Origin of the sequence: Enterobacter chengduensis, assembly GCF_001984825.2 — a bacterium.
Classification (GTDB): domain Bacteria; phylum Pseudomonadota; class Gammaproteobacteria; order Enterobacterales; family Enterobacteriaceae; genus Enterobacter; species Enterobacter chengduensis.
Map to the genome: position 1 here is coordinate 2,218,024 of NZ_CP043318.1, position 461,373 is coordinate 2,679,396.

The window sequence follows — 461,373 nt, forward strand, 5'->3', positions numbered from 1 at the left end:
CCAGCAAACCAATGGACTTGGTGTGATTAACCTTGAGGCTGCGCGCAACCGCACTTGGCGAATAGTGCAGCTCTTTGATCGCTGCCCAGACGGCGTTGCGCGTCTCTTCCGCCACAAAGCGGGTTTTGTTAATTACATGTGATACGGTTGTAGTGGAAACGTTTGCGCGTTTTGCTACGTCTTTAATTGTTGCCATTAAATGTCACTCCAGACCATATCCTAAACTCCTGAAAAACTTGAAGGTAAACGTTTGCCTTCTCTCACCCTTATCTCGCAATGTTGAATTGCGGCACGCCGGGAAAACGACACGGGACGTCAGGAGGGGGTCAATGGCCGGTACGCTAATAAATTTAGCGTGGAATTTTGTCCTATCTTGATGAAAAGGGGAAGAGGTAAAGTGGTTATCAGTATAAATCCAGGAAGATTTTTGACGTAATCTGTGCAAAAATGAGCAAGCTCACTTTTCGTGGGGGGATTAAAAGGAGAAAAATTGATGAGTTCCGATCTGAAGTTTTCGCTGTTCACCACCGTTGTTGTGCTGGCTCTGATTGTCGCGGCGGGTCTGACGGCTGCGCTGCACTGATTTACGCGGGGGGAGAGCCTTCTCCTCCCAGTTTCCCGGATTGTTACTTCTCAGGCAAAAATTTTTTGCCATTTTGTTAACTTCTCATTTTTTGTGATTGATGTCATGCTTTCTGCTTCTTTGTTCTGTGTTACCACATGACACGGCATCCGGAGTTGACGCATGAAAATCAATTTTCCCCTGCTGGCCCTGGCGATTGGCGCTTTTGGGATTGGCACCACTGAATTCTCCCCGATGGGGCTACTGCCCGTTATCGCCCGGGGCGTAGACGTTTCGATCCCTGCTGCCGGGATGTTGATCAGCGCCTACGCTATCGGCGTGATGGTAGGAGCGCCGCTGATGACGCTTCTCCTTTCGCACCGCGCGCGCCGCAATGCGCTGATATTCCTGATGGCCATCTTCACCCTGGGTAACGTGCTTTCGGCCATTTCGCCGGACTACACCACGCTGATGCTGTCACGCATTCTGACCAGCCTTAACCACGGCGCGTTCTTTGGGCTGGGGTCGGTCGTTGCTGCCAGCGTGGTGCCTAAACATAAGCAGGCGAGTGCCGTAGCAACCATGTTTATGGGCTTGACCATCGCGAACATCGGCGGGGTGCCTGCGGCAACCTGGCTGGGCGAGGTCATTGGCTGGCGGATGTCCTTCCTGGCGACGGCCGGACTGGGCGTGGTCGCGATGGTGGCGCTGTTCTTCTCCCTGCCGAAAGGCAGCGCGGGAGAACGTCCTGACGTGCGCAGAGAGCTGTCGGTGCTGATGCGCCCGCAGGTGCTCTCCGCGCTGCTCACCACCGTGCTGGGAGCAGGGGCGATGTTTACCCTCTACACCTATATTTCACCGGTATTGCATGACATCACCCGCGCAACGCCTCTTTTTGTTACCGCGATGCTCGTGCTGATTGGCGTGGGCTTCTCGATCGGCAACTACCTCGGTGGGAAATTTGCCGACCGTTCCGTGAGCGGGACGCTGAAGGGTTTCTTAACCCTGCTGATTGTCATCATGATCGCAATTCCCTGGCTGGCGCGGAATGAAGTCGGCGCCGCGATCGCGATGGTTGTCTGGGGCGCAGCCACCTTTGCCGTGGTGCCGCCGCTGCAGATGCGCGTAATGCGCGTTGCGCATGAAGCGCCGGGGCTCTCGTCGTCGGTCAACATCGGTGCCTTTAACCTGGGCAATGCGCTCGGGGCGGCGGCCGGTGGGGCCGTGATTTCAGGAGGGCTGGGATACAGCTTTGTGCCGGTGATGGGGGCGATCGTTGCCGCGCTCGGCCTGCTGCTGGTGATGACGTCGGGTCGTAAACAGCCCGAAGCAGCCTGCGCTGCGGATTAAGCCAAAAACGCAGAAGGGCGAACCCTTCTGCGTGTCTCTTACGCGGCGAAGTTCTTCGCCACAAACTCCCAGTTAACCAGTGCCCAGAAGTGCTCCAGGTAGTTAGGGCGCGCGTTGCGGTAATCAATGTAGTAAGCGTGTTCCCATACGTCCACGGTCATCAGCGGCTTCGCGCTGGTGGTCAGCGGGGTGCCCGCGTTTGAGGTGGACACGATAGCCAGTTTGCCATCCGCCTCTTTAACCAGCCACGTCCAGCCAGAGCCGAAGTTCTTGATGGCGGCATCGGTGAACTTCGCTTTGAAGTCCGCGAAGCTGCCAAAGGCGGCGTTGATGGCGGTAGAAAGCTCACCGGCAGGTTCGCCGCCGGCATTTGGCGCCAGGCAGTGCCAGTAGAAGGTGTGGTTCCACACCTGAGCCGCGTTGTTAAATACGCCACCCTCTGAGCTGCGGACGATCTCTTCCAGCGTTTTGCCTTCAAAATCGGTGCCCTTGATCAGGTTGTTCAGGTTGGTGACGTACGTCTGGTGATGCTTGCCGTAGTGATATTCCAGGGTTTCCGCAGAAATGTGCGGGGCCAGGGCGTCTTTTGCATACGGTAGTGCAGGTAATTCGAACGACATTGCTTCTCTCCTTATTGTATTTTGCGTTGCCAATAACCACACAGACAACGTGGACAGGATAGCAAATTGAAAGGGTATGCAAAAGAGGAACTTACCCTGCCACGGATGTGGCAGGGCAGGGGTTAGCGAATGGTTTTCGGCGTCATCACGCGGCGCGCGCCGACGTAGTGGCGTACCCAGTAGTCTTCGCTGAGAGAGGTGATCTGAATATCCTGGCCGCTACGTGGAGACTGGATGAATTTCCCGTTGCCGACGTAGACGCCGACGTGGTCAGCCGTGCCGCGGCCCTGGGTGCGGAAGAAGACCAGGTCGCCGTTTTCCAGCTCGCCGCGGTCAACCGGTGAGGCATCGCGCAGGTGGTACATTTCGTTGGCGGTACGCGGAATGCGGAACTTAACCAGATCCTTATAGGCGTAATAGACGAGGCCGCTGCAGTCAAAGCCGGTACGCGGCGAGCTGCCACCCCAGTGATAAGGTTTGCCAATCTGCCCCATCAGCTTGTTCATTGCTGTTTTTTGCGCTTTCTGCACGCGCACCTTATGCACTTCCGCTATTTTGGTGACCTTCGTACATTTCGCCTTGTGGCCCTTACGCGCGGTGCATTTTTCAGTCACGAGGTTAGCGGCGGTTTGCGAAGCTTTACTTTTGGCGGAGTGGGCAGTGCGGGAAGGCTTGGTTTTCGTCTTGCTGGAAGCGGTCTGTTTGGTTTGAGCCGGTGTTTTTTTCTTGTCGTTCTTAGCGGTGGTTTTTTTCTTACGTTCTGTAGCTTTCGCCAGATGGTTTTTTTGTACGGCAGAATGCCGCGCCTGCTGAGAGGCGTTTGCCACTGGCGTGAAGGTGAGTGAAGTAAACAGTAAAGCACAGAGCGTGATCGAGATTTTATTTATCCGCGCCACTGGGCAGTCCCCTGATAAATGCAGGTCATCAATAACACCCGCGTATGATTTACAAAGCCCGTCGATTCTAATCTATAAAAAGCCAGAAAGTTAATAGCATTTTTCAAACTACAATCGTGTTTCGTTAGCAAGTGCAAAAAAAATCATCATTCTGTCGCACATTTGCCCACTCCCTAAGCAAAACCCGCACTGCGGCCGGAGTAAACACCATTTGCAATGCAACTTTGCGTGACTCAGGGTAAAATATATAAACGTGACAAAAATGTTATTTTCCGATGCCAGTCTGAACCGCTACAATGTCAGACGAATGCCGTTACAGAAGTTAAAGGAAGCAAGACATGAGCACCACTATTGAAAAAATCCAGCGCCAGATCGCTGAAAACCCGATTCTGCTGTATATGAAAGGTTCTCCGAAGCTGCCAAGCTGCGGCTTCTCCGCGCAAGCGGTTCAGGCGCTGTCAGCCTGTGGTGAGCGTTTTGCTTACGTTGATATCCTGCAGAACCCGGACATCCGCGCTGAGCTGCCTAAGTACGCTAACTGGCCGACGTTCCCACAGCTGTGGGTTGACGGTGAACTGGTTGGCGGCTGCGATATCCTGATTGAAATGTATCAGCGCGGCGAACTGCAGCAGCTGATCAAAGAGACGGCGGCGAAGTACAAAACCGAAGAGCCGGACGCAGAGTAATTTTCTGCGCAAATAAAAAAGCGACCCGCTATGTGGTCGCTTTTTTTTTGTCGGGTGGCGCTGCGCTTACCCGACCTACACGTCATCGGTAGCGTCAGCACCCGTTGCCAGCGGCCAGCCGCCCAGACGCTTCCAGCGGTTGACGATCTCACAGAACAGCTCTGCGGTACGCTCCGTGTCATACAGCGCGGAGTGCGCCTGCGTACCGTCAAATTCAATGCCTGCCGTAATACAGGCCTTTGACAACACCGTTTGTCCCAGCGCCAGACCGCTCAGCGCCGCGGTGTCGAAGGTCACAAAAGGGTGGAAGGGGTTGCGTTTGAGCGAGGCGCGCTCGGCTGCGGCCATGGTAAAGGTGTGATCGAAGGTGGCGTTATGGGCCACCATGATGGCGCGGCTGCAGTTCGTCTCTTTCATACCTTTACGCACCATTTTAAAAATGGCGTGCAGCGCATCATATTCACTGACCGCACCGCGCAGCGGGTTATGCGGATCGATACCGTTAAACGCCAGCGCTTCCGGCTGCAGGTTTGCCCCTTCGAAGGGTTCAACGTGGAAATGCAGCGTGGTGTCCGGGATAAGCCAGCCCTGTTCATCCATCTTCAGCGTGATGGCGGCAATTTCGAGCAGCGCATCGGTTTTAGCGTTAAATCCAGCTGTTTCTACATCAATGACAACGGGATAAAAACCACGAAAACGGTCGCACAGACCGCTAAATTGAGCGTTATCGGACATCAGGGTCTCTTACATGGGGAAAAAAGCAGAGCGCATTATGGCAAATTTTGGCGGGCGATGCAGTAAAACTACGGGCGCAGGCTGCGCCCTGAGGGATCAGTTGCCCAGACCGCGACCGGCGTCTTTGGCTTCAATCAGCTCGATTTTGTAACCGTCCGGATCTTCCACGAACGCAATCACGGTGGTGCCGCCTTTAACCGGACCCGCTTCACGAGTGACGTTACCGCCGTTGCTGCGGATGCGTTCGCACGCGTCGGCCGCGTTGTCCACTTCCAGCGCGATATGGCCGTAGGCGGTGCCCAGCTCATAGCTGTCTACGCCCCAGTTGTAGGTCAGCTCGATCACCGCTTCATCCGTTTCCGGGCCGTAACCCACGAACGCCAGCGAGTATTTGTATTCCGGGTTTTCGCTGGTGCGCAGCAGCTTCATGCCCAGGACGTTAGTGTAGAAATCAATAGAACGTTGCAGGTCGCCAACGCGCAGCATGGTGTGAAGTAGGCGCATAATTTCCTCATTAACCAATGAAATAGACTGTCATTTTGAACAGAAACGATGTTTGAGTATAGCGGCGAAGTATCGCCGCTATCAATGAACAACGGAGAGATTAGAGAGAAGGGTAGTCGGTGTAACCTTCCGCGCCGCCGCCGTAGAAGCTTTCCGGACGCTGCGGGTTCAGCGCCGCTTTTTTCTGCAGACGGGCAACGAGATCCGGGTTGGCAATGTAGTCGCGGCCAAACGCGACGGCATCGATCAGCCCTTTATTAATCAGGTCTTCGGCTTTCTCTGGCGTATAGGCACCCGCACCGATGATCACCCCGTGGAAGCGCTCGCGCACTTTCTGGCGGAAGGCTTCAGTGTAAGGCTTGCCGCCGGCCCAGTCCGGCTCGGACATGTGCAGGTAAGCAATGCCGCGTTTCGCCAGCTCTTCGATCAGGTACAGCGCATCGGCCTCTTCGTTCGGACCGTTGTCGACGTTCTGGAAAGAGCCGATAGGCGAGACGCGGATACCGATACGGTCCGGGCTCCACTCCTGGCATACGGCATCAACCACTTCCAGCACCAGGCGGGCGCGGTTTTCGACGCTGCCGCCGTACCGATCGGTGCGGTGGTTAGACGAAGGTGACAGGAACTGATGCAGCAGGTAGCCGTGCGCGGAGTGCAGCTCAATCAGGTCAAAACCGGCTTCGCGGGCGTTGGCTACGGCCTGGCGGAAGTCGTTCACGATCCCCGGGATTTCATCCAGCTCAAGCGCGCGCGGCATAGAGGTATCTACGCGGATCGCATTGCCGTTTTCATCGCGCAGGGAGGTGCGGGTATTGGCGCTCAGGGCCGAAGCGGAAACCGGCGCCTGACCGCCAGGCTGAATGCTGCTGTGAGAGATACGACCTGTGTGCCACAGCTGGACGGCAATGCGCCCCTCTTCAGCATGGACGCCCGCGGTGATTTTCTGCCATGCGGCGATCTGTTCCGGGCTGTGAAGTCCCGGTGCGCCCGCATAACCCTTAGCCTGAGCGGAAATCTGCGTGGCTTCGGTGATAATCAGGCCAGAGCTTGCGCGCTGACGATAGTATTCACCCATCAGTGGGGTTGGGATGTCGCCCGGCTCAATGCTGCGCAGGCGGGTAAGCGGTGCCATGAACACGCGGTTTGGCGCCGTGACGGCACCCACTTTCAATGGGGTAAATAATTTTTCAGCTGACATAAAGACTCCTGAGTAGACCAGTCGACTAGTAATGAGATAAATAAAAACGCCTGCTATACGCCAGGCGCAGTAATCGTACTTTTCACATGCGCCAGCGCGCTTTCCAGCGGAACGGCACTGCGAGAAATTTTTGCCTGCAGGTTAGCGCCGAGCCAGAGCGCATATAACACCTGCGCCTGGGTTAACGGCTCGCCGGAAAAGGCCAGCGTTTTTTCATCGCGGCCTTTCTCCAGCGCCTGGGCCAGCAGGGCGATAACGCCGCTGGCACCTTTATCCATCGCCGTGCGCATATCTTCAGAAAGATCGCACACTTCTGCAGAGAGTTTAACGGTCAGGCAACCGCTGATAATGCCCTGCTGACAGAACTGGTTCAGCGTTTCCTGATAGTAGTTCAGAACGCGATCCCGGTAGTTCCCTTCACCCGACGCAAAGTGGGTCGCCAGCCGCTGGTGATAGCCAGCATAATGACGCTCCAGCATCGCCACGCCGAAGGCCTCTTTGGACCGAAAGTAGTGATAAAACGACCCCTTCGGTACCTCAGCGGTTTTTAATAACTCGCTCAACCCCATACCGGTAAATCCGCGATGCATGCAAAGCTGCTCGCCGGTTGCCAGGAGATGTTCGCGGGTATCGTGTTCAATGTTTCTGCTCATGGCCGCACTCTAATAGACCGTTCGGTCTAATGCAAGCGTGATTACTGACGACATGCGCTCAGTATATCCAGCTGCGGCTGATAAACCGTTGATTTCACGTCCATCATACCCAAAACGGTGGAGAACAAATTGTCCTGGGAAACCGCATTTTTTGCTGCATGGTCACGCAAACACCGTTCGTTGATGCCAAAGTTTTTCGCGTAGTCCTGGGACAGCCAGAACATAAACGGAATATGCGTTTGTTGCTCCGGTGCCAGCATGTACGGCGTGCCGTGCAGATAAATACCGCTTTCCCCCAGTGATTCACCGTGATCGGAGAGATAAATCAGCGCGGTGTTCATGCTTGCCTGGCGCGCTTTCAGCGCATCAATGGTTTTACTGACCATGCTGTCGGTATACAGGATGGTGTTGTCATAGGTGTTCATCAGCGCCTGATGGTCGCAATCCTGAATTTCATTGGTGTCGCAGGTTGGGGTGAACTTACGGAAATTATCCGGGTAACGGCGATAGTACGCCGGGCCGTGGCTTCCCATCAGGTGGATGACCAGCACCGTATCTTGCTTCACGCCATCCAGCACGTTGTCCAGACGGTAGAAGTTCACATCGTCAATACAGGATTTATCTTTGCAGAACTGATCCAGATTCCACTGCGTCATGTCGGTATGCGGCACGCGGTCACAGGCGCCTTTACAGCCGCCGTCGTTGTCGCGCCACAGCAGGTTGACACCCGCATGCTTGAGGACGTCAAGTAGCCCTTCCCGATGGTGAGCCAGGTCGGCATCGTATTTGCTGCGCGTCATGCCGGAGAACATGCAGGGAACGGAAACCGCGGTTTCAGTCCCGCACGACGAGGCCTGCGGGAAGTTAATCACGTCCTGCTTTTTCAGCTCCGGGTTGGTTTCACGCCCGTAACCATTCAGGGAGTAGTTTGCCGCGCGAGAGGCTTCGCCGACGACAAGCACCAGAACGGTTTTCTTCTGTTGACCGGTAATCAGCGGCCCTTTATGGGCATCTTCACCAATGCGCACCAGCGTTTGATCGCCGGCAAACCAGCGCATTTTGCTGTACTTCACCACGGCGCTAACATAGTTCGCCGGGGTCACCATTTTGACGATGCTTTTGTTATTGCGGAACAGCGACGCGTAATCTTTATAGAACAGGGCGGCAATCAGGATTATCACCAGCAGAGCGCCAAGCATCGCGGCGACGCGCGTCAGCAGCGCGTACCACCATTTTCCGGTACGAATTCGGGTGAGCGCCAGCACCACGGACGGCACCAGGCCAGCAACGGCAATCCACAGAATCATCTGCGGGGTCACCAGGGCGGTCGCTTCCTGAGAGTTGGTTTCGAACACGTTCACAATCATGTTCTGATCGATAACCGCGCCGTAGGTGTACATAAAATACGTCGCCGCGGCGCAGCCGACGGTCAGGACGATCAGCAGCGGCTTACGGATATACGGAATATTAAGCAGGCTAAAAACAATTACCCAGCCGCAGAACAGGACCAGCGGTACGGACGCGGCAAAGAGGAAATCGTGAAGGTGAACAGGGGCGATAATGGCCCAGCTGCGCTGGATAAACAGCCCATTAATTAGCGTAAAGAAGAAAGCACAGCCCAGGGTAAATTTTATGTCGTTACATTGTAACTTTTTGATAAACCACATCGATCGGTAAACCTGTTATTTTGATGATGGGCAGAGTATAGAGAGGGAAGATTAGTGAAACCTTAATGCCACAAATCTGTGGTAATGGCCTTGCATGCGGGGCGTTTAACGTCTTCACTGTAGGTGAGAGTGGCTATCTGGAGGTGAGTGTGGCAGAGCAGCTGGAGTTTTTCCCTATCCAGAGCCCGTGCCGGGGTATTTGTCAGGTGGATGAACGCGGATATTGCCGCGGGTGCATGCGTACCCGTGATGAACGCTTTAACTGGCAAAACTTCAGCGACACGCAAAAGCAGGAGGTATTACGCCTCTGCCGACAGCGTCGTTTGCGCAAATTACGCGCAAACAAAGCTGGTGAGGCCGAAGAACCCCAGCAACCTTCACTTTTTTAACACGGTAATTGCGTATACTCATGACATCACGTCCTTGAGGAAAATGTTATGGTTCAGCGAATTACCCTTGCCCCCCAGGGGCCAGAATTCTCCCGTTTTGTAATGGGCTACTGGCGCCTGATGGACTGGAATATGTCCCCCCTCCAGCTGGCGAGCTTTATTGAAGAGCATCTCGACTTAGGCATCACCACGGTCGATCATGCGGATATTTATGGCGGCTATCAGTGTGAAGCCGCCTTCGGCGAGGCGCTCAAGCTGGTGCCGGCGCTCCGCGACAGGATGGAAATCGTCACCAAGTGTGGTATTGCCACCACGGCAAAACCCGAGCACGCCCTCGGTCATTACATCACCGACAGCGCGCATATCATTAAGAGCGCCGAGCAGTCGCTGGTCAATCTGGCGACCGATCGTATCGACCTGCTGTTAATCCACCGTCCTGACCCGCTGATGGATGCCGATGAGGTGGCGGAAGCCTTCCTGAACCTGCATCAGAGCGGGAAAGTCCGTCATTTCGGCGTGTCTAACTTTACCCCGGCGCAGTTTGCGCTGCTTCAGTCACGTCTGCCGTTTACCCTGGCCACGAATCAGGTTGAGATCTCCCCGGTACATCAGCCGCTGCTGCTGGACGGTACGCTCGACCAGCTGCAGCAGCTGCGCATTCGACCAATGGCCTGGTCGTGCCTCGGGGGCGGACGCCTGTTTAATGATGACGAATTCCAGCCGCTGCGCAACGAGCTGGAAACCATCGCCCGTGAACTGAACGCCGAGAGCATCGAGCAGGTGGTTTACGCGTGGATCCTGCGCCTGCCGTCAAAACCGCTGCCCATTATCGGTTCCGGTAAAATTGAACGCGTGCGTTCTGCACTGGCCGCCGAAGAACTGCAGATGACCCGCCAGCAGTGGTTCCGCATCCGCAAGGCCGCGCTCGGTTACGACGTACCATAAACCGTCATCATAAGGTGACTTTCCGGTGAAATCTTTGCCCCTGGTATACACTTAAGGGGCAAAAAATAACCCGTGGAGGTCATATGAAGCGTTTTATTCTGGCAACGATCGCGCTGGCTGTTTGCGCAGGGGCGCAGGCAGCCAGCGACGAAGTGGAAATGAATCTCGTCACCTCTCAGGGGGTCGGCCAGTCCATCGGAACGGTGAAAATTACGGAAACCGATAAAGGACTGGAGTTCGCCCCCCATCTTAAAGCACTCCCGCCCGGTGAGCATGGTTTCCATGTTCACGCCAAAGGCAGCTGTCAGCCCGCGTTAAAAGAGGGTAAAGCGTCGGCGGCGGAAGCGGCAGGAGGGCATCTGGATCCCCAGCACACCGGCAAGCATGAGGGCCCGGACGGAATGGGGCATCTGGGCGATCTGCCCGTACTGGTGGTCAATAACGACGGGAAAGCCACCGATCCCGTCGTCGCGCCGCGTCTGAAAAAGCTGGATGAGGTCAAAGGTAAAGCGCTGATGATTCATGTCGGTGGCGACAATATGTCCGACCAGCCTAAACCGCTTGGCGGCGGCGGGGCACGTTATGCCTGCGGCGTCATCTGATCCCCGATCGTACCCGGCGGTGGGGCCTGCTCCAGCTGAGACAGCGAGCAGTGCAGCCGCCAGATTATCGAGGCTAAATCACGCGCAGCGGGGAGATGATGCCGTGGAAGGGTATCGCAGATCCGCTGCAGTTCATTCAGCGTGGTTGCCAGCGGCCGCTGCTGGACACCGCGTTCGCTCATCACATCGCGCAGCAGGGATATACACACGTCACGAACCTGGGACAGCGGATCGGACCGCGTTTCCCATGCGCGAAGCTGCCAGACCACGTGCGAACAGTTCAGTAGCACCACCCCCCAGCGCAGCAGCCAGCGTCGGGACAGGGCGTCCTGGCTGTTATTCAGCTGGCTGACGTGGTGATACACCAGCGATTCATACTCGTTTTCACCCATATGCGGTTTACGGCTCAGCTGGTCGACAAATCCCCTGCGTAACTCCCGAATATGCCTGCGGCTTTTCCGCGCATCAGAGCCGGGACGCAGCACCGCGAAAGCCAGCCACGCCAGCCCCACGCCGAGGATCTTCGCCAGGTTGTCGTTGAGAAAATCGGCATAATCATAAACCGGCGGATTCGTCACCGAGATAAACGAGCCCATAAAGACAATCAGCTGTCCCCAGAGTCCTGCGAGCTTTGGCATTTGCAGCTTCAGAAGCTGCATGGTAGTCAACAGGGGAAACAGAAACAGCAGGAACTGCCACAGATCGCTTATCTGCACCATCAGGCCAAACTTCACCACAAAACTGAACAGCGAGAGCAGAACCAGCGTGCGCAGCAGGAGCGTAAGCGAGTTGAACGGCGAGGCCGCGACGGAATAAAGCACGCAGCTGATGGCGGCAAGCGTCAGCGCCGCCGTACCGGAGTCCCACTGCGTGGTGATGCTCCACGCGCCAACCAGCGTCAGGGCGCAAAAGGTACGAAAACCGCTCCACATCGCTTCCAGATAGTCGGTGTGCCGCGCGAGTGCCGGGCTGCCGGGGACGTTAAACTCCGTTATCGGACTCGCATTCTCGATCGCGTTAATCCAGCGGCTGCTGCGCAGGTATAACCGACAAAAGTAATTCAGGCGCTGCCAGAAGGCGCGATGACGGTAGTCGTACTCATCAACCGGGGCGAGCGGGGCAATGATCCTGGCAACGGTGTAGATATCCGCATCCGGGCGGGCAAGCGCCGCGAGCAGCGCGTCAATCACGGCGCGGGTGTTTTTGGGCGGCGTCGGCCAGCTGAGCAGCATCCGACGCAGGCTTGAGATGGCGCTGGTCATGCGGAGCTGCTGGTGCAGCAGGTAGTTAAGCAGCGTGTTCTGACGGCGAAAACGGTAATGACTCCAGAACGCCTGAATGCGCAGCAGATTCGTGGTCAGGATCTGCCCGATAACCCTTTCATGCGCGAGGCGGATGTCGTCGTTGGTGTCCGGCTGCCACAGCAGGCTCGCATGTTCCAGCAGCCGGGTATGCATGGTTTTAAGCGCGGTAATCAGCGCCGTGCCGTCAGAGGTGCTGGGCAGGATCATCATCATAAACCCGCCGCTCAGGATACCGACAATCACTTCGCAGACGCGCGCTTGGGCAATGTCCCACAGCTCGGTGGTGTCGAGGACGTTGACCACCGGGAAGGCAATAATGGCGGCGGTATAGCCCGCCAGCTGGAAAGCATAGGCGACGTTATTGGTAAAATGGGCGCAGGCCCAGGTACAGCAGCCCAGCCATGCCGCCATGCTCAGCAAGAACATCCACGGATCGTTTAGCGTGTGGCCCGCGATAATTAACGCCGCGGTGGCACCCAGCAGGCTTCCCGCGATACGCCCAAGGCTTTTGCTGATCACCCCACCCACGGTGGGGAAGCTCACGACCGCCGCTGAGGTCAACGCCCAGTAAGGTTGGTCGAGATTCAGATAATAGGCGACCGTCAGAGCAAGGCACATCGCAATGCCGTTACGCAGCGCGTAGCGCCACTGGGGGCGCGTCGCTTTCATCCACGGCGTGTTTTGCCAGGAGGGCAGCTGAAGCTTCATTAACGGGTTCCGATTGAGACGGTACAGGTGGTGCCGGACACCAGCGTGATATCCTCGGGTAAACGATCGAACTCCACGCGAACAGGAACGCGCTGGGCCAGGCGCACCCACGGCACGTTCGGCTTGATGTCCGGCACCAGCCCGGAATCCGTTTCTACGCTTTGATCGTAAATGGCGCGACCGACACTGGAAACGTGACCCTGTAACGTTTGCGAGCCGCTGTAAAGCGTTATCGCGGCAGGCGAGCCCTGATGAATATGGCGCAGTTTTGTCTCTTCAAAGTAGCCCACGACGTAGAAAGAATGGCTGTCGACGAGGGCAAAAACCGGCTGGCCGGTGGTGGCATAGTTCCCCACCCTGGCGGAGAGATTGGTCACCCATCCATCGACAGGTGCCGTAACCACGGTTTGGGTCAGCTGCCACTGCGCCTGCTTCAGGGTCGCCTCCGCCACGTTGACGTTAGCCTGCATGGCCTTGACGTTGATATTCGCGGTATCTAAATCTTCCGCTGAAATATAGTTTTGCGACAGGTGGCGGCGGCGGTTGGCCTCGTTGTTGGCCTTTGCGAGGTCAGACTGGGCCTTCGCCAGCTGCGCCTGAGCGTTCAAAAGGGCAATGTGGTAAGGAGTGTCGTCGATTCGGAATAAAACCTCTCCCTTTTTGACGAACTGGTTATCTTTAACCAACAGCGCCGTAATACTTCCCGACACCTGAGGGGTTATGCTGACCTGTTCAGCGCGGACTTTTCCGTCACGCGTCCAGGGCGACTGCATATAAAAATTCCACATCCACCAGCCCGCAACCAGCGCGAGGGCAAGGACAAACAGGGTGGAAAAATACTTTAGCGTTTTCATGGATATAGTCACCACACGGTCAAAACGGCAAGGCCCAGGCATACGGAAAGGGCAAACAGGGAGAGATCCATCAGCATGGGATGCCAGATTTCACCGGAGTACATCCAGTCGCGAAGCAGGCGATGCGCGATGAGCCAGAGCATAAAGCCCACCAGAACGGCTTTGAACAGGGGAGGAAAGTAGACTGACGCACCGAAGATCAGGTCCTGAAGGGCTAAACCCTCTGAGTGATGAAAAAACGTCACGGGCAGAAATCCTTTGCAGTGAACAGAATGCCGCGTTGGCTTGTCTTAGTAGGATGAAGCATCACAATTCAGTGTAAGTCATACTTTAAGTTCGATGAATGCAGTATTGCATTTGTTTTGGCAATACAAATGCTGCACACTATTCTAAAATCAGTATAATAACTTAGCAAGCTAATTATAAGGAGATGAAATTGGAATCGCCATTAGGTTCTGATCTGGCAAGGTTGGTACGCGTCTGGCGTGCTCTGATTGACCATCGCCTGAAACCTCTTGAACTCACCCAGACGCACTGGGTGACGCTGCACAACATTCACCAGCTGCCGCCCGACCAGTCGCAAATTCAACTGGCAAAAGCGATAGGCATTGAGCAACCGTCGCTGGTGCGCACGCTTGACCAGCTGGAAGATAAGGGGTTGATCTCGCGCCAAACCTGCGCCAGCGATCGTCGCGCCAAGCGGATTAAACTCACCGAGAAAGCGGCGCCTATTATCACGGAGATGGAAGCCGTGATTACCAAGACGCGCGGTGAGATTTTGTCAGGCGTGTCGCCGGCCGAGCTGGAGATGCTTATCAGCCTGATTGCTCGCCTTGAGCAAAACATTCACGAGCTGCAGTCGCGCGACTGAACAGACAACAGGGCCTTGCATCCGCAAGGCCTTTTTTCTATTTAAAGATAACGACGCGGTTACGGCCTGTCTCTTTTGCTTCATATATCGCTTTATCCGCGCTTTCCACGCACTCTTCTGCGGTCGTTGACGACGACGTAGCCGTAAACACCCCCATGCTGATGGTGATCGGCTCCGGCAGATGGCCCCCGCTGCTGGTTTTATCAAAGCTGCTCAGGTTCAACCGGATACGTTCCGCCACCTGGCCTGCGGCATCTGAAGAGGTATTGGCCAGCATCAGGACAAACTCTTCGCCGCCGATACGCGCCGCGATATCATGCGGGCGAACGGAATCCATCAGCAGATTAGCGACAAACTGCAGGACTTTATCGCCCTGGAGATGGCCATAGTTGTCATTGATGCGCTTGAAGCGATCGAGATCGCTCACGATAACCGACACGGGGCGGGTGGGCTTAGCATCGTCCAGCGCCTGGCTCAGGGATTCATAAAAATAGCTGCGGTTATAGAGGCGCGTGAGCGGATCGCGAATCGAATTTTGATACGACTGCTGATACTTTACATGCGAGTCGCGATACAGCCTGAAAACATCGTAAAGCAGAACGAAAATAATGATCAGCGTCGCGACGGTTTCAAATAGCCGGGCGCGATACCACGAGATATCTTCGGCATGTCCACCCAATAGCAGCATTGTGAGCGTGACGATATAGCAGAGACACAGAAAATTCCCGCCCGCCCAGAATAGGTTACGCACGCGCGTAATAATCATCAGCGTTGCTAATGTCACCACCCAGAGCACAATTAAAGAAATATTAATACAGTGGCTCCAGAGAACCATAAACTGCCGTGTTTCATTATCAATCAGATCGATGGATAAGAACCCTGAATGGCTGGAGTACATCCAGGTCAGAATTAGCACGCAGGCGGTAAAAAGACAGGCGCTACTTACGATGGCGATATGCGCCAGGCGTGAAAGAGGCTGATTGCGAATGGGGAAGAGTAATGCGGAAGCGATTATCAACAGCGCCATTAAGATATGGCGGAACATATAGTAGATCATCGCATCGTTGTAGTTCACGACGTTGAACTGGTAGAGGTCCAGCCAGGCGGGAAAACTGGACAGCGTGCCGACCATCAGCAATGCCGACCCGGCAAAGGCAAAGGCTATTGGAACCAGATACAGCCGCTTCTTATCACACCAGTATTTCATTGCCATAAAACAGGCAATAAACAGGTGAAAGACAAGTAGAAAAATGGTGAGCGTTGGGAACAAGAGCGGCGAGAAGGAGGGAACCCATTCAGCCAGTTTTGAAAATAGAGCTTGTAATATTCCGATGACAATAATGCAACCGAAAAAAAACGAGAGATAACGACCTTTTACAGAACGACTATTCGCAAGCATATAAATTTTTTTAAATTATTAAAAAGGAATGAAGGTAAGAGACTTGCGAAGAGTCTAAACAATTAATTCGATAAATACTTTGCGCAGAAACAATATACAGCTTAATTGATAATTGATGTTCTAAATATATTTTGTAAATATATTTATGTAAGTGATATATATTGTAAATGGATGTGGTCCGGTGACCACATCCATTTTTTTTTTATTAACGTGGGGACACGGTCACCTGACGTCCGTTGCTCGCCAGCACTACGCGCTGGCCTGCAGAAAAGCGGGTATTGCCTTGTTTCTGAACAACCATGATCGTGCTGCCGTCGTCTTTACGAATTTCCAGCTCTACGCCCTGGGTTTTGTTCATCGCACCCTGAACGCCCTGGCCTGCTACACCACCCGCAACGGCACCTGCGGCTGTTGCAAGAGAACGGCCTGTACCACCGCCGACGGTATTGCCCAGGAAACCACCCAGCACGGCACCGCCGATTGCGCCCATCACGTTGTTTTCATCACCACCCTGAATCTGTACAGGACGTGCGTTAACAACGGTACCGTAAGTCACGTTCTGAACCTGTTTCGCTTCAGAAGCGCTGTAAACGTCGCCAGAGAGTGAACTGTCATTCACACAGCCAGCCAGAGTTAAACCAATCAGCGAAACGCCCAGTACACGTAAAATCATTTGACTCTCCTGTTCACCAAAAACGCCCGATTCGGGGCATCCGTTATGGCTAAATTATATGGCATAAGGGGCCATAGTTCATATCTTTGCACTAACAATAGGAAAATTGTACTTGAATTTGACTTAACGAGAGATAAACAGGGGCCGTCTGTGTTACCCGTCTGACATTGTTAAAAAATATTATCGCCGGATGGCAATGCTGCGCCGTTTATGGTTGAGTGGGTATCCTTAGCCCACGTAACGTAAGGAAAGCGCATGAAATCGGGTCGCTACATTGGTGTGATGTCGGGTACCAGCCTGGATGGGGTAGATGTCGTTCTGGCCGCCATTGACGAAAACATGGTGGCACAGCAGGCAAGCCTGACCTGGCCAATCCCCATTTCGCTGAAGGAAGATATTCTGAGCATCTGTCAGGGCCAGCAGTTGACCCTTTCCCAGCTTGGGCAACTTGACGTTCGCCTGGGGGCGCTGTTTGCGGATGCAGTGCAGGCATTGATGCAAAAAGAACATCTTCGCCCGCAGGATGTGGTGGCCATCGGGTGTCACGGACAAACGGTCTGGCATGAGCCCGGCGGAGAGGCCCCGCATACCCTGCAAATCGGCGATAACAACCAGATTGTGGCAAAGACGGGCGTAACGGTAGTTGGCGATTTTCGTCGTCGCGATATTGCCCTGGGCGGTCAGGGCGCGCCGCTGGTGCCCGCGTTCCATCAGGCGTTGCTGGCGCACCCGTCCGAACGGCGTATGGTGCTTAACATTGGCGGCATCGCCAATCTGTCAATGCTCATCCCAGGACAGCCGGTCCGCGGCTACGATACCGGCCCGGGCAACATGTTAATGGACGCCTGGATCTGGCGCCAGTGCGGCCAACCGTATGACAAAAACGCGGAGTGGGCGAGCGCGGGAAAAGTCATTTTGCCGCTGTTGCAGTCCATGCTGAGCGATCCCTATTTTGCCTTACCCGCGCCGAAAAGCACGGGGCGTGAATACTTCAACTTAGGCTGGCTTGAACGTCAGCTGGCACCCTTCCCGGCGCTTGCGCCGCAGGATGTCCAGGCGACGCTTGCCGAACTCACGGCCGTGTCGATCTCCGAACAGGTGCTTCTCAGCGGCGGATGTGAACGTCTGCTGGTGTGCGGAGGCGGAAGCCGCAATCCTCTGGTAATGGCGCGTCTTGCCGGGCTACTGCCGGGCACTGAAGTGTCGACGACGGATGAGGCAGGCATTAGCGGTGATGATATGGAAGCGCTGGCCTTCGCCTGGCTTGCATGGCGCACGATAGCCGGACTGCCGGGGAATTTACCGTCCGTAACCGGTGCGCGCGAGGCGAGCGTCCTTGGGGCGATTTTCCCGGCAAATCCTCGTCATAATCAGAGTTAACTGAAATTCAGCGCGGCGCGTCGTCGTTAGAATGGAACGAAACAGGAGGGCAGCCATGCCCTCCAGGACCAGGAAAGTCTTCGGAATACGCCCATGAAAAAACTACTTCTTATTGCCGCCCCTTTGTTGCTCTCAGGATGCAGCGTCTACAACCAGCTTATTGAGCGCATGCAGACCGATACGCTGGAGTATCGCTGCGACGAAAAGCCGCTGACGGTAAAGCTGAATAATCCACGCCAGGAAGCCAGTTTTGTTTACGACAATAAATTGCTGACGCTGAAGCAGGGCATGTCGGCCTCGGGCGCACGCTACACCGACGGTATCTATGTCTTCTGGTCGAAAGGCGACAGCGCTACGGTCTACAAACGCGACCGCATTGTGCTGAACAATTGCCAGCTCGAAAATCCGAAGCGTTGAGATTTTTACAGGGGCGGCGCACAATAGCGCCACCCACTCTCAACGTCAGCTAACGCCATGTCAGATAACGACGAACTGCAGCAAATTGCGCATCTGCGCCGTGAATACACCAAAGGCGGCCTGCGTCGCCAGGATCTTCCCGCTGAACCCCTCGTGCTTTTTGAACGCTGGCTGAAACAGGCCTGCGAAGCGAAACTCGCCGACCCAACGGCCATGGTTGTCGCCACGGTAGATGAAAACGGTCAACCGTATCAGCGCATCGTATTGCTCAAGCATTATGACGAGAAAGGGCTGGTGTTCTACACCAACCTTGGCAGCCGCAAGGCGCACCACTTAGAAAACAATCCGCGCATCAGCCTGCTGTTCCCGTGGCACATGCTGGAACGACAGGTCATGGTCACCGGCAAGGCGGAACGTCTCTCGACCCTTGAAGTGGTGAAATATTTCCACAGCCGCCCGCGCGACAGCCAGATTGGCGCCTGGGTATCAAAACAGTCCAGCCGAATTTCTGCCCGCGGCGTGTTGGAAAGTAAATTCCTGGAGCTTAAGCAGAAGTTCCAGCAGGGTGAAATCCCCCTGCCAAGCTTCTGGGGCGGCTTCCGTATCCCGATTGAGCAAATAGAGTTCTGGCAGGGGGGCGAACATCGCCTGCACGACCGCTTTTTATACCAGCGCGAGGATAGCGGCTGGAAAATCGACAGACTGGCGCCGTAATCCCCGAAATTTGTTGATTTAAGCGCTAGCGCACGCCGCGCTTGCGCTTTATTCTATGGTCCTTTCGCATCAGGCGAAAAGTCGTGTACCGGCAAAGGTGCAGTCGTTTATACATGGAGAATTTGATGGCAAGCAGTAACTTGATTAAACAATTGCAAGAGCGGGGCCTCGTGGCCCAGGTGACGGACGAGGAAGCGTTAGCAGAGCGACTGGCGCAAGGCCCGATCGCGCTCTATTGCGGCTTCGATCCCACCGCTGACAGCTTGCATTTGGGGCATCTTGTTCCATTGTTATGCCTGAAACGCTTCCAGATGGCGGGCCATAAGCCTGTTGCTCTGGTGGGTGGCGCAACCGGTCTGATTGGTGACCCGAGCTTTAAAGCCGCTGAGCGTAAACTGAATACCGAAGATACCGTGCAGGAGTGGGTGGATAAGATCCGCAAACAGGTTGCACCTTTCCTCGACTTCGACTGTGGTGATAACGCTGCAATTGCCGCGAACAACTACGACTGGTTTGGCAGCATGAACGTGCTGACCTTCCTGCGCGATATCGGCAAGCACTTCTCTGTTAACCAGATGATTAACAAAGAGGCGGTTAAGCAGCGTCTGAACCGTGACGATCAGGGTATCTCTTTTACCGAGTTCTCCTACAACCTGCTGCAGGGGTATGACTTTGCCTGCCTGAACAAGCTGCACGGCGTTTCCCTGCAGATTGGCGGTTCTGACCAGTGGGGTAACATCACCTCCGGTATCGACCTGACCCGCCGTCTGCACCAGAACCAGGTCTTCGGTCTGACCGTTCCGCTGATCACCAAAGCAGACGGCACCAAATTCGGCAAGACGGAAGGCGGCGCGGTGTGGCTGGATCCGAAGAAAACCAGCCCGTACAAATTCTACCAGTTCTGGATCAACACGGCAGACGCCGATGTTTACCGCTTCCTGAAGTTCTTCACCTTCATGGATATTGCAGACATCAATGCGCTGGAAGAAGAAGACAAGAACAGCGGTAAAGCACCGCGCGCCCAGTACGTGCTGGCGGACGAAGTGACCAAACTGGTTCACGGCGAAGAAGGTCTGGCCGCGGCAAAACGCATTACCGCAAGCCTGTTCAACGGTACCCTGAGCGATCTGAGCGAAGCGGACTTCGAACAGCTGGCGCAGGACGGCGTACCGATGGTTGAGATGGAAAAAGGGGCTGACCTGATGCAGGCGCTGGTGGACTCCGAGCTCCAGCCTTCCCGCGGTCAGGCGCGTAAAACCATCGCGTCTAATGCGATCACCATCAACGGTGAAAAGCAGGCCGATCCGGAATATACCTTCGTTGACGGCGACCGTCTGTATGGCCGCTACACGCTGCTGCGTCGCGGTAAGAAAAACTACTGCCTTGTCTGCTGGAAGTAATTAACAGTCTCCAGGGGCGTGGGAAACCACGCCCCTTTTTGTTTTTTCAGGGTTTGGTAAGAAAATAATGAAGAATATCCTCGCCATTCAGTCCCACGTTGTATTTGGACATGCTGGCAACAGCGCAGCGGAATTTCCCATGCGTCGCCTCGGCGTCAACGTCTGGCCCCTCAATACCGTGCAGTTCTCAAACCACACGCAGTACGGCAAATGGACCGGCTGCGTGATGCCGCCTTCGCACCTTACCGAGGTTGTGCAGGGCATTGCGGATATCGACCAGCTCAGGCGCTGTGACGCCGTGCTGAGCGGTTATCTCGGCTCAGCGGAGCAGGGGGAGCATATCCTCGGCATCGTGCGCCAGGTGAAAGCGGCAAACCCGTCGGCAAAATACTTCTGCGACCCCGTCATGGGCCATCCGGAGAAAGGCTGTATCGTGGCGCCCGGCGTCGCAGAGTTTCACGTCCGCCACGCGCTGCCCGCCAGCGATATCATTGCGCCAAACCTGGTTGAGCTTGAAATTCTCTGCGAGCATTCGGTTAACAGCGTAGATGAGGCGGTAAGCGCGTCTCGCGAGCTGATCGCTCAGGGGCCGGAAGTCGTGCTGGTAAAACACCTCGCGCGCGCGGGGCTGAGCCAGGACCGTTTTGAGATGCTGCTGGTGACGAAAGTTGACGCCTGGCATATCAGCCGTCCGCTGGTCGATTTCGGCCTGCGACAGCCGGTTGGCGTGGGGGATGTGACCAGCGGGCTTCTGCTGGTGAAATTGCTGCAGGGCGCAACGGTGAGAGACGCGCTGGAGCATGTCACTGCGGCGGTGTACGAAATCATGATTGCGACGAAAGAGATGCAGGAATATGAGCTGCAGGTGGTCGCGGCGCAGGATCGTATCGCGAAGCCGGAGCACTATTTTAGCGCAACGCAGTTGTAAAACATGCCGGGTGGCGCTGCGCTTACCCGGCCTACAAAACCCCTAGGCCCGTGCAAGCGAAGCGCCGCCGGGCGATATTAGCTAAGACCTTCCGCTTTCAGCGCCGCAGCCACCGCAGGACGCTCTGCGACGCGTTTCATATACGATGCGATGTGGTCTAACCCTTCCAGATTCAGCTTAACCGCGCGCGCCCAGCGCAGAACGGTAAACAGGTACGCGTCGGCAATCGTGAAGCGCGAACCGCTAATCCACTGGTCGTCTTTCAGCGACGCGTTAACGTACTGCAGCTTTTTCTCAAGAAGCGCACGTACGGTCGGTTTGAACTCTTCTGGCGTATCCGGGCGGAACAGCGGCGTAAAGCCTTTGTGCAGTTCGGTTGCAATATAGTTCAGCCATTCCAGCGTCTTATAGCGAGAAACGGTACTGACCGGCGCCAGCAGCTGGCGATCCGGCACGCTGTCGGCCAGGAACTGCATAATCGCCACGCCTTCGGTCAGCAGAGTACCATCATCCAGCAGGAGCGCCGGAACTTGTCCCTTGGGGTTAATAGCAAGAAAATCATCGCCATTTTCCAGACGCTTTTTCATCAGATCAACGCCATCCAGCGTGAAATCTTTGCCGCTCTCGCGCAGGGTGATATGTGAAGCAAGAGAGCACGCGCCCGGTTTGTAGAACAGTTTCATCGGTAACTCCTTTTTGCTGAGGTTTCAGCTATGTTAGTGCGCGGATAGACAAAAAAAAAGCCGCTAATGCATTAGCGGCTTTTCTTCGGTCGTTTCTCAATACTCTTACGCGTTAGCGGTGTTGGTCGCTTTTGCGGTTTTATCGTCATTCTGAGTCATACGATTCAGCTTCGGCGCGGTCAGCAGCATCAGAACGGCAATTACCGCTGTCGCGATACCAATCTGCATGAACACGGTACCGTAGACGTTCAGGGAGACCAGTGGGTCAGTAACGTTTTCCGGCACGGCCATCAGGTTCGCAATTTTACCTGCGATAATTGCTGCACCGGCAGTGGTCAGGAACCAGCTACCCATGATGAAGCCCATCAGACGCTGTGGAACCAGCTGAGCCACCATCGCCAGACCCAGACCGGAGATCATCAGTTCGCCGATAGACTGCAGCGCGTAGCTCAGAATCAGCCAGTTAACGGACACAATACCTGCGTCGGTCGCAAATTTAGTCCCCAGCGGCAGCACGAGGAACGCACCGGAGCACAGCACCATACCAATCGCAAACTTATGCGGCATCGGCAGACGGTCGCCCATCTTGTTATAGATAGCGGCCAGAATCGGGCTACCAATCATGATCCAGAACGGGTTCAGGGCCTGATACTGCTCCGGCTCGAACGCGATACCCAGGATACTGTGCTCAACGTTACGAATGGCGAAGAAGTTCAGAGACGTTGGCATCTGGCTGTACAGTACGAAGAAGATGATTGCTTCCAGCATCAGAATGAACGCCACAATCATCTTACGGCGTGCAGCACCCTGCATAGCGAACGCTTCTTTCGCGAAGATGATCACGATACCCAGCGCAACCACGCCCAGAACGGCGCGAGCGATACCCTGGTTGTGCAGCAGCCAGGTGGCGATCGCAGCCAGAACCACAACGCCCACGATGGTCGCCAGCAGTTTGCCCATATGCACAGGTTCGAAGTCAGGTTTTGAACCGTAGTCTTTAACCCAGCTGCGGCAGAACAGGAAGTTCACCACGGTGATCAGCATACCGACGAAGCTCAGCGCAAACGCCACGCTCCAGCCGAACTTAGCTGCGAGCCATGGGGTTGCCAGCATGGAGAAGAATGAACCGATGTTGATGGACATATAGTACATGGTGAATGCACCGTCCAGACGCGGGTCATCTTTGCTGTAGCAGGTAGAGAGCAGGGAGGACGGGTTCGCTTTGAACAGCCCGTTACCGACGGCAATTGTCGCCATACCCATATACACGACAGCGGCATCATGCCCTGACCATGCTACCAGACCATAGCCAATCGCCAGGACAATGGCGCCCAGCATGATGACACGTTTAGTCCCGAGAACTTTATCACCCAGCCAGCCGCCAATAGCAACCAGACCGTAGACGAGGGCGCTGAAGGAGGAGAACAGCGTGATGGAATCGGCTTCGGACATACCCAGCTGTTTTACCAGGTAAACCGCCATGATCCCTTGCAGGCCGTAATAACCAAAACGCTCCCATAACTCAATAGAGAAGATGAGATAGAACGCTTTTGGTTGTTTAAAAGCGTTAAGACTCACGCTTTCATCTGTTGGTTTATTGTTTGCAGTAGACACATATACCTCTTTTTTTACATCCCATATTAACGGGGGTGTTCATAGCGCGATGGCCGTAGCCCATACGCCTTATAGTTATATTGGGAGGAGAAACGGCGGGTAATGTTCACTATCCTGCCCCATCTGGCAAGACGTTTGTAATAATCTGTTACATATATCTGGAGTGGTATAATCGTCGGTTCATACAAATGTTATTCAGCGTTAAATTTTATACGATGAGTAAAGGGAGTTTTTTCGACTGGCGATAACCCTCCCTGACCGGCATTTGGCGATATGTTCTGCTATTTGCCTCTTCTGGCAGTGGTATAGCCCATATTCTGAAAAATAGCTGGTCTTATCGTCGGTAAAGAAAGAGAAGCATCTTGTCAGACAAAGGGTTTAAGCCGATTTTGACAACAAAAAATCAACATGAAGTTATCAGGGTGATCGCGATCACAGATGTATAGAAATTTTTGGATATGAAAGAAGTATTAACCTGTTTGGGCGTTAAACAGCCGAACAAGTGACAGGTTAGGGCAAACGAAAGGCGGACAAATAACGGCCAAAAGAAGGGCGCTTGGTAGCCCTTCTTTTGGTAGGGGATTGTGGCGATCAGGAATAGACTTTTTCTTTGTATTCGCAAAGATCTTCAATAATGCAGGAGCCGCAGCGAGGCTTACGGGCAATACAGGTATAACGGCCATGCAGAATCAGCCAGTGATGACAATCAACCTTAAATCCAGCCGGAACCACTTTGAGCAGCTTCTCTTCGACCTGCTCGACATTTTTCCCCGGCGCGAAGTTGGTCCGGTTAGACACGCGAAATATATGCGTATCCACGGCAATGGTGGGCCAGCCAAACGCGGTATTGAGCACCACGTTCGCGGTCTTACGCCCTACGCCCGGTAAGGCCTCCAGCGCAGCGCGATCTTCCGGTACTTCACCGCCGTGCTGTTCCAGCAGGATCCGGCAGGTCTTAATGACGTTCTCGGCTTTGCTGTTAAACAGGCCAATGGTTTTGATATACGACTTCACGCCTTCCACGCCCAGCTCCAGCATGGCCTTCGGCGTATTGGCGACCGGATAGAGCAGGGCGGTGGCTTTATTGACGCTCACGTCGGTAGCCTGTGCAGAAAGCAGCACGGCGATCAGCAGCTCAAACGGGGAGGTAAAATTCAGCTCCGTCGTCGGGTGCGGGTTCTCGTCCCGCAGACGGGTCAGGATCGCAATGCGCTTTTCTTTATTCATGAGGCCTTCTCGGGTGTCCCTTCCAGAACGCTACGCTCGGCCGCGCGGCGCTTACGTTTTTCATCAATCAGGTATTTTACTGCCAGCATCATGCCAAGGCCAATAAACGCTCCGGGCGGCAGCATCGCCAGCAGGAACGGCGTATCGGTATGGAACACTTCGATGCGCAACGCTTTGGCCCAGCCGCCCAGCAGCGCGTCTGCGCCGTCAAATAGCGTACCGTTTCCAAGAATTTCACGCAGCGAGCCCAGCACGAACATGGCACCCGTCGCTCCCATACCAATGGAAAAACCGTCCAGCGCCGACATGGCGGGGCTGTTTTTCACCGCAAAGGCTTCCGCACGTCCAACCACGATACAGTTGGTGACGATAAGGGGAATGAAGATCCCAAGCGACTGGTACAGGCCGAACGCGTAGGCGTTAATCAGCATCTGGACGATACTGACCACCGACGCAATGATCATGACGTAAATCGGAATACGTATTTCCGACGGCGTCCAGCGGCGCAGGGCAGAGATGGAGAGGTTGGTCAGGGTCAATACCAGCGTGGTGGCCAGACCCAGACCGAGCGCGTTGGTGGCGGTGGACGTGACCGCCAGCAGGGGGCACATCCCCAGAAGCTGGACCAGCGCGGAGTTGTTCTTCCACAACCCCTGGACAATAACCTCTTTAACCTGGCTCATGATTACTCCTCACAGGCCGGAAGATTGTTGATTTGCGCGGGCAGCGTTTCAGCATACAGCCCGGCCCGTTTTACGGCGTTCACCACGGCGCGCGGCGTGATGGTCGCCCCGGTGAACTGGTCGAACTCGCCGCCATCTTTCTTCACCGCAAACGCGGTGTCACCTTCGCCATGGATGACTTTACCGGCGAAGTGCAAAATCCAGTCGCTCAGACGGGTTTCAATTTTATCGCCAAGACCCGGCGTTTCATGATGTTCCGTCACGCGGGTGCCCAGTATGGTGCCGGAGAAATCGCTGCCGACGAGCAGCTGAATGGCGCCAGAATAGCCGTCGGGCGCCGTCGCTTCCATCACCGTGCCGACCGGTTTATCCCCTTTGCGGGCGATAAACAGGCGGTGCGGGCCTTTGCCAAGCTGCGGCGCGTCTACCACGAAGCAGCTCTTTTGCAGGTCATTATCGTAGAAATCTGACGGGATCACCTGATCGAACAGCGCCTTTTGCTGCTTAGTGGCCTGTTCTTCGATGGTCGTTTTGGTCAACGCATTCACCAGTGCCGTCAGCCCCGTCAGGACCGCGGCGAAGACAGCCAGCGTGACGCCGTGTTTTTGCATCGTTTTTAACATGGCGAAACCCTTAGCGGTGGCCGTACACGCGTGGACGCGTGTAATAGTCGATGAGCGGAACGGTAATGTTGGCGAGCAGGACGGCAAAGGCGACGCCGTCCGGGTAGCCGCCAAAGCTGCGGATAAGCCAGACCAGCAGGCCTGCCAGCGCGCCGAAGATGAGGCGTCCACGGTTAGTCGTTGATGCCGTCACCGGATCCGTCAGGATAAAGAAGGCGCCCAGCATGGTCGCGCCGGAGAGCAGGTGAATCTGCGGGCTGGCCAGTGATTCAGGTGAGAATACCCAGCCAAGCGTAGCGCAGACCGCCAGCGTCACGAGGAAGCTGACCGGAATATGCCAGCGGATGGCTTTCTGCTGCAGCAGGAACAGGCCGCCCAGCAGGTACGCCAGGTTGACCCACTGCCAGCCGGCTCCCGCCAGCATGCCGCTGTAGATCGCGGATTTCATGATCTGCTCAACGCTGTGCCCGGCGTGCAGGGACGTTTTGAACGTGTCGAGAGGCGTCGCCTGGCTGATGCCGTCCACGCCCATTCGCAGCGCGTTCATATCCGCGCCGAGGGCCGTATGGCCGGTAAAGATAACGTGCAGGGCATCCATAAAGCCCGGAACCGTGGCGGCAATGTCGTGCGGCGGCAGCCAGCTGGTCATCTGTACCGGGAAGGAGATCAGCAGCACCACGTAGCCGATCATCGCCGGGTTAAACGGGTTATGGCCCAGCCCGCCATATAGCTGTTTAGCAATAATCACCGCAAACACGGTGCCGAGTACCACCATCCACCATGGGGCAAACGGCGGGATACTGATGGCCAGCAGCAGGCCGGTCAGCAGCGCGGAGTTGTCGGCAAGAATGCGGGAGACCGCTGCCTTGCGCAGCTTAAGCACAAGGGCTTCCGCCGCCAGGGCGCTGGCGCAGCCCAGGATTATCTGGAACAGGGTTCCCCAGCCGAAAAACCAGCACTGAACGGCAATGCCCGGCAGCGCCGCCAGGCAGACCAGCTTCATGATGCGCGATGTCTGGCGCTGATTGTGGGTGTAAGGGGAGCTTGCGATTCTGAAAACCATTTAATCCTCGTTAACTGCTTGCTGTGCGGCTTTCTTCGCCTGAACGCGCGCAATGGCGGCGGCAACGGCAGCCTTGCGCGGGTCATCGTTGGCGGCCTGCGGCTGCTCTTCCTGCTGCGCAGCCTTGCGGGCTTTAGCGCGGGCAATCGCCGCTTCGACGGCGGCTTTACGCGGGTCGACAGGGGCCTCGGGTTCTGCGGTCTGCGTCTGCTGCGCCGCCTTTCGGGCTTTGGCACGGGCTATCGCCGCATCGACGGCGGCTTTGCGCGGGTCGACGGCGTCCTGCTCGACCACCACATTCTGCTCACCGGCCTTGCGGGCCTTAGCGCGGGCTATTGCCGCTTCCACGGCGGCTTTGCGTGGGTCAACCTCAGCATCCGTCTGGGCCGTTTGCGCTTTTTCTGCCTGACGGGCGCGAGCCTGAGCTTTACGCGCTTCACGCGCAGCAATGGCTTCGCTGTTGTCCGGCTTCTCTCCCGCCGGGATCACCACCGTCTGGGCGGCATTCGCCTTTTTCTCGCGAACGCGCGCTAGCGCGGCGTTAATTGCATCCTGATCTTTTTCACCAGGCTGAACGGCGGCCTGCTTATGGCGCTCCTGACGGGCGGCTTTTTCCCGTTCCAGCCGCGCCTGGCGCGCTTCAAAGCGCGCTTTGGCTTCTGCCGCACGTTTTTCCTCCATGGAGATGGCATAAATCTCGGCCTTCTCCTGACGGAAATACTGCACCAGAGGAATATTGCTCGGGCAGACCCAGGCGCAGGCGCCGCATTCGATGCAGTCGGCCAGGTTATGGGCTTTTGCCTTGTCGTGCAGCTGGCCTTTGCTGTACCAGTACAGCTGCTGCGGGAGCAGATCCGCCGGGCAGGCATCGGCGCAGGCGCTGCAGCGGATGCAGCCTTTCTCTTCCTGCTCTTCGCCCATCTCGGTCGGCGAAGGGGCGAGCAGGCAGTTGGTAATTTTCACTACCGGAACGTCCAGCCACGGCAGGGTAAAGCCCATCAGCGGGCCGCCCATGATCACCATCTGGTCGCTGCCCGGGCAAAACTCCGCCTGTTCAAGCAGATGACGCACCGGCGTACCGAGACGCGCCCAGACGTTGCCCGGACGGGAGACCGATTCGCCGGTCAGGGTGACCACGCGCTCGGTTAGCGGCTCGCCGTCAATCACCGCGCGCTTCACGGCGTAGGCGGTGCCCACGTTCTGCATCAGCACGCCGATATCCGAAGAGCGTCCGCCGTGCGGAACCTGCTTGCCGGTGAGAATTTGCGTTAGCTGTTTCGCGCCGCCAGAAGGGTACTTGGTCGGGATAACGCGCAGGCTGATATCGTGACTGCCCGCCAGCACGGCGCGCAGCATGGAGATAGCCTGCGGTTTATTGTCTTCAATACCGATCAGCACTTCCCGCGGCTGCAGAATGTGCGCGAGGATGCGGATGCCTTCCACCACCTGGGCGGCACAGTCCTGCATCAGACGATCGTCGGCGGTGATATACGGTTCGCATTCGGCGGCGTTGATAATCAGCGTCTGAATGTTATCGCCACCGCCGCGCAGCTTGACGCCGGTCGGAAAGCCCGCGCCGCCCAGCCCGGCGACGCCGAACTGGTGAATGCGCTCGATAAGCGCTTCGCGGCTGTGGGCGCGGTAGTCGCTCCAGCCGTCACGATCGATCCAGCGGTCTTCGCCGTCGGCTTCAATAATCACGCTCAGCTCTGAGAGCGCGGACGGATGCGCCACCGTGTGAGGGGCGATGGCGACCACTTTGCCGGAGGTTGGCGCGTGCACCGGCAGCATACGTCCGCGACCAAAGGTCAGCGGCTGGCCGCGAAGAACCGTATCGCCTTCTTTCACGCACAGCTCGCCCTCGGCCCCGATGTGCTGCTTGAGCGGCATGACGAAACGGGTCGCCAGCGGAATTTGACGCAGCGGCGTGCCGCTGGACTGGGTTTTCATTTCCGGTGGATGAATACCGCCGTCAAAGTCCCAAATCTTCTCTTTTCTGAAAGCAGAAAATAACTTAAGCATGTTGTTCCACAGGAATATTGCGAACCGGAATGGTTTGAAGATCCCACTTCCAGCTTTCGGTAGTCGTTTCAACCGGGCGTAACTCGATACATTGCGTCGGGCAGGGGGCCACGCAGAGGTTACAGCCGGTGCACAGGTCCGCCACGACGGTGTGCATGGCGCGGGTTGCGCCCACAATGGCGTCGACCGGGCAGGCCTGAATACATTTGGTGCAGCCGATGCAGTTGGCTTCGTCGATCACGGCCAGGGCACGCACCGGCTCCTGCACCTCCGCGTCGCCGTCAACGGGCTGCGGGTCAACGTTAAGCAGGGCCGCGATTTTCAGCATCACCGCTTCGCCGCCGGGCGCACAGCGGTTAATTTTCTCACCCTGAATGCCCACCGCTTCAGCGTAAGGGCGACAGCCAGGGTAGCCGCACTGCCCACACTGGCTTTGCGGCAGAAGCTCATCAATTTTTTCTACAACAGGATCGTCCTCTACCGCGAAACGGCGGGAGGCGTAACCCAGGATAAGGCCAAACACCAACCCCAGGACGCTGATAGAGGCGATGGCAATCCAGATAGCACTCATTACAACTTCACCAGACCACTGAAGCCCATAAAGGCAAGAGACATTAAACCGGCGGTCACCAGCGCAATCGCATTACCGCGGAAGGGAGCGGGAATATCCGCAGCGGCCAGGCGCTCGCGAATAGAGGCGAACAGCACCATGACCAGCGAGAAGCCGACGGCCGCGGAAAAACCATACAGCGCCGACTGCATAAAGTTATGGCCAAGGTTGATGTTCAGCAACGCCACGCCGAGAACGGCGCAGTTGGTGGTGATCAGCGGCAGGAAGATACCCAGCAGGCGATAGAGCGCCGGGCTGGTTTTGCGCACCACCATTTCGGTAAACTGCACCACCACCGCGATAACCAGAATAAAGGCCAGCGTGCGCAGATAGGTTAACCCCAGCGGGATAAGGATCCAGGTATCGATCCACCACGCGCAGATGGACGCCAGCGTCATCACGAAGGTCGTCGCCAGCCCCATACCCATCGCCGTTTCCAGCTTTTTGGAAACGCCCATAAACGGGCACAGGCCAAGGAACTTCACCAGAACGAAGTTGTTAACCAGCACGGTGCCGACAAAGAGCAGTAAGTAATCGGTCATTATTTAGCCTGAAATAAAAAAGCCGCCTATTATCGGACAAACCAACGCAGGCGACAACAGGTTATCTGTAGGGTTATTACGGGTTCACGAAGGTGTTTTTCACCCGCGTCGAACGCTTGAAATAGGGCACCAGCAGCGCCGCGGCCAGCAGAGGGAAAAGCAGCTGACGAACGGCCAGCGCGTCTGATACGGGCGAAAAAGCAAACGCCTTCACCGCGAGCAGGACCGAAATCAGCAGCCAGATGATGTAGTGCTTAGGCACGCTCTTGCGGCGCTTAAAGAAGGCAATGGTCAGCCACAGCGTGTAGTACCACATGCCAATCGCGAAAACGAACGACACGAACCACAAAGCAATATTCAGCACGCTTTGCGACATCAGGGTCTGGATGGCGTGAGGAGTAATCAGTGCGGTGGTATACAGCAGCAGCGCAAGTGATGCGCTTAATAAGGCAACCAGCAGCCATGCCAGTGGGGCGATTAACCAGCCTCCGATGCGTTCTCCAGGCGTTGCGGTCATGAACTCTCCCATAATCTGCGCGAAATGTTGAACAGCCAGTTTGCAGGGCGGAGAGTATATAACATTTCGCGCGGATGGCTACTTTCTTATAAAACGTAACGCCATACGGACTTAGGCACTTCACCGACGTTGAACAAACGACCGCCGGACACCAGCTCCGCGCGGCGATGGTCAGCGGCGCGATACATATTAATAATGTCCTGATTATCCGACAGGGTGTAGTTCAGATGGTCAAACAGTTTTTCCAGGCTCTCAAGCGAATTGATTTTGCGAAATTTTAATAAATAGTCCTGAACTGTCATATTAATAAGTTTCCATATAAAAGTGAGTAATACCCTTTAAGGTAATTCGGTCGAATAATAAACGGATTAATAAAGACGTAAACAGCCCACTCAGATCACGCGACGAAATTAGGAGTTTTCTTTGCTGAAATTCAGGCATCAGACGATGCCTGGAGGAGAAGGTTAACCGTGTTCACCAGGGCTGGCAATACGTAACTGACATATTGTGTCACTCTTTATTGCAGTAACCGGTTACTTAGGTTGGGCGACGGTGACAGGCTCCGGCGGCTGGTAGTTATCGATATGGCTGGCGACGCCCAGCAAAATGACCGAAACCCCAAGGACAATCCATCCCGCTAATTCAATGATTCGATTAATGATTGACGTCATGATTCGCAATTGTACTTTATCCATAAAGACAGGGCGCAAATGTTACAGCGACGTTTCCCCGACGGCAAGCGCTTTGGGAACGGTTCCCTTAAACAAAATCATTAAGTTAATACTATGTAACAAAAACAACCCGTACAACCTGCTATTTTAAATCATATGGCACATTATTAATTTGCCGCCATGCCGGGTTAGCCAGTGTGAAATAAGAACGTCATAAAAGAGGATGACACTATGAGTGATAATATCCGCGTCGGGCTTATCGGCTACGGGTACGCGAGCAAAACGTTTCATGCGCCTCTAATCGCCGGGACGCCTGGGATGGCGCTGGCGGCGGTATCCAGCAGCGATGCCGCTAAAGTCCATGCCGACTGGCCCTCCGCGCCGGTTGTCTCTGAACCAAAGCACCTTTTCAACGATCCGAATATTGATTTAATCGTCATCCCCACGCCGAACGATACCCACTTTCCGCTGGCAAAGGCCGCGCTGGAGGCCGGTAAGCACGTGGTTGTCGATAAACCCTTCACCGTGACACTGTCACAGGCGCGTGAGCTGGACGCGCTGGCAAAGAGCCTGGGCAGGGTGCTGTCGGTATTCCATAACCGCCGCTGGGACAGCGACTTTCTCACGGTAAAGCGGCTTCTCGGTGAAGGCACGCTAGGGGAGATCCTCTTTTTTGAATCGCATTTTGACCGTTTCCGCCCGCAGGTGAGAAACCGCTGGCGCGAGCAGGCCGGCCCGGGCAGCGGTATCTGGTACGATTTAGCCCCGCATCTGCTGGATCAGGCCGTCACGCTATTTGGTCTGCCGGTGAGCATGACGGTCGATCTGGCCCAGCTCAGGCCCGGGTCGCAGACCACCGACTACTTCCACGCGGTGCTCAGTTACCCGCAGCGGCGGATTGTGCTCCACGGCACGATGGTCGCGGCCGCCGAATCGGCCCGCTATATCATTCACGGCATGCGGGGAAGCTACGTGAAGTTTGGTCTCGATCCGCAGGAAGACAGGCTGAAAAACGGCGAGCGTCTGCCGCAAGAAGACTGGGGCTACGATATGCGCGACGGCGTCGTCACGCGGGTGGAAGGCGAGGAGCTGGTTGAGGAGACCCTGCTGACGATACCGGGTAACTATCCGGCCTATTATGCGGCTATCCGCGATGCGCTGAACGGAACGGGAGAAAATCCGGTTCCGGCCAGCCAGGCGATTCAGATTATGGAGCTGATTGAGCTGGGTATCGAATCTGCCAAACATCGCGCCACGCTCTGTCTGGCATAAGGTGAAGATAATTTGTAGGCCAGGTAAGGCGCAGCCGCCACCCGGAAAAAAAGTTTACGCGGCTGCCACCTTATCCCACAGCGCCTGCTTCTCCGCAGGCGCCAGGAAGGCCATCTCCAGACCGTTAATCTGCGCCTGACGGATCTGCTCGCGGCTCAGGCCCGCCTGCGGTGCGGCGATGTTGTACTCGTGGATAATATCCACGCCCTGTACCGCCGGATCGTCCGTGTTCAGCGAAGCCAGCACGCCGTGCTCGAGGAACGTTTTCAGCGGGTGATGCGCCAGCGTCGCCACGGTGCTGGTCTGAATGTTAGACGTCAGGCATGATTCAATCCCGATACGCTGCTCCGCGAGGAAGTCCATCAGGCCACGATCTTCTACCGCCTTCACGCCGTGGCCGATACGCTCGGCGCCCAGCTCGCGGATGGCCTGCCAGATGCTCTCCGGTCCCGCCGCTTCACCGGCATGCACGGTGATGTGCCAGCCGGCATCGCGCGCGCGGTTGAAGTGGGAGAGGAACAGGCTGCCGGGGAAGCCCAGTTCGTCACCGGCGAGGTCGACAGCGGTGATGGCATCGCGATGGGCCAGCAGCGCTTCCAGCTCCTGCAGGCAGGCGGCTTCGCCGAACGTGCGGCTCATAATGCCAATCAGACGGGCCTGAACGTCGAAGGTTTTACACCCTTCGCGGACGCCTTCAATCACGGCTTCCACCACGCCTGCAACGGGCAGGCCGTGGGTCATTGCCATATAGCCCGGCGAGAAGCGCAGCTCCACGTAGTGCAGGCCATTGCGGGCCGCATCTTCAATATTCTCAAACGCCACGCGGCGGCAGGCGTCCAGCGAGGCCAGCATCTTCACGCCCCAGTCGAGTTTGCTCAGGAAGCTGACGAGATCCGGTTCATTTGAGGTGACCTGTACGTGGGGGATCAGAGACTCAAGCGTCTGTGCAGGAAGCGTTAAATTGAACTGGCGGCCAAGATCGAGAATGGTTTGGGCACGAATGTTACCGTCAAGGTGACGATGAATATCAGTTAAAGGCAGGCGTATATCAATCATGGTCGCACTCTTTTCTGGTTAAAGTGCGCCATATTATAAAAACAAAACGGGGTAAAAAGCTATTTGCGCAAGGGAATATTCCGTTGCGCAAATAGATCACAGAAGCGAATTAATCCCTGCTATAAGGCGTTGAACTCCTTGTTCCAGCTTGCTGCGCGGGCAGCCTGCGTTCAGGCGGACAAAACCATTTCCCTCTCTGCCGTAGGTATATCCCGGCATGATGGCGACTTTTTGCTGCTCGATCAGCACGTTTTGCAGCGCCCGATCGTCAATATTCAGCGGGCGCAGGTCGATCCAGGCCAGATAGGTCGCTTCCGGCGGCTGCCAGTTCAGTTTCGGAAAAGCGCTGTTTAATTCCTGGGCGATATAGTGCAAATTCGCGTCCAGATAGCTCCGCAGGGCATCCAGCCACGGGGCTCCCTGCTGGTAGGCGGCGATATGCGCCGTCAGCGCCAGCACGGAAGGGGAAGAGAGTCCGTCCCGGCCTTTTAGCGCGCTAAGGTAGCTGTTACGGCTCGCGTCGTCACCGATCAGGCCGTAGGCGCCCGTCAGCGCCGGAATATTAAAGCTTTTCGAGCCGGAGGTCAGGAGCGCCCATTTGCCGCGCGCCACCTCGTTCCACGGCGTGTGGCGATGCTCTCCCCACACCATATCCATATGAATTTCATCGCTAATTACCGCCACGTCATAGCGTTCACACAGCTCAGCCATCTGCGTCAGCTCATTCCGCGTCCAGACCTTGCCGGTCGGATTCTGCGGGCTGCACAGCAAGAGAATTTTGTTTTCCGGTTTCGCCAGCGCAGCTTCAAGCGCGGCCATATTACCCAGCCAGCCTGCGGCATGCTTTTCCATCTCCAAGGGCACCACGTGACGGGCATTCCCTTCAATGGCGTTGTAAAAGGCATCGTACGCCGGGGTGTGAACCACCACGCCGTCGCCGGGGTTCGACCATAGTCGAATCAATTCAGAGACCATATAAATGACGGAAGGGCCATAAACCACAGCGTCAGTCTCAATCTGACTGTGAAAGCGCTGCCGGAACCAGTGCGCGACGGCGGCGAGAAATTCATCGTTTTTCCAGCGGCTGTAGCCAAATACGCCGTGATGAATGCGCTGGTGCAGCGCGTCGGTAATGCAGGGGGCGGTGGCGAAATCCATATCCGAGATGGTGAAGGGCAGCAGATCGGCCGCACCGAAGCGGTCGGCCACGTAGTCCCACTGCGTACACCAGGTGCCGTGTCGATCCACGACGGTTGAGAAATCAAACATGCTTTAATCCTTAACGTAAAACCCCCTCATGCTGAGGGGGTTGAGGCATCAGGCTTCGACCGTTCGCATCAGGGTGGCCAGCTCGTCCTTCACCGACTGGACCTGCGGGCCGATAACCACCTGCAAATTATGCTGATTTAACTGTACCACGCCGATTGCCCGGTTGGCTTTCAGGGCGTTGGTGTCCACTTTTGACATATCCGCCACCGACAGACGCAGACGGGTAATGCAGTTATCGAGAGAGGTAATGTTATCCGCACCGCCCAGCGCCGCGAGAATCGCTGGCGTGTTATAGCCGGATTTGCCGACGGTGCCTGCGACAGCCTGCTCGACGCTGGAGGCTGTTTCAACATCACGACCCGGCGTTTTCAGGTTGAAGCGGGTAATCGCGAAGCGGAAGATGCCGTAGTACACCGCAAACCAGATGGCCGCCACGACCGGCACCAGATACCACTTGGTGGACAATCCGTGCAGGATCCCGAACACCACGAAGTCAATCACGTTGCCGTCGGTGTTCACTGAAGTGTAATGGGTATAATTGATATTTGCCGATGTACACTGTGAACAATCAGGTTACTGCAATGTTGAAAATTACAGCTCCCACTCAACTGTGTATGCCGGAAGGAAGCCAAAGACAAGATTGTAAATCCCTTTGAATTTCTCCGTTGTTACCAACACCCCACACAATCATCATCCCTCTTTTATCAAGGCATGATTTCCGTTGCCCCCTTTCACTCCTTCTGATATGATAATGAGTTATTATAAATATTTCCGTAAACTTTGTTCCGTAGTATTTCTCTCCTCGAAAACATCCCCAACGTCAGATGCAAGGCGGCTTTGCGCTATCGCAAATGCCATCGTTTTACCGTGGTTTTAGGTAGTAACTATGTAGGGGGTGTGATCTCTTTCTGAGTACAAAAAGGTTAATTTAACAATGATGCAACAATCACAAACCCTATTCGAATCGTCGGTTTTATCGGCAACAAGTTTTCGTACCGTCTACCATGAACACGGACGTTACAAAACAATTAATGGCAACTCCTTTGTTCATGATGGTCATGCATACCGGATTAACACAAGAATCGGCTCTGGTGTTCGTCATGACATACTTATTTCAACAATCAACGAACTGAACGCAATCCTGAAGCTCTACAGTCGAGTGTTCCTTACCCGTTTTGATCTCCACCTCCCTGAGTTCACTTCTGTTGAAGCAGGTAACAAATACATACGCAACTTGTTCAAACGATTACGTGACCGCCTAGGGTCTGGGAATAACGGTTTATCGGAACCTATTATCGATTTTGCTTACGGTTGGGTTTGCGAACAGGAAAAGGCTTCACAACCCCATTACCATTGCTGGATTGCACTTCCACATCGTTCGGTAAGATGGTTTGGAACGCCAGAAAGAGGGATCGCTGGTATTATTACGGAAATCTGGATGAAACTGACAGGTGGTAAAGCAACGCTGGTAAACTTGGCTAAAGCCACTAAAGACTATCCCGATCACTACGTCATTCATCGTGAACATCCTTCATCACTCGAAGGTCCGGTATTCTGGCTTTCTTACCTGGCAAAAGAACGCGGTAAAGCGCAAACAGGGAAGGGAACGCGCATGTACTCAACATCAAAATTGAGTAGCAAAGTACTGAATTCGTAAATATCGCACAGGAAGCCCGTAGCGCGTTTTTCTTTCCAAGGTATGCAATCGCATTACCCATATCATGAAAATCGCTTACAGCCTCGCTCAGAGCGTTTTAAGGCATGATTTGTTCCTGGTTAACTTTATGCTTCGGTCAGATGCATGATAGTTCAACTATAGTTGCTATGCTGATACATTCATACATTACTTCAAAATTCCGAGCGCAGCGAGGGACACGAACGTAGTGAGTGTCTGTGTACTATGTACTGTTTATAATATTTATATTTTATATATAGAAAAAACAGTACATTTCCGTATGTTTTTTAATCAACGCTAACTATCCGTCTTCGCTTCGCTTGACGGAACTCGCTTCGCTCGCGGTCTTGTTTTTGGGTTGTTGGAACGTGCCCGTCATTCTTGATGCATGTTCCAGTTCCCTTTAATCGTAGGAAGACTTAATCCCACTTTTTGCTTGGCTGAGACCTCTTCATATTGGCTTCCAGAAGTCGCTTACGAATATCTGTTGCAACCGCCTAACTTTTACCTACCTTCCTTGCTCGGTCAAGACCTTCTTTAGTTCTCTATGCAATGTGTAGTCTATTGATATAATTAGTATTTTATTCGAGATTATGTAATTGTGTGAAAAAGGATGAAAAACACACTTTTTGTATTAGCATTAGCCTCCGTTGACCTGCTCCCCGTTGATTAGTACACCCCGATGTTAGTAATGTCTTCATAAGCCACATGAGGACATCCCCATGAAGAAGCGTTTTTCCGACGAACAGATCATCAGTATTCTCCGCGAAGCCGAAGCTGGGGTACCCGCCCGTGAACTCTGCCGCAAGCATGCCATTTCCGATGCCACGTTTTACACCTGGCGTAAGAAGTATGGCGGTATGGAGGTGCCTGAAGTTAAGCGCCTGAAGTCGCTTGAGGAAGAGAACACCAGACTCAAGAAGCTGCTTGCCGAAGCCATGCTGGATAAAGAGGCGCTTCAGGTGGCTCTTGGGCGAAAGTACTGACGACAGACCAGAAGCGGGAAGCCGTGATGTTGATGTGTGATGCGACCGGTCTGTCGCAACGTCGTGCCTGCAGGCTTACAGGTTTATCCCTGTCGACCTGCCGCTATGAGGCTCACCGTCCGGCTGCTGATGCGCATTTATCAGGGCGCATCACTGAGCTGGCACTGGAGCGCAGGCGTTTTGGCTACCGTCGTATTTGGCAGTTGCTGCGCCGTGAAGGGCTTCATGTTAATCATAAGCGCGTGTACCGGCTTTATCACCTCAGTGGCCTGGGCGTAAAACGCAGAAGACGTCGTAAAGGGCTGGCAACAGAACGTCTGCCGCTGCTCCGTCCGGCGGCGCCCAATCTGACCTGGTCGATGGATTTCGTCATGGACGCACTTTCCACCGGTCGCAGGATCAAGTGTCTTACCTGCGTCGATGATTTCACAAAGGAATGCCTGACGGTCACTGTTGCCTTTGGGATTTCAGGCGTTCAGGTCACGCGTATTCTGGACAGCATTGCACTGTTTCGAGGCTATCCGGCGACGATAAGAACTGACCAGGGGCCGGAGTTCACTTGCCGTGCACTGGATCAATGGGCCTTTGAGCATGGTGTTGAGTTGCGCTTAATCCAGCCGGGCAAGCCAACGCAGAACGGATTTATTGAGAGCTTTAACGGACGATTTCGCGATGAATGTTTGAATGAGCACTGGTTCAGCGATATCGTTCATGCCAGGAAAATTATTAATGACTGGCGGCAGGATTATAACGAATGCCGCCCGCACTCCACGCTGAATTATCAGACACCGTCTGAATTTGCAGCGGGCTGGAGAAAGGGTCATTCTGAGAATGAAGATTCCGACGTTACTAACTGAGTGTTGTATCTAATCGTGGGGGCAGGTCAGGGCAGCAAATACTGTTATCAAGTCCGTTTTTAACACAAAAGCTCTTTCTTGATTCGGTAAAAGGTGGCGCGGCTGATACCTGCCGCTTTCATGATGTGGGCTGGTTTAACATTCTGCGCCAGCATTTCGCGAACAGTTTCACGGGCTTCCATATCTTTTTCTTTCCCCGTATACAAACCTGCCAGTTTTGCTCTCTCGATCCCCTGTGCCTGGCGTTTACGGCGGGTTTCATAATCTTGTCGTGCCATTGTCGCAAGGATATCGATCAGCATAGCATTGACTGCCCGAAGAATGCCGCTAGTAAGGTCGTTACCAGACATTTCAACCATCTGCCAGCTTGTTGGCAAATCCATCGAAACAATAACCAGTCCTTTACTGTTCAGCGTAGCTTTGAGTTCAGCCCATTCTTCATGTTGAAGACGACTGAGACGGTCAATCGCTTCAATTAGAATCAAATCGCCAGGCCGTGCTTCGGCAAGTAGGTGCATCAGTTCCACACGTTCCAGCTTCGCACCGCTGGCATTCTCAATGTATTCTCCGGCTACTTGCCAGTTTTTGCTTTGCGCAAATTCGCGCAGGCTAACTAATGCACGATCAGCATGTTGGCCTTCGGTAGATGCACGGCAATAGATACGGACATTCATTATGCATTCTCTTTTGAGTATTAAATTGATACCCATATGATACAGTGCGTGTTTTTATTGTCAATAGAGTCAAATTTAACCCTATTGATACTGTGTGTCATGGTCTTTATCAGGTATACCTAAAAGAGATATTGTTCGGATGGTATTCAGATCTTGCTTGGGGTATACGATTTGGTCAGTTTCTGTAGCTGAAGCACTCCGGTTTCATTTCAGCAGGTCTTAATCAAATTCAGTGTGCCATACATGCGGCACGAAAAAGTCTGGCATCAATGTGACCAGTTCTATCACCCACCACAGTCACTACAGTGGCCACACAGTTGGGGACCCAAAGGATGTTGTTTACCATTTTGCAATGGTTGACAGCTACCCGAAAGCAACTCCTCTTCGAGAGCGCTCAATTCCTCAGTTAATCGGGTTTGCAATTTTAGTTTGTTGAACCCATCCACACTGGGCGTAAGTGTATAGTTGTGATAACTGTCAACTTTTCTTCTCTCTTCTGTTCAGAATAAATTAATGTTCAGGCGTTATGATAAATAGATGTTATCGCCACCATGGCGCGGTCTTTACAGGAATAAATCTCACCATTTTTATATTTTCACCACAGTACCTCAAAATTTCATATACCAAAACTGAACTTGGCCGGGTAGTATTGGCTGCTTAGTATTAACTGTAGATGCTGTTATTAGGAGTTTCAGGTGCAGGTAAACAAACTTACGGATGATATTGATATTAGTTCTCATGAGCGTTTCCTCGCGGCCCGTAAAAGCACATGGGTTAGTGTGCTTGTTAATTGTTTTCTGACATCCGGGCAAGTGATTACTGGCGTATTTTCCGGATCTCAGGGGCTTATTGCGGATGGTATCCATTCTCTGTCTGATTTAGTTTCAGACTTTGTGGTGCTTATTGCTAATCATAAAAGTAAAAAAAATCCCGATGATGACCATCACTACGGGCATCATCGTTATGAAAATGGTGCATCATTAATTCTGGGGACAATTTTATTCATTGTTGGCATCGGGATGTTATGGTCAGCAGCAAATAAAATGCAACAACCAGATGATATTCCTCAGGTACATATTGTTGCTCTGTGGGTGGCCTTAGCCGCACTGGTTATCAAAGAGCTTCTTTTTCGCTATATGCTGGCAGTAGCAACCCGAGTAAAATCCACTATGCTGGTTGCCAATGCCTGGCATGCCCGCTCTGATGCCGCCTCATCTTTGGTGGTGGCTATTGGTATTATTGGTAGTTTATCAGGGTTTAAATTGCTTGATCCGGTAGCTGCACTGGTTGTGGGACTGATTGTGACCAGAATGGGATATTCATTTATGTCAGATTCGCTTCATGACTTGATGGACAGGGCCGTGGATATTGAAACTGAAAATAGTATAAAAACAACATTATTGTCCACGCCTGGGGTCGAAGGCATCCATGACCTCAAGACCAGAAAAATGGGGGACCTTGTTGTGGTTGATGTTCATCTGGAAATTGATGGTGATTTATCAGTGAAAGTAGGACATGACATTGCTGTTTTGGCCAGGAAATCAGTTTTAGATAATCATCATGTTTTAAATGTTATGACACATGTTGACCCTTATTTTAAAGGTGATAATAGTCCTGGTTGCGGGGGCAAATAATCCTGAAAAATAATATGAATGCTGCTGTTTTTTGAGAAGATTGGGAAGGGATTATTTTTTTGCGCAATATTACCCCTTCTGACTGTGAAAACGAGAGTAAACAATATGGAGGCTATTATGAGAAAAATTATGCGTACTGTTGTGATAGGAGCCACCCTTCTTTTATCCCCCTGTGTAATGGCTGGTTCTGACGGTGTTGAACATGCCATGAAGATGATGAATAAAAGCTACCGCGCAGCACTTAAGGAGGAGGACGTTACATCCTTCAGGAAAGATATGCGGGAACTGAAAGCAACAGCAGAGTCCATCCTGAACAGCCCTGTAGAAGGGTATGACAGGGAAACGTATGTTGCAGGCATGTCACTTCTAATTGATGAGGTAACTGCCGTTGAAAGTACCGCTGAGAAGGAAGGTCTTGACGCCGGGAAAATTGCAGCACAGAAACTAGGCAGTCTGATGAGAAAATACCACAATAAACTAGGTGTTGACTGAGACCGGGAATTATTCGGTGAAGGTAGATATGCTGGAAAGATATCCCTGAACTGACATGATACACGTGCCTGTAATCAAGCAGATAGCTATGCACTGGTGAGGAAATTTCACAACGTTATCTTATCTGCAAAATACATATAAAAATGTTGGGGTAACAAACATGCATTATCAATGCTACATATTTTAGTTTGTTGCCTCAACATAAGTTAAGTACCTATTGGTGTTGCGCGGGGTGGATTCAGGGGGCCAAATTATATTTGGTGGTCACGCGTCAGTCTGTGTTTTGTTTGTTGGTCATGATGACCTGCTCCCCGTTGATTAACACACTGATGCCCGTAATGTCTTCATCATCGGTATGAGACCCTCATTAAGATGCTTTTTTCCGGCAAATAAATCATCAGTATCCTCTTCGAGGCTGGAACAGGGATTCTAAGCCATGTGCTTTGCCGTAAGAAGATCATTTCCGACGTCACCTAATGTGGCTTGGTGAATGGATTTTGTCATGGCTGCACTCTTCATCGGTCGTCGGATTAAGTGCCGTACGATCCACGTCGCTTTTGGAATTTCAAGCGTTCAGATATAAGCATTCTGTACAGCATTGCGTTGTTTCGTGGCTATCTGGCGACGATAAGAACCACTCAGGAACCTGAATTTACCTGTTGAGTACTGGGCCTTTGAACATGGTTTGGATATTACTGAGTGCATCTTGGTTTTGAGAAGTTAAGGTTATCATTAATAAAAAGGCATAATATTGAGTGGTCAACCAACCTTAAAAAAGTGGCTAAATTATGAACGAAAATTTACGTAATGCTCTTCCTCACAAAAACACACCATTTCTACGTGTGCTGCATATCATCGTAGCTGTATTGATTTTATTGCAGATTATTAATTCAAACCTTACCGAAAGCGATGCGCTTAGTGACTATACTCTCACTGGGTTCGTAACATGGTTCCATGTTATCACTGGGTTATCACTGATTGTCCTTGGGTTTGTCATGCTTGCATGGATGCTGACACAACGAGGATTTCGTTACTATTTTGCCTGGGTGGTCCTTGATTTTCGAGGTGTGGTTGAAGATATCAAAATGCTGATATCATTCCGTCTTCCTGAAGCTCATGCTGGTGGGATTGCTGCTCTGGTTCAGGGGCTTGGTGTACTTGCACTATTGGGCGTTGCATTATGTGGTGGATTCTGGTTTGCTCTCAATACTGCTCTTGGCACGTCACCTGTGCTGACAGAAACCGTCCTGCATGTGCATAAGTTTCTGACTGTATTTATTGAAACCTATTTCTGGGCACATGGTGCGATGGGGTTGCTGCATATCTTCCTCACCGTTCGTAGCCAAAGGAAAAATCCCGTTACCGAATAGTGCTGTAGGTTTATGATGGATAAGATGCCCTGTAATGGTTGGCTAAAACAGACTATAACCGCGCATTTATCCGTCAATGCATTTTCTATTTATCCGTAATTCCGATGAGTATGCGTATTTGAAGGAAAAAATATATGCATCTTGAACGACATAGTATCGAAAAAGTGGGATGGCTGAGGGCAGCTGTACTGGGGGCAAATGACGGAATTGTTTCGACAGCGAGCCTTGTTCTTGGGGTTGCATCTGCAAATAGCAGTCCTTCCGGTGTTTTACTTGCAGGTGTTGCAGGACTGGTTGCCGGAGCTATGTCAATGGCTACAGGGGAATATGTTTCCGTCTCATCTCAGGCGGATACCGAAAACGCAGCACTTGCCCAGGAAAAAAGGGAGCTGGAAACTGATTATCAGGGAGAGGTGCGGGAACTGACTTCACTTTATATGCAACGTGGACTGGAGCCAGAGCTTGCCCGGCAGGTTGCGGAGCAACTTATGGTCAAAGATGCCCTGGATGCTCATGCCCGTGAAGAACTGGGGTTGACGGATATAAATTCTGCACAGCCCCTACAGGCAGCTGTCTTTTCTGCCCTGAGTTTTTCCGCTGGTGCGGTGTTACCCTTAATCGTGGCATGGCTCTCCCCTCTGAAACTGGCTTTTTTGTTGATAATCCTTTCCACCCTTTTTTCACTGGCGGTCCTTGGCTATATATCTTCGGTTTTGAGTAAAGCCTCTCCTGTCAGGGCGATCATAAGAATTACGTTCTGGAGTACCATGGCTATGCTTTTGTCTATGGGGATTGGTCATTTTGCAGGGCAGGCCCTGCTTTAATGTTATGAAGCACAATTCGAGTACCATCTTACTGGCGATGCTTCGCAAAACAATTTGCAATGCAGCTCCCTTCAAACTCGATTCCTGCTTGCGCCAATACCTGTTGAAGGGGTGATGGAGGGGATTCTCCCCCTCCATTTCAAGGGCAAGGACAACGCTACTTCTGGCAAATTTCCCGGTCGTAAACGCCACCATTGACAACCAAAATTTGTCGTTTCTTCTTTGAAATCATATCAGTCATTATCTTCGAGTCATCAAGAAAGATACCACCAAAGGTTCCAGGTCGTGCATTCTTCCCGGCGATTATAATCAGATCCCCAATATTCAATGCAGCAACTTTATCGTTATTGTAATTCGTATCTTCAAATATGAACTTCAGGCCTTCATCTGAACCGGGAATACCCAATGTTACTACAGGATTTTTTCTGAAAGTAACAGTACCGATACCAGTTATTTTTCCTGTTACCATTAACTGACATTTTTTGAAGTCATTTGTTGCCCTGAATTCATGTTGTTCAAACCGCGCATAAACTTCCCCTGTTGTATACATTCGCGGAAGTATATCGATTATCGATGGTTTGGATGGTTGCTCAGGTTGTTGCTGAGTTACGGTATCAGCATTTACCTTGGCCTTCACTTCGGGGGTTTTAGGCTGATATGGGGGGGGCGTCAGCCCGTAAAGGAGATTGATGCCGTAGGCTATTGCGACGGTTATGACTGCTATTTTAATATAACGTTCATAGGGTGATTTCATTTCGTTCTTCCATAACTTCTATCTTAACAATACGCTCTCCATTACGATATATTTTCAGCTTGTCAGGCGGGGACTTCACTGCATTACGGATTTCGTTCATTGTATCTTTCGATAACATATCACAGCCTTCCATATACATAACCCTACGGGTATCGGTATCTGGTATGTTAGTGAAACTGCTACTGACCCATAAATCGGGTATTTCAATTCCATGTATCAGCTTCATATACACAACGATGAACGCATCTGTCAGGTGAAACCGTCCAACTGTGTATTTTCCGGTATAGGTATTACCAGAAGACGATGCTACCCAATCGTTTTTTAAAACCAAAGTCAGTGCATTATTTTCCATATTCAGACTCCAGTTCACGAATGCGATTGTTCGTCATGTCGGTAAGACATTTCTGTTCATTATTGCAGCCGGATTTGTGCTTTATCCATTCTCTTTGAGAAGGAAGCAATCGTTTTCGGGTTTCAGGGCTAAGGCTTTTCCAGACCGAATTAAGTTTCTCATCGCTTGCTTTATAACTGTGTGTATCGACGTTTGAGGTTACTGCATTGTTTTTGGGAGCTTCGCTACCGCTGCTATAGAAAACGGGTGCACGTACTCCCTGAGCGTAGTCTTTAGCTGCTTTTTCCCCCACGGCTTGCCCATTCGCAGTCAATACCTTTCCGAACTCTGTAGTGTCGAAACTGTAATTGCGGATCTCGCCATTGAAGTCCAGCTTCACGTTAACGGTTGTTGACTTCGAAATGGCAGTCAAGAAATCACCAGCTTCGGACCCGAAGGAACAAGCGACTTCTTTAGAATCACTGACATTAGGGCGTAACCCGTGCATCGTGAATCTGCCGTTATCAGTTGTAGCAGTGATATCTACCAGCGGAACGATTGATGATGATTGCTTTGTAATCGCGAAGCATATTCCCTTCAGATTTACATCCCTGTCCATCCCGAGAAACATCAGTGCGTTTTTGTCGCTGCTGGCGACACCCATTGATTTTGCCTCTGGCAAGAAATACACGGTACTGGAGGCGGTGGTTAAACCTGAAACGAAAACAACACCTGACGCCATGATTTTTAACGTTTTAATAAGAATTGTCATTCTGGATACCTTCTTTCTTTCGCACTCCATCGTGGACAGAGTATTCATTCCGTGAGTCTTGTTTACGAGAAACACTAACCGAAGAATCATGATCTTACATTGATCTATGAAATCTATCAATATCGTATAATTGATCTGTAAAAACGATCGATTAACATGGGGAGAAGAGGGGGAAGATGCGAAGGGTATTGTTTTTAAAGGGTTTTAAAATGGTTCATATGCTTGGTGTTAACGTCGGGCGGCGGGCAGCGGTTAGTCTTGAATACTGCGATTGAAAGACATAACAATCTACTTTGTGCGGGGTTTCCGGCAACCATAGAGGTGTTTCGATAAGGAGCGGTGCAATAAGTACAGTTCGTAGACAGAATGAATACGATGTAATTTTGAACCCTTGCTCTACAACGCTCTGTATCAAGTTTTACGGGGGTTTTATATTGAACGATGCCTGAAGTCTGCTTTAATCGCTCTGACAAGATACAGAGCGATTCATGGCTATATAGCGATGGATTACGCTAACATTTCTGTGGGGCAATTTTACAATGGCACTAACACTTACCTTTATTCCGTCAGTTCATCGATCAGTGTTCGGGGATGATCTAGTCGTTTTTTCGCTTCCGTCATGAACTTGTCTCGGTTGATCAATATGTCAATATGGTCATGCAGTATCAAACCTTCAGATTCAAGAATTTGAATATCGTTGATAGTCTGCGCTTCAACATAAATCTTACCCTTCTTCCAGCCTGAGTTGTTTTCGATAACGATACGCTGTTTATGCTGATCGCGGTATGTGATGGTAAACAAGTTGTGTTTCTTATCTATTCTGGAGCAATCTACGCGCATAATAACGGTCTTAATGTTTGCTCTTATTTTTGTGCGTAAAGGGTTAAGTGCGTCATCAATGTCAAACTTCCTGAACTTGTCCCAACCTTCAGTGTTCATTTGCACGATTGATTCATCGTATAGTCTTTTTTCCACTATCAGACTTTGTTTTTCTTGTTCTAGTTGATCAATTTGCGAAGTGAGGCTATTAATGATCTCAGGGCTTTTAGCTGAACCTATAGCCAATACATAGTTCTCAATTTGCGATTGTATGTCCGCTATTTTCCCTTCTAAACCAGATGGTTGATATTTCGTCTGTAAGAATATTCTATCGGCTATTAGTTGTAAAATCGTCCTTTCAAGGGTGCTTGCCCTGAATCCCCACTTATTACAATCTTGATGTAAATCTCTGGATGCACATTGGTAACGGTAAGCATGTGGATGGTTTTTAAGGGTTGATTTAGCCTTAACCATGTAACATGAGCAGTGCGCACAGTGCAAAATACCAATACCGGAAAGTAATGGTATTTCTGGATTACTCTCGCGATTCGGGGCAAATCCTTTGTTTCCAACTTGGAGCTTTAACGCTTCATATTCATCTTTGCTGATGATCGCAGGGTAATAATCATCCAGAACGTATTCTGCATTGTTTACAGTGATTACTTTTCGTCCATAAATGGCAGGTTCAAGGATTCTGGAACAATGCTGCATATTCCATATACCTTTTGATTTTTTGTTGCCAATAACCGGTCCATCGTAGTTGTTTTTCAGATGTTGAAGGATCATCCGATTTGACCAACCGTCTTGTTTTAACTGGATAATTTTTTTTGCTATGGGGAACAGGACTGGATGCGGATTGACATATCCAGTACTTGAATCTGTCCACCATTTATCCGAGCCTAACTCTTTAATTGCGACTACAGGATCACCTGGTTTCCGTTCCTGGTGACGTCTGATCTTGGACAGAGCACTTGCAATGGTGCGGTGTGATTTGGTTGAACTTTCTTCGTTTGCACGGCTGAACAACATCACGCTAAACATCAGTTGCTGCAATGTCTCGGTGTTTACTTCAGTCTGTCTGTAAACCTGTTTATCAATCCCGGTAATTACCGTGATGCCATTAAGTAATAAGCTGGTGAAAAGGTTAACCGCTTGCATGGCGTTCTGGCGTGAGAAGCGATCAAGGGATTCAATCAAGAGGAAAGACCCCTTTGGGATCAAACCGGATTCAACTTGGTCTATGAAATCCGATAAAGCTCCTTCCTGAACGTTTTTACCCTTGTACGCGGATACCCCTAAATCTTGGTATTCCTCGAAAATCTCCAGATCGTACTCAGTAGCAATCTGTTTTGCCATTTCAGCAATGTAGCTCTTCTGACGCTCAATCGAACTACCTTTACCTTGTCGTTCGCTGGAGTAACGGATATATGAATATAAGCGTGGACGATTCATGGTATTGAATTTCACTGGAAGTACTGTATTTCTTAAGATTGTAACATGTGCAGACATTAGTCATCACCTCCTTGGTAATCCATTGGGGCGACAGGTATAGCTGTTTTTACGCCTCAATTCTTAATGAGGTGTATTTTACTTTAGTGTTACCGATGGTGACGCCCAGCACCGCCATAACGGTAAAGCCCAGACCGGTCAGCACGGCGTGGATGAGGTACAGCACCGGCGCAACAAACAGGAACAGGAATTCGATAGGCTCGGTGGTGCCGCCGACGACGCAGGCGATGACGCCGGAAATCAGCAGGCCTTTAATTTTGTGACGGTTTTCCGGGCGGGCGCAGTGGTACATCGCCAGCGCCGCACCCGGCAGGCCGCCGAGGAAGGCCGGCATTTTACCCTGCGAGAGGAAGCGGGTGGCGCTTTCGGAGAAGCCGTGAGTGGTTGGGCAGCTCAGCTGCGCCTGGAAGATGGTCAGCGCGCCGCTCACGTCGTGACCGCACACGTCCATCGTCCCGCCCGCTTCGGTGAAGCGGATCAGGGCGACCAGGATATGCTGCAGGCCAAACGGCAGCAGCAAACGCTCGCCGGTACCGAAGATCATCGGACCAAAATCGCCCGCGCCGTTAATGATGCGGCCAATGCCGTTGATGCCCAGCGCAAAGACCGGCCAGATCAGCGGTATGATCAAACCAAACAGGCCCATGACCACCAGGGTTACAATCGGCACAAAGCGGGTACCGCCGAAGAAGGCCAGGGCATCCGGCAGGCGAATATTGTGGAAGCGTTCGTGCAGCATCCAGATAATCACCCCGGCGATCACCGCCCCGAGGATCCCGGTATCAATAGACTGGATGCCAATCACGCTCTGAATGTTGTTGGCCTTCAGCACGGCGGCGTCGGTGGTCGGCAGAATGCCTTTCGCGGTCAGCCAGAAGTTAACCGCCAGGTTCATCACGGCGTAACCCACGAAACCGGCAAACGCCGCGACGCCTTTGTTCTCGCGCGCCAGGCCCAGCGGGATTGCGATGCAGAACATCACGGGCAGGAAGCTAAAGGCAAAGGAGCCGACTTTACTCATCCAGATGAAGATGGCCTGCAGCACGGGGGTACCGAGGAACGGGATGAGCGTGATGACGTCTTTACTGCTGAGTGAACTGCCGATCCCGAGCATGATCCCGCAGAACGAGAGGAGTGCCACGGGCAGCATAAAGGTTTTACCCAGTTGCTGGAAAAACTCCCACAGCGATATTTTTTGTGCTGCTTTCGCCGTCATAAAACGACTCCTTTATTGTTAAAATCAGTTTATCTGCTTCAATGCTGCGAGAAGATAAAACGTTTTATCAAAGTTTAGTGCGCGCTAAATCACATTCTCGGGCATTAACTGGTAGTATAAAGATAACGTATTGATAAAACGTTTTACCGATCTCATTTCAGGGAGTCACGCCGACACATGGCTGTAGCGAAAAAAATCACCATCAACGATGTCGCGCTGGCGGCGGGCGTTTCCGTCAGCACCGTTTCTCTGGTGCTCAGCGGAAAAGGGCGGATCTCGCCTGCAACCGGTCAGCGGGTTAACGAGGCGGTTGAACAGCTGGGCTTCGTGCGTAACCGCCAGGCGTCGGCGCTGCGCGGCGGGCAAAGCGGGGTGATTGGCCTGATTGTGCGGGATCTGACGTCTCCGTTTTATGCAGAACTGACCGCCGGGCTAACCGAAGCGCTTGAAGCGCAGGGGCGCATGGTTTTTCTGCTTCACGGCGGTCGCGAGGCCGATCAGCTTCTTTCCCGGCTCGATATGCTGCTGAACCAGGGAGTGGACGGAGTGATCGTCGCCGGGGCGTCGGGCGTGGGTAGCGAACTGTGCGAGCGCGCCGCCGAAAAAGGCGTGCCGCTGGTCTTTGCCTCACGCGCCAGCTACCTGGACGAGGCCGACACGCTGCGCCCGGATAACATGCAGGCCGCGCAAATGTTGACCGAACATCTGATTCGTCGCGGGCATCAGCGCATTGCCTGGCTGGGGGGGAAAAGCTCGTCCCTGACGCGCGCGGAACGGGTAGGCGGCTACTGCGCGACGCTCATTAAATACGGCCTGCCGTTCCACAGCGAATGGGTGGTGGAGTGTGAACCCAGCCAGAAGAAAGCGGCGGAAGCGATAGGCGCGCTGCTGCGAAGCAGCCCGACGATCAGTGCCGTGATTTGCTACAACGACGCGATCGCGATGGGGGCCTGGTTTGGCCTGATCCGCGCCGGACGCCAGAGCGGCGAGGGCGGAGTGGAAACCTTCTTCGGCCACCAGGTGGCGCTCGGGGCGTTCGCCGACGTCGGTGAAAGCGCGCTCGACGATCTGCCGATCGTCTGGGCCACCACCCCTGCGCGCGAGATGGGCTACACCCTGGCGGACAGGATCATGCAGCGCATCGAAAATACGGACGTGCAGGCCGGGCACCAGATTGTGGCGGCACGGCTGGTGCCGGTGAAATAAACTCCGCTGCACATCGCCCGGCGGCGCTGCGCTTGCACGGGCCTACAAAAGATTCGAACCACCTGGTGACAATAAAAAACCCCTCATGCGAGGGGTTTTGACGTTTACTGCTGCGGCGCGGCCGGTTCGGCTGGCGCAGCCGGTGCTGCCGGTTCAGGCATCCCCAGCGTCGGCATACCAAACATGCCGACGAAGTCTTCCAGCGGCATCTTGTCGCCGTTGAGCGTGACCTGGCCGTTGGCGTACTGCAGGCTGGTGGAAATCGTGTTGTTGTCCACCTTCGTGATGCGGAACATCTGGCCCATGGCCGCCAGACCTTTCACCTGCTGGTTCGCCAGCTTGCCGGCGTCTTCATCGCCGTAGCCTTCCAGCTTCGCAATCTGGGTCATAAACTCGGTCGCCATATCCATCGGGATGGTCAGCTTGCTGTCGAGCGACTTCACGCTGCGATCCACTTCCTGCGCCAGCGTCTGCGGTTCACCCGTTGCGGTGGCCGGATCTTTCAGGAACAGCGACAGGTTGAAGCTGGTTTCGCCTTTGCTGTTTTTCCAGCTCAGCGGCGCAACGGTGATGACCGGCTCTCCCTTGAGCAGGATCGGCAGGTTGTTGAACAGTACCTCCATGGCCTGCTGCTGGTACACCTCAGGGTTCTGCTGCAGCGCGGCATCGGTCAGCAGCGCCTGACTCTCTTTGCTGTATTTCTGGCTAAATTCGTGCCACGCCTGGCCATCGATATTGCCGATCTTCAGCGACAGTTTGCCGGTACCCAGATCCTGATTCTGCACTTTCAGGCTTTTAAGCGTGTAGTCCAGCTGCGTGTTGATGCTCTTGCCGTCTTTAGAAACGTCGGATTTACCGTTGACGTCCATGCCTTCCAGCACGGCCATCTCTTTCCCTTCAACCGCAATGGCAACTTTATCGAGAGACAGTTTCTGATCGCCGATACGCTCCTGGAAATCGGTCATTCGGCTGTTGCCGTCGGCTTTCAGGTTGTTGAAGGTGAGCTGAACTTTTTGATTGTATTCGTTCACGGCATTGACCAGGCCGCTTTCCGCTTCACCCGTCAGGGAGAACACGTTCCCGTCGCGGTCCGCGTCAAGCTTGAAGTTGCCGCCGCTGAAGGCGACTTTCTCATTCTCTTTCTCGTAGTTCAGCGCTTTCAGCGCAATATCGGAACGCGTGTCACCGGCATAGCTGATGCGGGTGTTAATGTCGAAAGGCGATTCATTCTTTGCCAGGTCAAATAGCGGTTTGGTGACGTCGTTGTTCACCAGCACGGTATGAACGGATGCCATGGACGGGATCAGGTTAAAGGACTTCAGCTGCGCCAGCGGAAGGGGGCCGTGGCTCACCACTTCGTCCAGAATCACGCTCTGGCCCGGCTTCAGCCAGCCGTTTTCACTACCAGCAACCGGCTTCACCACCAGCTGCATACGGCTGGTGAACACGCCGCGGTGATAGTTCTGGTAGCTCAGCTCCAGACCCGCCTCCGGCGCGCTGCGCTTAATCTCTCCGTTTGCCTGCGCCACCATCTCAGCCAGGCGGCCTTCCAGCTGTTTCCCGGTAAACCAGGAAGCCCCCGTCCAGACCACGCCCAACGCTACAATCACTCCAACCGCTACGACCGATTTTTTCATTGCGACTATCCCTAAAATGAAACCAGGCGGTAAAAACCGCCCGGAGATATTAAGCCTGCAACTAGCTTAGCAAGAGTTGTTAAAAAATTCAGTAAGTGCTTAAAGCTTATTGAAAACGCGCGCCAGGCGCCCGGTGCCGCTTACGCTAACCGGAGACTCATTGGCTGCAACGAATGCTGACTCACCGGGCTTAAGCACCAGACGCTGTTCGCCTTTGTGCAGCGTCGCTTCGTCTTCCACGCAGAACAGGATCGCCGCGCTCTCCTGAGCCACCGAGGTTTCAGCGCGGCTCAGATCGTGCAGGGAGAAGGCAAAATCCTCAACCGGGATCGGGAAGTCCAGCTCTGCGCCGTTTTTCACCGGCTGCGTCAGCAGCTCTGCGGCAGGTTTCGCCACGAACTTCACGTTGGCAACCAGCTCGGGAATGTCGATGTATTTTGGCGTCAGCCCCGCGCGCAGCACGTTATCGGAGTTGGCCATCACCTCCAGCGCCACGCCCTGCAGATAGGCGTGCGGGGTTTCCGCGAACAGGAACATCGCTTCGCCCGGGTTCAGCTTCACCACGTTCAGCAGCAGAGGAGAGAACAGGCCGCTGTCGTCCGGGTAGAACTCGGAAATCAGGCGGATGGTCTCCCACGGTTCACCGTGCTGGCTGTTCAGGGCCGCTTTCAGCACCGCCAGCGCGTGGGATTTTTCTTCACCCTGCATATTCAGCAGGCTGGCAAACAGCTGGCTCAGCGCGTCGGCGTTCGGGTTTTCGAGGAAATGCGCGATAGCGTTATGGGCACCCGCGACCGGCTGCAGCAGGGAGATAATCTCTGAAAACTCGCGGAACGCGTTCATCGCCAGGAACGGCGTCAACGCGAACACCAGCTCCGGCTTGTGGTTAGGATCTTTGTAGTTACGCTCGGCGGCGTCTAGCGGAATACCTGCCGCGTTCTCTTTCGCAAAGCCGATTTCAGACGCTTTCTTGTTCGGGTGAACCTGGATGGAGAGCGGCTGGTCGGCGCACAGTACCTTAAACAGGAACGGCAGTTCACCAAAGCGTTGAGCCACCTTGTCGCCCAGCAGCGCGGCCTTATCGGCGTCGATGACGTCACGCAGGCTGCGTACCTGGCCGCTGGCGTCTTCAATTTTTGAGCTGCTCTTCGGGTGCGCCCCCATCCACAGTTCTGCCATCGGCAGGTTGTTCGGGTTCGCGATACCGTAGAGATCCGTTAACGCAGTTTTACTTCCCCAGGCGTAGTTTTGCACTGAGTTAATGAGTTTTTGCATTATCAAGCCCTGATTCAAATGTGGAATTAACTCCGCGTATTAAAGCAATAAACCACATGGAAGTAACCTGTGGATGTAAAAAGTCGTACTAGTCTCAGTTTTTGTTAAAAAATTGTGTAGGATAAGCTGACTCGCTTTTAAGCCGGGCAGCGGAACATCTGCCCTGAATAATCAGACCGAAGCAGTAAGTGAGAGAACAATGTCGAATAAACCCTTCCATTATCAGGATCCTTTCCCGCTGAGTAAGGATCGGACCGAGTATTACCTGTTAACCCGCGATCACGTCTCCGTCTCCGAGTTTGAAGGACAAGAGATCCTCAAGGTGGATCCGCAGGCGCTGACGCTGCTGGCGCAGCACGCATTCCACGACGCCTCGTTTATGCTCCGTCCTGCGCATCAGCAGCAGGTGGCCGATATTCTGAGCGACCCGGAAGCCAGCGAGAACGATAAATACGTTGCCCTGCAGTTCCTGCGTAACTCCGATATCGCGGCGAAAGGCATTCTGCCAACCTGCCAGGATACCGGCACGGCGATCATCGTCGGTAAAAAAGGCCAGCGCGTCTGGACCGGCGGCGGCGATGAAGCGGCGCTGGCGCACGGTGTTTACAACACCTACACCGAAGATAACCTGCGCTACTCGCAAAACGCCGCGCTGGATATGTACAAAGAGGTCAACACCGGCACCAACCTGCCCGCACAGATCGATCTCTACAGCGTCGACGGTGACGAGTACAAATTCCTCTGCATCGCCAAAGGCGGCGGTTCGGCCAACAAAACCTATCTCTACCAGGAAACCAAAGCGCTGCTCACCCCGGGCAAGCTGAAGAACTACCTGGTTGAAAAGATGCGCACTCTCGGCACCGCGGCGTGCCCGCCGTACCATATCGCGTTTGTGATTGGCGGCACCTCGGCGGAAAGCACGCTGAAAACCGTGAAGCTGGCCTCAACCAAATACTACGACGGCCTGCCGACCGAAGGTAACGAGCACGGCCAGGCGTTCCGCGACGTGCAGCTTGAACAGGAGCTGCTGGAAGAGGCGCGTAACCTGGGCCTCGGGGCGCAGTTTGGCGGCAAATACTTTGCCCACGACGTGCGCGTGATCCGCCTGCCGCGCCACGGCGCATCCTGCCCGGTCGGCATGGGCGTCTCCTGCTCTGCGGATCGCAACATCAAGGCCAAGATCAACCGCGAAGGCGTGTGGATCGAAAAACTGGAAAACAACCCGGGCAAGTACATCCCGGAAGAGCTGCGTAAAGCGGGTGAGGGTGAAGCGGTTCGCGTTGACCTCAACCGTCCGATGAAAGAGATCCTGGCGCAGCTGTCGCAGTACCCGGTTTCGACTCGCCTTTCCCTGAACGGCACGATTATCGTCGGCCGCGACATCGCGCACGCGAAGCTGAAAGAGCGTCTGGACAACGGCGAAGGGCTGCCGCAGTACATTAAAGATCACCCGATCTACTACGCGGGCCCGGCGAAAACGCCTGAGGGGTATGCGTCCGGCTCGTTAGGCCCAACCACGGCGGGCCGTATGGACTCGTACGTCGACCAGCTGCAGGCCAACGGCGGCAGCATGATCATGCTGGCGAAAGGCAACCGCAGCCAGCAGGTGACGGATGCCTGCCACAAGCACGGCGGTTTCTATCTTGGCAGCATCGGCGGCCCGGCGGCGGTCCTGGCGCAGGGCAGCATCAAGAGCCTGGAGTGCGTGGAGTACCCGGAACTGGGTATGGAAGCGATCTGGAAAATTGAAGTGGAAGATTTCCCGGCGTTTATCCTCGTGGATGACAAAGGTAACGACTTCTTCAAGCAGATCCAGTCGTCCCAGTGTTCGGCGTGTGTGAAGTAATTCTGTAAATTGCCGGGTAAGGCGAAGCCGCCACCCGGCATCAAAAAGAGCGCACAAAGCGCCATATCGTTTCTCAGAAGTCATTAATACTTATCCTTTAAGCACGTGAGCAATCCCGCTTTTGTTATCAAGGAGAAAGTCATGACAACGGTACGCCATGAGAAAGACTCGATGGGCGCCATCGACGTCCCGGCCGACAAGCTATGGGGCGCGCAAACCCAGCGTTCGCTGGAACATTTTCGTATCTCGACTGAAAAAATGCCGGTCTCGCTGATTCAGGCGCTGGCGCTCACCAAACGCGCCGCCGCGAAAGTGAATCAGGATTTAGGCCTGCTGGCGGCGGACAAAGCGACCGCCATCATTAACGCCGCCGACGAAGTGCTGGCGGGCAAGCATCCCGATGAATTCCCCCTCGCCATCTGGCAGACCGGGTCCGGCACCCAAAGCAACATGAACATGAATGAAGTGCTGGCGAACCGGGCAAGCGAGCTGCTGGGCGGCGTGCGCGGCATGGAGCGTAAGATCCACCCGAACGATGACGTTAACAAAAGCCAGAGCTCCAACGACGTCTTCCCCACGGCGATGCACGTGGCGGCGGTGATTGCTGTCCGCGAGCAGCTTATCCCGCAGCTCAACGTGCTCAAATCCACGCTCAACGATAAGGCGCAGGCCTTCCGCGACATCGTCAAAATTGGCCGTACGCACCTGCAGGACGCCACGCCGCTCACCCTTGGCCAGGAGATTTCCGGCTGGGTGGCGATGCTGGAACATAACCTGAAGCATATTGAGTACAGCCTGCCGCACCTGGCGGAGCTGGCGCTCGGCGGCACGGCGGTCGGGACCGGGTTAAACACCCATCCGGAATACGCGGTGCGCGTGGCGCAGGAGCTGGCAAACATCACCGGGCAGCCGTTCGTCACCGCGCCCAACAAGTTCGAAGCGCTGGCGACCTGCGATGCGCTGGTCCACGCCCACGGCGCGCTGAAAGGGCTGGCGGCGTCGCTGATGAAAATTGCCAACGACGTCCGCTGGCTGGCCTCGGGCCCGCGCTGCGGCATCGGTGAAATCAGCATCCCGGAAAACGAGCCAGGCAGCTCCATCATGCCGGGTAAAGTGAACCCGACCCAGTGCGAAGCCATGACCATGCTCTGCTGTCAGGTACTGGGCAACGACGTGGCCGTCAACCTGGGCGGGGCGTCCGGCAACTTCGAGCTGAACGTCTATCGCCCGATGGTGATCCACAACGTGCTGCAATCGATTCGTCTGCTGGCGGACGGGATGGAGAGCTTTAACGAGCACTGTGCGGTCGGGATTGAGCCAAATCGCGAACGTATCAGCCAGCTGCTTAATGAATCCCTGATGCTGGTGACGGCGCTGAATACCCACATTGGCTACGACAAAGCCGCCGAGATCGCCAAAAAAGCGCATAAGGAGGGGCTGACGCTGAAAGCCTCCGCCCTGGCGCTGGGCTATCTGACGGAGGCGGAGTTCGACGCCTGGGTGCGCCCCGAGGCAATGGTCGGCAGCCTGAAATAATCAACCCGCCACGTACAGGTGCAGCCGCGGGATAATCAGCTGCAGCGGCTGCGCCTGAGGTCGGTAACGGTGCTGGACATTGTCCGCATCATAATTCAGCAACTCACCAATATCCGGCACGATGGCCCCCCGATCGGCATCATAAAGCGCAATCAGCGGCGTCGGGCAGGCATACTGCACCTGCTTTTGCTGGCCGGAATACCAGACGCGGGCGATAGGCTGCACCTTCACCGGGCGCTTTATCTTGAGGCGCGCGTCCGCCGGCAGCGAGGCGATGCTGTGGTACTCCTGCTCGAGGCGCTCGATCCACTGTTCACGCGACCACGGTGCAACGGTGCGCGGCGTCTTCAGGCTCTTTTCCAGCTGGGCCAAAATCTCATCCCGGGTGAAATTTTTAATGATGTGCTTATTCGCCCAGCCGAAGCGCAGCGTGGCGGGGTGACGCAGCACCGTCAGCGTGCGATAGGCATTGAGGGTAATCAGCCCCGGAAGCTGACGGTGCACCCATTCAAACCGGGCGGCAGGGGGGAGGCCGGACTCTTCGGTAACGATCTTTTCAAATGCCGCTTTCAGGGTGTTGATGCGGGTGATGTGTGTTTCCAGCGCCTCGCGCGCGGCCGCATCGGTTTGCAGGCAGATCACGCCAGGCAACCGCACGGCCGCCTTGCTGCTGCGGTTTTCTGACTGCTGCTGGATAAACAGGTGACGATAGTGTTTCAGCGCCAGCTCAAGGGCGGCGCTGCCGATGTGCTGTTTCACCTCGATGGCGTCCAGCGGGTCGTGCTCGGCCCCTTTGGCCACGTCGGGCAGGGTAAAGACGCGTGCGGCCAGCAGTCTGCAGGTCTGCAAACGTTCGGTCAGGGTCAGCAGCTCGTGTTCTATTTCCCGAAACGTGCTGTTCAGCCGTTCGAGGAGATCGTAGGTCGCCATAGGCACTCTCATTAGTTACAACATACTTATCATATAGCACAGCACGCCGGGTCAGGCCAGCGTGCGGTTGAGGTCAGACAGGAACGGGAAGGGCGACGTTATGGTACACCGGCCAGCTAAAGCAGAAGCGCGCGCCGCCGAGCTCGCTCTCTTCGCAATGCACCGTGCCGCCCATGGCCTGCGCGATAGAGTAGACGATGGCCAGCCCCAGGCCGCATCCGCCGGTGGCGCGATCGCGGCTGGGGTCGAGGCGCACAAACGGTTCAAACACGGTTTCTCGCGCTTCCGGGGCGATACCCGGTCCGTCATCTTCCACCGTCAGGCTGGCCTGATTGCCCTGCAGATCCAGGCCAATCTGTAGCGTACTTTCGCTATAGCGCATGGCGTTGTTCATCAGGTTATCGAGCACGCGCTCCATCAGGCGCATATCGAGCGCGCCGTACTCCCCCGGCGTGACGCGCGTCAACAGCGTGCGCTGCGGGTTCACGCTTTGAACGTCATCGATGTGGGTTTGCAGCCAGGCGGGCAGGTCCGGCGTGCTGAGGTTAAGCTCGTTTTGCGGACGATCGAGGCGCGCATAGGTCAGCAGCTCTTCAATCAGCGCTTCAAGCTGGCCAATATCGCGGTTAAGCGCCTGAGACTCGGCTTCCGTCAGATTCTCGCTCATCTCCAGACGATAGCGCAGGCGAACCAGCGGCGTGCGCAGCTCGTGCGCAATCCCGTCGATCAGCTGCTTCTTGCTGGCGATAAGGGCATTGATGTTATCGGCCATCTGGTTAAAGGCCACCCCAAGACGTTCAAAGCTGGAACCGCTGTCGAAGTGAATCCGTTCGGTAAAGTGCCCCTCGCCAAAACGCTGCGCGGCGGATTCCAGCTTGAGCATGTCCTGCCAGTGTGGGCGCATCCAGATAAAGACCGGAAACGCGAGCGAAATGGCGATAAACGCCATCAGCGCCATGTCCAGCAGACGCATCTGGTGCAGATAGTAGAGATAGGGCACCGGCCCGACGGCCAGCACGTAATGGCTGCGCGGAATACGCTGAATAAAGGTGTATTTCTCATCCAGCGCGACGATGTCCCCGTCGCGCAGGCGCTGCATGGCGGGCGCGTCCAGCTCGAAATCTTTCAACGGCTCAATGCGTAAATCGAATGACAGATTGAGATCCAGCTCTTTCAGGGTTTTCGCCCAGTCGTGTGGCGGGATCTCTCTCAGCTCGCTGCGCATCAGATAGAGCGAGCTTTTCATCAGATCGTCCAGAGACTGCCTGCCCGCACGTTCGGCGGTAAATTTATAGACCAGCCCGACCAGCATGGTCATAACCAGGAAGCAGACAAACAGTAAAAGATAAAACTGCACAAACAGCTTTTTCATTCCATCTCACCGGAAAAACGCGATAAGGAGAATATACATGAAAAAAGCACGGTGTTTTCATGTCTGTGGCGCCTGTTACACTGCGTGTGCGTTTCTTTTGACCTTGGCGATGAGTTCTTCCGTTAGGGCCAGGCCTTCCGCAATGTGCGTATCAATCACATCCGTACCGAAGTCCCTGATTAAGTCCAGGAGCATTTCGTAAGACTGAATGAGTTCCAGCAGGTCAAAGAGCGCTTTTTGATCGGCGCGTGAGGGGGTGGAGTGGCTAAGTGCTATCTGATTAACAATCCATTCAAGATTGGTTTTGATGATTTCTACTTCATGGTAGCTATACATATTTCATGGGCTTAAATCCTCACTTCAACATTTTATGGGAAGGAATGTGTGGGACAGGTTTGGGCGGGTAGCTGGGCCCGGAGTGGTCTAAAAGAAGAGAAATATGAATGTTAATTATGGATTAGTTTGCGCGCTTAGCAAGATAATTGTTGCGCAAACGTAAAAATAAACGCGTGAAATGAAGGCATCGCTGAGTAATGCCTTCATTTCGTGCTTGTTCGGCTAGCCTGAGAGAGAAATCAGGTTTCCCAGGCGTGCGGGGCAAACAGATACCCCTTGTTACGCACGGTTTTAATGCGGTAGGGCTCGGTGGCGTTATCCTGCAGCTTTTTGCGCAGGCGCGAGATCGCCACGTCAACGCTGCGGTCCATACCGTCATAGCTCACGCCGCGCAGGTTTTTCAGCAGCGCGTCGCGGTCCATGATTTGCCCGGCATGGGTGGCAAGTTCCCACAGCAGATCAAAATCGGCGGTGGAGAGGGCGATAAGCTCGCCCGAGAGCAGCACCTGGCGGTTAATGGGGTCAATAGACAGCGTACCGAAGCGCATCGCCTTGTGCGGCGTCAGCGACGGCGCGGGCGCTTCGCGTTCGATGGTGGCGTGCTGGCGCAAATGCAGGCGCAGGCGCGCAAGCAGGACGGCAGGCGGCGTGGTTTTCAGAATGTAGTCATTGGCACCCATCTCCAGCGACAGGATGTGGTTCATATCGCTGTCCAGCGAGGTGAGCAGGACGATAGGGCCCTCCCACCGGGCGCGCAGGTCGCGGCAGAGCGTCATGCCGTCTTTGCCTGGCAGCATGATATCCAGCAGCACCAGATCCGGGTTTTCACGGACGACGACCTCTTCGGCACGATCGCCGCGAGGCTCAACGATGACGTCCATATCGTGTTTACCCAGATAGGCGGCGATCAGCTGTCCGACTTCGGGTTCGTCTTCAACATAAACAATCTTATTCATACAGCGTCTGTTTTCGTGAAAAAAGCCAACATACACCGCGAAACCTTAACCTTCCATTAATCTTTCTAAATTAACCCCGGTTCCGTTATTCTGGCCCATATTGTGAGTCGATTGTTATAGGGAAAAGTATGGGGCTGATGATCAAAGCCGCGCTGGGCGCGCTGGTGGTATTGCTGATTGGCATTCTGGCAAAAACGAAAAATTACTACATTGCCGGGCTGATCCCACTTTTCCCGACCTTCGCGCTGATTGCTCACTATATTGTGGCTTCCGAGCGGGGCACGGAAGCGTTGCGCACGACCATCGTGTTCGGCATGTGGTCTATTATTCCGTATTTTCTCTACCTGCTTTCGCTGTGGTATTTCACCGGTTTTCTGCGTCTTCCCCTGGCGCTGGGCGGGGCGGTGGTCTGCTGGGGACTCAGCGCCTGGGTGTTAATTTTCTTCTGGAGCCGCTTCCACTAGCGCAGCGGCCGGCCGCCGTCCACGGCAAAGGTTCTGCCGGTGACGTAGCAGCTGGTGAGCAGGTAATCCACAAGGTCGATGATCTCTTTCTCGCCCGGGGCGATTTTCATCAGCGACTTATTCAGCGCCTGCTGGCGATACTCCGCATCATCGTTTTCGTTAAACAAAATCATCGCCGGGGCGATGGCGTTCACCTTCACCTCGGGGGCGAGCTTGCGGGCGAACGAGCGGGTCATATTATCCAGCGCGGCTTTGCTGGCCGCATAGGCAATGTGCTTGTCGCTGCCGCGCTCCACCACATAGTCGGTGAAATGAATGATATCGCCCGCAGCATGCCCGTGCCCGCGCAGGAGATCCTGCAGAGCGTGGTTGAGCAAATAAGGGGCATTAACGTGGATCTGCAACATGGCGGAGAGCGTTTCGCTAAGCGATGTACCGGGCTTTTCGGCCCGCCACGCGCTGGCGTTATGGATCACGGCGCGCAGGCCCGTCGTGGTGGATTTCACCTGCTCCGCGAAAGCCTGAATGCCTTCGTCGGTTGAAAAATCAGCCTGAATGCAGACCGCTCCGGCCTTGCGTAACCCTTCAATCGACGGGTATTCCGTACGGTAGCTGACGATGACCGGATGGTGAAGGTTGAGAAAGTGATGGGCGAGGGCGAGGCCGATACGGCGGCCTCCACCGGTGATCAGTATGGGGCGAAGCGGTGCATTTCCCATCGTATTCTCCTTTACAGTTCAACAATGGGAAAGCCGATGCTATCCCATTAACATCCAGGTTGCCGGTACGGCAGCAACCAGTAAGAGTCCAATTAGTGCCATTTCACGGCGTTTCAGCGCGTTCTCCAGCTGGTGCGTGCGGCGGGCGTAGATAAACACCAGCAGCCCCGGCGCGTACAGCACCACCGACAGCAGCAGGTGCATTGGCCCGGAAGCATACAACAACCACAGGCCGTAAATACAGGCTCCGACACCCACGACATAATGCGCCGGACGTGTGGCAATTTTTAACAGATACGCACCCACTAAGAAATAGGGTACCAGAATCATCTCCGAGGCGATGGTCAGCAGCGTGTTATAGTCTGAACCTGTGAGCCAGATCAGCACCAGGCAGATCTGAACGCTGATATTGGTCAGCCAGAGTGAGGCAGACGGTGCGCTGTTTTTGTTTTGGCGCGCAAACAGCCGTGGAAACGCCTTGTGCGTCGCGGCCAGGAACGGCACTTCAGCCGCCATGATGGTCCAGCTCAGGTACGCTCCGCAGACGGAGATGATGAGACCCGCGGCAATCACCACGTCGCCCCAAGGGCCGAGCATTTTCACCATCAGGCCTGCCATCGACGGGTTACGCATTTCGGCCAGCTCAGGACGGGCCACCACGCCCAGCGACAGCAGCGTCACCAGCAGATAGACGCCAAGCGCCGCCAGGACGGCCAGCAGCGTGGCGCGGCCCACGTCGCGTTTATTGCGGGCGCGGGCAGAAACCACCACCGCGCCTTCAACACCGATGAATACCCACAGGGTAATCAGCATCGTGTTTTTCACCTGCTCCCAGACGGGAACGCCCAGCGCAACGCCGCTGAAGTCGAGCTTAAATACGTCCATACGGAACGCAATAAAGGCCAGAACGATAAACAGGCCGAGCGGAACCAGCTTGGCAAGCGTTGCCACCAGGTTGATGCTGGCGGCCGTTTGTACGCCGCGCAGCACCAGCCAGTGAACGAACCACAGCAACACCGAGGCGCCCACGATAGACTGCCAGGTATTTCCGTCGCCAAACAGGCGCAGCTCCGGCGTGTCGGTAAAGAAACTGAGTGCTGAGAAGACGATCACCAGATAAGAGACGTTGGCGATAACGGCGCACAGCCAGTATCCCCACGCGGAACAGAAGCCAATCAGCTCGCCGAAACCTTCACGTGCATAGGTGAAAATGCCGCCGTCCAGATCCGGGCGAATGCGGGTGAGCAGCAGCATGGCGAAGGCCAGCAGCAATATCCCGACACCGGTAATGCCCCAGCCAATGATGAGCGCGGAAGGGCTGGCGACGGCCGCCATATTTTGCGGCAAACTGAATACGCCTGCACCCAGCATGGAGCTTAAAACGAGTGCAGTCAGAGCACTCAGGCCAAGTTTCTTTTCCATTGGCTTCCTGTTATGAAAGGTCAGAATCCAGAATAATTATTTCGCTCGGGCGCATAAAAATGGTGGATTACGCTAAGGCGCGGGATTTTACGGAGTGTAACGAAAGCATGCAATGACGTGTCGCAGAAATTCAAAAAAAGTAACAAAAAAGGCGGCATTGCGCCGCCTTTCGTAAACGATTTTGTTACTTGTACAGATCGGCGCTGATGGTCACGTTGTTACCACGTTCCTGCCACTGGCGGGTGATGTGGTAGAACTTCGCCCCTTTCTTCGCCGCACGCTTCGCGACCTGGTAAGAGACTTCCGTCATGTTGCCGTAGTTGCCGGTAAACTTGATGCTGTCGAACGGCACCATCTGCGCGGCAGTGGCGTTGTTCAGCTCTTCAATTTTGGTACCGTCTGGCAGCGTAACGGAATAACGGCCACCTTTTGTGGACTGCGTTTCAAAGAAACGGCCCACTTCAGCGCTTGGCGCCGCCGTCGTTGCGACGCCTGGAATTTCAACTTTCTTCGCTTCTTCGCCGCCTTTCGCTATTGCCGCGCGACCTGCTTCTGAATTAGCAGGGATGGCATCCGGGCTTTGCAGAACGCGTTTTTTCGCATCTTTTTTATAGATGAACGCGGTAATACGCTGGTTGCCACCCTGGTTAGCATCAACCTGACGCACGATGAAGAAAGAGTAGGCCCCTTTCTCTTTTGCGGCTTTGGTGATGGCGTCGTTCACTTCTGGCTGGCTGCGGTAGAAGCCCTGAACGGTGACGGTGTCGTAAGGTTCCAGCTCAATCGCCTGATCTTTCGGCAGCTCAACAACACCGTTGATCACGCGGTTTTTCGGCGCGTCAGCTTTTGGCGCATTGTCCTTGAACAACGCAATGGTCACGCGCTGGTTGCCGCTGTTGCCGTAATCGGACTGGTCAACGACATAAAACGAGGCCGCCCCGTTTTTATCTGCGGCTTTTGATGCAGCGGCGACGGCGTCGCCAATAGAATTATAACGACCCACAATGACCGTATGGTCAAAAGGTTTTAACGCTGCCGCTTGCTCCGGCGTTAACTCTGTTGCGGCATTCGCAGACAGGGCGGTCGCGGAAAGAAGTGCGGACGCCAGGAGTGTGTTCTTAAGCTTCATAAAAATGATCCTTCGCCTTGCGCAAACCATGTACTGGTATTGTTGTTAATTTGAGACGGTCCCGATTATTGCATTTAAAACCCGTCGCTGTCTGCGCCATTTTTCACTGCCTGTGCTTACTGAATCACCGAATTCGATAACATTTAGTGATATGTGGAAAAAACACGCGTTTGACAAGTAAAACTGATAAAGCATATGACTTTTACAAGTTAATTTAATGTTAATGAGATGTTCTTATATGGCGCTATATCATGTTTTTACCGCTTCGCTTGCGCGATTTATCGGTTCTGGCAATGAATTTAAGGTAAATATCACTGTCAGTGACGCCGATCGCTTATTTTTCACAGATAAAATAAGAAATAGTGTTTTCTGGCGGTAGATCGCGGGCGCTATTTTCAGTAGGTTATAGACAGTTTGTTACTGTTTTATTTTCCGGGGTTAATTCTATCCCGTCGCGCGTGCGAGGGTGAAAATGAATACAAACCGCGGGCATTTATCGATAAACCATCATCAAAAACCGATGGAAGGGAAAACTATGCGTATTGGGGTACCAAAAGAACGGTTAGCCAATGAAACCCGCGTAGCGGCAACACCGAAAACGGTGGAGCAACTGCTTAAGCTGGGTTTTACGGTCGCGGTTGAAAGCGGCGCAGGCAAGCTGGCGAGTTTCGATGACGAAGCCTTTATCCAGGCTGGCGCGGAAGTGGTCGACGGTGCAGAGGTCTGGCAGTCGCCGGTGATTCTGAAGGTGAATGCACCGGATGAGAGTGAGATTGCGCTGCTGAATCCCGGCACCACGCTGGTGAGCTTTATCTGGCCTGCGCAAAACCCTGAGCTGATGGAAAAGCTGGCGGCCCGTGGCGTGACGGTGATGGCGATGGACTCCGTGCCGCGCATTTCGCGCGCGCAGTCGCTGGATGCCTTAAGCTCAATGGCAAACATTGCCGGCTACCGCGCCATCGTTGAAGCAGCCCACGAATTTGGTCGCTTCTTTACCGGTCAAATCACCGCCGCGGGTAAAGTCCCTCCGGCAAAAGTGATGGTGATTGGCGCGGGCGTGGCGGGCCTTGCTGCCATCGGTGCGGCAAATAGCCTGGGCGCTATCGTACGCGCCTTTGACACCCGTCCTGAAGTTAAGGAACAGGTCCAGAGTATGGGCGCCGAATTCCTTGAGCTGGACTTCAAGGAAGAAGCCGGCAGCGGCGATGGCTACGCGAAGGTGATGTCCGAAGCCTTTATCAAAGCCGAAATGGCCCTCTTCGCCGCTCAGGCGAAAGATGTCGACATTATTGTCACCACCGCGCTGATTCCGGGTAAACCGGCACCGAAGCTGATCACCCGTGAGATGGTGGACTCCATGAAGCCGGGCAGCGTGATTGTCGACCTGGCCGCCCAAAACGGCGGCAACTGTGAATATACCGTACCGAATCAGGTGACCACGACCGCGAACGGCGTGAAGGTGATCGGCTATACCGATCTGCCGGGCCGTCTGCCAACGCAGTCTTCTCAGCTGTACGGCACCAACCTCGTCAACCTGCTTAAGCTGCTTTGCAAAGAGAAAGACGGCAACGTCACCGTTGATTTCGACGATGTCGTGGTCCGCGGCGTGACCGTGGTCCGTGAAGGCGAAATTACCTGGCCTGCACCGCCGATTCAGGTCTCTGCTCAGCCTCAGGCGGCACCGAAAGCGGCGCCTGCACCAAAAGAACCCGCTAAACCGGCTTCTCCGTGGCGTAAATACGCGATCATGGCGCTGGTGATTATTCTGTTCGGCTGGCTGGCTGACGTCGCGCCCAAAGAGTTCCTCGGCCACTTTACCGTCTTCGCGCTCTCCTGCGTGGTGGGCTACTACGTGGTGTGGAACGTCTCACATGCGCTGCATACCCCGCTGATGTCGGTCACTAACGCCATCTCCGGGATCATCGTGGTGGGTGCGCTATTGCAGATTGGTCACGGCGGCTGGATCAGCTTCCTGAGCTTTATCGCGGTGCTGATCGCCAGTATCAATATTTTCGGTGGTTTCACCGTGACTCAGCGCATGCTGAAAATGTTTCGTAAAGGCTAAGGGGTAGCATATGTCTGGAGGATTAGTCACAGCTGCATACATTGTTGCTGCAATCCTGTTTATTTTCAGCCTGGCGGGGCTTTCCAAACACGAAACGTCTCAGCAGGGGAATAACTTTGGTATCGCCGGGATGGCGATTGCGCTGATTGCCACCATTTTCGGGCCGGATACCGGCAACGTGGCGTGGATCCTGGTGGCGATGATCATCGGCGGCGCGATTGGTATTCGCCTGGCGAAACGCGTTGAAATGACCGAGATGCCGGAGCTGGTTGCCATTCTGCACAGCTTTGTGGGCCTGGCGGCGGTGCTGGTGGGCTTTAACAGCTACCTTTATCACGAACCGGGTCTGGAACCGATTCTGGTGAACATCCACCTGACGGAAGTGTTCCTCGGTATCTTCATCGGTGCGGTGACCTTCACCGGCTCCATTGTGGCGTTCGGTAAACTGCGCGGGAAGATCTCCTCTAAACCGCTGATGCTGCCAAATCGTCATAAGCTGAACCTGGCGGCGCTGGTGGTGTCGTTCGTCCTGCTGGTGATCTTCGTGCGTACCGAAAGCGTGGGCCTGCAGGTGCTGGCGTTGCTGGTAATGACCATTATTGCGCTGGCCTTCGGCTGGCACCTGGTGGCGTCCATCGGCGGTGCCGATATGCCGGTGGTGGTCTCGATGCTGAACTCCTATTCCGGTTGGGCGGCAGCGGCGGCGGGCTTTATGCTGAGCAACGACCTGCTGATCGTCACCGGTGCCCTGGTGGGTTCTTCCGGTGCGATCCTGTCCTACATCATGTGTAAGGCGATGAACCGTTCGTTCATTAGCGTCATTGCCGGCGGTTTCGGCACCGATGGGTCTTCTTCCAGTGCGGATGAAGAAGTGGGCGAGCACCGTGAAATTTCTGCGGAAGATACCGCAGACATGCTGAAAAACTCGCACACGGTCATTATCACCCCAGGCTACGGCATGGCGGTGGCGCAGGCGCAGTATCCGGTGGCGGAAATCACCGAGAAGCTGCGCGCGCGGGGCATCAAGGTGCGCTTTGGTATTCACCCGGTGGCAGGGCGTCTGCCGGGCCACATGAACGTGCTGCTGGCGGAGGCGAAAGTGCCTTACGACATCGTGCTGGAAATGGACGAGATCAACGATGATTTCTCTGATACCGACACGGTTCTGGTCATTGGGGCCAACGATACCGTTAACCCTGCTGCACAGGACGACCCGGGCAGCCCAATCGCCGGTATGCCGGTTCTGGAAGTGTGGAAGGCGCAGAACGTGATTGTGTTTAAACGCTCCATGAATACCGGCTATGCCGGGGTGCAGAACCCGCTGTTCTTCAAAGAGAACACCCACATGCTGTTTGGCGACGCCAAAGCCAGCGTGGATGCGATTCTGAAAGCGCTCTGACAGGGTAATGCCCGGTGGCGCAAGCTTACCGGGCCTACCAAACCCGTAGGCCGGGTAAGGCGAAGCCGCCACCCGGCAAAAAAAAACCGTCGGTTTCCCGACGGTTTTTTTCATCTTACGAGTCAATCGTCTTCCGGATCGTCCAGCTCAACCGGCGTCTGATACTCATCCGGCTTGATGACCAGCAGGTCGCAGCGCAGATGGTCGATCACCTGTTCGGCGGTATTGCCGAGAAACGCGGCAGAAATACCGGTCCTGCCGATGGTGCCCAGCACCACAATCCCCGCCTGCAGGTGTTCCGCCAGGTCCGGGATCACCTCTTCAGGCAGCCCTTTTTCCACGTGGGTCATTTTCTCATCAATGCTGAATTTCTGGCGCAGCGCCTTCATGGCCAGAAGGTGCTGGCCGCGGATCGCGTCGTTGTACACGCTCGGGTCAAATTCAGGCAGCTCAATGGCGATGTTTATCGGGGTGACCGGATAGGCGCCTACCAGATGCACTTCGGTATGATTCACCTGGTCAGCAAGCTGGATGGTCTCTTTCACCAGCTTTTCGTTCAGCGAATTGTGGTAGTCCTCTTCGCTCGCGAGGTTTACCGCGACCACGGCTTTCCCGCCTTCAGGCCACGGCTGGTCTTTCACCATCCACACCGGGCAAGGGCATTTACGCAGCAGGTGCCAGTCGGTCGGGGTGAAGATCACGGATTCCAGCTTGTCGTGCTGGTGGGCCATCTTCAGCAGCAGGTCGTGCCCGCCGGCGACAACTTCCTGGATGATGGCTTCAAAAGGTCGGTTGTGCCAGACCACTTTAATATCAATGGGCACACCCGCTTCCAGGTAATACTTCGCCTGTTCGCGGATCCACGCGGTACGCTGGCTGATGACGCCCTGGCGCATAGCGGTGCGTTCGTCAGGCGACAGAAGGGTGGTCATCTCATACGAGAAGTCATAGATCGGCAAAAACGCTTTGATTTTGCCACCAATCCGTTGATGTAAATACACAGCACGTCGTAATGCCGGCTGATCGTCCTGGTTCGGATCGATAGCTACCAGCATGTTTTGATACTTGGCCATACAGGTCTCCTTACTACTGTCACCACAGTCTGTAATTAAAAGAGTAACCTATATATCCTGAATGAAACAGAGGCGAGGTTTTACCAGATCAATAATTCATGAAAAATTATCAGAGGAAAAGTACCGTGGTCGTCACCGCGATAAAGGCAATAAACAGCAGCACCATCACCGCTATCGCAAAGGTCGTGGAGTCCTGAACGTAGGTTTTTTCCTCCCCCTTCATCGGGCCGACAAGCATGATCCAGATGAAGATAAAGGTCACTGAGGCAATCACGACTGAAACGAAAAACAAACTTTCTCTCAATTCATAACCTCAACGTGAACCTTTCAGGCGCTGGGTGGGGACGTGCTGCGGTGAAAATCTCGGATAACGGAAGCGTTGATATGCCAGAACGATAAATCAAGATTATTTATCGCTCTGGCAGCACATATGCGGAGAGTTATGCCACGTTGCGGGCATGACCGGCAAGCACGGCCAGTGCTTCACCGTTTTCGATAGTGATGTATTTACCCTTAACGGCCAGCATTCCGCTTTTCTGGAAACGGCCCAGCAGACGGCTGATGGTTTCCACGGTCAGGCCCAGGTAGTTACCGATATCGCCGCGCGTCATGGTCAGACGGAATTCACGCGGCGAGAAGCCACGCTCGGCGAAGCGGCGGGAGAGGTTGTAGATAAACGCGGCCAGGCGCTCTTCTGCATTCTTTTTGGAAAGCAGCAGAATCATGTCCTGATCGCCTTTGATCTCACCGCTCATCAGACGCATCATCTGCTGACGCAGGTTAGGCATCTTGCCGGACAAATCGTCCAGGGTTTCAAACGGGATTTCGCAAACCATCGAGGTTTCGAGTGCCTGAGCAAAGCTCGGGTGGTGGCCCGTACCGATGGCATCAAAGCCCACCAGGTCACCCGCCAGATGGAAGCCGGTGATCTGCTCGTCGCCCTGTTCGGTGATGGTATAGCTCTTGATGGTGCCAGAACGGATAGCATAGAGCGATTTCAGTTCGTCTCCGGCTTTAAACAGCGTCTGCCCTTTCTGAATAGGCTTTTTACGCTCGATAATATTATCAAGCTGATCGAGTTCATGCTCATTCAGGGTAAACGGGATACAGAGCTGGCTGATGCTGCAATCCTGGCAATGGATAGCACAACCGCCAGACTGAATGCGTCGTATAATTCGCTTTTCCGGGATCATAGGTTTGCTCAAGCCTTAATTGATATTGGTCAATTTTAACATCTTTTTGGTAAGTACGTAAGCCTGACAAACCTTCAATAAGGACAAGAGACGGCAACGTGTTGCCATCTTCTTGAAATTCCACAGCTTGATTATGGATTTTTAGCCTAACCGGTAGAAAATTAAGCACTAAAAGCCTGGCAACTAGAGCAAAAGATACCCTTCGTGACGCAGCAACCACTCTTTCCGCTGCACGCCGCCGGCATAGCCGGTCAGGGTGCCGTTGCGGCCAATGACGCGATGGCAGGGCACCACAATGCTGACCGGGTTAGCGCCGTTTGCGGCACCCACCGCGCGTGCGGCGCCTGCGCGGCCTAGCTGCTCCGCGAGCTGGCCGTAATGCATCACCTGCCCGCAGGGAATGTCCCGCAGCGCTTGCCACACTTCGCGCTGAAAAGGCGTGCCTGCCGTGGCGGTCGGCAGTGTATCGATGATGCTGAGATCGCCTTCGAAGTACGCCGCAAGCTTGTCGCTTAATCCACCCGGGTTGGCGGTGCGAATACGTTCATACCCCTGTGAGCGGTAGTGAATCGCAAGCAGTTCTTCCATGCGGTCGCTGTGCTCTTCCCACTCAACCGCGCGCAGGCAAAACTGCTCGTCCGCGATCACCCACAGCGGCCCAAGCGGCGTCGCAATCTTGTCTTCGAGTAATCTCAGCATCCTTATTCCTTTAGTTCAGCCTCGGGTAGATCCCCGGCCCAATCGGCAGGCCGACAAGATACCATGCCACCAGCATCACCAGCCATACCCCTAAAAAGATAAGCGGATAGGGTAAAACCAGCGAATAGTAGGTACCCAGTTTGGCTTCCGGTTTATAGCGCTGCAGGAAGCCTAAAAACAGCGGAACAAACGGCGAAACCGGCGCCAGCGGGATCACCGAGGAGTCCGCAATGCGGAACAGGATCTGGGCAAACGCCGGGTGGAACCCGAGCATCATAAACATCGGCACGAAGATCGGGGCCAGAATCGACCAGATGGCGGAGCCGCTGGCGATAAACATGCACAGCAGGGATGACAGCAGCGCCAGGCCGACAAACGCCGGCACGCCGCTTAGCCCGGCCGCCTCCAGCGCGTCGGTCAGGCCCACGGCCATAAACTTGCCCATGTTGCTCCAGTTAAACATCGCCACAAACTGCGCCAGCGGGAACACCATCACGATAAAGCCCGCCATCTCTTTCATCGGCTCGATCATCAGCTGCGGCAGATCGCCCTGGCGGCGAATTTTGCCGGTGGCGATGCCGTAGGCGAGCGAAACGACAAAGAAGAAGAGGATAATCAGCGGCACGATGCCCTGAATAAACGGTGACGGCAGGACGGTATGCTTAACCGGATCGCGCAATATGCCGTGTTCCGGCACAACCATCAGCGCCACCACGGCGATAAAGGCCAGCGAGACGAGCCCCGCCACGCGCAGGCCAAAGCGCTGCGCTTCGCTCAGGGTTTCCAGCTTTTCATCACTGCGGCCTTCCCACTTACCCAGGCGCGGCTCCACGATCCGGTCGGTAATCAGCCCGCCGACAATCGTCAGGACAATCACCGAGCTGGCCATAAAGTACCAGTTGTCGATCACGCTGACGTGCATGGCCGCATCGATGGTCTTCGCCGCCTCCGTGCTGATGCCCGAGAGCAGCACGTCGGTGGTGACAATCAGCAGGTTGGCGGTAAACCCGCAGCCCACGCCCGCAATCGCCGACAGCAGGCCCGCCACGGGATGACGCCCTACGGCGAGGAAAATCAGCGCCCCCATCGGGGGCATGATCACCAGCGCGGCGTCGGAGGAAATATGGCTGAAGAAGGCAATAAACAGCACCATATAGCTCGCGTAGCGCGCGCTGACGTGGGAAGCCATCTTCACCATCAAGGCGGGCAGCAGGCCAACGCGTTCGGCCAGCCCGGCGCCCAGCACCAGCGCCAGAATGGCGCCCAGCGGCGCGAAGCCGCTGAAGTTCTTAATTACATTGGGTAAAAACCAGTGCAGCCCTTCAACGCTGAGCAGGTTTTTCACCGCCACCAGGCTGCCGTCGGCCGGGCTGCGCACGCTCACGTCAAAGGCGGAGAGCACGGCGGTGGCGACCATCAAAATCACAATCAGATAGATAAACAGCAGAAAAGGATGCGGGACTTTATTGCCGATCCTTTCAACCCAGCCATAGAGCTTACCGGATGGGGAATGCGAAGGTATGGATGACATACTCATGGGCGTTCCTCGGGGGTGTTGTGTTGTTGTGTTGTGTTTTTTTATTTTAAAGGTGACGGCGTCACGCCCTGCGGGATCGGACACGCGTACGGCTTTTCTTCTATTTGTTGTTCGAACTCTTCACGGCATTTTTTCAGCAGCGCGGCGTCCTGCAGCAGCGTGAGCGCGGTAGCGCCCAGCACTTTTCCGGCCAGCAGCATGCCCTTGTGGGCAATGGAGGTTCGCCCCTGAGACACCAGCTGCCAGGTGTGCAGCGGCGTGCCGACGGTAAAGCAGGGGCTGAAGCACTGGGCGACCGGCATTTTCCAGCTGACATCCCCCACGTCGGTTGAACCCGCCAGCACGTTGTCGGTGACGGCATAGGGTGCGACTTCATCCACCAGTAGCGTCTCCTGATGACGGCGGGCAAAGGCTTTACCCGCTTCTCCGCCCGTGGCGGCAATATTTTTCAGGCTGTTTTGCAGATCGTTGGGCGTCAGGGTGACGCGGATCTCCCGGGCGAAAGCGCGTTCTTCCTCCGTCCACTCCGGCGTGCCGTAGTGCTGCAGGGCGCGATACATCGCCGCCTCAAGCGTGCGGTTCGGCAGGTAGCTGGAGCAGGCTTTATCAAAACGACATTCGACGGTGGTTTCGGTCATCATCGCCGCGCCCTGGGCAATTTTCTCGATGCGCTCGTAGATCTGCTGCGCATCCGCCATCTCCGGGGCGCGGATCAGGTACAGCACCTCGGCCTGGGCCTGCACCACGTTGGGGGAAATCCCGCCGGTGTCGGTGATGGCGTAATGGACACGCGCTTTCTCAATGATGTGTTCGTTGAGGAAGTTGGTGCCGGTGGTCATCAGCGTCACGGCGTCCAGCGCGCTGCGCCCTAAATGGGGGGAGTTGGCCGCGTGCGCCGCCACGCCGTGAAAACGCCAGGCGGCCTGAATATTCGCCAGCGTGCTGACGTTAAACATCCCGGCGAAGGCCTCCGGGTGCCAGGTGACGGCGGCATCGACGTCATCAAACAGCCCTTCGCGCACCATAAAGGTTTTCCCGGAGCCGCCTTCCTCGCCGGGGCAGCCGTAAAAGCGCACCGTTCCGCTGCCGCCGTGCTGCGCCAGCCAGCTTTTCACCGCCACCGCGCCCGCAAGCGCCGCGGTGCCTAAGAGGTTATGCCCGCAGCCGTGGCCGTTAGCCCCCGGCGTGGCGGATTGCGCCGTTGCGCAGTGCGCCTGCTGGCTTAGCCCGGCCAGCGCGTCGTATTCGCCCAGCAGGGCGATAACCGGCTTCCCGCTGCCGAAGCTGGCGATAAAGGCGTTGGGAATACCTCCAGCCTCGCGGGTGAGCGTGAAGCCCTCGGCCTCCAGCTCGCGGGCAAGCCGTTCGGCGGACCAGAACTCTTCAAAGCGGGTTTCAGGGCGATCCCAGATCGCGTCGGCAATATCGGTCAACGTCCGACATCGCGTGTCGATCGCATCGGCAATAAAAGCGTAGTTCTCCTGCATTACACACCTCGCGTCCACGGGAAATTAAGCGCAGTTCGCGCCAGCGTTTCGATGGCGATAGCCATAACCTGCTCATCGAAGTCGAATTTTTCGTTGTGATGTCCGGCGCTCAAATCCGTGCCGAACACCATATAGGACGCCATGCCGCCGTTCTGCTGCACGCGGGCCATCATCAGCGTGGCGTCTTCGGATCCGGCCGGGGCTTTCACCTTATCGATGGCGCGCTCAATCCCGGAAACCTGGCTCGCCTGTTCGCGCAGATAATCGACCCAGGCCGGCGTCGGCGCGCTGGAGGTGGCCGCACCCATCAGGCGCATCTCCGCGCCCACGCCGTAGAGCGCCGCCGCACCGGCGATAACCGCCTGCGCGCGTTCAAAGACGTACTGATTAATGGCTTCGCTTTCTCCGCGGGTTTCCACCTTGATGAGCGCATTCGCGGGGACCACGTTGCGGCCGCTGCCCGCCTGCATCACCCCGACGTTGACGCGGGATGCGCCGTCGCTGTGCGGCGCGATGCTGTGCAGGGCGAGGGCGGCCTGCGCGGCGGCGAGCAGGGCGTTTCGCCCGTCCTCCGGCTTACCGCCCGCGTGTGCGGCCACGCCGGTGAAGCTCACGTCGAACTTGGTGGTGGCCATAAAGTTATCGCTGCCGCAGATCGCCGTTCCGGCAGGCACGCCGGTACCAATATGAATGGCCGTGAAATAGTCCACGTCGTCCAGCGCACCGGCGGCAACCATGGCGCGTGCGCCGCGCGTGCCTTCTTCAGCAGGCTGGAAGATCAGCTTAATGGTGCCGTTGAGCCGGGCTTCATTCTGCTTAAGCACCTGCGCCAGCCCCAGACCAATAGCGGTGTGCCCATCGTGCGCGCAGGCGTGCATCATGCCCGGATTGCAGGAGGCAAACCCGTCGCGAAACGGGCGATGGCTTTCATCCACCGCTTCGCTTAAATCAAGGGCATCCATGTCGACGCGAAACGCCAGGGTTGGCCCAGGGCGGCCGGTATTCAGGGTGGCAACAATGCCGGTAAACCCGCCTTCAAACGGCGCCAGCCATTTCTCAGGCGCACCCTGCGCCCGCGCGCGGGCAAACTCCTGCGCCAGGGTAGCGGCATCGGGCAGCCCCATCCGGCTTTCGGCATCGACAACGTCGCGCCCCATCGCCAGTTCGTAACCCAGCGAGTCCAGGATTTCCGCGACCTTCGCGGCGGTACGAAACTCAACCCAGCCGGATTCCGCAAAATGGTGAAAATCGCGACGCCATGCGCTCAGCTGCGGGGATAACGTCTGGATGTACTGCGCCAGTGTGTCCATATCTGTTCCTGTCATCATTAAAATATGTGAACTGCTTCACGCTGTGATAGTTTTTACTTATCACTAACCGATTTTTCACAGTTTTAACCGTTCAGGAATTACCCTCGCACATCCCTTTCCAGTAAAGTAGATGACAGTTTCTTTACTCTGATAAACAACGGTTATCGGTCGGTCTATGTCATTCCAGGTTAAATTCCATCATCTCCGGGCGTTTGTTGAGGTTGCGCGTCAGGGCAGCATTCGCGGCGCCAGCAGGACGCTGAATCTTTCGCAACCGGCGCTGACCAAATCCATCAAAGAGCTGGAGGAGGGGATGGCGGCGCAGCTTTTCGTGCGCAGGAGTAAGGGCGTCGCGTTGACCGAATGCGGTGAGGGTTTTTACCAGCGCGCCAGGTTGATTCTGGAGGAGCTGCGCGCGGCGCAGGATGACATCCGTCAGCGGCAGGGGGAACTTGCAGGACAGATCAACATCGGGATGGGGGCCAGCGTGTCACGCACGCTTATGCCTGCCGTCATCACCCGCTTTCATGCGCAGCATCCGCAGGTCAAGGTGCGGATTATGGAAGGGCAGCTGGTGTCGATGATCAATGAATTACGCCAGGGCGAACTGGACTTTACCATCAACACCTATTATCAGGGGCCTTACGACCACGAATTTACGTTTGAAAAACTCTTCGAAAAGCCGTTTGCGGTATTTTGCCGGGAAGGGCATCCGGCGACGGGAGCAACGTCTATTAATGAACTTTTGCATTATAACTGGACAATGCCGACGCCGCGGGGAAGTTATTATAAGCAATTAGAAGAGGTATTTAACCATCGTTCGCAAATACCGCGAATTGGTGTGGTTTGTGAAACGTTTTCATCCTGCATTAGCCTGGTCGCGCAAAGTGATTTTTTAAGCATATTGCCGCAGGAGCTAGGCTGTGACCCGCTGCTGGCGCACCGCCTGGTCATGCTGCCGGTGGTCGAATCGCTCCCTAAAGCAACCTATTATTTAATTCAGCGTCGTGATTCACGTCAGACTCCGCTCGCTGAATCATTAATTACGCAATTCAGAAGGGAAGCGAGAAAAATAGTCGTTGCGTGAAATATATTATGCAATGCATATTAAAAAAACAGGATCTGCCCGACATCAGACAGACCCTATAGTACACACAGCAGTGCGTCCTTTCGCCAATCCTGAGTATTATATCCATGAGGCAGGTATATTTAGGTATAACACCTTCCCCGAAAAATGAAAGGGTATTGAGTGGTTGATTTTACGAAAATTTAACGCAAATCACCTATTTCATCTTTACTGAAGTTTTAGTTAAGTTTTATTTAAGTAAGTTTTATAAATACTATATATATTCATCAGGTTAATATTTATACCGCACGACGGCCTATAACGATGATTGAGGCCAGCCTCAGGCGCAGGTATAGTACCGTTGACCTGCCCCCACGATTAGATACAACACTCAGTTAGTAACGTCGGAATCTTCATTCTCAGAATGACCCTTTCTCCAGCCCGCTGCAAATTCAGACGGTGTCTGATAATTCAGCGTGGAGTGCGGGCGGCATTCGTTATAATCCTGCCGCCAGTCATTAATAATTTTCCTGGCATGAACGATATCGCTGAACCAGTGCTCATTCAAACATTCATCGCGAAATCGTCCGTTAAAGCTCTCAATAAATCCGTTCTGCGTTGGCTTGCCCGGCTGGATTAAGCGCAACTCAACACCATGCTCAAAGGCCCATTGATCCAGTGCACGGCAAGTGAACTCCGGCCCCTGGTCAGTTCTTATCGTCGCCGGATAGCCTCGAAACAGTGCAATGCTGTCCAGAATACGCGTGACCTGAACGCCTGAAATCCCAAAGGCAACAGTGACCGTCAGGCATTCCTTTGTGAAATCATCGACGCAGGTAAGACACTTGATCCTGCGACCGGTGGAAAGTGCGTCCATGACGAAATCCATCGACCAGGTCAGATTGGGCGCCGCCGGACGGAGCAGCGGCAGACGTTCTGTTGCCAGCCCTTTACGACGTCTTCTGCGTTTTACGCCCAGGCCACTGAGGTGATAAAGCCGGTACACGCGCTTATGATTAACATGAAGCCCTTCACGGCGCAGCAACTGCCAAATACGACGGTAGCCAAAACGCCTGCGCTCCAGTGCCAGCTCAGTGATGCGCCCTGATAAATGCGCATCAGCAGCCGGACGGTGAGCCTCATAGCGGCAGGTCGACAGGGATAAACCTGTAAGCCTGCAGGCACGACGTTGCGACAGACCGGTCGCATCACACATCAACATCACGGCTTCCCGCTTCTGGTCTGTCGTCAGTACTTTCGCCCAAGAGCCACCTGAAGCGCCTCTTTATCCAGCATGGCTTCGGCAAGCAGCTTCTTGAGTCTGGTGTTCTCTTCCTCAAGCGACTTCAGGCGCTTAACTTCAGGCACCTCCATACCGCCATACTTCTTACGCCAGGTGTAAAACGTGGCATCGGAAATGGCATGCTTGCGGCAGAGTTCACGGGCGGGTACCCCAGCTTCGGCTTCGCGGAGAATACTGATGATCTGTTCGTCGGAAAAACGCTTCTTCATGGGGATGTCCTCATGTGGCTTATGAAGACATTACTAACATCGGGGTGTACTAATCAACGGGGAGCAGGTCATGGCAAATATATCCCTATGGCTTAAACAGGTGAGGCGTTTAACCGCTTATCAGTGGGGTATAATTGTATCGTTGGTTATCACTGCTTTAGCCTATTATACTATACAGTATATTCATTATCATAGTCTTTTCCCTGCTCCTCAAGGCAACCCTGCTGATTGGTTTGTAATTAGTAATCCAAATAAGCCAAGAGAAGCATTGTTTGATTATTTTACGGCTTTTCTTAATTCTAATTTTGACTCATTCATTAAGCCATATGGTCATACTTTATTTATTGACAGTACGCTTCGGGTTTCGGTGATTACTATCACCCTATCTACCATTTTCATGCTGTTACCCGTCGTGCTTATTTTTAATAATAACAGCGATGGAGTCGTGCGAGTTTTCTTGATTCAGATGTTTTTATCGTTAATTATCTTTCTCGTTTTCTATTTCTTGGTTTTATATAAAATGCATATGCGAACAGGATACATGGGGGCTATGCAAGCACGATATTTTTATGGTTACTTACCATTATTCGCTTTAGGTATCGCCAATTTGCTAGATAAACTAAAAGCAAATAAAATACGTAATGTGATGATGTTGCTTATGTCAGCGTCTTTGATATTAAGCGCTTATCCTGCATGGGCTCCATCCATATTTAAAACGTTGGGAATACAGGATGTAGGGCAATATACGGGTAACAAGACCTATGCGCCATTGGTTGATGGGCGTGTGTTTGAACAAACTTTCACTGCTGAAGGCACAAAGTTACAATCTATGAAATTGCTGTTGGCAACCTATGCCCGAGTTAATACTGCTATAGTTAAAGTAAACATTCTGTCTATGGATGAAAAAACATTGTTTCAAACATATATATCATCTAAAGATATACGGGATAATTCATGGCACAATATATCAACAAACTTGAAAGGATTAGTTAAAGGGCGAATGTATATTATCAGACTTACTTCTCCTGGGGCGAGTGGTGATAATGCAATCACCTGGATTGCTTCAACTGGTACAACGGAAGATCCACATTTTGCGAACACAAAGTTTGGTCCACCTGTCATTGATGATGGATATCGCGGTGGAGAGGCTATTGTTGACAATATTCCTCATCCTAAAGAAAACTTTGCTTTTCAACTTTATTTCTAGAGAAATACCCTCACTCTCGCCCAGGTAAAGTGAGGGTAGATCTCAAGGCTCATTTTTGTTCTTTTCTTGTTAACTGGTACGGCATATCTAAGTACCAGTTTTTGTTCTCTCCTTTTAGAGGTAGACCCAAGTCATCACTATCAAAAAGGCGTCACCAGGTTGAGTGCTTTCGATTTAGGTATCAGTATCTTCTTTGCAATTTTTGGACCCTCGATTCTTGGGAACCTCCCTGGTGGGTCCATTCAGGGGGGCGGAAGTGGTAGTTTAACTGCTATCCATTGGGTGTTCACGCTGAGCCAGAATATGCACAGTTCTCCTATTCTTTTCTCGGTAACAATTATTGATATCACTTAACAGTGAGTAGATCAGCAAATCGTGTTGTGTATCGAGGTGAGAGCATTTCCCGTTTCATCTGCCATTTTTGCTGAATACCCTGTCCCGCAAAGTAAAGTGTTCCACGACCTTTTTCTGTATTGAGGTGATCTAATACATCCATTAACTTTTGGCTATTTTTTCTGGGTGTATTTTCGTCAAACAGACTAAGTTGTGCGACGCCATGGCTAAAAAAATCTCCCAGCATCACTCCGGCTTTCTGGTATCGACATCCACTTTTCCAAATTATATCTAAACAGCGTGTCGCAGCAGCAATAATATCTCTGCTGTCCTGAGTTGGTGTGAGAAGTTTCATTGAGGCACTATTACCGTAATAGGTCTCATTGACCGCGAAGGGAGACGTTTTCACAAATGCCGAGATAAATTGACAATATTGATGTTCATGACGAAGTTTTTCTGCTGCCCGGGCGGCATAGCTACAAATGGCCTGGCGCATATCTTCGTATTCCGTAATGCGATCGCCGAAAGAGCGAGAGCAGACGATTTCCTTCTTTACCGGTGCAAACTCTTCCAGCTCAAGACACGGTTCACCCCGTAATTCACGGACCGTTCTTTCCAGCACGACATTGAAGTGTTTTTTGATGAACCGGATATCGGTATCTGCCAATTGCAACACCGTTTTGATCCCCATCATTTCAAGATTCTTCGTGATGCGTCGGCCTACCCCCCAAACATCATCCACGGGTAGAGCCGCCATCAATTTCCTCTGGCGCTCGACATTTGATAAATCAACCACTCCCCCTGTCTGCTGTTGCCATCGTTTGGCCGCATGATTCGCTAGTTTAGCCAGTGTTTTTGTCGGGGCGATGCCGACCCCCACGGTCAGATGCGTTCGCTGTAGAACGGTATTCCTGAGCTCATGGCCAAATTCGCTCAGATCCCGGCAGTTATGCACTCCAGTAAGATCACAGAAGATCTCATCAATGGAATATATTTCGCTGTGAGGAGACATCTCTTCAAGGGTTGTCATCACCCGGTTGGACATATCCGCGTACAGTTCATAGTTACTACTGAAGCACACTACACCATGCTGTCTGAAGAGAGCTTTTTGTTTGAAGTAGGGTTCACCCATTTTCACAAAGGTTTTTGCTTCAGCTGAACGGGAGATGACGCAACCATCGTTATTCGACAAAACTACGACGGGGCGCCCCTTTAGGTCAGGGCGAAAAACGGTTTCGCAGGAAGCATAGAACGCGTTCACATCACAGAGAGCAAACATGGTCAACTCGCAGATTTCACGATATAGGTCACCACGCCGAAAATATCCAGATTGTCTTCGCTGCCGATTATAATAGGCTTGTACAAGGCATTCTCAGGTTTGAGCATGACGAAAGGGTGCAGTTGCAGACGCTTCACCGTGAATTCACCGTCGACAGCAGCAATAACAATGCTGCCATGTTCAGCCTTGCGGGAACTATCCACGACCAGTAGATCACCCTCGTCGATTCCGGCATCAATCATTGAATCACCGCTGGATTTCACAAAATAGGTCGCGCTGGGGTGTGGAATCATCAGTTCATTCAGATCGATACGACGCTCAACGTAGTCCTGCGCAGGGCTGGGAAAGCCGCAGGGAACAAGATCATTGAACATGGGGAGTGCCACAATCTGGCGTAGTTCGGTTGGTATGAAAAACTGCATGACGATCACCGTTGATATTTACTGTGTTTATATACAGTATTGTATATCAATGATGAAGATCAAGAGGCACTGTAGCGGGTCTGACGGCGCTCTCAGTGTTATTCCTTTTGAATCAACTAGGTTGCCGCAGCCGACAATACGCCGATCTGCAGCATTTCGCCCATACCCCAGGTACGGGCAGTGAAAGATTACTTCTTCTTATCCATCATCGCCTTTAAATCGGCAAACGGGTTAAACGTGGCGACGCCCATGTCTTTTTGCGCATCTTCCCCGGCCACCACGGTGGTGCCGTATTGATCCGCCTCGGTGTATTTCGAATGTTCGTGATCGTGGCAGAACAGACACAACAGCTCCCAGTTGCTGCCATCTTCCGGATTGTTGGTATGGTCGTGATCGATATGGTGAACCGTAAGTTCGCGCAGGTTGGAATAGACAAACTCGCGCGAGCAGCGCCCACACACCCATGGATAGATTTTTAACGCTTTTTCGCGATAGCCGCTTTCCAGCCGCGCGTAGTTTTTAGGGATCAAAGCCATTGCCGAGTTTACCTGTGATAAAAAATAATGCGTCAATATATCCCATCAGACACGGTAAATGTATATGCCATTCCGCCGTTAGAGGGTGAATGTGCCTTCAAGCGTCATTACGCAGTTTCCGCCAACGCGAACCACCGCCTTTCCTGAGGTGGCATCGTATCCTGCGAACAGTACGCTTGCCCGTCCCATATCGACCCCCTGACTGATTGTCAGATCAAGCGTCGTTTTATTGCGGTGCAATGCCAGCAGCGCCGTCGCAGCCGCGGTTGCGCTGCCGGTTGCAGGGTCTTCCGTCATGCGAGGAGTAAACATGCGCGCTTGTACATCGCAGGGAGCACCGGAATCGGTATCCAGGGTATAGGCATAGAGGGAAACGGCGCCATCCAGCGGTAACGTTGCGCGAAAGCCCTGTAAATTCGGTACGCATCGACGGAGCGCTTCCCGGGAAGCCAGCTCGGCTATCAGGAAGGGCAGACCCACCGACGCGACCACAGGCATATGTACCTCGGTACGAATATCGTCCGCGCTGAGGGATAAGCAGGCAGCTACCATTTCCGGGCTGACCTCAGAGCGACAGGAGAGTGCTTCAGGTACGCGGAGTTCTGCGCCAGTTACCGTCTCGTTGTCACGCAGCAGGCGCACGGGTACCAGGCCGGCGATTTCCTCGAAGAGCAGCGTATCGGGCAGGTGCTGATGATTCATCGCAGCGTGATGGGCCAGCACGTACGCGGTCCCTACATTGGGATGGCCGGCGAAGGGGATCTCGCGCGAGGGGGTAAAAATTCGGACGCGCGCCGTGTTGGCGGGATTCTCTGGCGGCAATACAAACGTCGTTTCGCTGTAACCAAACTCAACGGCGACCTGCTGCATCTGTTCTTTAGTCATGCCCTCTGCATCCAGTACGACGGCGACAGGGTTACCCAGAAACGGCGTATCGGTAAATACATCGGCAACAACATAGCGTCTTTTCATTTTTTGTCCGGTGTGAAAGGTCCTGATCTATAGTGGTAACGTTAAATCCAACGGGTAATCAATAAGTTTTTGCCTGACGGGCCTGAAAAAATTTCAATCAATTTATTTGAATCATTCCGTTAAAGAAACGCCATTTATTCTCCGCCGGTAATGCGTAGAGTAAGTCGTACGCAATGCACTATCAGGATATAGGGTTATGAAAAAGATCGGGTTTTTATCCTTTGGTCACTGGACGCCGTCACCGCAGTCCGGCACGCGCTCGGCGGCAGATACGCTGCTGCAGTCCATCGATTTAGCCGTGGCGGCTGAAGAGCTGGGGGCCGACGGCGCCTATTTCCGCGTGCACCACTTTGCCCGACAGCTTAGCTCGCCGTTTCCTCTGCTGGCCGCCGTCGGGGCAAAAACGAAAACCATTGAAATCGGTACGGGCGTGATTGATATGCGCTATGAAAATCCGATGTACATGGCCGAGGATGCGGGCGCGGCGGATCTGATTTCCGGCGGTCGCCTGCAGCTTGGCATCAGCCGGGGCTCTCCGGAGCAGGTCATTGATGGCTGGCGGCATTTCGGCTATGTCCCGCAGGAAGGCGAAACCGAATCGGATATGGCGCGCCGCCATACCGAGGTGCTGCTTGAGGTGCTGCGCGGAGAAGGATTTGCAAAGCCGAACCCGCAGCCGATGTTCCCGAATCCGCCGGGGCTGCTGCGCCTGGAGCCTTATTCCGAAGGGCTGCGCGAGCGTATCTGGTGGGGCGCGGGTTCCAATGCGACGGCCGTATGGGCCGCAACGCTGGGAATGAACCTGCAAAGCTCAACCCTGAAAGACGATGAAACCGGTGAGCCGTTCCATATTCAGCAGGCAAAACAGATCCGTGCCTACCGTCAGGCCTGGAAAGAGGCCGGGCATACGCGTCAGCCGCGCGTCTCGGTCAGCCGCAGTATTTTTGCCCTGATGGACGACCGCGACCGGATGTACTTTGGTGCCAGCCGCAACGACAGCGACAGCGTGGGTTATCTTGATGAGAAAACGCGCGCGATCTTTGGCCGCAGCTATGCCGCGGAGCCGGACAAGCTGATTGAACAGCTGAAAAAGGACGAGGCAATTGCCGAAGCGGATACGTTACTGCTGACCGTGCCGAACCAGCTGGGTGTGGATTACAATGCGCACGTGATTGAGTCTATTCTCAAACATGTCGCGCCGGCCATGGGCTGGCGCGAGTAGTCGACACGCGGTGGTAAGCACCGTCGCCGCGCGCTTATCGCGAAGACAGGAGGGCAATAAACGCCTCCTGTCAGCGCTATCGATGGCTCATATCGCTCAGCAGCACGGCGATGCTTTGCCCGCCCGCCGTCTGTTCCAGACCAATCTTGACGATGATGGTCAGCGGGACGGAGAGCAGCATCCCAACGGGGCCAAGCAGCCAGCCCCAGAAAATCAGGGACAAAAAGACCACCAGCGTCGAGAGTCCCAGCCCACGTCCCATCATGCGTGGTTCGAGAATGTTACCGAACACCAGATTGATGACCAGATATCCGGCCAGCAGGATCAGCGCGTCGTAAAGCCCGCTGAAAACCAGTACCTGAAGGATAGGGGGGATCGCCGCCAGCACGGAGCCGATGTTAGGGATGTAGTTAAGCGCAAACGCCAGCAACCCCCAGACAAACGCAAAGCGCACGTCCAGCGCCAGAAGCATCATCCAGACAACACCGCCCGTGACCAGGCTAATAGCCGTTTTTAGCACAAGGTAGCGGGAGACGCTGTCCAGCGCCCGTTGAATCGCCCCCATCCCCTCAACCGGCCGGACCATTATCTGCTGCAGTTTTGCCGGCAGCTGCGGCACTTCCAGCAGCATGAACACCACCGTTAAAAACAGCAGGAAAATGGAGGTCATGGCATTGGAAAGCTGCGCCAGCAGGCTGGTGACGATCGTCATGGCCGCGTTAGGGTCGATATATTTCAGCAGCTCCTCAACCGAAACCTCAATACCCGCGCGCTGCAGCCAGGGTTCCAGCTGCAGCAGCGGAATGGCCAGCGAAGAGCGGTATTTCGGCAGCGTGCGCGCCAGCTCATTGAGCGAGGTCCCCAGATACGCCACCAGCAGCACCATCGCCACGATGATGATGCTGATAAGCATCGCGATCGCCAACACGCGCGGGATGCGTAGCCGCGTCATGCGCTGTACCAGCGGGTTAAGGATCACCGCAATAAACAGGGCCAGAATAAACGGCACGATAATGTCGGCGGCAAACCGCACGCCCGTCAGTATGATCACCAGCATGCCCAGCATGATGACAATTTTTAACCCGTTCAGGGTAATAATGGGTTTAGCCATGGTGACTCCGAAATACGCTTTTTATTTATAGTAAATGAGAAAAGCGTTGCAATAAACTAACCAAAATCAAACGGGATGGGTAAAGAATTGCAAAGACTTTGAGTAAAATCCTAGCTTATGGTACAAATCTGGTGTGTTTAACTACCGAGGACAATTTTCATCCGCAAAGACGAGAAGCAACAACGCGGATAATTGTAATTTTATGGACAATATGTTCAGGACGTACTCTTCAAACGATACCGCAGTATACTCCACCTCTTTCTGCCTGCTTTCTGGTGAGCAACACTGGCGCACCGCACTATAGTTATCTCTTCTGCCTGAGCTGGCGCTAAGCGCTTAGCTGTTTGATTTCAATTCGTATTTTTGGGTTTGCTGCATGCAGTGAGCCACAATGGATTATATTCTCAAGCAGGAGAAAAACATGTTTTACTGGATCCTATTAGCGCTGGCTATTATCGCTGAAATAACCGGCACGCTTTCTATGAAATGGGCAAGCATCAGCGATGGCAACACCGGTTTTATTTTGATGCTGGTGATGATTTCACTTTCTTATATTTTCCTCTCGTTTGCGGTGAAAAAAATTGCGCTGGGCGTCGCGTATGCCCTGTGGGAAGGGATCGGTATTTTGTTGATTACGCTGTTCAGCGTGCTGATATTTGACGAAACATTAACAACAATGAAGATCGCCGGATTAACGACGCTGGTCGCGGGTATTGTGCTGATTAAGTCCGGTACCCGTAAACCGGGTAAACAGCCGAAGGAGCAGAACCATGCAGCAGTTTGAGTGGGTTCATGCGGCCTGGCTGGGGCTCGCCATCGTGCTGGAAATTCTGGCAAACGTTCTGCTGAAATTCTCCGACGGTTTTCGCCGTAAACTGTACGGCCTGATGTCGATTGCCGCGGTTCTGGGGGCGTTCAGCGCCCTGTCGCAGGCGGTAAAAGGGATCGATCTTTCGGTCGCCTATGCGCTGTGGGGCGGTTTTGGTATCGCCGCCACGCTGGCCGCTGGCTGGGTGCTCTTCGGCCAGCGTTTAAATAACAAGGGCTGGATCGGGCTGGTACTGCTGCTTGCCGGTATGATTATGATAAAACTTGCCTGACGCGACTAAAGCCATCCTTTACGGGCAGCGAAATTCGCTGCCTGTATTACGCTTAGAAAAAGAGAGCATTGAAGAGGATGGCTGATGTATCGCACATTAAGCTGGCGCAATATTCCCAACGCGAGAACGTTGTTTGCCATGGTCTTCATGGCGGGGATCGGCTTAATCATCTCCATCGTCGCACTGCTCTATCTTTCCCTGCATCTTATCAGCACCAAAACCAATGAAATTGATGAGCACCGCACGGCGCTTTCCGTGCAGGGCGCTATTCAGACATCGGTTAACCGCGTCTCATCTCTGGTACTTGATAACGCCGTCTGGGACGACGCGGTGCGTGAGGTCTATCGTCCCACGCTGGATACCGACTGGTTGTACAGCACCTGGGGTGCCGGCTTTAAAATCAATAATCTCTATGACGGCACCTTCGTGCTGGATGAACATTTCAACGTTATCTGGGGTTCGTTTCAAAGCCGACCCTTTAACGAAAAAAATCTCGACTTCTTTGGCAAAGGCCTCAAAGCGCTTATCGCCGAGCACGGGCGAGCGCTGGCGGGTGAAAAAAATATCTATGCGGGGATCAGCCGGACGCGAAGCGGCATCGCCTTTGTCGGCATTGGGCTGATTCGCCCCATGATGGGCAGGTTACAGGTCAGCGACGGAACGCGGCGCTATCTGGTGATCACCCGCCATCTGAACGCCAGAATCTTATCCGACCTGGGGGCGACCTTTCAGATCGATAACCTTCACTTTACGCCGGAAAAAATTAACGCGCTGAGTATGCCGCTGCGCAGTTCGGCAGGGGAGCTGCTGGGCTATCTTAACTGGCAGGCCCGGCTTCCGGGGGCGCAGGCTGCCCGGGCGGCCTCCTCTGATATCAGGCAGATTGTGGTGCTGGCCTCGGGGCTCATCCTGCTTTTTATTCTGGTGAGCAGCGTGGGGCTGTACAAGCTTGCGCGCGGCGAAAGTCAGGCGCGTCTGGTCGCAAGAACCGACTGGCTGAGCCATCTGCCGAACCGACGCGCGCTTATCGAGACGCTCGATCGGGTGCGTTTGCGCGGCGATACCGACGTCAAAAGCGTGGTGTTTATCGATCTGGACGGTTTTAAAGATGTGAATGACATCTACGGCCACAGCGTGGGCGATGACCTCATCGTGGCGATAGCGAAAACGCTCAATGAACGCGTGCCGCCGGGCGGGATGCTGGCGCGCATGGGCGGGGATGAGTTCGCCATGACCATCGGCGGTGATGATGCAGAGGCTCAGGCAACCGCTTTTGCCGTTTCCGTACTGGATTATCTCGCCACCCCGGTTCAGCTGGGGGAACGGACAATCCATATCGGTGCCAGCATCGGTATCGCCAGCGGAACGCTGACGGAATGCAGCAGTTCCGAACTGTTTCGCCGCGCCGATATAGCCATGTATCACGCAAAAATGAGCGGGAAAGGGCGCATCACCCACTACGACGCGGAGCTAAACAGCGCCCGGGAACGCAAGCTGGCGATTGAAAACCAGATCCGCAGCGGTCTGGAACGCGATGAGTTTGAGGTCTGGTATCAGCCGATTATTGATGCCCGCAGTCAGGCCATGAGCAGCGTCGAAGCGCTGGTCCGCTGGCCGCGTCGCCCGGGCGGGCCGCTTGGCCCGGACACCTTTATCGCCATTGCGGAGACCAGCGGCCTGATTTACAGCCTGGGTCAGTTTGTGCTGCAGCGGGCCTGCCAGGATCTCCAGCCGTACGGTGAATTAAAGCTCTCCGTGAATATCTCCCCCGCGCAGTTCCGCGATCCTGCCTTCGAAGAAAAAGTGGCCAGCGTGCTGGAGATCACCCGCTTTCCGGCCCACCGCCTGCAGCTTGAGGTCACGGAGTCGTATGTGCTGGAAAATCCGGAGCGTGCCCGCATGGCGATTGCCAATCTTAAAGCGCTGGGCACCGCGGTGGCGCTGGACGACTTTGGCACCGGCTATTCCAGCATTGGCTATTTACGGCGCTTTAACTTCGACACCATCAAGATCGATAAATCCCTGGCCGGGCTGGTGGACAACGATGAACAGGCGGCCGCGCTGGTGAGCGGCACGGTGCGGATTGCCAACGCGCTTGGGATGTCGGTGGTTGCAGAAGGGGTGGAGAACGAGAAGCAAATGAAACTGCTGCGGCTGGCTGGCTGCGATCAACTGCAGGGTTTTTGGTTCAGCCAGCCGATGCCGATAGAGTCAATCAGAGCGTTACGGAAGGTCAAACGCTGCTGATTTACTGCTTCGCAAGCGCCTCCAGCTGGTCGCGGAAGCCGGTAACGGACAGGGCCCGGTTATCCGCGCGCCACCGGTCTTTTGCCGCCGGAGCAGAACTCTGGACACCAATCAGCTGCCAGCCCTGGTCGGTTTTCAGCATCAAGGGTGAACCGCTGTCACCCGGCAACGTATCGCACTGGTGCGAGAGTACGCTGGTTTGCGCCCAGCCCGTCACAATACAGTCGGTGTGCGTATAAAGCGTATCCAGATGGTCGACAGGATAGCCTGACTGCGTCACCTTTCGGTCGGCGGCTTTCAGCGCGGCCGTAAGCGCGGCTTTGTCACCGTCAAATAGCGGCAGCGGCGTAATGCCGGAAGGCGGGTAGCGTAAAATAATCAGGCCAAAATCCCACGAGGCGGCCGCCGGTGGCACTATCCAGCCGTCGCCGTCCGGCTTCAGGCGTTTACCGAGAGACGGATCGACCCGTCCTTCAATGCCGTGAATTTCATAGCGCCAGGTCCCTTTTTGCGACACGAACCGCAGGGCAACCGCTTTATCCGGCTTGCCGTTTGGGGGCGTTAACAGACAGTGGCCTGCCGTGAGGGCAAGCTGCGGGGTGATCAGCGTCGCGGTACACAGGTTACCGCTGGCGGTTTCCAGTTGACCGATAGCATCCCAGGGGGCCTGAGTAGGATCGGCGACGCGCGTACGATCGTCATGACCGAAAAAAAGCGTCTTAAGCTCTTTTTGGCTAATGGCGTCATCACCGCCATCATCCGCATGTGAGAATCCAGAAAAAAGGCTAAACGTTCCCAGTAACAGCACAACAGATTTACGCATATCACACTCTGGTGGGGGTAATTATGATTATTAAAAGTGAACCCTATGAAAATACTATAGACGGGACAGCGCTAAAGTGGGAGTAAAATCAGCGTGCTACAATCAGGAAAGATAAAAATGGCTGGCGATGAGCGCGCATAAAATAAGCAGGATCAGGATCAGCTCAAACCGATAGCGTCGCAGCATACGCCCTCCGGATAAAAAAAACGGCGCGGAACCTGTTCCGGTTCAGCGCCGGTTTACCAACGTGCCCCGAAGGGCACGGTTTAGCTTGTACGCTTACGCAGCTGGCTGTGCAGCGGGTTTAGCAGCTTCGTGTTTTACTGCTTTTTTGTGATGCTTTTTAGCGGCCTGCGCTTTTTGCTCTACAGCCGGTTTAGCGGCTTTCTTGTGGTGCTTTTTGGCAGCCTGCGCTTTCTGCTCTACAGCCGGTTTAGCGGCTTTTTTGTGGTGCTTTTTAGCGGCCTGCGCTTTCTGCTCTGCAGCAGGTTTAGCGGCTTTATGGTGTTTCTTATGATGTACGGTTTTGGCTGGCGCAGCAGTGGTCGTTGCAGCTGGTGCAGCGGCCGCCGGGGCAGCAGTGGTTTCAGCAGCAAACGCAGCAGAAGACAGACCCATAGCAGCGGCAACAACCAGAGCTAATACTTTTTTCATGTTCATACCCTCGAATTTGGTTTTTCATTTAACCCCACTGCGGGGCCGTTGAAATAACTATATCCCTGTAAACTCGGGGTTTCCGTGAGTGATTGGTATCGGCGTGTAACCATATGTACATTGCCGGGGTTCCCCACAAAATAATGCCAGCACGGACGCCCCCCTCTCCCTTGAGGGAGAGGGCTGGGGTGAGGGGGAACATACGGCTGTGGTGGTCATTCCGTTCACTTTATGTTCCTTGCTACTCTGTAACGACCACACCGGTGAACGTGCCAGGGCGGCTCAGTCGCCGCCGCCCTGGCAACCCGGGCTCCCGGCGGTAAATCGCCGCTGCGCGGTACCTTCGGCTTATTCCTTCCGGCTTATCGGGGACGGGCGGAGGTAACGTCCCTGTAAAGCCCGCCCTCTCGGCGCATCCATGCGCCTCGCCCCGGCCTTACGGAAACGCCTCAGCGATTCACAGCCGGACCAGGGCATCGCTGAAAGCCTTTAGTCGTTCTGAAACAAGGTTATCGCTTCTGCTTAAAAAATTTACTGGCGGTTCCTCACCCCTTGCCAAACAGATTACAAGTAGCGGGAAGTGAGATGTTCGCGGAAGTAACGAATATTCAGATCTTCACCCGTTGCCTGCGTAATCAACTGCGACGTGCTGAAGCGGCTGCCGTGCTGCCAGATGTTCTGGCGCAGCCAGTCAAACAGCGCCGAAAAATCACCTTCAGCGATGGAAGCCTGCAGGCCCGGCAGCGCCGTTTTCGCGGCATGGAACAGCTGCGCGGCATACATGGCGCCAAGCGTGTAGGACGGGAAGTAGCCAAAACCGCCGTCTGTCCAGTGGATATCCTGCATACAGCCGTTGCGGTAGTTATCTTTGGTCGATAATCCGAGCCAGGCCTGCATTTTCTCATCCCACAGGGCGGGAATCTCGTCCACCTCAATCTCGCCGTTGATCAGCGCGCGCTCGATCTCATAGCGCAGCACCACGTGTGCCGGGTAGCTCACTTCGTCCGCATCGACGCGGATATAGCCCGGCTTCACGCGCTGGTTCCAGGCAATAAAGTTCTCTTCACTGAACGCCGCCTGGCTGCCAAAGCGGGCGTGCACCTCAGGGAGCAGATGCCTGAGGAAGGCTTCGCTGCGTCCCAGCTGCATCTCGAAGAACAGGCTCTGGGATTCGTGGATCGCGGTTGAGCGGGCAAGAGCAATGGGCTGTCCTGCCCACGCGCGCGGCAGGTTCTGCTCGTAGCGCGCGTGTCCGGTTTCGTGGATCACGCCAAACAGCGCGCTGAGCAGTTCGTTTTCGTCATAGCGCGTGGTGATGCGCACGTCCTCCGGTACGCCGCCGCAGAACGGGTGCGCGCTCACGTCCAGGCGACCGCCGTTAAAATCGAAGCCGAGCATCTTCATGGCTTCCAGGCCCAGCTCACGCTGTGTCGCCGTCGGGAAGGGGCCTTGCGGGGGAGTAAAGGCGCGCTGGGCCTGTTTTTCCACCACGTTGGCCAGCAGGTCCGGCAGCCAGGATTTCATGTCGCCGAACAGGACGTCCAGACGCGCGCTGGTCATGTCGGGTTCAAAAATATCCAGCAGCGCGTCGTACGGCGTACAGCCTTTGGCTTCCGCCCGCAGGCGAGCCTCTTCGCGGCTGAGTTTCACCACCTCTTTCAGGTTGGCGGAAAAGCCCTGCCAGTCGTTGGCCGGGCGCTGCGTACGCCAGGCGTGTTCGCACCTGCTGCCCGCCAGCGATTTGGCCTCCACCAGCGATTCCGGCAGCAGGGTGGCCTGCTGGTAGTGGCGCGTCATTTCCCGCAGGTTGGCCTGTTCGACGTCATTCAGATCTTCCCCTGCCGCCGCCGCTAACAGATCGCCGACCTTTTTATCGGTCAGGATCTGGTGCTGCAGGACGCTCATTTCCGCCAGCGCCTCGCCGCGCGCGGCGCTGCCGCCCGGCGGCATCATGGTGAACATGTCCCAGCTGGCGATGGAGGAGAGGTGCGAGAAGCGGGACAGGCGCTGGAAGGTTTTCACAAGTGACTGATAGGTTGATGATTTTTGCAATTCTTATTACCTCTTGCCGGGGATGTGTTTCAGGGAGCATACAATGAAACGGACCTAATTCCCCAACACTTCCTCCGTGGAAACCGTCTTCCGGCAGTCCGGGAGACGGTTCTCAGTGGGCACTTAGGCCTTATCACGCATAACCTGTTGCAGGATCGCCAGCGCCTGGGTGAACTGGGCATCCGGAATGGTCAGCGGATAAAGGAAGCGGATCACGTTGCCGTACTGGCCGCAGATCAATAGCAGCAGGCCCTGGGCGAGCGCCTTTTGCTGGATAGCCTGCGCGATGGCGGCCGAAGGTTGACGGCTCTCGGGATCAAAAAACTCCGCCGCAATCATCGATCCTCTTCCCCTTATTGCCACGAGCGCGGGGAAGGTGCCCTGAATTTCCTCCAGCGTAGCGTTCAGCCGCTCGCCCAGAAGGCGGGCGCGGGCGCAGAGCGACTCGCTGTCGATAATATTCAGCACCGCGTGCGCGGCGGCCACCGCAAGCGGGTTGCCGGCATAGGTTCCCCCCAGGCCGCCGGGAGCCGGCGCATCCATGATCTCAGCGCGGCCCACCACGCCGGACAGCGGCATTCCGCCCGCCAGGCTTTTAGCCATCGTCATCAGGTCGGGCTTGTCCGCGTAGTGTTCCATGGCAAACAGTTTACCCGTGCGGGCGAAGCCGCTTTGCACTTCGTCGGCAATCATCACGATCCCGTGCTCGTCACAGATCCGGCGGATGGCGGCCACCAGCTCTGGCGGAGCGACGTTGAACCCGCCTTCACCCTGAATGGGTTCAAAAATAATCGCCGCCACCTGTTTCGCCTCAATATCGGCTTTGAACAGGCGTTCTATCGCCGTGACGGCATCCTGCGTCGTGATGCCGTGCAGCTCGGAAGGATACGGCACGTGATAAACCGACGCCGGGAAGGGGCCAAATCCCAGCTTGTAGGGCGCGACCTTGCCGGTGAGCGCCATGGTCATATAGGTTCGGCCGTGAAAGCCGCCCCCGAAGGCAATCACACCCGGTCTGCCGGTGTGGGCCCGGGCGATTTTAATGGCGTTTTCCACCGCTTCCGCGCCCGTGGTAAAGAACGCCGTTTTGGCCGGGCCCTGCACCGGGGCCAGCTCGTTAAGCTTTTCGGCTAATGAAACGTAGCTTTCATACGGCACAATCTGGTAGGCCGAGTGGGTGAACTGGTGCAGCTGTTTTTCCACCGCGGCTACCAGTTCTGGGTGACGATGGCCGGTATTCAGTACCGCGATCCCGGCGGCGAAATCAATATAGTCGTTGCCTTCCACGTCGGTAAGCGTGGCATTCTCCGCCGAGCGGGCAAAGAAATTACACATTACGCCTACGCCGCGCGGGGTGGCAGAAAGTCTGCGCTGATGAAATTCCTGGTTACTCATGTCATATACCCTTTTGTCGAAACGATCATACGCCAAGACGATCGCGCAGGCTGTAATACGCCGCGCCCATCGCCGTGAAGGGGATCCGCAGGCTGCGGCCGCCCGGGAAGGGGTAGTGCGGGAGGTTGGCAAACGCATCAAAGCGCTCGGCGTCACCGCGCAACAGTTCCGAGATCAGCCGTCCGGCCAGGTGGGTGCAGGTCACCCCGTGGCCGCTGTAGCCCTGCATGTAATAGATGTTTTTATCCAGACGACCAAACTGCGGCATACGCGACAGGGTCAGCAGGAAGTTGCCCGTCCAGCGGTAGTCGATTTTGACGCCAGCCAGCTGAGGGAAGGTTTTCAGCAGCTTTGGCATCACCAGGCGCTCGACATCGTCCGGATCGCGCGCGCCATAGACGACGCCGCCGCCGTACAGCAGACGGTTGTCGGCGGTGAGACGGTAGTAGTCCAGCAGGTAGTTGCAATCTTCCACGCAGTAGTTATTGGGGATCAGCGTGCGGGCGACCTCTTCCGGCAGCGGGGCGGTGGTGACCACCTGCGTGCCGCAGGGCATGCTGCGTTTTGCCAGCTCCGGTTCGATTTTATCGCCCAGATAGGCATTTCCGGCGACGATGACGTACCGGGCCGTCACCTGACCATGCCGCGTGCTGACCACGGCCGGGCTGGTGTGCTGAATGGCGGTCACCGGGGACTGTTCATACACCCGCCCGCCGTTCAGGCGAATGGCGTCCGCTTCGCCGATCGCCAGGTTAAGCGGATGAATGTGCCCCCCGCTACGGTCCAGCAGCGCGCCGGTATAGCGTTCGCTGTCGACTTCCCGGCGGATGGCGTTGGCGTCCAGCAGATCCAGCTGCGTGTTGCCGTAGCGTTCCCAGTTGGCTTTTTGCTCTTCCAGCGTCTCCAGCTGCTTATGGTTTAGCGCCACAAACAGCCCGCCGGGACGATAATCGCACTGGATCTGATAGCGCTGAATACGCTCCCGGATGATTTCCCCGCCTTCAAACATCATGCTCCCGAGGGCTCTGGCAGCATCGTGGCCATAGTTTTTCTCAATCACGTCGATATCGCGGCTGTAGGAGTTAACCAGCTGGCCGCCGTTGCGCCCGCTGGCGCCAAAGCCGATGCGTGCCCCCTCAAGGAGCACCACGTCGTAGCCCATTTCGGCGAGATGCAGCGCGGAGGAGAGGCCGGTATAGCCGCCGCCCACCACGCACACGTCGCAGCTGATCGACTCGCTAAGCGTCGGGAAAGGTTCGTACGCGTTCGCGCTGGCCGCGTAGTAGCTGGTGGTATGTTCGGTCATGATTGAGGCTCCAGGGCAATCCAGATGGTTTTCAGTTCGGTGAATTTTTCGAGCGCGTGCAGGGACTTATCGCGACCGTTACCGCTCTGCTTATAGCCGCCAAAGGGTACGGTCATATCCCCGTCGTTATAGTTATTGACGAAGACCGAGCCGGCCTTCAGGCGGCGGCTCATGCGGTGCGCGCGGGAGAGATCGCGGGTCCAGACCGCCGCGCCAAGCCCGTATTCACTGTCGTTGGCCAGCGTTAAGGCTTCCTCTTCGGTTTTAAAACGGGTGACGACCAGCACCGGCCCGAAAATCTCTTCCCGGCACAGGGGGGAGTCGGGCTCGAGGTCGACAAAAATGGTTGGACCGACTGCGGAAGGCCATGATTGTTCCCGCCCGTCCAGCAGCAGCGAGCCTTTCCGGGCTCCTTCGCGAATAAACGTGTGGACGGTATCGGCGTGCGCGGCGTCAATGAGCATGCCCATCGTGCTGTCGGGGTCGAGCGGATCGCCCGGCTGCCAGTGACGGGCCTGCGCTTTCAGCTTTGTCAGGAATTCATCGGCGATGCTGTCTTCGAGCAGCAGGCGGGTACCGGCGATACAGACTTGCCCCTGGTTGTAAAAAATGCCGGCGGCGGTCGCGCTCACGGCCTTGTCCAGGTCAGGACAGTCGGCAAAGATAATGTTGGCGCTTTTGCCGCCAGCCTCCAGCCAGACGCGCTTCATGTTGCTTTCTCCGGCGTCCTTCAACAGCTGCTTGCCGGTTCGGGTCGAGCCGGTAAACGTCAGCACCTCGACCTCCGGATGCAGCGCCAGCGCCTGGCCCGCTTCGTGGCCGTAACCGCTTATCACATTCAGCACGCCGTCCGGCAGGCCCGCTTCTTTCGCCAGCCCGGCCAGGCGCAGGGCGGTGAGGGGCGATTTCTCCGACGGCTTCAACACCACGCTATTGCCCGCGATCAGCGCCGGGCCCAGCTTCCAGCAGGCCAGCAGCAGCGGGAAGTTCCAGGGGACGATGGCGGCGACAACCCCGATCGGCTCGCGCACGATCATCGCCAGCTCGCCCGGCCCGGTAGGCGCCACTTCGCCATAGACTTTATCCGCCGCTTCGGCGTACCAGCGGATGGCGCGCGCCGCGCCGGGAATATCGTCGCGCAGGCTGTGGCGAATGGGTTTGCCGGTGTCCAGGGTTTCCAGCAAGGCCAGCTCTTCGCCGTGGCGTTCCATCAAATCGGCGAGCTTGTTGAGCACGTATTTGCGCTGCGCCGGGGACGCCTGCGACCAGTCGCCGCGCTCGAATACCTCACGCGCGGCCTGAACCGCGCGGTCTACGTCCGCCTGCTTGCCCCGGGCGACGTTCGCCAGCGTCTTTTGGGTCGCAGGATTGACGGTGTCAAACGTGGTATTATCGGCGGCGTCGCAATAGGCACCGTTAATAAATAATCGGGTCTCAATGGCGCTGTTTTTTGCTTTATCCTGCCAGTAAGTCAGGTGCTGAAAATGCATATTCACTCCTTTCTTTCGCAATCAGATAAATAAAGTCATGGCCGTTTCAGGCAATACGAAGCCGTAAGGCATCCCGGGAATTAACCCGTAAAATGCCGATATCGATCGTTTTTATGTGTCCCGGCGTAAGCGCGCTTACGCCGGGAACGAGTGGTGATTAGAACGTGGTGGGGGTGTGGGCACTGATAATGCGGCAGATGCCTGCCGAGGTATTGCTGAAGCTGTGCGGTATGCCGGTATTGATGGCATAGCTCTGCCCCGCAACCAGGTGATAAGGCTGGCCATTTATGGTCAGCACTATTTCACCTTCCAGTATCGTACCGATCTCCTCACCCTGGTGTTTGATCCTCTCTCCGGTCGTGGTTCCAGGCTGGTAAGTTTCAAAAATCATCGCCAGCGTACGGTTCGGATTTCCGTTATGAACCAGCTTCATCGAAACCCCCTGACTGCCAATTTCGATAAGGTCTTCCTGATTAATAACCACCTGCGGTTCATCAGGTTTTTCCGGTTCCGAAAAGAATTCCGAGAGCGACAGCCCATAAACTTTCAGCAGCTTTTGCAGCGTACTGATGGCAGGACTGACTTTATCCTGCTCAATGGTGCTGATGGCACTGTGTGTTAACCCAGACAGTTCGGCGGCACGCCGCTGCGAGAGACCCAGCTGCTGGCGGATCTCAGACAGACGTTTCCCTGGCGCCAGTCCGTCATCGCTCATAGTTGCATTTCCTTTACGGTAGTGGTCAAAGCCGTTGCTTCTCGGCAATGTGGCTTTGACAGGCGGTGATAAAACCTTCAAACAACATACGGGACAGGGCGTACTCGCTGCTGTTCCATTCGGGGTGCCATTGCACGCCGAGGGCAAAAGGATGGTCATGAACGCTAACCGCTTCGACCAGCCCGTCCGTCGAGCGGGCCTCCACGCGAAGCCGTGGTCCTAACGTCCGTGCACCTTGCCCGTGTAACGAGTTTACCCAAAATGTGTTACAGCCAGGTATTAATTGAGACAGCAGTCCTCCCTCCTGAACCTGAACTTCATGAGACGGGGCGTATTGTAGCTCAACCGGCAACTCAGGATCTTCCCGGTGCTCAAGCAGGTCGTTCTGCTCGAACAGGCGACGATACAGCGTCCCTCCCGTCGCAACAACCAGCTCCTGCAGCCCCCGGCAGATGGCGAAAATGGGGATGCGCCTTTCGAGCGCGGCGGCAATCAGCGCCATACTCAGAAGATCTCGCCCGGGATCGGCGTCAGGCTCATCGCCGTTTTCACCATAAAGGTGCGGCTGCACGTTACTTGGGCTGCCCGGCAGATAAATTCCGTCCAGGGTTGGCAGCAGCGCGGTAAGCAGCTCTGGCTCTGCGAGCGCATGCGGTAGGGCAATCGGTAAGCCCCCCGCGTTAATAATGGCATTCAGGTACTTTTCTTGCAGGGTTTGGGTCTCATGACCCTTAAGCCTGTTTCTACACATCACCACGCCAATGACTGGCTTGTTCATTATATTTTCCATGATCGCCCTCACAAAGTGGACTAAATTTAGGCCATTTTCGCCTGCCAAACGGCCTTTTCGTTCAATATTTTCTCAATCTAGCAACGGGATCTGGCTTTTGCAAACTTAATTTAACATTTGACAAACAATTTATTTGCATACAGATTCGATAGAGTGGACATTATATTTGACGGTCCAGCGCAGCGAACACACATCCCAAAACGGTGGTAAATCATGGAAACCAATATCGTAGAAGTTGAGAACTTTGTGCAGCACACGGAAGAGAGGCGGGGCAGCGCCTTTACGCAGGAAGTGAAGCGCTATTTAGAAAAGTATCCTGACACCCAGTTTATTGATGTCCTCCTGACCGACCTGAACGGCTGTTTTCGCGGTAAACGCATCCCGGTTGCCGGACTGAGCAAACTTGAAAAAGGCTGCTATTTCCCGGCATCAGTTTTCGCCATGGACATTTTGGGTAACGTCGTGGAAGAGGCGGGCCTGGGGCAGGAGCTCGGCGAGCCGGACTGCATCTGCGTGCCGGTGCCGGGTACCCTGACGCCGTCCGCCGCCGACCCGGAATACATTGGTCAGGTGCAGCTCACCATGGTCGATGAAGATGGCGCTCCCTTTGACGTTGAGCCGCGGAACGTACTCAACCGACTCTGGCAGCAGCTGCGCCAGCGCGGTCTGTTCCCCGTGGTAGCGGTAGAGCTGGAGTTCTATTTACTTGACCGTAAACGCGATGCCGACGGCTATCTGCAGCCACCCTGCGCGCCGGGCACCGACGTGCGCAACACGCAAAGTCAGGTCTACTCGGTTGATAATCTCAACCACTTTGCGGACGTGCTGAACGACATTGACGAACTAGCGCAGCTGCAGCTTATCCCCGCCGACGGCGCGGTGGCCGAGGCCTCCCCGGGCCAGTTTGAGATTAACCTGCACCACACGGAAAACGTGCTCGATGCCTGCGACGATGCGCTGGCGCTAAAGCGTCTCGTCAGGCAGATGGCGGAAAAACATAAGATGCACGCCACGTTTATGGCAAAGCCGTATGAAGAGCATGCGGGCAGCGGGATGCATATCCACATTAGCATGCAGAACAACCGAGGCGAAAACGTGCTCGCAGACGCCAGCGGCGAGGATTCCGCGCTGCTGAAACGCGCGCTGGCCGGGATGATCGATCTGATGCCAGCCTCCATGGCGCTGCTGGCACCGAACGTTAACTCGTACCGCCGTTTCCAGCCGGGTATGTACGTGCCGACGCAGGCGTCATGGGGACACAACAACCGCACGGTTGCCCTGCGCATCCCCTGCGGCGATCGCCATAACCATCGGGTCGAGTACCGGGTGGCGGGCGCAGACGCGAACCCGTATCTGGTGATGGCGGCAATTTTTGCCGGCATTTTGCACGGGCTGGACAACGATTTACCGCTGCAGGAAGAGGTGGAAGGCAACGGTCTGGAGCAGGACGGCCTGCCGTTCCCGATTCGTCAGAGCGATGCGCTGTGGGAGTTTATGCAAAACGATAGCCTCCGCGAGCGGCTGGGCGAACGTTTCTGCCACGTCTATCACGCCTGCAAAAACGATGAATTGCTGCAGTTTGAGCGCCTGATCACCGAAACTGAAATCGAGTGGATGTTGAAAAACGCCTGATGACGTGCCCCGGCTAGGGGCCGCTTTGTTACATCTTGTACGTATTACCATACGGCCTGCGCGGAGCCTGGCCGAACTGTTCGCTGGCACGCCAGCTATCTCCCGGGAGTCGCGTTATGGAGCGCAGGCGGCACAGGGATTTTCTTAACGACACTGTGTGACGAGGTAGGAAATGATGCAGATGTTCAACTATCCGCAGGGCGAAGGGGGCCAGTCTGGCGCCTGCTGTGAGTGCGAGCCAGAGATGGTGAGCGGGTACGATCGCGTGAGTTCTTTACAACTTCCCCCTTTGCTAAGCAGGTTTGCGTTAAGGACAGCGCGATTGCAAACCACGGTAAGCATGGGGGGGACGGTTTATGGCGACTAACACCTCCCTTGACTCGCCGCGCATGGCCGGAAGAACCCGGCTGCGCAGTTCCCTCAAGCTCTGGCAGGTGGTCATGATGGGGCTGGCTTACCTCACCCCGATGACCGTGTTTGATACCTTCGGCATTGTGTCCGGTATCAGCAACGGCCACGTGCCCGCCTCGTATCTCCTGGCGCTGGCTGGCGTCATGTTTACCGCCATCAGCTACGGCAAGCTGGTACGACAGTTCCCGGAAGCGGGCTCCGCGTACACCTACACGCAGAAATCGATCGGACCTCATCTGGGCTTTATGGTCGGCTGGTCATCGTTGCTGGACTATCTCTTCCTGCCGATGATCAACGTGCTGCTGGCGAAGATCTACCTTTCCGCGCTGTTCCCTGAAGTCCCGCCGTGGGTCTGGGTGGTGGGGTTTGTGACCATCCTGACGCTGGCGAACCTGAAGAGCGTGAATCTGGTCGCCAACTTTAACACCCTGTTTGTGCTGGTGCAGATCGCCATCATGGTGGTGTTTGTCATCCTCGTGGTGCACGGCCTGCACAAGGGGGAGGGCGTCGGCACCGTCTGGTCGCTCCAGCCGTTTATCAGCGAGAACGCCCACCTGATCCCGATTATTACCGGCGCGACGATCGTCTGCTTCTCTTTCCTCGGCTTTGACGCGGTTACCACGCTGTCGGAAGAGACGCCAAACGCGGCGCGGGTGATCCCCAAAGCCATTTTCCTGACCGCGCTGTACGGCGGGCTGATATTCATTGTTGCCTCGTTTTTCATGCAGCTCTTTTTCCCGACGATCGCGCGCTTCAAGAACCCGGACGCCGCGCTGCCGGAAATCGCGCTGTACGTGGGCGGCAAGCTCTTCCAGTCGGTGTTTCTGTGTACCACGTTTGTGAATACGCTCGCTTCAGGCCTGGCCTCGCACGCCAGCGTCTCTCGCTTACTGTACGTGATGGGGCGCGACAACGTCTTTCCGGAGCGGGTGTTTGGCTACGTGCATCCGAAATGGCGTACGCCGGCCCTGAACGTCATTATGGTAGGGATTGTGGCCCTGTCGGCCCTGTACTTTGACCTCGTGACCGCGACGGCGCTGATCAACTTCGGTGCGCTGGTGGCGTTTACGTTTGTTAACCTGTCGGTGTACAACCATTTCTGGCGGCGCCAGGGGCTCAATAAAACGTGGAAAGATCGTTTCCACTATCTTCTGCTGCCGCTCATTGGTGCCGTCACGGTCGGCGTGCTGTGGATAAACCTCGAAGCGACCTCCCTGACGCTTGGCCTCATCTGGGCGGCTCTGGGGATCCTTTACCTGACATGGCTCACGCGCCGTTTCCGAAAACCGCCTCCGCAGTTTGAGGCCGGCAAGATAGAGCAGGCCTGGGATTCCTGAAGGTGAAACGGCACCAGTACGCTGGTGCCGATTCTCTGGATATCAGCCCGCCCGCATGTTATCTCAAGCGCTGATGCAGACTTGCCCCCACCAGCAGCGCGGCACAGAGCATCAGCGCGATAAACCCGCCCACGCCGTTCCAGCCGTAGTGATGCCAGAACACGCCGCCGAGGGTCCCGGCGATGCTGGAGCCAAGATAATAGCTAAACAGATACAGCGACGACGCCTGGCCTTTGGCGCGACGGGCGCGCGGGCCAATCCAGCTGCTGGCAACCGAGTGGGCGGCGAAGAAGCCCGCGGAAAAGAGCAGCATCCCGGCAAAAATCAGCCACAGGGAGGAGAAGAGCGTCAGCAGCAGGCCGAGCAGCATCACCGCCGTGAAGACCAGCATGACCGGGCCGCGTCCGAAGCGTGCGGTCATCGCCCCGGCTTTTGGTGAGCTCCACGTGCCGGTCAAATAGGCAACCGAGAGTAGACCGACAACAGCCTGGTTCAAATGCCACGGTGAGAGCATCAGGCGATAGCCTATATAGTTAAACAGCGTGACGAAGGCGCCCATCAGCAGGAAGCCCATCAGAAACAGGCGCGGCAGCCCTTTGTCGCGCCAGTGCAGGCGGAGGTTGATAAACAGCGTTTTCGGGCGCAGGGACGTCGGGCGGAAATGGCGCGATTCCGGCAGGATTTTCCAGAACATCAGCGCGGAGGCCAGCGCGAAACACCCAATCACCGCCAGCGCAATTCGCCAGCTAAAGAAGTCCGTGAATACCCCGCTCAGCAGGCGTCCGCTCATTCCGCCGATCGAGTTCCCGCTGATGTAAAGCCCCATCGAGAAGGCAACAAAGCTCGGGTGGATCTCTTCGCTGAGATAGGTCATCCCGACCGCCGCCACGCCGCTGAGCGACAGCCCAATCAGCGCGCGCATCACCAGAATGCCGTGCCAGCTGGTCATCATGGTCGAGAGTAGCGTACAGACCGAGGCCAGCATCAGGGCGGTCACCATCACCGGTTTACGGCCAATGGCGTCGGACAGCGGCCCGGTAAAGAGCAGGCCAATTGCCAGCATCGCGGTTGAAATAGAGAGAGAAACGCTGCTGCTGGCAGGCGATACGCCAAACTCATGGGAGAGAACGGGCAGGATCGGCTGAACGCAATAGAGCAGGGCGAAGGTGGCCAGACCGGCGGAAAAGAGCGCCAGCGTGACGCGCATGAATTGTGGGGTACCGCGTTTAATGAACTGAACCGGCTGCAATGCTGAAGGTAAATCATTGATATCGCTTGCCGGATCGATATCAATGGTAGTTGTACGACTCACACAGTTTCCTTGCTTAAACATCCCCGTGATTTCTGGTGACGGGTATGACCACCTCTTCAGAGTAGGAAAATGTAAATATTCTGTCTAATATATTAATAATCTCAAATGATACTTTATAAATATGAATATCGAGCTGCGTCACCTTCGCTATTTTGTCGCCGTCGCTGAAGAGCTGCATTTTGGCCGCGCGGCGGCGCGGCTGAATATCTCTCAGCCACCGTTAAGCCAGCAGATCCAGATCCTGGAGCAGCAGGTCGGGGCGCGTCTTCTGGCCCGCACTAACCGCAGCGTGAGCCTGACGGCGGCGGGCAAGCAGTTCCTGATCGACAGCCGACAAATTCTGAGCATGGTCGATGAGGCCGCTGCCCGGGCAGAGCGGCTCTATCTCGGGGAAGCCGGCGAGCTGCGCATCGGATTTACCTCGTCCGCGCCGTTTATCAGCGCCGTCTCTGAGACCCTGTCGTCATTCCGCCGCCACTTTCCGGATGTTCATATTCAGACGCGCGAAATCAACACCCGCGAGCAGATTGCGCCGCTGAGTGAGGGGGCGCTGGATCTGGGGCTGATGCGTAACACCCAGCTCCCGGACACGCTGGCGTGGGAGGTGATCCTGCGCGAGCCGCTGATGGCGATGATCCCGCACGATCACCCGCTGGCGTCGCGTCCGGCGGTGTCGCTGGCGGAGCTGGCAAAAGAGCCGTTCGTCTTTTTTGACCCGCAGGTCGGAACGGGGCTGTATGACGATATCCTGGGGCTGATGCGCCGCTACGATCTTGCCCCGGTCATTACCCAGGAGGTGGGGGAAGCGATGACCATTATCGGTCTGGTCGCCGCCGGGCTGGGCGTGTCTATTCTTCCGGCCTCCTTTAAGCGGGTACAGTTGCGCGAAATGCGCTGGGTGACCATCGCCGAAGAGGACGCCGTTTCAGAGATGTGGCTGGTGTGGTCAAAGCATCGCGAACAGAGTCATGCCGCACAGCGATTCAAACACCAGCTAATCGGCGCCTCTGCCGGGCGACATTTCCTGGAAAAAGGGGGCGAAAATGTGCGGTAAATCACATGGCTAAGTAAATATTTGACGACGGACAGGGAAGTGCTTCACCATAGCAAACAGTTTATTTCGAAGCTCGAAAATAAGGGAGTACGAGGTGGTTGCTGATAGTCAGCCAGGGCATATCGATCAGATTAAGCAGACCAACGCTGGCGCGGTGTATCGCCTGATTGATCAGCTTGGTCCCGTTTCGCGTATCGATCTTTCGCGCCTGGCACAGCTGGCACCTGCCAGTATCACCAAGATTGTTCGCGAGATGCTGGAAGCACACCTGGTCCAGGAGACGGAAATTCAGGAGCCGGGCAGCCGTGGCCGTCCGGCCGTCGGGCTGGTGGTTGAAACAGAAGCATGGCACTACCTGTCGCTGCGCATCAGCCGCGGGGAGATCTTCCTCGCGCTGCGCGATCTCAGCAGCAAGCTGGTGGTGGAAGACCGGCTTGACCTGCCGCTTAACGCGGAGGAACCGCTCCTCGACGCGATTGTCTCACACATCGATCGCTTCTTTATTCGCCATCAGCAGCGGCTTGAACGCCTGACGGCGATTGCCATCACCATGCCGGGGATTATTGATACCGAAAACGGCATTGTTCACCGCATGCCGTTTTACGACGACGTTAAAGAGATGCCGCTGGGCGAGGTGCTGAAAAACCATACCGGCGTGCCGGTCTATATTCAGCATGACATCAGCGCCTGGACGATGGCGGAGGCGCTGTTTGGCGCGTCGCGCGGGGCGCGGGACGTGATTCAGGTCGTCATCGACCATAACGTCGGGGCGGGCGTGATCACCGACGGACGCCTTCTCCATGCCGGAAGCAGTAGCCTGGTGGAAATTGGCCACACCCAGGTCGACCCGTACGGCAAGCGCTGCTACTGCGGGAACCACGGCTGTCTGGAGACCATTGCCAGCGTGGAGAGCGTGCTGGAGCTGGCGCAGGTTCGGCTTAGCCAGTCCATGAGCTCATCGCTGCACGGACAGCCCTTAACGGTCGATTCCCTGTGCGCCGCCGCGCGTCAGGGCGATCTGCTGGCGAAGGATATCATCACCGGGGTGGGGAATAACGTTGGCCGCATTCTTGCCATTATGGTGAACCTCTTCAACCCGCAAAAAATTCTGATTGGCTCGCCGCTCAGCCAGGCGGCGGAGATCCTCTTCCCGGCGATCTCGGCCTGTATCCACCAGCAGTCGCTTCCCGCCTACAGCAAAAATATTGCGGTTGAAAGCACCCAGTTTTCTAACCAGGGCACGATGGCAGGCGCGGCGCTGGTCAAAGACGCCATGTATAACGGCTCGCTGCTGATCCGCCTGCTGCAGGGTTAACTCTTTTCCGCAGATGTACGAAAAATTGCGCTATCTCAAGCCGGGTAGCGCACGCATCCCGTAGACTTCCTCCACTGAATTATTTACCTGGTTTATATTTCCGAAGCATACCCAAGAGGTGGAGTGAGTCATGCTTAAGCGTTTCTTTGTTACTGGTACAGATACCTCTGTCGGCAAGACCGTCGTATCACGCGCATTGCTGCAGGCGCTGGCAGCAAGCGGTAAACGCGTGGCAGGGTACAAACCGGTCGCAAAAGGGAGTAAAGAGACGCCAGAGGGATTGCGTAATAAAGACGCCCTGGTGCTGCAAAGCGTCTCGTCGCTGGAACTGCCTTATCACGCGGTCAATCCCATTGCGCTAAGCGAAGAGGAGAGCAGCGTAGCGCACAGCGGCCTAATTAATTATCCCCTGTTGTCCGACGGCCTGGCGAGCCTGAGCGCGAAGGTTGATCACGTGGTGGTTGAAGGGACGGGGGGCTGGCGCAGCCTGATGAATGATTTGCGCCCGCTGTCTGAATGGGTCGTGCAGGAGCAGCTTCCGGTGGTGATGGTGGTGGGGATCCAGGAAGGGTGCATCAACCACGCGCTGCTGACGGCCCAGGCGATTGCCAACGACGGTCTGCCGCTGATTGGCTGGGTAGCAAACCGCATCAACCCGGGCCTGGCGCACTACGCGGAGATCATCGACGTGCTGAGCGCCAAACTGCCCGGCCCGCTGGTAGGCGAGCTGCCTTATCTTCCTCGCGCCGAGCAGCGCGAGCTAGCGCAGTACATCGATCTCTCTGCCCTCGGTGGCGTGTTGACCGTAGATCGAGTCGTGGCGTAACGTCCGCGACAGCACGGACGCCACCACGCAGGCGACCAGCAAACCGGGCAGTAAGATATACTGTCCGGTCATTTCACAGACCATCAGCGCCGACATAATCGGCGCATGCGTGGTCGCGGCGAGTAGCGTTGCCATACCTGCCAGTCCCAGCAAAATTGTCGTCTCAGAACCCGGCAGCCACATCGAAAAAAGCTGCGCAAACAGCATCCCTGAAGCCATACCGACAAACAGCGTGGGCGTAAACACCCCGCCCGGCGCACCCGATCCGCTGCTCGCCAGCACCGCCAGCAGTTTGCAGATAAATACCCCGGCAATCACCGACAGCAGCCGCGGGGCAAGCAGAAAAGCCTGAACCACGCTATAGCCATTCCCCCACACCTTCGGCGTGAGGAGGGACAGCAGCCCGACGAGTAAACCGCCCAGCGCCAGCTGCCACGGCGGCGAAAGCTTAAGGCGCAGAAACAGTTCGTGGCTTAAGTCCATCAGCCACATCAGCAGCGGACCGCAGAGACCCGCCAGCAGGCCCATGGCGAGCAGCAGACCATAATCCGTCGCGGCGAGGATACCGCTCAGATGAACCTCGTAAAGCGTTCCGGCTCCGGGGGCCAGGAGCTGCGTCGTGAGAAGCGCCACCACCGCCGCGATAACCACCGGGCCGAGCGAGGCCAGCATCAGCGTGCCAAACAGGATCTCGGCAATGAACAGGCTTCCGGCTAAGGGCGCGTGGTAGGCACTGGCCATCCCGGCGGCGGCACCGCAGGCTATCCATAATTTCCATTCGGATTTGGGGGTAAAGCGCCGGGCGAAAAAGGAGGCGGAGAGGGCGGCAAGCAGGATCATTGCCCCTTCTCGCCCGATGGCGCTTCCGCTGGCCACGACCAGCAGCGACGCAAGGGATTTCACCAGGCTGGCGCCGTAATCAAACTGGCCGTCGCCCGTCTCCAGCGCTTCCATATAATCGGTAGGGGCGTGAGGCCGCTGGGCGGTCAGACGCTGCCATCCCCACAGCAGCAGCCCGGCTGCCAGCCCGCCCAGCGCGGGCGTCAGCGCGCGCCGCCAGGGGGAGAGCGACGCGGCGGCATTCACCAGGCTGCCGCTGTCGTTGCTGAGCAGCAGCCACTCCAGCAGGTACATGCTGTGGCGAAATACCGCAACCGCCAGCGCCGCCAGCACGCCGGTGACGGTGGCAATCAGGAAACGACGAAACATCGCGCGGATATCGGGGTAGGTATGAAGACGTTGCATGAGTCGCGATTAAACGGGGCCGATGTTCTATTGTGATAGGAACTCAACCAGTATGCAAATGTGCCTTTATATGACGTTCTGAATATTCATGTTATTTATTTTTATTGAACATTTATTCGATTATTAAATATTAACCAAAAGTGCTGAATAAATTTGATGAACGCGTATTCATAGTAGAATTTCTTTTTTATTAACGGGAAGGAAAGGGAAATTCTTTATGAGTAGTCAACTTACTCATTACCGGAGCGTAATGCATGGGTTACCGTACCGATAATTATGGCCGGGGACAGGCCCTTGAGAATGATAAAACGACTACCGGTGCCAGGTGTATTGCGTCCATTACGGACAGCACCGAATTTGGGCGCAGAATTCTCAGGGTAGGTGATAAAACCACACCCTGTCCCAAATGTGGCAAGCAGGGCGTGATTGTATCGGGCGAGGAACGGGTAAAATTTCACGGTGTACCCGTGGCCGTTCATGGTTCTAAAGTTCATTGCGATTGTCCATCGGGTTCTAACCGGGTGATTGCTCCTGCAGGTCAGTGGCTGGGACGTGGACGTGACCCGGTTGATGTTGCCAGGGAGGAACACGCCGCCAGGCTGGCAACAGAAAAGCAGGCCGATGAAAAACGCAGAGAGGAGGAAAGGGAGCGCAACCGGGTATTTGCAAAATCCTGCCTCCGTGGTGTGGGGTGTAATGATGCCGGTGACCAGCGCGAACCCCACACCAATTTTGCTGATATGGCATTTTTTCAGGCCATGCCCGCCAGTGACCCGATGACCGATTCAGACACCCCGCAGCACGCGCAGACCGTAAAAAAGGAAAAACCAGAAGATATCCCCAAACCGAAGAAGCGTAGCGCTCTGTATCGCTGGTGGAACGGCAACCATGAGGTGATGGATTATCAGGCCGCCGTTGCTGCCGCAGCCGCAGCTTCACGTGCACAGACCGCCACGGCAGGCGCAAGCCTGCTGGATCTGATAAGCGGCAGGGCACTGACCTACGGCACCTGGGCGGTCCGTGGCGCCTCCGGGCTGGGTGAGGTAGTCGCCGCCGGAGCGGGTGCACCCGTGGCCGGGCTGCTGGTGGGAATGATGCCCGGCAGGCTGAACGACGGCGAACAGGACTTTATCGACCGTATGCGCCTGGCGCAGATGCGTGAAGCCCCGAGCCGAGTTCGCTATACGTGGGAGAATGACAGCAGGGGGAACCCGGTGCCGCATGGCTGGCATACGCCACCTGGCCGGGATAATGTTCGCGTCAGAAAAATGGAGTACGACAGCAGCGCCCAGGCATACACCTTCACCACGGAGGAAGAACCGCGCATCACCATTGTGTGGACGCCTGACCGAACAGGCGAGGAAAAGCCGTGGAATACCGGCAACCAGGCGCGGCCGGTGCTGCCGAACCCGGTGATTGTTGACCCGCTGCCCGACAACACCGGCAGAACGGCGACCACCAGCCCGATGCCGGAGGAAAAGAGTTTCGCGGATTACATTCTGATCCTGCCGTTCCCTGACCTGCCGCCGATTTATATTTACCTGAGCAAACCGCCGGTGGAGTTTCTGGAAGTAGAGCTATACAGTGACTTTAAATGCCGTTCGCGGCAGGGGATTTACGAGGCGGATCACATGCCGTCTGCTGCTGCGGTACGATCTGCTTTATTGCGTGAAAATCCCCGCCTCAGTAAAAAATTGGTGGATGAAATGGCTCAGAATGTTGCAGCTATCGTAGTTCCAAAAGAAATTCATCAAAAATTAAGTGAGACTTATGGTGGTCGTAATTCGCCAGTACAAATTGAACTGGACTCAAAGAACCTCCGTGCGGCAGTGGATCGTAATCTGGATGCAATCAGACCAGCACTTAAAGCAAATGGTGCAACAGAAACCCAGATAGAAGCTGCAAAGGCTAAAATGCACGAATTGAATCGTAATGTGGGGTTGTACGAATGACAGTGAATATTGAAGCGTTAATTTATAGCTTAGGTAGATCTTATCAAGACCTGGTTGACGTAGAGCTCATACCATACAAAACCCCTCCATCCGGTTTTTCCGGTGACCCTGATCTGAGCCTGAATATGGCGCAGGAGGGGGTATACTTATCATTCAGGCGTGAAGGACGTATTCTCCAGGAAATTACAGTAACCCTACTCCGACCGGAAATTAAAGGGTGGCATTTTCCTAATGAGCTGCCGTTCGGGCTCAAGAGCGAAATGTCACGTCGATGGGTTCATGAACATATCGGAGAGCCGTTAAGAAGTTCACCACCAAAAACTATTATGAAGCGTGCTTTGGGATGGGCCGATCTTTTTGATGTAGCCGCCGGAGATCTCCCCGTGAGTATGCAGATTGATTTTGACGTAATGGACAATGCCGTATCAGTGACGTTCATGCCAACGTCAGAGCTTCGCTGGTGAATCCAACGTAAGCCAAAGCCAAGCCCCAAAAGGGGCTTTTCTACGCGGTAACCCAAAAATTGGGTAAATATAATTCTCAGCTCTCGCTATGAATATTCAGCGCCCGACGCGTGCGCCCGGAGCTCAGGTACTCGGCAATATAGTCCTGCGAGATCTCGCCGTTGTAGCGACCGTCCTCATCCACGATAGGCATCCAGCTGGTGTTGCTCTCGTACAGGCGCGACAGCACCACGCGCAGGTTGTCTTCCGCCTTGCCGGTCATGCGGAACGGATGCAGGATGTCGGCGCAGGTCCCGCTGGCGTGACGCGCTTCGCGACGCTTCACAAAGCCCAGCGGCTTGCCGTGCTCGTCGACCACGGTAATCGCGCGAATGTCATTATCATCCATGGTCGCAAAGGCTTCAGGGAGGGGCGTAGAGCCCCGCACCGTAATGGTCGGCTGCTGGTCGGTGACGTCGCCCGCCGAGACCAGCAGCAGGCGCTTCAGCGTGCGGTCCTGGCCGACAAAGGAGCCGACAAACTCATTCGCCGGTTTCGCCAGCAGCTCATCGGGGCTGGCGCACTGCACGATTTTCCCCTGACGGAACACCGCAATACGGTCGCCGAGCTTCAGGGCCTCGTCGATGTCGTGGCTGACCAGCATGACGGTTTTTTTCAGCTTGCGCTGCATCTCCAGGAACTGGTTCTGGATCACCTCGCGGTTGATCGGGTCCACCGCGCCGAAGGGCTCATCCATCAGCAGTACCGGCGGATCCGCCGCCAGGGCGCGGATGACGCCGATACGCTGCTGCTGGCCGCCGGACATCTCGCGGGGATAGCGATTCAGGAACTTGTGCGGATCCATCGCCACCATATCCATCAGCTCTTCGGCGCGGGTTTTACAGCGCGCTTTATCCCAGCCCAGCATGCGCGGCACGACGGTAATGTTCTCTTCGATGGTCATGTTCGGGAACAGGCCAATCTGCTGGATCACGTAGCCAATGTTGCGGCGCAGGGTCACCGTGTCCATCCCGCTGGTGTCTTCACCGTTAATCAGGATCGTCCCGCTGCTGGGGGTAATGAGGCGGTTGATCATCTTCAGGGTGGTAGTCTTCCCGCAGCCGGACGGGCCGAGCAGGACGCACATTTCCCCTTCGGGCACGTTCAGGTTAACGTTGTCGACGGCCTTAAAGGTCTGGCCGTGCTTCTGTGAAAATTGTTTGGTGAGGTTTTCCAGTTTTATCATTATCGAATCCCCTTTGGAGTCAGAACCACCTGCAGACGGTGCAGCAGCCAGTCGAGCACAATCGCTAAAAGACAAATCATCAGCGCGCCAGCAATCAACATGCGGATGTCGCTCCCGCCGATGCCGTTGAGCAGCAGCAGGCCCAGACCGCCCGCGCCGATCACCGCCGCAATCGCCATTACGCCGATGTTCATCACCACGGCGGTGCGGATCCCGCCGAAAATGACCGGCAGCGCCATCGGGATCTCTACCCAGCGCAGGCGTTGCCAGAAGGTCATGCCGATCCCGCGTCCGGCTTCACGCAGGCCCGGCGGCAGGCTGTCGAGCGCGGTGTGGGTGTTACGCACAATCGGCAGCAGCGAGTAGAGAAACACCGCCGTGATCGCGGGCAGGGCGCCAATGCCCTGACCGATCAGCGAAAACAGCGGGATCATCAGGCCGAACAGGGCGATGGACGGAATGGTCAGCACGATGGTGGCAATGCCCAGCACCGGCGTTGCCAGCCATTTATGACGGACAATCAAAATGCCCAGCGGTACGCCGATGATGATGGCTAAACCTACGGCCAGCGCCACCAGCCACAGATGCTGCAGCGTCAGGGTTAACAGGTAGCCCCAGTTGTCCAGAATGTAGTGAACGGTATCCATAGCGCCTCCTACAGCAGCTGCTTGCTACGCAGGAAATCACGGGCGACCTGCTGCGGTGACTGATGGTCGATATCCACCTTCTTGTTCAGTTCGGTGATAACGTCATTGTTGAGCTGTGCCGAGAGGGTGTTGAGCGCCTCTTCCAGACCGGGGTTAGCCTCCAGCGTGTCCTTACGCACCACCGGCGTCACCGCATAGCTCGGGAAGAAGCCTTTATCATCCTCAAGGACCTTCAGGTCGAAGCCTTTTACGCGCCCGTCGGTGGTGTAAATCAGACCGGCGTCGACGAAGCCGTCGCGCACCGCGTTATAAACCAGACCGGGGTCCATCTGGCGGATCTGCGGCCGGTCCAGCTCCATCTTATAGGCGGCCTGAAGCGGCTTCATGCCGTCGCTGCGCCCGGCAAACTCCAGGTCTAAGCCCAGCAGCCAGTTTTTGTCCGGGTTGGTTTTACGGATCTCCTCAATCTTCGCCACCAACTCCGACATGGTGTTGATATGTTCCGCCTCGGCGCGCTTGCGCTGCATGGCGAAGGCGTAGGTGTTGTTCATGTCGGCGGGCTTGAGCCAGACCAGGCCGTGCTTCGCGTCCAGGCGTTTCACCGTCTCGTAGGATTCCTCTGGCGACATGCGCTTGTTGATGTGGTTAAAAATGATCAGCGACGTGCCGGTGTACTCCCAGGTCATGTCAATCTGCTTGTTGATCATCGCGTTGCGGGAGATCACCGTGGCAATGTTGGTTTGCGGCTGCACCTGAAAACCTTTCTTTTGCAGGTACTGCACGGTCATCGCCGAAAGAATGTGCTGCTCGGTAAAGCTCTTGGTCGCCAGAATCAGCGGGGCCGCCATCGTCTGGCTGGTGAACAGCGCCGCGGCACACAGCGCCGTCAGGCTGGAAAACAGTCTCATAAAAGCTCCTTGTTATTGTTATCGAGCGAGATGGGGGCTCATCACGCGGCCCAGCGCCGCCAGCAGGGTATCGAGGATCAGGGCGAACAGGGCGGTGGCCGCCGCGCCGAGGATCAGGGTCGGGAAATCGTTCAGATAAATACCGGGGAAAATCAGCTCGCCGTAGCTGCTGGCGCCAATCAGGAACGCCAGCGGCGCGGTACCGACGTTAATGGCGGTGGCGATGCGGATCCCCGAGAGCATGACCGGCCAGGCGGCAGGCAGCTCAACCTGGCGCAGACGCTGCCATTTGGTCATCCCGATGCCGTTTGCCGCTTCCAGCAGCGACGGCGGGACCGAGCACAGCCCGGCATAGGTATTACGCACGATCGGCAGCAGCGAGGCGAGGAACAGGGCGATGATGGCCGGCGTATCGCCAATGCCAATCACCACCATCGCCAGCGCCAGCACGGCCAGCGGCGGCAGCGTGTTGCCGACGTTAAAGATTTGCATCACATATTCGGCGATACCCCGCGCGGCCGGGCGGCTCAGCAGGATACCGGCCGGAATACCCACCAGCAGGGCAAAAAACATCGATGAGAAAACCAGAATCATGTGCTGTTGCCCGAGATAAACCAGGTCGACCTGGCGCGCCTTAATCGTCTCCAGCCCGATCCCCCAGACGAGGAGGGCGAGGACCACGATAATAGCGCCGACAAACAGCAGCGAACGTTTGAGTAATGGGTGCATTGCGGTGTGTCTCCCTGTGCGCATGCGTTATAGCAACCACCGGTTGCCTGTTGTTATGCCATGTTTCGGCAGGGGGTCATTGAGCTATAGCAAGCGTTTGGGAAGGGTTCCAGCGAAGGGGTAAAATCTGTAACCCTATGAATGCAGGGGAAACCTTGTGCCAGCCCTTATGGCGTAAGGGCTGATTGAGGCTCGGGCAGAATAGTCTTAAAACGCATTCTTAAAAGTGACGGTGTCACAAAAACCGCGCCTAAGGTCGGCCATATTTTCAGAGAGAGGCGCGAACCCGGCGAACCCGCACCGAGATGCTGACGATAGAACAGATGGCGACAACGGTGAGCATCAGCCCGAGCGCCAGCATGGCGTTGAACCCAACCCACCGGAACAGCAGCAGCCCCGCGATACCGCCGGTAATAAACGAAAACAGGGTGGTTAGGTGGGTTTTCAGCTGGCTTTTTTGCGCCGCCGTATCTTTGGAGTCATCCCTGCGCAGCATCGCCACCATGACCGAGGCCAGGGAAATCCCCGCGTCCGTCAGCGTGCCGGTAATGTGCGTCGATCTCACCCGTCCGCCGGAAAGCTGCGTGGAGGTGGAATTGTGAATGCCCATCAGACCGCACAGAAAAAGAATTATCTCGCGGTTGCTGGTGAGGGCATGAAAATACATTTCGTAGAGTGAGACGCCGGTCAGCAATATTCCCTCGACAAAAAGAATCTGACAAAAAACCAGCCTGACGTTATGGATAATGCCCCATATTACGATCGTGCGCGCGATAATGGCACCGGCCACAAAAGAGAGAATAATCGAGCCGAAGAAAATAATATCGCTCAGGTCGGTGGAAGAGACTTCGCTGGAGAATTGTGAGGTGTTGCCGGTCATGTGTGAGGGGAAAAAGCCAAATGCCCCGAGGGCGATGGCGTTCAGCAAACCTGCCGAGGTCGCCAGCCAGAGAGCAAGCCGGCGATCCTCCTTATGCGTTCGTTCTTTCTTGAGTCTAATCAGCAAGAATACCTCCGGGTTGCGCTTTGCCTGAATAGTCAGGCTAGCAAAGCGGTGCAACGAGCTGTCCAGGATAGGGCTTAATTATTATTCCCTCTGACGACTTTCGGGGTTTAGTAATTAAATAAAATATCCTTACTCAAGATGGGGCGCGAATAATTTAAATCATGCCATTATTGCCGTGACGCAAAAATGCCGGACGCTGGTTAAGGCGTTCAAGCCAGGCCGCGATCGCGGGCACGTCGGGCTTATCAAACGGCGTCATCTTCCAGCGATTTACCGACAGCCCAAGCACCACGTCCGCGAGGGTAAACGTCTCGCCCGCCGCAAAGGCCCCGGTGCGCTGCAGCTGGTTTTCCAGAATGGTGATGCAGTGGTTCCATTCCTTTATTCCCGCCGCAATGCGCTCGGGGTCGTTAAAGTCCGGGTTGTTACGCCCCAGCGCCGGGAAGACATAGCGCCAGGCGTTATTGAATTCGGTTGCCTGCCAGTCCATCCAGCGCTCTACGTTAGCGCAGGCCTGCGGCTCTGCGGGCAGCAGATCGTGACGTCCGGCCTTGCGCGCCAGATAACGGCAGATGGAATTGGACTCCCACAGCACGAAATCGTCGTCCACCAGCACCGGCACCATGGCGTTGGGGTTTAGGGCGCGGAAGGCGTCGGTTTCCGTCGAGGCAAAACCGCTGCCGTAATCTTCCTGCCGGTAGGTTATGCCCGCCTCTTCGCAGGTCCAGAGCACTTTACGCACGTTGATGGAGGTGGTTTTGCCGAGGATGTTAATCATGCCGCCGCTTCTCTTCAGAGTGATGAATCGTTTAAAAACACTACACCAGCTGTGAAGGAAAGCGTCAACAATTCATCCGGCGCGTGATTTGTGAAGATGCGAAAGCAGAAGCGTCAACACCACTGCACCCAGGAGCAAAATGCCGCTCAAGGCAAACGTGCTCTGCCAGCCGCTACGATCGAACACCATACCGCCCGCCGTTGAGCCGAGCGCAATGGCGAGCTGGATCACGGCGACCATTAATCCGCCGCCGGCCTCAGCATCTTCCGGCAGCGTTCGCGCAATCCATGTCCACCATCCCGTGGGTGCCGCCGTCGCCAGCATCCCCCAGAAGCCTAACAGCAGGGCAACGATCCACACGCTGTGGCCGGTCAGTATCAACGCGCCTGCAATGACGGCCATCAGCAGAGGAATGGCGATTAACGTCGGGTAAAACGCGGCGTTGAGCACCAGCGCAACGAGCAGCGTGCCAACAAAACCCGCGACGCCGATGGTCAGTATAATAAGCGATAAGCCGGAGGGGGAGACCTGCGTGACGGTTTCGAGAAACGGGCGCACATAGGTAAACAGCGCGAACTGTCCCATAAAGAACAGGCCGCAGGCCAGCAAACCGAGGGAAACCACCCGCTGGCGGAATAGCCGAAAGACGGTTGACCGTGACGCCGTCTTTGTATTGCCGGGCATGTTGGGCAGGCTAAAACGTTGCCAGAGAAACGCCAGCGTCGCCACGGGCACCAGGCACAGGAAGGCGCCGCGCCAGCCAATGGTGGCGCCGAGATAACTCCCGAGCGGGGCGGCGACCACCGTCGCCAGCGCGTTCCCCCCGTTGAATATCGCCAGCGCGCGCGAGACCTGATGCTGCGGAACGAGGCGAATGGCCGTTGCGGCAGACATGGACCAGAATCCGCCTATCGCGATCCCGATCAGCGCACGGCCTGTCATGTAAACCAGGTAGTTTGGGGCGAAAGCGATAATCATCCCCGAGAGCGCCATCAGGATCGTCATGCCCAGCAGAAGGTGTTTGCGGTCCATATTCCCGGCAAGCCGGGAAAGGGAGAGGCTGGTCAACACCGCCAGCGCGCCGGAAATGGCGATACCCTGGCCCGCAAGCCCCTCCGTTACGCCTAAATCTCTGGCAAGAGGGGTCAGCAGGCTGACGGGCATAAATTCCGAGGCAATCAGGACGAAGACGCACAGGGTCATGGCAAAAACACCGCCCCAGCGCGCGTGCTCCTCATTCTTCGAGGAAGTTGGGTTCAGAGTGGACATAGTCATCTTTCACGAAGAGCCGCCCGCGAAAACGGGCGGCGAAGAGGTTTATTTCAGGCTGGTTTTGAAGAACTGTTCAAACTGCGCGAAAGGGATCTTTCCGGCAGCATTGTCGTAGAGGTCGACGTGGTTTGCCCCCGGGACAATCACCAGCGCTTTCTGTTTGCTGTCGACCGCTTTAAACGCATCCTCTGCAAAATAGCGGGAGTGCGCCTTTTCACCGGTGACGATAAGCGTCGGGATAGTAATCTCCCCGGCATAGCTCAGCAGCGGCATATTCATAAAGGATAATGGCATGGTCGCGGTCCACGCGCCGGTGGAGTTGACGGAGCGGGCATGGAAGCCGCGCGGCATGCGATAGTAGTCATAAAACTCCTTCAGTACCGGATGCGGATCTGCTGGCAATGCCTCCGGCAGAATACGGTCAGCCGCCGATACCTTGCCGTTCTCATCGACATAAATGTCATGGCCGCCGTGCGCGAAGGTGCCGTTCTCGGCATCCTTCCAGCGCTGTTCGTTCAGATACTGCAGAACGGCGCGGCGGTCAGAGGTTGAATAGCGATCTTTCCCGTCGCCCACGCCGTGGCCCATCGCCCGGCTCATGTCATACATTACGCTGGTGGCGACCGCTTTCACGCGGGTGTCCATGGATGCCGCATTCAGCGCCATACCGCCCCAGCCGCAGATGCCGAGAATACCGATACGGTTACGATCAACCTCTTTCTGCAACCCCAGGAAATCCACCGCCGCGCTAAAGTCTTCGGTGTTGATATCCGGAGAGGCGACGTTGCGCGGCTGGCCGCCGCTTTCGCCCGTATAGGACGGATCGAAGGCCAGGGTCACAAACCCGTTTTCGGCCAGGGTCTGCGCATACAGACCGCTGGACTGCTCTTTGACCGCACCAAACGGCCCGCTGACCACAATCGCCGCCAGCTTGCGGTCAGCGTGGTTTTTAGGCAGATAGAGATCGCCTACCAGGGTGATCCCGTAACGGTTCTGGAAGGACACCTTACGGTGATCGACTTTGTCACTCTCGGGGAAGGTTTTATCCCAGGCGGTCACCATTGAAACAGGGGCGTTTGGGTTGGTGGCTTCTGCATAACTCATTGTTGTCACTCCACTTAATGATGCACAGAGCAGCATCGCAACGGACAGTTTTTGGGTGAATGTTTTCATGGAAATTAACCCTGGGTTGTTGTATTGCGGTCATTATAGTGAGCATAAATAGTGCTGATTAGAGGCCATAATTTGCTAAGATTCATATCATATTGTTATAAATGGCGGGCGTGATGGCGAAGCGGGAAAACTATAATGAGCTATACCTGTTCATGCAGGTGGTGCGGGAGGGGAGCTTCACGGGGGCTGCGCAACGGCTTGGGCTGGCGCAATCCGGGATTAGCCGCTCGGTTCGCGAGCTGGAAGAGCGGTTGGGGGTTCAGCTTCTGGTCCGCACTACGCGCAAGCTGTCGCTCACCCATGCCGGGGAACAGCTTTATCGGACCGCCGAGTCCGCGTTCGATACGCTCGATACGGGCCTGGCGACCCTGGCACACTACCGTCAGACGCCCTCCGGCACGGTGCGTATCAATGCCAGCCAGCACGCTATCGACAAATGCCTGCTGCCAAAGCTTGCCGTTTTTAAACAGCGTTATCCGGACATCAGGCTGGAACTGATCAATGAAAGCCGCTTCGTCGACATTATCGCCGAGCGGTTCGATGCGGGCGTCAGGCTCGGGCCGGAAGTGGGGCAGGGAATGATTGCGGTGCGTATTACGCCTGATATGGAAATGGCCGCAGTGGCTGCTCCGGACCACTTCAGGCGCTACGGCTTTCCGCAGACGCCTGCGGATTTAGTGGCTCATCCCTGCATCGCCTACCAATTTGCCGACGGTAGTGACTATCAGTGGGAGCTGGTGCAGGACGGGAAAAAAATCACCCATCGGCCTGAGGGGCAATGGGCGCTGTCCGACAGCTACATGGAGGCAGAAGCCGCCCGCCTGGGGCTGGGGCTGGCCTATGTCCCGGTAGAGCTGGTGGCTGACGATCTGGAGCGCGGAACGCTTATCCGGGTGTTGCAGCGCTACAGCCTGCGCATGGATGGGTTATATCTTTATTATCCTCATCGCAACGTGTCGCCTGCGCTCAGAGCGGTGATTGATACGCTTAAAATGTAGGGCAGCGTTACCATTCTGGAAGGCGCCTCGCAAACCGCAAAGTAACCTCGTGAAATTTAGGGGTATCTCTTTTCTTCAACCGACCGGGGTCGTAAAGTGCCTGCGTTGCGGCACATCCGCAATCGGGCGTAGGAACCCGCATTTACCATATAGTGACATTTCGTATGTCGCGGCAGCACCGATCCCGTTACAATTGCGGTGGCGCTGGCGGAGCAGCCGTAAGGCTGGCCGTTTTTCTATATGGGCGGTATTCCTACCTCTGTCAGCGCTACCCCCCGAGCGTAGGAACTCACTGGGTAGTTTAATGAATTGCATATAGAAGGATGCCTTGTATGGCGACTATCCCAACCCTGACTTATCTTCCGTCTGACGACAACATCATTCTGCAACTTATCTCCCGACCGCTTCCGGCGGATGCCGATCTGTTTGACGTCGCCGACAGCTGCGCCGCGCTGGTGAGCGTGCTGGTTGAAACCGATGATGTCGCGAGCCGTACTGCGCTCTGCGAGCGTCTCCTTCAGACCCTGCGCAAGCTGCGTGAACTCTGCGATGTCGATCTTCCTCACTACCTGATCGAACAGCTGATCATGGGTGAGAAAACCAGCTCCTGCGTGCCCGACTGCTGGCAGGACACCCTGACTCAGGTGGACTATGTTCTGGCGCTGACACAGGCGGTTATGGGGGGAACGCTGCCCGCTCACGTCGCGAAAGAGCTGACGGGCCTGCTGCACGATATGGTGTGGCTGCTGGCTGAGTTTGTGAAGGAGCCGCGCATTACTGCGCACTAAGGGCACTGGCATGGAGGGGCGGTAGCGCCCCTTTGAAGCTCTGATTAATGCGATGAGTTTGCCGTATCCAGCAGCGACGTGCCGTAGGAGTTGTCGATGGTGCACAGCCAGCGACCGTCGCTTTCGTGGCGGAAAACATAGGTTGCGCGGCGCGACATTTCCGCGATCCCACCCTGACCATCAGGAAAACGCAGCAGGGTTTCCATGATAACGAGGGCATTATCGCCGCCTTCGATCACCTGCATATCCCCTTGTTCGACAATGAGCCGATCCTGAAAATAATCCGAGATGGCAATAAACGCGCTGCGAATGTTCTCTTTGCCTTTAACCGTCATGCGCGTTTCCTTTTTAAGTCATTAACGCGTATTAACGTAACAGCCTGGCGCGTTTGTATAGCTACCAGGTTTTATGGGGGGAGCGTTGGGGGAGTTCGGGATTTAGGTAACGTTAGGGCGGCTATGAGCGAGGAGCGGATGTTCTGGTCTGCGAAAGACCGTAAAAAAACCGCCTCACGGCGGTTTAGCTGTCCAGTCAGGAAGTTGCGCTTGCGAGTCGTGCTGCAAATCCAATGAAGAACATACCTACCAGCGCGTTTCCAATGGCAGATAACCTACTGTTGCCTTTCAGACGGCTGAGCAGATAAGAGCCGCAGAAAACCAGAAAGCCGAAATAAACGAGAGTAATTGCGAACATCACTGCCGCAAGAATGATAAACGCCATCCAGGAGTGTTCAGCCTGAACATTGATAAACTGGGCAAAGAAAGAGATATAGAACAGCAGCGTCTTTGGATTCAGTAGAGTAACCAGCATTCCGCGTCCGATGATCCCTCCAGCATCAGATGAAGATTTCTTTTCCTCACTTGTTTCTACAGCTGGCTTAAAGATAGCGCGTATCGTCTGGACACCGAGATAAAAAAGATATGCAGCGCCTGCGTATTTGATGGCGTTAAATAAGGCAGGGGTTGAGCTTATGACCGCGGCCAGCCCACACCATGCCAACAGAACCAGAATAACGTCGCTCAGGAGGATGGAGAATATTGCAGCGAAGCCCCGCTTGATGCCGCTGGTTATGCTCGTTTTAATCACGAACATCGTTTCAGGGCCAGGAGCAAGGACTATCAGTGTCGCACCAAGCAGATACGTCCAGAAATTCACGATACCAAAATCAGCAAACATTTTTACTCCAGCTCTCCCGTTTTCAACGAGCCTATTCTAACGTAACCAGCGTTAATGAAAACACATCACGGCAGCTTTCTATTCAGCCAATGTCTGCTGATGGCACAAAGCTGACCCCCATCTCGCGTCAGCCCGTAAAATTAAAAAACGCCCCAATTGCGGTTCATTTGCTCTCCGATCGTGACGTAGCGATTGTCCGCAATGCTGGCAAACCCATTCAGCCAAGCGCTAATAGCGTAGCGCGTAACTTCTCTGCGCCACCGTAAAGAGCATGTCCACCGATCATATGCTCCGTGCCATTCACCGTCGCCAGCAGAACAGGGACTCCCCGGATACCTCGCTGATCCATAAGGCGCTTCACTTCCGCGATCCTCGCGTCCGTGATATGCCGCAGCGGTTTATCGGTATCAAGCGCCAGGATAACCTGTTCATGCTTTAACGCGAGGTTGTTTTTCCTGGCCCAGTCCTCAACGATATCACCCACCACGTCAGGTCTTGAGGTGTCTCGCCCCTCAACATAGCGGGCATGCTGTAGCGTATGAAGAAGTTGTGGCTCGGCCGACGGGGTGACGTCACGAACCATGGTCAGAGCACGATTCATAAACGTCGAATCAAACCGCGTGCCGGTCTGCAGAAGCTGATGATAGCGCTCGCTGAAAGGCTGCCCGGTGAGTGAGGCGATGCGCCGATCGTTGGACCAGGCGTACTCCGCCCATTCCGCAGTGATGTCCCGGGCACCCTCATCGCTGAAAAGCCCGCTGGGCATGAGCTCAAGTTGATCGGCGTGGTGTTGAGCAAGGTAACTCAGCGCCGGCGCGCTGGCGTAGCACCAGCCGCAAAGTGGATCAAATAAATACTGCAGCTTCTCAAAATGCATGTTGCCTCCTTCATAACGGAATAGCGCCATCATAATGCGTTCGAACCTCGTTAAAAACGGGCGTTCAGTACATGCAGTGTTGCGTAAAATGAGCGAATGGCAGGCGTTAAGCCTGAATCACAGGCTAAACGCGTTCATGGCTTAAGCCGGTACACCCACGATTTTATTATCTGACCGGCAGTCGTCGTGACGTCTACCGATACACGCTCATATTCAGCCCCTTCAAACCGATCGAGTACATCCCAGTGATTATGCAAATTTGCTGAAGTGAAAATAAAACCCTGAACACGATTACCTGAGTGATCCAGTACGATCCCCGGATACCCCATCTCTGCCCCCCAGCCTTTATTTAACAGAGACCCGCCAACGTGTCCTTCCTGCCACGACCCACCGATATTCTCAAGAATATGCGCATTAGGTCGGCCTGGGCCGAGCGTCCCGTACACGAACAAACTCTCCATTATTCCTCCGATAACATGATGAAAATTAAATGGTTGTTTATGTCGATTTTGATTTGGGGGCAAGGGCCTGACAAATCATTTGTTCTCACACCATGCGTGAATTATTATCACGCGTATGATGTTTGAACGCCTCCCACCCCTGCAAACGCTTCGGGCTTTTGAAGCCACTGCCCGGCTCTCCAGCATGACGCTGGCGGCAGCGGAGCTGCACGTTACGCACGGCGCGATAAGCCAGCAAATCCGGAAGCTCGAAGAGCATCTGGGGGTAAAGCTATTTCACAGACTGACGCGACAGATAATCCTGACGGAGGAGGGGGCTGAATTCCACCCTGCGGTTACCCGCCTTCTGGGTGATTTAATGAGAGAGTCCGAGCGTTTACGCGCAAGGCTCCCGGCAAAAAGTTTGCGTATCAGCACAACGGTGTCATTCGCCAGTAAGTGGCTGGCCCCGCGTCTCGGCCGCTTCAGGCAGCGGTATCCTGAGCTCGATATTCAGCTCGATGTTACTGACGTTAACGTGGATCTTAACGATGGTCAGGTCGATGCCGCAATTCGCTATGGCCTGGGCAATTATCCCGACGTCTGCTCTGAGCGAATCTTGAGTGAAACAGTCACCCCTGTCTGTAGCCCTGACTTTCTTCAGGAACATAACGGTCTGAAAGAAATTCAGGATCTTTCAAACTGCGTGCTGCTTCATGAGTACAGAATGCTGGCGAACTGGGAGGCATGGTTTGAAATGGCCGGAGAAAGCACTTTCAGCGACCATCAGGGAACCTTGTGGACGCTTGGCAGCATGGCGACCGAAGCCGCTATACGTGGCGAAGGCGTGGCGCTTGGACGGAGCGTGCTGATTGCAGATGATGTCGCTGCCGGAAGGCTTGTTGTTCCGTTTCCGCAATACAAACTTAAAGCAGAGCGGGGATACGATTTAGTTTACCGTTTCGATAATAAGGATTCGTTTAAAATACGAACGCTAAAACAATGGCTGTTCGAAGAAATAAGCCTGCTGAAAGATACAGACAGCTAAAAAGGCCGTAAGCAGTTATCTGCTTACGGCTCCGGAACAGGCGATGATTATTACGGCCATCAGGCCGCTTTCACGGCCCTGATTTTTTTGCTGTCGGCCACATCTTCTGTTTTATCCGCTGCAGCAGGGGCATTGAGATCGGGAAGCTTGCTGGTACGCAGAATATGCTGCACGGTCTCTTTCTGCTCGGCGAAATACAGGCCAAGATTTTCAGCCTGCGTTTCATCCATCTGCATACCGCTTTGCAACAGCCAGTCGGTGAACGCGTCTGCCATATCGAGCAGCTTGTCGTGAGCGTCAGCCTCTTTCTTGCTGGCAAATGTCATTTTCTCTTCACCTTTTCTTACGACAACATATTTTATTTCAACAGCCATTATGCGCACCTCATACTGTAATTATATACAGTATAACAGCTCCGGGTTTATGTTGCAGCTAAAAAAATGCGCACAGTTCTAGCGAGCAGGGGGCTCATTCGAAAAGCGTGCGCTGATCGCATCACGTTCATAGCCCTGCGGCTGGGTCAGTATCCGGTATAAATCGGGGCGGCGACCGTGGATCCAGCGCCGTCCGGTGCTCATCGCGAGCAGGCTTAAATCCAGCTCAGCGCTCACCATCGCATCCTCTGCCGCCCAGGTTTCATTCACGATCCTTCCGTAAGGATCGAGGATCATGGCATTGCCCGTGCGCACTTCGTCGTCATCGGCACCGACACCGTTGCTGAAGAGAAGAAACAGTCCGTTGTCGTGCGCGCGGGCAGGCAGCCAGCGCATAAGCCACTCCCGACCGCTTGGACCTTTAAATGCGGCGGTAATGTCCTCCTTGCGCGTTTCCCGCGCCTCCCATAGCGCCAGCGGAATGGGCTTCATTCCGTGGGGGCTGCGGGAATCTGTGCCGCCCGTCTGGTGCGGCGCGAGAAGAATATCGGCGCCCAGCAGCGCCGTTGCGCGCACGTTTTCGACCAGATTATTGTCCCAGCAAATCAGGATACCGACCTTCACGCCCCACGGCGTATCAAAAACGGTAAAGCTGTCCCCGCTGCTGATGGTCGGATGTTCAAAAGCATGGAGCTTACGATGCGTATGCATTGTGCCGTCCGGCATACAGGCAACATAGGCATTGTAGAGGCGGCCATCGTCGGCGCGTTCAATGAGACCGACGCCAATCAGCATCTGATGTTTTATCGCAAGGGAGCGAATGAGCGCCAGGGAAGGGCTTTCTGCTACTGGCTCGGCCAGGGCAGACACCTCCGCTGCGGTGAGCCTGGGGACGTGCCAGTAGCCGGTAATACACATTTCAGGGAAGGTGAGAATGTTCACCTGCTCAAGCGCCGCCTGTTCAATAAACTTCTCCATTATCAGCAGATTGTACTTTTTGTTATTGGCCTGATGCTGAAACTGGACGGTTGCCGCCTTTAGGGATTGAGGTTCGTTCATGATGTGTCTCCGGTTGTCATCGAGACTCGATTACATAACGATTACCAATAACTGTATAATCAAATGATTTCTTATTTTGATAACCATCTGGAATCTAAACATGAACACCCGGTTGCTCAACGCCTTTTTGATGCTGGCTGAAAAGGGGAACTATGCCGATGCGGCGCGGGCGCTGTTTATCTCGCAACCGGCATTGACCAAACAGATTAATCTCCTCGAATCCCAGGTGAATATGTCTCTTTTTTCACGGGGGCGTCACGGCGCAATGCTGACGGCCGGCGGCAGGCGTTTGCTGCCAGAGGCTGAAAAAGTGGTCAGGCAAAGCCAGCTCTTTATGCAGCATGCCGAGCGGGTCTCAAAAGGGGTGGAGGGACATATTGCCGTCGGGTTCGGGCTCTCAAGCTTTTATCTTGCGCCGCGCTGTATCGCTGACTTTCGTCGGGACTACCCGGGAGTAGAAATGTCATTGACGGATCTGCCTTCCTTCCAGCAGTACGAGCGATTGCAAAATGATGAGCTACAGGTCGGTTTTGTCAGGGTGCCTCCCCCCGCGGCGCTTGACTCCCTGCCGCTATTTACCGACCGTCTGGTGCTGGTTGCGCCCGCCGCGTCGCCGACGCTGCCTGCCGCAGAGTGGCTCATGAAACGCCCTCTGCTGCGGCTTTATGATGAGCGGGGACGGGGATTGAACGCGCAGATTGACCGCTTCCTGCATGACAACGGTCTTTTCGTCTCATCGACTCAGCTGACTGACGACATTCAAACCATCGTCGCGATGGTGGTGGCGGGCATCGGTGTGGCGATTCTGCCCACCAGCGTAACGCATATCGCGCCGCCGGGGCTGGCGATTATTCCGCTAACGGGGGAGTCAATCAGCTGGAAGGTGGGCATTGCCTGGGACGCAGGCAGGGAAGACGTCATCCGTGACAATTTCATTGCTAGCGTAGCGGCTGCGTTTCCGGGCCACCCATGCTCCGCCGCCATGCCCCAGGCGCCTGACCGTACTGACGCTTAAAGCTGCGGTTGAAGGACTGCTGGGAGTCAAAGCCCAGCGCGATCGCCACGTTCAGAATGGGCTCATCGCTGCGGGTTAAGCGCTCCATCGATTTTTGCAGCTTCTGCGCGCGAATATACCCGGCGAGGGGATAGCCCGTATGTTCCTTAAACAAACGCTGAAGATGCCATTTCGAATAGCCGGAGCGCCTGGCGACGGACTCAATGTCCAGACGGCTGTCCAGGTTGTTGTCGATCCAGTCGAGTAAGTCATGCATAAATGCGCCAGTGTTCATCGGGTTACTCCCACGCAGCAAAGTAAAAGTATCTTTATCTGTTGCATTTAAAGGTGGCGCGTTTTTGCGGTAATTGCAAGTTTTATTGTTGCATTTAAATCCCTGGCCGAAACGGGTCTTTTCACATCCGCTCAAATAGCACATAAAGTGCAACAATTATTCTTGCACTTAGTTAAGCGCCTTCCTACAATCGCCGCGAATAGTGTATTCGCAACTGTTACAGTTTTGTGGCGATGAACGACACAAATGGCCTTAAGACAGCCCCCGGACAAAGGAAGTGGCGCGGTGCCTCCTGCTGCGTCTTGCCCGGCGGCGACAATTATCGGAATAAAAATAATGAGCCTGCAAAAAACCTGGGGTAACTCTCCACTGAGCGCGCTGGGGGCACTGTTGCTCTCCGCGCTGCTCGTCGGATGCGATAACAGCGTCGCGCAAAACGCCGCGCCGCCTGCGCCAGCCGTGAGCGCCGCTGACGTGGTGGTGAAATCGATCAGCCAGTGGGATAGCTTTAACGGCCGGATTGAAGCGGTGGAGAGCGTTCAGCTACGTCCGCGCGTGTCCGGCTACATTGATAAGGTGAATTACACCGACGGCCAGGAAGTGAAGAAGGGCGAGGTGCTGTTCACGATTGATGACCGTACCTATCGCGCGGCGCTGGAACAGGCGCAGGCGAACCTGGCGAGAGCCAAAACGCAGGCAAGCCTGGCACAAAGTGAGGCAAACCGTACCGATAAGCTGGTCAATACTAACGTCGTCTCCCGCGAAGAGTGGGAGCAGCGTCGTTCGGCCGCCACGCAGGCGCAGGCCGATATTCGCGCCGCGCAGGCGGCGGTTGATGCCGCCCAGCTCAACCTGGACTTCACCAAAGTGACCGCGCCGATTGACGGCCGCGCCAGCCGGGCGCTGATCACCAGCGGGAACCTGGTCACGGCGGGGGACACCGCCAGCGTCCTCACCACGCTGGTTTCGCAGAAGACGGTCTACGTCTACTTTGACGTGGACGAGTCGACCTATCTTCACTACCAAAACCTGGCCCGCAGCGGGCAGGGGGCGTCCAGCAACCACGCGGCGCTTCCGGTTGAGATTGGCCTGACGGGCGAGGAGGGCTATCCCCATCAGGGCAAAGTGGACTTCCTGGATAACCAGCTCACGCCGAGCACCGGCACCATCCGCATGCGCGCGCTGCTGGATAACGCGCAGCGTCAGTTCACGCCGGGACTGTTTGCCCGCGTACGCCTGCCGGGCAGCGCGGAGTTCAAAGCCACGCTTATCGACGACAAGGCGGTGCTGACCGATCAGGATCGTAAATACGTCTATATCGTGGATAAAGAGGGGAAAGCGCAGCGTCGCGACATTACGCCGGGGCGTCTGGCAGACGGCTTACGCATCGTGCGGCAGGGGCTGAACCCTGGCGACAAAGTCATCGTCGAGGGTTTACAGAAAGTGTTTATGCCGGGTATGCCGGTTAACGCGAAAACCGTTGCCATGACCGCCAGCGCCGCCCTTAACTGATCCCTTGACCTGAGAATCCAACCCATGGACTTTTCCCGCTTTTTCATCGACAGGCCGATTTTTGCCGCCGTCCTGTCGATTCTGATTTTTATCACAGGACTGATCGCCATCCCGCTGCTGCCGGTGAGCGAATACCCTGACGTCGTGCCGCCAAGCGTGCAGGTGCGCGCGGAGTACCCGGGCGCCAACCCGAAAGTGATTGCCGAGACCGTGGCGACGCCGCTGGAAGAGGCGATCAACGGCGTTGAGAACATGATGTACATGAAGTCCGTCGCGGGCTCCGACGGCGTGCTGGTGACGACCGTCACTTTCCGTCCGGGAACCGACCCGGATCAGGCGCAGGTTCAGGTGCAAAACCGCGTCGCGCAGGCCGAGGCGCGTCTGCCGGAAGACGTAAGGCGTCTGGGCATTACCACCCAGAAGCAGTCCCCGACGCTGACGCTGGTGGTGCATCTGTTCTCGCCCGGCGGTAAGTACGACTCCCTGTATATGCGCAACTACGCCACGCTGAAGGTGAAGGACGAGCTGGCGCGCCTGCCCGGCGTCGGCCAGATCCAGATTTTCGGCTCCGGCGAGTACGCGATGCGCGTCTGGCTGGATCCCAACAAGGTGGCGGCCCGCGGGCTGACCGCGTCGGACGTGGTGACGGCGATGCAGGAGCAGAACGTGCAGGTGTCCGCCGGGCAGCTTGGCGCCGAGCCGCTGCCGAAGGAGAGCGATTTCCTGATCTCCATTAACGCCCAGGGCCGTCTGCATACCGAAGAAGAGTTCGGCAATATTGTCCTGAAAACGACGCAGGACGGTACGGTTGTTCGCCTGCGCGACGTAGCGCGTATCGAAATGGGGTCCGGGAGCTATGCGCTGCGTTCTCAGCTGAATAATAAAGACGCGGTCGGGATTGGTATCTTCCAGTCTCCGGGGGCGAACGCCATCGATCTTTCTAACGCGGTGCGCGCGAAAATGGACGAACTGTCCACGCGCTTCCCGGCGGACATGAAGTGGGCGGCACCTTACGATCCGACCGTTTTCGTGCGCGATTCCATCCGCGCGGTGGTGCAAACGCTGCTGGAAGCGGTGGTGCTGGTGGTGCTGGTGGTGATCCTGTTCCTGCAAACCTGGCGCGCGTCGATCATTCCGCTGATCGCGGTGCCGGTGTCGGTGGTGGGCACGTTCAGCATTCTTTATCTGCTGGGCTTCTCGCTGAATACCCTGAGCCTGTTCGGGCTGGTGCTGGCTATCGGCATCGTGGTGGATGACGCCATCGTGGTGGTGGAAAACGTCGAGCGCAATATCGAAGAGGGGCTTGCGCCGCTTGCGGCGGCGCATCAGGCGATGCGCGAAGTGTCCGGGCCGATTATCGCGATTGCGCTGGTGCTGTGCGCGGTGTTTGTGCCGATGGCGTTTCTCTCCGGCGTTACCGGGCAGTTCTACAAGCAGTTTGCGGTGACGATCGCCATTTCCACGGTCATCTCCGCCATTAACTCGCTGACGCTCTCTCCGGCGCTGGCGGCACTGCTGTTAAAACCGCACGGCGCGCCGAAAGATTTCCCGACCCGGCTTATCGATCGTCTGTTCGGCTGGATTTTCCGTCCGTTTAACCGCTTTTTCCACCGCAGCTCGAACGGCTATCAGGGGCTGGTGGGCAAAACGCTGGGACGACGCGGCGCGGTATTTGTGGTGTATCTGCTGCTGCTCTGTGCCGCAGGCGTCATGTTTAAGGCGGTGCCCGGCGGGTTTATTCCGACCCAGGACAAGCTTTACCTGATTGGCGGCGTGAAGATGCCGGAAGGCTCTTCGCTGGCGCGCACCGACGCGGTGATCCGCAAGATGAGCGAAATCGGGATGAATACCGAAGGCGTGGACTACGCGGTTGCGTTCCCGGGGCTGAACGCGCTGCAGTTCACCAACACGCCGAATACCGGAACGGTCTTCTTTGGCCTGAAGCCGTTCGATCAGCGTAAGCATACTGCGGCGGAAATTAACGCCGAGATCAACGCGAAAATTGCGCAAATCCAGCAGGGCTTTGGCTTCTCCATTCTGCCGCCGCCGATTCTGGGGCTGGGGCAAGGGTCAGGCTATTCGCTGTACATCCAGGATCGCGGTGGTCTGGGCTATGGCGCGCTGCAAAATGCGGTGAACACCATGTCCGGCGCGATTATGCAGACGCCGGGAATGCACTTCCCGATCTCAACCTACCAGGCTAACGTGCCGCAGCTGGACGTGCAGGTCGACCGCGATAAGGCCAAAGCGCAGGGCGTATTGTTGACCGATCTTTTCGGTACGCTGCAAACCTATCTGGGCTCGTCGTACGTGAATGACTTTAACCAGTTCGGGCGCACCTGGCGCGTGATGGTGCAGGCCGACGGGCAGTTCCGCGACAGCGTGGAAGATATTGCGAACCTTCGTACCCGTAACAGCCAGGGCGAAATGGTGCCGATTGGCAGCATGGTGAAAATCACGACCACCTACGGGCCGGATCCGGTGATCCGCTACAATGGCTACCCGGCGGCGGACCTGATTGGCGATGCCGACCCGCGCGTGCTCTCTTCCACGCAGGCGATGACGCAGCTGGACGCGATGTCTAAGCAGATCCTGCCGAACGGGATGAACATTGAATGGACCGACCTGAGCTTCCAGCAGGCCACGCAGGGCAATACGGCGCTGATCGTCTTCCCGGTCGCGGTGCTGCTGGCGTTCCTGGTCCTGGCAGCGCTGTATGAAAGCTGGACGCTGCCGCTGGCGGTGATCCTCATCGTGCCGATGACCATGCTCTCCGCGCTGTTTGGCGTCTGGCTGACCGGTGGCGATAACAACGTGTTCGTGCAGGTGGGGCTGGTGGTCCTGATGGGGCTGGCCTGTAAAAACGCCATTCTTATCGTGGAGTTTGCCCGCGAGCTGGAAATTCAGGGCAAAGGCATTATGGAGGCCGCGCTGGAGGCATGCCGCCTGCGCTTACGCCCGATTGTGATGACCTCCATCGCCTTTATTGCCGGGACCATTCCGCTGATCCTCGGCCACGGCGCGGGCGCTGAAGTGCGCGGCGTTACCGGGATCACCGTGTTCTCCGGGATGTTGGGCGTAACGCTGTTTGGTCTGTTCCTGACGCCGGTGTTCTACGTGACGCTGCGTAAGTTCGTCACGCGCGGGAAAAAAGAGGAAAGGGAAGTGCTGCCCGCGTAGAGACGTTGCAGATAATAAAAAACCGCCTTCACGATGAAGGCGGTTTTTTTACATCAGAATGCAGGCCGGGTAAGCGCAGCGCCACCCGATAAAATGGTTACGACGTCTTTTGATACTGGGCAATAAGCTCGGGGAGCGGATCGCACCCGCTGCTGTCGGCGTTTTTAACCTCTTCCAGCGCGCTTGCCACGGTATGACGGGCAAGCACCGCCAGCGAAGCCTCCTCGGCCTCTTCGGAAATCGACTTAAAGTACCAGCAGGCGTTAGCGCTGACCACGCAGCGGGCCGGTACGTCCGGGCGCGACGCCCACAGCTTTTTATCTTCGATGACCGACAGGTAGATGTCGCGCAGGGTAATCTCTTCCGGCGGGCGGCCAAGGTGAATTGAGCCGTTACGGCCCAGCGTCGAAACGATAATGCCGTCACGCGTCAGCGGAACCATCAGTTTGCGGATAAAGCTCGGGTTGGCTTCCAGGCCGTAGGCCAGAATTGCACTCGTCGAACGTTTACCTAATTGCTCCGCCATCGCTACGCTGAGAACCATCTGCAAAGCTGTCGGGAAGCGGTAATCTAACATTTCTCTTTCCTGGGTCGCGGTGAATCTTGTTCTTTTTGGCACCGCAGAGGTGAATAAGCAATAAACAACAATATAACAAACAGGGGAATTTTTTTGAAGCAATCTGCGGCATTTGCGATCAATCACCCTGTTTCGGTTTAGCTAAACGTGCGGTTCTGGACGTCAACGCCCTAAATCAAAGGGCTTTATCAGCAACTGAGAGGCCGCTTCTCAGTCCGGAGCATTTGAAAACCAGAACCTCACTGAAAAGTGTGCCAACATTTCCCAGGTAATATCAATATCCGGAGAACAACGTGTTCGGGAAACTGTTGTTAAACTACATGCCAGGCTTACAAAACTTGTTAGCCTACGATAAAAGCTGGCTAAAACAGGATGTTAAGGCCGGGTTATCCGTTGCGGCTGTCGCGCTACCCGTTGCGATTGCATACGCTGAGCTGGCGGGCGTTGGGGCAATCGTGGGGCTCTATTCCTGCGTGTTACCGATGATCGCGTATGCCCTGTTTGGCTCTTCACGTCAGCTTATTGTTGGCCCTGATGCCACGACCTGCGCGGTGATTGCGGCCGTCGTATTTCCGCTTTCTGCGGGCAATCCCGAACTGCACTGGCAGCTGACCATCATCATGACGCTGATGATGGGCGGGTGGTGTCTGCTTGCCAGTAAATTTCGCCTGGGCGCGCTGGCCGATCTCCTTTCTCATCCCATTCTTACGGGGTTGCTTAATGGCGTCGCCGTGACGATTATTGTCGGGCAACTGGGCAAGGTTTTAGGGATCAGGCTAGATGAAGCGCAGGTTATTGAGAAAATCATGGCCTTGCCGGGCCGGCTTTCCGAAAGCCATCTATTAACCATAGGGATATCGCTTTTAACGTTAGGTATTTTAATCGCGATCAAAACGTATCGTAGCCAGTGGCCAGCGCCGCTGATTGCCATCGTGTTGACAACGTTACTGGTGTGGGGGACATCCGCCCAGCAGTATGGTATCGCTACGATTGGTGGTGATGGCTTCCAGTCTGGTTTACCCGTGGTTAACTGGGGGGCGTTCCAGCCGGGGCCGATGCGTGATTTAGTGATCCCGGCGCTGAACCTGGCGTTGGTCAGTTTTGTCAGCCTAATGCTGACCGCCCGCAGTTTCGCCGCGAAAAATGGCTATGAAATTAATGCTGATGCCGAGTTTCGGGCGCTGGGTATTGCGAACATTATGTCGGGGCTATCTCAGGGGTTTGCTATCAGCGGTGCCGATTCCCGGACCGCGGTGAATGATTCCGTTGGGGGGAAAAGCCAGCTGGTCTCCATCGTCGCCGCCTTACTCATCGGTATCGTGGTGGTCTTTTTCACTCAGCCATTACAGTTTATTCCGGTATCTGCATTAGGTATTGTTCTAATGTATGCGTCGTGGTCATTAATTGATCTACGTGGATTATGGAACCTGCGGCGGAGAAATAAGCAGGCATTTCGCCTCGCCTTTTTCACGTTTGGCTGCGTTTTAATTATCGGCGTGATCCAGGGCATCGGCCTGGCGGTGTTGCTTGGCCTGCTGCAGTTCCTGCGTACCGTCTTTCGTCCCTCGGAGCACTTACTGGGCACTGATGAAAACGGAATGATTCACTCATTGGGTAATACGGCCGATATTAAAATGGTTCCCGGCGTGCTGATGTATCGATTTAACTCACCGTTGACCTATTTTAATGTGGCCTATTTTAAACGCCGGGTATTGAACCTGGTTGACGGTGCGGCATTACAGCCTAAATGGGTGGTCATTGATGCCGTCGCGTGCTTCACCTATTCAGACATCAGCGTGCTGGCAACCATTAATGAGCTGAAGCGTGACCTGAAGGGTCGAAAGATTACGTTAATCCTTGCGGGCAGGAAAACGGAGTTAACGCGCTGGTTTAAGGAGAGTCGGCCAACAATGAATGATGATGACATGATTCTGGCGCCAGACCTCTATCTGGCGCTGCGGTTCATTCAGAGCAAAGAGAGCGTGAGTGAATCAGGCGGAGAGGTTTAAACCCTAACCTGGCTTGCCCGCCACCCGCGAGCAAGCCACGTCCCTTACCGATACAGCGTCTTTTCCGCAACCGGAATAAGCAGTTGGGATCGCCACTCTGCCAGCGTCAGCTGCGCAAGCTTGCCCAGCGCGGTATAAAACGGATGCCCGGCGTTATCGACAAATTCCGACAGGAAGCGGGTGCTCCACGGCAGCAGGTGCCACGCCAGGAGCTGGTCGCACTCCGCATCGCGGCCATTTTCAGCCAGCCACGCCGCCAGCAGCAGCAGCGTACCGAAGTGATCTTCCGGCTCATTCTGCTGCATCTCAAACGCGATAGCGTTCTCCCGCATCCACTGGCGCAGCGCGAGGGTCGAGTCGCCAAACAGCACGGATTCGCGATCCAGCCAGACGGAACCCCACGGCGGAGCGGGCAGGGCGTAAGGGCCAATAAACAGCCGTTGCCACGCGTCCGTCAGCGGCTCATCGCAAGGTGCGGCAAAGGTATCCGCGACGGGCTGCAGCGTTTCCGGCGGCAGAGGCCAGTCCGGAACCCATACGCCTGCGGTCAGGGCCTGCACCAGCGGCGCGGCCTGCTCGCTGTCCGGCGCGAAATAAAACAGCGCGCCCAGCACCCGGGCGCTGAACGCGAACGATTCACGATGTGAGGCGTCTTTCATTAAATCTTCCTTGTTCGCGCGGAGGGCGTCCGCGCGACTGTGTTAACCGATAATACAAACCATAGAATAAACCGCGGCCACGCAATGCACCCACTACACCTTTTCGATCTGTACCAGATTGGTGTGCTGCGGGTTGCCTTTCGCCAGCGGAGAAGGACGATGGGTCGTCAGCGTGTTGATGCATGAGCCGTGGTCAATACGATCGCCACGCATATCGGCATCGTGCCAGGCACCCTGGCCCATGGCGCTTACGCCGGGCATGATGCGCGGCGTCACTTTCGCCTCAATTCGTACCTCGCCGCGAGTGTTAAAGACGCGCACCGTATCGCCGTTCTTAATCCCGCGTTTTTCGGCATCGACAGGGTTAAGCCAGACCTCCTGGCGGCAGGCCGCTTTCAGCACGTCGACGTTGCCGTAACTCGAGTGGGTACGTGCTTTAAAGTGGAAGCCAAACAGCTGCAGCGGGTATTGCGCGCGCTCGGGTGCATCCCAGCCGTCAAAGGTCGAGGCGTAGACGGGCAGCGGGCTGATGGTCTCATCTTTTTCCAGCTCCCAGGTGGACGCGATCTTCGCCAGCTTGCTGGAGTAAATTTCAATCTTGCCCGATGGCGTCTTCAGCGGATTGGCTTCCGGGTTTTCGCGGAATTTTTTATAGGCCACAAAGTGTCCGTTCGGATCTTTGCGCATTATAAATGCCCATTTTTTTCAGCTGATCATAGGACGGCAGCTGAGGGTCTTTTTCGAGCATTTTGGCATACAGGAACTGCAGCCACTGTTCCTGCGTCCGTCCTTCGGTAAATTTCTGATGGATATCCGGCCCGAGGCGTTTTGCCACCTCGCTCATGATCCAGTAGATGGGCTTACGCTCGAACTTCGGCGCGGTCACGGGCTGGAGGAAAATGAGGTAGCCCATATTCCCGGCATAATCGTTAGGAATGATGTCTTCCTGCTCGACGGTCATCAGGTCCGGCAGCAGGATATCGGCATACTTCGCCGACGACGTCATGAAGTTGTCGATGACGACAATCATTTCGCACTTGCCGTCATCCTGCAGGATATCGTGGGTTTTATTGATATCGGAGTGCTGGTTGATGAGGGTGTTGCCCGCGTAGTTCCAGATGAACTTAATCGGCACGTCCAGCTTAGCTTTCCCACGCACGCCGTCGCGCAGGGCGGTCATCTCCGGCCCGCGGGCGATGGCGTCCGTCCAGCTGAAGCAGGAAATTTGCGTTTTGACCGGGTTGTCCGGCAGCGGCATGCGCTCGATGGTGATGGTGTAGGTTGACTCACGCGCGCCGCTGTTTCCGCCGCTGATGCCCACGTTTCCGGTGAGGATCGGCAGCATCGCGATGGCGCGGGACGTCAGCTCGCCGTTCGCCTGGCGCTGTGGACCCCAGCCCTGGCAGATGTAGGCCGGCTTCGCTGAGCCAATCTCGCGGGCAAGCTTAACGATACGATCGGCGGGAATACCGGTGATGCGGGAGGCCCACTCCGGCGTTTTTGCGGTGCCGTCATCGCCCTGGCCGAGAATGTAGGCTTTATAGTGACCGTTAGCCGGCGCGCCTTCCGGCAGCGTTTTTTCATCATAGCCAACGCAGTATTTATCCAGGAACGGCTGATCGACCAGATTTTCGTTGATTAATACCCATGCAAGACCGGCCACCAGCGCGGCATCGGTCCCTGGACGGATCGGGATCCATTCGTCTTCTCGTCCGGCGGCCGTGTCGGTGTAGCGCGGGTCGATAACGATCATGCGCGCGTTAGACCGCTCGCGAGCCTGCTCCAGATAGTACGTAATTCCGCCGCCGCTCATGCGGGTTTCCGCCGGGTTATTGCCGAACATCACCACCAGCCTGGTGTTTTCGATATCCGAGGTGCTGTTGCCGTCGTTGCTGCCGTAGGTGTAGGGCATCGCGCAGGCAATTTGCGCCGTGCTGTAGGTGCCGTAGTGGCTCAGGAAACCGCCGTAGCAGTTCATCAGGCGCGCCACCAGCGAAGCGTAAGGGGAGGAGCGGGTGATATTGCCGCCGACAATCCCGGAGGAGTAGTTTATGTACACCGCTTCGTTGCCGTACTTAGCGACAACGTTTTTCAGGCTGGCGGTGAGGGTATCCAGCGCTTCATCCCAGGAGATGCGCTCAAACCTGCCTTCGCCACGTTTGCCCACGCGCTTCATCGGGTAGTTCAGACGGTCAGGATGATTGATACGACGACGAATAGAACGGCCGCGCAGGCAGGCGCGGACCTGATGATCGCCATAAATATCTTCACCGGTGTTATCCGTTTCGACCCAGTACACTTCGTCATCACGGACGTGCAGTCGCAGGGCACAGCGGCTGCCGCAGTTGACCGAGCAGGCGCCCCATACGACCTTTTCTTCTGCAGGCTGAACGGCGTTCTTCACCGCTGCGGCGGCGCTTTTTAAACCAAAAGGAAGCGAGATCCCACCGGCGGCAAGCGCCAGAGAACCTATTGCAGTAGATTTCACGAGAGTTCGACGGCTAATTCCGCCGTGATTTTCACTATCGGACATGGCTCACCCCATCATTATAATTGCGTATTATTTTTCCCGAAATGATAACCGGGCTAATGATGGGGTGAGTGTTACTTATTTGGGGGTATTAAATCTTAATCCTCATCAATTCAAAGGAGATTGAGGCTAAATTACTGAGATTCAGCAGCCCCGCCGCCGGTTCGGGTGTACAAAATTTTAAAGGTGTCGTTGGCGCAGTGGCCTACCACCTGCGTGCCCGCCTGGTCAGCCTGATCGTTCGGCACAATGGTCAGGGTAAAACCTGATTCAGGTACGCCGTTGTTGACTATCTTCTGCTGAATGTCGCTTTTCACGCGCTCGCAGGAGTCCGGTGCCGCCAGCGCGGCGGTTGAGGCACTCATTAACAGCAGGGCGGTAATCCAGGGTAACCGTTTCATCTGTTGCTCCTTTTCTCTGTGTGTAGATTTATTCTAGCAGGCTTCGTGTAAACAACTGTATTTGCTAATATGATTGGGAATAATCTCCCTGTACGGTAATCAATGTGAAGAAATACGCCGCGATAACGCTACTGGCAGCAACACTGGTGGGGTGCGACAACAGCACCGCGCCGCTGTCGTTTACGCCCGAGATGGCGAGCTTTTCAAACGAGTTTGATTTTGATCCGCTGCGCGGCCCGGTCAAAGACTTTACCCAGACCCTGTTCAACGAGAAGGGCGAAGTATCTAAGCGGGTCACCGGCACCGTCTCGACGGAAGGGTGTTTCGACACGCTGGAGCTGCACGACCTGGAGGCCAACACCGGCGTGGCGCTGGTGCTGGACGCCAATTACTACCTTGATGCGGAAACCCAGCAGCGCAAAGTGAAGCTGCAGGGGAAATGCCAGCTGGCCGAGCTGCCGTCAGCCGGGGTGACGTGGGATACCGACGACAACGGTTTTGTGGTGGCGGCGCACGGCAAAGAGATGGAGGTGAAGTATCGCTACGACGCGGATGGCTACCCGCTGGGCAAAACCACCGTCTCCGGGGATCGGCATCTTTCCGTCCAGTCGACGCCGTCTAAAGATCTGCGCAAAAGAATGGATTACTCGGCAGTGAGCGTGCTGAATGACAAGCCGCTGGGCAACGTGAAGCAGAGCTGCGACTACGATCGACACAACAACCCGGTGAGCTGCGATCTGACCATCACGGACGACAGCGTCAAACCGGCCGTCGAGCGCAAGTACACCATCAAAAACACGATTGAATACTACTGAGCAATGTATTGATATTATTGCACAGTGTAGGCCGGGTAAGCGCAGCGCCACCCGGCAATAAAGACCGCGCCATTGTTGATGACAGGGGCTGTCATCCCTCTCATTGCGCGGTCGGTTTCAGCAGGCTGGCGTGACGGTTTATGCCCGGCCAGATGCTGATGCTGGAAGATGCACATGCGGATGGTATTGCGGTATTCACCGTTGATGAAGAACTCGTGAATCAGCTCCCCTTCTACCATAAAGCCCAGCTTGCGGTAGATATGGATCGCTTTCTCGTTCTCTTTGTCCACAATCAGGTACAGCTTGTAGAGGTTCAGAACGTTGAATCCGTAATCCATCGCCAGCTTCGCCGCCCGTGAGGCCAGGCCTTTCCCCTGATGCTCAGGGGAGATGATGATCTGAAACTCCGCCCGACGGTGAACGTGGTTGATCTCAACCAGCTCCACCAGCCCGGCTTTTTCGCCGCCACACTCCACCACAAAACGACGTTCGCTCTGATCGTGAATGTGCTTATCGTAAAGATCGGACAGCTCAACAAAGGCCTCGTAAGGCTCTTCGAACCAGTAGCGCATCACGCTGGCGTTATTGTCGAGCTGATGGACGAAGCGCAGATCTTCCCGCTCCAGCGGACGGAGCTTAACGTCACACGAGGCCGACATTACGGGGCTACCGTGCGGCCAGTGCGGCGATCCAGGCAGCGCAGGGTGTTAGGCTCCCAGTAGGCATTGACGTTCGCGCTTTGCTGACACTTATCGCGCGCGTCAAAAGCGACATCTTCTTTGTCCCACTCTTTTTCAGCACGTTTGTTGACCTTCTGTCGAAGGCTGCGGGTGTCATTCCATTGTTCTTTGTCCATGGCGGCATTCTGGCGGCTTTGCGCGCTGTCACCAGACTCAATAACGAGCTTGCTGGTTTCCGCTGTCGCAGAGGCGGCAAAAGCGAAAGATGACATCGCCAGCAGGGCCGTCAGACAAAGGCGTTTGCTTAATGTGGTCATAGCGTTTCCTTTTAAATGGGTGCAGATAATCAAGTTACCCCGTACAGATTCTACACTAAAGCGAAATAAGGTCATACCCGCGGGGCAAGTATGGAAAAGTAAGGGGCATCATCAGGTATGATGTCTAAATAATTCCTCACCTGACGTGAAATATGCTTAAAACGACGCTGCTTTTTTTTGCCACCGCGCTGTGCGAAATCATCGGCTGCTTCCTGCCCTGGATCTGGCTGAAAAAGGGAGGTAGCGCATTATTGTTGATCCCGGCGGGGGTTGCGCTTGCCCTGTTTGTCTGGCTGTTAACCCTGCATCCGGCGGCCAGTGGGCGCGTTTACGCGGCTTACGGCGGTGTTTATGTGTGTACTGCGCTGCTGTGGCTACGGGTGGTAGACGGCGTAAAACTCAGCGCGTACGACTGGGCCGGTGCGCTGATTGCCCTGTGCGGTATGCTGATTATTGTCGCGGGATGGGGGCGGGCCTGAGCCCCCGTATTTTTGTGACCGTTCGCTGATTTTATGATCATAATACTTGTATGGTAGTAGGGTTGGTGGGTAAATTTCCAGCATCACAACGACCGATGTAAGGAAAGGAATTATGAAGATTGTCGCGGCTGACGTGTTTGTTACCTGCCCGGGGCGGAACTTTGTCACCCTTAAAATCACCACCGACGAGGGGATTGTTGGCCTCGGTGACGCTACGCTAAACGGGCGAGAGCTGTCCGTGGCCTCCTACCTCAAGGATCACCTCTGCCCCCAGCTGATTGGCCGCGATGCGCACCGCATCGAAGACATCTGGCAGTTCTTCTATAAGGGGGCCTACTGGCGTCGCGGGCCGGTCACCATGTCGGCCATCTCCGCCGTGGATATGGCGCTGTGGGATATCAAAGCCAAAGCGGCCAACATGCCGCTCTACCAGCTGCTGGGCGGCGCATCCCGCGAGGGGGTCATGGTCTACTGCCACACCACCGGGCACACCATTGACGACGTGCTCGAAGACTACGCCCGCCATAAAGAGATGGGCTTTAAGGCGATCCGCGTCCAGTGCGGCGTGCCGGGCATGAAAACCACCTACGGCATGGCCAAAGGAAAAGGGCTGGCCTACGAGCCCGCGACCAAGGGCGACTGGCCGGAAGAGCAGCTGTGGTCCACCGAAAAATATCTCGACTTCACGCCGAAGCTGTTCGACGCGGTGCGCAATAAATTCGGCTTTAATGAACATCTCCTGCACGACATGCACCACCGTCTGACGCCAATTGAAGCGGCGCGCTTCGGCAAAAGCATCGAGGAATTCCGCATGTTCTGGATGGAAGATCCCACGCCTGCCGAAAATCAGGCCTGCTTCCGCCTGATTCGCCAGCACACCGTCACGCCCATTGCGGTGGGCGAAGTGTTTAACAGCATCTGGGACTGCAAGCAGCTCATCGAAGAGCAGCTCATCGACTATATCCGCACCACCATTACCCACGCGGGCGGGATCACCGGGATGCGCCGCATCGCGGACTTCGCGTCGCTCTATCAGGTGCGAACCGGCTCGCACGGCCCGTCGGATCTTTCACCCGTCTGCCACGCGGCCGCGCTGCATTTCGACCTGTGGGTGCCGAACTTTGGCGTGCAGGAATATATGGGCTATTCCGAACAGATGCTGGAGGTCTTCCCGCACGGCTGGCGCTTTGATAACGGCTACATGCATCCGGGCGACAAGCCGGGGCTGGGCATTGAGTTTGATGAAAAGCTGGCGGCGAAATACCCGTACGATCCGGCCTATCTGCCGGTAGCCCGTCTTGAAGACGGCACGCTGTGGAACTGGTAAGCGAGGAGCAAACGATGAAAAGCGTAGTGATTCAACAGCCGAACGAACTGGTGATTGAGGAACGGCCACTCCCGACGCCGGGCGCAGGTGAAGTCCGCGTCAAGATTAGGCTGGCCGGGATCTGCGGGTCGGACAGCCACATCTACCGCGGCCATAACCCCTTCGCAAAGTATCCGCGCGTGATTGGCCATGAGTTTTTTGGCGTGATTGATGCCGTGGGCGAGGGCGTTGACGCTGCCCGACTGGGCCAGCGCGTCTCGGTTGATCCGGTGATCAGCTGCGGGCACTGCTACCCGTGCTCCGTCGGAAAGCCCAACGTCTGTACCTCGCTGGTGGTGCTGGGCGTCCATCGCGACGGCGGCTTTAGCGAATACGCGACCGTGCCCGCAAAAAACGCCTGGCCCATCCCGCATGCGATACCGGATAAACACGCCGTTATGATCGAGCCCTTCACCATCGCCGCCAACGTGACGGGGCAGGCGAATCCGACTGAACAGGACGTCGCGCTGATTTACGGTGCGGGCCCGATGGGGCTGGTCACCGTGCAGGCGCTGAAAGGCGTCTATCGGGTGAAGCAGGTTATCGTGGTTGACCGCATCGATGAGCGCCTGAAAATGGCCCAGCGCAGCGGCGCGGACTGGGTGCTGAATAACGGCGAGCAGTCTCTGCAGGCCGCGCTGGACGAAAAGGGCATTAAGCCGACGTTAATCATTGATGCCGCCTGCCATCCGTCGATTTTGCAGGAAGCGATAACCCTGGCCTCTCCGGCGGCGCGCATCGTGCTGATGGGCTTCTCCAGCGAGCCGAGCCAGATCGTTCAGCAGGGCATCACCGGCAAAGAGCTGGCGATATTTTCCTCGCGCCTCAATGCCAACAAATTCCCGGTCGTCATCGACTGGCTGAAAAAAGGGCTGATCGACCCGGAAAAACTGATCACCCATACCTTTGACTATCACCACGTTACGGACGCCATTGAACTGTTTGAGAAAGACCAGCGGCAGTGCTGCAAGGTTCTGCTCACGTTCGGCCAATAATCAATTACGCGGTTAAGAGCCCGCGCAGACGGGCTCTATGTGGTACGCATCTTACCTTCAGAGATAGCCATTATGACGCAAGCACAACCTCAAAGAACCACCTCCGATCTGGTGAAAGCCGCCGTTTCCGGCTGGCTGGGCACCGCCCTGGAGTTTATGGACTTTCAGCTTTACTCGCTGGGGGCCGCTCTGGTCTTCCACGAGATCTTCTTCCCGGAACAGTCGGCCGCGATGGCGCTGATCCTGGCGATGGGAACCTACGGCGCAGGCTATATCGCACGTATCGTCGGTGCCTTTATTTTTGGTCGCATGGGCGACAGCATTGGCCGTAAGAAGGTGCTGTTTATCACCATCACCATGATGGGGATCTGCACCACGCTGATTGGCGTCCTGCCGACCTACGCGCAGATCGGGATTTTTGCCCCGGTTCTGCTGGTGACGCTGCGTATTATTCAGGGCCTGGGCGCCGGGGCGGAGATCTCCGGGGCCGGGACCATGCTGGCAGAGTACGCGCCGAAAGGAAAACGCGGCATCATCTCCTCGCTGGTGGCGATGGGCACTAACTGCGGGACGCTGAGCGCAACGGCGATCTGGGCGGTGATGTTCTTTGCTCTCGACCGTGAAGAGCTGATTGCCTGGGGCTGGCGCGTGCCGTTCCTCGCCAGCGTGGTGGTGATGATCTTCGCCATCTGGCTGCGTATGAACCTGAAAGAGAGCCCGGTCTTTGAGAAAGTAAACGATGCACAAACCGTACAGCCGGACACCTCGCTGGGTTCAATGGTGAAAAGCAAATCCTTCTGGCTGGCGACCGGCCTGCGTTTCGGTCAGGCGGGCAACTCGGGTTTAATCCAGACGTTCCTTGCCGGCTATCTGGTCCAGACCCTGCTGTTCGATAAGGCCATCCCTACCGATGCGCTGATGATCAGCTCCATTCTCGGGTTTATCTCCATCCCGCTGCTGGGCTGGCTTTCCGATAAAGTGGGGCGCCGTCTGCCGTACATCATCCTCAATATCTCCGCCATTGTGCTCGCGTATCCGATGCTGTCGATCATCGTCGATAAGAGCTATGCGCCGGGGACGATCATGCTCTGCATCATCGTTATCCATAATTTTGCCGTACTGGGGCTGTTTGCGCTGGAAAATATCACCATGGCGGAGATGTTTGGCTCGCGAAACCGCTTTACCCGCATGGCGATTTCCAAAGAGGCAGGCGGTCTGGTGGCGGTGGGTTTTGGTCCGGTACTGGCGGGGATCTTCTGCAATATGACCGGCTCCTGGTGGCCGATCGTTGCCATGCTGGTGGCCTATTCCACGATTGGGCTGTTATCGGCGATCCTGATGCCGGAAGTGCGCGACCGTGATTTGAGCGCGGCGCAGGACGCTGCTGAGTCCGCACCCGTTGAGAGCGTGGGTTACGGCGCGGTCTCCACGCGGCGCTGATGGTTTACAGCCTGCGTGACTTATCACACAACTTTATCTTTATGTCACACCACATGCGTAAAAGTTAATATAAATCAAAAACTCAAACGGCAGTATCAGTATGGTTGATGGCAGTGATTTTTTACCCCAACTGCCATTCTAGTTGGTGTAGTCAGCAGGCGCTGCCGCTTTACCCAAAGCGGCAGCGATCCACCGCTTTCTAATTAACGAGTCATAATTATGGAAAATACCTTATTACAGGCCAACGCGACGCTGCCTCAGTACGATCGCAACAGCCTTAACGCACGCATCGTTCATTTAGGCTTTGGCGCATTTCACCGCGCGCATCAGGCCGTGTATGCCGACATTCTCGCCGCGGAACACGGCAGCGACTGGGGCTACTGCGAGGTTAACCTGATTGGCGGCGAACAGCAGATTGCCGATCTGCACGCGCAGGATAACCTCTATACCGTGGCGGAGATGTCTGCCGACGCGTGGACGTCCCGCGTGGTGGGCGTGGTCAAAAAGGCGCTGCACGCGCAGGTTGACGGGCTGGAGAGCGTGCTGGCCGCGATGTGCGAACCGCAGGTGGCGATTGTCTCACTGACCATCACCGAAAAAGGCTACTGCCATTCTCCCGCAACCGGGCAACTGATGCTCGATCATCCATTCATCGCCGCCGACCTGCAAAACCCGCACCAGCCAACATCCGCGCCGGGCGTGGTGGTGGAAGCGCTGGCGCGTCGCAAAGCGGCGGGTCTGCCGGCGTTTAGCGTGATGTCCTGCGATAACATGCCGGAGAACGGCCATGTGATGCGCAACGTAACCTGCTCCTATGCCCGGGCGGTAGACGGCGAGCTGGCGGACTGGATCGAGGCTAACGTCACCTTCCCGTCAACCATGGTGGATCGCATCGTACCCGCGGTGACGCCCGACACGCTGGATAAAATCGAAAAGCTGACCGGCGTGCGCGACCCGGCGGCAGTCGCCTGCGAACCGTTCCGCCAGTGGGTCATCGAAGACAGCTTTGTGGCGGGGCGTCCCGAGTGGGAAAAGGCCGGTGCCGAACTGGTGTCAGACGTCATCCCGTTTGAAGAGATGAAGCTGCGCATGCTCAACGGCAGCCACTCCTTCCTGGCGTATCTCGGTTATCTGGCCGGTTATCAGCATATTAATGACTGCATGGAAGATGCGAACTATCGCGCCGCGGCGCACGCGCTAATGCTCAACGAGCAGGCGCCTACGCTGAAAGTGAAGGGCGTCGATTTAGGCCGCTATGCCGATCTGCTGATTGCCCGCTACAGCAACCCGGCCCTGCGCCACCGCACCTGGCAGATCGCGATGGACGGCAGCCAGAAGCTGCCGCAGCGCATGCTGGATTCCGTGCGCTGGCACATGGTGCACAAGAAGCCGTTCCCGCTGCTGGCGCTGGGCGTGGCAGGGTGGATGCGCTATGTCGGCGGCGTGGACGAGCAGGGTAACGCGATTGACGTGAGCGACCCGCAGCTGGCGGTGATCCAGGCGGCGGTGAAGGGCAGTGCGGAAGGGGAAAGCCGGGTCAAGGCGCTGCTCGGCATTGAGGCCATCTTTGGCAAGGAACTCCCGCGTGAAGCAGGCTTTGTTGATGCGGTCATGAAGGCGTACGTGACGCTGCTGCAAAAGGGCGCGAAAGCGACCGTGGCGCAGTACGTTTCTCAACGCTGATTCAGCACATGCCGCCGTGCGCGGCGGCATGTCTGCGCACCGTTTAGTGCATACCAAGGCGAATCAGCTCAATCGGCTCGAACTTACCTTCGCATCCTTCCACTTCAACCGTTTTGCTGCGGCGTACCTGCGCGGCATCCAGCCCGTCGCTGTGTATCGCTTTAATCACGCCGGTTTTACCCGTGCCGCTAATCATGACGCGGCTGCCGGTGGTGATTGCATTGCGGTTACGGTCGTATGTCATCATGGTATTTTCTCCTCTCTAACCTGTTCGTTACGGCGTTATTTCAGGTTTTGCCGTTCACGGGGCATATAAATACGCCTGTCCGCGGCGCATGTTTTTGTTTTTGATCAAACTCACACTTTTTTCTTTATTTCCTCCGGTGCTGACGGTTCAGGACGGTAATTTACAAAGCAGACCGTTATTTTCATTAACTGATAGTTTCAGCAGGGAAGCGTTTAGGGTTGGTTTATATTCCAGGTGCCATTCTGGGTACAGGAAATAACCCTTTCATCGGAATAAGGAGTCAGGCTTATGTATAAGAAGATTTTGATGCCTGTTGACGTGTTTGAAATGGATTTGAGCGACAAAGCGGTTCGCCACGCGGCAAACCTTGCGAAGGCGGAGGGCGCCTCGATTACCCTGGTCAATATCCTGCCGGCCAGCAGCCGGTCCCTGCTGCGCGGATTTAACGCCGATATTAAAAAGTTCGAAGAATATATGACGGAGGAATCCGGCAAGAAAATGAACGCGTTAAAAAGGCTGTTCGATATCTCGCCGGAGAAAATTGACACGCTGGTTCGCTTTGGCAACGTCCGCGATGAAATTATCAGTCTCAGCAAGGAAGGAGAATATGACGCAATCGTCATCGGGTCGAAAAATCCGGGCATCTCCACCCATCTGCTGGGATCAAATGCCGAATCTATTTTGCGCTACGCCACGATCCCGGTGTTGGTTGTTCGCTAACCCCATCGCCGCGCCCGAAAGGGGGCGGCGCAATATTACTCTTCGCTAAACCACTCGCTATTTTCCTGACGAATCAGCTGTACGGATTCGCTAATTTCCTGCAGATGCAGCGTCATCGCTTTTTCCACGCCGTCCGGGTCGCGTTTTTCCAGCGCGCTGAAAATATCGTGATGCTGTCGAAGCAGCATTTCCGGCGGGGAGACGTGATCGAGGCTCATATAGCGCACGCGGTCAATGGTGGCCTTGATGTTTTCGATAGTGTCCCAGGCCAGCTGACAATCCGCAATTTGCGCCAGCTTCTGGTGGAACTCATCGTCAAGCAGGAAGAAATCATTCAGCTGCTTGCGGTAAATCGCAATGCGCTGCTGATGGAGGTTCTGCTCCAGCAGGTAACACTGGTTGTCATTGATAAGCGTTGCGGCCCGGCGGGCGACGGCGCATTCAATGGCCTGGCGAACGAAACACCCGTTGCGTACCTGAGAAAGCGAAATTTTGTTCACGTAGCTGCCGCGCTGCGGGCGAATTTGGATCAGGCCGTTTTCAGCAAGCTTGATAAACGCTTCGCGCACCGGCTGACGGGAAACGTCAAAACGCACGGACACCTCTTTTTCAGAAAGCGGCGTGCCGGGTGGGATCAGGCAGTGGACAATATCACGCCGCAAAATGCGATAAATTTGCTGGTTTACGGGCTGGGTAGGATTGAGTTGCGATTCAGCGGCCATGAGTTGTCATTTCTCAGAGAGTTAGCCTGAACATACTACCATTCTTTTAGCTGCCGAAACAGACCCGGCCCGCAGGCCGGGAAGGGCAGATCTAGCCACGATGGACGCTAAGTCCGGCAAAACTCTGGCTGACTGGCATCATTTCTACGGTGTTGATGTTGACGTGTTTTGGCAGCGTCGCGACCCACCAGACCGTTTCGGTAACGTCTTCCGGCGTCAGCGCGTTAGCATTTTCGTAGGTTTTACCCGCTTTCGCGTCATCGCCCTTGAAGCGCACGTTGGAAAACTCGGTGCCGCCCACCAGGCCCGGCTCGATGTCGGTGACGCGAATGGCGGTGCCGTGCAGGTCAGTGCGCAGGTTAAGGCTGAACTGACGCACAAACGCCTTGGTTGCGCCATAAACGTTACCGCCCGCGTAAGGCCAGCTTCCGGCGGTAGAACCGATATTGATAATGTGGCCGCAGTTGCGCTCCACCATGCCCGGCAGCACCGCACGGGTCATATAGACCAGCCCCTTGTTGTTGGTGTCGATCATGTTTTCCCAGTCTTCAACGCTGGCTTTGTGCGCAGGCTCCATGCCCAGCGCCAGACCGGCATTGTTGACCAGCACGTCGATGGCGCGCCACTCGGCGGGCAGGTTGGCAATCATCTCTTCAATGGCCGCGCGGTTACGTACGTCCAGCTGCGCGGTCAGGATGCTGTCACCCAGTTCGTCCTTCAGCTCCTGCAGGCGCTCCTGACGACGGCCGGTCGCAATAACCTTGTGCCCGTTGGCGACGAAGCGACGCGTGATGCTTTCACCAAAACCTGCCGTTGCCCCGGTAACTAAAATAATCATCTCACTGTTCCTCAACGCTTTTTGTGTTGTACTACCATAGCACGGCTGCAGAGGGTGCGTTAAGGCAACATTTGTATGACGGCGTTGCAGGCGATGGCGGCCTGGCCTACTCTGGGAGGATACCCGTACTCAGGAGTGAAAGATGACGGCCACGAATCCCTTTTTTGACATCAGCCTGCTGCCTTACCAGGCCCCCCATTTTGATGAGATCAACGATAGCCACTATCGCCCGGCGTTCGATGAGGCGCTTCGCCAGAAGCGGGCGGACATTGACGCGATCGTTTCTCAGACCGCTGCGCCTGACTTTACCAACACCGTGCTGGCGCTGGAGAAAAGCGGCGCCATGCTCGCGCGCGTCAGCAGCGTGTTCTTCGCCATGACCTCCGCGCACACCAATCCGTATTTACAGGCGCTGGAGGAGCAGCTCTCCACCGAGCTTGCCGCGCTGGCGAACGATATCTGGCTGAATGACGTGCTGTTCGCCCGCGTGGAGAGCGTCTGGCAGGACCGCGCCGCGCTGGATGCCGAATCCCGGCGGCTGGTCGACGAGACGTATCAGCGGTTTATTCTGGCCGGTGCGCGTCTGAATGAGACCGAAAAAGCCGAGCTGAAGACGCTGAACACCGAGGCGGCGACCCTGACCAGCCAGTTTAATCAGCGTCTGCTGGCTGCCGATAAGACGGGTGGGCTGGTGGTGGATTACGCGCACCAGCTTGACGGGCTCAGCGCCAGCGAGATTGCCGACGCGGCGCAGGCCGCCGCGGAGAGAGGGCTAAACGACCGCTGGCTGATCCCGCTTCTGAACACGACTCAGCAGCCCGCGCTTTCCGCGCTGCGCAATCGTCAGACCCGCGAAAACCTGTTCAACGCGGGCTGGACGCGCACCCAGAAAGGGGACGAAAACGACACCCGTGCGCCGATCCTTCGCCTGACGGCGCTGCGCGCGCGACAGGCTCGCCTGCTGGGCTTTAAGGACTACGCCAGCTGGAGTATCGCCGATCAGATGGCGAAAACGCCTGCCGCCGCGCTGGAATTTATGCGCGGCATCGTGCCCGCCGCCCGCGCCCGTGCGGAACGCGAGCTGGCCGACATTCAGAACGTGATTGACGACGAGCAGGGCGGCTTCACCGCGCAGGCCTGGGACTGGGCCTTTTATGCCGAGCGCGTGCGTCAGGCAAAATATGCGCTTGATGAATCACAAATCAGACCCTATTTTGCGCTCAATACCGTGCTGCAGGATGGCGTATTCTGGGCCGCAAGCCAGCTGTTTGGCATCCGCTTTGTGGAGCGCTTCGATATCCCCGTCTATCACCCGGACGTCCGCGTATGGGAAATTTTCGACCACACCGGTGAGGGCATGGCGCTCTTTTACGGCGACTTCTTTGCCCGTGATTCCAAGCAGGGCGGCGCCTGGATGGGGAATTTCATTGAGCAATCCTTCGAGTTTGCTGCCCGCCCGGTGATTTACAACGTCTGTAACTACCAAAAACCGGCTAACGGCGGCGTTGCGCTTCTCTCGTGGGATGACGTGATAACCCTGTTCCACGAGTTTGGCCATACGCTGCACGGCCTGTTTGCCAGCCAGCGCTTCGCCACGCTTTCCGGCACCAATACGCCGCGTGATTTCGTTGAGTTCCCGTCGCAAATTAACGAGCACTGGGCCAGCCATCCGCAGGTGTTTACCCACTACGCGCGCCATTACGAAACCGGTGAGCCGATGCCGGACGCCCTGCGGGAAAGCATGCTCAACGCGACCCATTTCAACAAGGGTTATGACATGACGGAGCTGCTGGGAGCCGCGCTGCTGGACATGAACTGGCACGCCATCAGTGAAGCCGTATCGGACGTTGAGGCCTTTGAAACGGCAGCGTTGCAAAAAGAGGGGCTGGATCTGCCCGCCGTACCGCCGCGCTACCGCAGCAGCTACTTTGCCCATATCTTCGGCGGCGGCTACGCGGCGGGCTATTACGCCTACCTTTGGACGCAGATGCTGGCAGACGACGGCTATCAGTGGTTTGTCGAACGGGGCGGCCTGACGCGGGAAAACGGGCAGGCATTTCGCGAGGCGATTTTGTCCCGCGGTAACAGCACGGATTTAGCCGAGCTGTATCGCCAGTGGCGCGGGCACGATCCGAGGATCGAACCGATGCTGGAGAATCGCGGGTTGAGCGCGTAGGAAGCGTTCAGGCTGGAAGAACAACCGGGCAGCGCGCCCGGTTTTTATCAAAACAGCCTAAGCCTGGACTGGTCAATAAATGAACTTAATTTACATTTGTTAATCTTTTGAAATTTCTATAAATAAAATACGCCTAATTTTTCCGGTTTTCGTAAATCTCAAATTTATTATGTCTGCAAGTTTATTTTATTATTTAATTTGCTGTAAATAGGTGCATGAATAACATATAAGAATTATCCTAATTGGATGATAAATATAATTTAATTGTGCCTAAAGTATTAATTTTCTCTGCCGATTAGCATGGGTGTGGGCATGATGGATTTCTTAATCCATTAACCACAAAAAATAAGCCGTTATTAAAATTCATCTCCAGAAGATGAACCTATGCTAATTATTAAGGAAGAGTAATGTTTAAAAATCTCAACATCGGCACCCGGCTTACCATAGCATTTGGCGCAATTGTGGTTTTAATGTCCGTCGTCTGCGGATTGCTCTATTTGAGCTTTGACAAAGTGACGGCCGTAAGCAAGCTCAACGTCCATAGCTATAAAGTGGTCGATAATCTTCGCTCAGTCACCGAAACCCTGATCAACATGGAAACAGGTATTCGGGGTTTTGCGCTCACCGGCAACCGGGACGTTCTCGAGCCCTTCACGCAGGGTGATGAGAGGTTTAAAAGCAAAGTAGAGGAAATTGCCGAGCTTACGCGTGATAACCCGTCGCAGCAGCAGAAATTAACTTCACTTTCCACGCTTGAAGAGGAATGGAAAAGATCATTTGCGCTGCCGTTAATCCAGCGCAGGGAGAGCGTATCCCGCGGGGGCGAGAATATGGATGCGTTTATCAATAATGTTCAGCGCAATACCGGAAAAGCCCAAATGGACGCCATGCGGGGCGTTATTCAGCAAGCGTTGAGGGATGAGTACAGCATCATGGCTGAACGTCAAACCCGACTGGCTGAAGAACGCTTCCGAACGCGAATGATGATTGTCCTGGGAATGATTGCTGCGGTTATCACCGCGCTGCTGACGGGCATACTTCTTTCACGCAGTATTCTCCGACCGCTAAAGCAGGCCGTAAATACGGCGAATACTATCGCTGCGGGCAATCTCACCTCAACCATACATATTACCCGTAGGGATGAAACGGGCACGCTGCTTTCGGCGCTGGACAATATGCAGACCCAGTTGAAAACGCTCGTCACTGAAATCAAAGAGGCTGCCGCGTCGGTTGATCTCGCCGCCGGGGAGATTGAGCAGGGTAATATGGAGCTATCGTCTCGTACCGAAGAACAGGCGGCCGCGTTGCAGCAGACTGCCGCCAGCATGGAACAACTGACGATGACCGTTCGAAACAACACCGAGGTCGCAGAGCACACGGCAACGTCTGCGAGAAAGACTGAGGCACTGGCTCGCGAAGGGGAATCTGCCGTGGGTGAGATGAGCGAAACGATGCAAAACATTTCGGCTAATGCCCTGAAGATTAAAGAAATCACCAGCGTTATTGAAGGTATTGCTTTCCAGACAAATATCCTGGCGCTTAACGCAGCGGTTGAGGCGGCTCGTGCCGGTGAGCATGGCCGCGGCTTCGCCGTGGTGGCGACAGAAGTCAGGAGTCTCGCTCAGCGCAGCGCAACGGCGTCAAAAGAAATTGGGGCCCTGATTGAGCATGCGGTTGAGGATGTCGAAAACGGTGTGTCGGTCGCATCCAGAACGGCTGAGACGATTTTACGCGCCGCCAGCAACGTGGCTACGCTGGCAGAAACGATGGATAGCCTTTCCATGGCCTCGGTTGAGCAAATGCAGGGCATCATGCAAATCAGCACAGCCGTCACCCAGATGGATGGCGTGACGCAGGGGAATGCGGCGCTTGTCGAGCAGTCCGCTGCGGCATCACAGGCCCTGACCGAGCAGTCAAGATCTCTGAAGCAAATGACGGAAAACTTTGCGATTTGAGCAGCAAAAGCACAGTTTTACGGTAACGCTCCAGCGTTTTAAACACGCATATTAATCGCACCTTAACGGGGACGCATCATTAAAAGGACGTCCCCGTTAATAGAGAGAAAAATAGCCGTGCGCCAGTGACAATAAAAAAATACGGTCTACGATTTCGTAGGATGAAAAATTTATAATGGAGTTTCCAATGGTGATTGCCGTAATGACGGTTTTACTCGTTCTGCTGATGATTCCAGCGGCTATTCACATTTTGCTGCAGCTCGTGGGGGGATGGTGTGACATGTAGCCTCCCACGTTAATCCCTCTCAAGTCGTCATTTGATTTTCAAAAAGCACCGCTAAACTGCATCTTTAATTTTATTGTGCGATCGTCTGGCTGCGGGTCGTCGCAGAACGCGAGCCGGATACCTTACAGGCAGGAAGTATGTCTCTTCGTTCGCTGCGGGCATTATGCCTGACCAGTTTTTTTATCGCGGATGTTCGCGACGGGCTCGGGCCTTTTCTCGGTATTTTTCTGACCGAACGCCGCTGGACCCCGGATGATATCGGCATCCTGATGACGGCAGGTGGGCTGGCGGGACTGCTGGCTACGCTACCTGCGGGGGTCATCACCGACACTTCCCGGAACAAACGCGCGGTGCTGGCGCTGCTGTGCATGTTGATCACGCTGAGCACGCTGCTGCTCTGGTTTAGCCAGCAGACCAGCGTTGTCGCCGTCTCGCAGATGGTTACGGGTATCTGCGCGGCGTTTGTCGGTCCGCTGATCGCGGGGATTACGCTGGGCCTGACCGGCCAGGGCGGGTTCAGCGCGCAGATGGGTAAAAACGAGGCGTTCAATCACGGCGGCAATTTCGTCACCGCACTGCTAGCGGGCGGCATTGCCTGGTACTGGGGCGTCGGGGGCATTTTCCTGCTGATGACCTGCACCACGCTGCTCACGCTGTGCGCTTTGCTTGCCATACGCAACCGGGATATCGATAACGACGCGGCGCGAGGGCTTTCCTCCTCGAGGAGCGCTCCGGTTCCCGGCTTTACCGTGCTGATTAAAAACCGGGCGCTGTTTGTGACCGGGCTGACGCTGCTGCTGTTCCACCTGGCGAACGCCGCGCTGCTGCCGATGCTGAGCATGAGGGTGGCCTCGGCGCCCGCCGCGATCAACCCCGGCCTGTATGCGGCAGGCACCGTCATCATCTCGCAGGCCGTGATGATCCCCGTCGCCCTCTGGGTTGCCCACCGAATAGACCGCTACGGCTACTGGCGCCTGATTATGCTGGCCCTGCTGGTGATGCCGGTGCGCGCGGCGCTGGCTGCCTCTACGGACGCACCGTTAATGATGATCCCGGTACAGATTCTTGACGGCCTGGCCGCGGGGATCCTGGGCGTTGTGGTTCCCTCATTTATCGTGGTGCTGTTGCGCGGAAGCGGCCACGTCAATGCCGGGCAGAGTGTGGTGATGCTGATGCAGGGGGTTGGGGCATCCTTGAGCCCGGCGTTAACCGGCACGATTGCCGGGCATTACTCCTTTGCGACGGCATTCAGCGTTCTGAGCGCGATTGCGCTGGCGGCCGTCCTGATCTGGTGGCGCGTTGCGCATCGCAGCTGGGAAACAAACGCGCCGGGCGAGGTATAGACGCCACCCGGCGTGGGGGTTAAGCCAGTTCGTTAGGGCAGGTTTCACCCTTTTCCAGCTGCTGCAGGTTACCCAGCGTGGTTTCTGAAATGCTGATCAGCGCTTCCGCCGTCAAGAACGCCTGGTGGCCGGTAAACAGCACGTTATGGCAGGCAGACAGGCGGCGGAACACGTCGTCCTGAATCACGTCGTTAGACTTGTCTTCAAAGAACAGATCGCGTTCGTTCTCGTACACGTCCATGCCCAGCGCGCCAATTTTCTGGGTTTTCAGCGCTTCGATAGCGGCCTGAGAGTCAACCAGCCCGCCGCGGCTGGTGTTGATGATCATGACGCCGTCTTTCATCTGGTCAAACGCCGCCTGGTTAAGCAGGTGGTAGTTTTCCGGCGTCAGCGGGCAGTGCAGGGAGATCACGTCAGACTGCGAGAGCAGGGTCGGCAGGTCAACGTATTCCACGCCCAGTTCCAGCGCTGCGGCGCTTGGGTACGGATCGAACGCCAGCAGACGCATGCCGAAGCCTTTCAGGATGCGCAGTGCCGCCACGCCAATTTTACCGGTGCCGATCACCCCTGCGGTTTTGCCGTACATGGTAAAACCGGTCAGCCCTTCTAGGGAGAAATTGGCGTCACGGGTGCGCTGATAAGCGCGGTGAATACGACGGTTGAGGGACATCATCATGCCGATCGCATGTTCCGCGACCGCTTCAGGGGAGTAGGCCGGAACGCGCACCACCTTCAGACCCAGCTCTTTCGCCGCGTCGAGGTCCACGTTATTAAAGCCCGCGCAGCGCAGGGCGATGTACTTCACCCCGTGTTTTTTCAACTCTTCCAGCACCGGGCGACTGCCGTCGTCGTTAACAAAAATGCAGACGCCTTCACAGCCGTGCGCCGTTTTGGCGGTTTTTTCGGACAGCAGAAAGTCGAAAAATTCAAGTTCAAACCCGTTAGCCTCGTTTACATGTTGCAGATACTTTTTGTCGTACTGCTTTGTGCTGTATACCGCGAGTTTCATAAGACTTTCTCCAGTGATTTTGCATTCACGTTAGCATGATTAAAATTATCTTACAATTTCTAAAATATTATTGAATTCAATAAGTTCTATGAATTATTCTAGAGCATCTATCCTTAAAAATGGCATTTCCTTCAACTGACTGGCTAAACATGCGACAATGATCGGCACTGTCGGCTTAATTCTTTCGTTAAATCAGGATATTAACTGCCCATGAAGGGTAAATACAAAGCCGCACTTGCGCTTTTACTGCTGTTCATTTTATTGCCGCTGACGCTGCTGATGACGCTCGCCCAGTGGGTGCCGACGCTCGCCGGGATCTGGCTTCCCGTCGGGACGCGCATCGCGTTTGAAGAGAGTCCGAAGCTTACCCGCCACGCGCTGAAAATCCCCGATCTCCGCTACCTGGTTGAAGAGTGCGAGATTGCCCGCATCGAGAACGTGACGCTGTCACATCCAAGCCGCTGGCAGCTGGATATCGGCGCGCTGGATCTTAACGCCGTCTGCCTCAGCAAAATTCCCCAGTCAGCGCCCTCAACGGTCGCCCCCAAAACGCTGGCGCAGTGGCAGGCGGTGTTACCCAATACCTGGCTCACGGTTCACCGTCTGACGCTGTCGCCCTGGCAGCAGTGGCAGGGCGAGCTTAAGGCGTCGCTGACCCCGTCCATGCAGGAGATCGCCTATAAAGGCGAACAGGTCAGCATCAAAGGCACGCTTCGCGGCCAGACGCTCTCGGTCAGCCAGTTCGATGTACAGCTCCCCGACCAGCCTCAGCCCGTTAAGCTGGTGGGCGAGTTTACCCTGCCGCTGGTGCCGGACGGCGTGCCGGTGAAAGGCCACGCGGTGGCGACCTTTAACGTGCCACAGTTGACGTCTCTGGTCGATGCCGATCTGGACTGGGAAGGCAATCAGGGACAGCTGGTAGTGATGGCGCGGGACAACCCCGATCCGCTGCTCGACCTGCCGTGGCAGATCGCGGCGGAGCAGCTGAACATCAGCGACGGGCGCTGGAACTGGGATCTCTCGGGGATGCCGCTGAGCGGGCGGGTGTCCCTTCGCGCCGACAACTGGCAGCAGGGGCTGGAGAAAACCACCCTGACCGGACGACTGAACGTGTTGACGCAGGGCGATGCGGGGAAAGGCAACGCGGTACTGAATATTGGGCCCGGCAGGCTCAGCATGGAAAACAGCGACATGCCCCTGCACCTCAGCGGCGAGGCGAAGCAAAACGATCTTATTCTTTACGCCAAACTGCCCGCAACGCTAACCGGCAGCCTGTATGACCCGCAGCTGGCCTTTGAGCCGGGCGCGCTGCTTCGCTCGCGCGGGCGGATCATTAACTCGCTCGATATCGATGAAATCCGCTGGCCGCTGGCGGGCGTGAAGCTCACCCAGAAGGGCGTGGACGGCCGCCTGCAGGCGATTTTGCGCGCCCACGAGAACGAGATGGGCGATTTTGAACTCCACCTGGACGGCCAGGCCAGCGACTTTTTACCCGACAGCGGCCTGTGGCAGTGGCGCTACTGGGGGAAAGGCGGGTTTACGCCGATGCATGCCCGCTGGGATGTTGCCGGGAAAGGCGAGTGGCGCGACAACCTTATTGAGCTGACGGCGCTCTCCACCGGTTTTGACAAGCTGCAGTACGGCACGATGGAGGTCAGCAAGCCGCGCCTGGCGCTGGAAAAACCGGTGCGCTGGTTCCGTGACCCCGAGAAACCCACCTTCAGCGGCGCGCTGTCGCTGAATGCCGGGCAAACCCGCTTCTCCGGCGGCAGCGTATTGCCGCCCTCGGTCCTGACCTTTAGCGTCGACGGCACCGACCCGACGGTGTTCCAGTTTAAGGGCGATCTCCATGCGGACAGCATCGGCCCGGTGCAGGTGAACGGCCGCTGGGACGGCGAACGTCTTCGCGGGCAGGCCTGGTGGCCAAAACAGTCGCTCACCGTCTTCCAGCCTCTGATCCCGCCGGACTGGAAAATGACGCTGCGCGACGGGGAGCTTTATGCCCAGGTCGCCTTCTCGGCGGCGGCCGATCAGGGCTTTGAGGCGGGCGGGCACGGCGTGCTGAAATCCGGCAGCGCCTGGATGCCGGATAACCAGATTAACGGCGTCGATTTTGTGCTGCCGTTCCGCTTCAGCGAGGGCACCTGGTCTCTCGGCACGCGCGGTCCGGTCACGCTGCGCATCGGCGAAGTGGTCAACCTGGTGACCGCGCGCAACATTACCGCGGATTTACAGGGCGATTATCCCTGGACGGAGGACAATCCGCTGCTGCTCACCAACGTGAAGGTAGAAACCCTGGGCGGGAAAATCACCATGCAGCAGTTGCGGATGCCGCAGCACGATCCGGCCCTGCTGCGCGTGGACAATATCTCCACAAGCGAGCTGATAAGCGCCGTTAACCCGAAACAGTTTGCCATGTCAGGCCCGGTGAGCGGAGCGCTGCCGTTCTGGCTGGATAATGAAAAATGGATCATCAAGGATGGCTGGCTGACCAACCCGGGGCCCATGACGCTGCGCATCGACAAAGATACCGCGGACGCCATCGTGGAAGATAATATGGTGGCGGGCGCGGCGATTAACTGGCTCCGCTATATGGAAATTTCGCGTTCGTGGACGAGAATCAATTTAGATAACCTGGGTGAATTAACCATGCAGGCGACCATCAAGGGGACCAGCCGGGTGGATGGCAAAAGCAGCTCCGTCAACCTGAACTACACCCATGACGAAAATGTGTTTACCCTCTGGCGCAGCCTGCGTTTTGGGGACAACCTGCAAACCTGGTTTGAGCAACACGCGGCGATACCTGCTCCCCGCAGTTCGACCGGCAAGGAAAGTGAGGAACAACAATGAAAAAGATGGCTGGTGCGCTCACCGTTGCCGCTGCCGCGCTACTGACCGGCTGTACGCCGCGTATCGAAGTCGCTGCGCCAAAGGAGCCGATTACCATCAATATGAATGTCAAAATCGAACATGAGATCCATATTAAGGTCGATAAAGACGTTGAAACCCTGCTGAAATCGCGCAGCGATCTGTTCTGAGGATGCCATGAAACGATTAGCTCTGATTTTACTGGCGCTGGGGATGAACGTGCAGGCGGCTACGCTGACCTTAAGCGATGCCCGGGCGCAGGGGCGCGTGGGGGAAACCCTCAGCGGTTATCTTGCTCCGATCCAACAGGATGCGGAAACGCTGGCGCTGGTCAATCGCATCAACGCGGCGCGCACGGAGAGCTATCAGAAGCTGGCCGACAGCAATAATTTGCCGGTTGATGAAGTGGCCAAAATGGCGGGTCAAAAGCTGGTTGCCCGCGCGCAGCCGGGCGAATACGTGAAGGGGATTAACGGCAAATGGCTGAAAAAATAGCTAGCGGTAGCGCCTGCGGTATTCCCCCGGCGAGACGCCAAAACGCTGCTTAAACGCCGTTGAGAAATGGCTATGGTCGGTGAACCCCCAGCTGTAGCCAATGCCCGCCAGCTTTTCATCATCCCCGGCAGCGCGCAGCACCTGCGCACACAAATCCAGCCGACGGTTTTTGATGTACTGCGCCACCACCAGCCCCTTTTCGGCAAACATGCGGTAGAGGCTGCGCACGGACATCCCGCTCTCGGCGGCAATCCATTCCGGGCGCAGCGATTCAGACTGAATATGGTCGTCAATCAGCGCCACGACCTGCTGGAATTGACGCTCCTTGCGCGGCTGAATCACGTCGCGCTGCTGAAAAGCGGGGCGCAGCAGGCAGATCATCGCCTCAAGCGCCGCTTCACTCTCCCGGTCGCTCAGGTCGGCATTGCTCATGCTCTCCATCAGCAGGCGATGGCTCAGCTGGACCGTGGGCAAGGTGCGGGAAAGGGCGGTCGCGCAGCTTATCTCCTGAAAACGACACTGCTGCTCAATAATCTGACGGGGAACCAGCAGCGAAATCTGGCGGGATTTTTCCCGCCAGTTAATCGAGCAGGGGCGCGATGCGTCAATCAGCGTGATATCACCGGTTCTCAGTACCGCGCGACGATCCTCCTGCTCAATTTCCGCGCTGCCTTCAAGCTGGAACACGGTGTAGAACCAGGCATCATGACTCTGGGCGATCTCCTGACGGGAGCGGAACAGATTTACGCCGCCGGCGGTGACGGTACTGAGCTTCAGGCTGCGCGCATAGCTGGTCTCCAGCTCGCCGAAGAATTTCCCCTCCGTGGGCTGCGCGTTAAACCGCCCGCAAACCTGATTAATTTGCGCCAGCCACTGCTGATACTGTTCCTGCTCGCTTGCACACGCCATCGCTTCTCTCACTGCACCGTCAACGTTTTCGCATTGTTGCATTTGTGTTGCATTTTGTCAGAGCTATGAGGCTGACTATAGGAAAGAACGCTCACCGGTAACAGCGATATAAGCGGCAATTATCGCGATTTGCGGAGCCTGTCACAGGTGGCAAAGCGAATGTCACAGAGACAAAAGCGAGAACGTAAAACCCCACATAGACTGGATAAACACCCTGAGAAGAATAACGAAGGAGTATCCTATGTCTGCATCACAGGTGGCCATTCAGCCTGCCGTACAACAGTTTTTAGACCGACAGCATGGCCTGTGGATTGAAGGGCGTCAGGCCGCGTCGGACAGTGAAAAAAGGCTGAACGTCTACAACCCGGCCACGGGCGAGGTCATTGCCTCGACCGCCGACGCCAGCGTCGACGACGTCGACCGCGCGGTGATGTCCGGCTGGCGCGCGTTTGTCGCCCGCAGCTGGGCCGGAAAACTCCCGGCAGAGCGCGAGCGGATCCTGCTCCATTTCGCCGATCTGGTTGAACAGCATAGCGAGGAGCTGGCCCAGCTTGAAACCCTGGAGCAGGGCAAATCCATCAACATTTCCCGGGCCTTTGAGGTGGGCTGCACGCTGAACTGGATGCGCTATACCGCCGGGCTGACCACCAAAATTGCAGGCAAAACCCTCGACCTCTCTATTCCTCTGCCGCAGGGCGCCCGCTATCAGGCGTGGACGCGCAAGGAGCCGGTTGGCGTGGTGGCCGGGATTGTGCCCTGGAACTTCCCGCTGATGATCGGCATGTGGAAGGTGATGCCCGCCCTGGCGGCTGGCTGCTCGATTGTCATCAAGCCGTCAGAAACCACGCCGCTGACCATGCTGCGCGTGGCGGAGCTGGCCAGCGAAGCGGGCATTCCGGACGGGGTATTCAACGTGGTGACCGGGAGCGGCGCGGTGTGTGGCGCGGCGCTGACCTCGCATCCGCATATTGCCAAGGTGAGCTTCACCGGCTCAACGGCAACGGGCAAGCAAATCGCCCGCGCGGCGGCTGACACGCTCACCGGGGTGACCCTGGAGCTGGGTGGGAAAAACCCGGCTATCGTTCTGAAAGACGCGGACCCGGCATGGGTGATCGAAGGCCTGATGACCGGCAGCTTCCTGAACCAGGGGCAGGTGTGCGCGGCGAGTTCCCGTATCTATATTGAAGCGCCGCTGTTTGACACGCTGGTCAGCGGGTTTGAGCAGGCGGTGAAATCCCTGAGCGTCGGGCCGGGCATGTCGCCGGAGGCGTTTATCAACCCGCTGGTGTCGCGCGCGCACTGCGATAAGGTGCAGGCCTTCCTTGATGAAGCGACCTCGCGCCACGCGGAGCTGCTCGTCGGTAACCGGGGGCCAGAAGGCAAAGGCTATTACGTCTCGCCTACGCTGGTAGTGAACCCGGACGCCTCGCTGCGTTTAACCCGCGAAGAGGTGTTTGGCCCGGTGGTCAACCTGGTGCGCGTCGCCGACGGCGAAGAGGCGCTCCAGCTGGCAAACGACACCGAATACGGCCTGACCGCCAGCGTCTGGACGCAGAACATCAGCAAGGCGCTGGAGTACACCGACCGGCTGCAGGCGGGCACCGTCTGGGTGAACAGCCATACGCTGATCGACGCCAACCTGCCGTTCGGCGGCATGAAGCAGTCCGGCACCGGTCGCGACTTTGGCCCGGACTGGCTGGACGGCTGGTGTGAAACCAAGTCGGTTTGCGTGCGGTATTAAAAAACAAGCCGGGTGGCGGCTACGCCTTACCCGGCCTACAACGGCACGAACCGTAGGCCGGGTAAGCGCAGCGCCACCCGGCTTCGCCTACCGCGACCACCGATCCCGCCCGGCCTCTTTCGCCCGGTACAGCGCCGCATCGGCGCGGGCGATAATCTCGGTGCCCGCTAGCCCCTCCGCCATGCTCGCTATGCCCATGCTCACGGTAACATGGTCGCTGACCGTCGAGGCGCCGTGCGGTATGGCTTCGGCGCGCAGCCCGTCCTGAATGCGCAGGGCAACCTTTTCAGCGATGTTTACCGGGCAATTGAAGAGGATGACCACGAACTCCTCGCCGCCGTAGCGCGATACCACATCGTCAGGCGTTCGCACCGACTGCTTCAGCACGCGCGCCACGCGGGTCAGACAGTCGTCGCCCGCCTGGTGCCCGTAGGTGTCGTTGTAGCGCTTGAAGTAGTCGATATCCAGCATAATCACCGAGAAGGTTTTTTTCTGCTCAACCGCGTTCTCCAGCACCACCTCCATCTTCCGGCGGTTGGCGGTTTTGGTTAGCGGGTCCTGATGCGCCAGCGCATCCAGCCGCGATATCAGCAGCTGATTTTGCTGGTTACGTCGCCAGGCTTCGTCAAACCAGCTCAGCAGGATAAAACGCCCGCAGATCAGGATCAGCGTAAAGACGCTCCAGATAATAATGAAGTGAAGGTTGAGGCCATCATTCAGGATCCAGTTTGCTATCGGCAGGGTGATCCAGAGCGGGAGCACAAAAGCGAGCAGCCCCTCAGGGTAAAAATAGAGCGCCGTTAAGCCCGCGAGTAATAAAATGACGCACAGCGGCCAGACGTGCGGGAGCAGCAGCTGGGTGATAAACCAGAAGCAGGAGACCGACCAGATGGCGCTGCAGATAAACAGCACCACGCTGATGCCGGCGATGCGTCGCCAGGCCATGAGCATCAGCGCAGCTGAGAGGATGATAATGCCGAGCATGGAGGCATCGACCATTTTCGTCAGCTGCGGCGAATGGGGATAAAGGGGATCGCTGGTATTAAGCAGTACGTGTCGCAGCAGAATCATCACCGCGAAGCTGATATTCACGAACGCCAGCCACGGCAGGTTCATCGCCAGCCCATGCATCACCATGGCCTGGCGCGTGGGCCAGGTTGCCCGTTCAAGCGTCGGTTTTTTTCTTTTTTCCATAAAGCCCTTTCCCGTCCGGGGGATAAATCATGCAGGTGGGATATCAGTAACTATAAGCAAGCCCGGACGAAGCTCAAATGCAGAGGCAAAAAAAACCGGGCAATTGCCCGGCGGGTGGTTATTTATCCTCTTTTTTCTTCCCGAGCGTTGGCGTCTCGTCGAAGAAGTTCCACGGTTTAAGCAGGGTATGTACCCATTCCGTCGGCATAATCGGCCACTCTTCGGCCCGCGCCACGTGGGTGGTGCCGGTGGTCATCCAGACGACGTCGTCCTGGTCGTTGAGCGACTCGTTATCTTTGCTGTACTGTCCCAGGCCGGTGTCATGGATGGAACGATTCGGGAATTTCCCTTCCGGATACCGCTCATCCGGATGGTAGCGGGTCACCCACAGCTGTTTATCCATAAAGCTCAGGCGATGGTAGATCCACTCGTCCGGGGCAAATTTCGCGCCGGTCGCCACCGGGTGCGTACCGCCCGCGTAAGGGATAATCTGGTATGAGACCGGGTTGCCCATGCGGTTCTCTTTACTCGTGTTGCTCAGCAGGCGAATGGTGCCCGGGTCGAACTTCTGCGCCGCCTGCTGCTCGGTATCAATATCGTACTGGTTAATTTGCATGGTGCTGGTGCGCGGGCCTCCGGCGGTATTCGGCTTCACTTCCGGATCCATTGCCACCAGCTTGTTGTTAATGCCGTCCACGTCCATATCAAGACGGAAGTTATAGATGTGCTGGTGCGTGGTGCCCACGATGTTGTGATCGATGAGCGTGCCGTATTTGGTGTCGTCCTTGGCGGTGGCGTCGTGCATGGTTTTCGCCTGCACGCCTTTCACCGCTTCGATACCCGTCGCGCCGGCATCAATGCCGATGGTGCCGTTCTCATGGAACACCCAGTCGAAGATGTAATCGTAGTTGCCCACGGTACTCACCCAGCGCACCACCAGCTCGCGGCGCTCGGCGCTGACGTTTGGCTGGCCCATCTCCTGATGCTTGTATTCCGGCCCCGCGTAGCGTTCGAAAATGGCGATCGCGCGCGGGATCTCCATCGGCGCGCCGGTGTAGTCCGGGATGGTTTCATTGAGCATCACGGCGTTGGACGGCACGTCTTTCCCGCGCACCAGCGGCGAGGTCAGGGTGCCCATGCCGTAGTCGCCGGAGTCCAGATAGGCCTTAAAGTACCAGCCCACGTCCGGATCGCCGTAAGGGACGATCATGCCGCCCAGCGACCCCTGATACATCACCTGACGCTTTTTGCCGCTGTCGTTATACGTCACGGTCGAAATCATCGGTCCCACGCGGGAGTCCAGGCTCAGGTGAAAATCCCAGTTCTGCCAGTGCACCATATCGCCGGTAATGGTGTAGTTCTTGCCTTCCGGCTCAACAATCTCGAGCGGTTTTTTCGGCGTCTCTATACGGTCGCGGCCATCGTAGGGGCGCGGCGTCATCGGAACCGGAACAACGGCGCCTTCCTCAATCTTCTGGATTTTCTTCTGCTCAAGATCCACCACGGCCACCAGGTTTTCAATCGGGTGCGCCCAGTAGTTGCCGTCACCGACGTCGAGATAGCTCACCACCTTCAGCAGGCGATCTTCCTGCTTCAGGCCATCTTTACCGTCGAAATAGCCGACGGTCAGCGGCGTGGTAATCACTTTTTTCGGGTCGGTGATGCCGTGCTTTTTAAGCACCTCGGCAAACTCCGTGCTGTCGTTGATAATCTGCTGTACCGCGGTGAAATCATCCAGCAGCACCATGCCGTGCGCGTCTTTCACCGGCTCCCAGCGCAGGATTTTTTTATCCTTCAGGTCCACCAGGCTTTCGATAACGTGCTTTCCATCGAGCATCACGATCTTCGCCTGGCGAGGCGCGTCCACTGCGGTGCCGTTGAGCACAAAGTCCCACACTTTGGCTTTCTCGGGCTCGGCAAGGGCAATCTGGGTGAAGCGGGTATTCGGCTTAAAATCCGCCGAGGCTTTGACAATCTCAACGGCCTGCTTAATTTCGTCCGCCGTCAGCGCGTTTAACGGGTGAGGGCGTTTTTCCACCTGGAAAGTCTGGTCAAGACCGGACTGGAAAACATCGTTGATGAAGCCGTCAGAGATAAAGGCCTTGTTGCCTTTCATCACCACCGGCACCTCAAGCGTGAGGGTTTTGCCGTTGACGATGGCGGTTTTAGCGCCCGGTTTGACCTTCACAAAGGCGCCGTCTTTCGCAATGGTGAACATCTGTGCGTAATCGTCCCACTGCACGTCCGCGCCAAAGTCCTGCAGCGTTTTGTCCATCGGGACCATATGCGCCTCGCTGCCGTGGGCGAAAACAGGGGATTGCCAGGCGCAACACAGCGCAACGGCCATGGCCAGCGCCGTTCTACGGGCAGAAAAAGAAGAATTGCTTCCCATCGTAGACCTCATCTTGTTGTGTTTATTGTGTTGTGACAGCCTTATCCTGACAGGCGCCTGAGAAAAGCGTTTGCCTGCATCTGCCAGGTTATTTGTCAGCCTTGCCAGGTTAAAAAAAGAGCGGGGGTAAGTCACATGCCGGGCCATTTCCTCTCCCCATTGAGGCTGAGGGAACCCCACAAAATAATGTCTGCACAGACGACCCCCTCTCCCTTGAGGGAGAGGGCTGGGGTGAGGGGGAACATACGGCTGTGGAGGTCATTCCGTTCACTTTACGTTCCTTGCTACTCTGTAACGACATGACCTGTGAACGTGCCAGGGTGGCTCAGTCGCCACCACCCTGGCAACCCGGGCTCCCGGCGGTAAATCGCCGCTTCGCGGTGCCTTCGGCTAATTCCTTCCGGCTTATCGGGGACGGGCGGAGGTAACATCCCTGTAAAGCCCGCCCTCTCGGCGCATCCATGCGCCTCGCCCCGGCCTTACGGAAACGCCTCAGCGATTTACAGCCGGACGAGGGCATCGCTGAAGGCCCTCAGCTATTTTAAAAGCAGCGTTATTGCTTCTGCTTTCACATTACCTGAGAGCGCTCAGCCATTGCGGAGAGGATTAGGAGTAGGGACCTTAGCTGAATTCACCCCGCTGGCGCGCCACCAGCGTCAGGATGGAGTAGAGCGCCACGGCCTGCTGGTGCTGGTTGAAGATCTCAACCGCCCATTCCACCACGCCGGTTGGTTTTTCATCCGCGGTGCGCTGTTTTTTCAGCGTTTTGCGTTTGCAGGTCAGGCGTACCTGAATGGTGTCGCCCGGCTTGACCGGCTCGATAAAGCGCAGGTTTTCCATGCCGTAGTTGGCAATCACCGGCCCGACACCCGCATCGACGAACAGCCCCGCCGCGGCGGAGATCAGGAAGTAGCCGTGCACCACCCGTTCGCCAAAGATCGACTCTGCCGCGCCGATCTTGTCCATATGGGCGTAGAAGTGATCCCCGCTCAGGCAGGCAAAGTTCACGATGTCCGCTTCCGTCAGGGTGCGGCGCGGCGTCAGCAGGCTGTCGCCCGGCTGCAGCTCCTCAAAGTATTTGCGGAACGGATGCACGCGATCTTCCTGCACGGCTGCGCCGCGCACCCACTGCTTGCCGATGGCCGCCAGCATGGTCGGACTGCCCTGAATCGCCGTGCGCTGCAGGTAGTGCTTCACCGCGCGCAGGCCGCCCAGCTCTTCGCCTCCGCCCGCACGACCGGGACCGCCGTGCACCAGCTGCGGCAGCGGGGAGCCGTGGCCGGTGGACTCTTTGGCGGATTCCTCGTTAAGGATCTGAATACGCCCGTGGGCGCGCGCCGCACCGGCAATAAACTGCCGGGCAAGGGCGACATCAGCGGTAACCAGCGTGCCTGCGAGGCTGCCGCCGCCCGCGCGGGCAAGCGTCATCGCGTGTTCCGTATTGCGATACGGCATCAGCGTCGCAACCGGGCCGAAGGCTTCGGTTGAGTGCACCGCCGGAGTTTCGTCCGGCTGCGGGCAGAACAGCAGGGTCGGCGGGTAGAACGCGCCCGCGGTCTGCAGATCCGCTTTGCCGCCCAGGCGGATCTCGCAGCCTGCGGCAATCAGCTGCTCCACTTTCTCCTGCACGTCCGCGCGCTGTTCGGCATTGACCAGCGCGCCCATCTTCACCCCTTCCTGCGCCGGGTCGCCCACCACCACCTTTTCCAGCCGGGCAATCAGCGCCTGGCAAACCGCGTCAATCTGGTTTTGCGGGACGATAATCCGGCGAATGGCGGTACATTTCTGCCCGGCCTTGGCGGTCATCTCGCGGACCACTTCCCGAACGAACAGGGCAAATTCCGGCCGGTCTGGCGTAACGTCCTCCCCCAGCACGCAGCAGTTCAGGGAGTCGGCTTCCATCGTGAAGGGAATGGAATTCGCCACAATATTCGGGTGTACGCGCAGGCTTTGCCCGGTGCTGGCGGAGCCGGTAAAGGTCACCACGTCCTGGCCGTCGAGATGGTCAAGCAGGTCTCCCGCGCCGCCGCAAATCAGGGTGATGGCGCCGTCCGGCACCAGCCCGCTGTCGACGATGGATTTCACCATCGCCTGCGTCACCTGCGCGGTGGCGGTAGCGGGTTTGATGATGGCGGGCATGCCGGCAAGCCAGGTCGGCGCCAGCTTTTCCAGCATCCCCCAGCAGGGGAAGTTAAAGGCGTTGATGTGCACCGCCACGCCGGACTTCGAGGTCAGGACGTGGCGCGCCGCAAAGCCGCCTTCTTTCGACAGCGGGATTAGCTCATCTTCCGGCCAGAGCGTGTCGTCCGGCAGCTCGCGGCTGCCCAGGCTGGCGTAGGTGAACAGGGTGCCGATCCCGCCTTCGATATCGACCCAGCTGTCTGCTTTCGTCGCCCCGGTCTGGGCGGACAGGGCATAAAACGTCTCTTTCTCGCTGAGCAGGTGCTTTGCCACCACCTTCAGCATGGCGGCACGTTCGATAAAGGTCATCCCGTGAAGCGCTTCACCGCCGCGCTCAATCGCATAGCGACGGGCGGCCGCCATATCCAGCCCTTCGCTGGTCACGCTCCACAGCGCTTCGCCACTGATGGCGTGATGAATAGTGCGTTCGCGGCCCCGGCCAGACTGCCAGGTACCGGACACGAAGCTGGCTAACTGCTGCATCGCTTATCTCCAAATGTTACGTAATTTCACCATTAATAGTTTGATCGTGAATCATAAAAATCAAGCTGAGTTTTAATGAATTGTTAGCATTGTGATCCGGCGTGATGAATGCCTTCGTCAGAAAGCGCCTGTTAACAGGCATGCGGTAAAAGCCTTGCGAGCGACATCACAAAACAAGGAAACAATTCTTGGGGTTATATTTAACCTTTGTGTAACTTTTAAAAAACAAAGTGATTCATAATTTCGCTTTAATTTGCAAACTAACGAATCATAAAGGTGATGACGTGACGCAAGAACAACGGTTTGAGCAGCGCATAGCGCAGGAGACGGCGATTGAGCCTCAGGACTGGATGCCTGACGCCTACCGTAAAACGCTGATCCGCCAGATTGGTCAGCACGCGCACTCCGAAATCGTCGGCATGCTGCCGGAAGGGAACTGGATCGCCCGCGCCCCGACGCTGCGGCGAAAAGCGATCCTGCTGGCGAAGGTGCAGGACGAGGCCGGGCACGGGCTCTACCTCTACAGCGCGGCGGAAACGCTGGGCTGCGCGCGGGAAGACATCTACCAGAAGATGCTCGACGGCCAGATGAAATACTCCTCCATCTTTAACTATCCGACCCTGAGCTGGGCCGATATCGGGGTAATTGGCTGGCTGGTGGACGGGGCGGCTATCGTCAACCAGGTGGCGCTGTGCCGCACCTCCTACGGTCCTTATGCCCGGGCGATGGTGAAAATCTGTAAAGAGGAGAGCTTCCACCAGCGTCAGGGGTTTGAAGCCTGCATGGCGCTGGCGCAGGGCAGTGAATCCCAGCGGCAGATGCTGCAGGACGCCATCAACCGCTTCTGGTGGCCTGCGCTGATGATGTTCGGGCCGAACGACGACAACTCGCCGAACAGCGCCCGCAGCCTGGCCTGGAAAATCAAACGCTTCGGCAACGACGAGCTGCGCCAGCGCTTTGTCGACAACACGGTGCCGCAGGTGGAAATGCTGGGCATGACGGTGCCGGATCCCGATCTGCGCTTTGACGAAGAGAGCGGCCACTACCGCTTCGGCGAGATCGACTGGCAGGAATTTGAAGAAGTGATTAACGGGCGCGGGATCTGCAACCACGAACGCCTGGCCGCGAAGCGCAAAGCCTGGGAAGAGGGGGCGTGGGTGCGCGAAGCTGCCCTGGCGCACGCGGAAAAACAACGCGCCCGTCAGGCCGCATAAGAGGAAATAACCATGAGCAATGTCTACTGGCCGCTGTACGAAGTGTTCGTACGCAGCAAACAAGGGCTGTCCCACCGACACGTGGGCAGCCTGCACGCCGCCGACGATCGCATGGCGCTGGAAAACGCGCGCGATGCCTACACCCGCCGCAGCGAAGGGTGTTCTATCTGGGTGGTCAAGGCGAGCGAGATCGTCGCCTCCCAGCCGGAAGAGAGCGGCGAGTTCTTCGACCCGGCGGAAAGCAAGGTTTACCGCCATCCGACGTTCTACACCATCCCTGACGGCATCGAGCATATGTGAGGCAAAGAATGAATTCAGTGACTGCCTATGCCCTGCGTCTGGGCGACAACGGTCTGGTGCTCTCCCAGCGTCTCGGCGCCTGGTGCGGCCACGCGCCGGAGCTGGAAATCGACCTCGCGCTCGCCAACATCGGTCTCGACCTGCTGGGCCAGGCTCGCAATTTCCTGACCTATGCCGCGGAGCGGGAAGGCCAGGGCGATGAAGATACGCTGGCCTTTGGCCGCGACGAGCGCCAGTTCCGCAACGTCCTGCTGGTGGAGCAGCCGAACGGCAGCTTCGCCGACACGATTGCCCGCCAGTACCTGATGGATGCCTGGAACGTGGCGCTGTACGAACGCCTGACCCAAAGTCGCGACGCCCAGCTTGCCGCCATCGCCGCGAAGGCGATTAAAGAGGTGCGCTACCACCTGCGCTTCAGCCGCGGCTGGCTGGTGCGCCTGGGCGACGGCACCGAGACGTCCGCGCAAAAGATGCAGCAGGCCATCGACAGCCTGTGGCGCTTTACGGCCGAGCTGTTTGAGGCCGATGACGTCGAGCTGGCGCTGGTGGATTCCGGCGTGGCGGTTGACCCGCGCGTCCTGCGCCAGCCGTGGGAAAGCGAAGTGTATGCCGGTCTGAATGAAGCCTGCCTGCAGGTGCCCGCAGAGGTGGCGTACCGCACCGGGGGCAAGCGGGGGCTGCATACCGAACATCTGGGCCCGATGCTGGCGGAAATGCAGTATCTCCAGCGCGCGTATCCCGGTCAGCAGTGGTAAAGGAGAACGCTATGCAACGCCTCGTCGACATCGCGCCCGCGCAAATCCCGCAGATCTGGGCGCTGCTGAGCCAGATCCCGGACCCGGAAGTGCCGGTGCTCACCATCACCGACTTAGGCATGGTGCGCAGCGTGAAGGCCCAGGGGGAAGGCTGGGTCATCGGCTTTACGCCAACCTATTCGGGCTGCCCGGCAACCGAACACCTGCTGGGGGCGATCCGCGAGGCGATGACCGCGCACGGCTTTACCCCGGTGCACATCGTGCTCCAGCTTGAGCCCGCCTGGACCACCGACTGGATGACCGCCGACGCGCGCGAGCGCCTGCGGGCGTACGGCATCAGCCCGCCCGTGGGGCATAGCTGCCACGCGCACGCGCCTTTGGAGGTGAGCTGCCCGCGCTGCGCCAGCACCGACACCGCGCTTATCAGTGAATTTGGCTCGACGGCCTGCAAAGCGCTCTACCGCTGCAATACCTGCCGCGAGCCCTTCGACTATTTCAAATGCATTTGAGGCTGCCATGACAACGTTTCATTCATTAACAGTGGCCAAAGTGGAACCAGAAACCCGCGACGCGGTGACCATCACCTTTGCGGTGCCGCAGGCGCTGCAGGACGCCTACCGCTTCCGTCCCGGCCAGCACCTGACGTTAAAAACGAAGCTGGGTGAAGACGAGCTGCGCCGCTGCTACTCCATCTGCCGCAGCGCCGCGCCGGGCGAGATCAGCGTGGCGGTCAAAGCCATCGAAGGCGGGCGCTTCTCCCGCTATGCCCGGGATGAGATCAAAGCGGGCATGGCGCTGGAGGTGATGGTTCCGCAGGGGCAGTTTGGCTACCAGCCCCAGGCCGAACGCGAAGGCCACTACCTGGCGATTGCGGCAGGCTCCGGGATCACCCCGATGCTGGCGATTATCTCCGCGACGCTTGCGACCGAACCCAACAGCCATTTCACCCTGATCTACGGCAACCGCAGCAGCCAGAGCATGATGTTCCGCCAGGCGCTGGCGGACCTGAAGGACAAATACCCGCAGCGGCTGCAGCTGGTCTCCATCTTCAGCCAGGAGCGGCTGGACAGCGATCTGCTCTTTGGCCGCATCGACGGGGAAAAGCTGCAGGCGCTGGCGAAAACCCTGATCGACTTCCGCCAGTACGACGAGGCCTTTATCTGCGGCCCGTCGGCGATGATGGACGACGCCGAAGCCACGCTGAAGGCGCTGGGGATGCCCGAAAAAGCCATCCATCTTGAGCGCTTCAACACCGCCGGCATCACCGTTAAGCGCGCAGTGCACGTGCAGGCACAAGGACAGAAGGTGACCGTGCGTCAGGACGGGCGCGACCGTGAAATCACCCTCACGGCGGACGACGAAAGCATCCTCGACGCCGCGCTTCGCCAGGGGGCGGATCTGCCGTATGCCTGCAAGGGCGGCGTGTGCGCCACCTGTAAATGCAAAGTGCTGCGCGGGAAGGTGGACATGGCGACCAACTACAGCCTGGAGCCGGACGAGCTGGCCGCCGGGTACGTGCTGAGCTGCCAGTCGCTGCCGCTCACCGCCGACGTGATCGTCGACTTTGACGCGAAGGGGATGGCATGAGCGAACTGATTGTTACCCGTCATGGCCGCGTGCTGCAGCTGACGCTCAACCGCCCGGCGGCGCGCAACGCCCTCAACAACGCGCTGTTGACCCAGCTTGCGGAACAGCTTGAGGCCGCAGCCGTGGATGCCGATATCGCCGTCTGCGTGATTTACGGCAGCGAGCGCTGCTTTGCCGCCGGGGCCGATCTCAACGAAATGGCGGAGAAAGACCTGCCCGCCACCCTGAACGATATCCGCCCGCAGCTGTGGGCGCGCATTAACGCGTTCAACAAACCGCTGATCGCCGCCGTTAACGGCTTCGCGCTCGGCGCGGGATGTGAGCTGGCGCTGCTGTGCGACGTGGTCATTGCCGGGGATAACGCCCGCTTTGGCCTACCGGAAATCACGCTCGGCATTATGCCCGGCGCGGGCGGCACCCAGCGTCTTATCCGCTGCGTCGGTAAATCCCTTGCCAGCAGGATGGTGCTGACCGGAGAGAGCATTACCGCGCAGCAGGCGCTGGGCGCCGGGCTGGTGAGCGATGTTTTCCCGCCAGCGCTGACGCTGGAGTATGCCCTGAAGCAGGCGCAACTCATGGCACGCCACTCGCCGCTGGCTTTACTGGCGGCGAAGCAGGCGCTGCGCCAGTCTCAGGAGGTGCCGCTCCAGGCCGGTCTGGCCCAGGAGCGCCAGCTGTTTACGCTGCTTTCCGCCACCGAAGACCGCCGGGAGGGCATCGACGCCTTCTTGCAAAAACGCACCCCCGACTTTAAAGGACGCTAATTGTGGAACTCATTCTCAGCCATGTAGAACAGGGCGTAATGACCATTACGCTGAACCGTCCGGAGCGTCTGAACAGCTTTAACGACGTGATGCACCAGCAGCTTAGCGAGTGCCTGAAGCAGGCCGAACGCGATGACGCTATCCGCTGCCTGCTTATCACCGGCGCAGGGCGCGGTTTTTGTGCCGGTCAGGATCTAAACGACCGCAACGTCGACCCCAACGGCCCGGCGCCGGATCTGGGGATGTCCGTGGAGACCTTTTACAACCCGCTGGTGCGCCGCCTGGCAAAGCTGCCGAAGCCGGTTATCTGCGCGGTCAACGGCGTGGCGGCGGGCGCGGGCGCCACGCTGGCGCTCGGCTGCGACATGGTGATTGCCGCGCGTTCCGCCAGCTTTGTGATGGCCTTCAGCAAGCTTGGCCTGGTCCCGGACTGCGGCGGCACCTGGCTGCTGCCGCGCGTGGCCGGACGCGCCCGCGCCATGGGGCTGGCGCTGCTCGGGGACAAGCTCAGCGCCGAGCAGGCGCAGGCGTGGGGCATGATCTGGCAGGTGGTCGATGACGACCTGCTCTCCACCACCGCGCAGCAGATGGCGCTGCACTTTGCCTCTCAGCCGACCTTCGGGCTGGGGCTGATCAAGCAGGCCATTAACGCCGCGGAAACCAACACCCTGGACGCCCAGCTCGATCTGGAGCGTGACTATCAGCGTCTGGCCGGGCGCAGCGATGATTACCGCGAGGGCGTCAGCGCCTTCCTGGCGAAGCGCGCGCCGCACTTTACGGGGAAATAAGATGCTGAACATACGCACGGTCGCCGTGATCGGCAGCGGCACGATGGGGGCAGGCATTGCCGAAGTTGCCGCCAGCCACGGTCATCAGGTTCTGATTTACGACATCGCCGGCGATGCGGTTTCACGCGCCATCGACGGGATCCGCCAGCGGCTGGCCTCCCGGGTGACGCGCGGGAAGCTCTCCGCCGATGCCGGGAGCCAGATCCTCGCCCGGCTGGTTCCGGTTACGGATATCGGGGCGCTCGCCGGGGCCGATCTGGTCATCGAAGCGGCCTCCGAGCGGCTGGAGGTCAAAAAGGCGCTGTTTGCGCAGCTGGCTGAGATCTGCCCGCCGCAGACGGTGCTGACCAGCAACACGTCGTCCATCTCCGTCACCGCGATTGCGGCAGACGTTAACCATCCGGAGCGCGTGGCGGGGCTGCATTTCTTTAACCCGGCCCCGGTGATGAAGCTGGTGGAGGTGGTCAGCGGGCTGGCGACCTCTCCGGAGGTGGCCGACGCGCTGTGCGAGCTGGCGCTGAACTGGGGCAAGCAGCCCGTTCGCTGCCAGTCAACGCCGGGGTTTATCGTCAACCGCGTCGCCCGCCCGTTCTATTCCGAAGCCTGGCGCGCGCTGGAAGAGCAGGTTGCGCCGCCGGAGGTGATTGACGCCGCCCTGCGCGAAGGCGGCGGCTTCCCGATGGGGCCGCTGGAGCTGACCGACATGATTGGTCAGGACGTGAATTTCGCGGTGACCTGCTCGGTCTTTAACGCCTTCTGGCAGGAACGCCGGTTTTTACCTTCGCTGGTGCAGCAGGAGCTGGTGCTGGCAGGACGGCTGGGCAAAAAGAGCGGGAAGGGCGTCTACGACTGGCAGGGGGACAAACCTGACGTGCAGTGGGCTGAGTCGGTGAACGACAGCTATAGCCCGATGCGCGTGGAAAAAAGACGTGACGGTGTCACGGAAATTGATGACGTGTATCTGGTTGAAACGCAGGGTGAAACCGCTCAGGCGCTGGCGCTGCGGTTCAACGGGCCGGTGGTGGTGGTGGACCGCATCGAGCGCGACGTGGCGGTAGTTGCCGCGGCCGCCAGCAACCCGCATACCGCGACGCAAAAGGCCATCCGCTACCTGCAGCAGCAGGGTCACCGGGTGGTGCAAATTGCCGATTATCCCGGCCTGCTGGTCTGGCGCACGCTGGCGATGATTGCTAACGAAGCGCTGGATGCCCTGCAAAAGGGGGTCGCCAGCGAGAAGGACATCGATACCGCCATGCGTCTGGGCGTCAACTACCCGAGCGGCCCGATCGCCTGGGGCGAGCGTCTGGGCTGGCAGCGCCTGCTGACCCTGCTGGAGAACCTGCAGCGTCATTACGGCGAAGAGCGCTATCGCCCCTGTTCACAGCTGCGCCAGCGCGCGCTTCTGGAGAGTAGCTATGAGTCATAACGCCTGGCACAACGCCCGCATCATGTACGAACGGGACGCCTGCGCGCAGGCGATGGGAATGGACATTGTCGAGATGGACGACGGCTACGCGGTGGTGACCATGACCATCACCCCGCAGATGCTGAACGGCCACAAAACCTGCCACGGCGGCCAGCTGTTTTCGCTGGCGGACACCGCGTTTGCCTATGCCTGCAACAGCCAGGGGCTGGCGGCGGTAGCCTCCGGCTGCTCGATTGATTTTCTGCGTCCGGGCTTTGCCGGGGACACGCTCACCGCCACCGCGCGGGTGAAGCATCAGGGCAGGCTGACCGGCGTATACGATATTGAAATTCAGAATCAACAACAGAAAACCGTTGCCCTTTTTCGCGGTAAATCTCACCGCATCGGCGGCAGCGTGACAGGAGAGGCCTGATGCGTGACGCATTTATTTGTGATGGCGTGCGAACGCCCGTGGGGCGCTACGGCGGCGCGCTTTCCGCCGTGCGAACGGACGATCTCGGCGCCGTGCCGCTGCGCGCGCTGCTGGCCCGCTACCCGCAGCTTGACCCGGAGCGGATTGACGACGTGATATTCGGCTGCGCCAACCAGGCGGGGGAAGATAACCGCAACGTGGCGCGCATGTCGTCCCTGCTGGCCGGTCTGCCGCAGACGGTGTCCGGGACCACCATTAACCGCCTGTGCGGCTCGGGCCTGGACGCGATTGGCTTTGCCGCGCGCGCCATTAAGGCGGGCGATGGCGACCTGCTGATTGCGGGCGGCGTGGAGTCGATGTCCCGCGCGCCGTTCGTGATGGGCAAAGCCACCGCCGCGTTTCAGCGTCAGGCAGACGTCTTTGATACCACCATCGGCTGGCGATTTGTGAATCCGCTCATGCATCAGCAATTCGGAACTGACAGTATGCCGGAAACGGCAGAGAATGTAGCTGAATTGTTAAATATCAGCCGTGCCGATCAGGACGCGTTCGCGCTGCGCAGCCAGCAGCGCACCGCGCAGGCGCAGCAGAACGGCATTCTGGCGCAGGAGATCGTGCCGGTGCAGATCCCGGGCAAAAAAGGGGCGGTCACGGAATTCAGCGTGGATGAACATCCGCGCGCGGACACCACGCTCGAACAGCTTGCCGGGCTGAAAACGCCGTTTCGCAAGAACGGGGTGGTGACGGCGGGAAATGCCTCCGGCGTCAACGACGGCGCGGCGGCGTTAATCATCGCCAGCGAGCAGATGGCGCTGGCGCAGGGGGTAGTGCCGCGCACGAGGATCGTGGCGATGGCGACGGCGGGCGTGGAGCCACGCCTGATGGGGCTAGGGCCGGTGCCTGCCACCCGCAGGGTGCTCGAGCGCGCAGGACTCAGCATAAACGATATGGACGTCATTGAGCTTAACGAAGCTTTCGCCGCGCAGGCGCTGGGCGTGCTGCGTCAGCTGGGCCTGCCGGACGACGCCGCGCACGTTAACCCCAACGGCGGCGCGATTGCGCTGGGCCATCCGCTGGGCATGAGCGGCGCCAGGCTGGCGCTGGCCGCGAGTAACGAACTGCACCGACGCGGCGGGCGCTACGCGCTGTGTACGATGTGCATCGGTGTGGGTCAGGGCATTGCCATGATCCTTGAGCGTGTTTGAGCATAAAAACAATGTGAGTACCCTACAATGACAAATACAACAAAGCTTGATCCGATTGAAACGGCCTCCCTTGACGAATTGCAGGCGCTGCAGACCGCGCGTCTGAAGTGGACGCTGCAACACGCCTACAGCAACGTGCCGATGTACAAACGCAAGTTTGACGCCGCGGGCGTTCACCCTGACGACTTCAACGAGCTGGCGGACATCCGTAAGTTCCCGTGCACCACCAAGCAGGATCTGCGGGATAACTATCCGTTCGATACCTTTGCCGTGCCGATGGAGCAGGTGGTGCGCATTCACGCGTCCTCCGGCACCACCGGCAAACCGACCGTTGTCGGCTATACGCAGGGGGACATCGACAACTGGGCCAACCTGGTGGCCCGCTCCCTGCGCGCGGCGGGCGGCAGCGCGAAGGACAAAATTCACGTGGCGTATGGCTACGGCCTGTTTACCGGCGGGCTGGGAGCACATTACGGCGCCGAGCGCTTAGGCGCGACGGTGATCCCGATGTCCGGCGGCCAGACGGAGAAACAGGCGCAGCTGATCCGCGATTTCCAGCCGGATATGATCATGGTGACGCCCTCCTACTGCCTCAACCTGATTGAGGAGCTGGAGCGTCAGATGGGCGGCGATGCCAGCACCTGCTCCCTGCGCGTGGGCGTATTCGGCGCCGAGCCGTGGACGCAGGCCATGCGCCGCGAAATTGAAAAGCGCCTGGGCATTACGGCGCTGGACATTTATGGCCTCTCCGAGGTGATGGGGCCGGGCGTGGCGATGGAGTGCATTGAAACCGCGGACGGCCCGACCATCTGGGAAGATCACTTCTACCCGGAGATCGTCAACCCGAACGACGGCACGCCGCTGAACGACGGCGAGCAGGGCGAACTGCTCTTCACCACGCTGACCAAAGAGGCGCTGCCGGTGATCCGCTACCGCACCCGCGACCTGACGCGCCTCCTGCCCGGCACCGCCCGCACCATGCGCCGCATGGACCGCATCAGCGGCCGCAGCGACGATATGCTGATCATCCGAGGCGTTAACGTCTTCCCGTCGCAGCTGGAAGAGGAGATTGTGAAGTTTGAACACCTTTCTCCGCACTACCAGCTGGAGGTGAACCGCCGCGGACATCTTGATTCGCTTTCCGTGAAGGTGGAGCTGAAAGAGAGCAGCTTAACGCTGACCCACGAGCAGCGTTGCCAGGTGTGCCACCAGTTGCGCCACCGCATTAAGTCGATGGTCGGGATTTCCACCGACGTGATGATTGTCAACTGCGGCAGCATCCCGCGCTCGGAGGGCAAGGCCTGCCGGGTGTTTGATTTGCGTAAAGCGGCGGCTAACGGTTGAGTTTCCCTCACCCAGCCATCTCCTTAAGGGCTGAGGGTTCCCCACAAAATAATGCCTGCACGGACGACCCCCTCTCCCTTGAGGGAGAGGGCTGGGGTGAGGGGGAACATACGGCTGTGGAGGTCATTCCGTTCACTTCATGTTCCTCGCTACTCTGTGACAACATGACCGGTGAACGTGCCAGGGTGGCTCAATCGCCACCACCCTGGCGACCGGGGCTCCCGGCGGTAAATCGCCGCTTCGCGGTGCCTTCGGCTAATTCCTTCCGGCTTATCGGGGACGGGCGGAGGTAACGTCCCTGTAAAGCCCGCCCTCTCGGCGCATCCATGCGCCTCGCCCCGGCCAGCAGGAAACGCTTCGGCGATTTACAGCCGGACCAGGTGATTGCTGTAAGGCATTCATAATCCTGATGCTAGATACGTCGCTTCAGGTAAAAAAATGACTGGGGATTCCCCAGCTTTAAGGGAGAGGGTTAGGGGGAGGGGGAAACCCCAGAATCCTATGCTATGATTCATCCAGACCAAAAAAAAACAACAGAATGAATCACATGAACAAACTCGATGCCTTTATTCAGCACGCGGTCAGCTCGGTTCCCGTTAGCGGTACGTCGCTTATCTCCTCGCTGTACGGTGACGCGCTTTCCCATCGCGGCGGTGAGATTTGGCTCGGCAGCCTCGCAGCCCTGCTGGAAGGCATGGGGTTTGGCGAGCGCTTCGTGCGCACCGCGCTGTTTCGCCTCAACAAAGAGGGCTGGCTGGACGTCTCGCGCATCGGGCGCCGCAGCTTTTACCGCCTGAGCGACAAAGGGCTGCGCCTGACGCGTCGCGCGGAGAATAAGATCTACCGCGCCGAGCTGCCCGCCTGGGACGGCAAATGGCTGCTGCTGCTCTCCGAGGGGCTGGACAAAACCACCCTTGCCGACGTTAAAAAGCAGCTGATCTGGCAGGGGTTTGGCACGCTGGCACCGAGCCTGATGGCTTCGCCGTCGCAGCATCTGGCCGACGTACAATCGCTACTGCATGATGCGGGCGTGGCGGAGAACGTGATTTTTTTTGAAGCCCACTCGCCGCTGGCGCTCTCCCGCGCCGCGCTGCGCTCACGCGTAGAAGAGTGCTGGCAGCTGACCGAGCAAAACGCGATGTACGAGTCGTTTATCACCTCGTTCCGGCCGCTGCTGCCGCTGCTGAAAGAGGCCGCGCCGGAGGAGCTGACGCCGGAACGCTGTTTTCAGATCCAGCTCCTGCTGATTCATTTTTATCGTCGCGTGGTGCTGAAGGACCCGCTGCTGCCGGAAGAACTGCTGCCCGCGCACTGGGCGGGACAAAGCGCCCGGCAGCTCTGCATTAACATCTATCAGCGTGTCGCGCCGGGGGCGCTGGCGTTTGTCAGCGAGAAGGGCGAAACCTCCGTGGGCGAACTGCCCGTGCCCGGCACGCTCTACTATCAACGCTTTGGCGGTCTTACGAGCGCATAAGGAGGGAAGATGCCTGTTTATCAAATTGACGGCCTGACGCCGGTGGTGCCGGACGAGAGCTACGTTCACCCGACGGCGGTGCTGATTGGCGACGTGATTCTGGGCAAAGGCGTTTATGTCGGCCCTAACGCCAGCCTGCGCGGCGATTTTGGACGCATTGTGGTGAAAGACGGTGCCAACATTCAGGATAACTGCGTCATGCACGGCTTCCCGGAGCAGGATACGGTGGTGGAAGAGGACGGGCACATCGGCCACAGCGCCATTCTCCACGGCTGCATTATCCGCCGCAACGCGCTGGTGGGCATGAACGCGGTGGTGATGGACGGCGCGGTGATCGGTGAAAACAGCATCGTCGGCGCGGCGGCGTTCGTGAAGGCGAAAGCGGAGATGCCCGCCAACCATTTGATCATCGGCAGCCCGGCCAAAGCGATCCGCGAGCTGAGCGAGCAGGAGCTGGCCTGGAAGCAGCAGGGCACGCGCGAGTATCAGGTGCTGGTGGAGCGCTGCAAGCTGACGATGCATCAGGTCGAGCCGCTGCGCGAGGCTGAGCCTGACCGCAAGCGGCTGACGTTTGATGAGAATTTACGGCCGAAGTCGGCGGTGTAGGGGGGAAGATCCGCTTCGCGGTGAGTTCAAAGGGGCGGTGCAACGCTATCCTTAATCAAGGGGACGTAGCCATAAAAAGATGAACTCGGATTAACTACACTCCAGAGAAAATGGCGGGGGAAATGGCTGAAGCACTCAAACGGTAGAATAGCACCCTCTACCTTTGAGTATTTATTGAATGATCTCCTTGCCCGGATGGCATACTCCTCTTTATATTTTTACGCATATACCCATGCGCCAATGACAAAATGTGACACTCCGCTGGATATAATCACACTTTGCAAAGAGACTCGGTCGATTGTTTTCCGACCTGCTGCCGCGAACAAGGAGAAAGTTGTGAATAACGTTAATACCTTCCTTAAGGAAAATTTACCTTCAGTCAGTAAGAATATTTTTGTTGCGCCCGGCATTCCTGAAAAAAAACTAAATAACGTCGCTAAATCATTCAATGTTGCAGATAATTTGAATGCCGTGCTGGCGATTTATGATAATACGGTATTTGGTAGTGCAAAAGATGGCATCGTGTTTACCGGTGAAAAACTCGTTATAAAAGAAGCCTTTGAAAGTCCTTATGAGGTGTACTACAACAATATTGAAGCAGTAGAATATAAAGAAGACGTCACGGTAAATGACAAAGGCAAGGAAAAGCGAACGGAGTCTGTTTCCCTCAGACTAAAAAGCGGCGAGGTAAAACCCCTTAAAAGTTTGATGGAGTGCAACTATAAGACCCTCAGCGATATCCTTAAGCATGCCATCAGTGACTTTGATGAGTTCAAAGAAGAAGACCAGCTCATCACCCTGGCCGAAATGCCAGAAGCGCTCAAGGTGGCTTATGTCAAAATCATCGTCAACATGGCGTTCTCAGATGACGGTCAGGTTGATAAAAAAGAATTTGCTGAAATTCTCTTGTTGATGACCCGACTGGAGCTAACGACCGAATCTCGCTTTACGCTACGGAGCTATATCGGTGCAGAATCCAGTCTGGTACCGGTTGAAGAACTCATTGCGATCGTTGATCGTGAATGCGTACCAAGCCATAACAAGTCAATAAAAATCTCTCTTGCTAAAGACCTGATTAGCATTTTCATGAGCGTTAATGACGGTGAATATAAAAACTTTCCATTTCTTCAACAGGTGCAACCTTTACTGGGCGTAACTGACGACGAAATTGAACTCGCAGTGATGGTTATACAGCAAGACGTTAAGATGTTGCGCGAAGATTTCTCAGACGATGCGCTGAAACGCAGCATGAAAGAGCTGACGGCAAAAGCCGGGGCGGTGGGTGTGCCGCTTGCTGCCGTCTATCTCTCTGGCTCTGTCATTGGTATGTCCGCCGCGGGCATCACTTCAGGCCTCGCAACGCTTGGGCTCGGCGGCGTGCTGGGGTTTTCAAGTATGGCAACGGGTATTGGCGTTGCGGTGCTGTTGGGTGTGGGGGCCTATAAAGGGATTCGTCACCTTACCGGGGCCAACGAGCTGGATAAAACCAAGCGCCGGGAGCTTATGCTCAATGAAGTCATTAAGCAAACGCAGTCCACGCTGTCCGCGCTAATTAACGATCTGAATTATATCTCTGGAAAATTTAATGACGCCCTGGACGCGCATAATCGCCAGGGAGAAAAAATTCAAAAACTCCAGAAGATGATGAGCGCATTGACCGGTGCGGCGGATGAACTGAACAAGAAATCAAATAAAATGCAGAATAGTGCACTTAAACTTAAGTGTCCTGTCTATCTTGACGAGGCCAAACTTAGTTCGCTGACTCGAGAACCGATCAAAAAACAATTCTATGATATTGTGCTTTCATTCTATGAAGAATGTATTGTTGAAGAGCAACACGAGGGTAAGCGTGTTGAAGTGAAAAAACGCAAGATTAAAGAGGACGCATCCACTCAGCAATTAGAAAAACTTGCCGCCATCTTCGAAGGCATTGGCTATTTCAGAGCAGGGGACGTAATCAAAGGTAAGCTGACCGGACTGTTCTCATAATGAAAAAAACGGATACTCAGGTATCGGCCTTGCTGGTGCAGAAGCACCAGCTTGATCAAAGCGAGAGTCAACTGGCTGACCTTGATGCCGCTCTGGAAGCGCTTAACGCTTTGCAAACTGATGCCGATGCAGCCTTAGATGAAATGATTCTGGCCATGGATGATGTACTGGAACACGCAGGTATCACCTTTGATGCGCATTCTAATCCAGCGCTTTCCAGCGAATTTAACGATTACCTTGAATCCGATTTGACCCCGTCATCGTCCAGTATCCGTAAACTGTCGATGATAGAAACCATCGCGTTTTCTCACGATACGGACTGGGAAACCTATTCCCAGTCCGTCACGCACTATGCCCATCAGCACAATATTGACGTCATGGTCGATCCGTTTAGCTCTCTGATGTCCACAAGCCAGAGAATTGCTCTGGAAAAACGCATTCAGGATGACTTTACCTTAAAGACCGCTCGCTGCGACAAATATGATTACACGATCGCTGGCACCTGCGGCGTTATTGGCGGGCTTATCGATATTTTTCTGGTAGGCATGCCCGGTGAAGGAAAGCTGACACAGTTTGCAGATAATGCGGTGGACGGCGCCGTTGAGAAATTCGCCTCAGCCTTTGGATGGAAAGGCGGTTCGGAAGGGAGCGATCCAACAAAAAGCGCTATTGGTTTTCTGGAGAGAAAATTTAAGGTCAACTATGACCATCGGCATGGCGGAGATGTTGACGGTCTGTTCAGGATGAACACGAAGAATCACCATATCAAAAGTCTCGCTCACTCCCCGGACCTGGTCGGATTATTTTTCTCGATTCTTGACCAATTTACCAGCACTGCACATTTTGTGTCAGACGGAAAACTGATCGCCGTAGATACCGAAACGTTTGAGCTCAAAGGGAATAATTTTGTCTCTAAGGTGTTCAGCGGTTTCGTCAACTGGATTGGCCACCTTTTCTCTGATATGGCGGGTTCCTCCGGTGCTGCAGGGAGAGGCTCTGGCATTCCTATCCCTTTCTTTTCGTTACTTCAGTTTATTAACGTGGGTGAATTTGGCCAGCATCGCCAGTCTTTTGCGACTGTCGCTGTACAGGTTTTTGAGAAAGGATATGACTTACGGCATGGATTAGCGATGGCGATCCCCGTCCTGACTACCGAGCTGCTTGTGCGGATAACCTGGACAGTAAAGCAACGTTGCTACCACAAGAAGGCATGGGGGGAGTGTATTCCTTCCGCAACTAACCCCGAGCTACGACGAATGTTGCTGGTGGCGCATGGAACCTTGTGCTTGATGGATGCAGGAGATGCGGCGCTGCGTTCAGGAGGAGAAATGATTCAGTTCCTCCTGAGAACGAACCTCATAGGCTGGGTGAGGTTTGGAACGCTTGCGGTTAAAGAACTCCACGTCTGGTATAAGGCTGGCGGAATTGATGTGAGTGCCGTAGATGAATATCTGGATCAGGACCTGCGACGAATGCTAAAAGCGGGTTAAGGCTATGACCGCATGGTACCCGTAAAGTATGCTAAAATTTGCACTGTAATAAGCTGCCATCATTTCAATACGTTTGCCAAAGTGAGTGAAGATGGGTAATACGCTACATAAGCAGGCAGATCGGAAAACATACCCCGCATGGCTTTGGTGCGGAAGTTTATATCTGATCGCACTCCCGTGCTCTGCAGATGAAATTAATCTTTACTCACTAAACACGGGCTCATACGTTTATCATCTCACTCACAACCACGGCCAATACACGGAGAACTTTGAGAATAAATTTATATCCGTGGAGAGGAAGTTCTCCGATGATTCGCAATATAGTTTTGTATTAGGCACCATGAAAAATAGCTTTAATGACAGATGCCTGGCGGCCGGCGTAAGAAGGGATTGGGCGGGGTGGGATAACGGTTGGGTTTTTAAAGGCATATATGGATATGTGGGTGAGTTTTTCTTCGATACTTTTGACGATTGCGGTGACCATGGCTCATACCATGACTTTAAAAAAGTCACGGGCATTGGGTTCTCCCCTTACATCTATCACGGCTTTCAATATAATTTCACGTCCTATTTTGGGATGGATGTCGGCCTGATAATACCCTCCGTATTTGTTATAACGGCACAATGGAGCTTTAGATAAATTCTCCCGGCTCTTTTTTACGCCACAAAACGGCGCTTACCTGACCTTAAATACAGGGCCCGGTGGCGCATCCGTACATCATGTACAGTGGGAATAATGGTACTAATGGGATCAGGGCGACGGTTCCCAGGGTACTCAGCGTTTGAGTCTTATCATTGATTGATACCACCACGGGCTGTTCTAACCTATAAGGCGCGGCCATTTCTGAGGCATCCGATGAAGACCAAAACCCTGCAGCCTTAAACAACACACCGAGGCGATCGTTATCAATCTGCAACGCCTGATACTCGTTGACCAGTTCGGTATGCTGCCGGGGATCCAGTTTGCGTTTATCAATCACAACAAGGTACTCCGCCGTGACTTCATGTTGTTCCACAACAAAATTAACCCGCACGCCGGAAGCCTGTTGATGAAAACGTTCATAAAATGTCTTATAACGCTGATACTCCTGGGGCACGCCGCTGCGGAAAAAACGGTAGCTGTGTTTAGCTGAGCTGGCAATAATGCCGGATTCAATAGGCTTAACGGCGATAATTGTTTCAGTGGGCGGCAAGTTTGGCGCACTTGTACACCCCGCGAGGATAATCATCCCCAGCAGCGCTAAATATTTCCTCATTTCTGTCATTCCTTGTTAACTCTTTGGGCTCTGACATCAGAACAATTGTTTAAAACGGGGCTTATCGGTGTTGAATCCTCGGTATCAAACCCGCGCTAGCCCCGAAGCCACGGCGTATTCGTTAATCCCGTCAGCAGCCCCTCCGGGCTGAGCAGGCGGGTGACGGTTTGCCCCCACGGTTCCGTACGGTTTGCCACCAGCAACCGATAGCCTTTTTCGCTCAGAATGCGGGTGGCCGAGCCCAGATCCTGAACCTCGTACTCAACCCATCCCTGCGGTATCGGGTGCTCTGCGGGCCAGCGTGCTTCTCCGAAGCAGGACATTGCCGCCTGCTCGAGAGGCCAGGCGGCGAAGTGCTTCACGCCTTTCAGCTGGCCCTCTTCAGCGAGCAGATAGTCGCTATTCCCCTCCATCGGCTTGAGCGGAAGGCCGAGTGTCTGGATATAAAACGCGGTGCTGGACGCGGTATCCCGCGAAACAGGACCGAAGCCGGCGACAAACAAGACATCAATTCCCGGTAGCGTCTGCGACATATCCCCTCCTGTATAACGTGAAATTACCCTGAATCTATCTTACGACCCGCTGAAATACGACTCTCAATTCTGGTATCTTTCGCCCGGCGGTGTACATTTGCATGGGCGCTAAATTTATGCGGCGAGATAATCTTCACTACGAGAAATAAAACATCGAGTGACGTAACCGCGCCATACAGGATTAGCTCATTGACCGTCCAGAATGGTATAACGTCCTGCGGCAATCGGGTTGCCGCCAACTGACCTCATTCATAAAGGTGTATATGAAACAAATTACGTTCAGTGACCTGCAGCAGCAAAGCGAGCAGGCCGCAAATTCTCCTCGCTTACGTGCGCATCGCAATTTACATCCTGAGCTGAGCGACCCGGTGCAGCGCCTGGCCATCGCGATGGAGCCCGGCACCTACGTTCGTCCCCATCGCCACCCGCACACGTTTGAACTGCTGACCGCGCTGAGCGGCCGCTTTCTGGTGCTGAATTTTGATGAGAGCGGTACCGTGACCCGGCGCGTGGTGCTGGGCGAAGAGTGCAAGGTGCTGGAGATGGATGCCGGAACCTGGCATGCCGTGCTGTCGCTGGATAAAGGCGGCGTCATTTTTGAGGTGAAACACGGCGGCTACCAGCCCGTGCCCGAGCAGGACACCGCCCCGTGGTCACCGGCTGAAAACGCGCCCGGCACCGCGGAGCTGATGCAATGGTACGCCCGGGCGCAAGTGGGTGACGGCGGTTTTACCCTGTAATTGTGCTCTCAAGCCCCTGCAGGAAATCCTCAACCTGGGCAGACGTCGTCGTGTCTGCCTGGAAAAGAATGTCGAGCTTAACGTTCTTCAACCCGCAGAAGCCAAATACCCCTTCAATAATCTGGGTCTGAATCGCCGTTGAATAGCCGTGTTTGTCGAATCCGCCGGTATCGGTTCCGGCGGTGGCAATCAGGCGGACGGGAACGTCGCGCAAATTGCCCACAATCCGGCCGTCGTCGGCCACCCTGTACGCCCAGTTCAGGGTTAATACGCGATCGAACCAGCCTTTCAGCAGCGCGGGTACCGACCACCAGTAAATGGGGAAGACAAACACCAGCATATCCGCCCGCTCGACGCGCTGCTGCTCGCGCAGAATATCGTCGGGAAGGGCGCTCGGATCGCCGTGATACAAATCAAGATCGGCGCGAGACATGGCCGGATTAAACCCTTCGGCATGCAGATCGGCCATCTCCACCTGCGTACCCTGTTCACGCAGCTTCCCGGCAATGCGGGCGGCCAGCGAATGGGACAACGAATTGTCGACAGGGTGAGCCGTCACGATCAGTGCGTTATTAATGGCATGTATAGCAGACATAGCGACCTCGAATGGGGGTGAATTGACGCCTATATTACTATTGGTAACTTAGGTGTCAATCCGCCCCCGACGATCATTTTGTGCTATTTACGTAGGTCTCCAGCACGCCGGTCATGGCGCCGCTGAGCGTATTTTCCGCCACGTTACGGGCGAGCACGCCGTTACCCGCGGCGGTGCTGAGCGCGTCCGCCGCGCCAATGATGGCCGTCAGCACCGCTTCTCCCTGTACGCCTTTCAGCACGACGAAGGGAGAAAGCGCGGTGCGCAGGCAGTCGGCACATTCGGCCACGCATGCCTCACGAAACGTCTGCAGCGCGCGGGAGCCGGACAGCGCCGCCGCAATGGGCCCGGTTTCCGGCCCGGCGGTAATGACGCAGTCGATATAGGCGGCGCTGAAAAAGCGAATCGTCTTCTCCAGCGTTTTGCCGTCGACCGCCAGCGTCTCGCGGAATTTCGCCAGCTGCCGATCGCTATAGTCCTGGTACAGCGCCATCAGTAACCCCTCACGATCGCCGAAGTGATCGTAGGGGATAGGCTTGGTCACGTTGGCCCGCTCGGCGAGATAGCCAAGCGTCAGCGCCTCGGTGCCTTGCTGGCGAACGATTCCGCGCGCCACCTCCAGCAGCTGCACGCGGCGGTCCTCTTTTCTTAAGCGCTTAACAACCATGCTTTCCTCGGTTCTGTTATTTACTGATAGTAGTTTACACGTTTTCTGCAGGACGCTGCACGCGCTGTTCCGCAGGGCGGATCCGGAACCAGATGGCATACATCGCGGGCAGGAAGACAAGCGTGACGATCGTCCCGCCCAGCGTTCCGCCGATCAGCGTGTAGGCCAGCGTGCCCCAGAATACCGAATGCGTTAGCGGAATGAACGCCAGCACCGCGGCCATGGCGGTCAGTAACACCGGGCGGGCGCGCTGGACCGTCGCTTCCACTACCGCCTGGAACGGGTCGAGACCGTCCTTCTGGTTATGATCGATTTGGCCGATCAGGATCAGCGTGTTGCGCATGAGAATGCCTGAAAGGGCAATCAAGCCAACCAGCGCGTTGATGCCAAACGGCTGATTGAAAATCAACAGCACGGGCACCACGCCTATCAGCCCCAAAGGGGCGGTTAAGAACACCATGACCATTGCCGAGATTGAGCGCACCTGCAGAATGATGATCAGCAGCGTCAGGGCAATCATGATCGGGAACAGCGGCAGCATTGCCTGCGTGGCCTTGCCCGATTCCTCAATCGAACCCGCCATGTCGATACGGTACCCGGCCGGGAGCGTATCAACTATCGGCTGAAGCGGCTTCATGATGGCGACCGACACGTCCGGTGGCTGAAGATTGTCGGCGATATCGCCCCGCACGGTAATGGTCGGGGTGCGATCGCGGCGGCGCAGGATCGGATCTTCCATACCGATTTCAATCTTGCCAATTTGCGACAGCGGTACGCGCTGTCCCGCACTGCCGACCAGGGTAAAGCCTTCGATTTTTGCCGGGTCAAGACGGATATCACCCGCCGCGCGCGCCATCACCTCCACCGAGCGAATATCTTCCCGCACGGCGGTGACGGGCACGCCTGACAGCAGGAACTGAAGCTGCTGGGCAACGGCGCTGGAGGTTAAGCCGGTCGCCTGCAGGCGGTTTTGATCGAGGGTGAAATGCAGGACGGGAACGCGTGACCCCCAGTCGGTGTTGACGGTTCGCATCATCGGGCTTGCCTGAAGCACGGCTCTCACCCGATCGGCGATGTTATGCACCTGTTCGACATCCGGACCCGTCACGCGCCAGGCAACCGGGAAGGGCGAGTAAGGGCCAAACACCAGCTGCGTCACCCGCACGCGCGCTTCGGGCGCAAGGCCGTTGGCAACGGCGCCTCTCAGCCGGCGCTTGAGCGCCTCGCGCGACGTCTCGCCGTCCGTCAGGATCACGATTTTCGCAAAAGACGGGTCGGGCAGCTCGGGCGCCATCGCCAGATAAAAGCGGGGCGAACCCTGGCCAACATAGGCCGTGACGATTTTGGCTTCAGGCTGCTGGCCCAGCCACGCCTCTATTTTTGCCGTGGCGGCGCTGGTTTGCTCAATCGAGGTGCCGTAGGGCATCTGTACCTCAACGAGCACTTCCGGGCGATCGGAGGTCGGGAAGAACTGTTTTTTGACCAGCCCCATGCCGAGCACGGCCAGAATGAAAATGGCGACAACCGCCCCGGCCACCCGCCATTTTCCGGCGATAGCGCGGCCAAGCAGCTGGCGAAAGCGGTTATAGCGAGGCGTGTTGTAGATGGCGGCATGACCGCCTTCTACCTTGGGGATCGCGGGCAGGATTTTCACCCCAAGATACGGCGTGAGCACCACCGCGACAAACCATGAGGCAATCAGGGCGAGACCGACAATCCAGAACATATTGCTGGTGTATTCCCCGGCGGTCGACTGGGCAAAACCATTCGGCATAAAGCCAATGGCCGTCACCAGCGTCCCGGCCAGCATCGGCGCGGCGGTATGGCTCCAGGCGAAGGCCGAGGCTTTGATTCTGTCGTAACCTTCCTCCATTTTAACCACCATCATTTCGATGGCGATGATGGCATCGTCAACCAGCAGGCCGAGGGCGAGGATCAGGGAGCCTAGCGTCACGCGGTCAAAGTTGATTCCCGCAGCTTCCATCACCACGAAGACGACCGCCAGCGTCAGCGGTACCGCCGCCGCGACGACCACCCCCACGCGCCAGCCCATGCTGAGAAAACAAACCACCATGACCACCAGCAGGGCGACGAAGAATTTGACCATAAATTCATCGACCGACGAGCGGATGTTCACGGACTGGTCGGTGACTTTGGTCAGAGTCATGCCAAGCGGCAGGCTATTATTAATTTTTGCCGCTTCCGCATCCAGCGCTTTCCCCAGCGCCAGGCCGTTCCAGCCTTCGCGCATCACGATGCCCAGCAGAAGGGCAGGTTCATGCTGGTTGCGTATCAGCATTGTCGGAGGATCTTCGTAGCCGCGCTCCACCGTTGCCACATCGGACAGCCTGACCGTTTTGCCCTGCGCGACAAAAGGCGTATCGCGGATTTTCTGCAGTTCATCGAACGCGCCGTCCATGCGGATAAAAATCTGTGCGCCACGCGTCTCAATGGAGCCCGCCGCGGTTAACGCGTTCTGGCTGTTGAGGGCGTTGAAAATATCCTGCGGCGAGAGTCCTATCGTCGCCAGACGGTCATGGGAGAATGAGATATAAATCCGCTCGGCCTGTTCGCCGATAATGTTCACTTTCTTAACGCCGGGGACGTGCAGAAGCTGCTGGCGCAGGCCTTCGGCGTCACGTACCAGCTGCCGCTGCGGTTCGCCTTTCGCTTTCAGGGCAAAGAGGGCAAAGGTGACATCCGAGAATTCGTCATTGATCATCGGGCCGATGACGCCCGTCGGAAGGCGTTGAGATTCATCGCCAAGCTTCTTACGCGCCTGATAGAACTCCTCCTGCACCTCTCCAGGCGGGGTCTTGTCCTGCAGTGACAGCGTGATAAACGCCATGCCGGGACGGGTATAGGTTTCGGTACGGTCATACCATTTAAGTTCCTGCAGGCGCTTTTCCAGCGGTTCGGCGACCTGATCCTGGATCTCCTGCGCGGTCGCACCCGGCCAGACGGCTATCACCGTCATCTGCTTCACCGTGAAGGGCGGATCTTCCGCGCGCCCGAGCCCGAAGAAGGCGTAGATTCCGGCGAGGGTCACCAGAACGATCAGAAACAGCGTGATGGAACGTTCGCGAACGGCCAGCGCCGACAGGTTGAAGCGGTTTCCGCTCATGGCGTGTTCTCCGTCATGGCGGCATTACGTTGTTCTGCAAGCCTGACGACTTCACCTTCGTGCAGCAGATGTGCGCCTAACGCCACAATCTTCTCCCCGGGCTTCACGCCGCCCGTGACCTGCACCGCGTCTTCCCCCACGCTCAGCACCGTGACGGGCGTCCATTCGACCTTCGCCGGGCGGGTGGAAATGCGCCAGACGCCGGGACCTTTTCCGGCATCATAAAGAGACGCCAGCGGGACCTGCATGATCTCGCCTTCCGCCTTATTGTCCTGAATATTCAGCGTGACGGTCGCCCCCAGCGGCGCGTTCGCCAGCAGGCCATCCAGCACGTAGCGGGCTTCATAGGTGCGTGTCGTGGCATCGGCCGAGTCAGAGAGCAGGCGCAGCGTTGCGGTAACCGGGTGTTTTTCATTGCCATAAAGCGTGGCCTGCGCTTCGCTGCCGACGGCAGGGCGCAGCGTTTCCGGAAGCTGCACGAGCGCTTCACGCTGTCCCGCTCGGGCGAGCCTGATGACCACCTGCCCGGCGCTGACGACCTGACCCGGCTCGGCGAGCGTCTCCATCACCACGCCGTCTGAATCCGCGAGCAGTACGGCATAGCCCGTGGCGTTTTGCGCCACGCTGGCCTGCGCCCTGGCGGCGCTGAGATCGGCCCTGGCCGTATCGGCCGCGGCTTTGATCTGGTCATACTCCGAGGCGGACACGGCGCCGGACGCCACAAGGCCGCGATAGCGCGCCTCATCGCTGGACACTTTTCTCGCCCTGGCCTGGGCCGCATCCACCGCGCGCTGCTGCGCCTGCGCCTGCAGTTTCAGGTCAACGGGATCCAGGCGCAGCAAGGGCTGACCCTGTTTGACGGTCTGCCCCGTCTCGACCAGTCGTTCAAGGATTTTACCCTGAACCCTGAAACCTAAATCGCTTTGCGTTCTGGCAACCACCACGCCCGTGAAGGCGCGGGCGGACGTGGTCGCCAGCTCGACGGAGGCGGAGCGGACGAGCGGTGGCTTTGTGCGCGGATCGACACTCGCGGAAATGTCGCCGCACGCCGCCAGGGCGAACGGCAGGAGACAAACGGCAACGCGGGCTGAAGTGAGCCTGAGCATGGGAAACCTTTTTGACGTAACAGGACGGTATCCGCATTCTCTGACTAGTGACCAAAAATGTCAATGGTCACAAATCAGGGGGCCAGGCTTCTTAAAATCAGTGAAGAGAGCAGCACCGCCGCAGCAGGGGCCATCTCGAGGTTGTACTGCAGCTGGTTGGGATTGATAAAAGGACACATCACCATGTGGATAGCCTGAGTGACCTCGTCCAGCGGGGTTTTTCGTTCAAACTCTCCGGCCTGTCTGCCTTCGATAATGATGCTCTCAATCAGCTTCATCAGGCTTTCCGCATAGCGTTCCGTCGACGGCCATTGCTCGCGTGCGGCGACGGCGGCAATGTCGTACAGCTTACGGTCGTGGAAAAACAGCTCGCTTCCCGCCTCGGTAAGCGCCTTGAAAAGACGGCGTAATTTTTCGCTTGCTGTCGGCGCACCCTCGATGGCGGACAGCACTGCAGACATAATCAACTCCAGGCGGTTAGCGCAAATCACCTCGCCGATGGCCTGTTTGGAATCGAAGAACTTATAGATGTAGGACTTTGAAAAACCGATGGATTTAGCCAGCTCGGCGACGGTGGTTTTTTCATAGCCGTAGTGACCGAAGTGCTCAAAAGCCGCTTCGACGATCTGCTCTCTGACAGAATGGTCAAGTGGACCACGTATTGATGGTGCGTTCATAGTTTTAGTCATTATGTAAGCTTAGCGTGACGGGTGGTGACGAGTGACCATTTCGTGCTTTGGTTATTTGTTTTATCGAGTGTCGTGAAGATGGAACAATCGGCCAGGTGGAGTAAGTGTATCACTGTTTTTCCGTTAATGTTTTTTAAGCCAGTCGAGAAAAAACTGGCTAAATGCCGTGACCTGTAGCGGCTGCAGCTTGCGCTGCGGATATACAAACTGCAGACCGACATCTTTGCGATCGTAGCGGCTAAAGCCGGTGAAGCTGTCGGCAAACAGCACCGTCAGCCTTCCGGCCTCAACGTCGTCTTTGACGTCCCACCACGATTTGCCCGCGATGCCAGCCCCGCCGAGCGCCCACTGACGAAGCAATGCCCCGTCGTCGCACGCCATGGCGGGTTCGACGCGAATAACGCTTTCCTCTCCCTCATGTTCAAAACGCCATTCATTCATCACTACCCCCTGCGATTCCAGCGCCAGGCAGCGGTGCCGGGCTAAATCGGCAAACGTGGCGGGGACGCCGTGCCCGTTAAGATACGCCCCGGAGGCGACCAGCACCCGATGGTTCGGGCGGATGTTCCGAACGACAAGGCTGCTGTCCGGCAGGTTGCCGAAACGCACGCTCATATCCAGCCGGTTAGCGACCAGATCCTCCACGTGTTCTCTTAGCGAAATGAAAAATTTAACCTCAGGATGGCGGCGGGAAAATTCGACGACGGCGGGGCTGAGATACTGTCTGCCAAAGTCCGAGGGCGCGGAAAGGCGAATGTTGCCGCTGAGCACGCCCTCTTTTTGCGTCAGCAGCGACTCGGCGTGATGCACCTCTTCCAGCACGCGCAGCGCGGCGTGGTAAAACTCTTCCCCGGCGCGGGTCAGGGTGAGGGATCGCGTTGAGCGGTGAAACAGGCGCGTCTGGTAACGCTCCTCAATCGCCTTTAGCCTGGCCGTCATGGTGGCAGGGGAAAGCGACAGGCGTCGTCCGGCGGCGGAAAGACCTCCGGCCTCGGCCACTTCGACCAGTAATGCCATGTCTTCGAGTTTACCCATTATTCATCTTTTCCGAAAAGTGCATCTACTTTTAGCGTAATTATCAAAAACGGACGCCGACTGTAAAGTGATTTCATCCAAACCATAAGGGATGAAAACATGAAACCTGCTTCACTCTTTGAACGCTACAGGCTGGGTTCGCTGGACCTGAAAAATCGTATCGTCATGGCGCCGATGACCCGCGCGCGCTCCCTTCAGCCGGGCAACATTCCCTCCGCGCTGATGGCGGAGTATTACCGGCAGCGGGCCAGCGCGGGGTTAATCATCACCGAAGCCACGCAGATCTCGCCTCAGGGGCAGGGGTACTCCTGGACGCCCGGCATCCATTCGCCGGAGCAGGTTTCAGGATGGCAGCTCACCACAGGCGCCGTGCATCAGGCGGGCGGCGTCATTTTTTCTCAGCTCTGGCACGTGGGGCGAATGTCGCACGCCAGCTTTCATCAGGACGGTCTGCCCGTCGCTCCGTCAGCGCTGGCCCCGGACGCGCAGGTGTGGGTGGTGAATGAACAGGGGGAAGGCCAGATGGTTGACTGCCCGCAGCCGAGAACGCTCTCGCGCAAGGATATCCACAGCATCATCGCAGACTATCGCCAGGCGGCACTCAATGCCGTTCAGGCCGGATTTGACGGCGTGGAGGTCCACGGCGGAAACGGCTATCTGATCGACCAGTTTCTGCGTCAAACCTCCAACAAACGCACGGACGAATACGGCGGCACGCTGGCTAACCGGATCCGCTTTGCGCAGGAAGTGTTAAGCGCGATTGCCGAGGCGATTGGCCACGAACGTACCGGCATCCGTCTTTCGCCGTTTATTACCCAGCGCGGGATGAACGACCCGCAGGTCTCTGAGGCCATACTCGCGCTTGCGGCCTGGTGCGAACAAAAGGGGATGGCGTTTATCCACCTTGCGGAAGCCGACTGGGACGACGCGCCGCAGATTCCTGAGCATTTCCGTCAATCGCTACGCGAGACGTTTAGCGGAACCCTTATCGTCGCGGGGAACTATAACCTTGAAAAAGCGGAAAAGATCCTTGCTGCCGGCTATGCCGATTTAATTGCCTTCGGACGGCCGTTTATTGCCAACCCGGATTTACCCCACCGGCTGGCGCACCAGCTGCCGCTGGCCCAGGTGCGCGACACCGCCACGCTGTTTGGCGGCAATGCCACGGGGTATACCGATTATCCCACCCTGCCGTTATCCTGATAAATGATTGAGAGAAAAATGATGAACTCTTCGACCTATTTTCGTTTTGCCTTAACGCCGCTTATTTTTATTGGTCTGTCGGCAACCGCTTATTCGGCGCAGGCGGCGTGGGTGAAACCGCAGCAGCTTATTGTCGATAAGACTCTGCCGCAGGCGCAATTAAAGGCGAATGAAGCCGTTGCCAGAGAGTATGCCTCGTTCTGGAATACGGGCAATGAAGCCCTGGCGCGTGATGCCCTGGCGGTAAATTTCGTGGATAAAACGCCTCCGGAAGGTCGTAAGCAAGGACCCGAAGGCGCTATTTTAGCCTCTCGGGCGTTTCGTGCCGCCGTGCCGGATTTACGCTGCAACGTTGAGCAGATGATTATTTCAGGCAATCGCGTGGTCTCCCATTTACATTTTCACGGCACCTTCACAGGAACATTTGGCAAGCTGAAAGGAAAGGGGCAGAAAATAGACTTTATCGCCACGGATATCTATGAAGTTAATGACGGTAAAATTGTGGCGAACTGGCATATTGAGGATAACCTGACGCTGATGAAACAACTCGGCGCGCTGTAAACTCATCACTCCGGGGCGCCCCGGAGCGATGCGAAAATCCTATAACCCCAGGTCGCTCAGCGAAGGGTGATCGTCCGGGCGTCTGCCCAGCGGCCAGTGGAACAGGCGCTCGGATTCTTTTATCGGCATATCGTTTACGCAGGCAAAACGACGCTTCATCAACCCGTCCGGTTCGAACTCCCAGTTTTCATTGCCGTAAGAGCGGAACCAGTTGCCGGAATCATCATGCCATTCATAGGCATAGCGCACCGCGATCCGGTTATCCGTAAATGCCCAGAGCTCTTTAATCAGGCGATAGTCCAGCTCTTTTTTCCATTTTCGCTCCAGGAAGCCCTGCGCCTGCTCACGGTTGGTGGCGAATTCTGCGCGGTTACGCCACTGGGTATCCAGCGTATAGGCCAGCGCAACTTTCGCCGGGTCGCGACTGTTCCAGCCATCTTCTGCCAGCCTGACTTTTTCGATGGCGCTTTCACGGGTGAAGGGCGGTAAAGGAGGACGTGTATTCATGGCGATAACCTCAGTGTGATTTAATGTAGACAGATCTGTCTACTTGCTGTAATCTATGCCTGAAAAATAACGCTGTCAACACCCTTTTTGAGGCCGTCGAAAAAATGAAAACAGAACCCGCAAGCAACGAAACAAAAATCAGCGTCAGGGATAAGATATTACGTACCGCTCACGATCTGTTTTATTCCACGGGCTTCAGGGCGACGGGGGTGGATACGCTGATTAAAGAGGCGAAAGTAACGAAGGTGACGTTTTATCGCCATTTTCCGAGCAAAAGTTTACTTATTCTCGCCTATTTACACTATCGACATGAAATATGGATTAACTGGTTTGAGGCCACGCTGCGTCGACATCTCGATGAGGGCGAAATACCTGCTGATGCGATTTCTGCAACGCTCTACGAATGGTTTATTTCGCCCGAGTTCCACGGCTGCGCGTTTATTAATGCCAGCGCAGAAGCCAAATCCGAAGAGATTGAAAGCGAAATAAAAGAGATATGCCGCGAGCATAAATCCGACACCAGAAAAATCATTGCGCTGCTGATGGGCATAGCTGATGAGCAGATCGTTAATCAAATCATGTTGTTGGTTGACGGCGCCATTATCCATGCACAAATGGGCATGGATACAGATGCAGTAATAAGCCCATTAAAAACGGGTATCAGATTGCTGACAACGTACAAATAATGAGTTTTCCCCATCGACGCTGCGCCTGCACGGGCCTACAAACGGCTCAGAATCGTAGGCCGGGTAAGCGCAGCGCCACCCGGCTTTAGTATCAACGATCCTTCACGTCCCGCTGTGCCAGCGACAGCGCGCTGGCGCTGGCGGGATCGAACAGTGAAATGCTCTCAATCTGATTGAGCAAAATCACCTTGCGGAACGACATGGCGCTGCGGGGTTCGGAGTCGAGCGTGATGTCATGCTCCGCATACCACCTGCTGTAATTATTCTCGATGCGCATATTCATCGTCTTCGCGTCTCTGTACCCGCTCAACATCGGGATCAGCACGATATTGGCCGTTTTTTCATATTCCAGCGTCGCGGTGTGGATCATGCCGACGTAAATTCGCCTCGACCGGAGCGTCACCTGCGCCAGCTCGCCTTGCTCCATGCACTGGTACAGCAGTTGTTCAATTCCGCTCGACTGGGCAAGACGCTTGTAGAGCTTTTTCCGGCTTTCGCCGTCCAGCCTCGCGCTGCCCGCCCAGTTAGAGCGGTACAGGCAAAACAGAATGGCAAACGCCAGCATCACGACCACCGGCGCCTGAATGCCTAAAAAACTCCAGTTCATAAAGTCGATTTGCCAGTCGGTGTATTTCGGTGAGGCAAAGTGAAAGGCGTTATTGGCGGCGGAAAGGACAAGCAGAAGCAGCCAGAGCAGCCCCGTAGCAATCACGCCCTGCAGAACGAAGATACAGCCGTACAGCGCCACAAGGAAATAAACGTCCCAGCCAAAGGAGCGTTTGATTTTAAAGCGGGTCGACAGATCGCGACTGGTGTACCAGTACCCGCACACCATCAGCACCATAAATATCGCCGTTCCCATATCAGGCCCTCTTCAGCGTGTTGACGTGACGCAGAAAATCCTGCCGCACCTCGTTGCTTTTGTAGTTCACCGAGGCGTTCCCGTCCTGGTCGATAATGATGCGATCGCCATCTTCAACGGCTTCAATAATTTCCTGCTGGCTCATTACCTGGAGCAGGGACTCGGGGCTGGAGAAAAGGGAGAAAAAGAAACGTTTCACGAGGGCATCCTGATGAATAAAAAGGATAAGCCTGGAAGAAGACCGGCGAGTTTGCCTTAAGGATATCCTGAAAGTTAAAGCCGGGTGGCGGCTGCGCCTTACCCGGCCTACAAAACCCACTCTTTTGCACGACTTTAAATTATTGATATATATTAAAAATAAAAAATAGGTCATCACAAACTTGGACAAATAACGTTAATTGTGTAAGTTTTAATTATGCGATTACGCCACGTTGTATACAGCCAGGATGTGACCCATGAGCACGTTGCCCTCTGTCGTGAATCGGTTTGTTGATTACTACGCCGCGCTGGATAGCCAGCCGCCGTCCGCGCTGGTTGGACTTTATGATGCGAACGCCACGCTTATCGATCCGTTCGGCGAGCATGACGGGATTTTCGCGCTTCAGCGCTATTTCACCCATTTACTGGCCAACGTCGAGCATTGCCGTTTTACCATCGATGACCCACTGTGCGGCGAAAACCGGTTTGTCGTCACCTGGGTGATGCACTGGTCGCACCCGCGCATTGCCGGGGGAGAGCCGCTCGAACTGCCGGGCTGTTCGGTCGTTGAGACCAAAAACGACCTCATCACGCGCCAGCGCGACTACTACGATGCGGGTGAGATGATCTACGAACATCTTCCCCTGCTTGGCTGGGCGGTTCGCGGCGTGAAGCGGAGGGTCAAATCATGAAGACGGTACTGATTACCGGCGCAAGCTCGGGTATCGGTGCCGGGCTGGCGAAATCCTTCTCCGCTGACGGCTACCATGTGATTGCCTGCGGGCGCGATCCGGCGCGTCTGGAAGCACTGCATAAAACCTGTCCCAACCTCACCGTTCGCCTGTTCGATATGACAGACAGGGACGCCTGTCGCCAGGCGCTGACCGGCAGCTACGCCGATCTGATTATTCTCTGCGCCGGTACCTGCGAATATCTCGACGGAGGCGTGGTGGATGCGGCGCTGGTGGAGCGGGTAATGGCGACAAATTTCCTCGGCCCGGTGAACTGTATTGAGGCGCTGCAGCCGCAGCTGGTCGCGGGAAACCGCGTGGTGCTGGTGAGCTCCATGGCCCACTGGCTGCCTTTTCCTCGGGCAGAGGCCTACGGCGCGTCCAAAGCGGCGCTGAGCTGGTTTGCCGAGAGCCTGCGCCTGGACTGGGAGCCAAAAGGGATTGCCGTCACGCTGGTCTCTCCGGGTTTTGTTGACACGCCGCTGACGCAAAAAAACGATTTTGCCATGCCCGGAAGGGTGAGCGTTGACGAGGCGGTCAAGGCGATCCGTACCGGCCTGGCGGCAGGGAAAATGCATATCGCGTTTCCCACCGGGTTTGGCTTCATTTTGCGGCTGCTCTCCGGGCTGCCCGCGTCTCTTCAGCGCGCGCTGCTGCGCAGGATGGTGCGTTCATGAACATTGCGATTATCGGCAGCGGCATTGCCGGGCTCACCTGCGCCTGGCGGCTGGCCGGGCACCATCAGGTTACCCTGTTCGAGGCGGGATCCACGCCGGGCGGCCATACCGCAACGGTGGACGTATCGACGCCGCAGGGTAACTATGCGATCGACACCGGGTTTATCGTCTACAACGACCGCACCTATCCGCGCTTTATGGGCCTGCTCAGCGAGCTGGGCATCAGCGGGCAAAAAACGCAGATGAGCTTTTCGGTGCACAATCCGGCGACGGGGCTTGAGTACAACGGCCACACGCTGACGTCGCTGTTTGCCCAGCGCCGAAACCTGGTGAATTCGGCATTCTGGCGGCTGCTCGGCGAGATCGTCCGCTTCAATCGTCTGGCAAAACGGGCGCTGGAGGGGGAGGTCGACCCTAACGCCACGCTGGAGACGTTTTTGCAACAGCACGGCTTCACGCCGTTTTTTGCGCGCCACTACATTCTGCCGATGGGGGCCGCCATCTGGTCGTCGTCGCTGCAGGAGATGAAGCGTTTCCCGCTGCCGCTCTTTTTACGTTTCTTCCAGAACCACGGCCTGCTGGATATTACCCAGCGCCCGCAGTGGTACGTGGTGCCGGGGGGCTCGCGGGAGTATATCCGCGCCATGCTCGACAAGCTGGGGGACCGGCTTACGCTGCGCCTCAACGCGCCGGTGCAGCGTGTGGCCCGCCACGAGCACGGCGTGACGCTTCAGCTCGAAAACGGCAGCCATACCTTCGATCGGGTGATTTTTGCCTGCCACTCCGCCCAGGCCCTGGCGATGCTTGATGACCCGACGCCCGCAGAGCGCGAGGTGCTGGGCGATATCGGCTGGCAGCGCAACGAGGTGGTGTTACACAGCGATCCGCGCTGGCTGCCGGTGCGCAAGCGCGCGTGGGCCAGCTGGAACTACCGTCTGGGCGCTCGGGAGCAGGCCAGCGCCTGCGTGACTTACAACATGAACATTCTGCAGGGGCTGCCAGAGGGGAGCCCGCTGTTCTGCGTCACCCTGAATCCGGACGCACCGGTGGATGAACGTTTCGTTCTGCAGCGCTTTGTCTATGAACACCCGCTGTTTAATCCGCAAAGCTGGCGGGCGCAGGCCCGGCGCGGCGAGATCAACGGTCACCGGCTGAGCTGGTACTGCGGAGCGTACTGGTACAACGGTTTCCATGAAGACGGCGTGCGCAGCGCGCTGGACGTGGTGAATGCCATCGCCGCCGGAGAGGGGAACTGAAATGAACAGCTGCCTCTATCACGGCGTACTGCGCCACCGCCGCCTCCAGCCGAAAAACCACGAATTCAGCTACAGCGTCTTTATGGCCTGGCTTGATCTTGACGAGCTGGCGCTGCTGCCGTCCGTCGGGGTGCGGCGCAATCGCTTTGCCGCCGCCTCGTTCCATGACGCGGACTATCCGCTCGGCGCGCCGCTCAAGGAGAACGTGCTGAGCAGGCTGGAGAGCCTGACCGGCGAGCGTACGGACGGGCGGGTCATGCTTCTGACGCAGCTGCGCTATTTCGGCTTTCACTTCAATCCGGTCAACTTTTACTACTGCTACGACGGGAAGGGAACGCTGCGCTGGGTGCTGGCGGAGGTGCGTAACACGCCGTGGAACCAACGCCATTACTATGCCGTCAACGGACAGGATGCGCAGCCCACGGAAAAAGCGTTTCACGTTTCCCCCTTTAACCCGATGGACATGATGTATCACTGGCGCTTTAACGCCCCCGATAACACGCTGCATATGCATATTGAAAACCATCAGGATGAGAAGGTCTTTGACGCCACGCTGGCGCTGCGTCGGGAGCCGTTGACGCGCCCGGCGCTACGCTCGCTGCTGCTGCGCATCCCCCTGATGACCCTGAAAACCGTTTTTGCCATTTACTGGCAGGCGCTGCGGCTGTGGCTCAAGCGCGTGCCGCTGTATAACCATCCCGTCAGCAGGAGTGAACGCTCATGACCGATCCCGTCTTTGCGCTAGAACCCGATATCCCGCGCAACGTCCGCATCGCGCGATGGCTGCTGTTTCGTCTGTTAAGCGGCATTCGCGGCGGCTCGCTCACCCTGCGTGAAGGCGCGCAGACCTTTCATTTTGGTGAGACATCCTCCAGGCTGCACGCCGACGTGCAGATCCTTACGCCCGGCGTCTACTGGCGCGTCTTGACGGGCGGGAGCCTTGCTGCGGCAGAAGCCTGGATGGACGGGGAATGGGAAACCGCGCAGCTCACGCCGCTTCTGGAGCTGCTGGCCCTGAATAGCGACGTGCTTGGCCGTCTGGAAAAAGGCTTTCGCCTGCTCGGCCGACCGCTGGAACGTTTACGCCACTGGACGCGGCGTAACTCCCGCGCCCAGGCGCGCGAAAATATTGCCGCCCATTACGATCTGGGCAACACCTTTTATGCCCACTTTCTGGATGAAGAGCTGCTTTACTCCAGCGCGCTGTTTACCGCCGATGAGCAGGATCTCACGGCGGCTCAGCAGGCCAAAATGGCGCGTCTGTGCGACCAGCTGGCGCTAGGCCCGACTGACCATCTGCTGGAAATCGGCACCGGCTGGGGGGCGATGGCGGAATTTGCCGCCCGTCACTACGGCTGTCGGGTGACCACCACCACGCTGTCGCAGGAGCAATATAACTGGGCGACCGAGCGGATCGCCCGCGCCGGGCTGCAGGACCGGGTTGAGGTGCTGCTCTGCGACTATCGCGACCTCACCGGCCAGTACGACAAGCTGGTCTCTATAGAGATGATTGAAGCAGTGGGGCAACGCTATTTGCCCACGTTCTTCCGCACCTGCCAGGCGCGGCTGCGCCCCGGGGGTCGGATGGCGATTCAGGCCATTACCATTCAGGACCAGCGCTATCGCGACTACAGCAAAAGCGTCGATTTCATCCAGCGCTACATTTTTCCCGGCGGCTTCCTGCCGAGCATTACGGCGATGAACGAGCTGATGACGCGCCACACCGATTTCGTGGTGCGCAACCTCTTCGACATGGGGCCAGACTATGCCCGCACGCTGGCACACTGGCGGCAGCGCTTCGTCCACGCCTGGCAGGAGATTGAAAAGCTCGGCTTCGATGACCGGTTCCGCCGGATGTGGCTGTACTACTTTGGCTACTGCGAAGCCGGGTTCAACGCTCGCACCATCAGCGTGGTGCAGCTGACCGCCGAGCGCGTATGAGACGTTATCTTCAGGTCTTCCTGCTGGCCGTCGCGTTCGATCTTTACTGGGCGCTGGTGGTTATCTTTCGCGAAAAGGGCCTGATTACCTGGTTCGCGCTGGCGATCCTGGCGTGCCTGCTTTTGCCGTCAACGTACCGTTTTTACGCTCTCGGGCTTGCGGCGGCGGGCAGCCTGCTTGACGCGCTCTGGGCCTTGACCGGGCTGATTGCCTTCACGGGCGAGTCCGTAATGCCGCTATGGATGGTGGCGCTGTGGCTGATGTTCGCCACGGTCTGGACGCAGCTGACGCGCACCACCACGTTACCCGGCTGGCTGCTGACCCTACTGGCCGCCGTGGGCGGGCCGGTGGCCTACCTGTTTGGCGAGAGGCTGGGGGGGATTACGTTTCTGGAGCCAACCTTTATCGTCGTCAGCTGGATGGCACCGGGCTGGCTGGTGCTAATGCTGTTTTTCCACCTGCTAATGGGGAGACAAAAATGAGAGCTGCGGTTCTGCTGTTTTGGCTGGCGCTGGTGGTTCCCGTTGCGCAGTCCGCCGACTGGCTGGCCTGGCGGAAGGTGGGCGACGCCACGCTCACCTGGGGACCGTTCACCGTCTATACCTCTCAGCTGCGCACGCCGGATGGCCGTTACAGCGGGGAGAATCAGGATCAGGCGCTGATAATTACCTACGCGCGCGACATCGATCGGGGCGAGCTGGTTGAGGCGACCCGCGACCAGTGGCAGGCGCAGGGCATCCTGGCGCAGGAGCCGCAAAGTGAAGCCTGGCTGCGGATGCTTGAGTCGCTGTGGCCGGATGTGCGACCGGGCTCGCAGCTGGCGTTTGTTCTCAATAATAAGCAGGGGCAGTTCTGGTATCGCGAGCCGACGACCCAAAAAACCTTTATCCCACTCGGATCGCGCCAGTCAGAGGCGTTCAGCACCCGCTTTCTGGCCATCTGGCTTGATCCCCGCACGCAATATCCTGAACTGCGTCAGCAGTTAATCGGAGGCCAAAAATGAAACGTATTCTGATGATGGCGCTGGCATTGACGATGCTGCTGGCGGGCTGTAGCACCGAGGTGGCCGAGTATAAAGAGCAGCAGCCTCGGCTTGATATCTTCCACTATTTCCAGGGCAAAACCGAAGCGTGGGGCATGGTGCAGGATCGCAGCGGTAAACAGCTCCGCCGCTTTCACGTGGAGATTGCCGGGGATGTTATCGGCGATACGCTGACGCTGAATGAGCACTTTGTCTACGACGATGGCGAGAAGCAGCAGCGGGTCTGGCATATCCGTCGGCTGGGGAACGATCGCTACGAAGGAACGGCGGGGGATATCGAGGGAGTTGCCACGGGGCAGGCCGCAGGCAACGCCTTTAACTGGCATTACAGCATGAACGTGAAGGCCAACGGCAGCACCTGGCTGCTGAAGTTCGACGACTGGATGTACCTGCAGGATGAGACGCATCTGTTTAATAAGACCGAGCTGAAGAAGCTGGGCGTCACCGTCGCCACGGTGACGTTGTTCTTTACTCGTAAAGCGTGATGATGCGAGCAGTGAACGATCCCCTCACCCTAACCCTCTCCCCATGTACGGTCCGGGGACATGGTAGACAGGTGTTCGGGGACATGGTGAACACTTTTTAACATCCTTTACCCATGGTGATCGACTTTTTCTTCAGGTCGATCACCCCCACTTTCGTGCTGTACCACCACACTTCATAGCAGCCATCCTCCTGCGTCTCCTTCAGCCCCACCCGTTCTCCCCTGAACGCCTTTCCTGCATTCAGACTGGCTCCCTGTAAGCTCAGCTTCCCGCTGATATCCACTTTCCTGACCAGCACACCTTCATCGTATTCCGGGGGCGTCACGCTGCCGCTGTACTGCCGCCCAGACGGCTGATAGCGTGAGGCCGGGACCGCCATATCCAGCGCCTCGTGCGGGCGTTCAAGGTTATAGACCGTCCGCCAGTGGTCAAAGGCACGCTGCAGCTCGCCGCTGTCCGCGAACCATTTCCCCTGCAGCACTTCCGCCTTCAGGCTGCGGTGAAAACGCTCCAGCTTGCCCTGCGTCTGCGGATGATATGGCCGGGAGTGACCCACCTTAATACCCAGACGCATCAGCCACAGCTCCAGCGCCGTCCAGATGCCGGTTGTGTCGCCCCACGGTGAGCCGTTATCCATCGTCATCCGGTCCGGCAGGCCGTAGCGTTCAAAGACGCTGACCAGCTGTTGCTGCACGGTCTCACGCCGTTCATCGGTACAGTGTGTGAGGCACAGGGAAAAACGGGAGTGGTCGTCGAGCAGGGTGAGCGGATGGCAGCGGCCGCCGCCAAAGGGGAAGTGCCCCTTAAAATCCATCTGCCAGAGCCGGTTCGGGGCGTCATGTTCGAACCGTCCGGTGGCCGGAATACCCGGAGCCGTGCCGGGCAGCAGGCCGTGACGGGCCATCAGGTTATGGACAGTGCTGAAGGCAGGCATACGGTGTCCCTGGTCTTCCAGCCAGCGCTTAATCTTGCGGGCGCCCCAGCGTTCATGACGGTCATGGGCCATGCGCAGCAGGGCGGTGACGTCGTCAGACGAGCGGTTGGGGGAATGATGCGGCGTGCGGGGGCGGTCCTGCAGGCCGGGTTCGCCCTCGACAGCCCAGCGCTGAAGCCACTTGTAGCCGGTAGCAGGTGAAATGCCGTAGCGGCGGCAGAGGGAACGGATGTTCGCCCCGTCCTGCGAGGCGAACAAAACAAACTCGGTACGTAATGACATGGTATCTCTCGCATCCCACGGCATAAGCGACTCCATAAACGGGTTCTTATGCCTTAGTTGTAAGTGTCTACCATGTCCCCGAACAAGTGTTCACTATGTCCCCGGACTGTACACCCCAAAGGGGCGAGGGAACAGTGTCGTGCCTACGTTCAACCCGAGGATATCATGTCATGCCCTGTCGGCACTGGATTTGCTACCCGAGTATATAAAGACAAGCGCAATCCCCAGGCAGACCACCGCCCCCAGACGGCTCGGCGAAAAGGGAATGGCCGCATTACCCAGCCAGCCAAAGTTATCAATCAGCATGCTCATGGTGAGCTGGCCGAAGATCACCGCCACCGTGGCGACGGCGGTCCCGATGCGCTGTACGGCAAGCACCATAATCACGATATAGGGCACGCCAAACATCGCCCCGAGGAGCTGCCATTTCGGCACGTCCAGCAGCGTGGCCGCCTGCTTAGGTTCAAAGAAGAAAATGAGCAGGGCGGTCACCAGCGCGCCGACGGAAAAGGTCAGAAACGCGCTTTTAAACACGCCCACGCTGTTGCCGAGCTGGCCGTTAATGACGGCCTGAATGCTCAGCGTCGCGCCGCCGCAGACGGCCAGAAGAATCATAATCAATGTCATACGTTACCCCTGCGCGACCAGAACCAGTGCCGCAATGATGAACCCCAGCGCAATAATGCGCTTCCCGTTGATCTTCCTGTGCGGCGTACCCAGCAGGCCGTAGTGGTCAATGATCAGGCTTTTAAAGACCTGGCCTGCCAGAATGCCAATCATGGTCATGGCGATGCCGATGGCGGGAGTCGCCACGGTCAGGATGACCACGTATACCGGACCGAGCACCCCGCCGAGCAGCTGCCAGCCCGGCTGGGCGAAAAACGACGGGCTGTTGCGCGGGCTGAAAAACAGCATCAGCAGAAACGTCAGCGCGGCGCCGACGCCAAAAATGCTGAAGGTCGCCCATAAGTCCCCAACTTTTCCTCCCAGCGGCCCCAGCAGTCCCGCCTCGACGGAGAGGCCCATCCCGCCTGCAACCACCAGTAAAATCAAAATAATTTGCATAACACATGCTCTCTTGTTGTTCAGGCGACGAAGAATACGGCGTATCAACAGTGAGAAAAATGCCATAATGCAGGAAACACCTTTGCAGGAAATGCATTAATGATCGATGCCGGAAATATCAGTATTCGCGCGCTGCTGATTTTCAACGCGGTTTATGAATCGCAGAATTTCTCCGTGGTTGCGCGGCGGGAAGGGATCTCCGCGTCGCAGGTATCACGAGTGATCCACCAGCTTGAGGACGCGATTGGCCAGCAGCTTTTTTATCGCAATACGCGGGCCGTGATCCCGACGGAAAGCGGCCATCTTTTTATCCGCTATGCCCGAACGATGGCGGGAAGTCTTGAGGAGGCGCGCCGGGAGCTGGATGAGCGATCTATCGAGCCCACCGGCCTGATTCGCATTAACTGCCCGGTATTTTTTGGGCAGCGTCACGTTGCCCCTGGCCTGGCGGGGCTTTCGGCGCGTTACCCCCGGCTTAACCTTGATTTGACGCTCACCGATGATTTTATCGATCCCCACCGGGATGCCGCCGACGTACTGTTCCGCATCGGCACGCTGACGGACTCCTCGTTTCACGCGCGGGTGCTTGGGCGACAGTTTTATCATCTGGCGGCGTCGCCGTCCTATCTGCAACAGCACGGCGCGCCGGACAGGCCGGAGGACCTGGCGCATCATCGCTGCCTTGTCTATCGCGGATCGTCCGGGCCTAACCGCTGGCTGATTCGCCGCAAAAATGAGGCGTGGGTTCACTACCCCGTTGCGCCGCTGATGACGTCCAACAATGCTGAAACGCTGCTGGTTGCCGCGCTGGGCGGAATGGGGATCGTGCTGTTTCCTGACTGGCTGGTAAGTGAAAGGCTAAAAAGCGGCGAGCTTGTGTCGCTCTTGCCGGAGCATGAATGTGGGATCAACACGGAGCCGCAGACCATCGCGGCGATCTACCCGAATGCGCGTCATCCGCCCCTGAACGTCAGGGCGGTGATTGATTACTACGTCGAGCGCTTTGGTACGCCGCCGTACTGGCAAACGTAAGAAATTACGCCCCGAGCTCTTTGCGAATAATCTCGGCCCCGGCGCTAAGCGCTTTCAGCTTGCCGTTCGCGACCTGACGTGAAAGCGGAGCCATGCCGCAGTTGGTTGACGGGTAAAGCTTATCCGCATCCACAAACTGCAGCGCTTTTCGCAGCGTATCGGCCACTTCCTCCGGGGTTTCATCGGCGTTGGTTGCCACGTCAATCGCGCCGACCATCACTTTTTTACCGCGGATCAGCTCCAGCAGATCCATCGGCACGCGGGAGTTGTGGCACTCCAGGGAGATGATGTCGATGTTAGAGGTCTGCAGCTTAGGGAAGGCCTCTTCGTACTGTCGCCACTCTGAGCCGAGCGTTTTTTTCCAGTCGGTATTGGCCTTGATGCCGTAGCCGTAGCAGATGTGTACGGCGGTTTCGCACTTCAGCCCTACAATGGCGCGCTCCAGCGCGGCGATGCCCCAGTCGTTGACCTCGTCAAAAAAGACGTTAAACGCCGGTTCATCAAACTGGATAATATCGACGCCTGCGGCCTCTAGCTCACGCGCTTCCTGGTTGAGAATTTTGGCAAACTCCCAGGCCAGCTTTTCGCGGCTTTTGTAGTGCGCGTCGTAAAGGGTGTCGATCATGGTCATCGGCCCCGGAAGAGCCCACTTGATGGGCTTGTCCGTCAGCTGGCGCAGGTACTTTGCATCGTCGACGAAGACCGGCTTCTGGCGCGCGACGGCGGAGACTACGGTCGGCACGCTGGCGTCATAGCGGTTACGAATGCGCACGGTCTGGCGATTCTCAAAATCCACGCCGCTCAGGTGTTCAATAAAGGTGGTCACGAAGTGCTGGCGGGTCTGCTCGCCGTCGCTGACGATATCGATTCCCGCACGGATCTGCTCGTCCAGAGACAGGCGCAGGGCATCCTGTTTACCCGCCAGCAGTTCCTGATCCTGTAATTTCCACGGGGACCACAGCGTTTCAGGTTGCGCAAGCCAGGTCGGCTTAGGCAGGCTGCCAGCCGTTGAAGTCGGGAGCAATGTTTTCATAATAAAAGACCTTTTTTGATGTATTAAAGCGTGTAGTTATCAGACCACTGCTCAAGAATGTGTTGGTAAGGCTTAATGAAGTACGCTTCGGTAAATCGACCCTGCTCAATCGCCAGCCGGCTTCGCTCTTCCCGGTCATAAACAATTTTGGTTAGGGAGTGATCCTGCTGGTTTAGATCCGGTCGGTAGTTCAGTCCCGCCGCCGAGTTGGCGTTATAAATTTCCGGGCGATAGATTTTCTGGAACGTCTCCATCGTGCTGATGGTGGCAATCAGTTCCAGATCGGTGTAGTCGCTCAGCAAGTCTCCGGTAAAGAAGAACGCGAACGGCGCCACGCTGTTTTCCGGCATGAAATAGCGCACCTTCAGGCCCATCTTCGCGAAGTACAGTTCCGTTAATGACTCGCCGTCCGGCTGATACTCAATGCCCAGCACAGGGTGCCGATTGCCGGTGCGGCGATAGGTATCCTTGCTGGAGACGCTCAGGCAAATCACCGGGCCTTTTCTGAAGTTCTCTTTGTATTCCGGTGAATTGACAAAATGGCGGAAAATATTGCCGTGCAGTTCGCCAAACTTTTCCGGAATGCTGAAGTGCGGCTGGTTCTTGTTGTGCTCCAGCAGCAGGACGCTGAAATCATAGTCCCGCACGTAAGACGAGAAGTTATTCCCGACGATGCCGGGGATACGCTGGTTGTTTTTTTTGTCGACGATGTACGTCTGCAATACCTCAATGGTCGGGAACGGCTTTTCCGTACCAATGTTTAAATCGACAGAGATGATTTCAAGCTCAACCGCGTAGCGATCGGCGTTGGGGTTATCCCAACTTGCTAAGGCGTTGAAGCGGTTGTTGATCATCACCAGCGTGTTGCGCAGGTTTTCCTGCCGTTTCTCGCCGCGCGCCAGGTTGGCAAAGTTGGTGGTGGTACGCGTATTTTCTGACGGGTTGTAATTCTCATCGAAGCAACTGCGCTTTAGGGTATATGTGAAAGTATTGCTCATTGTGGTTATGCATCCTAAGTTCATGTTGCTAAGAAGTTACCAATGCATAATTTATGCCTGAGCCCGCGGCGCAGGGGAAGTGACTTAATTTCAATGCAACATGAGCGAAGTTCATGAAGCGTGATACTCGCGTGTCGCTGCCTTCTTGCCGGGTGGCGCTGCGCTTACCCGGCCTACGGTTCAGCGTTGTTTGTAGGCCCGTGCAAGCGCAGCGCCGCCGGGCGAAGCTCGCACTGTGTCTGCAATATGTGCTTTGCCGTCGCCGTTAACCAGCTGTAGAGGATTGGCATTTTTTTATTTCTGTTCAATTCCCGCTATAATCCCCAAAATTTCCAACCGGTTTAGAAACGATCATGACAAAACTCACCTTACAAGAGCAGATGCTGAAAGCGGGCCTCGTCAGCAGCAAGAAAGCGGCGAAAGTGCAGCGCACGGCAAAGAAATCACGCGTTCAGGCGCGTGAGGCTCGGGAAGCGGTAGAAGAGAACAAGAAGGCGCAGATCGAGCGTGACAGGCTGCTGAGCGAGCAGCAGAAGCAGGCCGTGCTGGCGAAAGAGTTTAAGGCACAGGTGAAGCAGCTGATTGAGATGAACCGCATCACCGTGGCGAAAGGCAACATCACCTTTAACTTCACCGACGGCAATCTGATCAAAAAAATCGACGTCGACAAGCAAACTCAGGCTCAGCTGATCAACGGTCGTCTGGCGATTGCGCGCCTGGTGCTGAATGCCAACGGCGACTGCGAATACGCGATCATTCCGGCGGTGGTGGCGGATAAAATTGCCCAGCGCGATGCCGACAGCATCGTGTTAAACAGCGCGCTCAGCCAGGAAGAGCAGGACGAAGACGATCCGTACGCGGACTTCAAAATCCCTGACGATTTGATGTGGTAAACCCTATTCAGAACGGGGCGGCGTGGCGGGCGTTCACCGGCTCACCGCTTACGGGATGAATAAAATTCAACTCGCAGGCATGCAGCATCAGACGGGGCGCTCCCTCAGCCCCGGGCGCGTCAAGACCGCCATACAGATCGCAGCCCAGAATAGGGTGCCCCAGCTGCTGGCAGTGAATGCGCAGCTGATGGGTTCGCCCGGTCTCCGGCGTCAGTTCCACCCGCGTTAACGGCAGTCCCGTCTCCTGATAAAACCGCTCCACCACCCGATAGCGAGAGCGGGCGGGTTTACCGTTAATGGCGCAGATCGACATCAGCGGGAACAGCGTCGGGTCTTTGGCTATGGGCGCGTCTATGACTCCCTCATCGTTTTCCAGATGCCCGCAAAGCAGGGCGCTGTAGCCTTTCTCCACGCTGCGCTGGCTGAACTGCTGGCAGAGCGCGGCGTTGATGGCCTTATTGCGCGCAACCACCATCAAACCGGACGTGCCGAAATCGAGACGATGCACTAGCGTGCAGCCCGGGAAGGTCTGGACCAGACGATAGTGGACGGAGTCGAGGTTTTGCGGATTTTTACCCGAAAGACTAAGCAGGCCGGAAGGCTTATCGATCAGCAGCAGATGTTCATCCTGCCAGAGGATCTCAATGTCGTCGTGACACGGTGGGGCAATAAAAGAATCAATAATTGCAGACATCAGGCCGCCCGGCTGGAGAGTGGGAGCGGATGATAACGAAATGCGGAGAAAAGAAAAACCCTCCCACCGGGCGGTGAGAGGGGGAAATCTTAGGCAGCAACCAGGCTGTCGATCGCGGCTTTCGCGTCGGTCTGCGCTTTGGTCGCCACTTCAGGACCGTAAGCGATGCCTTCCGCGAACACGAAGTTCACGTCAGTGATGCCGATGAAGCCAAGGAACAGGCTCAGGTACGGCGCAACCAGGTCGGTTGGGGTATCTTTATGGATACCGCCGCGGCTGGTCAGCACGATCGCACGCTTGCCTTTCACCAGGCCTTCAGGGCCGTTCTCGGTGTAGCGGAAGGTTACGCCCGCGCGCGCCACCAGGTCGAAGTAGTTCTTCAGCTGGGTAGGGATGTTGAAGTTGTACATCGGGGCGTTGATCACGATAACGTCGTGCGCCTGCAGCTCAGCAATCAGCTCGTCGGACAGGGCCAGGGCTTCCTGCTGACGCGGGCTCAGCGGCGCATCGCTTGGACGCAGGGCGCCAACCAGTTCACCGTCCAGCACAGGAATTGGGTTCGCCGCCAGGTCACGCACGGTGATTTCGTCAGCGGAATGCTGTTCACGCCACTGCTCAACGAAATAATCAGACAGCTGACCAGACTGAGAGTACCCTGCCAGAATACTGGATTTCAAAACTAATACTTTGCTCATGGGTGATTCCTGTTTTGCATTTGATTGAAGGGGGTTGCCCCGTTGCTTGTTGACACTCTATTCACAATCCTGCCACAGAGATAGCGCAATATATCGAAGCCTATGTTCGAATTTTTTGAATAAGGCGCGGAAAGCGTCAATGTGGTACTCTATAGCAATCATTAAAAAGAGATTTTACCCGGCAGAGCACTGCCCATTAACGCTATGACAGAACAACAAAAATTAACCTTCCCGATGCTCCTGCAACAGCTTGATGCCCTGACGCTGCGCGACAAACAGCGCTTTGCCCGCCGTCTGCACGGCGTGAAGAAGGTTAAAAATCCTGATGCACAACAGGCCATTTACCAGGAGATGGCGAAAGAGATTGAACAGGCGGCAGGGAAGGTTGTGCTGCGCGAAGCCGCGCGTCCGGCGATTACCTACCCGGAAAACCTGCCCGTCAGCCAGAAAAAGCAGGACATCCTTGAGGCCGTCCGCGACCACCAGGTGGTGATCGTCGCGGGGGAAACCGGTTCAGGCAAAACTACCCAGCTGCCGAAAATCTGCATGGAGCTGGGGCGCGGGGTGAAAGGCCTGATTGGCCACACCCAGCCGCGTCGTCTGGCGGCGCGCACCGTCGCGAACCGTATTGCCGAAGAGCTGCAAACGGAGCCGGGCGGCTGCATCGGTTACAAGGTGCGATTCAGCGACCACGTTAGCGATAACACCATGGTCAAGCTGATGACGGACGGTATTCTGCTGGCGGAAATCCAGCAGGACAGGCTGCTGATGCAGTACGACACCATCATCATCGATGAAGCGCACGAGCGCAGCCTGAACATCGACTTCCTGCTCGGCTACCTGAAAGAGCTGCTGCCGCGTCGTCCGGATCTGAAAGTCATCATCACCTCCGCGACCATCGACCCGGAACGCTTCTCAAAGCATTTCAACAACGCGCCGATTATCGAGGTGTCAGGACGCACGTACCCGGTAGAAGTGCGCTATCGCCCGATTGTCGAGGAGGCGGACGATACCGAGCGCGACCAGCTGCAGGCCATTTTCGACGCCGTTGACGAGCTGGGCAACGAAAGTGCGGGCGACATCCTGATCTTCATGAGCGGCGAGCGCGAAATCCGCGATACCGCCGACGCGCTCAGCAAGCGCGACCTGCGGCATACGGAGATCCTGCCGCTGTACGCCCGTCTGTCGAACAGCGAGCAAAACCGCGTCTTCCAGCCGCACGGCGGGCGGCGCATCGTGCTGGCGACCAACGTGGCGGAAACCTCGCTGACCGTACCGGGGATCAAATACGTGATCGACCCGGGCACGGCGCGCATCAGCCGCTACAGCTACCGCACCAAGGTGCAGCGGCTGCCGATTGAGCCGGTTTCTCAGGCGTCCGCCAACCAGCGTAAAGGCCGCTGCGGCCGCGTGTCGGAAGGGATCTGTATTCGTCTCTATTCCGAAGACGATTTCCTGTCGCGCCCGGAGTTTACCGACCCGGAAATTCTGCGCACCAACCTGGCGTCCGTTATCCTGCAGATGACCGCCCTGGGGCTGGGCGACATCGCGGCGTTCCCGTTCGTGGAAGCGCCGGACAAACGCAACATTCAGGACGGCGTGCGCCTGCTGGAAGAGCTGGGGGCGATTACCACCGACGAGCAGGCGACGGTCTACAAGCTGACGCCGCTGGGTCGTCAGCTCAGCCAGCTGCCGGTCGACCCGCGCCTGGCGCGCATGGTGCTGGAAGCGCAGAAGCACGGCTGCGTGCGCGAGGCGATGATCATTACCTCGGCGCTCTCCATTCAGGATCCGCGCGAGCGTCCGATGGACAAACAGCAGGCGTCAGATGAAAAGCACCGTCGCTTCCACGACAAAGAGTCCGATTTCCTCGCCTTCGTGAACCTGTGGAACTACCTCGGCGAGCAGCAGAAGGCGCTCTCCTCGAACCAGTTCCGCCGCCAGTGCCGCGTGGACTTCCTCAACTACCTGCGCGTGCGCGAGTGGCAGGATATCTACACCCAGCTGCGCCAGGTGGTGAAAGAGCTGGGTATTCCGGTGAACAGCGAGCCGGCGGAGTACCGCGAGATTCATATCGCGCTGCTGACCGGCCTGCTGTCCCACATTGGGATGAAGGACGCCGAAAAGCAGGAGTATACCGGCGCGCGTAACGCCCGTTTCTCCATCTTCCCGGGTTCCGGCTTGTTCAAGAAGCCGCCGAAATGGACCATGGTCGCGGAGCTGGTGGAAACCAGCCGCCTGTGGGGGCGCATTGCAGCGCGAATCGATCCGGAATGGGTGGAGCCGGTGGCGCAGCACCTGCTAAAACGGTCGTACAGTGAACCGCACTGGGAGCGCGCGCAGGGCGCGGTGATGGCGACCGAGAAGGTGACCGTTTACGGCCTGCCGGTGGTGGCCGCGCGCAAGGTCAACTACAGCCAGATCGATCCGGCGCTCAGCCGCGAGCTGTTTATCCGCCACGCGCTGGTGGAGGGCGACTGGCAGACCCGCCACGCCTTCTTCCGTGAAAACCTCAAGCTGCGCGCCGAGGTGGAAGAGCTGGAGCATAAATCGCGTCGCCGCGACATTCTGGTGGACGACGAGGCGCTGTTCGAGTTTTACGACCAGCGGATCAGCCACGACGTGATTTCCGCCCGCCACTTCGACAGCTGGTGGAAGAAGGCCAGCAAAGAGACGCCGGACCTGCTCAACTTTGAAAAGAGCATGCTGATTAAGGAGGGGGCGGAGTCGGTCAGCAAGCTCGACTACCCAAACTTCTGGCATCAGGGCAACCTCAAGCTGCGCCTGACCTATCAGTTTGAACCGGGGGCCGACGCGGACGGCGTGACCGTCCACATTCCGCTGCCGCTGTTAAACCAGGTCGACGAGAGCGGTTTCGAGTGGCAGATCCCCGGGCTGCGCCGCGAGCTGATCATAGCGCTGATTAAATCGCTGCCGAAGCCGGTGCGCCGTAACTTTGTGCCCGCGCCAAATTACGCGGAAGCGTTTTTGGGCCGCGTCACGCCGCTGGAGCTGCCGCTGCTGGACGCGCTGGAGCGCGAGTTCCGCCGCATGACCGGCACCACCATCGACCGCGAAGACTGGAACTGGGATCAGGTGCCCGATCACCTGAAAATCAGCTTCCGCGTAGTGGATGATAAAAACAAAAAGCTGCTGGAAGGGCGTTCCCTGAGCGAGCTGAAAGAGGCGCTGAAGGGCAAGGTGCAGGAAACCCTCTCCGCCGTGGCGGACGACGGCATCGAGCAGAGCGGGCTGCACATCTGGAGCTTTGGACAGCTTCCGGAAAGCTACGAGCAGAAGCGCGGTAACTATAAGGTGAAAGCCTGGCCCGCGCTGGTGGACGAACGCGACAGCGTGGCGATCAGGCTGTTCGACAATCCACAGGAACAGCAGCAGATGATGTGGCGCGGGCTGCGTCGCCTGCTGCTGCTCAACATCCCGTCGCCGATCAAGTATCTGCACGAGAAGCTGCCGAACAAGGCCAAGCTGGGGCTGTACTTTAACCCGTACGGCAAAGTGCTGGATCTGATTGACGACTGCATCTCCTGCGGCGTGGACAAGCTGATCCACGAGGCGGGCGGCCCGGTCTGGACGGAAGAGGGCTTTGCCCAGCTTCATGAGAAGGTGCGCGCGGAGCTCAACGACACCGTGGTGGAGATTGCCAAACAGGTCGAGCAGATCCTGACCGCCGTGTTCAATATCAACAAGCGCCTGAAGGGGCGCGTGGATATGACCATGGCGCTGGGGCTGTCGGACGTGAAGGCGCAGATGGCGGGGCTGGTCTATCGCGGCTTTGTCACCGGCAACGGCTTTAAGCGCCTCGGCGATACGCTGCGCTATCTGCAGGCGATCGAAAAACGCCTGGAGAAAATGGCGGTCGATCCGCACCGCGACCGCGCGCAGATGCTGAAAGTGGAAAGCGTGCAGCAGGCGTGGCAGCAGTGGCTCAACAAGCTGCCGCCTGCCCGCCGCGACGATGACGACGTGCAGGCGATCCGCTGGATGATCGAGGAGCTGCGCGTCAGCTTCTTTGCCCAGCAGCTCGGCACGCCGTATCCGATTTCGGATAAGCGTATCCTGCAGGCGATGGAGCAGATTTCCGGCTAAGAGCCTTGCCCGGTGGCGCTGCGCTTACCGGGCCTACGGGGCGAAATGTAGGCCGGGTAAGGCGAAGCCGCCACCTGGCTTTTTTCACCCGTTCACCATCGCCAGCGTAAACCCATCCCACCCCTTAACCCCCACCGTTTGCAGCGCGGTGGCGGTTAAGCGCGGGTTATCTCCAGTCATTTCGATAAAACGCCGCACGCCCTGTACGCGCGCGTCGTCGCTTTGCCCGTTAACGACTTCACCCTCGCGCACCACGTTATCGCCGATAATCACCGTGCCGGGGCGGGAGTAATGCAGCGCCCATTCCAGATAGCCGGGATTATTGGGCTTATCGGCATCAATAAAGATCAGGTCGAACGGCGGAACGTCACCGAAATTTTCGAGCGAGCCCAGCGCCGGGCCTTCAATCAGTTCAATGCGATCGTTCAGCCCCGCGAGGTGAATATTCTGACGCGCCACGTCGGCATGCCTCGGGTCGGCCTCGAGCGTGATCAGCTTGCCGTCCGGCGGCAGGGCGCGCGCCATCCAGATTGAACTGTACGCGCCCAGCGTGCCGATCTCGAGAATGCGTTTTGCCTGCGTCATGCGCACTAACAGCGCCAGCAGCTGCCCCTGATTGGCCGCCACGTCGTGCTCGGGCAACCCGGCGCGCTTGTTGTTTTCCAGGACCCGATCCAGCACGTCATCGTCAGGAATAAGCGAAGAGATCATGAAATTATCTACTGCAGACCACTGTTGTTGCATAGAGTGACTCCTTGGATTTTTCTCTCTCCCTGAGGGAGAGGGTCGGGGTGAGGGGATCAGCGCGCAAGGCGGTTCACGCGCTCTCCCAGCCGCCGCCCAGCGCTTTATACAAATCAATCTGCGCCAGCAGCAGGTTATTTTTCACCTGCACCACGCTGGTCTGGACCGAGAACAGCGTGCGCTGCGCGTCCAGCACGTCCAGATAGGAAGAATAGCCGTTGCGATAGCGATTCTGCGCAATGCGCAGCGTCTCCTGCGCCACATCCTGCTGGGCAAGCAGCTCGGTCAGCTGTTCCCGATAGCGCGAAATGGCGTCAAGGCTGTTGTTCACTTCGGCAAACGCGTTGCGCACGGTTTTTTCATAGGCGTACAGCGCCTGGTTTCGCTGGGACTGGGAAATATCCACCTGCGCATTCAGCGCCTGGCGGTTCAGCAGCGGGGCGAGAATACTGCCCCCGACGCTCCAGAGCTGAAGCGGGTTGTCCAGCAGGCCGGAAAGGGTGCGATCCTGAATCGATCCGGTGGCGGTCAGGTTGATCGACGGCAGCAGGCTGGCGCGCGACGCGGCAAGCGTGGCATCCGCCGCCAGCAGTTGGCGTTCGGCCTGAACGATATCCGGCCGACGGTTCAGAAGCGTAGAAGGCAGCTGCGACGGCAGCGCCAGCGGCGTAAGCGCCGCAAAGCTTTCGCTGCGCGCCACGTTGCCCGGGTTGCTGCCCAGCAGCAGGCTCAGGGCATTCTCCTGCTGTGCAATCTGGTGCTGCAGCACCGGCACCTGCGCCCGCGTCGAGCGCAGTTCGGAATCCGACTGCATCAGCTCCAGGCGCGAGGTGTAGCCCGTCTCAAACTGACGCTTCGCGAGGTTAAACGCCTCTTCGCGCGATTTCAGCGTGGATTCGGTCACGCGCAGCTGTTCGTCAAGCGAGAGCAGGGTGACATAGCCGGAGGCAACGGAAGACGCGACGGTCAAATCCGCGGCGGCGGCGGCGGCTTTTTGCGCCGCCAGCGAGGCTTCGGCGGCATTGGCCGTGCTGCGGTTGACGCCCCAGATATCCACGTCGTAGCTCGCCGTCAGGCTTCCTCTGTACAGCGTGCCGTAGACCGGCAGCCCGGTCGCGGCGGATTGCGAACGGGCGCGCGTTCCCGTGACGCCCGCGTCGAGCGAGGGAAACAGGCTGCCGTCGGCCGCAAACACCCGGGCCTGATACTCGTTAATGCGTTCCCGGGCGATCAGCACGTCGCTGTTGTGCCGTAGCGCCTGGTCCACATAGCGGTTGAGATGATTGTCGTGGAAGTTGCGCCACCAGAGCTGCTCCGTCGGGCTGGCAGGCCCGGCGTCGGCTCGCCACTGGGTGGGGATGTGCAGCGTCGGCTGCGCCGGCTTGACGTCGACGGACTGGCATCCGGCAAGCAGCACCGCCACGACCAGCGCGGCTATCGGGCGCAGGATCATTACTTCGCCTCCCGCGTATCGATGGTCACCTGCACCGACATGCCCGGACGCAGCAGCGCGGAATCTTCTGGCTTGCCGAGCACCTCAATGCGCACCGGAATACGCTGGGCGATTTTGACAAAGTTGCCGGTGGCGTTGTCCGGCGTGATGGCGCTGAACTCGACGCCGGTTGCGGGAGAGATGCTCTCCACGCGGCCCTGATACGCCCTGTCGTTCAGGGCATCGACGGTGAACTTCACCGGTTGACCGACGCGCAGCTCCGCGAGCTGGGTCTCTTTAATATTGGCGATAACCCAGTGCTGAGGGGGAACCAGAGTCGTGAGATGGGTTCCGGCGGTCACATAGGCACCAAGACGCACGGCGATCTGGCCGAGCTGGCCGTCACGCGGCGCCACAATGCGGGTGTTTTGCAGATCAATCTGCGCCAGCTCCAGCGCGGCTTTGGCGTTTTCAACGTCCGCCTCCAGCGCGCCGCGATTGACGATTACCGTCTGCAGATCCTGACGCGACATCTCAAGCGTCGCCTTGGCCTGGTCGATATCGGCGCTGCCCTGGGCGGCACTGGCCAGCGCCGCGTCGCGTTCGCGAATGGAAAGCGAGCCGTCAGCCGTCAGGTCTTTTACCCGCTTTAAATCCGCCTGGGTTTTCAGGCTTTGCGCGCGGGCGTTTTTGAGCACGGCGTCATTTTTGGCAATGGTCGCTTCGGCGCTTTTGCGCTGCTGCAAGTTGTTATTGAGCGCGGCAATTTTCATCGCCAGCTGCGCCTCGGCCTGATGCACGCGCTGACGATAGATACGGTCATCAATCTGCAGCAGCAGGTCGCCTTTTTTGACCTGCACAAAGTCCTGAACATGGACCTCCGTGATATAGCCATTTACCTGCGGGCTGATAAACGTCGTTTGCCCGCGCACGTAGGCGTTATCGGTAAACTGCGCGTGGCGGGTGAACGGCGGCAGCTGCCACGCATAGAGGATCGCCAGCACGCCGACAATACCGATGGCGGCGGCGGTGAAAACGGAAACAATGCGCACATTTTTGCGGGTGTTGGCCTGCTCTTTGGCGGCATCCTGCTGACTCATAAACTCTCCAGAAATATTTCAATTATTTGTTGCCGGTGGCGTTCTTCAGCGCCATACGGGCAGTAATGCGCAGGCGCAGCAAGCGCCATAAAATCCAGACCAGCGTGGCGGCAGCGATGCTCGCCGTCAGCAGATAAGTATCGTTGTAGGCCAGAATATTCGCCTCCAGCGCGGTCACCGTTTGCAGCTGCGTAATCGCCTGCGTGCCCAGCAGCGAACTGTCGCCAATCAGGCTTTTATACATCTGGGTATAAAGCTGTATGCGCTCGTTGACCAGCGGGTTGAGCGTGGTGAGCTGGTCCGCCAGCAGGCTGGAGTGGTACTTCTCGCGCCAGGTCTGGAAGGTGCCGAGGATAGCGGATCCCAGCAGGCCGCCGAGGTTCTGGCTCATGCCAAACATCACCGAGAAGCTGACCAGGTTGCGCGGGTCGGCGATCACCCCGCCAATCGCGGCCAGCATGGCGGGCGCCAGGAAGAAGGCGCTGCCGAAGCCCAGCAGGAACTGGCTTACCATCAGCTGGTCCGGGCGGGTCAGATTATTGGACTGGCTGTCCAGCAGCGAGGCAACAATCATCAGCGCCAGGGAGGTAATAATCGGCCACGCCAGCTTCGTGGGCTTGATGGTCAGACAGCTGGTGACGATCCCGCAGACGATCCCGGCAAAAATGGACCACGCCAGGTGCGTCATCTGCTCGTTCTGCAACCCCACGTACTGCAGCCAGCCGATGACGCCGGTGTTTTGCTCTGCCAGCACGATACGGATCAGCAGCATGATCAGCCCCAGACGGACGATGCTGCCGCTCGACAGCCAGCGGGTATTCAGCAGCGGGTTGGCGCGGTTATGCTCAAAGACGATGGCCGCCACGATCAGCACCAGCGAGAGCGCCAGCGACCAGCCGATCCACGGCGCCTCGAACCACCAGTCAAGGCGGCCTAACGAGAGCACGGCGCAAAGCAGGGCCATTCCGGGTGCCATTAAAAAGAAGGTGATAAAGTCTTTTTTCTCGAAGACCTTGCGCCGGTCGCCCGGCGGCAGTTTTAAGGCTATCACGCAGGCCAGGGAGATCAGCGCCAGCCCCAGTTCGAAGAAATAGAGCCCGCGCCACTCGTCCAGCTGCAGCAGCTCGGTCGAAAACAGTCGCGCCAGCGGAATGGCGAGCGACGACCCGGTAATCCCGATGGTGAGCGCCTTCAGGCGGTGCTTCGCAGGCCACGCCTGGATCTGATAGTAAATCCCCAGCGAGCTGAGCGCGGCGGCCACCATCCCGTGCGCGGCGCGAACCATCAGCGCCGAACTGAGATCGTTCACGAACAGGTGGAAGAAGGTGACCAGCACGTACAGCACCAGAAAACCTTCCGTGAAGGCGCGCAGACCGTACTGCTGGCGGAACTTGACCAGCAGCAGGTTGATGGAGATGTTGGTCATGACATAGACCGCGGGCAGCCAGGCGATTTCGGTCGACCAGGCCCCGAAGGTCCCCTGCAGGTTTTGCAGATTGGCGGTGACCACCGCATTTCCCAGCGCCCCCGTCAGGCACACCAGCAGGCCAACCACGCCGTAGGCAATACGTTTTGGCGTACTGTGCTCGGGCGTGGAGGGCGAACCCAGCAGGGCGGGTTTCTCATGTGGCTGCCACTCGCGAGGAGCATAAGGATCGCGTTCGGGCAGGCGCATAACGTCGTTTACCTTAGAAATAATTGAATAATTAGCGGGCTAGCGATTCTACGTCTGCCGCAAATGATAATTCAAGTGAATATGATTTACGCATGTTAATCAAATGTTGAAGGTCAGTTTAAGGAAAAAGAGCGGCCGGACGTCGCCGTTGTGTTGAGAAACTGAAGTCGTTACCCTGAAGAAATACAGAGAAGGAGTTCATCATGGAGCAGACCCATTTCCCCATCCTGCCGGATGCCACCCTGGCGGCCATCAATACTATTGGTGAATGGCTGGCGCAGGACGATCTAAGCGGCAGTAGCCAGCAGTCGGACGTCGATGCGGTCATTCTGGCTGGAAACGCCGTTATCCCGACCATTGACGCGGCGTGCCGTATTGCGGCAGAAAAGCAGGTACCGCTGCTGATTAGCGGCGGCATCGGCCATTCGACCACGTTTTTATATGAAGCGATCCGCAAACACCCGCGTTACCACGCTCTACCGGTCACCGGGCGGGCGGAAGCGAGCATTCTTGCCGATATTGCCCGGGCGTTCTGGCAGATCCCCGAGGCGCGCCTGTGGATTGAAGATCGCTCCACCAACTGCGGAGAAAACGCCCGCTTTAGCTGGAACATGCTGAAACAGTACCGGAGAACAGGTGGACGAATGCTGGTGGTGCAGGATCCGACGATGCAGCGCCGCACGGTGGCGACGTTTGCCCGCGTGTGTCGCGATGAGCCCGTTTCACCGCAGTGGGTCAGCCATCCAGGGTTTACGCCGACGCTGCAAAACGGAAAAGAGGGCGTGGAATTCAGCGAGGGCAACGCCGGACTGTGGCCCGTTGAGCGTTACCTTTCGCTGGTGATGGGGGAACTGCCGCGTCTGTACGATGATGAGAACGGCTATGGCCCGGCCGGGCGGGATTTTATCGCGCACGTTGAATTCCCCGAGGCCGTCACCGCCGCATGGAAACAGCTGCAGCAGGATCCGGTCCTGAAGGTGGCGCGAGAGATAACCTAAGCACGGCGCAATCCCCTCGCCCCTTTGGAGAGAGGGTTAGGGTGAGGGGGGCATTTCACAGCGCCGCAAACTTATCCAGCGTCCGCACCAGCTGCGTCACAAATCCATATTCGTTGTCATACCACGCGACGGCCTTCACCAGCTGAAGCTCTCCCGCTTCTGACACCTCCGTCTGCGTGGCGTCAAATACCGAACCATAGTGCGAGCCAATCACGTCTGACGACACGATTTCATCATCGGTATAGCCGAACGATTTATTCCCCTGCGTCGCCTTTTTCAGCGCGGCGTTGATCTCCTCAACGGTGACCTTCTTGCCCAGAATCGCCACCAGCTCGGTTACCGAACCCGTTTTCACCGGCACGCGCTGCGCGTGGCCTTTCAGCTTGCCGCTGAGCGCAGGGATCACCAGACCGATGGCTTTGGCGGCGCCGGTAGTGTGCGGAATGATATTTTCTGCCGCCGCCCGCGAGGCGCGAAGGTCTTTCCCGCGCGGGCCATCCACCAGCGCCTGGGTACCGGTATAGGCGTGAATGGTGGTCATGGTGCCTACTTTTATTTCAAACGCATCGTTCAGGGCTTTCGCCAGCGGGGCAAGGCAGTTGGTCGTACAGGATGCGACGGAAATAATCGTATCACTGGCGTCAAGGGTATCGTCATTCACGCTGTAGACGATGGTTTTCATGTCGCCCGCGGGTGCCGAGATCAGCACTTTCTTCGCGCCAGCGTCCAGGTGCGCCCGTGATTTCTCTTCAGAGGTATAGAAGCCGGTGCACTCCACGACGATATCCACGCCCGCCGTTTTCCACGGAATATGCTTCGCCTCTTTTTCGGCGTAGACCGCAATGGTTTTGCCGTCAACGATCAGCGCATCCTCGGTGAAATCCACGCTCCACGGGAAGCCGCCGTAGTTGGAATCATGCCTGAGCAGGTAGGCCAGCACTTTCGGTGAGGTGAGGTCGTTGATGGCGACGACGGTATTGCTGTCCTGGGTTTCAAGAAGGCGACGAAGTACGAGGCGTCCAATGCGTCCAAATCCGTTAATGCCAATTTTACTCATGGTGCTCTCCTGTAAACGTGTCGATGCGACAGTTTGAACTCATCCAGGCTTAGACCATCACGGGCGGGGCGGCAATTGAAGATGCTTCATGCGTGGGGAAGTATTTGAAAAACCATACAGAAAAGTTAATGAATTTTTAAGGAAAGGAGATTATGTTGGCTCGGTAACTGTTTTTTATCGAGAAATCACATGCGCACTAAATATACAAGCCTGCAAATCGGCATCCACTGGCTGGTGTTTCTGTTAATCATCGTCGCCTACTGCGCCATGGAGTTCAAAGGTCTCTTCCCGCGCACCGCGCGTCCCTTGATCAACATGATCCACGTCTCCTGCGGCATCAGTATCCTGGTGCTGATGGTGACGCGTCTGCTGGTTCGCCTGAAATTCCGCGCGCCCCCGATTCAGCCGAAGCCAAAAGCGATGGTGACGGGGATGTCCCATCTGGGGCATCTGGTCGTTTACCTGCTGTTTATTGCGCTGCCGCTGATTGGCATTGTGATGATGTATAACCGGGGCAGCGACTGGTTTGCTTTCGGGCTGACGATGCCGCACGCGGCGGAGTCCAATTTTGACCTGGTTGATACGCTGAAGGAGTGGCACGAGACGCTGGCAAACCTGGGCTATTTTGTGATTGGCCTGCACGCGGCGGCGGCGCTGATGCATCACTATTTCTGGAAAGATAATACCCTTCTGCGCATGATGCCGAAAAAGCGTTCGTAGTCATTAACGCTTGCCGGGTGGCGCTGCGCTTACCCGACCTACATTGACATCGTAGGCCGGGTAAGGCGTAGCCGCCACCCGGCTTGTTTTTTAACCCAGCAAAGCGCGCTCTTCGGCCGTTAGCGCCAGCGCCTGGGTTGACCCCGTCTCCGAGGACTTCACCGCCGCTTCCAGCACGGCCATCACCGCTAACGCCTCGACAGGGTGGACCGGATTGGCGATTTCCCCGCGTAACGCATCACGCACGCTGATGTAATACTGGCGCTGATCGCCTTTCGGGGTCGGGATCGTCTGCGTCGCGCCATCTGCGCCAAAGAACACCATACTGTCGCTGTCTTCGCCCCAGGCTTCACTGCCGGGGATCACCCCTGAAAGCAGCTGCGCTTCCTGCTGGTCGATTCTGGCTTTCACCACGCTGCCTTTATCCCCGTGCACGGTAAAGCGCGCCGTGCCACCCGCCACCAGCATGCTGGCGTGCAGAATGACCTTGTGCTCCGGGTAGTTTAAGACCACGTGCGCCCAGTCGTTAATTTCGGCACCGTCGCGCAGCGTCGCGATATTCCCCTGAACCGACTGCGGCAGGCCAAAGAGCTGGAGCGTCTGGTCGATCAGATGAGGGCCCAGGTCAAACCACAGGCCGCTCCCGGGGACGTTCTGTTCGCGCCAGCGCACGCGCACTTCCGGGCGGAAGCGGTCAATATGCGACTCCAGATGTTTAACCTTGCCGAGCGAGCCTTGCTCAACGATCTGCTTAATGCCGAGGAAATCGCTGTCCCAGCGGCGGTTATGGAATACGGAGAGCAGAAGCTGCTTTTCGTCCGCCAGCGCAATCAGGTCGCGGGCTTCCCGCATGTCGAGGGTAAAAGGCTTATCCACAACCACGTGTTTACCCGCGTTCAGGGCCAGCGTCGCCAGCGGGGCGTGCGTGGCGTTAGGGGAGGCGATCACCACCAGGTCAACATCAGGATGCTGGATGGCCTCCTCCGGCGTCGCCACCACCTGGACGTCCGGCAGATCGCGTTTCACCTTCTCTTCATCACGTGAAGAGACCACGGCCAGCCTAATCCCGTCCACGGACTGGATCAACGGAGCATGGAAGGTTTTACCCACAAATCCATACCCGATCAGCGCAATGTTGATTGTTTGAACGTTACTCATGACCTTCTCCACGTTAATTTGCGCACACCGTAACCTGCAGTGCGCCAGGGTCCCCAAGCTCAGGCCAGGGACGATCTAAAAAGAGTTGTTGAATGCTGGATAACCCGGAAACCAGATACGGTTCGCAGCGGTTAATTTTCAGGTGGTCGGCGACAACCCAGTGCGCATGACTCGCGGCGAGCATCGCGCGCTTAACCTCGGCGTCCGCTTCTTTACCGGCGCTCAGGCCAAGTTCGGCATGAATGGCGCATGCGCCAAGAATGGCGATATCGGCCCGATAGCGGGACAGCAGGGACAGCGTGGCGCTGCCGGCAAACAGCCGCTGCCTGTTGTCCCATTTTCCGCCGAGCAGGATCAGCTCGATGTCGTCCCGGTCGCTAAAATGCTGGGCGATATCCAGTGATGTCGTGATCACCGTGAGTGGCCCCTGAAGAAAGGTGGCGACGGCCATCACCGTGCTTCCGGCATCCAGAAACAGGGTGGAACCCGCAGGAACCTGCTGTGCGACCCGTTTACCCAGGCGCTGTTTGGTCTCCGGCAGCAGCGTATTGCGGCCCCGACGGTTCATGGCGGAGAGGTTGAGCGCGATGGCTCCGCCGTGGTTCTTCTGCGCAAGGCCCTGGTTTTCCAGGTCGGTCAGATCCCGACGGATGGTATCCGCTGAAACCTGCAGCTTTTCGGCCAGTTCGGTGATGCTGGCCTGGCCCTGCTCGCTGAGGAGATCGAGGACGTAGCGTTGACGAGCGGTTTTGTGCATGGCGTGCATTCCTGCAAAATATCGCAATAATTTGCATAATACAGCATTTTGACGCAGAGAGAAGGGTAATGTCCCCGGAATAGTGAACAGTTGAGAGATGGTTCATTTGAGTGATTATTAAAATTTTATTGATAAGGTATGATTAAGCCGCTTTGAATGTTAACCGTAATGTTATTGTTATGTTTTATTAAACGGTTTGGATTAAGTCACCAGAGGGTTGCCGTTGCATGGTTTTAAAAACTATCGAATTAATGCAACGCAGGATTTAATTGCTTAAATTAGTTTTTTAATAGGCTTTAATTTTAATAATCTCTCTTTGGTTACTTAAACGGCTTTGTTGAATAAATCAGATTTCGGGTAAGTCTCCCCCGTAGCGGGTTGTGTTTTCAGGCAATACGCACGCTTTCAGGCATACCTGCTTTCGTCATTTTGTTCAGCGCTCGTACCAGGGCCATAGCCTCTGCAACCTGACCATCGTAGTCACGCAGTGTCAGTGAACCTCCGAACAGCTGTTTTACCCGGTACATCGCCGTTTCCGCTATCGAGCGACGGTTATAATCTGTTGTCCATTTCCACCGCGCATTACTCCCGGTCAGCCGCTGATTCGCAACAGCACGGTTACGGTCTGCATATTCACCGGGCCAGTAACCCGCGCCTTTTCGGGGCGGGATAAGCGCGCTGATTTTCTTACGCCGCAGTTCATCGTGACAGAGCCGGGTGTCGTAAGCGCCGTCTGCCGATGCTGCCCTGATTTTTCTGTGAGTCTGCCGGATAAGACCCGGGAAGGCTTCTGAGTCCGTCACATTGTTCAGCGACAGGTCTGCACAGATGATTTCATGTGTGTTGCTGTCAACTGCCAGATGCAACTTTCGCCAGATACGGCGGCGTTCCTGGCCATGTTTTTTGACTTTCCATTCGCCTTCACCAAAGACCTTCAGCCCGGTGGAATCAATCACCAGATGCGCGATTTCACCCCGGGTGGGCGTTTTGAAACTGACATTAACCGACTTTGCGCGCTTGCTGACACTGGTGTAATCCGGGCAGCGCAACGGAACATTCATCAGTGTAAAAATGGAATCAATAAAACCCTGTGCAGCCCGCAGGGTCAACCTGAACACGCGTTTAATGACCAGAACGGTGGTGATGGCGAGATCAGAATAGCGCTGAGGTCTTCCCCGTGATGAAGGCGTTGCCGACTCATACCAGGCCTGAATAGCTTCATCATCCAGCCAGAAAGTTATGGAGCCACGGTTGATGAGGGCTTTATTGTAGGTGGGCCAGTTGGTGATTTTGAACTTTTGCTTTGCCACGGAACGGTCTGCGTTGTCGGGAAGATGCGTGATCTGATCCTTCAACTCAGCAAAAGTTCGATTTATTCAACAAAGCCTACTTAAACTGACACTTCTTTGAAAATCTTTGTGTCTGACCCGCGCTGAAATTAACGCAAAAATGTGCAGGGAGCAAATTAAGAATTTTCCTTAAATAACAGGCATTTTATATGTTTCATCTGAAAGGTCATTTTAAGAGTTTTGTCCAGAAACCCCATATTTTTTCTTAATTGTAACACCCCATTAACATTGTGGGTGTAGTGAGCTATACCGCATTTTGTTATGCTGCCAACAACTTAAAGAAATAAGTAAATTCTTAATTGAAATAAGACGCGGGCGGATCTCATCTCCAATGGAAATGGGTATGGGGAGTATTACCTGAAATTCAGAAAGGATGCTAAATAAGATATTTGTCTAATTATCTATACCTCTTTTTGGGTAATTCCTTCAGTGTCACTCAGAGTCAGGGAGATAACATGACGATATTACGCAAACCTAAGTTACGGCGATTTACGGCAGCACTGGCATTCATTTCATTAGCCATAAATATGGCGTACGCCAATAGTCAGCAGGTGGGTATTGCCCCGGTGGCAACAACAACCTTAAAAGAAAGTATTCTTTTTGCTATCGATCGCGATCCGTCAATTAGCCAGCAGGCCGCGCAGCTGGGTATTGGCCAGGCGCAAATAGACGAAGCGCGCAGCGGCTGGATGCCGCAAATATCATTGAACGGGAGCACGGGGCATAGCCAGACCACCGATTCCAGCGGGTCGCTGAAGAATTCAGCCGCCTGGGGGGTGAGCCTGACGCAGCTGTTGTACGATTTTGGCAAGACCAATAACAGCATCAGCCAGTCCTCCGCCCAGCGTGATAGCTACCGCTACCAGCTGATGGGCACGCTTTCGGATGTGGCGGAAAAAACGGCGCTCAGCTATGTCGAGGTCAAACGCTATTCCGATCTGTTGCAGGCGGCAAAAGAGAACGTTCAGGCGCTCAAAAACGTCGAGCAGCTGGCAAAGCTGCGCGCAGACGCGGGGGTAAGCTCCACCTCTGATGAGCTTCAGACCCGCACGCGCATTGCCGGCATGCAGGCGACGGTCGCGCAGTATCACGCTGCCTTAAACAGCGCCCGCGCGCGGCTTGCGGTATTAACCGGGATGCAGGCCGAGGCCTATTCGCCCGTGCCCGCGAATCTTGCCGTGGAGCCGGGCTCGCTCAACCGCATAGATTACTCTCTGATACCGGCCGTAATGGCCGCGCAGAACATGGAGCGTTCGGCCCAGTATGGCGTGGAAACGGCGAAGTCTCAGCACTGGCCGACGTTAAGCCTGAAGGGGGGACGCACCCGCTATGAATCGGACAACCGTTCATACTGGGACGACCAGATCCAGCTCAATATTGACGCACCGCTTTATCAGGGCGGCGCGGTATCTGCGCGCGTGCGGCAGGCGGAAGGCGCTCGGGCGATGGCCTCCTCGCAGGTCGATCAGGCGCGCTTCGATGTCCTGCAAAAAGCCTCCGTCGCCCAGGCGGACTGGACCGGCGCGCGGGGAAGAATGGAGGCCGGGAAGCAGCAGCTGGAAAATGCGCTGCGCGCCCGCGATGTTTATAAAAATGAATACACCCTGAGCAAGCGGAGCATAAACGATCTGCTTAGCGTTGAGCAGGATGTCTGGCAGGCCACGTCAGCGAAAATAATCGCCGAGTATGATGGCTGGAGTTCGGCAATTAATTATGCTTCCGCAGTTGATAATTTAATGCCGCTTATTGGAATAGAGAAAAACGCTGCCGCAAAACTACCCGATCTGAGTTAACGATAGACGCGCACAGTCGCAAAAAATAAGTCTGAAAATAATGGGTGTTTTTTCCCAGGGATAGCTGCATCCATCTGGTGGTCATATCCACAGGAATCCGTACACCTGCAAGGAGAAGAAATGAGTAACGTAAAGGTTGTTGATGTCATCATTCGCAAAACGGCGGAGAAAACGAAATTAACCGGCGAAGGAAATCTGTCGGTCTCTATTTCATCGCCGAGCGTGATCGAAATCCAGGGCTCTGCTCAGGACGTGGCGCGTTATGTCCGCCAGGGTAAAGACCTCCTTATTTATATGAAAGACGGCAGCGTGATTCGCTGCAATAACTATTTTGTCGAAGATACGGAAACGCATAATCAGTCTGAGCTGGTGTTCAATGACCGTCAGGAACTGACGCATATTTCTTTTGCCGATACCGGGGAAGCGTCAGGCGCTGCGGTGACCGAGTTAACCGCGCAGGCCACGCCAATTAGCAGCGTTCAGCCTTTCCTCGAGCAGGAAAGTCTGTTAAGCGACGCGCCGTGGGGCTGGATTGCGGGGGCCGCGTTAGGCGGCGGCGCCATTGGGGCACTGCTGGCAAACGGCGGGCATGGCGAAACGAAAACTAAAGTTATTGATAATACGAAAGAAGTAGAAAGCGCGACGCCGACTTTCCTGCTGTCGGATAAAGCGGGCGACAGGCAGGGCGTGCTGAGCGCAGACGCGATCACGGACGATAACACCCCAACCTTCAGCGGTACCGGCCAGCCGGGCGCGACCATTCAGATCAAAGACAGCAGCGGCAGCACCATAGCCAGCACCATGGTCGGTAAAGACGGCACGTGGACGGTCATCTTACCGACCCAGACGGACGGCGCCCACACCTGGTCGGTCGTGCAGATCGACGGCAGTAAAACCACCTCAGCGGGCAGTATTAGCGTAACGGTTAATACTGCCGAAGCCACGATCGCGCTGGAGACAACGGCGGGTGACAACGTCATTAACGCCAGCGAGCAATCCGCAGGCTTTACGCTTTCCGGTACCAGCAAAAACCTGGCGCAGGGCACCGAACTCACCGTGACGCTGAACGGCAAAACCTACGCCGCTGAAGTGGGCGCGGACGGCGCGTGGCGCGTTAACGTCCCCGCGGCAGACGCGCAGGCGCTGGGCGACGGTACCTGGACGGTTAACGTGAGCGGTAAGGATGCGGCGGGTAACACCGTCAGCGGCAGCCAGACGATTGGCGTAGACACCACCGCGCCAGCCCTCTCTGTCGATACCCTCGCACAGGACAACATCATCAATGCCGCCGAGCACGGCCAGCCGCTGACCCTGACCGGTAAAACAAATGCGGAAGCCGGTCAGATCGTCACGGTCACGCTGAACGGCAAAAACTATAACGCTACGGTGGGCAGCGACGGCACCTGGTCCGTCACGCTTGCGGCAGACGACGTGCAGGCGCTCAGCGAGGGCAACCATACCCTGACGGTGAACGTCAGCGACAAAGCGGGCAACGGTTCGTCCGTGACGGCAGATTTCACGGTGGACACCGCCGCGCCGGTCGTCACCATCCATACCGTGGCGGGCGACGATATTCTCAATATCAGCGAGCAGGGGCAGGCGCACGTGATTTCCGGCCAGGCGAGCGGTGCCGCCGCGGGCGATGTGGTGACGGTGACCCTTGGCGGTAGACCTTCACCGGCGTGGTGCTGGCGGACGGCAGCTGGAGCGTGGGCGTTCCGGCGTCGGTGCTGGGTGCCCTGGGTGAAGGTAACCACACGATTTCCGTTTCCGTGACCGACGCGGCGGGCAATACCGGCAGCGCCACGCACGGCATTACGCTGAGCGGGCATCCGCCAGAATTTACGATTGACGCCATCAGCCAGGATAACGTGCTGAATGCCCAGGAGGCGATGCAGCCGCTGAGCCTGACCGGCACCAGCAACCTGCCGGACGGCAGCAGCGTCACCGTGACGCTGAACAACGTCAGCTATCAGGCCACCGTCGCAAACGGTATCTGGGCGGTCCAGGTGCCGGTTTCCGACGTCCTGAATCTGGCAAACACCCTTTACACCGTCACCGTCAGCGGCACCGACAGCGTGGGCAACAGCGGCTCCGCCGGGGCGAATCTGCTGGTGGACACCGTCCTTCCGCAGGTGATCATCAATACCTTTGCGGGCGACAACCTGGTCAATAACGCCGAAGCGGGCGTCGATCAAACCCTCAGCGGTCGCGTTACCGGCGCGGCGGCGGGCGATACCGTGTCCGTTTCCGTCGGCGGCAAAAGCTACAGCGCCACGGTGGGCAGCGATCTTACCTGGAGCGTCACGATCCCGTCGGCGGATCTTCAGGCGTTTGGCGACGGTGACTTAACCTTCACCGCATCGGTTACCAACGGGCACGGCAACACCGGCACCGGCGAGCGTGACGTCAACATCAACGCTGAACTGCCGGGCCTGCGCGTGCACACCATTTCCGGCGATGACGTGATCAACGCCATCGAACAGCAGCAGGATCTGAGCGTCACCGGCTCCAGTACCCATCTGGCCCCGGGCACGCAGGTTGTCGTCACCATCAATAACGTTGAGTACGTTACCGCGGTTAACGCCAGCGGCAGCTGGCAGATCGGCGTTCCGGCGGCGGACCTGCAGGCCTGGGCGGCAGGCGGCATGACGGTTAGCGTCAGCGCTGAAGATGCCTGGGGCAATACCGTTGCGGCTGAACACCCGATTGAACTGGATCTGAACGCCGTGGCGGTCACCATTGATACCGTCTCCGGCGATGACATGCTCAACGCGGCCGAAAAAGGCAGCGATGTCACCCTTTCCGGCCAGACGCAGGGCGTGGAGGCAGGGCAGACCGTAGTGGTGAAATTCGCCGACCAGACCTTCACCGCACAGGTGCAGCAGGACGGCTCCTGGAGCCTGACCGTACCCGCCAGCGCCATGGAAACCCTGATCGACGGGCGTGCGCAGGTGAGCGTCAGCGTTACCAACGTTAACGGCAACAGCGCCGACGCGTCGCGCGTGGTCACGGTGGACACGCAGCCGCCCGCGATTACGCTCGATAACCTGACCGCCGACAACATCATTAATGCGGCCGAAGCCCAGCAGGATTTATCGTTAAGCGGCAGCAGCACTGCGGAACCCGGCCAGACGGTCACCGTCACGCTGAACGGCAAAACCTATCAGACCACGGTTCAGACGGACGGCACCTGGCAGCTGAGCGTACCGGCGGCGGACGTGGGCGCGCTGGCAGACGGCATCGTAACCGTGACGGCCACCGTGAGCGACGTGGCGGGCAATACCAGCAGCGCCGACCGCATGGGCCTGGTGGATGCCACCGTGCCGCAGGTGACCATCAACGACTTTGTCACCGCCACCAACACCGTTAACCAGCTCGCCCATGCGCAGGCGCAGATCCTGAGCGGCTCCGTCACCGGTGCGGCGTCGGGCGATCTTGTGACCGTTACCCTCAACGGCACGGCTTACACCACCGTGGTGGACGCCGCGGGGAACTGGAGCCTTGGCCTGCCGGCGTCCGTCGTGCAGGGGCTGGCGGACGGAACCTGGACAATCGACGTCTCCGTCACCGACAGATCCGGCAATACCGGAAGCAGTTCGCTGGATGTGGTGGTGAATACCGTGACGCCTGTCATCGGTATCAACACGCTGGCGGCGGACGACGCGATCAATGCGACCGAGAAGGGCGAAGATCTGCTGCTCTCCGGCACCAGCAACCAGCCGGAAGGCACAGCCATTACGGTAACCCTGAACGGCATTCAGTACACGGCCACGGCTGACGCGAGCGGGAACTGGAGCGTGACCGTACCGGCGGCAGCGGTAAGCGCGCTGGGCGAAGCGCATTACACCGTGACGGCGAACGTCACCGACAGCGTGGGCAACAGCGCCTCAGCCTCACACGACGTGCTGGTGGACAGCTCGCTGCCGCGAGTGACGATCGACACGCTGGCGGGCGACAATATCGTTAACGCGGCGGAAGTGGCGGCCGGGCAAACCCTGACCGGTAACGTCGCGAATGCGGCGCTAGGTGACACTGTCACTATTATACTCGGCGGCCAGACTTACACGGCAACCGTGCAGGACGACCTGACCTGGAGCCTGTCGTTAAGCGAGAGCCAGCTAACCGCCCTCGGCAACGGCGACCTCACCGTATCGGCCAGCGTCACCAACGCGCGCGGCAATACCGGCTCTTCTTCTCTCGACTTCACCATCGACGCCGAGCTTCCGGGTCTGCGTATTGACACCGTGGCGGGCGATGACGTGATTAACATCATCGAACACGGTCAGAACCTGATTGTGTCCGGCACCAGCACCGGTCTGGCGGCGGGCAGCACCGTGACCGTGACCATCAACGGCAACACCTATTCCGCTACGGTACTGGCGGACGGCAGCTGGCAGGCGGCCGTCCCGGCAGCGGACGTCTCGCAGTGGGCGGACGGTACGCTCGAAATCAACGCCAGCGCGCAGGATACCTCCGGCAACCCGGTGACGATCGGCACCGTCGTGGACGTCGATCTTGCGCCTGTCGCCGTCAGCATCAACAGCGTGACCGACGACAACGTGCTCAACGCGGCGGAAAAAGGCCAGGATCTGGTGCTTTCCGGCACCACCTCCAACGTTGAAGCGGGTCAGACCGTCTCCATCACCTTCGCGGGTAAAACCTATACCACCACGGTGGATGCCAACGGCGGCTGGACCTACAGCGTCCCGGCAGCCGATCTGAGCGGCCTGAAGGACGGCGACGCCCGCGTGCAGTTAACCGTCACCAACGTGAACGGCAACGTGGCGTCCTCGGCGCAGGAGTTCAGCGTCGATACCGCCGCGCCGACGGTGACCATTAACACCATCAGCGGCGACAACATGCTGAACGCGGCCGAAGCGGCGCAGGATCTGACCCTGAGCGGCACGTCTAACGCTGAGGCAGGCCAGACGGTCACCGTGACCTTCAACGGCAATCAGTACACCGCGCAGGTGCAGGCGGACGGAACCTGGACGCTCGACGTTCCGGCGGCCGATATGGCAGGCATCGCCGACGGCAGCGCGGCGGTCACGGCGAGCGTGTCCGACAAGGCAGGCAACCCGGCCAGCGCGGGCTCCTCGGTGCTGGTGGATACCACCGTACCGCAGATTACCTTCAACATCGTTGCGGGCGACGACGTCGTGAACATTGCCGAGCACGGCCAGGCGCTGATCGTCTCCGGCAAGGTGACGGGCGCGCAGGCGGGCGACGTGATTACCGTGACCCTGAACGGTAAAGACTACACCGCCATGCTGGATGCGTCCGGCAGCTGGAGCGTAGGCGTTCCTGCGGCGGACGTGGGCGCGCTGGCTAATGGTAACCAGACGATCTCCGCGACCCTGACCGATAAGGCCGGTAACAGCACCACCGAGACGCATGAGTTTGACGTCTCCCTGACCGCGCCGGCGATCGCCATCAATACCCTGGCGGTTGACGACGTGATCAACGCCACCGAGAAAGGCCAGGATCTGCTGGTGTCCGGCACCAGCAACCAGCCGGACGGCACCGCCATTACGGTGACCCTGAACGGGATTAACTATACGGCGACTACTGACGCCAGCGGGAACTGGAGCGTGACCGTTCCGGCGGCGAACGTTTCTGCCCTGGGCGAAGCGAGCTACGCCGTGACGGCAAGCGTGACCGACGCCGCGGGCAACAGCGCGAGCACCGGCCACAGCGTGCTGGTGGACAGCGCGCTGCCGCAGGTTACCATCAACCCGGTCGCCACGGATGACGTCATTAACGCAGCGGAAGTGGCTGCCGGGCAGGCCCTGAGCGGCAGCGTGAGCGGCGCGGCGAGCGGTGACACTGTCACTGTTTCCATCGGCGGCCATACCTATACCGCGACGGTGCAGGACGATCTGAGCTGGTCGGTCAACGTGCCGTCCGCGGTCTTAACCGCCATCGGTAACGGCGATCTGACGGTGTCCGCCAGCGTGACCAACGGCCACGGCAACACCGGCACCGGCGAGCGCGAAATCGTTATAGACGCCAGCCTGCCTGGCCTGCGCGTCGATACCGTCGCGGGCGACGATGTGATTAACAGCATCGAACATACGCAAAACCTGATTATCACCGGCTCCAGCGACGGGCTGGCGAGCGGCTCCGCGCTGACGGTGACCGTCAACGGCAAAACCTACGCCGCCACCGTGCTGGCGGACGGCACCTGGACGGCGGCCATTCCGGCGGCAGACGTTAGCGCGCTGAATGCGGGCACGGTCACCGTGACGGTGGAAGGCCAGAGCACGGCGGGCAATCCGGTTTCCATTAGCCATGACGTGAAAGTGGATCTGGCCGCGGTCGCCATCAGCATTGACGCGATTGCCGCTGACGACGTGATTAACGCGGCGGAAAAAGGCGCGGACCTGGTGCTGTCCGGCTCCACCACCAACGTGGAAGAAAACCAGACCGTTACCATCACCTTCGGCGGCAGGTCGTACACCGCGACGGTGGGTGCCGACGGCAGCTGGACGGCCACCGTACCGTCTGCCGATTTGGGCAGCCTGAAGGACGGCGATGCCAGCGTGCAGGTGAGCGTCACCAACGTGAACGGCAACAGCTCGTCGGCGGGCCGCGAGTACAGCGTGGACGCGACGGCGCCGACGGTATCTATCGAGATCGTCAGCGACAACAACATCATCAACGCGGCCGAAGCGCAGCAGGATCTGCTGATTAATGGCGTGACCAACGCCGAAGCGGGCCAGACGGTGACGGTAACGCTGAATGGCAAAGACTACGCCACCACCGTAGAGGCAAACGGCAGCTGGAGCGTGACCGTACCGTCCGCCGATCTGAGCGGGATTACCGACGGCAACTACACCATCAGCGCCGCCGTGGCGGATAAAGCGGGCAACCCGGCCTCCGCGGATCGCGACGTGCTGGTCGATACCACCGTCCCGCAGCTGACCATTCACACCGTGTCCGACGACGACGTGATCAACAGCGTCGAGCATGCGCAGGCGCTGATTGTCACCGGTTCCGTGACCGGTGCGGCGGCGGGCGATGTGGTCACCGTGACGATCAACAATAAAGCGTACACCGCCACCCTGGACGCCTCCGGCGGCTGGAGCGTGGGCGTGCCTGCAGCGGACGTCACCGCGCTGGCGGCAGGCGATTACACCATCACCGCGGCGCTGACCGACAGGGCGGGCAACAGCAACAGCACCACGCACAGCGTGGAGGTCAACCTGAGCGCGCCGGTGCTGACCATTGACACCGTGTCCGGTGACGATGTGATCAACAGTACAGAGAAAACCCAGGATCTGACGATCTCCGGTACGGCTTCCGGCCTGGCGGCAGGCGCGGTAGTCACCGTGATGCTGAACGGCAAGGCGTACAGCGCGACGGTGGATGACAGCGGGAAGTGGACCACCACGGTTCCGGCGGACCAGGTCGGTCAGCTGGGTGAAGCGCTTTACACCGTTACCGCGTCAGCAACGGACGGCGTTGGCAACAGCACCAGCACCTCTCATACCGTGAACGTCGAGTCCGTTCTGCCGGGCGTCATTATCAACACCGTGGCGGGCGATGACGTCATTAACGCGGCCGAGCTGGCGGCAGGCCAGAGCATCAGCGGCTCGGTAGTCAATGCCGAAGCAGGCAACACGGTTACCGTGACTCTCGGAGGCAAAACGTATACCGCGACGGTAGAGAGCGATCTCACCTGGTCCGTTAGCGTGACGCAAGCTGAACTGACCGCGCTGGGCAACGGCGAGTTGACCGTGTCTGCCAGCGTAACCAACGGCGTGGGCAACAGCGGATCCGCGGAGCGCGATATCACTATCGACGCTAGCCTGCCCGGGCTGCGCGTCGATACCGTCGCGGGCGACGACGTGATCAACAGCATCGAACATAATCAAAACCTGATTATTACGGGAACAAGCGACGGGCTGACGACGGGCACGGCGCTGACCGTGACCGTAAACGGCAAAACCTATGCGGCGACCGTCCTGGCGGACGGCACATGGACGGCGGCGATCCCGGCGGCGGACGTGGGTGCCCTGGCGGCAGGCACGGTGACCGTGACCGTTTCTGGCCAGAGCAGCGCGGGTAACCCGGTCTCCATCGATCATGATGTGACGGTCGATCTGGCCACCGTTGCCGTGAGCATCGACGTGATTGCCGCCGACGACGTGATTAACGCGGCCGAGAAGGGCGCGGATCTGGTGCTTTCCGGTACCACCGCTAACGTTGAGGAGAACCAGACCGTCAGCATTATTTTCGCGGGCAAGAGCTATACCGCGACCGTCGGCGCAGACGGCAAATGGACCACCACGGTGCCGGCGGCCGATCTGGCAGGTCTGAAAGACGGCGACGCCAGCGTGCAGGTGAGCGTCACCAACGTGAACGGCAACAGCGCCTCGGCGGGCCGCGAGTACAGCGTGGACGCCACCGCGCCGACCGTGACCATCAGCACCATCGCGGGCGATGACGTTCTGAACGCGGCAGAAGCGCAGAGCGATCTGACCGTGTCCGGCACCAGCACCGCCGAGGCGGGCCAGACCGTGACCGTCTCCCTGAACGGCAAGGACTACACCACGACCGTCGGCGCGGACGGCAGCTGGACGCTGGCCGTTCCGGCGGCGGATGCTGCGGCACTGACCGACGGCAGCGTAACCGTGACGGCTTCCGTGAGCGACAAAGCGGGTAACCCGGCGTCGGTTGACCATAACCTGACGGTAGATACCACCGCGCCAGCGGTGACCATCAACACCGTGGCGGGCGACGACGTGATTAACGTCGCCGAGCACGCGCAGGCGCAGATCGTCAGCGGCTCCGCCACCGGCGCGGCGGCGGGCGATAAGGTCACCGTCACCCTCGGCGGCCAGACGTACACCACCGTGCTGGACGGGGCGGGGAACTGGAGCGTGGGCGTACCGGCGAGCGTGATTTCCGCACTGCAGGACGGCACCGTGACCGTGACTGCGTCCGTCACCGATGGCGCGGGCAACACCGGCACCGGCACGCATAACGTGACCGTCGACACCGGCCTGCTTTCCGTCGGCTTCAACACCCTCAGCGGCGATAACGTGCTGAACGCGGTGGAAAAAGGCCAGGATCTGAGCGTGAGCGGCACCAGCGCCAACCTGGCGGAAGGCACCGTGGTCACCGTGACCCTGAACGGCAAAAACTACACGGCCACGACGGCGGCGGACGGGAGCTGGAGCCTGACCGTTCCGGCAGCGGATCTGGCCGGTCTCGGTCAGGCCAACTACACCCTGAGCGCGACCGCCACCAACGGCGTGGGCAACAGCGTGAGCAACACCGCGAACCTGCTGGTGGATACCGCGCTGCCGACCGTTACCATCAATACAGTGGCGGGCGATAACGTCATCAACGCGGCGGAAGTGGCGGCCGGGCAAATCCTGAGCGGCAGCGTGGCGAACGCGGAAGCGGGCAACACCGTCACCGTGACCCTCGGCGGCAACAGCTACACCGCGACGGTGCAAAGCGATCTGACCTGGTCCGTAAGCGTGCCGTCTGACGTGCTGACCGCGCTGGGCAACGGCAGCCTGAGCGTGACGGCGACCGTCACCAACGGCCACGGCAATACCGGTTCCGGCGAGCGCGAGATCGCTATCGACGCTAACCTCCCGGGCCTGCGCGTGAATACCGTGGCGGGCGACGACGTGATCAACAGCATCGAACATGCGCAGAACCTGATCGTCACCGGCACCAGCGACGGGCTGGCGGCAGGCACGGCACTGACCGTCACCGTTAACGGTAAAGACTACGCGGCCACGGTGCGGGCGGACGGCACCTGGAGCGCGGCAATCCCGTCAAACGACGTGAGCGCGTGGCCGGAAGGCAGCGTGAAGATCGGCGTCACCGGCGACAGCGCGGCGGGTAACCCGATTACCATCAGCCACGATGTGACGGTGGATCTGGCGACCGTTGCCATCAGCATCAACGCCATCGCCACCGACGACGTGATCAATGCGGCGGAGAAAGGGGCCGATCTGGTGCTGTCCGGTGCGACCACCAACGTGGAGGCCGGGCAGACCGTAACCCTGAGCCTGAACGGCAAGATCTACACCACCACCGTCGATGGCGACGGCAACTGGACGTATACCGTACCGTCTGCGGATCTGGCACACCTTAAGGACGGCGACGCCAGCGTGCAGGTGAGCGTCACCAACGTGAACGGCAACAGCGCCTCGGCGGGCCGCGAGTACAGCGTGGACGCCACCGCGCCGACCGTGACCATCAGCACCATCGCGGGCGATGACGTTCTGAACGCGGCCGAAGCGCAGAGCGATCTGACCGTGTCCGGCACCAGCACCGCCGAAGCGGGCCAGACCGTGACCGTCTCCCTGAACGGCAAGGACTACACCACGACCGTCGGCGCGGACGGCAGCTGGACGCTTACCGTTCCGGCGGCGGATGCGGCGGCACTGACCGACGGCAGCGTAACCGTGACGGCCTCCGTCAGCGACAAAGCGGGTAACCCGGCGTCGGTTGACCATAACCTGACGGTAGATACCACCGCGCCAGCGGTGACCATCAACGCCGTGGCGGGCGACGACGTGATTAACGTCGCCGAGCACGCGCAGGCGCAGATCGTCAGCGGCTCCGCCACCGGCGCGGCGGCGGGCGATAAGGTCACCGTCACCATTGGCGGCCAGACGTACACCACCGTGCTGGACGCGGCGGGGAACTGGAGCGTGGGCGTACCGGCGAGCGTGATTTCCGCGCTGCAGGACGGCACCGTGACCGTGACTGCGTCCGTCACCGACGCGGCGGGCAATACCGGCACCGGCACGCATAACGTGACCGTCGACACCGGCCTGCCTTCCGTCGGCTTCAACACCCTCAGCGGCGATAACGTGCTGAACGCGGTGGAAAAAGGCCAGGATCTGAGCGTGAGCGGCACCAGCGCCAACCTGGCGGAAGGCACCGTGGTGACCGTGACCCTGAACGGCAAAAACTACACGGCCACGACGACGGCGGACGGCACCTGGAGCCTGACCGTTCCGGCAGCGGATCTGTCGGGTCTGGGCGAAGCGAATTACACCCTGAGCGCGACCGCCACCAACGGCGTGGGCAACAGCGTCAGCAACACCGCGAACCTGCTGGTGGATACCGCGCTGCCGACCGTCACCATCAACACCGTGGCGGGCGATAACGTCATCAACGCGGCGGAAGTTGCCGCGGGCCAGATCGTTAGCGGCAGGGTAACGAACGCGGAAGCGGGCAACACCGTTACCGTCACCCTCGGCGGCAACAGCTACACCGCGACGGTGCAGAGCGATCTGACCTGGTCCGTGAGCGTGCCGGAGTCCGTCCTGACGGCGCTGGGCAACGGCGATTTGACGGTGTCGGCAACCGTGACCAATGGCCATGGCAACACCGGTTCGGGCGAGCGCGATATTTCCATCGACGCCAGCCTGCCGGGCCTGCGCGTGGATACCGTGGCAGGCGACGACGTGATCAACAGCATCGAACATGGTCAGAACCTGATCGTCACCGGCTCCAGCGACGGGCTGGCGGTGGGAACCACGCTCACCGTGACCGTTAACGGCAAAACCTATGCCGCCTCCGTGCTGGCAGACGGCAGCTGGACGGCGGCGATCCCGGCGGCAGACGTTGGGGCGCTGGCAGCAGGTACGGTCACCGTGACCGTTGCGGGCCAGAGCACCGCAGGCAACCCGGTGACCATCAGCCATGACGTGACCGTCGATCTGTCGGCAGTCGCGGTGAGCATTGATGCGGTTGCGACCGACGACGTGATTAACGCCGCGGAGAAAGGCGCGGATCTGGTGCTCTCGGGCAGCACGTCAAACGTGGAGGAAAACCAGACCGTCACCATCACCTTCGCCGGTAAGACCTACACCGCGAAGGTGGATGCCGACGGTAACTGGACGGCAACCGTGCCTTCCGCGGATCTGGCGGGCCTCAAGGACGGCGATGCCAGCGTGCAGGCGAGCGTGACCAACGTGAACGGCAACAGCGCCTCGGCGGGCCGCGAGTACAGCGTGGATGCCACCGCGCCAGCCGTCACCGTTGATACGGTCGCGGGCGATAACGTCATCAACGCCAGCGAAGCGTCCGCAGGGGTAGCCATCTCCGGCACCACCACGGCGGAAGCCGGGCAGACGGTCACCGTGACGCTGGACGGTAAGAGCTACACCGCGCAGGTGCAGCAGGGCGGAATCTGGAGCGTGAACGTGCCGGGCTCCGACCTCTCCGCACTGGCGGATAACGGCTATACCGTGCAGGTTAGCGTGAGCGACGCCGCGGGCAACCCGGGCAGCGCGGGCAAAGCGATTACGCTTGATACCACGCCGCCGACCGTCAGCTTTAACGTGGTGGCGGGCGATGACGTCATCAACAGCGTGGAGCACGGCCAGGCGCAGATCGTCAGCGGGTCGGCAACCGGCGCGAACGTCGGGGATAAAGTGGTCATTACGCTGGGTTCGAACCAGTACACCACCACCGTTGACGCCAGCGGCAACTGGAGCGTGGGCGTACCGGCCAGCGTGATTTCAGCCCTGACCGACGGCACCGTGACGCTGAGCGCGACCATTACCGACGGCGCGGGCAACAGCAGCACCCAGACGCACGACGTGCGGGTCAACACCGCCTCCGTGGCGCTGACGGTAAACACCCTTAGCGGCGATGACGTCATTAACGCGGCAGAAGCGGGCAACGCGCTGGTAATTAACGGCTCCAGCGCCCAGTTCGCCAGCGGAACCGTGGTCACCGTGACCCTTAACGGCAAGGCCTATACGGCCACGATCCAGAGCGACGGCACCTGGACGACCACCGTTCCGGCCGCCGACGTGGGCGCGCTGGCCGACGGCGCGCGCTATCAGGTGTCTGTTTCCGCGCAGGACAGCGCGGGCAACGGCGCCTCGGCAACGCACGACATCAGCGTGGACACCACCGCGCCGGTGGTGAGCATTGCAACGCTGTCGGGTGACGACATGCTGAACGCGCTTGAAGCGCAGCAGCCGCTGACCGTGCGCGGATCTTCCAGCGCGGAGGCGGGTCAGACCGTCACCGTGACGCTGGGCGGCAAAAGCTACACTGCGCTTGTTGGCAGCGACGGGACCTGGACGCTGGACGTGCCGGCGGCAGATCTGGCTGCCCTGAGCCAGGGCGCGCTGACGGTGACCGCATCGGTCAACGACAAAGCCGGTAACGGCGGCCAGACGACGCACACCTTAACGGTGGATACCGTCGCGCCGACCGTGACCATCAGCACCGTGGCCGATGACGACATCGTTAACAACGCCGAGCAGCTGGCGGGTCAGACCATCAGCGGTACCACCACGGCGGAACAGGGCCAGACGGTGACCGTTTCCTTCAACGGGCATAGCTATCAGGCGACCGTCGGGGCGGACGGATCGTGGTCGGTCTTCGTGCCGGGTCGTGATTTCCTCGGCCTGAGCGACGGGGATTACACCATCACCGCGTCGGTAAGCGATAAGGCGGGCAACCCGGGGAGTGCATCGCACGACGTAACGCTGAACGGTGACGTCCCAACTATCACCATCAACACCTTTGCGGAAGATGACATTGTCAGCGCTGCTGAACACGGCACGCCGCTGGTCATCAGCGGCACCACCGACGCGCCTGCGGGTCAGACGGTGACCATCACGCTGAACGGTAAAACCTACACGGCGACCGTTCAGAATGACGGCTCCTGGCGCTATACGGTCGGCAGCGCGGATGTGACCGCGCTGGCGGACGGCGGTTCGTACGTGATTAACGCCCAGGTCAGTAACGCCATCGGCAACAGCGCCAGCGATAACCACACCGTTACCGTGGATCTGACCGCGCCGTCGATGGGGATTAGCATCGATTCGCTGCAAAACGACACCGGCCTGAGCGCGACGGATTTCATCACCAACGACGCTCAGGTCGTGGTCAACGGCTCGCTGACCGCGCAGCTCGGCAATAACGAGAAGGCGCAGATCAGCCTCGACGGTGGGGCAACCTGGATTGACCTGACCGTGACCGGCACCACATGGCGTTATACGGACGGCCGCACCCTGACCGACGGGACCTATCAGTATCAGGTGCGGGTGATTGATAACGCGGGCAACGTGGGGTCAACGGACAGCCAGGACGTGGTCATTGATCTGACGAAACCGGCGGCAACGACCATTACCGTGGATTCCGTTTCCCAGGATACCGGCCTGTCCGACAGTGACTTCATTACCAGCGACAACCAGATCAGCCTGAAAGGGACGCTCGGCGCGGCGCTGGGCAGCGGCGACCACGCGCAGATCAGCCTTGACGGCGGCGTCACCTGGACCGACGTCAGCGTCAGCGGGCTGAGCTGGACGTATGTCGATGGCCGCACGCTGGCCGACGGAGATTACAACTACCAGCTGCGCGTGATTGACGACGCGGGGAACATCAGCGCCACCGCCAGCCAGGTAGTGACCATTGATACCGTCGCGCCGGACGCCAGCAAAACGATCGCTATCGACCGCATCAGCGACGATACCGGCCTGAGCAGCAGCGACTTTATCACCAACGATACGTCCCTGACGCTGCACGGCTCGCTCGGCGCGACGCTGGCGGACGGCGAGTACGCCCAGATCAGCATCGACGGCGGCGTGACCTGGGAGAACGTCATCGTCACCGGCAACACCTGGTACTACGTGGATGGCCGGACGCTGGGTAACCAGACCTATGACTACTACGTTCGCGTGGTGGATGCGGCGGGCAACGTGGGGGCCAGCGCCCATCAGCAGGTAACCGTGGATACGATCGCCCCGGATGCGGCCATTACGGTGACCGTGGATAACATTACCGTCGATACCGGCTTCGACAACAATGACTTCCTGACCAGCTCTACCTCGTACACGCTGCACGGCACGCTCGGGGCCGAGCTGGGTGCGGGCGAGTACGTTCAGGTGAGCATGGACGGCGGCACCACCTGGGTGTACGCCACCGTCAGCGGTACCCAGTGGAGCTACAGCGATACGCGTACCCTGTCAGACGGTAGCCATAATTACCAGGTACGGGTTGTTGACCAGGCGGGTAACGTCGGGGCGACCACCTCGCAGGCGGTGACGGTGGATACGCAGGCGCCGCAGTACGGCATCACCATCGACAGCATCAGCGAAGACACCGGCCAGTCCGGAAGTGATTTCATCACCATGGACACCACGCTGACCATTAACGGCTCGCTGGGCAACGCGCTGGCAAACGACGAGCGCGTCCAGATAAGCCTCGATGGCGGGAATACCTGGTCAGACGCCACGGTCACCAACCAGCGCTGGAGCTATACCGATACCCGCGATCTGGCGGACGGTGACTACACCTACCAGGTGCGGATCATCGACCAGGCGGGCAACGTGGGTTCCACCGCGTCTCAGATCGTCACGGTAGACACGACGCCGCCAACCACGGTGGGCACGGTCGTGAGCTATACCGACGGTGAAGGCGAGCGTCAGGGCACCTTTGGCAGCGCGGTGGCAACGGACGATAACTCGCCGCTGATCAACGGCACGCTTAACCGCGCCCCGGACGACGGCGAGATCGTGCAGCTTTACCGTGACGGGGTCCTTCTGGGCCAGGTGACCATGAACGGCAGCGCGAGCTGGTCCTTCCAGGACAACGGCCTGAGCGACGGGAATCACACCTACATTGTGCGCGTCACCGACAGGGCTGGAAACTACACGGAATCCGACGGCTTTGTGCTGAACGTCGATACCAGCATTCCGACCACCACGGCGGCGATTACCGCGCAGACCACGTCGGATACCACGCCGATCGTCAGCGGTACCGTCTCCGCTGACCTGGTGAACGGTGAATACCTGGTGGTCACGGTGAACGGCAAAACCTACACCTCCCAGACGGGCGGTGCGGTGGTGGTCGACCCGGATCACAACACCTGGTATCTGCAGATCCCGGACGGCGACGCGCTGAGCGTGGCGAGCTACAGCGTGACGGCGCAGGTGAAGAGCAGCGCGGGTAACGGGAATACCACCGGCACCGCGACCGGCAGCCTGGTGATTGACACCACCTCGGTGAATACCGACTGGGCAACTACGGCGGGGAACAGCAATAACTCCACCATGACCCTCGGCATCAACAGCAGCGGTCTGTGGAATATCATTGCGAACGGCCAGTCTTACTCCAGCAGCGACAGCTCGACCTATGCCGGCAATACGCTGACCAACACCCGTAACTTCTACGTGGTGAGCCAGACCGCCGCCGACTTTGACCGTAACGGCACGCAGGACATTTTCGCCACGGAGAACACCTACGGTGGCTCCACTCAGGTGATGTGGACCTACGATGGCAGTACCTATAACGCCAGCCAGCTGGGGGTAGGCACCACCATCTGGTACGGCGGGGTGGTTGCGTACGACAAAACCGGTGACGGCTATCTGGATCTGGCCTACGGCGATGCGGGTGCAGACTCCATTACGTACGTGATCAACAACAACGGGGTACTGTCGCCGGACGGCACCAACGGCGGCGCAGGTTTCTGGGGGCAGTTCACCACCATGCGTGAAATCTCCGGCGTTGACCTGAACAACGACGGCACGGTGGATATTGTTCAGCACACCAACCGCAGCGGCGCGTACTCGTTAACCGTGATCAACAACAACGGCAACGGCACGCTCTCTATCGGCCAGAACCTGACCAACGTGTTTGTGGTCAACGCCGCGAACACCACCACGGCGGCGTCCATGACGTGGGCAGACTTCAACGGCGATGGCTACATGGATCTGTACCTGGGCAGCAGCTACAACAACAACGGCGGGGTGATCTACTACAACGACGGCACCGGGAAGCTCTCCACCACCAAGAGCGCGGTGGAAGCCTCTAACGCGTCGGCGGGGTATCTGTCGGTGGCGGTGGACTGGAACGGTGACGGGCAGATGGACATTATCAAGCTCAGCACCTACGGCGCGTCGCAAACGGCGACCCTGTTCACCAACAACGGGTACGGTTCCACCTGGACCTCCAGCCAGCTGGCGTCCGGTATTGCCTACGCCACCGGCGTGGCGGCCGTAGACTACAACTGGGACGGCGCGCAGGATCTGCTGGTCTCTCAGCAGAACGGCAAGGTTGTGCTGGTCCAGAACAGTAAAGCCATTGCGGACGGCACCGCGATGCATCTGCACATTGTCGATAGCGAGGGCATCAACGCCTACTACGGCAACACGGTCAACCTGTATAACGCCGCGGGCGTGCTGGTTGCCTCGCAGATCATCAACGCCCAGTCCGGTATCGGATCGAACGATACCTCCGCGCTGGTGAGCTTCTACGGGCTGGATCCGAAGGAGACCTACTCGGCGGAGATTGTGAAGATCACCAACGGGGTGTCGGATAACGTCACCTGGAGCGATCTGGTCGCGGGCAACGGCAAAGAGGGCTACGTCCTGACGGCCGAGGCGGCCACCGGCGGCCACAGTGGGACCATTACCGGTACCGGGTATAACGACACCTTTATTGCAGAGGATGGCACCTATACCTACAACGGCTCCGGCGGCTGGAATACCCATTCCGACTACGACACCTGGAGCAACACCGGCGGGATGGACGTGGTGGATTACCGCAACGCGACCTCCGGCGTGACCGTTGACCTGCGCCTTTCAACCGCGCAGGACACCGGCTTCGGGACCACGTGGCTGTTGAACATTGAAGGTATTAACGGCTCGGACTTCGACGATGTTATCACCGGCAACAGCGCGGATAACCAGTTCGAAGGCCGCGGCGGAAATGACACCTTCAACATCGGCAGCGGCGGTCACGATACGTTGCTCTACAAGCTGATCAACGCCTCGGACGCAACGGGCGGTAACGGTCACGACGTGGTGAACGGCTTTACGGTCGGCACCTGGGAAGGGACGGCGGACACGGATCGTATTGACCTGCGCGATCTGCTCTCCGGCAGCGGCTATACCGGCACGGGCTCGGCGAGCTATGTGAACGGCGTGGCCACGCTGGACAGCAGCGCGGGCAATATCAGCGATTACATCCGCGTGGTGCAGAACGGCAGCAATACCGAAATTCAGGTTGACCTGGACGGTACCGGCGGTCAGTTCTCCCCGACCACCCTGGTGACGCTCAACGGCGTGCAGACGGATCTGGCGACGCTGCTGGCCAACCATCAGCTTTTAATTGCGTAAAACAACGCCGCGAGGAGCGATCCTCGCGGCCTTTTGCGTTTCTTTACATAAATGGCAATAACCCTATATTTCACAAGATTATTTTGCGGGCTCGTTTAAAGAATGTTCGATTTTGAGTTATCCCGTAAAGGTATCATTTCAGTGCGAAATTATCGCCCTGGACAGGACGTAGCAATATGAAGACACATCCACAGTACGAACCCTGGCTGCAGGGCATGCTCATCATCGCGAAGCACTACCGGCTGGACTTTTCGGTGGAGCACGTTCGGGTCACGATTAACCATGAAAGCCAGTCGCCGCGCCAGCTGGTGCTGGAGGAGATGGCGCGCCAGCTTGGGCTGGGGATGCGTGCGGTGGCGGCGGAAGCGGTCTCCCTCGATCCGTGGCGTCTGCCGCTGCTGGCGGAGTTCACCGGCGGGCAAATTGCGGTGATCAACCGCATGGATAACGAAGGCAACGTCAGCCTGCAGTTCAGCGGCGACGGCGGCCTGGAGACGACGCTGACGCGTGAGGAGCTTGGACCGCGGTTAAAAGCCCTGATGGTGCTGCGCCCGCTCGAGTCCACGCCGGACGCCCGCGTGGATGACTACATCAAACCGTATGAGAAAAACTGGTTCTGGCAGCTGGCGCTGAAGGACTGGCGGCGCTACGGCGACATTATGCTGGTCGCGCTGGTGGCTAACGTGCTGGCGCTTTCCGGCATGGTCTTCTCCATGCAGGTGTACGACAGGGTAGTGCCGTCGCAGTCCGAAGCCACGCTGTGGGTGCTGTTTGGCGGCGTCATGATTGCCATCGTTTTCGAATTCATCATGCGCATGCTGCGCGTGCATATTTCTGACGTGGTGGGGAAACGCGCCGACCTGCGCATCTCCGAACGCGTCTTTGCCCACGCGCTGCGGATCAAAAACGGCGCGCGCTCCAAATCAACCGGATCGTTTATCGCCCAGATCCGCGAGCTGGAGTCGGTGCGCGAGCTGATCACCTCCACCACCATTGCGGCGATTTCCGATCTGCCGTTCTTCCTGCTGTTTGTCTTTATCCTGTGGATGATTGGCGGCCCGCTGGTGCTGGTGGTCCTGCTCGCCGTGCCGCTGCTGCTGATTCCTGGGCTGCTGGTGCAGCGCCCGCTGGGGAAGCTCTCCGGCGAAGGGATGCGTGAATCCGCCATTCGTAACGCTACGCTGGTGGAAGCGGTGCAGGGCATTGAAGACATCAAGCTGATGCGCGCCGAGCAGCGTTTCCAGAACCAGTGGAATAACACCAACGACGTCGCCGCCAGCGTCGGCATGAAGCAGCGCTGGCTGACGGGCCTGCTGCTCACCTGGACGCAGGAGGTGCAGTCTATCGTTTATGCCGTGGTCCTGCTGGTGGGCTGTTACCTGGTCATCAGCGGCGACATGACCACCGGTGCGCTGGTGGGCACCTCGATTCTGGCATCGCGCACCATCGCGCCGCTGTCGCAGATTTCGGGCGTACTCTCCCGCTGGCAGTCGGCAAAAGTGGCCCGCAAGGGGCTGGATGACCTGATGCAGCGCCCGATTGACGACCCGCAGCACGGCAAGAAGGTGCACAAAGCCCACCTGCGCGGCGACTACGCGCTGGAGGACGTCGGCTTTTACTACGATGAAGAAGAAAAACTCAGCGTGCTCAACGTCAGCAGGCTGCAGATCCGCGCCGGGGAGCGCGTGGCGGTGCTCGGCCGCAACGGCTCCGGGAAAAGCACGCTGTTACAGCTTCTGGCGGGCATGCAGGAGCCGCAGCAGGGCAGCATCCTGCTCGACGATATTGCGCTCAATCATCTCGACCCGGCCGACGTGCGACGCGACATGCAGCTGCTGAGCCAGCAGGCGCGGCTGTTCTTTGGCTCCGTGCGGGACAACATCCTGATGGGGAACCCGCTGGCGACCGACGACGAGATTCACCAGGCGCTGGTCAACAGCGGCGCGCTGGAGTTTGTGCGTAAGCAAAAAATGGGGCTTAACACCCTTATCAACGAGGGCGGCACGGGGCTGTCCGGCGGCCAGCGTCAGGCGCTTTTGCTGGCGCGCGCGCTGCTCACCTCGCCGAACATTCTGCTGCTGGACGAGCCTACCGCCTGGCTGGACGAAATGAGCGAGAAGCAGTTTATTCAGCATCTTCACAAATGGCTGGGTAAACGCCGGACGCTGGTGGTGGCGACGCATCGCCTGCCGATTCTGGACCTGGTCGACCGCATCATCGTGCTGGAGAACGGCAAGGTGGTGATGGACGGCCCGCGCGACGCCATCCTGCACCAGCACGGTATGGCGCCGCAAAAGACAGCACAGCGCACCGTGACCATGAAACCGGCGGCGGTAGCTGAGGAGGGCGCGGCATGAATGATTTCTCCCGTTTTAATAGTCGCCTGAAGGAGCCGCGCCTGCCGAGGTCGTCGCTGGTTGCCTGGTCGCTGTTCGCCCTGCTGGCGGTATTTATCGCCTGGGCGAGCCTGTTCGAACTTGATGAAGTCACAACTGGCAGCGGCAAGGTGATTCCCTCTTCGCATGAGCAGGTCATTCAGTCTCTTGAAGGTGGGATTATCCACAGCCTGATGGTGCGCGAAGGCGACATCGTTGAACGCGGCCAGCAGCTTGCGCAGCTTGACCGGACCAAAACCGAGTCCAGCGTGCTGGAGAGCGAGTCGCGTCTGAATGCCGCGCTGGCAACCGCCGCGCGCCTGAAGGCCGAGGTCAACGACACCGAACTCGCGTTTCCGGACGAGCTGGATGACGACGTTGAGCTGGTCAAACAGGAAACGGCGCTCTACCAGTCCCGCCGAGAAAGCCTGGAAAAAGGGCTGGCAGGCCTGCGTCAGGGCGCCGAGCTGGTGCAGCGCGAGCTGTCGTTAACCCGTCCGTTGGTGACCCAGGGGGCGGCCAGCAAGGTTGAGGTGTTACGTCTTGAGCGTCAGAAAAATGAGCTTGAGAATAAAATCACCGAGATGAAAAACCAGTATTACGTTCGCGCCCGGGAAGAGCTGGCGAAAGCCAATGCGGAGATTGAAGCCCAGCGTTCGGTGATGAAAGGGCGGGAGGATTCGCTGACCCGGCTGACCTTCAATGCGCCGGTGCGCGGGATCGTAAAGGATATTGACGTGACGACCGTGGGCGGGGTTATCCCGCCAAATGGCAAGCTGATGAGCCTGGTCCCGCTGGACGACCAGATGGTGGTTGAGGCAAAAATCTCCCCGCGCGATGTGGCGTTTATCCATCCCGGCCAGAAAGCGCTGGTGAAGGTCACGGCCTATGACTATTCCATCTACGGCGGGCTGGAAGGGGAAGTGACCATGATTTCACCGGATACCCTGCAGGACGAGGTGAAGAGGGATGTTTACTACTATCGCGTCTATATCCGCACCGACAGTAACCATCTGACCAATAAGCAGGGAAAAGAATTTCCTGTTTTTCCGGGGATGATTGCGACGGTGGATATTAAAACGGGGAGTAAAACTATCCTTGATTATCTGCTGAAGCCGCTCAACAAAGCAAAAGAGGCGCTGCGGGAAAGATAAGGTTGGGGCGTTCGGGAAACCGAACGCCATTTTGACTATACCGCTGTCGTTACGTGATGTGTTTGACGTCGCTCTTTCGGTACCACGTTGATGTAGTGTGTGACATACGCGAAATAGAGTCCGGCATAGTTTTCGACCAGTTCGATAAATGTCGGATATATTGATATCCGACCATCACCCCGATCCTTAAGATAACCTGCCTCTTGTGCCGATTTGATAATTCGGTTGACGTGAATACGTGAAACAAAAAATTCTTTTGCGAGCGTGCTGGCTGAATAGTCAATTACGGCACCGTAAGCGGATTTGTTTTTCATGGCCTGCAAATAGATATAAAGCATAATCATCCGGCCGCCATCTTTATCAATAAATAACCCCACCTCGGGTAACACCTTTCTGAACGTTAATCCCCTGAACAGATATTCCGCCGCGCGGCGGAAAAAGTTATTTCTTAACGTATCGTTGTCCAGTAGGTTCACGTTGATATTAAATGCCGGGTAAAGAATACTGACGGGCAAAAAAGCACCGGACATATATCGCTTAAGTTCATTCAGGCCTTTTTCGGTTGGCGCGATTCTCGTTTTGCGTCTGTCTTCCTCGCAGCGCCAGGTCCTGATGCGCCCGGTGGTTCTCAATATCGTGATGATCGCAATAACGCTATTGGGGCTGGCTATTTTATAGCGGGAGCATAACTCTTTAATCTCAGAAACTGACTCGGCCTGATTGCCAAAAATAAAACAACACATGGCGAGGATAATGTTAAACCGTGCTTCCTGAAGCATTGTCTTGTAGAACAAAGGTTGTTTTTTATAGATGGCGTCATTAATTGTGTAGTGCTCTAATATTGCCTCACTAAATCGCGGGTTGTTTTTTATAACATCCCTTCGATGTAGCAAAGCCCTGGATGAGATGTGATTATCCATAGCATTTTCTCGTATTTGATGGACCGATAGATGAAGTATCCAGTCTTCTTTTTCGGAATTTTCATTATACCTGAGAAAAAACGATTTGCGGTCGTTATTTGCAAAGAAAGATATATTTACATTTATCTGCAGAAGCGGGGTGATTAACGCAAAGATGTTCCGGCGAGTAATGCTGATAACAGTATCTTAACCTCGTGGCGTGGGGTAAAATTCCTATATTCACCGGATGATAATAATTCCGCATTCATAATAAGAATGGCGCTTTTTGTGCCCAGGAGCAGGTTATGACTCATAAAGTTTCTCTCAGAAATGTTGCTTGCGACGAACGGCGATTTGTCATTTCAACCTGCGGTTTTACGTTCCAGGGTTATGCATTGATGCTTGAAAAGTACGGCATTGAGGCTACGCATGTCCACTTTCAGGGAGATGACGCGTGCGAGCAGGATAGGGAAAATATGCTTATTAATCATAATGCTCACATCGTCGTGTTTCTCGGGAAAGGGGTTGTTAATCTCCTTGAAAGCCTGAAGCGGCTGGCCTGCGTTCTGAATGCACTGCCGGTGATTCGACGCGTCACGCTGTACGGTGACATTCCCGACAGCTGGCTGTATCGAACCTTAAGCAGCCTGTTAAATAATAGCCATCAATTATCATTGATTCGCATCGCCAGCGTTTCCGATGTTATTGCCTGTTTCCATACCCACAATAAGGGGTTTAAAGACCGCTCGCGCTTATTGCGCGACGGCTATATGGGAGATTCCCCTCAGGAAAACCTGCGGTGGTTAACACGAAGAGAAATAGAGGTTTTATTAAATTTTTATCGCGGCATGTCCGTAAAAGAATTGTGCGACAGGCTGGGATTGTCGAACAAAACGGTTTACACCCATCGTAAAGAAGGCGTGCAAAAATTACAACATATTAAGCGATGGTTAAACGATCCGCACAGTTTCAAGATGGAAAGAAGCGTTAAGCGCCAGCGTCAAAAAGAGGGGTTTTCAGAAAAGGAAGCCGAGATCTTCAATGCGTTGTTAAGGCGGGAAATATTCCCCGCTTATCAGATCATTACCGATCGCGATAAGAAAGGGGTGGGCTTTGAAATACTGATTCGCTGGAATAAGAACGGAAGAATCGTTAAGCCAGCCTGTTTTCTGAATGATATTGTTAATCATGAAATATGGCTGAAAATCACGGCGCTGGTTATCCACGCCGCGGTGTCGGGTATTAATAAATATAATGGAAAATTTTATTTTTCAGTCAATATTCCACCTCGCCTGGCGTCCGGAAATGCATTGCCCGAGATGGCCAGGAAAGCTATCGGCATGCTGCTTAAGCCCCAGTGGGCTGAAAAGCTTGTCTTTGAGTTTGCGGAAGACATTGATGTGACGAAAGATAAAAACATCCCCGAAACGATGCGGCACCTTCGCAATACCGGATGCAGACTCTTTCTGGACGACTGTTTCTCTAACCATCACACCATGTTCCCGGTGAGACAGGTGCATTTTGACGGGTTAAAACTGGACCGGGACATCGTTGAGCATTTTGTGGCGAACGACAATGACTATAATCTTATTAAGGCCATTCAAATCTACAGCGATATGACCGGAACGGACTGCATTGCCGAGGGGGTGGACAGTGAAGAGAAGTTTGAAAAATTAGTCGAGCTGGGGGTGAAGAATTTCCAGGGTTATTATTTGTCGCGCGCAGTGAAAGAGGAAGAGTTAGACCGCATGGTGAGGCTTTTTAGCTAAAAAAATAAAGCCCCGAAGGGCCTTGATTATTTACGTCCCAGCAACAGGCCGAGAACAATACCGACAGCACCCGCGGCGATGAGGCCGGTGAGGGGATTATTTCTGACCGCTTCTGTGACGTCGGAAACGGCATCGCTGGCCTGAGCGGCGTATTTTTTCGCGGCACCTTTAACCTGATGCTTTGGTGAATCAACGAATTCACCAAACTGCTGCTGGGCTGAACCTGCAAGTTCATCAAATTTATTTTTTGCTTTTTCTTCAGCAAACTGGGTGTTTTTATCAGTACCGATATCAGACATTGTTGCCTCCTTTTGTTGATAGTTAAAGGATAGCCGCTCTTTGCAGATGTGGGAGACGCAAGGCTAAATTCGGCACCTGACAGGGCGGTTTTAGGATATATCTCTATACCGGGAACCCGTTATTTCTCATTGTCATCCTGACCGTAATACAGTTTCCCGATGCGGATCAGCGGCCGACCCTGAGACTTACGGTGCAGGTTACTGTCCCTCAGCGAATAAACGCACCCGCAATATTCCTGCTGGTAAAACTGTTCCCGCTTGCTGATCTCAATCATGCGTGAGGAGCCGCCCTGTTTGCGCCAGTTATAGTCCCAGTAAACCATACCCGGATAGCGCGCGGCCGCACGCTGGCCGCAGTCGTTTATTTGCTACATGTTCTTCCAGCGGGAGATCCCCAGCGAGCTGCTGATAACGCTGAATCCATTTTCTGCCGCATAGAGCGCCGTGCGCTCGAAACGCATATCGAAGCACATGGTGCAGCGGACGCCGCGCTCGGGTTCCCATTCCATGCCCTTCGCGCGCTCAAACCAGTTATCGGTGTCGTAATCGGCATCAACAAACGGCACGCCGTGCTTTTCCGCAAAGCGAATATTCTCCTCCTTACGAATGAGGTATTCCTTTTGCGGATGGATATTGGGGTTATAGAAGAAAATGGTGTACTCAATGCCCGACGCCTGAATAGCCTCCATCACTTCACCGGAGCAGGGGGCGCAGCAGGAGTGCAGCAGCAGTTTGTCAGCGCCGTCTGGCAGGGTAAGTTGTGGGCGGATAAATGGGGCTGTCGTCATGGCATTCTGCACTATGTTGATGAAATTTATGGAAGGGTAGCATAAATTCAGAAACTGTTGAGACGGGATCGACGCAGGAAAGCGCGATCCCGCGGGGCGGGATCTTCTCGGATATGACGTGCCGCTATTCGGCAAATTTGAGCAACGCTTCTCCGTCAAGACGGTAGCGCACCCATTCGGACTGCGGCAGCGCGCCAATGCTCAGATAAAAATCGATGGCGGGCTGGTTCCAGTCCAGCACGCTCCATTCAAGGCGACCGCACTGCCGTTGTACGGCGAGCTGGGCGATATGTTTCAGCAGTGCTTTTCCCGCCCCCAGGCCGCGATAAGCTGGGGAAACATACAGATCTTCCATATAAATCCCGTTGCGGCCAAGCCAGGTTGAATAGCTGGTGAAGAACACGGCGTAGCCGGCGATCTTGCCATCAGACTCCGCGATCAGCGCTTCGGTTTTTGTGCCTGCGCCAAAGAGCGTTTCCCGGATCTCCTCCGGTGTGGTAACCACTTCTTCCGGGGCTTTTTCATACACCGCCAGCTCGTAAATCATGGCGTAAATGGCCGCCGCATCTTCGGGGCGGGCCTGGCGAAGGGTAATACTCATTGTTTTACCTGCTTTTTAGCGTGCGTCCTGATTGATGGCGTTAAGCATACGGCGTATTGTCTGAAGAATTAAGTGCAATGAAATCAACATATGATGAATATTATGCATCCGATACTGAGACGGCTTGATTTGAACCTGCTGCCCGTTTTCGACGCGATATACCGCCACCGTTCCGTTCGGCTGGCCGCTGACGAGCTGGCGATGAGCACATCCGCGCTCAGCCATGCGCTGTCGCGTCTGCGTGCCACCCTGAATGACCCGCTGTTCTTCCGCGAAGGGCACCGCATGTCCCCCAGCGTGTATGCCTCTCAGCTCGCGCCTTCGATTGCTTCCGCACTGTCGTTCCTGAATCATGAGCTGACCCCGCAGCCGGAGTTTGATGCAGCCAGCAGTACGGAGAGCCTTCAGATTGCGATAACGGACTTTACCGCGCTTTGCATTTTTCCGGCTCTGATGCACAGGCTGCAGCTTACAGCCCCGGGTTTACGCTTTGAATTGCGCTACCTGCCGCACAGCCCGGCTTTGACGGAACTGCTGGCGGGCGAGGTGGATCTGGCGCTGGGCTTCAGCACGCCGGAGGATATCCGTCATCCGGAACTGGAAGAGATCGGCTGGTTTGAAGATGAGTATGTGGTCATCAGCAACGCAAGCCGGACCCGGCTGACGCTGGAGGATTATCTCGCGGCCCGGCACCTGGTGGTGACGCCGTGGAATGAGAAGCAGGGTGTTCTGGACGTGCGGCTTGAGCAACTGGGCTATACCCGACAAATCGCGATCAAAACGCCGTCGATGCTCAGCGCACCGTTTATCGTAGCGGAAAGTGACCTGCTGATGGCGATCCCCCGCTATGCCGCGGAGAAGCTGATTAAGACAGCGGATCTCCGGATTTTTGCGTTACCGTTTCCGATAGGCACGTTTGAAGTGAAAATTTACTCGCATAAACGCAGCGGCCAGCGGGGCGCGACCCGCTGGCTGAAGGAGGAACTGCAGATGCTGGCGCAGGCTGTAGGGGACGGTAGGCCGGGTAAGCGCAGTGCCACCCGGCAGAAAGGACGGTCTGTAACGGATCGTCAATTTAACGGCAGGTAGATATCCGTTTGCAGCGCGTGTTCCGGCACCTCGTGAATAAAGTTGAGGTAGTGGAAAAATACCGGGGCATCGCGCAGCGTTTCGCCGCTGGCCGGTAGCCAGTCGCGAAACATCGCCCACACCGTGGCGGAAATGGTATCCAGAGAACCCGTGTGGCGGGCTACGGCGTATCGTCCGCCGTCGATTTCGCCACTGCAAACCCCGAATTCATTTTCGGGTATCGCTTCAGAGATACTGCCGCAGATATCGAAACGAAAGGCGTCTGCGGGTGTGGTTGCCGGGTCATCCCAGGCAATACCAAACGTGCTGCTTTCGTGTACTGGCGATAGGCCCGTGCTTTTACGCCAGGCAATAAATTTCGCCGCGCTGTCATTTACCCGATCCGGGTTGCCACGGTGCTGCAGCATTGCCACTTGGGTCTGTGGGAAATCGACAATCTTAATTTCCATCGTTTTTTGCTCCTGAAAGGTCATTTTCGGTACGCGCTGGTGCCAGTTCAGCCAGTCCGGCTGCTGCCGAAACTGACGCGGGCTTTTTCCAAACGCGTTTCTGAAGGCGCGACTGAACGATTCAGGGCTCTGGAACCCGGCATCTAGCGCAATATCAATCACCTTATCCTGAGGATTAAACGCCAGTCGCCAGGACGCATGACGCAGGCGCAGCCACTGAATATAGCGATACAAAGGCTGGCCGCTAAACGCCAGGAACTGCCGGTGAAAATGATAAGGCGAACAGCAGGCTAACGCGCTAAGCATCTCCAGCGTGAGCGGTTCATCGAGATGTTGGGCGATATAGTCGCACACCGTCGTGAAGCGCTCGCGGTAGGCCGTTTTGATTGCATCGTTCATTGCATCCTCCTGATGACCTACTTTGCCTCACCGAACGGCCAAAATCCTGACCGATCTTGCTGATTATGGAGAGGGTATACTGGCGGTATATCGTTGTACGGCATTAATCGTTCCGTCGTACCTAAGATACTGCTGAATGATGAATGAAGACTCACTTTCTATACTTATATTAGGTTTGTCATAATCCAAATTTTCTTAGCTACAAAATTTTATGAGAGGTAATGATGGAAAAGGACTTAAAGCCAGAACAAATCGAAATCATAAACCGTATTGTATTTGAGCAAATCGACAAGATGCAGGCCAGAGTAGCCGAAATAGTTGCTGAAACGGAGAGATCTACGCACCAGCAGCTGCAGGATAGCGGGATTGATATGACCGAATTTTATCCGGCTAATAAGGATTATTTGATGATGACTCTCGTTCAACACTTAATAGATCAAGTACATGGCGGCAATATGGCTCTTGCCCAAAAAATGATATCCATGGAAGCAAAACGGCTGAATATCAGCGTACATGTTGAGGCAGAGTAAATAATATCGAATAAGGGATAAATGAATGGGGTCATGTTTGTGAACAGACAAATTTCGTGAGTATCGCTGAGGCTATCAGCTGCTCGCCGCTAAAGTACGTCCAACAGCTGATAGTTTTTTTCAGTTCGCTTCATGATTTGCGCAAATTTCAGCGCAAAATTCCATAAAGGCTTCAACAGCAGCGGGGGGCAGTCGACGAGATGGCCGCGTGATATACAGCGGATAGGTTTCGCCTGGCCATTCCGGAAAAAGTTCGATCAACACTCCGTCAGCAATCAATTGCGTGACGCTGAGTGAAAGTACCTGGGCAATACCAACACCACTTACGCAGGATTGCACCATCAGATCTACATCGGTTGTCGTCAAATGACCATAAGTATCAATAGCCATTACTTCGCGATCGCGACGGAATTCCCACTCAAACGGTTTCCCGCGGCGAGGATCGATATACTGAATGCACTCATGCGTGACTAGTTCCTCAGGATGCTCAGGTCGACCATGCCGTTTCAGATATGCCGGTGATGCCACGGTGAGTACGCGCGTCTGAAAGAGCAATTTCGAAGAAATAGTTGAGGGGAGCTGCGGCCCGAAACGCACCGCAACATCTATACCCTCTGTCACAAGATCCCCTACGTCAGGCTGCTGGACTACTGTAAGTTCCAGTTCCGGATGACGTTCGCGCAAAAGAGGCAGTTTCGGGGCCAAAATATAACGGGCAAAGATTGGATTAACGCTGACTCGTAATGATCCTCGTACAGCAGTGGCGGCACCGGATACGTAGCTTGCCGCAACTTCAATCCCTTCAAGGTGTGGCGAGGCGCGCTCATACAAAGCCCGGCCTTCGTTCGTCAGGTTCATCGTACGCGTCGTACGGTTTAGCAAGCGCACTCCGAGCCTCTCTTCAAGACGATCTATCGATCTGCTCACGCCAGAAGCGGACAGTCCCAGCATCTCGCCAGCGCGACTGAAACTACCCGCCTCGACAACTGCGGCCAACACGCTCAATCCTGACAGAAGCCTTCCGTCAAAACTCATAGAGACTCACCTTTGAATTTATTCAAATATAATTTGCATAAAACTACCTTTATCAAAAATGGTGCGCAACCTATTGTGTCAGCCAATTCGTTGCTGGGCGCTATTTTACCTGTCTCCGGCTGGGCGAACCTCGCAACGAACGGCATCACTTAACCCTGAGGAATACGAAATGACAACGACGCGCACTCTTTTTAAAGGCGGCATCATCCTTACTCTGGATGCCAATATTCCCAACCTCTCCGTGGGCGATGTTCTCGTCCATGGCGACCGTATCGCAGCAGTGGGTCCGGAACTGCAGGCGGATGATGCCCAGGTAATCGATGCATCTGGCCATATTGTTATGCCCGGCCTGGTGGATGCTCACCACCATATGTGGCTTGGCGTAATGCGCCGCATGATGCCAAATGTCGACGATCTTTTTGCTTACATCGATGTGGTCGCAGAGAAACTGGGCAAACATTATCGTCCCCTGGACATGTACCTAAGTACCAGGCTCACGGCACTTGCCTCATTGGACGCTGGTATTACTACCATCATTGATGCCTGCCACAACTCGCGCAGCCCCGAGCATACTGATGCAGCATTAGATGCTCTAAAGGAAAGCGGCATCCGTGCGTTACATATGGTCGGTGCAGCAATGGATAAAGAAGCTTCGTCGGCGCATTTGCCTGCCGATTTGGAGCGGCTGTCTCGAAGCTGGAATACTAGTGACAGCCTGGTGCACGTTGGTCTGTTTGGTCAGCTCAATCTTGACTGGTGGAAGGTCGCTCGCAAACTCGACATGCGCATTCTGACCGAATTCATCGGCGATCTCGCCAATCTCGGCCCTGAGTTTGCCACGCCGGGCGTACTGGGCACACATAACATCTTCAATCACTGTTCGAGGGTTCCTCAGGATACGTGGAAGCTCCTGGCCGATTCAGGAGTGAACATCACGGTCAATCCACGGTCGGATGCGCTATTTGGCTTCGACGATGAAAGTTTTGCCTACCAGCAGGCTGTCGATCGCGGCTTGACCCCGGCACTGGGCATTGACCTTGATACTGCCTTTGGCAGCGATATGTTCGGGGAAATGCACGCTCTGTTCGGGCAACAGCGATCGGCTATGCGCTACCGTCGCTTCCGTGGTGAGGACAATGTGCCGTCACCCATCACGGCCGAGGACGTCCTTAAAGCAGCAACTGTTAATGGCGCGCGTGCGGCCGGTTTGGAGGACCAGATTGGCACCCTTACGCCAGGCAAGCAGGCCGACATTATCATGGTTCGCACCAGCGGAGCCGCTGTTTTCCCGGTATCCAACGTAATTGGTACCGTCGTGCAGGCGATAGAGCGGTCTGATGTGGATACCGTGATGGTGGCCGGCCAGCTTCGTAAACGTGCGGGCAAGTTGGTGGATATTGATCTGGCGGCGCTCAGTACAGAGATAACCGTTTCTCGTGATTACCTGCTCAACGCCAGCGGCTATCACATCGATCTTTTTGAAGCATCCTGATGACAGAGCGGCCTGATACACCGGGCCGTTTAACCCTCTTAATCATATTTCATAAAGGATAATGACATGGGAGCCCGCGCCATTAAGCGGTTTGCGGAGGATAACACCCCGCGCGTCCTGCTTCCCCGCCCGGCAACGGGCGTTATTGCCGTACTTTTCTTTGGCTATCTGGCAGTCGGACTGCCACTGCCGGTGATTCCATTGTTCATCCATGGCCATCTCGGCTTCAGTAACCTCGTGGTGGGACTGGTGATCGGCATCCAGTTTCTGGCCACCGTTCTGACCCGCGGCTATGCCGGACGGGTTACAGACCAGCAGGGCGGTAAACGTTCTGCACTTCAGGGAGCAATCCTTTCAGCGATAGCAGGGGCGCTGTATCTGGTGGCTTCGGTAACTGATTTATCGCCTGCTGCAACCCTTTGCATTGTTATCGCAGGTCGTCTGATGGCCGGTTTTGGCGAAAGTCAGTTCGTGACGGGATGTGTGTCCTGGGCCATTGCCTCAGTTGGCCCTCAGCGCGCCGGTATGTCCATGTCCTGGACCGGCATCGCGATGTTCGCGGCGCTGTCGATTGGTGCTCCTGTTGGCATGGCGTTATATCAGCATTACAGCCTCACAATGGCGATGATTGCCTGTATTGCTGCACCGATGTTGGCCGCTCTGGTTGCATTTTGTACCCCATCATATATATCGCCAGGAGGTCCGCGACTGCCATTCCATCGCGTAGTAGGGCGCATCTGGCGCGAAGGGCTGGGATTAATGCTGCAGGGCGTTGGGTTGTCAGGACTAACCGCTTTTGCCTCACTGTACTTTGCGGCACATCACTGGCAGAACGCCGGCCTGGTGATGACTGCGTTTGGTCTGGGTTTTATTTTCGTTCGCCTCGCCCTGGGGCATCTGCCGGACCAAATAGGCGGCTATCGCGTTGCGGTTTGGTCACTGGTGGTTGAAGCGCTAGGCCAGGCAATGTTGTGGTTGGGTTCAAACGAATGGATGGCACTTGCAGGTGCTCTGGTTACCGGACTGGGCTGTGCGCTGGTTTTCCCCGCACTGGGCGTCGAAGCCCTAAGACGTGTTCCACAAGCCAACCGCGGCAGTGCAATGGGCGCATTCGTTGCATTTCTGGATGTCGCTTATGGAATCGCCGGGCCGGTAGCTGGCCTGATCGCCGGTCAGTTTAGTTATGCCGCTGTATATCTGTCTGGTGCGGTCTGTGCGCTGCTGGGTGCACTGATTGCGAGCGCGTCTCGCATGCAGCAATCCTGAATAAACATTCGAGCCGGCAGCCTTTGCTGTCGGTTTACTAATCTGGAGAAATTGTATGTCACGCATTTTCATCTCCGGTTCGTCCACAGGCCTGGGTCTGATGGCAGCCGAACTGCTGGTTCAACAAGGACATCAGGTTGTGTTGCACGCGCGTAATGCGAACCGTGCAGAAGATGCGCAACGCGCCTTACCGCAGGCTGAAGCCGTCGTTGTCGGTGACCTGGAGACGATTGAAGGTGCCAGGCAAACGGCATTACGTGTGAACGCCCTGGGACGCTTCGATGCCGTCATCCACAATGCTGCCGTTGGCTACAATGAAGCGTATCGCGTGACCCGCGACGGGCTGCCGCACGTTTTCGCGATCAACACGCTCTCGGCTTACATCCTCACCGCGGTGATTGAACGTCCACAGCGCCTCGTCTATCTGAGTTCGGGTATGCATCATCATGCCCGGGCAAACCTGGATGATATTCTCTGGCGCAAACGTCGCTGGAATGGGTCCGCCGCCTATGCGGAGAGTAAATTGCACGACGCTATGCTGGCTTTTGCTCTGGCGCGTCGCTGGCGTGATGTGCGTAGTAACAGCCTCGAGCCTGGCTGGGTGCCGACAAAGATGGGGGGGCCGCATGCCCCGGACGATATGGACCAGGCGCACCTGACTCAGGCCTGGCTTGCCGCCAGCCGTGATTCTGAGGCTGACGTAACGGGGAAATATTTCTACCACATGAGGCGCATGACGGCTAATCCGCAGGCGCACGACGTCGCATTGCAGGATCGTCTCATTAATCTTTGTACTGAGATTTCAGGGATAGCGCTGCCGGAGTAATTCGTAACGTCAACGAAATGCGCATTAACCATAAAAAACAGAGTGTTTACATCTTAAGGATAAAATAGGTACCATACCCCCCTATAGTATCAGGAGGGCGTATGCCGCATTCACCCGAAGATAAAAAACGTATTCTTACCCGCGTTCGTCGCATTCGGGGCCAGGTTGATGCCCTTGAACGCGCGCTGGAGGCGGGCGATCCCTGTCTGTCCATCCTGCAGCAAATTGCCGCCGTGCGCGGCGCTGCCAATGGCCTGATGGGCGAAATGGTTGAAATTCACCTCAAAGACGAGCTGGTGGCGGGAGAGACAACGCCGGACCAGCGAGCCGTTCGCATGGCGGAAGTCGGCCATTTGCTGCGCGCTTATCTAAAATAAACCCACACACCTGACAAAAGGGAAAACCTATGAAATCTCGCGCTGCTGTCGCATTTGGCCCCGGCCAGCCGCTCAAAATCGTTGAAATCGACGTGGCACCGCCGAAAAAAGGCGAAGTGCTGATCAAAATCACCCATACGGGCGTGTGCCATACCGATGCGTTTACCCTCTCGGGCGACGATCCGGAAGGCGTCTTCCCGGCGGTACTCGGCCATGAAGGCGGCGGGGTTGTCGTTGAAGTGGGCGAGGGCGTGACCAGCCTGAAGCCTGGCGATCACGTGATCCCGCTCTACACGGCAGAGTGCGGCGAGTGCAAGTTCTGTAAATCCGGCAAAACCAACCTCTGCCAGGCCGTTCGCGCCACGCAGGGCAAAGGGCTGATGCCGGACGGCACGACCCGTTTCTCGTACAACGGCGAGCCGGTTTATCACTACATGGGCACCAGCACCTTCAGCGAATACACCGTTTGCGCGGAGATCTCGCTGGCGAAGGTGAACCCGCAGGCGCCGCTGGATAAGGTCTGCCTGCTGGGCTGCGGCGTGACCACCGGTATTGGCGCGGTGCATAACACGGCAAAAGTCAAAGAGGGTGATACCGTGGCGATATTCGGTCTCGGCGGCATTGGTCTGGCGGTTATTCAGGGCGCGGTGCAGGCGAAGGCCGGGCGTATCATTGCGGTCGACACCAACCCCGAGAAATTCAAGCTGGCGGGCGAAATGGGCGCGACCGATTTCGTGAACCCGAAAGATCACGAGAAGCCGATTCAGGAGGTCATCGTTGAGATGACAGACGGCGGCGTAGACTTCAGCTTCGAATGTATCGGCAACGTCAACGTGATGCGTTCCGCGCTGGAGTGCTGCCACAAAGGCTGGGGCGAGAGCATCATCATTGGCGTGGCCGGTGCGGGCCAGGAGATTAAAACCCGCCCATTCCAGCTGGTCACCGGTCGCGTGTGGCGCGGTTCCGCGTTTGGCGGCGTGAAGGGACGCACCCAGCTTCCGGGTATGGTTGAAGACGCCATGGCTGGCAAGATTCAGCTCGACCCGTTCATCACCCACCGTTTGCCGCTGGAGCAGATCAACGAGGCGTTCGATCTGATGCACGACGGAAAATCCATCCGTACCGTTATCCACTTCGGCGACAAGTAACTCTTCTGCCAGCGGTTTTTCGCCGCTGGCGTTTCTTTAATAATCTTCTCTAAAGTGTGACCAGTGCGGCGTTTTTAGCCGTAATCTAAATCTGTGCCGTGCCGATGACTATTTAACAGGCGTGTTTTAACGCATCTTCCCTACAAGAGAGTCGACGGTCATGGACAACACTTCTTCGATGCAGCCGCAGCGCACGCTGGGCTTCTTGCATCACATCAGGCTGGTTCCGCTGTTTTCCTCCATTCTCGGTGGCATTATTCTTCTGTTTGCCTTGAGCTCGGGTCTGGCGGGTTATTTTCTGCTGCAGGCCGATCGCGATCAGCAGGATGTTACATCCGAAATTCAGGTGCGTATGGGGCTGTCGAACAGCTCAAACCATCTGCGAACCGCGCGTATCAACCTGATCCACGCCGGTGCGGCAAGCCGTATCGCGGAGATGGACGCGATGAAGCAGAACATCAGCGAGGCGGAAACGCGCATCAAGCAGTCTCAGGATAGCTTTACCGCGTATATGAATCGCGCCGTTCGTACCGCTCAGGATGAAGCGCTGGATGCGGACCTGAAGGCGCGCTACGACGCCTATACCGCGGGCATGCAGCCGATGGTCAAATTCGCCAAAAACGGCATGTTTGAGGCGATTATTAACCACGAAAACGAGACGGCGCGCCCGCTGGATGACGCCTACAACGCCGTGCTGCTGAAGGCGATTAAGATCCGTACCGACCGCGCGAGCGCGCTGACGGCACAGGCGCACAGCCGCACGCAGCTGGGCCTGATGTTTATGGTGGGCGCGTTTGCGCTGGCGCTGGTGCTGACGGCGATGACCTTTGTCGTGCTGCGCCGCACGGTCATTCATCCGCTGCAGCGTGCCGCGAAACGTATCGAGAATATCGCCAAAGGCGACCTGACGATGCCGGACGACGCGGCGGGCCGCAGCGAAATTGGGTGCCTGACGCGCGATCTGCAAACCATGCAGCACTCGCTGGAAAACACCGTGGGCACCGTACGCCAGGGAGCCGAGGAAATCTATCGCGGCACCAGCGAGATTTCTGCCGGTAACACCGATCTCTCTTCGCGCACCGAGCAGCAGGCCGCGGCCATCGAACAGACCGCCGCGAGCATGGAACAGCTGACCGCGACGGTGAAACAGAACGCCGATAACGCGCACCACGCCAGCAAGCTGGCGGAAGATGCCTCCGGCAAAGCCAGCCGCGGCGGCCAGATGGTCTCCGGCGTGGTGAAAACCATGGGCAACATCTCCAGCAGCTCGAAGAAGATCTCTGAGATTACCGCCGTGATTAACAGCATCGCCTTCCAGACCAATATCCTGGCGCTGAACGCGGCGGTGGAAGCGGCGCGGGCGGGTGAACAGGGACGCGGATTTGCCGTGGTGGCAAGTGAAGTCCGTACGCTGGCAAGCCGCAGCGCCAATGCCGCAAAAGAGATCGAAAGCCTGATCAACGAATCCGTTTCGCTGATCGACCAGGGCTCCGGCGAAGTTGTCGCCGCCGGTAACACCATGAATGAAATCGTCGACGCCGTTAAGCGCGTCACCGATATCATGCTGGAGATTGCCGCTGCGTCCGATGAACAGAGCCGGGGTATCGTTCAGGTGAGCCAGGCGATTTCGGAGATGGATAAAGTGACCCAGCAGAACGCCTCGCTGGTGGAAGAGGCCTCCGCGGCGGCCGCGTCTCTTGAAGAACAGGGCGCGCGTCTGACCGAGGCGGTGGGGGCGTTTCGGTTGAGCGGCGCGAAGCCAAACCGCGCGGCGACACTCGCGCCGGTGCAGCAGAATGCGCCGCTACGCCCTGTGGCAACGGTTTCCGGGGATAACTGGGAGACGTTCTGAGTCGCCAGCCGTGTCGGGTGGCGCTTCGCTTACCCGACCTACAAAATCCGGCCCGTAGGCCCGCGTAAGCGAAGCGCCACCGGGCAAAAAAAAGGGACCTTTCGGTCCCTTTTTCACATCTTATTTCTTATCAGGTAACGCGTACGCGATAACGTAATCACCGCGATCCGGCGACTGACGAGCGCCCCCGGCGTTGATGATGATGTACTGTTTACCGGTTTTCGGCGACACGTAGGTCATCGGACCGGACTGGCTGCCGACCGGCAGACGGTCTTTCCAGATCTCTTTCCCGGTGGCGGTATCAAACGCGCGCAGGTAGAAATCCTGGGTGCCGGCAAAGAACAGCAGGCCGGACTGGGTAGAGAGCGACGCGCCCAGCGTTGGCATCCCGATTGGGATCGGCATGTGCATGCGGATGCCCAGCGGGCCGGTATCTTCCACCGTGCCGACAGGAACCTGCCACACCAGCTTGCCGGATTTCAGATCGACCGCAGACATGGTGCCAAACGGCGGCTTCTGGCACGGAATGCCCAGCGGCGACAGGAAGCGTTCGCGCATTGCGCCGAACGGCGTGCCGTCCATCGGGACGATACCCATCTCAATGCCGCTGGCGTTTTTCGCCACGTTCGCGCGCGGCACCATGTAGTTTGCCAGCCCCAGGCGCATATCGTTGACGAACATCAGGCTGTTGTTCGGGTCAACCGAGACGCTGCCCCAGTTCATCCCGCCGAGCGAGCCGGGGAACTGCAGGGAACGGTCGAGACCCGGCGGGGTGAAGACGCCCTGATGGCGCATCTCTTTAAACTGAATGCGGCACAGCAGCAGGTCGACAGGGGTTGCGCCCCACATGTCGGATTCGGTCAGCGTATGGTTGCCAATCATCGGCATGCCCACGGAATACGGCTGGGTCGGCGAGTAGCGTTCGCCTTCAACGTTACCGGCCGGTACCGGACGTTCTTCCACCTTCGCCACCGGCTTGCCGGTTTCGCGGTTAAGCATGAAGATCATGCCCTGCTTGCTGGTCTGCACCAGTACCGGCGTGGTGCCGCCTTTACCGTCGGGCAGGTCGTACAGCAGCGGCTGGGAAGGGAGGTCAAAGTCCCACAGATCGTGGTGGGTCGTCTGGAAATGCCAGCGCACCTGACCGGTGGTGGCGTCAACGGCGACGATAGAAGAGCTGTACTTGTCGTCCAGGGCGGTGCGCTCGCCCGCCCAGAAGTCTGGCGTGGCGTTGCCGGTTGGCAGGTAGATCAGGTTCAGCTTAGCGTCGTAAGACATGGCAGACCAGACGTTCGGCGTGCCGCGCGTGTAGGTCTGACCTTCCGGCGGCAGGCCGGTGAGGTTCGGATTACCCGGATCCCACGCCCAGGCCAGCTTACCGGTGTGAACGTCATACGCGCGCACCACGCCCGGCGGTTCGCCGGTGGAGAAGTTATCCGCGACGCGACCGCCGACGACAACGACGTTACCGGCAACCAGCGGCGTGGAGGTCTGCTGATAATACCCCGGTTTGATTTCGCCCATGCCGACGCTCAGATCCACGGTGCCGTGGTCGCCAAAGTCGTCGCATGCCTTGCCGTTATCCGCATTGATGGCAATCAGGCGGGCATCGGTGGTCGGCAGGAACAGACGGCGAGGACATGCCGCAGGCTGTGTTTCTGCCTGTGACGTTGTCACGCTTGAATGGTCTTCAAAGTAGCCCAGACCGCGGCAGCGCTGCCAGTTAGGCGCGGTGGCTTTTGAATCGTAACGCCATTTTTCTTTACCGGAATCCACGTCCAGCGCCAGCACCTTACTGTACGGCGTACAGACATACAGGGTGTCGCCAATCTGCAGAGGCGTGTTCTGATCTTCCGCGCCGGAGCCGTTGCTCTGCGGGATATCGCCGGTGTGAGCGACCCACGCGACTTTCAGCGAGCTGACGTTTTGCTTGTTGATCTGGTCCAGCGCGGCAAAACGATCGCCGTGGGTGGTATTGCCCCAGTGTTCCCAGTTCTTTTGCTGCTCGCCGGGTGCGACGGGCTTCACCGGAACGGGCTCGTTCGCCGCCACGAGGGTTTGCGGCTTAAACATCCAGCCCAGGCTGACCAGCATGGCCACGGCGAGCACGGCCGCAACGCCGAACGCGGGCGCCTTGTTCGCTGCCGCGTGGTTAGCCGTGCGCAGGAAGGGCCAGACGATGGCGCTCAGGAACGCCAGTACGGCAAAGGTAAACAGGCGCGAGAAGAGCGGCCAAAAATCCCAGCCCGCATCGCTTACCGCCCAGACCAGCGAGGCAATAAATGCGATGGCGTAAAGCAGGATCCCGCTGGTGCGGTTGCGGAAAATGAGGATGGCGGAAATCACCATTACCACGCCCATTATCAGGAAGTAAAGACTTCCTCCCACGGTGGCGAGCTTAAAGCCTAATCCGCCGACGGCCAGACCGATGAGCAACATCAGTCCGGCTAAAAGCCACTGCAGAATACGAGGTATTCCGCGCGGCGCGCTGCCAAATGCCATTTCTCTCTCCTTTAGATCCCGCCGCCGTGTCGGGTATGTACCAGTTGGGTAATAAATGCGGTGGGATTGATGATTAGTACGGGTTAATTCGTTTTTATCAAATCGTTTGTGAACCATTTGGTGAATTCACGGCTATGATAAAACTGTTAAATTGTTTTACGCAATTGTTAATGAATGATTTCGCATTATTTGATTAACGCGCAGGTCTGTTCCCTCGCCCCTTTAGGGGAGAGGGTTAGGGTGAGGGGTATTAAACCGGCATCGATTTACGGATGGCGCTGAGCAGCGTCTGCGCACCCGTTGAGAGAGGGGCATCTACTCGGGTCAAAATGCCGATAGGTTCACCGGCGCCGGGGGCCGTTACCGGCAGAGCGGTCAGCGTGCCCTGGCGCAGGTCATCTTTTACCGCGCCGGAGGGGACGAACCAGACGTAGTCATAGTCGAGCGTGAGCTGGCGTGACAGCGAGGCCGACAGCGTTTCGATACACCCCGAGGGTAGCGTACACCCCTGCAGTTGCAGCAGGCTTTCGGCGGCCTGGCGCGGAACGGTCCCTTTTGGACATACCACCACCGGCCACTCCATGACGCGGCTTAAGGTCACCGTGTCCTGCAGCAGAGGGTGATCGGGACGAACCACCAGCTTCAGGGATTCCAGGAACAGCAGTTCGTAATTGAGGCCGCCCATCAGTTCTGGGTCGGACATGCGGCCGATACCGATATCCAGCTCGCCCGATTTCAGCCCCGCGAGCAGCATGGTGTTATTCATGGTGGCGACCTGAATCGTGGTATGCCGCTGCTGCTTGTGGAACTGGCCAATTACCGGCGGAAGAATGCCGAGCGCGGCGGTGGGCAGGGCACCCACGCGCACCACCTCACCGGAGAGCTCTTCTTTTCTGTGCAGCGACTGGCCTGCGGTATTAAGCGCATCCAGCACCTTAACGGCGTGCGTCAGGAACTGTTCGCCCACGATGGTAAGCTGCGCGCCCAGCCGACCGCGGTCGAAAAGACGGGCGCCGGTCAGCTGTTCCAGCTCGTTGAGGGTTTTCGAGAGCGCGGGCTGGCTCAGGTTGAGAGTTTCAGCCGCACGCCCCAGCGTTCCCTGTTGAGCGACGGCCACAAATGTATGCAAATGGCGCAAGCGTATGCGCTGACTGAACAGACCATTTTTTTCCATAGGCGATGTTAAAAACAGAGCGATGCGGGTGACAAGTTAAGTTGTTTAATTTTGATAACCTGATAGCAAAATATTTTTAACATTTGATCTGATTGAGTTACAACATGTTTTTCGGCAGGGGAATAAGCGCGAACGTCCTTGTTCATTTATTGCTCATTTCGGAGGGGAAGGGAGAAGCGGTTAGATCACGCCGTCACCGCCGTCAGAACACCACACCTGGCCGGACGTAAATGAACATTCATCCGAGGCCAGCGTAACGTACAGCGGAGCAATCTCGACGGGCTGACCCGGACGTCCCAGCGGCGTATCGCCGCCAAACTCCTTCACTTTTTCCATCGGCTGGCCGCCGCTGGACTGGAGCACCGTCCAGTAAGGACCGGGTGCGACCGCGTTGACGCGAATGCCTTTCGGCCCCAGCTGCTTGGCCAGGGACTTGGTAAAGACCGCCAGGCAGGCTTTCGTCTGGGCGTAGTCCAGCAGCACCGGGCTGGGCTTCACCGCCTGAACGGAGGAGGTATTAATAATAACGGACGAGGCTTTCAGGTGGCGCAGCGCCGCCTTGGTGATCCAGAAGGGCGCGTAGACGTTGGTTTTAAACGTCGCGTCAAAGTCTTCGGTGGTCAGCTCTTCCAGGGATTCCCGGTACTGCTGACGGCCTGCGTTATTGATCAAAATATCCAGCCCGCCCAGCTTCGAGACGGCTTCTTCGACCAGATTCTGGCAGAAGGTCTCGTCCCGGATATCCCCCGGCAGCGCGACGGCCTTGCGGCCTTCCGCTTCGATCAGGTCGATGACCTCTGCGGCGTCTTTTTCCTCTTCCGGCAGGTAGTTGATGGCGACGTCCGCCCCTTCGCGGGCATAGGCGATGGCGACGGCGCGGCCGATACCAGAGTCACCGCCGGTGATCAGCGCTTTTTTGCCTGCAAGACGGCCATGGCCTTTGTAGCTGGTTTCCCCATGGTCGGGAACGGGTTGCATCTCTGACGCCAGACCCGGCGGCGTCTGCGGCTGTTCCGGGAACGGGGGTTTCGGGTAAGCGTTCTTACGTTGTGTATCACTCATAGCTGACTCCTTAAGCCTTGATGGATAGTTGCAGCGTTAACGCTTCGCTGAATTACTTCTGTAAACGATCGACACGAACGACGGCAGGAGATGATTTTTTATCAAGCGAACCGTTGATGCCGATCATCTGGTCGGGTTTTACCGTTCTGCCGTCGAAGACTGCCTGGGGAATAATAACGTCGATTTTTCCAGTTTTATCCTGGAATACAAACTTATCGCCGCTACCGTCAATAAGATTACCGCGCAATGAAATGGTCGCACCGTCATGCATCTGTTTTGCCTGATCGATGGTCATAATACGCGCGTCGTCGGTTCCACGATATCCGCTATCCAGCGCATGGGGCGGGGGCGGCGCTTCACCTTTTTGTAACCCGCCGTTATTATCTGCGAAGGCGGTGGGGACCATAAATATCAAAAAAGCGGAAATAAGCGATAATTTCATCGTATAACCTTCATTTTGGATGCCTTGACTAATTAAGTATTGTTGCTATTTCTTTATGTGGCAAATGTGATAAGTCCTAAAAACATTCTCGTGAGAAATCAAAATTATCGGATAATAAGCGAAACGGTGACGATGACCATGAAGCGTGAAAATGAAAAGTTACCCGGTATAGATGAAAGTTTTCGCTTGCTGACGTTTGAATACGCGTTTCGTCAGGTGGGGTTTATTGTTCTGTTGGGTGTTATCGTCGCTGCCATCGCCGGTCTGTTTTCGAGCGGATTAGTCAGCGATACGGTCAAAACCAATTCCGCTAACTCCCTGACCATAAAGTACGAACGCTTCGGACGACGGGAGACGGAGACGCGAATGGAGCTGGCGTTCCCGGTGCAAACAGAGGGAAATTATGTTCTCAGCATGGCCAGCGAGAGCAGCGATGTTTACGAGCCTGGCAGCGTCTGGCCGCAGCCTGACAGCATGTTCAGCCGTGGCAAGACCCTCTATTTTGTCTATAACAACCTGAAAAAGTCAGACCGCTTCGCGGTGTTACTCTTCACCACGCCTTCGAGAGCCGGCAAATGGAACACGACCATCCGCATAAACAGCGAGCCGGAAATCACCCTCTGGCAATTTATTTACCCCTAGGAGTCTGATATGGATATGGTCTTTCGTGCCCTGGCGATTTATCTATTTCTCGTGGTGGTATTTAAAGTGGCCGGGCGGCGTGCGCTGCTGCAGATGACCAGCTTCGATCTCATTTTGCTCCTGATAATCAGTGAAGCTACTCAGCAGGCGCTTCTCGGACAGGATTTTTCCGTTACCGGCGCGATGATTACCATTACCACGCTGGTGGTGGTGGATATTATTTTCGGACTGATGAAGAAATATTTCTCGCCGGTGGAGAATATTCTCGATGGTACTCCTGTAATTCTGGTCGAGAACGGCGTGCCGTTAGCCGATAAACTGAAGAAAGTCGATGTGTCCTGTGATGATATTCTGGTGTCGGCGCGTCAGAATAATGGCATTACGGAAATAAGCGACATTAAATATGCCATACTTGAGCGCAATGGGCATATTTCAGTCATTCCTTTCGAGAAATAAGAGGCGGCAAGATGAGCAATCTTTTTCACGACAATAATATTACCGTGGGCGAGCTGACGAAAAAGCTGGCGAGTAAATTAACCGATCTCGGGCTTCGCTTAACCACGGCGGAATCCTGCACGGGAGGAAAGCTCTCGGTGGCGCTTTGTGCGGAAGAGAACACCGCCGATTTTTATGATGTTGGCCTGGTCGTATTCAGCGACGAAGCCAAAGCGCGGATCCTCGGCGTGCGTCCTGAGACGCTGGCGCGCTATACCGCCGTCAGCGAACCGACGGTGGCCGAGATGGCCGCCAGCATCCGCGACATCGCGCAGGCGGATATCAGCATCGCCATCAGCGGATACGCAGGCCCTGAAGGGGGCGACGATGGGACGGCGGCGGGGACGGTCTGCTTTGGCTGGAATATACGCGGCGAGACGCAAACCCGCACCGTGCTTTTCTCCGGCGACTGTCAGGACGTGGTGGAAAAAGCGGTGCATTTTGCGCTGGCTGAACTGGTGACAACCCTGTCGGATGGGCATAACGGTTGATTTCACGTGGAGGTTCTATGGCTGTCATAGTGATTACCGGTGGGACGGCGGGCGTGGGAAAAGCCACGGCGCTGCGCTTTGCAAAAGCAGGTTACCATGTCGGCCTCATCGCCCGCGATGAGGCCAGCCTGCACTCCACTCAGGAAGAGTTGCGGCGCTTCGGCGTTAACGCCCACGCCGTGCAGGCTGACGTCGCCGACAGTCAGGCGGTGGTGGATGCGGCCAACGAGATTGAGTATCGCCTTGGGGCGATTGACGTGTGGGTCAACAATGCCATGGGCGCCGTGCTGGCACCGTTTCGCACCCTTACGCCGGACGAGTTTCGTCGCGTAACTGAGGTAACCTACCTCGGCTACGTGAACGGTACCCGCGCGGCGCTCGAGCTTATGGTTCCGCGCGACAGGGGCGTCATTATTCAGGTGGGGTCCGCGCTGGCCTACCGTTCCATCCCCCTGCAGTCCGCCTACTGCGGGGCCAAAGCGGCGATCCGCGGTTTCACCGACGCGGTACGTATCGAGCTGATGCACGAGAACAGCCGGGTTCAGCTTTCGATGGTGCAGATGCCGGGGCTTAACACGCCGCAGTTTGAATGGGCAAGGAACAAGTTTGCCTGGGCGATGCGTCCGGTACCGCCGGTTTTCGAGCCTGAAGTCGCCGCCAGCGCCATCTTCAGGGTGGCGCAAAAGCCGGTGCGCGAGCTGTGGGTAGGCAGCAGCATCATCCAGTCGATTGTCGGGCAGTTCCTCTTCCCGGGTTTTCTGGACCGGCTGATGGTGAAGAAAGCCTGGGAAGGTCAGATGACCGACGATCTGAACGCACTGGACCGCCGGGACTATCTCGACCAGCCGGTTAATGACCTGCACAAGATCCATGGCCGTTTTACTGACGAAGCGAAAACCCGCGCGACGTCCGTGACCTCCGGTATGCCGGGCAAAGTGGCGTTAGGGGCCCTTGCGGTGGCGGGGATTGTATTAACGCGTTTGCTAACCCGCCGGAAACCGTAATCAGCGCAGCGCGCTGCGGTGCGTCCAGAACCAGCGATAACCGTAGCCGCCAAGGCTGAGCTCGACGGTTTTACCGCAAACCAGCGCGTCATCGTAGCGTTTGTCCGCGAGACAGGCGGTCCAGGTGGCGTTGCGGATCCCCTTTACGGTGAACCGTACCTGCTGGTCGCTGAAGTTAAAAAATGTCAGGATGCTGCGTTCTTCGGTTTCGTAATAGATCCCCAGCACCGCGTCACTGTCGATGGTGAGGAGCCTAAAGGGCGCAACGGCGATTTCGGGAAACTCCGAGCGTGTATTGGCGATATCAATAATCCGGTGCAGGAGCGAGTTGCGGTGGAGCAGCGAATCGGCGACGTTGATTTTCTGATAGCGATAAGGGCCGTGGTCGATAATCGGCGCAATAAATTTACCCGGATCGGCCGCTGAAAAACCACCGCCTTGCGATCCCGCCCACTGCATCGGCGTGCGGACGGCGTAGCGCTCCTCCAGTTCGAGGTCATCCCCCATGCCTATCTCATCGCCATAGCGCATCACCGGCACGCCGGGCAGGGAAAAGAGCACCGCATGACAGAATGCCAGCCGCTTTTGCTCGCCGTTTAGCATCGGCGCCAGGCGGCGGCGGATCCCGCGCTGATAGACGTTCATCTCCTCATCTGGGGCGAAGGTATCGAGGACAAACTGTTTGTCTATCTTGCTGATGCCTTCCAGATCCAGCTCGTCGTGATTGCGCAGCCAGTTGGCAAAACAGCAGGAGTCAGGCGGGACGATCATCTTCTTCACCGCGTTGCGCAGCGGGCGGGCGCGTTTGCGGGCCAGGCTTACGTAGAAATATTTGTTGAGCCAGAAATTGAGCACCAGATTCAGGCGGTCATTATTGCCAAAGTAGTCCTGATAGGCCTCCACCTCGACGTCCACTTCACCCAGCAGGATCGCCTCCGGATTATTTTGCTCAATAAGACGCCGCATATGCTCGAGGATCCACAGCCCCTTTTTTTCATCACCGTTTCCCGCCTGCGTGGTCAGGTGGGAGGCGGCATCCAGGCGGAACCCCGATACGCCCAGCTTGAGCCAGAAGAGGATGATGTTCTCAATCTCTTTCAGCACCGCGGGCGAGGTCAGGTTTAGGTCCGGTTCGTGGCGATAGAACATGTGCCTGTAGTATTGTCCCGCCTCGTCGTCCCAGCTCCAGATGCTCTTTTCGACGCCGGGAAACATGGGGGGCGTATCGTCCTCGTCAGTATCTGACCAGAGGTAGTAATCCCGGTAGGGTGACGCCGGGTTGCGGCGCGCCTGCTGGAACCAGGGATGCGCGTCGGAGGTGTGCTGGATCAGCAGCTCAATAATGACCTGCATGCCCAGCTCGCGGGCCTGTTCGACAAGGGCAATAATATCGGCCAGCTTTCCGAAGCGGGGGTCCACCTGGAGATGGTCGCTGACGTCATAGCCTTCGTCGAGAAAGGGGGTGAGGTAAAACGGGGTGATCCAGATAACCGTCGCCCCCATCCGGCGAATGTAGCGGAGCTTGGCCGCTATCCCGGCGATGTCCCCGCAGCCATCGCCGTTCAAATCATAAAAGAGTGCGGTATCAATCTGGTAAATAATGGCCCGTGTATGCCAGTCCGTCATAGCGTTCCTCAGTGATAGCCTTCAGTATCCGAAACTTTGCCCCGGAAGACGTAGTAGCTCCAGGCGGTGTACACCAGGATCACCGGAATAATCAGTAACGTCCCAACCAGCATAAACAGCTGGCTGGCAGGCGGGGCCGCGGCTTCCCACAGGGTGATGCGCGGCGGAATAATGTTCGGCCAGAGGCTGATGCCCAGCCCGCTAAACCCGAGGAAGATCAGCCCCAGCGTCAGCAGGAAGGGGCGGGAGTGGCTGGCCGGGTTGCGGGTCAGGCGCCAGATCAGCACGCTGAAAAGCCCAACCAGCAGCGGAACCGGCAGGAACCAGAAGAAGTTGGGCAGGGTAAACCAGCGGTCGGCCACGTACTGCCAGCCGAGCGGCGTCCAGATGCTCACTACGGCGATGACCACCATCAGCGCCAGCAGCACGTGGCGGGTCAGCTCGCGCATGCGCTGTTGCAGCGCGCCTTCGCTTTTCATAATGAGCCAGGTGGTGCCCAGCAGCGTGTAGGCGACGACCAAGCCGATGCCGCAGAAGAGGTTGAAGGGGGTCAGCCAGTCGAGCGCCGAGCCGACAAAACGTCGGCCCTCCACGTCAAAGCCGTTGATCACTGCACCGACGACAATCCCCTGACTGAAGGTGGCGAGCAGGGAGCCGCCGGCAAAGGAGTAGTCCCAGAACCTGCGGTGTGAGGGGGTGGCCTTGAAGCGGAACTCAAAGGCGACGCCGCGAAAGATGAGGCCGATCAGCATCGCGGTGAGCGGGATCGTCAGCGCATCGATAATGACCGCATAGGCCAGCGGAAACGCGCCGAACAGCCCCGCGCCGCCGAGCACCAGCCAGGTCTCGTTGCCGTCCCAGACGGGCGCTACGCTGTTGACCATCACGTCGCGCTCTTTCGCATCGCCCACGAAGTTAAACAGCAGGCCAATGCCCAGATCGAAGCCATCCATGATGATGTACATCAGCGTGGCAAACACGATGATGGCAAACCAAATCACTGAGATATCGACGCCCATCAGATTTTCTCCTCTTCCGGTACAGACTCAGCGGCAGACAGCGGACGGGCAGGGGTGCCCGAGGTGTTTGACGTCAGCGTATCGACGGGCTGCGGGCCTTTCTTAATCAGCCGGATGAGGTAAACATAGCCCACGCCAAACACGGATGAATAGACGACAAAGAAGGCCAGCAGGCTGATGCTCATCTGCAGGGTGCTGTGCAGCGATACCGCGTCAACGGTGCGCAGGTAGCCATAGACGACCCACGGCTGACGCCCCACTTCGGTGGTCACCCAGCCCGCGAGCAGCGCCAGCAGCCCGGCAGGCCCCATGCAGAGGGCAAACCAGTGGAACGGGCGCGAGTGGAAAAGCCGGTGACGATAGCGCAGCCAGACGCTGATCAGACCAAGGGTAATCATCAGCAGGCCCATCCCGACCATCACGCGGAACGACCAGAAAACGATGGTCGAGTTTGGCCGATCCTCTTTCGGAAAATCTTTGAGCGCCGGGACCTGCTTGTCCAGGCTGTGCGTCAGGATCAGGCTGCCGAGCGCGGGGATCTCGAGGCCGTATTTCGTGCGCTCCTCCTCCATGTCCGGCAGACCAAACAGCAGCAGCGGGGTGGCCTCGCCGGGGGGATTTTCCCAGTGACCCTCAATGGCGGCAATTTTTGCCGGCTGATGCTCAAGCGTGTTCAGGCCGTGCATATCGCCTACCACCGCCTGAATGGGCGCGACCAGCAGCGCCATCCACATCGCCATCGAAAACATGGTGCGCACGGCGGGCGTATCGTTACCGCGCAGCAGATGCCATGCGCCGGACGCGCCGACAAACAGCGCGCTGCTCAGAAACGCGGCGATAGCCATATGAATCAGGCGGTAAGGGAAGGAGGGGTTAAAGACGATGGCCAGCCAGTCCTGCGGAATGACCTGCCCGTTTTCGATAGTGAAACCCTGCGGCGTATGCATCCAGCTGTTGGAGGCGAGGATCCAGAAGGTCGACATCAGCGTGCCGAGCGCCACCATGCAGGTCGAAAAGAAGTGCAGCCCCGGGCCGACCTTATTCCAGCCGAACATCATGACGCCGAGGAATCCGGCCTCCAGAAAGAAGGCGGTGAGCACCTCATAGGTCAGAAGGGGCCCGGTAATGCTGCCCGCGAACTGGGAAAACCCGCTCCAGTTGGTGCCAAACTGGTACGCCATCACCAGACCGGAAACGACGCCCATGCCGAAGTTAACGGCAAATATCTTGAGCCAGAAATGGTATAGCGATCGCCAGACGCCGTTTTTGGTGCGCAGCCACATGCCCTCCAGCACCACCAGATAGCTGGCGAGGCCGATGGTGATCGCGGGAAACAGGATGTGGAACGAGACGGTAAAAGCGAACTGAATTCTGGCCAAATGGAATGCATCAAGTGCGAACATGGTCCGTACCTCTAAGACGATGGGGCACGCGCATTGTCGGGCTGCGTTTACTGCCCGGCAAAACCGATTACGGTTTTTACGCCGGTGCCTGAACCGGCACCGGTGAGCAGGTCGGAATGCGGATCGCCGTGCCAACTTCCGCGAGCCTCTCTACCTAAAGATAGAGTGTAGTCCCGGTTGGCAAAATCCTCGCCCGGCGGCAGCGCTACGGGCTATTTTTTCGCTTCGACACCGTCTGCGTCTGAACGCAGCAGGAACTGTTCCGTGGTCTGAGGAATATGGCGAATCAGCCAGTCGGCCATTTCACGCTCTTCCGCCAGAATCGTCTCGATAGCGGGGACCGAGGCGACGTCGCCCGCTTTTTTTGCCGCAGCGAGCAGGGAGGTATAGCAGGCGATTTCAAACTGTTCGAAGACATAGCCGCTGATCGAGCCCTTCACGATTTCGTCTGAAGGGAACATGCCGCCGATGGATTGACCCAGCGCCGCCATTTTGCTCATTGAGTCTTTTAAGACCGAACGAGAAATAGCATTACGGTCGAGGATTTCCTCCAGCAATGTGATTTGCCGTTTTGTCTCATTAATATGCTGTTCTATTCTGGCGCGAACATCAGGATAATTATCGATACGGCTGGCCATAGATTCCAGCATGGATTCGGCTTGCTTTTCCATCGCATGGGCATCGCGTAGCCAGTCATGGTAGTGTTCTACGTGATTCATCATTGTATCCTCATTAGGGGTTCGCTTATTTGGTCTCACTTTCAGCAGCCTGATCGGCACGTGCGGCACTGTAGCCCGATAAATGGCCGACAATATTGGCGTAGATACTGATGATAATGACCCACAGCACGCTGCTCTTCCACCATATTACGGAAGGGATAGCGAGAATGAACCATATTATGGCTGCCGCTAAATGGCACCGTTTAATTGTCCTGGGACTGATGCTCATTTTATTTAACCTGTATTACTGCGTCATTTTTGCGCTTTTTGGTTAATATTTCCAACGGCCAGGTCGGTGAGTTTAAGGTCGGTCTCTTTTTCTTCTTCCAGCGTTTCGGCCAGAAGCTTAACGGCTTTTTTATAGCCCAGCTGTTCTGCTAATGTGGCGAGGGTACCGTAGCTGGCTATTTCGTAATGCTCCACTTTTTGTGCAGCGGCAATAAGCGCGGCATCACGCACTTCATTTTTTTCCGTGCTCTCGATAACTTCGTTGGCTTCTTCAATTAAGCCTTCCATCGCCACGCACTTCATGCGTTTGATCTTAATACCGTCTTCCTGCTCGACAATCTGGTCGATACGTTCGATCTGACCCTGCGTCTCTTCAAGGTGTGCGGTGAAGGCGGCGCTCAGCTTCTCGCTGGACGCGGCGCGGGCAAGCTTGCCCAGCGCGCGGGTAAGCTGCTTTTCTGCGCTGTAGGTATCCGATAGTAAATGAATAAAAACATCCTCGACGCTTTTCATATTCATAATAATTACGCTCCGGTAAAATAGAGAAAGGGTACTGCGAGCTTTTCAGCCCGCAGCATGCTCTCTGGTTTTATTAAAAGAGTGCTAAATAAGATCAGGAGTTATCAGACTTACGGCCTCCGCCGTGACTGTTCTGTCCTCCTTTCTTACCCGCTTCAGACGCGCGTTGCGGATCGTTTTTAAAATTACCGCCGCTGTGCTGGCCGCCTTTACGTCCAGCTTCTGATGCTTTTTCACGGTCTTCAGCGAAATTACCGGAACCACCACGATGCTCTGCCATATTAAACCTCATAGTCATATATTGGTTATGTCAGTACGATACGAAAATATTTCGTATCACTCGTCGTTCGAGTAATAACTCTAGTCGCTGTGTGAGAACCGTCAAATGCGTTTTGCTATTTGCGGCTGCGTTATTTTTAAATATTTGTAAATTTGCGCTTCGCTTGCGTTGGAAATATGAATAGACAGGAAGGACTTGTCAACAACCGTTCAGATTATTCCTAACTTTTAGCTAAAAATTTGAAGGGAGAGGATAAAAATAATGACGCATTCAAATTGGTTGATTTGCAGTCAGGAGAAAATAAAAAATACTCCTTTATAGCTAGCAGGCGGAACCCTAAATAATTATAAGGAAAATCCTGGATAAAAGCGTTCAGGTCAAAGGGCGGTTTCGTTAAGGTTCGTTCAGAGGCCGGTAGCACACGGTTTAACCACTGTCGTCTTAAGATCACAAATCAGAAATTCTTCCCCCCGGAAGGAACGGGTTTCTCTACACTCCAGGTAATATTCACTGGAGGCATGACATCATGGCGAACACCATCACGGCTGATGACATTCGGGAACACTTTTCGCAGGCTATGTCGGCGATGTACCAGCAGGAAGTTCCGCAGTACGGCACCTTGCTCGAACTGGTTGCGGACGTCAACCTGGCGGTGCTGGAAAATAACCCACTATTACATGAACAACTGGCAAACGCCGATGAGCTTGCGCGCCTGAACGTGGAGCGCCACGGCGCGATCCGCGTCGGCACGGCGCAGGAACTGTCTACCCTGCGCCGCATGTTTGCCATTATGGGGATGTACCCGGTCAGCTATTACGATCTCTCCCAGGCGGGGGTGCCGGTTCACTCCACGGCGTTTCGCCCGATCGATGATGCGGCGCTGTGCCGTAATCCGTTCCGTATCTTTACGTCGCTGCTGCGCCTTGAGCTGATTGAGAACGTCGCGCTGCGCGAACGGGCGGCGGAAATCCTCTCTCACCGGAACATCTTTACCCCGCGCTGTCTGGCGCTTCTCGATCTGCATGAGTCGGAAGGGCAGTTTACCGACGCGCAGGCGCGCGAGTTTGTGCAGGAAGCGCTGGAAACCTTCCGCTGGCACCGCCACGCGACGGTCGATCAGGAGACCTACCTCGCCCTGAGCAACGAGCACCGCCTGATTGCCGACGTGGTCTGCTTCCCGGGCTGCCACATCAACCACCTCACGCCGCGCACGCTGGATATTGACCGGGCGCAGGAGCTGATGCCGAAGTACGGCATTGAGCCAAAGATTCTGATTGAAGGCCCGCCGCGTCGCGAGGTGCCCGTCCTCCTGCGTCAAACCAGCTTCAAGGCGCTGGAAGAACCGGTGCTGTTTGCCGGCGAACATAAGGGCACCCACACCGCGCGCTTCGGTGAGATTGAGCAGCGCGGCGTGGCGCTGACTCCGAAAGGCCGTGAGCTGTACGATAGCCTCCTCGCCCAGGCCGGAACGGGCAAAGATAACCTGACGCACCAGCTGCATCTGCGGGAGGTCTTTAGCGCCTTCCCGGACAGCGAGCTGTTAATGCGTCGTCAGGGGCTGGCGTACTTCCGCTATCGTCTGACGCCGGCCGGAGAAGCGCATCGCCATGCGTTCCGTCCGGGAGACGAGCCGCAGCCGCTGATTGAGCGTGGATGGGTAGTGGCCCAGCCGATCACCTACGAAGATTTCCTCCCGGTGAGCGCAGCCGGGATATTCCAGTCCAATCTCGGGAACGAAACCCAGGCGCGAAGCCACGGTAACGCCAGCCGCGAGGCGTTTGAAGCGGCGCTGGGCTGCCCGGTGTATGACGAGTTCACCCTCTATGAGGAGGCGGAAACGCGCAGCAAACAGCGTTGCGGTTTGCTCTGAAACCGTTACTCTGCTGGGGTGTGATGGAAAAAAATAAGGTCGTTATGCAACATCTTTCCACCCCTGTGGTTGAAACGCGCCAGGGCGCGCTGTCTGGCTTAACCGATGAAAACGTCCACCTCTGGTGCGGTATTCCCTACGCCGCACCGCCCGTGGACGAGTGGCGCTGGCGTTCGCCCAGGCCGCCCGAACGCTGGGATGGCGTTCGCGAGGCCACCGCCTTTTCGGCCTCAAGCTGGCAAAGCAGCGAATATTGTCAGGAGCTGGGCGGGGGCGATCCCGGTCAGTTCTCGGAAGACTGTCTTTATCTGAACGTCTGGTCTCCCGTCGACCGTACCGCACCGCTTCCGGTGATGGTCTGGCTGCACGGCGGTGGCTTTACCATCGGTGCGGGGGGGTTACCGCCCTATAACGGCAAAGCGCTTGCCACGCGCGGCGTGGTTGTGGTGACGATCAACTATCGTCTCGGCCATCTCGGCTTTTTCGCCCATCCCGCGCTGGAAGGCGAGGAAGATCGCGTGGTGCATAATTTTGCCCTGCTGGATCAAATCGCGGCCCTCGAATGGGTGCGGGACAATATTGCCGCGTTCGGCGGCGATCCCGCCAACGTAACGCTATTTGGTGAATCCGCCGGCGCGCGCAGCGTGCTCTCTCTGCTGGCATCGCCCCTGGCGGCTGGCTTGTTCCACAAGGCGATTGTGCAAAGCGGATACACCCTGCCGGACACGCCGCGCGAGCAGGCGCTGCAGAAAGGGGAGGCGCTGGCCGCCCAATTCGGCCTGGAAAGCGCGACGGCGGAGCAGCTGCGCGCCATTCCGCCGGACGCGTTCTGGCCGTTAACCGCGCCGCTGAACGTCGCCCCGGCGCCCATCGTCGGGGACTGCGTTCTGCCCGAAGCGATGCTGGACGTCTTTTTCGCCGCCCGCCAGCATCCCGTACCGGTGATGATCGGGTCGAACAGCGATGAGGCCAGCGTAATGGCGGTGTTTGGCGTCGATCTTGCCGGACAAATCCAGAAGCTGCGCCGGGAGCGCCGCTTCGGACTGGGGCTGATTAAGCTGCTCTATCCGGGCGTGAAGGGCGATGAAGAGCTGGGCAGGCAGGTGTGCCGCGACATGGCGTTCACCACGATGGGCTACGTGGTGATGCAGGCTCAGCAGCGCGTCGGCGGACTGTGCTGGCGTTACTGGTTCGACTATGTCGCCGAAGCGGAACATGGAACCTACATCAACGGCGCGTGGCACGGCAACGAAGTGCCCTACGTTTTCGATACCCTCGGCCAGGTGGAGCCTTCCCGCCAGTATGTCAACGAGCGGGATCTGCAGTTTGCTGCCCACGTGGCCGATTACTGGGTGAGCTTTGCGCGTGAAGCGGGCTCTCGCGACAGCCTGCCCGGGCCGACGCGCTGGCCCGCATGTCGTAAAGGGCGGGACGTTCTGCTACGCATTGACGTGAATAAATATGCAGGTTTCAGGCTTGAAAACCGCTTTATGCGCGCCCGCATGAGCCTCTTCAAACGGGTGATGAAGCACCACGTCAGCCTCGATTAAGCAAACAGGCGCGAAACGCCGCGAGACCATTTTCCTCTGCTGGCGTTTCGCGCAGCACCAGCCGGTAGCTCGCGCCGGTTTTGATGCTTGTCGCGTAGGGCCGCATCAGCCTTCCCGCGCGGACATCCTCGGCCACCAGCGTTTCGTCGGCAATGGCGACGCCCAGCCCCTGAATGGCTGCGGTGATGGCAAGATCCATCGTGTCGAAGTGTTGATTTTTGTGCATGGCAAATCCCGGACCTTCCTGCTTCGTCAGCCACAGCGACCAGTCCGTTTTATCCCTTGTCGGGTGCAGAAACGTCAGCGACCCCAGCGCTGCACCCGCCCGCACCGGGCTTATCACCGGGGTGAGCGCCTCTTCGAACAGCAGATCGCCTGCGCTCATGTGCGTGCCGAAGACAATCGCCGCATCGTAGGATTCGGTTTTGAAATTGACGTTGTGATCGGTGGTGGTGGTCAGGGCGATCTGCAGATCCGGCTGCTCGCGCTCCACCTCCAGCAGGCGCGGCACCAGCCAGCGCATCGCGCAGGTGGGGGCCTTAAGCCGAATCACGGTATGCGGGCTGCGGGCCTGGTCGGCCACGGTCAGCAGGTGTTCAAAAGCAGACTGCAGTTCCGGGAGCAGGGCGCTGCCCTGGGAAGAGAGGCGCAGGCCGCGCGCGTGGCGCTCAAAAAGCGGAAAGCCAAACCACGCCTCAAGGGAGGCAATCTTACGGCTTACGGCCCCCTGCGTCAGGCAAAGCTCCGCGGCGGCATGGGTTAGATTCAGGTGACGCGCGGTGACTAAAAATGCGTCAATGGCGTTGAGCGGGAGCGAACGGCGCGACATAAAAACACCTCAGCTATGCATTTTTCTCATGGCTATTATGACAACAATTCGATTGTCCCGACAGCAGAGATGTTGTTTGAATAGTTATGCAATGTCCATGAGAAGGGAAAGAGGATGACTTTACGAACGCCCGTGCAAACCCGCTCCAAGCTGCCCGATGTGGGTACCACCATTTTTACCGTTATCGGCCAGCTCTCGGCGCAGCATAACGCCATTAACCTTTCTCAGGGCGCACCGAATTTTTCCTGTGACCCGAAGCTGATTGCGGGCGTCACCCGCGCCATGGAGGAGGGGCACAACCAGTACGCGTCGATGACCGGTCTGCAGCCGCTCAAAGAGCGCATTGCGGATAAGATTGCCACGCTCTACGGCACGCAGTATGACCCGGCCAGCGAGGTGCTGGTGACCGCCAGCGCCAGCGAAGGGCTCTATTCCGCCATCAGCGGGCTGGTGCATCCAGGGGATGAGGTGATCTACTTTGAGCCCTCCTTTGACAGCTACGCGCCCATTGTCCGCCTGCAGGGGGCAACGCCGGTTGCCATCAGGCTCACGGTGCCGGATTTTGCCGTCAACTGGGACGAGGTCCGCGCTGCCATCACCCCGCGCACGCGGATGATCATCATCAATACGCCGCACAACCCGAGCGGTCAGGTCTTCTCGGCCAATGACCTGCAGCAGCTGGCGGCGCTGACGCGCAGCACGGACATCATTATTTTGTCTGACGAAGTGTATGAGCACGTCGTTTTTGACGGTGAACCGCACCACGGGATGGCCACGCACCCGCAGCTGGCGGAGCGCAGCGTGATTATTTCCTCTTTCGGAAAAACCTATCACGTTACCGGATGGCGAGTGGGATACTGTGTAGCGCCGGCGGTACTGATGGACGAGATTTGTAAAGTCCATCAATTTTTAATGTTTTCTGCCGATACGCCAATGCAGCACGCGTTTGCGGAGCATATGGTCGACCCGCAAACCTGGCTGTCGCTCTCGGCGTTTTACCAGCGCAAGCGCGATCTGCTGCAAAGCCTGCTGGTCGATTCGCCGTTTACGCTGCTGCCGAGCGCCGGATCGTTCTTCATGCTGGCGGACTACGGTCAGTTCAGCGACGAACGCGACAGCGAGCTGGTGAAGCGGCTGATCGTCGAGTACGGCGTTGCCACCATCCCGCTGTCGGCGTTTTATGCAGACGGTACGGATAATAAATTGATTCGTCTCTCTTTTGCGAAAGATGAGGCGACGTTACGGGCAGGTGCTCAGGCCCTGTGTCGGGTTAAACCACGCTGAGATAAGCTCTGAGGAGTTGTTGATGAAATTACGCGCGCTAGTTGTCGGCATGGGATTGCTGTGTACCTTTTCCTCCTTCGCGGCGTCCGAGCTGCGTTACGGTCTGGAAGCCGAGTATCCGCCGTTTGAAAGCCGCAATGCGGCGGGCGAACTGGAAGGGTTTGACGTGGAGCTGGGGAATGCCATCTGCAAAGCGGCAGCGCTGAAGTGCAGCTGGGTGGAAACCTCGTTTGACGCCTTGATTCCGGGGCTGGTGGCGAAGAAGTTTGACGCCATCAACTCGGCGATGAACATCACCGAGCAGCGCCGCAAGAGCATTGATTTTACCCAGCCGATCTACCGCATTCCGTCGCAGCTGGTCGGCAAGGCCGGTACGGCGGTTGAGGCGACGCCGGAAGGGCTGAAGGGCAAAACCATTGGCGTACTGCAGGGCTCCATTCAGGAAACCTACGCGAAAGAGCACTGGGAAAAGCACGGTGTCACCGTGGTGTCTTATAAAGATCAGAATATGGCCTGGGGCGACCTGCTGAATGGCCGTATCGACGCCTCGCTGGTGATGTCCGCGGCCGGGCAGGCAGGGTTCCTCAGCAAGCCGCAGGGTAAAGGGTTTGGCTTCATCGGTAAACCGGTGTCTGACGACACTATCCTCGGCAGCGGGATCGGTTTTGGGCTGCGTAAAGGTGACGAGGCCACCAAAAAGCAGCTTGACGCCGCAATTGATAAAGTACGTGCCGACGGCACGATCGCTAAACTCGCTGATAAGTACTTCCCGGGTATCGATGTCAGCGTAAAATAACCACCTCCTTTGCCCCGGCTGTTGATGTCCTGACGGGGCATTTTTCTACACATTTTCCAGGCTTTCTTTACACCACTTTCGGGCCGTTCTGGTCGAAAGAAAATATTTCTCGGTTTGTTCATATAATCACCGGCCAACAATTGGATTCTTAACCATTTTTGTTTAGGCTGTGCGTTCTTTCTTGCCGTCATTTCGCCGAGCGCGGAACACATTCACACGACCATAAGGACGTTTTTCCAGGCATGAATCGCAGACGTTTTCTAAAAGGTTCGCTGGCAGTGGCAGCCCTGAGCGGCACCTCTGGCCTTGCTTCCCTGTTTTCCAACGCGGCATACGCTGCCGACTCTGACATTGCTGACGGCCAGAGCCGTCGTTTTGACTTCTCCGTACTGCAATCCATGGCGCATGACCTGGCGAAAACCCCGTGGGGTGGCGCGCCGCGTCCGCTGCCGGAGACGCTGGCGACCATGACGCCGCAGGCGTATAACGCCATCCGCTACGATGAGAAGCAGTCTCTGTGGAACAACATTGAAGGGCGTCAGCTGGACGTGCAGTTCTTCCATATGGGAATGGGGTTCCGCCGCCGCGTGCGGATGTTCTCCCTGGACCAGTCCACCTCTATGGCGCGCGAGATCCACTTCCGTCCCGAGCTGTTCAGCTACGGTGAAACCGGGGTGGATACCAAACAACTGGAAGGGCAAAGCGATCTCGGCTTTGCGGGCTTCCGCGCCTTTAAGGCACCGGAGCTGGCGCGTCGCGATATCGTCTCTTTCCTGGGCGCGAGCTATTTCCGCGCGGTGGACGACACCTATCAGTACGGCCTTTCCGCACGCGGTCTGGCGGTAGATACCTTTACCGACACGCCGGAAGAGTTCCCGGACTTTACCGCCTTCTGGTTTGAAACCGTCAAGCCCGGCGACACCACCTTTACCGTTTATACGCTGCTCGATAGCCCGAGCATTACCGGTGCCTACAAGTTCGTGATCCACTGCGAGAAGAGCCAGGTGATTATGGAGGTGGAAAACCATCTCTACGCGCGTAAGGACATCAAGCAGCTCGGCATCGCGCCGATGACCAGCATGTTCAGCTGCGGCAATAACGAACGCCGCATGTGCGATACCATCCACCCGCAAATTCATGACTCCGACCGCCTGGCGATGTGGCGCGGGAACGGGGAGTGGATCTGCCGTCCGCTGAATAACCCGCAGAAGCTCCAGTTCAACGCCTATATGGATAAAAACCCGAAAGGGTTCGGCCTGCTGCAGCTCGACCGCGATTTTTCGCACTATCAGGACGTGATGGGCTGGTATAACAAACGCCCGAGCCTGTGGGTTGAGCCGCGTAACGACTGGGGGAAAGGCGCGGTTGGCCTGATGGAGATCCCGACCACCGGCGAAACGCTGGATAACGTGGTCTGCTTCTGGCAGCCGGAAAAAGCGGTGAAGGCGGGCGACGAGCTGGACTTCAAATATCGTCTGTACTGGAGCGCCATGCCGCCGGTGCGTTCCCCGCTGGCCAACGTCTTCGCCACCCGTACCGGCATGGGCGGCTTCCCGGAAGGCTGGGCACCGGGCGAAAACTATCCGAAAGTGTGGGCCCGTCGCTTTGCGATCGACTTCGTCGGCGGCGACCTGAAGGCCGCTGCGCCAAAGGGCATCGAGCCGGTGATTACGCTCTCCAGCGGTGAAGCGAAGCAGGTTGAGATCCTCTACGTTGAGCCGTTTGACGGCTATCGCATTCTGTTTGACTGGTACCCGACCTCGGATTCAACCGAGCCGGTAGATATGCGTCTGTTCCTGCGCTGCCAGGGCGACGCCATCAGCGAAACCTGGCTGTACCAGTACTTCCCGCCCGCGCCGGATAAACGTCACTACGTTGACGACCGGATAATGCGTTAATCCTTGTGGGATTGTGCCGGGTGGCGGCTGCGCCTGACCCGGCCTACTCTGGGCGCATTTGTAGGCCGGGTAAGCGTTAGCGCCACCCGGCAATGGAGAGGCACCATGTCTTCAGAAATTATCCCCGTTTCCCAGGATATCGAACTTCGCGCCGTCGAAGAGCGCTACACCGCCGAGCTGCACAATCTCGTCGTCAAAAACAGAACCTTTCTGCAAACCGCCTTTGACTGGGCGCAGCACGTGGGCAGCGAAGAGGATACCCGCCGCAACGTGCAGGGTAACCAGATGCTGCACCAGCGCGGCTACGCCAAAATGTTTTTGATCTTTAAGGATGATGCGCTGGCTGGCGTGCTGTCTTTCAATACGATTGAACCCACCAACAAGGCTGGCTATATCGGTTACTGGCTGGATGAAGACCACCAGGGGCAGGGCATTCTCTCCCGTTCGCTGCAGGCATTTATGCGCTACTATGCCGAACGCGGTGAGATCCGCCGCTTTGTGATTAAGTGTCGGGTGGCAAATCGGCACAGCAACAGCGTTGCTGTGCGCAATGGTTTTACCCTGGAAGGCTGCCTGCGGGAAGCGGAATACCTGAATGGCCGCTTTGATGATGTAAACATCTACGGAAAAATTTATAGCCTATAACGCCCCCAGCAGCGGGGTGCGGGTGATGCGCTGGTCGCCGTTAACCACCTTTTCGCCGCGCAGGTGAATGCTCTCTCCGGCAAACGCTTCAATGACCGCATCGTCAGTGATTTCCACCCGATGCTCAATCAGCACATCGCCGCTGATCCGTGCCCGCCCCTGAATCACCACCTTATCATCCAGCATGATCGGCCCGCCGCGCAGCCACGCCTGGCCGCCAATCAGAACGTGGTGCTTGATGACACAGTTTCCTTCCACGACGGCATTCTCCGCAATCTGAGAGCTGTAGCGCACCGTCGGAATAGCATCCTCGTCAAAGCCGGCAATCACGCGGGCGTTGCCATAGACTTTTGCGCAGTCGCACACCCAGACGTTATTCAGTTCGTTACCTTCGAGAATGGCCTTGTCGAAGACTTCGGCCCGGTGCTCAACAAAGGCAAAATTGACCATCGCCTCGCCGTAGATTTGCGCCTGGTGCACAATGCGCGACTGGCTCACCGTCGCCTTGTCGTAGATTTGCAGGATCTGTTCTTGGTCTGGCGTCAGCCCTTTGGCGGCAATGACCACGCTGTGATGCAGCACGCGCGCCTCACCGTAAATATGGCACTCGCCCCGCACGCAGGATTGTTGAATGGTGACGTTGTCACTTATTCGCGCGCCGTGGCTGACCTCCGCCCCGTCCAGCCAGCAGCGGCCGCCGATATGGGCATCATGGCTGATGATGCACGGCAGGGTAAGACGCGCGTTGCCGGACACCGTTGCACCGGCGAACACCACGCTGTTTTCGTCGTAGATCCAGCAGCCACCGTCCTGCGAGAGCGCGCGCGCATCGTCTATCCAGCCGCCCCTGGTACCGGCCTTCACGTCGTTAAAATCCACTGTCGCGATAATCTGTCGCAGCGCCGTTGAGTGTGCCGTCTCGCCGTTTTTCCACTGCCAGATGCGCGTCTCGTCGCTAAGGCGATATTTGTTCATCGTTATGTCTCTGATAAGCGTCTTAACTAAACGTAGCAAATTTTTCGGTTTTCGAACGGCTGGCAACCCGACGGTAAACGCCTTAAAATGGCATTCAGAATGCACGTTAAACTTACGCAGGATCAGGAAAAAACGAATGACCGTCGATGAGAATTACTTCACAGAGAAATATGGTTTAACCCGAACCCATTCAGAGGTGCTGTACAGCGCGGAGAGGGTGAAGCCCGGTAAAACGCTGGATCTGGGCTGCGGCAACGGGCGTAACAGCCTCTTTCTGGCCGCTAACGGTTACGATGTGACCGCGTGGGACAAGAACCCAATGAGCATCGACAATATCGAGCGCATTAAGGCGGCAGAAGGGATCGATAATCTTCATACGGCGATTAAGGATCTCAATAACCTGCGCTTTGACGGCGAATACGATTTTATTCTCTCCACCGTGGTGCTGATGTTCCTTGAGCCAAATACCATCCCGGGCCTTATTGCCAACATGCAGCGGTGCACAACGCCGGGCGGCTACAACCTGATTGTTGCCGCCATGGACACGACGGATTATCCGTCCACCGTCGGCTTCCCGTTTGCCTTCAAAACCGGTGAGCTGAGCAGCTACTATGAGGGCTGGGAGTTGCTCAAATACAACGAAGACGTTGGCGAGCTGCACCGCACCGATGAAAACGGCAACCGCATTAAGCTGCGCTTTGCCACGATTCTGGCACGCAAGCCCGCTTAACGGACGGAGCCCCTTTTACGAACCGGCGCGCAAGGAGGTGACAAGGTATGAAATCGGCCCGTTTGGCACACATTTCATCTGGAAACCGGATATAAATCAGCCGTTTTTCACTGCCCGGTATGGCTCCGGGCAGACTTTTCGCAATTTGTGCTCTCCGCATCATTTTTTGTCACAACAAACCCGCCTCTCTTTTGCTATAACTTCAAATGCATACTTGCAGATAACATGGAAAACTATCATGCGTACTCAAACTTTTTTTAAAGTTGCAGCGCTTACTGGTCTATTGGCTTTGGCGGGTTGTTCTTCAAAAGTCGCCGCGCCAGAACAATACTCTGGCTTTTTAAAAGACTACTCCGGCCTGCAGCAGACGACGTCTGCGACGGGCAAGCCAACGCTGCGTTGGGTTGATCCTTCCTATAATGAAGCTAACTACGACAGTATTATCTGGACCCCGATTACCTACTATCCAACGCCAAAACCCACCACGCAAATCGGCCAAAAAACGCTTGATGAGCTGTTGAATTACACCAATACCAAAATGAAAACGGCGATTGGTACGCGTAAGCCGATTGTGACCACGCCGGGTAAACATAGCCTGATTTTCCGCGGTGCAATTACCGGGGTGAGTTCGCAGAAAGAGGGACTGCAGTTCTATGAAGTGGTGCCCGTTGCGCTGGTGGTTGCCGGTACGCAGATGGCAACCGGACACCGCACCATGGATACCCATCTTTACTTTGAAGGTGAGCTGATCGATGCGGCCACCAACAAACCGGTTATGAAGGTGGTGCGTAAAGGTGAAGGTAAAGAGCTGAATAACGAAAAAACACCAATGACCTTTGCGACGCTGAAGCAGGTTGTTGATGACATGGCGACGGACGCCACCATGTTTGATTTGAAAAAGACCGCGAAGTAACGTAAAAAGGCCTGCATTGCGCAGGCCTTTTTATTCACGCCGTTCGTAAGCGCCTGAACCAGGTTTCCGGTTTGGTAAACATCACCATATTTCCTCCCAGAATCAGCGCTAATCCCACAATGCCGTTGATATGCCAGACGTAGCCTTCATATACCGTGGAGATGGAGAGCGCCACCAGCGGGAAGAGCAGCGTACTGTAGGCCGCTTTGCCCGGACCAATGCGGCCTACCAGCGTGAAGTAAGCGCCAAAAGCAATCACCGAGCCAAACACGGCCAGATAAACCAGCGCGCCGAGATAGCTCACCGTCCATTCCGGCACAAAGCTATCGCCTCTGTAAAGCGCAATGCAGCCCATGACCAGCGTGCCGTACAGCATTGCCCAGGCGTTGGTGGTCATGGTTTCCAGACCTCTGCGCTGATGACGCATGCTGATCATATTGCCCAGCGAGAAGCCGTAGGTGCCAAGCGCGGAAAGACCAATCCCGGTCAGGAGCGACGCGCTCCAGCCGCTGGCCAGCAGATCGTCCCAGAAGAGGGTGACGATCCCGACCAGGCCCAGCGCTGCCGCCGTCCAGAAACGCGCGGGCGGGCGCTGGCCGAAGAAAATAAAGCTATTAATGGCGTTGTAGAGCACGGCCATGGAGAAGATCACCGACTCCAGCCCGGTATTGATGTGCGAGGCGGCGGTGTAAAAGCACCAGAAGTTAAAGCAGAAAACGCAGCACCCCTGGAGCATGCAATAAAGGTGATCCCGCAGCGCCAGCGTGCGCAGGCGGCGCAGGGCGATTAACACCACCATCATCGTGAGGCTGGCGACGGCGAAACGCCAGAAAATAGAGACGGGCGCGGCAACGGGACCCTGCTGCAGGAAAATCGCAATCCACGTGGTTCCCCAGATGATCACCACCAGTCCGTATAATAATGCGTTCATACTCTTTCTCTTCTCAAACCACGGAAGCCCGCAGTATGGCGCTGAGATTCGCAGCGGGCTTGCACCTGCTTGCGGGTGACTTGCAAAATCTTGCGCTTTTTTCTTCCACCGGGTCTGGCAACGGGAGACAACTCTTCTTAGACTGATGTTTCGAACAATCATGCGCTAACGGTTATGTCACACGCTTACGATACCTTTGAAACGCTTTGCCAACAGAATGCGGTCCTGCGGGAGACCGTCTCGCTGAATTCGGGTATTCAGCTGGCAGCGTGGTACAACAAGCACGATACGATAACCGTGAAAAGTAACCACCATACCCTCAGCCTGTACGTGGCTGACGGCTACGAGAGCTACCAAAAAACGCCGGGCGGCTGGAAGAACGGCGGCGGACCGGACCGTTTCTGCCTGATGCCCAAAGAGAGCGAATCGACGTGGGATATCCGTGACGACCTGTCGTTTGTGCATCTTTACTGCACCGATGAACACCTGCGCGACGTGGGGGAAAAGATCTGGGACAAGCGGCCGCTTTCGCTGACCCTCGACGAGCGCATTTTTGGCAGCGATCCGAAGATCACCGCGCTGTATCGCCAGTTTTTATTAGGCTGCGACTGGCAGCAGCACGCCAACCAGCTCACCCTGAGCACGGCCTCAACGCTGCTCCTGACCCATCTGCTGCAAAACTACGCTAACGTGCAGTGGAAGCTGCCGGTCGTCACCGGCGGGTTGTCGCCGTTCGTGCTGCGCAACGTGCTGGCCTTTATCGAAGAGAACCTGGGTCAGCCCCTGACGCTGGCTGAACTGGCGGCGCAGGCGGCCCTCAGCGAATATCATTTTGCCCGCATGTTCCGCCAGTCGACGGGGCTGGCACCGCATCAGTATGTGATGCAAAGACGCATGGAAAAGGCGAAAGAGATGGTGCAGCATACCTCAACGCCGCTAACGGATATCGCCCTGGCCTGCGGGTTTAACTCCGCCAGCCACTTCAGTAACCGTTTTCGCAGCGTTATGGGCCTTACGCCGTCCCAGCTGCGCGCGGCGAGCGCGTGAAAACAGGGCATAGCACACGCCGCCCAGCACCAGCCCCCAGAATGCCGAACCGATGCCCAGGAGCGTGACGCCGCTCGCGGTCATCAGGAACGTGACGATGGCCGCGTCGCGCTCCGCTTCGTGGCTTAATGCCTGATATAAACTTCCGCTGACGGTGCCCAGCAGCGCCAGACCGGCCAGCGTCTGGATCCAGCTGAGCGGCAGAGCGGCCATCAGCCCGGTGATCGAGCCGCCGAAAATCCCCGCCAGCAGATAAAACCCGCCTGCCGCGATGGCCGCCAGCCAGCGTTTATCGGCATCCGGATGGGCATCCGGGCTTTGACAAATGGCGGCAGTAATGGCCGCGATACAAACAGAAAAGACGCCAAAAGGCGAAAGCAGCAGCGCCAGCGCGCCGGTAGCAATGATGAGCGGCGAGACCGCCAGCGGAAAACCGGAGGCCTTCATCGTGGCGAACCCCGGCGCGTTTTGCGAAGCCATGGTGACCAGGAAGAAGGGCACGCCAATGCTCACCAGGCTGGTGAACGTGAACGTGGGGGCAATAAATTCAGGCATGACCAAAGAGAGGGTAACCTTATCCGTGACAACGTCACCGCCCGCCCATGCCGCGATACCCCCGACCAGCAGCGTGACCACGATGGCATAGCGCGGAGCCAGCGCCCTGGAGATGAGCCACGCCGCTATCATGCTGCCGCACAGCAGAAAGTGCCCCTCAAGATGCGCAAACGCGTGGAGGCCAAACTGCAGCAATATCCCGGCCAGCATGGCGGCAGCAAGCGAATGGGGGATCAGCTTCATCAGACGGGCGAAAAGGCCGGTGATGCCGCAGAGTAAAATAAGCGCGTTAGCAAAGATAAACACGCCGATGGTCTCTGCCAGCGTCACGCCGTGCAGGCTGGTGGCGAGCAGCGCCGCGCCGGGCGTCGACCAGGCGGTCAGGACCGGTGCTTTATACCACCAGGAAAGCGCCAGCGTGCTGACGCCCATGCCAATCCCCAGCGCGGTCATCCAGCCCGCAATCTGCTGCGCGCTGGCGCCTGCCGCAGCGGCGGCCTGCCAGATGATGGCGGCCGAGCTGGCGTAACCGACCAGCACGGCGACAAATCCTGCCAGTACGGCCGGAACAAGATGAGAGGAAGGGCGCATGATAACTCCGCTGTGCGTTATAACGTCCGTTATAAGGTAGCACTGTGCGCTATAGCGTACAAGTGGTATGCTGATCGCCATCAGGAGGAAACATGGACATCACACAACATCTTGCAACCACGCTGAAAGCGCTGCGCCAGGCGCGCGGCTGGAGTTTGTCGAAGCTCGCGGACGAGACCGGCGTGTCAAAAGCCATGCTTGGGCAAATCGAGCGCAATGAGTCCAGCCCGACGGTGTCGACGCTGTGGAAAATTGCCACCGGGCTGAACGTGCCGTTTTCCGCGTTCATCACGCCGGAGGCTGACCGGCAGGCGGTGTTTGACCCGCAGCAGCAGGCGATGGTCGTCAAGCCGCTTTTTCCGTGGGACGAAACGCTCGGGGTTGATTACTTCTCCCTTACCCTGGCCCCCGGCGCGCTGAGTGAATCCACGCCGCATGAGGCCGGAGTGATTGAACATGTGGTGGTCATTAGCGGAGAACTGGAGATGAAAATCGACGGCGAATGGCAGACGGTTTATGCCGACTCGGGCGTCCGTTTTGCCGGCGATAAACCGCACGCCTACCGCAACAGCAGCGACCGGACGGTGCATTTTCACTCCCTGATTCATTATCCCCGCTGACGCTGCGCAAAACTGTTTCGCTGACGCAGACTTCTGACTACAATAGCCGCCATTTTGACCATAACGGATAACGACGAAGTATGCGCCTGCAATCCCATCATCTTGAACTTTTAAGCCCGGCCCGCGACGCCGCCATTGCCCGTGAAGCGATCCTTCACGGCGCTGACGCCGTCTACATCGGTGGCCCGGGCTTCGGTGCCCGCCATAACGCCAGCAACAGCCTGAGCGATATTGCAGAACTGGTGCCGTTTGCCCATCGCTTCGGGGCGAAAGTGTTCGTGACCCTGAACACCATTCTTCATGATGATGAGCTGGAGCCTGCGCAACGTCTGATTACCGATCTCTATCAGGCCGGGGTGGATGCCCTGATCGTTCAGGATATGGGCGTGCTGGCGCTGGATATTCCGCCCATTGAACTGCATGCGAGTACCCAGTGTGATATCCGTACGGTAGAGAAGGCGAAGTTTCTCTCCGACGTCGGCTTTTCGCAGATCGTTCTGGCGCGCGAGCTTAACCTGAATCAAATTCGTGATATTCACCAGGCCGCGGACGCGACGATTGAGTTCTTCATCCACGGCGCGCTGTGCGTCGCCTATTCCGGGCAGTGCAACATTTCCCACGCGCAGACGGGCCGCAGCGCCAACCGCGGCGACTGTTCTCAGGCCTGCCGCCTGCCGTATACCCTGAAAGACGATCAGGGGCGCGTCGTCGCGTTCGAAAAACACCTGCTTTCCATGAAGGATAACGATCAGACGGCCAACCTGGGCGCCCTGATCGACGCGGGCGTGCGTTCCTTCAAGATTGAAGGGCGCTACAAAGATATGAGCTACGTGAAGAACATCACCGCGCACTATCGTCAGATGCTGGACGCCATCATCGAAGACCGCGGCGACCTGGCGCGCGCGTCGGCCGGCCGTACCGAGCATTTCTTTATTCCGTCGACGGACAAAACGTTCCACCGCGGCAGCACGGACTATTTCGTGAATGCCCGTAAAGGGGACATCGGCGCGTTCGACTCGCCGAAGTTTATCGGTTTACCGGTGGGTGAAGTGCTGAAGGTGGCGAAAGATCACCTGGATGTCCAGGTGACGGAACCGCTGGCAAACGGTGATGGCCTCAACGTGATGATTAAGCGTGAAGTCGTGGGCTTCCGTGCCAATACGGTTGAGAAAACCGGCGAAAACCGCTACCGCGTATGGCCGAATGAAATGCCTGCCGATCTCTACAAGGCGCGGCCAAACGCGGCGCTTAACCGTAACCTCGATCATAACTGGCAGCAGGCGCTGCTGAAAACCTCCAGCGAGCGTCGTATCGCGGTGGATATCGAGCTTGGCGGCTGGGAAGAGCAGCTGATTCTGACCATGACCTGTGAGGACGGCATCAGCGTGACCCATACGCTCGAGGGGCACTTCGACGTGGCAAACAACGCGGAAAAAGCGCTTAACAGCCTGAAGGATGGCGTGGCGAAGCTGGGCCAGACGATCTACTACGCGCGCGCTATCGATGTGAATCTGCCGGACGCGCTGTTCGTGCCAAACAGCCTGCTTAACGCATTCCGCCGTGAAACGACAGAGTTACTGGATGCCGCGCGCCTGGCACAGTATCCGCGCGCCAGCCGTAAAGCGGAAACCGTCCCTGCGCCAGTCTACCCGGAGACCCATTTATCCTTCCTGGCCAACGTCTACAACCATAAGGCGCGCGAGTTCTATCATCGCCACGGCGTGCAGCTGATTGACGCCGCCTATGAAGCGCACGAAGAGAAGGGCGACGTGCCGGTGATGATCACCAAGCACTGCCTCCGCTTTGCGTTTAACCTGTGTCCCAAGCAGGCGAAAGGCAACATTAAGAGCTGGAAGGCCACGCCCATGCAGCTGGTAAACGGTGACGAAGTGCTGACGCTCAAGTTTGACTGCCGTCCATGCGAAATGCATGTGATTGGTAAGATTAAGAACCACATCTTCAAAATGCCGCAGCCCGGCAGCATCGTGGCGTCCGTTAGTCCGGATGACCTGATGAAAACGCTGCCAAAACGCAAGGGCAGCTAATTACCGAACGTGCGTGTCCGGTTTGCGCGATTTTTGCCACAAGTGATGTTCGCGCAAACCCTCCGCCGATTCTTCCGCAGCACTCCGCAACTCATCGCTGTCGGCTTCATGACGAAGCTGATGCGCGACGTTCTTTACCCATAAATATTCATGTCCTTTGTGCCCGGCCATAAGCTGGCCTGAAAACAGCGCACAGATAAGCATGATGAGAGATAACCCTTTTTTTATCATGGCTTCACCGCTAAATGATTTTGCCGGGTAATCATGGCGATTATTTCTTAGGGTTATTATTCAAAACGTCAAAGTATGGCAAAGAAAATGTCAAATACTGTTGGTATGGAATTCTTTTTAAGAAACATCCTAAATGCCACTAACGCGCTGTAAACTACCACTTCTGGTAATTAAACAGACGTTTCTTTTAAGGATTATCCTATATAATAGTGATTCTCTGGCTAAGGAATGGGTCTTAATAAATGAAAAAAATAATCGCGTTTGCGTTCCTCGTGGTGGCCGTTGGTGCAACGGCAGGGGTTCGCTATATCGGGAATGATGAACCAGAATACATTCAGTCCGCAGAAACCCGCGTTGGTTCATATTTAACCAGTGATTACGGGCGTGTAGCCTGCAAGAGTAAAAAAGTAGACGTCCAACGCTGGGAATTAGATTGCCTGCATCAGGCAAGAGGAAAAATATTCCAGTTTGCGGTGTATCCTTCTGAAAAAGCCCCTTATGGCGTTTCGCGTTCGTTTTATCTCGAAGCGATTAACGACGATGCAAAGCAGAGCGCCGATCAGGGCCTGATGCGTTATTTGCAAATCAACACGAAGGCGAGTTAATAAGGCTGTTTAGCTTTTGTTAATCTAATCAGTGTTAGTTTGTAAGGGATCCGCAGCCCGACCATGGAGTGTCGGGACGTAGAGACCAAAATACAAATCTATCCATGCAAGCATTTACCGCCTTTTGGGGCGGTTTTTTTTTGGACGGTTCACTGCGGGCTTAACCCTGCGTGAAACCCTCGGCCTTTAGCGGGCCGTACCTGGACGTGAAAATTGCTTGCGGTACTGAGCCGGAGAAAGGGCAAACTGCTGGCGGAAATGATGACGCAACGTGGCCGCCTGACCAAACCCGGTCTGTTCAGCGATGCTGTCGATGCTTAACCGGCTGCTTTCCAGATAATCTTTTGCTCTCAGCAGACGCTCATTGATCAGCCAGCGAGCAGGCGTCGTACCCGTTGCCGCCTCAAAGCGACGAAGGAAGGTGCGCTGACTCATGCCGACCCGACGCGCCAGGGAGTCGACGCTGTGCGCCTCGATAAGATGCGTGTGCAGAAAATCAAACAGCTGGCCCAGGCGCTGGCTCTCCCGCAGCTGGGCCACCGGCCGGCTCAGCTGCTGTGGCTGAGAGCCATCCCGGTGAGGTGGAATGACCAGCCGCCGCGCCACGCTGTTGGCGGTTTCCATGCCATAATCCCGACGCACGACGTGCAGGCAGAGATCGATCCCCGCCGCGCTGCCCGCGGACGTCAAAATATCCCCTTCGTCCTGGTAGAGCACGTCCTCAACCACCTCGATGTCAGGGTAGCGGGCCTTAAGCGCGTCAATATATCGCCAGTGCGTTGTGGCCTTGCGGCCATTCAGCAGGCCCGTAGCGGCCAGCACGAACACCCCAGAACAGATAGAGAGCAGCCGGCATCCTCTGGCGCTGGCCTGGCGTAGCGCGCCGCAGAGCGCATCCGGAACCGGTGAATCCAGCCCCCGCCAGCCGGGAACCACAATCAGGTCCGCAGACGCCAGCAGGCTTAAATCACCATCGGTAATGATGCGGATCCCGCCCGTCGCCCGAAGTTCACCGTCGTCAACGCTCGCCACCGCAAAACGATACCATTCGTCGCCCAGCTCCGGGCGCGGCAGGCCGAAGATCTCCACCGCCACGCCAAACTCAAAGGTACACAGACCGTCATACGCCAGCACAACCACCTGCGGGCGCGCAATTTGTCTTAAGTTTGTCATCTTTTTGCTGTTTTCTGGCATAAGCGAACGCATTCACGGGCTGAATTTGTGGATAGAGTAGTGTTAACACAAACGCCAAAGATGAGGAAGGATCATGAGCTATGTTACTGAATTTCCGGCTGCCGAGCCGCAGGAAGCCGTTACCCATTTTCTGCGTCGCCTGAGCGTCGAGACCGACTGCGCCGATGTGCACCATGCCATTGCCAGTAATGAGCAGGACTTTGTTTTGCTGCACGTGGTGGGGAGCCCGGCGCAGTTTGCCCGTCGTCACGTGCCGGGCGCTCTGCATATGCCGTGGAGCCAGATTACCGCCGAGCGGATGGCCCAGTGGCCGGAAGGCACGCTTTTTGTCGTTTACTGCGCGGGGCCGCACTGTAACGGTGCGGACAGGGCCGCGCTGAAGCTGGCGCGTCTCGGGCTGCCGGTCAAAATTATGCTCGGCGGCATCACCGGCTGGGAAGACGAACGCTACGCGTTTGCCGGCCAGGAATCCGTTGCCACTCTGTGAAGATGAATTTTTTTCAACACCCGTGAAATTTTCTCGTTTGCCGGAGCCGGTGAGGTATGACATTGTTTTTGGACATTTAGACATCCAGAAGTCTAAATCTTCAAATAATGAATTATCACTGCTGGCAATCATCGCCGGCAGACTGAGGAGATTTGCATGCAACGACACCACGCCCCGTACCGCGCCGACGTAGTCGGCAGTTTTTTACGCCCGGATGCCATCAGGCAGGCTCGCCTGAAGTTCGCCAGCGGCGAGATTGATGCCGGACAGCTTCGTGCGGTCGAGGACGAGGCGATTCGCCACGTCGTCGAGCAGCAGTGCGCGTGCGGCCTGAACGTGGTCACCGACGGTGAGTTTCGCCGCGCGTGGTGGCACTTTGACTTCTTCGACGGCCTGCAGGGCGTCGAGCGTTACGATTCCCAGCAGGGGATCCAGTTTAACGGGGTGCAAACTAAGGCCCACGGCGTGCGCGTCACCGGCAAGCTGGGCTTTGGCAACCACCCGATGCTGGAAGACTTCCGCTATCTGAAAAGCATCAGCGGCAGCGCGCAGCCGAAGATGACCATTCCCAGCCCGAGCGTGCTTCATTTCCGCGGCGGTCGCAAAGACATTGACGCGACGGTGTATCCCGACCTGAACGTCTATTTTGACGATCTGGCAACCACCTGGCGCGACGCCATTCGGGCCTTCTACGACGCGGGCTGCCGTTACCTGCAGCTGGACGACACCGTCTGGGCCTACCTGTGTTCGGACGATCAGCGTCGTCAAATCCGCGAGCGCGGGGACGATGCCGATGAGCTGGCGCGTATCTATGCCCGCGTTCTCAACAAGGCGCTGGAAGGCAAGCCGGAGGATCTGACCATCGGGCTTCACGTCTGTCGCGGTAACTTCCGTTCCACCTGGATTTCCGAAGGCGGCTACGAGCCGGTGGCTGAGGTGTTGTTCGGCACGGTCAACGTTGACGCGTTCTTCCTGGAATACGATAACGACCGCAGCGGTGATTTCGCGCCGCTGCGCTTTGTTCGCCCTAGCAAGCAGCAGGTGGTGCTGGGCCTGATCACCACCAAAAACGGCGAGCTGGAGAACCCGGAAGGCGTGAAGGCCCGTCTGGAAGAGGCGGCGAAATACGTGGCGAAGGAGCAGATTTGCCTGAGCCCGCAGTGCGGCTTTGCCTCGACCGAAGAGGGCAACAGCCTGAGCGAAGCCCAGCAGTGGGACAAAGTCCGCCTGGTGACGCAGATCGCCAGCGAAGTTTGGTAAAAGCCCCTCCGCAGCGCTGCATTATAAAAGTGCAGCGCTGTACCATTCTGAGTCGTTCTCTTTACATCCCGCATTCCACGGCCCGCTATAGCGCAATTTTCATTCTGGCACTCTTTTTGCTCCTGCTTCGCTGAGACTTTTTTTCCGCGTCCATGCCGTAACGGACGTTTTCGCACAGCGTTCTTTTCAGGAGTGAAAATATGCAGCGTCGTACCTTATTAAAAGCCTTTGCGTTATCCGCGTCCGTCGTGGCGATGGGCATGAGTTTTGGCGTGCAGGCGGCCGACACCATCAAAGTGGGGATCATGCATTCTCTGTCCGGCACCATGGCGATCTCGGAAACGCCGCTCAAGGACGTTGCCCTGATGACCATCGACGAGATCAACGCCAAAGGCGGCGTGCTGGGGAAAAAGCTGGAGCCGGTAGTGGTGGATCCCGCCTCAAACTGGCCGCTGTTTGCCGAGAAGGCGCGCCAGCTGCTGAGCCAGGATAAAGTGGCGGTGGTGTTTGGCTGCTGGACGTCGGTGTCGCGCAAATCCGTACTGCCGGTGTTTGAGGAGCTGAACGGCCTGCTGTTCTACCCGGTGCAGTATGAAGGTGAGGAAATGTCACCAAACGTCTTCTATACCGGCGCGGCGCCGAACCAGCAGGCCATCCCGGCGGTGGAGTACCTGATGAGCGAAGACGGCGGCGCGGCGAAGCGCTTCTTCCTGCTGGGCACCGACTACGTTTATCCGCGCACCACCAACAAGATCCTGCGCGCCTTCCTGCACTCGAAAGGGGTGGAGGATAAGGATATCGAAGAGGTGTATACCTCGTTTGGCCATAGCGACTACCAGACCATCGTCGCCAGCATCAAGAAATTCTCAGCGGGCGGCAAAACCGCCGTGGTGTCTACCATTAACGGCGACTCCAACGTTCCATTCTACAAAGAGCTGGCTAACCAGGGGCTGAAGGCGACCGACGTGCCGGTAGTGGCGTTCTCCGTCGGAGAAGAAGAGCTGCGCGGGATCGACACCAAACCGCTGGTCGGCAACCTGGCGGCGTGGAACTACTTTGAATCTGTGGATAACCCCACTAACCAGGCGTTTGTAGCGGATTACAAAGCCTATGCCAAAGCGCATAAGCTGCCGAACGCCGACACTGTCGTGACCAACGATCCGATGGAGGCCACTTACGTGGGGATCCATATGTGGGCGCAGGCGGTGGAAAAAGCGGGCTCGACCGACGTGGATAAAGTGCGTGCCGCAATGGCCGGTCAGTCTTTTAAAGCGCCTTCGGGCTTTACGCTCACCATGGATGCCACCAACCACCATCTGCACAAGCCGGTCATGATCGGCGAAATCGAAGGCAACGGCCAGTTTAACGTGGTCTGGCAGACGGAGCAGCCGGTGCGCGCCCAGCCGTGGAGCCCGTTCATCGCCGGAAACGACAAAAAGCCCGACCAGCCAATGAAAACCGCCAGCAACTAAGCCATTACCTCAGGGAGACAAGCCATGAACGTCATGCGCACGATCGTCGCTCTTATATGGCTTACCGGACTGCTGCCAGGGATGGCGCAGGCATCGGATGCCGATCGTTTTGTTGCCGCCAGCCGAAGCCAGCAGGCGGAGTTGCTGACGCAGTGGGCCGCCGCGCCGGATGCCGCGAGGCTGCCGCTGCTGCAGGCGCTGCAAAAGGAAAACCTGTATACCGACAGCCAAAAGCACGCCTTCGCGCAGCGTAACGGTCAAATGGTCTCGCTCGGTGACGCTCAGGCGGCCGCAGCGCCAACCAAAGCCGTCCGCCTGACGAACCGGCTGCGGGTGCTGGCCGCCACGGCTATCGCTACGCATCAGCTGGTGAGTGACAGTGTCACGGAAAGGCGGGCGGCAGCTCGTCAGCTTCAGCGGGATGCCCAGCCGGAGATGCTCGCGTTTCTGGAAAAGCGGGTAAGCGATGAAACGGATGCCGTGTCACGTCAGGCTTTGCTGCTTGCGGTAGCTCATCTCCAGCTGGCAAGCCCGCAGGCGGAGGTGCGCCGCAAGGCCGTCGAATTATTAGGGCAGTCCGACGATCCGGACGAGGAATCCAGACTCACCCCGTTTACCCAGGCACAGACAGAGCCGGATGCCGGGGTTCGCGCCGCCGCGCAGGAGAGTCTCAGCCAGATCCAGCATCGACTGATGTGGGGCGATCTGCTGGGGCAGGCGTTTATGGGGCTGTCGCTCGGATCGGTGCTGCTGCTGGCGGCGCTGGGGCTGGCCATTACCTACGGCCTGCTCGGCGTTATCAACATGGCGCACGGCGAGATGCTGATGCTGGGGGCGTATGCCACCTGGATGGTGCAGCAGGCGATGGCCGGGCTTGCGCCCCAGTGGCTGGCGCTCTATCCGGTGATTGCCTTGCCGGTCGCGTTCTGCCTGACGGCGGGCATCGGGATGGTGCTGGAGCGTACCGTGATCCGCCATCTGTACGGTCGTCCTCTGGAAACGCTGCTCGCAACGTGGGGCATCAGCCTGATGCTTATCCAGCTGGTGCGCATGACGTTTGGTGCCCAGAACCTGGAGGTGGCGAACCCGGCATGGCTTTCCGGCGGGGTACAGGTTTTCGCCAACCTGACGCTGCCGTGGAACCGTATAGTGGTGCTGGGCTTCGTGCTGCTGGTGCTGTTCTTTACCTGGCTGATTCTGAATAAAACCCGTCTGGGGCTCAACGTGCGGGCGGTGACGCAAAACCGCAGCATGGCTGCCTGCTGCGGGGTACCGACAGGTCGCGTCGATATGCTGGCGTTTGGGCTGGGCTCGGGGATAGCCGGGTTAGGCGGCGTGGCGCTCTCGCAGCTTGGTAACGTCGGGCCGGAGCTGGGCCAGGGCTATATCATCGACTCCTTCCTCGTGGTGGTGCTCGGTGGCGTAGGCCAGCTGGCAGGCAGCGTGGCGGCGGCCTTTGGCCTCGGCATTTTCAATAAAATTCTTGAGCCGCAGATGGGCGCGGTGCTGGGCAAGATCGTGATTCTGGTGGCGATCGTGCTGTTTATTCAGAAACGCCCGCAGGGGCTGTTTGCGCTGAAAGGGAGGGTGATTGACTGATGAGCCAGCCGCTAACCTTAACGCTGGCGCGTAAAGCGCCGCGCACAACGCAGATCGCAGGCAGCCTGCTGGTGGCGTGTCTGCTGATATTGCCGTTTTTCGCCCTGCTGCCTGCGACGCATCCGCTGGCGCTTTCGACCTGGATGCTGACGCTGATGGGCAAGATCCTCTGCTATGCCATCGTTGCGGTGGCGCTGGATCTGGTGTGGGGCTATGCCGGAATGCTGTCCCTCGGGCACGGCATCTTCTTCGCCCTCGGCGGCTATGGGATGGGCATGTACCTGATGCGCCAGGCCGCGGGTGACGGTCTGCCCGCGTTTATGTCGTTTCTTTCCTGGAGCGAACTGCCGTGGTTCTGGTGGGGGACCCAGCATTTTGCCTGGGCGCTGGCGCTGATTGTGCTGGTGCCGGGGCTGCTGGCGCTGGTGTTCGGCTGGTTTGCCTTTCGCTCAAAGATCAAAGGCGTCTATTTCTCGATTATGACCCAGGCGCTGACCTACGCGGGCATGCTGCTGTTCTTTCGCAACGAAACCGGCTTTGGCGGCAATAACGGCTTCACCGGCTTTACCACGCTGCTCGGGTTTTCAGTGACGGAAACCTCCACGCGTATCGCACTGTTTCTGGCGACCGTGCTGTTGCTGATTCTGGCGCTGGGGACCGGATTTGCGCTGGCGAGGAGCAAGTTTGGCCGCATCCTGACCGCCGTTCGCGATGCGGAAAACCGCCTGACGTTTTGCGGCTACGATCCGCGCGGGTTCAAGCTGCTGGTATGGACGCTCTCCGCCGTGCTGTGCGGCCTGGCGGGGGCGCTGTACGTCCCGCAGGTCGGCATCATTAACCCCGGCGAAATGTCGCCGACGAACTCGATAGAAGCCGCCATCTGGGTGGCGCTGGGCGGACGCGGCACGCTGGTCGGGCCGGTGATTGGCGCGGCGCTGGTGAACGGGGCGAAGAGCTTTTTCACCGTCGCGATGCCGGAGTACTGGCAGCTGTTCCTGGGGCTGATTTTTATCGCCGTCACGCTGTTCTTGCCGCGCGGCGTCTACGGACTGTTTCGTAAGGGAGAGAAATAATGCAGCCAGCCGAAGGGTTATTCACACGCCAGCTGCCGGGCGACCGCTACCGAGACCAGACCGACCCGGTGCTTCAGCTTGAGGCCATTAACGTCAATTTTGATGGCTTTCAGGCCCTGACCGATCTCACGCTGAACATCGGCGTGGGGGAGCTACGCTGCGTGATTGGCCCCAACGGGGCCGGTAAAACCACGCTGATGGACGTAATTACCGGCAAAACGCGGCCAAAGAGCGGCCGGGCGATTTACGATCAGTCCATCGACCTCACCGCGCTGGAGCCTGCGGCCATTGCCCGACAGGGGATCGGGCGTAAATTCCAGAAGCCCACGGTCTTTGAGGCGCTGACGGTGTGGGAAAACCTGGAGATCGCCATGAAAGCCGATAAATGCGTCTGGGCGAGCCTGCGGGCCACGCTCAACGGCGAGCAGCGGGACCGCATTGACGAGATGCTGGCATTGCTGCGGCTTAGCAGCGAGCGCGACCGCCGCGCGGGGCTGCTGTCGCACGGGCAAAAACAGTTCCTCGAGATCGGCATGCTGCTGGTGCAGGACCCGCATCTGCTGCTGCTGGACGAACCGGCTGCCGGGATGACCGACGCAGAAACGGAATACACCGCCGAGCTGTTCAAAACCCTGGCGGGCAAGCATTCCCTGATGGTGGTGGAGCACGATATGGGCTTTGTTGAAACCATTGCCGATCGCGTGACGGTGCTGCACCAGGGGCGCGTGCTGGCAGAAGGATCGCTTCGCGAGGTGCAGGCCAACGAGCAGGTGATTGAGGTCTATCTGGGACGCTAAGGAGAGAGGATGCTACAGGTCAACGAACTGAATCAGTATTACGGCGGGAGCCATATCCTGCGCGGCGTGAGCTTTGAAGCCGTCACCGGTGAAGTCACCTGCCTGCTGGGACGCAACGGCGTCGGGAAAACCACGCTGCTGAAGTGCCTGATGGGGCTCATCCCGGCGAAAACCGGGGAGATTATCTGGCAGGGGAAGAAAATCACCCACAGCAGGCCGCACCAGCGTGTGCAGTCTGGCGTGGCGTATGTTCCGCAGGGGCGCGAAATTTTCCCGCGCCTGACCGTGGAAGAGAATCTCCTGCTGGGGCTGTCGCGGTTTCCCGCCCGCGAGGCGAAGCGGGTGCCGGAAGAGATCTGGCAGCTTTTCCCGGTGCTTAAAGAGATGCAGCACCGCCGCGGAGGCGATCTCTCCGGCGGGCAGCAGCAGCAGCTGGCGATTGGGCGCGCGCTGGCGAGCCGCCCGCAGCTGCTGATCCTCGACGAACCGACCGAAGGCATACAGCCGTCGGTAATTAAAGAGATCGGCCAGGTGATCCGCACCCTGGCGAACAGAGGCGATATGGCGATCCTGCTGGTCGAACAGTTTTATGACTTTGCCGCCGAGCTGGCGGACAGCTACCTCCTGATGTCGCGCGGCACCATCATCCAGCGTGGGCGGGGCGAAAACATGGCGCAGGAGGGCGTTCGCGGGCTGGTTGCGATTTGAAATGTTATATTATAACATCTTCATTCTTATAAAACGGAATGAGGGTGTTACTTTGGCTGCACATATTGGAAAATTTGCCATGACTCTGGGGGCGCTGCTGGTCAGCGGCCAGCTGTTTGCCCACTCGCACGGCCATCAGATGACCGAAGCGGAACAGAAAGCGGCAAACGGCGTGTTTGAGGATAAAGACGTGAAGGACAGAGCGCTGTCAGACTGGGACGGAACCTGGCAGTCGGTCTATCCGTTCCTGCTGGACGGCTCGCTGGATCCGGTCTTTAAGCAGAAGGCGCAGAAGGATAAAAGCAAAACCTTCGACGAGGTGAAAGCCTACTATCGTAAGGGATATGCAACGGACGTGGATGCCATCGGTATCGAAAATAGCGTGATGGAATTCCATAAGGGTAAAGCGGTCAGCCGCTGCCGCTATGACTACAGCGGTTACAAAATTCTGACCTACGCGTCAGGCAAGAAAGGCGTGCGGTATCTCTTTGAGTGCAAGGACGCGGACAGCAGGGCACCGAAGTATGTTCAGTTCAGCGACCACACCATCGGGCCGAAAGCCTCTTCACACTTCCACATCTTCATGGGCAACACCTCTCACGAGGCGCTGCTGAAAGAGATGGATAACTGGCCGACCTATTACCCGAACGAGATGTATAAAGAGCAGGTGGTGGAGGAAATGCTGCACCACTGATGCTTTATTGCCGGGTGGCGCCTGCGCCTTACCCGGCCTACATTTTCTACGCCGCTTTGGGCGACTCGCACCATGCCTTCACGCTCATCCCGCGCAAAATCATCAGCCAGGCAATGATAATGGCGACCATCATAATGACAAACAGCGACCAGTGCGGCAGGTGGGTCAGGATAATACCGGTGATCATCGGGTTTGCCGCCGCGCCGAGCCAGCCCAGCGCCTGTGCGGAAAAATAACTTGCCTTCATTCCCGGCGGCGCAATATTGTCGATCAGCATGTATTCGCCCGGCGCATAGATAATCTCACCCAGCGTAAAGACGGCGGCGGCGATGCCCCAGTAAACCAGGTTTTCACCGGAGAGCATAAAACCGCCCAGCCCCACGATAAAAAACAGGGTAGCGAGGGTCATCAGCGGGCGAATATTGCTGGCGGAGATCTTGCGCCCGAGCGCATATTGCAGCGTCACCACCACGGCGGCGTTGACGGGTAAAACCACGGCAACCACCTTCTCGGCAAAATCGCTGTCCGCGTGCGCGGCGAGAACGTATTGCGAAATACAGCTCGCGAACGAGCCGCCGACGTAGGAGGCCAGCAGGCCAGACAGCGTATACCAGAACAGCGCGCGGTCTTTCAGCAGGACCGACGGCTGCCAGGGCATCTTCTCCTCGGTGGTATCTAACGCCACGCTCTTCTGCACGAAGAAATGAATAAATCCCAGCGGCAGGGCGGCGCAGAAGGCCGCCAGCCAGAACGGCAGCTGCAGGCTGTACATCACCAGCAGGGTGCCAATCGGCGGCCCGATCGTCCAGCCAATGTTCAGAAAGCTGTAGTTCAGCGAGAAGACGCGCGCTTTCTGGCTTGCGGTGAGCACGTCGGAGAACCAGGCTTTTAGCACTGTCGAAAAGACGGAATAGGCGCAGTTGATCAGCGCAAAGAACAGCACCACCAGGGTGACGTTATCCACCAGCGGGATCGCGACAAAACCGGCGATAAACGCCACGATCGCGATCAGCATGTAGCGTTTTTTATCAAACTTATCGGCAAGAATGCCAAATCCCAGGCTGAACACCACGCCGATGGTTAGCGCAATCGTCAGGGCATAACCAATATTCTCCACGCTCATGCTATAGACGCGCGTGAGATAAATGGTCATGAACGGCAGCGTCGCTCCCCGACCGATGGTCAACAACAATGACGATGCCAGCAGCGCTGCGGTTGAGCGCCTGAGAGATGGTTTCATATTCCTGCCCGACAGTTGCTTATGCTTTTATTAGAGGTGTGTTAACAGGATTACCATGACATAAGGGGCTTGTATAGCACCTGGTTTATCCGTAAGTTCTTCAGCTGCCTGCCAGAATTAATGATCTTCTCGCAGCGTCCTTTTTTCTGTTACCTTGAAGTGTTAACAAATTATTAATAAATCAGGGGCAGGGTATGACGCGTAAAGACGGGCTGCTGGCGTTGCTGGTGGTCGTAGTATGGGGGCTCAATTTTGTGGTCATCAAGCTGGGGCTGCACAACATGCCGCCGCTGATGCTGGCCGGTTTGCGTTTTATGCTGGTGGCGTTCCCGGCCATCTTCTTTGTCGCCCGTCCGAAGATCCCCTTCAAACTGCTGCTGGGCTACGGTCTGACCATTAGCTTTGGTCAGTTCGCGTTTCTCTTTTGCGCCATCAAGTTCGGTATGCCGGCTGGCCTGGCCTCGCTGGTCTTACAGGCACAGGCGTTCTTTACCATTATTCTCGGCGCGTTTGTGTTTGGCGAGCGCCTGCAGGGCAAGCAGCTGGCGGGAATTACGCTGGCGGTGTTTGGCGTGCTGGTGCTCATTGAGGCCAGCCTGAACGGTCAGCACGTGGCGCTGCTCGGCTTTATGCTGACGCTGGCGGCGGGGCTGAGCTGGGCGTGCGGGAATATCTTCAACAAGCTGATTATGCAGCACGAGGCGCGCCCGGCGGTGATGTCCCTGGTGGTGTGGAGCGCGCTGATCCCGGTTATCCCTTTTCTGCTGGCGTCGTCTGTTCTGGACGGTCCGGCCGTCATGCTTAACAGCCTCGTTGAGATCGACCTGACCACAATCCTTTCGCTGGTCTATCTGGCCTTTGTCGCCACCATCGTGGGCTACGGGATCTGGGGATCGCTGCTGGGGCGGTATGAAACCTGGCGCGTCGCGCCGTTGTCCCTGCTGGTGCCCGTGGTGGGGCTTGCCAGTGCGGCACTGTTACTGGATGAAACGCTGAGCGCGCTGCAGCTGTTTGGCGCCGTGCTGATTATGGCCGGGCTCTATATTAACGTCTTTGGCCTGCGCGTGCGGCGCGCGGCGCGGGTGTGATAAAGGCATAAAAAAAGCCCCGCGTCTGCGGGGCAAAAACGAATCAGAGGCCGTGCTGATTATAATAAGGCACGCCTAATTCGTCGGATTTGTCGCTACCAGCACCCATATGGTTGAAATCATAAGGCGACTGGTCATGTGCGGACGGCAAAATCATCGTATCAGGATTATTTTGCTGCGTTGCACGAGGGGTTTGCTCCGCGAAGGTCTGGCTGGAGAACAGCACCAGCAAGGCGAGGGCGGCGGAGGCGATAACTTTCATGATTTCCTCGGTTACGTCTGTGACAGGCGATAATTAACTACAGTGTTTTAACGGATACAGGTATCGGGATTCGCCCGGCACGCTGGTGATTCGGTACTTATGAGGCGGCACGTCAAAATAGTTCTTGAACGTACGGGTCAGGGTTTGCTGCGATTCAAATCCGTAGCGCTCCGCCAGATAAAGGATTGGCTCATTGCTTTCTTTCAGTTTCTGGGCAATTTCCGTCAGCTTGCGGCTGCGAATATATTGACCTAGTGAATGGCCGGTCTCTTTTTTGAACATCCGTTGCAGGTGCCATTTGGAGTAACCTGAACGCTCTGACACTTTTTCAAGGGAGAGCGGCGATTCCAGGTTATCCTCGATCCAGTCCAAAATGCTATGAATGGTGATAGCGTCAGTATTGCGTCTGGACATCGTCATACCTCTTTTTCTGTTTACGGCAGTATTTTCTTAAGCAGAAGCTCAAGGGTTGCCACCTCATCTGCCGTTAAGTTTTTTGTTAGTTCCTGATGCAGTGTTTGTCCTACTAATTGATGACATTGCTCGCACATGGCCGCGCCATCGCTGGTCAGCTTCACCAGTACGCCGCGTTTGTCATTCGGGTTAGGGCTTCGTTCTATCCATCCTTTGCAGACGAGACGATCGAGCATGCGGGTTAACGCGCCCAGATCGACAGAGAGCACCTTTTTCAGCTCAACCGGCGTGATACACACTTCGCAGCGAATGGAGCACAGCACTTTGAACTGTGTTGCGGTGATATCCAGCGGTGACAGGTAGTCATTGAGCAGGCGATCTTTTTTCTGATTGACCATATGAATAAGACGACCCAGCGGAACAACGTCGTTAAAGATATCACTGGTGCTTTTCACAATGGTTGCCCTGGCAAGTAGTTAGTCACGGCAGATATTATTGCTCAGGCAAGTATAAGTCAACTGAATGAATAGGCCGATGCCACGAATTGCTAAAACGTTTCATGAACTTTTTTTGAACGCTTTAAAATCATATAGATAACCACCAGTTATCTTTCCCGAAGGAAAATAATCGTTACGTTGCGCGGATGGCCTAACGTCACACTTTCCCCCTATACTTGCGGGGATGAATATGGATAAGGACGACGATGCACTATGTTGGATTTAATTAAAGCAGTGAGTCTTGGGCTGGTGGTCTTGCTGCCGTTGGCGAACCCGTTAACCACGGTGGCGCTTTTCCTTGGGCTGGCCGGGAATATGAACAGCGCCGAGCGCAATCATCAGTCGATGATGGCTTCCGTCTATGTGTTTGCCATCATGATGGTGGCCTACTATGCCGGACAGGTGGTGATGAATACCTTCGGGATCTCCATTCCGGGTCTGCGTATCGCCGGGGGGCTGATCGTCGCCTTTATCGGTTTCCGCATGCTGTTCCCGGCGCAAAAAGCGCATGAGTCGCCGGAGGCCAAAAGCAAATCCGAGGAGCTGGAAAGCGAACCGTCCGCCAATATTGCCTTTGTGCCGCTGGCCATGCCGAGCACGGCGGGACCCGGGACCATCGCGATGATCATCAGTTCCGCGTCGACGGTGCGCGATAGCTCAACCTTCCCGGACTGGGTGCTGACGGTTGCGCCGCCGCTGATTTTTGCGATTATCGGGATTATCGTGTGGGCATCGCTGCGCAGCTCCGGCGCCATTATGCGCTGGGTAGGCAAGGGCGGTATCGAGGCGATTTCCCGCCTGATGGGCTTCTTACTGGTCTGTATGGGCGTGCAGTTTATTATTAACGGCGTGCTGGAGATTATTAAGACTTACCATTAAATTCATTGCCGGGTGGCGGCTTCGCCTTACCCGGCCTACTTATATATTTATCGTGAATATAAATCGATTCCGAAAGTTCTTTGTTTTCCTTATTTTTAGGTTCAAAAAGGACTCCTTTGCTTGTCGTGTGTTACTGATTAAAGTAACGTACTGCACTCATTTCTTCTCAGGATATAGTTATGCGTGCTACACATTCTCTCATTGCGTTAAGTACTTTGATTTTTACGTTAAATGCCAATGCTGGCCTGTTTGATTCTACCCCTGATTTTAAATGCGGTCGTGAAGATGCTGTTTTTGCAACGCAATCCAAAATCAGAAATGATGCTGTGAGTAAAATACAGCAAGCTTATCTTGCCACGCCTTCTCGATTTTATGGCAAACCGCTTAATGATTACATTTCTAAAGTGAATCAAATCAGTCTTGTTTTAGAAAATGTCACCACAAAACCTTATAAAAATGACGAGATGACACGCGATTGTACGGCTAAAGTATCACTGGCTGTGCCAGCAGACATTATGAACTACGTTGCCTCCAATCCGGATAAATTGACAGGACTAACCAACGGTGGCGGTAAGGTTCTCAACAACAGTGTGCAGTGGGATAACTTTGTGTATTCTTTGTCCTTAGCCGACAACGGTAAAGATATTTCTGTATCATATGAATACGCCAACAGAGACTATATTTCTGAATCAATGGCGGGTGTGACGGTTCTGGCTCTGAATAAAAGTGAGCTTGAAAAGGCTGAGTTAACCAACAAATTAAATAACGCCAGCATGGCTTATTATGAGAGCGATCGTCGTCTGAATGAACTTTGGAAGTATCTTCCTGATTCAGTTAAAGCAGCCATGAAAAAAGAACAGAATATATGGATTAATGAAAAAGCCAAAGCTTGCGGTAAGATTACCGATGCCTCGTCAATTACAACGCCGCTAGCGACCAGAACCAGTATCTACACTTGCCAGTCTAAAATGACTGATGACAGGTTCCATTATTTAGGTGGTGATGAGGAAGCGGGGTATTAATCAGAAACGCAAAAATAATATTGCAGACCTAATGGTTTTGTAGGCCGGGTCAGGCGTAGCCGCCACCCGGCACAAACGCTCCTCACCCGTGCTGCCCCTGTTCCTCCAGCGCCACCGGCCATTTGCGGAAGATAAGCACCGACCAGATCAGCGCCACCAGGGCCGGAATAGCCCCCAGATAGCCAATCGCCGACATCGAGACGTGCAGAATAACCTGATTTCCCACCAGCGCCCCCGCGCCAATGCCCAGATTGAAAATCCCCGAGAACAGCGACATGGCAACGTCCGTCGCGTCCGGCGCCAGCGCCAGCACCTTCACCTGCATGCCCAGACCAATAATCATGATCGCCACGCCCCAGAACAGGCTGAGGAGCGCCAGATGGCTTTCGCTGCCTGCGGCGGGCATCAGCAGCAGCAGGCAGGCCAGCAGCAGGCCGATAGCACAGCTCACCAGCGCTGAGGCATGACGGTTACCCAGCTTGCCGAACAGCACGCTGCCAATAATGCCCGCGCCGCCGAGGATCAGCAGCAGGACGGTGGCAAAGTTGGCGCTAAAGCCCGCCACCACCTGCACAAACGGTTCAATGTAGCTGTACGCCGTGTAATGCGCGGTCACCACAATGACGGTAAGCAGATAGATACCCAGCAGCGCGGGGCGACGCATCAGCAGCGGCAGGCTTTTCAGCGAGCCGGAATGTTCGCTCGGCAGCGCGGGCAGCAGCTTAATCAGACACACCAGCGTCACCAGCGCGCCCATACCAATAGCAAAGAAGGTGGTACGCCAGCCGAAGTATTGCCCCACGATGCGGCCAATCGGCAGGCCCAGCACCATCGCCAGCGCGGTACCGGTGGCAATCAGGCTCAGCGCCTGCGCGCGTTTGCCTGCCGGTGCCAGGCGGATTGCCAGCGACGCGGTGATCGACCAGAACACCGCATGGGCAAAGGCAATGCCGATGCGGCTTATGACCAGCACCGTAAAATTCCACGCCATAAATGACAGAACGTGGCTGCCGATGAACAGGGTAAACAGGCCGATCAGCAGCTTACGCCGCTCCATCTGGCTGGTCAGCAGCATAAAAGGTAAGGACATCAGCGCCACGACCCAGGCGTAGATGGTCAACATAATGCCCACCTGAGCCGTTTCCATCTGGAAACTTTCAGCGATGTCAGACAACAGCCCAACCGGAACAAATTCTGTGGTGTTAAAAATAAACGCGGCAATGGCCAGCGTGACCACGCGTAGCCACGCAACCCTGCGGGAAACTGTGTTCGTTGTCATAGGGATGTCGGAGATTCGTTGCTGAAAAGAAGAGGTGACGATCTTAAAACGGCAAACGGCGAAAACTCAACCATTATGTGATGCAGATCTCGATATTTACCTTGTGAAGGCGGTAGCCGGGAAGGCGGTTTTCGTTGAAGATAAAAGAACATCACAATAAAAACAGGTGGTAAGACAATGCAGGATATTGATTTTTATCTGGTCGATGCGTTCAGCGACACCACGTTTGGCGGCAACCCGGCAGCCGTTTGCCCGCTGAACGCGTGGTTACCTAATGAGACCTTGCTGAAAATGGCGCAGCAGCATAATCAGTCAGAAACGGCCTTTTTCGTCTGCAGTAAAGGGGGCATTGAGCTACGCTGGTTTACCACCCTCACCGAAGTCAATCTCTGCGGTCACGCCACGCTGGCGGCCGCACACGTTCTGTTTACCGAGCTGGATTACCCGGATTCGCGGATCCACTTCGACACCGCGTCTGGCCGCCTGACGGTCAGCCGGGAGGGGGAGTGGATGACGCTGGACTTCCCGGCGTGTCCAACCCATACAGAGACACCGCCGCCGGAGATGCTCTCGGCGCTGGGTATCAGCCGCTACGTCGAAGCCCGTAAAGGGCGCGCCTGGACGATCGTTCTGGAGAGCCGCGAGCAGGTTGAGGCGCTTGCGCCTCACTTTTCGGCAATGACGCCGGGCGAGCATAAGGTGAGCGTGACGGCGCGCGGTGAGGGGGAATATGATTTTGTCAGCCGCTTCTTCTCACCGGGCGTGTCTGTCCCGGAAGATCCGGTCACCGGCTCCGCGCACACGATGCTGATCCCCTACTGGAGCGAAAAGCTGGGCAAAACGTCGATGTTTGCCCGCCAGGTTTCTGCACGAGGGGGGGATATACGCTGCGAGCTGAGAGGATCGCGCGTGCTGATGAGCGGGCAGGCCACACTTTATCTGAAAGGCACAGTTTTTCTGCGCTAGATACCCATAACAAGAGAGGAAGAGACAATGCAGAAAATTGATTTTTATCTGGTGGATGCCTTTAGCGACAAAACGTTTGGCGGCAACGCCGCGGCGGTATGTCCTCTGGAAGCGTGGTTGCCGGACGAGACGCTCCTTAAAATGGCGCAGCAGCATAATCAGTCCGAGACCGCCTTCTTCGTGCGAACGGACGGTGGGTTTGAGCTGCGCTGGTTCACCACGCGGGATGAAATTAACCTTTGCGGCCATGCCACCCTTGCCGCATCACACGTCATTTTTGAATATCTTGATTATCCGCATACCGAAATCACCTTCACCACCCGCTTCGTGGGCGAGCTGACGGTAAAACGCAGCGGCGACTGGCTGACGCTGAATTTCCCGGCCTGGTCGACGGAGGTCGTGGATAATCCGCCCGAGGTGCTGTTTAGCGCGCTGGGCATCACGGACGCCAAAGAGGTGCGCGTTGGACGCGATTACATGGTGGTGCTGGAGAGCCAGCGGCAGGTGGAGGCGTTAACGCCGGATATTGGGGCGATGCTTCCGCTGGATAAAATGGTCTGCGTGACGGCGCCTGGAGAAGAATATGACTTCGTCAGCCGCTTTTTCTGCCCCGGCGAAGGGGTGCCGGAAGATCCGGTCACCGGCTCCGCCCACAGCATGCTGATCCCCTACTGGAGCGAAAAGCTGGGAAAAACGTCACTCAGCGCCCGCCAGGTGTCCTACCGTGGCGGGGATCTGCGCTGCGAGCTGAAGGGCGATCGCGTGCTGATCGGCGGTCAGGCCACCCTGTATCTGAAAGGGCGCGTTTTCCTGCGCTAGCCGAGTGAGGCGCCGCCGCATATCACCATCTCCTGACCGGTGATAGCGGCGGCTTCATTGCTAAGTAAGAAATTCACCAACCCCGCCACCTCCTCTGGGGCGATCAGACGTCCGATTGGCGGACACTTCGGCGGCGAGGTTTCTCTCCCCGGTGCGCTGAGCATCGGCGTTTGGGTAGCCCCTGGCGCGACCACGTTAGCGGTGATCCCGCGCGGGGCCAGTTCCGCCGCCCAGCTTCTGACCATCCCTACCATCGCTGCTTTGGTGGCAACGTACTGCGATCGTCCTGCTGCACCGCGAGAGGTTCTGCTGCCAATCGCCACAAACCGTCCACCTGCGGCCATTGCGGGCGCAAAATGGTTAAACAACGCCTCACAGGCCCGGACGTGGAGTTGCCACAGTGAGGTGCTCACATCGCTTTCGAGCTGGCCCAGGGGCGCAGCGGCCATCATCCCTGCAGCATGGATCACCGCCTGGGGCGTCGCGATGGTTTGCAGGGCGCTGCACAGCGCAGCAGGATCGCTGATATCCACGCGCAGGCTCGTGAAGCCAGGGGCATTCAGCATCACTGCCCGGCGGCTGAGCCCGGTGACCTGCCAGCCTTCCGCCAGTAAACGCTTGACGATGGCCTCACCAATTCCGGAGCTGGCCCCGGTGACGACGGCGTGACGCATGTCAGACCTCCAGCATCGCTCGGGGAATTTTAAATACCGCTTTGCGAACGGTCAGCGGCGCCTCTGCGGCGCACAGCGCCTGGTGGGGTTCTCCAGGACAAAAGACCGCAAAGTCTCCTGCGTTAAGACGGATCCTCACGCTGTGTTCAGCAGGTGAAGTAATAAAGAGATCCGGCTTACGCTCTTCGTCCTCCGGCTTGCCAGTGGGGCGTGCGCCAGCATAAATATGTTCTTCTCCTGCCAGCACAACCTGAATATCGGCCCACTGGCGATGGTACTCCGTATGCCGATCTGCACGTGGCTGCGTCTGCGCCGGACCAATCTGGCAAAACCAGGTTGCATTTTCCGGCTGCCAGCGCCCGTCATCGCGTTCGCTGAGCGCCTGCAGCGTGCAGTCCGGACGGGATAGCAGGGCGTACAACGCCGACGGAAGCCCTGCCAGCGGCAGGGCGTTGAGATGACCGATAATCATATGGACTCCTTAACCCATTCCGGGGTCACCCGCACATATTTGATGGCCTGGCGGAAGTAGGTGTACGCGATATGAAGCGCGCCATCGGGCCCCTGTTTGATGCTGGGATAGGAGAATTCGCGGTTCAGCTTTTCCAGAGAGTTGTTGGTCATGCAGTAACCATCCCCCTCGTCCAGATGACGCTGCCACGGCCAGGTTTTTCCGCCGTCAGGCGAAATGGCGACGGTCATCGGCGCCCGCGGTGCGCCCCAGAAGGCCGTCCGACCGTGGGTAACAACCGGCTCCTTGCGGTCATCACCATCGTCAATTTCATCGTATAACGAGGCGCGACGTTCCCGCGCCCCGGCGGCGCTCATGGGGTTAAAGACCAGCGCGAGTTCACCGCCCGCAAGCGTGGTCACCTGGATAGAGGAGTTATTATTAGGGAGCTCCGTGGGCTCCGGTACGGACCAGCTTTCGCCGTTATCCGTTGACTGGCTGTAATAGATATTGTCTGCCCAGCGGCTGCGGAACAGGGCGACCAGTGTGCCGTTGAGCAGGCGGGTAATATTCATATGTACGCAGCCGAGGCTTTCCGGTACTTCAACATCGCGCCACGTTTTGCCGCCGTCCCCGGATATTTTTACCGCGCTGATATCGTCGTTGCCGACCCATTTCTCACCTGGTTGGGTACGGCAATAAAACACCGGGAGCAGCCAGTTACCGTTATCCACCACTACAATCGGCTGACGGATAAACGTGCCCGGTTTATCGAGCAGGGTAGCGATCTCCCCCCAGGTTTTCCCCAGATCCCGGGACTGGCGATAGCGAACGATAGCCGTATCCTGATTACCTGAGATCTGCGCGGTCCACAGCAGCCACAGGACGTTGTCCGGGGCCAGGAACAGAACCGGGTTCTGTTCGGAACGTGTGGCATCGTCCGACAGTTTTACCGCATCACTCCACTGCTGGCTGCCCGGTGCCAGGCGTGATCCCCACACGGAGATATCGGCAATGCCTTCCTGAGTGCCGCCAAACCAGACGCACATCAGCGAGCCATCCGGCAGCGGCAGCAGATTCGCCGCGTGGTTTTGTGGGCAAGAGGAGGGCAGCATGGCGGTTTGCACGTGCGCATCCTGTTGTGGTCGAACAATCCCGTCGCGGGTTACGGTTACAGACATATCAGACTCCATTATTTTGAGCGGGGGTTGGTGCTTTACCCTGCGCTTTTCCCGGAATGAGGCGGTCGATCGCCATGATGACGGCAGGGGTCAGCAAGGCAATGTACATATTGTTGATGCCGAAAGGATCGCCCAGCAGATACCAGACGGAGGTGACGACGCAGGCGCCAATCAGGCCCGCATTGGCACCGCGGGTGCTGCGGAAGAACGGCGCGTAAAACGCAATAACGGCCACCACGGAAATCGAAAGGCGAATGGCGCGGGTAAAGAACGAGAGCTTCAGGACTTCAGGTACCAGCAGAACAAAAATCAGCGGCAGGAAACCAATCAGCAGGGAGATCCAGCGGGTGGCCTTAAACTCCTGATCGGGCGTTGGGTTGCGCATCGGCACGTAAAAGTCTTTTACCACCAGGGAGGCGATAGCCAGCGCCACGGTACTGACGCTGACGAAAATAGACGCCACCAGAGAGGTGGTGACCAGGCCGGCCAGCCACGGGTTCATGTCCTGCAGGAAAATCGGCATTGCATACAGGCTGTTAATTTCCGGGTGCAGGTATTTTGCCGCCACCCCAATCACCGCAATGGCCAGCGCAATCGGCAGGCAGAAGAAGAAGGCGACCCAGGTAGAGCGTTTGGCCGATTTCACGTCTTTGGTGGAGGAGATTGCCTGGATTACAAACTGGGTACAGAAGATAGAGCCAATGGTGCCGATGAGCCAGGCGAAAATGGTCGACGCACCGATGTTACCGTCCCAGGTCCAGTAGAAGGCCGGCATGTTTTCAATCATTGGCGTAAAGCCGCCGGTTTTGGAGAGCGCAAAGCCCATGATAGCGAGGATACCAAAGTATTTCAGCGCGCTGTGCAGTACGGTCACCCAGGCTACCCCCTTCATGCCGCCAAAGGCGAAGTAGAAGGTACTGACGATGGCCGTAATGAAGGCGGCAACGGGCAGGTTGACTTTCAGTACGGTGGAAATAGCCGCTGCGCCGCTGACGTAATTCCCCACGTTAACCAGCAGCAGGGCGTAAATCATGATGACAGAGATAATGTTTTTGGTGCTGTTACCGTATTTTTCAGCAATCGCACCAGAGATAGTGATTTTCCCGGTGTTGTAGATGCGTTTTACCAGTAACAGGCCAAAGAGCGGGAAGCCAATCGCGGCCCCGATGACCGACCATGACGCGGCAAAGCCGTCTTCAAACGCCGCCTGTGCGGTGCCGATGGTGGATTTAGCGCCGATATACTCGGACATCAGCAGGATCCCGACAATAAACGCCGGCATCGCGCGGGAGCCTTCCATAAAATCGCCGGAATTTTTACTGCGGATCCGGAAGGTCAGCCAGGTGGTGAAAAGGATGTAAGCAATAACAATGCCCACAATGATTAGGGTATCTTCAGCGGTAAAATTATTCATCTTTGCCTCTCTTCAGGGCGAGTGAATCCTGGGCACCTCAGGTACCCGGTATTCTTATTGACGAAACCAACGTCGTTTAGTTAAGTGACGTTGTCACTATTCGGCGTATCTGTTGGCACTGCTGCTCGCTAAATGCCACGGCATATCGACTCTCACCGACGTCTTCCCCCATGATTTGCAGTGCTTTTTTGACTGCGGCAGGGGAAAACGCCACGTTGTACAGCTCGGTGCGCAGTTGGGTGACGCTCTCCTGCGCGAGGCGGGAACCGTCAATATCCCCCGCGTTAAAGCGTGACCAGATAGCGTTGATGGCCGTCGGCGCCACGTTTGCCAGCCCGGAAATGCAGGCCGAACATCCGTCGACGAAGCCCTGGTGGATAAGCGAATCTGGGCCGTTGAGCACGTCGAATCCATCCATGTCCCTCACCGCATTAAGGAATCCACTCAGGCTTTCATAGCTCCCGGCACTGTCTTTAATACCGACGATGTTGGGATGTTCGGCCAGCGCGCGTGCGGTAGCGGGTTCAATGGTATTGCCGGTACGCGCTGGAATGTTGTACAGAAATACCGGTACGGCTAGCGCGTCGGCGATAGCGGTGTAGTGCGCGACCAGTTCAGACTGTTTCAGCGGAACGAAGTAAGGGGTAATGACGGAAACGGCATCGACGCCCAGCGAGGCGATCTGTTTCCCCAGACGGATGGTTTCGCGGGTCGAAATTTCCCCAATGTGCGCCACGACCGGTGCGCGCCCGGCCACCGTTTCCACGCAGGTGCGGGTGACGGCGATTTTTTCTTCTTCGTTAAGCACGAAGAACTCGCCGTTTGTGCCGCCGCAGAAGATGCCGTTGCCAGCACTGAGTTGACGATTGATCTGTCGTTTCAGGCCCGACAGGTTCAGCGCGCCTTCCATGTCAAAGGGGGTTACAACGGCCGTTAGCACGCCCCTGATGTTGTTACGCATTACACACTCCTTGGCTATTAATGTTGGGGAAACAGTGTCCGGTAAATCGCCTGCACCTCGTCGTGATTAACCTGACAGGGTGCATTGTTCATGAGCCGCTTAACGTTAAGGGCCGCATCACTGAGGGAGGCGATATCTTCACGCGGTACGCCCAGTGTCTCCAGGTTATCCGGCAGGTTGAGTCTGCGAACCAGCGCGGCAAAGTACTCCACCAGCGCGTGGGATTTTTCTTCGTCTGACAGCGACGTATTCGCGCCGGGCACCAAATCCCAGACTTGCGCAAATTTCGTCACGCAGTGGGGACGAACCACGCGCATGCAGGGCGCCAGCAGAATCGCGTTGGCCACCCCGTGAGGCAGGTGATATTTGCCGCCGAGCGGGTAGGACAGGGCGTGAACCAGGTGCGTGCCAGCATGTGCAATGGCGACCCCGCCGTAGTAAGACGCCCACAGCATCTCCAGTTTCGCCAGCAGATTGCCCGGTTCGGCGCAGGCCGTTTCAATGTTGTTGAGCAGCTTAGACAGGCCCATCAGCGCGGCGTTATCGCTAATCGGATTAGCGACCGTTGAGGTGAAACACTCAATCAGATGGCACAGGGCATCAATCCCGGTGGATGAGGCAATGTGTGCGGGCATGCTGGTCGTCAGCTCCGGCAGCAGGGCGACGTAATCGGGCAGCAGGACGGAGGAGATGATGCCCACTTTCGTGCTTTGCTCCGGTATGGCCAGAATGGCATTCGGCGTCGCTTCCGATCCGGTTCCTGCAGTGGCCGGGATCAGCAGTGACGCGATGCGTGCCACCGGTTTTATGCCCGCGAGCAGGTTGTCCAGCCCCGGAGAAAGCGGGTGACAAAGTACTGAAAGCAGTTTGGCTACATCCAGTACGCTACCACCGCCGAGGCCGACGACCAGCCCAAACGTTCCCTTTAACGTCGAGAGCAGCTGGTTCACGTCGTGATGGGTGGGCTCAGGCGGGACATTGTCGATAATCGTGACGCCGCGCTGGTCCTCTTCGAGGATCGCGCGGATCTGCTTTGCTGCCTCCAGACGCGCAATATTGCCGTCCGTTACCAGCAGGATCTGCGTTTTATCAGTAAGTAATGGCCTGATGGCGGCGATGGCATTCGCCCCGCTAATCAGGGTGCTGTTGATCGTAACCACGCTTTTCTCCTGTCTCTGTATCTATGATTGATTTCGCTCAAGCAAGACGCTTCATGGTCATCGTGTGGCTAAATTTATAATTTATTCGCAAACTGATTAACTTGATATTGCTCACATATAATCAATCATGATTGAATATAATCATTAACGGGAAAGGCTAACCCGAAGTGGGGATGAAAGTGAGCAATGTGAACAGAGAGGTCGTGGTCGTCGCCGATGACTTTACCGGCGCAAATGATGCCGGTGTCAGCCTGGCGCTGTGCGGCAAAAAAGTCATTGTGGCGTTTCATACACCGTTTACCCAGGCGAGCGATGTGCTGATTGTTAACACCGATTCCCGGGCGCTGAAGGCATCGGAGGCGGCCGAAAGGGTGGCCGCACTTGGGGCTGAAATCGCGGATGCCCGCTGGCTCATTAAAAAGATGGATTCCACGCTGCGCGGCAACGCAGGAGCCGAATCTCAGGTTCTTAAGGCATTAAGCGGCAGGCGGCAGGTGATCGTGGCGCCGGCATACCCGTCAGCAGGGCGGATCACGCGGTTCGGCAGGTGTCTGGTAAACGGCGTTCCGGTGGATGAAACCGAATTTGCCAGCGATCCCAAAACGCCTGTCCCGTCTGCCGCTATTGCTGACCTGTTTACCGGGGTGAGCGCTAAAAGCGTGACCGTGAAAACGCTCACTGCCGAACTTGCCCGAGGAACGGAATGGCTCATCGTGGATGCGCACACCGATGAGGAGATGGACGCCATTATCGATGCCGCGTTGGCCTGCTCACAGACGCCGCTGCTGGTGGGCTCTGCTGGATTATGCGATGCGCTGGCCCGTCATCTGGCCCCGGTCCGGCGTAAACAACTGCTGGCCGCCGTCGGCTCGATGAGTGAGATCGCGCAACGACAGATTGCACTGGCGGTAAGCCAGGCGGACGTCTCGTCGGTACTCATTGATGTGAATGACGCGCTGCGCGGAGACACGTCCCGGTATCTCGAACAGATTGCGCAGGTACTTCAGTCTGGCCATCACTGCATTGTGCATACCTGTGCGGGCCACGAGGCCCGGCATCAGGTCGAGCAACTCTGCCAGCAGTATCGCGTCACCCGCGCAGGCCTGGGCGAAAAAATTTGTACGTTTTTAGGCGAACTGACCCGACAGGTGCTGGCGGCGCAGACGCCTGACGCGCTGTACGTCTCCGGTGGCGACGTGGCGATGGCTGTCGCGAGGGCACTGGACGCTCGGGGGTTTGAGATTACCGGGTGCGTCGCACAGTGCGTGCCAGTCGGAAAATTTCTGGGTTGTGGCTGGCAGCAGCCGGTAATGACCAAAGCAGGGGGCTTCGGAAACGAAGAGACGCTGCTTGAGGTGTTGCATTTTATCGAGGAGAGACTGAGTGACTAAAATTATTGCTGTAACCATGGGTGACCCGGCTGGCATTGGCCCGGAAATCATCATCAAATCCCTCACCGAGGGTGAGTTGTCAGGGGCGCCTGTGGTGGTTGTGGGCTGCGCCAGAACGCTGCAGCGGGTGCTTGAGAAAGGAATCACCGGGCAGGCGGATATCCGCACTATCGACACGGTCAGCGGCGCGCGCTTTGCCGCTGGCGTGATTAACGTGCTTGATGAACCGCTGGCCGATCCTGATGCACTGAAGCCGGGTATCGTTCAGGCTGAGGCCGGGGATCTGGCTTATCGTTGCGTGAAGCGTGCTACCGAACTGGCGATGGCGGGTGAGGTGAAGGCGATTGCAACGGCTCCCCTGAATAAAGAGGCGCTGCACCTGGCCGGGCATCTCTATCCGGGTCATACCGAGCTGCTGGCGCATCTGACCGACAGCAAAGATTACGCCATGGTGCTGTATACGGACAAACTGAAGGTGATTCACATCACGACCCACATTGCGTTGCGCAAATTCCTTGATACGCTCAATCAGGATCGGGTAAAAACCGTGATTGGGATTGCGGATAGATTCCTGAAACGCGTCGGCTTTCAACAACCGCGCATTGCGGTTGCCGGCGTTAACCCGCATGCGGGTGAAAACGGCCTGTTTGGCGATGAAGAGATCAAGATTGTCGGCCCGGCTATCGACGCGATGAAAGCGCAGGGGTTAAACGTCACCGGACCGTGTCCACCGGATACGGTATTTATGCAATGCCACGAAGGAATGTATGACATGGTCGTTGCGATGTATCACGATCAGGGGCATATTCCGCTAAAATTACTCGGCTTTTATGACGGGGTGAATATCACCGCCGGCTTGCCGTTTATCCGTACCTCTGCGGACCACGGTACCGCATTCGATATTGCCTGGACCGGCAAAGCGAAGTCTGAGAGCATGACGGTGTCTATCCAGTTGGCTATGCAAATTACACGGGAATGATATGAAGGGATATAACCGGTTAGAGCAGATAATGGATTACCTGAAAGGGCACAATCTGGTGACGGTGGATCAGCTGGTGGCAATTACCGATGCCTCTCCGGCGACGATCCGCAGGGATTTGATAAAGCTCGATCAGGAAGGTGTCATTAGCCGCACCCATGGCGGCGTTACCCTTAACCGGTTTATTCCTTCCCAGCCCACAACGCATGAAAAAATGCAGCGCAGTCTGGCAGAAAAACACGCCATCGCCAGCGCGGCGGCAAGCTTTGTTAAAGCGGGCGACGCCATTGTGCTCGATGCTGGCACCACGATGATTGAACTCGCTCGCCAAATTACGCATCTGCCGCTTCGCGTCATCACCAGCGACTTGCACATCGCGCTGTTTCTCTCGGAATTCCGTCAGATTGAAGTGACGATAATTGGCGGGCGTATTGATGATTCAAGTCAGTCCTGCATCGGTGAGCACGGGCGTCGCTTGCTGCAGAACGTGTGGCCAGATGTGGCTTTCGTTAGCTGTAACGGATGGGATATCACCCGCGGCATTACCTCACCAACGGAAGAGAAGGCTGCCTTAAAGCGGGATCTGATTGCCAATGCTAAACGTCGCGTGCTGCTGGCGGACAGTTCCAAGTACGGAGCCTGGTCGTTGTTTAACGTGGCGCATCTTAATACCCTGACGGATATCGTCACGGACAGCAGGCTGGACGAAGCGACACAGGCCGGGTTGAGGGCGTTAGATGTCCAGTTGACGCTGGCGTCATGACATAAGTTAATACTATGAAGCACCCTGGCAGGCCTGCGCTATGTTGAAATTTAGCCTCATAAAAAGCAAGGAGCCTGCCATGTATTCCATTACCTCTGAATCTGCCCGTCACCCGGACATTCTCAAGCTGATCGCGGCGCTCGACCGCTATCAGAGCGAGCTTTATCCCGCCGAAAGTAATCATCTTCTCGACCTCGCCGCGCTGCCGGAAACCTCCCTTATCCTGATGGTTATTCGTGACCAGCAGCTGCAGGCCGTGGGCTGTGGAGCCATCGTGCTCAACGGTGACGGCACGGGGGAGATGAAGCGGGTGTATATCGATCCGGCCCATCGCGGGCAGCATCTGGGGGAGACGCTGCTGGCCGCTCTGGAAGATGAAGCCCTGAGCCGTCATTGCCACACGGTACGGCTTGAAACGGGGATCAAACAACCCGCCGCGGTGCGTCTTTACGCGCAGTGCGGGTACGATTTGCGTCCGGCATTTGCCCCGTATGTTGACGATCCGCTCAGCCTGTTTATGGAGAAGGCGCTGGTTGAAGACGTTCGTTTAGCAGCGCTATAAAGGCTTCGAGCTGGCGAGTCATTGCCCCGCGTCGCCACACCAGCCAGGTGGTGAGCCAGCGCCAGTTTTCTGCCAGCGGCCATGCCTCAACCTGATGATGTCCCGGCATACTCTCCAGCATCGAGCGCGGCATCAGAGCGATGCCCGCCCCCGCAATGACGCAGGCGAGCATGCCGTGGTAGGACTCCATCTCATGAATGCGGCCGGGCGTGGCTCTGTCCGCATGAAACCAGCTCTCCAGGTGTCGGCGATACGAGCAGTTGGCGCGAAAGGCGTAAACATCGCTGCCGCTGACCTGTGCGGCGCGTGAGATTTCCGCCTGTCCGGCGGGCGTGACCAGCATCATCTCTTCTCTGTAGACCGGCATCCCCTCCAGCTCAGGGTGCGACAGCGGCCCATCGACAAAGGCGGCGCTTAGGGTTCCCTCCAGCACGCCGTCAATCATCGTCCCGGATGGCCCGGTAGAAAGGGCAAACTGGATGCGCGGATAGCGCTGGTTAAACTGCGCCAGCGTTTCAGGAATACGCACGGCGGCGGTACTTTCCAGCGCGCCGAGGGCAAATAACCCCTGCGGCTCGTCACCCGCGACGACCATCCGCGCTTCATCCACCAGCGCCAGGATCTGCCTGCTGTAGCGCAGGAAGTTATGCCCGGCGGGCGATAAGCGCAAACGCTGGTTTTCACGGATAAACAGCTCCACGCCAAGATCGGCTTCCAGCTGGCGGATGCGGGTCGTCAGGTTTGAGGGGACGCGGTGCACCTTCTGCGCCGCCTGGGTGATGCTGCCCGTCAGCGCGACGGCGTTAAACATTTCAAGCTGGGTTAGGTCCATAGCATTCTCGTTTCGTGAATAAGGTGGTCAGTATTATTCATTTTTAAGAAATAGCAGAGTGGGCCACAATGAATCAACCGAAATGCGTGGAGAACATCATGAAATATTCATCTGCTACACATGCCCTCTCTGTTAACCCGGCTACGGGTGAAACGATCGCAGCGTATCCGTGGGCGACGCCGGAAGAGGTTGAACGCGCGATTTCTCTGTCTGACTCAGGCTATCGCCAGTGGCGACGCGAAAGCGTGTCCCACCGGGCGCAGAAGCTGCGGGATCTCGGCGCCGCGCTGCGAAACCGCGCGGAAGAGATGGCGCAGACGATCTCCCGTGAAATGGGCAAACCCATCCTACAGGCGCGGGCTGAGGTGGCAAAATCCGCCGGTCTGTGCGACTGGTACGCCGAACACGGCCCGACGATGCTGCGCGCGGAGCCTACGCTGGTGGAAAACCAGAACGCGGTCATTGAATACCGTCCCCTGGGGCCGATCCTCGCCGTGATGCCGTGGAACTTCCCGCTCTGGCAGGTGCTGCGCGGCGCGGTGCCGATCCTGCTGGCCGGGAACAGCTATCTGCTCAAACATGCGCCCAACGTGCTCGGCTCTGCTGAGCTTATCGGGCAGATCTTCGCGGATGCGGGTTTTCCGGAAGGCGTGTTCGGCTGGGTGAACGCCACCAACGACGGCGTCAGCCAGGCGATTACCGATCCCCGTATTGCGGCGGTAACCGTTACCGGCAGCGTCCGAGCCGGTGCGGCGATTGGCGCCCAGGCAGGGGCCGCGCTGAAAAAATGCGTTCTGGAGCTGGGCGGCTCCGACCCGTTTGTCGTGCTTAACGATGCCGACCTGGATCTTGCCGTGAAGGCCGCGGTAGCGGGGCGCTACCAGAATACCGGGCAGGTTTGCGCGGCGGCGAAACGTTTTATCGTCGAAGAGGGTATCGCCGAGACCTTTACCCAGCGCTTTGTCGAGGCCGTTGCTGCGCTGAAGCTGGGCGCGCCTGACCAGGAAGAAAACTACCTGGGTCCGATGGCGCGTTTTGACCTGCGCGATGAACTGCATCAGCAGGTGCAGGCCACCCTGTCGGAAGGGGCAACGCTGCTGCTGGGCGGAGAGAAAATCAGCGGCGACGGCAATTATTACGCGCCAACCGTCCTGACGAACGTCACCCCATCGATGACGGCGTTCCGCCAGGAGCTGTTTGGTCCGGTCGCGGCCATTACCGTCGCGAAAGACGCGGCGCACGCCCTGACGCTTGCCAACGACAGCGACTTTGGCCTGTCCGCCACCGTCTTTACCGCTGACGCTGCGCTTGCGGATACCTTCTCTCGCGAACTGGAGTGCGGCGGGGTGTTTATCAACGGCTATAGCGCCAGCGATGCGCGCGTGGCCTTCGGGGGCGTGAAGAAAAGCGGCTTTGGCCGCGAGCTTTCCCACTTTGGATTGCACGAGTTCTGCAACGTGCAGACGGTGTGGAAGGATCGCGTGTAATCCCGTCATGTCGGCCCTCATCGCGAGGGCCGCTGTCATTATTCTGCAATGGTTCTGTCATTTTCATTTCGTAGACTCGCACGCGTCTAACGCATTGTTAATGAAGCTAATTATGAACCTAACGCAAATTTTTCGCCGTATTGCGCAGCGTCTTACCCCTCGTCGCTTTGGCCTGTTGACGGGCATCTTTTGTATTATTGGCCTTTTCTCCGCGCTGCAGCTCTCCTCATCCTTCCTGCTTAACGCCTCCCTGAACGAAGCCCAGCGCAACGAGCAGCAAAACCTGCTGGCCTGGCAGCAGCAGAGCAAGCTGGATCTGGCCCGCGTCTCCCTGCTGGCGGCAAGCGATCTGCTTAACCGCGCCGGCGTCTGGTTTATGCAGGATAAAGAGACCGGATCCGACGGAAGCTGGCATAGCCTGATGGATGATGCGCAAAAGGCGCTGGCGGTTTCACAGCAGGCGTGGAAGGCCTGGCTGGCGCTGAATCCGCCGAAAGACGACGCCCTGGTGAACAGCTATCAGCTTTTCTACGGCGCGATCGAAGAGCAGGCCGAAGGGCTTCTCAAAACCAACACGATTGACGCCTTCTTTGCCGTGCCGTCTCAGGCGTTTCAGTCCGATTTTAACGACAACTACGCGCGCTATCAGCAGGCAAGCGAAAAGCAGGCCATGCAGGGGCGTCAGAGCTTAATGGCGCAGCTCTCCGGCCTGCAAACGCTATTCCTGCTTGCGCCGGTGCTGCTGCTCGCCATCGCGGTTGCCGTCTGGTTCGGCATGTCCCGGTGGGTGATTACGCCGCTGCGTCGCCTCATTGCGCATATTAACCGCCTGGCGGCAGGGGATCTCTCCGGCACGCCGCCGAACGTCATGCGCTTCAACCGGGAGATAGGGCAGCTTAGCGACAGTATTGCGACGATGCAGCAGGGTCTCCAGCAGCTGGTAACGCAGGTCAGCCATGCCACTGCCACCATGGTGGAAAATATTGGATCCCTGGCGGAGGGTAACCAGAAGCTGTATCAGCAGTCGGCACGCCAGGCGAAAGAGCTGGAGGACGTGACGGCGCATATCGCGGCGCTGGAAAGCCATGTAGAAGGGAATACCGGCTATGCCAGGCTCGCCAGCACGCGGGCCGATGAAGCGCGCCAGGCCGCCGTAGGGGGCGACCAGATGATGTCGACCGTTAACGCGTCCATGCAGGCGATCGTCGACCGATCGTCCGAGATGCGCGGGATCGTGGCGATGATCGACAGCGTGGCGTTTCAGACAAACATTCTGGCGCTGAATGCCGCCATTGAGGCGGCCCATGCCGGAAACCAGGGGCGAGGGTTCGCCGTCGTCGCCCGGGAAGTTGGGCTTTTGGCCAGAAAGAGCAGCCACTCGACGCAGACCATTCAGGAGCTGATTAACCGCTCGCTGCAGGGCATTGAGGACGGCTCCCGCGCCGTTAATCTCATGGAAGAGAATCTGCAGCAGGTCACCGGTCTGGTGGGAAATTTAAGCAGTTTACTGAATGAGATCTCAACCGCCACGCTCAGTCAGGGAGACAGTATTCATCAGATGACGCGCCAGCTTCAGGCGCTGAATCAGGTTTCCCGTCAGACGGATCTGCTGGTCGCTGGCGCGTCGGACGCGTCCGAACGCCTGCAAAAGCAATCCGATCTTTTGTTGAAGGCCGTTTCGCGTTTTCGTCTTAGCGCCTGACGCAATACATTAGCCTCTGTTATACTCGCAGCCCGTTTTAGCCTGAGGGCAAGGAGCAAAGTGTGGCTGCGGTCATCCATAATGAAATGTTGGACGAGATTCTGGCGCAGGTTCGTCCGTTAATTGGAAAGGGGAAGGTTGCCGACTATATTCCGGCCCTTGCCTCGGTGAGCGGGAACAAGCTGGGAATTGCTATCTGTACCATCGACGGACAGCGGTTCCAGGCAGGCGATGCCACTGAACGTTTTTCCATTCAGTCCATTTCGAAAGTGCTGAGCCTGGTTGCGGCGATGCGCCAGTATGAAGAGGAAGAGATCTGGCAGCGCGTGGGCAAAGATCCGTCCGGCCAGCCGTTTAACTCCCTGCTTCAGCTCGAAATTGAACAGGGTAAACCGCGAAACCCCTTTATTAACGCCGGGGCGCTGGTGGTGTGCGATATGCTGCAAAGCCGCCTCAGCGCGCCGCGCCAGCGCATGCTTGAGATCGTTCGCCAGCTCTCGGGCGTGGACGATATAGCCTACGACCCGGTTGTTGCCCGCTCGGAGTTTGAACACTCCGCCCGTAACGCGGCCATCGCGTGGCTGATGAAATCCTTCGGCAATTTCCATAACGACGTGGCGACGGTGCTGCAAAACTACTTCCACTACTGCGCGCTGAAAATGAGCTGCGTTGAGCTGGCCCAGACGTTCCTGTTCCTGGCACACCAGGGGCACGCGCCGCATCTCGATCAGGAGGTCGTTTCTCCGCTGCAGGCGCGCCAGGTAAACGCCCTGATGGCGACCAGCGGGATGTATCAAAACGCCGGTGAGTTTGCCTGGCGGGTTGGGCTTCCGGCTAAATCCGGCGTTGGCGGCGGAGTGGTGGCGATCGTGCCCCATGAAATGGCGATAGCCGTGTGGAGCCCGGAGCTGGATGAAACGGGAAATTCGCTTGCAGGCGTGGCGGTTCTGGAGAAACTGACCCAGCGTCTGGGACGTTCGGTATACTGATGTCCGATCTGGATCCTCTTTTTTCCCGCCTGGCGGGATCGACATTTCGCTCGCGCTTTCGCTTAGGCGAGAAGGAACGACGGTACTGCTGGGACAAAGGTCCCGAAACCATTGACCAGCACGCCGCTGATTTTATTGAAAAGCGGCTTGCGCCCGCTCACCCCGTAAACGACGGCAAGCAGACGCCGATGCGAGGTCACCCGGTATTTATCGCCCAGCATGCCACCGCCACCTGCTGTCGGGGCTGTCTGGAAAAATGGCATAATATTCCGCAGGGCGTCACGCTCACCGCGCAGCAACGGTATTATATCGTCAGCGTTATTCATCACTGGCTGGTACTGCAAATGAACGCCTAAATTTGACGAGTTATGCTCCCGTTATATTTGTGTTATAGATGCATCCCAAGTGAGCCCCGATCATGCTGACGACCGCAATTATTGCCATAAGCCATCACATGGAATGATATTTGATGCGATCTGCCCTTACCGCTTTCAGGCCGTTCCAGCCCGACACGCCGCTGCGAAATGCCGCGACGATCTTTATTCTCACCACCTTATTTTATTTTGTGGGTGCGGAATTGCGTCTCGTGGAGGCCTTGTCGCTGTTCTGGCCGCTAAATGGCGTAATGGCAGGGATCTTTGCCCGCTATGTTTACCTGAATCGCCTGCATTACTACGCGGTATCCTACGTCGCCATGCTGCTGTACGACGCGGTGACGACGAGCTGGGGTATCGCCTCCGTGACGATCAACCTGTCGAACATGGTCTTCATCGTCGTTGTGGCCGTGCTGATTCAGCGTGACAGGCGGTTGATGAAGAAAACCCCCGATCCGCTTAACGCATTGCGCCTGTTTAACTACTGCCTGATTGCCGCGCTGCTGTGCGCCTTGCTCGGCGCGCTGGGCTCGGTCGGGATTGACCGTAACACCTTCTGGCCGCTGTTTGCCGACTGGTTCAGCGAACAGTTCTCAACCGGCGTGCTGGTAGTGCCCTGTATGCTCACGTTGCGTATGCCCGGGGACGCGCTCAGGTTACGTCTGGAGAGACTGCTGCCGGTGATTGCGCTGATCGTCTCGGTGGCCGCGTCGGTGGCGATCGGCGGCGCGGGCAGCCTCTGTTTTCCGCTACCGGCGCTTATCTGGTGTGCGGTTCGCTACCCATTGCCCGCGACCTGTCTGCTGACGTTTATTACCGGCGCGACTGAAATCATTCTTGTCGCCAACGCGATTATTAATATTGCCGTGGCGACGCCCTTTACGACGCCAATGATGTTTTCAGTCCGGCTGGGCATTGCCACGATGGCGATCTGTCCGGTGATGGTATCCGTCAGCATGGCAGCCATTAATTCCCTCATCCGCCAGGTTTCACTGAGGGCGGATTATGACTTTCTCACGCACGTCTATTCGCGTTCCGGGCTCTATGAGGCGTTAAAACAGGAAGAGACGTACCGGCATTCCCGTTTTCTGACCGTCATGCTGCTGGATATTGATTACTTTAAAAGCATTAACGATAACTACGGCCACGAGTGCGGCGACCGCGTGCTGGCGTCGTTTGCCCGTCAGGTTCAGCAGGTTGTTGGCGAAGACGGTATGGTCGCGAGGATGGGCGGTGAAGAGTTCGCGGTGGTGGTGAACTCTGGCGATGCGCAGCGCGGATTTGAACTGGCCGAACGTATCCGCGCGACCGTTGCCAGCCATCCGTTTACCTGGCGGAATCAGACGCTCTCTCTGACGGTCAGTATTGGCCTCGGAAGCGGGAAGGCCGAGGCCTGGCAGTTGACCGAGGTCTTCAACAAGCTCATGGCCGAAGCGGACGATCATCTCTATCGTTCCAAAAAAGCGGGGCGAAACCGTACCAGCGCCCGGGTGTCGGACGAGCACATTGCCGCGCCATCCGGAAATGAATCTTAGCTGCGTTAATCGTCATAAGGCATTGACGTGAATAGTAAGCGGCTTAACAGGATGTGGGGACACTGACAATGTCTCTGTTTAAGCTACGCTTTTAGTAAGGCTTTACGTCAGGAGACATTATGAAAGCACCTGCAACCCCTGAAAATGAAACAGACAGACTCAACTCGCTTCGTGAATCAGGCCTGCTTGAGATCGACAGTTCCCCGGCGTTTGACCGCTTAACGCGCCTGGCAAAACGCTTCTTCCAGGTACCGCTGGCGATGGTCAATCTCATTGATGAGCACTCGCTCATCGTTAAGTCGGCTGATGGGCAGGCACCCGGTTCCGTTCCGCGTAATATCTCATTTTGTGGCCATACGATCCTCGCCGAAACGCCGCTGGTGGTGGGGGATATGCTTCAGGACGATCGTTTTGCGGATAATCCGCTGGTGGCCGGTGAGCCTCGGGTGCGTTTTTACGCGGGGTTCCCGCTGCGCCTGCGTGACGGTGCAAGCGTCGGCTCGCTCTGCCTGATTGACTATGCCCCCAGGGAGTTTTCGGCAGCCGATCTCGCCGTTCTTGGCGATCTTGGCGCGCTTGCTGAGGATGAGTTTGCCGCCATCAGCGCGGCGACAACGGATGAATTAACCGGCTTATTCAACCGCCGGGGCTTTAATCAACTGGTTCGGTTCACGCTTTCGGTCGCCCGACGCCGGGCCGAGCCGCTGACGCTCGGCTGGCTGGATTTGGATCGCTTCAAGGAGATCAACGATCGCTACGGGCATGAAGAGGGGGATAAGGCGCTGAAGGCCATGGCGCAGCTGATGCGCACCTCTTTCCGTGAAGCGGATCTGCTGGTGCGTTTTGGCGGGGACGAGTTCGCCGTGCTGTTTGCCGATACGGATGAACAGGGCGCCTGGATTGCCATGCAGTATCTCGCCGAACAGGTCGAAAACTATAACGCGCGCAGGCTGCATCCCTGGTCGCTTTTATTTTCGTGGGGGCTAAGCGAATTCGATCATAACGGCAACGACCTGCAGCAGTGGTTGAAGGATGCGGATGAAAAGATGTACGCCATGAAGCAGCAGCGACAGCGCGCCCGGTGACATAACGAAAGCCTATGTCCGAACCGCTTGCGTTAATATTTTGTTAAATACATAGTGAGCGTATTCAACGTAAGGAAAAACAATGAATACCTCACTGCAAGTCAAAATCCTCACCGGGGAAACAATCCTTGCGCACCTGGACGCGCTGGCCGGGATCCTCGAAAACTGCGTAAACGGCGGGGCATCCGTCAGCTTTATGCTCCCTTATAGCCTCGATAAGGCCCGTATTTTCTGGCGCGGCATTGCTCAAAGCGCAGCGCGAGGCGAGCGTCTCGTGCTTGCCTGTTTTGACGATCGGGACGGCGTCATCGGAACGGTGCAGCTGATCACGGACCAGCCGGAAAACCAGCCGCACAGGGCCGATGTGGCAAAGCTTTTGGTTCACAAGAAAGCGCGTCGGAAAGGGGCCGCGATGGCACTGATGGAAGCGCTGGAGGCTGAGGCCAGGGCTAGAGAGATTTCCGTTCTGGTGCTCGATACCGCTACAGGCAGCGGCGCTGAGACGTTCTATCAGCGAGCCGGCTGGCAAAAGGTGGGTGAGATCCCTCGCTATGCCCTGATGCCGGACGGCGCCATGACGGCCACGTCACTCTTTTATAAGTTCTTATAATTATTTTGCACAACTACGCGGCGGATTGATCAAAACAGGGTTTCTGGTCGTTAAGTTTTGATAAGTTATCGTACCAATCTTATCAGGCTGTATGACTAATCATAAAAGGAACCCCCTTGTGAACACGCTCAACCGTCATGATTTTCCCGGTGCTCAATACCCCGAACGCATCATTCAGTTTGGTGAAGGCAATTTCCTGCGCGCCTTCATCGACTGGCAAATCGACCTGCTCAACGAACATACCGACCTGAACGCTGGCGTGGTTGTCGTCCGTCCTATCAAGAGCGACTTTCCGCCGTCGCTAAGTACGCAGGACGGGTTGTACACGACGATTATTCGTGGCCTGAACGAGCAGGGTGAGGCGGTGAGTGACGCCCGCCTTATCCGCTCCGTGAACCGGGAAATCAGCGTTTATGACGACTATGACGCATTTCTGGCGCTGGCCCACAATCCGGATATGCGCTTTGTGTTCTCGAACACCACCGAAGCGGGCATCAGCTATCACGCGGGTGACAGATTCGACGATGCGCCAGCGGTGAGCTATCCGGCGAAGCTGACGCGACTGCTGTTTGAGCGCTTTAGCTACTTCAAGGGAGCGACAGACAAAGGCTGGATCATCATTCCGTGCGAACTGATTGACTATAACGGCGAGGCCCTGCGCGAGCTGGTCTTACGCTATGCGCAGGAGTGGGCGTTACCCGCCGCTTTCATCCAGTGGCTTAATCAGGCAAACACGTTCTGCTCAACGCTGGTTGACCGTATCGTAACCGGTTACCCGCGCGACGAAGCGGCTACGCTGGAAGCCGAGCTGGGTTATCACGATGGGTTCCTGGACACGGCGGAACACTTCTATCTGTTCGTTATCCAGGGGCCAGCCTCTCTCGCTCAGGAACTTCGTCTCGATCGGTATCCGTTAAATGTGCTGATTGTCGACGACATCAAGCCCTACAAGGCGCGCAAGGTCGCCATCCTGAACGGTGCTCACACGGCGCTGGTGCCGGTGGCTTTCCAGGCGGGTCTGGATACGGTGGGCGAGGCGATGAACGATGCGGAGATTTGCGCGTTTGTCGAAAAAGCGATTTATCAGGAGATTATTCCGGTCCTCGATCTGCCGCGCGACGAGCTGGAATCTTTTGCCCGTGCGGTAACAGGGCGTTTTCGCAATCCCTACATCAGACACCAGCTGCTGTCCATTGCGCTCAACGGCATGACTAAATACCGTACCCGCCTCCTGCCACAGCTGCTGGCGGGGCAGGAGGCAACCGGACGCTTACCTGCGCGCCTGACCTTTGCCCTGGCGGCGCTCATCGCGTTTTATCGCGCGGAGCGTAACGGGGAGAGCTATCCGGTGCAGGATGATGCATTCTGGCTGGAACGTTATCAGCAGCTTTGGGCGCAGCACCGGGACCAGCAGTTGACCACGCGTGATCTGGTGCAGGCTGTACTGAGCGTGAGCGAGCACTGGGAACAGGATCTGACGCAGGTGGCCGGACTTGTCGACCAGGTCACGCTGGATCTCGATGCCATTCTGCTGAAGGGGATGCGCGCAGCGGTGAAACCGCTTTGCTAATGACTTTACCCGGCTTCGGCCGGGTTTAAATACCCCTTATTTTAGTTACAACATACTATTTACCCTGTTTTTAAAAACAGATGCAGCACCGTGCGGTTATTGCCTAGCAGGTGAGAAAATTCAATGTTTCGTTAACATGCTTGCAACTGTGAGGGGGATCACGTTTAATAGCCGAGCTCTTTCCTTTCCTGAAACTCACTATGATTGTTCGTCCTAAACAGCACTGGCTCCAACTGATTTTTGTCTGGCACGGTTCGGTACTTCCTAAAATCTATACCCGACTGTTGCTCAACTTCCTGCTCTCTATCGCCGTAATCCTGATGCTGCCCTGGTATACCTCGCTGGGCATCAAATTTACCGTGGCGCCATTCAGCATTCTCGGCGTGGCGATTGCCATCTTTTTGGGTTTCAGGAACAACGCCTGCTATGCACGCTACGTTGAGGCTCGCCTGCTCTGGGGGCAGTTGATGATAGCGGCCCGCTCGCTGTTTCGCGAGGTAAAAAACACCTTGCCCGACGATAAGCACCTTGGCGAATTCGTCCGTCTGCAAATTGCTTTTGCCAACTGCCTGCGCATGACCCTGCGCCGTGAGCTGACCGCCGGGCAGCTTTCTCGCTATCTTGCTGCGGATGATTTACGTAACGTAATGGCCGCCAGCTCACCGGCCAACCGTATTTTGCTGATCATGGGTGAGTGGCTGGCCGTGCGGCGGCGTAATGGGCAGCTTTCGGACATCCTGTTCCATAGCCTGAACAACCGTCTGAACGATATGTCCATCGTCCTTTCCGGATGCGAACGCATTGCGACAACGCCGGTGCCGTTTGCCTATACGCTGATTTTGCACCGCACGGTGTATCTGTTCTGCATCATGCTGCCGTTCGCGCTGGTTGTGGACCTGCATTACATGACGCCGTTTGTCTCCGCGTTGATCTCCTATACCTTTATCTCGCTGGACACCCTGGCGGAAGAGCTGGAAGACCCGTTTGGCACGGAAGATAACGATCTGCCGCTGGACGCTATCTGCAACAATATGGAACGCGATCTGCTGCAGATGAACGACGAAGAGAGCATTCCGGAAAGGCTGATGCCGGATAAGCACTATCAGCTGACCTGACGGGCGTTCCACTCGTCGCGGGTGATCTCCCACAGTTCGGAATCCAGCATGCCGCTGACGTAGGCTTTCTTCTCCGTCCTGATGAGCCGCATGCCGCTGCTGTCTGAAATACGACGCGAGCGGCCGTTGGCGGCTGCCTTCGGCGCACGTAATACGGGTTTATGTAGCGTATTGAACCAGTAATCCGTCGCCGCAATGCTGGCCTCGCGCATATATCCTTTGCCCTGGAACTCCGGCGCGAGCCAGAAACCACGGTTGTTGTCCTCGACGTCGTACAGGCAAATAATGCCCATCAGTTCATCCGGTACCTCGCGTCGTCGGATGCTCCAGAACCAGGCAATCCCTTTCGCCATATCCGGTAGCGCCACGTTGTTAACATAGTTTTCCGCGCCGTTATCCGGGTAGGGCCAGGGCACGGAAGAGACCATATAACGCACGATCTCCCAGCGTGGATACAGCTTCTGTATCTGGATAGCATCTTCGGCAACCAGCGGTTTTAGCAGCAGGCGTTCTGTCGTCAACGTCGGAATTGTCATCCGCGGATCTCCCTGTTTAGGCGTTATCTTGCCGGGTGGCGCTGCGCTTACCCGGCCTACTGGGTGCTAAAATATCAATGAGTTTCATATTACACTGTTTCGAAATGGCGATTAATGTCTAATGTGAGGAACACATGGCAATTACGGTAAGACCGCTGCGTGAAGACGATTACCTCCAATGGCGACCGCTGTGGGACGGCTATACCCATTTTTATGATTGCTACCTTGAGGAATCCGTCACCGCATCAACGTGGGAAAGGGCGCTCTCAGCGCAATCGTCGATGTTCTGCCGCGTGGTGGAGAAGGACGAAAAGGTCATCGGTTTCGCCATGTGCGTTCTGCACGAAGGCACCTGGTCAACGGCCCCCATCTGCTACCTGGAAGATCTGTTTGTTGATGCTGCCGAACGCGGGGCGGGTGCCGGTAAGGCGCTCATCGACGCTTTGATTGAGGAGGGCAAGCGCGAAGGGTGGTCGAAACTGTACTGGGTCACCCGGGAGAACAATCCGGCGCGTAAACTTTATGACAAATATGGTGAAGCCGACGATTACGTCCGCTATCGCCTCTCCCTTTAAGACCAAAACGCCTGCGTTTGTATCGTACTGTATCAGCGTTCCACATACATACACAGGCTTGCAATAAACCCGCTTTCGCACATATTCGCAATACACTGCAGTGTTGTTATATCCCCGTGAATTGTACTCAACCGGAGATACCAACATGTTCAGCAAACTCGCTTACTCAACCCTCGCACTGACCGTTTCGCTTGGTACCGTGATGTCCTGTCAGGCCGACGTCACCGGTACCAGCTTCGCCGCGGCCTTCGATCGTCCACAGCAAATTAACGCTGGCGATCTGAACGTCGGTTATGTCGACATTGGCCCGAAAGACGGCCAGCCGGTTATTTTACTGCACGGCTGGCCCTACGATATTCACAGCTATGCCGACGTCGCGCCCGCGCTGGCGGCAAAAGGCTACCGGGTGATTGTGCCTTCTCTGCGCGGCTACGGCACCACACGCTTTCTGTCAGCCAAAACGCCGCGCAACGGGCAGCCTTCGGCCATGGCAAAAGATGTTGTGAACCTGATGGATGCCCTGAATATCAAACAGGCGGTATTTGCAGGATATGACTGGGGGGCGCGTACGGCAGATATCGTTGCGGCCTTATGGCCAGAGCGCGTGAAGTCGCTCGTTTCGGTGAGTGGATACCTCATCAGCAGCCAGCAGATTGGCAAACAGCCGCTGCCGCCAAAAGCCAGCAGCAGTGGTGGTATCAGTTCTACTTTGCCACCGCGCGCGGTGCGCAAGGCTATGCTAAAAACACGCATGACTTTGCGCGATTGATCTGGTCGCAGGCCTCGCCTGACTGGAAATTCAGCGACGCAACCTTTAGCGCCAGCGCTAAATCGCTCGATAACCCGGATCACGTCGCGGTGACGCTCAGCAACTATCGCTGGCGCTTAGGGCTGGAGAAAGGCGAGCGCAAATACGACGGCTACGAGAAAAAACTGGCCACGCTGCCGAACATCACCGTACCGACGATCACCATCGAAGGCGGAAACAACGGCGCGCCGCATCCGGCACCGCAGGCCTACGCGGGTAAATTTACCGGTAAGTATGAACACCGCACCTTTGGGGCGACCGTAGGACACAATCCGCCGCAGGAAGATCCGCAGGAATTCGTCAAAGCGGTGGTCGACGCAGATAAACTCTGAAATGTGCTATTTTCAATACGTTACCCTTCGGTCTGGAGATTTCGGTGGAGCATATTGATCATATCCTTATCGTCGATGACGACCGGGATATCCGTGAACTGATCGTCGATTATCTCGGCAAGTCTGGTTATCGCGCGACGGGGGCGGCCAACGGCAAAGAGATGCGCGTCGTGCTGGATAAACAGCATATCGACCTGGTGGTGCTGGACGTCATGATGCCCGGTGATGACGGTCTTACGCTATGTCGGCAGCTGCGCAGCGGCAAACATAAAGATCTGCCTATTCTGATGCTGACGGCGCGCAATGAGGAGACGGACAGGATCCTGGGGCTGGAGATGGGAGCCGATGACTACGTGGTGAAGCCATTTGTTGCGCGCGAGCTGCTGGCGCGTATCAAAGCGATTTTACGCCGTTTTCGTACAATGCCGCCCAATCTACAGGTGACCGAAGCAGGGCGGCTGGTGACGTTTGGTGAATGGCAACTCGATACCGTCGCCCGGCACTTAATCGATCCGGAAGGGATGATTGTCGCGCTAAGCGGGGCGGAATATCGCCTGCTGCGCGTTTTCCTCGATCATCCTCAGCGGGTGCTGACCCGCGATCAGCTGCTCAACCTGACGCAGGGGCGCGACGCCGAGCTGTTTGAACGTTCTATCGACCTGCTGGTTAGCCGGGTTCGCCAGCGCCTGAATGAAGATGCCCGCACGCCCGCCTACATCAAAACCGTGCGCAGCGAAGGCTACGTTTTTACCATGGCGGTCACGATTAAAGAGGCTCACGAATGAGGTTTTGGCCGCGTTCTCTGCTGGCCCGTTTGCTGATCGTCGTGCTGCCCGGCCTGCTGCTGGCTAACGCCCTGAGCCTGACGCTGGTCATGATTGAACGCATGCACAGCGCCCGCTCGGTGATGCTCGGTAATCTGGAAAACGACGTCGCAACCAGCGTCGCCATTTTAGACCGGCTACCGGCCAGCGAACGCGCCGCCTGGCTGCCGCGGCTGGAACGGGGTAACTATCGTTATATTCTGGGCTCAGGTGAGCCCGGCCCGGCGCCGACGGATACGCGTTCGCAGGATGCTATCCGTACCTTAAAAGCGACGCTTGCGGCAGAGTATCCGCTCAGCTTCACCGCCGTTCCCGGCGCCGTTTCCCACATCCAGGCGCATCTTACGCTACGCGATGGCTCGCCGCTGACCATTGACCTCATCCCGCGCATGCCGCCGGTCGCCAGCTGGCTGCCCGTGGTGCTCATCCTGCAGCTGCTGCTGCTCGCGGCATGCGCCTGGTTTGCCGTGCGCCAGGTCGTGCGGCCTTTTTCACAGTTTACCCGTGCGGTTGACTCCCTCGAACCGGGAGCCACCACGCCAATGGCAGAGAAAGGGCCGCTGGAAGTTAAGCGGGCAGCCCATGCGTTCAACGCCATGCAGGCACGCATTCAGTCTTACCTTAAGGAGCGGGCGCAGATCCTGGCCTCCATTTCCCACGACCTCCAGACGCCAATTACCCGCATGAAGCTGCGGGTCGAAATGACGGAACAGCCTGAACTGCGCGACAAGCTCCTGAACGACCTTGATAACATGTCGCGCCTGGTGCGGGAGGGCATTGCGTATGCCCGGTCATCAGAATCCCTGGAAGAGACGACCCTGAAGCTGGAGCTGAACGCATGGGTCAACAGCATCGCCAGCGATTATCAGGACATCGGTAAAAACGTGCAGTTTCAGGCAGGCGAAGTCCGCTTACCGATTGTTACCCGCCCGCAGGCCCTTCGCCGGGTGATGACCAACCTGCTGGATAACGCCCTGAAGTTCGGGGAGTATGCCGTCATTACCCTTGATGCGTCATCTGCCGCACAGGTGATTATTCACATTACGGACGGCGGACCGGGGATCCCCGAGGCCGAGCTTGAGGCGGTATTGCAGCCGTTTTATCGGGTTGAAACATCGCGCAACCGCGATACCGGCGGAACCGGCCTCGGCCTTGCCATTGCCGCGCAGCTCACCGCTCAGCTGGACGGGAAGCTCCACCTGGCGAACCGGGCCGGAGGCGGGCTTGACGTATCCATTACGCTACCGCGCCGCTAGCGAATTGTACGGTTTTGTATCTCCCGCCGAGGGGGATACAGGGCCAGACAAAATCCGCGTTTTTACACATATCCTGAATACATCCGCACGATGAAATAGCCTCACTGCAGCGTCGCAGGACTTCTATCGTGAGGTTTCTATGTTTCTGGTAATCGCTTTTCTGGGCGGGATGATAAGCCTGCTCAGTCCATGTACGCTCCCGGTTATCCCGCTTCTGTTCGCCGGTTTTCAGGGGCAGCGACGCCATATTCTGGCCCTGCTTGCGGGGATGATCGTGATGTTCACCCTCGTGGCGATGGTTGTCACCGTCGCCAGCGCATGGATCGCCGAGGCAACCCTCGTCGGACGCTGGGTCGCCCTCGTCATCCTGGGCGTGGCCGCGCTGGCGTTAATTTCTCCGTCATTCGCCCAGCGTATTGCAGGGCCAGCCGTCAGCGCGGGTAATATGCTCAACACCCGAAGCGGCAGAACGCGCGGTATGGCATCGGCTTTTCTGGCCGGGCTTGCGGTCGGGCTACTCTGGTCTCCCTGCGCCGGGCCCATTCTGGGGGCGATATTCAGCATTAATATTGCGGGGCATTCCGCCATTGCGACGGGCGCGCTGTTGGCGGCCTATGGCAGCGGTTGCGCGCTGATGCTGGGCCTGCTCGTTTCAGGAGGCCGCAGGCTGATGGCGCCGTTAAGAGCTAAATCGGCGCTGATGGCAAAGCTGCGGCAGGGGGCGGGCGTGGTGATGCTGGCAGCTGTAGTGCTCAACGCCACAGGGATGACGTCGCTCCTCAGAGGGGCAAACGGCATCGCGGAGCGTCTGGAGACAAGGCTTCTGACGCTGGTGAAACCGACCAACGTGCCGGTGAAGCTCCAGCCGGTCGTGATGACAAAGCCCAGCAGCCAGTTGCCCTCATTGAGCGGGGGAACCGGGTGGATAAACGGTGACCCTGTCACGTCTGAATCCCTGCGAGGGAAGGTGGTGCTGATTGATTTCTGGACCTGGGACTGTATTAACTGCCAGCACACGCTCCCGCATGTGCGAGATTGGGCCGCGAAGTACCAGCCGCAGGGGCTGGTCGTGATTGGGGTTCACACGCCGGAATATCCCTGGGAAAAACCGCTCGCCTCGGTGAAAAACGCGGTCAATAAATGGCAGCTGCCGTATCGGGTGGTGACGGATAACAACTACCAAATCTGGAACGCTTTCGGCAACCAGTACTGGCCAGCGCATTACTATTTCGATGCCAAAGGCCAGCTGCGCTATACCGCATTTGGCGAAGGCGATTATGAGCAGCAGGAAAAGGTTATCCAGCAGCTGCTCAAAGAGGCCCGGTCTTAGCCCCGTTCAGGGCTGACGCTGAGCCACAATAAACAGCCGCGGGAAAGGTAGCAGTATCTGCCCGTTTTCCTGGAGCGGATACTGCTCTTCCAGGAGCTCATGGTAGCGTTTCAGGAAACGTTTCTGCTCGCTCTCATTCAGTTCCTGAAGCCACGGGCGCAAGCCGGTGGCGCTGACCCAGTCAATGATGGCCTGGTGGGAGCGCATTTTATGGAAATAGGTTGTCCGCCAGATATCCACCTCACAGCCCGCCTCCGACAAAATGTCGTAATAGGCGTGCACGCCCGGCAGAGGTTCCCGGCCGCGATCGGGGTAGTCTTGCTCAAGCGCCACTTCGCGCATCGCTACGTGAGTCGGCTCAAGCCAGTTGTCTGGCATCTGGATCGCCAATACGCCATTCAGCGCCAGCAGAGAAACAAGGTGCGGCAGGAGATCGTAATGGTCTGGGATCCACTGTAGCGATGCGTTAGCGTAGATCAGATTCAGCGGCTGGCCAGGCTTGTACTGGCGGATATCGGCCTCAACAAAACGGCAATCGGGTAACGCGGTGCGCGCTTCCTCGAGCATTGCAGGGGAGTTATCGACCCCGGTAATCTGTGCCGACGGCCAGCGGTGCTTCAACAACGCGGTGCTGTTTCCTGGCCCGCAGCCCAGATCGGCGATGTTTGAAACCTCATCCAGAGGAACTCTGGCGAGCAACTCAGCGGCAGGACGCGTTCTTTCCGCGCCGTATTGCAGGTAAAGAGAAGGATTCCAGTCGGCCATCTTCAGATCTCCGTTTTGCGTGTACCAGCAAGAATAGCACAGGCCGACACCCGCACTGAGGCAGGCGTCGGAACAGGAGCAGATTACAGAATGCCTTTCAGCGCAACATGATAGAGGAGCATAATGGTCTTCCCGTCGACAATCCTGCCCGTTTCAATGCCGCGTAACGCTTCTTCAAGCGTCATTTCCAGCACGTCGATATCTTCTCCTTCAGCCTTGATCCCGCCACCTGCGCCGGTTTTGTCTTTCGGCTGGTATTCGGCAAGATAGAAATAGAGTTTTTCCGTGACGGAACCCGGGCTCATATAGGCTTCAAAGATTTTCTGCACGCCTGAAACCTGGTATCCCGTCTCTTCTTCCGCTTCTGCTTTTATGCGGCTTTCGGGATCCATGTTGTCCAGCAGCCCCGCGGCGGCTTCAATTAAGTCGTCCTCATGACCGTTAATAAAGACGGGGAAGCGGAACTGGCGAGTCAGGATCACCGTCTTTTTATCACGGTTGTAGAGCAGGATAGTCGCACCGTTCCCGCGGTCATAGACTTCCCGCTGCTGTCGCTGCCATTCGCCGTCACGTCGCTGCAGGTCAAAGGTGTATTTCTTAAGGACATACCAGTTATTTGACAGCACTTCACCGTTGATGATGCGCACATCTGCACGTTTTGATTGCACGTTTGTCTCTCCTTACGTAGAGTAATCATAATAAACAGCATTATCGTGCACAATCAAGATAAAACATGCAACATCAGGAATTAAGATGCTCACCAGTCAGCGAAAACAATTGATCCTTGAAAAGCTCGGCGCCGAGGGCCAGGTCCAGTCTAAAGCGCTCAGCATTATCTTCGATGTCTCTGAAGACACCATTCGGCGCGACTTACGCGAACTGGCGGCAGAAGGGCGTTTGCAGCGCGTTCACGGCGGCGCGCTGCCGTCGTCTTCCGCTATTGTGCCTTTTGCGGAACGTCAGTCCGTCAAAATGGATGCCAAAAAAAAGGTGGCGCAGAAGGGCGCGCAGCTGATCTCTTCGGGTCAGGTGGTGATTGTTGACGGTGGAACGACCACCTCGGAGCTGATTACCTTCTTACCGCCCGATCTGCGTATCACCGTGGTGACGCACAGCCCGAGCATTGCCCTGGGGCTTGTCGATCATCCGTCTATAGAGGTGATTCTGATTGGCGGCCGGTTGTATAAACACTCGATTGTCGCCGTCGGCGCGGCGGCCATTGAAGGCATCGAAAATATTCATGCGGATCTGTTCTTTATGGGCGTTACCGGGATCCATCCCGAAGCAGGGCTGACGACCGGCGATTTCGAAGAGGCGTGCATCAAACGTGCATTTTCCGGCAGAGCCGCCGAGACGGTCGTTCTGGCTTCGCCGGAAAAAATTAACACCGCGTCTTCGTTTGTGATTGGCGATGTATCCCTGGCGAATACCATTGTTGTCGAGGACGATACCGATCGTGACTGGGTGAACGCGCTATCGGAAAAAGGGGTATCGGTCGTGCTGGCTACGGCATGAGCCAGCCAGATAACTGACTGGCTCGGTTACGTTAAGCCTGAGGAATGCTCTCTAGCGTAGTATAGACCTTAAGGCCAAGTTTCCGGGCCACGTCAACGTCCATATCCGCCCCCTTAGACGCACCGGCAATACGATAAATCGCATCGCATTTGGTGATGAGCCGGTGAGCAACGTGGTAAAGCATTGATTCCGCGATCTCATCTCCCAACGATTTCGAGCCCGCGGCCGTCGCCAGCGGAAGGGCCAGCCACTCCCCAATCACCGGGACGTGACCTCTCTGGTAAATATCTAAGGCCGCGCGTTCAAGACGGGCAAGATTCTCATCAATACGAGCCTGATTGCCATCAGTGCCGCTTCGATAGGGCCCGGCAATTAAAATTAGCTGTTGTGTCATAGATACCTCGTTACGTGTTTTTGCATGAGCTTGCAGGTTTGCTAGTGACTAAACGGAATGATAGCCGGCAATATCGTGCACACACAAGAAGTATCGTGCATTAAGAAGATTGGTAATTGCTACATTACGGATCGTTTTCGTCCCACAAAGGTCCAACGCAGGTAGTCGTAAAGCCAGTTGTACAGCATCGTGTATGGCAGGAAAAAGAGCACAAGACCAATCTCAACAAAAAATGCTTCTGTGATGCTTAAATCCAGCATAAACATAGCCACGGGGATCAGGGTGACGATAAGTCCTGTTTCAAAGCCAACCGCATGGATAGCTCTCACGAGGAATGTACGTTGAAAGCGGTGTTTTTTCTGCAGGGAGTCAAAGAGTTTGTTGAAGAGAAAATTCCATGCGGTGGCGGTAAGTGCGGAGATCGCGGATAACGAGCCAGACTGGAGTACGGAAACGTTCATCAACCATGCCAGAGACAATGCGATGATAGTGTTGGCCGTTACTTCAAAAATGACGGCATGGAAAATTCGTTCTCTATAACTTTTATCTAATTCAATTTCCATAGGTTTACAGCGGGGGCGTGAAAAGGTTGAAGTATATCAGACGTCGTTAAACTGTGTTTAAACCTGCAGGTTGGCTTATGTGACTTGATGTGATGGCATCAAGGGGATTGCAACGCAAAATATAGCTTTTCAAGCCGCTCATTGACCAGGGTAATCATGAATGCGAAAGCGTAGATTTCCTTTGAGATTATGTTGGTTCGCATAATGTATATTATGTTAAATTGCCTTCAATGATAAATATGTTCATAAGACCCTTCCACTAACTTGGATAAGCCATAGTGACGTATTTTTCCCTCCTTGATCAAATCTCCCAGCGTTCCCGCGATATCACCTATTTCCATGTTGATCCGCAGCATTACGGTTGGTTGTTTGCCGTCAACATTGAATGGGGCTAAGTGCGATTAACCGTCGCCTGGTGCAACGTTACCCTCTGGAAACGCTCTTAAAAGGTGCAGTACTGATTGCCGCTACTGCGTCCCTGATGCTGGCGGTTGCGACAAAACTGGATGTCGGTGGAATCGGCCTAATTGCTCTCGCAATCTTCATCCTGTTTTCAATGAATGGCATTATTGCTGCCACCGCAACGGCCGCCGCGCTGGATGCCGCTCCGAATGCTGCGGGGTCGGCTTCGGCACTGATTGGTTCACTCCAGTACGGCAGTGGCATCGTTTCATCATTGCTGTTGGCGATGTTCAGCGATGGAACCCAATGGACGATGGGCTGGATTATCACCCTTTTCACTTTGGCCAGTGCAGCTATGGCGCTGACCACCCGAATGAGCTCCGGTGATTTTTTTTAAGCGCTATAGCGTAACGTATCAATCATTAAGGCAAAGGCCGGTGGGTGCTGTTTTCTACTGGGATAATAAAGGTAATAACCGGGAAATACCGGGCTCCACTCCTGCAATACCTCAATGAGTGTTCCTGATTCAAGCTGCTGCTGAATCATGTCTTCAGGAACAAACGACAGGCCGAAGCCGTCTTCTGCCGCATCGATTCTTTCAGAGAGGTGATTGAAGGTAAGCTGGCCATCCACCTTTACCTGAAGCGGTTTTCCGTCTTTTTCAAACTCCCACTGATATAAGCCGCCCAACGTCGGAAGACGCATATTGATACAGCGATGGCGCTGAAGATCGTGTGGGGTATCAGGAATGCCATAGCGGGTAAAATAGTCGGGCGAACCCACCACGACCAGCCGCAGGTCTGGGCCGATGCGCACCGCGACCATATCTTTATCGAGGCTTTCTCCGAGGCGAACGCCCGCATCAAAACGGCCTTCGACGATATTTACAAAGCCGTTATCAACAACCAGTTCAACATTAATTTCGGGATATTCACGCAGGAATGGTTTGAGTTTCGGCCACACCAGGCTTTTCGCCGCATGCTCTCCGGCTGAGATACGAATATTCCCGGCCGCCACGCCGTTAAGCTGCACCAGCTGTTCCAGTTCCTGTTCCAGCTCTGTCAGACGAGGCTCCAGACAGGCGATGATCCTCTCCCCCGCTTCCGTAGGTGCCACGCTGCGCGTGGTGCGTGTCAGCAGACGGATATTAAGTCTGGCCTCCAGCGCCTTCATGGCATGGCTCAGGGCTGACTGGGAAACACCAAGTTTGGCCGCCGCCCGGGTAAAACTTCGCTCCCGCGCCACGGCCAGAAAGAGCTGAAGTTCATTAAAGTTTTCTTTAAGCACCCGTATTCCCTAAGTGTGTTGGCTAAGAAATTAATCATGAGAAGAGTTCATAGAAGCAATCATTTTAGCCCCATTATTCTCAATAATCACAGTTGATACACTTATCACAGTGAAATGTTCCGATTACATAACAGGTTCATAATGAAAGTCTTAATTAAACATCTTTAACAGGCGGTGAAATCTGGCTGGTACTCTCTATTTCCCGACCAAAAAGTGCGGTAAATAACGGATGCAAAGAACCGTCCAAAGATGAGCAAATCGATTCTGGCACGAAGCGAATAGACTGACTGACCTGAAGGTCCGCAATGAGCCGTGAATTCAATGGGTCGATGCAACGCTATCCTTAATCAAAGGGGGGCTATGAAACGATGAACTGTTCTCTTTACTGCCCCATAGCGGATATCAGAAAATCAATCAGGGCCTTCACTCTTTTCGTTTTACCCGCGTTTTTGGGGTAATAAAGATACACTGGCGGATAGGTTTTCCAGTAGCTCTCCATCACGGGAATAAAATGCTCCCTGTCGGGCTGTAACTGCCAGATGGGTTCAAACAAACGTCCAATTCCCAGCCCGTTACGGATCCCGTCAGCCATAACATCAATATCGTTGCTGATTAACTGACCGGGCATCTCAACCGTCAACTGCTCTCCGCGATCGTTCAGGATCAACGGAAGGATGCGGTTGTTAGTGATGAAACGGTAGCCAATCAGCTTGTGTTGGCCTAGATCTGACGGCACCTCAGGCATTCCGTGCTCGCTGATATAAGCTGAGGATGCATATAACCCTTCACGAAAGGGTTTCATTAACGGTCGCGCCACTACCCCACCCTCAAGGATATCGCCAAAACGGATCCCAAGATCAAAACGCTCTTCGATAATATTCACGGTACCGTCGTAGACCGATATTTCCAACTGTATACCCGGATATTGCTGACAGAATTTCGCCATGGCAGGCTTAAGAATTAACAGATAGGCAAAACGCGAGAGCGTGATCCGCACGATACCAGAGGGCTCCTGATTCTGGTCGCGAATGCTTTCAAGCGAATTTTCCAGCGACTCCACCGCCGCAGCGGTCTGTTCCAGCAGCAGCTGCCCGGTTTCCGTCAGCTCAATACGGCGCGTCGTACGCACAAAAAGCGGATGGCCAATATGCTCTTCCAACAGCTTTAGGGCATTACTTACTGAGGGCGGCGTAATTTCCAGTTTTCTTGCGGCTGCTGAAATATTGCCCTCACGTGCAATGCTCTGAAAGATGCGTATCTGGTTATACAGGGCGTTATTCATAATGCATTCCTTGAGCAATCTCTGCCTGATTATTAAGTACAGCCTAATGATGCTTAAGTCAATCTCCCTCTAATCTTCCTGAAATGCGCCTCTTATACTTTACTCTCTTTCTACACCGACCTGAGATCAGGAGACAAAGATGCGTATTTTATGTCTGGATATCCCCGCTCCTGGAGCATCGCTGGAAAGCTATGCTCCGCACCTTAACGCTGAAGCGCTGCACGCCTGGGGATTGTATAAATCCGGCTTCATCCGCGACATCTACTTCCGTCAGGACAGACCTGGCGTCGCTATTTTTCTTGAATGTGACTCTGTCGATGAGGCGATGAACGTCATGGCCGAATTCCCGCTGGCAAAAGCAGGCTTACTAAGCTTCGAGTGCATTCCGCTTGGCTCATTTATTAACTGGGAAAATCTCTTTGCCGCTGAATTTAAAAATAAAGAGTGAGGCCCGATATGAAACCTGCAGATAAACCCGTGCTTTGTGTCGTTTCCAGCCACCCGATTAAAGGCGCATCCGGCGTACCGACCGGTTTTTTCCTGGCAGAGCTGACGCATCCGCTGAAAGTGCTGGAAGATGCCGGACTAAAAACGACGATAGCCAGCATTCGCGGGGGACAGCCTCCGGTGGATGGATTTGACCTCAGTGACCCTGGCAACGCCTGGTACTGGAACGAAACCGATTTTCAGCAGCGTCTGGCAACCACGCCTGCCTTATCGGGGTTGAACGGTGCCGATTATAGCGCCGTTTTCTTTGCGGGCGGGCATGGCACCATGTGGGATTTCCGTGACAGCCAGGATGCCCAGCGTATTATCCGCGAAGTGTATGAAAGCAATGGGATTGTCTCAGCCGTCTGCCACGGGCCGGCGGCACTGGTAGACGCCAGGCTCAGCAGCGGCGAATACCTGGTGAAAGGCAAAAACGTGGCGGCCTTTACCAACAAGGAAGAAGAAGAAGTACAAACGACGAACGTTGTTCCTTACCTTCTGGAAACAGCACTCCGCGAGCATGGCGCACTTCATCATGAAGCACCAAACTGGTCTGAAAACGTGGTTACCGACGGTCGCCTGATCACGGGGCAAAATCCCGCTTCAGCGCAAGGTGTCGGTGTAGCGCTGTTAAATGCCCTTCGCCAGACAGCTTAAGCCATTCATTTCTCTTTCACCGCTACTCACCCTCTTTGGCCGGTTTACGTCAGCAACATTCCGGCCTTTTTTCAGGAGCTGAATATGAAAAACCTTCCTCCCGTCGCGCTCGGCACCTGGTCCTGGGGCACAGGCTTTGCCGGTGGCGACACTGTATTCGGTAATCATCTTTCTGATACTCAGATGGCAGAGGTGTTCACCACGGCCATGAGTAAGGGCCTCAATCTCTGGGATACCGCAGCTGTCTACGGCATGGGAAGTTCCGAGGCAGCGCTGGGAGCATTAGCCCGTCAGTGTGTTCGCGAGGACATGATTTTATCCACCAAATTCACACCGCAGATTGCGGACGAACAGTCAGCACAGCCTGTCAGCGATATGCTTGAGGCCAGCCTTGGACGTCTGGGCGTGGACGCGATTGATCTCTACTGGATCCACAATCCTTTGGACGTCGAGAAATGGACGCCAGGACTGATCCCACTTTTGCAAAGCGGCAAGGTCAAACGCGTCGGTGTGTCCAACCACAATCTGGCACAAATCAGACGCGCCAACGAGATCCTTAACGCTTCCGGTTATTCCATCAGTGCAGTACAGAATCATTACAGTCTGCTCTATCGCGCTTCTGAAGAGGCCGGGATCCTTGAGTATTGCCGAGAAAATAACATCACGTTCTTTGCTTACATGGTCCTTGAGCAAGGCGCGCTCAGTGGTCGTTATGATTCAAATCATCCCATGCCTGCCGGAAGTGGCCGGGCCGAAAGTTATAACGCCGTACTGCCGCAGATAGAGAGATTAACCGCCGCCATGAAAAAAATGGGGGCCGATAGGAATGCCAGCGTTGCGCAGATAGCCATCGCATGGGCTATTGCGAAAGGTACCCTTCCACTCATCGGTGTGACTAAAGTCCAACACGTTCTGGACGCCGCCAGCGCTTCAGATATCCAGTTACGCGATGAGGAAATCAGCCTGCTGGAACAACTCGCTGCAGAGACCAGAGTGGATACACGAGGCGCATGGGAAAAACCGATGGTGAAAACCCCGTCCTTGTATGAAGGCTAAGAATATGAAAATCATTTGCCTCGAAGAAGATTATCTCGACAGCGAGTTAGGGCGAGCGTGTATGCCCGTTGCGCTTGAGCAGGCGCCTTTCCTTGGTGACTGGGGGAAAACCGTCGCTGATGGTCATCATCCGGACCGAAGCCGGCCGCATGATGACCGAGCACAATAAGTTCGGCCGACCATTATTAGTTTTTGTCTAAAAGTGAATGAGCCTTTACTGCTCTAAAAAAAATAATGGTGTCACTCTATACTGGGTTAAATATTCACCAAGACATTTAACCTATTGAAATGAAAAATATCCTTGTTATTTCAGGTCATCCTGAGCTGAACCGTTCCGTCGCCAACGCCACTATCCTCGATGAAGTGGCGAGCGCCCTTCCCGATGCTGAAATTCGTCGTCTGGACTGGCTCTATCCGGACGGCAAATTCAACATCGCCGCGGAGCAGGAAAGCCTGCTCAGGGCCGATGTGATTGTCTGGCAGTTCCCTTTTTCCTGGTATGGGCTGCCCGGGTTAATGAAACAATGGCTGGACGAGGTCTTTGTCCACGGCTTCGCGCATGGCTCAACGGCGAAACTGGGCGGTAAAAAGCTGATCCTCTCCTTCACTACAGGGGCGCCGCAGGCGCTCTATACCGCTGACGGTTTCTTTGGCCATCCCATTGAAGCGTATCTTATTCCGTTCGAGACCACGGCAAGGCTGTGCAATCTCGAACTACTGGCGCCGGTTTATACCTGCGGTATCAGCTACGCCGACCGGGATGCCGACAAAATCGCGCAGCAAAAAGCGCTTGCCCGGGAACATGCTTCAAGGCTTGTCGATGTGCTCAACATCGTTTGTAAAGGATCCTCGTGAAAAAGACTCTTATGCTTTTAATTTGCATGCTAATCAGCAGCCCTGTCTTTGCAACAAAACTGGACGCGCCGGATAAGGTAGTAATGAATATCTTTGCGCTCGGCGTCAGGCCCGATCGGAACAACGACTTTGCAGACGTGGCCAGGCAGACGATTTCCGCTTCGGTTGATCATGAAGCAGGTACGCTGGCGATGTATGCCCTGCACCGCAGCGACAATCCACGTCAGGCATTCATGGTCGAATTCTATGAAAATGAGAGTGCTTATCGCAAACATCTCAATGCCGCCCCATACAAAGCATTCGCTGCTCGTGCACCTGACATTATTGACAGGAAAAATAAAATCGCCCTGGAGCCACAGTTTCTGGGCGATAAACACATTATACCGAATGAGCGAACCATCAATAATCTGGTGATCGTCGAGGTAAAGCCTGAATTTCAGAGCGAATTTAAAAACATCGTCCTTCCTGAAATGGCCGAGTCGCTCAAAGTAGAGAAAGGCGTGTTAGCCATGTATGCCGGTACAGATTCAGAGACGCCAAACCGCTGGTATTTCTATGAGATTTACGCCAGTGAGGAGGATTATCAACTGCACCGACAAACGCCGCACTTCCTGGATTACCTCAGGCAAACGGCGCATATGAGCGCCAGGAAGGACGCTATCCCGGTAAAACCGGTATTTCTTCGTAACAAAGGCGGAATCAAACAGGATCCGCAACGTTGACCAGTAAGGACTAACATGAAAAGCGTACTTGCAGCGGCGGCCATGTCGCTTGTTATTTCTGATTTTGCCAATGCTGAGGAAACAAGAGGTAAAGCTATGATGAAAATTGAACCTTCAGCGATCTCGGAAGCTGATATTCGTGCCGTCTCACCGGCTCTCGCACGCTTTGGTCGCGAAGCTATTACTGAAGATCTGTGGACACGAGACGCCCTCTCGCCCAGGGATCGTAGTGTGGTAACCGTCGCCATGCTGGTAGCCCGCAACCAGCCTGCCGAGCTTAAGCACTATATTGACGTCGCTCTCGATAGCGGCGTGACGCCAGCGGAATTATCAGAAATCATTACCCATCTGGCGTTCTACTCAGGTTGGCCAAATGCAATGTCAGCCGTCGGCGTGACAAAAGCGGTTTTTGAATCTCGCGGCGTCACGGCAGATGCACTTCCTGAAGCTTCTCCGGACCTGCTTCCCCTCAATCAGGAAGCAGAAAAGCAGCGTTCAGAGACGGTGGAAAAAAACGTGGGCCCAATATCTCCAGGCCTGGTTAAATTCACTGCCGATCCACTCTTCCTGGATCTCTGGCAAAGACCCGCGCTGAAACCCCGCGACAGAAGCCTGATTACGGTCAGCGCGTTAATCGCATCCGGACAGAGCGCGCAGATTGGCTATCACCTTAACAGAGCGATGGATAATGGACTTTCTGCTGAGGAGGCTGGTGAAATCGTTACCCAGGCTGCGTTCTACGCTGGCTGGCCAAATGCATTTACCGCTGCCCCGGTTGTCGGAGAGGTGCTAAACAATCGATCATTGAGTAAAAGGTAATATAACTGAACACTAAAACCTGAGGTTCCGATGTTGCATGGCTTTCTTGTAAAAAAACCGCCGCGACCGGCGGTTTTTTTATGCCTTCCTATGCCTGCGCAACCAGATTAACTTATACGCCGCAGGAATAATAAACAGCGACAACAGCGGCGCGGTGATCATCCCGCCGATCATCGGCGCCGCTATCCGGCTCATGACTTCTGACCCGGCCCCCGTCCCCCAGAGAATGGGCAGCAGCCCCGCGATGATCACCGCAACGGTCATCGCCTTTGGCCGCACGCGAAGCACGGCACCATGATAAAGAGCATCATCAAGCCCCTGCTCGGTGAACGTTTCCCGATGGGACAGCGCAGGATGCGCTTCAATGGCATGACGTAAATACATCAGCATCACCACGCCAAACTCCGCCGCGACCCCGGCCAGCGCGATAAAGCCCGTGCCGGTTGCCACAGACATATGGAAGCCCTGCCAGTAGAGGAACCATATCCCGCCCACCAGGGCGAAAGGCAGGCTCATCAGGATCAGCAACGCTTCATCCACGCGCCGGAACGCCAGGTACAGCAGAATAAAGATGATCATCACCGTCATCGGCACCATCAGCTTCAGCTTCTTGTTTGCGTGCTCGAGCAGTTCAAACTGTCCGGAGAATAACACGCTGGTACCTGGCCGCAGCTTCACGCGCTGACCGATGGCCGTCTTGATGTCACTCACCACCGATACCATATCCCTGCCCCGCGCATCGATGTAAATCCAGCTGGCGGGCCGGGCATTCTCCGTTTTCAGCATCGTGGGGCCGGAAACAACCTTAATATCAGCCACATCCCCCAGCGTGATCTGCTGCTTCATCGGCGTCAGGAGCGGCATCTGCTTCAACGCGCTCGGGCTGTTCCGGTAGTCCTGCGGATAGCGAATATTAATCGGATATCGGGCGACGCCTTCCACCGTTTCGCCCACCGTCGCCCCGCCGATAGCCGAGGAGACGAACAGCTGCACGTCGCCCACCGTCATCCCGTAGCGGGACGCTTTTTCCCGGTTGATATCCACATCAATATAGCGCCCGCCCTCCAGGCGTTCAGCCAGGGCCGACACCACGCCCGGCACCGTTTTGGCGATCGCTTCAATGCTCTGCGCCGTCGCGTCGATATCAGCCAGAACGGTACCGGACACCTTGATGCCGATGGGGCTTTTTATCCCTGTTGACAGCATATCAATGCGGTTGCGGATGGGCGGAACCCAGAGATTTGCCAGGCCGGGCAAACGAACGGTTTTATCCAGCTCGTCAATAATCTTGTCAATCGTCATGCCGGGCCGCCACTGGTCCGCGGGTTTAAGCTGAATGGTGGTTTCCACCATTTCGAGCGGCGCGGGATCCGTTGCCGTTTCGGCCCTACCGGTCTTGCCGAAAACAGACGCCACCTCCGGCACGGTTTTGATGAGCTTGTCCGTCGTCTGCAGGATCGCCGCCGCTTCTGCCGGAGAGACGCCGGGAAGCGTGGACGGCATATACAGCAGATCGCCTTCGTTGATCTTCGGCAGAAACTCGCCGCCCACCCGGTTCAGGGGCCAGATCACCGTGAAGATGGATAAGGCCGCAATCAGCAGGGTTGTTTTTGGCCAGTGGAGCACCCGAAGCAGAAGCGGATGATAGGCGTTAATCAGCCATCGGTTCAGCGGGTTACTGTTCTCTGCGGGGATTTTCCCGCGGATCCAGAAGCCCATCAGGATCGGGATCACGACGATGGCCAGCGCGGCCGCGCCCGCCATCGCGTACGTTTTGGTGAAGGCCAGCGGACCAAACAGCCGCCCCTCCTGCCCCTCGAGGGTAAAGATGGGAATGAAGGATAAGGTGATGATCAGCAGGCTGATAAACAGCGCCGGGCCAACCTCGACAGAGGCATTGGTGATCACCTTCCAGCGGGTGGCGTTATCAATCTGCTCTCCCGGATGCTGGTGATCCCACTCCTCCAGCCGCTTGTGCGCGTTTTCAATCATGACGATGGCGGCATCCACCATCGCGCCGACGGCAATGGCAATGCCTCCCAGCGACATAATGTTGGCATTTAGCCCCTGGAAATGCATGACGATAAAGGCAATACACAGGCCAAGCGGCAGAGAGATAATCGCCACCAGCGCGGAGCGGACGTGCCAGAGGAACAGCGCGCAGACGATGGCCACCACGATAAACTCTTCGAGAAGCTTGCCGCTCAGGTTATCAATGGCCCGGTCGATCAGCTGGCTGCGATCGTAGGTGGTGACAATCTCGACGCCTTCCGGCAGGCTGGCCTTCAGCGTCTCCAGCTTATCCTTCACCGCTGAAATGACCTCGCGCGCGTTTTTGCCCGAACGCAGGATCACCACGCCGCCCGCCACTTCACCCTGCCCGTTCAGCTCGGCAATACCGCGCCGCATTTCCGGCCCCGTTTGCACGCGCGCAACATCGCGCAGGTAAATCGGAACCCCGTTCACGCCGGTTTTCAGCACGATATTATTGAAATCTTCTATCGTCTGCAGATAGCCGCTGGCGCGGACCATATACTCCGCTTCCGCCATTTCAACGGACGATCCCCCTGCTTCCTGATTAGACGCCTCAAGCGCCTGCTTAACCTCCGGTAGGGTAATGCCATACTGGGCCAATTTTAACGGTTCGATCTGAATTTGATACTGCTTCACCACGCCGCCAACCGAGGCTACCTCAGCCACGTTTGGAATCGTTTTCAGCTCAAATTTCAGGAACCAGTCCTGCAACGAGCGCAGCTCGGCGAGATCGTGCTTTCCGCTGCGATCCACCAGCGCATACTCAAATATCCAGCCCACGCCGGTCGCGTCAGGACCGATTTCGGAACTCACGCCGGCAGGCAGTTTGCCCTGAACCTGATTCAGGTACTCCAGCACGCGCGAACGGGCCCAGTACAGATCGGTGCCATCTTCAAAAATGACGTACACGTACGAATCACCAAACTGCGAAAAACCGCGCACGGTCTTTGCGCCGGGAACCGAGAGCATGGTGGTGGTCAGCGGATAGGTCACCTGGTTTTCAACAATCTGCGGGGCCTGTCCCGGATAGCGGGTTTTGATAATCACCTGAACGTCAGAGAGATCGGGTAAGGCATCGACCGGGGTGTTGATGATGGTCCATGCCCCCCAGACGCTGAGGAACAGCGCCCCCATCATGACCAGAAAACGGTTGGCCACTGACCGTCGGATAATCCATTCAATCATCATCGTCTCCTTAATGGCCAGCATGCGCGTCGTGAGCGGTTTCAGCCTGACGCATGCGCTCCAGCGCGCCGGTGATATTGGCCTCCGAGTCAATCAGGAACAGACCGCTGACCACCACCGACTCCCCCTCTTTCAGGCCAGAACCGATGCCTGACTGCTGCTGAGATTCATGCAGTACGTGTATTTTTTTCGGCACAAAGCGCCCCTCTGCGTCAACGGTAATGACGCGCTGCTCCCTGCCGGTATCGATAACGGCCTGGGACGGGATCAGCAGCATCTCCTGACTTTGGGTATTCAGCTGCAGGTACGCATTCATGCCCGGTTTCAGCAGCTCATCTTTGTTAGAGACCTGCAGGCGAACCTGCAGCGTACGGGTGGCAGGATCCACGCTTGGCAGAAGATTCCATTTTTCCACCGGGAAGGTTTTATCCGGATAAGCGGGTATGGAAACGGAAAACTGCGAGGTATCTTTCAGCAGATAAGCAATGGACTCAGGCACTGCCGCGCCGATCCAGACCGGATCCATCCCCTGTATTTGCGCTACCACCTTATCTTTCGAAATGTTCATGCCGGTACGCAGGTCAAATGCCGTAATCACCCCGTCGATCGGCGCCCTGATGGTAAACCGGGTCTGAATGGTGCGGGTCGCACGCAGCCTCTGAACATCCTCCTCCGGCATCCCGGCCAGCCGAAGCCGTTCCAGAACGCCTTTTATTTGCGTTGGCGTTCCGCCGGTGCCGGATAGCAGCAGATACTCGCTCTGGGCCTCAACCCAGTCAGGAAGGGTAATATCAATCAGCGGCGCGCCTTTCTTTACCTTATCGCCAATCGTCAGCGGGTAAACTTTCTCCACGAACCCGTCCGCGCGCGCCTGCACAATGACAAACTGATAGTCGTTGTAGCTGACGTTGGCTGGGATCGTCTGGCTATAATTCAGCGTTCCGCGCGTCACCTTTTGCGTTTTTAATCCCAGGTTCTGAACCTGCGTGGGGTCAATGCGTATTCCGACACCGCTTTTTTCATCATTTTCATCCGCATATTTCGGCACCAGGTCCATATCCATAAACGGCGATTTACCCGGCTTATCGAATTTAACGTCCGGCTTCATCGGGTCATACCAGAAAAGTACCTTTCTTTCTGGTGCGCTATTTTCCGTTTTTACAGATGAATGAAAAACCTGCCATGCCGTCACCGATATCAGCCCTCCCGCAATAAGGCTGCTGACTATCATGGCAGCGTATTTTATTTTTAAAGATGCCATGCTGCTTCTCGCTATTTAATGCTCTTCAGTAAAGAGATATTGCCCTGCTGGACAAACGAAAAATCAACGTGGCTACCGACCTTCAGGGCAGAAATACTCTCGTCAGCCTGAAGAAAGGTGAAACGCATCGTCATCGCGGGCCAGCCCACCGCCGGGATAGCGTCATGGGCAATAGTGACTTTTTTATTCGTGAGATCAATATCCTTGATAATGCCAGTCCCCTTTATGATCTGCTCTGAGGTTCCTTCACTGGCAACATTCATTCCTGCGTGCTGATGTACTTCGGCCTGAAGGCTGGCGGAAAACATTACGGCGATCGCGCCGAGGGCAAGGGTTTTAAGTGAATTACGCATGTTTACTTTCCTGTTTAATGAAATGAATTTATTCGACCCAACCGCCGCCCAGCGCGGTGAAGAGAGTAATTTCATTCACCTGACGGGCATAAATAAGGTCGAGAAGAGTTTGCTGCGTGGAGAACAGAGAACGTTCTGCATCAAGGACTTCGATATAGCTCACTGCACCGCTGGAATATAACCCTCTGGCACGTTGCAGGGTAATATTCAGCGAATTAAGATACCGCTGCTGGGCATTAATTTGTTGGTTAATGCTCTCCCGCAGCGCGAGCGCGTCAGCAACCTGTTTAAAGGCGGACTGAATTTTTTGTTCGTAATTCACAACCGACTGCTGCTGGCGAATTTCAGCCAGCTTCAGGTTGGCTTTATTCCTGCCTGCATTAAAAATGGGGATATCAATTTTAGGGATAAAATTCCACATCCCACTGCCCGTCGTGAAAAGGCTGGACAGTTCCGTGCTGCCCGTTGAAAGCCCGCTGGTCAGGGAAATGGACGGGAAAAAGGCGGCGCGCGCCGCGCCGATATTCGCGTCGGCCGCTTTGAGCTGATACTCCGCTTCCATAATATCCGGACGCTGCAGCAGTATCGCGGAGGAAAGATGGGGAGGTAGTTTTACCGGCACAACATCGCTGGCGTTCATGCCGCCGTCACCCGGCAGCGCGCGATACGTCCCCAGCAGCATCTGTAGCGCATTATTGGCCTGCGCCAGCTCCCCCTCTCGTTTGGCAATTTCTGCCTGCGTGCTTTCGATCTGCCCCTGGGCCTGTTCCAGCGCCAGAACGTTCGTACTGCCCGTCACCAGCTGCTGCTCAACGAACGCATAAGATTGCTGGTAATTTGTCAGCGTATCCCGCGCGATACGCAGCTGTTTATACGCCAGCTGCTGGTTGAAATAGCTCTGCGACACGTTAGAGACGAGCAAAATATGCACCGCCCGGCGGGCTTCCTCGCTGGCAAAATAGTTTTGTCTGTCGGCCTCACTCATGTTCTTCAGCTTGCCGAAGAAATCGAGTTCATAGCTCAGCGCAAGACCCGCGTCGTACTCCTGCTCGGTGGGTTTGTCATTTTTCAGCCCTCCGCCGTAGGTGATACCCGCGGACGCGTTCAGCTGAGGATAACGATCCGCATCCGTTACGTTGAGCTGCGCCCGGGCTTCTTCAACCTTCAGGGCGGCCATTTTGATATCGCGGTTATTTTTCAGGGCTTCCGTAATCAACCCGGCTACCTGAGGGTCGACGAAAAAGTTGCGCCAGCCGGTGTCCTGATACCCGGCCAGCGCGGGGCTCAGGCCGTTGCGCGAGAGCGAAAACTGCTGGGGCACCGGCGGCGCCGGGCGCGGGTACTCAGGGGCCAGCGAGATGCAGCCAGCGAGGATAAACACCGTACCGATGCTGAGTCGTTTTAACGGAAACATAATGGTTCAGATAGAGTCCAGATTATTTTTAGGGCTACTCTACTGAACGCATCCTGTTTGACGGGTGACAGGATAATGACAATGTTGTCATTTATGGCGTAAGTCATTGTTAACGGCCTCAGGCTCACTAGAATGTCGTCAGCAGCCAGTAGGGGAAAAAGATGAAAATACTGATCGTTGAAGACGAAATGAAAACCGGGGAGTACCTCAGCAAGGGGCTGACCGAGGCGGGGTTTGTGGTGGACCACGCTGACAACGGCCTGAACGGCTACCATCTCGCCATGACGGCGGAATACGATCTGCTGATCCTCGATATCATGCTGCCCGACGTGAACGGCTGGGATATTGTCCGCATGCTCCGCTCCGCCGGAAAAGGAATGCCCATCCTGCTGCTCACGGCGCTCGGTACGATTGAACACCGGGTTAAGGGGCTTGAGCTGGGCGCAGATGACTATCTGATCAAGCCTTTCGCCTTTGCTGAGCTGCTCGCCCGGGTGAGGACGCTGCTGCGACGCGGAAATACGGTGATCGCGGAAAGCCAGCTTCAGGTGGCGGACCTGACGGTTGACCTCGTGTCGAGAAAGGTCAGCCGGGCCGGGAATCGCATCCTGTTAACCAGCAAAGAGTTCAGCCTGCTGGAGTTTTTTATGCGCCATCAGGGGGAAGTGCTTCCCCGCTCCCTGATTGCCTCCCAGGTGTGGGACATGAACTTTGACAGCGACACGAACGCGATTGACGTGGCGGTAAAGCGGCTGCGGGCAAAAATCGATAACGATTTTGAATCGAAGCTGATCCAGACGGTGCGCGGCGTAGGCTATATGCTGGAGGTACCGGATGCGCGTTAAGCCCCTCCGACGCCCTTTCTCTCTTGCGCTGCGGCTGACCTTTTTTATCAGCCTCTCGACGATACTGGCCTTTTTCGCCTTTACCTGGTTTATGCTCCATTCTGTTGAAAAGCACTTCGCCGAGCAGGATATCAGCGACCTCCAGCAAATCAGCACCGCGATGCACCGCATTCTGCAGTCTCCGGCCGATCCCGACCAAAAGAAAATCAGCAAGATTAAAGAGTCGATCGCCAGCTACCGCAACGTGGCCGTCCTGCTCCTGGATCCGCAGGGAAATACCCTGTTCAGCTCGGCACAGGGGGCAGCACTGCGCCCTGCACTCAATACAGCGGATTTCGACACACACCGTCGCGCACGGGACGTCTTTCTCTGGACGGTTGAAGACCCCGGCACGCCCATGCACGCCGGGTCCGGCATGAACATGGAAACGTACCGGATCGTCGCCTCTGCTGGCGCGGCGACGCTGCAGGGCAAAACCCAGGACTACGTGATGCTGATCGGGCTCTCCATTAATTTTCATCTCCACTATCTTCAGGCGCTGAAAAAAAACCTTCTGGCGATTGCCGCGGTTATCAGCCTGCTGATTATTCTTGTCATCCGCATCGCGGTGCGCCAGGGACATTTGCCCCTGCGTAACGTCAGCAACGCCATTCAAAATATCACCTCAGAGAATCTGGACGCGCGGCTGGAGCCGTCCCGCGTGCCCGTTGAGCTGGAACAGCTGGTCATCTCCTTCAACCAGATGATCGAAAAGATTGAAGATGTCTTTACCCGTCAGGCGAATTTTTCCGCCGATATCGCCCATGAAATCAGAACGCCCATCACCAACCTGGTAACGCAAACGGAAATCGCGCTGAGCCAGCACCGCTCGCAGAAAGAGCTGGAAGATGTGCTGTACTCCAGTCTGGAAGAGTACAACCGAATGACCCGCATGGTCAGCGACATGCTTTTTCTGGCGCAGGCGGATAACAATCAGCTGATCCCCGACCGGGTAATGTTTGACTTGAGTGCCGAGGTGATGAAAGTCTTCGATTTCTTCGAAGCCTGGGCGGAAGAACGCAATATCATGCTGAAATTCAACGGGAAGCCCTGCCTGATAGAAGGCGATCCGCAGATGTTCAGAAGAGCAATAAGCAATCTGTTATCCAATGCCCTGCGCTATACGCCGGGAGGTAAAACGGTCACGGTCTCCATCAGAACGCGGAATAACGACGTAGAGCTGGTGACGGAAAACCCCGGCACGCCGATCCCGAAGGAGCATTTGCCAAAGCTGTTTGACCGTTTCTATCGCGTCGATCCGTCCAGGCAGCGCAAAGGCGAAGGCAGCGGGATCGGGCTTGCCATCGTGAAGTCCATCGTCACCGCGCATCACGGAAAAGTCCGCGTGGAATCGGATGCGGTATCCACTCGCTTCATCCTCTGCGTACCGGGAAAAACGACCTGATCGCTTAGCGCACAGAGCGGCACACCTCCAGAACCGTCTCCCTGAGCCACCGGTGCGCCGGGTCCTTCTCCATGCGCGGATGCCACATCTGTGACACCGTGATGGCTCGGGCTTTAAACGGCAGCTCAAAAACGTGCACGCGCTCGTTCATCGGCTGATTAAGCAAGTACAACGCGGGCACCATGGCAATCAGGTCGGAGGCCAGCGCCACGGATAGCGCCGTCGGAAAGCCGGGCACTACGCTGGCGATCTGGCGCGTCACCCCGCGCTCCGCCAGCGCCTCATCGGCAAACCCGTGTAATGAGCCGTCCGGCGAGGCCACCACGTGGCCCCACGCGACATAATCGTCAAGCGTGACGTCAGGCTGTAATGACAGCGGATGCCCCTTGCGCACCGCGCCAACAAACCGATCCTGGAAAAGCCGCTGCAGCCGTATCTCTGGCCCCATATTGCTCTGCACGCCAATCTCCAGGTCGACAAGCCCCTCCCGCAAATAGCGCGACGTTTTTTCCGGTTTTGGCGCGAAGCGGATGCATACCCCGGGCGCAGCGCTCGCCACCGCCGCGATGAGCAGCGGCCCAAAGGCCACCACAAAACCGTCGTTGGCACGGATGGTAAACAGCCGTTCGAGGCCTTCCACCTTCAGCGCGTCGGTAGAGGGCTGCAGCACCGCCCTTGCCTCGTGTACGGCGCTTCTGGCGCGGTCCCGGGTCGCTTCGGCCCAGGGCGTCAGCACCATATGACGCCCTGCACGCACCAGGATAGGGTCGCCGGTCACCTCCCGCAGCCGGCTCAGGGTGCGGCTCATGGCGGAAGCGCTGAGATTCAAACGACGCGCCGCGCCCGCGACGCTGGCTTCCGCCAGCAAAACGTCGAGCGCAGCCAGCAGGTTAAAATCAGGATCGGACATGATAAATCTCCAGATGTGGCGTTACGCGCAACGATAAAGTGCAAATGCTGCGTCTTCCGCCCTGTATAGCGCATGATTATAGTCTCGTCATCACTATTCTTATCCGGAGTAACGACGATGACGATCTTCTCGAACCAGCCCGGCGATGAGGGTTTACCCGGGCATGAACGCGCCCGGGTCCTGGCCGCCGTCATGACCACCACGCTGATGGGCGTCTTTGACGGCACCATGATCAACATCGCGCTCCCCTCCATGGCAAGGGCGATGCAGGTTCCCGCGAACGTTGCGGTCTGGTTCGCCAACGGTTATCTGCTGTCTGCGGCCATGACGCTCGCCATCTTTGCCGCGCTGGCGGCGCGCGTGGGCTATCGCCCGGTGTTTCTGGCGGGGCTAGCCACCTTTACGCTCACCTCGCTCGGCTGCGCGCTGGCAACAGCGCCGGAAATGTTAATCGGCATGCGTATTCTGCAGGGCATCGGCGGCGCGGCCACCCTGAGCATCGCCCCGGCAATCCTGCGTTCCGTTTTTCCGGGCCGACTGCTTGGCCGCATTCTGGGGCTGCACGCCCTGCTTATCGCCTCCAGCACGGCGATTGCCCCGGTGCTGGGCGGGACGATACTGGACGCGCTGAGCTGGCAGTGGCTGTTCGCCATTAACCTTATTCCGGGCAGCATCGCCCTGCTGCTGGCATGGCGCGCGTTGCCCCGGCGCTCCGCCATTGACCGTTCCCCGTTTGATGCGCCGGGCGCCGTGTTCTCCGCCGCGCTGTTAGGTTCGGCGATTATGCTGGCCGACAGCCTTCAGCGGGTGACGCAAGGCATCAACCTGGCGGCCACAGGCTGGGGGCTGCTCACGCTGGTCAGCGCCCTCGCCTTTATCTTGCGCATTCGGCGCGCGCAACATCCCATACTGCCGCCCGTCATGTTTAAAAACGGACGCTTCACCCTCGCCGCGCTGACCTCGCTGGCGTCGTTTGTGAGCCAGGGCATCACCTTTGTCGCGCTGCCGTTTCTGTTTCAGAGCGTGTATGGCTACAGCCCGGCGGTGTCGGCGCTGCTGTTCACCCCGTGGCCGATTGGCATCGTGCTGATCGCGCCGCACGCGGGGCGCTGGGCGGATAAAATCTCCGCGCCGCTGATCTCGACAATCGGGCTAATGATATTTGTCGGCGGGCTGGTCCTGCTGGCGACGCTGCCGGACAATCCTTCCGCATGGAATATCTGCCTGCGCAGCCTGGTGTGCGGGATGGGGTTTGGGTGCTTCCAGAGCCCCAATAATCGGGAAATGCTCGCTAACGTGGCGCGGGAATATGCCAGCTACGCCTCCGGCGTGTTGTCGATTGTGAGGACGTTTGGCCAGTGTCTCGGCGCCGCTACGGTGGGGGTTCTGCTTGCGATGACCGGAGCAGACCATGACCGGGCCGTGCATCTGGCGCTGTGGATTGCGGTGATGGCCTCAACGGGATCGGTATTGTTTAGCCTGAGCAGGCTGCGCCCGGCGGCGCTGCGCTTGCACGGGCCTACACGATAATTTCACCATGTAGGCCGGATAAGCGCAGCGCCATCCGGCAAGAAAGGCGACTCGTTCGTTTACTCCAGCGCCAGCAGCGCAAAGCTCGCCAGCCAGTGCCCGCCGCTGTAGTGGCTGCCGACCACGTGCTCGACGCTCGCCGCCAGATGCTTCGCCACCGCCTCGCGCAGCGCCTGCTGCGCCGGATGGTTTGCGGGAAGCGCGCGAGCAATATGCTTCATGCACCACGCGCGGCTGAGGTTTAACCCGTCCAGGTGGGCAATTTTCGGGTCGGTACGATCGCTCACTTCCGCCGGGTTCATCAGCGCGGCAACGGAACCGACATCCGGCAGGAACGCGTCAAACCAGGCCGGGAAGTCTTCGGACGCCTTGCTCATCAGCAGCGCTTCCGTCAGCGCGCCGGAAATATACTCGTCTCCGCCGGGTTCATAGTGCGCCGGATAGCGCGTGTCGGCGAGATAAAAGCGATCCGCCGCCGTCAGTATCGCCTGCTCAAGCGCGTTATCTCCTGCAGCTCGGGCATAATCGATCGCCAGCGCGAGGGCAAACGCGGTGTTGTAGTGCGTCCCGACGCGGATCGGATAGGTGAGCTTGCCGAGATAATCCACCAGCCGGTTGCGAATGTCCTGAGTGAGCGGCTCGAGCGTCCGGGACCAGCCTGCGGCCTGCGGCAGCGACGACTGTTTCAGCTCCTGGGCCAGCGCCAGCAGCCAGCCGTAGCCGTACGGCCGCTCAAACGAGGCGCGGAACGGCGCGGTAAAATAGGCCAGCTCCTTCGCTACGTTCTCTGCCGTCAGGTGCTCGTCGAAAAGCGCGACGATCGCGTCCCGACACGGCAGATCCGGGTACAGGCGCACGCAGCGCAGCAGCAGCCAGTAGCCGTGCACCGCCGAGTGCCAGTCAAAGCAGCCGTAGAAAATCGGGTGCAATTCGCGAGGCGGCAGCACGTCACCATCATCATTCAGCAGGTGCATGATGTGGTTCGGGTATTCCTGGCGCAGATAGGTTAAAGGCATGCGGGCAAACGCGTCGGCCTGATGTTGCGTTAATTCCATAACAGCTCCTTAGCGAAACACGAGGAAATACATTAAGAACACGTTCACCACCAGCAGGGTTAACGCGGTCGGGATCTGGATCTTGATCACCTGATATTTGTCCTTCAGCTCCAGCAGCGCGGCGGGAACGATGTTGAAGTTCGCGGCCATCGGCGTCATCAGCGTGCCGCAGTAGCCTGCGTACATGCCAATCGCCAGCAGCGGCGCAGGGTTGCCGTGATGCACGTTGATCAGAAACGGCAACGCGATCCCCGCGCTCAGCACCGGGAAGGCCGCAAAGGCGTTACCCATGATCATGGTAAACAGCGCCATCCCCACGCAGTAAATCACCACCAGCATGAAGCGGCTATCCGGGTTCACGAACAGGCTCACCACCTTTTGCACCGAATCACCGGTGTTGGCCGCCACGAACACCCCGCCCAGCATGGCCAGCATCTGCGGCAGGATCACCGCCCAGCCGATGGTGTCCACAAGACGGCGAGACTGGCGAACCGCGTGCAGCGGCGTGCCCTTCGTCAGCCACCAGCCGGTGAGGATCGCCGCGACGCAGGCCACGCACAGCGCCGCAAGGGTAAGCTGTTTCTGGTCAAGAAGATAAACGCCGCCAATCGACACGCCCTTCAGGAACAGCGTCCCGATAACCGTCACCACGGGGATCATCAGCGCGGGCAAAAACAGCCAGTTTTTCAGCCGGTTCGACGAGGCAACGCGCTCCTCGTCCGATGCCATTTTATCATGCCCTTTCCCAACCAGGCCAAACCCCGCCAGCAGCGCGATGGCGATCACGCCGCCGCCAATAATCCGGTACGCCAGCGATTTCCCCAGCTCCTGAACCATCAGGTCGCCAAACAGGAAGATTCCGCCAAACAAGAACCAGAACAGCGCCGTGGTAAAACGTTTAGGATTGGCGCGATCGCGCAGGGTCATCACAACCAGCAGCATCACGATAAAGCCAATCAGGTAGTACACGCGGTTAATGGTGATAAGGGTCATCATTGCGCGGCCTCCTGCGTACCCTGCTCCGCGCGCCAGGTCATCACGTCGCGACGGATGCTGGCATCCAGGCGCAGCAGGCGAGCCATATGAATAATCAATGCCGCAATGGCGGTTGGAATGGCCCACAGGCCAATATGCAGCGGTTCGATGCCCGGAATACCGTTCTCTTTCAGGAACGCGTCAATCAGCAGCACCGCGCCAAAGGCAATAAAGATATCTTCCCCAAAGAAGACCGCGATGTTGTCACACGCGGCGGCATGGGCTTTGATTTTGTCGCGAATGTGCTGCGGCAGCTCGCCGTATTCGTTCAGCGCTGCCCCTTCGGCCATCGGCGCCAGCAGCGGGCGCACCGTCTGGGCATGACCGCCCAGCGACATCAGCCCCAGCGCGGCGGTACCTTCACGGGCAACGAAATAGAGCATCAGAATACGCGCCGAGGTGGCGCTGGCGATCTTCGCCACCCAGGCTTGGGCGCGCTCTTTAAGCCCGTAATATTCCAGCAGGCCAATCACCGGCAGGATCAGGATGAAGGTGGCCAGCGATCGGCTGTTCACGAACTTTTCACCGAAGGTCTCCAGCAGCATCCCGAAATCCATACCGACCAGCAGACCCGTCGCTAGCCCAGCCACCACGACCACCAGCAGCGGGTTGAAGCGCAGTGCAAAACCAATAACCACGATCGGAATCCCGATCAGCGGCAGCAGCGTAGTACGGTCCATAACGTTTACCCTATCGAAAGTGAGCGTTGCGCGCCGACGGCTATTTTTTTAATTTGCGGCGAGCGATGTTGTGTTTTTCGGCAGGCTTCACAAAACCTGCGCTAAAAAGCTATATCTGAACCTCAAAAACATGTAAACAAATTATCAATAAAATGTTCTTATTTTATCGATGAGTTTACATTTCTGGCTAAGGAACGTTATGACCTCAGAAAAGAGTGCTTCACCCGATCGCGACGATATCAACGACGGTCGGATCGTCTCCTCCCGCCATCTGGTGTCGGAGCGCTGCGCGGAGCTGTCAGAGCTGGAGTACGCGCTGATCATGACCAGCAACGCGTTCAACAAATGGATGGTGCGCTGCATGACGGCTGCCGGCGAGCCCGATATGGGCGCCTTTGACGTTTCGCTGCTGCATCACGTGAACCACCGCGACCGCAAGAAAAAGCTGGCCGATATCTGCTTCGTCCTCAACGTGGAAGATACCCACGTGGTGACCTATGCCCTGAAAAAGCTGGTCAAAGCAGGCTACGTGACGAGCGAGAAAGCGGGAAAAGAGCTCTTTTTCTCCACCACCGAGGAAGGGAAAGCGCTGTGCATGAAATACCGTGACGTGCGGGAGGCGTGCCTGATCGCGATCCACGCGGAGAGCGGCATTGCCGGGAAGTCGATTGGCGAGACCGCGCAGCTGTTACGCACGATCTCCTCGTTGTATGACACCGCCGCCCGGGCGGCGGCGTCACTCTAGGGTTAAGGACGTCTGAACAGGGAGATGCTGCGTCCGGCCAGCTCGTACTCAACGGTTTCGGTGATTGCTGTTCCTGCGACAGCGTCATCCGCCGTAGAGAGCTCCAGCACCCATCCCCCTTCACCAAACTGCGGGATCTGGAACGGCACGGTGCCTTCAAACGGGTTGAACAGCATCAGCACGTCGTGCCAGATGCCCTCCTCCTGCCGGAGATCCGGCCTGCTGATGGAGACCCCGAGCGTTGAGCCTTCATCCCACTGCTCCGCCTTCTGCGGGCCGCCTCCGGCATTGAACCAGCGGATCTCCAGCCCGTCGCGCCAGCTCTCACGGCGCAGCAGCGGCTGCTGCGCGCGAAGCGCAATCAGCCGTCGGGTAAAGTCGCGCAGCGCGGCGTCGTTTTCGGACAGCCCCTTCCAGTCGATCCACGAGATCTCACTGTCCTGACAGTAGCCGTTGTTGTTGCCCTTCTGCGTGCGGCCAAACTCGTCCCCCGCCAGCAGCATCGGCGTGCCGTGGGAGAACAGCAGCGTGGTCAGGAAATTGCGCTTTTGCCGTTCGCGGGTAGCAATAATATCCGGGTTTTCCGTCGGCCCCTCCTCGCCGTAGTTGTACGAACGGTTATCGTTGTGCCCGTCGTTATTGTCCTCGCCGTTGTCGGCGTTATGCTTCTCGTTGTACGACACCAGGTCATTCAGCGTAAAGCCGTCGTGAGCGGTGATGAAGTTGACGCTGGCCCACGGGCGACGCCCGCGCAGATCGTACAGATCGCCAGAGCCGAGCAGCCGCGCGGCAAAGTCCGTGGAGACGTTATCGCCCTTCCAGTATTCGCGAACGGTATCTCGATATTTGTCGTTCCATTCCCCCCAGCCCGGCGGGAAACCGCCGACCTGATACCCGCCGGGACCAATATCCCAGGGTTCACCGATCAGCTTCAGCCGGGACAGGACCGGATCCTGAGTCACGGCGTCGAAGAAACCGCCGCGCGGGTCAAACCCTTCCGGCTCGCGGCCCAGAATGGTCCCGAGATCAAAACGAAAACCATCTATGTGCATGGATTCCGCCCAGTAGCGCAGGGAGTCCATCACCATCTGCAGCACGCGCGGGTGCGAGGTATTCACCGTGTTGCCCGTCCCGGTGTCGTTGATGTAATACCGGTGCTGGTCGGGCAGCGTGCGGTAGTAGCTGTAGTTATCGATCCCCTTAAACGAGAGCGTGGGGCCAAGCTCGTTCCCCTCCGCCGTGTGGTTATACACCACGTCCAGAATCACCTCGATGCCCGCATCATGGTAGGCGCGCACCATGTCGCGAAAGCCCTGGATCCCCGCCGGGCCGCAGTAGCGCGACGCCGGAGCAAAAAACCCGAGGGTGTTATAGCCCCAAAAGTTATTCAGGCCGCGGTCGAGCAGGTGCTGGTCGTCCGGAAACCAGTGCACCGGCAGCAGCTCCACCGAGGTGATGCCCAGGCTTTTGATGTAGTCGACCGAGGCTTTGTGCCCCATCCCTTCAAACGTCCCCCGCAGCTCGGGCGGAATGGCCGGGTTCATCTGTGTAAACCCTTTTACGTGGCTCTCATAAACAACGGTATGCGGCCAGGGCACGTTCGGTCGGCTGCCGTCCTGCCAGTCAAAGGCGTTCGGGTCGATGACCCTGCATTTCGGCGTGAACGGCGCGCTGTCCCGCGTATCAAAGCTCAAATCTAATTCATCGTGCCCCAGCTCATAGCCAAAATGGGCGTCGTTCCAGTCAATATCGCCCACCAGTTCCCGGGCGTAGGGATCGATAAGCAGCTTATGCGGGTTGAAGCGGTGACCGTTCTCCGGGTCGTAAGGGCCGTGGACGCGATAGCCGTAAAGCGCACCGGGCTTCAGATCGGGTACGTAGCCGTGCCAGACCTCGTGGGTATATTCCGGAAGCGTCAGCCGGGCGATTTCCGTTTTCCCGGACGGGTCAAACAGACAGAGCTCCACCCGCTCGGCGTGGGCGGAGAACAGCGCGAAGTTGACCCCCTTCCCGTCATAATTAGCCCCCAGCTGCTGGCCATCACCGGCCCGAATTTCAAACGTAGTATCCTTTGCCATTGTCGTTCTCCACGATTATTCGCAGGTAAGCAGAACCAGTACAGATCCCTTTTCTGACGTTAAATCCAGCGTCTTTTGCAGCATGCGGCTTTCGCCGCTGAACAGATCCCGATAGCGTTTTCCGGCCAGTTCGTCGGGTAACGCGACCGTGGTATTGACCCACAGCTGATGATTGTCGGTAACGTCAAAAACCAGACGCGGCACGGCAACGATCAGCGCCTCGTCGTCCTTAACGCGCGCATAGACAATCAGATTCTCCTCGCGATCGCCGGTGACCTTAAGCGGCAGCCAGTCGCCGTAGCGGAACAGCGCGTCGTAGTGCGGCCGAAGCCGCAGGAGCGTGGCGGTAACGAACTGTTTAACGCTTCCGTCTCGCCAGCAGGCCGGGCTGTCAAACACCCCGGCATCCGCCGCGCTGAGGTTTTGTACCAGCACGTCGAAGTCCGGCTCGCGTCGGTTGTCCGGGTCGACCAGGCTGAAGTTAAGCGCCTCGCTGCCTTGGTAGATATCCGGCACGCCGGGGGCCGTCAGCTTGATCGTCGTCTGGCTCAGGCTGTTCATCAGCCCGGCGCGAATGAAGGGCTGCATCGCCTCGCTGAAGTCGTGCAGGAACAGGCTATTGTCGGGCGAAAGCAGGTGCCGCGCGTAGCTCAGCACCACGCTCTCATAGCTCTCGTTGCTGTCGATCCAGTCGGTGCGCTGTTTCGCCTCGCGCAGGGCTTTTTCGAGAAAGCCGATAAAACGCTCGGCAAGCGATTTCAGCCCGTCGGCGTCGTCCGGCGACAGCGTGGCGGGCCAGACGCCCGCCAGCGCCTGATAGATCATCCAGGTATCGGCGGCGTTCGGCGCGGTACCGTCATTGAGAAAACGCACCTGGGTCTGGTTCATCTGCCGCCAGCGGGCAAGATTTTCGCCCCACCGTTCCGGGGCTTCCGTCAGGGCGTAGAGGCGCGCCCGGGCGTCTTCCCCGCGCTTGGTATCGTGCGTGGAGGTGCCCAGCAGCGCATCGGGCTGACGGGCCAGACGAATGCGCATCTCCTGATGAAAGCGGGATAATGAAAACGCGCGCGGGGTCGGGTCGGCGCCCACTTCATTGAGCGCCAGCTCGAGGTTGTGGCGAAAGAACAGCGTGTCTTCAACGGACTTCGCCATCAGCGGCCCGGTCAGCTGCTGGAAGCGGGTTCTGAACAGCGCGGCGGACTCGCGGCACGCTTCCGGCAGGTCGCCGGTAAGAATGCGCACGATCAGGCTCAGCGCCGCTTCGGAGGTCTCCACGCCGGCGACCACGCGGTTAAGCAGCGCCACGTCCGGCGGGGTTAATCCCTCCCGGGTGCCGTAGGTGCGGTACACCGGAAAGGCGATAAGCAGCTCGCGCAGCGCGTGGCGGATATCGTCGCGCGGCAGCGCAACCTCATTGCGGCGGGCCAGATCGTCGGCAAGGTTCAGCAGCGTGGTGAACTCGCCTTCAAAGTTGCGATCGACCATCAGGCCTTTGGCATCGCGCAGTTCGGCGAGGCGATCGACCGTGACGCCCAGCGTCTCGTCGTGGACGGCCTCCAGGCGCGGCAGGTTCGCGTCGTCGACCAGCACTTCCGCAAGCGAGGCGATAAACTCGTAGCCGGTGGTCCCGGAAATCGGCCACCCGGCGGGGAGCTGTTCCCCTTTGGCGAGGATCTTCTCAACCGTAATGTAGCAGTCGGGTCCGGCGGCCTGCCGCAGGCGCTGCAGATAACCCAGCGGATCCGCCAGGCCGTCTACATGGTCGATGCGCAGGCCGTCCACCGCGCCCGCGTGGACCAGCTCAAGGATCAGCCGGTGCGTATCGTCAAAAACCGCGTCATCTTCTACCCGAACGCCGACCAGCCCGGTGATCTCAAAGAAACGCCGCCACGAGAGCTGTTTCGGCGCCTCCCGCCAGGACATCAGCCGCCAGCTTTGCGCCTCGTGCAGCTCGGCAATGCTTTTATCCTCGCTGTACGTCCCGGGGTTGAGCGGATACTCGGCATCATAGTAAACCAGCGCGGTCTTTTTCGTGACAGTGTCACGTTTTAGCGTAATGGCTCCCTTCTCCAGCTCCGCCTCAAAGGTGTCGCCGAGGAACGGCAGCGTCAGCGGGCGCGACCCGTCGATGTCGAAATAGCGAAAATAGCGGCTCTGCTGTCCGTACTCAATTACGTCCCGCCACCAGGGGTTTTCCAGCGAGGTGGACATATGGTTCGGGACGATGTCCAGAATGAGCCCCATACCGGCCTGCTTAAGCGCCGTGGCCATGCGGTCGAAACCCTCTCGTCCGCCGATAGCGGGGTCGATTTCATTCGGGTTGGTCACGTCATAGCCGTGAGTGGAACCCGCCGTGGCGGTAAACACGGGCGACGCGTAGAGATGACTGATACCGAGATCCTTCAGATACGGCACCAGCGCCGCAGCGCGGTCAAAGGTCATGCCGTTACGGAACTGAATACGGTACGTGGCGGAAGGGATCATAACGATGCTTCTCCATCAGCAAAGCGAACGACAATACCGTTCGGAGGTAAAACGTCAGTGACCTCATGCGAGGCGAAACGCGTCTCCCCCGGAAGAGCGGGCAGCGCGACGGGCTTGATGCCGATATTGAGCGCCAGAGAGAGCGTCCCCGACGGGAAGCGCCAGCTCACCGCCACCATGCCGGGCGCGGTCTGGATCACCTTGCCCTCCACGTGGCCGCCAGGATGGAGAAGCGGCACGATATAGCGATGGCGCAGGGTCAGCAGGTGGCGCGTGAAGCGCAGCCACGTTTTTCCCTCGTCGGTGGCAATTTTATTCCAGTCAATCTTTGAGCGGATAAACGTGTTCACGTCGTTCGGATCCGGGACGGTTTCATCGTGTCCGGCGTGGCCGGTAAACTCCTTCGCGCGCCCTTCCCGCACCGCCCTGGCCAGATCGCCGTGAAAGTCGGTGAAGAACAGAAACGGGTGCGTTTCACCGTACTCCTCGCCCATAAACAGCAGCGGGATATGGGGGGAAAGCAGCAGCGCGGCCAGCAGCACCCGCGTCCTGTCGGCACCCGCGAGGGTGATAAGCCGCTCGCCCTGGGCGCGATTGCCGGTCTGATCGTGGTTTTGGATAAAATCGACGAAGAACTGGGGCGGCTGCGTGCGGCACGCCACCCCGCGGGATTCGCCGGTTTGCAAAGAGACCTCACCCTGGTAGACAAACCCTTCCGCCAGCGCCCGGGCGAACTTTTTCTCCGGCTCGAAGGCAAAATCCTGGTAGTAAGCGTGCGTCTCGCCGGTGGCGAACACGTGCGCGGCGTTGTGAAAGTCATCGTTCCACTCGCCCGTAAACAGCGGCGCGTTGCCATGCGCATCGCGCGGATGCAGAAAAATCACGTTGCGGCTGTCTTCCGTGGTCAGGTGAACGTGTCGGTGAGGAATAGCCTCGCGGATGCGGGTGGCAATCTCTTCGAGAATATGCGTCTCCGAGCCGTCTTTAATCTGGTCGATGGCATCAAAGCGCAGGCCGTCCAGGCGGTATTCCGTCAGCCAGTAGAGCGGCGCGTCGGTGATGTACTGCCTCACCGGCTCGCGCTCGTAGGCAATGCCGTTGCCCCACGGCGTCATCCGCTCCGCGTCGAAAAACGCGGGCGACAGCAGCGGCAGATAGTTTCCTTCCGGCCCAAAGTGGTTGAGCACGATATCCAGCACCACGGAAAGCCCCAGCCCGTGCGCGGCGTCGATAAACGCGTGGAAATCCTCCGGCGTGCCGTAGGCAGCGTGCGGAGCATACAGCAGCACGCCGTCGTAGCCCCAGCCGCGGGAACCGCCAAACTGGGAGACGGGCATGACCTCGATCTGGGTAATGCCCAGTTCTGCCAGATAAGGCAGTTTTTCTATGGCCGCCCGGAAGGTGCCCTCCGGAGTAAAGGTGCCGATATGCAGCTCGTAAATGACCGTCTCTTCCCAGGGGCGCCCCGCCCAGTCCCGGTTGACCGGCGGGTAACGGCGGGGATCGATCACGATAGAGGGGCCGTTAACGTCCCCCTTTTGCGCGCGCGATGCCGGGTCGGGTATCGCCATGCCGTCCTTCAGGACCAGCTGATACTCTGTGCCGTGCGTAACGCCGGATACGTCTGCCTGAAACCAGCCGTTGCCCGCTGCCGTCATCGGCACGTCGGCGCTGTCCATACGTAGCGTAAGTTCTTCCTGTCCTTCTGCCCAGACGCGAAAACGTACAACGTCATCGGAAATAAACTCAGCACCCCACCGCTTTTGAAATGTCCTGAATTCCATTCATTGTCCTCGAATGACCCACGTTTTACGCGGAACGAAGTACAAGCTTAGTTCAGGATTAAAAGTGTGTTAGCCCGGCGAACTTAACCGCTTCGTCTATTCTTTATGAAATAACTCACTACAGGGAAATATATGCAGATTCGAAAAGGATTAAATACCGACCTCGCACGTCTTGAATGCTGTGACTTTTCTTTCACCGTTAACCACATTGCGCGAGAGCCCTTTATCCACTGTGATTTGCATATCGAATCCGTCGCCGAACCCTGGATAAAAATCTACGAGCTTGACATTCAAACCCTTGAAAATCACTGCGTTAATCCGGACGCCATATTTCTTGTCGCCGAAACGGATGACGGTGAAATAGCGGGATTTATTACCGCCTCGATCGGCTGGAATAAATTTATCTCGGTCGATTATATTGCCGTGGAGCGCACGAAGCGCAGAACCGGCGCCGCGCAAAAACTGATGGCCGCCGCGCACGTGTGGGCCAGAAGCGTAAACGCGCCGGGACTGCGGCTGGAAACCCAAAATGTGAACGTCCCGGCCTGTCTGTTTTACCGTCGCTACGGTTTCACCCTGGGCGGCTACGACCGTTATCTGTACAACGCCCTGCCGGAAAAAGACGAAGTCGCCCTGTTCTGGTATTACATGCTGGTGTAGCGACGCGGCCTTCATATTTCTGTCACTGAACTTCATTACGCTTTCGGGATTTTAACCACGGTGTTGAGGAAAGAAGTGTGAATTCAATGGCTAAGGCATTACTGCTGGCATTACCGGTTTTGAGTGCAGCGGCAGCGGCGACGGCCGCCGAGAGCGGCCTGTGTGAACCTAAAGCGTACGAAATGGCGCTGCGCTATCAGCAGAAATCGGCGGAAATCATGGCGCTTCAGCTGCAGACGTATCGGTTTGCCACCGAGCGTTTCAACGAGAAGTTAAAGGATCTGAAAACGCCTGAAAATTACGCCGTCGTGATGGACCTGGATGAGACGGTGCTGGATAACACCCCGCTGCTGGTGCGCGACGTGGAGCAGTGTCACGACTATACCAAATGGGATACCTGGAGCGACTGGGAAAAACAGGGAAAACCCGGCCTCATCCCGGGCGCGAAGGCGTTTCTTGACCATGTGAATCAAAGCAAGGTCCGGATCTACTATGTCTCGGATCGTATGCAGGAGAATAAAGCCGACACGCTGAAGACGCTAAACGCCCTCGGCCTGCCGCAGGTATCCGACGAGAGCGTGCTGCTGGATACGGTCAGCAAGGAAGAGCGTCGTCAGAGTATTCTCAAAAAGCAGCAGATCGTGATGCTATTTGGCGACAGCCTGCCGGATTTCGCCGTGCAGTTTAAAAACAAAAAGCCGAGCGAGCAGCAGCGCGAGCTGGTTGAAGCCAGCGCGGAACACTTCGGCAACGACTGGATTGTGCTGCCTAACGCCGCGTATGGTGCCTGGTCTAAAGCCACGCTGGACGGCTGGAACGCACCGCTGAAAAAATAACGCCTTACGGGCCGGGCCAGGCTTCACCGCCGCCCGGCTTTTTCACATCGTCATTGTTTCCTGACCTGCCGGTATTACAAGACTTTCTGATGCAGTTCATGATCTGCCTTTTTTACCCGGTAATTACTCAACGGGAGCAAAATGAAACATTTTACAAAACGAGCGGGATGCTGAAGTTAAAGGTGAAAAAAGGATCTCAATAAGATCCTTTGAATTTATCAGGCTGCACCACACTAAGTGGTTAAATATCAATTAATCGAACATCCTTGATTGTCCTCAAAAACTTTAGAAAATTGGGCATTTTTCAGAGTGTAGTAGGTCGTTTTACATGGATTAGTTATCGGGATACCATTTTCATCATGCTCAATTTTTTGTGGGATCGCTTGACCGGTTAATATCATTAGAAAACTCCCCTTCTTTGTATCGATCCTGAAATCTTCACCAACAGGGGTACCATTATCAGCAACTTGCTGATAAACATTAGTTCCAGCAACTGCAGGAAGTTGTGAAACAACCTTTCCTGATAACTTATCTATAATCCAACCACACACACCACCTTGATGATCGAGGCATTCATTTCCGCTGCTCTTATCATCAGTGTATATGCGATAATGCCCTCCGAAATTCACTGGTTCTTTTAATTCACTACTAGTTCTTTTCTTCCAGTGACTGGAGTATTTCGCTTGTTCACTAGAAAGATCTAACCTAGTGGCAAATGGGCCTTTGTTTATATCAGCCGGATAATCTTTAAATTCAGGTGTGCCTTTAACATGTAGCTCAACTGCATGAACATAGGGGAGCATAAGACATGAAACGCCACTAAGTAAGTAGGAGAAGATTCTGCTAGCTCGCGCCATTTTTCGACTCTCTCAATATATTAACCATTTGATTAGGTGACAGATGTGCATGATTAAGACCATCGCCAGAGTAATAAGAAACACCTTCTTCTTGTGCAATCCGCCCTTTACTAATAGTGTTCCCCTTGCGAACTCCACCGGAAGCAAACTCTTTAGCCCAGTCATATATTGCGTCTTCAACTCTCCCATTACCTTCCAGATAGGTAATAATCGCAGGCCGTTTAACCTTAATAAGGTATTCCTCAAAAATCCAATCCTGAGTGGCCTCGTCATATAAGGAATTAACATCAAGATTGAGCGCTCTTACCGCATCTATTAAAGTTCCCGGTATGATTTGAAAACGACCAGTAGCAAACATAATATTCGTATGCAATTGACTTTCCATAACTTGTTTAATAGTCATAGATGTTAGGTTTGTATGATATTTTGCTACTGTTCGTTTAGGGTTCTGGTGAATTTGGTTGTACGCCGTGTAGTCATTTTTTGACTCAACGCTCCCCAGCAACTCAGCAAACGGACTGTGCGCCCATCCTTGTTTCTTTGTTTCACGCAGTGCATCCAGAAACACCAGTGGATGCATATGCCACTGATTTTCCTCCATGCCCGGCACTCGCTGCATCCAGCACAGGTCACCCAAAAATCTCTCACTGTATGCGTACCATTCCGGTTCCTCCTTCTTTTTCTGCGGCGTAAAGAACGCTTTCCATACCGGTGACTCCGATGAGTAGCACCACTCACAAGGATGCTTCACGCACAGACGGTACAGGTGATCGCGCATTGCCGGATTCTGCACCGCCCGCCTGTACTGTTCCGGGTAATACCAGTCCTGTTTGGGATTATCGATCTTGTTCAGCAGCTGCCGGTAGTTGAAGGCAACAAGTTGATGACCGTACTTCCCGTCGTTGTCCGCCACGCTGAAAAAACGCTCAAAAATCGTCTTCACCAGCCCTTTCGGCTGCGTCTTCCCGTCGAGATGGTCAAAGCTCACCGGGCTGTCTTCTGTCGTCTCAAAACCCCGACCAACAAGGTCATACCGGGACAGCAGCTGCACATCCGACTCCGCCAGCAGCCCGCGCGACGCCCCGTCCGGCCAGTAGCGTTTTCCTTCTTTGTCCGTCACCGCCAGACCGGACAGCGCCATCACCGCTTCGGTCTGCGTGGTTATCAGGCCCTTCTGTATGTCCCCGATGTTGAATTGCAGGTACACCGGTATGTCCTTCGGATAACGGGCAAAGGCGGGCGTGTCGCGCCCCACGCCCTCCGGGTTACTCAGGAAACGCGGCAGGTCGTCCGTCGTCAGACATTCGATATGCACCTGATAGCGTTTTTCATGCCCGTCCTCCGTGGGCACCTGAAAATACCCCAGATGGCCCACCGGGTCCCCGGCCTTTATCAGGTAAGGGGTTGGGCACACCACCGTATCAAATTTCACGGTTTCGCGTGAAGGCGGCAGGAACGGGGACCACCACGCCGGGCGGGTGGCGCTGTCGCGGGCCGGAACCAGATTCCCCCTGTCACACACCGTCCACACCCTGTCACCGGCTTTCAGGCTCATGTTGCCCGTGACCGGCTCTTCCAGCGTGACGTGCGCATACTGCCGCCCGTTGGCCCCGGTCATTGTGTCGGTGCTGACCGCTTTATCCCATGTCACCCGCGTGCCGGACGGCAGCTCCACCGCCACCCACTGCCGGGATGTGTCCACATACGCATTCAGGTGCTGGCCTTCTGCCACTTTGAACGCCGTGCTGTCCGGCTCCGGGTAGGCCAGCCAGGGCGCAAGGTGCATATAGAGGGTGTAAAAGGTCAGCCCGCTCTCTGCCGTTTTCCCCGGCTGAACACGGTGTCGGACCAGCAAAAAGGAGCCTGAGTAGCGTAAATCCCCCCAGTACCACGGCACGCTGAGGTAATCCCGGTTAATCCGGTACGCCACCACCTCGCCGTCTGCCATGCACCGCACGGCCTGCTCCCCCTTAAACGGCACCGGAAAATCCACCGCCTCATTCATCGCCTGACCGCTGAGGGCACACCACGGTGTGGTGGTGTCACTGATGTGAATACCGCCGTGCCACATGCCATTGCGACCGATAAGCCAGTGTCCTGCAGCCTCGCCCTCCAGATGCGCCAGCATTTCTTCGAGATTACTGAACTCCCCGCCCCGGTTATTTTTTGGCACCGGCCAGCGGATGGCCGGGAGATTCGGGCTGGTTTTCGGTAGTGACATACAAAATCCCTTTAATTAATATGGTCAAATGCCAAGCCATCATACACCTGACTTTCCTTAACCAAAACTTCTCGTTTCTGATTGTCTGCACAGCAAATATATGCGGTATAGCTAGGGGGAGATTAGGCGCCGCTTCACCTTGACATGCCAGTAATAATATCTTCCATTTCTCATTCACAGCTCTTACAGGTCCTATCATTTCTGGGCAGGTTTTTATACTTTTACGGAACAGTAAGATGAGCACGTTCAAAGGAGACTCGTATGCTTACCGTAAAAAAACTTGCTCTGTCCACGCTGGTTTCCAGCTCACTGCTTTTTTACCCCGCGCTGCAGGCATCGGCTGAAACGCCGCAGCACGTCGTGAAACAACCGGCGGGCGGATACCGCGTTCAGGTCGGTGACGTCATGGTCACCTCGTTTACGGACGGGACCGTCGCGCAGGACCTGCACAAGCTGCTGCGCCGGACAACGCCGCAAAACATCGATGCGCTGCTCGCGAAGAATTTCCAGACCAACCCGGCCGAGGTCTCGATCAACGCCTTTCTGATTGCGATACCCGGACACAACATTCTGGTGGATACCGGTTCAGGCCAGCTCTTCGGTCCTGATGCGGGCGGACGCCTGGTTGAAAGCCTCGCCACGCAGGGGATTAAGCCCGAGGACATTACTGAAGTCCTGCTGACCCACGCCCACTCCGATCACGCGGGCGGTCTGGTGAAAGACGGCAAGGTGGTGTTCAGCAACGCGCGCGTATTCGTTGGCAAACCCGACGTCGACTTTTTCTTTAACGACGACAATCAAAAGAAAACCGGCTACGGCAAGAACTACTTTGACGTCGCGCAGAAGACCTTAAAGCCCTATCTGGACGCCGGCAAAGTGGTGCCGTTTAGCGGCACGGCTGAGATCCTCCCGGGGCTGACCGGCACGGTTCATCCCGGCCATACGCCGGGTTCAGCCTTCTACACGCTCACAAGCAAGGGCGAGAAGCTCACTTTCGTTGGCGACATCATTCACGCCGCGGCGGTCCAGTTCCCGCAGCCAGGCGTGACCATCACCTACGATGAAGATCAGAACAAAGCGGCAGGCGTGCGTGAAAAGGCGTTTGCGGACTTTGTGAAAAACAGAGACCTGATTGCCGCGCCCCATCTGCCGTTCCCGGGTATCGGCTATGTCACCAAAGGCGAAAACGGCGGCTACGCGTGGGTCCCCGTCACCTATACCAACCGGGACGCCAGCAGCGCGAAATAAGCGGATGGCGCAGTCAGGCGCGATCGAGGGTAGTCAGAAATTTTTTAAGCACTTCTGAGCGAATAATCCGGTGGCAAATCAGCGTCAGCTCGCTTTCCCGAAGCCGGTCGAGGATGTCCACGTAAACGACATTCTCGACGCTCACCGCCTTTGCCGAGGCGGGCAGCAGCGCCAGGCCAAACCCTGCCGACACCAGGCTTATCACCGTGGGCACGTCGGTCGCATTCTGCACCACGTCAGGCTGAAATCCCGCCCCGCTGCAGGCGTCGTAGAAATACTGCTCCAGCCCCATGCCTTCCGGATCGCGCAGGGAGATCCATTTTTCATCTTTCACCGACGACAGCGTCAGCGCGGCGGACCCGGCCAGAGGGTGCTGACGATACAGCGCCAGCACCGTTTTCTCGCGGGTGAACGGGCGGCTTTGCAGATCCTCCGGCAGCGACGGCAGCGGCGGCAGCGGCGCGCGGATGATGGCCACGTCCAGCTGGTTGCTCTGCACGGCGGCGTAGAGCGTCTGCACGTTTCCGGTCATCAGCGACATGGTAATGGCCGGCCAGCGCGTATGCATCTGGCGCAATACGGCGGGCAACTTCCCGTCGAACATCGCGCTCGATACGCACCCCAGGTTTAACACCCCCTGCTCGCCCCTTGCCGTTTGCCTGGCGTCCAGCACCGCCTGCTCGGTTAACGAGATGGCGAGCCTGGCTTTCACCAGAAACGCTTCACCCGCGGGCGTCAGGGTCAGACGGCGGTTGGCCCGGCTGAAAAGCGTGACGCCTAAACGTTCTTCCAGGGCCTTTACCTGCTGGCTCAGCGCCGGTTGCGCCATGTTCAGGCGCTCGGCGGCCCGGTGCATGTGGAGCTCTTCGGCCACGACGATGAAGTGGCGCATCTGACGAAACTGCACGCGACGCCTCCCTTTTGATATGAATTTACTTATCAATTTAGCAGTAATGATGCAATTGATGCTATCGGTCTTTGCCATAAAAATGGAGGCATTCAACCGTGGGAGGAAAATATGGAACATAAGATTAACGATCTCCGCAGCGCCATCGCCTTACTGCAGCGTCACGAAGGGCAATATATTGAAACCCATCATCCGGTCGATCCTAATGCAGAGCTGGCGGGGGTTTACCGCCACATCGGCGCGGGCGGCACGGTCAAACGCCCGACCCGCATCGGCCCGGCCATGATGTTCAACAGCGTGAAGGGCTATCCGGACTCGCGCATTCTGGTGGGCATGCACGCCAGCCGCGAGCGCGCGGCGCTCCTGTTAGGCTGCGAGCCCTCTGAACTGGCAAAACACGTCGGCCAGGCGGTGAAAAAGCCGGTAGCGCCGGTGGTGGTTCCGGCCTCGCAGGCGCCCTGCCAGGAGCAGGTCTTCTACGCTGACGATCCTGACTTCGACCTGCGCAAGCTGCTTCCGGCACCGACCAACACGCCGATTGATGCAGGCCCGTTCTTCTGCCTGGGGCTGGTGCTGGCAAGCGACCCGGAGGACAGCTCGCTGACGGACGTCACCATACACCGCCTCTGCGTTCAGGAGCGCGACGAGCTTTCCATGTTCCTTGCCGCCGGTCGCCATATCGAAGTCTTCCGCAAAAAAGCGGAAGCGGCCGGAAAACCGCTGCCGGTGACGATCAACATGGGGCTCGATCCCGCCATCTATATCGGCGCGTGCTTCGAGGCCCCCACTACGCCGTTTGGCTACAACGAGCTGGGCGTCGCCGGGGCGTTGCGCCAGCAGCCGGTCGAGCTGGTACAGGGCGTGGCGGTTAAAGAGAAAGCGATCGCGCGCGCGGAAATCATTATCGAAGGTGAACTGCTCCCTAGCGTGCGCGTAAGAGAAGATCAGCACACCAATACCGGCCACGCGATGCCGGAGTTCCCGGGCTACTGCGGCGAGGCGAACCCGTCTCTGCCGGTGATCAAAGTGAAAGCCGTGACCATGCGACACCGCGCGATCCTGCAAACGCTGGTGGGACCGGGAGAAGAACATACCACCCTGGCCGGCTTGCCGACCGAGGCCAGCATCCGCAACGCCGTTGAAGAGGCGATCCCGGGCTTCCTGCAAAACGTCTACGCCCATACCGCGGGCGGCGGCAAGTTTCTCGGGATATTGCAGGTGAAAAAGCGCCAGCCGTCAGACGAAGGACGTCAGGGCCAGGCGGCGCTGATTGCCTTAGCCACCTATTCGGAGCTGAAGAACATCATTCTTGTCGACGAAGACGTGGATATTTTCGACAGCGACGACATCCTGTGGGCGATGACCACCCGCATGCAGGGCGATGTCAGCATCACCAATATTCCGGGGATCCGCGGCCACCAGCTCGATCCGTCCCAGTCGCCGGACTATAGCAACTCGATTCGCGGCAACGGCATCTCCTGCAAGACCATATTCGACTGCACGGTGCCGTGGGCGCTGAAGGACCGCTTCGAGCGCGCCCCGTTTATGGAGGTGGACCCGACACCGTGGGCGCCGGAGCTGTTTGCCGACAACACAAAATAAAATCACGCGCGTATGGCCTGCGGGTCATACGCTGATTTTCTTCTCAAGCGTGGCAATATTTTCCCCCGCCACGCGTTCCACGGTGAAACGATCGAGGCTCAGCAAAATGAGCATCAGCCCCCTGCCGCTCTCCAGCAGCGGCGACATTTCGCAGAAACGCTCTCGCCTCGCGGCCTCAAGCCGCTCCAGCGGGAAGGCGTCACCCGCGTCGGTAAAAATAACGCAGGCATCGTTGCCGCGAATGTCGAAACGTACGCTAAAGAGGCGCGAGCTATCCTCGTGCAGCGCGTAGCGGATGATATTCGTCGCCGTTTCACAGACGGCGAGATCGAAGGCGAAACGCCACTCGTCGTCTACGGCAAGCGCGCCCAGCCGCTCTCCCAGCCAGGTGGCAAGCGGCGTCAGGGAATCGATCGCCGCCGGAAATTCAGCACGATCCAGCCTCGGCATCTACGGCCCCAGCTGCGCGAGCGCGCTGCTTTTATCCGGATAGATGCGGAAGATGCGATCCATTCGGGTCAGGGTGAACATATTCATGATCCCCGGGTTCAGGGCGCACAGCGCCATTTCGCCTTTGCCGTTCATCAGCTTAAACAACGATACCAGCATACCCAGCCCGCTACTGTCGATGAAATCCACTTTGCTAAAGTCGACGATTAAGGCTTTACGATCGCTGCCAATCTCTTCAGCGACAGAGGCCTTAAACGCGGCGGCAACAGAGGCGTCCAGCCGCCGGATCGCGGGCGTAAGAATGTTGACGTGCGGTAGCCTTTCAGTATTAACAATCATTTTGTTCTCCCTGACGCTCGATCACTAACAGTGAAACGTCATCGGTTAAGGCGGTCAGTTCATCACGATTCGCGTTGCGCCAGCCGGTCAGGTGATTACCGAACCGCGGCAAAAGTTCATCAAGCGGCAGCCGGGCATGTTGCTGAAGCCAGCGTTCAAGACGCTGCGGGCCAAACTGCTCCCCCCCGACGTTCTCGCACTCCGTGATACCGTCGCTGAATAAGCATAAGCGATCCCCTGGATTGAGGGTAAACGTGACGTCGTCCCAGCTCAGGTCCGGGATCAGCCCGACCGGCGGTCCGCCATCGCCCACCGAGGTGACGGCACGCGCCGCATTCACAATAAGGGGGGTAGGATGCCCGGCCTGGCACAACACTCCCTGACCGCTGTCTGGATCGATCACCCCGTAGATGATGGTGAAATAGCTGGTAATGTCGCTCTCTTCGCTGCAGAAGCGGCTGTTCAGTATTCTGACGACCTCGGCAGGCGACTGAATCCCCCCCTCTTCGGTAAACAAAAAACGATCCACCACTCTGCCGTGCAGGAACTGACGCGCCACCGCCAGGGACATCATCGCCGCCCCCACGCCGTGGCCGGACACATCCACGCAGTAAAAGCCCAGATGCGAGTCAAGAGCAAAAATATTGAAAACATCACCCGCGACCCACGCTGAGGGTAAAAAAAGCCAGTCGGAAAAATAGTCGCCGAAGCGTAAGCGGTGTGAGGGCAGCACCGAGTGCTGAACGCGCGCCGCCAGCTCAAGATCCTTTTCAATCTGGCGTAACGCTTCACTCAGACGCTTGTTGTGCGCCGCAAGGGTCGCCTCCAGCGTCAGAATGCGTACCCCGGCGTGCAGTCGCGCCCGCAGCTCGTCCTGCTCGACGGGCTTATTTAAAAATTCATCGGCTCCGGCTTCAAACCCCCGCGCCAAATCGCCCGAATTCTCACGCGCCGTCAGCAGAATGACGTACACGTAGTGACCCCATTCCCGACTACGGATCGCCTTGCAGAGGGCAAGGCCGTCCATTTCAGGCATTTCCCAGTCGCTGATTACCATGCTGACGGGCTGGCTGGACAATATCTCCAGCGCGGCGACGCCATTTTCCGCTTCGCTCACGGTGTAGCCCCACTGGATAAGCATTCGAGAGAGTAAGCGACGATAAATCAAAGAATCTTCAACGATTAATACGTGCAGCGCCGACATGTATCCCTCCTAGATGGGTAAGAACCAGATGAGGCTCACGGTCCCTTCCCTGAATTTTGCATTCCCGTTGCCATGACCCGGATAGCGCGTCCCCGCATAGTTCGCATACTGGATGGAGAACGATCCCGGCGTGTAGCCCGCGTAGCCAAAGCTGTAGCTGTAATCGCCGTTCCAGGGCTGCTGCTGGCTGCTGTCCGGGAACCAGAACGCCGTTGCGCGAACGAAGAAATGTTGTTTGAAGGTATAGCCGCAGCCGCCGAGCATAACGTTTTTATTTTTGCGGATGTCATCGCTGCTGAGATCGTAGTAGCGCGGAACCCAGCTGTATCCGACCTGGCAAATGATGGAATCCCCTTTATTAATCAGGAGCGTGTTTTCAACCGGCTTGGGCAAGGAAAACTTATAGGCCAGCGTGAACGCGCCCTGTTCGAAGTAGGTGTGTCTCCGACTGCCCGACGTCCAGAAGTGGTTTTCGCCGTAGTTGCCGTAAACCAGGCTCACCGTATTGGCATGCCAGTCGTCATAGCCGAAACTGTAGCGAAAGTCCGCGGTGTAGCGGTTGGTATCTCTGATCGGCAAGCGAGAGGTTATGTTGGCAAACCAGAAGCTGTAGGGGGAATACTGCAGGCTAAGATTGAGCGTCTGGTTGAGCGTGTTCTTCTGCGCGGCGCCGTCCGAGCTGTTAGGCACGCTCACCAGCTGCTCTTTCAGCCCTGAACTAAAGCTCAGGGCACCAGAAAATTGCTTTTCATTCCCCGAGAACAGCCGCCCCCAGCGGCTGGTAAAGACCCCCGCCTGAACCGGTTCGCCGTTCCGATCGCGCAGCGTGTCTGCCGCATCCGCCGCGGGTATCGCGGCGAGCAGGACGCCCGCCAGAAGCCATTTTTCGCGCATAGCCGCCATCCTTAGTTAGGTATCCAGCGTGCGGCAACGTTGTATCTTGCCATCAGCCACAACATGCCCAGCGCCGCCGCATGCACTAACGTATTTTCTATCCAGGCATGACGCCATAAGTCGAAGGTGATGAACTGGCTCACCAGCAGCACCACGTACACATGCAGAATAAAGGTATAAAGCGAGTGCTGGCCTAGCGGGATCAGAAACCAGCCCAGCAGACGATTGAGCGGCACCCAGCAATACGTCAGCACCAGATAGACGGTGACCATCAGAGCGATATCGTTCAGCACCCGCACCGGGCCCAGCTCATTTTTTGCCGCCCAGGTGTGATAAAACGCATTGAAGCTGTCAGGCGAAATGACGTGAAGCAGCAGCGCGGGCGGCATAAACGGGTTGGTATGGTTCTGGGCAACAAACGCCAGACCGAGCGCCACCATCACCAGCACAGCTACCACGGCTTTTCCTGGCGGAGTGCGGGCGAAAGAGATCAGTTCGGCTTTATACCAGCCGCTGGCCATGCCCAGCACGAAGATGAACTGCCATGCCAGCAGCGGAAAGGCGAATTCGAACTCCGACGGCGTGAGCCGCACCGGCCACTGCTGCCACAGGCCGTACGCCAGCAGCGACAGCCCCAGAAGCCACCAGACTTTACCCTTCTGCAGCATCCCCAAAAACAGGGGGCTGAATAACAGCAAAAAGATATACAGCCCCAGAATTTGCGTCTGATGCGGGCCAATCTGCAAATAGAGAATAATGTTGAACCAGGTCTCCTTTATTTGCGGCGTAACCGGATAAAGCGACCAGCTTTCACCCGAAAAGCGATCGGTAAAGTGCGTGACCTCGAAAAGATTAATATGCGGCACATAGCTAAGTAAAATAAATGACACTATGACAATGATATTTACGCGATATATTTTCCAGGCTCTGCGATATAGTCCCCAGGAGACCGTGAGCAATACCGCTTTTTGCAGGCGCGCGCGATTCAGCATGCCCAGCATAAAACCGGAAAGTATGACAAAACCCTCTGCACCGGTTGTTAACCCAAAACGCTCCCAGGAGAATATATTAAATATTGACATCACCTCGGTATGCGCCACCACCATCATGACGAGGGCAATGCCGCGCATAAAGTCGATTCTCAGGTCCCGAGCGCCTGCAACGGAGTAACGCCATGGTATTGATTTAACTTCATCTTCTTGCGCTATCGACGGCGCAACATGGCTCATAGGATGTCCTTTACCTTGAAAAAGAAAACGACGTTATAAATAAAGTAGATAGCCTAAAGGAATAGTATCCGCAATTTATCGCAGGCAGAAGAAAACAATTAAGTTGAATTTAAAATTAATTAACTCCTACTAAATAATAGCAATAAACGTCGCTGGACACTTTTATTCGGCGTTCTACACTTACCTTAAATCTTGTTTAGTCGCTAAATTTTACTTTCGGGCCACTGCCTGCGCCGCAGAATGGGTCTGCATTTTTCACGGAATCAGGAACGCCGGAACTATGGATTTTTATTTTTCCCGTTTTGAACAACGTCGACCTCCGGAACCGTTAAAAACACCGCGCTGGGTCATGATGACCTGGCAGGTGCTGGCGGTCGCGGCGCTTATTCTGGGCGCAAATTATATTTACTGGCGCTGGACCGCTTCCCTGAATACCGACGCGCTATGGTATGCCATACCGCTGGTCCTCGCCGAAACCCTGGCCTGGATAGGCACCGTGCTGTTTACCATCAACTTGTGGAAAGAACAGGATCCTCCCCAGAGCCCGCCGCCTGGCGAGATTAACGAATGCCTGGCACCTGACGAGGCCGTAGAGCCCCGTCCCGTTAAGGTGGATCTGTTCATTGCCACCTATTCGGAAGACACCGAGCTGGTCAGGCTGTCCATTCGCGACGCCCTGAAGATGGAATACCCGTTCCCGATTGACTATCGCATCCACGTGCTTGACGACGGCCGCCGCCCGGAGATGAAAGCCGTCTGTGAAGAGGAAGGCGTTAACTATATCAGCCGTCAGACCAACATCGGCTTTAAGGCCGGCAACCTGCGCAACGGCCTTGAGCAAACCGACGGCGATTTTATTGTGATCTGCGACGCCGATACCCGCGTATTTCCCACCCTGCTCAGCCATACGCTGGGCTATTTTCGCGATCCGGATGTCGCCTGGGTGCAGACGCCGCAGTGGTTCTTCGACCTTCCGGAAGGGGAAAATCTGTCGCGCTGGGGGCAGCGAAAAGTCGGAAAAGTGGGCTACGGTCTGGGCTGGCTGATTCAGAAATTTGTCGGACCGGTCACCGTTGGCCGCGACCCGTTTTTTAACGATCCGCGCATGTTCTATGACGTCATCCTGCGGCGGCGCAACTGGGCGAACGCGGCATTCTGCTGCGGCGCGGCGTCCATCCACCGTCGCGAGGCGGTCATGCAGGCCGCGCTCCGCAGCTACGTCTGGTCCGTCGAAGAGGAGATCCATCGCCATACCCGCGACATCCGCGATGACGAAACGCGCGAAGCGCTGCAGGAGGCGATGCGCCCGCACGTGGCGTTTGACACCGAGCTCACCCCCTACAAATTCCACGTCTCCGAAGATATCTACACCTCGGTGCTGCTGCACGGTGACGCCGCCCGGCGCTGGCGCTCGGTCATGCATCCGCGCGTTGAGTCGAAGATGCTCTCGCCGCAGGATATGCTGACCTGGATGATCCAGCGCTTTAAATACGCCGCCGGCTCGCTGGATATTTTGTTCCATGACAATATTTTCAGCCGTCGCCGCTTCAGGCTTTCGCTTCCCCAGACGCTGATGTATGCCACCACCTTCTGGTCCTATATGGCCTGCGTGTGGAACACGGTATTTTTGATCTCGCCCATTATCTATCTGTTCACCGGCATTCCGCCGGTCTCCGCCTGGTCGACGCCGTTCTATCTCCATTTTCTGCCGTTTTTTATCGTCTCGGAACTGGCCTTTATGTTCGGGACCTGGGGGATTTCGGCCTGGGACGGCAGAGCCTCTTACCTCTCCTTCTTTTCCATGAACCTGCGCGCGCTCGATACGGTGCTGCGGGGCGAGCAGATCAAATTTCACGTCACGCCAAAAGAGCGGCAGACGGGCCGTTTTCTCTACCTGGTGAAGCCGCAGATTGCCATCGTGGTGCTCACCCTCGCAGGGCTTATCTGGGGAGGGATTCAGGTAGCGCGCGGTCAGGTGGACGATCCTTCCGGCTACGTCATCAATATTTTCTGGGGTGGGGTGAACATCGCCGCCATGCTTCCCCTGATTTTTGCGGCCATGTGGACGCCCGCTGAAGAGGACGAGGTCACCCCATGAGGATACGTGATGCCCTGCTGCCCGCGCGCAGTTACCTCACCATTTTGCTCGGGTTTCTGCTCGGCTTTGCCGTGGTGGTCTGGGTTGAAAAACAGATGCCCACCCGCGTGGAAAGCAGCGGCGGCATCGCGCTCAGTAAAGACTTCCCGCCGCTGCCCGCGAAGCGCGCGCTGACCTATGACGAAGCCATCTGGGCGCGGGTCGCCTGGCAATACTATGTAAATAATACCCAGCCGAACGGCCTGGCGAACGCCAGCGACGGCGAGCCCTGGCTGAGCCTCTGGAGCGTGGGGAGCTACCTGTTTGCGACCGCTGCCGCAGAGCAGCTCAACATTATTTCCGCCGATGAGTTCGACGAGAGGATCGGCACCGCCCTGTTCACGCTCGGGCAACTGCCGCTCAACGAGCAGGGCCTTCCCGCCGCGTATTACCATGCGGATACCCTGAAGATCCTCGGGAAACCCGACGCCTCGGCAATCGGGCTGAGCCGCCTGCTGACGGCGCTTCAGACCCTGCTATGGCGCTATCCTCAGCACGCGGCGGCTATCCACGATCTGATTAGCCTCTGGAACACCGGCGCGCTGATAGAAAATAACGACCAAAGCCAGGCGGCCGTGCCGCTCCACCACTGGGCGCTGACCGCTGACGAACAGCGGGACAGCTTTGGCTACCGCCTCTACGCCAGCCATACGCTGCGCCTGATTGACAGCGCGGCGGGCCTTGCGGTCACCAATCCGCCGGAAGGGCAAAAGATGATCGATCTGGACGGCGTGATGGTGCCCGATGAAGGGCTACGCACGCCCTGGGGCAAGCAAACCTCCCTCATCAGTCTCCCCTATCTGTTAACCGGCCTTGAGCTGGGCTTTGATGCGCAGAGCGCTGAAATTGCATGGCGAATTATGCAGATCCAGCAGCGGCGCCATAGCCTGCGTACCCCAAAACCGCCGATCAGCACGGATTATGCCGAACCGGCCCCGGATTACGTTACCGATCTGCCGAACAGGCAGCCGGTTCAGTCACGCGCCCTGCGCGACGAGGTGCCGGAGAAGGTGGCGATAGCCTCAACCCGCACCGCGTTTGCCTGGTATGCCCTGTTCCGCAATAGCTGGAGCGAAGCGCTGCGCCAGCAGGTTCTGGCCCTTCAGGTGCCGGGTAAAGGCTGGCAGCGCGGGTTAAATCTTAACAACAGCGTCAACGCCGTCGTGGACGCCGATACCAATGCCATCGTGCTGGAAAGTTTGTCTTACATCGCGCACGGTCAGATGCTTTGTCTGGCCTGCCTCTACACTTCCCCCTCAGCAGGAGCAACGCCATGAAGCCACGATCCCCGATCCTTTTTCACCTGCTCACGGGACTAACGATCTGCTGGCTGGCACTCTCGACCGCGCGTGCGGACACAGAGCTTCCTGCATCGGGTTACTCCCCGCGCAGCGGCGAGCTGACGGCCCGAGAGATGACCATCGCGAAAAACGCCTGGCAGTATTTCGTCGCCAACTATCAGCCCACGACGGGCCTGGTGAATGCGGTCAATAAATATCCCTCCACCACCATGTGGGACAGTGCCTCCTATCTGGCCGCCCTGACGGCGGCGCGCGAGCTGGGGATCATTGATAAAGCGGAATTCGATCGCCGGATGCTGAAATTTCTCGCCACGTTAAACACCCTGGTACTGTTCCGCAACGAGCTGCCCAACAAGGCCTATAACACCATCAGCGGCCAGAAGGTGGACTACACCAACAAGCCCGGCGAAATTGGCTTCTCGGCGCTGGACATCGGGAGGATGCTGGTCTGGCTGAAAATCATCAAAGAGCGCTATCCGGAGTATGGCAACAGCGTGGATAACGTGGTGCTCGGCTGGGATTTCAGCCATGCGATCGACCCCTGCGGCACGCTCTACGGGGCCTATCTGGAGAACGGCCAGCCGAAGTATGTTCAAGAAGGCCGTCTGGGCTATGAAGAGTATGGCGCGGCGGGCTACCAGCTGTGGGGGTTTAATACCTGTAAGGCCAGCCGCCCGCAGCCTTACGAGCTGGCCGAGATCTACTGCGTGCTGGTCCCGTACGATTCGCGCGACCCACGCGACACCTCTCAGCATAACTACGTGGTGACGGAATCTTACCTGCTCTACGGGCTGGAGTTCGGCTTTGATAAGCCGACCGACCGGGACAACGCCCCGCGCGACTACTCCCTGACGTGGATGAAAAACTTTGCCGACCGCGTTTATCAGGCGCAGGAGAACCGCTATACCATTACCGGTGTTCTCACCGCGCGCTCCGAGCACCAGCTCGATAAAGCCCCGTACTTCGTCTATGACACCGTCTTCAGCGACGGATACAACTGGAACACCATTACCGATAAGGGCCAGTTTGTTCCTAACGCTGCCGCGATATCGCTGAAGGCGGCGCTGGGCATGTGGGTGCTGTGGAACTCCCCTTATACCGACCGCCTGCTGAACACCATTGAGAATGCTAACGAAGAGGGAAAAGGCTACTACGAAGGGCTGTATGAAAACGGTGACGGCCCGATCAAAGAGTTCACGGCGAACAATAACGGCATCATGCTGGAGGCCCTGCTGTTCAAAAAAGAGGGAAAACTGCTGGCCTTCAACACCGACAACCCGAAGAGCAAGGATTTTGCCCCGTCTTTGTGGGATCAAAAGCTGCTCGATCAGTTTGAAGAGAACAACGCCCAGCGCAACCGCCCGTTCCTGAGCAGCACGCCGTCGGTAAAAAGCTGGTGCGACCGAACCGGCGTCACGCAGCGCACCCAACCCGCCTGTCAGGCCTGTCAGTGCGCGTCATGCAGCGCGGACGAGCCCGTTAAACTGCCTCCGGTGACCGCGCAATGCTTAAAACCATAGCCAGAGGGCTCGCGGGATTACTCCTCGCAGGCGCGATCGTCTTTGCTCTGTTTGGCCATCAGGGTGCGGGCTGGCGCTGGCTCATCAACGGCGGCTGGCATTCCAGCGCGCGTATCTCAGCCCTGACGCCGGAAGAGCAGGCGTGGGCGGCAACCGCCTGGCGCTATTTCGCCAATAATACCCAGCCGCAAACCGGGCTGGTCAACGGAAGCGACAAACAGCCCCGCGTCACGCTCTGGCAAATGGGCGATACGCTTATCGCCCTGCTGGCGGCAAAAGAGCTGGGGCTGATTGATGACGCCGAGTATGACGCTCGCTTAACCCGTATCATGGGCACCCTTAACCGCCTGATGCTGACCGATGCCCGCACGCCGGGCCGACTCTATTCCAGCCAGACGGCGACGCCCGTCGACTTTAGCGGTAAGCCCATCAAAAATGGTTGGTCCGCGCGCGACATGGCGCGCCTGATGCTCGCCCTGCGCCTCACCGCGGAGCGGGAGCCGCAGTACAGCGAATATCTGGATAAGATCGTCCTGCGCTGGAATTTCTGCCCGGTCATCGACAGCGAGGGCGAACTGTGGTCATCGTCCCTGCAAAACGGCCAGCCGGTCGTCCGGGAAGAGCTGCGCCTGGGCGAGAGCGAATATGCCGCGACGGCGTTCCAGCTGTGGGGATTTTCTCCCGATAAGGCCTTCACGCCCCCGGCGCGCCACGTCATCATCGCCCAGCGACGTCTGGCCGTGGACGCGCGGGATCCGCGCACCACGTGGCAGCCCTCTTTGATTACCACCCTTCCCTATATGCTGCCGGGCCTGGAGTTTGGCTGGGAGCCCGACGGCGTGGGGGCCGACCTGCAAAAGCGGCTGCGCAAGCAGGCCGAAAACGTCTGGCTGAGCCAGAAGACCCGCTGGGAGACCGATAAAATCCTGACGGCAAGGGCTGATTTCACGCTCTCACAGGCACCCTGGCATATTCAGGATGCCGTCTGGGGAAATGGCTATGCCTGGAACGCGGTCGGCGACGATGGCCGGGACTACACCCGTTTCTCGCAGGTATCGACCAGGGCGGTTTTTGCCCTCTGGGCGCTATGGGACACCCCGTACACCGACGTGCTGATGTCGGTGACAAAGCATCTTAACGACCCGCAGAAAGGCTGGTACGAAGGCCGCCTTGAAGCCACGGGCGATACCAACGCTGCGTTAACCCTGTCCACCAACGCCACGGTTCTGGAAGCTCTTTTCTTTAAACACAACGCCGGGCCTCTGTTTGACGTCCGTCGCGCGAAGAAAGAGAGCTACTTTTCACGCCGCCTGGCAGAGGAATACACGCCCATCGGGCACTGTCTGCCGGGCGAAAGCACCATAAGGAGGAGGCCGTGAAGTTCTATCGCGATCTGTTTGAATCCAGCCTGAACCGCGTCTTTCCTGATAATGAAAAAACCGCGTTTTTTCAGACGTTCTATGACGCCTTCGTCCATATGTCGCCCGAAACTGAAGCGCATTTTTCTCGCCTGCCGGAGCGGGAAGGTCAGCAGACCCTGTTTAAAAGCTTCTTTGCCATGCTGGCGGTAGACGGCGCCCTGATCGTCCCTGATTTTCTTGAGCGCCTGGCGCGGGAGCAAAGCGATGACGGTCTTCATCTTCCCCCGCGCTTTTTTGCCCTGTGGCGAGAAGCCATGCTCAACGCGGTGAGCCTGCGCGATCCGCTCTGCGACGATGAGATCCTGACCGCTTGGGCGATGGCCATCGCGCCCGGTCTGGAATACCTGCGCCGACAGGCAGAACTGCATTACCGCGCGTAGGGAGAATCACGATGAGCGCATTCACGTACGACCTTAACGCGCTGCCGGCCGCCGTCATGATTTATGACCGTGATGAACGCCTGCAGGCCTGGAATCACAACGTGGCCCTGTTCTATCCGGTCATCACCCCGTGGCTGAAGGAAGGGACGACCCTTGAAGCGCTGGCGGAGCGCTTTATCGATGCCGTTTACAACGTCGATCCCGGCCTGCGCCAGACGTTGCGCGAGTCGATTGTGCGCAACTGTCGGCAGGATAAACACTGCGAGGTGCGCCAGGCCGGACAGCGCCGCATCTTCGTTCAGCACCAGCGGCTTGCGGACGGCGGCATTGTCAGCCTCCACAGCGACATCACCGAGCTGGACGAAGCCCAGCGCGCGCGATATCAGCTGCATGACGACTTTTTGCTGACGGCGGAATCCATTCATATCGGGATTTGGGACTGGCAGGTTTCTGGCGACACGCTCCAGGTGAACGATACCCTGCTCGCCATGCTCGGTCAGTCGCGCACCCGGTGGCACTATCCGGTGCATTTTTTGCTCAACCTGGTCCACGAGGACGATCGCGCAGCGCTGGGCAAGGCGCTGGACGACTCGAAGCAGGATCACCGCCCGGTCTTTGAATGCGAGATCCGCGTGCATCACCCAGGCGAAGGGCTGCGCTGGATGCTGCTGTCCGGACAGGTGGTCACGCTCTCCATCGACGGAAACGCCGAACGGGTTATTGGCACGCTTCAGGATATAACCCGGCGTAAAGAGGCTGAAATTCAGGCGATCGCCTCAGCCCTTGAGGCAAAAAAAGCCAACGAGGCGAAAAGCGCGTTTCTGGCGAATATGAGCCATGAAATCCGCACCCCGATGAACGGCATCATCGGCATGACCCAGCTATGCCTCGATACCCCTCTCAGCGCCGATCAGCGCGATTATCTGACGCTGGTTATGAGTTCAGCGCAGTCTCTGCTGCATATCATCAACGATATTCTCGATTTTTCCCGTATTGAAGCTGGCAAAGTGGTACTGGACTCCGGGCCGGTTAATATTCGCCCTTTTATACAGTCACTGATTCGCCCTCTAATGCCCGGCGCGAGTGATAAAGGCATTGAACTTCTGGTTGATATCGCACCCGTTGTACCAGACATCCTGCTTGTTGATGGCGACCGGCTTCGTCAAGTCCTGACTAATTTACTGGGTAACGCGCTGAAATTTACCCATCAGGGGGAAATTATCCTGATTGTCGAGCCCGGCGATAGCGAGAGTCACTGGCGTTTTCGCGTCCGCGACAGCGGCATTGGTATACCGGCTGATAAGCAGAAGGTCATTTTTGAAGCCTTCAGCCAGGCGGATAATTCAACCACCCGCCGCTATGGCGGAACAGGACTCGGGTTAACCATTTCTTCGTGGCTGGTTTCAGCAATGGGAGGCAAGCTAACGGTTAGCAGTGAGCCCGGAAAAGGCAGCGAGTTTGCCTTTACGTTACCGCTAGCCGCCTGTGCGCTCTCTTCAGAGGAACGGCCATATAGCCACCGATTCAATGGAGAGGCGGTACTGGTGGTCGATGACAATACAACCAACCTGCAGTTGCTGGCCGCCATGCTCAGCCAGATGGGGCTAAAACCCACCTGCGTTAACAACGCCAGCGAGGCCATTGACCGGGTTAAAACGGGAACAGTATGGCCGCTGATCCTGCTGGACGCGCAGATGCCGGAGATGGACGGCGTGTCCCTGGCCCTTGAGCTTTCGGTACTGCCGCAGGTTGCTGAAAGCCATATCATCATGCTGAGCTCCATGAGCCGGCATTTTGATATCACTATGCTGAAGCGGATCGGGATTAAAAGCTATCTGCATAAGCCTATCGCCCAGGACGAGCTGCATCAGGCGATTGCCGCCGCGTTTGAGCGTTCGCCGGTGCCCGTGGGTGAAAGCACGCCCGCGCCTGCCGCCTCTTCCGTGGCGACGGGGCTGCGGATCCTGCTGGCAGAAGATAATCTGGTTAACCAGAAGGTCGCCGCGCGCCTGCTCGAGCGGCTCGGCCACACCTGTCAGATCGTTGATAACGGCGTCGCGCTGCTGGAACGCTGGCGCGCGGGCGTCTGGGACGTTTTGCTGATCGACCTTCAGATGCCGGAGATGGACGGTGAGACCGCCATTCGCCTGCTGCGGGAAGAAGAACGGTCCCGCCCCGGCCCGGCTCAATCCACCGTTGCCATGACCGCACACGCCATGCAGGGGGATAAAGAGCGCTGTCTCAACATGGGGTTCGACGGCTACATTGCTAAGCCCATCAGCCAGGCGCGTCTCGCCGAAGAGATTGCCCGCGTGCTCGAGCGCCACGATGAGTCAGCCGGTTTCCCGGATGAAGCGCGCCTGCTGAAACAGTGCGCTGACGATCCCGCCCTGGTGCAGGAGCTGCTGGCCCTGTTTGGCGAAGGGCTCAATGAGGCGATTAAAACCATTACCCTGGCCATCGACGGCAACGATCGCGACGCGCTGCGACGCGCTGCCCATAAGCTGCGCGGAGAAGCCGTCACGCTGGACTTCAGCACGCTCGCCCGGCTGCTCCAGGGGCTGGAAAGCGGCGCGCATGCGCTGGATGGGCAACAGCTTGCGGCGCTGAATGACAATCTTCGTAAGGAATCGCTGCGCCTGCTGGCGTGGCTCAACGCGCGCGGGGTAAACGAACCATGACGCGAAGCCTCGTGCTGCTTTTATCGCTCTTTATTCCCCCGCTGGCGGCGAACCCGGTCCCGGTCAGCTGGTCTCTTGCGGGAGAGTGGCAGGTTCAGGACGCTAACGACAGCACCACGCCTCCCGCGTCAGGCTGGCGCGCGCTTAAGGTCCCGGCCAACTGGTACAGCGCCGGGTACGATCATCAGGGTGCGCTGTGGTATAAGCAGGCGTTTACCCTGCCCGCGCAGCCGCCTGACGTGATGAGCACCCTGGTGTTTGACGGCGTCGATTATCTGGCGGACGTCACGCTGAACGGCCAGCCGCTGGGCAAGCATGAGGGCTATTTTCAGCGCTTTTCGCTGGATGCCAGCCCGGCATTACAACGTCACAACCGCCTTGTGGTGAGGGTGGATAGCCCTTACGAAGATCCGCACACGGTCTGGCCGCTGCATAAGACCGCCATGAAGGGGATCCTTAACCAGCATGATACGCGCCCCGGGGGCGCCTGGTCGCCGGAAGGACAGGACGCCAACTCTGGCGGCATCTGGGCACCGGTCAGGCTGCATCTCAGCCGGGGTGTTGCGATCGACAACGTTATCCTCCGTCCGGACTGGTCCCGGGGGCTGACGCACCCAACGCTGAAGGCCGAGATCCGCTATCGCGCGCGCGGTCAGGCCCCGGCGACCGTGCGGCTCACCGCCACGCCCGCCAACTTCAGCGGCAAGCGCTACCAGGCAGATTTATCGGTTACCCTCGAAAGCGGCGCCCATTCCGCGCAGGTGACGCTACCGATGCCGGAGGCAAAACTGTGGTGGCCGGTCGGCACGGGGAAACCGCACCTGTATAACATTCGCGTGGCATTACGCGATGAAAACGGCGTGATGGACACGGCGACAACCCGCACCGGGCTGCGTAAAATCGTCGAGCAGCCCGACAATAAGGGCTGGCTTATTAACGACAGGCGCCTTTTCATTAAGGGCAGTAATTACATCGGTTCCCCCTGGCTCAGCACCATGACGCGAGAGAAATACCGTCGCGATCTTCAGCTGGTGAAAGCCATGAACGCCAACGCCATACGCGTGCACGGACACGTTGCCGGGCGCGCGCTGTATGACGTGGCCGATGAGATGGGGATGATGATCTGGCAGGACGTTCCGCTGCAGTGGGGCTACGACAGCAGCGATGCCTTTACGGAAAACGCGGTCCGACAGACGCGGGAGATGATCGAACAGTTCGGTAATTCCCCCGCCATTATCGTCTGGGGCGGGCATAACGAACCGCCGTGGAACTCGCCGTGGATGGAAAAACGCTTTCCCGACTGGAATAAAGATCTGAACCGCACGCTTACGCAACGGGTCGCGGATACGCTGGCCGAAGATAGTTCCCGCATCGTGCACCGTTTTTCCGCCGTTGAGGAACATTACTGGGCGGGCTGGTATTTCGGCACCGTACGCGACCTGCTTACGCCGGCCAAAACGGGGATCATTACCGAGTTCGGCGCGCAGGCGCTGCCCCGCCTGTCCACGCTAAAAACCATCATCCCAGCGTCGCATCTGTGGCCAAAAACCAGCGCCGCTGACGATCCCGGCTGGAGCGTCTGGAAATACCATAACTTTCAGCCCTTCCAGACCTTTAAGTTTGCCGGTATTCCGCGCGGGAAGACTATTCAGGAGATGATTCGCAACACCCAGGCGTATCAGTCTCAGCTGGTCGCCACCGCGGCAGAAAGCTATCGCCGACAGCGATACCAGCCGGTGACGGCCCTGTTCCACTTCATGTTTGTGGAAACCTGGCCCTCTATCAACTGGGGCGTGGTCGACTACCTGCGTAAGCCTAAGCCCGGGTTTTACGCGTTACAACGCGCCTACCAGCCGATTCTGCCGTCCATTGAGCCGGTCACCGCCCAGTGGACATCCGGGGCGGCGGCCACCGTGCGTCTTTGGGCCATCAACGACACCTGGAAACCGTGCCGCGAATGTCGTCTGTCCTGGCGCATCAGCCAGGGCAATAAGATACTGGCAAAAGGCACGACAACGACGACGATCGCCGCCGACTCGGGAACGATGGTTAAAACGCTTACGGTCACGCCCGCGGGCCAGGACGACGTGTCGATTCACTTTACGATTGAAAACGGCGCGGGAAAAATTGTCGGTGAAAACCAGCGCACGGAGTCCGTCATAAAGTGAGCGAGGGGAAAAGGAAAATTGCCGCTTCCCCTGCTTTCTTGTACCCTTTCAGCGTTTACCCCAATCCCAATTAAGCGAGACGCCCGGACGCCTATGACTGCACATATTTCCAAAGATCCTTTGCATGGCGTAACGCTGGAGATGATGGTCAACGCCCTGGTGGCGAAGTATGGCTGGAGCGAGCTGGGCGACCGCATCAAAATTAACTGCTTCAGAAAAGACCCCAGCGTTAAGTCGAGCCTGAAATTTCTGCGCCGCACCCCGTGGGCGCGCGCGGAAGTTGAAGCCCTGTATCTGGACTCCCTTCACGATGAGGTGAGCGCAGAACAGGCGGCACCCGCCTTTAATCCCTGGGCCAACAGTCGGATTATCAAGAGCTAATACGCAAATGACGCGACACGTAAAACGGATTGGTGCGCTGACGGCCTGCGCACTTTTACTTGTAAGCTGCTCCTCAAAACCACCCAAATCACTGGTAACCCCGCTCCCCACCGTGAGCAAACCCGCCCAGAAGACCAACGAGCCGATGCGCGGGATCTGGCTGGCGACCGTCTCGCGCCTCGACTGGCCGCCGGTGGCCTCGGTGAACGGCCGCAGCGCGGACCAGCGCATCGCGATGCAAAAGCAGGCGCTGATTGCAAAGCTCGACAACCTGAAGCACCTCGGCATTAATACGGTATTTTTCCAGGTGAAGCCGGACAGCACGGCGCTCTGGTCATCCAAAATTTTACCGTGGTCAGATATGCTGACGGGCAACATCGGGGAGTATCCGGGATACGACCCGCTGCAGTTTATGCTCGATGAAGCGCACAAGCGCGGCATGAAGGTGCATGCCTGGTTCAACCCGTACCGCGTATCCACCAACACCAAGCCGTCCACCATCGCCGCCCTGAACCGGACCGCGTATCAGTCCCCGTCCAGCGTCTATGTCCAGCACCCTGAGTGGGTGCGCATCTCGGGCGATCGCTTCGTGCTCGATCCCGGCATTCCGGAAGTGCGCGACTGGATCACCCGCGTGGTGACCGAAGTGGTGGCGAACTATCCGGTAGACGGCGTGCAGTTTGATGACTACTTTTACGCCGAATCCCCGGGATCCGCGCTGAATGATTCACAGACTTACCGGCAGTACGGACAGGGATTTGCCTCAAAGGCAGACTGGCGAAGACACAACACGCAGCAGCTGATCGTCCAGGTCTCCCGCGCAATCAAGCAGACAAAGCCCGACGTTGAGTTTGGCGTCAGCCCGGCGGGCGTGTGGCGTAACCGCTCCTTTGACCCGGCAGGCTCCGACACCCGCGGCGCCGCGGCCTATGATGAATCCTACGCCGATACGCGTCAGTGGGTGCAGCAGGGCCTGCTGGACTACATCGCCCCGCAGATCTACTGGCCTTTTGCCCGGGATGCCGCCCGCTACGACGTGCTGACCAAATGGTGGGCCGACGTCGTGAAGCCGACCCACACTCGCCTGTATATCGGTATAGCGTTTTACAAGGTAGGCGAGCCGTCGCGAAACGAGCCGGACTGGACGGTTCAGGGCGGCGTGCCGGAGCTGAAAAAACAGCTCGATCTCAACGATTCGCTGCCCAACGTCAACGGCACCATCCTGTTCCGGGAAGATTACCTGAACAAGCCGCAGACGCAGCAGGCGGTGAACTATCTCCGTGGACGCTGGGGTAGCTGAATAACGGTCAGGCAGAAACGCCCCATTTCTGCCTTTTTTTACGGCTTCGGCCCGAACATCGCCTCAAGCTGCTGCGCGTCCGGCATCCCCACCACCTGCTGCAGCTCGTTATCCGCATTGAGATAGTAAATGGCCGGGGTGGCGTTAGCGCCCAGGCTGTCCATCAGCGCCTGATGCTTCTGCAGGATCGCTACCGTTTCGCGCGACGCTTCCCCCTCAGGCTTCGGTAACTTTTTGCCGCCGGAGAGCTCGTATTCGCGCCAGGCCGCAACCGGATCTTTCGCATTCAGAATGGCGGCGGCGTTACGTCCGCTGTTGGGGTTGAGGAACGCCACCAGCAGCGTATTGAGCTGAACCTTACCCGCCTTCACCCACGGCTGCGCTTCGGCCCAGAACTGCTTGCAGTACGGACAGAACGGATCGGCAAAGACAAAGACCTTACGCGGGGCGTTATCCGCCCCTTCTTTCAGGGGATGCGCCGCATTGAGGTTCTTCCACATTTCACGTCCCATTGGGGCGTAGATCTCTTTCTGGAAATAGCCCTCGCTGAGGTTTTTCCCTTTTTCGTCGTACAGATAGCCCGAAATCACGTGCTTGCCATCCGGGGTTAAAAAGAGCGTCACGCCCATGTCCTGATACTGCCCCAGCCAGGCAGGCGCGCCGCCGGGGGCATCCAGCTTCTTGATGATTTTAATGTCCTGCTGCTCGCTGAATTGCTTCACCACATCCGGTATGGCGTCAGCGGCCTGGACCAGCCCTGAGGTCGCCAGCGCCGAAAGTAACAATAATTTTTTCATTTCCCTCTCCGGTTTTTCGGGGGCATTACGCCCCCTTCAGGTTAGCGGTTTTTCAGCGCGTCGCTGACCATTTCGTCGAACTGTTCGAACGGCACCCAGCCTGGCAGTAATCCCTCGCCAATCAGCGTGGCGGGCGTGCCCTGAATGCCCATTTTTTCCGCAACGAGCAGGCTGCGCCTGATCGTCATCAGGCTCTCCTCGTCCGGCGTCGTGACGCTCACGCCCGCCCGCTTTTGCGCCTCCTGAATGCTGGCGTCATCGTGGTACCCCTTCTTCGCCATCAGGGCATGGTTCAGCTTCATAAACTGCCCGGGATCCTGACGCCAGAGCGTTAAGGCGTCTCGCGCGGCGGTTAGCGAGCTTTCCGAGCGGAAAGGTAAAAACTTAAACACCACGGCGACGTCGGGATGTTTTTCAACGATCTCCTCCAGGTACGGATCGAATTTCTTGCAGTACGGGCAGTTGTAGTCGGTAAACACCACCAGAGTGAGCTTCGGATTTTTTGCCCCGATGCGCGGGGAGTTCGGATCGTTAAACAGAAAATCCGCGATCATCTTCTGCGCGCGCTGCTCCTGGTCCGGCGTCAGCGGCTGGGCGGCGAACAGCTGAACCGGGGCCAGCATGAGCATAAGCGTGATAAGGAGTTTTTTCATGACACAGTTAGCCTTTTGCGTTGTTCAGGGTGGTGACCAGGGCGTGCGTGTCCAGCAGCGGCGAGAGGATCTCCCCCTCAGGCAGGCCGGGGCCATACACGGCGTTAAACGGAATGGCGTAGCGGTTTCGCTTCGCCAGAAAATCCGCGATAAACGCGGACGGCTGGCTCCAGTCTCCGCGCAGGGCCACCACGTCCGGCTGGCGCAGCGCGGCAATGACGTCAGGCTGGTTCAGGACCCGGTGCTCGTTAACTTTGCAGGTCACGCACCAGTCCGCCGAAATGTCCACAAACACCCGTTTCCCCTGCGCCAGCGCGCTTTCGATAGCCTCTTCACTGAGCGGCTGCCACGGGATGGTCTGCGCAACGTTTTGTGCCGGAGCGTCCGGCGGCGCGTTTAGCAGCCCGCGCGCCTGATACCCGCCGAACGCCGGCAGCACGATGACCACGACCCAAAACAGCGGTGAAGATTTTGGCCCCTTCAGCGCGAACAGCACGAGCGCGACGGCCGTCAGCACCAGCATCACGATCTGGCTAACCGCCTCGCCCAGATGCCCGCTCAGAAGTGTCGCCAGCCAGAGGCTGGAGGCCAGCATCATCAGGCCCAGAATGACCTTGAGCGTGTTCATCCAGCGGCCGGGCTTCGGCAGCAGCATGGCCGTTTTCGGCACCAGGGCAACGAACAGCCACGGCAGGCTCATGCCCACGCCGAGCATCAGGAAGATCAGCCACAGGGCGTGCAGCGGCGCGCCAAGCGCAAAGGCGACCGCGGTACCGAGGAACGGCGCGGAGCACGGCGTCGCCAGCAGCGTGGCGAACACCCCTTCGCAGAAGCTGCCGCCAAGCCCCCTGCCGCCTGCGGTTGCCAGCCGTCCTGAGGCGGCAGAAGGCAGCAGCACCTCAAACGCGCCAAACAGGTTCAGCGCAAACAGGAAGGTGACGGCGACCATCAGGCCGATAAACCACGGGTTCTGAAACTGAATGCCCCACCCCAGCGACGCCCCGGTCAGCTTAAGCGCGGTCACCATCCCCGCCAGCAGCATAAAGGAGGTGAGGATCCCTGCGCTGGTGGCGAGGAAGCGCAGCCTGATCGCCCGCCTGTCCGATCCCGCCTGCAGGATGCTGTTAAGCTTCATGCCCATCACCGGCAGCACGCAGGGCATCAGGTTGAGGATCAGCCCGCCCAGCAGGGCAAAGAGCACCATTTTTCCCGTCCCGTCGGGCGCGTAAGGCTCGGCGGGCGCAGCGCCAACGGTCATGGTGGTTTGCTGCGCGTGACCGCCGCTGGTCAGCACAAACGACAGCCTCTTGCCTTCCAGCGACGCGGGTTTATCACCCCATTCATCGGTCACGGGTACCGTAACCCGAAGCGCATTGCCGTCGTGCGTAATAACCGGCTCGCCGGGCAGAATGTCGCCCTCCAGCGGGTCAAAGTAGATCCCCGGATTATCCCATTTCCCGTCCGTCGTGCCGGTAATGACCAGCTTGTCGCCTGAAAGCCAGGCGGAGAGATCCTTGGATACGCCGGACGTGCCCGGAATGGCGCGCATTGCTTGCTCGAAGCTGCTGCGGAAACCCTCATCCACGGGCTGGGTAAAATCGAGATGCAGCGGGTAGTCCGTCAGCAGGCAGACGTTGCTGCACGTAGAGAGCGTGAGCGTTGCGTCGAGCGCGTCGCCCTTCACGCCGTCGAGCGTAATGGGGATCGTGACCTTGTCGTGATAGCCCTGGGTCGTCATGCCGGAGATATCAAAGCGCGACGGTACCGGCCAGGACCAGCTATCCGTTACGCCCTCCGGCCAGCGGATTGTCGGCGCAACCCCGCCCTCGCCGGGCGATCGCCAGTAGGTTTTCCAGCCGGGCTTGAGCTCAACGGTGAGCAGGCCTTTAACGTGCGTTTGTTCCCTCTCCGCCTGAAAGCGGATGCGGGCGTGATCGTTTTGTGGGGAGATCAGCCAGCCGGTGTCTGCCGCATGGACAATGCCGATGCAGGACAGCCACAGGAAGACGAATCCCCTGAAGAGGTTAACCATGTTTTACTCCGTGAACAGTGAAAAATTATCGCGTGGTGACGATGTTTTTCATTCACGGAAGACGCAGTTTTTAAGGTGTATTCGGGGAGGCGGAGCCTGAACGGGCTGTTCCACGGACGCAAATGCCCGCCCTTGCGTAAACAGCTGTAGCAGCGCGAAGAAGATAATAATGGCCGGCAGCGCGCCGTCGAAGAACAGCGGCTGCGCGCAAAGCAGCGAGTGTGCGCCTAGCTGACAGGGCGATGGCCCGGACTGCTCGGTGCTGCTTTGCGACGGGGCATCTGCAATCAGGGACGTCTGCGTCTCCAGGCCCTGTAAAAAATGGTTGAGCATCACCGCGCGCTGCACGAGGCAAAGCGCCATCGCGAGACAGGTGACGATCAAAAGCCATTTTCCGAGGAGCTGACGGTTGCGCATAACATTCCAGAGTGACAAGACGCCCCGATCATAAACGATAGTGATGAATCTACAAGTGCCGGAAGTGTAAGGTTTTGTCTGCCGCCGCTATTCGCCCGTCAGCGCGTCATAAACGTCCCGCAGGCGCGTGCGCAGAAACAGCACCGCCTTGTGCTTGCGGGATAACAGCGCCTGCTCGCTGGCGCCGGTCTCCTCTGCCAGCATTTTGATGCTGTAGCCGTGAAGCTCGGTCTTTTCAAACGCCTCGCGCTGCGGCTGAGGAAGTTCAGATAGCGCCTGACCCAGCTCTTCCCACAGCAGCGTTTTGAGGTACTCCTCTTCCGGCGTGTGCGGGACGCCGAACAGGGTTTCGGCCAGCTCGTCCTCAGGGAAACCGTCATCATCTTCGCCCGTAAAATAGCCGGAAAGCGACACCTCGCGCTTTTTACGCGCCCGGTCGGTCATCTCGTTACGCGCCGCGCGGAACAGCCAGGCGGCGACGTTTTCGACCGGCTGCTCCACCTTCATCAGCTGATACGTCACTTCCTGCAAAATGTCGTCGGCGTCATCGCGGACGGGCGTCCGCCCGCGAATGAAGGCCTTCAGCCGGGCGCGGCAGGCGTTGAGCGCCGACATCAACAGGGATCCGCCCGCCTCCCCGGCTTTCATTTCGCTCACTCTGCGTCCGGCGCTTTTGGCGTGGCGTCATCGCGCTTGTCGTCGCGATGTCCGTGCCAGCCGCAGTGCCCGCGACCGTGGCGGCCAAAGCCTTCGCGGCGCTGCTGAATAAACGCCTCGCGCTGCTCGGGCGTCATGTTCATCCAGCGCTCGTGCATACGGCGGTGCGCGCCAAACATGCCCGGGCGGAACCCCAGCCCGCCAAACAGAATGCGGCTCAGCACCAGAATGCCCAGCGCCTGCCAGAATCCGATGGCCTTAACGCCGAGGATCGCCGGGAGCAAGGCGTTCCACAGGGACATCACCAGCAGGCCGAGCACGATGAAAATCACCGCGCCGATGACTAAGCCCTTGCCCATACGGTGGCGACCGAATCCGCGCCCGTGACCTCTGCCGTGCATTTCAAAATCTCTCATGGTGTTTACCTCGTTTACCGTAACTGATTATGGCTTGTGATGAGGTAGACGGATGAGGAAGGGAAATATTGCTGGGGTGAATGAAATAATTTTTCTGGCTTCGCCATCGCGGCTATTTCCCGGCGGCGCTAACGCTTGCACGGGCCTGCACGTTTCGTAGGCCGGGTCAGCGTCAGCGCCACCCGGCATGTCAAAGGCTTACGCCTGCATCGGCAACCTAAAACTCGAAATACTCCGCGAAAGCTGCTGCGCCTGCTCTTCCAGCGAGGCCGCTGCCGCAGCGGACTGCTGCACCAGCGCGGCGTTCTGCTGGGTTACGCCGTCCATCTCGGTCACCGCCTGGCCGACCTGGCTTATCCCGCGGCTCTGCTCTTCCGAAGCCACGGAGATCTGCTCCATCAGCGTATTCACTTTGTTCACCGACAAAATAATCGAGTCAATCACCTCGCCCGAGCGGCTCACCAGCTCCGCACCGTTTTTCACGCTGGAGACCGACTGCGCGATCAGGCTTTCGATGTCTTTGGCCGCCACCGCGCTTTTCTGCGCCAGGGTGCGCACTTCGCTGGCCACGACCGCAAAGCCGCGCCCCTGCGTGCCGGCTCGCGCCGCTTCAACCGCGGCGTTCAGCGCCAGGATATTGGTCTGGAAGGCGATGCTGTTGATCACGCTGGTAATGTCTTCAATGCGCTTCGAGTTCGCCGCGATGGTATTCATCGTGTCGATCACCTCGCGGGTCACCGCTTCGCCGGTATGGGCATTGTTCACCGCGTCCTGGACCAGCTTTCCGGCCTGATACACGTTGTCGGTATTGTTCGCCACCGTCGCGCTCAGCTCTTCCATGCTGGCCGCCGTCTGGGTTAAGGCGGACGCCTGCTGCTCGGTGCGTGACGCCAGGTCGATATTGCCGGAGGCAATCTCCTGGGCCGCGTGCGTCACGGTGTGGCTCGCATCGCGCACCTGGGCGATGGTCGCCAGCAGCGCCTGACGCATCTGCTCCATCGAGCCCATCAGTTGGTCGATTTCGTTATGTACACTTCCCTTCACCGGCACCGGAACGTCCAGCTTGCCTGCCGCAATCTGGCTACAGTGCTCGCGCGCCAGGTTGACCGGCGCGAAGACGAAGCGCTTCATGAAGATGCTGACGGCAACAATCACCAGCACAAACAGGCTGGCGATAGCGGCAATGATCGCCAGGCCAGAGACGAAATTACTGCGCGCGTCCTCGTTCAGGCTTTTAGCGTATTTCTGGTGGACGGAAAGGACCTGGTCGAGAACGATTTCGTACTGGCGGTCGAGGCGGGAAACTTCCGGGATCAGCGCGTTAAATTTGGCAACATCGTGCGCCTCGGCGGCGTCGATGAGCGGCGCCAGCCCCTGGTTGCGGTAGTTTTGCCAGGCGTCCTGATAGGCGCTTACCAGCGGCGCTTCATCCGATAGACGCGGCGACGCCATAAAGGCCGCAAAGGCGCGATCCGCTTTGGTCAGGGCCTCTTTCACTGCAGATAGCTTTGCAGACTCGTCGGCAGTATTGCCCGCTTCCACCATCTTCACATACTCCATCACCCTAACGCGCAGCGTACGGCTGTGGTTGATGGGGTCGATAATGGACAGCACGACCTGAATCTCTTTGTTAACGTTATCCAGCGAATTATTACTTTTAATGATGAGGCCAACGCTGGTAACGGTGCTGACGACAAAGAAGAAAAGCAGCGAGAACAGGACAATCAGTGACGACTTTTTCAACGACATAAACCAATACCTCAAGGAGAATTATTCCTTATGGTTATCGGCCATTCCAAAACTTAAATTAATTAAAGTTATTGAAGTATCAGGTCGGGCTATTTCGCTGACTTATAGCGTCGCTGCAGGGTAGCATCCAGCTTCCGTTGCAGCGGTTCCGGGGTCTCGCCCTCGATCAGTTTGCCAATCAAATCAAAGCAGTGCCACGCCAGCTGGCGGTTATCCTGGCGGATGGTATCCACCGGGATCGTCAGCGAATCGTAGAGATAGTGATCGTCAAAGCTGGCTAACCTGATATCGCTTTGCAGCAGGTTATGCTGGCCCATATAGCGCAGCACCCCTTCCAGCAGCCCGCAGGCGGCGGTGAACAGCGCTTTCGGTGGACGCCCCAGGCGGGCGCAGAGCTCGGCGAACATCTCGTACCCGGAACTTGGGTGATAGTTGCCGTGAATGATCCACTCCGGGCGCAGCGCTACTCCAGCCTCACGCAAACCTTGCTTAAACCCGTCCAGACGGTCGCGCGTCGGAGAAAGGCGCGGCTGGCCGCCCAGAAAATAGAATTCATCCGGATGCTGGCGCGCAATGTCCGCCACCAGCTCCTTCGTTGGCGTAATGGAGTCGGTGATCACCAGCGGCAGCGCGCTGTCGTTCATATGGCGGTCAAAAAGCACCACGGGGAGCTGCTCGCTGAGCTTAAGGTAGTCCGCATCATTGAGCATGCTGGAGGCGACAATCAGCCCGTCGACCTGACGCGCCACCATGTTGTTCACCACCACCGTCTCCTGCCCCGGGTTTTCATCGCTGCAGGAGATCAGCAGCTGAACGCCCGCCTCGCGGCACAGCGTTTCCAGCTCGTGAGAAAAGACGGCGAAGCCGTAGTTGGTGATCTCCGGCACCACCAGGCCAACGGTGTGGCTGCGGTTATCGCGCAGCGACCGGGCGTGAATGCTGGGCTGATAGTGATGCTCTTTGGCGATCGCCAGCACGCGCTCGCGCGTCTCTTCCGCCACGCGAAGCTCTTTGCTGCGCCCGTTCAGGACCAGGCTGGCGGTGGCTTTTGATACCCCCGCCAGCTCCGCGATGTCTTTAATGGTGACGCGTTTTGTTTTTCTCACAACGACTTAGATCCGGCTGCCAAAACCCTCATTCTATCATGCAGGCGCGCAGCGACCAGTAGCGTAATGTGATATCGGACGCACCTTCGAATCGCACCCGGGCCGGATGGTCAGGAAAATAGCGGCTGCTCATCACCCCTTCGCCGTGGTTAATGAAAATTTCGACGCTGGAGCGGTCGCACAGCACGCGCAAGTGGCGAACGTCGCCCTGCCAGTAGCGGGTCAGCGTTTCACCGTTTTTCAGGCTTGCGCGTTCCAGGCGTATACCCTGCTCATCGAGCGTGAGGCGCAGCGCGCCGGCAAAATCGACGCTCACCTGCGATGCGCTGAGCTCAAACTCCAGGCGCGTCGCGTCCAGAAGAGGCGCATTGCTGGCGCGTCCCTGCCAGCCCTGTTCCTCTTCACGCAGCGCCGCCAGCTCGCGCGCCGGGGTCTGCAAGAGCCTGCCGTCGCGATAGCGCAGTTCGCGCGGACAGGTCATCTGGTGCATCCAGCCGTGCGCCCGGGTTGGCTGAAGCATCTCTTCTCCGTCCGGGACGCCCATCCAGCCGATCAGAATGCGGCGGCTGTCTTCCGCCAGCGTCGTTTGCGGGGCGTAGAACTCAAAGCCCGCGTCCAGCTCGTGCAGATCTCCGTGATCGAACCGGGCGGTGGAATAGTCAAACGCCCCGCTCATCCAGGTCGCCGGATAGGTATTGAGATAGCGGTGCGGCTCGCGCGCCAGTCCCTGAGGACAGCAGATCAACACGTGCGTGTCGTCGAGCGCGAACAGGTCCGGACACTCCCACATATACCCCGCATCCTTGAGGCCGTTAACCCCGTGGCCGGCGATCTCCCCGCAGGACGTCCAGGCGTGCAAATCGGCTGATGTAAACAGCAGCACCTTGCCGCGCTTTTGCACATCCTGCGCGCCCAGCACCATGCACCACACGCCGTCGTGCTGCCACACCTTCGGGTCGCGCACGTGACCGGTATAGCCTTCCGGCAGCGCCAGCACCGGTCCCAGCTTCTTAAAGCTTCCGTCCGGCTGTTCCACGGCCAGGCACTGCCAGGCCGTACGGCTGCCGTCATCGAACTTGACGTTGCCGGTGTAGCACAGCGTCAGCACGCCCTGGTTGTCCACGGCGCTACCGGAGTAGCAGCCGTTGCGGTCATACTCTGCGTCGGGCATCAGCGCCAGCGGCTCGTGCCGCCAGTGCACAAGATCCGCAGAGCTCCAGTGCCCCCAGCACTTAAAGCGATGCGCGCAGTCCAGCGGGTTCCACTGATAGAACAGATGGTAGCGACCGGCAAACCAGATGAACCCGTTTGGGTCATTCATCAGCCCCGTCACCGGCGCGGCGTGCCACTGCGGATAGTGGCTATCCGCCAGCGCCCGCGGCTGGCCTTTCATAACGGCCTGCAGGATCGCAGGCCAGCGGGAAGGTAACGTCATTATTCAGCGTCCGTTTTATATTTCAGCAGCAGCGAGACGGTAAACGCCACGCCGAAGGCAATCACCATGCCGATAATATAGTTGAGCAGCGAGCTGGCCTGCACGATGGCCATGCCCGGAATGGCGGTCAGCCCGACGGCGGTCATGTAGACATGCACGGAGACCACCCAGGCCCCGCCCACCGCGCCGCCGATCAGCGCGGCGATAAACGGCTTAACGAAGCGCAGGTTGATACCAAAAATGGCCGCTTCGGTAATGCCCAGCATCGCAGAAAACGCCGACGGCAAGGTAATGGCTTTGATTTTGGCGTCTTTGGTTTTGAACCACACCGCCAGACACGCGCCGCCCTGCGCCACGTTCGCCATGGCCCAGATCGGCAGCAGGAAGTTCACGCCAATCGAAGGGTTGCCCAGCAGCCCGGCTTCAATCGCGTGGAAGCTGTGGTGAATACCGGTGATCACAATCACCGAATACAGCCCGCCGAACAGCAGCCCGGCCAGCCAGCCCGCGTGTTCAATTAAGGTGCTCAGGATAAAGGAGATGCCGTCGCCCAGCGCGCGCCCTGCCGGACCAATAATCAGCAAGGCGATGAAGCCGGAGATCACCACGGTGAGGAACGGCGTCAGGATCAGATCCAGCGCATCCGGAATCGCGCGGCGCAGGTTTTTCTCCACGATGCTCATAAACCAGACGGCCAGCAGCACCGGAAACACCGTGCCCTGGTAGCCAATCATCGCGACCTCAAGGCCGAAGAAGTTCATGGTGTGGAAACCGGAGGCTACGCCCCAGGCATTGGTCAGCGCTGGGTGCGTCAGAATGCCGCCCAGCGTCGCGCCCAGATACGGGTTGCCGCCAAACTCCCGCGCGGCGGTAAAGCCAATCAGAATAGGCAGAATGATAAACGCCGCCGAGCTGCACATGTCCAGCATGATGTAAAGGGCGTTATCCGCATTGACCCAGCCGTAGGTTTTCACCATGCCGAGCAGCCCCATTAGAAGGCCGGAGGCGACAATCGCGGGGATGATCGGCACAAAGATGTTGGAGAGCAGACGGGCAATGCGCTGGAACGGGTTCAGCTTGCGCGCCGCCAGATCCGCAGCCTCCGATTTACTGGATTCGCCGATCCCCGCCGCCTGAATAAACGCGGCGTAAACCTTGTTGACCACGCCCGTGCCAAAAATCACCTGCATCTGTCCGGCGTTACGGAAGCAGCCCTTCACGCCGTCAACCTTGCCGATCGCCTGCTGGTCGGCCAGCGCGTCATCGACCAGCACCAGACGAAGACGCGTTGCGCAGTGCGCCGCGCTGGCGATATTTTCCTTGCCACCGAGCAGCGGAATGAGCTCGCGGGCGATTTGATTAAAATCCATAGACACCTCTGCCTGACTTCTTTTTATGATGTGCGAAACGCCCCCGCCAGGCGGGAGCGTGATGGGTTAAAACCAGGTTTCCATCTGGACCCCAAAGTTCCATTCCCCGCCGGCGTTGAAGCCGCTGCTGCCAAAGGCATCATCGCTGGCGTAATGATCCAGTTTGCTGCTCCAGTCCATCCAGGTAGCAAACAGGCGCAGCTCCGGACGGCTGAAGAAATCGCCGATTTTGCTCGCTTTTAAGGTTGGCGCAAAGGTCAGCTTGTAGAAGCTGCCGTTGACGGCGTTGCGGTCCATATAGCCTTCCGGGTTCAAATCCATGTACTGATAGCTGCCCTCAAACGCCAGGGCAAAGTTCTGGGTCACCTCTTTGATCAGGCGGGTGTTGAGCGTCACCCATTCATAGCTGTCGCCCTTGACGTAGCGATCCTTACTGCTCTGCGCCAGTACGGCGGGCGCAACGCTCCAGCCACCGCCGATCGGCGTGACACCGTAACTTGCAAAGCGCCAGGTATCGGCTTCAGACAGCAGCGCGCCGTCGGAGCCGATGCTTTTCACTTCCGCACCCAGCCCGTGACCGTACAGCAGCGCCGTTTTAGCGGTCCCTTCCCGCAGGCCGTAGAAGCTATCATTATGCAACCCAATCAGGGCATGAACGCCGGTATTGGCGGCATCCGTTTTAATCAGATCGCCGTTGGCGTCTTTACGGTCATCGTTATCCTTCGCCCGCAGGCCGCTCACCATCAGCTGGAGCGGCCCGGCGAAGTGGTTCATGGTGAGGATATAGTTCTGAACGTTATTGTCGGTCTGCTCCACGCTGCCGAAGTTGCGGCCATAAATGGAGAAGTTGCTGCGCAGCGAATCATTCCATTTCACGTCATAAACGCCGCCGCCGGTACCGGCCAGGAAAACCACGTCGGAATCCAGCCAGTGAATATCGAAGTTGTCTCGGTCGAAGCGTTTACCCGCCCAGAAGGTGCTGCCCTTCAGCGCGCCGGTAAAATCAGGCAGGTTGCCCAGCTCCGCAAAGGCCTGACGAATATTGAGGTCGCTGGTATCGGCTGACCAGTCGTTGTAGGTTCTCTGACCGTCGGCCAGCATGGCCTTGAAGCGCGTGGTCGCCCCGTTATCCAGCGTCTGTTTGTGCTCCAGGTTCAGCTCAACGTAGGTATCGGCTTCGTTACCCAGACGCCCCACCGCACCGCCGGTTTCCCCGGCCGGAGTCAGATAAGGGCCGCTTTTGCTGCTGGAGGCCGCGTCGTTCATCAGCAGGCCGGAACGAGCGTAGCCGTGAAACTCAAACCCGCCGCTTTGGTCCGCCTTCTTCTCCAGCGCGGTGGTGCGCTGTGCCACCTCCTGGGTCGTGGTTTGCGCCTGCTGCTGCGCGGCAACCAGCTGCTGCGTTTTTTGTTCGGCCTCCGTGGCGCGTTTTTCAGCCACCTGGGCACGCGTTTCCGCAGCCTGAAGGCGTTGTTCCATCGCGGCAAGACGCGCTTCGATACTTGTCATATCAGTCTGGGCAAAAACAGAGGTACTTCCGGCCAGCATGCCTATCATCACGGCAAGTCTGCGTTTCTTATACATTTTGTCGCATCCCTAAAAGAAGTCATTAAACGTGCTAAATTGCTAAACCGGTTTATGTTGCTGATACTAAACCTCTCGATTTTGGATCGGCAATCTTTTTTGCTAAACCGTTTTAGTAAGTGTGATCGGGGCGACAATTCAGGCCATCGAATGACGGCCTGTGAAGGAAGGATTTACAGATCGTGCTGCCAGGGCAATGCTGTCATCGCCCCTTTGGCCGTGGTGGCTAGCGCGCCGCAGCGCTGGGCTAAGGCGATGGCCGGCGTCAGGTCCTGCCCGACGGCCAGGCCGTAGAGCAGCCCGGCGACGAAGGCATCGCCCGCGCCGGTCGTATCGACACACTTAACGGGGGTTGCAGGATAGTGTTTAACGCAGCCCTCATGCCAGGCGATGACGCCCTCTTTCCCCTGGGTGACCAGCACCAGGCGCGCCGGACACCATTGCATCAACGTGTCCAGGCCGACGTTGACCCGCACGTCTCCGGTTAAGAACGCCAGCTCTTCGACGGAGAGTTTCACCACGTCAGCCCTGTGCAGCGCCTGTTCCAGGCAGCGGAGAAGTTCGTTCTCATCCGCCCAAAGATCCGGGCGAATATTCGGGTCGAAGCTGACGTAACCGCCCGCCTTTCTGATGGCGTCCATCGCCTGAAACGTCGCCGAACGGCTCGGTTCGGCGCTTAAGGCGATGGAGCAGACGTGCAGCCATTCACCCTGGCTGAACGTCGGCAGATCGGCAGGTTCCAGAAACAGATCGGCGCTCGGGCGCACCATAAAGGTAAACGAGCGTTCCCCCTGGCCGTCGAGATCGACCACCACGGTTGAGGTGCGGTGCGCCGGATCGAGGCGCATAAACTTCACGTCTACCCGCTCGTCAGCTAAGGTCTTTGCCATAAAACGTCCGAAAGGATCGTCGCCAACCCTGCCGATAAAGGCGCTCTGGCCGCCCAGGCGGGCAATGCCGACCGCGACGTTTGCCGGTGCGCCACCGGGACACTGCAGTAATTTCCCTTCGCCATCGGGCAGCAGATCCACTACCGCGTCGCCCAGTACCCAGATTTTTTTCATGTGATCCTCATAGCTAAACAATATTAAACCGTTTTAGCTATTTAAGCACAGGCCGGACAAAGGGGAAATAACGAGGAAGGAAAATTGGCTAACGCACCAGATGCGGCCAGTGAATATCGCCGACGCCGTTAAGCTGCGGACGGGCAAACAGAAAGCCCTGGAAGCGGCGGATGCCGGCAGACTCGAGCCAGCACCACTCCTCTATTTTCTCGATACCTTCAGCCACCAGGGTGACTTCAAGGTCGGAGCAACAGCTGATGATGGATCGCACAATCGCCTGTTTTGGGCCGCTGAGGTGAATATCGCTGATGATCTCCCGGTCGATTTTAATTTTATCCGGCTGGAAGCGCGTCAGCAGAGAGAGGCCGGCATAGCCGGAACCAAAATCATCGATCGCCATGCCCACTCCCTCACCGCGAAGCTGCTTAATGGCGCTGTTGAACTGGTTAAGTCCGGATATCATTTCGTTTTCAGTGATTTCAAGCACCACTTGTTCTGGCTGAAGCCCGTGATGCTTAATTTGATCGACCAGAAATTCGACTGCGCCAGGGACATTCACCAGCGACATCGGCAGCAGGTTTACCGCAATTTTATGGCTGCCAATGCCCATCTTTTCCGCCAGCGCAAAGGCATACGCTTTCGTCTGGAGATCGACCTGGTAGAGGGTGTCCGAGTCAAGGGTGCGGAAGAATTGCTCCGGGCTGCCGCCGTCATTGCCGCGGATAAGGGCCTCAAGAGAGCTGATCTTCCCTTCCGAAGGCTCAACGATAGGCTGAAGCGCAAACTGACAGGTTTGCCCGGCAATCAGGCCCAGCGGCGCGCCAAAAGGCAGCGTTTCGGGGTCGAGCGTCCACGTTGTCGGGTCGTAACGCCCGCCCAACAACAGCGGACGTTTGCTGGTAATGAACGTCTGGATAAATTTAAACACCCGGTCATCGGATGTCAGATAGCTATCAAGCTTGCTGTAATTCAGAACCGACTGCAGAACCTCTTTCGGCGACTGGATCTGCAAATCAAACAGCAGCATGCCGACGTTTTCGAAACGCCTGCGCGGGCCGTAATCCCGCATCAGTTCAACCACCCCGCTGTGCCGCCTGTCGTCGCGGATTTTATGGAACAGCGTAAGCACGCTCTCCTCCGATCCTTCCAGGATTTGCAGCACATCACTGCCCCTTGCAAGCAGCACCCCGGTGATATTCAGATTGGCATTGCGGATCCGGGCACGCTCCACCAGCTCCCGCAGTTCAGTGGGCGGCAGGGATAAATTCAACTGGCTTCGGTAAATCAGCGTGGTCAGCACAAAAAGGAGTTCCGATGAGCAAAAGGTGCCTTAAAGCTACTGTGTAACATACTTAGTCATCGTGACCTAACATATTCACGCAACTAATGAAGATTACTTTTTCTCATCCCCGATCCGGCCGTTAATCCTCTCCTGCGTATAGTCATAAAACGGGTTCGAGGTGACCCGCATCAGCGCCTCTTTTCCGACGCTCAATACGGACGTTTCGCCCCAGAGCGCTATCGTTCCCAGGCTGATTCCGTAGCGGTTTTTCACCTCGGGCTCGCGACCATAGAGATCGTCATCCGGCGGGAACGGCACGGCAACGTGCGACAGGGAATAGACGTCCCGCGGCCAGGACTGCGCGAGCGGCACAACCGTCTCCTGCATGCTGCCTGCCGGGGTGATTTTCGCCACCGTCGAGAAGCTATGTGCGTCCGCATTGGTAACAATCGTGACACCGTAACGCCGCTGCGCCACCGGCAGCAGCGACGTTGTGGCCGTCCAGGAGGACGGTTTAAACAGCGGGCGGAAGCTCGCCGCCTGGTTGATGTCAAACACCACCAGCTCGCTGCCGTTTGCCGGAAGCTGGTCAAACAGGCCGGTGACCACCGCGCGGGTGCTGACGGTCGAGTCCATGACCGACTGGAACGCCAGAACGGGCGGCAAATTCGTCAGCCTGTTCTCCCGCGCCTCTCGGCCTATCTGCTCCTGAAGAGCCTTCGTCAACAGCCACGACTGGCGGGCGGCGTTCACCGGGAACGAGTTGTATTTATACGGATTATATTCCGGGGAGATATTCAGCCACGCCGCTTTGGCAAACGCCGGGAGCAGCGCCGGTAGCCCGGCGAAACCGGCGAACCGCGCAAAGGCCGTCACGCCGATCATCGGTGACAGCAGGATCACCTGCTGCGGCCTGCGCAGCGTAGAGGAGTCCAGGGCATCGAGGGCATATTTCATCGCCAGCGCTCCGCCGTTGGAGTAGCCCACCAGATGCAGGGGCACCCGATCTCCCGCCAGACGCGTCGCTTCCCGCACGGCAAGGCGCGTCGCCGCCAGCCACATCTCCCAGTCAACGTCCGTCAGCGCGCCGGGCGCGGTGCCGTGCCCGGGCAGGCGCGGTACCACGGCGACAAAGCCGTGTGCCTGATAATTCTGAGCAAGATGTCTGACGCTGTAGGGCGAATCCGTCAGCCCGTGCAGCAACACCACCGCGCCGCGCGGCTTTCCGGCGGGCATCAGCACAAAGGAACGGTTGGCATCGGGTGCAAACTGACCGGGCCACACCAGGCTCTGGCGATAGTAGCGGTTTAACGGAGTCTGTTCCTCCCCCGCTGTTTTCGCCGTTACCGCGTTATCCAGATCGGTGAAAATCGCCTTTTCCCGGGCCTGATACCCGGCAAAATCGGCATTGTCCATCTCTCGCACGGACATCTCGTCCGCCCGCCAGGTATGCCAGAGGTGCAGCTCCGGTCCCTGCTGCGAGAGGTACACCCTTACCGCCAGCAGGACGATCAGGACGATCCCAACAACCATGCCTGTTTTCTTTGCTAGCGCCATCAGACGCTCGCTGACTCGCCAGGGCCAATTCGCCATGCCGCGTTCCCTTTCATATTCACCGTGTATCTATCTTATCAAAAATGTGAACACGCTGACGTATTCACCAAATTCATATTTGCCGGGTCAGCCGGTGCACCAAAAGTGAACTACGCTGCACAAATGTTGATCATTAGTTAAACAAATATTGCATGAAGTTTACGGCGCAGCAGGTTTCACCGCCTCTGTGAACATGGCACGCGTCATGCATTGTTAATCTGGTAACACACATCCGGCTTTTGACAGCCTGTTAACAGCGAGGCGGTATGACGACGAAACCTGAGATGTTGAGCCGTATCGAAGCGACGTTCAGCCAGCTTACGCCCAGCGAAAAGCGGGTTGGAAGCTGGCTGCTGGCGCACGCCGCGCAGATACCGTTCGAAACGGCTGAAAGCGTCGGTCAGGCTAGCGGGACCAGCGGGATTACCGTTGGACGCTTCCTGCGCAAGCTGGGGTATCGCAACCTTGAAGATGCCAAAAAGAGCCTGCGCGATCCCTATCAGCCCTGGGGCATGAACGAGCGGCTTGACTCCTGGCAACAGCAGTCCCCCCTGCCCAACCGCCTTCAGCACGCCCTGTCGCTGGAAGTTGACGCCATCACGCAGGTTTATCAGCTGGCGCAAACGGACGTCTTCCGCCGGGTGGTGCACAACCTTGCCCATGCGGACGCGGTGTTTGTGCTGGGGATCCAGTCTACGCGCGGGATCGCTAACGCCTTCTTCAGCCACCTTGAGTACCTCCGCCCGCGCGTGAGCTATTCGGAGGGGGCATCCGGCAGCTGGGTAGACTCCCTGAACTCGGGGTTTTCGCACCCGTATGTCGTGCTGACCGATACGCGCGCCTACTCCGCGATGGCCCGCCAGTACTGCCGCGTCGCGAGCGAAAAAGGTATTCCGCTGGCCTTAATTACCGATATCTGGTGCCCGTGGGCGCGGGATTATTCGATGGATTTACTGCAGGTGAAAACCGATACCGGTCATTTCTGGGATTCACTTGCCCCCGTGAGCTGTCTGTTCAACCTGCTGCTGTCGGGCGTGGTGGAGGCGCTGGGCGATGCGCTTCCGGCACGCCTGGCGGTAAACCGACAATTACAGCAAGAGTTTGGTCAATTCGAACGCTAAAGGAGCGGAGCCATGCCCGAAGAGAGTGAACTGATTGATGTGGCGAAGATGTTTCCCGCGCTGCATATCGATCTGAAGTACGCCACCGCCGATAACATCACCGGTCGCCCGATCTACCAGGAGGCGCTGTGCCTGCTTCATACCGATGCCGCCACCGCGCTCGCAAAAGCCATCAGCATTGCCGCGCTGGCGGGGCTGAAGCTGGTGGTTTACGACGCCTACCGACCGCAGCAGGCGCAGGCCCAGCTGTGGGATGCCTGCCCAAACCCGGAGTATGTGGTCGACGTGGCGATTGGCTCCAACCACAGCCGCGGCACGGCCATCGACGTCACGCTTATGGACGAGCATAACGCCGTGCTGGACATGGGCGCCGGTTTTGACGAAATGCACGATCGTTCGCATCCGTATCACCCTTCCGTACCGCCGCACGCCCAGCGCAACCGTCTGCTGCTGAACGCCATCATGTTTGGCGGCGGTTTTGTAGGTATCAGCAGCGAATGGTGGCATTTCGAACTGCCGAACGCCGCCAGCTATCCGCTGCTTGATGACCGTTTTGCCTGTTTTTCACTGACGCACACCCCTCTTTAAACCTGGAGCACTGCCATGAAAACATCGCTTCTCTCAACCGTCATTGCCGCCACGCTGGCCCTGAGCGCACCGCTGGCGCTGGCCGCCGTCCCGAAAGACATGCTGGCGATCGGTAAAGCCGCCGACCCGCAAACGCTCGATCCGGCCATCACCATCGATAACAACGACTGGACCGTGACCTATCCGTCCTACCAGCGTCTGGTTAAGTACAAGCCGGGCTCCACCGAGGTAGAAGGCGATCTGTCGACGGGCTGGAAAGCCTCCGACGACCAAAAAGAGTGGACCTTTACCCTGGCGGACAATGCAAAATTCTCCGACGGTACCCCGGTCACCGCCGAGGCGGTCAAACTCTCCTTTGAGCGCCTGCTGAAGCTCGGCCAGGGGCCGTCTGAAGCCTTCCCCAAAGATTTGAAAATTGATGCGGTGGATGACCATACGGTGAAGTTCACCCTCAGCCAGCCTTTCGCGCCTTTCCTGTATACGCTGGCAAACGACGGGGCGTCCATCATTAACCCGGCGGTGCTGAAGGCCAATGCCGCGGACGATGCGCGCGGTTTTCTCGCGCAAAATACGGCCGGTTCCGGGCCGTTTATGCTCAAAAGCTGGCAGAAAGGCCAGCAGCTGGTGCTGGTGCCAAACCCCCACTGGCCGGGCGAAAAGCCGCACTTCAAGCGCGTCTCGGTGAAAATTATCGGTGAGAGCGCATCGCGTCGTCTGCAGCTTTCCCGCGGTGACCTGGACATTGCCGACTCCCTGCCGGTCGATCAGCTGGCGGCCCTCAAGCAGGAAGGCAAAGTGGCCGTTGCCGAATACCCGTCCCTGCGCGTGACCTACCTCTACCTCAACAACAGCAAAGCCCCGCTTAATCAGGTGGATTTACGCCGGGCCATTTCCTGGGCGACGGACTACCAGGGGATGGTAAAAGGCATTCTGAGCGGCAACGGCAAGCAGATGCGCGGCCCTATCCCGGAAGGCATGTGGGGCTTTGACGCCTCGGCAATGCAGTACAGCTTCGACGAAGCCAAAGCCAACGCGGCGCTGGAGAAGGTCAAAGACAAGCCCGCCAGCCTGACCTTCCTCTACTCGGACAACGATCCAAACTGGGAGCCTATCGCCCTCTCAACCCAGGCCAGCCTCGGCAAGATCGGCATTAACGTCAAGCTGGAAAAACTGGCCAATGCCACCATGCGCGACCGCGTCGGAAAAGGCGATTACGACATCGCCATCGGCAACTGGAGCCCGGACTTTGCCGACCCGTACATGTTCATGAACTACTGGTTCGAATCGGACAAAAAAGGGCTGCCGGGCAACCGTTCGTTCTATGAGAACAAAGACGTTGATTCGCTGCTCCAGGCCGCGCTGAAAACCACCGACCAGACGGAACGCACCAGGGATTACCAGCAGGCGCAAAAGGTGGTCATCGACGAGGCGGCCTACGTTTATCTGTTCCAGAAGAACTACCAGCTGGCGATGAACAAAGAGGTTAAAGGCTTCACCTTTAATCCGATGCTTGAGCAGGTGTTCAACATCGCCACCATGAGTAAATAACCGTTTTGCCGGGGGAAAGCGTATGACGTTCTGGAGCATCGTGCGCCAGCGCTGCTGGGGGTTACTCCTGGTGGTGGCCGGTGTCTGTATTATCACCTTTATTATTTCACACCTGATCCCCGGCGACCCGGCCCGTCTGCTGGCCGGCGACCGCGCCAGCGACGACATCGTGCAGAATATTCGCCAGCAGCTGGGGCTGGATCAGCCGCTGTACGTTCAGTTTGGCCGCTACGTGGACGCCCTGGCCCACGGTGATTTAGGCACGTCCATTCGCACCGGGCGCCCGGTTGCAGAAGACCTGAAGGCCTTTTTCCCCGCCACGCTGGAGCTGGCCTTTTGTTCCCTGCTGCTGGCGCTGGTCATCGGCGTGCCGCTGGGGATTTTGTCGGCGGTGTATCGCAACCGCTGGCTCGACCACCTGGTGCGATTAATGGCGATGACCGGGATCTCCACCCCGGCCTTCTGGCTTGGGCTGGGCGTCATTGTCCTGTTTTACGGGCACCTGCAGATCCTGCCGGGCGGCGGCAGGCTCGACGACTGGCTCGATCCGCCGACGCACGTCACCGGGTTTTATCTGCTGGACGCGCTGCTGGAGGGCAACGGCGAGGTCTTTTTCAATGCGCTGCAGCATCTGATTTTACCGTCGCTAACGCTGGCGTTTGTTCACCTGGGCATCGTGGCGCGTCAGGTCCGTTCCGCGATGCTGGAGCAGCTTAGCGAAGACTACATCCGCACCGCCCGCGCCAGCGGCCTGCCCGGCTGGTACATCGTCCTGCGCTACGCCCTGCCGAATGCGATGATCCCGTCGATTACCGTGCTCGGGCTGGCGCTGGGCGATCTGCTGTACGGTGCCGTATTGACCGAAACCGTTTTTGCCTGGCCGGGGATGGGTGCCTGGGTGGTGACGTCCATTCAGGCGCTCGATTTCCCTGCCGTGATGGGCTTCGCGGTCGTCGTTTCGCTGGCCTACGTGCTGGTTAATCTGGTGGTCGATCTGCTTTACCTGTGGATTGACCCGCGAATCGGGCGCGGAGGTGCCGAATGATGTTAACGCAGGAAACGCCCGTCCCGGTGAAAACCGCCAGACGGCGCATCAGCTGGGCAAAGCTGTTCTGGATGCTGCGTCAAAGCCCGCTCACGATCGTGGGCGGCGTGATTATGCTCGTGATGCTTTTCATTATGGTGGCCGCATCGTGGATCGTGCCGCACGACCCGAACGCGCTGGATCTGACCGCCCGCCTGCTTGCGCCCTCTGCGCAGCACTGGTTTGGTACCGACGAGGTGGGCCGCGATCTGTTCAGCCGCGTGCTGGTCGGCAGCCAGCAGTCGATTACCGCCGGGCTGGCGGTGGTGGTGATTGCCGGCGGCATCGGCTCGCTGCTGGGCTGTCTGTCCGGCGTGCTGGGCGGGCGCGGCGACGCCGTCATCATGCGGGTGATGGACATTATGCTCTCCATTCCCTCCCTGGTGCTGACCATGGCGCTGGCCGCCGCGCTTGGCCCGAGCCTGTTTAACGCCATGCTGGCGATTGCAATCGTCCGCATCCCGTTTTACGTCCGACTGGCGCGCGGGCAAAGCCTGGTGGTGCGCCAGTTTACCTACGTTCAGGCCGCCCGCACGTTCGGCGCCTCCCGCTGGCATTTGATCCGCTGGCATATCCTGCGCAACGCCCTGCCGCCGCTGATTGTGCAGGCGTCGCTGGACATCGGCAGCGCTATTCTGATGGCCGCCACGCTGGGGTTTATTGGCCTGGGCGCGCAGCAGCCCACCGCCGAATGGGGCGCGATGGTGGCCGTTGGCCGTAACTACGTTCTCGACCAGTGGTGGTACTGCGCCTTTCCCGGTGCGGCGATTTTGATTACCGCCGTGGGCTTTAACCTGTTTGGCGACGGTATCCGCGACCTGCTGGATCCGAAGTCAGGAGGCAAACAGTGATGACCGAACCGGTACTGCATATTGAAGACCTGCACCTGAGCTTCCCGATTTTTCGCGGGGAGGTCCACGCGCTGAACCACGTTTCGCTGGCGATCGGCAGGGGCGAAATCGTCGGCGTGGTGGGCGAATCGGGATCGGGTAAATCCGTGACCGCCATGCTCGCCATGCGCCTGCTGCCGGAGGGCAGCTACCGTATCCATCACGGTAAGGTGACATTGCTCGGCGAAAACGTCCTGACGGCGTCCGAGAAACAGCTTCGCCAGTGGCGCGGCGCAAAGGTCGCGATGATTTTTCAGGAGCCCATGACCGCCCTCAACCCGACGCGGCGGATTGGCAAACAGATGGTGGAGGTGATCCGCCAGCATCGGCCGCTTTCCCGGCGCGAGGCGCAGCAAAAGGCAATTACCCTGCTGGAAGAGATGCAAATTCCGGACGCGAAGCAGGTCATGGCGCGCTATCCGTTTGAACTCTCCGGCGGGATGCGTCAGCGGGTGATGATCGCCCTTGCCTTCTCCTGCGAGCCGGAATTGATTATCGCCGACGAACCGACCACGGCGCTGGACGTTACCGTCCAGCTGCAGGTGCTCCGCCTGCTAAAGCACAAGGCGCGGGCCAGCGGCACCTCGGTGCTGTTTATCAGCCACGATATGGCCGTGGTCTCGCAGCTGTGCGACAGAATGTACGTCATGTATGCGGGCAGCGTGATCGAGAGCGGCGCCACGCAAACGCTGATCCACCAGCCTGTACATCCTTATTCCATCGGCCTGCTGCAGTGCGCGCCGGAAAACGGCCAGCCGCGCGATCTGCTTCCCGCCATCCCCGGCACGGTCCCCAACCTCAGCCAGCTTCCGCAGGGGTGCGCGTTCCGCGAGCGCTGCTTTGCCGCCGGGGCGAAATGCAGCGAAACGCCGCGCTTACAGCCGAATGGCGCAGAAGGTCAACAGGCCGCCTGCTGGTATCCGCAACGGGAGAAACACCATGTCTGATGTACTGCTGGAACTGGATAGCGTGCACGTGAACTTTGCGGCGCGTAAAAACTGGCTGGGGCGCGTGACGGAACAGGTGCATGCGCTTAACGGGCTCGATCTTGAGATCCGCCGGGGGGAAACGCTGGGCATTGTCGGGGAGTCCGGCTGCGGGAAAAGCACGCTGGCCCAACTGCTGATGGGCATGCTTAGGCCCAGCACCGGCGCGTGCCACCGCGCGCATCACGCGGGCGGCATGCAGATGGTGTTTCAGGATCCGCTCTCCTCGCTCGACCCGCGCCTGCCGGTCTGGCGCATCATCACCGAGCCGGTGTGGGTGCAAAAGCGCAGCCCCGAGCGGGAACGCCGCCAGCTGGCGGAGAACCTGGCGCTGCAGGTGGGCATTCGCCCGGAGTATCTCGACCGGCTTCCGCACGCCTTCTCCGGCGGGCAGCGCCAGCGCATCGCCATCGCCCGAGCGCTCTCGTCCGACCCCGATATTATCGTGCTTGATGAACCGACCAGCGCGCTGGATATCTCCGTGCAGGCGCAAATCCTCAACCTGCTGGTGAACCTGCAGCAGCAGCGTAATCTGACCTACGTGTTAATTTCACATAACGTCTCGGTGGTCAGACACATGAGCGACCGCGTGGCGGTGATGTATCTCGGCCAGATCGTGGAGTTGGGCAGCGCCGCGCAGGTGCTTGGCGAGCCGCGACACCCCTATACCCAACTGTTGCTCGATTCTGTTCCCCGCACCGGCGAACCTCTGGATGAATCGCTGGCGTTGCGCAAAACGGAACTTCCCGGCAACCGCCATCTGCCCGAAGGCTGTTTTTTCCGTGACCGCTGCCCGATGGCCGCGCAGGGGTGTGAACGTCCCCAACCATTACAGCCCTCACGCGAGGGCCGTAACGTTCGCTGCTGGCGCAGCCTGGGTTAGATTTGCGCCATCCCACCGTCCACGAACAGCTCGTTGGCGTTAATAAAGCTGGCCGCGTCGGAGGCCAGAAACGCCACCGCTTTACCCACCTCACCCGGCGCGCCTAAGCGTCCGAGAGGGACCTGCGCGGCCAGCGCGTCGTACAGCCCCTGACGTTGTTCTTCCGGCACCAGGTCGCCGAGACCGGGGGTTTTGATTGGACCCGGGCTGACCACGTTGACGCGGATCCCTCGGCCCTGCAAATCCAGCGCCCAGGAGCGGGCAAAGTTACGCACGGCGGCCTTGCTGGCGCTGTAGACGCTAAAGTTTGCCGTCCCCTTAATGGACACCGTCGAGCCGGTCAGAATAATCGACGATCCGGCGGAGAGCAGCGGCAGCGCCTTCTGCACCGTGAACAGCACCCCGCGAACGTTAGTGCCGAAAATCCGATCAAACTGCTCTTCGGTGATGGCGCCCAGCGGCAGCATATCGCCGCCACCCGCATTGGCGAACAGAATATCGAGGCGGCCTTCCTCTTTTGCGATCCGGGCATAAACCTCATCCAGATCGGCAAGTTTAGAAACGTCGGCGCGAATGCCCACTGCCGTTGAAGCGATTTCAGCCACCGCCGCGTCAAGCTCGGCCTGGCGACGCCCGGTGATGTAAACCTTCGCGCCCTGAGCCGCCAGCTCCTGCGCCGTGGCAAGACCAATACCGGTGCTGCCGCCGGTGACCAGTGCGATTTTTCCTGAGAGAGTCGTGTTCATGTCATTTACCTTCAGTTGGGTTTGCGTTGAACAAACTTTAGCCCTTGCGGCATTACTGAAAAACAGGCAAAAATGAAAATAACTATTCACCCAGAGAAATAATAAGAGGGGCATGATGGACCAGCTAATGGCGATGCGCGCCTTTACGCGGGTTGTCGAATCCGGCAGTTTTACCCGCGCCGCGGACTCGCTGAATATACCGATCGCCACCCTGAGCAAGCTGGTGAAATCTCTCGAAACGCATCTGGAGATCCGCCTCCTGCACCGCACCACGCGCCGGGTGGTCGCGACGCCGGAAGGGATGGAATATTATGAAAAAGCGCTCAGGGTGCTGATTGATATCGAAGATATCGACACGTCGTTTCGCGTCTCCCGCGCAACGCCTAAGGGGCATCTGCGCGTCGACGTGGGCGGCTCTACCGCCCGCGACGTGCTCATCCCCCTGCTGCCGGATTTTATGCAGCGCTACCCGGATATCCGCATCGATCTTGGCGTGGCCGACCGGCCCGTGGACTTAATCAGCGGTAACGTAGACTGCGTGATCCGCGGCGGCCCGCTGGACGATTCGACCCTTATCGCTCGCCATCTCGGGAACGCTGAAATGGTCACCTGCGCGACGCCGGGTTACCTGAGAAACCATGGCGTCCCGGCCTATCCGCAGGAGCTGCGCAACGGCCACAAGCTGATTAGCTATCTCTCTCCCGCCACCGGGCGGCCGTTTCCGTTTCGCTTCAGGCAGAACGGCGAGGCGATGGAAATCAATATTCCGCACTATCTCGGCGTGAATGAGAGCAATGCCCATCTGGCCGCTGCCGTGGCAGGGTTGGGGATCGTGCAGACGTTTGAGTATTCGGCAAAGCCGTATTTGCAGGCGGGAACCCTGGCGGCAATCCTGGGCGACTGGCGCCATGCCGCATACCCGTTTCATGTGGTTTACCCCCAGAACCGGCATTTGACGCACCGTCTGAAGGTATTTATCGCCTGGCTGGCGGAAGTCTTTCCCGCCGCGCTGAGGGGATAGCCGGGCGCGAACCCGGCTGGGGCTTAGTTGAGTTTGTAATCGAGCGTGATGTCGGCTTTCAGCAACTGCGACACCGGACAGCCCGCTTTGGCTTTCTGAATGATGCCGTCGAACTGCTGGGGGGCGATGCCGGGAACGGTCACCTTGCTTTTAAGCGCAACCTTTGTGATGGCAAAACCGCCGTCGGTTTTGTCCAGGGAGACGTCCGCCGTGGTATCAATGGAATCGGCGGTATAGCCCGCTTCCCCGAGCATCAGCGACAGCGCCATCGAAAAACAGGCCGCATGTGCCGCGCCGATCAGCTCTTCCGGGTTGGTCCCCTTTTCACCCTCAAAGCGGGTATTGAAACCATAAGGCTGCTGATTGAGAACGCCGCTCTCGGTGGAAACCGTCCCTTTACCGCGCTTAATGTCGCCAGACCAGTGTGCCGAACCGTGCTTATGAATAGTCATTCTTGCTCTCCTTTTGGCTTACAAAGGGTTAAGTATAGAAGGCTGCTCAGATTCTGCGGCGAAGACAGACAAGTCTTAGTCGCCGAGTAGATGATGCGCCAGCGCGTCGAGGAACACGCGCAGCGCGGCGGGCTGGTATTCACGGGACTGATAAATACCGTGAATTGCCAGCGGTTTCGGCTCCAGCTCACTCAGCACCGGCACCAGTAATCCCTGCTCCAGCGCGGCACGCGCTTCACGCTCCGGCAGCATGGCGATACCGCAGTGCTTCATCGCCGCGTCCATGAGCAGCGAAGAGATGCTGGCGCTCAGGTTACCGCTGACGGCCACGCTCAGGCTTTCGCCTTCCGGCGTCAGGAAATGCCAGGACTGACCGGCAAAAAAGCTGTAGTGCAGGCAGTTGTGCTGGGCTAGTGCTTCAGGGCTGGCGGGCGTACCGTGCTGAGCGAGATACTCCGGCGAGGCGCAAAGCACCGAGCGACACTCTCCCAGCTGGCGGGCAATCATGCCGGGTTCGGGGTTGTCGGTAATGCGCACGGCCACGTCAATACGCTCTCCCACCAGGCTGACCGGGTGGTTGTTCACGTCCAGCTCAATGCGCAGCTGCGGGTAGCGCGCGAGCACGCCGGGCAGCACCGGCGCTATCAGGTGCATCGCGGTAAAGTGCGCGCAGGCCACCCGCAGGGTGCCGGAGGGCAGATCTTTCTCCGACTGGCCTTCAATTTCCTGCGAGATCTGCGAGAGCGTGCGCGTTTTTTGCAGCACCTTTTCCCCTGCCGCGGTCAGCGTCAGCTTGCGCGTGGAGCGGTTCACCAGGCGCGTGCCCGCCCACTTCTCCATTTGTTCCAGGTAGCGGCTGACCATCGGTCGCGAGATACCCAGCGCGCGGGCCGCCGCGCTCAAACTGCCCAGCTCGCATATCCGGTTGTAGACCTGAGCGGCAATAACGCGATCCATAGAAGCTCCATTTGCTCGATTTATGAAACTAAGCATGTCCTGTTTCAGGAATTCTGGCAAATGCAATTATCCGTACAATAGAAACATTCCTGAACAACAGAGACAACAGCATGAAACTCACCCACCTTGCCCTGCTTTCCACCCTCTTCACGCCGGCTGTTTTTGCCGCGCCGTTGACCATTGATACGTATAACCCGCAGGAGAAAGGCATTTTCCCGGTCTCCTCCACCCTGGTTTCCGGTCCGAAAGAGGCGGTGCTGTTTGACGCGCAGTTCAGCGTGAAGGATGGCGAAGCGCTGGTAGAGAAAATTCGCCGCAGCGGCAAAACCCTGAATAAGATTGTGATCACCTCCGGCGATCCGGACTTCTATTTTGGCCTGCAGCCGCTGGTGAAAGCCTTCCCGAATGCCAAAGTGGTGGCCACGCAGCACGTGGTTGACCATATTAAAGCCACCAAAGACGCCAAGCTCGCCTTCTGGGGCCCGCAGATGAAGGACGGCGCGCCGACGGAGCTGATCGTCCCGCAGGTCCTCGCGTCCACGACGTTTATGGTTGACGGGGAAAAGGTCGATATCGAGCAGCCTGACGGCTACGCGGCCTATGTGTGGATCCCGTCAGCAAAAACGATCCTAGGCGGTACGGGGGTGGCCTGGGGGATCCACGTCTGGACGGCTGACACCCAGACGGCAGAAAGCCGTAAGCAGTGGCAGGAAACCCTTATGAGCATGGCGGCACGCAAACCCGAGCGCGTGATCCCGGGTCACTATCTCGGCACGCCACCTGCCGGTACGGGCGCGATTGATTTTACCCGCGACTATCTCCAACGCTTTGACAAGGCCCTGGCCGCGCACAAAGATTCCGCAGGCGTCATCAGCACCCTGAAAAAACAGTACCCGAGCCTGGCGGACGAGAGCTCGCTGGAATTAAGCGCCAAAGTGAATACCGGCGAAATGAAGTGGTAATTTAAAATCTGCTCCTGCTATATTTCCGCGATAGCAGGAGCGCAGTCATAATATCCACCGCCGTTACCCGTCAATATATCCACACCGTTTAAATGTGCATAAAAGCATGCACTTATGTCATTTTTATTTCTAAGATGAATCTGAGACACAATCGGGAAGATATTTGCCATTCTGTTTGTGAATTAAATTTTTGCGAGCCGTACCATTAAACAGACAACGACACGGAGGCAGCATGTTTACTTATTACCCGGCTAATACCGCAGCAGCACAACCCGAACTCGTTAACGCGATTGCACAGGGTCTTCACGCCGAGCATGGTGCTGTGACTGAAGATGACATTTTGATGGAGCTGACCAGGTGGGTCGAATCCACAGATAATGACATCCTCAGTGACATCTACCAGCAGACCATTAACTACGTCGTCAGCGGGCAAAACGCACCCTTGTAAAAACCTGCTAAGCTGGATCTGCAACCTAAGGGGTTACATTTCGTTTGCGTAAGCAAACTGGTCCTTAAAACTATCAACAGGATTGAGGAGTTAACATGAAATCGAACCGTCAGGCACGCCATATTCTGGGACTGAACTACAAGCTTTCTAATCAGCGTAAAGTGGTGATTGAAGGCGACAACGAAACGCAGGTCACTCACGCCACCGGCAGAAAACGCCACGCGGGCAAGTAGGTTCCAGACTGAGATCCAGAACACCATCGGTAACCCCGGTGGTGTTTTTGTTTATGTGTTGCGGTAATTAATATTTAGCTCCTTTATAATACCGCCTGACCGCACCCCATCGCACAGGCCAGAAAGATGACAAACAGCAGTGCCAGGGACGGATCTTCATAAAAAGAGTGAGTGACATGGACAACAAACTGAAAAAACATCGTTCCTTATACATCCCATACGCCGGACCGGTTTTACTCGAATTTCCCCTGCTTAACAAAGGCAGCGCCTTCAGCATGGAAGAGCGCAGCAGCTTTAACCTGCTTGGCCTGCTGCCGGAAGTGGTTGAGACCATTGAAGAACAGGCGGAGCGCGCGTGGATCCAGTATCAGGGTTTCAAAACGGAAATCGACAAACATATCTACCTGCGTAACATTCAGGACACCAATGAAACCCTCTTCTACCGCCTGGTGCAGAACCATCTGGAAGAGATGATGCCGGTGATCTACACACCGACGGTGGGTGCCGCCTGCGAGCGTTTCTCAGAGATCTACCGTCGTTCACGCGGGGTATTCATCTCCTATCAGAACCGTCACAACATGGACGATATTCTGCAGAACGTGCCTAACCACAATATCAAAGTGATTGTGGTCACCGACGGCGAACGTATTCTCGGCCTCGGCGACCAGGGCATTGGCGGGATGGGGATCCCCATCGGTAAACTCTCTCTCTATACCGCCTGCGGCGGCATCAGCCCGGCCTATACCCTGCCGGTGGTGCTGGACGTCGGGACCAACAACCAGCAGTTGCTCAACGACCCGCTCTATATGGGCTGGCGTCACCCGCGCATTACCGACGACGAATATTATCAGTTTGTCGACGATTTCATCCAGGCCGTGAAGCACCGCTGGCCGGACGTGCTGCTGCAGTTTGAAGACTTTGCCCAGAAGAACGCGATGCCGCTGCTGAACCGCTATCGCGATGAGATCTGCTCCTTTAACGACGACATTCAGGGCACCGCAGCCGTGACCGTGGGTACGCTCATCGCCGCCAGCCGCGCGGCCGGCAGCCAGCTGAGCTACCAAAAAATCGTCTTCCTTGGCGCAGGCTCCGCAGGATGCGGTATTGCCGAGCAGATTATCGCCCAGACGCAGCGCGAAGGCTTAAGCGAAGAGCTGGCCCGCTCCCGCGTCTTTATGGTGGACCGTTTCGGCCTGCTGACCGACGGCATGCCGAACCTGCTGCCGTTCCAGACCAAGCTGGTGCAGAAACGCGAAAACCTGAAAAACTGGGATACCGACAACGAAGTCCTTTCCCTGCTGGACGTGGTGCGCAACGTGAAGCCGGATATTCTGATCGGCGTGTCCGGGCAAACCGGTCTCTTCACCGAAGAGATCATTCGCGAGATGCACAAGCACTGCGAGCGCCCTATCGTGATGCCGCTGTCTAACCCGACCTCCCGCGTGGAGGCGACACCGCAGGACATCATCGCCTGGACCGAAGGCAACGCGCTGGTTGCGACCGGCAGCCCGTTCGATCCGGTGGTCTGGAAGGATAAAACCTATCCGATTGCCCAGTGCAACAACTCCTATATCTTCCCGGGCATTGGTCTGGGGGTGATCGCCTCCGGCGCGTCCCGCATTACCGATGAAATGCTGATGTCGGCGAGCGAAACCCTGGCGGGCCACTCGCCGCTGGTCAACGATGGCGAAGGTCTGGTTCTGCCTGAGCTGAAGGATATTCATAAGGTGTCGCGCGCTATCGCGTTTGCGGTGGGTAAAATGGCGCAACAGCAGGGCGTGGCGGTTAAAACCTCCGCCGACGCGCTGCAGCAGGCCATCGACGACAACTTCTGGAAGCCTGAATACCGCAGCTATCGCCGTACGTCGATTTAATCCGCTCCGCCCGGTGGCGCTTCGCTTACCGGGCCTACGGGCTGGCTGTTTTCCCTCTCCCTGTGGGAGAGGGTCAGGGTGAGGGCAACAAACCGCACCATCGAATACCCACTAGCCAAACCTCCTTTCCCCCGCTACACTGCTTTCATCCATTAACCTACTGAATATATAAGGAGGCCAATTATGCTGTACTGTGAAATTTTCAATGTTTCACATACATTTGGTGATCGCACCTGCTCAAGCGTTATCGGTATCGTGCTGCGATAACTTCTGCTTGAGCGAAGACACCAACCCCTGAAATCCCTTCTCTCGGGCTTACTGAGTTATCGTCAGCGATGTTTGACGAGGCATAAACATGCCTGTGACTCTTGGGTAAGCAACAATGAGCACTTTACTCACTGCACAATCTTTACGCGTTGATACGGCGTTTGGCACGCTTTTCGACTCCCTCTCCTTTACGCTGAAAAAAGGCGACCGCATTGGCCTGCTGGGCGATAACGGCTGCGGAAAAAGCACGCTGCTCAAGGTGCTGGACGGCAGCGATTCCCCTGCTGCCGGTACGGTGGCGCTGGCCGGGCACTGCCTGATGGCCCGCGTGGAACAGCATCTCCCGGACGACATTTTCCCGCTGACCATGATCGATGCCGTACTCGCACAGCTGCCTTTAGCGGAGCGCGAAAGCCTGCGCTGGAAAGCCGAAACGCTGCTGGCGGGCATGGGCTTCACGCCGCAGGATATGGCGCTGCAATCCGCCACGCTGAGCGGCGGGCAGCACACCCGCCTGCTGCTGGCGCGGGCGCTGATTCACGAGCCGGACCTGCTCCTGCTCGATGAACCCAGCAACCACCTTGACCTCCCGACCATGCTCTGGCTGGAACACTTCCTACTGAACTGGTCGGGCAGCTTCGTGCTGGTCTCGCATGACCGGCAGCTGCTGGATGCCGTCACCAACGGCAGCTGGATCCTGCGTGATAAAACGCTGCACTACTTTGCCCTTCCCTGCACGGCCGCACGCCGGGCGCTTGAGGCAAAAGATGAGAGCGATGCGCAGCGCCACAGGGCGGAGCAAAAGGAGATCGACCGCGTGACCGCCAGCGCCAAGCGGCTGGCAACCTGGGGCAAGGTTTACGACAACGAAGACCTCGCCCGCAAAGCCAAACAGATGGAAAAACAGGTCGAACGGCTGAAAGAGAGCCAGACGGCGCTCACGGCAGGCAGTCCGTGGACGTTAACCCTGCGCGGCGACGCGCTGCGGGCAGACCGTCTGCTGGAGATGGAGGGCCTGAGCGTCCCGCCCGCGCCCGGGCTACCGCCGCTGTTTAACATCGAAACGGCGCGGCTGAAAAGCGGCGATCGCGTGGCGATTGTCGGTCGTAACGGCTGCGGCAAATCATCGCTGATGAAGCTTATCTGGCGCTCTTTTTGCGATGAGCAGAGCGACGCGGGGCTGAAAATCCACCCGCGCGTGTCGCCGGGCTATTACGACCAGACGCTACACCAGCTTGCGGACAACGCCACGCTGCTCGACGCGCTGGAGCCGTTCGCACCGGATCCGCAGCACCGCAAAATGGCCTTGATAAGCGCCGGTTTCCCGTGGGCGCGTCACAGGCAAACGGTCAGCACGCTCAGCGGCGGCGAACGCTCGCGTCTGCTGTTCGTGGGCCTGACGCTTGCCCGCTACAGCCTGCTGATGCTGGATGAGCCGACCAACCACCTCGACATGGAAGGCAAAGAGGCGCTGGCGCAAACCCTTCAGCAGTTCGACGGCGGCGTATTGCTGGTCAGCCATGACCGTCAGTTAATCAGCCAAAGCTGCAACCGTTTCTGGCTGATTGAAGAAGGCACGCTGAGCGAGTGGCACGATGCCCAGGCGGTGTTTGAGCGCCTGCGGGAAAGCGCGGGGCTGGTGACACCCGCCGCGCCTGACATCGCTGCGGCGACGGTGCAATCCTCGCCGTATGACGATCTGCTCGAACGGCTGGTCGCGCTGGAAACGCTGCTGGAGGACGATCTGGCGCGTAAGCCGAAGCATCAAAAGCCGCAGCTGCAGGCACAATGGCGTAAAGAGATCGAGGAGATAGAAGCACGGCTGTAGGTCTGCGCCCGGCGAGCATCTCGTCGGGCCAGTATTTTCCCCCTAAATAATTAGAGGAACGCCGTATTCTTAATCTGAAATCGCATTAAATAATGACATTATGTTGCCGTTGCCTTGCATTACGGCGCTAAAGAATTAATCCTTGAGGAGTATTACACCTGCTGTGCAGATACTCATCATGAACAAGGAGATACACATGAAGGCTGCTGTTGTTACTCAGGATCATCAGGTTAACGTCACCGAAAAAACCTTACGCCCGCTCAAGCACGGGGAAGCCCTGCTGAAGATGGAATGCTGTGGCGTATGCCATACCGATCTCCACGTAAAGAACGGTGACTTTGGCGATAAAACCGGCGTGATCCTCGGCCACGAAGGGATTGGCGTCGTGAAAGAAATCGGCCCTGGCGTGACGTCGTTGAAGGTCGGCGACCGCGCAAGCGTGGCCTGGTTCTTTGAAGGCTGTGGCCACTGCGAATACTGTAATAGCGGTAACGAAACCCTCTGCCGTGATGTGAAAAATGCCGGTTACTCCGTAGATGGCGGCATGGCGGAAGAGTGCATCGTTACCGCGGATTACGCGGTAAAAGTGCCTGAGGGTCTGGATTCCGCAGCGGCCAGCAGCATCACCTGCGCGGGCGTGACCACCTACAAAGCGGTGAAGGTATCGGGCATTAAACCGGGCCAGTGGATTGCAATCTATGGTCTGGGCGGACTGGGCAACCTCGCGCTGCAGTACGCCAAAAACGTCTTTAACGCCAAAGTCATCGCTCTTGACGTTAACGACGAACAGCTGAAGCTGGCGGCCAGCATGGGTGCGGATCTCACCATCAACTCCCGCAGCGAAGATGCCGCGAAAATTGTCCAGGAGAAAACGGGCGGCGCGCATGCCGCGGTCGTCACTGCCGTCGCAAAAGCGGCCTTCAATTCAGCGGTTGACGCCGTGCGTGCCGGTGGCCGCGTGGTCGCGGTGGGCCTGCCGCCGGAAGCGATGAGCCTCGATATTCCGCGTCTGGTGCTGGACGGTATTCAGGTGGTGGGTTCGCTGGTCGGCATCCGTCAGGACCTGCAGGAGGCGTTCCAGTTCGCCGCGGAAGGCAAGGTCGTGCCGAAAGTCACGATGCGTCCAATCGAGGACATCAACGCCATCTTTAAAGAGATGGAACAGGGCCAGATCCGTGGCCGTATGGTGATCGACCTGCGTTCATAATCGTCCACCTTTTATCACCGCTCCTCTCCGGGGCGGTTTTTTTATAGCCATTTTCCGGCAATCCTTATCTTAATTCCTTTGTTCCCTTGTTTTCCCCTGCGCCCGATGATGAATCCGACGCTAACAAGAAGATAACAAAGGAATTCACCATGCCAACCCCATTTCGTCTGCCGCTGCTGACGGCGCTGATTCTGACGACCACCGCAGCCTGGGCCGCGGATGCGCCCGTCAAAGGCGGCACGCTGATTTATCTGGAGCAACAGGCCCACACCAACCTCTATCCGCCTGCCGGCGGCTTCTACCCGAACGGCGGCATTTTAAATCAAATCACCGACAAACTGACGTGGCAGAACCCAAAGACGCTGCAGGTGGAGCCGTGGGTCGCCGAAAGCTGGACCACCAACGCCGATAAAACCGAATACACCTTTAAAATTCGCCCGGGGATCACCTTCTCCGACGGCACGCCGCTGGACGCCACCGCCGTGGCGAAAAACTTTGATACCTACGGCTTAGGCAATAAGGCGCAGCGCCTGCCGGTGTCAGAAGTAATCAATAACTACGATCGCAGCGAGGTGGTCGACCCGCTGACCGTGAAGTTCTTCTTCAAAAAACCGTCACCGGGATTCCTGCAGGGCACCGCCACCATCGGCTCGGGCCTGGTCTCGCTCAGCACGCTGAAGCGTAACTTCGAAGAGCTGGGAGACGCCCGGCATATCATCGGCTCCGGCCCGTTCGTGGTGAAGGACGAAAAGCTGGGTCGCGAGGTGACGCTTGAAGCGCGCAAAGATTACCAGTGGGGGCCAAAAAATCTGCCGCAGCAGGGGCCGGCCAATCTCGACGGCATCAAGTTTATCGTCACCCAGGAAGACAGCGTGCGCGTCGGCGCCCTGCTGGCCGGTCAGGCGGATTTTATTCGTCAGGTACAGGCGTATGACGAAAAGCAGGCCACCGATCGGGGCTATAAAATCTACGCTGCCCCAACGCGCGGGGTGAACGACAGCATTAGCTTCCGCCCGGATAACCCGCTGGTCTCCGACGTTCGCGTGCGACAGGCGCTTCTGCACGCCACCAATGCAAAACAGGTGGTCGAGACCCTCTTCTCGGCCAACTATCCGCAGGCGAAGTCGGTGATTGCCGATTCCGCCGCGGGCTTTGTCGATCTCAGCGACAAGCTGACCTTTGACCCGGCAAAAGCCAACCAGCTGCTGGATGAGGCAGGCTGGAAGGCGGGCAGCGACGGGATCCGCGCCAAAAACGGCCAGCTGCTGGCGCTGACGGTGTATGAGTCGCTGCCGCAGCCGCAGAACAAAGAGGTGCTGCAGCTCCTTGCCCAGCAGTGGCGACAGGTGGGCGTGGCGCTGAGCGTCAAGGCCGGTGACGCAGGCAGCCGCACGCTGGATAACCTTGACCCGCTGAAAACCCCGCTCACCGTCTCCGAAGTGGGACGCGCCGATCCGGACGTGATCAAAAGCATGTTCTACCCCGCTAACCGCGACGCGCTGCTGCAAAAGGGCGGATCCAGCGACAAGGTTAAAAACTTCCGCGACGACAAGCTGAATGCCCTGCTGGTGAATATTTCTGCCGAAGTCGATCCGCAAAAACGCCTCCAGCTGACGGGTGACGCCCAGCGCTACCTGCTGGATAACGCCTACGTCATTCCGATTTTCGAGGAGCCGCAGGTCTTTGCCGGCGCGCCGTGGCTGAAAGGCGTAAATTTCGAAGCGGTAGGCCGCCCGTCGTTCTACGGCGCGTGGATTGAGAAACACTGAGGAGCTGACGATGCGCCACGCACTTCTTCAACGCTTTGGGCACGGGCTGCTGGTGCTGTGGGCCGCCTTTACCCTCTCGTTCGTGTTGCTCCAGGTGCTGCCTGGCGACGCGGTGCTGATTAAATTTCAGAACCCGGACCTGGGCCTAAGCCCGGCGCAAATCGAGGAGATGCGCGTGGCCTACGGCGCGGACAGCCCGCTGTGGCAGCAATACGGCCACACGCTGCTGGCAATGCTGCGCGGGGATTTCGGCTATTCGTTGCAGGCCGGCGTCCCGGTCAGCGAGCTGATCGCCAGCAATCTGCCGGATACCCTGAGCCTTGCCCTGCCCGCGTTTGCACTCGCGGTCCTGCTGGCGTTTGCGATCGCCTTTGCGTCGCGCCTGCCGGGCCTGCGCTGGCTGAGCAATACCCTCCAGTCTCTGCCGGTTCTGTTTATCTCCTTACCGACGTTCTGGCTGGGGATTGCCCTCATCCAGCTCTTCTCTTTTCAGCTGCGGCTGATCCCGGTGATTAACCCGACGCCGCTGCAGGGGCTGATCCTGCCCGTCGTGACCGTCGCGATCCCGATTTCCGCCCCGCTGGCGCAAATTCTGATGCGCAGCCTGGACCAGGTGGCGACGCAGCCGTTTGTCGCCGTGGCGCGGGCCAAAGGGCTGAGTGAAACCGCCGTCCTGTGGCGTCACGTGACAGGCAACGCCCTGCTGCCGGTCCTGAACGTTGCCGGGCTGCTGCTGGGCGAGCTGATTGCCGGGGCGCTGATCGCGGAAACCGTTTTTGGCCGCAGCGGGCTCGGCCAGCTGACCCAGCAGGCGGTGAATAACCAGGACATCGCCGTGCTTCAGGCGGTGGTGATGATTTCCGCCCTCGGTTTTGTCCTGATCAATCTGCTGGTGGATCTGCTGATGCCGCTGCTGGATCCTCGTCTGCAAACCGTTGCCGGAGGTGCATCATGAGCCTGGTCGATTACGCTGCCGCCGCGCGAAAACGCGTTCCGACGTGGCGGGGAATAGCATGGCAGCCGGGACTGTGGCTGGCATGGGCGGTGATGATTCTCGCCGTTTTTGCCGCCGTGGCCCCCGGCCTGTTAACCCACTTCAGCCCGATTGAGGGTATCGCTGGCGCGCAGCGCCTGTCCCCGCAGGCGGGACACTGGCTCGGCACCGATCAGCTCGGCCGCGACGTTTATACGCGCATTGTGTATGGCGCGTCACACTCGCTGAGCGCGGCACTCGCTGCCGTCACGATGGGGCTGGTGGTGGGCACCGGTCTGGGAGTCATCGCCGGCGCGTTCGCCGGACGCGTCGAGTCTCTGCTGATGCGTTTCGTCGACGTGCTGCTCTCCATCCCGTCACTGCTTCTTTCGCTCACGGTGATTATTCTGCTCGGGTTTGGCACCGTTAACGCCGCAATTGCCGTCGGCGTGGCCTCCATTGCCAGCTTCGCCCGCCTCGCGCGCGGTGAGGTCGTGCGCATCCGGCACACGGATTATGTCGAAGCGGCGTTTGGCAGCGGCGGGACGTTTTTCGCCGTGCTGTGGCGACACATCCTGCCCAACGCCTTAACCGCCGTCGTCGCCTTCGCCACGCTGCAGTTTGGTCAGGCGATCCTGGCGCTCTCCACGCTGAGCTTTCTCGGCTACGGCACCCCGCCGCCCGTGCCGGAGTGGGGCTTACTCATCGCCGAAGGCCGTAACTATCTCTCTACCGCCTGGTGGCTCACCACCTTCCCCGGCGTGGTGGTCTTCGCCGTGGTGCTGGCCACCAACCGTATCAGCCAGCAGTTCAGCGGAGGCCTGAAATGACCGTACTATCGGTAGAAAACCTGACCATCAGCTACCGTACCGCCCGCCAGTGGCGCGAGGTGGTGCATAACGTGAGCTTCACCCTCAGGCGCGGAGAAATGCTGGCCTTTGTCGGCGAATCCGGATCGGGTAAAACGACCACGGCGCAGGCAATCATTGGCCTGCTGGCCGATAACGCCCGGCGCGACGCGGGAAAAATCGTCCTCAACGGCGAGGAGATCGGCCGCTGGTCAGCGAAGCGTCTTGATACCCTTCGCGGGGCGCGAATTAGCCTGGTTCCGCAGGATCCGGGTAATTCACTCAACCCGGTGAAGACGATCGGCGTGCAGGTCGGGGAAATTATTCAGCTGCACCAGAAAGTAAGCCGCGCCCAGCGCGACGAGCAGGTGCTTGCCCTGCTGACAAAGGTCGGCCTGAGCCACCCCGAACAGCGCATGACGCAGTATCCGCATCAGCTTTCCGGCGGTATGAAGCAGCGCGTGCTGATTGCCATCGCCATTGCCCTTCGCCCGGACGTCATCATTGCCGACGAGCCCACCAGCGCGCTGGACGTGACGGTGCAAAAACGTATTCTCGACCTGCTGGATATCCTGCGCCGGGAATCGGGTACCGCCGTTCTGTTTGTCACCCACGATCTGGCCCTGGCCGCGCAGCGCGCGGACAGGCTGCTGGTGTTTCGCAACGGTGAGGTTCAGGAGCACGGCGACACCGCCGACATTGTCCGCACGCCGCAGCACGCCTACACCCGTCAGCTGTTGAGCGACCTCCAGGGCCAGCGCCTGACCATTGCCCCGGTGGCAGGTCTGCCGCTCGCGTCCCCGGCCATTCGCGCTCGCGCCATCAGCAAACACTTCTCACTCGGCAAAGGCCATCAGCTTCAGGCGCTGGATCGCGTGACGTTTGACGTCAGGCGCGGCAGCACCCATGCGCTGGTGGGTGAATCTGGCTCCGGGAAAACCACCCTCGCCCGTATTTTGCTGGGTTTTGAACAGGCGGATAACGGACAGATCATTATTGATGACATTGATGCCACCGCGCTCAGCCGCGAGGCCCGCCGTCAGCTGCGCCAGAAGATCCAGTTTGTCTACCAGAACCCCTTTGCCTCGCTCGACCCGCGTCAGACGCTGTTTGACATCATCGAAGAGCCTCTGAAAAACTTTTCTCGCCTCGCGAAGGCGGAGCGAAAGGCCCGGGTGGAAACCGTAGCGCGGCGGGTTGCCCTGCCCGTCGAACTCCTGACCCGTACGGCCAGAGAGCTTTCAGGCGGGCAGCGCCAGCGCGTGGCCATTGCCCGGGCGCTGATCCTGGAGCCGACCATTCTGGTGCTGGACGAAGCCACCTCCGCGCTGGACGTCACCGTCCAGGCGCAGATCCTGGCGCTGCTTCAGCAGCTGCAGCAGCAGCTGGGATTAACCTACCTGTTTATCACGCACGATCTGTCTACCGTGCGCCGGATCGCCCACAGCGTCACGGTGCTGCGCAGCGGTCAGGTGGTCGAACACGGTGACGTCGAAACCGTATTCACGTCGCCGCAGAACGACTACACCCGCGAACTGATTGACGCCATTCCCCATTTTTCACCCGCTACGGAGGAGTTCGCATGACGCGAAAACGCCTGGGATTTTTCACCCGCCTGCTTGACGACGCCACGCCGAAGGAGCGCTATCGTCTGGCAACTGAGCAAATCCGCCACGCCGAACGCCACGGTTTTGACAGCGCCTGGATTGCGCAGCACCACTTTCATGAAAGTGAAGGCGGCCTGCCGTCGCCGCTGCTGTTTCTGGCGCACGTAGCCGCGCATACCGAAACCATACGCCTGGGTACGGCCATCATTACCCTGCCGATGGAAAACCCGCTGCGCGTGGCGGAAGATGCCGCCGTGCTCGATTTGCTCGCCAACGGGCGTCTTGAAGTCGGTTTTGGTTCCGGCGGCACGCCGACCTCATTCCTGCCGTTCGGCCTGACGTTTGAACAGCGCGGCGCGGCCTTTGCTGACCATCTGCATGCGATCCAGAGCGCCTGGCGCGGGGATTCGCTCACCCATCCGGATAACCACCTTTACCCACCTGCGCCGCAGCTGGCCGAACGTATCTGGATTGCCACCTTTTCCGTCGACGGTGCCGTTCGCGCCGCACGGGCTGGACACGGTTTAATGCTATCCCGCACGCAGCCGCGCCCGGCAGACCGGCCGGATCTCACGCTCGACGCGATCCAGAACCCGATTGTGGATGCCTACCTTGAGGCATTGCCCGTCGGTGTCGCACCGCGCATTCTGGCCTCCCGTACGGCGTTCGTCGCCGACAGCGACGACTATGCGCTGAGGGTCGCCACGCCGGGTCTCACTAAACAGGCCCAGCAGCATCGCGCTGCCGGACACGCGGTTAAAGGTGACACTGTCACAGATTTTCGTCGCCAGTTCGACGCCCATATCGGTTCGCCCGAGACGGTGCTGCGTTCGCTGCAGGCCGATTCCGTTCTCCGGCGCGCCACGGACATCTCATTCCAGGTCCATTCGGTCGAGCCCACGCATCGCGACACGCTGCGGTCCATCGAACTGATCGCCGAACATATTGCCCCCCATATCCATTGAGGAGATACCTATGTCATTAAGTCAGGACATTCTCGCCGAGCTGGCGGAAATTAAACCCGGTTCCTCTCTGGCAGAGGCGCGCGCCACGCGGGACGCCGCCACGCGCCATGCACAGGGCAGCTACGAAATTTTATTTACCCAGCAGGATAGCGATTTTGCGCTGGACGAGCGCTTCGCCGTGGCGGCAAAAGTCGCCAGGTGGCACAGCGCCGAGGCGCTGGCCGCGCACTATGCGGGGTTTGGCCTGGCAGACCCGACCTCAGACCGTCTGACCCCGGCGCTGAACTTCGCGCGGCTGCTGACCTTCTCCCCCGTCGAAGCCACGCCGACATCCTTAAGGGCGCTGACCCAGGCGGGATGGAGCAAGGAAGGCATCGTGACTCTGGCGCAGCTTATCGCCTTTGTCAGCTTCCAGAGCCGACTGATTGCCGGGCTGCGGCTGCTGAACGACAGGCCTGTCGCCACAAGCGACGCGCCGGTGGCGGCAGGCGTCTGGCACACGACCGCAGCCACGGCTACCGGAAAGGCGGCTCCCGTCGCGTTTACCCAGCGGGAGCTGGGCTGGGAGCCGTGGATCGCCGCCAGGCCGCTGGCGGATTTCCGTGACGACGAGGTGGCGATTCTGGCCAGGTTTGGCCACACCGATTCCGACTATTTCCGCCTGCTGGGGCGCAACCTGCCGGTGCTTGAACAGCGCACGCTGACCGATAAAGGGATTTTTTATACGCCGGGGGGATTGCCGCGCGCCGAGCGCGAGCTGGCGGCAACGGTCGCCAGTAAAATTAACGGCTGCATCTACTGCGCATCTGTCCATGCGCGCAAAGCCAGCCAGCTGTCAAAGGATGACGAGGCGGTAGAAGCCCTGCTGGCCGTGCGTCCGGGACAATCCCTGAGCGAGGGGCAGTCTGCGCGCTGGCAGGCGGAAATCAACTTTGCGGCGGCGCTGTCGGTGACACCGCCTGCCGCCACGCCGCTGCACCTCGCCGCGCTGGAAAAAGAGGGGCTGGATACCTTAGCCCAGCTTGACCTGGTGCAGTCCGCGGCGTTCTTCGCGTGGGCCAACCGACTGATGCTGACCCTGGGCGAGCCCTGGCTTGCCTGAATGAAATCAGGCTAGCGCGCGAGCATTAGCCTGGGCCCGTCGGGCGCGCAGGTAACCGTAGATCAGCAGCGCGCTCATGGCCGAGAACGAGAGTATCGCCGCAGGCAGCGTGACGTAGCGCCAGCTAAAGCCGAGGGTAATCATCATCCCGCCAAAGTACGCGCCAATGGCACTGCCGAGATTAAACGCCATCTGCCCCCCGGCCGCCCCCAGCATCTCACCGCCCTTCGCATTTTGCAGCAGCAGGATTTGCAGCGGCGCAGAGAGCGCGAACAGTCCGGCACAGCAGATAAAGCCCATGACCAGCGAGGCCGTTTTCAGTCCGCCAAAGGCGAAAAGCAGCAGCAGCGAGGCGACAATCACCATGTCGGTGGTGGCCGCAATGCGCAGCGGACTGAAGCGACCGGAAAGTTTTCCGCTTAACATATTGCCCAACACCATGCCGAGGCCCATCAGCATCATGATGGCGGTCATCACGCCTTCCGAAAAACCGGAAACGTTAACCATAAACGGCTTAACGAAGCTGAACCAGGCGAACACGCCGGCGTTGCCAAACATGGTGGCAGCAAAAATCAGCCAGGGCTCCGGTTTCTTCAAAAAGTGGAATTGCTCGGTCAATTTGATTTCTGATGTGTCGCGGATGTCCGGCACCCAGAGCAGGACCGAGAGGATCACCAGCGCATCGAACACGGCTATCAGGAAAAAGGTATAACGCCAGCTAAACTGGTGCCCCAGCCAGGTGCCCAGCGGAACGCCCACCAGGTTGGCCACGGTCATCCCGGCGATCATGCCTGCCACCGCAACGGTCACCTTCCCCGGTGGCGCAATTTTAGACAGGATAATCGCCCCGACGCCAAAAATGGCCCCGTGCGGAAAACCGGAAATCAGCCGCCCCATCGCCAGCCAGAAATACGATGTTGAAAACGTAAACAGGGCGTTCCCAACCGCGCACATGGCGACCAGAAACAGCAGCGTCGTTTTTAACGAGAACTTACCGGAGAACAGCGCCACGATGGGGGCGCCAATCACCACGCCGAACGCATAAAACGAGATCATATTCCCGGCGGCGGGAATCGAAATACCGGCGTCACGCGCCAGCTCGGTGAGCACGCCCATAATGCCAAATTCGGCCATGCCGAGGCCAAATGTGCCCAGAGCCAACGAAAATATTGTCTTTTTCATGCCTCAACCACGGGTTAATCACTCGCAACGGGCATTATTGAATAATCTTGTATGGTGAGCCAGTTCAAATCAGCTGGCTGACAGGTTAATCCATTAATTCAGGTGGATTACACTTCATAGTGCGGCCTCGCTTTTCCCGCGCCGGACAACCTGAGGATGACAATCATGGGAAACAAAAAGAAAACCCCTGTCGCTGTTGATGTCGTAAAGACTGCTCCGTTAAAGACCAAAGAGTATGAACAAGAGCTACGTCGCCTGCACGTTGAACTGGTTAAACTCCAGCAGTGGGTCGTCGCCAAAGGACTCAAGGTGTGTATTGTTTTTGAAGGACGCGACGGCGCCGGTAAAGGCGGTACCATTAAAGCGATCACCGAGCGCGTCAGCCCTCGCGTGTTTCGCGTGGTTGCGCTCCCTGCCCCGACTGAAAAAGAAAAAAGCCAGCTCTACTTCCAGCGCTATGTGCCACACCTGCCTTCGGCGGGCGAAATCGTGATATTCGATCGCAGCTGGTATAATCGCGCGGGCGTGGAGCGGGTGATGGGGTTCTGCACGGAGGAGCAGGCAGAGAAATTTTTGGACGGCGCGCCGGTCATGGAAAAAGCGATGGTCGATGCCGGCATTATTCTGCTGAAGTACTGGCTGGAGGTAACGCCGAAAGAGCAGGAACGGCGTTTACGCGATCGTATTAACGACGGCCGTAAAATCTGGAAGCTCTCGCCGATGGATATTAAATCCTTTAACCTGTGGGATGAATATACTCGCGCACGCGACGCCATGTTTGAAGCCACCGATACCGCATGGGCGCCGTGGTTTGTGGCGCGTTCAGAAGATAAAAAACGCGTGCGCCTGAATATTATTTCGCACCTGCTAACCCAAATTCCGTATAAAGAAATACACGTTGAAAAGGTGGATTTACCGAAACGCAAAATTGGTAAAGTTAAACCCACAAAATATCCGTTCCGTTATGTGGAGGAGCGGTTCTGATATAGCAGGAGTAGGCCCGCGCAAGCGCAGCGCCGCCGGGCAAAGCCGACGGCGCAGGGTTTACTTCATTCCTTCCGTACTTTCCTGTTTCGCTTCCAGCCGTTCCACATCCCGATACCAGCGGGGATGGTGTTTCTGCGCCCAGCGGCGGCTCACCTTCCCTTCAATCATCCCTTTAATCGACCCCTTCACCCAGAACGCCATATACATATGGATCAGGATGGCGTGGATCAGAATAATGGCCGACGTGGCGTGGATCAGCAGCGCGTAGCGAATCACCTGTATCGGGAAGTAGTGCGCAAAATACGGACGCCAGATAATGACGCCCGTCACCAGCAGCACAAAAATCATGCTCATGATGGTCCAGAACATCATCTTCTGCCCGGCGTTGTATTTGCCCACCTTCGCGACTTTATGCTCGTTGCCCTTCAGGACTTCAACGATCCCTTTTACCCACGGAATGTCCTGCTTGTCCGGGATGTTGTGGTGAACGAAGCGTACGAACATGAACATCAGCACCACGAAAATCAGCACGCCGAAGAACGGGTGCAGAATGCGCCCCATCTGCGGGGTGCCGAAGGTTTCGGTTAACCACTGCAGCGTCGGGAAGAAGAACGAGATGCCGGAGACCGCCACCAGGAAGAAGCAGATGACCACCGTCCAGTGACATGCGCGGTCAACGAACTTTGTGCGCACAATCATTTTCGACTTACTCATGATGCTCCTCCTCCTCGTCATCCACCTCTTTATTTGGCCCGATACCAATGTAGTGATAAATCAGCCCGGCAAAGGTGGCGATAAAGCCCGCTGCAGAGAGCGGTTTGAGCGCCCCTTTCCACAGGTTGATCGAGGTATCGATCGCCGGATCTTTCGGCAGATTGTGATACAGCTCCGGCTGGTCGTTGTGGTGCAGCACGTACATCACGTGCGTGCCGCCCACGCCCTGCGGGTTATAAATACCCGCCCTCTCGTAGCCGCGCGCCTTGAGCTTGTCGACGCGTTCCTGCGCAACGTCCAGCATCTCTTTTTTCGTGCCGAAGTGAATCGCCCCGGTGGGACAGGTCTTGACGCAGGCGGGTTCCTGCCCGACGCTGACGCGGTCCACGCACAGGGTGCATTTGTATACCCGGTTATCCTCTTTATTGAGGCGCGGGATATTAAACGGACAGCCCGCGATGCAGTAGCCGCAGCCGATACAGTTATCCTGCTGGAAGTCGACGATCCCGTTGGCGTACTGAATAATCGCTCCGGCGGACGGGCACGCCTTCAGACAGCCCGGATCCTCGCAGTGCATGCAGCCGTCTTTACGGATCAGCCACTCCAGCCTGCCGTTCTGGTCGGTTTCGCTAAAGCGCATCACCGTCCAGGACCTGGCGCTCAGATCCGCCGGGTTATCGTAGACCCCGACGCAGTGCCCCACCTCGTCGCGGATATCGTTCCACTCGGAACAGGCCACCTGGCAGGCCTTGCAGCCCACGCAGGAGGAGACGTCGATAAGCTTGGCGACTTCTGCCTTATAATCCCGCGCGCGGGGCGCGGGGGTAATCGGGTTGGTCGCGGAGCGCTTAATAATGTCTTGTGTTTCCATCGCCATTTAATCGCTCCTTACGCTTTCTCGATGTTGACCAGAAACGCCTTGTACTCCGGCGTTTGCGAGTTGGAATCGCCGACGTTTGGCGTCAGGGTGTTGGCGATGTAGCCTTTCTGCGCCACGCCCTCAAAGCCCCAGTGCAGCGGGATGCCCACGGTTTCCACCTGCTGGCCGTGCACGTTCAGCGACTGCAGACGACGGGTCACCACCGCCACCGCGCGAATGAAGCCGCGCTTGCTGCTCACCTTCACGCGATCGCCGTTGGCAATGCCTTTCGCCTTCGCCAGCGTTTCGCTGATCTCCACAAACTGTTCCGGCTGGGCGATGGCGTTAAGCCGCGCGTGCTTGGTCCAGGTATGGAAATGCTCGGTCAGGCGATAGGTCGTCCCCACGTACGGGAACTTGTCCTTTTTGCCTAAGCGCAATACGTCGTCTTCGTAGATCCGCACCACCGGGCTGGAGACCACGTTCGGGTGCAGGGGGTTGGTGCCGAGCGGCGTTTCCATCGGCTCGTAATGTTCCGGGAACGGCCCTTCCGCCAGCTTGTTGAGCGCAAACAGGCGGCCCAGCCCTTCCGGCTGCATGATGAACGGCCCGGTGCTGCTGCCCGGCGCGGCGGTGCTGTAGTCCGGGATATCGTTCCCCGTCCACTTCGCCCCGTTCCACTGGATCAGCATGCGCTTCGGATCCCACGGCTTGCCGTTCACGTCTGCAGACGCGCGGTTGTACAGCACGCGACGGTTCAGCGGCCACGCCCACGCCCAGCCCAGCGTGTTGCCCAACCCGGACGGGTCGGCGTTATCGCGGTTTGCCATCTGGTTGCCCTGCTCCGTCCAGCTGCCGGCGTAAATCCAGCAGGACGATGCCGTCGTGCCGTCATCGCGCAGCAGCGCGAAGCTGTTAAGCAGCTGGCCTTTCTTCGCCAGCAGGTTACCGTTGGCGTCATACAGATCCGCCAGCGCCACGCCGTTGTTCTCTTTCGCCACTTCCTCTGACTCAGGGCGATCCGGCTGCTTGTAGTGCCAGCTCATCTTCAGCAGCGGCTCGGCGCCCTTGCCGCCCTCGGTGCGGTACATCTCGCGCAGGCGATGGTAAATGCCCGCCAGAATTTCACCGTCGTTACGCGCTTCGCCCGGCGCGTCCTGGCCCTTCCAGTGCCACTGCAGCCAGCGGCCGGAGTTGGCAATGGAGCCGTCCTCTTCCGCAAAGCAGGTAGACGGCAGGCGGAACACCTCGGTCTGAATCGACGCCGGATCGACATCGTTCGCTTCACCGTGGTTCTGCCAGAAGGTGGAGGTTTCGGTCACCAGCGGATCGATAACGACCATGTACTTCAGCTTGCTGAGGCTGCGCACGACTTTGTTCTTGTCCGGGAAGGAGGCCACCGGGTTAAAGCCCTGGCAGATATAGCCCGTAACGTTGCCCTTATCCATCATGTTGAAATACTTAATGACGTCATAGGCCTGGTCCCACTTCGGCAGCCACTCGAAGCCCCAGTCGTTCTCTTTCTGCGCCGCGTCGCCGTAGAAGGATTTCATCAGGCTGACGTAGAACTTCGGATAGTTGCTCCAGTAGTTCACCTGATCCGGCAGCGTCGCTTTTGGCGTGTTGGCCTCAAGATACGTTTGCAGATCCGCCTGCTTTTCGGACGGCAGCGTCAGATAGCCCGGCAGGCTGGTGGAGAGCAGGCCGAGGTCGGTCAGACCCTGAATATTGGAGTGACCGCGCAGCGCGTTGACGCCGCCCCCTGCCATGCCCATGTTGCCGAGCAGCAGCTGGATCATCGCCATGGTGCGGATGTTCTGCGCGCCCACGGTATGCTGCGTCCAGCCCAGCGCATACAGGAAGGTCGTGGTTCTGTCTGCCGCGCTGGTGGAAGCCAGCACTTCGCACACCTTCAGGAAGTCCGCTTTCGGCGTGCCGCAGATGTTCTCCACCACCTCGGGCGTATAGCGGGAAACGTGCTGCTTCAGCAGGTTCCACACGCAGCGCGGGTGCGTCAGGGTTTCGTCACGCATCGCATAGCCGTTTTCATCGAACTGATAGTTCCATGACGTTTTGTCGTACTGGCGTTTTTCCGCGTCATAGCCGCTGAACAGCCCGTCATCGAAGGCAAAATCATCCCGCACCAGCAGGTTCGCGTTGGTGTAGTGCTTAACGTATTCCGCGTTAATTTTGTTGTTTTCGATCAGGTACAGCAGTACCCCGGACAGGAACGTAATGTCCGTACCGGAACGGATCGGCGCATAGATATCCGCCACCGATGCCGTGCGCGTAAAGCGCGGATCGACGACGATAAGCGTTGCGTCGTTGTTGTTCTTCGCTTCCATCGCCCAGCGGAACCCCACCGGATGGGCTTCAGCGGCGTTACCGCCCATCACCACCACGACGTTAGCGTTTTTGATATCAACCCAGTGGTTGGTCATCGCACCGCGACCAAATGTTGGAGCAAGACTTGCTACCGTTGGTCCGTGTCAGACGCGCGCCTGGTTGTCTACCGCCAGCATGCCGAGAGATCGCACAAACTTTTGCGTCAGCATGCCGGTTTCGTTACTCGCCGCAGAAGCGCATAGCATACCGGTGGAAAGCCAGCGGTTGACCGTCACGCCCTGCGCGTTCTTTTCAATAAAGTTGGCGTCGCGGTCGGCTTTCATTAATTTCGCAATGCGCGAGAAGGCCTCATCCCAGGAGATACGCTGCCATTTGTCCGAACCCGGCGCGCGGTATTCCGGATAGCGCAGGCGGTTTTCGCTGTGAACGTAGTCCAGCAGCCCCGCCCCTTTGGGGCACAGCGCCCCGCGGCTCACCGGATGATCCGGATCCCCTTCAATATGATAAATCGCTTCTCTGGCGTTCTTCGCGCCATCGCCCAGGCTGTACATCAAAAGCCCACAACCTACGGAACAGTATGTGCAGGTGTTACGGATCTCTTTCGCGCGCAGCAGCTTAAAGTTGCGTGCCTGAGCCAGCGCCATTTTGGGAGCAAATCCCAGCATCGCGGCTGTTGTTCCGGCCATACCGCCCGCGCAGATTTTAAAAAATTGTCTGCGGCTGACGTCCATTGTTGTCCTCGTTATCAAATAAGACTTCGCGCCGCAAACTAACAGCAAAGCCCCTGATTTTTTTGCGTCAAATCAAGGTCGCGCGACTTCGCCCTCTTAATTGTCATCGCTCGCGCCTTGAAATACTCCTTTAGGGTTAAGCGCATGCGAGAATAATTCGCAACGCCGTCTGGATTAATGCTATATCTTTTTCCTTTGATTTTTTTAGCGATGAAGACGTAATGGACAGAAAGAGAGCAACGCTTATCGGGCTGGCAGCGATTCTGTTGTGGAGCACAATGGTGGGCCTGATTCGCAGCGTGAGTGAGGGACTGGGGCCCGTCGGCGGTGCGGCGATGATATACACCCTCAGCGGATTATTGTGTCTGGTGACGGTAGGATTTCCTGATATTAAACGTTTTTCCCCCAGGTATCTTATTGCAGGCAGCGTGCTGTTTGTCAGTTACGAAATTTGCCTCGCCCTGTCGTTAGGCTATGCCGCCACGCGCGCGCAGGCCATTGAAGTAGGGATGGTCAATTATCTCTGGCCGAGCCTGACGATCGTCTTTGCTATTTTGTTCAACGGACAGAAATCAACGCTGTGGGTCATCCCCGGTCTCGTCCTCGCGCTGCTCGGGGTATGTTGGGTATTAGGCGGTGAGCAAGGATTACATCCTGATGAAATAATCCGCAATATTGTATCGAATCCGCTCAGCTATGCGCTGGCTTTTGCCGGAGCATTTATCTGGGCGGCCTACTGCACGGTAACCCGTAAATTTGCTAACGGGCAAAGCGGCATTACCCTGTTTGTTTTGCTGACCGCGCTGAGCCTGTGGGTGAAATTTGCCTTGAGCGATCAGCCGGAAATGGTCTTCAGCGTTCCGGTTGTCGTGAAACTCGTTATGTGTGGCGTGGCGCTTGGGTTGGGTTATGCCGCCTGGAACGTTGGCATTCTGCACGGTAACGTCACGGTGCTGGCCGCCGTATCCTATTTTACTCCCGTCCTCTCCGCCGCGCTTGCCGCCGCGCTGCTGAGCTCCCCCCTCTCTTTCTCGTTCTGGCAAGGCGCGCTGATGGTCTGCGCCGGGTCGTTGCTCTGCTGGTACGCCACGCGGAAATAATTCCGGTTCTGCTGTCGGGAAATATTCATCCCGACAGCAAAAAATTAACATAAATTTAATATTTGAGCGCGCGTTTAGGTTCTGTTTATATTATCGTCCTTGCGTAACGTTTCGTCTTTTAATATTGACATAAACTGACACCGCAAGGTGATTAATCGCCGTCAAATACTCACAGCGTTAATAGCACAAAGTGCAATAGTATGTTTCCGTGTGTTTCTCATTAAACAACGGAATTTCCGTGCAATTAAGGGCGGCAAACCGCCGCGCAGGGTTAAATTCACTATACCACCCCACCAAAAAGAACGGCATTGCCGATAATTAACGTATTTTATAAAAACCCGTCGAAACTATATCAGCCAAAATAAACCCCACCAAAAACTGATTAAATACGCATCACTTCGGGCTATTTCCCGGCCATTTATCCGATCTCGATCACACTAAATGAAATTATTATTAATAATTTGAAACTTATTATTGAAAGAGGACTACAAGATTTTTAAAAATAACGTGCCATTGACGAGCGGCCTCGTTTAAAACTCGTTCAAAGTGGCTCAGGAAATACCTAAGAAAATTATAAGGAATATTTAAGATGAAACTTAAATTAGTTGCAGTGGCAGTGACTTCCATGTTGGCGGCAGGCGTTGTAAACGCGGCTGAAATTTATAACAAAGACGGTAACAAGCTGGATCTGTACGGTAAAGTAACAGGTCTGCACTATTTCTCTGATGACGCTGGCAACGACGGCGACAAAACCTACGTTCGTCTGGGCTTCAAAGGCGAAACTCAGATCAACGATCAGCTGACCGGTTACGGCCAGTGGGAATATGAGTTCAAAGGCAACCGTTCCGAATCCCAGGGCACTGACGGCAGCAAAACGCGTCTGGCCTTCGCGGGTCTGAAATTCAACGAATTCGGTTCTTTCGACTACGGTCGTAACTACGGTGTTGCTTACGACATCGGCGCATGGACTGACGTTCTGCCAGAGTTCGGTGGTGATACCTGGACTCAGACCGATGGCTTTATGACTGGCCGTACGACTGGCGTTGCGACCTACCGTAACACCGACTTCTTCGGTCTGGTTGACGGTCTGAACTTCGCTGCTCAGTACCAGGGTAAAAATGACAACCGCGACATCACCGAAGCGAACGGTGACGGCTGGGGTCTGTCTTCTACCTATGAAATGGACGGCTTCGCTGTCGGAGCCACCTACGCGAAATCTGACCGTACTGACCGTCAGGTTGCAGCAGGTCGCGTAGCCAATACCGTTAACGCTGGCGGTGAGAATGCAGAAGTATGGGCTGCTGGCCTGAAATACGATGCGAACAACATCTACCTGGCAACCACCTACTCTGAAACCCGCAACATGACCAACTTCGGTGACGGTTATATCGCGAACAGAGCTCAGAACTTCGAAGTTGTTGCTCAGTACCAGTTCGACTTCGGCCTGCGTCCATCCATCGCTTACCTGAAATCTAAAGGTAAAGACCTGGGTTCATACGGCGACCAGGATCTGGTTGAATACATTGACGTTGGCGCGAGCTACTACTTCAACAAAAACATGTCTACCTATGTTGATTACAAAATCAACCTGGTTGACGACAACAGCTTCACCAAAGCAACTGGCGTTGCTACCGACAACATCGTAGCGGTTGGCCTGACCTACCAGTTCTAAGATATGTCACGCTAAGAAGCCAGCCCATGTGGCTGGCTTTTTTTATACGGATTTCTGGCGTCAAAAAGGAGAACGCCATGCACCTGTTCAAAGGACGCTGCCTGTGCGGAATGAGTCAGTTCAGCGCGAGCCTCAACAATTTTGACGTATACGCCTGTCACTGTACGCAATGTCAGAAGTGGTCAGGCGGCATTGCCATGTATCTTGAGACGCAGGGCGCGCCGCTTGTGGAGCAAGACTCCATTGCCCCGTCTCATTTTGCTTCATCCGCGCGCGGCGGACGCTGGTTCTGTCCCGGCTGCGGCTGCCCGCTGTGGTTCAAACTGACGTCATCGGCGCGCTATTTTATTCCCTGGACGCTGCTTGAGATGAGCGAAGATGAGCGACGTCGGCTGGTGCTTGCTGCAGAAATCTACACCGAAACCCAGCCCGCGTTTTTTGGCCTGACCGGGCAATACGCGCGCTATAGCGGTTCGGAAATTGAAGCGCTGGATAAGCACTGCCTGCTTACGTCGTAGACGGTTCAACGCTCGCAGCCCGACGCAGCCAGCTTTGCAGCAGCTTGCCGTCCTCGGTCATTTCTGAATCTGAACGCACGCAGAGGTAATAGTCGCGCCCGTCGTCTATGGGTAAGTCAAATATCTTCACCAGCTCGCCGCTCTCCAGATAAGGCGCAATCAGCGGCTCACGCATCAGCGCGCAGCCCAGCCCCGCCTGCACGCCCGCCAGCGTCAACAGCCCGTCTTCAAACAGGGGGCCGCTGCGCCGGAGAGGACGTTTTTCCCCCTGCAGCTGAAACCACTGCGGCCAGGTGGTGCGCTCCTCATCGTGCAGCAGCGGCATTTGCAGCAGTTGCTCCGGGGTGTCGATATGGCCATGAATGCGCAAAAACGCCCGGCTGCACACCGGCACCATCTTGCCGGAAATCAGTTTTTCACTCTGATAGCCCGCCCACTGCCCGTTGCCGAAACGGATCGACATGTCCGACGCGTCGCTCAGATAGTTACGATGGTTGGCATACACCACGTTGATCTCGGTCTGCGGGTTGGCGCGCATAAATGCGGGCAAACGCGGGATAAACCACCCCATGCCAAAAAGCGGGATCAGGCTGATGGTGACCTGACGCGTTTGCGCCTGCTCTGCCAGATGCTCCGTCGCCTGGCGCAGCACGTTAAACGCCGCGCGGATCGAGCGATAATATTCACGGCCATGCTGGCTCAGCGCCAGCCTGCGCCCCTGACGCTCCGTTAGCGGCATTTGCAGATACCCTTCAAGCACCTTGAGCTGATGACTGACGGCCGACGGGGAAATATCCAGCTCCTGCGCGGCCAGCGTCACGCTGCCCAGGCGGGCGATGGCCTCAAAGGCACGGACAGCCCGAAGCGGCGGATCGTTTGCCAGGCGACTGTCTGCATACGCAGATAACGCTGCCGACTGTTCTGTTTTATTCATATGTTGATTTCTTTAGGCTTTTTACCAGAAAACATGATTTTATTATGTTTATATAAATCATAAAGATAAAGCAATACCGGTTTATCATAAGAAATAATATATGTGTATTTTACAATTTAATTCATTTATCGGATGGTAGCCGCAGAAAGAGCACTTTGCGGGTACAGACGTTGGATACACTCATACAACAACTGATCAACGGCGTAATGCTGGGAAGCATTTATGCGCTGATCGCGCTGGGCTATACCATGGTGTATGGCATCTTGCGCATTATTAACTTTGCTCACGGCGATATTCTGATGGTCGGCGCGCTCACCACGCTATCCGCCATTAACGCCCTGAATGCCACCTTCCCCCACATGCCGCAGCTGCTGCAGCTTGGCGTTGCCCTGGTGATTGCCATGGCCGTTTGCGCCCTGCTGGCGATGGCCGTGGAGCGCTTTGCCTACCGTCGGCTGCGCAACGCCCCGCGCCTGGCACCGCTGATCTCGGGTATTGGCGTTTCGGTCCTGCTGCAAACCGTGGCGATGATTATCTGGACCCGCAACCCCCTGATGTTCCCGCAGATCCTGCCCATGGATCCGATCGCCGTGACGTCAGGCAGTGACATGCATCCTCCTGCCATTGTGACCGTCACCGGCATGGTTACCGTGGCGCTGGCGCTGACGGTGATGATCGGGCTGTGGCTGCTGGTGGAATACACCCGCCTGGGCCGCGGCATGCGCGCCGTGGCGGAAAACCCGCGCGTGGCCACGCTGATGGGGGTAAACCCCAACGCGATTATTACGCTGACGTTCGCCATTGGCGGCGTGTTTGCCGCGCTGGCAGGCGTCATGATGGCGAGCAACTACGGCAACGCCAGCTTCTCGATGGGCTTTTTGCCGGGAATTAAAGCTTTTACCGCCGCCGTGCTGGGGGGAATTGGCAACATTCGCGGCGCCATGATTGGCGGGATCCTGCTCGGCATAATTGAAGCGCTGGGCGCAGGTTATCTGGGGGAACTGACCCACGGCGTCTTTGGCAGCAACTATCAGGACGTCTTTGCCTTTATGGTTCTGATTCTGGTGCTGGTCTTGCGTCCGGCAGGACTTCTGGGCGAGCGCGTGGCGCACAGGGCATGAGGAAATGATGACAACGCTTCAACTACAAATTCCGACGGCGACGCGTAAATTCTGGTCAGGTATGATCCTGTTCTGCCTCGCGCTGCTGGTTGCGCCCGTAGTGGCCACGCAGCTTGGCGGCAACTACTGGGTGCGCGTTATCGACTTTGCTCTGCTCTACATCATGCTGGCGCTGGGGCTCAACATTGTGGTGGGCTATACCGGCCTGCTGGATATGGGGTTTATCGCGTTTTACGCGGTGGGCGCCTACCTCGCGGCGCTGATGGCCTCCCCACACCTGCTGGAGGTGTTTCCGATCCTCGGCGTCTGGTTCCCCGGCGGGCTGCACACCTCCTATCTGCTGATTATTCCGCTGGCCGCGCTGGTGGCGGCTGTCTGCGGCATTCTGCTGGGTGCCCCGACGCTGAAGCTGCGCGGGGACTATCTGGCGATAGTGACCCTCGGCTTTGGCGAAATCATCCGCATCCTGATGCGCAACCTCGACCGTCCGGTCAACATCACCAACGGTGCAAAGGGCATTACCGGGGTGGATACGCTGAATCTGTTTGGCCTGAAGTTCAGCGGCGTCTACCACTGGTTCGGTTTCAAGGTGCCCGCCCTGTGGCTGTGGTACTACCTGCTGATGCTGGTGATTGTGGCGATTATTTTTGTCTGCCTGCGCCTGCAGCACTCGCGCATTGGCCGCGCCTGGCACGCCATCCGTGAAGATGAGGATGTGGCCCGCGCGATGGGCATCAACGTGCGCAACTATAAGCTGCTGGCCTTTGCGATGGGTGCCTCCTTTGGCGGCGTGGCGGGTGCTCTGTTCGGCGCGTTTCAGGGCTTCGTCTCCCCGGAATCCTTCACGTTACAGGAATCCATTGCCGTGCTGGCGATGGTGGTGCTGGGCGGGATGGGACACATTCCGGGGGTGATCCTCGGCGCAATACTGCTTACCGCCCTGCCGGAACTGCTGCGCAGCCAGGCGGCCCCGGTTCAGCAGGCGCTGTTCGGCACGGTGCTGATTGACCCGGAAGTGTTACGCCAGCTGTTCTACGGCCTGGCGCTGGTGCTGGTCATGCTGGTGCGCCCATCCGGGATCTGGCCGGTGCGCCACAAGGAGGTAAAGGCATGAGCCTGTTAACCGTTCGCAACATGTCAAAACGCTTCGGTGGCCTTACCGCCGTGGATGACGTTTCAATTACCGTAAACAAGGGCGAGATCTACGGGCTGATTGGCCCTAACGGGGCGGGGAAAACCACCTGCTTTAATCTGATCACCGGGCTTTACCCGGCGGACAGCGGCGAGTTTTCGATTGCCGACAGGCCCTATTTTCCAAAGCAGATTGAGAAAGTGACCGCAGCCGGGATTGCCCGCACGTTTCAGAACGTGCGCCTCTTTAACGACATGTCGGTGCTGGAAAACGTGATGGTGGGTCGCCACGTGCGCACCCGTAACGGCCTGTGGGCCGCGCTGAGCCGCCATAAACGCGCCCGGGCGGAAGAAAAGCAGACCCGCGAACAGGCCTGGCACCTGCTGGAGTACACCGGGATTGCGAAGTTCGCCCACTATCGCGCCTGCGATCTGGCCTACGGTCATCAGCGCCGTCTGGAGATTGCCCGCGCGCTGGCAACCGATCCGCTGCTGCTGGCGCTGGACGAACCCGCCGCAGGGATGAACGCGGCGGAAAAAGTGGCGCTCGGCGAGCTGCTTATCCGACTGCGCGATGACGGTAAAACCCTGCTGATGATTGAGCATGACGTCAAGCTGGTGATGGGCATCTGCGATCGCCTGACGGTGCTGGATTACGGCAAAACGCTCGCCAGCGGCACGCCGGAAAGCGTCCGTCGCGACCCGGCAGTGATTGCCGCCTGGCTTGGAGGCAACGCCCATGTCTGAATTACTGAAGGTGGAACGTGTGGACGTGCATTACGGCGGTATTCAGGCCGTACGCGATGTCTCTTTTACCCTGCGCGAGGGTGAACAGGCTACCCTGATTGGCGCTAACGGCGCGGGGAAAAGCTCCACCGTGCGCGCCATTACCGGTCTGGAAAACTTCAGCGGCCGTATTGAATTCAACGGAAAAGCGGTACGCAAGCACAGGCCTGAAGCCCTGCTTCGTGACGGGCTGGTGATGGTCCCGGAAGGCCGTGGGATCTTCTCTCGCATGACGGTACTGGAAAACCTGCAGATGGGCGCCTGGCTCAGGCGTGACACTGTCACCTTCAGGCGGGAGATGAATGAGATTTTCGAGCGCTTCCCGCGCCTGGGCGAACGCCAGCATCAGCTTGCCGGCCTGCTTTCCGGTGGCGAGCAACAGCTGCTGGCCCTTAACCGCGCCCTGCTCAGCCAGCCGCGTCTGCTCATTCTCGACGAACCCTCAATGGGCCTTGCGCCGAAGATGGTCGAGAACATTTTTGCCGTCATTGCCGGCCTGCGCGAGCGCGGCGTCGCCCTTCTGCTCATCGAACAAAACGCCCGACTCGCGCTGGAGGTGACCGATAGCGCGTGGGTGATGGACAGCGGCAGCATTGTCCATCACGGCGAATCGAAAGCGCTGCTCATTGACGACCAGATTGCACAGATTTATTTGGGCGAAATGCCCGTTTAACAACACCAGCCAACATCAGGGAAATACAATGAAAACAGTAAAAATCAGTGCGCTCAGCGCCGCTATTCTGCTCAGCGGTTTTGCCTCAACGGCCACATGGGCCGCTGACGGCGAAACCGTGGTTATCGGCCTGGCGGGCCCGCTCACCGGCCCGTCTGCCCGTATCGGTAAAGATCTGGAGAACGGCGCGCAGCTGGCCATTGACGACATTAACAAGCAGCACCCGACCATCGGCGGCAAAGCGGTGACCTTCAAACTGCAGTCAGAAGACGATCAGTCCGACCCGCGTACCGCCGTGGCCGTCGCGCAGCGTCTGGTGGATAGCGGCGTCGCGGGCGTCGTAGGTCACTGGAACACCGGCACCAGTATTCCGGCAGCCCGCGTCTATCACGATGCCGGCATCGCGCAGGTCGCACCGGTCGCGACCGGTCATGCCTATACGCAACAGGGTTTTGATACCAGCTTCCGCGTGATGGGCCACGATGACGACGGCGGCCAGCTCGCCGGTCAGTACGCGGTGAATACCCTGAAAGCCAAGCGCATTGCGGTGATCGACGACCGTACCGCCTTCGGTCAGGGCCTGGCGGACCAGTTTATAAAGTCGCTTGAAGCGCAGGGCGTGAAGATTGTCGACCGTCAGTACGTGGATGACAAAACGGTGGACTTCAGCGCGGTACTGACCGCCATCCGCAGCAAAAACGCCGATCTGATCTTCTTCGGCGGCGTCGACAGCCAGGCCGCACCGCTGGCACGCCGCATCAAACAGCTGGGCATGAACGCCACGCTGATGGGCGCTGGCGGATTTGTCAGCCAGACGTTCCTGAAGCTGGCGCAGAAAGAAGGCGAAGGCGTGGTCGCGCTGGAGCCGGGTCTGCCCGTCGACCAGATGCCGGGTGGAAAGGCTTTCGAGCAGGCCTGGCAGTCCCGCTACCACACCCATATCGAACTGCACGCGCCGTTCGCCTATGACGCCACCCGCGTGCTGGTTGCGGCGATGGAAAAAGCAGACTCCGTCGATCCGTCCGAGTATCTGCCAGCCCTGCGCGGCATTAGCTACTCCGGCGTCACCGGGCAAATTGCGTTTGATAAAGAGGGCAACCTGAAGTCGCCGTCGTTCACCGTTTACAAAGTTGTCGAGGGCAAATGGCTGCCGCAAACCGTGCTGGGTGGCGCAAAAGCGAAGTAACGCAGTGAGGGCAATGTGATGAGTGATAATAACGAGCTGGGCATTCTCGCCCGCCGCAAAATTGAAGCAGAAATTATTAAGCCAATTTATGAAATCCTGGTGCGCGAGATAGGGAAAACCCGCGCCCAGGCGGTCATCGGCGAGGCGATTGAACAAGCGGCAATTGACGCAGGCAAAGCGTTTGCCAGCAAAGAGCCCAACGGCGCGGACGTAAAGAGCTTTATCGCCCTGCAGTATCTGTGGGAGAAAGATAACGCGCTGGAGGTGAAGGTGCTCGACGCCGACGACCAGCAGTACAACTACAACGTGACCCGCTGCCGCTACGCGGAGATGTATCATGAAATGGGGCTGGGCGAGATTGGTCATCTTCTCTCCTGCGCGCGCGATGAAAAGTTCATCGTTGGCTATGCGCCGGACGTGAAGCTGACCCGCACGACCACCATCATGCAGGGCGGTGCGTGTTGTGACTTCCGCTACCGCAGCGCTAAGGACAAGACATGATCCGCGTCAACGCCGAACGGCTGTGGTCAACGCTTGAGATGATGGCGCAGATTGGCGGCACCCCCGCCGGTGGCGTCACCCGTCTGGCACTGAGCGAGGAAGATCGTATTGCGCGCGACCTCCTGCGCGACTGGGCGCTGGAGGCAGGATTCACCTGCGATATCGACAGCATGGGCAATATGTTTATCCGTCGCGCGGGGAAAAACCCGCAGCTTGCCCCAGTCATGACGGGTTCCCATTTGGATACCCAGCCGCTGGGCGGAAACTACGACGGGGTGTACGGCGTGCTGGCCGGACTGGAGCTGCTGCGCACGCTGAACGATAACGCGATTGAAACCGAGCGCGACGTCGTGCTGGTCAACTGGACCAACGAAGAAGGCGCGCGCTTTGCCCCGGCGATGCTGGCCTCCGGCGTCTGGGCAGGCCAGCTCACGGAAGACTTTGCATACGCCAGTATGGACAACCAACGGATAACCGTTCGCGAGGCGCTGGAAGCGATTGGCTATCGCGGCGAACGCCCTGCCCGCGCATTTCCGCTTCACGCCTGCTATGAGCTGCATATTGAGCAGGGGCCGATCCTCGAAGAGGAAGAGATCGACATCGGGCTGGTGCGGGCGGCCATGGGCCAGCGCTGGTTTACGGTAACGCTCGACGGTTTTGCCGCCCATGCGGGAACGACGCCGATGCACAGCCGCCGCGATGCGGTTATCGCCTTCGCCGGGCTGGCGCTGAACGTGGAGGAGATTGGGTATCAATTTGCGCCGGACGGACGCGCGACCATCGGCATGGCGCAGGTTACGCCGAATTCGCGTAACGTTGTCCCTTCGCGAGTGGAATGCAGCGTGGAGTTTCGCCACCCTTCACAGGACGCACTTGAAGCCATGGAAGCCGCGCTGCATGTGGCGACAAAAAACCTGGCCGCACGCGGCGTGACGGCCAACGTCGAGCGCATCTTCGACTATGCGCCAGTCGACTTTAACGAAGCCTGTCTGGCCCGTACGGAAAACGCCGTCGCCGCGCTGGGCTATTCGTCAAAATCGATGGTCTCCGGTGCCGGACACGACACCTGCTACGTCAGTAAGGTGGCCCCTGCCAGCATGATTTTTATCCCCTGCGTGAAGGGCGTCAGCCATAACGAAGCGGAAAGGATCCTGCCGGAGTGGTCAGAGAAAGGCGCGAATGTGTTATTGCACAGCGTCCTGTCTGCGGCGCTTGAGCGATAGCGCGGTGCGAAAGCAGAAGATCTCTGCTTTCGCCTGAATCTACACGGCAACGCGTCGGCTGATTTCGACGACGCGATCGCTGGGAAGGTGATAGTGGTTGATGACGTGCGTGCAGTTGCGCTTCATAAAAGCAAAGATGTGCCGCTGCCAGGCCGCCATGCCCGCCTCACCTTCGCCTGCCACAATGGTTTCATGCCCGACATACCAGGTGGCGTCATCCGTGGCAAAAATTGCGTTGACCTCGCTGACGCCCTGCAGCAACCGCGGGATGTCCGGGTGTTCCATAAAGCCATACTGCGCCACGCCGTGCCAGTAGCCCGGTGCGCGCTGCTCCACTCTTATACGTTGTTCTTCCCCCACGTAGGGCACGTTGAGAATATCAATGGTCAGCGACAACACGTCCTGCTGTAGCGCCCGGTTGCGCGCGACGTGCCAGCGCATGACCGGCGGGATATTGTTCTGGGTTCGGGTCAAAAAGATGGCGGAGCCCGCCACTCTGGGCACCGTCTTTTGCTGAAGCTGGGCAAAGAAGGCATCCACGCTGACGCCCATCTCGCCCACCGATGCCGATACCGCCTTAACGCCCCGGTGCCAGATCAGCATCACCGTACAAACAGCGGCGGCCATCAGCAGCGGAATATAGCCGCCTTCCAGCACCTTAATCAAATTGGCAAACAGGAAGGTGGCATCAATCACCAGGAAACAGAAGGCAATGACCGCGCTGCTGACCAGGCTCCAGCGCCACACTTCCCGCATAGCGACAAACAGCAGGCCCGTGGTCATCAGCATGGTTAATGACACGGCGATGCCGTACGCCGCGGCAAGCTTGTCGGAGGATTTAAAGAACACCACCAGCCCGATGGTCACCCCCATCAGCAGCCAGTTTATTATCCCGATGTAAATCTGGCCGTAGCTTTCTGCCGCCGTCTGTTTGATGCGTAACCGGGGCAACCAGCCAAGCTGAATGGCCTGGCGCGTCATCGAAAAAGCGCCGGTAATAATCGCCTGGCTGGCGATGATTGTCGCCAGCGCGGCAAGAATGATGAGCGGAACCTGCAGCGCAGGCGGACACAGCGTATAGAAAAGATTCTGTTTGCTGTCGGCACCAGCCAGAATCAACGCTGACTGACCGGCGTAGTTGAGCAGCAGCGAAGGAAAGACGACGCCGTACCAGGCAAGCCAGATGGGCTTTTTACCAAAATGCCCCATGTCGGCATACAGGGCTTCGGCACCCGTCACGCAGAGAAACACGCCGCCCAGGACCAGGAAGCTGGTGTACCCGTTCGAAAACAGAAACGCGATGCCATACGCGGGATTGAGGGCCAGCAGTACCGAGGGGTGTTGCACGATCCCCCGCACGCCAAGAACTGCAATCGCCAAAAACCACACCGCCATCACCGGGCCAAAAATTTTCCCTATACGGGCGGTACCAAAAGGTTGGATAAGAAACAGCGCCAGCAGAACCGCGACCGTCAGGGGTAGTATGTACGGCTGGGACGCCGGGAACACCATTTCCAGCCCTTCGAGGGCAGACAGGACGGAGATGGCCGGGGTTATTGCGCCGTCACCGTATATCAGCGCGGCGCCAATCAGGGCGGCAAAAATGACCCAGCGTCCGCCTTTGCCCTTTTCCACCAGAAGCGACATCAGGGCCATGATGCCCCCTTCGCCATGGTTATCAATTCGCATGGCAAAGGCGGCATATTTTATGGACGTCACCAGGATGAGTGTCCAGGTTATCAGGGAGAGCAGGCCGAGTATGACGCCGGGCGTCGGGTCATGCTCAGAGAGCGAAAGCACCGTCCGGAAGGTATAAAGCGGGCTGGTGCCAATATCACCAAAAACGACGCCAAGCGCCCCTCCTGCAAGCAGGGTTAACCGGGAGAGCGGTTGGGACGCTTCACTGCTGTGGCGAGGGCTCATATTTTCCAGCAAGAGTCAGATAATCCTATAAAAAACATAGCGCATCTGCCCCACCGGCGCCAACCGCGCGCCCTGTTTTACTGCGGATTGACCTTCGCCAGGCTGAACCAGATCCCCACCGCCAGCAACAGCAGCATTCCCCCCGCGCTGCCCAGCGCCACGCTGTGCGAGGTGATAAACGCGCTTTTCGCCGCCTCAATCACCGGTTCCGCCAGGGTCGGCGTGAGATCCTGCGCCACCTTCATCGCCTCACCGATGGATGACGAAGCTTTATCGACGAGCGAGGCATCCAGCCCCTGCGGCAGGTCAATCGACGCCGAGAAGCTGCGGGTCAACAGCAGACCAAAGATGGCGATCCCCAGCCCGGCCCCCAGCTCATAGGACATGGTTTCAATTGCGCCTGCGGCGGCGGCTTTCTCTTTCGGCGCGGCCGCCATAATGGCCGAGGTCGAGGCCAGCAGCGCGCTGGCGGCGCTGAAGCCGAGCAGCACCATTAGCCCCCACGCCTGCCACTGCTGCGTGCTGAAGTCGAGCATCGACAGGCCGATAAAGCTCACGGCGCTGAGCCCCATTCCGCCAGCCGCAACGATGCGCAACCCTAAACGTCCGACCAGCACGCCCGCGATCGGGCCACTGAACCCGCTGGCGACCATCACCGGCAGCATGAACATGCCCGCTTCAAACGGCGTAAAGCCATGAACAAACTGCAGCTCCTGGGCCATCAGGAGCTCAAAGCCGACCAGGGCAATCATGGCGGTCATCGCCATGACCACGCCGCTCAGGATGATGCGATGGCAAAACAGGCGCATGTCGATCATCGGTACGCGAGCGCGAAGCTGAATACGCACGAAAATGAACAGCAGCATCGAGCCGGTAACCAGCGCGGACGCGACGATCCACGGTGACAGGGTGCCCTTCAGGGCGGTTTTCGCGCTGTAGACCAGCAGCAATATCGCCACAATCAGCATCACGGCATGGCTGATATTCAGCGGCTGCTCCGGACGCCCCTGCTGAGGCGGCACGAAGCGCGCGGCCAGCGACACCACCACCAGCACGATCGGGACGTTGATCAAAAACACCGAGCCCCAGTAAAAATGCTCGAGCAGCATACCGCCAATCAGCGGGCCAAACGCCGCCCCGCCGGACCCCACCGCGGCCCAAACGCCCAGCGCGATATTACGATCCCGCGCGTCGGTAAACAGCGTGCGGATCCCGGCCAGCGTGGCTGGAATAATCATTGCTGCACCGATTGCCAGCGAGGCGCGCGCCGCAATCAGCCACCCGGCTGACGGCGCAAACGCTGCCGACAGCGACGACAGGCCAAACAGCGTGCTGCCAATCATGAGCAATCGTTTAAAACCAATGCGGTCGCCCAGCGCGCCCATCGGCAGCACCATTCCCGCCATCACCAGCGAGTAGATATCGATGATCCACAGCAATTCATTGCCGCTGGCGCCCAGCGTCATGCTCAATGTCGGCGCCGCCACGTGCAGCACCGTCGCGTCGATCGCCACCGGGATATAGACCAGCACGATAATCACTAACGCTAACCACTGACGAAACATAAATTTCCTTTTCATTTTAAACATGGACACATGTCCAGGATGCGATCCTACGTAAAGTTGAACGAGTGTCCAGCTTTTTGTTACACTCGTTTCATTCCCATTGAGAGTGAGTACACATGCGATATCTGAGCAAGGATGAACGGCGGGAAGCGATTTTACAGGCCGCCATGCGCGTGGCGCTGGCCGAGGGGCTGGGAGCCATGACGGTGCGGCGCGTTGCGTCGGAAGCGGGCGTGGCAACCGGACAGGTACACCATCATTTTGCCTCCGGCGGAGAGCTAAAATCGCTGGCCTTCGTTCGGTTAATCCGCGAACTGCTGGATGCTGACGTCGCCAGGGTACAGGCCGGATGGCGCGAACAGCTTCATGGCATGCTCGGCAGCGATGACGGCAGATTTGAGCCCTATATTCGTCTATGGCGCGAAGCGCAGATCCTGGCCAGCCGCGATGATGACATAAAGGGTGCCTATGTCATGACGATGGAGATGTGGCACCAGGAAACCGTGGCGATTATTCGGGGGGGAGCTGAAGCCGGGACCTTTACGCTCACCGACCGGCCGGAAAATATTGCCTGGCGTTTGATAGGCCTGGTATGTGGCCTGGACGGGATTACGGTATTGAATATGCCAGAAATGGACGACGCGGCATTTAATAAGCATCTCGATAAGCTTATTTCGCTCGAGTTATTTTAACAGCGTTTACAATGAGTGCGGGCACGGCCTCAAGCCAGGCAGCGCCGCTGACTGTGTCGGGTGGCGGCTACGCCTTACCCGACCTACGTTTAAGCCCTTGTAGGCCCAGTAAGGCGTAGCCGCCACCGGGCTATAAGGTCAGAACAGAGTGCTTCCGCTTATGATTGAAACAACTAACATCAGAAGCAAAATTGCAGCAACAAGACCAAAAGCCAGTAACGCCGCATGAAAAGCGATCGTGGCCCCGGAAAAAAAGAGTGCCCCACTCACGGTCCATTTGTTCTCTTTGCGAAGGCCACTAATGAAAGCAAGTCCCAACGCCATGACAGATAACATTATTCCGCTAGCGATCAGTAACCGGTCAATATATACCGGTTCCTTTTTCGTCTCAACGATTGGCTGCTCTCCTTTTATACCAGCCAATATTCCTTTTTTTACCGCCGACACCTTTTCAGCTACAACAACTTCAAGCACTGTCGACTTTGAAGAAAATGGACCGAGGGTGAACTGAACTAATGAGAGAAGCAGTGCAATAACGCCGAGCAACATTCCCACTGAACTGAATTTATTCCGAATCAAGATCTCCATATCAGTATCCCTTTGATATTGTCGGGTGGCGGCTACGCCTTACCCGACCTACGTTTAAGCCCCTGTAGGCCCGGTAAGGCGTAGCCGCCACCGGGCTATTTTCCTGCCTGCGGATGCGTATCAAACCCTGCCATCACCGCCGTCAATTCTGCTAGTGTAAAGCCGTGCTTCGGATCGTCAACCCCAAGACCAAAGCGCTCCTGCATCAGCTGATACAGCGCCTCCGCATCCGGCAAGTGGATCTGCTCCTCCACATGACCGTTCTGCCAGTGGGTGAAGTTGAAGTTGGTCAGCGTCAGCTTGCCGCCGTCCGGCAGATGGCGGCACATCAGCAGATGATGGCGGAAATGCGACTGCGGCCAGTGCGCCGACCAGAAGTTCCCCATCACGTAATCGCTGAAATACTGCGTCGTCAGGTCAAACTGGTACATCGACTGCCAGTGCTCATGGTGACGGAACTGCAGCACCCAGTCGTTGCCCTCGCTCAGCAGACGATACAGACCGTGCGGCGTCTCCTGTTCTTCATTAGCCAGCAGTCGAATCGGCGCCGTCAGCGTCTGGCCGCCAAACCCCACGTCGGCGATCCAGCGTTCACCGTTAAGCTCGACCAGCAGCAGGCGGTGCGTACGCGGCGGCATCTGCGACGGATTCGCCAGAACCACGCGCCCGAGCACGCTGCGCACCGTAAACCCGACGTCACGCAGGACGCGCTCAAGCAGGCCGTTTTGCTCAAAGCAATATCCCCCGCGGTGTGCCGTCACCAGTTTGTCCTCCAGGCACCGATCTTCAAGATGAATTTCGCGCGGCAGCACGACATCAATATTCTCAAAGGGGATCGCACAGTTGTGGTGTAAATGCAGCGCTCGCAGGGTGTTGATATCCACCCGTGCCGGCTGCGTCCAGGCGATACGATCGAAATAGGCGGTCAGGAATGGGGACATACATCAGTTTCCTTTGATTGTGGTGTTATGTTTATAAACTAATTTTGCGCATTCATTTTGATTTACGTGCTTTTTCGCCATACTCATCGTGTAGATGAGGAGATCCTATGAGCCACTTTCGCCCTGTTGAATTACGTCATGCCAGCCGCCTGCTGAACCACGGTCCTACCGTACTGATTACCAGTCGGGACGAATCTCTCGACAGACGCAACGTGATGGCCGCCGCATGGTCAATGCCCGTTGAGTTTGAGCCGCCGCGCATCGCAATCGTCGTGGATAAAAGCACCTGGTCGCGCGAGCTAATTGAGCGTAGCGGGAAGTTTGGCATCGTCATCCCCGGCGTGGCGGCGGCCAGCTGGACTTACGCGGTCGGCAGCGTCAGCGGCCGCGACGAGGACAAATTCAACTGCTACGGCATTCCGGTCGTAAACGGCCCTGAACTCGGCCTGCCGGTTATCGAAGAGAAATGTCTGGCGTGGATGGAGTGCCGGTTATTACCCGTCACCTCTGCGGCGGAAAAATACGATACGCTGTTTGGCGAAGTGGTTTCAGCGGCGGCAGATGAACGCGCGTTCGTCGCCGGACGCTGGCAGTTTGACGGGGATAAGCTGAATACGCTGCATCATCTTGGGGCCGGGACGTTTGTGGCGAGCGGGAAGATGGTGAAGGCGCCGGATTGATAAGATCAATCATATATCATTGAAATATTATGATTTTATATAACATTTAATGCTAACCCGCAGTCAGAAAAAAAGAGGAAACTCGCTATGTTGTAGCACTAATGACGTAAATATAAAGCTTACAAAGGGCCTTACATCATGACAGCATCTGATTATTTAAGGATAAAATTTCAGAGTGACCACCATTTAGCCCTCACTATGGAGAACGCAATTGGCGGCATTTTGCAGTCGGCAAAAGGAGTTGCATCCGACATATATTCTGGTATTGAGCGAGTCAGTTGGTATTCTTCATGCTTTATTCCCAGGTACAATGATATCTGTCAGGAGTTACAAGCTGAAGAAATCAGAACGCTTTACTCAATAGAGTCGATATTCAAACACGCCGATGTTATTGCTCACGTATTTTATCTGTACTTGAAAACCGTATGTGATGACGTAAAGGATGGCAACCCAGAAGGTTCAGCCCGTAAACTCACAAAAAGAATTGCAGAATTCAGCTCTCACATAAACGTAGCGGGAGCTACACGCTATGCGTTTGCTACTGCTGCCTCGATCACGCTTTCTCACTCTAGTCTTATGTCCAAACTTGTTGTTGAACGCCTGTCTGCGAAATTGCCACAAGGTATCTTCGTCCTTCAATTTTATGGCATTCAACAAAAATGCGCACTCGCTGCCCGCCATTTGAAAGCGATTAACCCCGATTATTACTGGATTCTGTACCAGGCGAAACTGGAGATGCTTTATTATTTTTGCGAACCCATTCTTTCAAAATTATTTGAAAGAATGAAATTAAACTCCTTTTCAAACCTGGATGATTTAGCCGATTTTATAGAAAGGGATTTAAATGTTTAAGAACCTAATCAGACTGTTATTAGAAAGCGTAGTCTTTCCTGCGCTTGTCATTGGTTTTGGCTTGCTATGGCTTCATCTATTTCCGGAGCATTGCTTGTTATTGACATTGCTTACAATCTTCATTCTGGTTTGGTTATTTCCTCGATTAACTTCACGCATAACGAAACTGAAATAAAAGGATATACTATGTCTAATCCAGCTTATATGTGGTTAACGGATGAAAATGGTTCACCCATGACGGGTTCATCGCTGGTCTCCGGCCATATTGGGGCTATTGAGCTAAAGTCACTCACTCATAATGTCAATATTCCAGCCGATAGCAATACAGGTCGCCTGACAGGTACACGAATTCACGCACCGATTATGTTTCAGAAAGAGTTCGATCGGGTAACGCCTCTTTTATACAAAGCTTTAACTACCGGGGTCACGCTCAAATCAGCAATAATAAAAATGTACATAATTAACGAAGCAGGAGTAGAAAGCGAGTATTTTAACATTCTACTTGAGAATGTTAAAATCACGTCGATAACACCTGATTTATACCCTGGCGTAGGCTCCGGCACCCACCTGGAAACAGTTCTTCTTCGATATGAAAGTATTACCTGGAAGCACTGTGAAGGTAATATCGTTTACAAAGATAGCTGGAACCATAGAGTGGTAGCATAAGCTATTGACACTGCCTCAATGACAGCGTCCTATTTCGTCCGCCTGGTATTTGATCAACCTCATTACGAACTGTTCAGGCATGACTAATGAAAATACTCTGCTTCGTTCTTTTCGCTCTGTCTCCTTATGCGGTCGCTCATAGTAGCTCTGCACCAAGCCAGGCGGCGCTTAAATTTAATCAATGGTATATCGCACAGTTAAATCAGAATAAACCGCCAGTATTAAATCCCGACATCATGAAAGATTACGTTGTCTCAGGGACAATTTCTGCAATTAAGGAAATGTACTCAGGCGACAGTAACGAAAAAGATATGCCCGATGCGGATATGTTCATCAAATCTCAGGATTGGGACGAAGACTGGAATCAGATCGCGGTCTTAAATTCTGACTTTGATGCGGTTTGCACAAATGTGTATATCGCGTTTGGCAAAAAACAAGAGCACGTTGTGGCAGATTGTCTCGTTCAGGAAAAAGGGAAATGGAAAATTCGATCCGCAACGCTAATTAAGTAAAAGGATGATATGCCGAAAAGACGCATGGTAGCCCAGAGGCTACCATGCGCACTTCATCAACTCTTCGCGCGCCGCGAAATAATCTCATCCGCAACATTCCGCGGGGCTTCCGCAAAATGGTGGAACTCCATCGTATACGTCGCGCGTCCCTGGGACATCGAGCGCAGCGTTGTGGCGTAGCCAAACATCTCGGCCAGCGGCACGTCAGCGCGGATAATCTGGCTGCCGTACTGCTCTTCCATGCCCTGCACCATGCCGCGACGAGAAGAGAGATCGCCCATGATGTTCCCTGCGTACTCTTCCGGTGTTTCCACCTCCACGTGCATGATCGGCTCAAGGATCGCCGGATCCGCTCTGCGGGCGCCCTCTTTAAAGCCGAGAATGGCCGCCATGCGGAACGCCATCTCCGAGGAGTCGACGTCGTGGTAAGAACCAAACGTCAGCGTCGCCTTGACGTCGACCACCGGATAACCCGCCAGCACCCCGCTGTTCATCGCCTCCCGCAGCCCTTTCTCAACGGACGGGATATACTCGCGCGGCACCACGCCGCCCTTGGTGGCATCTTCAAATGTAAAGCCACTTCCGGGCTCCTGCGGCTCAAGGCTCAGCACCA

The 461,373-nt window shown here is 57.2% G+C and carries 417 protein-coding genes and 9 pseudogenes (2 of these 426 cut by a window edge); 216 read left to right on the top strand and 210 right to left on the bottom strand.

The features are described from left to right. On the bottom strand, positions 1-196 hold the start of the coding sequence (purR, locus tag FY206_RS10930) for an HTH-type transcriptional repressor PurR (RefSeq protein ID WP_014883552.1). It extends 830 nt beyond the left edge of the window; 196 of the gene's 1,026 nt are visible here — the first part of the coding sequence; its start codon is at positions 194-196; its stop codon lies off the left edge, out of view. Positions 197-493: 297 nt separating this feature from the next. On the opposite strand from purR, the gene cydH reads away from it, so the two are divergent. Together cydH and FY206_RS10940 are read left to right on the top strand one after the other, a co-directional pair. After that, entirely contained in the window at positions 494-583 is a 90-nt protein-coding gene (gene cydH / locus FY206_RS10935; RefSeq protein WP_008500596.1) for a cytochrome bd-I oxidase subunit CydH, read from the top strand. 162 nt (positions 584-745) lie between these two features. Further along, on the top strand, positions 746-1,912 hold the full coding sequence (locus FY206_RS10940) for an MFS transporter (RefSeq protein WP_032639982.1): 1,167 nt from the start codon (positions 746-748) through the stop codon (positions 1,910-1,912). Between the two features lie 38 nt (positions 1,913-1,950). Here FY206_RS10940 and sodB read toward each other — a convergent pair whose 3' ends face one another. Then, entirely contained in the window at positions 1,951-2,532 is a 582-nt protein-coding gene (gene sodB, locus FY206_RS10945; RefSeq protein WP_032639984.1) for a superoxide dismutase [Fe], read from the bottom strand. Between the two features lie 122 nt (positions 2,533-2,654). Continuing rightward, positions 2,655-3,428 carry a C40 family peptidase gene (locus tag FY206_RS10950; RefSeq protein WP_032639985.1) on the bottom strand — a complete coding sequence of 258 codons (774 nt, stop codon included), beginning with the start codon at positions 3,426-3,428 and terminating at the stop codon, positions 2,655-2,657. Between the two features lie 338 nt (positions 3,429-3,766). Between FY206_RS10950 and grxD the strand changes: the two genes are divergently transcribed. Then, positions 3,767-4,114 (top strand): monothiol glutaredoxin 4, encoded by a 348-nt coding sequence (gene grxD / locus FY206_RS10955; protein ID WP_003832760.1) that lies wholly within the window; start codon positions 3,767-3,769, stop codon positions 4,112-4,114. Between the two features lie 75 nt (positions 4,115-4,189). Here the strand turns inward: grxD and rnt are convergent, their stop codons facing one another. The 5 genes from rnt to eptA form a co-directional block, all read right to left on the bottom strand. Next, a complete protein-coding gene (gene rnt, locus FY206_RS10960) occupies positions 4,190-4,849 on the bottom strand; it encodes a ribonuclease T (protein ID WP_032639987.1) in 660 nt (219 codons plus the stop codon). 96 nt (positions 4,850-4,945) lie between these two features. Further along, positions 4,946-5,353, bottom strand: a complete 408-nt coding sequence (gene gloA, locus FY206_RS10965) for a lactoylglutathione lyase (protein WP_032639989.1) — start codon at positions 5,351-5,353, stop codon at positions 4,946-4,948. 100 nt (positions 5,354-5,453) lie between these two features. After that, positions 5,454-6,551, bottom strand: coding sequence for an alkene reductase (nemA, locus tag FY206_RS10970; RefSeq protein ID WP_032639991.1), 1,098 nt, complete (start codon positions 6,549-6,551; stop codon positions 5,454-5,456). 53 nt (positions 6,552-6,604) lie between these two features. Continuing rightward, positions 6,605-7,204, bottom strand: a complete 600-nt coding sequence (locus tag FY206_RS10975; RefSeq protein WP_032639993.1) for a TetR/AcrR family transcriptional regulator — start codon at positions 7,202-7,204, stop codon at positions 6,605-6,607. 41 nt (positions 7,205-7,245) lie between these two features. After that, positions 7,246-8,871 carry a phosphoethanolamine transferase EptA gene (gene eptA, locus FY206_RS10980; RefSeq protein ID WP_032639994.1) on the bottom strand — a complete coding sequence of 542 codons (1,626 nt, stop codon included), beginning with the start codon at positions 8,869-8,871 and terminating at the stop codon, positions 7,246-7,248. A 149-nt stretch (positions 8,872-9,020) separates the two neighbouring features. Between eptA and FY206_RS10985 the strand changes: the two genes are divergently transcribed. The 3 genes from FY206_RS10985 (at position 9,021) to sodC (ending at position 10,807) form a co-directional block, all read left to right on the top strand. Beyond that, positions 9,021-9,260, top strand: coding sequence for a DUF1289 domain-containing protein (locus FY206_RS10985; protein WP_032639995.1), 240 nt, complete (start codon positions 9,021-9,023; stop codon positions 9,258-9,260). A gap of 48 nt (positions 9,261-9,308) precedes the next feature. Continuing rightward, a complete protein-coding gene (locus FY206_RS10990; protein ID WP_032638255.1) occupies positions 9,309-10,205 on the top strand; it encodes an aldo/keto reductase in 897 nt (298 codons plus the stop codon). An 83-nt stretch (positions 10,206-10,288) separates the two neighbouring features. Further along, complete coding sequence (gene sodC, locus FY206_RS10995; RefSeq protein ID WP_032639999.1) at positions 10,289-10,807, top strand: superoxide dismutase [Cu-Zn] SodC; 519 nt, start codon at positions 10,289-10,291, stop codon at positions 10,805-10,807. Here the strand turns inward: sodC and FY206_RS11000 are convergent. The 3 genes from FY206_RS11000 to FY206_RS11010 are packed head-to-tail and all read right to left on the bottom strand — an operon-like array spanning position 10,786 to position 13,918. Beyond that, positions 10,786-12,819 carry an FUSC family protein gene (locus tag FY206_RS11000; protein ID WP_077064091.1) on the bottom strand — a complete coding sequence of 678 codons (2,034 nt, stop codon included), beginning with the start codon at positions 12,817-12,819 and terminating at the stop codon, positions 10,786-10,788. The genes sodC and FY206_RS11000 overlap by 22 nt on opposite strands. Further along, positions 12,819-13,679, bottom strand: coding sequence for an efflux RND transporter periplasmic adaptor subunit (locus FY206_RS11005; RefSeq protein ID WP_032642558.1), 861 nt, complete (start codon positions 13,677-13,679; stop codon positions 12,819-12,821). The genes FY206_RS11000 and FY206_RS11005 overlap by 1 nt, the downstream gene beginning before the upstream one ends. A gap of 2 nt (positions 13,680-13,681) precedes the next feature. Further along, positions 13,682-13,918: a DUF1656 domain-containing protein gene (locus FY206_RS11010; RefSeq protein WP_032640003.1), complete on the bottom strand. Its 237-nt coding sequence runs from the start codon at positions 13,916-13,918 to the stop codon at positions 13,682-13,684. 185 nt (positions 13,919-14,103) lie between these two features. Between FY206_RS11010 and slyA the strand changes: the two genes are divergently transcribed. After that, the gene (slyA, locus tag FY206_RS11015; RefSeq protein WP_032640005.1) at positions 14,104-14,544 is read left to right on the top strand and encodes a transcriptional regulator SlyA; all 441 of its coding nucleotides are present in this window, start codon (positions 14,104-14,106) and stop codon (positions 14,542-14,544) included. A gap of 37 nt (positions 14,545-14,581) precedes the next feature. Here slyA and FY206_RS11020 read toward each other — a convergent pair whose 3' ends face one another. Together FY206_RS11020 and slyB are read right to left on the bottom strand one after the other, a co-directional pair. After that, on the bottom strand, positions 14,582-15,943 hold the full coding sequence (locus tag FY206_RS11020) for a sensor domain-containing diguanylate cyclase (RefSeq protein WP_032640007.1): 1,362 nt from the start codon (positions 15,941-15,943) through the stop codon (positions 14,582-14,584). A 205-nt stretch (positions 15,944-16,148) separates the two neighbouring features. Then, entirely contained in the window at positions 16,149-16,616 is a 468-nt protein-coding gene (slyB, locus tag FY206_RS11025) for an outer membrane lipoprotein SlyB (protein WP_032640009.1), read from the bottom strand. A 255-nt stretch (positions 16,617-16,871) separates the two neighbouring features. Between slyB and anmK the strand changes: the two genes are divergently transcribed. The 5 genes from anmK to pdxY all read left to right on the top strand — a co-directional run bounded on the left by anmK (position 16,872) and on the right by pdxY (position 21,455). Next, positions 16,872-17,996 (top strand): anhydro-N-acetylmuramic acid kinase, encoded by a 1,125-nt coding sequence (gene anmK, locus FY206_RS11030; protein WP_032640011.1) that lies wholly within the window; start codon positions 16,872-16,874, stop codon positions 17,994-17,996. A 93-nt stretch (positions 17,997-18,089) separates the two neighbouring features. Further along, a complete protein-coding gene (gene mliC / locus FY206_RS11035; RefSeq protein WP_032640014.1) occupies positions 18,090-18,413 on the top strand; it encodes a C-type lysozyme inhibitor in 324 nt (107 codons plus the stop codon). 57 nt (positions 18,414-18,470) lie between these two features. Further along, positions 18,471-19,127: a pyridoxamine 5'-phosphate oxidase gene (gene pdxH, locus FY206_RS11040; RefSeq protein WP_032640017.1), complete on the top strand. Its 657-nt coding sequence runs from the start codon at positions 18,471-18,473 to the stop codon at positions 19,125-19,127. A gap of 125 nt (positions 19,128-19,252) precedes the next feature. Then, positions 19,253-20,527, top strand: a complete 1,275-nt coding sequence (gene tyrS, locus FY206_RS11045) for a tyrosine--tRNA ligase (RefSeq protein WP_032640019.1) — start codon at positions 19,253-19,255, stop codon at positions 20,525-20,527. Between the two features lie 67 nt (positions 20,528-20,594). Beyond that, a complete protein-coding gene (gene pdxY / locus FY206_RS11050) occupies positions 20,595-21,455 on the top strand; it encodes a pyridoxal kinase PdxY (protein ID WP_077064092.1) in 861 nt (286 codons plus the stop codon). 77 nt (positions 21,456-21,532) lie between these two features. Here the strand turns inward: pdxY and gstA are convergent, their stop codons facing one another. The 12 genes from gstA to blr all read right to left on the bottom strand — a co-directional run bounded on the left by gstA (position 21,533) and on the right by blr (position 31,698). Further along, positions 21,533-22,138, bottom strand: a complete 606-nt coding sequence (gstA, locus tag FY206_RS11055; RefSeq protein ID WP_032640022.1) for a glutathione transferase GstA — start codon at positions 22,136-22,138, stop codon at positions 21,533-21,535. A 105-nt stretch (positions 22,139-22,243) separates the two neighbouring features. Next, entirely contained in the window at positions 22,244-23,752 is a 1,509-nt protein-coding gene (dtpA, locus tag FY206_RS11060) for a dipeptide/tripeptide permease DtpA (RefSeq protein WP_032640025.1), read from the bottom strand. Between the two features lie 591 nt (positions 23,753-24,343). Beyond that, positions 24,344-24,979, bottom strand: a complete 636-nt coding sequence (nth, locus tag FY206_RS11065) for an endonuclease III (RefSeq protein WP_032640027.1) — start codon at positions 24,977-24,979, stop codon at positions 24,344-24,346. Then, positions 24,976-25,662, bottom strand: a complete 687-nt coding sequence (locus tag FY206_RS11070) for an electron transport complex subunit E (RefSeq protein WP_032640029.1) — start codon at positions 25,660-25,662, stop codon at positions 24,976-24,978. Before FY206_RS11070 ends, nth begins: the two co-directional genes overlap by 4 nt. A gap of 2 nt (positions 25,663-25,664) precedes the next feature. Further along, positions 25,665-26,285: an electron transport complex subunit RsxG gene (rsxG, locus tag FY206_RS11075; protein WP_032640031.1), complete on the bottom strand. Its 621-nt coding sequence runs from the start codon at positions 26,283-26,285 to the stop codon at positions 25,665-25,667. 10 nt (positions 26,286-26,295) lie between these two features. Beyond that, positions 26,296-27,348, bottom strand: coding sequence for an electron transport complex subunit RsxD (gene rsxD, locus FY206_RS11080; protein ID WP_032640034.1), 1,053 nt, complete (start codon positions 27,346-27,348; stop codon positions 26,296-26,298). Continuing rightward, positions 27,349-29,370: an electron transport complex subunit RsxC gene (rsxC, locus tag FY206_RS11085; protein ID WP_032640035.1), complete on the bottom strand. Its 2,022-nt coding sequence runs from the start codon at positions 29,368-29,370 to the stop codon at positions 27,349-27,351. Continuing rightward, positions 29,363-29,941 carry an electron transport complex subunit RsxB gene (gene rsxB / locus FY206_RS11090; RefSeq protein WP_032640037.1) on the bottom strand — a complete coding sequence of 193 codons (579 nt, stop codon included), beginning with the start codon at positions 29,939-29,941 and terminating at the stop codon, positions 29,363-29,365. Before rsxB ends, rsxC begins: the two co-directional genes overlap by 8 nt. Next, positions 29,941-30,522, bottom strand: coding sequence for an electron transport complex subunit RsxA (gene rsxA, locus FY206_RS11095; RefSeq protein WP_008500564.1), 582 nt, complete (start codon positions 30,520-30,522; stop codon positions 29,941-29,943). The genes rsxB and rsxA overlap by 1 nt, the downstream gene beginning before the upstream one ends. A gap of 76 nt (positions 30,523-30,598) precedes the next feature. Beyond that, complete coding sequence (locus FY206_RS11100) at positions 30,599-31,039, bottom strand: DUF2569 domain-containing protein (protein ID WP_024909347.1); 441 nt, start codon at positions 31,037-31,039, stop codon at positions 30,599-30,601. An 86-nt stretch (positions 31,040-31,125) separates the two neighbouring features. Further along, positions 31,126-31,341, bottom strand: coding sequence for a transcription modulator YdgT (gene ydgT, locus FY206_RS11105; RefSeq protein WP_013096896.1), 216 nt, complete (start codon positions 31,339-31,341; stop codon positions 31,126-31,128). Between the two features lie 231 nt (positions 31,342-31,572). After that, positions 31,573-31,698, bottom strand: a complete 126-nt coding sequence (blr, locus tag FY206_RS11110; protein WP_168112406.1) for a division septum protein Blr — start codon at positions 31,696-31,698, stop codon at positions 31,573-31,575. A gap of 243 nt (positions 31,699-31,941) precedes the next feature. On the opposite strand from blr, the gene FY206_RS11115 reads away from it, so the two are divergent. After that, the gene (locus tag FY206_RS11115) at positions 31,942-32,982 is read left to right on the top strand and encodes an oxidoreductase (RefSeq protein WP_032640045.1); all 1,041 of its coding nucleotides are present in this window, start codon (positions 31,942-31,944) and stop codon (positions 32,980-32,982) included. 54 nt (positions 32,983-33,036) lie between these two features. Here the strand turns inward: FY206_RS11115 and add are convergent, their stop codons facing one another. The 3 genes and pseudogenes from add to FY206_RS11130 all read right to left on the bottom strand — a co-directional run. Then, positions 33,037-34,038 carry an adenosine deaminase gene (add, locus tag FY206_RS11120; protein ID WP_032640047.1) on the bottom strand — a complete coding sequence of 334 codons (1,002 nt, stop codon included), beginning with the start codon at positions 34,036-34,038 and terminating at the stop codon, positions 33,037-33,039. 96 nt (positions 34,039-34,134) lie between these two features. Further along, complete coding sequence (locus tag FY206_RS11125; protein WP_032640049.1) at positions 34,135-35,307, bottom strand: MalY/PatB family protein; 1,173 nt, start codon at positions 35,305-35,307, stop codon at positions 34,135-34,137. 48 nt (positions 35,308-35,355) lie between these two features. Then, a pseudogene (locus FY206_RS11130) lies at positions 35,356-35,823 on the bottom strand (glucose PTS transporter subunit EIIB); the annotation flags it as partial. 418 nt (positions 35,824-36,241) lie between these two features. On the opposite strand from FY206_RS11130, the gene FY206_RS11135 reads away from it, so the two are divergent. Continuing rightward, complete coding sequence (locus FY206_RS11135; RefSeq protein WP_023280002.1) at positions 36,242-36,964, top strand: YagK/YfjJ domain-containing protein; 723 nt, start codon at positions 36,242-36,244, stop codon at positions 36,962-36,964. 740 nt (positions 36,965-37,704) lie between these two features. Further along, positions 37,705-38,825, top strand: a protein-coding gene (locus FY206_RS11140) for an IS3-like element ISSen4 family transposase (protein WP_085950818.1) whose coding sequence is annotated in 2 segments (ribosomal slippage) — positions 37,705-37,963 and positions 37,963-38,825 — 1,122 coding nt in all. Because the reading frame shifts where the segments join, the coding sequence is not laid out codon by codon here. A 59-nt stretch (positions 38,826-38,884) separates the two neighbouring features. On the opposite strand, the gene FY206_RS11145 is transcribed toward FY206_RS11140, so the two are convergent. Beyond that, positions 38,885-39,499, bottom strand: coding sequence for a recombinase family protein (locus tag FY206_RS11145; RefSeq protein ID WP_077064523.1), 615 nt, complete (start codon positions 39,497-39,499; stop codon positions 38,885-38,887). A 695-nt stretch (positions 39,500-40,194) separates the two neighbouring features. Here FY206_RS11145 and FY206_RS11150 point away from each other — a divergent pair. The 5 genes and pseudogenes from FY206_RS11150 (at position 40,195) to FY206_RS11165 (ending at position 43,819) form a co-directional block, all read left to right on the top strand. Further along, positions 40,195-41,133 (top strand): cation diffusion facilitator family transporter, encoded by a 939-nt coding sequence (locus FY206_RS11150; protein WP_001198019.1) that lies wholly within the window; start codon positions 40,195-40,197, stop codon positions 41,131-41,133. Positions 41,134-41,151: 18 nt separating this feature from the next. Next, positions 41,152-41,625, top strand: a complete 474-nt coding sequence (locus FY206_RS11155) for a cytochrome b562 (RefSeq protein ID WP_000923859.1) — start codon at positions 41,152-41,154, stop codon at positions 41,623-41,625. Positions 41,626-42,088: 463 nt separating this feature from the next. Continuing rightward, positions 42,089-42,319, top strand: a pseudogene (locus FY206_RS25555) (IS3 family transposase); the annotation flags it as partial. A 94-nt stretch (positions 42,320-42,413) separates the two neighbouring features. Further along, on the top strand, positions 42,414-42,995 hold the full coding sequence (locus tag FY206_RS11160; RefSeq protein ID WP_001004932.1) for a cytochrome b/b6 domain-containing protein: 582 nt from the start codon (positions 42,414-42,416) through the stop codon (positions 42,993-42,995). A 134-nt stretch (positions 42,996-43,129) separates the two neighbouring features. Further along, positions 43,130-43,819, top strand: coding sequence for a VIT1/CCC1 transporter family protein (locus FY206_RS11165; RefSeq protein ID WP_000549951.1), 690 nt, complete (start codon positions 43,130-43,132; stop codon positions 43,817-43,819). A 157-nt stretch (positions 43,820-43,976) separates the two neighbouring features. On the opposite strand, the gene FY206_RS11170 is transcribed toward FY206_RS11165, so the two are convergent. The 5 genes and pseudogenes from FY206_RS11170 to malX all read right to left on the bottom strand — a co-directional run. Then, complete coding sequence (locus tag FY206_RS11170) at positions 43,977-44,573, bottom strand: hypothetical protein (protein ID WP_016537359.1); 597 nt, start codon at positions 44,571-44,573, stop codon at positions 43,977-43,979. Then, positions 44,557-44,925: a hypothetical protein gene (locus FY206_RS11175; protein WP_023280004.1), complete on the bottom strand. Its 369-nt coding sequence runs from the start codon at positions 44,923-44,925 to the stop codon at positions 44,557-44,559. Before FY206_RS11175 ends, FY206_RS11170 begins: the two co-directional genes overlap by 17 nt. Continuing rightward, the gene (locus FY206_RS11180; protein ID WP_200831647.1) at positions 44,915-45,676 is read right to left on the bottom strand and encodes a lysozyme inhibitor LprI family protein; all 762 of its coding nucleotides are present in this window, start codon (positions 45,674-45,676) and stop codon (positions 44,915-44,917) included. The genes FY206_RS11175 and FY206_RS11180 overlap by 11 nt, the downstream gene beginning before the upstream one ends. Before the next feature lie 558 nt (positions 45,677-46,234). Further along, a complete protein-coding gene (locus FY206_RS11190; protein WP_013096884.1) occupies positions 46,235-48,004 on the bottom strand; it encodes a recombinase family protein in 1,770 nt (589 codons plus the stop codon). A gap of 85 nt (positions 48,005-48,089) precedes the next feature. Further along, positions 48,090-49,220: pseudogene (gene malX, locus FY206_RS11195) on the bottom strand (PTS maltose transporter subunit IICB); the annotation flags it as partial. A gap of 177 nt (positions 49,221-49,397) precedes the next feature. Here malX and FY206_RS11200 point away from each other — a divergent pair. After that, positions 49,398-50,426, top strand: a complete 1,029-nt coding sequence (locus FY206_RS11200; protein WP_032640054.1) for a Mal regulon transcriptional regulator MalI — start codon at positions 49,398-49,400, stop codon at positions 50,424-50,426. A 104-nt stretch (positions 50,427-50,530) separates the two neighbouring features. Here FY206_RS11200 and FY206_RS11205 read toward each other — a convergent pair whose 3' ends face one another. Both FY206_RS11205 and manA read right to left on the bottom strand, forming a co-directional pair. Continuing rightward, positions 50,531-52,063 (bottom strand): YdgA family protein, encoded by a 1,533-nt coding sequence (locus tag FY206_RS11205; RefSeq protein WP_032640056.1) that lies wholly within the window; start codon positions 52,061-52,063, stop codon positions 50,531-50,533. A gap of 99 nt (positions 52,064-52,162) precedes the next feature. Next, positions 52,163-53,338, bottom strand: coding sequence for a mannose-6-phosphate isomerase (manA, locus tag FY206_RS11210; RefSeq protein WP_032640058.1), 1,176 nt, complete (start codon positions 53,336-53,338; stop codon positions 52,163-52,165). A 199-nt stretch (positions 53,339-53,537) separates the two neighbouring features. Between manA and fumA the strand changes: the two genes are divergently transcribed. Both fumA and fumC read left to right on the top strand, forming a co-directional pair. After that, the gene (gene fumA, locus FY206_RS11215; RefSeq protein ID WP_032640060.1) at positions 53,538-55,184 is read left to right on the top strand and encodes a class I fumarate hydratase FumA; all 1,647 of its coding nucleotides are present in this window, start codon (positions 53,538-53,540) and stop codon (positions 55,182-55,184) included. Between the two features lie 141 nt (positions 55,185-55,325). Continuing rightward, complete coding sequence (fumC, locus tag FY206_RS11220; protein ID WP_032640062.1) at positions 55,326-56,720, top strand: class II fumarate hydratase; 1,395 nt, start codon at positions 55,326-55,328, stop codon at positions 56,718-56,720. Here fumC and tus read toward each other — a convergent pair whose 3' ends face one another. The 4 genes from tus to rstA form a co-directional block, all read right to left on the bottom strand. Further along, positions 56,721-57,650, bottom strand: a complete 930-nt coding sequence (gene tus, locus FY206_RS11225; protein WP_032640064.1) for a DNA replication terminus site-binding protein — start codon at positions 57,648-57,650, stop codon at positions 56,721-56,723. A 73-nt stretch (positions 57,651-57,723) separates the two neighbouring features. After that, the gene (gene rstB, locus FY206_RS11230) at positions 57,724-59,022 is read right to left on the bottom strand and encodes a two-component system sensor histidine kinase RstB (RefSeq protein WP_032640066.1); all 1,299 of its coding nucleotides are present in this window, start codon (positions 59,020-59,022) and stop codon (positions 57,724-57,726) included. A 75-nt stretch (positions 59,023-59,097) separates the two neighbouring features. Beyond that, positions 59,098-59,358: a hypothetical protein gene (locus tag FY206_RS11235; protein ID WP_032640068.1), complete on the bottom strand. Its 261-nt coding sequence runs from the start codon at positions 59,356-59,358 to the stop codon at positions 59,098-59,100. 239 nt (positions 59,359-59,597) lie between these two features. After that, positions 59,598-60,314 (bottom strand): two-component system response regulator RstA, encoded by a 717-nt coding sequence (rstA, locus tag FY206_RS11240; RefSeq protein WP_032642562.1) that lies wholly within the window; start codon positions 60,312-60,314, stop codon positions 59,598-59,600. Between the two features lie 128 nt (positions 60,315-60,442). On the opposite strand from rstA, the gene FY206_RS11245 reads away from it, so the two are divergent. Further along, the gene (locus tag FY206_RS11245) at positions 60,443-60,778 is read left to right on the top strand and encodes a GlpM family protein (RefSeq protein WP_032640070.1); all 336 of its coding nucleotides are present in this window, start codon (positions 60,443-60,445) and stop codon (positions 60,776-60,778) included. Here the strand turns inward: FY206_RS11245 and folM are convergent. From folM to ydgH, 3 genes are all read right to left on the bottom strand, one after another. Next, positions 60,775-61,497, bottom strand: coding sequence for a dihydromonapterin reductase (gene folM / locus FY206_RS11250; RefSeq protein WP_032640073.1), 723 nt, complete (start codon positions 61,495-61,497; stop codon positions 60,775-60,777). The genes FY206_RS11245 and folM overlap by 4 nt on opposite strands. A 39-nt stretch (positions 61,498-61,536) precedes the next feature. Next, complete coding sequence (locus FY206_RS11255) at positions 61,537-62,919, bottom strand: amino acid permease (protein WP_032640075.1); 1,383 nt, start codon at positions 62,917-62,919, stop codon at positions 61,537-61,539. Positions 62,920-63,103: 184 nt separating this feature from the next. After that, on the bottom strand, positions 63,104-64,048 hold the full coding sequence (ydgH, locus tag FY206_RS11260) for a DUF1471 family protein YdgH (RefSeq protein ID WP_032640078.1): 945 nt from the start codon (positions 64,046-64,048) through the stop codon (positions 63,104-63,106). Positions 64,049-64,583: 535 nt separating this feature from the next. Here ydgH and pntA point away from each other — a divergent pair. After that, the gene (gene pntA / locus FY206_RS11265) at positions 64,584-66,113 is read left to right on the top strand and encodes a Re/Si-specific NAD(P)(+) transhydrogenase subunit alpha (RefSeq protein WP_032640081.1); all 1,530 of its coding nucleotides are present in this window, start codon (positions 64,584-64,586) and stop codon (positions 66,111-66,113) included. 10 nt (positions 66,114-66,123) lie between these two features. Then, complete coding sequence (pntB, locus tag FY206_RS11270) at positions 66,124-67,512, top strand: Re/Si-specific NAD(P)(+) transhydrogenase subunit beta (protein ID WP_032640083.1); 1,389 nt, start codon at positions 66,124-66,126, stop codon at positions 67,510-67,512. 122 nt (positions 67,513-67,634) lie between these two features. On the opposite strand, the gene uspE is transcribed toward pntB, so the two are convergent. The 7 genes from uspE to FY206_RS11305 form a co-directional block, all read right to left on the bottom strand. Beyond that, positions 67,635-68,585 carry a universal stress protein UspE gene (gene uspE, locus FY206_RS11275; protein WP_032640084.1) on the bottom strand — a complete coding sequence of 317 codons (951 nt, stop codon included), beginning with the start codon at positions 68,583-68,585 and terminating at the stop codon, positions 67,635-67,637. A 109-nt stretch (positions 68,586-68,694) separates the two neighbouring features. Beyond that, a complete protein-coding gene (locus FY206_RS11280) occupies positions 68,695-68,877 on the bottom strand; it encodes a hypothetical protein (RefSeq protein ID WP_014883604.1) in 183 nt (60 codons plus the stop codon). A gap of 148 nt (positions 68,878-69,025) precedes the next feature. Beyond that, positions 69,026-69,778: a fumarate/nitrate reduction transcriptional regulator Fnr gene (fnr, locus tag FY206_RS11285; RefSeq protein WP_006174991.1), complete on the bottom strand. Its 753-nt coding sequence runs from the start codon at positions 69,776-69,778 to the stop codon at positions 69,026-69,028. Between the two features lie 183 nt (positions 69,779-69,961). Further along, a complete protein-coding gene (gene ogt / locus FY206_RS11290) occupies positions 69,962-70,477 on the bottom strand; it encodes a methylated-DNA--[protein]-cysteine S-methyltransferase (protein WP_032640086.1) in 516 nt (171 codons plus the stop codon). Between the two features lie 10 nt (positions 70,478-70,487). Beyond that, entirely contained in the window at positions 70,488-72,014 is a 1,527-nt protein-coding gene (gene abgT, locus FY206_RS11295; RefSeq protein ID WP_032640088.1) for a p-aminobenzoyl-glutamate transporter, read from the bottom strand. A 41-nt stretch (positions 72,015-72,055) separates the two neighbouring features. Beyond that, a complete protein-coding gene (locus tag FY206_RS11300) occupies positions 72,056-73,501 on the bottom strand; it encodes a M20 family metallopeptidase (protein WP_032640090.1) in 1,446 nt (481 codons plus the stop codon). Continuing rightward, complete coding sequence (locus FY206_RS11305; protein ID WP_032640092.1) at positions 73,501-74,811, bottom strand: M20 family metallo-hydrolase; 1,311 nt, start codon at positions 74,809-74,811, stop codon at positions 73,501-73,503. Before FY206_RS11305 ends, FY206_RS11300 begins: the two co-directional genes overlap by 1 nt. A 175-nt stretch (positions 74,812-74,986) precedes the next feature. On the opposite strand from FY206_RS11305, the gene FY206_RS11310 reads away from it, so the two are divergent. After that, the gene (locus FY206_RS11310; protein WP_032640094.1) at positions 74,987-75,898 is read left to right on the top strand and encodes a LysR family transcriptional regulator; all 912 of its coding nucleotides are present in this window, start codon (positions 74,987-74,989) and stop codon (positions 75,896-75,898) included. A 370-nt stretch (positions 75,899-76,268) separates the two neighbouring features. Here FY206_RS11310 and FY206_RS11315 read toward each other — a convergent pair. Further along, positions 76,269-77,389, bottom strand: a protein-coding gene (locus tag FY206_RS11315) for an IS3-like element ISSen4 family transposase (RefSeq protein WP_085950818.1) whose coding sequence is annotated in 2 segments (ribosomal slippage) — positions 76,269-77,131 and positions 77,131-77,389 — 1,122 coding nt in all. Because the reading frame shifts where the segments join, the coding sequence is not laid out codon by codon here. Between the two features lie 70 nt (positions 77,390-77,459). Here FY206_RS11315 and FY206_RS11320 point away from each other — a divergent pair. After that, entirely contained in the window at positions 77,460-78,596 is a 1,137-nt protein-coding gene (locus tag FY206_RS11320; RefSeq protein ID WP_032640546.1) for a hypothetical protein, read from the top strand. A gap of 346 nt (positions 78,597-78,942) precedes the next feature. On the opposite strand, the gene FY206_RS11325 is transcribed toward FY206_RS11320, so the two are convergent. The 4 genes from FY206_RS11325 to FY206_RS11340 all read right to left on the bottom strand — a co-directional run bounded on the left by FY206_RS11325 (position 78,943) and on the right by FY206_RS11340 (position 82,138). Beyond that, positions 78,943-80,208 (bottom strand): Y-family DNA polymerase, encoded by a 1,266-nt coding sequence (locus FY206_RS11325; protein ID WP_032640542.1) that lies wholly within the window; start codon positions 80,206-80,208, stop codon positions 78,943-78,945. A 2-nt stretch (positions 80,209-80,210) separates the two neighbouring features. Further along, positions 80,211-80,630, bottom strand: a complete 420-nt coding sequence (locus FY206_RS11330; protein ID WP_032640540.1) for a translesion error-prone DNA polymerase V autoproteolytic subunit — start codon at positions 80,628-80,630, stop codon at positions 80,211-80,213. 188 nt (positions 80,631-80,818) lie between these two features. Next, positions 80,819-81,166 (bottom strand): HNH nuclease YajD, encoded by a 348-nt coding sequence (gene yajD, locus FY206_RS11335; RefSeq protein ID WP_032640538.1) that lies wholly within the window; start codon positions 81,164-81,166, stop codon positions 80,819-80,821. Positions 81,167-81,244: 78 nt separating this feature from the next. Beyond that, positions 81,245-82,138 carry a PhzF family phenazine biosynthesis protein gene (locus tag FY206_RS11340; protein WP_032640536.1) on the bottom strand — a complete coding sequence of 298 codons (894 nt, stop codon included), beginning with the start codon at positions 82,136-82,138 and terminating at the stop codon, positions 81,245-81,247. A 196-nt stretch (positions 82,139-82,334) separates the two neighbouring features. On the opposite strand from FY206_RS11340, the gene FY206_RS11345 reads away from it, so the two are divergent. Beyond that, positions 82,335-83,360 carry an LLM class flavin-dependent oxidoreductase gene (locus FY206_RS11345; protein WP_032640534.1) on the top strand — a complete coding sequence of 342 codons (1,026 nt, stop codon included), beginning with the start codon at positions 82,335-82,337 and terminating at the stop codon, positions 83,358-83,360. A 76-nt stretch (positions 83,361-83,436) separates the two neighbouring features. Here the strand turns inward: FY206_RS11345 and FY206_RS11350 are convergent, their stop codons facing one another. Then, complete coding sequence (locus tag FY206_RS11350) at positions 83,437-84,471, bottom strand: AI-2E family transporter (RefSeq protein ID WP_032640533.1); 1,035 nt, start codon at positions 84,469-84,471, stop codon at positions 83,437-83,439. A gap of 133 nt (positions 84,472-84,604) precedes the next feature. On the opposite strand from FY206_RS11350, the gene FY206_RS25815 reads away from it, so the two are divergent. From FY206_RS25815 to FY206_RS11365, 4 genes are all read left to right on the top strand, one after another. Continuing rightward, the gene (locus FY206_RS25815) at positions 84,605-84,775 is read left to right on the top strand and encodes a protein YdgV (protein WP_086379892.1); all 171 of its coding nucleotides are present in this window, start codon (positions 84,605-84,607) and stop codon (positions 84,773-84,775) included. Between the two features lie 117 nt (positions 84,776-84,892). Beyond that, positions 84,893-85,255 carry a multidrug/spermidine efflux SMR transporter subunit MdtJ gene (gene mdtJ, locus FY206_RS11355; RefSeq protein ID WP_032642593.1) on the top strand — a complete coding sequence of 121 codons (363 nt, stop codon included), beginning with the start codon at positions 84,893-84,895 and terminating at the stop codon, positions 85,253-85,255. Continuing rightward, positions 85,242-85,571 (top strand): multidrug/spermidine efflux SMR transporter subunit MdtI, encoded by a 330-nt coding sequence (gene mdtI, locus FY206_RS11360; protein WP_032640530.1) that lies wholly within the window; start codon positions 85,242-85,244, stop codon positions 85,569-85,571. The genes mdtJ and mdtI overlap by 14 nt, the downstream gene beginning before the upstream one ends. An 84-nt stretch (positions 85,572-85,655) precedes the next feature. Next, complete coding sequence (locus FY206_RS11365) at positions 85,656-87,818, top strand: bifunctional diguanylate cyclase/phosphodiesterase (RefSeq protein WP_032640527.1); 2,163 nt, start codon at positions 85,656-85,658, stop codon at positions 87,816-87,818. A 1-nt stretch (position 87,819) separates the two neighbouring features. On the opposite strand, the gene FY206_RS11370 is transcribed toward FY206_RS11365, so the two are convergent. The 9 genes from FY206_RS11370 to puuD all read right to left on the bottom strand — a co-directional run bounded on the left by FY206_RS11370 (position 87,820) and on the right by puuD (position 97,043). Beyond that, positions 87,820-88,641, bottom strand: coding sequence for a trypsin-like serine peptidase (locus FY206_RS11370; protein ID WP_032640525.1), 822 nt, complete (start codon positions 88,639-88,641; stop codon positions 87,820-87,822). A gap of 102 nt (positions 88,642-88,743) precedes the next feature. Continuing rightward, entirely contained in the window at positions 88,744-88,827 is an 84-nt protein-coding gene (gene ydgU / locus FY206_RS25905) for a small membrane protein YdgU (RefSeq protein WP_021241182.1), read from the bottom strand. A 93-nt stretch (positions 88,828-88,920) separates the two neighbouring features. Next, positions 88,921-89,295: an acid resistance repetitive basic protein Asr gene (gene asr / locus FY206_RS11375; RefSeq protein WP_032642591.1), complete on the bottom strand. Its 375-nt coding sequence runs from the start codon at positions 89,293-89,295 to the stop codon at positions 88,921-88,923. Between the two features lie 564 nt (positions 89,296-89,859). Continuing rightward, a complete protein-coding gene (locus FY206_RS11380) occupies positions 89,860-91,347 on the bottom strand; it encodes a carboxypeptidase M32 (protein WP_032640523.1) in 1,488 nt (495 codons plus the stop codon). Positions 91,348-91,470: 123 nt separating this feature from the next. Beyond that, a complete protein-coding gene (puuE, locus tag FY206_RS11385) occupies positions 91,471-92,742 on the bottom strand; it encodes a 4-aminobutyrate transaminase (protein ID WP_032640520.1) in 1,272 nt (423 codons plus the stop codon). A gap of 25 nt (positions 92,743-92,767) precedes the next feature. After that, the gene (locus FY206_RS11390; protein WP_077064344.1) at positions 92,768-94,048 is read right to left on the bottom strand and encodes an NAD(P)/FAD-dependent oxidoreductase; all 1,281 of its coding nucleotides are present in this window, start codon (positions 94,046-94,048) and stop codon (positions 92,768-92,770) included. Then, on the bottom strand, positions 94,045-95,538 hold the full coding sequence (gene puuC / locus FY206_RS11395; RefSeq protein WP_032640515.1) for an aldehyde dehydrogenase PuuC: 1,494 nt from the start codon (positions 95,536-95,538) through the stop codon (positions 94,045-94,047). The genes FY206_RS11390 and puuC overlap by 4 nt, the downstream gene beginning before the upstream one ends. Positions 95,539-95,695: 157 nt before the next feature. After that, positions 95,696-96,253, bottom strand: coding sequence for an HTH-type transcriptional regulator PuuR (puuR, locus tag FY206_RS11400; RefSeq protein ID WP_013096835.1), 558 nt, complete (start codon positions 96,251-96,253; stop codon positions 95,696-95,698). A gap of 25 nt (positions 96,254-96,278) precedes the next feature. Beyond that, on the bottom strand, positions 96,279-97,043 hold the full coding sequence (gene puuD / locus FY206_RS11405) for a gamma-glutamyl-gamma-aminobutyrate hydrolase (protein WP_023292584.1): 765 nt from the start codon (positions 97,041-97,043) through the stop codon (positions 96,279-96,281). A 213-nt stretch (positions 97,044-97,256) separates the two neighbouring features. On the opposite strand from puuD, the gene FY206_RS11410 reads away from it, so the two are divergent. After that, entirely contained in the window at positions 97,257-98,675 is a 1,419-nt protein-coding gene (locus FY206_RS11410; RefSeq protein WP_032640513.1) for a glutamine synthetase family protein, read from the top strand. Between the two features lie 356 nt (positions 98,676-99,031). After that, a complete protein-coding gene (locus FY206_RS11420) occupies positions 99,032-100,423 on the top strand; it encodes an APC family permease (protein ID WP_077064343.1) in 1,392 nt (463 codons plus the stop codon). A 58-nt stretch (positions 100,424-100,481) separates the two neighbouring features. Here FY206_RS11420 and FY206_RS11425 read toward each other — a convergent pair whose 3' ends face one another. Beyond that, a complete protein-coding gene (locus tag FY206_RS11425) occupies positions 100,482-101,735 on the bottom strand; it encodes an MFS transporter (protein ID WP_032640508.1) in 1,254 nt (417 codons plus the stop codon). Positions 101,736-101,856: 121 nt separating this feature from the next. Between FY206_RS11425 and FY206_RS11430 the strand changes: the two genes are divergently transcribed. From FY206_RS11430 to bioD, 3 genes are all read left to right on the top strand, one after another. Beyond that, positions 101,857-102,789: a LysR family transcriptional regulator gene (locus FY206_RS11430; protein WP_032640506.1), complete on the top strand. Its 933-nt coding sequence runs from the start codon at positions 101,857-101,859 to the stop codon at positions 102,787-102,789. Positions 102,790-102,883: 94 nt separating this feature from the next. Next, the gene (mlc, locus tag FY206_RS11435) at positions 102,884-104,104 is read left to right on the top strand and encodes a sugar metabolism global transcriptional regulator Mlc (protein ID WP_032640504.1); all 1,221 of its coding nucleotides are present in this window, start codon (positions 102,884-102,886) and stop codon (positions 104,102-104,104) included. Between the two features lie 130 nt (positions 104,105-104,234). Continuing rightward, complete coding sequence (bioD, locus tag FY206_RS11440) at positions 104,235-104,930, top strand: dethiobiotin synthase (RefSeq protein ID WP_032640502.1); 696 nt, start codon at positions 104,235-104,237, stop codon at positions 104,928-104,930. Here bioD and clcB read toward each other — a convergent pair. Continuing rightward, the gene (gene clcB / locus FY206_RS11445; RefSeq protein WP_065365881.1) at positions 104,865-106,175 is read right to left on the bottom strand and encodes a voltage-gated ClC-type chloride channel ClcB; all 1,311 of its coding nucleotides are present in this window, start codon (positions 106,173-106,175) and stop codon (positions 104,865-104,867) included. The two genes, bioD and clcB, sit on opposite strands and share 66 nt — an antisense overlap. 254 nt (positions 106,176-106,429) lie before the next feature. Here clcB and FY206_RS11450 point away from each other — a divergent pair, with 254 nt between their 5' ends. Further along, positions 106,430-108,127, top strand: coding sequence for an S-type pyocin domain-containing protein (locus FY206_RS11450; protein ID WP_045890282.1), 1,698 nt, complete (start codon positions 106,430-106,432; stop codon positions 108,125-108,127). After that, positions 108,124-108,591, top strand: a complete 468-nt coding sequence (locus FY206_RS11455; RefSeq protein WP_032640496.1) for a DUF6392 family protein — start codon at positions 108,124-108,126, stop codon at positions 108,589-108,591. The genes FY206_RS11450 and FY206_RS11455 overlap by 4 nt, the downstream gene beginning before the upstream one ends. Positions 108,592-108,667: 76 nt before the next feature. Here the strand turns inward: FY206_RS11455 and osmV are convergent, their stop codons facing one another. From osmV to FY206_RS11495, 8 genes are all read right to left on the bottom strand, one after another. After that, positions 108,668-109,816 carry an osmoprotectant ABC transporter ATP-binding protein OsmV gene (gene osmV / locus FY206_RS11460; protein WP_032640493.1) on the bottom strand — a complete coding sequence of 383 codons (1,149 nt, stop codon included), beginning with the start codon at positions 109,814-109,816 and terminating at the stop codon, positions 108,668-108,670. Next, on the bottom strand, positions 109,816-110,463 hold the full coding sequence (gene osmW / locus FY206_RS11465) for an osmoprotectant ABC transporter permease OsmW (protein ID WP_032640490.1): 648 nt from the start codon (positions 110,461-110,463) through the stop codon (positions 109,816-109,818). Before osmW ends, osmV begins: the two co-directional genes overlap by 1 nt. A gap of 8 nt (positions 110,464-110,471) precedes the next feature. Continuing rightward, positions 110,472-111,371, bottom strand: a complete 900-nt coding sequence (gene osmX, locus FY206_RS11470) for an osmoprotectant ABC transporter substrate-binding protein OsmX (RefSeq protein ID WP_032640487.1) — start codon at positions 111,369-111,371, stop codon at positions 110,472-110,474. 18 nt (positions 111,372-111,389) lie between these two features. Then, complete coding sequence (osmY, locus tag FY206_RS11475; RefSeq protein ID WP_032640485.1) at positions 111,390-112,100, bottom strand: osmoprotectant ABC transporter permease OsmY; 711 nt, start codon at positions 112,098-112,100, stop codon at positions 111,390-111,392. Between the two features lie 268 nt (positions 112,101-112,368). Next, positions 112,369-113,106, bottom strand: a complete 738-nt coding sequence (locus FY206_RS11480; protein ID WP_032640483.1) for a YoaK family protein — start codon at positions 113,104-113,106, stop codon at positions 112,369-112,371. A gap of 154 nt (positions 113,107-113,260) precedes the next feature. Continuing rightward, positions 113,261-113,884, bottom strand: a complete 624-nt coding sequence (locus FY206_RS11485; protein WP_032640481.1) for a glutathione S-transferase family protein — start codon at positions 113,882-113,884, stop codon at positions 113,261-113,263. A gap of 72 nt (positions 113,885-113,956) precedes the next feature. Next, on the bottom strand, positions 113,957-115,153 hold the full coding sequence (locus tag FY206_RS11490; RefSeq protein ID WP_032640479.1) for an MFS transporter: 1,197 nt from the start codon (positions 115,151-115,153) through the stop codon (positions 113,957-113,959). Positions 115,154-115,201: 48 nt separating this feature from the next. After that, positions 115,202-116,329, bottom strand: a complete 1,128-nt coding sequence (locus FY206_RS11495) for an alpha/beta hydrolase (RefSeq protein WP_077064341.1) — start codon at positions 116,327-116,329, stop codon at positions 115,202-115,204. A 113-nt stretch (positions 116,330-116,442) separates the two neighbouring features. On the opposite strand from FY206_RS11495, the gene FY206_RS11500 reads away from it, so the two are divergent. Further along, positions 116,443-117,327, top strand: a complete 885-nt coding sequence (locus FY206_RS11500; protein WP_032640478.1) for a LysR family transcriptional regulator — start codon at positions 116,443-116,445, stop codon at positions 117,325-117,327. A 332-nt stretch (positions 117,328-117,659) separates the two neighbouring features. Next, the gene (locus tag FY206_RS11505; RefSeq protein WP_032640475.1) at positions 117,660-118,115 is read left to right on the top strand and encodes a hypothetical protein; all 456 of its coding nucleotides are present in this window, start codon (positions 117,660-117,662) and stop codon (positions 118,113-118,115) included. 44 nt (positions 118,116-118,159) lie between these two features. Here the strand turns inward: FY206_RS11505 and FY206_RS11510 are convergent. The 4 genes and pseudogenes from FY206_RS11510 to FY206_RS11525 form a co-directional block, all read right to left on the bottom strand. Further along, positions 118,160-118,450 (bottom strand): annotated as a pseudogene (locus tag FY206_RS11510) (YybH family protein); the annotation flags it as partial. Between the two features lie 196 nt (positions 118,451-118,646). Then, positions 118,647-119,291 (bottom strand): leucine efflux protein LeuE, encoded by a 645-nt coding sequence (gene leuE / locus FY206_RS11515; protein ID WP_032640470.1) that lies wholly within the window; start codon positions 119,289-119,291, stop codon positions 118,647-118,649. Positions 119,292-119,508: 217 nt separating this feature from the next. Next, the gene (locus tag FY206_RS11520; RefSeq protein ID WP_032640468.1) at positions 119,509-120,168 is read right to left on the bottom strand and encodes a DsbA family protein; all 660 of its coding nucleotides are present in this window, start codon (positions 120,166-120,168) and stop codon (positions 119,509-119,511) included. Positions 120,169-120,302: 134 nt separating this feature from the next. After that, the gene (locus FY206_RS11525) at positions 120,303-120,629 is read right to left on the bottom strand and encodes a gamma-glutamylcyclotransferase family protein (protein WP_032640467.1); all 327 of its coding nucleotides are present in this window, start codon (positions 120,627-120,629) and stop codon (positions 120,303-120,305) included. A 118-nt stretch (positions 120,630-120,747) separates the two neighbouring features. Here FY206_RS11525 and gcvA point away from each other — a divergent pair, with 118 nt between their 5' ends. Further along, positions 120,748-121,656: a transcriptional regulator GcvA gene (gene gcvA / locus FY206_RS11530; protein WP_032642587.1), complete on the top strand. Its 909-nt coding sequence runs from the start codon at positions 120,748-120,750 to the stop codon at positions 121,654-121,656. A gap of 59 nt (positions 121,657-121,715) precedes the next feature. Here the strand turns inward: gcvA and FY206_RS11535 are convergent, their stop codons facing one another. Both FY206_RS11535 and FY206_RS11540 read right to left on the bottom strand, forming a co-directional pair. Further along, a complete protein-coding gene (locus tag FY206_RS11535) occupies positions 121,716-122,030 on the bottom strand; it encodes a YebG family protein (protein ID WP_032640465.1) in 315 nt (104 codons plus the stop codon). A gap of 78 nt (positions 122,031-122,108) precedes the next feature. Next, a complete protein-coding gene (locus FY206_RS11540) occupies positions 122,109-123,089 on the bottom strand; it encodes a nitrilase family protein (RefSeq protein ID WP_032640463.1) in 981 nt (326 codons plus the stop codon). A 100-nt stretch (positions 123,090-123,189) separates the two neighbouring features. Here FY206_RS11540 and FY206_RS11545 point away from each other — a divergent pair, with 100 nt between their 5' ends. Continuing rightward, positions 123,190-124,104 (top strand): LysR family transcriptional regulator, encoded by a 915-nt coding sequence (locus FY206_RS11545; RefSeq protein ID WP_198422121.1) that lies wholly within the window; start codon positions 123,190-123,192, stop codon positions 124,102-124,104. Here FY206_RS11545 and FY206_RS11550 read toward each other — a convergent pair. Further along, a complete protein-coding gene (locus FY206_RS11550) occupies positions 124,028-124,378 on the bottom strand; it encodes a helix-turn-helix domain-containing protein (RefSeq protein WP_032640461.1) in 351 nt (116 codons plus the stop codon). The genes FY206_RS11545 and FY206_RS11550 overlap by 77 nt on opposite strands. A gap of 336 nt (positions 124,379-124,714) precedes the next feature. Between FY206_RS11550 and oqxA the strand changes: the two genes are divergently transcribed. Together oqxA and oqxB are read left to right on the top strand one after the other, a co-directional pair. Continuing rightward, complete coding sequence (gene oqxA / locus FY206_RS11555; RefSeq protein WP_032640460.1) at positions 124,715-125,890, top strand: multidrug efflux RND transporter periplasmic adaptor subunit OqxA; 1,176 nt, start codon at positions 124,715-124,717, stop codon at positions 125,888-125,890. Positions 125,891-125,914: 24 nt separating this feature from the next. Further along, positions 125,915-129,070: a multidrug efflux RND transporter permease subunit OqxB gene (oqxB, locus tag FY206_RS11560; protein ID WP_032640458.1), complete on the top strand. Its 3,156-nt coding sequence runs from the start codon at positions 125,915-125,917 to the stop codon at positions 129,068-129,070. Between the two features lie 97 nt (positions 129,071-129,167). Here the strand turns inward: oqxB and oqxR are convergent, their stop codons facing one another. Continuing rightward, positions 129,168-129,647: an efflux pump transcriptional repressor OqxR gene (oqxR, locus tag FY206_RS11565; RefSeq protein WP_032640456.1), complete on the bottom strand. Its 480-nt coding sequence runs from the start codon at positions 129,645-129,647 to the stop codon at positions 129,168-129,170. Between the two features lie 293 nt (positions 129,648-129,940). On the opposite strand from oqxR, the gene FY206_RS11570 reads away from it, so the two are divergent. After that, on the top strand, positions 129,941-131,656 hold the full coding sequence (locus tag FY206_RS11570) for a SulP family inorganic anion transporter (RefSeq protein ID WP_080283005.1): 1,716 nt from the start codon (positions 129,941-129,943) through the stop codon (positions 131,654-131,656). Between the two features lie 44 nt (positions 131,657-131,700). Here FY206_RS11570 and dmsD read toward each other — a convergent pair whose 3' ends face one another. The 3 genes and pseudogenes from dmsD to FY206_RS11585 all read right to left on the bottom strand — a co-directional run bounded on the left by dmsD (position 131,701) and on the right by FY206_RS11585 (position 135,246). Beyond that, complete coding sequence (dmsD, locus tag FY206_RS11575) at positions 131,701-132,315, bottom strand: Tat proofreading chaperone DmsD (RefSeq protein WP_032640455.1); 615 nt, start codon at positions 132,313-132,315, stop codon at positions 131,701-131,703. Positions 132,316-132,408: 93 nt separating this feature from the next. Further along, positions 132,409-134,848, bottom strand: a pseudogene (gene ynfE / locus FY206_RS11580) (selenate/tellurate reductase subunit YnfE). 131 nt (positions 134,849-134,979) lie between these two features. Next, positions 134,980-135,246 (bottom strand): DUF1161 domain-containing protein, encoded by a 267-nt coding sequence (locus FY206_RS11585; protein ID WP_032640453.1) that lies wholly within the window; start codon positions 135,244-135,246, stop codon positions 134,980-134,982. Between the two features lie 104 nt (positions 135,247-135,350). On the opposite strand from FY206_RS11585, the gene FY206_RS11590 reads away from it, so the two are divergent. Next, positions 135,351-136,061, top strand: coding sequence for a YnfC family lipoprotein (locus FY206_RS11590; protein WP_032640451.1), 711 nt, complete (start codon positions 135,351-135,353; stop codon positions 136,059-136,061). Positions 136,062-136,161: 100 nt separating this feature from the next. Here FY206_RS11590 and speG read toward each other — a convergent pair. Then, positions 136,162-136,720, bottom strand: a pseudogene (speG, locus tag FY206_RS11595) (spermidine N1-acetyltransferase). Next, on the bottom strand, positions 136,720-137,058 hold the full coding sequence (locus FY206_RS11600; RefSeq protein WP_045890288.1) for a DUF1283 family protein: 339 nt from the start codon (positions 137,056-137,058) through the stop codon (positions 136,720-136,722). The pseudogene speG and the gene FY206_RS11600 overlap by 1 nt, the downstream one beginning before the upstream one ends. A gap of 152 nt (positions 137,059-137,210) precedes the next feature. On the opposite strand from FY206_RS11600, the gene FY206_RS11605 reads away from it, so the two are divergent. The 5 genes from FY206_RS11605 (at position 137,211) to FY206_RS11625 (ending at position 143,021) form a co-directional block, all read left to right on the top strand. Further along, positions 137,211-137,537: a YnfA family protein gene (locus tag FY206_RS11605; RefSeq protein WP_032640446.1), complete on the top strand. Its 327-nt coding sequence runs from the start codon at positions 137,211-137,213 to the stop codon at positions 137,535-137,537. Between the two features lie 112 nt (positions 137,538-137,649). After that, the gene (gene rspA, locus FY206_RS11610; RefSeq protein WP_032640444.1) at positions 137,650-138,864 is read left to right on the top strand and encodes a starvation-sensing protein RspA; all 1,215 of its coding nucleotides are present in this window, start codon (positions 137,650-137,652) and stop codon (positions 138,862-138,864) included. A 14-nt stretch (positions 138,865-138,878) separates the two neighbouring features. Then, on the top strand, positions 138,879-139,898 hold the full coding sequence (locus tag FY206_RS11615) for a Zn-dependent oxidoreductase (RefSeq protein WP_032640442.1): 1,020 nt from the start codon (positions 138,879-138,881) through the stop codon (positions 139,896-139,898). A gap of 72 nt (positions 139,899-139,970) precedes the next feature. After that, on the top strand, positions 139,971-141,338 hold the full coding sequence (locus tag FY206_RS11620) for an MFS transporter (RefSeq protein ID WP_032640438.1): 1,368 nt from the start codon (positions 139,971-139,973) through the stop codon (positions 141,336-141,338). A 219-nt stretch (positions 141,339-141,557) separates the two neighbouring features. Then, positions 141,558-143,021 (top strand): mannitol dehydrogenase family protein, encoded by a 1,464-nt coding sequence (locus FY206_RS11625; protein ID WP_032640436.1) that lies wholly within the window; start codon positions 141,558-141,560, stop codon positions 143,019-143,021. A 43-nt stretch (positions 143,022-143,064) separates the two neighbouring features. On the opposite strand, the gene ydfZ is transcribed toward FY206_RS11625, so the two are convergent. Next, complete coding sequence (gene ydfZ, locus FY206_RS11630) at positions 143,065-143,268, bottom strand: putative selenium delivery protein YdfZ (RefSeq protein WP_014883679.1); 204 nt, start codon at positions 143,266-143,268, stop codon at positions 143,065-143,067. Between the two features lie 288 nt (positions 143,269-143,556). On the opposite strand from ydfZ, the gene FY206_RS11635 reads away from it, so the two are divergent. Next, positions 143,557-143,988 (top strand): universal stress protein, encoded by a 432-nt coding sequence (locus FY206_RS11635; RefSeq protein ID WP_032640434.1) that lies wholly within the window; start codon positions 143,557-143,559, stop codon positions 143,986-143,988. 35 nt (positions 143,989-144,023) lie between these two features. On the opposite strand, the gene FY206_RS11640 is transcribed toward FY206_RS11635, so the two are convergent. Next, positions 144,024-144,710 carry a GntR family transcriptional regulator gene (locus FY206_RS11640; RefSeq protein ID WP_045890291.1) on the bottom strand — a complete coding sequence of 229 codons (687 nt, stop codon included), beginning with the start codon at positions 144,708-144,710 and terminating at the stop codon, positions 144,024-144,026. A 91-nt stretch (positions 144,711-144,801) separates the two neighbouring features. After that, positions 144,802-145,548 carry a bifunctional NADP-dependent 3-hydroxy acid dehydrogenase/3-hydroxypropionate dehydrogenase YdfG gene (gene ydfG / locus FY206_RS11645; protein ID WP_032640429.1) on the bottom strand — a complete coding sequence of 249 codons (747 nt, stop codon included), beginning with the start codon at positions 145,546-145,548 and terminating at the stop codon, positions 144,802-144,804. 142 nt (positions 145,549-145,690) lie between these two features. On the opposite strand from ydfG, the gene dcp reads away from it, so the two are divergent. The 3 genes from dcp (at position 145,691) to FY206_RS11660 (ending at position 151,308) form a co-directional block, all read left to right on the top strand. Next, entirely contained in the window at positions 145,691-147,724 is a 2,034-nt protein-coding gene (gene dcp / locus FY206_RS11650) for a peptidyl-dipeptidase Dcp (protein WP_032640427.1), read from the top strand. A 407-nt stretch (positions 147,725-148,131) separates the two neighbouring features. After that, the gene (locus tag FY206_RS11655; protein ID WP_032640425.1) at positions 148,132-149,679 is read left to right on the top strand and encodes a methyl-accepting chemotaxis protein; all 1,548 of its coding nucleotides are present in this window, start codon (positions 148,132-148,134) and stop codon (positions 149,677-149,679) included. Positions 149,680-150,102: 423 nt separating this feature from the next. Then, a complete protein-coding gene (locus FY206_RS11660; protein WP_032640423.1) occupies positions 150,103-151,308 on the top strand; it encodes an MFS transporter in 1,206 nt (401 codons plus the stop codon). A 19-nt stretch (positions 151,309-151,327) separates the two neighbouring features. Here the strand turns inward: FY206_RS11660 and FY206_RS11665 are convergent, their stop codons facing one another. Further along, complete coding sequence (locus tag FY206_RS11665) at positions 151,328-152,317, bottom strand: 2-hydroxyacid dehydrogenase (RefSeq protein ID WP_032640422.1); 990 nt, start codon at positions 152,315-152,317, stop codon at positions 151,328-151,330. Positions 152,318-152,527: 210 nt separating this feature from the next. On the opposite strand from FY206_RS11665, the gene FY206_RS11670 reads away from it, so the two are divergent. Genes FY206_RS11670 through FY206_RS11680 form a run of 3 tightly spaced genes read left to right on the top strand, consistent with a single transcriptional unit; the run spans position 152,528 to position 155,680 of the window. Beyond that, a complete protein-coding gene (locus tag FY206_RS11670) occupies positions 152,528-155,167 on the top strand; it encodes a YdbH family protein (protein ID WP_032640421.1) in 2,640 nt (879 codons plus the stop codon). Then, positions 155,164-155,355 carry a YnbE family lipoprotein gene (locus FY206_RS11675; protein ID WP_032640420.1) on the top strand — a complete coding sequence of 64 codons (192 nt, stop codon included), beginning with the start codon at positions 155,164-155,166 and terminating at the stop codon, positions 155,353-155,355. The genes FY206_RS11670 and FY206_RS11675 overlap by 4 nt, the downstream gene beginning before the upstream one ends. 7 nt (positions 155,356-155,362) lie before the next feature. Then, complete coding sequence (locus FY206_RS11680; RefSeq protein ID WP_032640419.1) at positions 155,363-155,680, top strand: YdbL family probable chaperone protein; 318 nt, start codon at positions 155,363-155,365, stop codon at positions 155,678-155,680. Here the strand turns inward: FY206_RS11680 and feaR are convergent, their stop codons facing one another. Further along, positions 155,681-156,589 carry a transcriptional regulator FeaR gene (feaR, locus tag FY206_RS11685; protein ID WP_032640417.1) on the bottom strand — a complete coding sequence of 303 codons (909 nt, stop codon included), beginning with the start codon at positions 156,587-156,589 and terminating at the stop codon, positions 155,681-155,683. A 241-nt stretch (positions 156,590-156,830) separates the two neighbouring features. Between feaR and FY206_RS11690 the strand changes: the two genes are divergently transcribed. After that, positions 156,831-158,330: an aldehyde dehydrogenase family protein gene (locus FY206_RS11690; RefSeq protein ID WP_032640415.1), complete on the top strand. Its 1,500-nt coding sequence runs from the start codon at positions 156,831-156,833 to the stop codon at positions 158,328-158,330. 87 nt (positions 158,331-158,417) lie between these two features. Here the strand turns inward: FY206_RS11690 and FY206_RS11695 are convergent, their stop codons facing one another. The 3 genes from FY206_RS11695 to paaZ form a co-directional block, all read right to left on the bottom strand. Then, positions 158,418-159,524, bottom strand: coding sequence for a GGDEF domain-containing protein (locus tag FY206_RS11695; RefSeq protein ID WP_032640413.1), 1,107 nt, complete (start codon positions 159,522-159,524; stop codon positions 158,418-158,420). 118 nt (positions 159,525-159,642) lie between these two features. Beyond that, on the bottom strand, positions 159,643-161,916 hold the full coding sequence (gene tynA, locus FY206_RS11700) for a primary-amine oxidase (protein ID WP_032640410.1): 2,274 nt from the start codon (positions 161,914-161,916) through the stop codon (positions 159,643-159,645). 621 nt (positions 161,917-162,537) lie between these two features. Then, positions 162,538-164,580, bottom strand: coding sequence for a phenylacetic acid degradation bifunctional protein PaaZ (gene paaZ, locus FY206_RS11705; protein WP_032640408.1), 2,043 nt, complete (start codon positions 164,578-164,580; stop codon positions 162,538-162,540). Between the two features lie 284 nt (positions 164,581-164,864). Between paaZ and paaA the strand changes: the two genes are divergently transcribed. The 16 genes from paaA (at position 164,865) to FY206_RS11785 (ending at position 180,574) form a co-directional block, all read left to right on the top strand. Continuing rightward, the gene (gene paaA / locus FY206_RS11710; RefSeq protein ID WP_032640406.1) at positions 164,865-165,794 is read left to right on the top strand and encodes a 1,2-phenylacetyl-CoA epoxidase subunit PaaA; all 930 of its coding nucleotides are present in this window, start codon (positions 164,865-164,867) and stop codon (positions 165,792-165,794) included. Positions 165,795-165,806: 12 nt separating this feature from the next. Then, the gene (gene paaB / locus FY206_RS11715) at positions 165,807-166,094 is read left to right on the top strand and encodes a 1,2-phenylacetyl-CoA epoxidase subunit PaaB (RefSeq protein WP_003857353.1); all 288 of its coding nucleotides are present in this window, start codon (positions 165,807-165,809) and stop codon (positions 166,092-166,094) included. 8 nt (positions 166,095-166,102) lie between these two features. Then, positions 166,103-166,849, top strand: a complete 747-nt coding sequence (gene paaC / locus FY206_RS11720; RefSeq protein WP_032640404.1) for a 1,2-phenylacetyl-CoA epoxidase subunit PaaC — start codon at positions 166,103-166,105, stop codon at positions 166,847-166,849. 11 nt (positions 166,850-166,860) lie between these two features. After that, on the top strand, positions 166,861-167,358 hold the full coding sequence (paaD, locus tag FY206_RS11725; protein ID WP_032640401.1) for a 1,2-phenylacetyl-CoA epoxidase subunit PaaD: 498 nt from the start codon (positions 166,861-166,863) through the stop codon (positions 167,356-167,358). Positions 167,359-167,365: 7 nt separating this feature from the next. Next, the gene (paaE, locus tag FY206_RS11730; RefSeq protein ID WP_032640399.1) at positions 167,366-168,436 is read left to right on the top strand and encodes a 1,2-phenylacetyl-CoA epoxidase subunit PaaE; all 1,071 of its coding nucleotides are present in this window, start codon (positions 167,366-167,368) and stop codon (positions 168,434-168,436) included. Further along, positions 168,433-169,200, top strand: a complete 768-nt coding sequence (paaF, locus tag FY206_RS11735; RefSeq protein ID WP_032640397.1) for a 2,3-dehydroadipyl-CoA hydratase PaaF — start codon at positions 168,433-168,435, stop codon at positions 169,198-169,200. The genes paaE and paaF overlap by 4 nt, the downstream gene beginning before the upstream one ends. Further along, positions 169,200-169,988: a 2-(1,2-epoxy-1,2-dihydrophenyl)acetyl-CoA isomerase PaaG gene (paaG, locus tag FY206_RS11740; RefSeq protein WP_032640395.1), complete on the top strand. Its 789-nt coding sequence runs from the start codon at positions 169,200-169,202 to the stop codon at positions 169,986-169,988. Before paaF ends, paaG begins: the two co-directional genes overlap by 1 nt. A 1-nt stretch (position 169,989) precedes the next feature. Beyond that, positions 169,990-171,414, top strand: a complete 1,425-nt coding sequence (gene paaH, locus FY206_RS11745) for a 3-hydroxyacyl-CoA dehydrogenase PaaH (protein ID WP_032640393.1) — start codon at positions 169,990-169,992, stop codon at positions 171,412-171,414. Further along, positions 171,404-171,826 (top strand): hydroxyphenylacetyl-CoA thioesterase PaaI, encoded by a 423-nt coding sequence (gene paaI, locus FY206_RS11750; RefSeq protein ID WP_032640391.1) that lies wholly within the window; start codon positions 171,404-171,406, stop codon positions 171,824-171,826. Before paaH ends, paaI begins: the two co-directional genes overlap by 11 nt. Further along, entirely contained in the window at positions 171,826-173,031 is a 1,206-nt protein-coding gene (gene pcaF, locus FY206_RS11755) for a 3-oxoadipyl-CoA thiolase (RefSeq protein ID WP_032640389.1), read from the top strand. The genes paaI and pcaF overlap by 1 nt, the downstream gene beginning before the upstream one ends. A gap of 27 nt (positions 173,032-173,058) precedes the next feature. Then, complete coding sequence (paaK, locus tag FY206_RS11760) at positions 173,059-174,375, top strand: phenylacetate--CoA ligase PaaK (RefSeq protein WP_032640387.1); 1,317 nt, start codon at positions 173,059-173,061, stop codon at positions 174,373-174,375. 538 nt (positions 174,376-174,913) lie between these two features. After that, the gene (gene paaX, locus FY206_RS11765; RefSeq protein ID WP_032640385.1) at positions 174,914-175,849 is read left to right on the top strand and encodes a phenylacetic acid degradation operon negative regulatory protein PaaX; all 936 of its coding nucleotides are present in this window, start codon (positions 174,914-174,916) and stop codon (positions 175,847-175,849) included. A gap of 9 nt (positions 175,850-175,858) precedes the next feature. Then, positions 175,859-176,455, top strand: coding sequence for a phenylacetic acid degradation protein PaaY (paaY, locus tag FY206_RS11770; RefSeq protein ID WP_032640383.1), 597 nt, complete (start codon positions 175,859-175,861; stop codon positions 176,453-176,455). 336 nt (positions 176,456-176,791) lie between these two features. Beyond that, a complete protein-coding gene (locus tag FY206_RS11775) occupies positions 176,792-178,444 on the top strand; it encodes a hypothetical protein (protein WP_045890296.1) in 1,653 nt (550 codons plus the stop codon). After that, positions 178,444-179,934, top strand: a complete 1,491-nt coding sequence (locus tag FY206_RS11780) for a hypothetical protein (protein WP_032640379.1) — start codon at positions 178,444-178,446, stop codon at positions 179,932-179,934. Before FY206_RS11775 ends, FY206_RS11780 begins: the two co-directional genes overlap by 1 nt. Positions 179,935-180,025: 91 nt before the next feature. Beyond that, complete coding sequence (locus FY206_RS11785) at positions 180,026-180,574, top strand: hypothetical protein (protein WP_100249866.1); 549 nt, start codon at positions 180,026-180,028, stop codon at positions 180,572-180,574. Between the two features lie 46 nt (positions 180,575-180,620). Here the strand turns inward: FY206_RS11785 and FY206_RS11790 are convergent, their stop codons facing one another. Beyond that, on the bottom strand, positions 180,621-181,190 hold the full coding sequence (locus FY206_RS11790; protein ID WP_032640377.1) for a hypothetical protein: 570 nt from the start codon (positions 181,188-181,190) through the stop codon (positions 180,621-180,623). Positions 181,191-181,285: 95 nt separating this feature from the next. Then, the gene (locus FY206_RS11795; protein WP_032640375.1) at positions 181,286-181,723 is read right to left on the bottom strand and encodes a VOC family protein; all 438 of its coding nucleotides are present in this window, start codon (positions 181,721-181,723) and stop codon (positions 181,286-181,288) included. A gap of 263 nt (positions 181,724-181,986) precedes the next feature. Here FY206_RS11795 and FY206_RS11800 point away from each other — a divergent pair, with 263 nt between their 5' ends. Further along, the gene (locus FY206_RS11800) at positions 181,987-182,463 is read left to right on the top strand and encodes a WbuC family cupin fold metalloprotein (RefSeq protein WP_032640373.1); all 477 of its coding nucleotides are present in this window, start codon (positions 181,987-181,989) and stop codon (positions 182,461-182,463) included. Here FY206_RS11800 and FY206_RS11805 read toward each other — a convergent pair. The 6 genes from FY206_RS11805 to FY206_RS11830 form a co-directional block, all read right to left on the bottom strand. After that, entirely contained in the window at positions 182,453-183,058 is a 606-nt protein-coding gene (locus tag FY206_RS11805; RefSeq protein WP_032640371.1) for an NAD(P)H-dependent oxidoreductase, read from the bottom strand. The two genes, FY206_RS11800 and FY206_RS11805, sit on opposite strands and share 11 nt — an antisense overlap. Positions 183,059-183,131: 73 nt before the next feature. Then, a complete protein-coding gene (locus FY206_RS11810) occupies positions 183,132-183,725 on the bottom strand; it encodes a TetR/AcrR family transcriptional regulator (protein WP_032640370.1) in 594 nt (197 codons plus the stop codon). 34 nt (positions 183,726-183,759) lie between these two features. Further along, entirely contained in the window at positions 183,760-186,849 is a 3,090-nt protein-coding gene (locus FY206_RS11815) for an efflux RND transporter permease subunit (RefSeq protein ID WP_077064340.1), read from the bottom strand. Next, positions 186,846-187,955 carry an efflux RND transporter periplasmic adaptor subunit gene (locus FY206_RS11820; RefSeq protein WP_032640366.1) on the bottom strand — a complete coding sequence of 370 codons (1,110 nt, stop codon included), beginning with the start codon at positions 187,953-187,955 and terminating at the stop codon, positions 186,846-186,848. Before FY206_RS11820 ends, FY206_RS11815 begins: the two co-directional genes overlap by 4 nt. Before the next feature lie 74 nt (positions 187,956-188,029). Then, positions 188,030-188,644, bottom strand: a complete 615-nt coding sequence (locus FY206_RS11825) for a TetR/AcrR family transcriptional regulator (RefSeq protein ID WP_032640364.1) — start codon at positions 188,642-188,644, stop codon at positions 188,030-188,032. Positions 188,645-188,767: 123 nt separating this feature from the next. Then, entirely contained in the window at positions 188,768-189,679 is a 912-nt protein-coding gene (locus tag FY206_RS11830; protein ID WP_032640362.1) for a LysR family transcriptional regulator, read from the bottom strand. A gap of 99 nt (positions 189,680-189,778) precedes the next feature. Between FY206_RS11830 and FY206_RS11835 the strand changes: the two genes are divergently transcribed. Both FY206_RS11835 and FY206_RS11840 read left to right on the top strand, forming a co-directional pair. Continuing rightward, entirely contained in the window at positions 189,779-190,882 is a 1,104-nt protein-coding gene (locus FY206_RS11835) for an alkene reductase (RefSeq protein ID WP_032640360.1), read from the top strand. 21 nt (positions 190,883-190,903) lie between these two features. Continuing rightward, positions 190,904-191,443, top strand: a complete 540-nt coding sequence (locus FY206_RS11840; RefSeq protein ID WP_032642580.1) for an ester cyclase — start codon at positions 190,904-190,906, stop codon at positions 191,441-191,443. Between the two features lie 39 nt (positions 191,444-191,482). Here the strand turns inward: FY206_RS11840 and FY206_RS11845 are convergent, their stop codons facing one another. Continuing rightward, positions 191,483-191,950: a nuclear transport factor 2 family protein gene (locus FY206_RS11845; protein ID WP_032640358.1), complete on the bottom strand. Its 468-nt coding sequence runs from the start codon at positions 191,948-191,950 to the stop codon at positions 191,483-191,485. A gap of 104 nt (positions 191,951-192,054) precedes the next feature. Between FY206_RS11845 and FY206_RS11850 the strand changes: the two genes are divergently transcribed. Then, positions 192,055-192,636 (top strand): TetR/AcrR family transcriptional regulator, encoded by a 582-nt coding sequence (locus FY206_RS11850; RefSeq protein ID WP_032640355.1) that lies wholly within the window; start codon positions 192,055-192,057, stop codon positions 192,634-192,636. Positions 192,637-192,727: 91 nt separating this feature from the next. Here FY206_RS11850 and FY206_RS11855 read toward each other — a convergent pair whose 3' ends face one another. Together FY206_RS11855 and FY206_RS11860 are read right to left on the bottom strand one after the other, a co-directional pair. After that, positions 192,728-193,498, bottom strand: a complete 771-nt coding sequence (locus FY206_RS11855) for a hypothetical protein (protein WP_032640353.1) — start codon at positions 193,496-193,498, stop codon at positions 192,728-192,730. A gap of 1 nt (position 193,499) precedes the next feature. Next, a complete protein-coding gene (locus FY206_RS11860) occupies positions 193,500-193,697 on the bottom strand; it encodes a hypothetical protein (RefSeq protein WP_032639280.1) in 198 nt (65 codons plus the stop codon). Between the two features lie 256 nt (positions 193,698-193,953). On the opposite strand from FY206_RS11860, the gene FY206_RS11865 reads away from it, so the two are divergent. From FY206_RS11865 to FY206_RS11900, 8 genes are read left to right on the top strand one after another with little or no spacing between them, the layout of a single operon-like run. Then, the gene (locus FY206_RS11865) at positions 193,954-194,388 is read left to right on the top strand and encodes a nuclear transport factor 2 family protein (RefSeq protein ID WP_032640351.1); all 435 of its coding nucleotides are present in this window, start codon (positions 193,954-193,956) and stop codon (positions 194,386-194,388) included. After that, on the top strand, positions 194,385-195,104 hold the full coding sequence (locus FY206_RS11870) for an SDR family NAD(P)-dependent oxidoreductase (RefSeq protein ID WP_032640349.1): 720 nt from the start codon (positions 194,385-194,387) through the stop codon (positions 195,102-195,104). The genes FY206_RS11865 and FY206_RS11870 overlap by 4 nt, the downstream gene beginning before the upstream one ends. Next, on the top strand, positions 195,101-196,360 hold the full coding sequence (locus FY206_RS11875) for an NAD(P)/FAD-dependent oxidoreductase (protein ID WP_077064338.1): 1,260 nt from the start codon (positions 195,101-195,103) through the stop codon (positions 196,358-196,360). The genes FY206_RS11870 and FY206_RS11875 overlap by 4 nt, the downstream gene beginning before the upstream one ends. Before the next feature lies 1 nt (position 196,361). Further along, on the top strand, positions 196,362-197,084 hold the full coding sequence (locus FY206_RS11880) for a DUF1365 domain-containing protein (protein WP_032640347.1): 723 nt from the start codon (positions 196,362-196,364) through the stop codon (positions 197,082-197,084). Beyond that, on the top strand, positions 197,081-198,301 hold the full coding sequence (locus tag FY206_RS11885) for an SAM-dependent methyltransferase (RefSeq protein ID WP_045890299.1): 1,221 nt from the start codon (positions 197,081-197,083) through the stop codon (positions 198,299-198,301). Before FY206_RS11880 ends, FY206_RS11885 begins: the two co-directional genes overlap by 4 nt. After that, positions 198,298-198,783: a DUF2878 domain-containing protein gene (locus FY206_RS11890; protein WP_032640345.1), complete on the top strand. Its 486-nt coding sequence runs from the start codon at positions 198,298-198,300 to the stop codon at positions 198,781-198,783. The genes FY206_RS11885 and FY206_RS11890 overlap by 4 nt, the downstream gene beginning before the upstream one ends. Next, a complete protein-coding gene (locus tag FY206_RS11895) occupies positions 198,780-199,304 on the top strand; it encodes a hypothetical protein (protein ID WP_032640343.1) in 525 nt (174 codons plus the stop codon). Before FY206_RS11890 ends, FY206_RS11895 begins: the two co-directional genes overlap by 4 nt. After that, positions 199,301-199,828 carry a DUF3833 domain-containing protein gene (locus FY206_RS11900; RefSeq protein ID WP_032640340.1) on the top strand — a complete coding sequence of 176 codons (528 nt, stop codon included), beginning with the start codon at positions 199,301-199,303 and terminating at the stop codon, positions 199,826-199,828. Before FY206_RS11895 ends, FY206_RS11900 begins: the two co-directional genes overlap by 4 nt. Before the next feature lie 97 nt (positions 199,829-199,925). Here FY206_RS11900 and FY206_RS11905 read toward each other — a convergent pair whose 3' ends face one another. The 3 genes from FY206_RS11905 to FY206_RS11915 form a co-directional block, all read right to left on the bottom strand. Next, the gene (locus tag FY206_RS11905) at positions 199,926-201,068 is read right to left on the bottom strand and encodes an IS481 family transposase (RefSeq protein ID WP_423751907.1); all 1,143 of its coding nucleotides are present in this window, start codon (positions 201,066-201,068) and stop codon (positions 199,926-199,928) included. Between the two features lie 144 nt (positions 201,069-201,212). Further along, positions 201,213-201,671, bottom strand: coding sequence for a DMT family transporter (locus FY206_RS11910; protein WP_032640337.1), 459 nt, complete (start codon positions 201,669-201,671; stop codon positions 201,213-201,215). A gap of 3 nt (positions 201,672-201,674) precedes the next feature. After that, entirely contained in the window at positions 201,675-202,109 is a 435-nt protein-coding gene (locus FY206_RS11915) for a DMT family transporter (protein ID WP_032640335.1), read from the bottom strand. Positions 202,110-202,208: 99 nt separating this feature from the next. On the opposite strand from FY206_RS11915, the gene FY206_RS11920 reads away from it, so the two are divergent. Then, positions 202,209-203,141, top strand: coding sequence for a LysR family transcriptional regulator (locus FY206_RS11920; RefSeq protein ID WP_032640333.1), 933 nt, complete (start codon positions 202,209-202,211; stop codon positions 203,139-203,141). Positions 203,142-203,145: 4 nt separating this feature from the next. Here the strand turns inward: FY206_RS11920 and FY206_RS11925 are convergent, their stop codons facing one another. Both FY206_RS11925 and FY206_RS11930 read right to left on the bottom strand, forming a co-directional pair. Then, a complete protein-coding gene (locus FY206_RS11925) occupies positions 203,146-204,174 on the bottom strand; it encodes a methionine synthase (RefSeq protein ID WP_032640331.1) in 1,029 nt (342 codons plus the stop codon). 23 nt (positions 204,175-204,197) lie between these two features. Next, on the bottom strand, positions 204,198-205,172 hold the full coding sequence (locus FY206_RS11930; protein WP_032640328.1) for a DUF1852 domain-containing protein: 975 nt from the start codon (positions 205,170-205,172) through the stop codon (positions 204,198-204,200). Positions 205,173-205,525: 353 nt separating this feature from the next. Here FY206_RS11930 and FY206_RS11935 point away from each other — a divergent pair, with 353 nt between their 5' ends. Further along, complete coding sequence (locus FY206_RS11935; protein ID WP_032640327.1) at positions 205,526-206,065, top strand: DUF2058 domain-containing protein; 540 nt, start codon at positions 205,526-205,528, stop codon at positions 206,063-206,065. A 7-nt stretch (positions 206,066-206,072) separates the two neighbouring features. Here FY206_RS11935 and FY206_RS11940 read toward each other — a convergent pair whose 3' ends face one another. Continuing rightward, entirely contained in the window at positions 206,073-206,759 is a 687-nt protein-coding gene (locus tag FY206_RS11940) for an RluA family pseudouridine synthase (RefSeq protein WP_032640325.1), read from the bottom strand. A gap of 89 nt (positions 206,760-206,848) precedes the next feature. Beyond that, positions 206,849-207,454, bottom strand: coding sequence for an FMN-dependent NADH-azoreductase (azoR, locus tag FY206_RS11945; RefSeq protein ID WP_008502313.1), 606 nt, complete (start codon positions 207,452-207,454; stop codon positions 206,849-206,851). Between the two features lie 204 nt (positions 207,455-207,658). Here azoR and hrpA point away from each other — a divergent pair, with 204 nt between their 5' ends. After that, entirely contained in the window at positions 207,659-211,561 is a 3,903-nt protein-coding gene (gene hrpA / locus FY206_RS11950; protein WP_032640323.1) for an ATP-dependent RNA helicase HrpA, read from the top strand. Positions 211,562-211,645: 84 nt separating this feature from the next. Here hrpA and FY206_RS11955 read toward each other — a convergent pair whose 3' ends face one another. From FY206_RS11955 to FY206_RS11970, 4 genes are all read right to left on the bottom strand, one after another. Then, positions 211,646-212,305, bottom strand: coding sequence for an O-methyltransferase (locus FY206_RS11955; protein ID WP_032640321.1), 660 nt, complete (start codon positions 212,303-212,305; stop codon positions 211,646-211,648). 73 nt (positions 212,306-212,378) lie between these two features. Continuing rightward, positions 212,379-213,758 (bottom strand): efflux transporter outer membrane subunit, encoded by a 1,380-nt coding sequence (locus FY206_RS11960; protein WP_032640319.1) that lies wholly within the window; start codon positions 213,756-213,758, stop codon positions 212,379-212,381. After that, the gene (locus FY206_RS11965) at positions 213,758-214,837 is read right to left on the bottom strand and encodes an HlyD family secretion protein (RefSeq protein ID WP_032640317.1); all 1,080 of its coding nucleotides are present in this window, start codon (positions 214,835-214,837) and stop codon (positions 213,758-213,760) included. The genes FY206_RS11960 and FY206_RS11965 overlap by 1 nt, the downstream gene beginning before the upstream one ends. Before the next feature lie 22 nt (positions 214,838-214,859). Further along, a complete protein-coding gene (locus FY206_RS11970; protein WP_032640315.1) occupies positions 214,860-216,512 on the bottom strand; it encodes an MFS transporter in 1,653 nt (550 codons plus the stop codon). Between the two features lie 203 nt (positions 216,513-216,715). Between FY206_RS11970 and FY206_RS11975 the strand changes: the two genes are divergently transcribed. Beyond that, the gene (locus FY206_RS11975; protein WP_032640313.1) at positions 216,716-217,510 is read left to right on the top strand and encodes a YdcF family protein; all 795 of its coding nucleotides are present in this window, start codon (positions 216,716-216,718) and stop codon (positions 217,508-217,510) included. Positions 217,511-217,565: 55 nt separating this feature from the next. Here FY206_RS11975 and gap read toward each other — a convergent pair whose 3' ends face one another. Beyond that, entirely contained in the window at positions 217,566-218,567 is a 1,002-nt protein-coding gene (gap, locus tag FY206_RS11980; protein WP_032640311.1) for a type I glyceraldehyde-3-phosphate dehydrogenase, read from the bottom strand. A gap of 189 nt (positions 218,568-218,756) precedes the next feature. On the opposite strand from gap, the gene cybB reads away from it, so the two are divergent. Beyond that, entirely contained in the window at positions 218,757-219,287 is a 531-nt protein-coding gene (gene cybB, locus FY206_RS11985; protein ID WP_045890302.1) for a cytochrome b561, read from the top strand. 90 nt (positions 219,288-219,377) lie between these two features. Here cybB and FY206_RS11990 read toward each other — a convergent pair whose 3' ends face one another. The 3 genes from FY206_RS11990 to FY206_RS12000 all read right to left on the bottom strand — a co-directional run bounded on the left by FY206_RS11990 (position 219,378) and on the right by FY206_RS12000 (position 222,557). Beyond that, the gene (locus tag FY206_RS11990) at positions 219,378-220,445 is read right to left on the bottom strand and encodes an oxidoreductase (protein ID WP_032640307.1); all 1,068 of its coding nucleotides are present in this window, start codon (positions 220,443-220,445) and stop codon (positions 219,378-219,380) included. Between the two features lie 13 nt (positions 220,446-220,458). Continuing rightward, positions 220,459-221,202, bottom strand: coding sequence for a DeoR/GlpR family DNA-binding transcription regulator (locus FY206_RS11995; RefSeq protein WP_032640305.1), 744 nt, complete (start codon positions 221,200-221,202; stop codon positions 220,459-220,461). 386 nt (positions 221,203-221,588) lie between these two features. After that, a complete protein-coding gene (locus FY206_RS12000) occupies positions 221,589-222,557 on the bottom strand; it encodes an IS5-like element IS903B family transposase (RefSeq protein ID WP_022649395.1) in 969 nt (322 codons plus the stop codon). Between the two features lie 521 nt (positions 222,558-223,078). Here FY206_RS12000 and FY206_RS12005 point away from each other — a divergent pair. The 5 genes from FY206_RS12005 (at position 223,079) to FY206_RS12020 (ending at position 245,998) form a co-directional block, all read left to right on the top strand. After that, a complete protein-coding gene (locus FY206_RS12005; RefSeq protein WP_374206871.1) occupies positions 223,079-224,344 on the top strand; it encodes a TolC family outer membrane protein in 1,266 nt (421 codons plus the stop codon). Positions 224,345-224,464: 120 nt separating this feature from the next. Continuing rightward, the gene (locus FY206_RS25820) at positions 224,465-226,120 is read left to right on the top strand and encodes an Ig-like domain-containing protein (RefSeq protein WP_407712716.1); all 1,656 of its coding nucleotides are present in this window, start codon (positions 224,465-224,467) and stop codon (positions 226,118-226,120) included. Then, positions 226,072-242,469, top strand: coding sequence for an Ig-like domain-containing protein (locus tag FY206_RS12010; RefSeq protein WP_375710416.1), 16,398 nt, complete (start codon positions 226,072-226,074; stop codon positions 242,467-242,469). The genes FY206_RS25820 and FY206_RS12010 overlap by 49 nt, the downstream gene beginning before the upstream one ends. 176 nt (positions 242,470-242,645) lie before the next feature. Further along, positions 242,646-244,826, top strand: a complete 2,181-nt coding sequence (locus FY206_RS12015; protein WP_032640295.1) for a type I secretion system permease/ATPase — start codon at positions 242,646-242,648, stop codon at positions 244,824-244,826. After that, entirely contained in the window at positions 244,823-245,998 is a 1,176-nt protein-coding gene (locus tag FY206_RS12020; RefSeq protein WP_032640293.1) for an HlyD family type I secretion periplasmic adaptor subunit, read from the top strand. The genes FY206_RS12015 and FY206_RS12020 overlap by 4 nt, the downstream gene beginning before the upstream one ends. Before the next feature lie 35 nt (positions 245,999-246,033). On the opposite strand, the gene FY206_RS12025 is transcribed toward FY206_RS12020, so the two are convergent. Continuing rightward, entirely contained in the window at positions 246,034-246,918 is an 885-nt protein-coding gene (locus FY206_RS12025; protein WP_032640292.1) for a helix-turn-helix domain-containing protein, read from the bottom strand. 284 nt (positions 246,919-247,202) lie between these two features. On the opposite strand from FY206_RS12025, the gene FY206_RS12030 reads away from it, so the two are divergent. Further along, positions 247,203-248,666 (top strand): EAL domain-containing protein, encoded by a 1,464-nt coding sequence (locus FY206_RS12030; protein ID WP_032640290.1) that lies wholly within the window; start codon positions 247,203-247,205, stop codon positions 248,664-248,666. A 26-nt stretch (positions 248,667-248,692) separates the two neighbouring features. On the opposite strand, the gene FY206_RS12035 is transcribed toward FY206_RS12030, so the two are convergent. The 3 genes and pseudogenes from FY206_RS12035 to FY206_RS12045 all read right to left on the bottom strand — a co-directional run bounded on the left by FY206_RS12035 (position 248,693) and on the right by FY206_RS12045 (position 250,354). Next, positions 248,693-248,965 carry an ElaB/YgaM/YqjD family protein gene (locus FY206_RS12035; protein ID WP_032640288.1) on the bottom strand — a complete coding sequence of 91 codons (273 nt, stop codon included), beginning with the start codon at positions 248,963-248,965 and terminating at the stop codon, positions 248,693-248,695. 119 nt (positions 248,966-249,084) lie between these two features. Further along, positions 249,085-249,753, bottom strand: a pseudogene (locus tag FY206_RS12040) (epoxyqueuosine reductase QueH). Between the two features lie 124 nt (positions 249,754-249,877). Further along, positions 249,878-250,354, bottom strand: a complete 477-nt coding sequence (locus FY206_RS12045) for a GNAT family N-acetyltransferase (protein ID WP_032640286.1) — start codon at positions 250,352-250,354, stop codon at positions 249,878-249,880. Positions 250,355-250,444: 90 nt separating this feature from the next. Between FY206_RS12045 and FY206_RS12050 the strand changes: the two genes are divergently transcribed. Beyond that, entirely contained in the window at positions 250,445-251,443 is a 999-nt protein-coding gene (locus tag FY206_RS12050) for a LysR family transcriptional regulator (protein ID WP_229267743.1), read from the top strand. Here the strand turns inward: FY206_RS12050 and FY206_RS12055 are convergent. After that, positions 251,425-252,291: an AraC family transcriptional regulator gene (locus tag FY206_RS12055; protein WP_032640284.1), complete on the bottom strand. Its 867-nt coding sequence runs from the start codon at positions 252,289-252,291 to the stop codon at positions 251,425-251,427. The genes FY206_RS12050 and FY206_RS12055 overlap by 19 nt on opposite strands. Positions 252,292-252,515: 224 nt before the next feature. Between FY206_RS12055 and FY206_RS12060 the strand changes: the two genes are divergently transcribed. Then, positions 252,516-252,821 (top strand): hypothetical protein, encoded by a 306-nt coding sequence (locus FY206_RS12060; protein WP_032642577.1) that lies wholly within the window; start codon positions 252,516-252,518, stop codon positions 252,819-252,821. 120 nt (positions 252,822-252,941) lie between these two features. Here the strand turns inward: FY206_RS12060 and FY206_RS12065 are convergent, their stop codons facing one another. After that, a complete protein-coding gene (locus FY206_RS12065) occupies positions 252,942-253,856 on the bottom strand; it encodes a LysR family transcriptional regulator (RefSeq protein WP_032640281.1) in 915 nt (304 codons plus the stop codon). Between the two features lie 169 nt (positions 253,857-254,025). On the opposite strand from FY206_RS12065, the gene FY206_RS12070 reads away from it, so the two are divergent. The 6 genes from FY206_RS12070 (at position 254,026) to FY206_RS12095 (ending at position 260,817) form a co-directional block, all read left to right on the top strand. Further along, positions 254,026-255,348 carry an amidohydrolase family protein gene (locus tag FY206_RS12070; protein WP_032640280.1) on the top strand — a complete coding sequence of 441 codons (1,323 nt, stop codon included), beginning with the start codon at positions 254,026-254,028 and terminating at the stop codon, positions 255,346-255,348. A 66-nt stretch (positions 255,349-255,414) separates the two neighbouring features. Then, the gene (locus tag FY206_RS12075; RefSeq protein WP_080500324.1) at positions 255,415-256,614 is read left to right on the top strand and encodes an arabinose transporter; all 1,200 of its coding nucleotides are present in this window, start codon (positions 255,415-255,417) and stop codon (positions 256,612-256,614) included. A 55-nt stretch (positions 256,615-256,669) separates the two neighbouring features. Continuing rightward, on the top strand, positions 256,670-257,440 hold the full coding sequence (locus FY206_RS12080) for an SDR family oxidoreductase (RefSeq protein ID WP_032640278.1): 771 nt from the start codon (positions 256,670-256,672) through the stop codon (positions 257,438-257,440). Positions 257,441-257,541: 101 nt separating this feature from the next. Then, positions 257,542-257,817, top strand: a complete 276-nt coding sequence (locus FY206_RS12085) for a metal/formaldehyde-sensitive transcriptional repressor (RefSeq protein WP_032640275.1) — start codon at positions 257,542-257,544, stop codon at positions 257,815-257,817. Between the two features lie 29 nt (positions 257,818-257,846). Next, complete coding sequence (locus FY206_RS12090) at positions 257,847-258,965, top strand: S-(hydroxymethyl)glutathione dehydrogenase/class III alcohol dehydrogenase (protein WP_032640273.1); 1,119 nt, start codon at positions 257,847-257,849, stop codon at positions 258,963-258,965. Between the two features lie 160 nt (positions 258,966-259,125). After that, on the top strand, positions 259,126-260,817 hold the full coding sequence (locus tag FY206_RS12095) for a methyl-accepting chemotaxis protein (RefSeq protein ID WP_032640270.1): 1,692 nt from the start codon (positions 259,126-259,128) through the stop codon (positions 260,815-260,817). Between the two features lie 120 nt (positions 260,818-260,937). Here the strand turns inward: FY206_RS12095 and FY206_RS12100 are convergent, their stop codons facing one another. The 4 genes from FY206_RS12100 to FY206_RS12115 form a co-directional block, all read right to left on the bottom strand. Next, a complete protein-coding gene (locus FY206_RS12100) occupies positions 260,938-263,319 on the bottom strand; it encodes a glucose/quinate/shikimate family membrane-bound PQQ-dependent dehydrogenase (protein ID WP_032640269.1) in 2,382 nt (793 codons plus the stop codon). Positions 263,320-263,569: 250 nt separating this feature from the next. Beyond that, a complete protein-coding gene (locus tag FY206_RS12105; RefSeq protein WP_045890144.1) occupies positions 263,570-264,493 on the bottom strand; it encodes a LysR substrate-binding domain-containing protein in 924 nt (307 codons plus the stop codon). Between the two features lie 180 nt (positions 264,494-264,673). Continuing rightward, on the bottom strand, positions 264,674-265,555 hold the full coding sequence (locus FY206_RS12110; RefSeq protein WP_032640265.1) for an SDR family oxidoreductase: 882 nt from the start codon (positions 265,553-265,555) through the stop codon (positions 264,674-264,676). A 52-nt stretch (positions 265,556-265,607) separates the two neighbouring features. Then, complete coding sequence (locus tag FY206_RS12115; protein ID WP_032640263.1) at positions 265,608-265,997, bottom strand: YdeI family stress tolerance OB fold protein; 390 nt, start codon at positions 265,995-265,997, stop codon at positions 265,608-265,610. A gap of 138 nt (positions 265,998-266,135) precedes the next feature. Here FY206_RS12115 and FY206_RS12120 point away from each other — a divergent pair, with 138 nt between their 5' ends. Genes FY206_RS12120 through FY206_RS12135 form a run of 4 tightly spaced genes read left to right on the top strand, consistent with a single transcriptional unit; the run spans position 266,136 to position 268,629 of the window. Next, positions 266,136-266,639 (top strand): hypothetical protein, encoded by a 504-nt coding sequence (locus FY206_RS12120; RefSeq protein WP_032642573.1) that lies wholly within the window; start codon positions 266,136-266,138, stop codon positions 266,637-266,639. A 9-nt stretch (positions 266,640-266,648) separates the two neighbouring features. Next, positions 266,649-267,095 (top strand): DUF421 domain-containing protein, encoded by a 447-nt coding sequence (locus tag FY206_RS12125; RefSeq protein WP_032640261.1) that lies wholly within the window; start codon positions 266,649-266,651, stop codon positions 267,093-267,095. An 11-nt stretch (positions 267,096-267,106) separates the two neighbouring features. Continuing rightward, complete coding sequence (locus FY206_RS12130; RefSeq protein ID WP_032640260.1) at positions 267,107-267,625, top strand: 2-oxo-tetronate isomerase; 519 nt, start codon at positions 267,107-267,109, stop codon at positions 267,623-267,625. Between the two features lie 17 nt (positions 267,626-267,642). Then, the gene (locus FY206_RS12135; RefSeq protein ID WP_032640258.1) at positions 267,643-268,629 is read left to right on the top strand and encodes an SDR family oxidoreductase; all 987 of its coding nucleotides are present in this window, start codon (positions 267,643-267,645) and stop codon (positions 268,627-268,629) included. Here FY206_RS12135 and FY206_RS12140 read toward each other — a convergent pair whose 3' ends face one another. From FY206_RS12140 to FY206_RS12170, 7 genes are all read right to left on the bottom strand, one after another. Continuing rightward, on the bottom strand, positions 268,630-270,255 hold the full coding sequence (locus FY206_RS12140; protein ID WP_032640256.1) for an alpha-amylase family protein: 1,626 nt from the start codon (positions 270,253-270,255) through the stop codon (positions 268,630-268,632). A gap of 8 nt (positions 270,256-270,263) precedes the next feature. Further along, entirely contained in the window at positions 270,264-271,274 is a 1,011-nt protein-coding gene (gene cydB / locus FY206_RS12145; protein WP_032640255.1) for a cytochrome d ubiquinol oxidase subunit II, read from the bottom strand. Next, positions 271,274-272,677, bottom strand: coding sequence for a cytochrome ubiquinol oxidase subunit I (locus FY206_RS12150; protein ID WP_032640252.1), 1,404 nt, complete (start codon positions 272,675-272,677; stop codon positions 271,274-271,276). The genes cydB and FY206_RS12150 overlap by 1 nt, the downstream gene beginning before the upstream one ends. Before the next feature lie 212 nt (positions 272,678-272,889). Continuing rightward, positions 272,890-273,396 (bottom strand): ferritin-like domain-containing protein, encoded by a 507-nt coding sequence (locus FY206_RS12155; protein ID WP_032642570.1) that lies wholly within the window; start codon positions 273,394-273,396, stop codon positions 272,890-272,892. A gap of 25 nt (positions 273,397-273,421) precedes the next feature. Continuing rightward, a complete protein-coding gene (locus FY206_RS12160) occupies positions 273,422-273,625 on the bottom strand; it encodes a hypothetical protein (RefSeq protein WP_032640249.1) in 204 nt (67 codons plus the stop codon). A gap of 23 nt (positions 273,626-273,648) precedes the next feature. After that, positions 273,649-274,143, bottom strand: a complete 495-nt coding sequence (locus tag FY206_RS12165) for a YciE/YciF ferroxidase family protein (protein WP_077064007.1) — start codon at positions 274,141-274,143, stop codon at positions 273,649-273,651. 94 nt (positions 274,144-274,237) lie between these two features. Further along, complete coding sequence (locus tag FY206_RS12170) at positions 274,238-274,423, bottom strand: con-10 family general stress protein (protein WP_004150795.1); 186 nt, start codon at positions 274,421-274,423, stop codon at positions 274,238-274,240. Between the two features lie 526 nt (positions 274,424-274,949). Between FY206_RS12170 and hglS the strand changes: the two genes are divergently transcribed. Together hglS and FY206_RS12180 are read left to right on the top strand one after the other, a co-directional pair. Continuing rightward, positions 274,950-276,293 carry a 2-oxoadipate dioxygenase/decarboxylase HglS gene (hglS, locus tag FY206_RS12175; protein ID WP_032640245.1) on the top strand — a complete coding sequence of 448 codons (1,344 nt, stop codon included), beginning with the start codon at positions 274,950-274,952 and terminating at the stop codon, positions 276,291-276,293. Positions 276,294-276,337: 44 nt separating this feature from the next. Further along, positions 276,338-277,843, top strand: a complete 1,506-nt coding sequence (locus FY206_RS12180; protein WP_032642568.1) for a carboxylesterase/lipase family protein — start codon at positions 276,338-276,340, stop codon at positions 277,841-277,843. Here the strand turns inward: FY206_RS12180 and FY206_RS12185 are convergent. Further along, the gene (locus FY206_RS12185) at positions 277,830-278,672 is read right to left on the bottom strand and encodes a LysR family transcriptional regulator (protein ID WP_032640243.1); all 843 of its coding nucleotides are present in this window, start codon (positions 278,670-278,672) and stop codon (positions 277,830-277,832) included. The genes FY206_RS12180 and FY206_RS12185 overlap by 14 nt on opposite strands. Positions 278,673-278,786: 114 nt before the next feature. On the opposite strand from FY206_RS12185, the gene FY206_RS12190 reads away from it, so the two are divergent. The 4 genes from FY206_RS12190 to rimL all read left to right on the top strand — a co-directional run bounded on the left by FY206_RS12190 (position 278,787) and on the right by rimL (position 283,295). Then, positions 278,787-279,956, top strand: a complete 1,170-nt coding sequence (locus FY206_RS12190) for a pyridoxal phosphate-dependent aminotransferase (RefSeq protein ID WP_032640241.1) — start codon at positions 278,787-278,789, stop codon at positions 279,954-279,956. Positions 279,957-279,978: 22 nt separating this feature from the next. Beyond that, complete coding sequence (locus FY206_RS12195) at positions 279,979-280,752, top strand: transporter substrate-binding domain-containing protein (RefSeq protein WP_032640239.1); 774 nt, start codon at positions 279,979-279,981, stop codon at positions 280,750-280,752. A 242-nt stretch (positions 280,753-280,994) separates the two neighbouring features. Beyond that, a complete protein-coding gene (locus FY206_RS12200; RefSeq protein ID WP_032640234.1) occupies positions 280,995-282,650 on the top strand; it encodes a glucan biosynthesis protein D in 1,656 nt (551 codons plus the stop codon). Positions 282,651-282,755: 105 nt separating this feature from the next. Then, on the top strand, positions 282,756-283,295 hold the full coding sequence (gene rimL, locus FY206_RS12205) for a 50S ribosomal protein L7/L12-serine acetyltransferase (protein WP_032640231.1): 540 nt from the start codon (positions 282,756-282,758) through the stop codon (positions 283,293-283,295). On the opposite strand, the gene ydcK is transcribed toward rimL, so the two are convergent. Then, positions 283,290-284,270, bottom strand: coding sequence for a YdcK family protein (gene ydcK / locus FY206_RS12210; protein ID WP_032640226.1), 981 nt, complete (start codon positions 284,268-284,270; stop codon positions 283,290-283,292). The genes rimL and ydcK overlap by 6 nt on opposite strands. A gap of 4 nt (positions 284,271-284,274) precedes the next feature. Here ydcK and tehB point away from each other — a divergent pair, with 4 nt between their 5' ends. Together tehB and FY206_RS12220 are read left to right on the top strand one after the other, a co-directional pair. After that, positions 284,275-285,000 carry a tellurite resistance methyltransferase TehB gene (tehB, locus tag FY206_RS12215; RefSeq protein WP_229267739.1) on the top strand — a complete coding sequence of 242 codons (726 nt, stop codon included), beginning with the start codon at positions 284,275-284,277 and terminating at the stop codon, positions 284,998-285,000. 238 nt (positions 285,001-285,238) lie between these two features. After that, positions 285,239-285,913, top strand: coding sequence for a DUF3313 domain-containing protein (locus FY206_RS12220; protein WP_032640224.1), 675 nt, complete (start codon positions 285,239-285,241; stop codon positions 285,911-285,913). 34 nt (positions 285,914-285,947) lie between these two features. Here the strand turns inward: FY206_RS12220 and FY206_RS12225 are convergent, their stop codons facing one another. Next, positions 285,948-286,844 (bottom strand): DMT family transporter, encoded by an 897-nt coding sequence (locus tag FY206_RS12225; RefSeq protein ID WP_032640222.1) that lies wholly within the window; start codon positions 286,842-286,844, stop codon positions 285,948-285,950. A gap of 174 nt (positions 286,845-287,018) precedes the next feature. Between FY206_RS12225 and FY206_RS12230 the strand changes: the two genes are divergently transcribed. Continuing rightward, the gene (locus FY206_RS12230; protein ID WP_032640219.1) at positions 287,019-287,891 is read left to right on the top strand and encodes a helix-turn-helix transcriptional regulator; all 873 of its coding nucleotides are present in this window, start codon (positions 287,019-287,021) and stop codon (positions 287,889-287,891) included. On the opposite strand, the gene FY206_RS12235 is transcribed toward FY206_RS12230, so the two are convergent. After that, on the bottom strand, positions 287,781-289,037 hold the full coding sequence (locus FY206_RS12235) for a benzoate/H(+) symporter BenE family transporter (RefSeq protein ID WP_032640217.1): 1,257 nt from the start codon (positions 289,035-289,037) through the stop codon (positions 287,781-287,783). The genes FY206_RS12230 and FY206_RS12235 overlap by 111 nt on opposite strands. Positions 289,038-289,129: 92 nt before the next feature. Here FY206_RS12235 and FY206_RS12240 point away from each other — a divergent pair, with 92 nt between their 5' ends. Beyond that, complete coding sequence (locus FY206_RS12240) at positions 289,130-289,657, top strand: helix-turn-helix domain-containing protein (RefSeq protein WP_032640214.1); 528 nt, start codon at positions 289,130-289,132, stop codon at positions 289,655-289,657. 80 nt (positions 289,658-289,737) lie between these two features. Continuing rightward, on the top strand, positions 289,738-291,702 hold the full coding sequence (locus FY206_RS12245) for a peptidase U32 family protein (protein WP_032640212.1): 1,965 nt from the start codon (positions 289,738-289,740) through the stop codon (positions 291,700-291,702). Here the strand turns inward: FY206_RS12245 and FY206_RS12250 are convergent, their stop codons facing one another. Continuing rightward, positions 291,703-291,933 carry a DUF2554 family protein gene (locus tag FY206_RS12250; protein ID WP_032640211.1) on the bottom strand — a complete coding sequence of 77 codons (231 nt, stop codon included), beginning with the start codon at positions 291,931-291,933 and terminating at the stop codon, positions 291,703-291,705. It abuts the gene before it with no gap. 242 nt (positions 291,934-292,175) lie between these two features. Between FY206_RS12250 and FY206_RS12255 the strand changes: the two genes are divergently transcribed. Next, positions 292,176-292,538: a hypothetical protein gene (locus tag FY206_RS12255; RefSeq protein ID WP_032640209.1), complete on the top strand. Its 363-nt coding sequence runs from the start codon at positions 292,176-292,178 to the stop codon at positions 292,536-292,538. Positions 292,539-292,724: 186 nt separating this feature from the next. Here the strand turns inward: FY206_RS12255 and ftrA are convergent, their stop codons facing one another. Further along, positions 292,725-293,732 (bottom strand): transcriptional regulator FtrA, encoded by a 1,008-nt coding sequence (gene ftrA / locus FY206_RS12260; RefSeq protein ID WP_032640208.1) that lies wholly within the window; start codon positions 293,730-293,732, stop codon positions 292,725-292,727. Positions 293,733-293,805: 73 nt separating this feature from the next. Between ftrA and FY206_RS12265 the strand changes: the two genes are divergently transcribed. The 8 genes from FY206_RS12265 (at position 293,806) to zinT (ending at position 301,822) form a co-directional block, all read left to right on the top strand. Further along, positions 293,806-294,219, top strand: coding sequence for a rhodanese-like domain-containing protein (locus FY206_RS12265; protein WP_032640207.1), 414 nt, complete (start codon positions 293,806-293,808; stop codon positions 294,217-294,219). Positions 294,220-294,375: 156 nt separating this feature from the next. Continuing rightward, on the top strand, positions 294,376-295,479 hold the full coding sequence (locus FY206_RS12270) for a cobalamin-independent methionine synthase II family protein (RefSeq protein WP_032640206.1): 1,104 nt from the start codon (positions 294,376-294,378) through the stop codon (positions 295,477-295,479). Positions 295,480-295,679: 200 nt separating this feature from the next. Continuing rightward, a complete protein-coding gene (gene urtA, locus FY206_RS12275) occupies positions 295,680-296,951 on the top strand; it encodes an urea ABC transporter substrate-binding protein (RefSeq protein ID WP_077064009.1) in 1,272 nt (423 codons plus the stop codon). Positions 296,952-296,975: 24 nt separating this feature from the next. Beyond that, a complete protein-coding gene (gene urtB, locus FY206_RS12280) occupies positions 296,976-298,550 on the top strand; it encodes an urea ABC transporter permease subunit UrtB (RefSeq protein ID WP_045890148.1) in 1,575 nt (524 codons plus the stop codon). Next, a complete protein-coding gene (urtC, locus tag FY206_RS12285; RefSeq protein ID WP_032640202.1) occupies positions 298,550-299,623 on the top strand; it encodes an urea ABC transporter permease subunit UrtC in 1,074 nt (357 codons plus the stop codon). The genes urtB and urtC overlap by 1 nt, the downstream gene beginning before the upstream one ends. After that, entirely contained in the window at positions 299,623-300,420 is a 798-nt protein-coding gene (gene urtD, locus FY206_RS12290) for an urea ABC transporter ATP-binding protein UrtD (protein WP_032640200.1), read from the top strand. Before urtC ends, urtD begins: the two co-directional genes overlap by 1 nt. Positions 300,421-300,429: 9 nt before the next feature. Beyond that, entirely contained in the window at positions 300,430-301,128 is a 699-nt protein-coding gene (urtE, locus tag FY206_RS12295; RefSeq protein ID WP_077064010.1) for an urea ABC transporter ATP-binding subunit UrtE, read from the top strand. Between the two features lie 52 nt (positions 301,129-301,180). Continuing rightward, positions 301,181-301,822, top strand: coding sequence for a metal-binding protein ZinT (zinT, locus tag FY206_RS12300; RefSeq protein ID WP_032642566.1), 642 nt, complete (start codon positions 301,181-301,183; stop codon positions 301,820-301,822). 46 nt (positions 301,823-301,868) lie between these two features. On the opposite strand, the gene ydeE is transcribed toward zinT, so the two are convergent. Beyond that, a complete protein-coding gene (ydeE, locus tag FY206_RS12305; protein ID WP_032640197.1) occupies positions 301,869-303,062 on the bottom strand; it encodes an efflux MFS transporter YdeE in 1,194 nt (397 codons plus the stop codon). Between the two features lie 194 nt (positions 303,063-303,256). Between ydeE and eamA the strand changes: the two genes are divergently transcribed. Continuing rightward, positions 303,257-304,150 (top strand): O-acetylserine/cysteine exporter, encoded by an 894-nt coding sequence (gene eamA, locus FY206_RS12310; RefSeq protein ID WP_032640195.1) that lies wholly within the window; start codon positions 303,257-303,259, stop codon positions 304,148-304,150. Between the two features lie 43 nt (positions 304,151-304,193). On the opposite strand, the gene marB is transcribed toward eamA, so the two are convergent. The 3 genes from marB to marR are packed head-to-tail and all read right to left on the bottom strand — an operon-like array spanning position 304,194 to position 305,281. Continuing rightward, a complete protein-coding gene (marB, locus tag FY206_RS12315) occupies positions 304,194-304,412 on the bottom strand; it encodes a multiple antibiotic resistance protein MarB (protein WP_023335698.1) in 219 nt (72 codons plus the stop codon). Positions 304,413-304,445: 33 nt separating this feature from the next. After that, complete coding sequence (gene marA / locus FY206_RS12320; RefSeq protein WP_008502237.1) at positions 304,446-304,826, bottom strand: MDR efflux pump AcrAB transcriptional activator MarA; 381 nt, start codon at positions 304,824-304,826, stop codon at positions 304,446-304,448. Between the two features lie 20 nt (positions 304,827-304,846). Then, positions 304,847-305,281, bottom strand: coding sequence for a multiple antibiotic resistance transcriptional regulator MarR (gene marR, locus FY206_RS12325; protein ID WP_008502236.1), 435 nt, complete (start codon positions 305,279-305,281; stop codon positions 304,847-304,849). A 255-nt stretch (positions 305,282-305,536) separates the two neighbouring features. Between marR and FY206_RS12330 the strand changes: the two genes are divergently transcribed. After that, on the top strand, positions 305,537-306,202 hold the full coding sequence (locus FY206_RS12330) for a MarC family NAAT transporter (protein ID WP_032640193.1): 666 nt from the start codon (positions 305,537-305,539) through the stop codon (positions 306,200-306,202). Positions 306,203-306,381: 179 nt separating this feature from the next. Next, a complete protein-coding gene (locus FY206_RS12335) occupies positions 306,382-307,224 on the top strand; it encodes a lysozyme inhibitor LprI family protein (protein WP_032640191.1) in 843 nt (280 codons plus the stop codon). Positions 307,225-307,306: 82 nt separating this feature from the next. On the opposite strand, the gene FY206_RS12340 is transcribed toward FY206_RS12335, so the two are convergent. Next, on the bottom strand, positions 307,307-308,503 hold the full coding sequence (locus FY206_RS12340) for a sugar transporter (protein WP_032640189.1): 1,197 nt from the start codon (positions 308,501-308,503) through the stop codon (positions 307,307-307,309). Between the two features lie 177 nt (positions 308,504-308,680). Here FY206_RS12340 and FY206_RS12345 point away from each other — a divergent pair, with 177 nt between their 5' ends. Together FY206_RS12345 and FY206_RS12350 are read left to right on the top strand one after the other, a co-directional pair. Continuing rightward, positions 308,681-309,469, top strand: coding sequence for a PhzF family phenazine biosynthesis protein (locus FY206_RS12345; RefSeq protein ID WP_032640187.1), 789 nt, complete (start codon positions 308,681-308,683; stop codon positions 309,467-309,469). A 27-nt stretch (positions 309,470-309,496) separates the two neighbouring features. Further along, the gene (locus FY206_RS12350) at positions 309,497-310,288 is read left to right on the top strand and encodes a PhzF family phenazine biosynthesis protein (protein ID WP_032640185.1); all 792 of its coding nucleotides are present in this window, start codon (positions 309,497-309,499) and stop codon (positions 310,286-310,288) included. Here the strand turns inward: FY206_RS12350 and FY206_RS12355 are convergent. From FY206_RS12355 to FY206_RS12380, 6 genes are all read right to left on the bottom strand, one after another. Then, complete coding sequence (locus FY206_RS12355) at positions 310,285-310,962, bottom strand: SDR family NAD(P)-dependent oxidoreductase (RefSeq protein ID WP_032640183.1); 678 nt, start codon at positions 310,960-310,962, stop codon at positions 310,285-310,287. The two genes, FY206_RS12350 and FY206_RS12355, sit on opposite strands and share 4 nt — an antisense overlap. Before the next feature lies 1 nt (position 310,963). Continuing rightward, positions 310,964-311,434: a NanQ anomerase/TabA/YiaL family protein gene (locus FY206_RS12360; protein WP_032640181.1), complete on the bottom strand. Its 471-nt coding sequence runs from the start codon at positions 311,432-311,434 to the stop codon at positions 310,964-310,966. Next, complete coding sequence (locus tag FY206_RS12365; RefSeq protein WP_032640178.1) at positions 311,431-312,594, bottom strand: sialidase family protein; 1,164 nt, start codon at positions 312,592-312,594, stop codon at positions 311,431-311,433. Before FY206_RS12365 ends, FY206_RS12360 begins: the two co-directional genes overlap by 4 nt. 1 nt (position 312,595) lies before the next feature. Further along, on the bottom strand, positions 312,596-314,008 hold the full coding sequence (locus tag FY206_RS12370; RefSeq protein ID WP_032640176.1) for a sodium:solute symporter family protein: 1,413 nt from the start codon (positions 314,006-314,008) through the stop codon (positions 312,596-312,598). Between the two features lie 76 nt (positions 314,009-314,084). Continuing rightward, a complete protein-coding gene (locus FY206_RS12375) occupies positions 314,085-314,969 on the bottom strand; it encodes a dihydrodipicolinate synthase family protein (protein ID WP_032640174.1) in 885 nt (294 codons plus the stop codon). Positions 314,970-314,986: 17 nt separating this feature from the next. Continuing rightward, positions 314,987-316,129, bottom strand: coding sequence for an iron-containing alcohol dehydrogenase (locus tag FY206_RS12380; protein WP_032640172.1), 1,143 nt, complete (start codon positions 316,127-316,129; stop codon positions 314,987-314,989). Positions 316,130-316,302: 173 nt separating this feature from the next. Here FY206_RS12380 and dtnK point away from each other — a divergent pair, with 173 nt between their 5' ends. From dtnK to FY206_RS12400, 4 genes are all read left to right on the top strand, one after another. After that, positions 316,303-317,520 (top strand): D-threonate kinase, encoded by a 1,218-nt coding sequence (gene dtnK, locus FY206_RS12385; RefSeq protein ID WP_077064011.1) that lies wholly within the window; start codon positions 316,303-316,305, stop codon positions 317,518-317,520. After that, entirely contained in the window at positions 317,513-318,499 is a 987-nt protein-coding gene (locus FY206_RS12390; RefSeq protein WP_032640168.1) for a D-threonate 4-phosphate dehydrogenase, read from the top strand. The genes dtnK and FY206_RS12390 overlap by 8 nt, the downstream gene beginning before the upstream one ends. A gap of 1 nt (position 318,500) precedes the next feature. Further along, complete coding sequence (locus FY206_RS12395) at positions 318,501-319,262, top strand: DeoR/GlpR family DNA-binding transcription regulator (protein WP_032640166.1); 762 nt, start codon at positions 318,501-318,503, stop codon at positions 319,260-319,262. A gap of 79 nt (positions 319,263-319,341) precedes the next feature. After that, positions 319,342-319,824 carry a GNAT family N-acetyltransferase gene (locus tag FY206_RS12400; RefSeq protein ID WP_032640164.1) on the top strand — a complete coding sequence of 161 codons (483 nt, stop codon included), beginning with the start codon at positions 319,342-319,344 and terminating at the stop codon, positions 319,822-319,824. Here FY206_RS12400 and ptrR read toward each other — a convergent pair. Beyond that, on the bottom strand, positions 319,778-320,656 hold the full coding sequence (gene ptrR, locus FY206_RS12405; RefSeq protein ID WP_032640162.1) for a putrescine utilization regulator PtrR: 879 nt from the start codon (positions 320,654-320,656) through the stop codon (positions 319,778-319,780). The two genes, FY206_RS12400 and ptrR, sit on opposite strands and share 47 nt — an antisense overlap. A 98-nt stretch (positions 320,657-320,754) precedes the next feature. Between ptrR and sad the strand changes: the two genes are divergently transcribed. The 9 genes from sad to FY206_RS12450 all read left to right on the top strand — a co-directional run bounded on the left by sad (position 320,755) and on the right by FY206_RS12450 (position 331,123). Next, entirely contained in the window at positions 320,755-322,143 is a 1,389-nt protein-coding gene (gene sad / locus FY206_RS12410; protein WP_032640161.1) for a succinate-semialdehyde dehydrogenase, read from the top strand. Between the two features lie 112 nt (positions 322,144-322,255). Beyond that, complete coding sequence (locus tag FY206_RS12415; RefSeq protein ID WP_032640160.1) at positions 322,256-323,845, top strand: methyl-accepting chemotaxis protein; 1,590 nt, start codon at positions 322,256-322,258, stop codon at positions 323,843-323,845. Positions 323,846-323,907: 62 nt separating this feature from the next. Then, positions 323,908-324,834 carry a glutaminase B gene (gene glsB, locus FY206_RS12420; protein ID WP_032640159.1) on the top strand — a complete coding sequence of 309 codons (927 nt, stop codon included), beginning with the start codon at positions 323,908-323,910 and terminating at the stop codon, positions 324,832-324,834. Next, positions 324,834-325,190 carry a DUF4186 domain-containing protein gene (locus FY206_RS12425; RefSeq protein ID WP_032640157.1) on the top strand — a complete coding sequence of 119 codons (357 nt, stop codon included), beginning with the start codon at positions 324,834-324,836 and terminating at the stop codon, positions 325,188-325,190. Before glsB ends, FY206_RS12425 begins: the two co-directional genes overlap by 1 nt. Positions 325,191-325,303: 113 nt before the next feature. Continuing rightward, a complete protein-coding gene (locus FY206_RS12430) occupies positions 325,304-326,743 on the top strand; it encodes a GGDEF domain-containing protein (RefSeq protein WP_077064012.1) in 1,440 nt (479 codons plus the stop codon). A gap of 119 nt (positions 326,744-326,862) precedes the next feature. Continuing rightward, the gene (locus FY206_RS12435; protein WP_032640151.1) at positions 326,863-327,828 is read left to right on the top strand and encodes a sensor domain-containing diguanylate cyclase; all 966 of its coding nucleotides are present in this window, start codon (positions 326,863-326,865) and stop codon (positions 327,826-327,828) included. Between the two features lie 82 nt (positions 327,829-327,910). Continuing rightward, on the top strand, positions 327,911-328,438 hold the full coding sequence (locus tag FY206_RS12440) for a GNAT family N-acetyltransferase (protein ID WP_077064013.1): 528 nt from the start codon (positions 327,911-327,913) through the stop codon (positions 328,436-328,438). Between the two features lie 118 nt (positions 328,439-328,556). Further along, positions 328,557-330,008: a tagaturonate reductase gene (locus FY206_RS12445; RefSeq protein ID WP_032640147.1), complete on the top strand. Its 1,452-nt coding sequence runs from the start codon at positions 328,557-328,559 to the stop codon at positions 330,006-330,008. Between the two features lie 200 nt (positions 330,009-330,208). Continuing rightward, positions 330,209-331,123: a bestrophin family protein gene (locus tag FY206_RS12450; RefSeq protein WP_032640145.1), complete on the top strand. Its 915-nt coding sequence runs from the start codon at positions 330,209-330,211 to the stop codon at positions 331,121-331,123. On the opposite strand, the gene FY206_RS12455 is transcribed toward FY206_RS12450, so the two are convergent. After that, positions 331,111-331,659 (bottom strand): GNAT family N-acetyltransferase, encoded by a 549-nt coding sequence (locus FY206_RS12455; RefSeq protein ID WP_032640144.1) that lies wholly within the window; start codon positions 331,657-331,659, stop codon positions 331,111-331,113. The two genes, FY206_RS12450 and FY206_RS12455, sit on opposite strands and share 13 nt — an antisense overlap. Before the next feature lie 134 nt (positions 331,660-331,793). Between FY206_RS12455 and FY206_RS12460 the strand changes: the two genes are divergently transcribed. From FY206_RS12460 to FY206_RS12480, 5 genes and pseudogenes are all read left to right on the top strand, one after another. Continuing rightward, complete coding sequence (locus FY206_RS12460) at positions 331,794-332,234, top strand: GNAT family N-acetyltransferase (RefSeq protein ID WP_032640142.1); 441 nt, start codon at positions 331,794-331,796, stop codon at positions 332,232-332,234. 145 nt (positions 332,235-332,379) lie between these two features. After that, positions 332,380-333,374: pseudogene (locus FY206_RS12465) on the top strand (alpha/beta fold hydrolase). Between the two features lie 44 nt (positions 333,375-333,418). Beyond that, the gene (locus FY206_RS12470; protein WP_032640140.1) at positions 333,419-334,159 is read left to right on the top strand and encodes a response regulator; all 741 of its coding nucleotides are present in this window, start codon (positions 333,419-333,421) and stop codon (positions 334,157-334,159) included. Then, positions 334,156-335,454 carry an ATP-binding protein gene (locus FY206_RS12475; protein WP_032640138.1) on the top strand — a complete coding sequence of 433 codons (1,299 nt, stop codon included), beginning with the start codon at positions 334,156-334,158 and terminating at the stop codon, positions 335,452-335,454. The genes FY206_RS12470 and FY206_RS12475 overlap by 4 nt, the downstream gene beginning before the upstream one ends. A gap of 139 nt (positions 335,455-335,593) precedes the next feature. Continuing rightward, entirely contained in the window at positions 335,594-336,784 is a 1,191-nt protein-coding gene (locus FY206_RS12480; RefSeq protein ID WP_032640136.1) for a cytochrome c biogenesis protein/redoxin, read from the top strand. 6 nt (positions 336,785-336,790) lie between these two features. On the opposite strand, the gene tam is transcribed toward FY206_RS12480, so the two are convergent. Both tam and FY206_RS12490 read right to left on the bottom strand, forming a co-directional pair. Then, entirely contained in the window at positions 336,791-337,549 is a 759-nt protein-coding gene (gene tam / locus FY206_RS12485) for a trans-aconitate 2-methyltransferase (RefSeq protein WP_032640133.1), read from the bottom strand. A gap of 83 nt (positions 337,550-337,632) precedes the next feature. Then, positions 337,633-338,217: an NUDIX hydrolase gene (locus tag FY206_RS12490; protein WP_032640131.1), complete on the bottom strand. Its 585-nt coding sequence runs from the start codon at positions 338,215-338,217 to the stop codon at positions 337,633-337,635. 85 nt (positions 338,218-338,302) lie between these two features. Between FY206_RS12490 and FY206_RS12495 the strand changes: the two genes are divergently transcribed. After that, a complete protein-coding gene (locus FY206_RS12495; RefSeq protein WP_032640129.1) occupies positions 338,303-339,064 on the top strand; it encodes a DeoR/GlpR family DNA-binding transcription regulator in 762 nt (253 codons plus the stop codon). Positions 339,065-339,095: 31 nt separating this feature from the next. Here FY206_RS12495 and FY206_RS12500 read toward each other — a convergent pair whose 3' ends face one another. Together FY206_RS12500 and FY206_RS12505 are read right to left on the bottom strand one after the other, a co-directional pair. Continuing rightward, positions 339,096-339,458 (bottom strand): TIR domain-containing protein, encoded by a 363-nt coding sequence (locus tag FY206_RS12500; protein WP_032640127.1) that lies wholly within the window; start codon positions 339,456-339,458, stop codon positions 339,096-339,098. Positions 339,459-339,577: 119 nt separating this feature from the next. Beyond that, entirely contained in the window at positions 339,578-340,021 is a 444-nt protein-coding gene (locus tag FY206_RS12505; RefSeq protein ID WP_032640125.1) for a PACE efflux transporter, read from the bottom strand. Between the two features lie 326 nt (positions 340,022-340,347). On the opposite strand from FY206_RS12505, the pseudogene FY206_RS12510 reads away from it, so the two are divergent. Beyond that, positions 340,348-340,820 (top strand): annotated as a pseudogene (locus FY206_RS12510) (MFS transporter); the annotation flags it as partial. On the opposite strand, the gene FY206_RS12515 reads toward FY206_RS12510, so the two are convergent. Next, positions 340,817-341,710 carry a LysR family transcriptional regulator gene (locus tag FY206_RS12515; protein ID WP_032640123.1) on the bottom strand — a complete coding sequence of 298 codons (894 nt, stop codon included), beginning with the start codon at positions 341,708-341,710 and terminating at the stop codon, positions 340,817-340,819. The pseudogene FY206_RS12510 and the gene FY206_RS12515 sit on opposite strands and share 4 nt — an antisense overlap. Positions 341,711-342,092: 382 nt before the next feature. Next, positions 342,093-342,992 (bottom strand): LysR family transcriptional regulator, encoded by a 900-nt coding sequence (locus tag FY206_RS12520; protein WP_032640121.1) that lies wholly within the window; start codon positions 342,990-342,992, stop codon positions 342,093-342,095. A 139-nt stretch (positions 342,993-343,131) separates the two neighbouring features. Here FY206_RS12520 and FY206_RS12525 point away from each other — a divergent pair, with 139 nt between their 5' ends. From FY206_RS12525 to FY206_RS12550, 6 genes are all read left to right on the top strand, one after another. Then, positions 343,132-343,440 carry a hypothetical protein gene (locus tag FY206_RS12525; RefSeq protein ID WP_032640119.1) on the top strand — a complete coding sequence of 103 codons (309 nt, stop codon included), beginning with the start codon at positions 343,132-343,134 and terminating at the stop codon, positions 343,438-343,440. An 8-nt stretch (positions 343,441-343,448) separates the two neighbouring features. Continuing rightward, positions 343,449-344,138 carry a type 1 glutamine amidotransferase domain-containing protein gene (locus tag FY206_RS12530; RefSeq protein ID WP_032640117.1) on the top strand — a complete coding sequence of 230 codons (690 nt, stop codon included), beginning with the start codon at positions 343,449-343,451 and terminating at the stop codon, positions 344,136-344,138. An 84-nt stretch (positions 344,139-344,222) separates the two neighbouring features. Beyond that, entirely contained in the window at positions 344,223-345,194 is a 972-nt protein-coding gene (locus FY206_RS12535; protein WP_032640115.1) for an aldo/keto reductase, read from the top strand. A 288-nt stretch (positions 345,195-345,482) separates the two neighbouring features. Further along, on the top strand, positions 345,483-346,049 hold the full coding sequence (locus FY206_RS12540) for an NAD(P)H-dependent oxidoreductase (protein ID WP_032640111.1): 567 nt from the start codon (positions 345,483-345,485) through the stop codon (positions 346,047-346,049). 26 nt (positions 346,050-346,075) lie between these two features. Beyond that, positions 346,076-346,771, top strand: a complete 696-nt coding sequence (locus FY206_RS12545; RefSeq protein WP_077064014.1) for a putative quinol monooxygenase — start codon at positions 346,076-346,078, stop codon at positions 346,769-346,771. A 15-nt stretch (positions 346,772-346,786) separates the two neighbouring features. After that, positions 346,787-347,590, top strand: a complete 804-nt coding sequence (locus tag FY206_RS12550) for a carboxymuconolactone decarboxylase family protein (protein WP_032640548.1) — start codon at positions 346,787-346,789, stop codon at positions 347,588-347,590. 78 nt (positions 347,591-347,668) lie between these two features. On the opposite strand, the gene silA is transcribed toward FY206_RS12550, so the two are convergent. Genes silA through FY206_RS12570 form a run of 4 tightly spaced genes read right to left on the bottom strand, consistent with a single transcriptional unit; the run spans position 347,669 to position 353,837 of the window. Next, entirely contained in the window at positions 347,669-350,809 is a 3,141-nt protein-coding gene (gene silA / locus FY206_RS12555) for a Cu(+)/Ag(+) efflux RND transporter permease subunit SilA (RefSeq protein WP_032642594.1), read from the bottom strand. A gap of 10 nt (positions 350,810-350,819) precedes the next feature. Beyond that, positions 350,820-352,070 (bottom strand): efflux RND transporter periplasmic adaptor subunit, encoded by a 1,251-nt coding sequence (locus FY206_RS12560; protein WP_032640550.1) that lies wholly within the window; start codon positions 352,068-352,070, stop codon positions 350,820-350,822. Positions 352,071-352,081: 11 nt separating this feature from the next. Beyond that, positions 352,082-352,423: a cation efflux system protein CusF gene (gene cusF, locus FY206_RS12565; protein WP_032640552.1), complete on the bottom strand. Its 342-nt coding sequence runs from the start codon at positions 352,421-352,423 to the stop codon at positions 352,082-352,084. Between the two features lie 28 nt (positions 352,424-352,451). Continuing rightward, positions 352,452-353,837: an efflux transporter outer membrane subunit gene (locus tag FY206_RS12570; RefSeq protein ID WP_032640554.1), complete on the bottom strand. Its 1,386-nt coding sequence runs from the start codon at positions 353,835-353,837 to the stop codon at positions 352,452-352,454. A 161-nt stretch (positions 353,838-353,998) separates the two neighbouring features. Here FY206_RS12570 and FY206_RS12575 point away from each other — a divergent pair, with 161 nt between their 5' ends. Further along, positions 353,999-354,682, top strand: coding sequence for a copper/silver response regulator transcription factor (locus FY206_RS12575; RefSeq protein WP_032640557.1), 684 nt, complete (start codon positions 353,999-354,001; stop codon positions 354,680-354,682). Further along, complete coding sequence (locus tag FY206_RS12580) at positions 354,672-356,126, top strand: Cu(+)/Ag(+) sensor histidine kinase (RefSeq protein WP_032640559.1); 1,455 nt, start codon at positions 354,672-354,674, stop codon at positions 356,124-356,126. The genes FY206_RS12575 and FY206_RS12580 overlap by 11 nt, the downstream gene beginning before the upstream one ends. A gap of 4 nt (positions 356,127-356,130) precedes the next feature. Here FY206_RS12580 and FY206_RS12585 read toward each other — a convergent pair whose 3' ends face one another. Beyond that, positions 356,131-357,036: a LysR family transcriptional regulator gene (locus FY206_RS12585; RefSeq protein ID WP_032640561.1), complete on the bottom strand. Its 906-nt coding sequence runs from the start codon at positions 357,034-357,036 to the stop codon at positions 356,131-356,133. Between the two features lie 117 nt (positions 357,037-357,153). Here FY206_RS12585 and FY206_RS12590 point away from each other — a divergent pair, with 117 nt between their 5' ends. Continuing rightward, positions 357,154-358,566, top strand: coding sequence for an MFS transporter (locus tag FY206_RS12590; protein WP_032640564.1), 1,413 nt, complete (start codon positions 357,154-357,156; stop codon positions 358,564-358,566). Between the two features lie 59 nt (positions 358,567-358,625). Here FY206_RS12590 and FY206_RS12595 read toward each other — a convergent pair whose 3' ends face one another. Genes FY206_RS12595 through FY206_RS12605 form a run of 3 tightly spaced genes read right to left on the bottom strand, consistent with a single transcriptional unit; the run spans position 358,626 to position 361,336 of the window. Then, on the bottom strand, positions 358,626-359,621 hold the full coding sequence (locus FY206_RS12595; RefSeq protein WP_032640567.1) for a DUF2891 domain-containing protein: 996 nt from the start codon (positions 359,619-359,621) through the stop codon (positions 358,626-358,628). A 9-nt stretch (positions 359,622-359,630) separates the two neighbouring features. Beyond that, positions 359,631-360,617, bottom strand: coding sequence for a DUF979 domain-containing protein (locus FY206_RS12600; protein WP_077064015.1), 987 nt, complete (start codon positions 360,615-360,617; stop codon positions 359,631-359,633). Then, complete coding sequence (locus FY206_RS12605) at positions 360,614-361,336, bottom strand: DUF969 domain-containing protein (protein ID WP_045890160.1); 723 nt, start codon at positions 361,334-361,336, stop codon at positions 360,614-360,616. The genes FY206_RS12600 and FY206_RS12605 overlap by 4 nt, the downstream gene beginning before the upstream one ends. Before the next feature lie 199 nt (positions 361,337-361,535). On the opposite strand from FY206_RS12605, the gene FY206_RS12610 reads away from it, so the two are divergent. Further along, a complete protein-coding gene (locus FY206_RS12610; RefSeq protein WP_024908533.1) occupies positions 361,536-362,081 on the top strand; it encodes a winged helix DNA-binding protein in 546 nt (181 codons plus the stop codon). A 2-nt stretch (positions 362,082-362,083) separates the two neighbouring features. Here the strand turns inward: FY206_RS12610 and glgX are convergent, their stop codons facing one another. From glgX to treZ, 3 genes are read right to left on the bottom strand one after another with little or no spacing between them, the layout of a single operon-like run. Next, on the bottom strand, positions 362,084-364,159 hold the full coding sequence (gene glgX / locus FY206_RS12615) for a glycogen debranching protein GlgX (RefSeq protein WP_032640576.1): 2,076 nt from the start codon (positions 364,157-364,159) through the stop codon (positions 362,084-362,086). Positions 364,160-364,174: 15 nt separating this feature from the next. Continuing rightward, positions 364,175-366,643, bottom strand: coding sequence for a malto-oligosyltrehalose synthase (gene treY, locus FY206_RS12620; RefSeq protein WP_032640578.1), 2,469 nt, complete (start codon positions 366,641-366,643; stop codon positions 364,175-364,177). After that, positions 366,640-368,427, bottom strand: coding sequence for a malto-oligosyltrehalose trehalohydrolase (gene treZ / locus FY206_RS12625; protein WP_032640580.1), 1,788 nt, complete (start codon positions 368,425-368,427; stop codon positions 366,640-366,642). Before treZ ends, treY begins: the two co-directional genes overlap by 4 nt. A gap of 132 nt (positions 368,428-368,559) precedes the next feature. Between treZ and FY206_RS12630 the strand changes: the two genes are divergently transcribed. Both FY206_RS12630 and FY206_RS12635 read left to right on the top strand, forming a co-directional pair. Next, the gene (locus tag FY206_RS12630) at positions 368,560-369,087 is read left to right on the top strand and encodes a GNAT family N-acetyltransferase (protein ID WP_032640582.1); all 528 of its coding nucleotides are present in this window, start codon (positions 368,560-368,562) and stop codon (positions 369,085-369,087) included. Between the two features lie 86 nt (positions 369,088-369,173). Then, on the top strand, positions 369,174-369,923 hold the full coding sequence (locus FY206_RS12635; protein WP_196239787.1) for a 5'-nucleotidase, lipoprotein e(P4) family: 750 nt from the start codon (positions 369,174-369,176) through the stop codon (positions 369,921-369,923). Between the two features lie 248 nt (positions 369,924-370,171). On the opposite strand, the gene FY206_RS12640 is transcribed toward FY206_RS12635, so the two are convergent. Next, positions 370,172-370,726 carry a hypothetical protein gene (locus FY206_RS12640; RefSeq protein ID WP_131657967.1) on the bottom strand — a complete coding sequence of 185 codons (555 nt, stop codon included), beginning with the start codon at positions 370,724-370,726 and terminating at the stop codon, positions 370,172-370,174. 40 nt (positions 370,727-370,766) lie between these two features. Then, positions 370,767-373,001: a hypothetical protein gene (locus tag FY206_RS12645; RefSeq protein WP_032640586.1), complete on the bottom strand. Its 2,235-nt coding sequence runs from the start codon at positions 372,999-373,001 to the stop codon at positions 370,767-370,769. Between the two features lie 261 nt (positions 373,002-373,262). Here FY206_RS12645 and FY206_RS12650 point away from each other — a divergent pair, with 261 nt between their 5' ends. Further along, positions 373,263-374,249, top strand: coding sequence for an MBL fold metallo-hydrolase (locus tag FY206_RS12650; RefSeq protein WP_032640588.1), 987 nt, complete (start codon positions 373,263-373,265; stop codon positions 374,247-374,249). Positions 374,250-374,262: 13 nt separating this feature from the next. Here FY206_RS12650 and FY206_RS12655 read toward each other — a convergent pair whose 3' ends face one another. Beyond that, positions 374,263-375,156, bottom strand: coding sequence for a LysR substrate-binding domain-containing protein (locus FY206_RS12655; protein ID WP_077064016.1), 894 nt, complete (start codon positions 375,154-375,156; stop codon positions 374,263-374,265). A 111-nt stretch (positions 375,157-375,267) separates the two neighbouring features. On the opposite strand from FY206_RS12655, the gene FY206_RS12660 reads away from it, so the two are divergent. Continuing rightward, positions 375,268-376,758: a UbiD family decarboxylase gene (locus FY206_RS12660; protein WP_032640592.1), complete on the top strand. Its 1,491-nt coding sequence runs from the start codon at positions 375,268-375,270 to the stop codon at positions 376,756-376,758. 24 nt (positions 376,759-376,782) lie between these two features. On the opposite strand, the gene FY206_RS12665 is transcribed toward FY206_RS12660, so the two are convergent. Genes FY206_RS12665 through opgC form a run of 5 tightly spaced genes read right to left on the bottom strand, consistent with a single transcriptional unit; the run spans position 376,783 to position 380,874 of the window. Then, positions 376,783-377,208 carry an ATP-binding protein gene (locus FY206_RS12665; RefSeq protein ID WP_077064017.1) on the bottom strand — a complete coding sequence of 142 codons (426 nt, stop codon included), beginning with the start codon at positions 377,206-377,208 and terminating at the stop codon, positions 376,783-376,785. Next, the gene (locus FY206_RS12670; protein WP_077064018.1) at positions 377,209-377,547 is read right to left on the bottom strand and encodes an STAS domain-containing protein; all 339 of its coding nucleotides are present in this window, start codon (positions 377,545-377,547) and stop codon (positions 377,209-377,211) included. Beyond that, positions 377,537-378,751, bottom strand: a complete 1,215-nt coding sequence (locus FY206_RS12675) for a PP2C family protein-serine/threonine phosphatase (protein WP_077064019.1) — start codon at positions 378,749-378,751, stop codon at positions 377,537-377,539. The genes FY206_RS12670 and FY206_RS12675 overlap by 11 nt, the downstream gene beginning before the upstream one ends. 9 nt (positions 378,752-378,760) lie before the next feature. Then, a complete protein-coding gene (locus tag FY206_RS12680) occupies positions 378,761-379,645 on the bottom strand; it encodes a hypothetical protein (protein ID WP_077064020.1) in 885 nt (294 codons plus the stop codon). Positions 379,646-379,656: 11 nt separating this feature from the next. Continuing rightward, a complete protein-coding gene (gene opgC, locus FY206_RS12685; protein ID WP_077064021.1) occupies positions 379,657-380,874 on the bottom strand; it encodes an OpgC domain-containing protein in 1,218 nt (405 codons plus the stop codon). Between the two features lie 280 nt (positions 380,875-381,154). Between opgC and FY206_RS12690 the strand changes: the two genes are divergently transcribed. The 9 genes from FY206_RS12690 (at position 381,155) to FY206_RS12730 (ending at position 394,163) form a co-directional block, all read left to right on the top strand. Continuing rightward, positions 381,155-382,972 (top strand): glycosyltransferase family 2 protein, encoded by a 1,818-nt coding sequence (locus FY206_RS12690; protein ID WP_077064022.1) that lies wholly within the window; start codon positions 381,155-381,157, stop codon positions 382,970-382,972. Next, the gene (locus FY206_RS12695) at positions 382,969-384,288 is read left to right on the top strand and encodes a DUF3131 domain-containing protein (RefSeq protein WP_032640635.1); all 1,320 of its coding nucleotides are present in this window, start codon (positions 382,969-382,971) and stop codon (positions 384,286-384,288) included. Before FY206_RS12690 ends, FY206_RS12695 begins: the two co-directional genes overlap by 4 nt. Then, complete coding sequence (locus FY206_RS12700) at positions 384,285-385,832, top strand: DUF3131 domain-containing protein (RefSeq protein WP_032640637.1); 1,548 nt, start codon at positions 384,285-384,287, stop codon at positions 385,830-385,832. Before FY206_RS12695 ends, FY206_RS12700 begins: the two co-directional genes overlap by 4 nt. Continuing rightward, positions 385,817-387,211 carry a DUF3131 domain-containing protein gene (locus tag FY206_RS12705; RefSeq protein WP_045890100.1) on the top strand — a complete coding sequence of 465 codons (1,395 nt, stop codon included), beginning with the start codon at positions 385,817-385,819 and terminating at the stop codon, positions 387,209-387,211. Before FY206_RS12700 ends, FY206_RS12705 begins: the two co-directional genes overlap by 16 nt. Next, positions 387,208-387,633 (top strand): globin family protein, encoded by a 426-nt coding sequence (locus tag FY206_RS12710; protein WP_032640641.1) that lies wholly within the window; start codon positions 387,208-387,210, stop codon positions 387,631-387,633. The genes FY206_RS12705 and FY206_RS12710 overlap by 4 nt, the downstream gene beginning before the upstream one ends. An 11-nt stretch (positions 387,634-387,644) precedes the next feature. Next, complete coding sequence (locus tag FY206_RS12715) at positions 387,645-390,314, top strand: hybrid sensor histidine kinase/response regulator (RefSeq protein ID WP_045890097.1); 2,670 nt, start codon at positions 387,645-387,647, stop codon at positions 390,312-390,314. After that, positions 390,311-392,482, top strand: coding sequence for a glycoside hydrolase family 2 protein (locus FY206_RS12720; RefSeq protein WP_032640645.1), 2,172 nt, complete (start codon positions 390,311-390,313; stop codon positions 392,480-392,482). Before FY206_RS12715 ends, FY206_RS12720 begins: the two co-directional genes overlap by 4 nt. Positions 392,483-392,575: 93 nt before the next feature. Then, positions 392,576-392,863 carry a VF530 family protein gene (locus FY206_RS12725; RefSeq protein WP_032640648.1) on the top strand — a complete coding sequence of 96 codons (288 nt, stop codon included), beginning with the start codon at positions 392,576-392,578 and terminating at the stop codon, positions 392,861-392,863. Positions 392,864-392,870: 7 nt separating this feature from the next. After that, the gene (locus tag FY206_RS12730) at positions 392,871-394,163 is read left to right on the top strand and encodes a glycoside hydrolase family 10-like protein (RefSeq protein WP_032640651.1); all 1,293 of its coding nucleotides are present in this window, start codon (positions 392,871-392,873) and stop codon (positions 394,161-394,163) included. A gap of 38 nt (positions 394,164-394,201) precedes the next feature. Here the strand turns inward: FY206_RS12730 and dsbG are convergent, their stop codons facing one another. The 14 genes from dsbG to FY206_RS12800 form a co-directional block, all read right to left on the bottom strand. After that, entirely contained in the window at positions 394,202-394,960 is a 759-nt protein-coding gene (gene dsbG, locus FY206_RS12735; protein WP_032640653.1) for a thiol:disulfide interchange protein DsbG, read from the bottom strand. Between the two features lie 41 nt (positions 394,961-395,001). Further along, positions 395,002-395,613 carry a DsbA family protein gene (locus tag FY206_RS12740; protein WP_032640655.1) on the bottom strand — a complete coding sequence of 204 codons (612 nt, stop codon included), beginning with the start codon at positions 395,611-395,613 and terminating at the stop codon, positions 395,002-395,004. A gap of 7 nt (positions 395,614-395,620) precedes the next feature. Further along, entirely contained in the window at positions 395,621-397,645 is a 2,025-nt protein-coding gene (locus FY206_RS12745) for a protein-disulfide reductase DsbD family protein (RefSeq protein ID WP_032640657.1), read from the bottom strand. A 48-nt stretch (positions 397,646-397,693) separates the two neighbouring features. Continuing rightward, a complete protein-coding gene (locus FY206_RS12750; RefSeq protein WP_032640659.1) occupies positions 397,694-398,062 on the bottom strand; it encodes a hypothetical protein in 369 nt (122 codons plus the stop codon). An 87-nt stretch (positions 398,063-398,149) separates the two neighbouring features. Further along, entirely contained in the window at positions 398,150-398,710 is a 561-nt protein-coding gene (locus FY206_RS12755) for an RNA polymerase sigma factor (protein ID WP_080283023.1), read from the bottom strand. Between the two features lie 5 nt (positions 398,711-398,715). Beyond that, a complete protein-coding gene (locus FY206_RS12760; protein ID WP_023327517.1) occupies positions 398,716-399,135 on the bottom strand; it encodes a hypothetical protein in 420 nt (139 codons plus the stop codon). A gap of 198 nt (positions 399,136-399,333) precedes the next feature. Continuing rightward, positions 399,334-400,884, bottom strand: coding sequence for a methyl-accepting chemotaxis protein (locus FY206_RS12765; RefSeq protein ID WP_032640663.1), 1,551 nt, complete (start codon positions 400,882-400,884; stop codon positions 399,334-399,336). An 89-nt stretch (positions 400,885-400,973) separates the two neighbouring features. Beyond that, a complete protein-coding gene (locus FY206_RS12770) occupies positions 400,974-401,990 on the bottom strand; it encodes a LacI family DNA-binding transcriptional regulator (RefSeq protein ID WP_032640665.1) in 1,017 nt (338 codons plus the stop codon). Between the two features lie 28 nt (positions 401,991-402,018). Further along, positions 402,019-403,425 carry a sucrose-6-phosphate hydrolase gene (locus FY206_RS12775; RefSeq protein ID WP_032640666.1) on the bottom strand — a complete coding sequence of 469 codons (1,407 nt, stop codon included), beginning with the start codon at positions 403,423-403,425 and terminating at the stop codon, positions 402,019-402,021. Beyond that, positions 403,425-404,795: a sucrose-specific PTS transporter subunit IIBC gene (locus FY206_RS12780; RefSeq protein ID WP_032640668.1), complete on the bottom strand. Its 1,371-nt coding sequence runs from the start codon at positions 404,793-404,795 to the stop codon at positions 403,425-403,427. Before FY206_RS12780 ends, FY206_RS12775 begins: the two co-directional genes overlap by 1 nt. A gap of 66 nt (positions 404,796-404,861) precedes the next feature. Next, positions 404,862-406,379: a carbohydrate porin gene (locus tag FY206_RS12785; protein ID WP_032640671.1), complete on the bottom strand. Its 1,518-nt coding sequence runs from the start codon at positions 406,377-406,379 to the stop codon at positions 404,862-404,864. 173 nt (positions 406,380-406,552) lie between these two features. Continuing rightward, positions 406,553-407,443 (bottom strand): aminoimidazole riboside kinase, encoded by an 891-nt coding sequence (locus tag FY206_RS12790; RefSeq protein WP_032640673.1) that lies wholly within the window; start codon positions 407,441-407,443, stop codon positions 406,553-406,555. Between the two features lie 88 nt (positions 407,444-407,531). Further along, the gene (locus tag FY206_RS12795) at positions 407,532-408,743 is read right to left on the bottom strand and encodes a diguanylate phosphodiesterase (RefSeq protein WP_032640675.1); all 1,212 of its coding nucleotides are present in this window, start codon (positions 408,741-408,743) and stop codon (positions 407,532-407,534) included. A gap of 93 nt (positions 408,744-408,836) precedes the next feature. Next, complete coding sequence (locus FY206_RS12800; RefSeq protein ID WP_032640677.1) at positions 408,837-410,318, bottom strand: alpha/beta hydrolase; 1,482 nt, start codon at positions 410,316-410,318, stop codon at positions 408,837-408,839. A gap of 266 nt (positions 410,319-410,584) precedes the next feature. Between FY206_RS12800 and FY206_RS12805 the strand changes: the two genes are divergently transcribed. From FY206_RS12805 to FY206_RS12835, 7 genes are read left to right on the top strand one after another with little or no spacing between them, the layout of a single operon-like run. After that, positions 410,585-411,439 (top strand): MurR/RpiR family transcriptional regulator, encoded by an 855-nt coding sequence (locus FY206_RS12805; protein WP_032640679.1) that lies wholly within the window; start codon positions 410,585-410,587, stop codon positions 411,437-411,439. 12 nt (positions 411,440-411,451) lie between these two features. After that, complete coding sequence (ddpX, locus tag FY206_RS12810) at positions 411,452-412,027, top strand: D-alanyl-D-alanine dipeptidase (RefSeq protein WP_032640681.1); 576 nt, start codon at positions 411,452-411,454, stop codon at positions 412,025-412,027. 15 nt (positions 412,028-412,042) lie between these two features. Next, on the top strand, positions 412,043-413,575 hold the full coding sequence (locus FY206_RS12815; RefSeq protein WP_032640683.1) for an ABC transporter substrate-binding protein: 1,533 nt from the start codon (positions 412,043-412,045) through the stop codon (positions 413,573-413,575). Between the two features lie 22 nt (positions 413,576-413,597). After that, positions 413,598-414,620, top strand: coding sequence for an ABC transporter permease (locus FY206_RS12820; protein WP_008501701.1), 1,023 nt, complete (start codon positions 413,598-413,600; stop codon positions 414,618-414,620). Then, complete coding sequence (gene ddpC / locus FY206_RS12825) at positions 414,617-415,510, top strand: D,D-dipeptide ABC transporter permease (RefSeq protein ID WP_077064024.1); 894 nt, start codon at positions 414,617-414,619, stop codon at positions 415,508-415,510. The genes FY206_RS12820 and ddpC overlap by 4 nt, the downstream gene beginning before the upstream one ends. Further along, positions 415,510-416,496 (top strand): ABC transporter ATP-binding protein, encoded by a 987-nt coding sequence (locus FY206_RS12830; RefSeq protein ID WP_032640688.1) that lies wholly within the window; start codon positions 415,510-415,512, stop codon positions 416,494-416,496. Before ddpC ends, FY206_RS12830 begins: the two co-directional genes overlap by 1 nt. After that, positions 416,489-417,418, top strand: a complete 930-nt coding sequence (locus tag FY206_RS12835; protein ID WP_032640690.1) for an oligopeptide/dipeptide ABC transporter ATP-binding protein — start codon at positions 416,489-416,491, stop codon at positions 417,416-417,418. The genes FY206_RS12830 and FY206_RS12835 overlap by 8 nt, the downstream gene beginning before the upstream one ends. Here FY206_RS12835 and FY206_RS12840 read toward each other — a convergent pair. After that, complete coding sequence (locus FY206_RS12840; RefSeq protein WP_077064025.1) at positions 417,415-418,164, bottom strand: SDR family NAD(P)-dependent oxidoreductase; 750 nt, start codon at positions 418,162-418,164, stop codon at positions 417,415-417,417. The two genes, FY206_RS12835 and FY206_RS12840, sit on opposite strands and share 4 nt — an antisense overlap. A gap of 115 nt (positions 418,165-418,279) precedes the next feature. Between FY206_RS12840 and FY206_RS12845 the strand changes: the two genes are divergently transcribed. Then, a complete protein-coding gene (locus tag FY206_RS12845; RefSeq protein ID WP_032642600.1) occupies positions 418,280-419,185 on the top strand; it encodes a LysR family transcriptional regulator in 906 nt (301 codons plus the stop codon). Between the two features lie 23 nt (positions 419,186-419,208). On the opposite strand, the gene FY206_RS12850 is transcribed toward FY206_RS12845, so the two are convergent. Beyond that, positions 419,209-419,637, bottom strand: a complete 429-nt coding sequence (locus tag FY206_RS12850) for an OsmC family protein (protein WP_014883900.1) — start codon at positions 419,635-419,637, stop codon at positions 419,209-419,211. Positions 419,638-419,712: 75 nt separating this feature from the next. Further along, positions 419,713-420,594, bottom strand: coding sequence for a LysR family transcriptional regulator (locus FY206_RS12855; protein ID WP_032640696.1), 882 nt, complete (start codon positions 420,592-420,594; stop codon positions 419,713-419,715). A gap of 110 nt (positions 420,595-420,704) precedes the next feature. On the opposite strand from FY206_RS12855, the gene FY206_RS12860 reads away from it, so the two are divergent. From FY206_RS12860 to FY206_RS12915, 12 genes are all read left to right on the top strand, one after another. Continuing rightward, the gene (locus tag FY206_RS12860; RefSeq protein WP_032640698.1) at positions 420,705-421,556 is read left to right on the top strand and encodes a Vmh family MBL fold metallo-hydrolase; all 852 of its coding nucleotides are present in this window, start codon (positions 420,705-420,707) and stop codon (positions 421,554-421,556) included. 232 nt (positions 421,557-421,788) lie between these two features. Continuing rightward, the gene (gene bdm, locus FY206_RS12865) at positions 421,789-422,004 is read left to right on the top strand and encodes a biofilm-dependent modulation protein (RefSeq protein WP_008501713.1); all 216 of its coding nucleotides are present in this window, start codon (positions 421,789-421,791) and stop codon (positions 422,002-422,004) included. 95 nt (positions 422,005-422,099) lie between these two features. After that, positions 422,100-422,237, top strand: a complete 138-nt coding sequence (gene sra, locus FY206_RS12870) for a stationary-phase-induced ribosome-associated protein (protein ID WP_032640700.1) — start codon at positions 422,100-422,102, stop codon at positions 422,235-422,237. Between the two features lie 176 nt (positions 422,238-422,413). Continuing rightward, positions 422,414-424,111: an NAD-dependent malic enzyme gene (locus tag FY206_RS12875; RefSeq protein WP_008501715.1), complete on the top strand. Its 1,698-nt coding sequence runs from the start codon at positions 422,414-422,416 to the stop codon at positions 424,109-424,111. Positions 424,112-424,493: 382 nt separating this feature from the next. Then, entirely contained in the window at positions 424,494-426,206 is a 1,713-nt protein-coding gene (locus tag FY206_RS12880) for an ABC-F family ATP-binding cassette domain-containing protein (RefSeq protein WP_032640702.1), read from the top strand. Between the two features lie 196 nt (positions 426,207-426,402). Beyond that, positions 426,403-427,413: an alcohol dehydrogenase AdhP gene (gene adhP, locus FY206_RS12885; RefSeq protein ID WP_032640704.1), complete on the top strand. Its 1,011-nt coding sequence runs from the start codon at positions 426,403-426,405 to the stop codon at positions 427,411-427,413. A gap of 149 nt (positions 427,414-427,562) precedes the next feature. Beyond that, on the top strand, positions 427,563-429,182 hold the full coding sequence (locus FY206_RS12890; protein WP_032640706.1) for a TIGR04028 family ABC transporter substrate-binding protein: 1,620 nt from the start codon (positions 427,563-427,565) through the stop codon (positions 429,180-429,182). Between the two features lie 10 nt (positions 429,183-429,192). After that, the gene (locus FY206_RS12895) at positions 429,193-430,137 is read left to right on the top strand and encodes an ABC transporter permease (RefSeq protein WP_032640708.1); all 945 of its coding nucleotides are present in this window, start codon (positions 429,193-429,195) and stop codon (positions 430,135-430,137) included. Then, on the top strand, positions 430,134-430,985 hold the full coding sequence (locus tag FY206_RS12900; protein WP_032640710.1) for an ABC transporter permease: 852 nt from the start codon (positions 430,134-430,136) through the stop codon (positions 430,983-430,985). Before FY206_RS12895 ends, FY206_RS12900 begins: the two co-directional genes overlap by 4 nt. After that, on the top strand, positions 430,982-432,589 hold the full coding sequence (locus tag FY206_RS12905; RefSeq protein ID WP_032640713.1) for a dipeptide ABC transporter ATP-binding protein: 1,608 nt from the start codon (positions 430,982-430,984) through the stop codon (positions 432,587-432,589). Before FY206_RS12900 ends, FY206_RS12905 begins: the two co-directional genes overlap by 4 nt. Then, positions 432,586-433,575 carry a putative FMN-dependent luciferase-like monooxygenase gene (locus FY206_RS12910; protein WP_045890090.1) on the top strand — a complete coding sequence of 330 codons (990 nt, stop codon included), beginning with the start codon at positions 432,586-432,588 and terminating at the stop codon, positions 433,573-433,575. The genes FY206_RS12905 and FY206_RS12910 overlap by 4 nt, the downstream gene beginning before the upstream one ends. A 10-nt stretch (positions 433,576-433,585) precedes the next feature. Then, a complete protein-coding gene (locus tag FY206_RS12915; protein WP_032640718.1) occupies positions 433,586-434,677 on the top strand; it encodes an alkylhydroperoxidase domain protein in 1,092 nt (363 codons plus the stop codon). A gap of 6 nt (positions 434,678-434,683) precedes the next feature. On the opposite strand, the gene araJ is transcribed toward FY206_RS12915, so the two are convergent. Beyond that, complete coding sequence (araJ, locus tag FY206_RS12920) at positions 434,684-435,859, bottom strand: MFS transporter AraJ (RefSeq protein WP_032640721.1); 1,176 nt, start codon at positions 435,857-435,859, stop codon at positions 434,684-434,686. Between the two features lie 165 nt (positions 435,860-436,024). Here araJ and ppk2 point away from each other — a divergent pair, with 165 nt between their 5' ends. After that, a complete protein-coding gene (gene ppk2, locus FY206_RS12925; RefSeq protein WP_032640724.1) occupies positions 436,025-436,843 on the top strand; it encodes a polyphosphate kinase 2 in 819 nt (272 codons plus the stop codon). A gap of 60 nt (positions 436,844-436,903) precedes the next feature. Here ppk2 and fdnI read toward each other — a convergent pair whose 3' ends face one another. The 3 genes from fdnI to fdnG are packed head-to-tail and all read right to left on the bottom strand — an operon-like array spanning position 436,904 to position 441,496. Beyond that, the gene (gene fdnI, locus FY206_RS12930) at positions 436,904-437,560 is read right to left on the bottom strand and encodes a formate dehydrogenase-N subunit gamma (protein WP_032640727.1); all 657 of its coding nucleotides are present in this window, start codon (positions 437,558-437,560) and stop codon (positions 436,904-436,906) included. Beyond that, complete coding sequence (fdxH, locus tag FY206_RS12935) at positions 437,553-438,437, bottom strand: formate dehydrogenase subunit beta (RefSeq protein WP_032640729.1); 885 nt, start codon at positions 438,435-438,437, stop codon at positions 437,553-437,555. Before fdxH ends, fdnI begins: the two co-directional genes overlap by 8 nt. 11 nt (positions 438,438-438,448) lie before the next feature. Next, on the bottom strand, positions 438,449-441,496 hold the full coding sequence (fdnG, locus tag FY206_RS12940; protein WP_100249851.1) for a formate dehydrogenase-N subunit alpha: 3,048 nt from the start codon (positions 441,494-441,496) through the stop codon (positions 438,449-438,451). Between the two features lie 221 nt (positions 441,497-441,717). Between fdnG and yddG the strand changes: the two genes are divergently transcribed. The 3 genes from yddG (at position 441,718) to FY206_RS12955 (ending at position 444,786) form a co-directional block, all read left to right on the top strand. Beyond that, the gene (yddG, locus tag FY206_RS12945; protein ID WP_032640737.1) at positions 441,718-442,596 is read left to right on the top strand and encodes an aromatic amino acid DMT transporter YddG; all 879 of its coding nucleotides are present in this window, start codon (positions 441,718-441,720) and stop codon (positions 442,594-442,596) included. Between the two features lie 589 nt (positions 442,597-443,185). Continuing rightward, positions 443,186-444,268, top strand: coding sequence for a porin OmpC (gene ompC, locus FY206_RS12950; protein WP_032640739.1), 1,083 nt, complete (start codon positions 443,186-443,188; stop codon positions 444,266-444,268). Between the two features lie 77 nt (positions 444,269-444,345). Further along, positions 444,346-444,786, top strand: a complete 441-nt coding sequence (locus FY206_RS12955; protein WP_077064041.1) for a GFA family protein — start codon at positions 444,346-444,348, stop codon at positions 444,784-444,786. On the opposite strand, the gene FY206_RS12960 is transcribed toward FY206_RS12955, so the two are convergent. Continuing rightward, positions 444,776-445,720: a LysR substrate-binding domain-containing protein gene (locus tag FY206_RS12960; RefSeq protein ID WP_032640741.1), complete on the bottom strand. Its 945-nt coding sequence runs from the start codon at positions 445,718-445,720 to the stop codon at positions 444,776-444,778. The two genes, FY206_RS12955 and FY206_RS12960, sit on opposite strands and share 11 nt — an antisense overlap. A 170-nt stretch (positions 445,721-445,890) precedes the next feature. On the opposite strand from FY206_RS12960, the gene FY206_RS12965 reads away from it, so the two are divergent. The 7 genes from FY206_RS12965 to FY206_RS12995 are packed head-to-tail and all read left to right on the top strand — an operon-like array spanning position 445,891 to position 452,341. Further along, positions 445,891-446,841, top strand: coding sequence for a branched-chain amino acid ABC transporter permease (locus tag FY206_RS12965; protein ID WP_032640743.1), 951 nt, complete (start codon positions 445,891-445,893; stop codon positions 446,839-446,841). Between the two features lie 7 nt (positions 446,842-446,848). Beyond that, positions 446,849-447,955 (top strand): branched-chain amino acid ABC transporter permease, encoded by a 1,107-nt coding sequence (locus FY206_RS12970; protein WP_032640746.1) that lies wholly within the window; start codon positions 446,849-446,851, stop codon positions 447,953-447,955. Then, complete coding sequence (locus tag FY206_RS12975; RefSeq protein ID WP_032640748.1) at positions 447,952-448,719, top strand: ABC transporter ATP-binding protein; 768 nt, start codon at positions 447,952-447,954, stop codon at positions 448,717-448,719. Before FY206_RS12970 ends, FY206_RS12975 begins: the two co-directional genes overlap by 4 nt. After that, complete coding sequence (locus tag FY206_RS12980) at positions 448,712-449,431, top strand: ABC transporter ATP-binding protein (protein ID WP_032640750.1); 720 nt, start codon at positions 448,712-448,714, stop codon at positions 449,429-449,431. Before FY206_RS12975 ends, FY206_RS12980 begins: the two co-directional genes overlap by 8 nt. A 28-nt stretch (positions 449,432-449,459) precedes the next feature. Next, complete coding sequence (locus tag FY206_RS12985) at positions 449,460-450,617, top strand: branched-chain amino acid ABC transporter substrate-binding protein (RefSeq protein WP_032640752.1); 1,158 nt, start codon at positions 449,460-449,462, stop codon at positions 450,615-450,617. A gap of 18 nt (positions 450,618-450,635) precedes the next feature. Then, the gene (locus FY206_RS12990; RefSeq protein ID WP_032640754.1) at positions 450,636-451,118 is read left to right on the top strand and encodes an L-2-amino-thiazoline-4-carboxylic acid hydrolase; all 483 of its coding nucleotides are present in this window, start codon (positions 450,636-450,638) and stop codon (positions 451,116-451,118) included. Further along, the gene (locus FY206_RS12995) at positions 451,115-452,341 is read left to right on the top strand and encodes a Zn-dependent hydrolase (protein WP_032640756.1); all 1,227 of its coding nucleotides are present in this window, start codon (positions 451,115-451,117) and stop codon (positions 452,339-452,341) included. The genes FY206_RS12990 and FY206_RS12995 overlap by 4 nt, the downstream gene beginning before the upstream one ends. Before the next feature lie 39 nt (positions 452,342-452,380). On the opposite strand, the gene FY206_RS13000 is transcribed toward FY206_RS12995, so the two are convergent. Next, positions 452,381-454,264, bottom strand: a complete 1,884-nt coding sequence (locus FY206_RS13000) for a potassium transporter Kup (protein ID WP_032640758.1) — start codon at positions 454,262-454,264, stop codon at positions 452,381-452,383. 77 nt (positions 454,265-454,341) lie between these two features. Further along, on the bottom strand, positions 454,342-455,829 hold the full coding sequence (locus FY206_RS13005; RefSeq protein WP_032640760.1) for an MFS transporter: 1,488 nt from the start codon (positions 455,827-455,829) through the stop codon (positions 454,342-454,344). A 116-nt stretch (positions 455,830-455,945) separates the two neighbouring features. On the opposite strand from FY206_RS13005, the gene FY206_RS13010 reads away from it, so the two are divergent. Next, positions 455,946-456,521, top strand: a complete 576-nt coding sequence (locus tag FY206_RS13010) for a TetR family transcriptional regulator (protein ID WP_032640762.1) — start codon at positions 455,946-455,948, stop codon at positions 456,519-456,521. 138 nt (positions 456,522-456,659) lie between these two features. Here FY206_RS13010 and FY206_RS13015 read toward each other — a convergent pair whose 3' ends face one another. Next, complete coding sequence (locus FY206_RS13015) at positions 456,660-457,109, bottom strand: hypothetical protein (protein WP_032640764.1); 450 nt, start codon at positions 457,107-457,109, stop codon at positions 456,660-456,662. Positions 457,110-457,204: 95 nt separating this feature from the next. Further along, the gene (gene nhoA / locus FY206_RS13020) at positions 457,205-458,050 is read right to left on the bottom strand and encodes an N-hydroxyarylamine O-acetyltransferase (RefSeq protein WP_032640766.1); all 846 of its coding nucleotides are present in this window, start codon (positions 458,048-458,050) and stop codon (positions 457,205-457,207) included. Positions 458,051-458,157: 107 nt separating this feature from the next. On the opposite strand from nhoA, the gene FY206_RS13025 reads away from it, so the two are divergent. The 4 genes from FY206_RS13025 to FY206_RS13040 all read left to right on the top strand — a co-directional run bounded on the left by FY206_RS13025 (position 458,158) and on the right by FY206_RS13040 (position 460,760). Then, complete coding sequence (locus FY206_RS13025; protein WP_032640768.1) at positions 458,158-458,730, top strand: flavin reductase family protein; 573 nt, start codon at positions 458,158-458,160, stop codon at positions 458,728-458,730. A gap of 138 nt (positions 458,731-458,868) precedes the next feature. Beyond that, the gene (locus FY206_RS13030) at positions 458,869-459,582 is read left to right on the top strand and encodes a hypothetical protein (protein ID WP_032640770.1); all 714 of its coding nucleotides are present in this window, start codon (positions 458,869-458,871) and stop codon (positions 459,580-459,582) included. A gap of 186 nt (positions 459,583-459,768) precedes the next feature. After that, positions 459,769-460,248, top strand: coding sequence for an Hcp family type VI secretion system effector (locus tag FY206_RS13035; RefSeq protein WP_032640772.1), 480 nt, complete (start codon positions 459,769-459,771; stop codon positions 460,246-460,248). 86 nt (positions 460,249-460,334) lie between these two features. Next, entirely contained in the window at positions 460,335-460,760 is a 426-nt protein-coding gene (locus tag FY206_RS13040; RefSeq protein WP_032640773.1) for a DUF3828 domain-containing protein, read from the top strand. 56 nt (positions 460,761-460,816) lie between these two features. Here FY206_RS13040 and fusA read toward each other — a convergent pair whose 3' ends face one another. Further along, positions 460,817-461,373 carry the 3' end of an elongation factor G gene (gene fusA, locus FY206_RS13045; protein WP_077064026.1) on the bottom strand. The gene runs 1,546 nt beyond the window's last position, so only the last 557 of its 2,103 coding nucleotides appear in the window; its start codon lies beyond the right edge, outside the window; it ends in the stop codon at positions 460,817-460,819.

What these genes read in the sequence shown, in the direction of transcription:
- cydH (WP_008500596.1), top strand. Translation starts at nt 494, where the DNA reads ATGAGTTCCGATCTGAAGTTTTCGCTGTTCACCACCGTTGTTGTGCTG.
- FY206_RS10940 (WP_032639982.1), top strand. Translation starts at nt 746, where the DNA reads ATGAAAATCAATTTTCCCCTGCTGGCCCTGGCGATTGGCGCTTTTGGG.
- sodB (WP_032639984.1), bottom strand. Translation starts at nt 2,532, where the DNA reads ATGTCGTTCGAATTACCTGCACTACCGTATGCAAAAGACGCCCTGGCC.
- grxD (WP_003832760.1), top strand. Translation starts at nt 3,767, where the DNA reads ATGAGCACCACTATTGAAAAAATCCAGCGCCAGATCGCTGAAAACCCG.
- rnt (WP_032639987.1), bottom strand. Translation starts at nt 4,849, where the DNA reads ATGTCCGATAACGCTCAATTTAGCGGTCTGTGCGACCGTTTTCGTGGT.
- gloA (WP_032639989.1), bottom strand. Translation starts at nt 5,353, where the DNA reads ATGCGCCTACTTCACACCATGCTGCGCGTTGGCGACCTGCAACGTTCT.
- nemA (WP_032639991.1), bottom strand. Translation starts at nt 6,551, where the DNA reads ATGTCAGCTGAAAAATTATTTACCCCATTGAAAGTGGGTGCCGTCACG.
- FY206_RS10975 (WP_032639993.1), bottom strand. Translation starts at nt 7,204, where the DNA reads ATGAGCAGAAACATTGAACACGATACCCGCGAACATCTCCTGGCAACC.
- eptA (WP_032639994.1), bottom strand. Translation starts at nt 8,871, where the DNA reads ATGTGGTTTATCAAAAAGTTACAATGTAACGACATAAAATTTACCCTG.
- FY206_RS10990 (WP_032638255.1), top strand. Translation starts at nt 9,309, where the DNA reads ATGGTTCAGCGAATTACCCTTGCCCCCCAGGGGCCAGAATTCTCCCGT.
- sodC (WP_032639999.1), top strand. Translation starts at nt 10,289, where the DNA reads ATGAAGCGTTTTATTCTGGCAACGATCGCGCTGGCTGTTTGCGCAGGG.
- FY206_RS11000 (WP_077064091.1), bottom strand. Translation starts at nt 12,819, where the DNA reads ATGAAGCTTCAGCTGCCCTCCTGGCAAAACACGCCGTGGATGAAAGCG.
- slyA (WP_032640005.1), top strand. Translation starts at nt 14,104, where the DNA reads ATGAAATTGGAATCGCCATTAGGTTCTGATCTGGCAAGGTTGGTACGC.
- FY206_RS11020 (WP_032640007.1), bottom strand. Translation starts at nt 15,943, where the DNA reads ATGCTTGCGAATAGTCGTTCTGTAAAAGGTCGTTATCTCTCGTTTTTT.
- slyB (WP_032640009.1), bottom strand. Translation starts at nt 16,616, where the DNA reads ATGATTTTACGTGTACTGGGCGTTTCGCTGATTGGTTTAACTCTGGCT.
- anmK (WP_032640011.1), top strand. Translation starts at nt 16,872, where the DNA reads ATGAAATCGGGTCGCTACATTGGTGTGATGTCGGGTACCAGCCTGGAT.
- mliC (WP_032640014.1), top strand. Translation starts at nt 18,090, where the DNA reads ATGAAAAAACTACTTCTTATTGCCGCCCCTTTGTTGCTCTCAGGATGC.
- pdxH (WP_032640017.1), top strand. Translation starts at nt 18,471, where the DNA reads ATGTCAGATAACGACGAACTGCAGCAAATTGCGCATCTGCGCCGTGAA.
- tyrS (WP_032640019.1), top strand. Translation starts at nt 19,253, where the DNA reads ATGGCAAGCAGTAACTTGATTAAACAATTGCAAGAGCGGGGCCTCGTG.
- pdxY (WP_077064092.1), top strand. Translation starts at nt 20,595, where the DNA reads ATGAAGAATATCCTCGCCATTCAGTCCCACGTTGTATTTGGACATGCT.
- gstA (WP_032640022.1), bottom strand. Translation starts at nt 22,138, where the DNA reads ATGAAACTGTTCTACAAACCGGGCGCGTGCTCTCTTGCTTCACATATC.
- nth (WP_032640027.1), bottom strand. Translation starts at nt 24,979, where the DNA reads ATGAATAAAGAAAAGCGCATTGCGATCCTGACCCGTCTGCGGGACGAG.
- FY206_RS11070 (WP_032640029.1), bottom strand. Translation starts at nt 25,662, where the DNA reads ATGAGCCAGGTTAAAGAGGTTATTGTCCAGGGGTTGTGGAAGAACAAC.
- rsxG (WP_032640031.1), bottom strand. Translation starts at nt 26,285, where the DNA reads ATGTTAAAAACGATGCAAAAACACGGCGTCACGCTGGCTGTCTTCGCC.
- rsxD (WP_032640034.1), bottom strand. Translation starts at nt 27,348, where the DNA reads ATGGTTTTCAGAATCGCAAGCTCCCCTTACACCCACAATCAGCGCCAG.
- rsxC (WP_032640035.1), bottom strand. Translation starts at nt 29,370, where the DNA reads ATGCTTAAGTTATTTTCTGCTTTCAGAAAAGAGAAGATTTGGGACTTT.
- rsxB (WP_032640037.1), bottom strand. Translation starts at nt 29,941, where the DNA reads ATGAGTGCTATCTGGATTGCCATCGCCTCTATCAGCGTCCTGGGGTTG.
- rsxA (WP_008500564.1), bottom strand. Translation starts at nt 30,522, where the DNA reads ATGACCGATTACTTACTGCTCTTTGTCGGCACCGTGCTGGTTAACAAC.
- FY206_RS11100 (WP_024909347.1), bottom strand. Translation starts at nt 31,039, where the DNA reads ATGACCGCAACGCCTGGAGAACGCATCGGAGGCTGGTTAATCGCCCCA.
- ydgT (WP_013096896.1), bottom strand. Translation starts at nt 31,341, where the DNA reads ATGACAGTTCAGGACTATTTATTAAAATTTCGCAAAATCAATTCGCTT.
- FY206_RS11115 (WP_032640045.1), top strand. Translation starts at nt 31,942, where the DNA reads ATGAGTGATAATATCCGCGTCGGGCTTATCGGCTACGGGTACGCGAGC.
- add (WP_032640047.1), bottom strand. Translation starts at nt 34,038, where the DNA reads ATGATTGATATACGCCTGCCTTTAACTGATATTCATCGTCACCTTGAC.
- FY206_RS11125 (WP_032640049.1), bottom strand. Translation starts at nt 35,307, where the DNA reads ATGTTTGATTTCTCAACCGTCGTGGATCGACACGGCACCTGGTGTACG.
- FY206_RS11135 (WP_023280002.1), top strand. Translation starts at nt 36,242, where the DNA reads ATGATGCAACAATCACAAACCCTATTCGAATCGTCGGTTTTATCGGCA.
- FY206_RS11145 (WP_077064523.1), bottom strand. Translation starts at nt 39,499, where the DNA reads ATGAATGTCCGTATCTATTGCCGTGCATCTACCGAAGGCCAACATGCT.
- FY206_RS11155 (WP_000923859.1), top strand. Translation starts at nt 41,152, where the DNA reads ATGCTGCTGTTTTTTGAGAAGATTGGGAAGGGATTATTTTTTTGCGCA.
- FY206_RS11160 (WP_001004932.1), top strand. Translation starts at nt 42,414, where the DNA reads ATGAACGAAAATTTACGTAATGCTCTTCCTCACAAAAACACACCATTT.
- FY206_RS11165 (WP_000549951.1), top strand. Translation starts at nt 43,130, where the DNA reads ATGCATCTTGAACGACATAGTATCGAAAAAGTGGGATGGCTGAGGGCA.
- FY206_RS11170 (WP_016537359.1), bottom strand. Translation starts at nt 44,573, where the DNA reads ATGAAATCACCCTATGAACGTTATATTAAAATAGCAGTCATAACCGTC.
- FY206_RS11175 (WP_023280004.1), bottom strand. Translation starts at nt 44,925, where the DNA reads ATGGAAAATAATGCACTGACTTTGGTTTTAAAAAACGATTGGGTAGCA.
- FY206_RS11180 (WP_200831647.1), bottom strand. Translation starts at nt 45,676, where the DNA reads ATGACAATTCTTATTAAAACGTTAAAAATCATGGCGTCAGGTGTTGTT.
- FY206_RS11190 (WP_013096884.1), bottom strand. Translation starts at nt 48,004, where the DNA reads ATGTCTGCACATGTTACAATCTTAAGAAATACAGTACTTCCAGTGAAA.
- FY206_RS11200 (WP_032640054.1), top strand. Translation starts at nt 49,398, where the DNA reads ATGGCTGTAGCGAAAAAAATCACCATCAACGATGTCGCGCTGGCGGCG.
- FY206_RS11205 (WP_032640056.1), bottom strand. Translation starts at nt 52,063, where the DNA reads ATGAAAAAATCGGTCGTAGCGGTTGGAGTGATTGTAGCGTTGGGCGTG.
- manA (WP_032640058.1), bottom strand. Translation starts at nt 53,338, where the DNA reads ATGCAAAAACTCATTAACTCAGTGCAAAACTACGCCTGGGGAAGTAAA.
- fumA (WP_032640060.1), top strand. Translation starts at nt 53,538, where the DNA reads ATGTCGAATAAACCCTTCCATTATCAGGATCCTTTCCCGCTGAGTAAG.
- fumC (WP_032640062.1), top strand. Translation starts at nt 55,326, where the DNA reads ATGACAACGGTACGCCATGAGAAAGACTCGATGGGCGCCATCGACGTC.
- tus (WP_032640064.1), bottom strand. Translation starts at nt 57,650, where the DNA reads ATGGCGACCTACGATCTCCTCGAACGGCTGAACAGCACGTTTCGGGAA.
- rstB (WP_032640066.1), bottom strand. Translation starts at nt 59,022, where the DNA reads ATGAAAAAGCTGTTTGTGCAGTTTTATCTTTTACTGTTTGTCTGCTTC.
- FY206_RS11235 (WP_032640068.1), bottom strand. Translation starts at nt 59,358, where the DNA reads ATGTATAGCTACCATGAAGTAGAAATCATCAAAACCAATCTTGAATGG.
- rstA (WP_032642562.1), bottom strand. Translation starts at nt 60,314, where the DNA reads ATGAATAAGATTGTTTATGTTGAAGACGAACCCGAAGTCGGACAGCTG.
- FY206_RS11245 (WP_032640070.1), top strand. Translation starts at nt 60,443, where the DNA reads ATGGGGCTGATGATCAAAGCCGCGCTGGGCGCGCTGGTGGTATTGCTG.
- folM (WP_032640073.1), bottom strand. Translation starts at nt 61,497, where the DNA reads ATGGGAAATGCACCGCTTCGCCCCATACTGATCACCGGTGGAGGCCGC.
- FY206_RS11255 (WP_032640075.1), bottom strand. Translation starts at nt 62,919, where the DNA reads ATGGAAAAGAAACTTGGCCTGAGTGCTCTGACTGCACTCGTTTTAAGC.
- ydgH (WP_032640078.1), bottom strand. Translation starts at nt 64,048, where the DNA reads ATGAAGCTTAAGAACACACTCCTGGCGTCCGCACTTCTTTCCGCGACC.
- pntA (WP_032640081.1), top strand. Translation starts at nt 64,584, where the DNA reads ATGCGTATTGGGGTACCAAAAGAACGGTTAGCCAATGAAACCCGCGTA.
- pntB (WP_032640083.1), top strand. Translation starts at nt 66,124, where the DNA reads ATGTCTGGAGGATTAGTCACAGCTGCATACATTGTTGCTGCAATCCTG.
- uspE (WP_032640084.1), bottom strand. Translation starts at nt 68,585, where the DNA reads ATGGCCAAGTATCAAAACATGCTGGTAGCTATCGATCCGAACCAGGAC.
- fnr (WP_006174991.1), bottom strand. Translation starts at nt 69,778, where the DNA reads ATGATCCCGGAAAAGCGAATTATACGACGCATTCAGTCTGGCGGTTGT.
- ogt (WP_032640086.1), bottom strand. Translation starts at nt 70,477, where the DNA reads ATGCTGAGATTACTCGAAGACAAGATTGCGACGCCGCTTGGGCCGCTG.
- abgT (WP_032640088.1), bottom strand. Translation starts at nt 72,014, where the DNA reads ATGAGTATGTCATCCATACCTTCGCATTCCCCATCCGGTAAGCTCTAT.
- FY206_RS11300 (WP_032640090.1), bottom strand. Translation starts at nt 73,501, where the DNA reads ATGCAGGAGAACTACGCTTTTATTGCCGATGCGATCGACACGCGATGT.
- FY206_RS11305 (WP_032640092.1), bottom strand. Translation starts at nt 74,811, where the DNA reads ATGGACACACTGGCGCAGTACATCCAGACGTTATCCCCGCAGCTGAGC.
- FY206_RS11310 (WP_032640094.1), top strand. Translation starts at nt 74,987, where the DNA reads ATGTCATTCCAGGTTAAATTCCATCATCTCCGGGCGTTTGTTGAGGTT.
- FY206_RS11320 (WP_032640546.1), top strand. Translation starts at nt 77,460, where the DNA reads ATGGCAAATATATCCCTATGGCTTAAACAGGTGAGGCGTTTAACCGCT.
- FY206_RS11325 (WP_032640542.1), bottom strand. Translation starts at nt 80,208, where the DNA reads ATGTTTGCTCTCTGTGATGTGAACGCGTTCTATGCTTCCTGCGAAACC.
- FY206_RS11330 (WP_032640540.1), bottom strand. Translation starts at nt 80,630, where the DNA reads ATGCAGTTTTTCATACCAACCGAACTACGCCAGATTGTGGCACTCCCC.
- yajD (WP_032640538.1), bottom strand. Translation starts at nt 81,166, where the DNA reads ATGGCTTTGATCCCTAAAAACTACGCGCGGCTGGAAAGCGGCTATCGC.
- FY206_RS11340 (WP_032640536.1), bottom strand. Translation starts at nt 82,138, where the DNA reads ATGAAAAGACGCTATGTTGTTGCCGATGTATTTACCGATACGCCGTTT.
- FY206_RS11345 (WP_032640534.1), top strand. Translation starts at nt 82,335, where the DNA reads ATGAAAAAGATCGGGTTTTTATCCTTTGGTCACTGGACGCCGTCACCG.
- FY206_RS11350 (WP_032640533.1), bottom strand. Translation starts at nt 84,471, where the DNA reads ATGGCTAAACCCATTATTACCCTGAACGGGTTAAAAATTGTCATCATG.
- mdtJ (WP_032642593.1), top strand. Translation starts at nt 84,893, where the DNA reads ATGTTTTACTGGATCCTATTAGCGCTGGCTATTATCGCTGAAATAACC.
- mdtI (WP_032640530.1), top strand. Translation starts at nt 85,242, where the DNA reads ATGCAGCAGTTTGAGTGGGTTCATGCGGCCTGGCTGGGGCTCGCCATC.
- FY206_RS11365 (WP_032640527.1), top strand. Translation starts at nt 85,656, where the DNA reads ATGTATCGCACATTAAGCTGGCGCAATATTCCCAACGCGAGAACGTTG.
- FY206_RS11370 (WP_032640525.1), bottom strand. Translation starts at nt 88,641, where the DNA reads ATGCGTAAATCTGTTGTGCTGTTACTGGGAACGTTTAGCCTTTTTTCT.
- ydgU (WP_021241182.1), bottom strand. Translation starts at nt 88,827, where the DNA reads ATGCTGCGACGCTATCGGTTTGAGCTGATCCTGATCCTGCTTATTTTA.
- asr (WP_032642591.1), bottom strand. Translation starts at nt 89,295, where the DNA reads ATGAAAAAAGTATTAGCTCTGGTTGTTGCCGCTGCTATGGGTCTGTCT.
- puuE (WP_032640520.1), bottom strand. Translation starts at nt 92,742, where the DNA reads ATGAGTAACCAGGAATTTCATCAGCGCAGACTTTCTGCCACCCCGCGC.
- FY206_RS11390 (WP_077064344.1), bottom strand. Translation starts at nt 94,048, where the DNA reads ATGACCGAACATACCACCAGCTACTACGCGGCCAGCGCGAACGCGTAC.
- puuC (WP_032640515.1), bottom strand. Translation starts at nt 95,538, where the DNA reads ATGCATTTTCAGCACCTGACTTACTGGCAGGATAAAGCAAAAAACAGC.
- puuR (WP_013096835.1), bottom strand. Translation starts at nt 96,253, where the DNA reads ATGAGCGATGACGGACTGGCGCCAGGGAAACGTCTGTCTGAGATCCGC.
- puuD (WP_023292584.1), bottom strand. Translation starts at nt 97,043, where the DNA reads ATGGAAAATATAATGAACAAGCCAGTCATTGGCGTGGTGATGTGTAGA.
- FY206_RS11410 (WP_032640513.1), top strand. Translation starts at nt 97,257, where the DNA reads ATGGAAACCAATATCGTAGAAGTTGAGAACTTTGTGCAGCACACGGAA.
- FY206_RS11420 (WP_077064343.1), top strand. Translation starts at nt 99,032, where the DNA reads ATGGCGACTAACACCTCCCTTGACTCGCCGCGCATGGCCGGAAGAACC.
- FY206_RS11430 (WP_032640506.1), top strand. Translation starts at nt 101,857, where the DNA reads ATGAATATCGAGCTGCGTCACCTTCGCTATTTTGTCGCCGTCGCTGAA.
- bioD (WP_032640502.1), top strand. Translation starts at nt 104,235, where the DNA reads ATGCTTAAGCGTTTCTTTGTTACTGGTACAGATACCTCTGTCGGCAAG.
- clcB (WP_065365881.1), bottom strand. Translation starts at nt 106,175, where the DNA reads ATGCAACGTCTTCATACCTACCCCGATATCCGCGCGATGTTTCGTCGT.
- FY206_RS11450 (WP_045890282.1), top strand. Translation starts at nt 106,430, where the DNA reads ATGGGTTACCGTACCGATAATTATGGCCGGGGACAGGCCCTTGAGAAT.
- FY206_RS11455 (WP_032640496.1), top strand. Translation starts at nt 108,124, where the DNA reads ATGACAGTGAATATTGAAGCGTTAATTTATAGCTTAGGTAGATCTTAT.
- osmV (WP_032640493.1), bottom strand. Translation starts at nt 109,816, where the DNA reads ATGATAAAACTGGAAAACCTCACCAAACAATTTTCACAGAAGCACGGC.
- osmW (WP_032640490.1), bottom strand. Translation starts at nt 110,463, where the DNA reads ATGGATACCGTTCACTACATTCTGGACAACTGGGGCTACCTGTTAACC.
- osmX (WP_032640487.1), bottom strand. Translation starts at nt 111,371, where the DNA reads ATGAGACTGTTTTCCAGCCTGACGGCGCTGTGTGCCGCGGCGCTGTTC.
- osmY (WP_032640485.1), bottom strand. Translation starts at nt 112,100, where the DNA reads ATGCACCCATTACTCAAACGTTCGCTGCTGTTTGTCGGCGCTATTATC.
- FY206_RS11485 (WP_032640481.1), bottom strand. Translation starts at nt 113,884, where the DNA reads ATGATTAACATCCTCGGCAAAACCACCTCCATCAACGTGCGTAAAGTG.
- FY206_RS11490 (WP_032640479.1), bottom strand. Translation starts at nt 115,153, where the DNA reads ATGTCCACTCTGAACCCAACTTCCTCGAAGAATGAGGAGCACGCGCGC.
- FY206_RS11495 (WP_077064341.1), bottom strand. Translation starts at nt 116,329, where the DNA reads ATGAAAACATTCACCCAAAAACTGTCCGTTGCGATGCTGCTCTGTGCA.
- FY206_RS11500 (WP_032640478.1), top strand. Translation starts at nt 116,443, where the DNA reads ATGGCGAAGCGGGAAAACTATAATGAGCTATACCTGTTCATGCAGGTG.
- FY206_RS11505 (WP_032640475.1), top strand. Translation starts at nt 117,660, where the DNA reads ATGGCGACTATCCCAACCCTGACTTATCTTCCGTCTGACGACAACATC.
- leuE (WP_032640470.1), bottom strand. Translation starts at nt 119,291, where the DNA reads ATGTTTGCTGATTTTGGTATCGTGAATTTCTGGACGTATCTGCTTGGT.
- FY206_RS11520 (WP_032640468.1), bottom strand. Translation starts at nt 120,168, where the DNA reads ATGCATTTTGAGAAGCTGCAGTATTTATTTGATCCACTTTGCGGCTGG.
- FY206_RS11525 (WP_032640467.1), bottom strand. Translation starts at nt 120,629, where the DNA reads ATGGAGAGTTTGTTCGTGTACGGGACGCTCGGCCCAGGCCGACCTAAT.
- gcvA (WP_032642587.1), top strand. Translation starts at nt 120,748, where the DNA reads ATGTTTGAACGCCTCCCACCCCTGCAAACGCTTCGGGCTTTTGAAGCC.
- FY206_RS11535 (WP_032640465.1), bottom strand. Translation starts at nt 122,030, where the DNA reads ATGGCTGTTGAAATAAAATATGTTGTCGTAAGAAAAGGTGAAGAGAAA.
- FY206_RS11540 (WP_032640463.1), bottom strand. Translation starts at nt 123,089, where the DNA reads ATGAACGAACCTCAATCCCTAAAGGCGGCAACCGTCCAGTTTCAGCAT.
- FY206_RS11545 (WP_198422121.1), top strand. Translation starts at nt 123,190, where the DNA reads ATGAACACCCGGTTGCTCAACGCCTTTTTGATGCTGGCTGAAAAGGGG.
- FY206_RS11550 (WP_032640461.1), bottom strand. Translation starts at nt 124,378, where the DNA reads ATGAACACTGGCGCATTTATGCATGACTTACTCGACTGGATCGACAAC.
- oqxA (WP_032640460.1), top strand. Translation starts at nt 124,715, where the DNA reads ATGAGCCTGCAAAAAACCTGGGGTAACTCTCCACTGAGCGCGCTGGGG.
- oqxB (WP_032640458.1), top strand. Translation starts at nt 125,915, where the DNA reads ATGGACTTTTCCCGCTTTTTCATCGACAGGCCGATTTTTGCCGCCGTC.
- oqxR (WP_032640456.1), bottom strand. Translation starts at nt 129,647, where the DNA reads ATGTTAGATTACCGCTTCCCGACAGCTTTGCAGATGGTTCTCAGCGTA.
- dmsD (WP_032640455.1), bottom strand. Translation starts at nt 132,315, where the DNA reads ATGAAAGACGCCTCACATCGTGAATCGTTCGCGTTCAGCGCCCGGGTG.
- FY206_RS11585 (WP_032640453.1), bottom strand. Translation starts at nt 135,246, where the DNA reads ATGAAACGGTTACCCTGGATTACCGCCCTGCTGTTAATGAGTGCCTCA.
- FY206_RS11600 (WP_045890288.1), bottom strand. Translation starts at nt 137,058, where the DNA reads ATGACCACATTAAGCAAACGCCTTTGTCTGACGGCCCTGCTGGCGATG.
- FY206_RS11605 (WP_032640446.1), top strand. Translation starts at nt 137,211, where the DNA reads ATGCTTAAAACGACGCTGCTTTTTTTTGCCACCGCGCTGTGCGAAATC.
- rspA (WP_032640444.1), top strand. Translation starts at nt 137,650, where the DNA reads ATGAAGATTGTCGCGGCTGACGTGTTTGTTACCTGCCCGGGGCGGAAC.
- FY206_RS11615 (WP_032640442.1), top strand. Translation starts at nt 138,879, where the DNA reads ATGAAAAGCGTAGTGATTCAACAGCCGAACGAACTGGTGATTGAGGAA.
- FY206_RS11620 (WP_032640438.1), top strand. Translation starts at nt 139,971, where the DNA reads ATGACGCAAGCACAACCTCAAAGAACCACCTCCGATCTGGTGAAAGCC.
- FY206_RS11625 (WP_032640436.1), top strand. Translation starts at nt 141,558, where the DNA reads ATGGAAAATACCTTATTACAGGCCAACGCGACGCTGCCTCAGTACGAT.
- ydfZ (WP_014883679.1), bottom strand. Translation starts at nt 143,268, where the DNA reads ATGATGACATACGACCGTAACCGCAATGCAATCACCACCGGCAGCCGC.
- FY206_RS11635 (WP_032640434.1), top strand. Translation starts at nt 143,557, where the DNA reads ATGTATAAGAAGATTTTGATGCCTGTTGACGTGTTTGAAATGGATTTG.
- FY206_RS11640 (WP_045890291.1), bottom strand. Translation starts at nt 144,710, where the DNA reads ATGGCCGCTGAATCGCAACTCAATCCTACCCAGCCCGTAAACCAGCAA.
- ydfG (WP_032640429.1), bottom strand. Translation starts at nt 145,548, where the DNA reads ATGATTATTTTAGTTACCGGGGCAACGGCAGGTTTTGGTGAAAGCATC.
- dcp (WP_032640427.1), top strand. Translation starts at nt 145,691, where the DNA reads ATGACGGCCACGAATCCCTTTTTTGACATCAGCCTGCTGCCTTACCAG.
- FY206_RS11655 (WP_032640425.1), top strand. Translation starts at nt 148,132, where the DNA reads ATGTTTAAAAATCTCAACATCGGCACCCGGCTTACCATAGCATTTGGC.
- FY206_RS11660 (WP_032640423.1), top strand. Translation starts at nt 150,103, where the DNA reads ATGTCTCTTCGTTCGCTGCGGGCATTATGCCTGACCAGTTTTTTTATC.
- FY206_RS11665 (WP_032640422.1), bottom strand. Translation starts at nt 152,317, where the DNA reads ATGAAACTCGCGGTATACAGCACAAAGCAGTACGACAAAAAGTATCTG.
- FY206_RS11670 (WP_032640421.1), top strand. Translation starts at nt 152,528, where the DNA reads ATGAAGGGTAAATACAAAGCCGCACTTGCGCTTTTACTGCTGTTCATT.
- FY206_RS11675 (WP_032640420.1), top strand. Translation starts at nt 155,164, where the DNA reads ATGAAAAAGATGGCTGGTGCGCTCACCGTTGCCGCTGCCGCGCTACTG.
- FY206_RS11680 (WP_032640419.1), top strand. Translation starts at nt 155,363, where the DNA reads ATGAAACGATTAGCTCTGATTTTACTGGCGCTGGGGATGAACGTGCAG.
- feaR (WP_032640417.1), bottom strand. Translation starts at nt 156,589, where the DNA reads ATGGCGTGTGCAAGCGAGCAGGAACAGTATCAGCAGTGGCTGGCGCAA.
- FY206_RS11690 (WP_032640415.1), top strand. Translation starts at nt 156,831, where the DNA reads ATGTCTGCATCACAGGTGGCCATTCAGCCTGCCGTACAACAGTTTTTA.
- FY206_RS11695 (WP_032640413.1), bottom strand. Translation starts at nt 159,524, where the DNA reads ATGGAAAAAAGAAAAAAACCGACGCTTGAACGGGCAACCTGGCCCACG.
- tynA (WP_032640410.1), bottom strand. Translation starts at nt 161,916, where the DNA reads ATGGGAAGCAATTCTTCTTTTTCTGCCCGTAGAACGGCGCTGGCCATG.
- paaZ (WP_032640408.1), bottom strand. Translation starts at nt 164,580, where the DNA reads ATGCAGCAGTTAGCCAGCTTCGTGTCCGGTACCTGGCAGTCTGGCCGG.
- paaB (WP_003857353.1), top strand. Translation starts at nt 165,807, where the DNA reads ATGAGCAATGTCTACTGGCCGCTGTACGAAGTGTTCGTACGCAGCAAA.
- paaC (WP_032640404.1), top strand. Translation starts at nt 166,103, where the DNA reads ATGAATTCAGTGACTGCCTATGCCCTGCGTCTGGGCGACAACGGTCTG.
- paaD (WP_032640401.1), top strand. Translation starts at nt 166,861, where the DNA reads ATGCAACGCCTCGTCGACATCGCGCCCGCGCAAATCCCGCAGATCTGG.
- paaE (WP_032640399.1), top strand. Translation starts at nt 167,366, where the DNA reads ATGACAACGTTTCATTCATTAACAGTGGCCAAAGTGGAACCAGAAACC.
- paaF (WP_032640397.1), top strand. Translation starts at nt 168,433, where the DNA reads ATGAGCGAACTGATTGTTACCCGTCATGGCCGCGTGCTGCAGCTGACG.
- paaH (WP_032640393.1), top strand. Translation starts at nt 169,990, where the DNA reads ATGCTGAACATACGCACGGTCGCCGTGATCGGCAGCGGCACGATGGGG.
- paaI (WP_032640391.1), top strand. Translation starts at nt 171,404, where the DNA reads ATGAGTCATAACGCCTGGCACAACGCCCGCATCATGTACGAACGGGAC.
- pcaF (WP_032640389.1), top strand. Translation starts at nt 171,826, where the DNA reads ATGCGTGACGCATTTATTTGTGATGGCGTGCGAACGCCCGTGGGGCGC.
- paaK (WP_032640387.1), top strand. Translation starts at nt 173,059, where the DNA reads ATGACAAATACAACAAAGCTTGATCCGATTGAAACGGCCTCCCTTGAC.
- paaX (WP_032640385.1), top strand. Translation starts at nt 174,914, where the DNA reads ATGAATCACATGAACAAACTCGATGCCTTTATTCAGCACGCGGTCAGC.
- paaY (WP_032640383.1), top strand. Translation starts at nt 175,859, where the DNA reads ATGCCTGTTTATCAAATTGACGGCCTGACGCCGGTGGTGCCGGACGAG.
- FY206_RS11780 (WP_032640379.1), top strand. Translation starts at nt 178,444, where the DNA reads ATGAAAAAAACGGATACTCAGGTATCGGCCTTGCTGGTGCAGAAGCAC.
- FY206_RS11785 (WP_100249866.1), top strand. Translation starts at nt 180,026, where the DNA reads ATGGGTAATACGCTACATAAGCAGGCAGATCGGAAAACATACCCCGCA.
- FY206_RS11790 (WP_032640377.1), bottom strand. Translation starts at nt 181,190, where the DNA reads ATGAGGAAATATTTAGCGCTGCTGGGGATGATTATCCTCGCGGGGTGT.
- FY206_RS11795 (WP_032640375.1), bottom strand. Translation starts at nt 181,723, where the DNA reads ATGTCGCAGACGCTACCGGGAATTGATGTCTTGTTTGTCGCCGGCTTC.
- FY206_RS11800 (WP_032640373.1), top strand. Translation starts at nt 181,987, where the DNA reads ATGAAACAAATTACGTTCAGTGACCTGCAGCAGCAAAGCGAGCAGGCC.
- FY206_RS11805 (WP_032640371.1), bottom strand. Translation starts at nt 183,058, where the DNA reads ATGTCTGCTATACATGCCATTAATAACGCACTGATCGTGACGGCTCAC.
- FY206_RS11810 (WP_032640370.1), bottom strand. Translation starts at nt 183,725, where the DNA reads ATGGTTGTTAAGCGCTTAAGAAAAGAGGACCGCCGCGTGCAGCTGCTG.
- FY206_RS11815 (WP_077064340.1), bottom strand. Translation starts at nt 186,849, where the DNA reads ATGAGCGGAAACCGCTTCAACCTGTCGGCGCTGGCCGTTCGCGAACGT.
- FY206_RS11820 (WP_032640366.1), bottom strand. Translation starts at nt 187,955, where the DNA reads ATGCTCAGGCTCACTTCAGCCCGCGTTGCCGTTTGTCTCCTGCCGTTC.
- FY206_RS11825 (WP_032640364.1), bottom strand. Translation starts at nt 188,644, where the DNA reads ATGACTAAAACTATGAACGCACCATCAATACGTGGTCCACTTGACCAT.
- FY206_RS11830 (WP_032640362.1), bottom strand. Translation starts at nt 189,679, where the DNA reads ATGGGTAAACTCGAAGACATGGCATTACTGGTCGAAGTGGCCGAGGCC.
- FY206_RS11835 (WP_032640360.1), top strand. Translation starts at nt 189,779, where the DNA reads ATGAAACCTGCTTCACTCTTTGAACGCTACAGGCTGGGTTCGCTGGAC.
- FY206_RS11840 (WP_032642580.1), top strand. Translation starts at nt 190,904, where the DNA reads ATGAACTCTTCGACCTATTTTCGTTTTGCCTTAACGCCGCTTATTTTT.
- FY206_RS11845 (WP_032640358.1), bottom strand. Translation starts at nt 191,950, where the DNA reads ATGAATACACGTCCTCCTTTACCGCCCTTCACCCGTGAAAGCGCCATC.
- FY206_RS11850 (WP_032640355.1), top strand. Translation starts at nt 192,055, where the DNA reads ATGAAAACAGAACCCGCAAGCAACGAAACAAAAATCAGCGTCAGGGAT.
- FY206_RS11855 (WP_032640353.1), bottom strand. Translation starts at nt 193,498, where the DNA reads ATGGGAACGGCGATATTTATGGTGCTGATGGTGTGCGGGTACTGGTAC.
- FY206_RS11865 (WP_032640351.1), top strand. Translation starts at nt 193,954, where the DNA reads ATGAGCACGTTGCCCTCTGTCGTGAATCGGTTTGTTGATTACTACGCC.
- FY206_RS11870 (WP_032640349.1), top strand. Translation starts at nt 194,385, where the DNA reads ATGAAGACGGTACTGATTACCGGCGCAAGCTCGGGTATCGGTGCCGGG.
- FY206_RS11875 (WP_077064338.1), top strand. Translation starts at nt 195,101, where the DNA reads ATGAACATTGCGATTATCGGCAGCGGCATTGCCGGGCTCACCTGCGCC.
- FY206_RS11880 (WP_032640347.1), top strand. Translation starts at nt 196,362, where the DNA reads ATGAACAGCTGCCTCTATCACGGCGTACTGCGCCACCGCCGCCTCCAG.
- FY206_RS11885 (WP_045890299.1), top strand. Translation starts at nt 197,081, where the DNA reads ATGACCGATCCCGTCTTTGCGCTAGAACCCGATATCCCGCGCAACGTC.
- FY206_RS11890 (WP_032640345.1), top strand. Translation starts at nt 198,298, where the DNA reads ATGAGACGTTATCTTCAGGTCTTCCTGCTGGCCGTCGCGTTCGATCTT.
- FY206_RS11895 (WP_032640343.1), top strand. Translation starts at nt 198,780, where the DNA reads ATGAGAGCTGCGGTTCTGCTGTTTTGGCTGGCGCTGGTGGTTCCCGTT.
- FY206_RS11900 (WP_032640340.1), top strand. Translation starts at nt 199,301, where the DNA reads ATGAAACGTATTCTGATGATGGCGCTGGCATTGACGATGCTGCTGGCG.
- FY206_RS11905 (WP_423751907.1), bottom strand. Translation starts at nt 201,068, where the DNA reads ATGCCGTGGGATGCGAGAGATACCATGTCATTACGTACCGAGTTTGTT.
- FY206_RS11910 (WP_032640337.1), bottom strand. Translation starts at nt 201,671, where the DNA reads ATGACATTGATTATGATTCTTCTGGCCGTCTGCGGCGGCGCGACGCTG.
- FY206_RS11915 (WP_032640335.1), bottom strand. Translation starts at nt 202,109, where the DNA reads ATGCAAATTATTTTGATTTTACTGGTGGTTGCAGGCGGGATGGGCCTC.
- FY206_RS11920 (WP_032640333.1), top strand. Translation starts at nt 202,209, where the DNA reads ATGATCGATGCCGGAAATATCAGTATTCGCGCGCTGCTGATTTTCAAC.
- FY206_RS11925 (WP_032640331.1), bottom strand. Translation starts at nt 204,174, where the DNA reads ATGAAAACATTGCTCCCGACTTCAACGGCTGGCAGCCTGCCTAAGCCG.
- FY206_RS11930 (WP_032640328.1), bottom strand. Translation starts at nt 205,172, where the DNA reads ATGAGCAATACTTTCACATATACCCTAAAGCGCAGTTGCTTCGATGAG.
- FY206_RS11935 (WP_032640327.1), top strand. Translation starts at nt 205,526, where the DNA reads ATGACAAAACTCACCTTACAAGAGCAGATGCTGAAAGCGGGCCTCGTC.
- FY206_RS11940 (WP_032640325.1), bottom strand. Translation starts at nt 206,759, where the DNA reads ATGTCTGCAATTATTGATTCTTTTATTGCCCCACCGTGTCACGACGAC.
- azoR (WP_008502313.1), bottom strand. Translation starts at nt 207,454, where the DNA reads ATGAGCAAAGTATTAGTTTTGAAATCCAGTATTCTGGCAGGGTACTCT.
- hrpA (WP_032640323.1), top strand. Translation starts at nt 207,659, where the DNA reads ATGACAGAACAACAAAAATTAACCTTCCCGATGCTCCTGCAACAGCTT.
- FY206_RS11955 (WP_032640321.1), bottom strand. Translation starts at nt 212,305, where the DNA reads ATGCAACAACAGTGGTCTGCAGTAGATAATTTCATGATCTCTTCGCTT.
- FY206_RS11960 (WP_032640319.1), bottom strand. Translation starts at nt 213,758, where the DNA reads ATGATCCTGCGCCCGATAGCCGCGCTGGTCGTGGCGGTGCTGCTTGCC.
- FY206_RS11965 (WP_032640317.1), bottom strand. Translation starts at nt 214,837, where the DNA reads ATGAGTCAGCAGGATGCCGCCAAAGAGCAGGCCAACACCCGCAAAAAT.
- FY206_RS11970 (WP_032640315.1), bottom strand. Translation starts at nt 216,512, where the DNA reads ATGCGCCTGCCCGAACGCGATCCTTATGCTCCTCGCGAGTGGCAGCCA.
- FY206_RS11975 (WP_032640313.1), top strand. Translation starts at nt 216,716, where the DNA reads ATGGAGCAGACCCATTTCCCCATCCTGCCGGATGCCACCCTGGCGGCC.
- gap (WP_032640311.1), bottom strand. Translation starts at nt 218,567, where the DNA reads ATGAGTAAAATTGGCATTAACGGATTTGGACGCATTGGACGCCTCGTA.
- cybB (WP_045890302.1), top strand. Translation starts at nt 218,757, where the DNA reads ATGCGCACTAAATATACAAGCCTGCAAATCGGCATCCACTGGCTGGTG.
- FY206_RS11990 (WP_032640307.1), bottom strand. Translation starts at nt 220,445, where the DNA reads ATGAGTAACGTTCAAACAATCAACATTGCGCTGATCGGGTATGGATTT.
- FY206_RS11995 (WP_032640305.1), bottom strand. Translation starts at nt 221,202, where the DNA reads ATGCACAAAACCGCTCGTCAACGCTACGTCCTCGATCTCCTCAGCGAG.
- FY206_RS12005 (WP_374206871.1), top strand. Translation starts at nt 223,079, where the DNA reads ATGGCGTACGCCAATAGTCAGCAGGTGGGTATTGCCCCGGTGGCAACA.
- FY206_RS25820 (WP_407712716.1), top strand. Translation starts at nt 224,465, where the DNA reads ATGAGTAACGTAAAGGTTGTTGATGTCATCATTCGCAAAACGGCGGAG.
- FY206_RS12015 (WP_032640295.1), top strand. Translation starts at nt 242,646, where the DNA reads ATGAAGACACATCCACAGTACGAACCCTGGCTGCAGGGCATGCTCATC.
- FY206_RS12020 (WP_032640293.1), top strand. Translation starts at nt 244,823, where the DNA reads ATGAATGATTTCTCCCGTTTTAATAGTCGCCTGAAGGAGCCGCGCCTG.
- FY206_RS12025 (WP_032640292.1), bottom strand. Translation starts at nt 246,918, where the DNA reads ATGGATAATCACATCTCATCCAGGGCTTTGCTACATCGAAGGGATGTT.
- FY206_RS12030 (WP_032640290.1), top strand. Translation starts at nt 247,203, where the DNA reads ATGACTCATAAAGTTTCTCTCAGAAATGTTGCTTGCGACGAACGGCGA.
- FY206_RS12035 (WP_032640288.1), bottom strand. Translation starts at nt 248,965, where the DNA reads ATGTCTGATATCGGTACTGATAAAAACACCCAGTTTGCTGAAGAAAAA.
- FY206_RS12045 (WP_032640286.1), bottom strand. Translation starts at nt 250,354, where the DNA reads ATGAGTATTACCCTTCGCCAGGCCCGCCCCGAAGATGCGGCGGCCATT.
- FY206_RS12050 (WP_229267743.1), top strand. Translation starts at nt 250,445, where the DNA reads ATGATGAATATTATGCATCCGATACTGAGACGGCTTGATTTGAACCTG.
- FY206_RS12055 (WP_032640284.1), bottom strand. Translation starts at nt 252,291, where the DNA reads ATGAACGATGCAATCAAAACGGCCTACCGCGAGCGCTTCACGACGGTG.
- FY206_RS12060 (WP_032642577.1), top strand. Translation starts at nt 252,516, where the DNA reads ATGGAAAAGGACTTAAAGCCAGAACAAATCGAAATCATAAACCGTATT.
- FY206_RS12065 (WP_032640281.1), bottom strand. Translation starts at nt 253,856, where the DNA reads ATGAGTTTTGACGGAAGGCTTCTGTCAGGATTGAGCGTGTTGGCCGCA.
- FY206_RS12070 (WP_032640280.1), top strand. Translation starts at nt 254,026, where the DNA reads ATGACAACGACGCGCACTCTTTTTAAAGGCGGCATCATCCTTACTCTG.
- FY206_RS12075 (WP_080500324.1), top strand. Translation starts at nt 255,415, where the DNA reads ATGGGAGCCCGCGCCATTAAGCGGTTTGCGGAGGATAACACCCCGCGC.
- FY206_RS12080 (WP_032640278.1), top strand. Translation starts at nt 256,670, where the DNA reads ATGTCACGCATTTTCATCTCCGGTTCGTCCACAGGCCTGGGTCTGATG.
- FY206_RS12085 (WP_032640275.1), top strand. Translation starts at nt 257,542, where the DNA reads ATGCCGCATTCACCCGAAGATAAAAAACGTATTCTTACCCGCGTTCGT.
- FY206_RS12090 (WP_032640273.1), top strand. Translation starts at nt 257,847, where the DNA reads ATGAAATCTCGCGCTGCTGTCGCATTTGGCCCCGGCCAGCCGCTCAAA.
- FY206_RS12095 (WP_032640270.1), top strand. Translation starts at nt 259,126, where the DNA reads ATGGACAACACTTCTTCGATGCAGCCGCAGCGCACGCTGGGCTTCTTG.
- FY206_RS12100 (WP_032640269.1), bottom strand. Translation starts at nt 263,319, where the DNA reads ATGGCATTTGGCAGCGCGCCGCGCGGAATACCTCGTATTCTGCAGTGG.
- FY206_RS12105 (WP_045890144.1), bottom strand. Translation starts at nt 264,493, where the DNA reads ATGGAAAAAAATGGTCTGTTCAGTCAGCGCATACGCTTGCGCCATTTG.
- FY206_RS12110 (WP_032640265.1), bottom strand. Translation starts at nt 265,555, where the DNA reads ATGAGTGATACACAACGTAAGAACGCTTACCCGAAACCCCCGTTCCCG.
- FY206_RS12115 (WP_032640263.1), bottom strand. Translation starts at nt 265,997, where the DNA reads ATGAAATTATCGCTTATTTCCGCTTTTTTGATATTTATGGTCCCCACC.
- FY206_RS12120 (WP_032642573.1), top strand. Translation starts at nt 266,136, where the DNA reads ATGAAGCGTGAAAATGAAAAGTTACCCGGTATAGATGAAAGTTTTCGC.
- FY206_RS12125 (WP_032640261.1), top strand. Translation starts at nt 266,649, where the DNA reads ATGGATATGGTCTTTCGTGCCCTGGCGATTTATCTATTTCTCGTGGTG.
- FY206_RS12130 (WP_032640260.1), top strand. Translation starts at nt 267,107, where the DNA reads ATGAGCAATCTTTTTCACGACAATAATATTACCGTGGGCGAGCTGACG.
- FY206_RS12135 (WP_032640258.1), top strand. Translation starts at nt 267,643, where the DNA reads ATGGCTGTCATAGTGATTACCGGTGGGACGGCGGGCGTGGGAAAAGCC.
- FY206_RS12140 (WP_032640256.1), bottom strand. Translation starts at nt 270,255, where the DNA reads ATGACGGACTGGCATACACGGGCCATTATTTACCAGATTGATACCGCA.
- cydB (WP_032640255.1), bottom strand. Translation starts at nt 271,274, where the DNA reads ATGGGCGTCGATATCTCAGTGATTTGGTTTGCCATCATCGTGTTTGCC.
- FY206_RS12150 (WP_032640252.1), bottom strand. Translation starts at nt 272,677, where the DNA reads ATGTTCGCACTTGATGCATTCCATTTGGCCAGAATTCAGTTCGCTTTT.
- FY206_RS12155 (WP_032642570.1), bottom strand. Translation starts at nt 273,396, where the DNA reads ATGAATCACGTAGAACACTACCATGACTGGCTACGCGATGCCCATGCG.
- FY206_RS12160 (WP_032640249.1), bottom strand. Translation starts at nt 273,625, where the DNA reads ATGAGCATCAGTCCCAGGACAATTAAACGGTGCCATTTAGCGGCAGCC.
- FY206_RS12165 (WP_077064007.1), bottom strand. Translation starts at nt 274,143, where the DNA reads ATGAATATGAAAAGCGTCGAGGATGTTTTTATTCATTTACTATCGGAT.
- FY206_RS12170 (WP_004150795.1), bottom strand. Translation starts at nt 274,423, where the DNA reads ATGGCAGAGCATCGTGGTGGTTCCGGTAATTTCGCTGAAGACCGTGAA.
- hglS (WP_032640245.1), top strand. Translation starts at nt 274,950, where the DNA reads ATGGCGAACACCATCACGGCTGATGACATTCGGGAACACTTTTCGCAG.
- FY206_RS12180 (WP_032642568.1), top strand. Translation starts at nt 276,338, where the DNA reads ATGCAACATCTTTCCACCCCTGTGGTTGAAACGCGCCAGGGCGCGCTG.
- FY206_RS12185 (WP_032640243.1), bottom strand. Translation starts at nt 278,672, where the DNA reads ATGTCGCGCCGTTCGCTCCCGCTCAACGCCATTGACGCATTTTTAGTC.
- FY206_RS12190 (WP_032640241.1), top strand. Translation starts at nt 278,787, where the DNA reads ATGACTTTACGAACGCCCGTGCAAACCCGCTCCAAGCTGCCCGATGTG.
- FY206_RS12195 (WP_032640239.1), top strand. Translation starts at nt 279,979, where the DNA reads ATGAAATTACGCGCGCTAGTTGTCGGCATGGGATTGCTGTGTACCTTT.
- FY206_RS12200 (WP_032640234.1), top strand. Translation starts at nt 280,995, where the DNA reads ATGAATCGCAGACGTTTTCTAAAAGGTTCGCTGGCAGTGGCAGCCCTG.
- rimL (WP_032640231.1), top strand. Translation starts at nt 282,756, where the DNA reads ATGTCTTCAGAAATTATCCCCGTTTCCCAGGATATCGAACTTCGCGCC.
- ydcK (WP_032640226.1), bottom strand. Translation starts at nt 284,270, where the DNA reads ATGAACAAATATCGCCTTAGCGACGAGACGCGCATCTGGCAGTGGAAA.
- tehB (WP_229267739.1), top strand. Translation starts at nt 284,275, where the DNA reads ATGTCTCTGATAAGCGTCTTAACTAAACGTAGCAAATTTTTCGGTTTT.
- FY206_RS12220 (WP_032640224.1), top strand. Translation starts at nt 285,239, where the DNA reads ATGCGTACTCAAACTTTTTTTAAAGTTGCAGCGCTTACTGGTCTATTG.
- FY206_RS12225 (WP_032640222.1), bottom strand. Translation starts at nt 286,844, where the DNA reads ATGAACGCATTATTATACGGACTGGTGGTGATCATCTGGGGAACCACG.
- FY206_RS12230 (WP_032640219.1), top strand. Translation starts at nt 287,019, where the DNA reads ATGTCACACGCTTACGATACCTTTGAAACGCTTTGCCAACAGAATGCG.
- FY206_RS12235 (WP_032640217.1), bottom strand. Translation starts at nt 289,037, where the DNA reads ATGCGCCCTTCCTCTCATCTTGTTCCGGCCGTACTGGCAGGATTTGTC.
- FY206_RS12240 (WP_032640214.1), top strand. Translation starts at nt 289,130, where the DNA reads ATGGACATCACACAACATCTTGCAACCACGCTGAAAGCGCTGCGCCAG.
- FY206_RS12245 (WP_032640212.1), top strand. Translation starts at nt 289,738, where the DNA reads ATGCGCCTGCAATCCCATCATCTTGAACTTTTAAGCCCGGCCCGCGAC.
- FY206_RS12250 (WP_032640211.1), bottom strand. Translation starts at nt 291,933, where the DNA reads ATGATAAAAAAAGGGTTATCTCTCATCATGCTTATCTGTGCGCTGTTT.
- FY206_RS12255 (WP_032640209.1), top strand. Translation starts at nt 292,176, where the DNA reads ATGAAAAAAATAATCGCGTTTGCGTTCCTCGTGGTGGCCGTTGGTGCA.
- ftrA (WP_032640208.1), bottom strand. Translation starts at nt 293,732, where the DNA reads ATGCCAGAAAACAGCAAAAAGATGACAAACTTAAGACAAATTGCGCGC.
- FY206_RS12265 (WP_032640207.1), top strand. Translation starts at nt 293,806, where the DNA reads ATGAGCTATGTTACTGAATTTCCGGCTGCCGAGCCGCAGGAAGCCGTT.
- FY206_RS12270 (WP_032640206.1), top strand. Translation starts at nt 294,376, where the DNA reads ATGCAACGACACCACGCCCCGTACCGCGCCGACGTAGTCGGCAGTTTT.
- urtA (WP_077064009.1), top strand. Translation starts at nt 295,680, where the DNA reads ATGCAGCGTCGTACCTTATTAAAAGCCTTTGCGTTATCCGCGTCCGTC.
- urtB (WP_045890148.1), top strand. Translation starts at nt 296,976, where the DNA reads ATGAACGTCATGCGCACGATCGTCGCTCTTATATGGCTTACCGGACTG.
- urtC (WP_032640202.1), top strand. Translation starts at nt 298,550, where the DNA reads ATGAGCCAGCCGCTAACCTTAACGCTGGCGCGTAAAGCGCCGCGCACA.
- urtD (WP_032640200.1), top strand. Translation starts at nt 299,623, where the DNA reads ATGCAGCCAGCCGAAGGGTTATTCACACGCCAGCTGCCGGGCGACCGC.
- urtE (WP_077064010.1), top strand. Translation starts at nt 300,430, where the DNA reads ATGCTACAGGTCAACGAACTGAATCAGTATTACGGCGGGAGCCATATC.
- ydeE (WP_032640197.1), bottom strand. Translation starts at nt 303,062, where the DNA reads ATGAAACCATCTCTCAGGCGCTCAACCGCAGCGCTGCTGGCATCGTCA.
- eamA (WP_032640195.1), top strand. Translation starts at nt 303,257, where the DNA reads ATGACGCGTAAAGACGGGCTGCTGGCGTTGCTGGTGGTCGTAGTATGG.
- marB (WP_023335698.1), bottom strand. Translation starts at nt 304,412, where the DNA reads ATGAAAGTTATCGCCTCCGCCGCCCTCGCCTTGCTGGTGCTGTTCTCC.
- marA (WP_008502237.1), bottom strand. Translation starts at nt 304,826, where the DNA reads ATGTCCAGACGCAATACTGACGCTATCACCATTCATAGCATTTTGGAC.
- FY206_RS12330 (WP_032640193.1), top strand. Translation starts at nt 305,537, where the DNA reads ATGTTGGATTTAATTAAAGCAGTGAGTCTTGGGCTGGTGGTCTTGCTG.
- FY206_RS12335 (WP_032640191.1), top strand. Translation starts at nt 306,382, where the DNA reads ATGCGTGCTACACATTCTCTCATTGCGTTAAGTACTTTGATTTTTACG.
- FY206_RS12340 (WP_032640189.1), bottom strand. Translation starts at nt 308,503, where the DNA reads ATGACAACGAACACAGTTTCCCGCAGGGTTGCGTGGCTACGCGTGGTC.
- FY206_RS12345 (WP_032640187.1), top strand. Translation starts at nt 308,681, where the DNA reads ATGCAGGATATTGATTTTTATCTGGTCGATGCGTTCAGCGACACCACG.
- FY206_RS12350 (WP_032640185.1), top strand. Translation starts at nt 309,497, where the DNA reads ATGCAGAAAATTGATTTTTATCTGGTGGATGCCTTTAGCGACAAAACG.
- FY206_RS12355 (WP_032640183.1), bottom strand. Translation starts at nt 310,962, where the DNA reads ATGCGTCACGCCGTCGTCACCGGGGCCAGCTCCGGAATTGGTGAGGCC.
- FY206_RS12360 (WP_032640181.1), bottom strand. Translation starts at nt 311,434, where the DNA reads ATGATTATCGGTCATCTCAACGCCCTGCCGCTGGCAGGGCTTCCGTCG.
- FY206_RS12365 (WP_032640178.1), bottom strand. Translation starts at nt 312,594, where the DNA reads ATGTCTGTAACCGTAACCCGCGACGGGATTGTTCGACCACAACAGGAT.
- FY206_RS12370 (WP_032640176.1), bottom strand. Translation starts at nt 314,008, where the DNA reads ATGAATAATTTTACCGCTGAAGATACCCTAATCATTGTGGGCATTGTT.
- FY206_RS12375 (WP_032640174.1), bottom strand. Translation starts at nt 314,969, where the DNA reads ATGCGTAACAACATCAGGGGCGTGCTAACGGCCGTTGTAACCCCCTTT.
- dtnK (WP_077064011.1), top strand. Translation starts at nt 316,303, where the DNA reads ATGAAAGTGAGCAATGTGAACAGAGAGGTCGTGGTCGTCGCCGATGAC.
- FY206_RS12395 (WP_032640166.1), top strand. Translation starts at nt 318,501, where the DNA reads ATGAAGGGATATAACCGGTTAGAGCAGATAATGGATTACCTGAAAGGG.
- FY206_RS12400 (WP_032640164.1), top strand. Translation starts at nt 319,342, where the DNA reads ATGTATTCCATTACCTCTGAATCTGCCCGTCACCCGGACATTCTCAAG.
- ptrR (WP_032640162.1), bottom strand. Translation starts at nt 320,656, where the DNA reads ATGGACCTAACCCAGCTTGAAATGTTTAACGCCGTCGCGCTGACGGGC.
- sad (WP_032640161.1), top strand. Translation starts at nt 320,755, where the DNA reads ATGAAATATTCATCTGCTACACATGCCCTCTCTGTTAACCCGGCTACG.
- FY206_RS12415 (WP_032640160.1), top strand. Translation starts at nt 322,256, where the DNA reads ATGAACCTAACGCAAATTTTTCGCCGTATTGCGCAGCGTCTTACCCCT.
- FY206_RS12425 (WP_032640157.1), top strand. Translation starts at nt 324,834, where the DNA reads ATGTCCGATCTGGATCCTCTTTTTTCCCGCCTGGCGGGATCGACATTT.
- FY206_RS12430 (WP_077064012.1), top strand. Translation starts at nt 325,304, where the DNA reads ATGCGATCTGCCCTTACCGCTTTCAGGCCGTTCCAGCCCGACACGCCG.
- FY206_RS12435 (WP_032640151.1), top strand. Translation starts at nt 326,863, where the DNA reads ATGAAAGCACCTGCAACCCCTGAAAATGAAACAGACAGACTCAACTCG.
- FY206_RS12440 (WP_077064013.1), top strand. Translation starts at nt 327,911, where the DNA reads ATGAATACCTCACTGCAAGTCAAAATCCTCACCGGGGAAACAATCCTT.
- FY206_RS12450 (WP_032640145.1), top strand. Translation starts at nt 330,209, where the DNA reads ATGATTGTTCGTCCTAAACAGCACTGGCTCCAACTGATTTTTGTCTGG.
- FY206_RS12455 (WP_032640144.1), bottom strand. Translation starts at nt 331,659, where the DNA reads ATGACAATTCCGACGTTGACGACAGAACGCCTGCTGCTAAAACCGCTG.
- FY206_RS12460 (WP_032640142.1), top strand. Translation starts at nt 331,794, where the DNA reads ATGGCAATTACGGTAAGACCGCTGCGTGAAGACGATTACCTCCAATGG.
- FY206_RS12475 (WP_032640138.1), top strand. Translation starts at nt 334,156, where the DNA reads ATGAGGTTTTGGCCGCGTTCTCTGCTGGCCCGTTTGCTGATCGTCGTG.
- FY206_RS12480 (WP_032640136.1), top strand. Translation starts at nt 335,594, where the DNA reads ATGTTTCTGGTAATCGCTTTTCTGGGCGGGATGATAAGCCTGCTCAGT.
- tam (WP_032640133.1), bottom strand. Translation starts at nt 337,549, where the DNA reads ATGGCCGACTGGAATCCTTCTCTTTACCTGCAATACGGCGCGGAAAGA.
- FY206_RS12495 (WP_032640129.1), top strand. Translation starts at nt 338,303, where the DNA reads ATGCTCACCAGTCAGCGAAAACAATTGATCCTTGAAAAGCTCGGCGCC.
- FY206_RS12500 (WP_032640127.1), bottom strand. Translation starts at nt 339,458, where the DNA reads ATGACACAACAGCTAATTTTAATTGCCGGGCCCTATCGAAGCGGCACT.
- FY206_RS12505 (WP_032640125.1), bottom strand. Translation starts at nt 340,021, where the DNA reads ATGGAAATTGAATTAGATAAAAGTTATAGAGAACGAATTTTCCATGCC.
- FY206_RS12520 (WP_032640121.1), bottom strand. Translation starts at nt 342,992, where the DNA reads ATGAATAACGCCCTGTATAACCAGATACGCATCTTTCAGAGCATTGCA.
- FY206_RS12525 (WP_032640119.1), top strand. Translation starts at nt 343,132, where the DNA reads ATGCGTATTTTATGTCTGGATATCCCCGCTCCTGGAGCATCGCTGGAA.
- FY206_RS12530 (WP_032640117.1), top strand. Translation starts at nt 343,449, where the DNA reads ATGAAACCTGCAGATAAACCCGTGCTTTGTGTCGTTTCCAGCCACCCG.
- FY206_RS12535 (WP_032640115.1), top strand. Translation starts at nt 344,223, where the DNA reads ATGAAAAACCTTCCTCCCGTCGCGCTCGGCACCTGGTCCTGGGGCACA.
- FY206_RS12540 (WP_032640111.1), top strand. Translation starts at nt 345,483, where the DNA reads ATGAAAAATATCCTTGTTATTTCAGGTCATCCTGAGCTGAACCGTTCC.
- FY206_RS12545 (WP_077064014.1), top strand. Translation starts at nt 346,076, where the DNA reads ATGCTAATCAGCAGCCCTGTCTTTGCAACAAAACTGGACGCGCCGGAT.
- FY206_RS12550 (WP_032640548.1), top strand. Translation starts at nt 346,787, where the DNA reads ATGAAAAGCGTACTTGCAGCGGCGGCCATGTCGCTTGTTATTTCTGAT.
- silA (WP_032642594.1), bottom strand. Translation starts at nt 350,809, where the DNA reads ATGATTGAATGGATTATCCGACGGTCAGTGGCCAACCGTTTTCTGGTC.
- FY206_RS12560 (WP_032640550.1), bottom strand. Translation starts at nt 352,070, where the DNA reads ATGGCATCTTTAAAAATAAAATACGCTGCCATGATAGTCAGCAGCCTT.
- cusF (WP_032640552.1), bottom strand. Translation starts at nt 352,423, where the DNA reads ATGCGTAATTCACTTAAAACCCTTGCCCTCGGCGCGATCGCCGTAATG.
- FY206_RS12570 (WP_032640554.1), bottom strand. Translation starts at nt 353,837, where the DNA reads ATGTTTCCGTTAAAACGACTCAGCATCGGTACGGTGTTTATCCTCGCT.
- FY206_RS12575 (WP_032640557.1), top strand. Translation starts at nt 353,999, where the DNA reads ATGAAAATACTGATCGTTGAAGACGAAATGAAAACCGGGGAGTACCTC.
- FY206_RS12580 (WP_032640559.1), top strand. Translation starts at nt 354,672, where the DNA reads ATGCGCGTTAAGCCCCTCCGACGCCCTTTCTCTCTTGCGCTGCGGCTG.
- FY206_RS12585 (WP_032640561.1), bottom strand. Translation starts at nt 357,036, where the DNA reads ATGTCCGATCCTGATTTTAACCTGCTGGCTGCGCTCGACGTTTTGCTG.
- FY206_RS12590 (WP_032640564.1), top strand. Translation starts at nt 357,154, where the DNA reads ATGACGATCTTCTCGAACCAGCCCGGCGATGAGGGTTTACCCGGGCAT.
- FY206_RS12595 (WP_032640567.1), bottom strand. Translation starts at nt 359,621, where the DNA reads ATGGAATTAACGCAACATCAGGCCGACGCGTTTGCCCGCATGCCTTTA.
- FY206_RS12600 (WP_077064015.1), bottom strand. Translation starts at nt 360,617, where the DNA reads ATGATGACCCTTATCACCATTAACCGCGTGTACTACCTGATTGGCTTT.
- FY206_RS12605 (WP_045890160.1), bottom strand. Translation starts at nt 361,336, where the DNA reads ATGGACCGTACTACGCTGCTGCCGCTGATCGGGATTCCGATCGTGGTT.
- FY206_RS12610 (WP_024908533.1), top strand. Translation starts at nt 361,536, where the DNA reads ATGACCTCAGAAAAGAGTGCTTCACCCGATCGCGACGATATCAACGAC.
- glgX (WP_032640576.1), bottom strand. Translation starts at nt 364,159, where the DNA reads ATGGCAAAGGATACTACGTTTGAAATTCGGGCCGGTGATGGCCAGCAG.
- treY (WP_032640578.1), bottom strand. Translation starts at nt 366,643, where the DNA reads ATGATCCCTTCCGCCACGTACCGTATTCAGTTCCGTAACGGCATGACC.
- treZ (WP_032640580.1), bottom strand. Translation starts at nt 368,427, where the DNA reads ATGGAATTCAGGACATTTCAAAAGCGGTGGGGTGCTGAGTTTATTTCC.
- FY206_RS12630 (WP_032640582.1), top strand. Translation starts at nt 368,560, where the DNA reads ATGCAGATTCGAAAAGGATTAAATACCGACCTCGCACGTCTTGAATGC.
- FY206_RS12635 (WP_196239787.1), top strand. Translation starts at nt 369,174, where the DNA reads ATGGCTAAGGCATTACTGCTGGCATTACCGGTTTTGAGTGCAGCGGCA.
- FY206_RS12640 (WP_131657967.1), bottom strand. Translation starts at nt 370,726, where the DNA reads ATGCTCCCCTATGTTCATGCAGTTGAGCTACATGTTAAAGGCACACCT.
- FY206_RS12645 (WP_032640586.1), bottom strand. Translation starts at nt 373,001, where the DNA reads ATGTCACTACCGAAAACCAGCCCGAATCTCCCGGCCATCCGCTGGCCG.
- FY206_RS12650 (WP_032640588.1), top strand. Translation starts at nt 373,263, where the DNA reads ATGCTTACCGTAAAAAAACTTGCTCTGTCCACGCTGGTTTCCAGCTCA.
- FY206_RS12660 (WP_032640592.1), top strand. Translation starts at nt 375,268, where the DNA reads ATGGAACATAAGATTAACGATCTCCGCAGCGCCATCGCCTTACTGCAG.
- FY206_RS12665 (WP_077064017.1), bottom strand. Translation starts at nt 377,208, where the DNA reads ATGCCGAGGCTGGATCGTGCTGAATTTCCGGCGGCGATCGATTCCCTG.
- FY206_RS12670 (WP_077064018.1), bottom strand. Translation starts at nt 377,547, where the DNA reads ATGATTGTTAATACTGAAAGGCTACCGCACGTCAACATTCTTACGCCC.
- FY206_RS12675 (WP_077064019.1), bottom strand. Translation starts at nt 378,751, where the DNA reads ATGTCGGCGCTGCACGTATTAATCGTTGAAGATTCTTTGATTTATCGT.
- FY206_RS12680 (WP_077064020.1), bottom strand. Translation starts at nt 379,645, where the DNA reads ATGCGCGAAAAATGGCTTCTGGCGGGCGTCCTGCTCGCCGCGATACCC.
- opgC (WP_077064021.1), bottom strand. Translation starts at nt 380,874, where the DNA reads ATGAGCCATGTTGCGCCGTCGATAGCGCAAGAAGATGAAGTTAAATCA.
- FY206_RS12690 (WP_077064022.1), top strand. Translation starts at nt 381,155, where the DNA reads ATGGATTTTTATTTTTCCCGTTTTGAACAACGTCGACCTCCGGAACCG.
- FY206_RS12695 (WP_032640635.1), top strand. Translation starts at nt 382,969, where the DNA reads ATGAGGATACGTGATGCCCTGCTGCCCGCGCGCAGTTACCTCACCATT.
- FY206_RS12700 (WP_032640637.1), top strand. Translation starts at nt 384,285, where the DNA reads ATGAAGCCACGATCCCCGATCCTTTTTCACCTGCTCACGGGACTAACG.
- FY206_RS12705 (WP_045890100.1), top strand. Translation starts at nt 385,817, where the DNA reads ATGCTTAAAACCATAGCCAGAGGGCTCGCGGGATTACTCCTCGCAGGC.
- FY206_RS12715 (WP_045890097.1), top strand. Translation starts at nt 387,645, where the DNA reads ATGAGCGCATTCACGTACGACCTTAACGCGCTGCCGGCCGCCGTCATG.
- FY206_RS12720 (WP_032640645.1), top strand. Translation starts at nt 390,311, where the DNA reads ATGACGCGAAGCCTCGTGCTGCTTTTATCGCTCTTTATTCCCCCGCTG.
- FY206_RS12725 (WP_032640648.1), top strand. Translation starts at nt 392,576, where the DNA reads ATGACTGCACATATTTCCAAAGATCCTTTGCATGGCGTAACGCTGGAG.
- FY206_RS12730 (WP_032640651.1), top strand. Translation starts at nt 392,871, where the DNA reads ATGACGCGACACGTAAAACGGATTGGTGCGCTGACGGCCTGCGCACTT.
- dsbG (WP_032640653.1), bottom strand. Translation starts at nt 394,960, where the DNA reads ATGAAAAAATTATTGTTACTTTCGGCGCTGGCGACCTCAGGGCTGGTC.
- FY206_RS12740 (WP_032640655.1), bottom strand. Translation starts at nt 395,613, where the DNA reads ATGAAAAAACTCCTTATCACGCTTATGCTCATGCTGGCCCCGGTTCAG.
- FY206_RS12745 (WP_032640657.1), bottom strand. Translation starts at nt 397,645, where the DNA reads ATGGTTAACCTCTTCAGGGGATTCGTCTTCCTGTGGCTGTCCTGCATC.
- FY206_RS12750 (WP_032640659.1), bottom strand. Translation starts at nt 398,062, where the DNA reads ATGCGCAACCGTCAGCTCCTCGGAAAATGGCTTTTGATCGTCACCTGT.
- FY206_RS12755 (WP_080283023.1), bottom strand. Translation starts at nt 398,710, where the DNA reads ATGAAAGCCGGGGAGGCGGGCGGATCCCTGTTGATGTCGGCGCTCAAC.
- FY206_RS12760 (WP_023327517.1), bottom strand. Translation starts at nt 399,135, where the DNA reads ATGAGAGATTTTGAAATGCACGGCAGAGGTCACGGGCGCGGATTCGGT.
- FY206_RS12765 (WP_032640663.1), bottom strand. Translation starts at nt 400,884, where the DNA reads ATGTCGTTGAAAAAGTCGTCACTGATTGTCCTGTTCTCGCTGCTTTTC.
- FY206_RS12775 (WP_032640666.1), bottom strand. Translation starts at nt 403,425, where the DNA reads ATGACGTTACCTTCCCGCTGGCCTGCGATCCTGCAGGCCGTTATGAAA.
- FY206_RS12780 (WP_032640668.1), bottom strand. Translation starts at nt 404,795, where the DNA reads ATGGATTTTAATCAAATCGCCCGCGAGCTCATTCCGCTGCTCGGTGGC.
- FY206_RS12785 (WP_032640671.1), bottom strand. Translation starts at nt 406,379, where the DNA reads ATGTATAAGAAACGCAGACTTGCCGTGATGATAGGCATGCTGGCCGGA.
- FY206_RS12790 (WP_032640673.1), bottom strand. Translation starts at nt 407,443, where the DNA reads ATGAAAAAAATCTGGGTACTGGGCGACGCGGTAGTGGATCTGCTGCCC.
- FY206_RS12800 (WP_032640677.1), bottom strand. Translation starts at nt 410,318, where the DNA reads ATGGCGAATTGGCCCTGGCGAGTCAGCGAGCGTCTGATGGCGCTAGCA.
- FY206_RS12805 (WP_032640679.1), top strand. Translation starts at nt 410,585, where the DNA reads ATGACGACGAAACCTGAGATGTTGAGCCGTATCGAAGCGACGTTCAGC.
- ddpX (WP_032640681.1), top strand. Translation starts at nt 411,452, where the DNA reads ATGCCCGAAGAGAGTGAACTGATTGATGTGGCGAAGATGTTTCCCGCG.
- FY206_RS12815 (WP_032640683.1), top strand. Translation starts at nt 412,043, where the DNA reads ATGAAAACATCGCTTCTCTCAACCGTCATTGCCGCCACGCTGGCCCTG.
- FY206_RS12820 (WP_008501701.1), top strand. Translation starts at nt 413,598, where the DNA reads ATGACGTTCTGGAGCATCGTGCGCCAGCGCTGCTGGGGGTTACTCCTG.
- ddpC (WP_077064024.1), top strand. Translation starts at nt 414,617, where the DNA reads ATGATGTTAACGCAGGAAACGCCCGTCCCGGTGAAAACCGCCAGACGG.
- FY206_RS12830 (WP_032640688.1), top strand. Translation starts at nt 415,510, where the DNA reads ATGACCGAACCGGTACTGCATATTGAAGACCTGCACCTGAGCTTCCCG.
- FY206_RS12835 (WP_032640690.1), top strand. Translation starts at nt 416,489, where the DNA reads ATGTCTGATGTACTGCTGGAACTGGATAGCGTGCACGTGAACTTTGCG.
- FY206_RS12840 (WP_077064025.1), bottom strand. Translation starts at nt 418,164, where the DNA reads ATGAACACGACTCTCTCAGGAAAAATCGCACTGGTCACCGGCGGCAGC.
- FY206_RS12845 (WP_032642600.1), top strand. Translation starts at nt 418,280, where the DNA reads ATGGACCAGCTAATGGCGATGCGCGCCTTTACGCGGGTTGTCGAATCC.
- FY206_RS12850 (WP_014883900.1), bottom strand. Translation starts at nt 419,637, where the DNA reads ATGACTATTCATAAGCACGGTTCGGCACACTGGTCTGGCGACATTAAG.
- FY206_RS12855 (WP_032640696.1), bottom strand. Translation starts at nt 420,594, where the DNA reads ATGGATCGCGTTATTGCCGCTCAGGTCTACAACCGGATATGCGAGCTG.
- FY206_RS12860 (WP_032640698.1), top strand. Translation starts at nt 420,705, where the DNA reads ATGAAACTCACCCACCTTGCCCTGCTTTCCACCCTCTTCACGCCGGCT.
- bdm (WP_008501713.1), top strand. Translation starts at nt 421,789, where the DNA reads ATGTTTACTTATTACCCGGCTAATACCGCAGCAGCACAACCCGAACTC.
- sra (WP_032640700.1), top strand. Translation starts at nt 422,100, where the DNA reads ATGAAATCGAACCGTCAGGCACGCCATATTCTGGGACTGAACTACAAG.
- FY206_RS12875 (WP_008501715.1), top strand. Translation starts at nt 422,414, where the DNA reads ATGGACAACAAACTGAAAAAACATCGTTCCTTATACATCCCATACGCC.
- FY206_RS12880 (WP_032640702.1), top strand. Translation starts at nt 424,494, where the DNA reads ATGAGCACTTTACTCACTGCACAATCTTTACGCGTTGATACGGCGTTT.
- adhP (WP_032640704.1), top strand. Translation starts at nt 426,403, where the DNA reads ATGAAGGCTGCTGTTGTTACTCAGGATCATCAGGTTAACGTCACCGAA.
- FY206_RS12890 (WP_032640706.1), top strand. Translation starts at nt 427,563, where the DNA reads ATGCCAACCCCATTTCGTCTGCCGCTGCTGACGGCGCTGATTCTGACG.
- FY206_RS12895 (WP_032640708.1), top strand. Translation starts at nt 429,193, where the DNA reads ATGCGCCACGCACTTCTTCAACGCTTTGGGCACGGGCTGCTGGTGCTG.
- FY206_RS12900 (WP_032640710.1), top strand. Translation starts at nt 430,134, where the DNA reads ATGAGCCTGGTCGATTACGCTGCCGCCGCGCGAAAACGCGTTCCGACG.
- FY206_RS12905 (WP_032640713.1), top strand. Translation starts at nt 430,982, where the DNA reads ATGACCGTACTATCGGTAGAAAACCTGACCATCAGCTACCGTACCGCC.
- FY206_RS12910 (WP_045890090.1), top strand. Translation starts at nt 432,586, where the DNA reads ATGACGCGAAAACGCCTGGGATTTTTCACCCGCCTGCTTGACGACGCC.
- FY206_RS12915 (WP_032640718.1), top strand. Translation starts at nt 433,586, where the DNA reads ATGTCATTAAGTCAGGACATTCTCGCCGAGCTGGCGGAAATTAAACCC.
- araJ (WP_032640721.1), bottom strand. Translation starts at nt 435,859, where the DNA reads ATGAAAAAGACAATATTTTCGTTGGCTCTGGGCACATTTGGCCTCGGC.
- ppk2 (WP_032640724.1), top strand. Translation starts at nt 436,025, where the DNA reads ATGGGAAACAAAAAGAAAACCCCTGTCGCTGTTGATGTCGTAAAGACT.
- fdnI (WP_032640727.1), bottom strand. Translation starts at nt 437,560, where the DNA reads ATGAGTAAGTCGAAAATGATTGTGCGCACAAAGTTCGTTGACCGCGCA.
- fdxH (WP_032640729.1), bottom strand. Translation starts at nt 438,437, where the DNA reads ATGGCGATGGAAACACAAGACATTATTAAGCGCTCCGCGACCAACCCG.
- yddG (WP_032640737.1), top strand. Translation starts at nt 441,718, where the DNA reads ATGGACAGAAAGAGAGCAACGCTTATCGGGCTGGCAGCGATTCTGTTG.
- ompC (WP_032640739.1), top strand. Translation starts at nt 443,186, where the DNA reads ATGAAACTTAAATTAGTTGCAGTGGCAGTGACTTCCATGTTGGCGGCA.
- FY206_RS12955 (WP_077064041.1), top strand. Translation starts at nt 444,346, where the DNA reads ATGCACCTGTTCAAAGGACGCTGCCTGTGCGGAATGAGTCAGTTCAGC.
- FY206_RS12960 (WP_032640741.1), bottom strand. Translation starts at nt 445,720, where the DNA reads ATGAATAAAACAGAACAGTCGGCAGCGTTATCTGCGTATGCAGACAGT.
- FY206_RS12970 (WP_032640746.1), top strand. Translation starts at nt 446,849, where the DNA reads ATGACAACGCTTCAACTACAAATTCCGACGGCGACGCGTAAATTCTGG.
- FY206_RS12975 (WP_032640748.1), top strand. Translation starts at nt 447,952, where the DNA reads ATGAGCCTGTTAACCGTTCGCAACATGTCAAAACGCTTCGGTGGCCTT.
- FY206_RS12980 (WP_032640750.1), top strand. Translation starts at nt 448,712, where the DNA reads ATGTCTGAATTACTGAAGGTGGAACGTGTGGACGTGCATTACGGCGGT.
- FY206_RS12985 (WP_032640752.1), top strand. Translation starts at nt 449,460, where the DNA reads ATGAAAACAGTAAAAATCAGTGCGCTCAGCGCCGCTATTCTGCTCAGC.
- FY206_RS12990 (WP_032640754.1), top strand. Translation starts at nt 450,636, where the DNA reads ATGAGTGATAATAACGAGCTGGGCATTCTCGCCCGCCGCAAAATTGAA.
- FY206_RS12995 (WP_032640756.1), top strand. Translation starts at nt 451,115, where the DNA reads ATGATCCGCGTCAACGCCGAACGGCTGTGGTCAACGCTTGAGATGATG.
- FY206_RS13000 (WP_032640758.1), bottom strand. Translation starts at nt 454,264, where the DNA reads ATGAGCCCTCGCCACAGCAGTGAAGCGTCCCAACCGCTCTCCCGGTTA.
- FY206_RS13005 (WP_032640760.1), bottom strand. Translation starts at nt 455,829, where the DNA reads ATGTTTCGTCAGTGGTTAGCGTTAGTGATTATCGTGCTGGTCTATATC.
- FY206_RS13010 (WP_032640762.1), top strand. Translation starts at nt 455,946, where the DNA reads ATGCGATATCTGAGCAAGGATGAACGGCGGGAAGCGATTTTACAGGCC.
- FY206_RS13015 (WP_032640764.1), bottom strand. Translation starts at nt 457,109, where the DNA reads ATGGAGATCTTGATTCGGAATAAATTCAGTTCAGTGGGAATGTTGCTC.
- nhoA (WP_032640766.1), bottom strand. Translation starts at nt 458,050, where the DNA reads ATGTCCCCATTCCTGACCGCCTATTTCGATCGTATCGCCTGGACGCAG.
- FY206_RS13025 (WP_032640768.1), top strand. Translation starts at nt 458,158, where the DNA reads ATGAGCCACTTTCGCCCTGTTGAATTACGTCATGCCAGCCGCCTGCTG.
- FY206_RS13030 (WP_032640770.1), top strand. Translation starts at nt 458,869, where the DNA reads ATGACAGCATCTGATTATTTAAGGATAAAATTTCAGAGTGACCACCAT.
- FY206_RS13035 (WP_032640772.1), top strand. Translation starts at nt 459,769, where the DNA reads ATGTCTAATCCAGCTTATATGTGGTTAACGGATGAAAATGGTTCACCC.
- FY206_RS13040 (WP_032640773.1), top strand. Translation starts at nt 460,335, where the DNA reads ATGAAAATACTCTGCTTCGTTCTTTTCGCTCTGTCTCCTTATGCGGTC.